The 341,553-nt window shown below is 71.7% G+C and carries 314 protein-coding genes, 2 tRNA genes and 1 riboswitch; of the genes, 183 read left to right on the forward strand and 133 right to left on the reverse strand.

The genetic code is table 11. The features are described from left to right. Positions 1-110, reverse strand: a 110-nt coding sequence (locus ACZ4E1_RS22875; protein WP_324787317.1) for a biotin carboxylase N-terminal domain-containing protein, incomplete at its 3' end; no start/stop codon positions are given. A 369-nt stretch (positions 111-479) separates the two neighbouring features. Between ACZ4E1_RS22875 and ACZ4E1_RS22880 the strand changes: the two genes are divergently transcribed. Continuing rightward, positions 480-935, forward strand: a complete 456-nt coding sequence (locus tag ACZ4E1_RS22880; RefSeq protein ID WP_467542509.1) for a hypothetical protein — start codon at positions 480-482, stop codon at positions 933-935. Here ACZ4E1_RS22880 and ACZ4E1_RS22885 read toward each other — a convergent pair. The 4 genes from ACZ4E1_RS22885 to ACZ4E1_RS22900 all read right to left on the reverse strand — a co-directional run bounded on the left by ACZ4E1_RS22885 (position 904) and on the right by ACZ4E1_RS22900 (position 3,772). Continuing rightward, complete coding sequence (locus ACZ4E1_RS22885; RefSeq protein WP_467541972.1) at positions 904-1,518, reverse strand: nucleoside triphosphate pyrophosphatase; 615 nt, start codon at positions 1,516-1,518, stop codon at positions 904-906. The two genes, ACZ4E1_RS22880 and ACZ4E1_RS22885, sit on opposite strands and share 32 nt — an antisense overlap. Before the next feature lie 43 nt (positions 1,519-1,561). After that, on the reverse strand, positions 1,562-1,690 hold the full coding sequence (mmpB, locus tag ACZ4E1_RS22890; RefSeq protein ID WP_262928311.1) for a morphogenic membrane protein MmpB: 129 nt from the start codon (positions 1,688-1,690) through the stop codon (positions 1,562-1,564). Positions 1,691-1,962: 272 nt separating this feature from the next. Continuing rightward, a complete protein-coding gene (locus ACZ4E1_RS22895) occupies positions 1,963-2,169 on the reverse strand; it encodes an acyl-CoA carboxylase epsilon subunit (protein WP_399127733.1) in 207 nt (68 codons plus the stop codon). A gap of 28 nt (positions 2,170-2,197) precedes the next feature. After that, a complete protein-coding gene (locus ACZ4E1_RS22900; protein ID WP_467541975.1) occupies positions 2,198-3,772 on the reverse strand; it encodes an acyl-CoA carboxylase subunit beta in 1,575 nt (524 codons plus the stop codon). A 120-nt stretch (positions 3,773-3,892) separates the two neighbouring features. Here ACZ4E1_RS22900 and ACZ4E1_RS22905 point away from each other — a divergent pair, with 120 nt between their 5' ends. The 4 genes from ACZ4E1_RS22905 (at position 3,893) to ACZ4E1_RS22920 (ending at position 8,307) form a co-directional block, all read left to right on the forward strand. Then, positions 3,893-4,765, forward strand: coding sequence for a biotin--[acetyl-CoA-carboxylase] ligase (locus tag ACZ4E1_RS22905; RefSeq protein WP_467541977.1), 873 nt, complete (start codon positions 3,893-3,895; stop codon positions 4,763-4,765). A 315-nt stretch (positions 4,766-5,080) separates the two neighbouring features. Continuing rightward, on the forward strand, positions 5,081-6,202 hold the full coding sequence (locus tag ACZ4E1_RS22910; RefSeq protein WP_188337191.1) for an adenylate/guanylate cyclase domain-containing protein: 1,122 nt from the start codon (positions 5,081-5,083) through the stop codon (positions 6,200-6,202). Positions 6,203-6,242: 40 nt separating this feature from the next. Continuing rightward, the gene (locus tag ACZ4E1_RS22915; RefSeq protein ID WP_467541980.1) at positions 6,243-7,064 is read left to right on the forward strand and encodes an enoyl-CoA hydratase/isomerase family protein; all 822 of its coding nucleotides are present in this window, start codon (positions 6,243-6,245) and stop codon (positions 7,062-7,064) included. Between the two features lie 88 nt (positions 7,065-7,152). Beyond that, the gene (locus ACZ4E1_RS22920; RefSeq protein WP_467541982.1) at positions 7,153-8,307 is read left to right on the forward strand and encodes a GGDEF domain-containing protein; all 1,155 of its coding nucleotides are present in this window, start codon (positions 7,153-7,155) and stop codon (positions 8,305-8,307) included. A 15-nt stretch (positions 8,308-8,322) separates the two neighbouring features. Here ACZ4E1_RS22920 and ACZ4E1_RS22925 read toward each other — a convergent pair whose 3' ends face one another. Then, positions 8,323-8,616, reverse strand: coding sequence for a hypothetical protein (locus ACZ4E1_RS22925; RefSeq protein ID WP_467541984.1), 294 nt, complete (start codon positions 8,614-8,616; stop codon positions 8,323-8,325). Between the two features lie 109 nt (positions 8,617-8,725). Between ACZ4E1_RS22925 and ACZ4E1_RS22930 the strand changes: the two genes are divergently transcribed. The 6 genes from ACZ4E1_RS22930 (at position 8,726) to ACZ4E1_RS22955 (ending at position 16,540) form a co-directional block, all read left to right on the forward strand. Beyond that, positions 8,726-9,064, forward strand: coding sequence for a hypothetical protein (locus ACZ4E1_RS22930; protein WP_467541987.1), 339 nt, complete (start codon positions 8,726-8,728; stop codon positions 9,062-9,064). 317 nt (positions 9,065-9,381) lie between these two features. Next, positions 9,382-10,638, forward strand: coding sequence for a L,D-transpeptidase (locus tag ACZ4E1_RS22935; RefSeq protein ID WP_467541989.1), 1,257 nt, complete (start codon positions 9,382-9,384; stop codon positions 10,636-10,638). A gap of 269 nt (positions 10,639-10,907) precedes the next feature. After that, positions 10,908-12,389: an ABC transporter permease gene (locus ACZ4E1_RS22940; protein WP_467541991.1), complete on the forward strand. Its 1,482-nt coding sequence runs from the start codon at positions 10,908-10,910 to the stop codon at positions 12,387-12,389. A 59-nt stretch (positions 12,390-12,448) separates the two neighbouring features. Beyond that, positions 12,449-13,132 (forward strand): ABC transporter ATP-binding protein, encoded by a 684-nt coding sequence (locus tag ACZ4E1_RS22945; RefSeq protein ID WP_467541993.1) that lies wholly within the window; start codon positions 12,449-12,451, stop codon positions 13,130-13,132. Positions 13,133-13,313: 181 nt separating this feature from the next. After that, positions 13,314-15,419: a bifunctional polysaccharide deacetylase/glycosyltransferase family 2 protein gene (locus ACZ4E1_RS22950; protein WP_467541995.1), complete on the forward strand. Its 2,106-nt coding sequence runs from the start codon at positions 13,314-13,316 to the stop codon at positions 15,417-15,419. A gap of 5 nt (positions 15,420-15,424) precedes the next feature. Further along, a complete protein-coding gene (locus tag ACZ4E1_RS22955) occupies positions 15,425-16,540 on the forward strand; it encodes an LCP family protein (protein WP_467541997.1) in 1,116 nt (371 codons plus the stop codon). On the opposite strand, the gene ACZ4E1_RS22960 is transcribed toward ACZ4E1_RS22955, so the two are convergent. Next, positions 16,537-17,484, reverse strand: coding sequence for a helix-turn-helix domain-containing protein (locus tag ACZ4E1_RS22960; protein ID WP_467541999.1), 948 nt, complete (start codon positions 17,482-17,484; stop codon positions 16,537-16,539). The two genes, ACZ4E1_RS22955 and ACZ4E1_RS22960, sit on opposite strands and share 4 nt — an antisense overlap. A gap of 118 nt (positions 17,485-17,602) precedes the next feature. Here ACZ4E1_RS22960 and ACZ4E1_RS22965 point away from each other — a divergent pair, with 118 nt between their 5' ends. Further along, positions 17,603-18,646 (forward strand): NAD(P)-dependent alcohol dehydrogenase, encoded by a 1,044-nt coding sequence (locus tag ACZ4E1_RS22965; RefSeq protein WP_467542003.1) that lies wholly within the window; start codon positions 17,603-17,605, stop codon positions 18,644-18,646. Positions 18,647-18,759: 113 nt separating this feature from the next. Then, positions 18,760-19,107, forward strand: a complete 348-nt coding sequence (locus ACZ4E1_RS22970; protein ID WP_467542005.1) for a DUF1330 domain-containing protein — start codon at positions 18,760-18,762, stop codon at positions 19,105-19,107. A 7-nt stretch (positions 19,108-19,114) separates the two neighbouring features. Here ACZ4E1_RS22970 and ACZ4E1_RS22975 read toward each other — a convergent pair whose 3' ends face one another. The 3 genes from ACZ4E1_RS22975 to ACZ4E1_RS22985 form a co-directional block, all read right to left on the reverse strand. After that, on the reverse strand, positions 19,115-20,224 hold the full coding sequence (locus tag ACZ4E1_RS22975; protein ID WP_467542007.1) for a hypothetical protein: 1,110 nt from the start codon (positions 20,222-20,224) through the stop codon (positions 19,115-19,117). Positions 20,225-20,445: 221 nt separating this feature from the next. Next, positions 20,446-22,032 (reverse strand): M48 family metalloprotease, encoded by a 1,587-nt coding sequence (locus tag ACZ4E1_RS22980; protein WP_467542009.1) that lies wholly within the window; start codon positions 22,030-22,032, stop codon positions 20,446-20,448. Positions 22,033-22,213: 181 nt separating this feature from the next. Next, positions 22,214-23,305 carry a hypothetical protein gene (locus ACZ4E1_RS22985; RefSeq protein ID WP_467542011.1) on the reverse strand — a complete coding sequence of 364 codons (1,092 nt, stop codon included), beginning with the start codon at positions 23,303-23,305 and terminating at the stop codon, positions 22,214-22,216. 333 nt (positions 23,306-23,638) lie between these two features. On the opposite strand from ACZ4E1_RS22985, the gene ACZ4E1_RS22990 reads away from it, so the two are divergent. Next, complete coding sequence (locus ACZ4E1_RS22990; protein ID WP_467542013.1) at positions 23,639-24,808, forward strand: cystathionine gamma-synthase; 1,170 nt, start codon at positions 23,639-23,641, stop codon at positions 24,806-24,808. 2 nt (positions 24,809-24,810) lie between these two features. Here the strand turns inward: ACZ4E1_RS22990 and ACZ4E1_RS22995 are convergent, their stop codons facing one another. The 3 genes from ACZ4E1_RS22995 to ACZ4E1_RS23005 all read right to left on the reverse strand — a co-directional run bounded on the left by ACZ4E1_RS22995 (position 24,811) and on the right by ACZ4E1_RS23005 (position 26,134). Next, entirely contained in the window at positions 24,811-25,065 is a 255-nt protein-coding gene (locus ACZ4E1_RS22995; protein ID WP_467542015.1) for a hypothetical protein, read from the reverse strand. Beyond that, positions 25,062-25,544, reverse strand: a complete 483-nt coding sequence (locus ACZ4E1_RS23000; RefSeq protein ID WP_467542017.1) for a sigma factor-like helix-turn-helix DNA-binding protein — start codon at positions 25,542-25,544, stop codon at positions 25,062-25,064. Before ACZ4E1_RS23000 ends, ACZ4E1_RS22995 begins: the two co-directional genes overlap by 4 nt. Before the next feature lie 101 nt (positions 25,545-25,645). Beyond that, on the reverse strand, positions 25,646-26,134 hold the full coding sequence (locus ACZ4E1_RS23005; RefSeq protein ID WP_467542511.1) for a MarR family winged helix-turn-helix transcriptional regulator: 489 nt from the start codon (positions 26,132-26,134) through the stop codon (positions 25,646-25,648). 175 nt (positions 26,135-26,309) lie between these two features. On the opposite strand from ACZ4E1_RS23005, the gene ilvA reads away from it, so the two are divergent. The 3 genes from ilvA to ACZ4E1_RS23020 all read left to right on the forward strand — a co-directional run bounded on the left by ilvA (position 26,310) and on the right by ACZ4E1_RS23020 (position 29,541). Continuing rightward, positions 26,310-27,551: a threonine ammonia-lyase gene (ilvA, locus tag ACZ4E1_RS23010; protein WP_467542020.1), complete on the forward strand. Its 1,242-nt coding sequence runs from the start codon at positions 26,310-26,312 to the stop codon at positions 27,549-27,551. 158 nt (positions 27,552-27,709) lie between these two features. Further along, positions 27,710-28,681, forward strand: a complete 972-nt coding sequence (locus ACZ4E1_RS23015; RefSeq protein ID WP_467542023.1) for an ATP-binding cassette domain-containing protein — start codon at positions 27,710-27,712, stop codon at positions 28,679-28,681. Further along, the gene (locus tag ACZ4E1_RS23020; protein WP_467542025.1) at positions 28,678-29,541 is read left to right on the forward strand and encodes an ABC transporter permease; all 864 of its coding nucleotides are present in this window, start codon (positions 28,678-28,680) and stop codon (positions 29,539-29,541) included. The genes ACZ4E1_RS23015 and ACZ4E1_RS23020 overlap by 4 nt, the downstream gene beginning before the upstream one ends. Before the next feature lie 82 nt (positions 29,542-29,623). On the opposite strand, the gene greA is transcribed toward ACZ4E1_RS23020, so the two are convergent. Beyond that, positions 29,624-30,121, reverse strand: a complete 498-nt coding sequence (gene greA / locus ACZ4E1_RS23025; RefSeq protein WP_467542027.1) for a transcription elongation factor GreA — start codon at positions 30,119-30,121, stop codon at positions 29,624-29,626. Between the two features lie 194 nt (positions 30,122-30,315). Then, positions 30,316-30,717: a DUF4307 domain-containing protein gene (locus ACZ4E1_RS23030; protein WP_467542029.1), complete on the reverse strand. Its 402-nt coding sequence runs from the start codon at positions 30,715-30,717 to the stop codon at positions 30,316-30,318. A 130-nt stretch (positions 30,718-30,847) separates the two neighbouring features. Between ACZ4E1_RS23030 and mca the strand changes: the two genes are divergently transcribed. Both mca and ACZ4E1_RS23040 read left to right on the forward strand, forming a co-directional pair. After that, positions 30,848-31,729, forward strand: a complete 882-nt coding sequence (gene mca, locus ACZ4E1_RS23035) for a mycothiol conjugate amidase Mca (protein ID WP_467542031.1) — start codon at positions 30,848-30,850, stop codon at positions 31,727-31,729. Then, positions 31,722-31,970, forward strand: a complete 249-nt coding sequence (locus ACZ4E1_RS23040; RefSeq protein ID WP_467542033.1) for a hypothetical protein — start codon at positions 31,722-31,724, stop codon at positions 31,968-31,970. Before mca ends, ACZ4E1_RS23040 begins: the two co-directional genes overlap by 8 nt. A gap of 112 nt (positions 31,971-32,082) precedes the next feature. Here the strand turns inward: ACZ4E1_RS23040 and ACZ4E1_RS23045 are convergent, their stop codons facing one another. Both ACZ4E1_RS23045 and ACZ4E1_RS23050 read right to left on the reverse strand, forming a co-directional pair. Then, positions 32,083-32,850 carry an MHYT domain-containing protein gene (locus tag ACZ4E1_RS23045; protein WP_467542035.1) on the reverse strand — a complete coding sequence of 256 codons (768 nt, stop codon included), beginning with the start codon at positions 32,848-32,850 and terminating at the stop codon, positions 32,083-32,085. 161 nt (positions 32,851-33,011) lie between these two features. Then, complete coding sequence (locus ACZ4E1_RS23050) at positions 33,012-36,215, reverse strand: tetratricopeptide repeat protein (protein ID WP_467542039.1); 3,204 nt, start codon at positions 36,213-36,215, stop codon at positions 33,012-33,014. 128 nt (positions 36,216-36,343) lie between these two features. Here ACZ4E1_RS23050 and ACZ4E1_RS23055 point away from each other — a divergent pair, with 128 nt between their 5' ends. Then, positions 36,344-36,775 (forward strand): MmcQ/YjbR family DNA-binding protein, encoded by a 432-nt coding sequence (locus tag ACZ4E1_RS23055; RefSeq protein ID WP_467542041.1) that lies wholly within the window; start codon positions 36,344-36,346, stop codon positions 36,773-36,775. A gap of 28 nt (positions 36,776-36,803) precedes the next feature. On the opposite strand, the gene ACZ4E1_RS23060 is transcribed toward ACZ4E1_RS23055, so the two are convergent. Next, the gene (locus ACZ4E1_RS23060; protein WP_467542043.1) at positions 36,804-37,412 is read right to left on the reverse strand and encodes an antibiotic biosynthesis monooxygenase; all 609 of its coding nucleotides are present in this window, start codon (positions 37,410-37,412) and stop codon (positions 36,804-36,806) included. Positions 37,413-37,513: 101 nt separating this feature from the next. Between ACZ4E1_RS23060 and ACZ4E1_RS23065 the strand changes: the two genes are divergently transcribed. The 5 genes from ACZ4E1_RS23065 to ACZ4E1_RS23085 all read left to right on the forward strand — a co-directional run bounded on the left by ACZ4E1_RS23065 (position 37,514) and on the right by ACZ4E1_RS23085 (position 46,254). Next, positions 37,514-39,544 (forward strand): thioredoxin domain-containing protein, encoded by a 2,031-nt coding sequence (locus ACZ4E1_RS23065; RefSeq protein WP_467542045.1) that lies wholly within the window; start codon positions 37,514-37,516, stop codon positions 39,542-39,544. A 146-nt stretch (positions 39,545-39,690) separates the two neighbouring features. Then, positions 39,691-40,977 (forward strand): glycosyltransferase, encoded by a 1,287-nt coding sequence (locus ACZ4E1_RS23070; protein ID WP_467542047.1) that lies wholly within the window; start codon positions 39,691-39,693, stop codon positions 40,975-40,977. Further along, positions 40,974-42,593, forward strand: coding sequence for an ArnT family glycosyltransferase (locus tag ACZ4E1_RS23075; RefSeq protein WP_467542049.1), 1,620 nt, complete (start codon positions 40,974-40,976; stop codon positions 42,591-42,593). The genes ACZ4E1_RS23070 and ACZ4E1_RS23075 overlap by 4 nt, the downstream gene beginning before the upstream one ends. Continuing rightward, positions 42,590-43,807: a glycosyltransferase gene (locus ACZ4E1_RS23080; RefSeq protein ID WP_467542051.1), complete on the forward strand. Its 1,218-nt coding sequence runs from the start codon at positions 42,590-42,592 to the stop codon at positions 43,805-43,807. The genes ACZ4E1_RS23075 and ACZ4E1_RS23080 overlap by 4 nt, the downstream gene beginning before the upstream one ends. Before the next feature lie 101 nt (positions 43,808-43,908). After that, the gene (locus tag ACZ4E1_RS23085) at positions 43,909-46,254 is read left to right on the forward strand and encodes a galactose oxidase-like domain-containing protein (RefSeq protein WP_467542513.1); all 2,346 of its coding nucleotides are present in this window, start codon (positions 43,909-43,911) and stop codon (positions 46,252-46,254) included. A 200-nt stretch (positions 46,255-46,454) separates the two neighbouring features. Here ACZ4E1_RS23085 and ACZ4E1_RS23090 read toward each other — a convergent pair whose 3' ends face one another. From ACZ4E1_RS23090 to trhA, 3 genes are all read right to left on the reverse strand, one after another. Beyond that, positions 46,455-47,063 (reverse strand): TetR/AcrR family transcriptional regulator, encoded by a 609-nt coding sequence (locus ACZ4E1_RS23090; RefSeq protein ID WP_467542053.1) that lies wholly within the window; start codon positions 47,061-47,063, stop codon positions 46,455-46,457. Positions 47,064-47,068: 5 nt separating this feature from the next. Beyond that, the gene (locus ACZ4E1_RS23095) at positions 47,069-48,625 is read right to left on the reverse strand and encodes a DHA2 family efflux MFS transporter permease subunit (protein ID WP_467542055.1); all 1,557 of its coding nucleotides are present in this window, start codon (positions 48,623-48,625) and stop codon (positions 47,069-47,071) included. A 124-nt stretch (positions 48,626-48,749) separates the two neighbouring features. Further along, on the reverse strand, positions 48,750-49,433 hold the full coding sequence (trhA, locus tag ACZ4E1_RS23100; RefSeq protein WP_467542057.1) for a PAQR family membrane homeostasis protein TrhA: 684 nt from the start codon (positions 49,431-49,433) through the stop codon (positions 48,750-48,752). A gap of 326 nt (positions 49,434-49,759) precedes the next feature. Here trhA and ACZ4E1_RS23105 point away from each other — a divergent pair, with 326 nt between their 5' ends. Beyond that, complete coding sequence (locus ACZ4E1_RS23105) at positions 49,760-51,592, forward strand: phosphoenolpyruvate carboxykinase (GTP) (RefSeq protein ID WP_467542059.1); 1,833 nt, start codon at positions 49,760-49,762, stop codon at positions 51,590-51,592. A 208-nt stretch (positions 51,593-51,800) separates the two neighbouring features. Next, positions 51,801-53,525 carry a lactonase family protein gene (locus ACZ4E1_RS23110; protein WP_467542061.1) on the forward strand — a complete coding sequence of 575 codons (1,725 nt, stop codon included), beginning with the start codon at positions 51,801-51,803 and terminating at the stop codon, positions 53,523-53,525. 79 nt (positions 53,526-53,604) lie between these two features. Here ACZ4E1_RS23110 and ACZ4E1_RS23115 read toward each other — a convergent pair whose 3' ends face one another. Together ACZ4E1_RS23115 and ACZ4E1_RS23120 are read right to left on the reverse strand one after the other, a co-directional pair. Then, positions 53,605-54,018, reverse strand: a complete 414-nt coding sequence (locus tag ACZ4E1_RS23115) for an SCO4983 family protein (protein ID WP_467542063.1) — start codon at positions 54,016-54,018, stop codon at positions 53,605-53,607. A gap of 111 nt (positions 54,019-54,129) precedes the next feature. Beyond that, the gene (locus tag ACZ4E1_RS23120; protein ID WP_467542065.1) at positions 54,130-55,338 is read right to left on the reverse strand and encodes a pyridoxal phosphate-dependent aminotransferase; all 1,209 of its coding nucleotides are present in this window, start codon (positions 55,336-55,338) and stop codon (positions 54,130-54,132) included. A gap of 253 nt (positions 55,339-55,591) precedes the next feature. Here ACZ4E1_RS23120 and ACZ4E1_RS23125 point away from each other — a divergent pair, with 253 nt between their 5' ends. The 4 genes from ACZ4E1_RS23125 to ACZ4E1_RS23140 all read left to right on the forward strand — a co-directional run bounded on the left by ACZ4E1_RS23125 (position 55,592) and on the right by ACZ4E1_RS23140 (position 62,159). Beyond that, positions 55,592-56,221 (forward strand): alpha-ketoglutarate-dependent dioxygenase AlkB, encoded by a 630-nt coding sequence (locus ACZ4E1_RS23125; protein WP_467542067.1) that lies wholly within the window; start codon positions 55,592-55,594, stop codon positions 56,219-56,221. A gap of 97 nt (positions 56,222-56,318) precedes the next feature. Further along, on the forward strand, positions 56,319-56,954 hold the full coding sequence (locus ACZ4E1_RS23130) for a hypothetical protein (RefSeq protein ID WP_467542069.1): 636 nt from the start codon (positions 56,319-56,321) through the stop codon (positions 56,952-56,954). A gap of 230 nt (positions 56,955-57,184) precedes the next feature. Next, positions 57,185-59,386 carry a bifunctional polysaccharide deacetylase/glycosyltransferase family 2 protein gene (locus ACZ4E1_RS23135; RefSeq protein WP_467542071.1) on the forward strand — a complete coding sequence of 734 codons (2,202 nt, stop codon included), beginning with the start codon at positions 57,185-57,187 and terminating at the stop codon, positions 59,384-59,386. A 118-nt stretch (positions 59,387-59,504) separates the two neighbouring features. Beyond that, on the forward strand, positions 59,505-62,159 hold the full coding sequence (locus ACZ4E1_RS23140; RefSeq protein WP_467542073.1) for a WD40/YVTN/BNR-like repeat-containing protein: 2,655 nt from the start codon (positions 59,505-59,507) through the stop codon (positions 62,157-62,159). Positions 62,160-62,173: 14 nt separating this feature from the next. Here the strand turns inward: ACZ4E1_RS23140 and ACZ4E1_RS23145 are convergent, their stop codons facing one another. Then, entirely contained in the window at positions 62,174-63,778 is a 1,605-nt protein-coding gene (locus tag ACZ4E1_RS23145) for an N-acyl-D-amino-acid deacylase family protein (RefSeq protein ID WP_467542075.1), read from the reverse strand. 256 nt (positions 63,779-64,034) lie between these two features. Then, positions 64,035-65,333 (reverse strand): amino acid deaminase, encoded by a 1,299-nt coding sequence (locus ACZ4E1_RS23150; RefSeq protein WP_467542077.1) that lies wholly within the window; start codon positions 65,331-65,333, stop codon positions 64,035-64,037. Positions 65,334-65,499: 166 nt separating this feature from the next. Between ACZ4E1_RS23150 and ACZ4E1_RS23155 the strand changes: the two genes are divergently transcribed. The 4 genes from ACZ4E1_RS23155 (at position 65,500) to ACZ4E1_RS23170 (ending at position 69,375) form a co-directional block, all read left to right on the forward strand. Continuing rightward, positions 65,500-66,573 carry a sugar kinase gene (locus ACZ4E1_RS23155; RefSeq protein ID WP_467542079.1) on the forward strand — a complete coding sequence of 358 codons (1,074 nt, stop codon included), beginning with the start codon at positions 65,500-65,502 and terminating at the stop codon, positions 66,571-66,573. Then, complete coding sequence (locus ACZ4E1_RS23160) at positions 66,570-67,337, forward strand: IclR family transcriptional regulator (protein WP_467542081.1); 768 nt, start codon at positions 66,570-66,572, stop codon at positions 67,335-67,337. Before ACZ4E1_RS23155 ends, ACZ4E1_RS23160 begins: the two co-directional genes overlap by 4 nt. Then, entirely contained in the window at positions 67,334-67,744 is a 411-nt protein-coding gene (locus ACZ4E1_RS23165; protein WP_188337147.1) for a RidA family protein, read from the forward strand. The genes ACZ4E1_RS23160 and ACZ4E1_RS23165 overlap by 4 nt, the downstream gene beginning before the upstream one ends. Before the next feature lie 146 nt (positions 67,745-67,890). After that, entirely contained in the window at positions 67,891-69,375 is a 1,485-nt protein-coding gene (locus ACZ4E1_RS23170) for a GntP family permease (RefSeq protein WP_467542083.1), read from the forward strand. 18 nt (positions 69,376-69,393) lie between these two features. On the opposite strand, the gene ACZ4E1_RS23175 is transcribed toward ACZ4E1_RS23170, so the two are convergent. From ACZ4E1_RS23175 to ACZ4E1_RS23185, 3 genes are read right to left on the reverse strand one after another with little or no spacing between them, the layout of a single operon-like run. Then, positions 69,394-69,762 carry a hypothetical protein gene (locus ACZ4E1_RS23175; RefSeq protein ID WP_467542085.1) on the reverse strand — a complete coding sequence of 123 codons (369 nt, stop codon included), beginning with the start codon at positions 69,760-69,762 and terminating at the stop codon, positions 69,394-69,396. Beyond that, complete coding sequence (locus ACZ4E1_RS23180) at positions 69,762-71,024, reverse strand: amidase domain-containing protein (RefSeq protein ID WP_467542087.1); 1,263 nt, start codon at positions 71,022-71,024, stop codon at positions 69,762-69,764. The genes ACZ4E1_RS23175 and ACZ4E1_RS23180 overlap by 1 nt, the downstream gene beginning before the upstream one ends. Position 71,025: 1 nt before the next feature. After that, complete coding sequence (locus ACZ4E1_RS23185) at positions 71,026-71,481, reverse strand: hypothetical protein (RefSeq protein WP_467542089.1); 456 nt, start codon at positions 71,479-71,481, stop codon at positions 71,026-71,028. 127 nt (positions 71,482-71,608) lie between these two features. Between ACZ4E1_RS23185 and ACZ4E1_RS23190 the strand changes: the two genes are divergently transcribed. Next, positions 71,609-72,193: a hypothetical protein gene (locus ACZ4E1_RS23190; protein ID WP_467542091.1), complete on the forward strand. Its 585-nt coding sequence runs from the start codon at positions 71,609-71,611 to the stop codon at positions 72,191-72,193. 85 nt (positions 72,194-72,278) lie between these two features. Then, positions 72,279-73,625 carry an Nramp family divalent metal transporter gene (locus tag ACZ4E1_RS23195; RefSeq protein ID WP_467542093.1) on the forward strand — a complete coding sequence of 449 codons (1,347 nt, stop codon included), beginning with the start codon at positions 72,279-72,281 and terminating at the stop codon, positions 73,623-73,625. 9 nt (positions 73,626-73,634) lie between these two features. Here ACZ4E1_RS23195 and ACZ4E1_RS23200 read toward each other — a convergent pair whose 3' ends face one another. Further along, positions 73,635-74,174 (reverse strand): hypothetical protein, encoded by a 540-nt coding sequence (locus tag ACZ4E1_RS23200; RefSeq protein ID WP_467542095.1) that lies wholly within the window; start codon positions 74,172-74,174, stop codon positions 73,635-73,637. A 150-nt stretch (positions 74,175-74,324) separates the two neighbouring features. On the opposite strand from ACZ4E1_RS23200, the gene ACZ4E1_RS23205 reads away from it, so the two are divergent. Further along, positions 74,325-74,855, forward strand: a complete 531-nt coding sequence (locus ACZ4E1_RS23205; RefSeq protein ID WP_467542097.1) for a PadR family transcriptional regulator — start codon at positions 74,325-74,327, stop codon at positions 74,853-74,855. Here ACZ4E1_RS23205 and ACZ4E1_RS23210 read toward each other — a convergent pair. After that, entirely contained in the window at positions 74,852-75,949 is a 1,098-nt protein-coding gene (locus tag ACZ4E1_RS23210) for a DUF1266 domain-containing protein (RefSeq protein WP_467542099.1), read from the reverse strand. The two genes, ACZ4E1_RS23205 and ACZ4E1_RS23210, sit on opposite strands and share 4 nt — an antisense overlap. Before the next feature lie 221 nt (positions 75,950-76,170). Beyond that, complete coding sequence (locus ACZ4E1_RS23215) at positions 76,171-77,220, reverse strand: chitinase (RefSeq protein WP_467542101.1); 1,050 nt, start codon at positions 77,218-77,220, stop codon at positions 76,171-76,173. Between the two features lie 310 nt (positions 77,221-77,530). Between ACZ4E1_RS23215 and ACZ4E1_RS23220 the strand changes: the two genes are divergently transcribed. From ACZ4E1_RS23220 to ACZ4E1_RS23270, 11 genes are all read left to right on the forward strand, one after another. Continuing rightward, positions 77,531-78,475 carry a hypothetical protein gene (locus ACZ4E1_RS23220; RefSeq protein ID WP_467542103.1) on the forward strand — a complete coding sequence of 315 codons (945 nt, stop codon included), beginning with the start codon at positions 77,531-77,533 and terminating at the stop codon, positions 78,473-78,475. 70 nt (positions 78,476-78,545) lie between these two features. Further along, the gene (gene cpaB / locus ACZ4E1_RS23225; protein WP_467542105.1) at positions 78,546-79,274 is read left to right on the forward strand and encodes a Flp pilus assembly protein CpaB; all 729 of its coding nucleotides are present in this window, start codon (positions 78,546-78,548) and stop codon (positions 79,272-79,274) included. A gap of 697 nt (positions 79,275-79,971) precedes the next feature. Continuing rightward, positions 79,972-81,567, forward strand: a complete 1,596-nt coding sequence (locus ACZ4E1_RS23230; protein WP_467542107.1) for an AAA family ATPase — start codon at positions 79,972-79,974, stop codon at positions 81,565-81,567. 143 nt (positions 81,568-81,710) lie between these two features. Continuing rightward, the gene (locus tag ACZ4E1_RS23235) at positions 81,711-82,049 is read left to right on the forward strand and encodes a TadE/TadG family type IV pilus assembly protein (RefSeq protein ID WP_467542109.1); all 339 of its coding nucleotides are present in this window, start codon (positions 81,711-81,713) and stop codon (positions 82,047-82,049) included. Next, positions 82,046-83,431 (forward strand): CpaF family protein, encoded by a 1,386-nt coding sequence (locus tag ACZ4E1_RS23240; protein WP_467542112.1) that lies wholly within the window; start codon positions 82,046-82,048, stop codon positions 83,429-83,431. Before ACZ4E1_RS23235 ends, ACZ4E1_RS23240 begins: the two co-directional genes overlap by 4 nt. 37 nt (positions 83,432-83,468) lie before the next feature. Then, positions 83,469-84,419, forward strand: coding sequence for a type II secretion system F family protein (locus ACZ4E1_RS23245; protein WP_467542114.1), 951 nt, complete (start codon positions 83,469-83,471; stop codon positions 84,417-84,419). A gap of 25 nt (positions 84,420-84,444) precedes the next feature. Beyond that, the gene (locus tag ACZ4E1_RS23250; protein ID WP_467542515.1) at positions 84,445-85,332 is read left to right on the forward strand and encodes a DUF5936 domain-containing protein; all 888 of its coding nucleotides are present in this window, start codon (positions 84,445-84,447) and stop codon (positions 85,330-85,332) included. A gap of 148 nt (positions 85,333-85,480) precedes the next feature. Continuing rightward, the gene (locus tag ACZ4E1_RS23255; protein WP_467542116.1) at positions 85,481-85,699 is read left to right on the forward strand and encodes a hypothetical protein; all 219 of its coding nucleotides are present in this window, start codon (positions 85,481-85,483) and stop codon (positions 85,697-85,699) included. Between the two features lie 47 nt (positions 85,700-85,746). Beyond that, positions 85,747-86,301, forward strand: a complete 555-nt coding sequence (locus ACZ4E1_RS23260; protein ID WP_467542517.1) for a pilus assembly protein TadG-related protein — start codon at positions 85,747-85,749, stop codon at positions 86,299-86,301. Positions 86,302-86,336: 35 nt separating this feature from the next. Next, the gene (locus tag ACZ4E1_RS23265) at positions 86,337-86,936 is read left to right on the forward strand and encodes a hypothetical protein (protein WP_467542118.1); all 600 of its coding nucleotides are present in this window, start codon (positions 86,337-86,339) and stop codon (positions 86,934-86,936) included. Next, the gene (locus tag ACZ4E1_RS23270) at positions 86,936-87,592 is read left to right on the forward strand and encodes an OmpA family protein (protein WP_467542119.1); all 657 of its coding nucleotides are present in this window, start codon (positions 86,936-86,938) and stop codon (positions 87,590-87,592) included. The genes ACZ4E1_RS23265 and ACZ4E1_RS23270 overlap by 1 nt, the downstream gene beginning before the upstream one ends. Before the next feature lie 19 nt (positions 87,593-87,611). On the opposite strand, the gene ACZ4E1_RS23275 is transcribed toward ACZ4E1_RS23270, so the two are convergent. Continuing rightward, a complete protein-coding gene (locus tag ACZ4E1_RS23275; protein ID WP_467542121.1) occupies positions 87,612-88,124 on the reverse strand; it encodes a CGNR zinc finger domain-containing protein in 513 nt (170 codons plus the stop codon). A 120-nt stretch (positions 88,125-88,244) separates the two neighbouring features. Here ACZ4E1_RS23275 and ACZ4E1_RS23280 point away from each other — a divergent pair, with 120 nt between their 5' ends. Next, positions 88,245-89,108, forward strand: coding sequence for an alpha/beta fold hydrolase (locus ACZ4E1_RS23280; RefSeq protein WP_467542123.1), 864 nt, complete (start codon positions 88,245-88,247; stop codon positions 89,106-89,108). A gap of 262 nt (positions 89,109-89,370) precedes the next feature. Beyond that, a complete protein-coding gene (locus ACZ4E1_RS23285; protein WP_467542519.1) occupies positions 89,371-90,345 on the forward strand; it encodes a GNAT family N-acetyltransferase in 975 nt (324 codons plus the stop codon). Here the strand turns inward: ACZ4E1_RS23285 and ACZ4E1_RS23290 are convergent. Further along, positions 90,328-90,618 (reverse strand): GntR family transcriptional regulator, encoded by a 291-nt coding sequence (locus tag ACZ4E1_RS23290; RefSeq protein ID WP_467542125.1) that lies wholly within the window; start codon positions 90,616-90,618, stop codon positions 90,328-90,330. The two genes, ACZ4E1_RS23285 and ACZ4E1_RS23290, sit on opposite strands and share 18 nt — an antisense overlap. A 157-nt stretch (positions 90,619-90,775) precedes the next feature. On the opposite strand from ACZ4E1_RS23290, the gene ACZ4E1_RS23295 reads away from it, so the two are divergent. Both ACZ4E1_RS23295 and ACZ4E1_RS23300 read left to right on the forward strand, forming a co-directional pair. After that, positions 90,776-91,063: a hypothetical protein gene (locus ACZ4E1_RS23295; RefSeq protein ID WP_467542127.1), complete on the forward strand. Its 288-nt coding sequence runs from the start codon at positions 90,776-90,778 to the stop codon at positions 91,061-91,063. Then, the gene (locus ACZ4E1_RS23300) at positions 91,060-91,254 is read left to right on the forward strand and encodes a hypothetical protein (RefSeq protein ID WP_467542129.1); all 195 of its coding nucleotides are present in this window, start codon (positions 91,060-91,062) and stop codon (positions 91,252-91,254) included. Before ACZ4E1_RS23295 ends, ACZ4E1_RS23300 begins: the two co-directional genes overlap by 4 nt. Here the strand turns inward: ACZ4E1_RS23300 and thrS are convergent. Continuing rightward, positions 91,246-92,466 (reverse strand): threonine--tRNA ligase, encoded by a 1,221-nt coding sequence (gene thrS / locus ACZ4E1_RS23305; protein WP_467542131.1) that lies wholly within the window; start codon positions 92,464-92,466, stop codon positions 91,246-91,248. The genes ACZ4E1_RS23300 and thrS overlap by 9 nt on opposite strands. Before the next feature lie 234 nt (positions 92,467-92,700). After that, complete coding sequence (locus ACZ4E1_RS23310) at positions 92,701-94,371, reverse strand: serine/threonine-protein kinase (protein WP_467542132.1); 1,671 nt, start codon at positions 94,369-94,371, stop codon at positions 92,701-92,703. A 259-nt stretch (positions 94,372-94,630) separates the two neighbouring features. Here ACZ4E1_RS23310 and ACZ4E1_RS23315 point away from each other — a divergent pair, with 259 nt between their 5' ends. From ACZ4E1_RS23315 to ACZ4E1_RS23330, 4 genes are read left to right on the forward strand one after another with little or no spacing between them, the layout of a single operon-like run. Then, the gene (locus ACZ4E1_RS23315; protein WP_467542134.1) at positions 94,631-95,110 is read left to right on the forward strand and encodes a WXG100 family type VII secretion target; all 480 of its coding nucleotides are present in this window, start codon (positions 94,631-94,633) and stop codon (positions 95,108-95,110) included. A 20-nt stretch (positions 95,111-95,130) separates the two neighbouring features. Further along, entirely contained in the window at positions 95,131-96,738 is a 1,608-nt protein-coding gene (locus tag ACZ4E1_RS23320) for a peptidoglycan-binding protein (protein ID WP_467542136.1), read from the forward strand. 14 nt (positions 96,739-96,752) lie between these two features. Continuing rightward, the gene (locus tag ACZ4E1_RS23325) at positions 96,753-97,196 is read left to right on the forward strand and encodes a protease inhibitor I42 family protein (RefSeq protein WP_467542138.1); all 444 of its coding nucleotides are present in this window, start codon (positions 96,753-96,755) and stop codon (positions 97,194-97,196) included. Between the two features lie 23 nt (positions 97,197-97,219). Continuing rightward, positions 97,220-97,624, forward strand: coding sequence for a hypothetical protein (locus tag ACZ4E1_RS23330; protein ID WP_467542140.1), 405 nt, complete (start codon positions 97,220-97,222; stop codon positions 97,622-97,624). Positions 97,625-97,796: 172 nt separating this feature from the next. Here ACZ4E1_RS23330 and ACZ4E1_RS23335 read toward each other — a convergent pair whose 3' ends face one another. Together ACZ4E1_RS23335 and mgrA are read right to left on the reverse strand one after the other, a co-directional pair. Then, positions 97,797-99,095, reverse strand: a complete 1,299-nt coding sequence (locus ACZ4E1_RS23335; RefSeq protein ID WP_467542142.1) for a cytochrome P450 — start codon at positions 99,093-99,095, stop codon at positions 97,797-97,799. An 894-nt stretch (positions 99,096-99,989) separates the two neighbouring features. Continuing rightward, entirely contained in the window at positions 99,990-101,027 is a 1,038-nt protein-coding gene (mgrA, locus tag ACZ4E1_RS23340; RefSeq protein WP_467542144.1) for an L-glyceraldehyde 3-phosphate reductase, read from the reverse strand. A 148-nt stretch (positions 101,028-101,175) separates the two neighbouring features. On the opposite strand from mgrA, the gene ACZ4E1_RS23345 reads away from it, so the two are divergent. The 4 genes from ACZ4E1_RS23345 to ACZ4E1_RS23360 all read left to right on the forward strand — a co-directional run bounded on the left by ACZ4E1_RS23345 (position 101,176) and on the right by ACZ4E1_RS23360 (position 106,237). Further along, positions 101,176-101,949 (forward strand): isoprenyl transferase, encoded by a 774-nt coding sequence (locus tag ACZ4E1_RS23345; RefSeq protein ID WP_467542145.1) that lies wholly within the window; start codon positions 101,176-101,178, stop codon positions 101,947-101,949. Between the two features lie 367 nt (positions 101,950-102,316). Continuing rightward, positions 102,317-103,642 (forward strand): PhoH family protein, encoded by a 1,326-nt coding sequence (locus ACZ4E1_RS23350; protein ID WP_467542147.1) that lies wholly within the window; start codon positions 102,317-102,319, stop codon positions 103,640-103,642. Positions 103,643-104,032: 390 nt separating this feature from the next. Continuing rightward, on the forward strand, positions 104,033-104,770 hold the full coding sequence (locus tag ACZ4E1_RS23355; RefSeq protein WP_467542149.1) for an aggregation-promoting factor C-terminal-like domain-containing protein: 738 nt from the start codon (positions 104,033-104,035) through the stop codon (positions 104,768-104,770). Positions 104,771-104,875: 105 nt separating this feature from the next. After that, complete coding sequence (locus tag ACZ4E1_RS23360; protein WP_467542151.1) at positions 104,876-106,237, forward strand: AI-2E family transporter; 1,362 nt, start codon at positions 104,876-104,878, stop codon at positions 106,235-106,237. A gap of 134 nt (positions 106,238-106,371) precedes the next feature. Here ACZ4E1_RS23360 and ACZ4E1_RS23365 read toward each other — a convergent pair whose 3' ends face one another. Together ACZ4E1_RS23365 and ACZ4E1_RS23370 are read right to left on the reverse strand one after the other, a co-directional pair. Next, the gene (locus ACZ4E1_RS23365) at positions 106,372-106,902 is read right to left on the reverse strand and encodes an alkyl hydroperoxide reductase (protein ID WP_467542153.1); all 531 of its coding nucleotides are present in this window, start codon (positions 106,900-106,902) and stop codon (positions 106,372-106,374) included. Positions 106,903-106,917: 15 nt separating this feature from the next. Further along, entirely contained in the window at positions 106,918-107,472 is a 555-nt protein-coding gene (locus tag ACZ4E1_RS23370) for a peroxiredoxin (RefSeq protein WP_467542155.1), read from the reverse strand. Between the two features lie 132 nt (positions 107,473-107,604). Here ACZ4E1_RS23370 and ACZ4E1_RS23375 point away from each other — a divergent pair, with 132 nt between their 5' ends. Beyond that, positions 107,605-108,558 carry a LysR substrate-binding domain-containing protein gene (locus ACZ4E1_RS23375; protein WP_467542157.1) on the forward strand — a complete coding sequence of 318 codons (954 nt, stop codon included), beginning with the start codon at positions 107,605-107,607 and terminating at the stop codon, positions 108,556-108,558. A gap of 215 nt (positions 108,559-108,773) precedes the next feature. Here ACZ4E1_RS23375 and ACZ4E1_RS23380 read toward each other — a convergent pair whose 3' ends face one another. The 5 genes from ACZ4E1_RS23380 to ACZ4E1_RS23400 all read right to left on the reverse strand — a co-directional run bounded on the left by ACZ4E1_RS23380 (position 108,774) and on the right by ACZ4E1_RS23400 (position 113,770). Next, positions 108,774-111,170, reverse strand: coding sequence for an FtsX-like permease family protein (locus tag ACZ4E1_RS23380; RefSeq protein ID WP_467542159.1), 2,397 nt, complete (start codon positions 111,168-111,170; stop codon positions 108,774-108,776). After that, on the reverse strand, positions 111,167-111,853 hold the full coding sequence (locus ACZ4E1_RS23385) for an ABC transporter ATP-binding protein (RefSeq protein ID WP_467542161.1): 687 nt from the start codon (positions 111,851-111,853) through the stop codon (positions 111,167-111,169). The genes ACZ4E1_RS23380 and ACZ4E1_RS23385 overlap by 4 nt, the downstream gene beginning before the upstream one ends. Further along, positions 111,850-112,377 carry a PadR family transcriptional regulator gene (locus tag ACZ4E1_RS23390; RefSeq protein WP_399127832.1) on the reverse strand — a complete coding sequence of 176 codons (528 nt, stop codon included), beginning with the start codon at positions 112,375-112,377 and terminating at the stop codon, positions 111,850-111,852. The genes ACZ4E1_RS23385 and ACZ4E1_RS23390 overlap by 4 nt, the downstream gene beginning before the upstream one ends. A gap of 206 nt (positions 112,378-112,583) precedes the next feature. Next, positions 112,584-112,832 carry a type II toxin-antitoxin system antitoxin gene (locus tag ACZ4E1_RS23395; protein ID WP_467542162.1) on the reverse strand — a complete coding sequence of 83 codons (249 nt, stop codon included), beginning with the start codon at positions 112,830-112,832 and terminating at the stop codon, positions 112,584-112,586. Further along, the gene (locus ACZ4E1_RS23400) at positions 112,829-113,770 is read right to left on the reverse strand and encodes an SPFH domain-containing protein (RefSeq protein WP_467542163.1); all 942 of its coding nucleotides are present in this window, start codon (positions 113,768-113,770) and stop codon (positions 112,829-112,831) included. The genes ACZ4E1_RS23395 and ACZ4E1_RS23400 overlap by 4 nt, the downstream gene beginning before the upstream one ends. Before the next feature lie 256 nt (positions 113,771-114,026). Between ACZ4E1_RS23400 and ACZ4E1_RS23405 the strand changes: the two genes are divergently transcribed. After that, positions 114,027-116,315 carry a transglycosylase domain-containing protein gene (locus ACZ4E1_RS23405; protein ID WP_467542521.1) on the forward strand — a complete coding sequence of 763 codons (2,289 nt, stop codon included), beginning with the start codon at positions 114,027-114,029 and terminating at the stop codon, positions 116,313-116,315. A gap of 64 nt (positions 116,316-116,379) precedes the next feature. On the opposite strand, the gene ACZ4E1_RS23410 is transcribed toward ACZ4E1_RS23405, so the two are convergent. Both ACZ4E1_RS23410 and ACZ4E1_RS23415 read right to left on the reverse strand, forming a co-directional pair. Next, positions 116,380-117,669 (reverse strand): amidohydrolase, encoded by a 1,290-nt coding sequence (locus ACZ4E1_RS23410; protein ID WP_467542164.1) that lies wholly within the window; start codon positions 117,667-117,669, stop codon positions 116,380-116,382. After that, complete coding sequence (locus ACZ4E1_RS23415) at positions 117,666-118,973, reverse strand: MFS transporter (protein WP_467542165.1); 1,308 nt, start codon at positions 118,971-118,973, stop codon at positions 117,666-117,668. The genes ACZ4E1_RS23410 and ACZ4E1_RS23415 overlap by 4 nt, the downstream gene beginning before the upstream one ends. A 90-nt stretch (positions 118,974-119,063) precedes the next feature. On the opposite strand from ACZ4E1_RS23415, the gene ACZ4E1_RS23420 reads away from it, so the two are divergent. Next, positions 119,064-120,137 carry an Lrp/AsnC family transcriptional regulator gene (locus tag ACZ4E1_RS23420; protein WP_467542166.1) on the forward strand — a complete coding sequence of 358 codons (1,074 nt, stop codon included), beginning with the start codon at positions 119,064-119,066 and terminating at the stop codon, positions 120,135-120,137. Between the two features lie 230 nt (positions 120,138-120,367). On the opposite strand, the gene ACZ4E1_RS23425 is transcribed toward ACZ4E1_RS23420, so the two are convergent. The 4 genes from ACZ4E1_RS23425 to ACZ4E1_RS23440 all read right to left on the reverse strand — a co-directional run bounded on the left by ACZ4E1_RS23425 (position 120,368) and on the right by ACZ4E1_RS23440 (position 125,483). Further along, entirely contained in the window at positions 120,368-122,431 is a 2,064-nt protein-coding gene (locus ACZ4E1_RS23425; RefSeq protein ID WP_467542167.1) for an ATP-binding SpoIIE family protein phosphatase, read from the reverse strand. Positions 122,432-122,468: 37 nt separating this feature from the next. Continuing rightward, complete coding sequence (locus ACZ4E1_RS23430; RefSeq protein ID WP_467542169.1) at positions 122,469-123,191, reverse strand: class I SAM-dependent DNA methyltransferase; 723 nt, start codon at positions 123,189-123,191, stop codon at positions 122,469-122,471. Positions 123,192-123,317: 126 nt separating this feature from the next. Continuing rightward, a complete protein-coding gene (gene fomD / locus ACZ4E1_RS23435) occupies positions 123,318-123,989 on the reverse strand; it encodes a cytidylyl-2-hydroxypropylphosphonate hydrolase (RefSeq protein WP_467542171.1) in 672 nt (223 codons plus the stop codon). Positions 123,990-124,085: 96 nt separating this feature from the next. Next, on the reverse strand, positions 124,086-125,483 hold the full coding sequence (locus ACZ4E1_RS23440) for a class II fumarate hydratase (protein ID WP_467542173.1): 1,398 nt from the start codon (positions 125,481-125,483) through the stop codon (positions 124,086-124,088). 138 nt (positions 125,484-125,621) lie between these two features. Between ACZ4E1_RS23440 and ACZ4E1_RS23445 the strand changes: the two genes are divergently transcribed. Further along, complete coding sequence (locus ACZ4E1_RS23445) at positions 125,622-127,148, forward strand: ricin-type beta-trefoil lectin domain protein (RefSeq protein ID WP_467542174.1); 1,527 nt, start codon at positions 125,622-125,624, stop codon at positions 127,146-127,148. 84 nt (positions 127,149-127,232) lie between these two features. Here the strand turns inward: ACZ4E1_RS23445 and ACZ4E1_RS23450 are convergent, their stop codons facing one another. Then, complete coding sequence (locus tag ACZ4E1_RS23450; RefSeq protein WP_467542176.1) at positions 127,233-128,900, reverse strand: fumarate hydratase; 1,668 nt, start codon at positions 128,898-128,900, stop codon at positions 127,233-127,235. A 166-nt stretch (positions 128,901-129,066) separates the two neighbouring features. On the opposite strand from ACZ4E1_RS23450, the gene ACZ4E1_RS23455 reads away from it, so the two are divergent. Further along, positions 129,067-129,762 carry a DUF1707 SHOCT-like domain-containing protein gene (locus tag ACZ4E1_RS23455; protein WP_467542178.1) on the forward strand — a complete coding sequence of 232 codons (696 nt, stop codon included), beginning with the start codon at positions 129,067-129,069 and terminating at the stop codon, positions 129,760-129,762. Positions 129,763-129,946: 184 nt separating this feature from the next. Continuing rightward, positions 129,947-130,315: a WhiB family transcriptional regulator gene (locus ACZ4E1_RS23460; protein ID WP_467542180.1), complete on the forward strand. Its 369-nt coding sequence runs from the start codon at positions 129,947-129,949 to the stop codon at positions 130,313-130,315. 119 nt (positions 130,316-130,434) lie between these two features. Here ACZ4E1_RS23460 and glpX read toward each other — a convergent pair whose 3' ends face one another. Beyond that, positions 130,435-131,469: a class II fructose-bisphosphatase gene (glpX, locus tag ACZ4E1_RS23465; RefSeq protein ID WP_467542181.1), complete on the reverse strand. Its 1,035-nt coding sequence runs from the start codon at positions 131,467-131,469 to the stop codon at positions 130,435-130,437. Between the two features lie 214 nt (positions 131,470-131,683). Between glpX and ACZ4E1_RS23470 the strand changes: the two genes are divergently transcribed. Further along, positions 131,684-132,220 (forward strand): DUF4245 domain-containing protein, encoded by a 537-nt coding sequence (locus ACZ4E1_RS23470; protein WP_467542183.1) that lies wholly within the window; start codon positions 131,684-131,686, stop codon positions 132,218-132,220. A 111-nt stretch (positions 132,221-132,331) separates the two neighbouring features. Here ACZ4E1_RS23470 and ACZ4E1_RS23475 read toward each other — a convergent pair whose 3' ends face one another. The 4 genes from ACZ4E1_RS23475 to ACZ4E1_RS23490 all read right to left on the reverse strand — a co-directional run bounded on the left by ACZ4E1_RS23475 (position 132,332) and on the right by ACZ4E1_RS23490 (position 136,536). Continuing rightward, on the reverse strand, positions 132,332-132,922 hold the full coding sequence (locus tag ACZ4E1_RS23475; RefSeq protein WP_467542186.1) for a malonic semialdehyde reductase: 591 nt from the start codon (positions 132,920-132,922) through the stop codon (positions 132,332-132,334). Between the two features lie 150 nt (positions 132,923-133,072). Further along, positions 133,073-133,315, reverse strand: a complete 243-nt coding sequence (locus tag ACZ4E1_RS23480; protein WP_467542188.1) for an exodeoxyribonuclease VII small subunit — start codon at positions 133,313-133,315, stop codon at positions 133,073-133,075. 14 nt (positions 133,316-133,329) lie between these two features. Further along, positions 133,330-134,589 (reverse strand): exodeoxyribonuclease VII large subunit, encoded by a 1,260-nt coding sequence (gene xseA, locus ACZ4E1_RS23485; protein ID WP_467542191.1) that lies wholly within the window; start codon positions 134,587-134,589, stop codon positions 133,330-133,332. A gap of 558 nt (positions 134,590-135,147) precedes the next feature. Next, on the reverse strand, positions 135,148-136,536 hold the full coding sequence (locus ACZ4E1_RS23490; protein ID WP_467542193.1) for an APC family permease: 1,389 nt from the start codon (positions 136,534-136,536) through the stop codon (positions 135,148-135,150). A gap of 126 nt (positions 136,537-136,662) precedes the next feature. Between ACZ4E1_RS23490 and ACZ4E1_RS23495 the strand changes: the two genes are divergently transcribed. After that, positions 136,663-137,661 carry a 4-hydroxy-3-methylbut-2-enyl diphosphate reductase gene (locus tag ACZ4E1_RS23495; RefSeq protein ID WP_467542195.1) on the forward strand — a complete coding sequence of 333 codons (999 nt, stop codon included), beginning with the start codon at positions 136,663-136,665 and terminating at the stop codon, positions 137,659-137,661. A gap of 38 nt (positions 137,662-137,699) precedes the next feature. Further along, on the forward strand, positions 137,700-138,446 hold the full coding sequence (ppgK, locus tag ACZ4E1_RS23500; RefSeq protein WP_467542523.1) for a polyphosphate--glucose phosphotransferase: 747 nt from the start codon (positions 137,700-137,702) through the stop codon (positions 138,444-138,446). Between the two features lie 12 nt (positions 138,447-138,458). On the opposite strand, the gene ACZ4E1_RS23505 is transcribed toward ppgK, so the two are convergent. After that, positions 138,459-139,127, reverse strand: a complete 669-nt coding sequence (locus ACZ4E1_RS23505; RefSeq protein WP_467542197.1) for a DUF6542 domain-containing protein — start codon at positions 139,125-139,127, stop codon at positions 138,459-138,461. Positions 139,128-139,313: 186 nt separating this feature from the next. Here ACZ4E1_RS23505 and ychF point away from each other — a divergent pair, with 186 nt between their 5' ends. Then, the gene (gene ychF / locus ACZ4E1_RS23510; RefSeq protein ID WP_467542199.1) at positions 139,314-140,402 is read left to right on the forward strand and encodes a redox-regulated ATPase YchF; all 1,089 of its coding nucleotides are present in this window, start codon (positions 139,314-139,316) and stop codon (positions 140,400-140,402) included. Between the two features lie 23 nt (positions 140,403-140,425). Here the strand turns inward: ychF and ACZ4E1_RS23515 are convergent, their stop codons facing one another. From ACZ4E1_RS23515 to ACZ4E1_RS23535, 5 genes are all read right to left on the reverse strand, one after another. After that, positions 140,426-141,259 carry an NAD(P)-binding domain-containing protein gene (locus tag ACZ4E1_RS23515; protein WP_467542201.1) on the reverse strand — a complete coding sequence of 278 codons (834 nt, stop codon included), beginning with the start codon at positions 141,257-141,259 and terminating at the stop codon, positions 140,426-140,428. After that, on the reverse strand, positions 141,256-141,918 hold the full coding sequence (locus ACZ4E1_RS23520; RefSeq protein ID WP_467542203.1) for a DUF6000 family protein: 663 nt from the start codon (positions 141,916-141,918) through the stop codon (positions 141,256-141,258). Before ACZ4E1_RS23520 ends, ACZ4E1_RS23515 begins: the two co-directional genes overlap by 4 nt. Positions 141,919-142,011: 93 nt before the next feature. Then, positions 142,012-143,274 carry an MFS transporter gene (locus tag ACZ4E1_RS23525; RefSeq protein ID WP_467542205.1) on the reverse strand — a complete coding sequence of 421 codons (1,263 nt, stop codon included), beginning with the start codon at positions 143,272-143,274 and terminating at the stop codon, positions 142,012-142,014. A 79-nt stretch (positions 143,275-143,353) separates the two neighbouring features. After that, entirely contained in the window at positions 143,354-144,043 is a 690-nt protein-coding gene (locus ACZ4E1_RS23530; protein ID WP_467542207.1) for an alpha/beta hydrolase, read from the reverse strand. Positions 144,044-144,131: 88 nt separating this feature from the next. Beyond that, on the reverse strand, positions 144,132-144,875 hold the full coding sequence (locus ACZ4E1_RS23535) for an IclR family transcriptional regulator (protein WP_467542209.1): 744 nt from the start codon (positions 144,873-144,875) through the stop codon (positions 144,132-144,134). A gap of 172 nt (positions 144,876-145,047) precedes the next feature. Between ACZ4E1_RS23535 and pcaH the strand changes: the two genes are divergently transcribed. From pcaH to ACZ4E1_RS23580, 9 genes are read left to right on the forward strand one after another with little or no spacing between them, the layout of a single operon-like run. Then, positions 145,048-145,824: a protocatechuate 3,4-dioxygenase subunit beta gene (gene pcaH / locus ACZ4E1_RS23540; protein ID WP_467542211.1), complete on the forward strand. Its 777-nt coding sequence runs from the start codon at positions 145,048-145,050 to the stop codon at positions 145,822-145,824. After that, complete coding sequence (gene pcaG / locus ACZ4E1_RS23545; RefSeq protein WP_467542525.1) at positions 145,817-146,365, forward strand: protocatechuate 3,4-dioxygenase subunit alpha; 549 nt, start codon at positions 145,817-145,819, stop codon at positions 146,363-146,365. The genes pcaH and pcaG overlap by 8 nt, the downstream gene beginning before the upstream one ends. Continuing rightward, the gene (locus ACZ4E1_RS23550; protein WP_467542214.1) at positions 146,362-147,570 is read left to right on the forward strand and encodes a lyase family protein; all 1,209 of its coding nucleotides are present in this window, start codon (positions 146,362-146,364) and stop codon (positions 147,568-147,570) included. The genes pcaG and ACZ4E1_RS23550 overlap by 4 nt, the downstream gene beginning before the upstream one ends. Beyond that, on the forward strand, positions 147,563-148,315 hold the full coding sequence (locus tag ACZ4E1_RS23555; protein WP_467542216.1) for an alpha/beta fold hydrolase: 753 nt from the start codon (positions 147,563-147,565) through the stop codon (positions 148,313-148,315). The genes ACZ4E1_RS23550 and ACZ4E1_RS23555 overlap by 8 nt, the downstream gene beginning before the upstream one ends. Next, the gene (gene pcaC / locus ACZ4E1_RS23560) at positions 148,312-148,695 is read left to right on the forward strand and encodes a 4-carboxymuconolactone decarboxylase (RefSeq protein WP_467542218.1); all 384 of its coding nucleotides are present in this window, start codon (positions 148,312-148,314) and stop codon (positions 148,693-148,695) included. Before ACZ4E1_RS23555 ends, pcaC begins: the two co-directional genes overlap by 4 nt. After that, entirely contained in the window at positions 148,695-149,894 is a 1,200-nt protein-coding gene (locus ACZ4E1_RS23565; RefSeq protein WP_467542220.1) for a 4-hydroxybenzoate 3-monooxygenase, read from the forward strand. Before pcaC ends, ACZ4E1_RS23565 begins: the two co-directional genes overlap by 1 nt. Then, entirely contained in the window at positions 149,891-151,078 is a 1,188-nt protein-coding gene (locus ACZ4E1_RS23570; protein ID WP_467542222.1) for a thiolase family protein, read from the forward strand. The genes ACZ4E1_RS23565 and ACZ4E1_RS23570 overlap by 4 nt, the downstream gene beginning before the upstream one ends. Further along, entirely contained in the window at positions 151,075-151,770 is a 696-nt protein-coding gene (locus tag ACZ4E1_RS23575; RefSeq protein WP_467542224.1) for a 3-oxoacid CoA-transferase subunit A, read from the forward strand. Before ACZ4E1_RS23570 ends, ACZ4E1_RS23575 begins: the two co-directional genes overlap by 4 nt. Beyond that, entirely contained in the window at positions 151,767-152,447 is a 681-nt protein-coding gene (locus ACZ4E1_RS23580; protein WP_467542226.1) for a 3-oxoacid CoA-transferase subunit B, read from the forward strand. The genes ACZ4E1_RS23575 and ACZ4E1_RS23580 overlap by 4 nt, the downstream gene beginning before the upstream one ends. 10 nt (positions 152,448-152,457) lie before the next feature. On the opposite strand, the gene ACZ4E1_RS23585 is transcribed toward ACZ4E1_RS23580, so the two are convergent. Both ACZ4E1_RS23585 and ACZ4E1_RS23590 read right to left on the reverse strand, forming a co-directional pair. After that, positions 152,458-153,153: an LmeA family phospholipid-binding protein gene (locus ACZ4E1_RS23585; protein WP_467542228.1), complete on the reverse strand. Its 696-nt coding sequence runs from the start codon at positions 153,151-153,153 to the stop codon at positions 152,458-152,460. A gap of 77 nt (positions 153,154-153,230) precedes the next feature. Continuing rightward, complete coding sequence (locus ACZ4E1_RS23590; protein WP_467542230.1) at positions 153,231-153,791, reverse strand: DinB family protein; 561 nt, start codon at positions 153,789-153,791, stop codon at positions 153,231-153,233. Positions 153,792-153,913: 122 nt separating this feature from the next. On the opposite strand from ACZ4E1_RS23590, the gene ACZ4E1_RS23595 reads away from it, so the two are divergent. Continuing rightward, complete coding sequence (locus ACZ4E1_RS23595) at positions 153,914-154,174, forward strand: hypothetical protein (protein ID WP_467542232.1); 261 nt, start codon at positions 153,914-153,916, stop codon at positions 154,172-154,174. Positions 154,175-154,400: 226 nt separating this feature from the next. Here ACZ4E1_RS23595 and ACZ4E1_RS23600 read toward each other — a convergent pair whose 3' ends face one another. After that, complete coding sequence (locus tag ACZ4E1_RS23600) at positions 154,401-155,510, reverse strand: threonine synthase (RefSeq protein WP_467542234.1); 1,110 nt, start codon at positions 155,508-155,510, stop codon at positions 154,401-154,403. A 229-nt stretch (positions 155,511-155,739) separates the two neighbouring features. Here ACZ4E1_RS23600 and ACZ4E1_RS23605 point away from each other — a divergent pair, with 229 nt between their 5' ends. The 6 genes from ACZ4E1_RS23605 to ACZ4E1_RS23630 all read left to right on the forward strand — a co-directional run bounded on the left by ACZ4E1_RS23605 (position 155,740) and on the right by ACZ4E1_RS23630 (position 162,824). After that, positions 155,740-156,492, forward strand: coding sequence for a GntR family transcriptional regulator (locus ACZ4E1_RS23605; protein ID WP_467542236.1), 753 nt, complete (start codon positions 155,740-155,742; stop codon positions 156,490-156,492). Positions 156,493-156,688: 196 nt separating this feature from the next. Further along, entirely contained in the window at positions 156,689-158,398 is a 1,710-nt protein-coding gene (locus ACZ4E1_RS23610; protein ID WP_467542238.1) for a purine-cytosine permease family protein, read from the forward strand. A 253-nt stretch (positions 158,399-158,651) separates the two neighbouring features. Next, positions 158,652-158,852 carry an SPOR domain-containing protein gene (locus ACZ4E1_RS23615; RefSeq protein WP_467542240.1) on the forward strand — a complete coding sequence of 67 codons (201 nt, stop codon included), beginning with the start codon at positions 158,652-158,654 and terminating at the stop codon, positions 158,850-158,852. A gap of 30 nt (positions 158,853-158,882) precedes the next feature. Next, positions 158,883-159,332, forward strand: a complete 450-nt coding sequence (locus ACZ4E1_RS23620; protein WP_467542242.1) for a (deoxy)nucleoside triphosphate pyrophosphohydrolase — start codon at positions 158,883-158,885, stop codon at positions 159,330-159,332. A 117-nt stretch (positions 159,333-159,449) separates the two neighbouring features. Next, positions 159,450-159,905, forward strand: coding sequence for an ATP-binding protein (locus ACZ4E1_RS23625; RefSeq protein WP_467542244.1), 456 nt, complete (start codon positions 159,450-159,452; stop codon positions 159,903-159,905). 228 nt (positions 159,906-160,133) lie between these two features. Continuing rightward, positions 160,134-162,824 carry a SpoIIE family protein phosphatase gene (locus ACZ4E1_RS23630; protein ID WP_467542246.1) on the forward strand — a complete coding sequence of 897 codons (2,691 nt, stop codon included), beginning with the start codon at positions 160,134-160,136 and terminating at the stop codon, positions 162,822-162,824. A gap of 25 nt (positions 162,825-162,849) precedes the next feature. On the opposite strand, the gene ACZ4E1_RS23635 is transcribed toward ACZ4E1_RS23630, so the two are convergent. Continuing rightward, positions 162,850-163,560, reverse strand: coding sequence for a PspA/IM30 family protein (locus tag ACZ4E1_RS23635; RefSeq protein ID WP_467542248.1), 711 nt, complete (start codon positions 163,558-163,560; stop codon positions 162,850-162,852). 61 nt (positions 163,561-163,621) lie between these two features. Further along, complete coding sequence (locus tag ACZ4E1_RS23640; RefSeq protein WP_467542250.1) at positions 163,622-165,685, reverse strand: TPM domain-containing protein; 2,064 nt, start codon at positions 165,683-165,685, stop codon at positions 163,622-163,624. A 120-nt stretch (positions 165,686-165,805) separates the two neighbouring features. Here ACZ4E1_RS23640 and argG point away from each other — a divergent pair, with 120 nt between their 5' ends. Then, a complete protein-coding gene (argG, locus tag ACZ4E1_RS23645) occupies positions 165,806-167,251 on the forward strand; it encodes an argininosuccinate synthase (RefSeq protein ID WP_467542252.1) in 1,446 nt (481 codons plus the stop codon). Between the two features lie 58 nt (positions 167,252-167,309). Here the strand turns inward: argG and ACZ4E1_RS23650 are convergent, their stop codons facing one another. From ACZ4E1_RS23650 to ACZ4E1_RS23670, 5 genes are read right to left on the reverse strand one after another with little or no spacing between them, the layout of a single operon-like run. After that, positions 167,310-167,999 carry a phosphotransferase gene (locus ACZ4E1_RS23650; protein ID WP_467542254.1) on the reverse strand — a complete coding sequence of 230 codons (690 nt, stop codon included), beginning with the start codon at positions 167,997-167,999 and terminating at the stop codon, positions 167,310-167,312. A 37-nt stretch (positions 168,000-168,036) separates the two neighbouring features. Next, positions 168,037-168,813, reverse strand: a complete 777-nt coding sequence (locus ACZ4E1_RS23655; RefSeq protein ID WP_467542256.1) for a succinate dehydrogenase/fumarate reductase iron-sulfur subunit — start codon at positions 168,811-168,813, stop codon at positions 168,037-168,039. Then, complete coding sequence (locus ACZ4E1_RS23660; protein ID WP_467542258.1) at positions 168,810-170,729, reverse strand: fumarate reductase/succinate dehydrogenase flavoprotein subunit; 1,920 nt, start codon at positions 170,727-170,729, stop codon at positions 168,810-168,812. The genes ACZ4E1_RS23655 and ACZ4E1_RS23660 overlap by 4 nt, the downstream gene beginning before the upstream one ends. A 17-nt stretch (positions 170,730-170,746) precedes the next feature. After that, entirely contained in the window at positions 170,747-171,559 is an 813-nt protein-coding gene (locus ACZ4E1_RS23665; protein ID WP_467542260.1) for a hypothetical protein, read from the reverse strand. Positions 171,560-171,584: 25 nt separating this feature from the next. Then, positions 171,585-171,878 carry a hypothetical protein gene (locus ACZ4E1_RS23670; protein WP_467542262.1) on the reverse strand — a complete coding sequence of 98 codons (294 nt, stop codon included), beginning with the start codon at positions 171,876-171,878 and terminating at the stop codon, positions 171,585-171,587. Between the two features lie 440 nt (positions 171,879-172,318). Between ACZ4E1_RS23670 and ACZ4E1_RS23675 the strand changes: the two genes are divergently transcribed. From ACZ4E1_RS23675 to ACZ4E1_RS23735, 13 genes are all read left to right on the forward strand, one after another. After that, entirely contained in the window at positions 172,319-174,685 is a 2,367-nt protein-coding gene (locus tag ACZ4E1_RS23675; RefSeq protein WP_467542264.1) for an ABC transporter family substrate-binding protein, read from the forward strand. A gap of 266 nt (positions 174,686-174,951) precedes the next feature. Then, positions 174,952-176,859: a translational GTPase TypA gene (gene typA, locus ACZ4E1_RS23680; RefSeq protein WP_467542266.1), complete on the forward strand. Its 1,908-nt coding sequence runs from the start codon at positions 174,952-174,954 to the stop codon at positions 176,857-176,859. Between the two features lie 590 nt (positions 176,860-177,449). Next, positions 177,450-179,075 carry a peptide ABC transporter substrate-binding protein gene (locus tag ACZ4E1_RS23685; protein ID WP_467542268.1) on the forward strand — a complete coding sequence of 542 codons (1,626 nt, stop codon included), beginning with the start codon at positions 177,450-177,452 and terminating at the stop codon, positions 179,073-179,075. A gap of 176 nt (positions 179,076-179,251) precedes the next feature. Next, positions 179,252-180,184 (forward strand): ABC transporter permease, encoded by a 933-nt coding sequence (locus tag ACZ4E1_RS23690; RefSeq protein ID WP_399127909.1) that lies wholly within the window; start codon positions 179,252-179,254, stop codon positions 180,182-180,184. Next, complete coding sequence (locus tag ACZ4E1_RS23695) at positions 180,177-181,127, forward strand: ABC transporter permease (RefSeq protein ID WP_467542270.1); 951 nt, start codon at positions 180,177-180,179, stop codon at positions 181,125-181,127. Before ACZ4E1_RS23690 ends, ACZ4E1_RS23695 begins: the two co-directional genes overlap by 8 nt. 11 nt (positions 181,128-181,138) lie before the next feature. Beyond that, a complete protein-coding gene (locus ACZ4E1_RS23700; protein ID WP_467542272.1) occupies positions 181,139-182,191 on the forward strand; it encodes an ABC transporter ATP-binding protein in 1,053 nt (350 codons plus the stop codon). Then, a complete protein-coding gene (locus ACZ4E1_RS23705; RefSeq protein WP_467542274.1) occupies positions 182,184-183,341 on the forward strand; it encodes an ABC transporter ATP-binding protein in 1,158 nt (385 codons plus the stop codon). Before ACZ4E1_RS23700 ends, ACZ4E1_RS23705 begins: the two co-directional genes overlap by 8 nt. Before the next feature lie 804 nt (positions 183,342-184,145). Next, positions 184,146-184,649, forward strand: coding sequence for a GNAT family N-acetyltransferase (locus ACZ4E1_RS23710; protein WP_467542276.1), 504 nt, complete (start codon positions 184,146-184,148; stop codon positions 184,647-184,649). Positions 184,650-184,780: 131 nt separating this feature from the next. Next, positions 184,781-186,421: a peptide ABC transporter substrate-binding protein gene (locus tag ACZ4E1_RS23715; RefSeq protein ID WP_467542278.1), complete on the forward strand. Its 1,641-nt coding sequence runs from the start codon at positions 184,781-184,783 to the stop codon at positions 186,419-186,421. An 81-nt stretch (positions 186,422-186,502) separates the two neighbouring features. Beyond that, positions 186,503-187,426, forward strand: coding sequence for an ABC transporter permease (locus tag ACZ4E1_RS23720; protein WP_467542280.1), 924 nt, complete (start codon positions 186,503-186,505; stop codon positions 187,424-187,426). Continuing rightward, positions 187,419-188,435 (forward strand): ABC transporter permease, encoded by a 1,017-nt coding sequence (locus ACZ4E1_RS23725; RefSeq protein ID WP_467542282.1) that lies wholly within the window; start codon positions 187,419-187,421, stop codon positions 188,433-188,435. Before ACZ4E1_RS23720 ends, ACZ4E1_RS23725 begins: the two co-directional genes overlap by 8 nt. A gap of 5 nt (positions 188,436-188,440) precedes the next feature. Next, on the forward strand, positions 188,441-189,424 hold the full coding sequence (locus ACZ4E1_RS23730; RefSeq protein WP_467542284.1) for an ABC transporter ATP-binding protein: 984 nt from the start codon (positions 188,441-188,443) through the stop codon (positions 189,422-189,424). Further along, a complete protein-coding gene (locus ACZ4E1_RS23735; protein ID WP_467542286.1) occupies positions 189,411-190,451 on the forward strand; it encodes an ABC transporter ATP-binding protein in 1,041 nt (346 codons plus the stop codon). The genes ACZ4E1_RS23730 and ACZ4E1_RS23735 overlap by 14 nt, the downstream gene beginning before the upstream one ends. A gap of 282 nt (positions 190,452-190,733) precedes the next feature. Here ACZ4E1_RS23735 and ACZ4E1_RS23740 read toward each other — a convergent pair whose 3' ends face one another. Continuing rightward, on the reverse strand, positions 190,734-192,881 hold the full coding sequence (locus ACZ4E1_RS23740) for a S9 family peptidase (RefSeq protein ID WP_467542288.1): 2,148 nt from the start codon (positions 192,879-192,881) through the stop codon (positions 190,734-190,736). Between the two features lie 250 nt (positions 192,882-193,131). Here ACZ4E1_RS23740 and ACZ4E1_RS23745 point away from each other — a divergent pair, with 250 nt between their 5' ends. From ACZ4E1_RS23745 to ACZ4E1_RS23780, 8 genes are all read left to right on the forward strand, one after another. Continuing rightward, positions 193,132-193,326, forward strand: coding sequence for a hypothetical protein (locus ACZ4E1_RS23745; RefSeq protein ID WP_467542290.1), 195 nt, complete (start codon positions 193,132-193,134; stop codon positions 193,324-193,326). A gap of 24 nt (positions 193,327-193,350) precedes the next feature. Next, a complete protein-coding gene (gene mshB, locus ACZ4E1_RS23750) occupies positions 193,351-194,241 on the forward strand; it encodes an N-acetyl-1-D-myo-inositol-2-amino-2-deoxy-alpha-D-glucopyranoside deacetylase (protein ID WP_467542292.1) in 891 nt (296 codons plus the stop codon). A gap of 35 nt (positions 194,242-194,276) precedes the next feature. Continuing rightward, the gene (locus ACZ4E1_RS23755) at positions 194,277-194,666 is read left to right on the forward strand and encodes a DUF6113 family protein (RefSeq protein WP_467542527.1); all 390 of its coding nucleotides are present in this window, start codon (positions 194,277-194,279) and stop codon (positions 194,664-194,666) included. Positions 194,667-194,809: 143 nt separating this feature from the next. Further along, positions 194,810-196,783: a hypothetical protein gene (locus ACZ4E1_RS23760; RefSeq protein WP_467542294.1), complete on the forward strand. Its 1,974-nt coding sequence runs from the start codon at positions 194,810-194,812 to the stop codon at positions 196,781-196,783. A gap of 95 nt (positions 196,784-196,878) precedes the next feature. Continuing rightward, positions 196,879-197,784 carry an ABC transporter ATP-binding protein gene (locus ACZ4E1_RS23765; RefSeq protein ID WP_467542296.1) on the forward strand — a complete coding sequence of 302 codons (906 nt, stop codon included), beginning with the start codon at positions 196,879-196,881 and terminating at the stop codon, positions 197,782-197,784. Then, positions 197,781-198,524: an ABC transporter permease gene (locus ACZ4E1_RS23770; RefSeq protein WP_467542298.1), complete on the forward strand. Its 744-nt coding sequence runs from the start codon at positions 197,781-197,783 to the stop codon at positions 198,522-198,524. The genes ACZ4E1_RS23765 and ACZ4E1_RS23770 overlap by 4 nt, the downstream gene beginning before the upstream one ends. Before the next feature lie 5 nt (positions 198,525-198,529). Then, positions 198,530-199,690, forward strand: coding sequence for a sensor histidine kinase (locus ACZ4E1_RS23775; RefSeq protein ID WP_467542529.1), 1,161 nt, complete (start codon positions 198,530-198,532; stop codon positions 199,688-199,690). Next, positions 199,687-200,313 (forward strand): response regulator, encoded by a 627-nt coding sequence (locus ACZ4E1_RS23780; protein ID WP_467542299.1) that lies wholly within the window; start codon positions 199,687-199,689, stop codon positions 200,311-200,313. The genes ACZ4E1_RS23775 and ACZ4E1_RS23780 overlap by 4 nt, the downstream gene beginning before the upstream one ends. A 7-nt stretch (positions 200,314-200,320) precedes the next feature. Here ACZ4E1_RS23780 and ACZ4E1_RS23785 read toward each other — a convergent pair whose 3' ends face one another. The 3 genes from ACZ4E1_RS23785 to ACZ4E1_RS23795 all read right to left on the reverse strand — a co-directional run bounded on the left by ACZ4E1_RS23785 (position 200,321) and on the right by ACZ4E1_RS23795 (position 202,517). After that, positions 200,321-200,518, reverse strand: a complete 198-nt coding sequence (locus tag ACZ4E1_RS23785) for a hypothetical protein (RefSeq protein ID WP_467542301.1) — start codon at positions 200,516-200,518, stop codon at positions 200,321-200,323. Positions 200,519-200,682: 164 nt separating this feature from the next. Continuing rightward, entirely contained in the window at positions 200,683-201,504 is an 822-nt protein-coding gene (locus ACZ4E1_RS23790) for a transglutaminase family protein (RefSeq protein WP_467542303.1), read from the reverse strand. Next, a complete protein-coding gene (locus ACZ4E1_RS23795; RefSeq protein ID WP_467542305.1) occupies positions 201,501-202,517 on the reverse strand; it encodes a GNAT family N-acetyltransferase in 1,017 nt (338 codons plus the stop codon). Before ACZ4E1_RS23795 ends, ACZ4E1_RS23790 begins: the two co-directional genes overlap by 4 nt. A 140-nt stretch (positions 202,518-202,657) precedes the next feature. Between ACZ4E1_RS23795 and fdxA the strand changes: the two genes are divergently transcribed. Beyond that, on the forward strand, positions 202,658-202,978 hold the full coding sequence (gene fdxA, locus ACZ4E1_RS23800; protein ID WP_161301852.1) for a ferredoxin: 321 nt from the start codon (positions 202,658-202,660) through the stop codon (positions 202,976-202,978). A gap of 131 nt (positions 202,979-203,109) precedes the next feature. Beyond that, positions 203,110-204,204, forward strand: coding sequence for a bifunctional succinyldiaminopimelate transaminase/glutamate-prephenate aminotransferase (locus ACZ4E1_RS23805; RefSeq protein WP_467542307.1), 1,095 nt, complete (start codon positions 203,110-203,112; stop codon positions 204,202-204,204). Positions 204,205-204,313: 109 nt separating this feature from the next. Here the strand turns inward: ACZ4E1_RS23805 and ACZ4E1_RS23810 are convergent, their stop codons facing one another. Beyond that, a complete protein-coding gene (locus ACZ4E1_RS23810; protein ID WP_467542309.1) occupies positions 204,314-204,757 on the reverse strand; it encodes an ATP-binding protein in 444 nt (147 codons plus the stop codon). Between the two features lie 364 nt (positions 204,758-205,121). Then, positions 205,122-206,063 carry a VldE C-terminal domain-containing protein gene (locus ACZ4E1_RS23815; RefSeq protein ID WP_467542311.1) on the reverse strand — a complete coding sequence of 314 codons (942 nt, stop codon included), beginning with the start codon at positions 206,061-206,063 and terminating at the stop codon, positions 205,122-205,124. An 85-nt stretch (positions 206,064-206,148) separates the two neighbouring features. Here ACZ4E1_RS23815 and dapE point away from each other — a divergent pair, with 85 nt between their 5' ends. Beyond that, positions 206,149-207,231 (forward strand): succinyl-diaminopimelate desuccinylase, encoded by a 1,083-nt coding sequence (dapE, locus tag ACZ4E1_RS23820; RefSeq protein WP_188337028.1) that lies wholly within the window; start codon positions 206,149-206,151, stop codon positions 207,229-207,231. Between the two features lie 103 nt (positions 207,232-207,334). Then, positions 207,335-208,084, forward strand: a complete 750-nt coding sequence (locus tag ACZ4E1_RS23825; RefSeq protein ID WP_188337027.1) for an LOG family protein — start codon at positions 207,335-207,337, stop codon at positions 208,082-208,084. A gap of 17 nt (positions 208,085-208,101) precedes the next feature. On the opposite strand, the gene folP is transcribed toward ACZ4E1_RS23825, so the two are convergent. Continuing rightward, positions 208,102-208,962: a dihydropteroate synthase gene (gene folP / locus ACZ4E1_RS23830; RefSeq protein WP_467542313.1), complete on the reverse strand. Its 861-nt coding sequence runs from the start codon at positions 208,960-208,962 to the stop codon at positions 208,102-208,104. 146 nt (positions 208,963-209,108) lie between these two features. On the opposite strand from folP, the gene ACZ4E1_RS23835 reads away from it, so the two are divergent. Next, positions 209,109-209,501, forward strand: a complete 393-nt coding sequence (locus tag ACZ4E1_RS23835; protein WP_467542315.1) for a DivIVA domain-containing protein — start codon at positions 209,109-209,111, stop codon at positions 209,499-209,501. Further along, positions 209,498-210,100: a DNA-3-methyladenine glycosylase I gene (locus ACZ4E1_RS23840; RefSeq protein WP_467542317.1), complete on the forward strand. Its 603-nt coding sequence runs from the start codon at positions 209,498-209,500 to the stop codon at positions 210,098-210,100. Before ACZ4E1_RS23835 ends, ACZ4E1_RS23840 begins: the two co-directional genes overlap by 4 nt. 7 nt (positions 210,101-210,107) lie before the next feature. Here the strand turns inward: ACZ4E1_RS23840 and chcB are convergent, their stop codons facing one another. Then, positions 210,108-210,911, reverse strand: coding sequence for a 2-cyclohexenylcarbonyl CoA isomerase (gene chcB, locus ACZ4E1_RS23845; RefSeq protein WP_467542319.1), 804 nt, complete (start codon positions 210,909-210,911; stop codon positions 210,108-210,110). A gap of 327 nt (positions 210,912-211,238) precedes the next feature. Between chcB and ACZ4E1_RS23850 the strand changes: the two genes are divergently transcribed. Next, entirely contained in the window at positions 211,239-211,406 is a 168-nt protein-coding gene (locus ACZ4E1_RS23850) for a DUF3117 domain-containing protein (RefSeq protein ID WP_003966491.1), read from the forward strand. Between the two features lie 472 nt (positions 211,407-211,878). Here ACZ4E1_RS23850 and ACZ4E1_RS23855 read toward each other — a convergent pair whose 3' ends face one another. Beyond that, positions 211,879-212,577 carry an O-methyltransferase gene (locus tag ACZ4E1_RS23855; RefSeq protein WP_467542531.1) on the reverse strand — a complete coding sequence of 233 codons (699 nt, stop codon included), beginning with the start codon at positions 212,575-212,577 and terminating at the stop codon, positions 211,879-211,881. Positions 212,578-212,733: 156 nt separating this feature from the next. On the opposite strand from ACZ4E1_RS23855, the gene sigE reads away from it, so the two are divergent. From sigE to ACZ4E1_RS23880, 5 genes are all read left to right on the forward strand, one after another. Beyond that, positions 212,734-213,510, forward strand: coding sequence for an RNA polymerase sigma factor SigE (gene sigE, locus ACZ4E1_RS23860; RefSeq protein ID WP_399127938.1), 777 nt, complete (start codon positions 212,734-212,736; stop codon positions 213,508-213,510). Further along, on the forward strand, positions 213,507-214,511 hold the full coding sequence (locus ACZ4E1_RS23865; protein ID WP_467542321.1) for an anti-sigma factor family protein: 1,005 nt from the start codon (positions 213,507-213,509) through the stop codon (positions 214,509-214,511). The genes sigE and ACZ4E1_RS23865 overlap by 4 nt, the downstream gene beginning before the upstream one ends. Positions 214,512-214,603: 92 nt before the next feature. Then, on the forward strand, positions 214,604-216,721 hold the full coding sequence (locus ACZ4E1_RS23870; protein ID WP_467542323.1) for a S1C family serine protease: 2,118 nt from the start codon (positions 214,604-214,606) through the stop codon (positions 216,719-216,721). Positions 216,722-216,886: 165 nt separating this feature from the next. Continuing rightward, the gene (locus ACZ4E1_RS23875; RefSeq protein ID WP_467542325.1) at positions 216,887-217,354 is read left to right on the forward strand and encodes a sec-independent translocase; all 468 of its coding nucleotides are present in this window, start codon (positions 216,887-216,889) and stop codon (positions 217,352-217,354) included. A gap of 128 nt (positions 217,355-217,482) precedes the next feature. Next, the gene (locus ACZ4E1_RS23880) at positions 217,483-218,139 is read left to right on the forward strand and encodes a hypothetical protein (RefSeq protein ID WP_467542327.1); all 657 of its coding nucleotides are present in this window, start codon (positions 217,483-217,485) and stop codon (positions 218,137-218,139) included. A gap of 48 nt (positions 218,140-218,187) precedes the next feature. Here the strand turns inward: ACZ4E1_RS23880 and ACZ4E1_RS23885 are convergent, their stop codons facing one another. The 3 genes from ACZ4E1_RS23885 to ACZ4E1_RS23895 are packed head-to-tail and all read right to left on the reverse strand — an operon-like array spanning position 218,188 to position 221,205. Further along, a complete protein-coding gene (locus tag ACZ4E1_RS23885) occupies positions 218,188-219,321 on the reverse strand; it encodes an Mrp/NBP35 family ATP-binding protein (protein ID WP_467542329.1) in 1,134 nt (377 codons plus the stop codon). 44 nt (positions 219,322-219,365) lie between these two features. Further along, a complete protein-coding gene (locus tag ACZ4E1_RS23890; protein ID WP_467542331.1) occupies positions 219,366-219,938 on the reverse strand; it encodes a DUF1003 domain-containing protein in 573 nt (190 codons plus the stop codon). Continuing rightward, positions 219,919-221,205, reverse strand: coding sequence for a magnesium transporter MgtE N-terminal domain-containing protein (locus ACZ4E1_RS23895; protein WP_467542333.1), 1,287 nt, complete (start codon positions 221,203-221,205; stop codon positions 219,919-219,921). Before ACZ4E1_RS23895 ends, ACZ4E1_RS23890 begins: the two co-directional genes overlap by 20 nt. 195 nt (positions 221,206-221,400) lie before the next feature. On the opposite strand from ACZ4E1_RS23895, the gene ACZ4E1_RS23900 reads away from it, so the two are divergent. Beyond that, positions 221,401-222,162, forward strand: coding sequence for a hypothetical protein (locus tag ACZ4E1_RS23900; RefSeq protein ID WP_467542335.1), 762 nt, complete (start codon positions 221,401-221,403; stop codon positions 222,160-222,162). Between the two features lie 12 nt (positions 222,163-222,174). Here the strand turns inward: ACZ4E1_RS23900 and ACZ4E1_RS23905 are convergent, their stop codons facing one another. Continuing rightward, positions 222,175-222,690 (reverse strand): hypothetical protein, encoded by a 516-nt coding sequence (locus tag ACZ4E1_RS23905; protein WP_467542337.1) that lies wholly within the window; start codon positions 222,688-222,690, stop codon positions 222,175-222,177. Between the two features lie 14 nt (positions 222,691-222,704). After that, positions 222,705-223,835 (reverse strand): magnesium and cobalt transport protein CorA, encoded by a 1,131-nt coding sequence (locus ACZ4E1_RS23910; RefSeq protein WP_467542339.1) that lies wholly within the window; start codon positions 223,833-223,835, stop codon positions 222,705-222,707. A gap of 489 nt (positions 223,836-224,324) precedes the next feature. On the opposite strand from ACZ4E1_RS23910, the gene ACZ4E1_RS23915 reads away from it, so the two are divergent. Then, positions 224,325-224,909: a suppressor of fused domain protein gene (locus tag ACZ4E1_RS23915; RefSeq protein WP_467542341.1), complete on the forward strand. Its 585-nt coding sequence runs from the start codon at positions 224,325-224,327 to the stop codon at positions 224,907-224,909. A 33-nt stretch (positions 224,910-224,942) separates the two neighbouring features. Here the strand turns inward: ACZ4E1_RS23915 and ACZ4E1_RS23920 are convergent, their stop codons facing one another. After that, positions 224,943-226,193: an MFS transporter gene (locus ACZ4E1_RS23920; protein ID WP_467542343.1), complete on the reverse strand. Its 1,251-nt coding sequence runs from the start codon at positions 226,191-226,193 to the stop codon at positions 224,943-224,945. A 172-nt stretch (positions 226,194-226,365) separates the two neighbouring features. Between ACZ4E1_RS23920 and ACZ4E1_RS23925 the strand changes: the two genes are divergently transcribed. From ACZ4E1_RS23925 to ACZ4E1_RS23935, 3 genes are all read left to right on the forward strand, one after another. Continuing rightward, positions 226,366-227,004, forward strand: a complete 639-nt coding sequence (locus tag ACZ4E1_RS23925; protein WP_467542345.1) for a DUF6758 family protein — start codon at positions 226,366-226,368, stop codon at positions 227,002-227,004. Between the two features lie 144 nt (positions 227,005-227,148). Beyond that, the gene (locus ACZ4E1_RS23930; RefSeq protein ID WP_467542347.1) at positions 227,149-228,012 is read left to right on the forward strand and encodes a PHP domain-containing protein; all 864 of its coding nucleotides are present in this window, start codon (positions 227,149-227,151) and stop codon (positions 228,010-228,012) included. A 117-nt stretch (positions 228,013-228,129) separates the two neighbouring features. Continuing rightward, positions 228,130-228,735, forward strand: a complete 606-nt coding sequence (locus ACZ4E1_RS23935; protein WP_467542349.1) for a MarC family protein — start codon at positions 228,130-228,132, stop codon at positions 228,733-228,735. A gap of 87 nt (positions 228,736-228,822) precedes the next feature. Here ACZ4E1_RS23935 and ACZ4E1_RS23940 read toward each other — a convergent pair whose 3' ends face one another. From ACZ4E1_RS23940 to ACZ4E1_RS23950, 3 genes are all read right to left on the reverse strand, one after another. Next, the gene (locus tag ACZ4E1_RS23940; protein WP_467542351.1) at positions 228,823-228,975 is read right to left on the reverse strand and encodes a hypothetical protein; all 153 of its coding nucleotides are present in this window, start codon (positions 228,973-228,975) and stop codon (positions 228,823-228,825) included. A gap of 235 nt (positions 228,976-229,210) precedes the next feature. Next, positions 229,211-230,074, reverse strand: coding sequence for an alpha/beta fold hydrolase (locus ACZ4E1_RS23945; protein WP_467542353.1), 864 nt, complete (start codon positions 230,072-230,074; stop codon positions 229,211-229,213). Between the two features lie 120 nt (positions 230,075-230,194). Next, positions 230,195-232,774: a DEAD/DEAH box helicase gene (locus tag ACZ4E1_RS23950; RefSeq protein ID WP_467542355.1), complete on the reverse strand. Its 2,580-nt coding sequence runs from the start codon at positions 232,772-232,774 to the stop codon at positions 230,195-230,197. Positions 232,775-233,014: 240 nt separating this feature from the next. Between ACZ4E1_RS23950 and ACZ4E1_RS23955 the strand changes: the two genes are divergently transcribed. Then, the gene (locus ACZ4E1_RS23955) at positions 233,015-233,761 is read left to right on the forward strand and encodes a ferritin-like fold-containing protein (protein WP_467542357.1); all 747 of its coding nucleotides are present in this window, start codon (positions 233,015-233,017) and stop codon (positions 233,759-233,761) included. Positions 233,762-233,821: 60 nt separating this feature from the next. Here the strand turns inward: ACZ4E1_RS23955 and ACZ4E1_RS23960 are convergent, their stop codons facing one another. From ACZ4E1_RS23960 to ACZ4E1_RS23975, 4 genes are all read right to left on the reverse strand, one after another. Further along, positions 233,822-234,097, reverse strand: coding sequence for a hypothetical protein (locus ACZ4E1_RS23960; protein ID WP_467542359.1), 276 nt, complete (start codon positions 234,095-234,097; stop codon positions 233,822-233,824). A gap of 227 nt (positions 234,098-234,324) precedes the next feature. Continuing rightward, entirely contained in the window at positions 234,325-234,552 is a 228-nt protein-coding gene (locus tag ACZ4E1_RS23965) for a DUF3107 domain-containing protein (protein ID WP_188337001.1), read from the reverse strand. A gap of 188 nt (positions 234,553-234,740) precedes the next feature. Continuing rightward, positions 234,741-235,382, reverse strand: a complete 642-nt coding sequence (locus ACZ4E1_RS23970; protein ID WP_467542361.1) for a TetR/AcrR family transcriptional regulator — start codon at positions 235,380-235,382, stop codon at positions 234,741-234,743. Between the two features lie 282 nt (positions 235,383-235,664). Then, a complete protein-coding gene (locus ACZ4E1_RS23975; RefSeq protein ID WP_399127963.1) occupies positions 235,665-235,886 on the reverse strand; it encodes a hypothetical protein in 222 nt (73 codons plus the stop codon). 136 nt (positions 235,887-236,022) lie between these two features. Between ACZ4E1_RS23975 and ACZ4E1_RS23980 the strand changes: the two genes are divergently transcribed. From ACZ4E1_RS23980 to moeZ, 7 genes are all read left to right on the forward strand, one after another. Further along, complete coding sequence (locus ACZ4E1_RS23980) at positions 236,023-237,102, forward strand: alpha/beta fold hydrolase (protein ID WP_467542363.1); 1,080 nt, start codon at positions 236,023-236,025, stop codon at positions 237,100-237,102. Between the two features lie 392 nt (positions 237,103-237,494). Further along, entirely contained in the window at positions 237,495-238,619 is a 1,125-nt protein-coding gene (locus tag ACZ4E1_RS23985; RefSeq protein WP_467542365.1) for a DUF3152 domain-containing protein, read from the forward strand. A 200-nt stretch (positions 238,620-238,819) separates the two neighbouring features. Further along, positions 238,820-240,964, forward strand: a complete 2,145-nt coding sequence (locus tag ACZ4E1_RS23990; protein ID WP_467542533.1) for a DUF3492 domain-containing protein — start codon at positions 238,820-238,822, stop codon at positions 240,962-240,964. A 434-nt stretch (positions 240,965-241,398) separates the two neighbouring features. After that, a complete protein-coding gene (locus tag ACZ4E1_RS23995; RefSeq protein ID WP_467542367.1) occupies positions 241,399-242,997 on the forward strand; it encodes a hypothetical protein in 1,599 nt (532 codons plus the stop codon). 277 nt (positions 242,998-243,274) lie between these two features. After that, positions 243,275-244,243, forward strand: a complete 969-nt coding sequence (locus tag ACZ4E1_RS24000; RefSeq protein ID WP_467542369.1) for an NAD-dependent epimerase/dehydratase family protein — start codon at positions 243,275-243,277, stop codon at positions 244,241-244,243. Further along, the gene (locus ACZ4E1_RS24005; protein ID WP_467542371.1) at positions 244,231-244,980 is read left to right on the forward strand and encodes a spherulation-specific family 4 protein; all 750 of its coding nucleotides are present in this window, start codon (positions 244,231-244,233) and stop codon (positions 244,978-244,980) included. The genes ACZ4E1_RS24000 and ACZ4E1_RS24005 overlap by 13 nt, the downstream gene beginning before the upstream one ends. Before the next feature lie 63 nt (positions 244,981-245,043). Further along, a complete protein-coding gene (gene moeZ / locus ACZ4E1_RS24010; protein WP_188336994.1) occupies positions 245,044-246,222 on the forward strand; it encodes an adenylyltransferase/sulfurtransferase MoeZ in 1,179 nt (392 codons plus the stop codon). Between the two features lie 285 nt (positions 246,223-246,507). Here the strand turns inward: moeZ and ACZ4E1_RS24015 are convergent, their stop codons facing one another. Further along, entirely contained in the window at positions 246,508-248,055 is a 1,548-nt protein-coding gene (locus tag ACZ4E1_RS24015) for an alpha/beta hydrolase (RefSeq protein WP_467542373.1), read from the reverse strand. An 84-nt stretch (positions 248,056-248,139) separates the two neighbouring features. Continuing rightward, on the reverse strand, positions 248,140-250,857 hold the full coding sequence (locus ACZ4E1_RS24020; RefSeq protein ID WP_467542375.1) for a lysylphosphatidylglycerol synthase transmembrane domain-containing protein: 2,718 nt from the start codon (positions 250,855-250,857) through the stop codon (positions 248,140-248,142). A 200-nt stretch (positions 250,858-251,057) separates the two neighbouring features. On the opposite strand from ACZ4E1_RS24020, the gene ACZ4E1_RS24025 reads away from it, so the two are divergent. The 5 genes from ACZ4E1_RS24025 (at position 251,058) to nudC (ending at position 261,216) form a co-directional block, all read left to right on the forward strand. After that, positions 251,058-251,423 carry an MGMT family protein gene (locus ACZ4E1_RS24025; protein WP_467542377.1) on the forward strand — a complete coding sequence of 122 codons (366 nt, stop codon included), beginning with the start codon at positions 251,058-251,060 and terminating at the stop codon, positions 251,421-251,423. 335 nt (positions 251,424-251,758) lie between these two features. Further along, positions 251,759-255,139 (forward strand): ATP-dependent helicase, encoded by a 3,381-nt coding sequence (locus ACZ4E1_RS24030; RefSeq protein ID WP_467542379.1) that lies wholly within the window; start codon positions 251,759-251,761, stop codon positions 255,137-255,139. A gap of 63 nt (positions 255,140-255,202) precedes the next feature. Beyond that, positions 255,203-258,736, forward strand: coding sequence for an ATP-dependent DNA helicase (locus tag ACZ4E1_RS24035; protein WP_467542381.1), 3,534 nt, complete (start codon positions 255,203-255,205; stop codon positions 258,734-258,736). 10 nt (positions 258,737-258,746) lie between these two features. Next, entirely contained in the window at positions 258,747-260,159 is a 1,413-nt protein-coding gene (locus tag ACZ4E1_RS24040) for a dipeptidase (protein ID WP_467542383.1), read from the forward strand. Between the two features lie 97 nt (positions 260,160-260,256). Continuing rightward, positions 260,257-261,216: an NAD(+) diphosphatase gene (nudC, locus tag ACZ4E1_RS24045; RefSeq protein WP_467542385.1), complete on the forward strand. Its 960-nt coding sequence runs from the start codon at positions 260,257-260,259 to the stop codon at positions 261,214-261,216. Positions 261,217-261,273: 57 nt separating this feature from the next. Here nudC and ACZ4E1_RS24050 read toward each other — a convergent pair whose 3' ends face one another. Next, the gene (locus tag ACZ4E1_RS24050; RefSeq protein WP_467542387.1) at positions 261,274-261,519 is read right to left on the reverse strand and encodes a mycoredoxin; all 246 of its coding nucleotides are present in this window, start codon (positions 261,517-261,519) and stop codon (positions 261,274-261,276) included. A 174-nt stretch (positions 261,520-261,693) separates the two neighbouring features. Here ACZ4E1_RS24050 and ACZ4E1_RS24055 point away from each other — a divergent pair, with 174 nt between their 5' ends. The 5 genes from ACZ4E1_RS24055 (at position 261,694) to ACZ4E1_RS24075 (ending at position 265,657) form a co-directional block, all read left to right on the forward strand. Next, positions 261,694-263,916, forward strand: a complete 2,223-nt coding sequence (locus tag ACZ4E1_RS24055) for an ATP-dependent DNA helicase UvrD2 (protein WP_467542389.1) — start codon at positions 261,694-261,696, stop codon at positions 263,914-263,916. Positions 263,917-264,079: 163 nt separating this feature from the next. Continuing rightward, the gene (locus ACZ4E1_RS24060) at positions 264,080-264,403 is read left to right on the forward strand and encodes a hypothetical protein (protein ID WP_467542391.1); all 324 of its coding nucleotides are present in this window, start codon (positions 264,080-264,082) and stop codon (positions 264,401-264,403) included. 187 nt (positions 264,404-264,590) lie between these two features. After that, the gene (locus tag ACZ4E1_RS24065) at positions 264,591-264,959 is read left to right on the forward strand and encodes a WhiB family transcriptional regulator (RefSeq protein WP_188336983.1); all 369 of its coding nucleotides are present in this window, start codon (positions 264,591-264,593) and stop codon (positions 264,957-264,959) included. Next, positions 264,956-265,279: a hypothetical protein gene (locus tag ACZ4E1_RS24070; protein ID WP_467542393.1), complete on the forward strand. Its 324-nt coding sequence runs from the start codon at positions 264,956-264,958 to the stop codon at positions 265,277-265,279. The genes ACZ4E1_RS24065 and ACZ4E1_RS24070 overlap by 4 nt, the downstream gene beginning before the upstream one ends. A 174-nt stretch (positions 265,280-265,453) precedes the next feature. Continuing rightward, positions 265,454-265,657 (forward strand): hypothetical protein, encoded by a 204-nt coding sequence (locus ACZ4E1_RS24075; RefSeq protein ID WP_467542395.1) that lies wholly within the window; start codon positions 265,454-265,456, stop codon positions 265,655-265,657. 34 nt (positions 265,658-265,691) lie between these two features. Here the strand turns inward: ACZ4E1_RS24075 and ACZ4E1_RS24080 are convergent, their stop codons facing one another. Further along, positions 265,692-267,077 (reverse strand): ABC1 kinase family protein, encoded by a 1,386-nt coding sequence (locus ACZ4E1_RS24080; protein ID WP_467542397.1) that lies wholly within the window; start codon positions 267,075-267,077, stop codon positions 265,692-265,694. Between the two features lie 67 nt (positions 267,078-267,144). Further along, the gene (locus ACZ4E1_RS24085) at positions 267,145-268,308 is read right to left on the reverse strand and encodes a ThiF family adenylyltransferase (RefSeq protein ID WP_467542398.1); all 1,164 of its coding nucleotides are present in this window, start codon (positions 268,306-268,308) and stop codon (positions 267,145-267,147) included. A gap of 248 nt (positions 268,309-268,556) precedes the next feature. On the opposite strand from ACZ4E1_RS24085, the gene ACZ4E1_RS24090 reads away from it, so the two are divergent. The 4 genes from ACZ4E1_RS24090 (at position 268,557) to ACZ4E1_RS24105 (ending at position 272,435) form a co-directional block, all read left to right on the forward strand. After that, positions 268,557-269,153 (forward strand): M48 metallopeptidase family protein, encoded by a 597-nt coding sequence (locus tag ACZ4E1_RS24090; RefSeq protein ID WP_467542400.1) that lies wholly within the window; start codon positions 268,557-268,559, stop codon positions 269,151-269,153. Positions 269,154-269,267: 114 nt separating this feature from the next. Beyond that, entirely contained in the window at positions 269,268-270,971 is a 1,704-nt protein-coding gene (locus ACZ4E1_RS24095) for a TerD family protein (protein WP_467542402.1), read from the forward strand. 11 nt (positions 270,972-270,982) lie between these two features. Then, the gene (locus tag ACZ4E1_RS24100; protein WP_188336977.1) at positions 270,983-271,663 is read left to right on the forward strand and encodes an AIM24 family protein; all 681 of its coding nucleotides are present in this window, start codon (positions 270,983-270,985) and stop codon (positions 271,661-271,663) included. Between the two features lie 16 nt (positions 271,664-271,679). Beyond that, a complete protein-coding gene (locus ACZ4E1_RS24105) occupies positions 271,680-272,435 on the forward strand; it encodes an AIM24 family protein (RefSeq protein WP_467542404.1) in 756 nt (251 codons plus the stop codon). Positions 272,436-272,506: 71 nt separating this feature from the next. Here ACZ4E1_RS24105 and ACZ4E1_RS24110 read toward each other — a convergent pair whose 3' ends face one another. Further along, positions 272,507-273,031, reverse strand: a complete 525-nt coding sequence (locus ACZ4E1_RS24110; RefSeq protein ID WP_467542406.1) for an NUDIX hydrolase — start codon at positions 273,029-273,031, stop codon at positions 272,507-272,509. After that, positions 273,028-274,482, reverse strand: coding sequence for a zinc-dependent metalloprotease (locus tag ACZ4E1_RS24115; protein ID WP_467542408.1), 1,455 nt, complete (start codon positions 274,480-274,482; stop codon positions 273,028-273,030). The genes ACZ4E1_RS24110 and ACZ4E1_RS24115 overlap by 4 nt, the downstream gene beginning before the upstream one ends. Positions 274,483-274,674: 192 nt before the next feature. Between ACZ4E1_RS24115 and ACZ4E1_RS24120 the strand changes: the two genes are divergently transcribed. From ACZ4E1_RS24120 to ACZ4E1_RS24135, 4 genes are all read left to right on the forward strand, one after another. Further along, the gene (locus ACZ4E1_RS24120) at positions 274,675-275,787 is read left to right on the forward strand and encodes an SDR family oxidoreductase (protein ID WP_467542410.1); all 1,113 of its coding nucleotides are present in this window, start codon (positions 274,675-274,677) and stop codon (positions 275,785-275,787) included. A 167-nt stretch (positions 275,788-275,954) separates the two neighbouring features. After that, entirely contained in the window at positions 275,955-276,419 is a 465-nt protein-coding gene (locus ACZ4E1_RS24125; protein WP_467542412.1) for a molybdenum cofactor biosynthesis protein MoaE, read from the forward strand. Between the two features lie 103 nt (positions 276,420-276,522). Next, entirely contained in the window at positions 276,523-276,693 is a 171-nt protein-coding gene (locus ACZ4E1_RS24130; RefSeq protein ID WP_188336971.1) for a hypothetical protein, read from the forward strand. 90 nt (positions 276,694-276,783) lie between these two features. Further along, on the forward strand, positions 276,784-277,869 hold the full coding sequence (locus ACZ4E1_RS24135) for a YlbL family protein (protein WP_467542413.1): 1,086 nt from the start codon (positions 276,784-276,786) through the stop codon (positions 277,867-277,869). An 88-nt stretch (positions 277,870-277,957) separates the two neighbouring features. On the opposite strand, the gene ACZ4E1_RS24140 is transcribed toward ACZ4E1_RS24135, so the two are convergent. After that, positions 277,958-278,500 carry a PPA1309 family protein gene (locus ACZ4E1_RS24140; RefSeq protein ID WP_467542415.1) on the reverse strand — a complete coding sequence of 181 codons (543 nt, stop codon included), beginning with the start codon at positions 278,498-278,500 and terminating at the stop codon, positions 277,958-277,960. 136 nt (positions 278,501-278,636) lie between these two features. Here ACZ4E1_RS24140 and ACZ4E1_RS24145 point away from each other — a divergent pair, with 136 nt between their 5' ends. The 4 genes from ACZ4E1_RS24145 (at position 278,637) to ACZ4E1_RS24160 (ending at position 283,865) form a co-directional block, all read left to right on the forward strand. Continuing rightward, positions 278,637-281,531, forward strand: coding sequence for a UPF0182 family membrane protein (locus ACZ4E1_RS24145; RefSeq protein ID WP_467542535.1), 2,895 nt, complete (start codon positions 278,637-278,639; stop codon positions 281,529-281,531). A gap of 43 nt (positions 281,532-281,574) precedes the next feature. Then, positions 281,575-281,648 (forward strand) — tRNA-Met (locus ACZ4E1_RS24150). A 228-nt stretch (positions 281,649-281,876) separates the two neighbouring features. Next, complete coding sequence (locus tag ACZ4E1_RS24155) at positions 281,877-283,691, forward strand: tetratricopeptide repeat protein (RefSeq protein ID WP_467542417.1); 1,815 nt, start codon at positions 281,877-281,879, stop codon at positions 283,689-283,691. A 100-nt stretch (positions 283,692-283,791) separates the two neighbouring features. Next, a tRNA-Met gene (locus tag ACZ4E1_RS24160) sits at positions 283,792-283,865 on the forward strand. Between the two features lie 59 nt (positions 283,866-283,924). Here the strand turns inward: ACZ4E1_RS24160 and ACZ4E1_RS24165 are convergent. From ACZ4E1_RS24165 to ACZ4E1_RS24180, 4 genes are all read right to left on the reverse strand, one after another. Beyond that, positions 283,925-285,061 (reverse strand): ABC transporter substrate-binding protein, encoded by a 1,137-nt coding sequence (locus ACZ4E1_RS24165; protein ID WP_467542419.1) that lies wholly within the window; start codon positions 285,059-285,061, stop codon positions 283,925-283,927. A 79-nt stretch (positions 285,062-285,140) separates the two neighbouring features. Continuing rightward, on the reverse strand, positions 285,141-286,010 hold the full coding sequence (locus tag ACZ4E1_RS24170; RefSeq protein WP_467542421.1) for an ABC transporter permease: 870 nt from the start codon (positions 286,008-286,010) through the stop codon (positions 285,141-285,143). Continuing rightward, complete coding sequence (locus ACZ4E1_RS24175; RefSeq protein ID WP_467542423.1) at positions 286,007-286,777, reverse strand: ABC transporter ATP-binding protein; 771 nt, start codon at positions 286,775-286,777, stop codon at positions 286,007-286,009. Before ACZ4E1_RS24175 ends, ACZ4E1_RS24170 begins: the two co-directional genes overlap by 4 nt. Before the next feature lie 401 nt (positions 286,778-287,178). Further along, positions 287,179-287,595: a Fur family transcriptional regulator gene (locus ACZ4E1_RS24180; RefSeq protein ID WP_188336964.1), complete on the reverse strand. Its 417-nt coding sequence runs from the start codon at positions 287,593-287,595 to the stop codon at positions 287,179-287,181. A 136-nt stretch (positions 287,596-287,731) separates the two neighbouring features. Between ACZ4E1_RS24180 and katG the strand changes: the two genes are divergently transcribed. After that, positions 287,732-289,945 (forward strand): catalase/peroxidase HPI, encoded by a 2,214-nt coding sequence (gene katG, locus ACZ4E1_RS24185; protein WP_467542426.1) that lies wholly within the window; start codon positions 287,732-287,734, stop codon positions 289,943-289,945. Positions 289,946-290,151: 206 nt separating this feature from the next. On the opposite strand, the gene ACZ4E1_RS24190 is transcribed toward katG, so the two are convergent. Next, a complete protein-coding gene (locus tag ACZ4E1_RS24190; RefSeq protein ID WP_467542428.1) occupies positions 290,152-290,550 on the reverse strand; it encodes a CBS domain-containing protein in 399 nt (132 codons plus the stop codon). Positions 290,551-290,737: 187 nt separating this feature from the next. Then, positions 290,738-291,529 carry a histidinol-phosphatase gene (hisN, locus tag ACZ4E1_RS24195; RefSeq protein WP_467542430.1) on the reverse strand — a complete coding sequence of 264 codons (792 nt, stop codon included), beginning with the start codon at positions 291,527-291,529 and terminating at the stop codon, positions 290,738-290,740. 173 nt (positions 291,530-291,702) lie between these two features. On the opposite strand from hisN, the gene ACZ4E1_RS24200 reads away from it, so the two are divergent. Beyond that, positions 291,703-292,251, forward strand: a complete 549-nt coding sequence (locus ACZ4E1_RS24200) for a TetR/AcrR family transcriptional regulator (protein WP_467542432.1) — start codon at positions 291,703-291,705, stop codon at positions 292,249-292,251. Between the two features lie 18 nt (positions 292,252-292,269). Here the strand turns inward: ACZ4E1_RS24200 and ACZ4E1_RS24205 are convergent, their stop codons facing one another. From ACZ4E1_RS24205 to ACZ4E1_RS24220, 4 genes are all read right to left on the reverse strand, one after another. Beyond that, positions 292,270-292,593, reverse strand: a complete 324-nt coding sequence (locus ACZ4E1_RS24205; protein ID WP_188336959.1) for a DMT family transporter — start codon at positions 292,591-292,593, stop codon at positions 292,270-292,272. Between the two features lie 100 nt (positions 292,594-292,693). Continuing rightward, positions 292,694-293,704 carry a ribosome small subunit-dependent GTPase A gene (gene rsgA / locus ACZ4E1_RS24210; RefSeq protein WP_467542434.1) on the reverse strand — a complete coding sequence of 337 codons (1,011 nt, stop codon included), beginning with the start codon at positions 293,702-293,704 and terminating at the stop codon, positions 292,694-292,696. A gap of 11 nt (positions 293,705-293,715) precedes the next feature. Beyond that, positions 293,716-295,047, reverse strand: a complete 1,332-nt coding sequence (aroA, locus tag ACZ4E1_RS24215) for a 3-phosphoshikimate 1-carboxyvinyltransferase (protein ID WP_467542436.1) — start codon at positions 295,045-295,047, stop codon at positions 293,716-293,718. A gap of 36 nt (positions 295,048-295,083) precedes the next feature. Next, positions 295,084-295,785 (reverse strand): M50 family metallopeptidase, encoded by a 702-nt coding sequence (locus tag ACZ4E1_RS24220; RefSeq protein WP_467542438.1) that lies wholly within the window; start codon positions 295,783-295,785, stop codon positions 295,084-295,086. Positions 295,786-295,834: 49 nt separating this feature from the next. Here ACZ4E1_RS24220 and ACZ4E1_RS24225 point away from each other — a divergent pair, with 49 nt between their 5' ends. The 10 genes from ACZ4E1_RS24225 to ACZ4E1_RS24270 all read left to right on the forward strand — a co-directional run bounded on the left by ACZ4E1_RS24225 (position 295,835) and on the right by ACZ4E1_RS24270 (position 306,266). Further along, a complete protein-coding gene (locus ACZ4E1_RS24225) occupies positions 295,835-296,650 on the forward strand; it encodes an SOS response-associated peptidase (protein WP_467542440.1) in 816 nt (271 codons plus the stop codon). A 232-nt stretch (positions 296,651-296,882) separates the two neighbouring features. Continuing rightward, on the forward strand, positions 296,883-297,518 hold the full coding sequence (locus tag ACZ4E1_RS24230; protein WP_467542442.1) for an alpha/beta hydrolase family protein: 636 nt from the start codon (positions 296,883-296,885) through the stop codon (positions 297,516-297,518). A gap of 242 nt (positions 297,519-297,760) precedes the next feature. Next, on the forward strand, positions 297,761-298,432 hold the full coding sequence (gene sigR, locus ACZ4E1_RS24235; RefSeq protein ID WP_188336953.1) for an RNA polymerase sigma factor SigR: 672 nt from the start codon (positions 297,761-297,763) through the stop codon (positions 298,430-298,432). Continuing rightward, positions 298,429-298,725, forward strand: coding sequence for a mycothiol system anti-sigma-R factor (gene rsrA / locus ACZ4E1_RS24240; RefSeq protein WP_188336952.1), 297 nt, complete (start codon positions 298,429-298,431; stop codon positions 298,723-298,725). Before sigR ends, rsrA begins: the two co-directional genes overlap by 4 nt. Positions 298,726-298,918: 193 nt before the next feature. Next, the gene (locus tag ACZ4E1_RS24245) at positions 298,919-300,250 is read left to right on the forward strand and encodes an HD-GYP domain-containing protein (protein WP_467542445.1); all 1,332 of its coding nucleotides are present in this window, start codon (positions 298,919-298,921) and stop codon (positions 300,248-300,250) included. Beyond that, entirely contained in the window at positions 300,247-301,533 is a 1,287-nt protein-coding gene (locus ACZ4E1_RS24250; protein ID WP_467542447.1) for an HD-GYP domain-containing protein, read from the forward strand. Before ACZ4E1_RS24245 ends, ACZ4E1_RS24250 begins: the two co-directional genes overlap by 4 nt. Positions 301,534-301,641: 108 nt before the next feature. Next, a complete protein-coding gene (locus ACZ4E1_RS24255) occupies positions 301,642-302,622 on the forward strand; it encodes a tetratricopeptide repeat protein (protein ID WP_467542449.1) in 981 nt (326 codons plus the stop codon). A gap of 227 nt (positions 302,623-302,849) precedes the next feature. Next, positions 302,850-303,500, forward strand: a complete 651-nt coding sequence (def, locus tag ACZ4E1_RS24260; protein WP_467542451.1) for a peptide deformylase — start codon at positions 302,850-302,852, stop codon at positions 303,498-303,500. A 313-nt stretch (positions 303,501-303,813) separates the two neighbouring features. Next, positions 303,814-304,887 (forward strand): terpene synthase family protein, encoded by a 1,074-nt coding sequence (locus tag ACZ4E1_RS24265; RefSeq protein WP_467542453.1) that lies wholly within the window; start codon positions 303,814-303,816, stop codon positions 304,885-304,887. Beyond that, entirely contained in the window at positions 304,884-306,266 is a 1,383-nt protein-coding gene (locus ACZ4E1_RS24270) for a bifunctional albaflavenone monooxygenase/terpene synthase (protein WP_467542455.1), read from the forward strand. Before ACZ4E1_RS24265 ends, ACZ4E1_RS24270 begins: the two co-directional genes overlap by 4 nt. A gap of 21 nt (positions 306,267-306,287) precedes the next feature. Here ACZ4E1_RS24270 and ACZ4E1_RS24275 read toward each other — a convergent pair whose 3' ends face one another. Beyond that, entirely contained in the window at positions 306,288-307,250 is a 963-nt protein-coding gene (locus ACZ4E1_RS24275; protein WP_467542457.1) for a helix-turn-helix domain-containing protein, read from the reverse strand. A gap of 94 nt (positions 307,251-307,344) precedes the next feature. Between ACZ4E1_RS24275 and ACZ4E1_RS24280 the strand changes: the two genes are divergently transcribed. Next, on the forward strand, positions 307,345-307,512 hold the full coding sequence (locus ACZ4E1_RS24280; protein ID WP_467542459.1) for a hypothetical protein: 168 nt from the start codon (positions 307,345-307,347) through the stop codon (positions 307,510-307,512). 33 nt (positions 307,513-307,545) lie between these two features. On the opposite strand, the gene ACZ4E1_RS24285 is transcribed toward ACZ4E1_RS24280, so the two are convergent. The 6 genes from ACZ4E1_RS24285 to ACZ4E1_RS24310 all read right to left on the reverse strand — a co-directional run bounded on the left by ACZ4E1_RS24285 (position 307,546) and on the right by ACZ4E1_RS24310 (position 315,199). Then, positions 307,546-308,565 carry a ribonucleotide-diphosphate reductase subunit beta gene (locus tag ACZ4E1_RS24285; RefSeq protein ID WP_467542461.1) on the reverse strand — a complete coding sequence of 340 codons (1,020 nt, stop codon included), beginning with the start codon at positions 308,563-308,565 and terminating at the stop codon, positions 307,546-307,548. Further along, positions 308,565-310,925: a ribonucleoside-diphosphate reductase subunit alpha gene (locus ACZ4E1_RS24290; RefSeq protein ID WP_467542463.1), complete on the reverse strand. Its 2,361-nt coding sequence runs from the start codon at positions 310,923-310,925 to the stop codon at positions 308,565-308,567. The genes ACZ4E1_RS24285 and ACZ4E1_RS24290 overlap by 1 nt, the downstream gene beginning before the upstream one ends. 126 nt (positions 310,926-311,051) lie before the next feature. After that, a riboswitch (cobalamin riboswitch) is annotated at positions 311,052-311,184 on the reverse strand. 48 nt (positions 311,185-311,232) lie between these two features. After that, a complete protein-coding gene (locus ACZ4E1_RS24295; protein ID WP_467542465.1) occupies positions 311,233-312,213 on the reverse strand; it encodes a nucleoside hydrolase in 981 nt (326 codons plus the stop codon). A gap of 114 nt (positions 312,214-312,327) precedes the next feature. Continuing rightward, a complete protein-coding gene (gene mctP / locus ACZ4E1_RS24300; RefSeq protein ID WP_467542467.1) occupies positions 312,328-313,956 on the reverse strand; it encodes a monocarboxylate uptake permease MctP in 1,629 nt (542 codons plus the stop codon). Next, positions 313,953-314,249 (reverse strand): DUF3311 domain-containing protein, encoded by a 297-nt coding sequence (locus tag ACZ4E1_RS24305; protein WP_467542469.1) that lies wholly within the window; start codon positions 314,247-314,249, stop codon positions 313,953-313,955. Before ACZ4E1_RS24305 ends, mctP begins: the two co-directional genes overlap by 4 nt. A 185-nt stretch (positions 314,250-314,434) precedes the next feature. After that, entirely contained in the window at positions 314,435-315,199 is a 765-nt protein-coding gene (locus ACZ4E1_RS24310) for a GntR family transcriptional regulator (protein ID WP_188336939.1), read from the reverse strand. A 393-nt stretch (positions 315,200-315,592) separates the two neighbouring features. Here ACZ4E1_RS24310 and ACZ4E1_RS24315 point away from each other — a divergent pair, with 393 nt between their 5' ends. From ACZ4E1_RS24315 to ACZ4E1_RS24330, 4 genes are all read left to right on the forward strand, one after another. Next, positions 315,593-316,897: a sugar ABC transporter substrate-binding protein gene (locus tag ACZ4E1_RS24315; protein ID WP_467542471.1), complete on the forward strand. Its 1,305-nt coding sequence runs from the start codon at positions 315,593-315,595 to the stop codon at positions 316,895-316,897. A 216-nt stretch (positions 316,898-317,113) separates the two neighbouring features. Next, complete coding sequence (locus ACZ4E1_RS24320) at positions 317,114-317,992, forward strand: carbohydrate ABC transporter permease (RefSeq protein ID WP_467542537.1); 879 nt, start codon at positions 317,114-317,116, stop codon at positions 317,990-317,992. Beyond that, positions 317,989-318,855 carry a carbohydrate ABC transporter permease gene (locus tag ACZ4E1_RS24325; protein ID WP_467542473.1) on the forward strand — a complete coding sequence of 289 codons (867 nt, stop codon included), beginning with the start codon at positions 317,989-317,991 and terminating at the stop codon, positions 318,853-318,855. Before ACZ4E1_RS24320 ends, ACZ4E1_RS24325 begins: the two co-directional genes overlap by 4 nt. Before the next feature lie 9 nt (positions 318,856-318,864). Next, positions 318,865-320,355, forward strand: a complete 1,491-nt coding sequence (locus ACZ4E1_RS24330; protein WP_467542475.1) for a glycoside hydrolase family 3 protein — start codon at positions 318,865-318,867, stop codon at positions 320,353-320,355. A gap of 381 nt (positions 320,356-320,736) precedes the next feature. Here ACZ4E1_RS24330 and nagB read toward each other — a convergent pair whose 3' ends face one another. Next, positions 320,737-321,522 (reverse strand): glucosamine-6-phosphate deaminase, encoded by a 786-nt coding sequence (nagB, locus tag ACZ4E1_RS24335; protein WP_188336934.1) that lies wholly within the window; start codon positions 321,520-321,522, stop codon positions 320,737-320,739. A gap of 713 nt (positions 321,523-322,235) precedes the next feature. Between nagB and ACZ4E1_RS24340 the strand changes: the two genes are divergently transcribed. Continuing rightward, the gene (locus ACZ4E1_RS24340) at positions 322,236-323,702 is read left to right on the forward strand and encodes a histidine kinase N-terminal domain-containing protein (RefSeq protein ID WP_467542539.1); all 1,467 of its coding nucleotides are present in this window, start codon (positions 322,236-322,238) and stop codon (positions 323,700-323,702) included. Positions 323,703-323,909: 207 nt separating this feature from the next. On the opposite strand, the gene ACZ4E1_RS24345 is transcribed toward ACZ4E1_RS24340, so the two are convergent. Both ACZ4E1_RS24345 and ACZ4E1_RS24350 read right to left on the reverse strand, forming a co-directional pair. Continuing rightward, on the reverse strand, positions 323,910-324,167 hold the full coding sequence (locus ACZ4E1_RS24345; RefSeq protein WP_016639615.1) for a WhiB family transcriptional regulator: 258 nt from the start codon (positions 324,165-324,167) through the stop codon (positions 323,910-323,912). Between the two features lie 319 nt (positions 324,168-324,486). After that, positions 324,487-325,455 (reverse strand): diacylglycerol/lipid kinase family protein, encoded by a 969-nt coding sequence (locus ACZ4E1_RS24350; RefSeq protein ID WP_399128029.1) that lies wholly within the window; start codon positions 325,453-325,455, stop codon positions 324,487-324,489. Between the two features lie 127 nt (positions 325,456-325,582). On the opposite strand from ACZ4E1_RS24350, the gene ACZ4E1_RS24355 reads away from it, so the two are divergent. Further along, positions 325,583-326,035 carry a hypothetical protein gene (locus ACZ4E1_RS24355; RefSeq protein WP_467542477.1) on the forward strand — a complete coding sequence of 151 codons (453 nt, stop codon included), beginning with the start codon at positions 325,583-325,585 and terminating at the stop codon, positions 326,033-326,035. A gap of 33 nt (positions 326,036-326,068) precedes the next feature. Here the strand turns inward: ACZ4E1_RS24355 and ACZ4E1_RS24360 are convergent, their stop codons facing one another. The 3 genes from ACZ4E1_RS24360 to ACZ4E1_RS24370 form a co-directional block, all read right to left on the reverse strand. Beyond that, entirely contained in the window at positions 326,069-327,091 is a 1,023-nt protein-coding gene (locus ACZ4E1_RS24360; RefSeq protein WP_467542479.1) for an RNA polymerase sigma factor SigF, read from the reverse strand. Beyond that, positions 327,091-327,504, reverse strand: a complete 414-nt coding sequence (locus ACZ4E1_RS24365) for an anti-sigma regulatory factor (RefSeq protein WP_399128032.1) — start codon at positions 327,502-327,504, stop codon at positions 327,091-327,093. Before ACZ4E1_RS24365 ends, ACZ4E1_RS24360 begins: the two co-directional genes overlap by 1 nt. 265 nt (positions 327,505-327,769) lie before the next feature. After that, entirely contained in the window at positions 327,770-328,030 is a 261-nt protein-coding gene (locus tag ACZ4E1_RS24370; protein WP_467542481.1) for a UBP-type zinc finger domain-containing protein, read from the reverse strand. Between the two features lie 51 nt (positions 328,031-328,081). Here ACZ4E1_RS24370 and ACZ4E1_RS24375 point away from each other — a divergent pair, with 51 nt between their 5' ends. Further along, positions 328,082-329,680, forward strand: a complete 1,599-nt coding sequence (locus ACZ4E1_RS24375; protein WP_467542483.1) for a Na+/H+ antiporter — start codon at positions 328,082-328,084, stop codon at positions 329,678-329,680. Between the two features lie 14 nt (positions 329,681-329,694). Here the strand turns inward: ACZ4E1_RS24375 and ACZ4E1_RS24380 are convergent, their stop codons facing one another. From ACZ4E1_RS24380 to ACZ4E1_RS24390, 3 genes are all read right to left on the reverse strand, one after another. Next, entirely contained in the window at positions 329,695-330,624 is a 930-nt protein-coding gene (locus ACZ4E1_RS24380; RefSeq protein ID WP_467542541.1) for a 1-aminocyclopropane-1-carboxylate deaminase/D-cysteine desulfhydrase, read from the reverse strand. A gap of 105 nt (positions 330,625-330,729) precedes the next feature. Then, positions 330,730-331,320, reverse strand: coding sequence for an N-acetylmuramoyl-L-alanine amidase (locus tag ACZ4E1_RS24385; RefSeq protein WP_467542485.1), 591 nt, complete (start codon positions 331,318-331,320; stop codon positions 330,730-330,732). Positions 331,321-331,510: 190 nt separating this feature from the next. After that, positions 331,511-331,744 (reverse strand): hypothetical protein, encoded by a 234-nt coding sequence (locus tag ACZ4E1_RS24390; RefSeq protein WP_467542487.1) that lies wholly within the window; start codon positions 331,742-331,744, stop codon positions 331,511-331,513. Positions 331,745-331,990: 246 nt separating this feature from the next. Here ACZ4E1_RS24390 and ACZ4E1_RS24395 point away from each other — a divergent pair, with 246 nt between their 5' ends. The 3 genes from ACZ4E1_RS24395 (at position 331,991) to ACZ4E1_RS24405 (ending at position 335,257) form a co-directional block, all read left to right on the forward strand. Continuing rightward, positions 331,991-333,397: a family 2B encapsulin nanocompartment shell protein gene (locus tag ACZ4E1_RS24395; RefSeq protein ID WP_467542489.1), complete on the forward strand. Its 1,407-nt coding sequence runs from the start codon at positions 331,991-331,993 to the stop codon at positions 333,395-333,397. A 40-nt stretch (positions 333,398-333,437) separates the two neighbouring features. Next, positions 333,438-334,496, forward strand: a complete 1,059-nt coding sequence (locus tag ACZ4E1_RS24400) for a family 2 encapsulin nanocompartment cargo protein polyprenyl transferase (RefSeq protein WP_467542491.1) — start codon at positions 333,438-333,440, stop codon at positions 334,494-334,496. Between the two features lie 158 nt (positions 334,497-334,654). Then, a complete protein-coding gene (locus ACZ4E1_RS24405; protein ID WP_467542493.1) occupies positions 334,655-335,257 on the forward strand; it encodes a GNAT family N-acetyltransferase in 603 nt (200 codons plus the stop codon). 36 nt (positions 335,258-335,293) lie between these two features. On the opposite strand, the gene ACZ4E1_RS24410 is transcribed toward ACZ4E1_RS24405, so the two are convergent. Next, positions 335,294-335,884, reverse strand: coding sequence for a TetR/AcrR family transcriptional regulator (locus ACZ4E1_RS24410; RefSeq protein WP_467542495.1), 591 nt, complete (start codon positions 335,882-335,884; stop codon positions 335,294-335,296). A 177-nt stretch (positions 335,885-336,061) separates the two neighbouring features. Between ACZ4E1_RS24410 and ACZ4E1_RS24415 the strand changes: the two genes are divergently transcribed. After that, positions 336,062-336,649: a dihydrofolate reductase family protein gene (locus tag ACZ4E1_RS24415; RefSeq protein ID WP_467542497.1), complete on the forward strand. Its 588-nt coding sequence runs from the start codon at positions 336,062-336,064 to the stop codon at positions 336,647-336,649. 17 nt (positions 336,650-336,666) lie between these two features. Beyond that, the gene (locus tag ACZ4E1_RS24420) at positions 336,667-336,990 is read left to right on the forward strand and encodes a DUF952 domain-containing protein (protein WP_467542499.1); all 324 of its coding nucleotides are present in this window, start codon (positions 336,667-336,669) and stop codon (positions 336,988-336,990) included. Position 336,991: 1 nt separating this feature from the next. On the opposite strand, the gene ACZ4E1_RS24425 is transcribed toward ACZ4E1_RS24420, so the two are convergent. The 3 genes from ACZ4E1_RS24425 to sodN form a co-directional block, all read right to left on the reverse strand. Continuing rightward, positions 336,992-337,942, reverse strand: a complete 951-nt coding sequence (locus tag ACZ4E1_RS24425) for a GNAT family N-acetyltransferase (protein WP_467542501.1) — start codon at positions 337,940-337,942, stop codon at positions 336,992-336,994. Positions 337,943-337,974: 32 nt separating this feature from the next. Continuing rightward, complete coding sequence (locus ACZ4E1_RS24430) at positions 337,975-338,808, reverse strand: ATP-grasp domain-containing protein (protein ID WP_467542503.1); 834 nt, start codon at positions 338,806-338,808, stop codon at positions 337,975-337,977. A 234-nt stretch (positions 338,809-339,042) separates the two neighbouring features. Beyond that, positions 339,043-339,438, reverse strand: coding sequence for a superoxide dismutase, Ni (sodN, locus tag ACZ4E1_RS24435; RefSeq protein ID WP_161304267.1), 396 nt, complete (start codon positions 339,436-339,438; stop codon positions 339,043-339,045). 162 nt (positions 339,439-339,600) lie between these two features. Between sodN and sodX the strand changes: the two genes are divergently transcribed. Continuing rightward, the gene (gene sodX / locus ACZ4E1_RS24440) at positions 339,601-340,044 is read left to right on the forward strand and encodes a nickel-type superoxide dismutase maturation protease (protein WP_467542505.1); all 444 of its coding nucleotides are present in this window, start codon (positions 339,601-339,603) and stop codon (positions 340,042-340,044) included. On the opposite strand, the gene ACZ4E1_RS24445 is transcribed toward sodX, so the two are convergent. Continuing rightward, entirely contained in the window at positions 339,948-340,577 is a 630-nt protein-coding gene (locus ACZ4E1_RS24445; RefSeq protein ID WP_188336916.1) for a CGNR zinc finger domain-containing protein, read from the reverse strand. The two genes, sodX and ACZ4E1_RS24445, sit on opposite strands and share 97 nt — an antisense overlap. Positions 340,578-340,673: 96 nt before the next feature. On the opposite strand from ACZ4E1_RS24445, the gene ACZ4E1_RS24450 reads away from it, so the two are divergent. Continuing rightward, complete coding sequence (locus tag ACZ4E1_RS24450; RefSeq protein ID WP_467542507.1) at positions 340,674-341,450, forward strand: class I SAM-dependent methyltransferase; 777 nt, start codon at positions 340,674-340,676, stop codon at positions 341,448-341,450. The last annotated feature ends 103 nt before the right edge of the window (positions 341,451-341,553 follow it).

A 341,553-nucleotide genomic window follows, 5' to 3' on the forward strand; every position in this document is an offset into this window, starting at 1 on the left:
TCCCGATCCGGATCGGCGTAGACGGCAACGCTCGCGATCCCGGCATCCCGGCACGCCCGGGCAACGCGGACAGCGATTTCGCCACGGTTGGCGATGAGCACCTTGCGCACGATGGCTCCCTCCTTGAAACAAGCCGAGTTTAGGGACTGCCGACACGGCACTTCGACCCGTCCCCAATGGTGACCTTGCCCACACGGAGCGTTACTCGAGGCGTGCCCGGTCCCCGAAATCCCTTGTCGTGCCTGGGTGTGCGGGATCCCTGGGGACAAGCCTAGCCCTGGCGTGTGGTCAAGGTCTCTGTGAGACGGCTCCCCGGCCCGTCAGCTTTCTTTGTGGAGTCCCTACGAATGGCCCAACGATTCTTTGCCTCGGGCAGAACCCTTGTCCCGAGGTTTACCCGTTAGTAGCGTTCGCGAGGCAGGGAAACTACTCGGGGTAACAGTCGGCGGAAGTGGGTGGGACCGGTGGCGCGCAGGCCGGTGGCGTGGGTGGCCTCGATCGTTCTGATCGCGGAGGCACTCGGGATCGTTTTCCTGAACTGGTTCCTGGGCCTGGTGGTCGATCGGCAGGACATGTCGCTCGCGGGGCTCGACCCGCGCGCCATGTCGATCGGCGCGTGGGTCGCGGGCGGTCTGTTCGGCTTCTACCTGGTGCTGTGCGCGCTCGTCCTCGTACGGGCCGCAGTCCGTGACCGGGCGCCGGGCGGCTTCGGGCGGATCCTGCTGATCAGCGCGGCCGTGGTGCACGGGCTGCTCGGCGCGTTCTCGATCGGCCTGGTGGGCTGGCTCGCCTTCGTCTTCATGATGGTCGTGCTCGCCCTGATCGTGCTGACCCTGGTCGCGTACGACCGTCACGAGAACGGCGTCGAGAACGGCGCGGCGGACGGCCCCGCCGCCCCTCCGGCTAGTTCGTCCCCGGAGCCCACAACTCCGTGATGCCGACGCCCAGTCGGGCGAGCAACCGGCGCAGCAGCGGCAGCGAGAGCCCGATGACGTTGCCGTGGTCGCCGTCGATGCCGTCGATGAACGGCGCCGAGAACCCGTCCAGGGTGAAGGCGCCCGCCACGTGCAGCGGCTCGCCCGTGGCCACGTAGGCGGCGATCTCCGCGTCGCTCGGCTCGCCGAAGCGCACCACCGTGGACGCGGTGCCGGAGGCGTAGCGGCCGGAGACCGTGTCGTACACGCAGTGGCCCGTCTGGAGGGTGCCGGCGCGGCCGCGCATCGACTTCCAGCGGGCCGTGGCCTCCTCGGCGTCCGCGGGCTTGCCGAGCGCCTCGCCGTCCAGGTCGAGCACCGAGTCGCAGCCGATCACGACGGCGCCGTGCGCCTCGGGCTTCGCGGCGACCACGGAGGCCTTGGCCTCGGCGAGGGCGAGGGCCAGTTCGGCCGGGGTCGGTGCGGTCACGGCGTCCTCGTCGACCCCGCTGACGATCACCTCGGGCGCGAAGCCGGATTGACGCAGCAGGCCCAGACGGGCGGGGGACTGTGAGGCCAGGATGAGGCGGCGCTGAGCGGTCATGCCGGTCAGGTTAGTGCCGTACGCCGCCGGTCCGCGCCCGCGCTCACAGCAGGCCGAGCACGACCATCGCCACGACCATGGCAAGCGCGAGCACGAGGCCCGCACGGCGCAGCATCTCCTGCGTCTCGCGCAGCTCCTCGGTGGGTTCGTCCTCGGGGTCTGACCACAGCACGCAACCGATACTGCTGGCCGCGATCGCGGGGCGCCTGAGTACGCGTACTCAGCCGCCCCCGTACGGAATGACTAATTCCCCCGCGGCCCGGGCGCCCTAGGGCGTGTGTCGAAAGTCCCGCCTGCCCCGCGGTGTCCGGCACGCACGCTCGCGGCGTTGCCGAAACGTCCACATAGCTCCGCTATGAGGACGCTCCGGCGCCTTGCGATCGCACGCACCGGACACCGCGGGGCCCGCCCTTCGGGCGGACGACGGGACTTTCGACACACGCCCTAGCCGGGCCAGTACGTGCGCGACCAGCTCGTCGCGCCCGGGGCCGGGAGGCGGCGCCGGGCGATCCGCCCCGGGTGCGCCCAGGCATCCGGCTCCACCGCGGCGGCCGGGGCGTCCGAGACCGCGGCGGCGCGGGCGCGGACGACGGCGAGGGCGGCGGCGAGTTCTTCGGGGGTCGGGTTGCCCCGGACGACCTTGATCACCATGCTGCGGCTCCTGAGGGTGAGGCGGGCTTTAGAGGGGGATGTTGCCGTGCTTCTTCGGGGGCAGGGACTCCCGCTTGGTCCGCAGCTGCCGCAGCCCCTTCACCACATGCGCCCGCGTGTCCGACGGCATGATCACCGCATCCACGTAACCCCGCTCGGCGGCCGTGTACGGGTTCAGCAGCGTGTCCTCGTACTCCGCCATCAACTGCGCCCGCGTCGCCTCCACATCATCGGCTGCCGCGAGCGTCTTGCGGTGCAGGATGTTCACCGCGCCCTGCGCACCCATCACCGCGATCTGCGCCGTCGGCCACGCCAGATTCAGATCCGCACCCAGATGCTTGGACCCCATCACGTCGTACGCGCCACCGAACGCCTTCCGCGTGATCACCGTGATCAGCGGCACCGTCGCCTCCGCGTACGCGTAGATCAGCTTCGCGCCCCGCCGGATGATCCCCGTGTGCTCCTGCTCCACCCCCGGCAAGAACCCCGGAACGTCCACGAAGGTGAGGACGGGAACGTTGAACGCGTCACACGTCCGCACGAACCGCGCCGCCTTCTCCGAGGCGTCGATGTCCAGACAGCCCGCGAACTGCATCGGCTGGTTCGCCACGATCCCCACCGGACGCCCCTCCACCCTGCCGAACCCGGTCAGGATGTTCGGCGCGAACAACGCCTGCGTCTCGAAGAACTCCGCGTCGTCCACCACATGCTCGATCACCGTGTGCATGTCGTACGGCTGATTCGCACTGTCCGGAATCAGCACATCCAGCTCACGGTCCTCCTCCGACACCTGAAGGTCGGCCTCCTCGGGGAACGCCGGCGGCTCACTCAGATTGTTCGACGGCAGGTACGAGAGGAGCGACTTCACGTACTCGATCGCGTCCTTCTCGTCGCCCGCCATGTGATGCGCGACCCCGGAACGGCTGTTGTGCGCCCGCGCACCACCCAGCTCCTCGAACCCGACGTCCTCACCCGTCACCGTCTTGATGACATCCGGACCCGTGATGAACATGTGCGACGTCTGATCCACCATCACCGTGAAGTCCGTGATGGCCGGGGAGTACACGGCGCCGCCCGCGCACGGGCCCACCACCAGGCTGATCTGCGGGATGACCCCGGAGGCGTGGGTGTTGCGGCGGAAGATCTCCCCGTACATCCCCAGCGCCATCACGCCCTCCTGGATGCGGGCGCCACCCGAGTCGTTGATCCCCACGACCGGGCAGCCCGTCTTCAGCGCGAAGTCCATCACCTTCATGATCTTCTGCCCGAACACCTCACCCAGCGCGCCGCCGAACACCGTGAAGTCCTGCGAGAACACCGCCACCGGCCGGCCGTCCACCGTCCCGTAACCGGTCACCACACCATCGCCGTACGGCTTGTTCGCCTCCAGACCGAAATCCGTCGAACGGTGCCGCGCGAACTCGTCCAGCTCCACGAACGAGTCCTCGTCCAACAGCAACGCGATCCGCTCACGCGCCGTCAGCTTCCCCTTCGCGTGCTGCTTCTCCACCGCACGCGCCGAACCCGCATGCGTCGCCTCGTCGATCCGCCGCCGCAGATCATCGAGCTTCCCGGCGGTCGTGTGGATGTCGATCTCGTTCATCGGGGCGCGGCTCCCTGCCTGGTTCGACGCTGCTCAAGGGGGACGGGGCTACTGACTCGTAGAGTAGTGGCGCGCCTACGGTTCGGCAGTGCGTCGTATGCCACACCTAGGCTGGGTTGCATGACGCCGCGAGATCGTTCAGACGTGCCCGCCAGCCCCTGGTCCGACCTGGACCGGCCGCCCCTCTCCGAGAGCGGGCTGCGCCGCTCGCTGCTCCGGCGGGACGGCCTCTGGTCGTCCCTCGACGTCGTGGCGAGCACCGGGTCCACCAACACCGATCTGGTGGCGCGCGCGGTCGCCGGGAGCGCGCAGGAAGGCGCCGTGCTCGTCGCCGAGGAGCAGAGCGCGGGGCGCGGGCGGCTCGACCGGCGCTGGTCGGCGCCGCCGCGCTCGGGACTCTTCTTCTCCGTCCTCGTCAACCCCGCCGAGCACGAGGTGCCGGTGGCGCGCTGGGGCTGGCTGCCGCTGCTCACCGGGGTCGCGGTCGCCACGGCGCTGTCCTCGGCGGCCGGGGTCGACACGGCCCTGAAGTGGCCCAACGACGTGCTCGTCACCGTCGACGGCGAGGAGCGCAAGACGGGCGGGATCCTGGCGGAGGCCTCCGGCGAGGGCGGGATCGTCATCGGGGTGGGGCTCAACGTGTCGCTCCGCGCGGAGGAGCTGCCCGTGCCGCAGGCGGGGTCGCTGGCGCTGGCCGGGGCGCGGGTGGTGGACCGGGAGCCGTTGCTGCGGGCCGTGCTCAGGTCGTTCGAGCGGTGGTACGTGGAGTGGTGCGCGGCGCAGGGGGATCCGGTGCTGTCGCGGTTGCAGGAGACGTACGCGGCGGGGTGCTCGACCGTGGGGCGGCGGGTGCGGGCCGTTCTTCCGGGGGAGCGGGAGTTGGTGGGCGAGGCGGTGGCCGTGGACGGGGACGGGCGCTTGGTGGTCCGGGGTGAGGATGGTGAGCGACACCCTGTCGGCGCCGGGGACATCGTGCACCTGCGCCCGGCTTAGGCCTCGCGCCGTAACTTCGGCGGTTCGTCGCCGGGTGCGGCCCGGTGGGGGCTGGTCGCGCAGTTCCCCGCGCCCCTGAAGGCGAGCGGCTTCGCCGCTCAGCCTTCATCGGGGAAATGCGACGCGAAGCGTCTGCATTTCAGGGGCGCGGGGAACTGCGCGACCAGCCACGACGAACCCGCACTCGCCCGACCAGAGCAAGAGGCACCCCCATAGGCGGGACCCGCACCGAGCGGAGTGACGTGGGGCACAAGGGCTGCCGTATCGTTGAGGCCGGTCGATACCTGACCGCGGCAGATCGGAAGGGCAGCAGGCGTGACCGTCGACGACTCGGGCTCCGGCACGGGCACCCCACCCGACCCCGAGAAGCCGGAAGGGGACGAGAAGGACACCGCGGATCCCCTCGCGCTGCGCCTCGAAGGACTGATCCTCGGTGCCGAGCGCCGCTACACCCCGTTCCAGGCGGCCCGCAGCGCCGGCGTCTCCATGGAGCTCGCGTCGAGGTTCTGGCGGGCCATGGGCTTCGCCGACATCGGGCAGGCCAAGGCGCTGACCGAGGCGGACGTCCTGGCCCTGCGCCGGCTCGCCGGTCTCGTCGAGGCGGGGCTGCTCAGCGAGGCGATGGCCGTGCAGGTGGCGCGGTCCACCGGGCAGACGACGGCGCGGCTCGCCGAGTGGCAGATCGACTCGTTCCTGGAGGGGCTCACCGAGCCGCCGGAGCCGGGGATGACCCGCACCGAGGTCACGTATCCGCTGATAGAGCTACTGCTGCCCGAGCTGGAGGAGTTCCTCGTCTACGTGTGGCGGCGGCAGCTCGCCGCGGCCACCGGGCGCGTCGTGCAGGCCGCCGACGACGAGGAGATGGTGGACCGGCGGCTCGCCGTCTGCTTCGCCGACCTCGTCGGGTTCACCCGGCTCACCCGGCGCATGGAGGAGGAGGAGCTCGGCGAGCTCGTCGAGGCCTTCGAGACCACGGCCGCGGACCTGGTCGCCGCGAACGGCGGACGGCTCATCAAGACGCTCGGCGACGAGGTCCTGTACGCGGCCGACGACGCGGGCACGGCGGCGGAGATCGCGCTGCGGCTCATCGAGACGATGAGCAACGACGAGACGATGCCGGAGCTGCGCGTCGGCATGGCCTTCGGGACCGTGACCACGCGCATGGGCGACGTCTTCGGCACGACCGTGAACCTGGCGAGCCGGCTCACGTCGATAGCGCCGAAGGACGCCGTTCTCGTGGACGGGGCGTTCGCCGAGGAGCTGATCCGGGCCGGGGACACGCCGAGCTCGGAGGCGGAGGCCGCCGCGCAGGCGCAGAAGGCCGAGGAGACGGGCGAGGCGCCGCCCTCGTACCGCTTCGCGCTGCAGCCCATGTGGCAGCGCCCGGTCCGCGGGCTCGGAGTCGTGGAGCCCTGGACGCTGACCCGGCGCACCTGACATCTTGACGGTTAACTGACGTTAACTCGAAGGGTGAGCCATGGGTGCGGAGCAGCGGTTCGGGGAGTTCGTGGTCGTGCGGCGCCACGGCGAGGAGGGCGCCGTGCCCGCCGGGGCCGTCGCCGAGCTCGTGCTCGACCGGCCCAAGGCGATGAACGCGGTCTCCACCGAGATGGCCCGCTCGATCGGTGCCGCGTGCGACGCGCTCGCGGCCGACCGGGACGTGCGGGTGGTCGTGGTGACGTCCAGTCACGAGCGGGCCTTCTGCGTCGGCGCGGACCTCAAGGAGCGCAACTCCTTCACGGACCTGGACCTGGTGCGGCAGCGGCCGGTGGCCCGCGCCGCGTACACGGGCGTGCTCGAACTGCCGATGCCGACGATCGCGGCCGTGCACGGCTTCGCGCTCGGTGGCGGCTTCGAGCTGGCGCTGTCCTGCGATCTGATCGTGGCCGACGCGACCGCCGTCGTCGGGCTTCCCGAGGTGTCGGTCGGCGTGATCCCCGGCGGGGGCGGCACGCAGCTGCTGCCGCGCCGCATCGGGGCCCCGCGCGCCGCCGAGCTCATCTTCTCGGCGCGCCGCGTCGAGGCGGCCGAGGCGGGCGAGCTGGGGCTCGTGGACCAGGTCGTGGCGGCGGGTCAGGACCGTACGGAGGCGCTGGCGCTGGCCATCGCGATCGCCGCGAACTCGCCGGTCGGGCTGCGCGCCGCGAAGAAGGCGCTGCGCCTCGGCCATGGCCTGGACCTGCGGGCCGGACTGGAGGTCGAGGACGCGGCCTGGCGCTCGGTGGCCTTCTCCGGCGACCGCGCGGAGGGCGTCGCGGCCTTCAACGAGAAGCGGCGCCCGCAGTGGCCGGGCGAGTGAGCCGCCCCGAGCCCCGGCGAGGACCAAGATCACCGAGTCGGACGCGCTGAATTCACCGAAATGCCGGAAACGTTCCTAGCCTGGTGGGATGGGAGAGGACGACCGGCTGCGCGCCGTGGTGACGCTTGCGCAGGGCATGGCCGCCGCACAGGCACCGCGGGATTCCTGGCGGGCCGCGGCGCTCGGTGCCTGCCGTGCGCTGACCGGCAGTTTCGCCGCGCTCTCGGTGTGGGAGCGCGGGCACGGCCGGCTCCGGGTGCTCGTCAACGTCGGGGACCTCGCGCCCGACGAGGAGGAGTTCCCCGAGCGGGAGACCTATCCGGTGCACCAGTTCCCGGAGATCACCGAGTTCCTGCACGAGCGGTGGGCCGGGGGCGGCGGGGCGAACGCCTGGGTGGAGACGGCCGCCGGGCCCGTCGAGCGCGGCGGCTACTGCCATCAGCGGGTGGCCGCGCTGCGCCGCCGCGGGCGCGGCTGCTGCGTCGTCGCGCCGATCGTGCTGCACGGGCGCGCCTGGGGCGAGCTGTACGTGGCGCGCCCGCAGGGGGTGCCCGTGTTCGGCCGGGACGACGCCGAGTTCGCGACCGTGCTCGCCGCCGTCGTCGCGGCGGGCATCGCGCAGACCGAACGCCTGGAGGAGGCGCGGCGCCTCGCGTTCACCGACGCGCTGACGGGCCTCGCCAACCGGCGGGCCGTCGACATCCGTCTCGACGAGGCCGTCGAACGGCACTGCGCGGACGGGGCGGTCGTCAGTCTCGTCGTGTGCGACCTGAACGGGCTCAAGCGGGTCAACGACACCCTCGGGCACGCCGTCGGCGACCGGCTCCTCGAACGCTTCGGCTCCGTCCTGTCGTTGTGCGGCGCGATGCTGCCGGGGACGCTCGCGGCACGGCTCGGCGGCGACGAGTTCTGCCTGCTCGCGGTGGGGCCCGCCGCGGACGAGGTGGTGCGGGTCGGTGGCGAGGTCTGCGCCCGCGCCGCCGAACTCGACCTCGGCGACGGGGTGGCCTGCGGGATCGCCTCGACCGGTGACCCGATCGGCGAGGTCTCCAGCGCGCGCCGGCTGTTCCGGCTGGCGGACGCCGCCCAGTACCGGGCGAAGGCGCTGCGCTCGGCGATGCCGGTCGTCGCCGGGCGGGACGGCGGCCTGGACGACCCGGTGGTCCGGCTGGCGGACGCGCCGCCGCCGGTCGCGGGCGAGGGGGAGCGGCGCCGGATCAGGGGCCTGGAGCCCGAGCCGTAGCGGCAGTTGGCCCGGTCAGTAGGCCTCGGTCGCGCGCTGCCTGCGCACCGAGTACGTCACGAAGCCGACGCCCAGGCCCAGGCAGACGGCGCCGCCCAGGACGTACGGGGTGGTGTCGATGGTGCCGGTGTCGGCGAGCCGCAGTTCGCGGTCGGTGCGCGCGTCGGTCACCGCGGAGGCGGTGCGCGCGTCGGTGTGGACGGTCTCGGACTCCCCGGGGGTCGCCGTGGCATTGGGGACGAACCACAGGGCTCCGAGGAGGGTCCCTGCGGCTGTGGCGGTGAGCAGTGATCGGCGTGCGGCGGACACGGAAGCGATCCCCCTTGTGGCGCTGGCGAATTGGCCGTGTCCGCCGATGTTAGTGAAAGGTGCGGGTCACAGGAAAGTCACGGGTGGCGTGGGCCGTACGCTCCGGGTCATGAACACTGATGAGACGTCACGTTTTGTTCGCCTGAAGGTGGAATTGGTCCTGGAGATCGGTGACGCGGAGGCCCTCACCGGCGCCGCGTTGCAGCGGATCTCCGACGACGAGGCGATGCCGCCGGAGGAGCGCTCGCACGCCGAGAGCGCGGTCCAGGAGGACGAGGCGGAGGCCATCGCGTACCTCGTCGACCCCTTCGACCTGGTCGGGGAGGTGCCCGGCACGGAGCTCGTCCAGGCCTCCTGGTCGAGCGAGCAGGTGGACTACGACCCCGATTCGCCGGATTGGGACCTGGACGAGGATGATGAGGGGCAGGACGACACGGATCACGTGTAGCGGCCCCCGGACCGACAGCCCCGGGCGGTGAACCGCTGCCCGGGGCCGCGTCGTCCCGTAGGGGAGAATCGCGCGAGTGGGGGCGCGGGGCACGGGGGTTCAGCGGGGGTGTCGTCACCGTCGGTGCGCTGCCGGTCACGTCTTTGCAGACGTGTCCTCGCCCACATCCGAGCGTTTTCGGGAACGGGACGAACCGGTCACCGCGTTGTGTACGGGTATGGGGAACACCTGTGTTCTCCGTGACCGCACTCGGGACGGCTGACACTGGCCGGGACGTCGGGAAGTCGGGTAATTCGGCGACTATGGAGAAGCGTGTGATGACGGACGGTAAGCGGCGCAAGGGTCTGATGGCCGCGTCCGCTGTGCTCGGCGGCGTGCTGGTGCTCTCCGCGTGCAGCGGGAGCGATGCCGATTCGGGCGGCTCGGCGAGCGGCACGAAGGAATCGCAGGCCGCGCAGGCCGACGAGGCGGCGGCGAAGAAGACGTCCCAGGCCGAGATCAAGATCGCGCCCAAGGACGGCTCCGACAACGCGAGCATCAACAACGCCGCGAAGGTCACCGTGAGCAAGGGCACGCTCACCGACGTCACCATGACGACCGCCGACGGCACCGCGGTCGCCGGTCAGATATCGGCCGACAAGAAGAGCTGGAAGCCCACCAACCAGCTCGAGCGGTCGACCACGTACAAGATCGCCGCCGAGGCCAAGGACTCGGGCAACCGGGTCGCGCACGAGAACGCGTCGTTCACGACCGTCTCCCCGGCCAACAGCTTCATCGGCAACTTCACGCCGGAGGACGGTTCGACCGTCGGTGTCGGCATGCCGGTCTCGATCAACTTCGACAAGGCGATCACGAACAAGGCCGATGTGCAGTCCCACATCACGGTCTCCTCCAGCAGCGGCCAGGAGGTCGTCGGCCACTGGTTCAACGGCAACCGCCTGGACTTCCGCCCCGAGGACTACTGGAAGGGCGGCTCCACCGTCACCCTGAAGCTGGACCTCGACGGCGTCGAGGGCGCGGACGGCGTGACCGGTGTGCAGCAGAAGACCGTCACCTTCAAGGTCGGGCGCAACCAGGTCTCCACGGTCGACGCCAAGACCAAGCAGATGACCGTCACCCGTGACGGCAAGGTCGTCAAGACCATCCCGATCTCCGCCGGTTCGCCCGAGAACAAGACGTACGAGGGCCAGATGGTGATCTCCGAGAAGTTCAAGGAGACCCGGATGAACGGCGCGACGGTCGGCTTCACGGACGACGACGGCAAGGGCGAGTACGACATCAAGGACGTGCCGCACGCCATGCGTCTGTCGAACTCCGGCACCTTCATCCACGGCAACTACTGGGGCGCGAAGTCCATCTTCGGCTCGGTGAACACCAGCCACGGCTGCGTCGGTCTCGCCGACGCCAAGGGCGCGGGCGACTCCAGCACCCCCGGCGCCTGGTTCTACGACAACTCGATGGTCGGCGACGTCGTCATCGTGAAGAACACCGGCGACAAGACCGTCCAGCCGGACAACGGCCTGAACGGCTGGAACCTGAGCTGGGCCGAGTGGAAGGCCGGCTCCGCCGCCTGATCCCGCTCCCTCCCCGCACCACCGCAGAGCCCCGGTACGCACCGCGTACCGGGGCTCTGTGCGTACCGGGGCTCTGCGCCGGCCGGGGATCGCGGGTGCGGGGGATCGGGGGATCGGGGGGTGAGGCCGGAAACCTGTGCGTAAGCCCTGAATCAGTGCTCTCATGCCGCTCTCATGGCGGCCTCAGCCCACGCTTACGGGCCGTCCTTAGCGTTTCGCCGTTCCTGTCCGCGCCCCCGTCCCGTGGGCCGTCATCCGGCGAGGCTTCGATGTTCTTCACGTATCTCCGGCGCGAGCTGCGCCGCCGCAGAAAGGCGGCCCTCGTCGTCGCCTCCGGGCTGGCGCTGGGCATCGCGCTCGTCATCGTCGTCAACTCCGTGTCCTCGGGCATGAACCGGGCCCAGGGCAAGGTCCTCCAGTCCCTGTACGGGCTCGGCACCGACATGACCGTCACCAAGGCCGCCGCCGCGCCCTCCGACGGAGGCAGCGCCCGACCGCGCTTCCGCTTCGACGCCAAGGGCGAGGACGGCGAGGACGGCGGGGACGGCACGGACGGCGAGCGGCAGAGCAGCGACCGCGTCATGGTGCAGGGCTTCCAGACGCTCGCCGCGTCGACCGTCGCGAAGGTCGCCGGGCAGTCGGGCGTCGCCGACGCCGTGGGCGGGCTCAGTCTCCAAGTGATGAAGGTGGACGGGCAGTTCACGCGCGGGCAGTTCCAGCAGGGCGAGAGCGGCGGCGGGCCCGCCGGGAAGGGCGGCGGGCAGCCGCAGGGCCGTGTGGAGGGCGGCGGCGCCGACTTCTCCGTCAACGCGTACTCCGTGTACGGAACTGACGTCACGAAGGGCGAGCTCGGCCCGCTGACCTCCTCGAAGATCACCAAGGGGCGGACCTTCGCCTCCTCCGAGACGAACGCGAAGGTCGTCGTCGCCGACGCCTCCTACGCCAAGCAGAAGAAGCTCGCCCCGGCCGACACCGTCACCGTCAAGGGCGTGAAGTACAAGGTCATCGGCATCGCGACCCCGGACAGCGGGGACGCCGCCGCCGACCTGTACCTGCCGCTGAAGCAGGCGCAGACGCTCGCCGGAGCGAAGAACAAGGTCACGACGGTCTACGTCCGGGCCACCGACTCCCAGCGGATCGACGCCGTGAAGGCGGCCGTGCGCAAGAACGTGCCGGGCACGACCGTGACGACCTCCGCCGACCTCGCCTCCACCGTCTCCGGCTCCCTGTCCACGGCCTCGGACCTCGCCTCGAACGTCGGCCGCTGGCTGTCGATCGCCGTGCTCGTCGCCGCGTTCCTCGTCGCCGGTCTGCTCACCTCCTCGGCCGTGTCCCGGCGCGTGAGCGAGTTCGGCACGCTCAAGGCGCTCGGCTGGAAGTCCGGCCGGGTCACCCGCCAGGTCGTCGGCGAGGCCGTCGTCAACGGGCTCATCGGCGGCGCCCTCGGCATCGCGGTCGGGCTCGCCGGCGCCTACGCCGTCACCGCGATCAGCCCCACGCTCACGGCCGAACTCGGGGCGGGCGGCGGCGGGTCCACGGGCGGTCCGGGCGGCTTCGGCGCGGGCGGCGGCATGATGCGCGCGCCCGGCGCCGGCCGGAGCCTCGACATCGCGCTCAGCGCCCCCGTCTCCGCGACCACGATCGCCCTCGCGGTCGGCCTCGCCGTCGCGGGCGGTCTCGTCGCCGGAGCGTTCGGCGGCTGGCGGGCCTCGCGACTGCGCCCCGCGGACGCGCTGCGCCGCGTCGGGTGAGTACCGCCCCCTCCTTCTCCGCAGTCCCCAACCCTCGTACGTATCACGGGAGTTCCCGCATGTATCAGCTCAGAGGCGTCACCAAGCAGTACCGGCGCGGCAAGGACACCGTGGAGGCGCTGGCCGGCGTCGACCTGACCATCGGCGACGGCGACCGGCTCGTCATCCAGGGCCCCACCGGCGGCGGCAAGTCGACCCTGCTCCAGATGCTCGGCGGCCTCGACCGGCCCACCGCGGGCAGCGTCGAACTCGACGGCACCGACCTGGCGAAGCTGCCCGAGGCCCGGCTCACCCGGGTCCGCGCCGAGTCCATCGGCTTCGTCTTCCAGTCCTTCAACCTCATCCCGACGCTCACCGCGCAGGAGAACGTCGAGACGGCCCTCGTCCCGCTCGGCCTGCGGGCCGCCGACCGCCGCGAACGCGCCGCCGAGGCCCTGCGCTCGGTGGGCCTCGGCGAACGCCTCGGCCACCTGCCGTCCGAACTGTCCGGCGGCCAACAGCAGCGCGTCGCCATCGCCCGCGCCCTCGTGAAGAACCCCAAGGTCCTCCTCGCCGACGAGCCGACCGGCAACCTCGACGAGTCCATGCGCGACGAGATCATGGACGTGCTGGAGGAGCGCTGGAAGGAGCACGGGCTCACGTTCGTCATGGTCACCCACGACACGACCCTCGCGAAGAAGGCCCCACGCCTGGCGACGATCCGCAAGGGACGGATCACGGTCACCGAGAACGCGACTCCGTAAAAGGTTGTACGCGGAGCAGCGAGTGTGCCGTTTGTCACGCATCACATCGGTCCCGGATTTTTCCCCAATGCCCCAATTAAGAGATGGCCACATCAATACACTCGCCTCCCATGTGTGACTGGAACATGGAGAACGGGTGGCGAACCCGGCCATCGGACGGCAACCTCGACGCCCTCGCCTGATGGCGGCACGGCACAAGCAGGCGAGGGACCCGAGGGCGCACTGGCTGCTCATCGGCCTCACCCTCCCGATCCTGTTCGGCGCCCTGCTCTTCCAGGGCTGGACGCAGAACGAGGTCGACGGCGCCGCGGCCAAGGAACCCTGCACCGCGCCCGTGCCCCGGGCCGCCGCCGACGCGGGCCCCGTCCTGAGCGTCGACGGCGACCGGGTGCGCTCCGCCTCGATGCCGCCGGGCACCGTCGCCCTCACCTACGACGGCGGCCCCGACCCGACCTGGACGCCGCGCCTGCTCGACCTGCTCCGGCGCCACCACGCGCACGCCACGTTCTTCCTCGACGGCGCCAAGGCCGCGCAGTACCCCGCGCTGGTCCGGCGGATCCGCGCCGAGGGCCACGAGATCGGCTCCCACACCTACACCGGCGCCGACCTCGGCACCGCCTCTGCCGCCCGCACCGCCCTCGAACTCCGGCTCACCCAGGGCGCGTTCGCGGGCGCCGACGGATTCCGCAGCACCCTGCTGCGGATGCCGCTGACCACCACCGTCGCCACCCTGTGCGGCGGCGAATGGCCCGCCGCGCGCGCCGCGTCCGCCGACGGCTACCTCCTGGTCGCCGCCGACAAGCCCGGGCGCAAGCCCGCCGACGGCCTGGTCCGGCAGTTCAGCCAGACCTCCCTCGCCCACCGCGAGACCGAGCGGCTCCTCGCCGACCCGCACGCGCGCCGCTTCACCACCGTCACCGAAGGTGTCGACACCACGGCGCCCGCGACGGAACCGGTCGGCGCACCCGAACGCTGGCTCGGCACGGCCCTGATCCACTTCCAGTCGCTCGGCCGAAGCTTCGTCTCCGCGCTCACCTGGGTCCTCACCGCCGCCGCGGCCCTCGGCGTGCTGCGCCTCCTCGTCCTCGTGCTGTTCGCCCGTGCGCACGTGCGCCGCCTGGAGCGGTACCGGCCCGGGGCGCCCTGGCTGCGCGAGATCCGCGACCCGGTCACCGTGATCGTGCCCGCGTACAACGAGGAGGCGGGCATCGCCGCCACCCTCCGCTCGCTGCTCGCCTCCACCCATCAGCGGCTGCAGATCGTCGTCGTCGACGACGGGTCCGGCGACCGCACCGTGGAGATCGCGCAGGGCTACGCCCGCCGCGATCCCCGCGTCCAGGTGGTGTGCCAGCCGAACGCGGGCAAGGCCGCCGCCCTCAACCACGGGCTCACGTACGCCCGTTGCCCCTACGTCGTCATGGTCGACGCCGACACCGTCTTCGAGCCGGACGCGATCCAGCGCCTCGTGCAGCCGCTCGCCCACCCGGCGGTCGGCGCGGTCAGCGGCAACACCAAGGTCGGCAACCGCAAGCGTCTGCTGGGCCGCTGGCAGCACCTGGAGTACGTCTTCGGGTTCAACCTGGACCGCCGGATGTTCGAGGTCCTGGAGTGCATGACGACGGTCCCCGGCGCGATCGGCGCCTTCCGCCTCGACGCGCTCATGGGCGTCGGCGGCCTCAGCGAGGACACCCTCGCCGAGGACACCGACCTCACGATGGCGCTGTGGCGGGCGGGCTGGCGCGTCGTCTACGAGGAGACGGCCGTCGCCTGGACCGAGGTCCCCACCTCCCTGCGGCAGTTGTGGCGTCAGCGCTACCGCTGGTGCTACGGCACCCTCCAGGCGATGTGGAAGCACCGCCGGGCCGTGATCGAGGTCGGACCCGCGGGCCGCTTCGGCCGCCGCGGCCTGTCGTACCTGCTGCTCTTCCAGGTCCTCCTTCCGCTGCTCGCCCCGGTCATCGACGTCTTCATGCTCTACAGCGCGCTGTTCACCGGCACCCCGGTGACGTCCGTGGCGGCCTGGCTCGGCTTCCTCGGCCTCCAGACGGCGGTCGCCGCGTACGCCCTCAAGCTCGACGGCGAGCGCCGGCGCACCCTGTGGGCGCTGCCCTTCCAGCTGTTCGTCTACCGGCAGTTGATGTACCTCGTGGTCATCCAGTCGGTGGTCGCGTTCGTGGGCGGCAGCCGGCTCAAGTGGCAGCGCATGCACCGTTCCGGAACGGCCGCCGCGGCGGCCCAGCATCTCGGCAGGACGGCGGACGAGCCGCGCCTGCCGGCCGCGAGGTGACATCCGTGCATCCCGTTACCGTGCACTCCACGGGCCTGGCCCCGGCTCCGTCGCCGCCTCCGCCCGCCGCCCCCACGCCACCGCGCGGCAGCCGGCGGCGCAGCGAACGCACCCCCAAGCCCCGCCGCTCCCGCGCCCGCCGCGTCCTGCGCGCCCTCAGCCTCGTCGTCCTGCTCGCCGTGCTGGGCGGCGCGGGCACGTACGTCTGGGCGGGCTCCCGGCTCGCCGGCGACGTCGACCTGGCCGCGCTGCCCGACCGCCCCGCCCCCGGCAAGGGCACCAACTACCTGATCGTGGGCTCCGACAGCCGCGAGGGCCTCAGCGCACAGCAGGCCAGGAAGCTGCACACGGGCTCCTCGGCCGGTGCGGAGGGCCGCCGCACCGACTCGATGATGGTGCTGCACACCGGCGCCCACGGCACCAGCCTGACGAGCCTGCCCCGCGACTCCTGGGTGACGATCCCCGCGTACGTGGACCCGGCGACCGGCGTCCATCACAAGCCGGAGAAGAACAAGCTCAACGCGGCGTTCTCGCTCGGCGGGCCCGAACTGCTGGTCCGCACGGTCGAGTCGAACACCGGCCTGCGCATCGGCCACTACACGGAGATCGGCTTCGCCGGGTTCGTGGGCATCGTCGACGCGGTCGGCGGCGTCCGGATGTGCGTGGACCGGCACATCGTCGACGACAAGTCCGGGCTCGACCTGCCCCAGGGCTGCCACACCCTGGACGGCCGCGAAGCCCTCGGCTTCGTCCGCCAGCGGCACCAGGAGAAGGCGGGCGACCTCGGCCGCTCCCGCAACCAGCAGAAGTTCCTGTCGGCCCTCGCGGAGAAGGCCGCCTCCCGCGACGTCCTCCTCGACCCGTCCGCGCTGTTCGGCACGGCGGGCGCGGGCCTGGACACCCTGATCGTCGACAAGTCCACCGGCATCCCCCAGCTGACCAGGCTCTTCGAAGCCCTGCGCAAGGTCTCGTCGGGCAACGGCACCCAGCTGGGCGTGCCCGTCGCCACGATAGGCATCCCCACGTCCAAGGGCAGCGCCGTCCTCTGGGACCAGCAGAAGTCCGCCCGCCTCTTCGCGGAACTCCGCGCGGACCGGCCGGTGACCGTGGGCGGCCGCTAGGCCCGGCGGGTCTCCGGGGACGGGGACGCGGGGTCCGTGCCCCAGCTGGTCAGGAGGCGGAGGGCCTCCGCCGACGGGGAGCCCGGTTCGGCGTAGTAGACCGAGAGGAACTGACCCTCGTCGTCGGGGAGGTGCAGGGTCTCGTAGGAGAGGGACAGGTCGCCGACCAAGGGGTGGTGCATGCGCTTCACGCCGTGGCCCTTCTCCTTCACGTCGTGCGTCGCCCACAGGCGGCGGAACTCCTCGCTCTTGACGGAGAGTTCACCGACCAGCGCCGACAGCTCCGGGTCGTCCGGGTGGCGGCCCGCGTACAGGCGCAGATAGCTGACCATGTCGGAGGCCTTGGACTCCCAGTCCACGAACAGCTCGCGGTAGTCGGGCGCGAGGAAGGTGAGCCGCGCCCAGTTCCGCTCCGCCGGAGGCAGCGCGCCCCAGTCGCCGAACAGGGCCGCCGCCGTCCGGTTCCAGGCGAGGATCTCCGAGCGGGCGCCGCCGACGTACGCGGGCACGCCCTCCATCGCGTCCAGCATGTGCCGCAGCGCCGGACGGATCTGCTGCCGCCGGGGCGGCCGGTACCGGCGGCGCTGCTGCTTCGCCTGCGCCAGGTCCATCAGGTGCGCGTGCTCCGCGTCCGACAGGCGCAGGGCGCGCGCGATCGCGTCGAGCACCTCCGCCGACACGTTCCGCCCGTTGCCCTGCTCCAGGCGCGTGTAGTACGCCACCGAGACCCCGGCCAGCTGCGCCAGCTCCTCGCGGCGCAGCCCCGGCACCCGGCGGTGCCGCCCGTGCGAGGCGAGCCCCACGTCCTCGGGCTGCAGCCGGGCCCGCCGGCTGCGCAGGAACTCGCTCAGCTCGGCCCTGCGGTCCAGACCGTCGGGGCGGGCTCCGGGCTCGGCTCCGGGCTCGGGCGTGGGCTCGTGGGCGGGCCCGGGGGTGTCGTCCATATCGTCCAGTATTCCCGGTCCTACGACCACGAGCCTGTCCCCGCCAGTAGTAGGACCACTGGACGTACGCAAAGCGGTGACCTGGGCGAATGTCCCGCGAACCGGCACGCTGGACACCATGACCACGACTGTTGCCGCATACGCGGCGCCCAGCGCCAAGGCTCCCCTGGAGCGCACCACCATCGAGCGGCGCGCGGTCGGCGAGTTCGACGTCCTGATCGACATCAAGTTCGCCGGCATCTGCCACTCCGACATCCACCAGGCCCGCGAGGGCTGGGGCGAGGCCATCTTCCCGATGGTGCCCGGACACGAGATCGCCGGTGTCGTCGAGCAGGTCGGGCCCGGCGTCACGAAGTTCAAGGTCGGTGACCGGGTCGGCGTCGGCTGCATGGTCGACTCCTGCCGCGAGTGCGAGAACTGCCTGGCCGGGCAGGAGCAGCACTGCGTGCGCGGGAACGTCGGCACGTACAACGCCATCGGCAAGGACGGCGAGCCCACCTACGGCGGCTACTCCCAGAAGGTCGTCGTCGACCAGGCCTTCACCGTCAAGATCCCCGACGGGCTCTCCCTCGACGTGGCCGCGCCGCTGCTCTGCGCCGGCATCACCACGTACGCCCCGCTCAAGCGCTGGGGCGCCGCCCCCGGCAAGAAGGTCGCCGTGATCGGCCTCGGCGGCCTCGGCCACATGGCCGTCAAGATCGCCCACGCGCTCGGCGCGGAGGTCACCGTCCTGTCGCAGTCGCTGCGCAAGAAGGACGACGGGCTGAAGCTCGGCGCCGACCACTACTACGCCACGAGCGACGCGCAGACCTTCAAGGACCTCGCCGGCACCTTCGACGTCATCCTCTCCACGGTCTCCGCCCCGCTGGACTTCGGCGCGTACCTGAGCCTGCTGCGCACGGGCGGCGCACTGGTGAACGTCGGCGCCCCCGAGGAGCCGATCGCGCTCAACCTCTTCTCCCTCATCGGCGGCGACAAGATCCTCGCCGGTTCGATGATCGGCGGCATCGCCGAGACCCAGGAGATGCTCGACTTCTGCGCCGAGCACGGCCTGGGCGCCGAGATCGAGCTCATCGAGGCGAGCCAGGTCAACGAGGCGTACGAGCGGGTCCTGAACTCGGACGTGCGCTACCGCTTCGTGATCGACACGGCGACCATCTGACCCCGTCGCCGGCTGTACGACCTCTGAGGTAATCGACGCCCTCCCCGGGCCCCGGCAGGATCGTTCCCGTACCCACCGAGACACGATCCGCCGGACCCGAGGAGGGCTCACCCATGACCGCCTACGCCATCGCCGTACTGCGCCCCGCGCCTCCCGTGCACCCCGAGGTCCTGGAGTACATCGAGCGCGTCCAGTCCACCTTCGAGCCCTACGGCGGCCGGTTCCTCTCGCACGGCAGGACCGGGCACTGGAAGGAGGGGGAGCGGCTCGGGGACGTCGTCATCGTCGAGTTCCCGGACCTGGAGCACGTCCACGCCTGGTACGCGTCCCCCGCCTACCAGGAGATCCTCCCGCTGCGCACCGCCCACATCCCCGGCGAGCTCGTCATCATCGAGGGCGTCCCCACCGACTACGACGCGGTGCGCACCGCGGGGGCGATGCGGGCGGCGGCTGCCGCGTGAGTGCGGCTCAGCCGCGGGCGGCGCGCCGCACCTGGGCCGCGCAGTAGTCGCGGACCTTCACGTACTCGCCGGCCGGGTCCGTGGAGTACGACCACGGGGGCATGCCCGCGTAGCCGTCGGCGGCCCGGAACTGCTCCAGCGCCTCCGCGTACCGGTTCTGCCAGTACAGGAAGCTGCCGACGAGGTGCCGGACCGGCGGGATGCGGCGGTCGTGCGGGTCCGCCGCGTGGGCGGCAGCGATGTCGGCGAGCGCGGCGTCGGTCGCCGCGACGATCTCGGGGCGGCTGTAGTACGTCCCCGGAGCGAGGTCCCGGTGCGCGATCTCGTACTCGAAGTACGCGTCCAGCACGACCGCCGTCAGCAGCTGCCCGGGCGCGCCCTTGGCCGCCGCGGCCCGGCCGAACTCCTCGGCGAGCTCGTGCGAGCCCTGCCACTTGGCGCACCAGTACTGAAGCGCCGCGCGGTGCGCCGCGAGGTGGTGCGGGTCCCGCTTCTCGACCTCGGCCCACAGCGCCGCGAACCGCTCGTTCGAGTAGCCCAGGCCCATCGCCAGCGGCAGTTCCGCGAGGTACGGGCACGGGTCGTCGCCCGCCTCCGCCTGCGCGGCGGCGAACGCGTCCCGGGCCTGGCCGAGCACCCGGTGGAAGCCGTCGAACTGCTCCCGCGTCGTGTTCCGGGCCATGCCGCTGCCGCGGATCTCCCAGGCCAGATAGACCAGCGACCGCGCGTGCACGAGCGCCGCGTCGGCGTCACCCGGGCGGGCCGTCCGCCACGCCAGCAGCCACCCGTCGTCCTTCACCGCCTCGTCGGCCAGCAGCGAGGACCGCCGGTCCCGCTCCTGCCAGTCGCGTCCCGCGGCGGCGAGGAATCGGGCGCCCTCCTCCCAACTCCCGTCCTTGATCGCCGCCTTGACGGCCTCGGCGGTCGGGTCCGGGGCCATGGCCGACTCGGCGTCGATCTCCGTGACCGGGACCAGGCCCAGGGCGGTGGCCGCGGCCGCGATCTCGGCGCCGGGGATGCGGCCGACGCCGCGGTCGTGGTTGCGCTGGATCGTGATCCAGCGGATGACGAAGACGACGGCGCCTATGGCACCGACGATCAGAAAGAGACGATCCACGTTCCAGGGCTTTCTCGAGATGGGGGGTGGGGTGGTGCGCTTTGTTCGTCGGGCGCGGGTCCGGTGGCTCCGTCTCGCGCAGTTCCCCGCGCCCCTGGAGATGCGCACTTCGTGCGCGATCTCCATCGGGGCGGTGCCCCATCGGGGAAATGCGACGCGAAGCGTCTGCATTTCAGGGGCGCGGGGAACTGCGCGACCAGCCCCCACCGGGCCCGCACCCGCTACACGGTCGCCGTCGCGGCCAAGAGGTCCCGTACACCCGACGTGTTCGGGACATCCGCCACTGCCGCCTCCAGCGCGGGCTGCAGCCGAGCCCCCTGCCCCTCCGGAAGGTGAAGCGTCGCCGGGCCCGTCCAGGACAGTTCGAACCGGGCCGCGCCGGAGGCGATCAGCTCGGTGACCAGGAGGTCGCGGAGCATCGCGTGCAGGCGGGGGCGGGCGAACTCGCGGGCCGCGCGCCCCGTCGCCGACGCCGCCTCCTGCGACTTGGGCAGGAGCTCCGCGAGCTGCCACAGCGCACCCGCCTCGATCGCCGCGAGCACCGATTCCAGGGAGCCGTCACCGCCGGTCGCCTCGCGCACGGCCTGCCGCAGCGGCTCCGCCGAGGCGCTGGTGTACGTCGTCATCGACGCGTGCACGAGCTGCGGCCAGTCCGCCGCCCGGCGCAGACCGAGCGCCCGCGGGGTCAGCGACGCCTGCTCCAGCGCGGCGAACGCGGCCATCGGGTCGGCCAGCAGGCCCAGCGCCGGACCCGCCGTGTGCGCGCGGCGCCCGTCGTCGGGCAGGGCCTCGATCCGGGCCACGCGGTCCGCGATCGGCGGGTGCGTGTCGTACGGGGACGGCTCCTCGTCCGGCAACGCGCGGCGCAGCTCGTCGAGTTCGGGGGAGCGGGCGTCGAGCAGCCGGCTCAGGCCGCCGTAGACCTCGCCGTGCGGCGGCAGCAGCCCCGCCTCCGCGCCGAGCGTCGCGTAGGAGTTCATGTAGAAGCCGAACGCCGAGTCCAGGACCGGGATCTCGCGCAGCGCCGACGCCGTCGCGTCCCGGCCCGCGATCCGGGCGGCGGCCAGGTCGGCGGCGTACTCCTGGCGCCGCATCGTCCCGCGCATCACCCGCACGTAGAACTGCCCGTACCAGATGAAGGGCCGCGCGGCGAGACGGAAGGTGATGCCCGCCGAACCGGCGCTGACCTCCCGGGCCTTCTTGCCCTTCGCGACCCGCTTCGCCTCCTTGGCCTCGGCCTTCTCGCGTTCACCGGCCTGCTTGGCGGCGGAGCGCTCCAGGAGCGTGCCGACGGTCCGGGAGATCTGCTCGAAGCCGCGCCGGCTGATGGCGCCGAGCCGGGTGTCGGAGTGGGAGTAGTGGCCGAACTCGTGGGCCAGCACGCCGATGAGCTGGGCCTCGTCGAGGCCGGTGAGCAGTGGGGCGCCGATCAGCAGGACGCGCCGGCCCGGGAACAGCCCGAGCAGCCGGGACTCCTCGTACACCGCCGCGTTCACGTGCGGCACGAGGTAGATCTCGCCGGGGGCGCGGGTACCGGTCTGCTCCGCGAGCCGGCGCACCGTAGCCCACAGGCGCGGTTCCTGGTGCTCGTCGACGCGCAGTCCGTCGGCGGGCGGTTCGAAGCGCGGGCTACGCACCGCGAACATGCCCTGCACGATCGGGATCGCCACGATCACGCTCACCACGACGATCTTCAGCGCGGCGCCGCCGTGGCCGCCGCCGATGATCCACCAGTCGAGGGCGCCGAGCGCGCCGAGCAGCACGATGCCGACGAGATAGAAGCCGAGCAGCAGGACAAGGGCGCGCACGGCACGCAGAGTTGAGCCCATCGGGCGGTTCCCCCCACGGGAAGACGAGAAAACACCAGGTGGGACTGGTGATGCGGATGGTGCGTGTGTGGGGGGAACGGGAGTATGACACAGCCCGCGGCACCCTGATCAACAGGATTGCGTCGCGGGCTGGATGAAAGGGATGAACAGTCGGTGCCGGTCAGTGCGGGAGCGTCGCCGGGCTGCCGCCGTTCGCCTCGTAACCGGCCACGGCCAGCGCCCGGTACACCGCGTACGAGGCCGCCGGATCGGGCTCCGTCGTCCACGGGATCGCGCCCACGTGCCCGTCGACCCGCAGCAGTTGCTCCATCGCCTCGCCCCAGTGCTCCATGCGGACCAGGAAGAACACCAGCAGATGCCGTACGTGCGCGAGCATCGGGTCGTCCGCGCGGGCCTGCGAGACCGCGAACATGGCGCCGTGCAGCGCCTTCGTCACGACCTCGCTCTCGTAGAAGTTCCGCACCATCGTGATCTCGGGCAGGTGCTCGTACAGCGCGAACAGCGGCAGCGCCGCGAGCAGCGAACCGCGCGGGGCCCGGGCCGCGGCGGCCTCCGCGAACGCGAACGCCTCCTCGCGCGAGCCGTGCCACTTCTCCGTCCAGTACCGCAGCCCCGCCAGGTGCGCGCCCATGTGACCTGGCGCCGTGTCCAGGATCTTCAGCCACAGCTGCTCGAACTCCTGCTGGGAGTAGCCGAGGCCGCGGGCCACCGCGAGATGCGTGATGTGCGGGACCGGGTCGCCCGGGGCGAGGAGCGCGGCCTGCTCGCACGCGGCCCGCGCCTCCTCCAGCACGATCCGCTGCTCGTCCGGGGTGCCGCCGCCGCGCCACGCCTGCTGCACCAGGAACTCCGCGAACACCTGCGCGCCGCCCGCGTCCTTCGGCTGCTGCGCCCGCCACGCCTGCAGCCAGCCCGCGCCGAGCCGCGGCGTCCGCTGCGCCTCCAGCGCCGCCGCGCCCGCGATCGCCTGCACCCGCTCCCAGCGGGTCTCGGTCTCCTTGCCCGTACCGGCGAGGAGCTGCGCGGCCGCGGTGAAGTCCTGGTTGCGCTGGACGACGCTCATCACGTCGAGCAGGTCCTGGTCGGGCCCCGGCAGCCGTACGTCCAGCTCTTCCTGGCGCACGAAGCCGTAGTCCGCCGGATCGGCGGCGTCCGGCGACCCCGGCGACACCAGCCGGACCCCGCCCCGCCGCCGCAGCATCACGACCCAGGCGATCATCAGCACGGCCATGAGCACCCAGAGAATTCCCATACCTACAAGCTAACCCGCCCCCGACTCCTCCTTGACGACCGGAGCGTCAGCGCCCCGAGGGGCGGGCGCGATCACGTCCGACTCCGGCGCGGTCGTGCCCCGTAAGGGGCGCGGGGAACTGCGCGATCAGCCACGACGGCGCGGCACTCGACGATGTTGTTCGACCCCTACGGCGGCGCCGTCACAGCGGAAGCCGACGACGGACAGGCAGCCCACAGCGGGCGCCGGACCGGCGCGATCGGCCCCCCACCGGAGGGCCCCGGTGACGAACCGGCGGCGTACAACGGCGGGAAGACCGCCACGCACCGCGCGGAGCGCCTACGCTCGGGCCTCATGAGCGATACGCACAACCACAGCGGCGCCCCGCGCGGATTCGAGACCACCGCCATCCACGCCGGCAACACGGCAGACCCCGTCACCGGCGCCGTCGTCCCCCCGATCTACCAGGTCTCCACGTACAAGCAGGACGGCGTCGGCGGTCTGCGCGGCGGCTACGAGTACAGCCGCAGCGCCAACCCGACCCGGACCGCCCTGGAGGAGAACCTCGCCGCCATCGAGGGAGGCCGCCGCGGCCTCGCCTTCGCGTCGGGGCTCGCCGCCGAGGACTGCCTCCTGCGCACCCTGCTCAGCCCCGGCGACCACGTCGTCATCCCGAACGACGCGTACGGCGGCACGTTCCGCCTGTTCGACAAGGTCGTCTCGCGCTGGGGCGTGGAGTGGTCCGTCGCGGACACCGGCGACGTGGACGCCGTCCGCGCCGCGATCACCCCGAAGACCAAGGCCGTCTGGGTCGAGACCCCCTCGAACCCGCTGCTCGGCATCACCGACATCGCCGCAGTCGCCCAGGTGGCCCACGCGGCGGGCGCCAAGCTCGTCGTCGACAACACCTTCGCGAGCCCCTACCTCCAGCAGCCGCTCGCGTTCGGCGCGGACGTCGTCGTGCACTCCCTGACCAAGTACATGGGCGGCCACTCGGACGTGGTCGGCGGCGCCCTGGTCGTGGCCGACAGCGCGCTGGGCGACGAGCTCGCCTACCACCAGAACGCGATGGGCGCCGTCGCCGGCCCCTTCGACTCCTGGCTGGTGCTGCGCGGCATCAAGACGCTGCCCGTGCGCATGGACCGCCACAGCGAGAACGCGACCCGCGTCGCCGACATGCTCTCCCGCCACGCGCGCGTGACGCAGGTCCTCTACCCGGGCCTGCCCGAGCACCCGGGCCACGAGATCGCCGCGAAGCAGATGAAGGCGTTCGGCGGCATGATCTCGTTCCGCGTCGAGGGCGGCGAGCAGGCGGCCGTCGAGGTCTGCAACCGGGCGAAGCTGTTCACGCTCGGCGAGTCCCTGGGCGGCGTCGAGTCCCTGATCGAGCACCCGGGCCGCATGACCCACGCCTCGACCGCGGGCTCGGCCCTGGAGGTCCCCGCCGACCTGGTCCGCCTCTCGGTGGGCATCGAGTCGGCCGACGACCTCCTCGCCGACCTCCAGCAGGCCCTGGAGAAGTAGCCCTACAGCCCCGTCAGCGGTGGAGTCGTCTCGGACGGCGGCTCCACCCACGGGTGCGCGGACAGGGCCCAGACGACGAACGCGACGGCCGCGGCGAGCAGCAGGCACCACAGCAGCCGCCGCACCACCGTCCGCCGGCGCAGCATCCGTCCGCCCCGCCGCATCGCGTCCGCGCACAGCTCGGCGGGCACGGCGGACGGCTGCGCCGCGTCGAGCACGGCGCGCACGGAGTCCTCCTTGCGCTGCAGCCGGTTCATGCCGAGGCCGTCCCTCCCAGTGAAGGGGCCGGCGCGGCCCCGCGCGGCGGATGCAGCACGAGCGTCATCGCCCGCGCGTGCAGGGACCGTACGCGCTCCGCGGGCAGCCCGAGCAGGGCCGCCACCTGCTCCTCGCCGACGCCTTCGCACAGCCGCAGGACCAGCACGAGACGCTCCTGCGGGGGTACGTGGGCCAGGGCGCCGCCGTGCCCGCGGTGCTGGTGCCACGCGCCGTGCGCGAACCGGACGGCCAGCTCCTTGCGGGCGCAGTCGTAGGGATCCTCGCCGCGCAGCCGGTCCCAGGAGGCGTACGTGCGGGCGAGCGCGGCCGTGAGCAGCTTCAGCGCCCGGGGATGGTCGTCCGGGGGCTCCGCGGTCAGCAGCGTCGCGGCATGCAGCAGCCGCCCGGCCGCGCCCGCGACGAACGACTCGAACTCACGGGCCCGGCGAGCGTTCCTGAACGCCTGCCGATCGCGCACGCTTCATCTGATTCCGACCGCGACCCCTCGGTCAAGAGGCAGGAGCCCCGGTTTCCGTCCGGATCTCCCCAGAACCGGCTCAGGACCGGTTCAGAACCGGCTCAGGAGGAGGCGCCGGGCGCCGGCTGACCCGTCTGGCGGGCGGACAGCGCCGAGTTGAAGCGCGTCAGCAGCGCGCAGAACTGCTCGCGCTCCACCGGCTCCCAGTCCTCGGTCAGCTCGGCCATCAACGCACGCCGCGAGGTGCGTACTTCGTCGAGGCGGGACAGGCCGCGCGGCGACAGCTGCAGCACGACGGCCCGGCCGTCCTCGGGGTGCGAGGTCCGCTTGACCAGGCCCGTGTCGACCAGCGGGGCCACCTGGCGGGTCACTGTCGAGGAGTCGATCCCCATGCTTGCGGCGAGCGCCTTGACGCCCATCGGGCCTTCCTTGTCGAGCCGGTTCAGGAGCAGGTACGCGGCGCGGTCCATCGAGTTGCGCACCTGCCCGACCCCGCCCAGCCGGGTCTGTTCGGCGCGACGGGCGAAGACCGCCACCTCGTGCTGCAGGGTTTCGAGGAGGCCGGAATCGCCGGCGGTCGACATGTCCATCGTTTCTTGTGGTGTGGGCATGGCCGGAGGCTCACTTCATGCGTGGGTGGGGGATTGCACAGGATTGGGGCACAGAGTACGCGGCGAAAGCGCATGCCGTACCAGCCGTGTTCAATCCGGTATCGCGGTGTGAACACGACGGGTCGCGCCCGCCGTGAGCTGCGAGACTTCAGTCATGAGCTACAGCACGTCTCACTCCTTGCCCCGCCGTCTTCCCGCGGTCACGCTCGACGACGTGCGCGGCGCCCAGAAGATGCTGGGCGGGGTGGCTCGGGTGACGTCCATGGCGCACAGCCATCATCTCTCGCAGCTGGCCGGCACGCCGGTCCACCTGAAGTGCGAGAACCTCCAGCGGACCGGCTCCTTCAAGCTGCGCGGCGCCTACGTGCGCATCGCCGGACTGCTGCCCGAGGAGCGCGCGGCCGGGGTCGTGGCCGCCAGCGCGGGCAACCACGCGCAGGGCGTCGCCCTGGCCTCCGCGCTCCTCGGCGTGCGCTCCACGGTGTTCATGCCGGTCGGCGCGCCCCTGCCGAAGGTCGCGGCCACCCGCGACTACGGCGCCGAGGTGAGGCTGCACGGTCATGTCGTCGACGAGACGCTGGCCGCCGCGCAGGAGTACGCCGAACGCACCGGCGCCGTGTTCATCCACCCCTTCGACCACCCGGACATCGTCGCGGGCCAGGGCACGCTCGGCCTGGAGATCCTCGAACAGTGCCCCGAGGTGCGCACGATCCTCGTCGGGGTCGGCGGCGGCGGGCTCCTCGCGGGCATCGCCGTCGCGGTCAAGGCGCTGCGCCCCGACGTGAAGGTCATCGGCGTGCAGGCGGCGGGCGCTGCCGCGTACCCGCCCTCGCTGGAGGCCGGACGCCCCGTCTCCGTGCCGCACCCCGCCACGATGGCCGACGGCATCAAGGTGGGCCGCCCCGGCGACGTCCCGTTCCGCCTCGTCGCGGACCTGGCCGACGACGTCCGCACGGTGTCCGAGGACGCCCTGTCCAGCGCGCTGCTGCTGTGCCTGGAGCGGGCCAAGCTCGTCGTCGAACCGGCGGGCGCGAGCCCCGTCGCGGCCCTCCTGAGCGACCCGCGCGGTTTCGAGGGCCCGGTCGTGGCGCTCCTGTCGGGCGGCAATGTGGACCCGCTGCTGATGCAGCGCGTCCTCACCCACGGCATGGCCGCCGCGGGCCGCTACCTGTCGCTGCGGCTGCGGCTCGACGACCGTCCCGGCGCGCTCGCCTCGATCCTCGGCGTGCTGTCCGTCGTCGACGCGAACGTGCTCGACGTGAGCCATGTCCGCACCGACTCGCGCCTCGGGCTGACCGAGGTCGAGGTCGAGCTGCACCTGGAGACGAAGGGCCCGGCGCACTGCGTGGAGGTCGCGACGGCGCTGCGCGAGGCGGGTTACACGGTCATCGACTGACGGGGTTGTGGAAAACCCGTGGCGACACGCGATACATCGCGATAGCGTGTGAGGTGCCTCACGGGTACGCCGGGCGACGCCGCCCGGGCGAACCTAGACTTTTCCACCGGCACCCACCGGCACTCACCAGCTGGTCACTCACGCGTTGGGGGAACCACATGCCAGGCGCCATCCACGCCGAAGGTCTGGTGAAGACCTTCGGCGACGTCAGAGCCCTGGACGGGGTCGATCTGGACGTTCCAGAAGGCACCGTCCTGGGCCTGCTCGGGCCGAACGGGGCGGGGAAGACCACCGCCGTGCGCTGCCTCACCACCCTGCTCACCCCCGACAGCGGCCGCATGGTCGTCGCCGGGATCGACGTGCTCAAGCATCCGAACGAGGTGCGGCGCTCGATCGGCCTGTCCGGCCAGTTCGCCGCCGTCGACGAGTACCTGACCGGCCGGGAGAACCTCCAGATGGTCGGCCAGCTCTACCAGATGAAGGCCAAGGAGGCGAAGGCCCGCGCGAGCGAGCTCCTGGAGCGCTTCCATCTCGCGGACGCGGCCGACCGCCCCTCCAAGACCTACTCCGGCGGCATGCGCCGCCGCCTCGACCTCGCGGCAGCCCTCGTCGTGTCGCCGCCCGTGATGTTCATGGACGAGCCGACGACGGGCCTGGACCCGCGCAACAGGCAGCAGTTGTGGGAGGTCATCCAGGAGCTGGTCGCGGGCGGCACGACCCTGCTGCTCACCACCCAGTACCTGGAGGAGGCCGACCACCTCGCGCACGACATCTGCGTCGTCGACCACGGCAAGGTCATCGCGCGCGGCACCGCCGACCAGCTCAAGGCGCAGACCGGCGGCGAGCGCGTCGAGGTCGTCGTCCACGAGGAGGAGCACCTCGACGACGCCCGCGCGGTCCTCGCCGCGTACGGCAAGGGCGAGACCACTGTCGAGCGGCACACCCGCAAGCTGACGGTGCCCGTCACCGGCGGCGCGAAGCTGCTCGCCGAGGTGATCCGCGACCTGGACGCGCGGGGCATCGAGATCGACGACATCGGGCTGCGCCGCCCGACCCTCGACGACGTCTTCATCTCCCTCACCGGCCACCTGGCCGAGCAGGCGGGAGAGGACGAGGAGGCCGCGTCATGACCGCCGTCAGCCAGACCGCCCCCACGCCCCCGGCGCCCCGCGCCGCTCCCGGAGTCGGCCAGGCCGTCCGCGACTCCCTGGTCGTCGCGAAGCGGAACCTGATCCGGATGACCCGGATCCCCGAGATGGTCCTCTTCGGGGTCATCCAGCCGGTGATGTTCGTCGTGCTGTTCACGTACGTCTTCGGCGGCTCGATGAAGATCGGCGACACCACCGACCCCACGGTGTACAAGAACTTCCTGATGGCCGGCATCTTCGCGCAGACCGTCACCTTCGCCACGGCCGGCTCCAGCGCCGGTATCGCGGACGACATGCAGAAGGGCCTGATCGACCGGTTCCGCTCGCTGCCCATGGCGCGCGGCGCCGTCCTCACCGGCCGCACCGTCGCCGACCTGGCGCAGACGGCGATCACCCTGCTGATCCTGGCCGCCGTCGCGCTGCTCGTGGGCTGGCGTCCCGGGTCGGCCGAGCCGACCAACTTCGGCAAGATCCTGGCCGGCTTCGGCCTGCTGCTCCTGCTCGGCTACGCGTTCACGTGGATCGGCGCGCTGATCGGCCTGTCCGTGCGCACCCCGGAGGCGGCGACCTCGGGCGGCATCATCTGGCTGTTCCCGGTGACGTTTCTGTCGAACGCGTTCGTGGACTCCAGCCAGATGACGCCCTGGCTGCGGCACATCGCGGACTGGAACCCGTTCAGCGCCACCGTGCAGGCCTGCCGGCAGCTCTTCGGCGACCCGGGCCTGTCGCAGTCGCCCGCGTGGCCGATGCAGCACCCGATCTGGGCCTCGCTGATCTATTCGGTGCTGATCCTGCTGGTCTTCCGCACCCTCGCGGTGCGCAAGTACCGCCGCTCCGCCTGACCTGACGTGACCCGGTACGACACGCGAGCGGGCCCCGAGCCGTCCTGGCTCGGGGCCCGCTCGCAGGGCGTCGTGAAAGGCGTCAGCCCACGTAGGGCTCGGCCTTGAGGATCTTCACCGAGGCCATCTTGCCGTTCGGCAGCTCGTACTCGGCGTCGTCGCCGACCTTCTTGCCGTTCACACCCGTGCCGAGCGGGGACTGCGGCGAGTACGTCTCGATGTCCGCGCTCGCGTACTCGCGCGAGGCGAGCAGGAACGTGACGGTGTCGTCCTCGTCGCCGTCGAAGGCGATGGTGACGACCATGCCGGGCTCGACCACGCCGTCGTCGGCCGGCGCCTCGCCGACCTTGGCCTTCTCGAGAAGCTGGGTCAGCTGGCGGATGCGGAGCTCCTGCTTGCCCTGCTCCTCCTTGGCCGCGTGGTACCCGCCGTTCTCGCGCAGGTCGCCCTCCTCACGCGCTGCCGCGATCTTCGCGGTGACTTCCTCGCGCGCGGGACCAGACAGGTACGCCAGCTCTTCCTTGAGCTTGGAGTACGCCTCCTGCGTGAGCCAGGTGACGTCTTCGCTGGTCTGGGTCACAGGGTGCTCCTCGTAGGTACTGGGAATACAAAGCATCGCCCTACCTGAAGGATGTTCCCTCCCAGGTGGGCGAAACCACGAGCCTAACAATTCAACGGTGAAAGGGGGAGGACATAAGCCACCAGAATTCTGTCGACGCAGGTCAGGCGTCGACAGGAGGGTGACAGGGGAGTGACAGGAGGGCGAGGCGCGCGTCAGTCCGCGTGACAGCCGACGAGTTCCGCGGTCGAACCGCGGCCCGAGGTGCGCAGGGTGACGACCTGGTCGATGCGGTCCTTCGGCTGGCTGAAGCGGAAGTCCGCGCGGCCGACCTCGGCGCCGTCGGCGCTCTGCGAGCGGACGGTGCAGTAACCGCTCGCGTCGGAGTCCTTACGGATCTCCAGGTGGACCTCGACCGAGGACGGGTGGGTCTTGAAGGCGATGATCTCGCCGCTGAACTTGTTGCCCACCACGTAGTACCAGCCGAACCAGATCATCAGGGCGGCGAACAGGGTGCCGGTGATGATCGCGGCGATCTTCAGCTTCCGGTCCGCGCGGGCGTCGGCGGCGCGCGACGAGCCGTACCGCCCCTCCGGCAGCTGCTGCACGGCGCTCATCGGCCAGATCCTCTCGCGTGGCCCGTCACGATCGCGGGCGCCGGAATTTTCCGCCCCCCGGTTCGGTCACTATAGAAGCCGCACATTGCGCCGGACGACACCGGGCGCCCTATCTCACGAGGATCTTGTCTTGACTGAGCAGCTGCGACTGATGGCCGTACACGCCCATCCCGACGACGAGTCGTCCAAGGGCGCGGCCACTATGGCCAAGTACGTGTCCGAGGGGGTGGACGTGCTCGTGGTGACCTGCACGGGCGGAGAGCGCGGCTCCATCCTCAACCCCAAGCTCCAGGGCGACACGTACATCGAGGAGCACATCCACGAGGTGCGCAAGAAGGAGATGGACGAGGCCCGGGAGATCCTCGGCGTCCAGCAGGAGTGGCTCGGCTTCGTCGACTCGGGCCTGCCCGAGGGCGACCCGCTGCCGCCGCTGCCCGAGGGCTGCTTCGCCCTGGAGGACGTCGACAAGGCGGCCGGTGAGCTGGTCCGGCAGATCCGCTCGTTCCGTCCCCAGGTCATCACGACGTACGACGAGAACGGCGGGTACCCGCACCCCGACCACATCATGACCCACAAGATCACGATGGTGGCCTTCGAGGGCGCGGCCGACCCCGAGAAGTTCCCCGAGTCCGAGTACGGGCCGGTGTGGCAGGCGATGAAGCTCTACTACAACCAGGGCTTCAACCGGCCGCGCACCGAGGCGCTGCACCACGCGCTCCTGGACCGCGGTCTGGAGTCGCCGTACGCGGACTGGCTGAAGCGGTGGGACGAGTTCGAGCGGGTCGAGCGCACGCTGACCACGCACGTTCCGTGCGCCGACTTCTTCGAGATCCGGGACAAGGCGCTGATCGCGCACGCCACGCAGATCGATCCGGACGGCGGCTGGTTCCGGGTGCCGATGGAGATCCAGAAGGCCGTGTGGCCGACGGAGGAGTACGAGCTGGCGAAGTCGCTCGTGCCGACCTCCCTCCCCGAGGACGACCTCTTCGCGGGCATCCGCCACAATGCCTGATGTGAACGCGAATCTGGCAATGACCCATCTCGTCCCCCTTGCCGCCAAGGAGGTCGACGAGAACAAGGTGACTCCGGGTGTTCTCGGCTTCATCGTCTTCGCGGTGATGGCGCTGGCCGTGTGGGGCCTGATGAAGTCGATGAACCGGCACATGGGGAAGGTCTCCTTCAAGGAGAAGGGTTCCCCCTCCGAGGACGAGGCCGCCTCTGCGGCGGGCGGCACCGTGACTGACCGGGGCTGACGCCCACTCGTCTGCCGTGTGAGTTTCGTCGGCGGCTCGCCCGCCGTCGTGGCTGGTCGCGCAGTTCCCCGCGCCCCTGAAGCGCACTTCGTGCGCCCAGGGGCTGCCGGCGCTAAGCCCTGCGGGGTTCTGCGTGCCAGTCGTCGTCTTCGCCCAGGATCAGGCTGGGGTCGAGCATGACGACCACTGCGGACAGGACCAGGAAGATGAACGGGCCGGCGATCATGGGCAGCAGGAACGAGCTGTTCGCGTGGCCCGCCGCGTGGGTGGCCCCGTCGTGGAGCTGGACGCTGACGGCTGCCATGCCGGTGTAGTGCATGCCCGAGATGGCGAGGCCCATGACGAGGCTGGCGCCGAGCGAGGGCAGGAAGCCGCGGATGCTGACCGCGGCCCACAGGGCGGCGGTCGCCGCGACGACCGCGATCACGACGGAGAGCGACACGAGCGTCGTGTCGTACTGGATCTCGCCGTCCATGCGCATGGCGGCCATGCCCAGGTAGTGCATCATCGCGACGCCGAGCCCGGTCAGGATGCCGGCCGTGGCCAGCGGGACGGCGGCGGTGCCGCGGTGGCCGACGATGAAGACGCCGATGCCGACCACGGCGATCGAGACGCCGAGGCTGAGCAGGGTCAGCGGCACGTCGTAGGTGATGGCGGTCTCCTCGACCTGGAAGCCGACCATCGCGATGAAGTGCATCGTCCAGATGCCGACGCCGAGGCAGGCCGAGCCGAGCGCCAGCCAGCCCGTGCGGCGGCCCTCGCGCTGCACGACGGTCCGGGCCACGCAGCGCAGTCCGAGCGCCGAGCCCAGACACGCCATCAGGTAGGCCGCCACGGGTGTCATCAGCCCGTAGCTGAAGCCGTCGACTGTGCCCTGCATGTACTTTTCACTCTCCGGTGCTGTGGGGGTGGACCCAGTCGGGTTACTGCTGGGTACGGAGAGAAAGTAAGGGCGGTGTGAAGGTGCCGCGTGCAGGTTACCGAGCGTAACCTGCACATCGTTGTGCAACCGTGAGGAGCTGGCGGCCCGTCAGCCCGGCGTCAGTCCGTCACCCCCATCACGTCCCGCGCGTGCCGGTTCGGGACCATGCCGAGCCGCCAGGCCTGCCAGCCCGCGTCCAGGTCCACGCCGCGCTCCAGCAGCAGCCCGTACGCCGTCACGTAGTCGTCGAGCTTGCCGTCGCGGGTCGGGGCCGGGGTGCGGGCCAGCGTCGCCAGTTCCTCCTGGGCGACGGCCGTGCCGACCTCCGAGCCGCCGGGGGAGGCGTACGGCAGCAGCGTGCAGCGCAGGAACGCCGCCCACTCCTCGCCCCGCCGGTCCCCGTACGAGGCGAACAGGCCCTGCGCCTCCTCGCACAGGTCGAGCGCCTGCTGGAGCCGCGTGTTGCCCGCGTCGACCACCGCCAGCTCCAGGCACGTCCACGCCTCGCCGTGCGCGACGCCGATCCGCTGGAAGTCGGCGCGGGCGTCGACGAGGAGCTGACGGGCGAAGCCGGAGTTGCGCAGGGAACCGGTCTGCGCGGCCCGCTGGTCGCGGGTGACGCGCGCCGAATGGTGCCGGGCGCAGGCGAGCCCGTACACGTCCCGCATCCGCGAGAACATCGTGCGGGAGCGCTCCAGCTCGCGCACCGCCTGATCGAGATCGCCGGTCTCCTCCAGGGCCTGGCCCAGGTAGTAGTACGTCCAGGCCTCACCGCGCGCGTCCTCGTTGTCGCGGTGCCGGGACGCGGCCTGGCGCAGCCCGTCGACCGCCGCCGACGCGTCTCCCTCGACCAGCCGGGTGCGGGCCAGCTGGGTCAGCGCCCAGGCCTCGCCGCGCGCGTCCCGGGTGCGGCCGTACAGGTCGAGGGCGGTGCGCAGCTGCTCCTCGGCGCGCTCCACGTCGCCCATGCGCAGGCACAGCTGGCCGAGCTGGAAGTGCGCCCAGGCCTCGCCGTGCAGCGACTCGTTCTCCCGGTGCAGGGCGAGCGCGTCGGTGAGCAGCTCCAGGGACTCACGGACGTGGGCGCGGTCCCGCTCGACCGCCGCGAGCGCGTGCAGGGTCCAGCCCCGGTCGCCCTTCGTCTCCGGGGTGGTCTGGAGGTCGAGCGCCTCGCGCAGTTTCGCGCTCGCCTCCGTGAGCTGGCCCTGGTGGTGCAGCGTGATGCCGAGCGAGCACAGCGCGCGGGCCTCGCCCGCTCGGTGGTGCGCCTCCCGGTACAGGTCGACCACCGACGACAGCGTCGTACGGGCCTTGTCGAGCTCGCCGAGCTGGCGGGCCGCGATGCCGGTGCGCCACTGCACCGAGCGCACCAGGAGCCCCTGGTCGATGGCCTGGGTCAGCTCGCTGATCTCGCCGAGGCGGTAGAGGTCGCCGCGCAGCAGGCAGTAGTCGCACAGGGCGCCGAGCAGGCCGAGCACCGCGTCCTGGTTGACGCCCTCCGCGTGCCGCAGGGCCGCCGTGATGAAGCTCGACTCGTCGTCCAGCCAGCGCAGCGCCGCGTCCAGCGACGTGAAGCCGTGCGGGCCCATCTGTCCGGCCCGCGTCGACATGTTGCCGTCGACCAGGCGGATCACCGAGTCGGCGAGGTCGGCGTAGTTCTGGATCAGGCGCTCCTGCGCGGCCGTGCGCTCGGCGGGCTCCTCCTCGTCGGCGAGCCGGGCCTGCGCGAAGCCGCGCACCAGGTCGTGCAGCCGGTAGCGGCTGCCGCGCACACGGTCGATCAGGCCCGCGCGGGACAGTGCCGTCAGATGCTTGGTCGCCTCCTTGGTGTCCGTGGCGAGCAGCGCCGCCGCGGCGGCCGCGCCGAGCGAGGCCCGGCCGGCGAGCGCGAGGCGCCGCAGCAGCCGGCGGGCCTGCTCGGACTGGTCGGTGTAGCGCAGCCACAGCACCCGCTCCACCGGCTCCACCGGCCCGTACGCGCCGAGGTCGGCGGCGAGCTGACGCGGGGTGCGCGGCCCGATCGCGGACCCGGCGATCCGCAGGGCGAGCGGCAGCCCGCCGCACAACTCCCGTACGGCGTCGGATGCTTCGGCGTCGTAGGGCCCTTCCGGGTCCTCGGCGGCCTCGCGCAGCAGCTCCTCGGCGCCCGCCGCGTCGAGGGCCTCCACGGGCAGCTGGTGCACCCACGCCGGGGTGTCCTCGCCGAGGTCGAGCGGCTTGCGGGAGGTGACGACGACGAGGCTGTCGGAGCGCTCGGGGATCAGCGTGCGCACCTGCGCCGCGTCCGCCGCGTCGTCCAGGACGATCGTGACGGGCAGCCCGGTCAGATACTGGTGATACAGCTCGCTCAGCCGCTTGACCTGCTGGTCCTGCGAGGACCGCTCCCGGAACAGGAGCTGTTCGCGGGGTGCCCCGAGCCGGTTGAGCAGATGCATCAGGGCGTCCCGCGTCGACAGCGGCGCCGCGTCCGAGCGGTCCCCGCGCAGGTCCACCACGCACGCCCCGCGGAACTGGTCGCGCAGCTCGTGCGCCGCCCGCACCGCGAGCGTCGTGCGCCCCGAACCGGGCGCCCCGTGCAGCACCACCACCGTCGGCCGGGTCTGCGTACTGGCCCGCGCCGCGTGCACCCACTGGGTGATCCTCGACAGGGCGGCCCGGCGTCCCGCGAACGGGCCGTCCGGTTCGGGGAGTTGACCGAACGACTGCTCCAGGACGGTCCGCCGCCGCGCCGCCGCGCTCTTGTCGGTCCCGCGCAGTTGCGGCACGGCCGTCTTCTTCTTGCTCGTCCCCGCGCCGGTGCTCGCCGCGAGCACCCGCTGCTGGTCCAGGAACGGCCGGATGCCCCGCACCTCCAGCGCGGTCAGCCACTGGAGCCGCAGCTGCTCCGGGCCGCCCGGCTGGCTCGCCGCGCCCGCGCTGCGGCTCGCCGCCGGCAGATGCGCGGCCGTCACCTTGGCGACCGTGGCGGCCGCGCCCAGGACGGCGACGGCGGCGCCCGCGCCCACCGCGACCCCTGTCCCGGCGCCGAGCGCCAGGTCGGCCACGCACGCGGTGACGGCCCCGACTCCCGCCACCATCAAGGGAGTCGACCCGCCCTCCTTGGCGAACCGCTCCCCGAACGTCATGCGTCCGGCCGACGCCGCGTCGAGCGCCCCCGTGTAGGCGGCGTACTCCTCGGCGGCGGTCTGTCCCATCGCGTCCAGCGCACCGCGCGCCCGCGCGAGCAGCACCTTCCCGTCGACCCGGCCGCCGGAGCGCCTGACCTCCTCCTCGACGGCCCGGGCCAACAGCCGCTCGGCCTCCGCCCGATGGCTGTCTCGCATACTCGGTCCCCCTCCGATCGACATCCCGTCAGTTCACGGACAAGTGTGCTGCGTACGGGGTGAAGGCGCGAGGGTCCCGCGATCGTGCAATGAGGCGGCCCGGGCGGGGCGGGTGTCATCATCCAGCCATGCCCCACCCCGTCATGTTCGACGAAGACGACCCGTATCTGGTGCGCCTGCGCCGGGTGGCCCTGGCCTTCCCGGACGCCGAGGAGCAGATCGCGCACGGCCGCCCCGGCTTCCGGGCCGGCAAGTACTTCGCCTGGTACGGCGGTTCGACGAAGGGGACCGCCGACACCCGCGTCCGCTACGACCAGGCCCTTCTGGTCCTGCCGGACGAGAGCGACCGGGCGGCCCTCGCCGAGGACGCGCGCTGCTTCGTGCCCGCCTATCTCGCCCCGTACGGCTGGATCGGCCTCGACCTCGCCGCGGGCGGTGCCACCGCCCCGGACGACGTCGACTGGCAGGAGGTGGCCGAACTGCTCGACGCGTCCTACCGGCAGGTCGCGGGCGCCCGCCGGGTCGCGGCCCTGGACGCGCGGGGCGGCCCGGCGGCGTGAGATCCGCGAAAGACGCGGCGGGGGGTGCTCAGTCGAGCCGTTCGAGAAGCACCGCCTCGAACTCCTCGAGCGCGATGACGTTCATCGGCACCTCCGAGGTCGCCTTCGCCCGGCTGCTCGCCTGGGCGCCGCGGGAGGCGGCCAGCGCCTCGCGGTCGCGCCAGATCGTGCCGACCGAGCCGAAGCCCGTGGCGCGGTCGGCGAGCAGCGCCGCGCCCGCGAAGCCCGGGGTCTCCTCGAACCGGGGCAGCGCGGTGGAGCGGAACAGCCCGGCCAGATCGTCGAGCGCGCCCGGCGGTATCTGGAAGCGCGCGAGGCGGAACCCCGCACCTGCCGCGGCCTGCGGCCTGCGCGTGTAGTCCAGCGCCTCGAACGTCATCACGGACATCGACGACGCGAAGGGCGAGAGCAGCTCCGCCCGGCGCTGCTTGAGCTGGTCGTCGCTGCCGTGGGCGTGCTCGGCGGAGTCCCACCAGCTCCCCATGACGATCTTGCCGACCTCGCGGTCGGCGAAGAGCCCGTACCCCCGGTACCCCGGCTGCTCGGACAGCAGCTTCACGGCCTCCGTCCGGAGGCCGTCCAGGGCTTCGTCGATCTTGCCCGGATCGCCTGTCACATAAGTCGTGCGCACATGCATGACCGGCCCCCATTCCTCTCTGTGTACCTGCTTACGACACTCCTCCGATGCCGAGGACGTCGCAAGCGGGCACGGCAGGAGCGGGCTGCGATACTGCGGGCATGGTGAATCGCCTGGCCGCATCCCAGTCGCCCTATCTGCTCCAGCACGCCGACAACCCGGTCGACTGGTGGCCGTGGTCCCCGGAGGCCTTCGAGGAAGCCCGGCGCAGAAACGTCCCCGTCCTGCTGAGCGTCGGCTACAGCTCCTGCCACTGGTGCCACGTCATGGCGCACGAGTCCTTCGAGGACGAGGCGACCGCCGCCGCCATGAACGAGCACTTCGTGAACATCAAGGTCGACCGCGAGGAGCGACCCGACGTCGACGCCGTGTACATGGAGGCCGTGCAGGCGGCCACCGGGCAGGGCGGCTGGCCGATGACCGTGTTCCTCACCCCGGACGCCGAGCCGTTCTACTTCGGCACCTACTTCCCGCCCGAGCCCCGCCATGGCATGCCCTCGTTCGCGCAGGTCATCGGTGGGGTGCGGGACGCGTGGACCGGGCGCCGGGACGAGGTCGCCGAGGTCGCCGGGAAGATCACCGCCGATCTGGCGCGGCGTGAACTCCCGTACGGGGACACCCGGGTGCCCGGCGAGGAGGAGCTCGCGGCGGCGCTGCTCGGACTGACCCGGGAGTACGACGCGACGTACGGCGGGTTCGGCGGGGCGCCCAAGTTCCCGCCGTCCATGGTCATCGAGTTCCTGCTGCGCCACCACGCGCGCACCGGCGCCGAGGGCGCCCTCCAGATGGCCGTCGACACGTGCGAGCGGATGGCCCGCGGCGGCATCTACGACCAGCTCGGCGGCGGCTTCGCGCGCTACTCCGTGGACCGCGAGTTCACCGTGCCGCACTTCGAGAAGATGCTGTACGACAACGCGCTGCTGTGCCGCTCCTACGCGCACCTGTGGCGGACCACCGGCAGCGAGCTCGCCAAGCGGGTCGCGCTGGAGACCGCCGACTTCATGGTGCGCGAACTGCGCACGAACGAGGGCGGGTTCGCCTCCGCGCTGGACGCCGACAGCGAGGACCCGGCGACCGGCAAGTCCGTCGAGGGCGCCTACTACGTGTGGACGCCCGCCCAGCTGACCGAGGTGCTCGGCGCCGATGACGCCGCCGTCGCCGCCCAGCACTTCGGGGTCACCGAGGCGGGCACCTTCGAGGAGGGCGCCTCCGTGCTGCGGCTCCCGCAGACGGAGGGCGTCGCGGACGCCGCGCAGGTCGAGCGGATCCGTGAGCGGCTGCTCGCCGCCCGCGCCGAGCGGCCCGCGCCCGGCCGGGACGACAAGGTGGTCGCCGCCTGGAACGGTCTGGCGATCGCCGCGCTCGCCGAGACCGGCGCCTACTTCGGCCGCCAGGACCTCGTCGACGCCGCCGTCTGCGCCGGTGACCTGCTCGTGCGCCTGCACATGGACCCGGCCGCCCGCCTCACCCGCACCAGCAAGGACGGCCGCGCGGGGGACAACGCCGGTGTCCTGGAGGACTACGCGGACGTCGCCGAGGGCTTCCTCGCGCTGGCGTCGGTGACCGGCGAGGGCGTCTGGCTGGAATTCGCCGGGTTCCTGCTCGACCACGTCCTCGACCGGTTCGTGGACCCGGAGAGCGGTGCCCTGTACGACACGGCAGCCGACGCCGAGCAGCTGATCCGCCGGCCACAGGACCCGACCGACAACGCGACCCCGTCCGGCTGGACCGCCGCCGCCGGGGCCCTCCTCTCGTACGCCGCGCAGACCGGCTCCGAGCCGCACCGCGCCGCCGCCGAACGGGCGCTGGGGGTCGTGAAGGCGCTCGGCCCGCGCGCGCCGAGGTTCATCGGGAACGGCCTCGCGGTCGCCGAGGCGCTGCTCGACGGGCCGCGCGAGATCGCCGTCGTCGGGGAGGTCGGCGGCCGGATGCACCACGCCGCGCTCACCGCGACCGCGCCCGGCGCCGTGGTCGCCGCCGGACCCGAGGGCGGCACCGAACTCCCGCTGCTCGCGGACCGGCCGAAGGTGGACGGGCGGGAGACCGTCTACGTGTGCCACCACTTCGTCTGCGACGCGCCCGTGACCGACGTCGGCGGACTGAACCGCATCTTGGGCGAAACGCAGGGTTAACGCGGCTTAGCACGGTATTTATCCGAACAGGTTCCCCTCCTTCACAGGTTCCCCATATCCTCGGCCCATCGGTGGGGTGAGTGTGGCTGAATGTCGCACTTAGGGGGATCTGGGGGGATCTTTTGCTTGCAACCGATGTCGTCGGCATGTCCGATGCCGGCGCGATACTCAGTGCTGCGCTCGTCGCGGCCATATCACTGGCCCTCTTCTGGATGGCCGCGTTCACGCTGTGGTGGCAGATGCACGCCTGGCGCACGCCGGAGGTGCTCGCCTCCACGCGGTTCGCGGCTCCCGGAGATCACGGGGCTCTGTCCTTCTCGCTGCTCCTGCCCGCCCGGCACGAGCAGGCCGTGCTCGATCACACCGTCCAGCGGCTCCTCGAGTCCGGCCACCGCGACTTCGAGATCATCGTCATCGTCGGGCACGACGACCCGGAGACCGCCCAGGTCGCGGAGCGGGCCGCCGCCCGCGACCCGCGCGTCCGTGTCGTCGTCGACACCCACGCCAGGAAGAACAAGCCGAAGGCGCTCAACACGGCGCTCCCGTACTGCCGGGGCGACGTCGTCGGGGTCTTCGACGCCGAGGACCAGGTCCACCACGACCTCCTCGCCCACGTCGACCACGCCTTCCGCGACACCGGCGCCGACGTCGTGCAGGGCGGCGTCCAGCTGATCAACTTCCACTCCAGCTGGTACAGCCTGCGCAACTGCCTGGAGTACTTCTTCTGGTTCCGCTCCCGGCTGCACCTCCACGCCCAGAAGGGCTTCATCCCGCTCGGCGGCAACACCGTCTTCGTCCGCACCGACGTGCTGCGCGAGGCCGGCGGCTGGGACCCGGACTGCCTCGCCGAGGACTGCGACCTCGGCGTACGCCTGTCCAGCACCGGCAAGAAGGTCGTCGTCGCCTACGACTCCGACATGGTCACCCGCGAGGAGACCCCGGGCACCCTGCTGTCCCTGCTCAAGCAGCGCACCCGCTGGAACCAGGGATTCCTCCAGGTCTACCGGAAGAAGGACTGGAAGCAACTGCCCACGCTCCGGCAGCGGATGCTCGCCCGGTACACCCTCATGACCCCGTTCATGCAGGCGTTCACCGGCCTGATCATCCCGCTCAACGCCGCGGTCGCCCTGCTCATGGACGTCCCCGTCGGCATCGCCTTCATCACCTTCCTGCCCGCCGTCACCGCGTTCGTGACCTTCGTCTTCGAGGTCGTCGGCCTGCACGACTTCGGCAAGCAGTACGGGATGCGCGTCCGGTTCGTCCACTACCTCAAGCTCATCGCCGGCGGGCCCTTCTACCAGCTGCTCCTCGCCGGCGCCGCGATCCGTGCCGTCTGGCGCGAGCAGCGCGGCCGCAGCGACTGGGAGCTGACCAGTCACGTAGGAGCCCATCTGCCCGCCGAGCGTGCCGCCCGAGAGGACGTACCCGCGTGACCGCCACCCTTCCCGCGGCCGGCAGCGCCACGCCGGTCGCGCAGCCCACCCGTGTCCCCGCCCGTCTGCGCACCCCGGTCCGCGCCGTCCGTTTCCGCAGCTCACCGGCCGACCTCGCGCTGTGCGGAGTGCTCCTCGCCGCGATCGTCCTCGTCCAGGGCTGGAACATCGCGGGCTACCCCAACTTCAGCGACGACGAGGGCACCTACCTTGCCCAGGCCTGGGCCGTGCAGCAGGGCGACGGCCTCGCCCACTACACGTACTGGTACGACCACCCGCCGCTCGGCTGGCTCCAGCTCGCCGCCGTCAGCTGGATCCCCGCGCTCGCCGACCCGTCCGCCATGACCGTCGGCACCATGCGCCTCGCCATGCTCGGCGTCAGCGCGGTCAGCGCCGTCCTCGTCTACGTCCTCGCCCGGCGGCTGCGGCTGCCCATGTGGGCGGCCGGGCTCGGCATGGCCCTGTTCGGACTCTCCCCGCTGGCCGTCGTGCTCCAGCGCGAGATCTTCCTCGACAACATCGCCGTGATGTGGATGCTCCTCGCGTTCTGCCTCGCCGCGTCCCCGAGCCGGCACCTGTGGCACCACTTCGCCGCCGGGCTCGCCGCCGCGACGGGCGTCCTGTCCAAGGAGACGATGCTCGTCCTGCTGCCCGCGCTGCTCGTCACCATGTGGCGCCACGGCCATCCGGCCACCCGCAAGTTCGCCCTGACCGGCGCCATCACGGCCTGCGCGCTCGTCGGCCTCTCCTATCCGCTGTTCGCCCTCCTCAAAGGCGAGCTGTTCCCCGGCGGCGGGCACGTCTCGCTGTGGGACGGCATCAGCTACCAGCTCAGCCGCCCCGGCTCCGGATTCCTCCTCGACCAGGGCTCCGGCTCGTACGGCGTCCTGCACTCCTGGCTCTACTACGACCGGGTGCTGCCCATCGGCGGGCTCGCCGCCGCCCTGTTCCTGCTCGTCACCCTGCGCTGGTCGGTCACCGCCCGCGCCCTCGCCGGACCCGCCCTCGCCGTCGCCGTCCTCGCCCTCGTCGCGATGCGCCCGACCGGCTACCTGCCCGCCATGTACATCGTGCAGGCGCTGCCGTTCCTCGCCCTGGTCCTCGCCGGGGCCGCCGCCGGAGTCGTCCACGCCCTCGTGCACCGGGGCCGGGCACCGCGCGGACTGCGCCTCACCGCCGTCGCCCTGCTCGCCGCCTGCGCGGCCGGCCTCGTCGTGCCCCGCTGGTACGACGGCGACCGCACCGCCATGACCGTCGACGCGAACGCCCCGTACCGGGGCGCCGCCGCCTGGATGGCGAGCGAGGTCCGCGACCCGGCCTCCACCCGCGTCCTCGTCGACGACGCGCTCTGGCTCGACCTCGTCCACGCCGGCTACGAACCCGGCCTCGGCGCCATCTGGTTCTACAAGGCCGACCTCGACCCGGCCGTCACCCGGACCATGCCGGACGGCTGGCGCGACCTCGACTACGTGGTCGCCTCGCCCACCGTGCGCCGCGACGCCGCCGACCTGCCGAACGTACGGGACGCGCTGCGCCACTCCACGCCCGTCGCCACCTTCGGCGAGGGCCCGGACCGCATCGAGATCCGCCGCGTCCAGGAAGGCGGCAGCCGATGACCGTGCACCCCGAGACCGAGCTCGACGGCGCCGAGGTGCCCGAGCCGGGCGCCGTCACCATCGTCGTCCCCACCTTCAACGAACAGGACAACATCGCCGAACTCCTGCACCGCATCACCGAGTCGGTCCCGCACCGGCTGCCCTGCGAGGTCCTCTTCGTCGACGACTCCACCGACGAGACGCCCCGCGTCATCCGCGAGATCGCCCAGGACTGCCCCTTCCCGGTGACCCTCCTGCACCGCGACGAACCCACGGGCGGGCTCGGCGGCGCTGTCGTCGCCGGGATCCGCGCCGCGGCCTCCGACTGGGTCGTCGTCATGGACGGCGACCTCCAGCACCCGCCGTCCCTCGTACCGGAGTTGGTGGCGACCGGCGAGCAGGAGGGCGCCCAGCTCGTCGTCGCCAGCCGCTACCTGCCCGGCGGCAGCCGCGCCGGACTGTCCGGCGGCCACCGCGTCGCCGTGTCCCGCGCCTCCACCTGGCTCGCCAAGGGACTCTTCCCGCGCGCCCTGCGCGGCATCAGCGACCCGATGAGCGGCTTCTTCGCGATCCGCCGCGCCGCCGTGCACCCCGATGCCCTCAAGCCGCTCGGGTACAAGATCCTCCTCGAACTCGCTGTCCGCACCGGCCGGTTGAGCGTCGCCGAGGTGCCGTTCGTCTTCCAGGAACGGCACGCGGGCGAGTCCAAGTCCACGATCCGCGAGGGCCTGCGCTACCTGCGGCACCTCGTCGAACTGCGCACCGCCGCCCCGCTCGCCCGCCTGCTCGTCTTCGGCCTGATCGGCCTGACCGGCTTCGTGCCCAACCTGCTCGCCCTGTCCGCCCTCACCCACGCGGGCCTGCACTACCTGCCGGCCGAGATCCTCGCCAACCAGGCGGGCGTCGCCTGGAACTTCCTGCTCATCGAGGGTCTCCTCTTCCGCGCTCGGCGCGGCCACCGCCACTGGGCCGACCGCACCGCCCGCTTCGCCCTGCTCGCCAACGCGGACCTGGTGCTGCGCATCCCGCTCATCGCCCTGTTCGTACGGCAGTTGGGTCTCGCCGTGCTGCCCGCCACGGCGCTCGCGCTCGTCACCACGTTCGTCCTGCGCTTCGCCGGCACCGAGGCGCTCGTCTACGCGAAGAAGACCAGGAAGCCCGGGACACCGCAGGTGTCCGGCCCACCGGAGATCGCCGAGCCGACCGCCGAGACCGCGACAGGAGCCGCCGCGTGAGCCGCACGACAGGAACGACACGGACATCGGGCAGGAGACGGCCGGGGCCCACCCGGAGAACGGCCCTCGCGGGGGTGACCGCGCTCGCGGCCTCCCTCCTGATGGCCGTGCCGCAGCCCGCCTCCGCCGCCAACCTCGTCAAGAACCCCGGCTTCGAGACCGCCGGGACCGGCGACATGCCGGCCTGCTGGGAGAAGTCCGGCTGGGGCGACAACGACTACACGTTCACCACCACCACCGCCGACGCCCGCACCGGCACCAAGGCGATGAAGGTCGAGCTGACCCGCCGCGTCGACGGCGACCGCAAGGCGCTCATCACCGAGTCCGCCGACTGCGCGCCGCCCGTCACCGTCGGCAAGCAGTACGACCTCGGCCTCTGGTACAAGACGACGACACCGGACGCCTCGCTCACGCTGTTCCGCCACGACACGACCGCCGGCTGGCAGTACTGGACCGACCTCAAGACCCTGGACCTGAACGCCGGTTGGGCCCAGGCGGCGGTCCGCACGCCCGAGGTGCCGCCCGGCACCGACCGCATCAGCTGGGGCGTCTCCGTCTACGGCACCGGCTCGGCGACCACCGACGACTACACGATGGAACAGGTCGCGGACCCGGTCCCGGACCCCGAGTGCACCGGCACGCGGCAGGAGTGCGCGGACGGCCGCTGGGACGTCCTGCCCACCCAGAACCCGGTCCGCTCCATGCACTCCGTCGTCCTCAAGAACGGCAAGATCCTGCTGATCGCGGGCTCCGGCAACAGCGAGGAGATGTTCGCGGCCGGCACCTTCACCTCGGCGGTGTACGACCCGCAGAAGGGCACGTACAAGACGATCCCGACGCCGAAGGACATGTTCTGCGCGGGCCACGTGCAGCTCGCCGACGGCCGGGTCCTCGTGATGAGCGGCAACAAGGCGTACCCGGCCAAGGACGGCTCGCACGGCTACGAGGGCTTCAAGGACTCGTACCTCTTCGACCCGGCCACCGAGGCGTACACCAGGACGAACGACATGAACGACGGCCACTGGTACCCGTCCGCGACCGTCATGGGCAACGGCGACGTGATGTCCTTCGGCGGCCTGCGCGAGGACTCCACCGGGTCGGTCACCGCCGAGCGCTTCGACGCCGCGAAGGGGGAGTGGCTGCCGCTGTCGCAGGTCCACCAGACCTGGTCGTACTGGGGCCTGTACCCGTCGATGATCCTCATGCAGGACGGCCGCCTCTTCTACTCCGGCAGCCACGTCTTCGGCAACGGCACGCCCGGCACCGGCGCCTCGGTCTACGACTACGACAAGAACACCGTCACCGACGTCCCCGGCCTCCAGAACAAGGACCAGCGCGACCAGTCGGCCAGCGTGCTGCTGCCTCCGGCCCAGGACCAGAAGGTCATCACGATGGGTGGCGGCAACATCGACTCCAACCCGGACGCGGGCCGCCTCGTCGACGTCATCGACCTGAAGCAGCCGAACCCGGCGTACGTGGCCGGGCCCCAACTCCCGCAGGGCACCGTCGACCTGGGCAACGGACCGCAGCCCGAGACCGGCGCCCAGGGCAAGATGTACGTCTCCGCGGTGCTGCTGCCCGACGGCAAGGTCCTGGAGACGGGCGGCGCCCTGCACAACCGCGCCAACCCGGTCCACGAGTCCTCGATCTTCGACCCGGGGACCACCACCTTCGACCCGGTCGCGCCGGACCCCGAGGCCCGCGGCTACCACTCCTCCGCGTTCCTGCTCCCCGACGGCCGCGTCATGACCACCGGCGACAACCCGGGCAACGGCTCCTGGAACCACAACGTGTCGATCTACACGCCGCCCTATCTCCTCAAGGGCGCCCGGCCGAAGATCACCTCGGTCATCGACAAGGAGTGGAAGTACGGGGACACGCAGCGGATCACGGTCGACCGGCCGATCGCCAAGGCCGAGCTGATCCGCCCGGCGGCGGTCACGCACTCCTCCGACCCCAATCAGCGGTACGTGGATCTGCCGCTGTCGGTGGACGGGGCGAACGTCGACCTGAACGTCACGTCGAACCCGAACCTGGCGCCGCCCGGCTGGTACATGCTCTTCGCGGTGGACGCGAACGGGGTGCCGTCCGTCGCCGAGTGGGTCCATCTGACCGGGGCCGCGGTCTCGGGTGCCGGGGAGGTCTCGGCGCACGTCCACTCGTTCGCGGACGGGCTCGCCGCCGAGCCCGAGGGGAAGCGGGCGGCACGCAAGTCGGCGCCGGTCAGCCCGTTCGTCGCCGGGTGCGACCGGCACTACGGCTCGGCGAACGTGTGTGTTCCTACGGCGTTCCCGCCGCAGGTGAAGCCGTCCACGCGGGCGCGCTGCGCTTGGCTTGACCGGCAACGGTTCGGGCGCCTTGTGGTCAACGGGGTCGATGATCCTCTGCGGCTGGACCGGAATGGCGACGGGGTTGCGTGCGGGCCCCGGGACTCATCTGCCCGATAGCGGTCTCGTCGCCGGGTGCGGCCCGGTGGCTCCGTCTCGCGCAGTTCCCCGCGCCCCTGGAAGGCAGCGGCTTCGCCGCGCCTTCCCCCGACAAAGGCGCCCCGCGCCTTGATCGGGGAAATGCGACCCGAAGGGTCTGCATTTCAGGGGCGCGGGGAACTGCGCGAGAAGCCCCACCGGCCCGCACCCGGCGAACAACCTCAAAGGCCCCGCTGCACCGTGTCCAGCGCCCTCAGCACAACCTCCCGCAACTCGACGGAGTCGGGTCGTTCGGCCCAGTACATCGTGGCCTCCATCAGGGCTCCGACGACCGCCATCGCGTACACCCGGACTTCGAGATCCCCCGGATCCCGACCCGTCCGCTCCGCGAGAACCCGGCACACGATCTGCCCGGTCACCGACATGGACTCCATCATCCGCGACCGGACCGCCGGCACCTCGACCTGCAACCGCATCCGCAGCCGCGAGGTCTCCGGGTCCTCGCTCTGCTGGGCGAGCTCCAGGCTGTGGTCGATCACGTGCCGCAGGGAGTCGACGATCGACTCGTCGGCGGGCCGCGCCCGCAGCTCCCGCTCCAGGATCGGATCGAACTCGTCGGTGAGGACGATGTCTTCCTTGGTCGGGAAGTAGCGGAACACCGTGGAGGGGGAGACCTCCGCCGCCTCGGCGATCTGCTCGACGGTCGTCGCGTCGTAGCCCTGCTCCCGGATCAGGCGGTACGTCGCCTCGCGGATCGCCGTGCGGGTCTTGATCTTCTTGCGCTCCCGGAGCCCGATGCGCGGCTCCGAGGTCTGTGCTGAGGCGGCCATGACCCTCATTCTCGGGCATCGGCGCCGAGCGGGGCCACCTGCTTGCCGGGCCCGCCGGGCGCCGGGTGGCCGGGCAGGAGGACCGCCGCGAGCAGGGCCGCGGCCAGCGCCGTGATGCCGATGACGACGAGCGCCAGGTCCATGCCGTGCAGATACGCGGCGTCGGCGGACGCGGCGAGCGCCCGGTCGCCGAGCCGCCCCGCGACGACGTGCGCGCCGATCACCGAGTCCCCGGCCGCGTCCGCCGCCGCGCCGCGCAGCCCGCCCGTGTCCAGGTGCGCGGAGTACGCCCCGGCGACCAGCGCCCCGAGCAGCGCGACGCCGAGGGCGCTGCCGGTCTGCCGGACCGTGCTGAGCAGGCCGGAGCCGCGGCCCGCCTGGTCCTTGGGCAGGGTGGTGAGGGCCCCGCCCATCGCGGGGATCATGGCGAACGCGAAGCCGACGCCGGCGATGCTCAGCCACAACGCCGTGAACCCGTACCCGGAGTCGACGGTCGTCCGCGCCCCGAGGAACCCGGCGAACGCGAGCACGATCAGCGCCACGCAGATCACGGACCGCGCGCCGAACCGGTCGACGAGGGGCTGGGCGAGCCGGGCCGCGAGCAGCATCCCGCCCATCATCGGGACGATCCGCACCCCGGTGCCGAGCGCGTCCGTGCCGAGCACGGCCTGGAGGTACTGCGGCAGCACGAACATCAGGCCGGACATGACGAACATGCCGAGCGTGGCGATCAGCGTGTTGGTCAGGAAGCCCCGGTCGCCGAGCAGGGACAGGTCGAGCATGGGGCGCGGGCTGCGCCGCTCCCGTCGCACGAGCGCGGTGAGCAGGACGGCGGCCACCGCGAAGGAGCCGAGGACGGTGCCGCTGCTCCAGCCCCGGCCGGGGCCCTCGATGATCGCGTAGACGAGGGCGCCGAGGCCGACCGCGGTGAGGGCCGTGGAGAGGACGTCCACGCGGGGCGCGGCCGGGTCGCGGGTCTCCGGCAGCAGGAACAGGCAGGCGATGATGCCGATCGCGACCATCGGCACGTTGATCACGAAGACCGCGCCCCACCAGTAGTGGTCCAGGAGCCAGCCGCCGACGATCGGGCCGAGCGGCAGGCCGAGCGCGGACGCCGCGGAGATCATGCCGATGGCCTTGGTCTGCTCGGAGCGCGGGAACAGGCCGGGCAGGACGGAGAGGGCGAGCGGCATCACGAGGGCCGCGCCGACGCCCATGAGCGCGCGGGCCGCGATCACCCACGTCACCTCGGAGGAGAGCGCGCCGACGACGGACGCGGCGAGGAAGACGCCGAGCCCGCCGATGAGCATCCGGCGCCGCCCGAACCGGTCGCCGAGCAGTCCCGCCGGGAGCATCAGCGCGGCGAACACCACGATGTAGGCGTCCGCCATCCACTGCTGCTCGCCCGTGTCGGCGCCCAGCTGTGCGGCGATGCTCGGCAGCGCCACGTTGAGGATCGTCATGTCGAAGCCGAGCACGAGCATGCTCGCGACCAGGGCCCCGAGGGCCCACCAGCGCCGGGGATCCGGGCGCGCCTCCACCTGCTCAGTGACAGTAGCCATGAAATGAGAGTAGCTCTCACTTGGGAGTGCCTGTCAATAAAGTGCCTGTCAATAAAACCCCGCGCCGGGGCACGCAAAAGGGCCGCGGCGAGTGCCGCGGCCCCGGGGGAGAAGCTCGTACGGGTCAGGCGTGCTGGTACGCCACCAGCGAGATCCCGACGTAGTGCACGACGAACGCCGCCAGTGTCAGCGAGTGGAAGACCTCGTGGAAGCCGAACCAGCGCGGCGACGGGTTCGGCCGCTTGATGCCGTAGATGACCCCGCCCGCGCTGTAGAGCAGCCCGCCGACGATCACCAGGACGAGCACCGCGACGCCGCCCTCCCGCATGAAGTCGGGGAGGAAGAAGACCGCGGCCCAGCCCATCGCGATGTAACAGGGCGTGTAGAGCCAGCGCGGGGCGCCGACCCAGAAGACGCGGAAGACGATGCCGGCCGCCGCCGCGGCCCAGATGCCCCACAGCAGCCACTGCCCCTTCGCCTCGGGCAGCAGGAGCATCGTCAGCGGGGTGTAGGTGCCCGCGATGATCAGGAAGATGTTCGCGTGGTCGAGGCGGCGGAGCAGGCCGCCGGCCTTCGGCCCCCAGTTCCCCCGGTGGTACAGGGCGCTGACCCCGAAGAGCAGACAGGCCGTGAGGACGTAGATCCCACAGGCGATGCGACCGCGCGTGGAGTCCGCGAGCGCGGTCAGGACGATGCCGGCGATCAGGACCGCGGGGAACATGCCCGCGTGCAGCCAGCCGCGCATCATCGGCTTCAGCAACGAAGGCTCTGCTGCGGGGATTTCACTGTGCTCTGCGGCGGCGCTCATGGCGGGCATCGTACCTACGGGACCGTAGGCGCCGGATATGGAGCCCGCCCCCTTCTTCGCCCTGGGGCAGGCCCCACCCCTCACCCGTGCGGCCGTGAGCGCAGGCGGACGGCAATCAGAAGGTGAAATCTGCGTATCGAGTGGGAATCCTCACGTCGCTCAGGTGTGAGGCCCCCTGGACATATGGGCGAAACGGTCGGATGATCAAATGAGTGCCGTCGGCACCGGATGAGCGCCCACTGAGGTCCAGTGGAACGGGAGGCGCAGCGTCCGGGTCGCAGCCCCCACGGGGCATCAACCTCCATACCCCTCTTTTAGGAGCGATCGTGGCGCGCGACATCGCGGCTCCCAACTCCCCGGACACCCTCCCGACCACCCACCAGGGCCTGATCTCGTGGGTCAACGAGATCGCCGAGCTCACGCAGCCGGACCGCGTGGTCTGGTGCGACGGCTCGGAGGCCGAGTACGAGCGGCTGGCCGAGGAGCTGGTCGCCAAGGGGACGTTCAAGAAGCTCGACCCGATCAAGCGCCCCAACTCCTACTACGCGGCCTCCGACCCGTCCGACGTCGCCCGCGTCGAGGACCGCACCTTCATCTGCTCCGAGAAGGAGGAGGACGCCGGCCCGACGAACCACTGGAAGGCCCCCGCCGAGATGCGGGAGATCTTCGCCGGTGAGAAGGGTGTCTTCCGCGGCTCGATGAAGGGCCGGACGATGTACGTCGTCCCGTTCTGCATGGGCCCGCTCGGCTCGCCGCTGTCCGCGATCGGCGTCGAGATCACCGACTCGGCGTACGTCGCCGTCTCCATGCGCACCATGACCCGCATGGGACAGCCGGTCCTGGAGGAGCTCGGCGAGGACGGCTTCTTCGTCAAGGCCGTCCACACGCTGGGCGCCCCGCTGGCCGAGGGCGAGCAGGACGTCCCGTGGCCCTGCAACTCCACCAAGTACATCTCGCACTTCCCCGAGGACCGCGAGATCTGGTCCTACGGCTCCGGCTACGGCGGCAACGCCCTGCTGGGCAAGAAGTGCTACGCGCTGCGCATCGCCTCCGTCATGGCACGTGACGAGGGCTGGCTCGCCGAGCACATGCTGATCCTCAAGCTGACGCCGCCGCAGGGCGAGTCGAAGTACGTCGCCGCGGCCTTCCCGTCCGCGTGCGGCAAGACGAACCTCGCGATGCTGGAGCCCACGATCTCCGGCTGGACCGTCGAGACGATCGGTGACGACATCGCCTGGATGCGCTTCGGCGAGGACGGCCGCCTCTACGCGATCAACCCCGAGGCCGGCTTCTTCGGCGTCGCGCCCGGCACCGGCGAGCACACCAACGCCAACGCGATGAAGACGATGTGGGGCAACTCCGTCTTCACGAACGTCGCCCTGACCGACGACGGCGACGTGTGGTGGGAGGGCATGACCGAGGAGGCGCCCGCGCACCTCACGGACTGGAAGGGCAACGACTGGACGCCCGCGTCCGAGACCCCGGCCGCGCACCCCAACGCCCGCTTCACCGTCCCGGCCGGCCAGTGCCCGATCATCGCGCCGGAGTGGGAGGACCCGAAGGGTGTGCCGATCTCGGCGATCCTCTTCGGTGGCCGCCGCGCCTCCGCCGTGCCGCTGGTCACCGAGTCCTTCGACTGGAACCACGGCGTCTTCCTGGGCGCCAACGTGGCCTCCGAGAAGACCGCCGCCGCCGAGGGCAAGGTCGGCGAGCTGCGCCGCGACCCGTTCGCGATGCTGCCGTTCTGCGGCTACAACATGGGCGACTACATGGCCCACTGGGTGAAGGTCGGCGCCGACAAGGACGCCGCCAAGCTCCCGAAGATCTACTACGTCAACTGGTTCCGCAAGGACGCGAACGGGCGCTTCGTGTGGCCCGGGTTCGGTGAGAACTCCCGCGTCCTGAAGTGGATCGTCAACCGCCTCGACGGCCGGGCGGAAGGTGTCGAGACCCCGATCGGCATCCTCCCGACCAAGGAGTCCCTGGACACGGAAGGCCTCGAACTGGCCGACTCCGACCTGGACTTCCTGCTCTCCGTCGACAAGGAGGTCTGGCGCGAGGAGGCCGCTCTGGTACCCGAGCACCTCAACACCTTCGGCGATCACACGCCCAAGGAGCTGTGGGACGAGTACCGCAACCTGGTGCAGCGCCTCGGCTAGCCGGACCTGAACGAGCCCCCCGTACAACGGCGTACGGGGGGCTCGTTCGCATGTGTGCCGCTGTGCCGCTGTGCCGCTGTGCCGCTGTGCCGGTCCGTCGGTGGGCCGTGATCAACTCGCCCCTTCACATGTCCCTCACATGCTTCAATGTCCCCACACAGTCGCCCATCGGGGAGATGGGCGCCAACTCAGCCTGTGGGGGGCACAGTTGAGCAAGGTTCAGCACCTCAGACGTACCGCCGCGCTGCTCGTGGCCGGCGTGCTCGGTGCGACGGGACTCGTCGGCGCCACGGCGTCGCAGGCCGTCGCCGCGACGCCCGCCGACACCGCCGTGAAGCTGCCGGTCACCAACTTCTCGGCGCTGGCGGTCGACTCCGCCCACCAGCGGGTCTACGTCACGGAGGGCACCGCGTCGAACCCGACGCCCCCGGCCGTGCACGTCTACGACTTCGACGGCCGGAAGATCACCTCGATCAGCACGCCCGCCGTTGCCTCCGGCCTCGACGTCAGCGCCGACGGCACCACCCTGTACGTGGCGCAGCCCAGCGGCATCCTGGCCTTCGACGCCGAGACCCTGGAGCAGCGGAGCCTGACGACCGCGAGCTACGACACCTGCGGGCGGTCGCTGGCCGTCGCGGGCGGCCGGGTCTGGCACACGACCGCGTACTCGTTCGGCTACTGCGACACCCAGTACGCGACCCTGGGCCGGCTGAGCGATCCGGCGCAGAACACCGGCTGGGGCGACTACGGCCGCATCCAGCTCTTCGGCGGCGGCCCGGCCGCCCCGGACCGCTTCTACGCGGCGCAGCCGGCCAACTCCAGCGCGCCGAACCCGTTCATCACCGCGTTCGCCGCCGACAACGACGACCCGGTGCGCGGCCCCGAGCGCCGCTTCGCGGGGGAGGACGGCAAGGGCGCGCTCGACTTCAAGGACCTGGCGCCCAGCGCCGACGGCAAGAAGCTCGCCGTCGCCGACGCCGCGTCCGGCACCCGCCTGCTGAACGCGGACGACTTCAGCGACGCGGCCGCGCAGTACCAGCCGCTGCCCGACGGCGCGAAGGCCTCCGCGGTCGCCTTCAGCGGCGACGGCAAGTACGTGGCCCGGGGCGCCGCCGCCTACGGCTCCACGCCCGACCTGCTGATCCAGCCGGCGAACCCGGCGGACACGACGGCGCCGCTGGAGTTCGCCTTCGAGGGCAGCCTCGACGGCAGTGAGATCGTCCCGCGCGGCCTGGAGTTCTCCGCGGACGGCTCCCGGCTGTTCGCCGTGACCTCCTACGGCAACCAGTTCTGGCTGCACGTCATCACGCCGCCGGCTGCCCAGTACGACGCCCGCTTCAGCGGCGATCTGACGCAGTCGCCGAGCAGCGCGGTGGTGGGGGAGCCGGTGGCGCTGCGCGGCCGCCTCGAGTTCGACGGGTCCGCGCCCGCGGATCCCGCGAAGGTGACGGCCGTGCGCGAGGACGCGGACGGGAAGACGGAGCTGACCCCGGTGAAGTTCGCCGCGGACGGCACGTTCACCGTCTTCGACGTGCCCGACAAGGTCGGCGAGGCGACGTACCGGGTGTCCTACCTGGGCGATCTCACGCACCGGCCCGCGACGGACGTCGTGAAGACGGTGCAGGTGGGCAAGGCGCCGACGATGCTCACGCTCGACGCGCCGAGCGAGGCGACGACGAGCGGCGGTGTGGTGATCCCGGGCACCCTGACGGCCACGGGTCCCGCGCTGCCCGCCGACCTCACGCTCACCGTGCGCCGCACGGACCGGCTGGGCACGACCGAGCTGGCCCCGGTGACGGTCGGCGCCGACGGTACGTTCACCCTCCGTGACACCCCGCGGACCATCAAGTCGGCGACGTACACGCTGACCTGGGCCGGTGACGCCTACCACCGGGACGCGACGGCGTCGGCGACGGTGCTCGTGCGCCGCTGACCCGGAGGCGTAGACGGAGACGTAGGGCCGGGGGCATCGACGATCCGGCCCTACGCCACGCCCTAGGGCGTGTGTCGCCCTAGGCGGCGACGGGCTCCACGGCGTCCGCGTGGAACTCCATCCGGCGGGCCGCGAGGATCGCCGCCGCCGTGTCCGCGCGGGACGCGGCGACGACCAGGGCGCGGCCCGCGAGGGCGTGGGCGCGCTGGTGCAGGGCGATCAGATGGGGCGCGTGCAGGGCGTCGGCCACCGTCGAGCGGACCGGGGCGTGACCGCCGCGCAGGCGCGCGACCTGGGCGGCGAGCTCCTCTGCGGCCGAGTCGAGCTCCGGCGTCCCGGCGACCGCGCGCAGCTCGTCGGTCACGGCGAGGAGGGCCGCGAGATGCCCCGCGAGCTGGATGTCCAGCTCCTCCTCGCGAGAACGGTGCGGGAAGTCGCCGCCGGGGGCGGCCACCGGAGTGTGGACCGACTTGGTGCGGATCGGCTCGTACATCGGAGGCCTCCAGACAGGAGCGGGCGCGGATTGGCCTCCATCGTACCTTGGACTTCGTCTAAATTAGAACCTGTCCAAAAACGAGTCGCGTCCGGAGCGGCGTCCGCCGGGCTACTGGCTGTAGCCGTCCAGGAAGTTCCCGATCCGGGTCACGGCCTCGGTCAGCTGCCGGGTGTCGGGCAGCGTGACGACGCGGAAGTGGTCGGGCTCCGGCCAGTTGAAGCCCGTGCCCTGGACGACCATGATCTTCTCGGCGCGCAGCAGGTCGAGCACCATCTGCCGGTCGTCCTTGACCTTGAAGACCTTGGGGTCGAGGCGCGGGAACAGGTAGAGCGCCCCCTTCGGCTTCACGCACGTCACGCCCGGGATCTGCGTCAGCAGCCCGTGCGCCACGTCCCGCTGCTCCTTCAGCCGGCCGCCCGGCAGTACCAGGTCGTCGATCGTCTGCCGCCCGGTGAGCGCGGCGACGACACCGTGCTGGCCCGGCATGTTCGCGCACAGGCGCATGTTGGCCAGGATCGTGAGGCCCTCGATGTACGACTGGGCGTGCGCGCGCGGACCCGAGATCGCCATCCAGCCCACCCGGTAGCCGGCCACCCGGTACGCCTTCGACATGCCGTTGAAGGTGAGGGTCAGCAGGTCCGGGGCGATCGCGGAGGTCGGGGTGTGCGTGGCGCCGTCGTAGAGGATCTTGTCGTAGATCTCGTCGGAGCAGACCAGCAGGTTGTGGCGGCGGGCGATGTCGGTGAGGCCGCGCAGCATCTCGTCGCTGTAGACGGCGCCGGTCGGGTTGTTCGGGTTGATGATGACGATCGCCTTGGTGCGGTCGGTGACCTTCCGCTCCACGTCGGCGAGATCGGGCATCCAGTCGGACTGCTCGTCGCAGCGGTAGTGCACGGCGGTGCCGCCGGACAGCGAGACGGCGGCCGTCCACAGCGGGTAGTCCGGCGCGGGGACCAGCACCTCGTCGCCGTCGTCCAGCAGGCCCTGCATGGCCATCACGATCAGCTCGGAGACGCCGTTGCCGATGTAGACGTGCTCGACGTCGGTCTCCACGCCGAGGGTCTGGTAGTGCATCATCACCGCGCGGCGGGCGGCGAGCAGGCCCTTGGCGTCGCCGTAGCCGTGCGCGTCGCCGACGTTGCGGAGGATGTCCTCGAGGATCTCGGGCGGGCAGTCGAAGCCGAACGCGGCCGGGTTGCCGGTGTTCAGCTTGAGGATGCGGTGCCCTGCCGCCTCCAGCCGCATCGCTTCCTCGAGAACCGGGCCCCGGATCTCGTAGCAGACGTTGGCGAGCTTGGTCGACTGGATGAGCTGCATGGACAGACTGTACGGCGGCCGCTCGCGCGGGCGCGCTCACTCCGCCGCCGCCCGGAGGACCCCGAGGCGGCCCGGTTTCGGATGTCATGGCACGCAGTGCCGGATGCCTGAGGAATGCCGGGTGCGGGTGGGGGTGCGGCTTGGATGCGTGGGCCCCCCGGGCCGGGTGAGATCGGCCACTCGCGAGGACGCGCGTTCTGGCCTCCTGTGCGCGTTCGAGCACATGTTCGAAGAAGGGCGTTACCCTGGAGCCATGCTCCAGGGATCCCTCTTCGACCAGGCCGACCGGATCGAGGAGACCGCGCTCGGCGGCCTCGACGGACTGCGCCGCACCGAGCTCGGGGCCGGCGCCTGGATCGACGTGCTGCCCGGCTGGCTGCACGGCGCCGACGCCCTGTTCGAACTCCTCGCCGCGCAGGTCCCGTGGCGGGCCGAGCGCCGCCAGATGTACGAGCGGGTCGTCGACGTACCCCGGCTCCTCACGTTCTACGGGGCGGGCGAGGAGCTGCCGCACCCCGTGCTCGACCGGGCCCGCGAGGCCCTGTCCGCCCACTACGCGCGCGAACTGGGCGAGCCGTTCACCACGGCCGGCCTCTGCTACTACCGCGACGGGCGGGACAGCGTCGCCTGGCACGGCGACCGGATCGGCCGCGGCGCCCGCGAGAACACGATGGTGGCGATCCTCTCCGTCGGCGCGCCCCGTGACCTGGTGCTGCGACCCGTGGGCGGCGGCGGACCGGCCGTGCGCCGGGCCCTCGGGCACGGCGACCTCATCGTCATGGGCGGCTCCTGCCAGCGCACCTGGGAACACGCGATCCCCAAGTCGACCCGGGCGGCCGGGCCCAGGATCAGCGTCCAGTTCCGGCCACACGGAGTGCGCTGACCTCGGCGTTCCGCGTGCTTGGCGGGGAAGATCCGGGTCTGCGTCGATATCGCCGACGACTGTTCCGGGCCACCGGAACCCCTTAAAATCCGCGCTCATGTCCTGGCAGCACCCCCAAGAAGACGCCGAACCGCACCTGTCCGGTGTCGTCTACGACCCACAGCAGGCGGCGGGCGCCTACGACGGTTACGCCGACCCGGCCACCGTCCACGGCTGGCGTGAATCGGCCACCGTCGCCCCGGCCGCCCTCCACGACGCGACGGAGCCGCTCCCGGCGGTGCCCGACGACGGCGCCGTGTTCGTCGACACCTCCGGGCGCCGCGGGCGCCTGATGCGGCGCGGCGGGATCGCGCTCGGCGCTCTCTGCGTCGTGTTCCTCGGCCTCGTCGTCTTCGGCCTCTTCGGGTCGAGCCCGTCGAGCGGCCCGCTGTCCTGGACCGACGGCGACGACGACGGCGGCAAGCAGCGCGCCGAGCACTCGGCCCCCGCCACCCCGGGCCCCGCCACGAGCGAGGCCCCGGCCGGCACCGGAGCCACCGAGTCCCCGAGCGCCACCCCGTCCGGCGACCCGGACGACACGCCCAAGAAGAAGGAGGCGAGCCCGGCCGCCTCCACGTCCGGCGCCCCCGCCGACACCCCCACCACCACGTCCCCACCCACGACCGAACCGGCCCGCGGCAACTCCACCAACAACCCCGGCCGCGGCAACGGCTCCACCAAGGGCCCGAAGTGACCCGACCCACGGAGCCCGCCGCGGAGCCGACGTGACCCGGACCACGGTGCCCGCCGCGGGGCCGACGTGATCCGAAGACCCTTCCGCACACCCGACAAGAACGGCGCGAGCCCGACCAGCTGCGCGTCCTGCCGTACGGGCGAGGCGCACCCCACCACGCCCGCTCGGGGGAACCCCACCGACACCCCCGGGCGAGGCAACCGCTCGCCGGGGCCCAGCAAGGGACCGAAGTGACCCGGAGATCCCCCCGCGACACCCGCACCACCGCCCGCCGCAGCACGGCACCCCCTACGAGCGCCCGCCGCAGCACGGCACCCCGTACGAGCGCTCGCCGCACCCCGCCCCCGCCCGTACGCCCCCGTACCCGCCACGCCCTGCGGCGGGATCCGCGTGCGCACTGGCTTCTGCTGCTGCTCGGGCTCGCCGTCGCCACGACGGCGCTGACCTTCAGCGGATACGGGCGGCACGAGATCGCCGCGACCTCCGGGCCGGCCGGCGACTGCGCGCCCGCGCCCCGCGCCCTGCGCGCGCAGGGGCCCGTCCTCAGCCAGGACCCCGGCACCGGCGATCCGCGCAGCGCCCGGATGCCCGCCAGAGCCGTGGCGCTCACCTACGACGGCGGCCCCGACCCGGCCTGGACCCCGGCCCTGCTCGACGTGCTGGCCCGCCACCACGCCCGCGCCACCTTCTTCCTCACCGGCACCGAGGCCGCCGCCCACCCCGACCTCGTGCGCCGGATCCGCGACGCGGGCCACGAGATCGGCACCCACACCTACAGCGACGTCAACCTCGCCGAGGTCTCCGCCGTCCGCGCCCGCCTCGAACTCTCCCTCGGCCAGAACACCCTGGCCGGCTCGGCCGGAGTCGGCACCCGCCTCCTGCGCCTGCCGCACACCGCCACCACGGCGTCCCTGTGCGCGGACCAGGCCGCCGCCGCCCGCCGCGCGATGGCCGACGGCTACGTCGTGGTCGCCGCCGACGCCCCGGCCCGTTCCCCGCGCCTGGGCGCCGTCCGCCAGTTCACCGGCTCCGCGCAGGCCGTGCGCGACACCGAGCGGATGTTCGCCGCCCCGCTCGGCGGCGTCCGCTTCACCACCGTCGGCGACGGCCTCGGCCTCGACGGCGTCACCCACTCCGTCTCCGTCACCGAACAGGTCCGCGGCACCGCCCTGGTCTGGGCCCAGACCGCGTCCCGCCTCTTCGTCGACGCCATGGTCTGGCTGATGGTCGCCGCCGGCGTCATCACCGTGGCCCGGCTCGTGCTGCTGTTCACCGTCGCCCGCGTCCACGTGCGCCGCGTCCGCGCCCGGCGCCGCCGAGGCCGCCGCCCGCCCCGCCTGACCGAACCCGTGTCCGTGATCGTGCCCGCGTACAACGAGGAGGCCGGCATCGAGGCGACGATCCGCTCGCTGCTCGCCTCCACCCACTCCTACGTCCAGGTCATCGTCGTCGACGACGGTTCCAGCGACCGTACGTACGAGATCGCCGAGTGGATGCGCGCCCAGGACGCGCGTGTGATGGTCGTGCGGCAGGAGAACGCGGGCAAGGCCGCCGCCCTCAACACGGGCCTGTCCTGGGCCCAGTTCGACCTCGTCGTGATGATCGACGGCGACACCGTCTTCGAGCCCGACGCCATCGGGAACCTCATCCAGCCGTTCACCGACCCGCGCGTCGGCGCCGTCAGCGGCAACACCAAGGTCGGCAACCGCCAGGGCGTCCTGGGCCGCTGGCAGCACCTCGAGTACGTCATCGGGTTCAACCTCGACCGCCGCATGTTCGACGTGCTGGAGTGCATGCCGACCGTGCCGGGCGCCATCGGCGCGTTCCGCCGCACCGCCCTCGACGGCGTCGGCGGGGTCAGCGAGGACACCCTCGCCGAGGACACCGACCTCACCATGGCCCTGTGCCGGGCCGGCTGGCGCGTCGTCTACGAGGAGACGGCCATCGCCTGGACCGAGGTCCCGGCGAGCGTCCGCCAGCTGTGGAAGCAGCGCTACCGCTGGTGCTACGGCACCCTGCAGGCCATGTGGAAGCACCGCCGCGCCCTCGTCGAGCGCGGCCAGGCCGGCAAGTTCGGCCGCCGCGGACTGAGCTACCTGCTGCTCTTCCAGACGCTGCTGCCGCTGTTCGCCCCGCTCGTCGACGTGTTCGCCGTGTACGGGCTGCTGTTCCAGGGCACCGGCCAGGCGGCCCTGGTCTGGCTGGCGTTCACCGCCGTCCAGGTCGTCAGCGCGCTGTACGCGCTGCGCCTCGACAAGGAGCGCTTCGAGCCGGTGTGGACGCTGCCGCTCCAGATCATCGTCTACCGGCAGTTGATGTACCTGGTCGTCGTCCAGTCCGTGGTCACGGCCCTGCTCGGCAACCGGCTGCGCTGGCAGCGCATGCAGCGCACCGGCACCTTCAGCAAAGGCCTTGCAAACGAGGGCAGTTGAAGATGTAAAGCAGTGATGCGCAGGCGGAGCGCGGGAGTACGGTTCCCGCGCTCGGCCCGGAGATCAAGCGCGCCCGTTGGGGCGGGCGCCGCTCCGGGCCGCGGAACCGGAGGCACACATGCGCCTGCAGTCCGCGAGATCCGGCATATCCGGCAGACGGCGAGCGACCCGAACGGTCCTCGCCGTCTGCGCCGCCGGACTCCTCGTCGCCGGGACGGGACCCGTCACCGGCGCCTACGCGGAGGAAGACGACGCGGGACACGGCCGCCACGAGGTGGCCGGCGACGAGTCCCACGAACTGATGGAGTCGCTCGACTCGTTCAACGACCCGCGGCTCTCTCCGAGCGGCCAGGTGGCCCCCGGGGCGTACGCCGCCGCCTGGTCGCACATCAAGAACATGCCGGTGCAGTCGTCGAGCTGGAGCGAGGTCACCACCTCCCCGTACCACGCCGACGCCCTGCACTACCGCGACCGCTCCGCCTCCAACTCCGGCGGCGGCGCCGGGCATTCGGCGGGCCGGATCGCGGCCATGGCCACCGACCCGACACACACCGGCGTGGTCTACGCGGGCGCGGCGGGCGGCGGCGTCTTCCGCTCCAGCGACAACGGAGCCACCTGGACCCCGATCGCCGACAAGCTGCCCGCCCTGTCGGTGGGCGCGCTCGCCACCGCCCCCGACGGCTCGCTGTGGCTGGCGACCGGCGAGGCGAACACCGCGTCGGACAACTACCTCGGCAGCGGCGTCTACCGCCTCGCGAACCCGGCGACCGGCACCTTCTCCGAGGCGGACAAGGTCGGCGGCACCGAACTCGACAGCGCCTCGGTCCACACCCTCGCCTTCGACCAGGCCGCCGGCTATGTCTTCGCCGCGTCCTCGCACGGTGTCTACCGGCGCGCGCTCGCCGCCGGGCAGTCCGCCGCGTGGTCGAAGGTGCTCGCTCCGTGCGCCGGCGTCGGCGTCACCGGCGTCACCTGCGGCACGACCCCCGAGTTCGCGGACATCGCCGACGACATCGCGGTCCGCCCCGGCAGCGACGGCAAGAAACTCGTCGCCAACGTCGCCTGGCGCGGCGGAGCCGGATACAACGGCTTCTACTACTCCGACGACGCGGGCACGACCTGGAAGCGCGCCAACCCGACCGGCGCCATCAACCCCGCCGAGATCGGCAACGCCTCCTTCGCGTACGCCGCCGACGGCTCGAAGCTCTACGTCTCGATGGAGTCCCCCAAGCTCCTCAACAAGGCGTCGGGCGCCGGGGTCTACTCGGTCCTCGCGGGCGTGTACGCGAGCGAGAGCGGCGACGCGTCCGGCCCGTACAAGCAGATCGCGACCGCCGCCCAGCTCTCCGCGTCGGGCTCCGCGATGAAGGTCAACGAGATCGGCACCGGCTACCAGCCGGGTTCCCAGGCCTGGTACGACCAGATCGTGGCCGTCGACCCCGCCGACCCGAACCACGTCTACCTCGGCCTCGAGGAGATGTTCGAGTCCCGGGACGGCGGCGCGAACTGGAAGGCGATCGGCCGGTACTGGGACTTCGGCATGCCCTGCTTCAGTTACGACGAGGCCGCCGACACCTGCGACGGCGACGTCATGCACTCCGACCAGCACGCCCTCGCCTTCTCCCAGTGGAAGGGGCAGGCCCCGCAGCTCTTCGTCGGCAACGACGGCGGCGCGTACGCCCGGCCCACCGCCCAGAAGACGTCCGGCTGGCGCAACCTCAACGAGTCCGGGACCCTGCGCAACCTCCAGTACTACTCGGTGGGCGCGGGCAAGATGACCGACGGCAGCGGTGAAGCCGTCTGGGGCGGCCTCCAGGACAACGGCGTCTCGCTCCTCGCGCCCAAGGGCTCCACGTACCAGGGGCAGGCGCTCAACCCCGACGGGCAGATGGTCTCCCCGTTCGGCGGCGACGGCGGCGACCAGCTCGTCAACCCGGCCAACGGCTGCGAGACGGTCGGCGAGTACACCAACCTCGCCCTCCAGATCACCCGCAACTGCGGCTACACCGCGAGCGACGACGGCGCGGAGGACGTGATCACGGACATCGCGCCCGACGACCCGAACGCCCGCTTCATCGCCCCGTTCAGCGCCGACGACAAGGACGCCGGGTACTGGGTGGCAGGCGGCCAGTACATCTGGGGGAACACGGAGACGTGGGCCACGGACGACGGCGACGCGTGGACGAAGCTGTACGACACCGGCGCCGGGCACTCCACCACGGCGGTGGCGAGCGCCAACCGTGTGGTGTGGGGCGCCTGGTGCGGCTCCTGCAACCCGGGCGCGTCCTTCGGGCGCGGCATCGTCACCAACTACGGCGGCACCTGGCACCAGGTGACGCTCCCCGCCGACTTCCCCAACCGCTACATCGCCGACGTCACCATCGACCCGTCCGACGCCACGGGCGGCACGGTGTACGCGGTCGTCAACGGCTTCTCGCGGCACTGGAACGAGGGCCCCGGCGCCGGATACGGCCATGTGTGGCGCACCACCGACGGCGGAAAGACGTGGACGGACGTGAGCGGTGCCGCCTCGGCCGCCGACTCCTTCCCCGACGCCCCCGCCAACTCCCTGTACGTGGCGGCGGACGGCACTCGTGTCGTCGCCACCGACCTCGGCGTCTTCGCCGGCGCCGCCGGGGCCGACGGCCACTGGAAGCGCCTCGGCACGAACCTGCCGACCGCTCCGGCCGTGTACCTGTCGCCGAGCCCCGACGGGAAGAGCCTGTACGTGGCCACGCACGGGCGCGGCATCTGGAAGACGGCGATGCCGTGACCGCCCCGCGGTGACTACCCCTTGACGGTCCGCCGCACCGACCTCCCCGCGAGGACATCGGTGCGGCGGCCGTCCTCGATGACGAACCGTCCGTCGATCAGCACGTGCGGGATACCCACCGGCAGGGTGCGCGGCGCCTCGAACGTCGAGCCCGCCGCCACCGTGTCCGGGTCGAAGAGCACCAGGTCGGCGCGGTAGCCCTCGCGGACCAGACCGCGGTCCGGCAGCCTGAGCCGGGCCGCGGGCCGCGAGGTCAGGTGCGCGACCGTCTCCTCCAGGGACAGCACGCCGAGGTCGCGGGCGTAGTGGCCGAGGTAGTGCGGGAACGTGCCGTACGCGCGCGGGTGCGGCTTGACGCCCTGGAGGATGCCGTCGCTGCCTCCCGTGTGCACGGGGTGCTGCATGATCGCCCGCACGTTGTCCTCGTGGCCGACGTGCTGGAGGATCGTCGAGCCCAGGTTGTCGGCGAGCAGCAGGCGGCGGGCGGTGACCCAGGGGCTCTCGCCGTGCCCGGCGGCAGCCTCCGCGACCGTCTTGCCGACGTATCCGGCGAGCCCCGGGTCGGAGACGCCGGAGATCTCGATCGTGTCCCACTCCATCGGCACGCCGTGACAGCCGTCGGAGCCGATGACCTCGACGTGGTGCCGGATCTTCTCGGCGGTCGCGTCGTCCCGCAGCCGGGCCAGGGTGGCCTCGGGGCCGCCCTCGTTCGCCCAGCTCGGCAGCATCGCGACGAGCGTCGTGGCGCCCGGCGTGTACGGGTAGGTGTCGAGGCTGATGTCGGCGCCGGCCGCGATGGCGCCGTCGAGCAGCTCCAGCAGGTCGGTGCCCTTGCCCTTGTTCACGCCGAAGTTCATCGTGGCGTGCGCCAGGTGCAGGGAGCAGTCCGCGGTGCGGGCCAGCTCGACCATCTCGCGGTACGCGTCCAGGGCGCCGGCGCCGTAGCTGCGGTGGTGCGGGCAGTAGTAGCCGTCGTACCGGGCCACGACCCGGCACAGCTCGGTCAGCTCGGCGTCCTTCGCGTACATGCCCGGGGTGTAGGTCAGCCCCGAGGACATGCCGACCGCGCCCTGCTCCATGCCCTCGGCGACGAGGCGGCGCATGTGGTCCAGCTCGGCGTCCGTGGCGTCCCGGTCGTCCCAGCCGACGGCGTACATCCGCACCGTGCCCTGGGGGATCAGATAGGCGGCGTTCACGGCGATGCCGCGGTCGAGGCGGTCCAGGTACTCGCCGACGGTGCGCCAGTCGAAGTCGATGTCGGACCCGTCCCCGTTCCAGCCGGCGATCACCTGGCGGACCTGGCCCAGGGTGCGGTCGTCGACGGGCGCGTAGGACAGGCCGTCCTGGCCGAGGACCTCCAGGGTGACGCCCTGGGCGGCCTTCGCGCTGTGGTCCGGGTCGCGGATCAGGGCGAGGTCGCTGTGCGCGTGCATGTCGATGAAGCCGGGGGACAGGGCGAGTCCGTCCGCGTCCAGGGTTCTCCGCGCGGAGGGGCGCGGGCCCTTGCCCTCCGGGTGGATGCGGGTGATGTGGCCGTCGGTGATGGCCACGTCGGCGCGGTAACTGGCGTCACCGGTGCCGTCGATGACGCGCACGTCCTTGATGACCAGGTCCGTCATTCCTGGCTGCCTCTCCTTGGGGGGTGGTCTTTCGGGTGCGGCTCCGGTGGGGGCTGGTCGCGCAGTTCCCCGCGCCCCTGAAATGCAGACCCTTCGGGTCGCATTTCCCCGATCAAGGCGCCGGGCGCCTTTCATCTGGGGAAGGCGCGGCGAAGCCGCAGCCTTCCAGGGGCGCGGGGAACTGCGCGATCAGCCCCCACCGGCCGGTGGTCGACATCGGACCGGTGGGCCTACGGCGCGTGGTCGCGCACCGGGCTCAGAAGAACGTGCGGACGTAGTCCACGACCGTGCCGTCCGCCTCCACGACAGGGATGAGCTGCCACTTGTCGAAGGAGGTGCAGGGGTGCGACAGACCCATGCCGATCCAGTCACCCACCTCCACCCCGGCGGAGCCCTCCGTACGGACCCACCCGTGCTGGTCGGACAGCCCCGTCACCGAGACCCCGTCCGCATCCCGCACGGCCCCCGTACGCCCGTCCCGCACGACCTGCGCCTCGGGCAGATCGAGGTCGTACGCCGCGTCCCGCTTGCCCGCGTTGGTGAACGCCTGCTCCGGCGTCGGCCGCGACACGACCTGCGCCCACAGCCGGAACGCCGGTTCGAGCGCGCCCTCCTCGGCGACCCGGTTGAACGGCGTCAGCCGCCGGTAGTGCCCGTCGTCGTGCGACACGTACGCCCCGGAACGGAGCAGCTTCAGTACGGGCGCGCTCAGCTCGGGGATCTCGGCGAAGACGTCCGCCACGGCGTCGAACCAGGCGGAGCCGCCCGCGCTGATCACGATCTCGTCGAGCCCGGCGAAGCGCCCCGCCTTGTCGAAGTCGGCGGCGAGCGCGACGAGCCGCCGCAGCCACGCGTGCACCCGCTCCGGGGTCGCCTGCGGCACCTCGCCCTCGTACCCGGCGACACCGACCAGCCGCAGCGAGGGCGCCGCCGCCACCGCGTCCGCGACCTCGGCGCACTCGGCCTCGGTGCGGATGCCGGTCCGGGCGCCCTCGCCCGCGCCGAGCTCCACGACCACGTCCACCGGCCGGGAGGCCCCGGCGGCGGTCAGGGCGGCCTGCATCAGTTCGACGCCGCGCACGGAGTCCACGTAGCAGATGAAGCGGAAGTCGGGGTCGCGGTCCAGCTCGGCGGAGATCCAGCGCAGCGCCGTCGCGTCGACGACCTCGTTCGCCAGGAACACCCGCTCGGTGCCGAACTTCCGTGCCACGCGCACCTGGTGGGGCACGGCGAGCGTGATGCCCCAGGCGCCGCGGTCGACCTGCTGCTGGAACAGCTGCGGGGCCATCGACGTCTTGCCGTGCGGCGCGAACGCGAGCCCGTGCCGCTCCGTGTACGTCTCCATGAGCGCGAGGTTGTGCTCCAGGCGCTCCGCCGACAGGGCGAGGACCGGCGTGGTGAAGCCGTCGGTGAACAGGTTGAGCCGGCGCTCGGCGAGCTCCGCGACCGTCAGGCCCTCGGCCGCCGGCGGCATGCCCTTGAACCGGAAGTCCACTCGCTCGTGCGCGAGCTCCTCCAGCGCGGTGACGGCGTCGACGGCTTTGTCGGCGGTCATGGAGCCTCCTCAGGCTTGCCCGTTGCATCATGTGCAACGGTCATTGCGTATGTCGCTTACTGCTGTCTAACATCCGAGCCAACGCCGGGTCAACGGAGCCGTTGACCCCCGGACGCGACCCAGCCGCGACCGTAGCCGCGACCCAGCCGCGAGGAGACCCCGCACCGTGACCGCCACCGGATCCGCACCCGCCGCACAGGCCTCCCCGGCTGCCCGGGAGGCCGTGGAGGTCGTCGCGCTCGGCGAGTCCATGGTCACGTTCCGGCCCTCCGTCCCGGGGCGGCTCGCCGACGTTCCCTCGTTCGACCGCGGTATCGGCGGAGCCGAGTCCAACGTCGTGTGCGGACTCGCCGCCGCCGGACACTCCACCCGCTGGGTCAGCCGCGTCGGCGCCGACGGCTTCGGCGACCACCTCGTCGAGGCGATCGCCGCCTACGGGGTCGACACCGGCGCCGTGCGCCGCGACCCCGCCCGCCCCACCGGCATCTACTTCCGCACCGCGGGCGACCGGGCCGGCGACGACCACGAGGTCGCCTACTACCGGGCCGGATCCGCCGCCTCCGCGATGTCCGCCACGAACACGGACCTGGACGCCCTGCGCTCCGGCCGGATCCTGCACCTGTCCGGCATCACCGCGGCCCTCTCCGACGGCTGCCTCGGCCTGCTCCGCACCGCCATGGGCACGGACGGCGGCCCGCTCGTCTCCTTCGACGTCAACCACCGCCCCGGCCTGTGGTCCGAGCCCGCCGACGCCCGCGTCCTGCTCGACCTCGCCCGCCGCGCCGACCTCGTCTTCGTCGGCGAGGACGAGGCCGAGGACGCCTTCGGGATCACCGGCGGCCCCGACGCGATCCGCGCCGCGCTGCCCGAGCCGAAGATCCTCGTCGTCAAGCGGGGCGCCGACGGAGCCGTCGCCTACGAAGGCACCACCCGCGTCGAGGAACCCGCCCCGCGCGTCGACGTCGTCGCCGCCGTCGGCGCGGGCGACGCCTTCGCCGCCGGATTCCTCTCCGCGACCCTGCGCGGGCTGCCCCTCGCCGACCGGCTGCGCCACGGCCACCTCTGGGCCGCCGCCGTCCTCACCGTCGCGGGCGACCTCACCGCGCCCCCGACCCGCGACCACGCCGAGCGGCTGACCGGCCTGGAGCGCCCCGCGTGGGAGAAACTGCACCTCGGCCCCGGGTGGACCGGCACGGACTCCGCCGACGAGAGGCCCGCCGAGGAGGAACGCACGCCATGAGCCAGACCGTCGACCGCGCGCTCAGCATCCTGCCGCTGCTCGCCGAGGGACCCGCCGACCTGGGCCAGGTCGCCGACCGCCTCGGCGTCCACAAGTCCACCGCCCTGCGGCTGCTGCGCACCCTGCACGAGCACGGCCTCGTGCACCGCCAGTCCGACCAGCGCTACCGCCTGGGCGCCCGCCTCTTCGCCCTCGCCCAGGAGGCCGTCGAGAACCTGGACGTGCGCGAGATCGCCCACCCCCACCTCGTCGCCCTCAACGAGAAGTGCGGCCACACGATCCACCTCGCCGTCTACGAGGAGAACGAGGTCCTCTACATCGACAAGGTGGAGAGCCGCTACCCGGTGCGCATGTACTCGCGCATCGGCAAGCCCGTCGCGATAACGGTCGCGGCCGTCGCCAAGCTGCTCCTCGCCGACCTGTCCGAGCCCGAGCGCCGCGCCATCGCGGAGCGGCTCGACTACCCCCACTACACGGCCCGTTCCACCCCGAACGCGTCCGCCTTCCTCCAGGAGCTGGACACGGTGCGGGAACAGGGCTGGGCCACCGACCTCGGTGGCCACGAGGAATCCATCAACTGCGTCGGCGCGCCCATCCGGGGCGCCGACGGCAAGGTCGTCGCCGCGATGTCGGTCTCCGCGCCGAACGTCGTCGTCACCGCCGAGGAACTCCTCACCCTGCTGCCGCTGGTGCGCCGCACGGCGGAAGCCATCAGCCGGGACTACTCCGGCAACACCCCCTCGAAGGAAGCCAGTTCATCATGAGCGAGAAGACCGCCCTCACCCCCGCCACGCACACCACGCCGCCCGCGAAGTTCTCGCACGGCGTGAAGAAGGGCAACATCCTCCAGGTCGCCGGCCAGGTCGGCTTCCTGCCCGCCGTCGAGGGCCAGGCCCCCACCCCGGCCGGCCCGACCCTGCGCGAGCAGACCCTCCAGACCTTCGCCAACGTCAAGGCGATCCTCGAAGAGGGCGGCGCCACCTGGGACGACGTCATGATGATGCGCGTCTACCTCACCGACGTCGACCACTTCGCGGAGATGAACGCGATCTACAACGCGTACTTCGAGGAGCAGGGCCTCAAGGAGGCCCCCGCCGCCCGCACGACCGTCTACGTCGGTCTGCCCAAGGGCCTGCTCATCGAGATCGACGCCCTCGCCGTCCTGAGCTGACCCGCCCGGACCCGAGGCTCCACCCCCCACGGGAACCCGCAGTTCCCCGAGTTCACCCCGTCACGGTGCGGCGCGTCACCCCCCCGGCGCCGCACCACGACAGTCCCCCTTCCTGCTGAAAGCTTCATGCTCTTACGAGGTCCCACATGTCCCCGTTGTCCCCCCTCGCGGCCCCCGCCCCGGTCGCGCCCCCGCCCCACACCGGCGGGATCCTGCCCTTCATCCACGGCACCGCCGGCCTCCTGACGATCGCCGTCCTCGGCATCGTGCTGCTGCTCTTCCTGATCATCAAGGTGCGGCTGCAGCCCTTCGTGGCCCTCCTCGCGGTGTCCATAGCCGTCGGCCTCGGCGCCGGCCTCTCCGTCACCGAACTCTTCGGCACCGTCCAGCGCTCCGACGCCGTCTCCACCATCGAGACCGGCATGGGCGGCACCCTCGGACACGTCGCCATCATCATCGGCCTGGGCACCATGCTCGGCGCCGTCCTCGAAGTCTCCGGCGGCGCGGAAGTCCTCGCCTCCCGCCTGCTGAACCTCTTCGGCGAGAAGCGCGCCCCGCTCGCGATGGGCCTCACCGGCCTCATCTTCGGCATCCCCGTCTTCTTCGACGTCGGCATCTTCGTCCTCGCGCCGATCGTCTACGCGGCGGCCAAGCGCGGCGGCAAGTCGATCGTCCTGTACTGCATGCCGCTGCTCGCGGGTCTGTCCATGACCCACGCCTTCCTGCCCCCGCACCCCGGCCCCGTCGCCGCCGCGGGCCTGCTCAAGGTCGACCTCGGCTGGGTCATCCTCATGGGCATCGTGTGCGGTATCCCCGCCGTGCTCGCCGCCTGGGGCTGGGCCGCCTGGATCGGCAAGAGGATCTTCGTGCCCGTCCCGCACGACATGGTCGAGGCCGCCGAGGAGGCCAAGGCCGCCCTCGTCGCCGAGCAGCGCAAGGCCGGCGTCGAGCCCCACGAGAAGCCCGTCCCGCTCGGCATCGTCTTCGCGATCATCGGCACCCCGCTGGTGCTGATCCTGCTCGCCACGTTCTCCTCGATCGCCTTCGACCCCTCCACGGGCCGCTCGGTCATCGAGTTCTTCGGCCACCCCTTCGTGGCGCTGACGATCGCCCTGCTGCTCGCGTACTACCTGCTCGGCATCCGCCGCGGCTGGTCCCGCAAGTCCCTGGAGCAGGTCTCGACCGCCTCCCTGAAGCCGGTCGGCAACATCCTGCTCGTGGTCGGCGCCGGCGGCGTCTTCGGCGCGGTCCTCAAGGCGAGCGGCATCGCCCAGGCCCTCTCCGACACGTTCAACGACGTCGGCCTGCCGATCATCGTCCTGGCCTACCTGATCTCGCTCGTCCTGCGCGTCGCCCAGGGCTCGGCCACGGTCGCGATCGTCACGACGGCGGGCATCGTCGCCCCGCTGCTCAGCGAGGGGAACTACTCGCAGGCCTTCGTCGCCCTCGTCATCATGGCGATCTCGGCGGGCTCCATCTTCGCCTCGCACGTCAACGACGGCGGGTTCTGGATGGTCTCCAAGTACTTCGGGATCTCGGAGCGCGACACCCTGCGCACCTGGACCGTCCTGGAGTCGGTCCTGTCGGTGGCCGGTTTCGCGGTCGCCGCCGTGATCAGCCTGTTCGTGTAGAGCCGGCTCGGGGACGGCTCAGAGAAGGGCCAGCCCCGAGCAGCCCGTGCCGCCGGCCGGGTCGGGCGCGTACACCCAGTACAGCGCGAAGACCTGGACGGCGAGCAGCAGCACCGCCAGGCACACCACCGCCGCCCGCGCGCCGCCGAAGCGTGCGGTGCGGCGGACGGTGAGCAGCAGCGCCGCGACGCTGCACACGGGCCCCGCCCACGCGGTCACGTACATCCGCGTCGAGGGGCCCAGGTACACGCAGTCCTGGAACGTGTCCCCGTCGAAGGACAGGTGCGCGCCGAGCAGCACGGCCGACAGCGCGGTCAGGACCACGGCGGCCGTGAGGAGGCCGTCGCGGCGGGTCGGGGCGGCGGTGGGCTGGTTCATGGTGGTCATCAGTACCAGTCGGGGTTGGGGCGGACAATGCGGATGTTCTGCTGACCCTCGTGCTTCTCGGTGGCCTCGATCCGGCCTTCGAGGCTCACGTTCTGGTACGAGTCGCTGTGCTGGGTGTACTTGATCTCGCCGTCCGGCATCACGGCGGTGACGATCGCCGCGTGGTGCGTGTTGCCCTGCTCGATCGAGTCGTTGGGGCCCTGCTGCTCGTAGTAGATGATGTCGCCCGGCTTCACGTCGGCGGGCGCGATCTCCTCGCCGCCGTGCCGGAGCATGAAGTTCTGGTTGTTCTCGGCGGCGGTCCAGTTGTCCGAGTAGGCCAGTTTCTTGTCGACCCAGTCCCAGCCGCTCGGATTGCCGACCATCCAGCTGTCGTCGTCGGTGGTGCCGCCCCAGAACGACTCCTTCTGGTGCATGCCCGAGGCGAGCAGCGCGTTGGAGACGAAGTTGGTGCAGTTGTTGCCGAAGTCGGTCGGGTCGTCCTGGTCCCAGTGGTCGAGCGCGTACTGCACGAGCTTGACCCGGTCGTACTTGCCGTTGCCGCGCAGTTCCGTCTGGACGTCAGGCGGGATGCCGTCGAGGTTCGCGATGAGCGTCGGCTCGGCGAGCATCATGTCCTTCTGCTGCTTCGGCGTGAGGCCGTCCCACCACTGACGCACCGTCGTCGGGTCCTCGCCCACCGGGACGTCCGCGGCCATCATCTGCATCTGGACGTGCGAGGCGTGCGTCTGGAGCTCGTTGAGCGCCTTGCTCGGATCGGTGAGCGTCGTCTGCGCGCCGAGCTTGGCGAACTCGGTGGCCGCCAGCTTGTCGGCGGTCGTCACCTGCTCCACCGCCTGGTCGATGAGGTCCTTCACCTGCTGCCGGTAGGGGCCCATCTCCTCGGCCTCCGTCCGGTTGTGCACCGGCGGCCCGGTGATCGTCCCGTCGGCGCCGATCGTCAGGCCGTAGCTGTCGGCGAGCCGCACCGCCTCGCGCATCGTGCTGTGCGCGGTCTCGATCGCGGTGGTCACGCCGTCGGCGACCATGTTGACGGCGAGCAGGATGTCGTACGCGACCTCGAACTGGTCGGCCAGCGAGGCGAATTTGCCCGCGGCGGCCTTGCCGACCTCGTCGGTCCAGTTCTCGGCGAGCGGCTTGACCCCGTAGTCGCGCAGGTCCTTGGCCGCCTGGAGGGCGTACTTGGCCAGCGAGTGGAACTCGTCGGAGGCCGTCTTCCACTTCTCCGGGTGGGCGCTGTTGATGCCCTCGTAGGTGACCACGTCACGCCTTCCCGAGGTCGCGGACGGCGGCGTTCAGCCGGCGCTCCGCCTCGGCGTCCGCGCCGTCGAACCCGTTCGCCGAGTCTCTCAACTTGGCGCTCAGGTCGCCGAGTTGCTTGGCGAGGGACACCATGTGCTCCTCCCAGTTGAGGGCGCACACCTTGAGCTGTACGGAGCTCGTCCAGCCGTTGAACATGTGGTACGTGTACACGTCGTCGCTGCCGTCGAGGGAGTGGTCCAGGCGCGTCATGGCGTTCCGGGACAGCGTCTCGGTGTCGTTCGCGGCGCCGTGCACGCCCTTGGTCCTGATGTCGATGTCCGGCCGGCCGCCGCCGCCCCCGTCGGGCGCCAGCTGGTTGAGCCGCATCTGCGTCGGCGCTGCGGCGGGCCCGGCCTCGCCGTTGCGGTGCCGCTCGGCCGCCGCGGCCTTGAGCTCTTCCCACTCGTCCCATGCCATGCGCGTTCGACCCCCGTCTCGCACTGCCCGAGTCGCCGAAGGTAACAGAGCACGGTAATGCGCACGTCAAATAACGAGGTGGGCCCGGAGGGAGCGCCGCACAGCCTCGTCCGCCATACTTCGGCCCGTGGAGCAGCGTATGGAGAGCCAGAAGGTCACGCCCGTCACCGGTGCCGGTTTCGACCCGGCGTACGTCCCCGGCCTGACGTCTCCCGTCCCGGAGACGGCAGTCGAGGACGCGGTCACGGGATCCGACGAGCCGTCGGAGGAGGTGACGCAGGACGCGGTGCCCGAGGACTCGGCGCCCGAGGCGAAGGCCGAGGCCGAGTCGGACGCGGAGCCGGAGGCCGACGCCGAGCCGGAATCGGCATCGGCATCGGAGACCGAGCCCGAGGAGACTGAGCAGCCCGAGAAGCCGGAGGCCGCGGTGGCCGACGGTGACGGTCCGGTGCTGGAGGCGAAGGACCGCCGCGGCTCGATCACCGTCGACGCGACCGGCGTCCGCTTCACGCTCGACGACCAGGAGGCGGACTTCACCTGGGACGAGATCAGCGCGGTCGAGGTCGGCACGGCCCGCAAGCGTCTGCTCGTGACGGTCCACACGCCCAACAGCCGCTGGTACCCGAACGATGTCGAGGCCCCCGACAAGGCCCGCCTCCAGGAGTGGACCGAGACCCTCGACAAGGCGCTGGACGCGTACTTCGAGGACTGAGCCCGGGACCACCGACCCACCACGTTCGGGCCGATTCCTGCCCAACCCCTTGTCCGCCACGGATCTTTACGCACCCTTGGTGTTCATGGCGGACACCACGGGAACACCAGGAACTCCAGGACCCCCAGGAATCGACTCCACGGCCCACGACCCCGTCGGGCCCCGCAAGTCCAGTTGGCGCCACATCGGCCCCGGCATCGTCGTCGCCGCGACCGGCGTCGGGGCGGGCGACCTCGTCGCGACCCTGATCGCCGGCAGCAACTTCGGCTACACCCTGCTGTGGGCGGCGGTCGTCGGCTGTCTCGTCAAGATCAGCCTCGCGGAGGCGTGCGGCCGCTGGCATCTGGCCACCGGCCGCACCCTGTTCGACGGCTGGGCGAGCCTCGGCCGCTGGACCACGTGGTTCTTCGCGGTCTACGTGATCGTGTGGGGCTTCGTCTACGGCGCCGCCGCGATGTCGTCCAGCGCGCTGCCGCTCCAGGCGCTGTTCCCCGACGTGTTCCCGGCCGACTGGTCGATCAAGCCGTGGGCGATCCTGTGCGGCCTCATCGGTCTGGCCTTCGTCTGGTTCAACAAGTACGCGGTGTTCGAGAAGGTCATGACCGTCCTGGTCGGCGTCATGTTCGTGGTGACGGTGTACCTGGCGATCCGGGTCACCCCGAACCTGGCCGACGCCTTCGCGGGCCTGCTCCCCGTCGTCCCCGACGAGAAGGACTCGATCCTCAACACGCTCGGTCTGATCGGCGGCGTCGGCGGCACCATCACCCTGGCCGCGTACGGGTACTGGGTCAACGCGAAGGGCTGGTCGGACACGAGCTGGATGAAGGTCATGCGGCTCGACAACCGCGTCGCCTACCTCACCACCGGCATCTTCGTCGTGGCGATGCTCTTCGTCGGCGCCGAGCTGCTGCACTCCTCGAACATCGCGATCTCGTCGGGCGACAAGGGCCTCGTCGACCTGTCGAAGATCCTGGAGGCGCGGTACGGCACGGCGACCGCCAAGCTCTTCCTGGTCGGCTTCTTCGCCACGTCCTTCACCTCGCTCATCGGCGTCTGGCACGGCGTGAGCCTGATGTTCGCCGACTTCGCCGAGCGGTACCGCCGTGCGCGGACCCGGGGCGTCGAAGTCCCGCGCGGCGACCGGGAGAAGGGCTGGCCCTTCCGCGCCTACCTGCTCTGGCTGACCTTCCCCCCGATCGTCCTGCTCTTCCAGGGCCAGCCCTTCCGCCTGGTCATCCTCTACGGGGTCCTGGGCGCCGCCTTCATGCCGTTCCTGGCGCTGACCCTGATCTGGCTGCTCAACTCCTCGCGCACGCCCTCGGACTGGCGCAACGGCAAGCTGAGCAACGGCATGCTGGCGGTCGCGGGCCTGCTCTTCGTGGTCCTGTGCGTGCAGCAGATCTGGGACCAGCCCTGGTCGGACTTCTTCTGACCGCTCGTACTAACCGTTCCGGGCCATGGCGCGGGCCCGGGCGATGTCCGGATAGCGCACCGTGAACAGGATCGGCAGGGCCACGCACAGCACGGTCAGCACCGTGCGCCCCACGCTGTCGTGCGGCTGGGCGTGCCGCAGCCAGGCCGTGCCGATCCCGCTCACCGTGAAGGAGGCGGCCCACACGGCGCTGATCACGACGTTGACCTTGTGGAACACGGGATTGCCCCACAGCTCACGCGGCACCTGGGTCCGGGCGATGCCGAGCGTGAACGGCCGCCCCACCCCGAGCGACCCCCAGGCGACGAGCGCGAACCAGAGAGACGACCCGGCCGACGCGTAGTGCTCGATGAGACCGGAGTCCGGGGCGGCGAACGCGGCGACGGCGCACCCGGCGAAGTACACGGCGGCGCTGACCTCGATCACGAGCGCGTCCCACCCTCGCCCGGCCCGCCGCTGCGCCCCCGCGAGCCCCACGGCGAGCGCGAGCCCGACGAGCAGCGCCCACCGGACGTCGATGGTGCCGATCAGCAGACTGACGGTGATCAAAGGCAGAAAGCTACGCAGATAGGCCACAGGTTCCCCCGAACAAGAAGCGCGAACAAGAGACGCTCACGACATTCCATAACTGACATGTCAAAGTTAGAACCTCCACTCTCGACATGTCAACACTGGAATATCAAAGCTATGCTGCCTGGCATGAGCCTTCGACACGCACTCCTCGGCCTGCTCACGGACGGCCCGGCGAGCGGCTACGACCTGCTCGGCACGTTCCGCACGAGCCTCGAGAACGTCTGGCCGGCCACCCAGAGCCAGATCTACACGGACCTCACCAAGCTCGACGCGGCCGGCCTGATCCGGGTCGCCGAGGAGGGCCCGCGGGGCCGGAAGACCTACGAGATCACCGACGAGGGCCGCGCCGAACTGCGCCACTGGCTCCTGGAGACGGCCCCCGAGGGCTACCGCCGCAACGACATCCTGCTCCGCGTCTTCCTCCTCGGCGCGGTCGAACCGGAGGAGGCCCGCGGCTTCCTCCGCACCCGCGCCACCTCCGCCACCGCCCGCCTGACCGCCCTCCAGGCCTTCGACGACTCGATGGACTGGGGCGACGACCCCCTGTCGCTCTACGGCCGCCTGACCCTGGAGTGGGGCAAGCGGTTCATGGCGATGCAGGTGGAGTGGGCGCGGTGGGCGGAGAAGGAGATCGCGGCGCTGGAGTCGTCGTCCTAGGTGAACGGGATGTTCAGCCAGGGACTGCCGGGGTCCTCCGTGAGGATCTTGTGGGCCGTGACCATGTTCCCGTACCAGTCGCCGAACTCCTCGTCGTCGAAGTGCAGGGCCCGGCCCAGGATGTAGCCCGCCGAGAAGTCCTGCCAGGAACTGTGCGAGAGCCGGGCCGCGTGGCTCGTTCTCAGGACGGCCGCTTCCGCCTCCTGGAGAGTGCCGAAGCGGGCGCCGAGGCCCCAGCGGGCCATCTTCGAGGCGCGGCCCAGGTCCCAGGCGTCGACGGAGGTGACGTGACGGCCCTCGGCGAGTACACCGTCGGCGCGCATCCGGGCCTCGTACCGGGTGATGCGGCCGATGAGGCGCTGGACGCCTTCGACGCGGGCGGCGGTCTCGGCCTCCGGGCGGGGCTCGGTGCGGGTCACGCCGTTCTCGTCGAGGGTGGTGTGTCCGGCGGCGTTGTGCCGCATCACGGTCTCCGCGGCCTGCCGCCAGTACGCCGGGTCGACGTGCCCGCCGAAGTCGCGGGCGATCGTGCGGCGCAGGCCCAGGGCGAAGTCCCACACCGGGCTGTGCGACTCGGCGGAGATCAGGCCTTCCAGGGTCGAGAGCCACTTCTCCCGTGTGGTCATGCCCCACCATTCGCGCAGCCGCCTGCGCTCACGGACGTAGCCCGTGCCGTGCCAGGCCATCGCGTTCCACAGCGAGCCGTTGGCCACGCACAGGAGCGCCCCGCAGGCCAGCCCGTGGGCGACGTCGCCGTGCAGAGGGCCGCCGACGCGGAGTGTGTTCAGGCGCATGCGGGTCTCCTCGTCGCCGGCGGCCAGGGCGGCCCGGCCCCAGTCCGTGGTGTGCGGCGGGCCGACGGGCAGTGAGACCTCGCAGGGCGAGCCGGCGTTGACGGTGAGCAGGGGCGGATCGGAGGGCTCCCACACGTGGGCGATCCAGTGCAGCGTCTTGCGGGCGAACACCAGGTGCTGGTCGGGCACCGGCAGCATCCCCGCGGTGAAGACCTCCCAGCGGCGGTTGGGGGCGTGCGGGCCGTGGAAGAGCGGGGCGATCGCGCCCGGGCGGGCGTCGTGGGCGGCCCGGTCGATCACGAAGTACAGCGGCGTCCGCGCCAGCGTCTCGTAGTACGCGGCCCAGTCGCCCCGCGCCTTCGCCTCGTACAGCGCCTGCTCCGTGGAGGTGGGCGCGGTCCAGGGCGGCGGCGTTGCGAAAGCTGCGGGGGCGGGCCGAAGGTCATGCCCGACACATTAAGGAAGCGGTGCCTGGGCCGCGCCGCCGGGGGAGCGGCGGCGCGGCCCGGTTCCGGGGGGGGTCAGAGGGTGTGGACGTGTGGGGCGACCGTCGAGGACCAAGCGTTGCCGGACGCCGCGTCCCAGTTCGTGGACCAGGTCATCGCGCCCCGCAGGCCCGGGTAGGTCCGCGGCGGCTTGAAGGAGCCGCAGTTCGTCGCCTTGGTCAGGCAGTCGAGGGCGTCGTTGACCACGCCGGGGGATACGTAGCCGCCGCCCGCCGCGTTCACGGACGCCGGGACGCCGATGCCGACCTGCGACGGGTCGAGGCCGCCCTCCAGCTGGACGCAGGCGAGCGCGGTGAGGAAGTCGACCGTGCCCTGGCTGTAGACCTTGCCGTCGCAGCCCAGCATCGAACCGCTGTTGTAGTACTGCATGTTGACGACCGTGAGGATGTCCTTCACGGCCAGGGCCGTCTTGAAGTACTCCCCGGACGGGGACTGCATGTCGATGGTCTGGGGGGCCATCGTGAGGACGAAGCCGGAACCGGCGTCCGCGGCGATCGTCTTCAGGGCCTGCGCCATGTACGTGGAGTTCAGCCCGTTCTCGAGGTCGATGTCGACGCCGTCGAAGCCGTACTCGGTCATGAGGGACGTGACGGACCGTGCGAAGTTCGCCGCGGAGGCCGCGTCGTCGACGGCCACCGTGCCGTTCTGGCCGCCGATGGAGATGACGACCGACGTGCCCGCCGCCTGCTTCGCCTTGATGTCGGCCTTGAAGGCGTCCTCCGTGTACCCGCCGAGGCCGGCCGAGTCGAGGGTGAAGTCGACCGCGCCCGGTGTGGCTCCGGCGTCGGCGAAGGCCACGGCGACGATGTCGTACGCGTCCGGCACGTCGGCCAGGGTCTGCACCGTCGCCCCGTTGTCGAAGTTCTGCCAGTAGCCGGTGACGGCGTGCGCGGGGACCGCGGTGGCCGACGCGTCGGCGGGCGTGGCCTCGGCGGACGTGGTGACGAGCCCGGTGGCCGTCAGGGCGACCGCCGCGAGCACGCCGGTGAGCAGGCCTGTTCGGGACCTTTTCCGCCGCCGGTGAGCGGGCGCCTGAGGCGCTCCTTTTCGATCGGTACGGGTCATTTTCTGCCTCCGTGTGGGGGGATTGCTTCCCGGGCCCCGAGGGGCTCGCGGCGTGGAGCGCGAGCGAAGTGGGGCTGGAGCGCGGGGAGTTGAGGAGGTGGAGCGTGCGGCTGCCGCGGGTCCAAAATGGTCCAGACCAATAAGGATGTCAAGAGTCCGAACGGCGCTTCCTCGCCAACCCGGGCCGATCACTGTGTGAACAGTGCGAATAGGGGTGTTGGTGGACGCCCGCGTGGATATGGTGCTCGGACAAGCACACCGCAGCGCACCGCGGTGTCCGGAGGAGGCCAGGACGACCGGGGGGATTCGCGTGCCGACCGCCATAGCCGTCACCGATCCCGACCTCGTGCTCGGCTCGCCCGACCGGCACACCCCGACCGCCGCCGTGCTGCCCGTGGGCGCCGCCCGGGACGCGTATCCGCTCGACCGCGCGATCGGCGACGTACACGCCCTGATCGAGGCGCACGGCTATGTGATCGTGCTCTGTCCGGAATCCGCCCCGGACGCGGTCCTCCACCGACTGCATTCGATCCGCTCCGTGCTGGAGACCGACCGGATGGCGATTCTGCGGCCCGAACTGCCCCCGCTCGGCCTCGCCGTCCTCGCCCTCCAACTGCGGCAGCTCTCCATCTGCGACTTCAGCCCCGGCGTCCTCGCCTCCGCCGGACGGCTCCTCGCGCACTACGTCCACGCGGGCGCCGTCGTCGGATCCGTCGCCAAGCTGGACCGCGTCCCCGTCTCGCTGCGCGCCCACACCAAGTCCTGGTCCCCGAGCGCCCAGTTCGCCGTCGTCGCCTCGCCGCAGCCGCAGGTGCTGCGCGTCACCGGCCCCGACACCGTCCCGACCGGCCCCTCCTTCGGTACGCGGCTCTACTACGCGGCCGGGGCGCAGCCCGCCGACTGGGTCACCGGCACGCTCGCCGCCGCGTGGCGCGTCCAGAGCGCGATCGAGACGCGGCTGCCCGCCGAGTCACCGCGCTGGTGGGCCACCGGGAAGCCCGGCAGCCCCGGCAAGATGGTCGAGTTCGCCGCCGCGATCCCCGACATCTCCGTGCTCTACCAGCTCGTCTCGTCCGTGAAGCGCGAGGACTGCCGCTGGTGCGGGCTCGAACTCATCGGGGACCGCTGCGGGTTCTGCGCCGCACGCCTGGCTGCCGACGCGCCGCCCGAACCGTACGGCGGGGCCGGGCGGCCCGTGCTCGCGCCGGCCGGTGCCGGTGCGGGGCGGGCGGCGCTCCCTCGCGCCGGGCATTGACCCGCGCCCCGCATCCCGTCCGATTCCGTCCGTCCCCCTTCAACTCGACTTCGACGAGGTTGTCCGGTCCATGAATTCACGTCAGCGTCGCGGCGTCATCCTCCTGGTCGTCTCGGCCCTGTGCGCCCTCGGCGCGTTCGCCGGGGTCCTCGCGGTGATCCGTGACGTGAACTCCAAGGTGGGGCCGGAGAAGACGGCGTACCGGCTCAAGGCGGACGTGGCGCCGTACAAGGAGCTCACCGCCGACCAGTTCGAGAAGATCGAGATGCCGAAGCGGTGGCTGTCCGGCACGGCCGTCACCGACCTGCGCACGATCCGCGGCAAGATCGCCGTCACGCAGCTCAAGAAGGGATCCCTGCTGCAGAGCGACATGGTCGTCGACCGGCCCGAACTCAAGCCGGGGCAGCAGGAGATCGCCATCATGATCGACGCGGAGACCGGCGTCGCGGGGAAGATCGACCCCGGGTCGAAGGTCAACATCTACGCCACCTTCAAGGCCGAGAACGACAAGCAGAAGGACCAGTCGAAGGTCATCGTCGAGAACGCGGAGGTTCTCGACGTGGGCAAGCTGACGCCCATCGATCAGCAGGGGGCGGGGGCCTCCGGCGGGGACCGGAGTTCTGTGCGGCGGCAGGGGGAGGCCGTGCCGATCACCTTTGCGCTGGGGGCGGCGGATGCGCAGCGGGTCGCCTACGCGGAGTCTTTTGCGACCCACGTCCGGCTCGCCCGGGTCGCGCCCGGCGGGGACGGTGCCATCGCGCCCGGGGACCGGTCCTACACGCTCGACGAGGACAAGTGATGGCGCGGGGTGTTGTGATGCGGGGTTCGGCGTCGCGCCGTAGCGGGACCCTCGTACGTCGCCGGGTGCGCGTCTCGTCGTGGCTGGTCGCGCAGTTCCCCGCGCCCCTGGAGGCGCACTCCGTGCGCCGCCGGGGCCGTTGGTCGCGTCCCGCGACGGAGTCGCTGATCGGGCACAGCCCCGCGGCCCTTGGGGGGCGCCTTCGTGCAGCCCTGATCCCACCCACCCGCCCCCTCCGGGGGCGTTCGGCCCGGCGCCTGGCCTCTGTCGGCACCGCTGCCCCGGGTAGGTGTTCCGGTCGACCCCGCCTTGGGCAGTCTGCAGCCTGGGGCGGCACGGGTGGGCAAGGCGGCACCCAGGTGCCGGGTGCGCGATTCATCGGGGCTCGGCTCAAGCGCCGCCGCCGTAGGGGTCCAGCGCCATCGCCGAGTGCCGCGCCGTCGTGGCTGGTCGCGCAGTTCCCCGCGCCCCTGAAGGCGCACTCCGTGCGCCCCCAGGGCCGCTGGTCGCGCCCCGCGAGGGATTCGCTGAGGGGACACAGCTCCGCGCCCCTGAAGGCGCACCCCGCGACGGAGTCGCTGATTGGACACAGCCCCGCGACGGAGTCGCTGATCGGATACAGCCCCGCGACGGAGTTGCCGGCCGGGGCGTACAGCCTCGTGTCCCTCGTGGGGCGCGTTGACGAAGGGGGGCGGGGATGAGTGCTACCCGGATTCTTGTTGCCGTGGGGGAGCCGGAGGCGGGGCGCGCGCTCATCACGCTGCTCTCCCAGCTGCCCGACACCGAGCCCGCCCCACCCGTCCCCGATTCCACCGCCCTGCTGGACACCCTGGCCCGCCTGGCCGCCGAGTCGATCGACGAACTGCCCGAGGTCGTCCTCGTACACGAACGGGTCGGCCCCGTCCCCGCCCTGGACCTGATCCGCGACCTCGTCCTGCGCTTCCCCGCGGTCGGCGTCGTCCTGGTCACCGCCGACACCAGCCCCGCCCTGCTGACCGCCGCGATGGACAGCGGAGCGCGCGGCATCGTCGCGTTCCCGCTCGGCTACGACGCCCTCGCCGAGCGCGTCCAGGCCGCCGCCTCCTGGTCCTCCGGCATGCGCCGCCACCTCGCCGGAGGCGCCGGCACCGGTCACGAACTGCTGCCCGCCACCGGCGCCGGCCGCGTCGTCACCGTCACCGGCGCGAAGGGCGGCGTCGGCACCAGCCTCGTCGCCGTCCAACTGGCCCTGGCCGCCCGCGCCTCCGGCCGCAGCGTCGCGCTGCTCGACCTCGACCTCCAGTCCGGCGACATCGCCTCGTACCTGGACGTCCAGTTCCGCCGCTCCGTCGCCGACCTCGCCGCGATCCACGACATCACCCCGCGCGTCCTCGCCGACGCCGTCTTCACCCACGAGACCGGCATCGACCTCCTCCTCGCCCCCGCCGAAGGCGAACGCGGCGAGGAGGTCACCGACCGCGTGGCCCGCCAGGTCGTCCACGCCCTGCGCGCCCGCTACGAGGTCGTGGTCGTCGACTGCGGCACCCAGCTCGGCGCCGCGAACGCCGCCGCGATCGAACTCGCCGACCAGGCCGCCCTCCTGGTCACCCCGGACGTCGTCGCGGTCCGCGCGGCCAAGCGCATGGTCCGCCTCTGGGACCGCCTCCAGATCCGCAAGGCCGAGGAGACGGTCACCGTCGTCAACCGCGACGCCCGCGCCGCCGAGATCCAGGCGACCCTCGTCGAGCGCGTCACCGGCACCCGCACCGCCCGCACCACGATCCCCGCCGCCTACAAGGAACTCCAGGCCGCCGTCGACGCCGGCCGGATGCAGGACCTCGACAACCGTTCCACGGTCAAGCAGGCCATCTGGACCCTGGCCGCCGAGCTCGACCTGGTCGCGACCCAGGCCCCCGAGCCCGGCCGCCGTGGCCGCCGCCGCGCCGACAAGGGCGCCGTCACCCTCGAGTTCGCGGCGATGTTCCCGCTGGTCCTCGTCGTGATGGGCCTGCTCTGGCAGTGCGTCCTGTACGGCTACACGTACTCCCTCGCCGGAAACGCCGCCGACGAGGCCGCCCGAGCCGCCACCGCGGCGTACGCCACCGCCGGTGACGGCCAGGGCGCCTGCGCCGCAGCGGGCCGCGAGAACCTCCCCTCGGCCTGGAACGGAGCCGAGATCGCCTGCGCCGACGACGGCACCGTCGTCCACGCCACGGTCCGGGTCGACGTCCCCCTCTTCTTCCCCGGCATCAACCCCGGCTGGTCGGTAACGGGCGAGGCAGGCGCCGCGACAGAGAAAGCCCCGGACCAGTGAAGTCGGCGCGTCCCTGGGGCGCACGAAGTGCGCCTTCAGGGGCGCGGGGAACTGCGCGACCAGCCACGACGAACCGTGAGTCGCGCTCCGGACAAGTCAGCCCCACGGCGAACAGGCGCCCCCAAGGCGACCGAGGCGTCTCCATGTTGGAGTTCGCCGGCTTCCTCCCCTTCCTCCTGATCATCGGCATGGCCGCAATCCAACTCGGCCTAGTGGGCTACGGCGCCAACCAAGCCGGCTCCGCAGCCCGCGCAGCCGCCCGCGCCGAATCCCTGGAACCCGGCACCGGCCAGACCGCCGCGACAGCCAGCACCAGCACCTGGCTGCACCCCCGCGCCGCCGTCGCCCCCGGAGACACCGTCCAGGCCACCGTCACCGTCCACGTCCCCGCGGTCATCCCCCTCTTCGACGGCTGGGACCTGCACCGCACCGCGACCATGCCCAACGACCGGACCGACCGGACCGACAGGAGCGAACCATGAGCCTGCGTTCCCGCGTGGCGGCGACCCAGCCCCAGGGCACCGCCCCCGGCACGGACCCGTCCCGCGACGACAGCCTGGTCGCCGTCTACCGCGCCAAGCTCCTCGAAGAGATCGACCTCGCCGAGATGTCGTCCCTCCAGGCCGCGGACCGCCGCGTCCGCCTGGAGCGCGTCCTCGGCCACATCATCAGCCGCGAGGGCCCCGTCCTCAGCTCCACGGAGCGCACGCAGCTGATCCGACGCGTGGTCGACGAGGCCCTCGGCCTGGGCATCCTCGAACCTCTCCTCGCGGACGCCTCCGTCACCGAGATCATGGTCAACGGCCCCGACGCGATCTTCGTGGAGCGCGCCGGCCGCGTCGAACAGCTCCCGCTGCGCTTCGCCTCCGCCGAGCAGCTCATGCAGACCATCGAGCGCATCGTGTCGACCGTGAACCGCCGCGTCGACGAGTCGAACCCGATGGTCGACGCCCGCCTCCCCACCGGCGAACGCGTCAACGTGATCATCCCGCCGCTCGCCCTGACCGGCGCCACCCTCACGATCCGCCGCTTCCCGCGCGCGTACAGCCTCACCGAACTCATCGAACTGGGCTCCCTCGACGAGCACATGCTGATGCTGCTCGCGGCCTGCGTCCGCGCCCGCTTCAACATCATCGTCAGCGGCGGCACCGGCTCCGGAAAGACGACGCTCCTCAACGCCCTCTCCGCGCTGATCCCGCCCCACGAGCGCATCATCACCATCGAGGACTCCGCCGAACTCCAGCTTCAGCAGGACCACGTGATCCGCCTGGAGTCGAGGCCCCCGAACGTGGAGGGCAAGGGCCAGGTCACCATCCGCGACCTCGTCCGCAACAGCCTGCGCATGCGCCCCGACCGCATCATCGTCGGCGAGGTCCGCGGCGGCGAGACGCTCGACATGCTCCAGGCGATGTCCACCGGCCACGACGGCTCCCTCGCCACCGTCCACGCCAACACCGCCGAGGACGCCCTCACCCGCCTCCAGACCCTCGGCTCGATGTCCGAGGTCGACGTCCCCTTCGAGGCCCTGCGCGACCAGATCAACTCGGCCGTCGACGTCATCGTCCAGCTGACCCGGCACGCCGACGGTTCCCGCCGCATCACCGAGATCGCCCTGCTCGTCTCGCACGGCCGCGAACAGTTCACGATCAACACGGTCACCCGCTTCGCCGCCCAGCCCTTCCTCCCCACCGGCCTGGCGTCCGACGCCACCGGGCAGGACAGGCGCGTCCACGGCTACTACGAGCATCTGCCGCTGCCGCGCCGGGTCGCCGACCGCCTGTACGTGGCGGGGGAGTCCGTCCCGCCCGGCTTCGGGGTCGTCGAGGTCGCCGATGTACGCAACACCAGGGAGGCCACCGGATGACCGGCCGGCACACCGTTCCCGGAAGGGGAGTCGCCCCGTGACGAACGCCGCCCTCATCGCCCTCGGCGCGACCGTCCTCGCCTGCGTGGTCGCCGTCGCGGGCGCCCACGTCTACGCCTCCGGACGCGCCCAGCGCCGCGCCCTGGAGGACCGCCTCGACACCTACGCGTCCGGCGCCCCCTCCCTCCCCTCCGGCGCCCGCACCCGCCGCTTCACCGGGATCGACCGCCGGCTGCGCCGCACCCGCCTCGGCCGCGCCGTCCACCTGCGCCTGTCCACGACGGGCCTCGACCTGACCCCGGGCGAGTTCCTCGTCTACGTCACCGCGGTCGTCGCCGCCCTGTGGATCCTCGCGGCGACCACCCTCGCCCCGTTCTTCGGCCCGATCGCCGGAGCGGTCGCGATCTGGGCGGCGGTCATCTTCCTCAACTGGCAGCGCCAGAAGCGCATCGAGGCGTTCATCAACCAGCTCCCCGACGTCGCCCGCCTCCTCGCCAACGCCACCGCCGCCGGACTCGCCCTGCGTACGGCTCTCGCGATGGCCGCCGAGGAGCTCGAAGCCCCGGCCGGTGAGGAACTCTCCCGCGTGTCCGACCAGTTGGCGCTCGGCCGCTCCGTCGAGGACACCCTCGACGAACTCGCCGCCCGCCTCCCCTCCCGCGAGCTGATCGTCCTCGTCACCACGCTCGTCCTGTCCAACAAGGCGGGCGGCTCCGTCGTCTCCTCGCTCCGCAACCTCACGCAGACCCTGGAGGACCGCAAGGAGACCCGGCGCGAGATCCGCACGATGCTCTCCGAGGTCAACGCCACCGCGTTCACGGTCCCGCTCCTCGGACTCGGCTCCCTCCTCCTCATCAACTCCTCGAACGAGGGCGCCCTCGCCCGGGTGACCGGCTCCGGAATCGGCCAGACCCTGATCCTGCTCTCCCTCGGCCTCTACGCCGTCGGCTTCTTCGTCATCCGCCGCCTCGGAAAGATCGAGGTCTGACGTGCCCGCGCTGTCCTCCCCCCTCATGGGCCTGCTGATCGCCCTCGTCGCGGGCCTCGCCGTGCTCGGCATCCTCACCGGCATCCGCATGTACCGGGCCGAGGCCAAGGTCCCCAGCGACCTCGCCCTCGCCCTCGAAGTCGGCGCCACCCGCGTCTCGGTGGCCGGCTCCGCCGTCGACCGGCTCGGCATGCGCTTCGCTCCGCTCGTCCTGCGCCTGATGGGCCCGCGCCGCGTCGACGCGAAGCGCCGCCGCATCGACATGGCCGGCAACCCAGGCGGCCTCACCATCGACCGCTACGCCGCCCGCCGCGCCGTCTACGGCGCCTTCGGCGTCCTGATGGCCCTGGTCTTCCTCAAGAACGGCAACCTGCTCCTCGCCCTCCTCACCCTCGCCTTCGGCGCGCTCGCCGCCGACGCCCTGATCTGGCAGGCGACCCGGGAACGCAAGGAAGTCATCGACCGCACCCTCCCCGACTTCCTCGACGTCCTCGCCGTCGTCGTCTCGGCGGGTCTCGGTTTCCGCCAGGCCCTGGACCGCGTCGCCGAGAAGTACGAGGGCCCCTGGGCCGACGAACTCCGCATCACGCTCCGCCAGATGGACATGGGCGTCCCGCGCCGCCAGGCCTTCGACGAGCTGCGCCGCCGCAACTCCTCCGAGCAGGTAGCCCAGTTCGTCTCCGCGCTCCAGCAGGGCGAGGAACTGGGATCCCCGATCGCCGACACCCTCATCCAACTCGCCACGGACATGCGCCGCACCGACGCCCAGAACTCCCGGCGCCGCGCCGCGAAGACGATCCCGAAGGCCACGATGGTCACCCTCGTCTTCATGCTCCCCGCGACGATGATCCTGATCGCGACGGGCATGTTCCTCGGCTCGGGCTCCAGCTTCGGCTCGATCCTCGGGCGCTGATCACCGATGACACCCAGGGCAACGGGACGACAACTTCCGGCCAAGGCCTGCCCTGTAATTGCCGAAACCGTGTGCACACGGTCGCCTTTCACGTACGTTGCGTGTGTTGTTCTGGATGCCGGGGAGTACGGCGCGGAAGGGGGATCCCGTGATCAAGGACCGAGTGCTCGGGGCGTGGGTGACGTGGACGAACTCTTTGGGGGAGCGGGTCCGGGGAGCACGGAAGGATTCCGGCGCCGGGTTCGTGGAGTACGCGGGCCTGATGATTCTGATCGCCGGGATCTTCGTCGCTATCGACAGTCTCGGACTGGACGGCCTGATCTCCGGCGCCGTGCTCGACGCCATCAGCAATGTGATCGGCGGCTGACGCAGCGCGGGCTGCACGGTGATCGGGGTTCGACTCTCCCGCTCTACATCTGGCTCACAGCGATCCTGATGTTCGTGGCGCTGGCGTTCTTCGCGTTCGCGCAGGCGGCTTCGGCGCGCAACGGCGCCCAGTCCGCGGCGGACGCCGCCGCGTTGGCGGCGGCCCAGTCGGCGCGGGACGAGCTGATGGACGGGCTGGGAGAAGCGGTCGGCGAGGACGACTGGCTGGACTGGCTGACCGGACGGGGCTTCAACGGTGACGGGGCCGGTGCGGCAGCCAGTGCCCTGGCGGCGCAGAACGACGCGACCCTCTCGGCGGGCCCCGACGAGACTGAGGTCAACGGATTTCCGGGGTACAGCGTCGAGGTGCGGACCAACTACGCGGTGGGCGACACGATCATCCCCGGCACGGAATCGCAGCATGCCACGGCGCATGCCACCGCCGTGATCGAACCACGTTGCACGATTCCGGCCGATGCCGATGCCGACAAGCCGGTCAAACTCGATTGTGACGGGCTCAAGTTGGAGATCGACCCCGAGGACTTCGACCCCCTGGACCTGCCGGACGCGTCCGACCTGTTCTCCGTACACCTGGCCGACTGACGAAGCGCACGACGAGAAAGAGGGAAGCCCCAGCCATGAAATTTCGGCGTACGACGACGGCCCGTCGGTCCCTGACCCTGGCGGCGATCACCACGGGGCTGGTTCTCACGGTCGCCGGCTGCGGGGGCGACGACGGCGACCAGGCGAAGGACTCGAAGCAGCCGACGACCGCCTCATCCGCCGGGAAGAACGGCGGGGGCGAGTCCTCGACCCCGTCCGCCGCTCCGACCGACCAGACCCTCGCTGAGGTGAAGGGCGAGGGAGGCATCACTCTCACCGTCACCTCGGCGGCCCGTGACGGGGGTGGCTTCGTCACCGTCCAGGGCACCGTGGCCAACGGGACCGGCAAGGCCTGGGTGCCGGTCAACTGGCGGGGCGAGGAACGGGAACTGATGGGGAACGGCGGCTCGATCGCGGGCGCCAGCCTCGTCGACCAGGCGGGCAAGAAGAAGTACCTCGTCCTCCGGGACACCGAGGGGCGCTGCCTGTGCACGCGCTTCACCGGCGGCGTGCGCAACGGCGAGACAGCCGACTGGTACGCCCAATTCCCCGCACCCCCCGAGGGCACGAACTCGGTCACCTTCCAGGTCGGCGCCATGCCCCCCGCCTCGATCGAGATCAGCGAGGGCGAATGATGAGCCCGAGCCGGATCGGACCGCGCCGCCGCCTCGCCGCCGCAGCCGCGCTGACCGCAGCCACCGCCCTCCTGGCCACCGGCACAAGCACCGGCACGGCCTACGCCGACGACGAGCCCGGCGGCGCCTCCGCCCCGCCAGGCAGTACGAGCACGAGCCCACCCCCGCAGGTGGACGCCAACAGCCCCGGCCTGAAGCTGGCGGACGGTGCCACGCTCGCCCCCGCCAAGGTGCTGGACATCAAGTCCGTCGTGGAGGACCTGTCCGGCGACGAGCGACGGACGGACACGAACGAAGACGTGACGTTCGCGCTCCAGGCGGAGGTCCTTTTCCCGAAGGACAGCGCGAAGCTGAACCCGCACGCGAAGTCCCGTATCCAGGCGATCGCGGACGAGATCAACACCCAGAAGGCGAACACCGTCAGAGTGTTCGGCTTCACGGACAACCTGGGCTCGTACGCCCACGGCCTGAAGCTCTCCAAGCAGCGCGCGGAGGCGGTCCACGACGCGCTCCAGACGGCGCTCGGCGCGAACGGCGGCGAGCTCACGTTCCAGGTCCGCGGCTACAGCGAGGACTACCCGATCGCGGACAACGGCACGGAAGAGGGCCGCAAGAAGAACCGCCGCGTGGAGGTGTCGTTCCCGAAGAGCGAGTGATCCGCGCCCAGGGCGCGACTCATTCCCCGACGCGGTGCCGTGCCTGGTACCGCGTCGTCTTCGCGCGGTTCCCGCACCCTTCCATGGAGCACCAGCGCCGCCGCCCGTTCTTGCTGACGTCGTGGAACCAGAGCACGCAGACCTCGTTGGCGCACTTGCGGACGCGCTCGGGGCGTTCGCCGAGCAGCCGGACGTAGTCCGCCGCCGCGCGCCAGGCCGGCTCCCACGCGGGGGAGTCCAGGACGAGCCGTTCGGCGGGCCGGCCGTCCTCGTCCAGGAGGGGCCGCCGCGCCCCGTGCCGGAGGACATCGTTCAGCGGGCCGGAGTCCCCGGCGAGGGCAGCCCGCAGGGCCGTGCGGGCCAGCAGCAACGGCTCCAGAGCCTGCGAGGTGCGCGGCGTCAGCCCGTGTTCGGCGAGCCAGCCGTCCAGAGCGCCCGGTTCCTCGAAGAGGTCGAAGGGCTGCCCCTGGTCGACCCATGCGGTGTTGACCAGGTCCAATGCCAGCGGTTCACCCGTGAGCGGTCTCTGCATGACCCCATCCTAACCGCGCTCAACCGTTAAAAGCCCGTTGACCGGTTGGCGGAGTGCGGGCTACTGTCGGCCTGCCGCGGTTCAACCGGCAAAACCAATTTAGATGGTTGGAGTCTGATCATGGAGATCCGCAACCGCACCGCCCGCATCGACGGCCTCGACGTCTTCTACCGGGAGGCCGGCGACCCCGCCGCCCCCACCCTGGTGCTCCTGCACGGCTTCCCGACCTCCTCCGTCGGCTACCGGCCGCTCATGGCCGAGCTGGCCGACGAGTTCCACCTGATCGCCCCCGACTACCCGGGATTCGGCCTGAGTTCGGCCCCCGACCCCGCGTCCTGGCCGTACACCTTCGACCACCTCACCGACACCGTCGACACCCTCCTCGACCAGCTCGGCGTCCAGCGCTACGCCCTCTACGTCCACGACTACGGCGCTCCCGTCGGCTTCCGCCTCGCCCTGCGCCACCCCGAGCGCGTCACCGGCTTCGTCACCCAGAACGGCAACGCGTACGAGGACGGCTTCACCCCGTTCTGGAAGGACATCCGCGCCTACTGGGCCGAGCCCGCGAGCGCCGACCGCCGCGACGCGCTGCGCGCCCTGCTCACCCGGGACGCCACCCACTGGCAGTACACCCACGGCGTCCCCGACCCCACGCTCGTCGACCCGGCCCTCGAAGTGCACGACCAGGCCCTCCTCGACCGCCCCGGCAACCAGGAGATCCAGCTCGACCTGTTCCTCGACTACGGCACCAACCCGGGCCAGTACCCGCAGTGGCAGGAGTACCTGCGCGTGCACCAGCCGCCGCTGCTCGCCGCGTGGGGCCGGGGCGACGAGATCTTCGGCCCGGACGGCGCCCGCGCCTTCACCCGCGACCTGAAGAACGCCCGCGTCCACCTCCTCGACGCCGGCCACTTCCCGCTCACCACCCGCCTGAAGCAGAGCGCGGGCCTCATCCGCGACTTCCTGCGCGGCCTGTCCGACTGAGACGCCGAACTGATACGCCGAACCGAACCACCGCCCCCGGAAAAGGGGTTGTGGCCGGGCCGCGTCGTCACGTAGAAAGATCGACGACGCGGCCCGCACGGCCGAACACGAAGCACGAGGAGGGATAAGCGATGGACGTCTCGACCCGCACGATCATTGCGCTCACGTCCTTCCGGGGCGCCGCCCAGCACGTCTGAGTCAGACGGCACACCAGCTGGAACCCCGGTACGGACAGGCGCCTTTCACGGAGTGTGCCTTGACCCTGTTCCAGCACGACCCTGCTCTGACCCTGCGCCCGATCACCGGCGCCGACGAGCTCGACCTCTTCACCCGCTTCCCCTACGTCATCAACCACGAGCTGGCCGACGACCTCGCCGAGGGCCGCCGCCGGCCCGAGTGGATGTGGGTCGCCCTGCGCGGTGACCGCCTCCTGGCCCGCCTCGCCTGGTGGAGCCGCCCCGACGGCGACGCCCCGCAGCTGCTCGACATCCTCGACCTCGACGACAGCCTCCCCGAGGCCGAACGGCTCGACATCGGCGAACGCCTCCTGCGCACCGCCACCGCCGCGACGCTCACCCCGGCCACCACGCACCCCGAGTACGGCCGCTTCATCCCGCCGGACTGGCGCGAGGACCCGGCCGCCCGACAGGCCGTCGAGGACCGCATGACGGTCGCCGAACGCACGGGAGCCCAGCTCTTCGTCGAACGGCTCCGCCTCGAATGGAAGCCGGGTACGGAGATCGCCCCGCCCGGCGACCGCCTCACGTTCCGCCCGCTCAAGAACCCCGACGACCCCGCCGAACTCATCGACCTGATGACCGCCGTCCTCGACGGCACCCTCGACGCGCACGGCCGCGACGACCTCACCCGGATGTCCCCGCGCGAGGCGGCCACCGCGCACTACGAGGAGGAGTTCGCCCACTACTCCAGTCCCCGCGACTGGTGGCGGATCGCCGAACTCCCGGACGGCGAACCCGTCGGCTTCGTCATCCCCGCCCACAACGGCTACAACGCCACGATCGCCTACATCGCCGTCCTGCCCGCCCATCGCGGCCGGGGCTACATCGACGAGCTGCTCGCCGAGGGCACGCGGGTGCTCGCCGAGCAGGACGTCCCGCGCATCCGCGCCGCGACCGATCTCGGCAACGTGCCGATGGCCGCCGCGTTCCGTCGCGCCGGGTACGTCAATTTCGAGCGGGCGATCAATATGACCTGGGCTTCAGCTGTCCTGAGCTGAGTCTTCGTCGGTCTCGGGGTACGCGATGTAGGTGCCCTTGCCCGGGAGGGTGACGACGAGGCCGCGCTCGCGGAGTTCTTTGGTGGCCCGCCGGATAGTCAGGTGGGCCACCCCGTACTCCGCGGCCAGGTCTCGCTCGCCGGGGAGCCGCGCGCCGGGCCTCAGTGTTCCGTCGGCGATCTGACCGGCGATGTAGTCGGCCAGTTGCATGTAGACGTAGGCGATCTTGGTCGGGTCGATCGGCGGGCGGTTACGTCCAGACTCTTCTGCCATTCGAACACCGTACGACTACGGTGACCTGCGATTATCGCCAGGTCGCCCATATGCGCTATACAGGGCTCTTCTTTGGTCTACGGTGGAACACGAGAGACCCCGGCGACGGCGGCAACCGTCCCGGGGCATGGCCAACGCCCACCCAAGGAGCGTCAGCGTGTTCGACCTTACCCTCAGGGCCCTCGCCTGGGTCCTCCGTATCTGCCTGCCCGCGCCCGCCGGACGGCACCGCGCAACCACCACCGTCACCGCCCCGCCGACACCGCCGCCCCCGTACCGCCACACCGAACGGCTCGACGGCGCCGCGCACCCGCTGGTCCGCCCGTACGTCCTGACGCCCACCGAGCGCCGCCGTCAACGAGAACGGCGGCGCGCGCTGTATCTGGCCACGATCGGGATCGACGTGGGCCCGCGCCTGGAGCTGATCCACGGGGGCACCCGATGAGCGAGCCCCGCCGCCCGGTACGGATGTGCGCCCGCTGCGAGCAGCTCACGTCCGAACCCGTACTGGTCCACGAGGTGTTCGCGCCGACGGGACCCGGATTCAACGTGTACGCGTGCCCGGACTGCGCGCGGCACTACCCGCCCCTGATCGACCCCCTGGAACTGCTGCCGCCCGCGCCGAAGTCAGGCTGAGGGCCAGAGGTCGGTGCTGTGGCCGGCGACGAGGGAGCCGACGCGGTCGAGGGCCTCGGCGGCGGGCAGCGGATCGAGCCGCCGCCCGTCGCGCAGCCGCAGCGCGACCTGCCCGGCATCGGCCTCCTTCGCGCCGACCACCGCCTGGTACGGGACGAGCCGGGCGGTGCGGATCCGGGCACCGAGGCTCCCGAGCTCGGGCCCGGCGACCTCCACCCGGAGCCCGCGCTCGGCCCGGCACCGTTCCGCGAACGCCTCCGCGTAGGCGAACTCGCCCTCGGAGACGGGCAGAACGATGATCTGGCTCGGCGCCATCCATGCCGGGAACGCGCCCCCGTGCACATCCACCAGATGCGCGACCGCGCGCTCCACGCTGCCGATGATGCTGCGGTGAACCATGACGGGCCGGTGCCGGGCGCCGTCCGGTCCCACGTAGCGCAGGTCGAACTGCTCGGGCTGGTGGAAGTCGACCTGCACGGTGGACAGGGTCGACTCCCGCCCCGCCCGGTCCTCGACCTGCACGTCGATCTTCGGCCCGTAGAACGCGGCCTCGCCCTCCGCGGCCTCGTACGCCACCCCCGACCGCTCCAGCACGCTCTTCAGCAACGCGGTGGCCCGCTCCCACTTCTCGGGAGCGGCCACGTACTTGCCCCCGGGGCCCGGAAGCGACAGCCGATACCGCACCGCGCTGATCCCGAGCGCGGCGTACGCCTCCCTGATCATCTCCAGCGCGCCCCGGGCCTCGTCCTCCACCTGCTCCAGGGTGCAGAAGATGTGCGCGTCGTTGAGATGAATGGCCCGCACCCGGTTCAGCCCGCCCAGCACGCCGGACAGCTCGGCCCGGTACATGGCGCCCAACTCGGCCATGCGCAACGGCAGTTCCCGATAGCTGTGCGCCCGGCTCCGGTACATCACCGCGTGATGCGGACACAGGCTCGGCCGCATCACGAACTCCTCCCCGCCCACCTCCATGGGCGGAAACATGTCCTCGCTGTAGTGGTCCCAGTGCCCCGAGATCTCGTACAACTCCCGCTTGCCGAGCACCGGCGAGTACACGTGCCGGTACCCCGCACGCCGCTCGGCCTCCCGCACGTACTCCTCCAGCGCGTGCCGCACGACGGCCCCGTCCGGCAGCCAGTACGGCAGCCCGGCCCCGATCAACGGATCGGTCCCGAACAACCCCAGCTCACGCCCGCTCTTCCGCTGCTCCACGACGTTCCCCTCACTTCACTCAGTTGAGGAACGAGCACCCGGCGCGCCGACGATCGGACAACGAAAAGAGCCCGGGCACTCGCCCCGGGCTCAGACCGACGATCACACACGAGTCAGCACACCGGGACACTCACCGGCGTCGTCGTCAAGACGTACTCGCTGCGCTGACTCATGGCGCGACCGTAACAGCGCCCACATTTCGTCCGCACGTCCTTTTCTGCCTTCTGCGGCCCCTCACGCCTTCTTCCGCCAGACCGTCAGGTCCGCCGTCACGAACGCGATGTCCGGCATCGCCGTCGACTTCACCTGCAACACCAGCACCCCGACATCCCCCGAGCGATGCTTCACGCAGATCTCCGTGCCGTTCGCCGCAGCCGCCAGCGAGAGGACACGGGTCTTGCTGCGCGCCAGCAAGAGGTTGCACATGTCCCGCGTCGCCCCGCCCGGCTTGGCGAAAACCTGGACGAACACGCTGGTGTCGCTCTTCAGCTCGCAGCTCACATGGTCGACGCAGCTGAACCGGATGTCGCCCTTCGCCGTCCGCAGCTGCGCCGGCTCCTCGTGGATGTTCACGGAGTTCTTCGCGTCCAGCCACACCTGGGGGTACGCCTCCCCCTGGGCGAACGACGTACGCGGCGCCTCGTCGTTCGTCAGCGGCGAGCCGGTCCGGTCGGGCGAAGCGGAGGTCGAGGTCGACGGCGTGGGGGAGGGGGACCTCGGCGCCGACGCGGTCGGACTCGTGCCCTTGCCCGTGCCCGTGCCCGTACCGTCCCGCGCCCCGTCGTCCCGCGTCCCGTCCATCACCTGCCACGCCAGCACCGACAGCACCAGCACCGCGGACGTCACCAGCGCCGACACGACGAGCCTCGTACGCCGCTTCGGTTCCTCCCGCACCGGCAGGGTCGCCGGATACGGCACCAGCGGCGCGGGCGCCGTCAGCGGCCACGTCTGCGCCGGATCCGCCGCACCCGGCACCGGAACCGGGACCGGCACCGGCGCCGGTCCCGGCACGCTCGGCTCGGGCCCCGTGACCTCCGCCCACGCCACCGGCTCCGGCTCCGCCCCCAGTCGCTCCCGGCACCACGCCACGACCTCCGCCAGATCCGCCCGCTCCGCCGGATCCGCCGCCAGGCACCGCGCCAGGATCGGCCGCACCTCCTCCGGCAACCGCTCCAGATCAGGAGCCTCGTGCACGATCCGGTACAGCACGCTCGCCGCCGGCCCGCTCCCGTACAAGGGCTCACCCAGCGCCGCGAACGCCACCGTCTGCCCCAGCGAGAACACGTCCGTCGCCGCCGTCACCCCGTCCGACCCGGCCGCCTGCTCCGGCGCCATGTACTGCGGCGTCCCGATCGCGGCCCCCGTCACCGTGTACGAGGTCAGATCGGCGGCCAGCGAGATGCCGAAGTCGATGACCCGGGGGCCGTCGGAGGCGAGCAGCACGTTCGACGGCTTCAGGTCCCGGTGCACGATCCCCGCCGCGTGCACCGCCTGCAACGCCTCCGCGACCCCCGCCATCAGCCACAGCACCGCCGGTACCGGGAGCGGTCCGCGCCGGGCCACCGCCTCCGCGAGCGAGGGGCCGGGGACGTACAGCGTGGCCAGCCACGGCGGCGTACCGTCCGCGTCACCGTCGATCAGCTCGGCCGTGTACGCCCCGCGCACCCGCCGCGCCGCCTCCATCTCCCGCCCGAACCGCCGCCGGAAGTCCGGCTCGTCCGCCAGCTCCGGCCGCACCACCTTCACGGCGACCGGACGGCCGCCCCGCGTGTGCGACAGATAGACCCGGCCCATGCCACCGGCCCCGAGCCGCGCCACCAGCCGGTACCCGCCCACCACCTGCGGATCGTCCGCCTGCAACGGGCCGAACACCGTTCTCGTGTTGTCTCGCGCCCCGAGCCCCATGAACCGCCGCCCCCTGAAGTTCCGCTGCCTGTTCCGCGTGATCCCCGCCCCCGGGGAACCGGCCGGTGGCCGGTTCGCGTCCAGCAGCCTATGCCGGGGCGTGCGCGGGCGTACCGGCGGTGTGGACGGGTCGTGACGGAGCTGTGTGCGCTTGCGGTACCGGGATTGCCCTCTGTGCCGCTTTGTGGAGATCATGATCATTCCATCTGCCGCGCCAGGCGGACGCGTTGACGGGCACAGGCGAATACGGGGGAACACCATGGCCGCCTCGGGCGACGGCTACCAGGTCCGGCATGCCGGGATGACGAGCCAGGCGAAGGAGCTCGACCACGCGGGCGACGACGCCGGAACGATCCGGCAGCTCCTCGCCGGAACCCCCTGCTACAGCCAGGACGCGCTGGGCGGCGACGACATGGGCCCCGCCTTCAGCGCCTACTCCAGCGCCTGGACGGCCGAGTCGCAGACCATCGAGGACGCCCTCCACGAACTCGCCGACAAGGTCCGCGGAGCCAAGGGCGCCTACGGCGGCTCCGACGGCCTCGTCCGCACCCGGGCCCAGAAGGTCCAGGTCGGCACCAACCCCACCGCGGGCGGCCCGCCCATCGGCACGAACCCCACCCCCGGCGCCCCGCCCATCGGCACCAACCCGGTCCACGGCACCAACCCCGTACGGGACACGGCCCCCGTCACCACCGGCCCCGCCTACGCCGAGCGGCCCTCGGCCCTCACCGACTACTGACAGGGCAGAGTGCCTCGACCGTGACCACCGAATCCACCACCGCCCGCCGTGACCGCCTCGACGGCCTGCGCGAGCGCATCGCCTCCGCCGACAGCAAGAACGACCTCATCGACGCCATCGACGACGCGCTCGGCGTCGCCGCGCCCCAGGGCGACCCGGCCCTCATCGAATCCCTCGGCAAGCGCTACAAGGGCCAGGCCGACGACGCCATGAAGGTCCACGACCGCGCCGACACCGTCAGCCGCAAGGGCCTGCCCGACGTGTGGGTCGGCGACACCAGCGTCCTCGCACAGGACGCCGTCGACGCCACCGCCCGCGCCGCCGACCAGATGGCCGAGGCCCTGCGCGGCGGCGGCAACGCCCTCATCCTCTTCTCCGACCTCCTGGAGACGGCGCAGACCAAGGACAGCGGAGGCCGCACGAAGCTGCGCAACGCCCGCGCCCAACTCGGCGACAAGGACGGCTTCTTCGACGACTGGCACGAGGACGACGGCGAGGAAGCCACTCGCAAGGCGGCCCGTACCCTCGCCGGGCACGGCATCGACGACGTGGCCGGCGCCGCCTCCGACGCCGACGACGCGGCCCGCCGCTGCGCCCGCGACCTCAACAAGTACGCCTCCGAGGCCCGCGCCGGGAAAATGGGCACCGACGAACTGTCCGCCGTCGACCGCATCGCCCTCGCCGACACCTCCAACATCGGCGGCGACCCCGAGCTCAACGAGATCCTCACCGCGAACGACCTCGAACGCTCCGGCCGCGCCATGGAGAACCTCTCACCCGCCGACCGCGCCCGCATGGAACGCCTCCTCGCCGACGCGGGCACCCCGCAGGAAAAGGCGTACCTGATGAAGGCACTCGCCTCCGGCTACTCGGTCGACGAGGTCGAGGAGTTCGGCGGCAAGATCCACAACAAGGATCCGTACTGGCTTGAGGACCACCTCTCCCCGGTGACCACCGAGGCCGACAGCCTGAACAACGAGGGCAAGAACGACAACGGATCCAACAAGAACACGGACGACCAGAAGTTCGGCGACAAGCTCTGGGACCAGGACGGCTCCACCTGCGTGCCCTCGTCGACCGTCACCGCGCGCGCCATGGTCGACCCGGTCTACGCCCTGGAACTGACCGGCGGCCCGGATGGGCAGGACGACAGCGACGAGCACTTCCGCGAGCGCCTCACCGACGAGCAGATGCGACTCCACGAAGAGGGCGACGGCGCCAACGAAGGCTGGTGGTGGGACCGTCAGCCCGCCGGCATGGACTCCGACGGCCAGGTCGAGATCTCCAACAAGGAGCTGAGCCCGCACACCGGCGACGCCTACGAGTCCCACGACATGGACAGCGAGAACGACCGCCGCGACGTCCTGCCGGACATCGAGCGGTCCGTAGCCGAGGGCAAGCCCGTCCCGATCAACATCGAGGGCGAGGACAACGGCGAGTGGGTGGGACACGGCGTGATGATCGTCGGCCAGGAGGGTGACATGCTCCAGGTCTACAACCCCTGGGGCACGACGACCTGGGTCAGCGAGGACGACTTCGTCAAGGGTGACTTCAGCGGAGCCACCGACGACCGCTTCGGTAAAGACAACAACGGCGACGTGAACCGCGTCTACATCGACCAGGACTGATTGTGCGTACATCAATGACCGCCCGTCGGCTGGCCCTGGCGGCCGTCCTCCCCCTCGTCCTCGCCGGATGCGGGAGCAGTGAGTTCGGTACCGACGAGCGGGCCGTCACGGTCGACCAGGGGGACGAGTTCAGCCTGGAGGTGCCGGCGCGGCCGGCGCTGGGCGAGCACTGGTACCTCGCCGAGCCGCGGCCCGACGCCGGCGTCCTCGACTACCGGGGGACCCGCGAGGACATCGAAGGCAGCGACAAGGACGTCGTCGGCGGCGGTGACGGCACCGCGTACTTCGACTTCACCGCGGTCAAGGCCGGGCGCACGACCGTGAAGCTGCTCCACTGCCCGATGGCCCGGTGCAGCAGCGCTGCCCAGGCCGCGGCGTCGGCCGAGCCGGTCCCCACCGCCACCGGCAGCCCCGCCGACGAGCCCGCCTACTACCTGTACGAGATCACCGTCCGCTGAGCGCGCGAACCGAGGTCCACCCCATGTCATCCACGCCCACGCCCCCGTCCCGCACCGACGACCAGCTGCTCGCCGAGACGGATGTCGTCGCGCTGCTGCGCTACGGGCTCACCCGGCAGGAGTTCCGTACCGCGCTGTTCGGGGACGGGGCGATCGCCGCCGCCGTCACCCTCGACCGGCTCGGGGTGCTGCCCCGGTCCGTCGCCTACGTAGGCAAGATCGTGCGGGCGGGCGGAATCCGGTACGCGGCGGAGCTGGCCGAACCGCTTCCGTCGCCGGAGGCGTCCGCGCTGCTGCGGGCGTGGCTGGAGGAGGCGGCTCAGGTCGCCGGGGACGCGCCGGACGCCGAGAAGGCGGCGGACCGCTGGCTGCACGCCGTCGCCGAACTCATCGGCATGCGCCGCTCGGCTCGCTCAGCCGACGCCTAGGGCGTGTGTCGAAAGTCCCGTCGTTCGCCCGAAGGGCGGGCCCCGCGGTGTCCGGTGCGTGCGATCGCAAGGCGCCGGAGCGTCCTCATAGCGGAGCTATTAGGTCGTTTCGGCAACGCCGCGAGCGTGCGTGCCGGGCGCCGCGGGGCAGGCGGGACTTTCGACACACGCCCTAGAGCTTCACCGGGAGCGTGTCGACGCCGTAGACGATCGACAGCTTGCGGAACTCCAGCTCCGAGGACGGCACCGCGAGGCGCAACTCCGGGAAGCGGCGCACCAGTTGGGGGAACGCGGCCCGCAGCTCCATCTTGCCGAGCTCCGCGCCGATGCAGCGGTGGATGCCGTAGCCGAACGCCAGGTGCGAGGCGGCCGGAGGGCGCGCGGGGAGGAAGGCGTCCATGTCCTCGCCCAGGCGCGGGTCCCGGTCGGCCGCGCTGAGCGACACGATGACGATGTCGCCCGCCGAGATCCCGACCCCGCCGATCTCCGTGTCCGCGCGGGCGAAGCGCGGGAACGCCGTCTGCACGACCGTCAGATGACGCAGCAGCTCGTCCACGAACGGCGCCGCGACCGTCGCCGGATCCTCGGCCTCCCGGATCGCCTCGAAGTGCGTCCGGTCCTCCATCATGATCAGCGTGCCGAGCGCGAGCATGCTCGCCGTCGTCTCCAGGCCGCCCGTCAGGACACCGTCCGCGAGGCCCGTCAGCTCCTCGTCCGTGATGTTGTCGCCGTGCTCGCGCACCAGCATGCCGAGCAGACCCTCGCCCGGGTTGCGGCGCTGCTCCGCGACGACACCGCGCAGATAGTCGAGCGACGCCGACACCGCGCCGAAGGACGCCCCGGCGCCGCCCAGCACGTCGAAGCGCGCCACCGAGAACTGCTGGAACGCGTCCCGCTCCTCGTAGGGCACCCCGAGCAGTTCACAGATGACGAGCGCCGGGACCGGCATCGCGAAATGCTCGACGAGATCCGCCGTCCCGTCCGGCGACTCCGCGACGGCCTTCTCCAACTGCGCGAGCTGGTCCTCCACGATCGCGTGGATGCGCGGGGTCAGCCGCGACAGCCGGCGCATCGTGAACTCGGGGGTCAGCAGGCGGCGCAGCCGCGTGTGGTCCGGCGGGTCGCAGAACCCGAGCCCGCCCGGATTCTGATCGGCCCCGGCACCGCCCACGCCCACCAGATGCCGGAAGTCGTTGCTGAACGCCTTGGCGTCGCCGAGGACTTCCTTCGCCTCGTCGTAGCCGGAGACGAGCCACACCGTCATGCCGGGGATGGGCAGCTTGCTGACGGGCTCACGGTCGCGCAGCGCGCCGATCTCGGGGACCGGGTCGACGCCGTCGCGGCGCAGCGGCAGCAGAGCGCCTTCGGGCAGCTTCGACAGAATGGAGAGGTCGAGACTGCCCCCCTTCTTCCGGAGCCGGGTGAAGTAGAGGCGGGTCAGCCAGCTGGCTATCGCGGAACGTACGGACATGTGCTCGCATTTCTGCGGTGGTCGCATCGCTGCGCCGGGGACGGACAGAACGAACGGGCGGGCAAATCGGTTGTTTCGAGCGGAACGCCGCCGCGCTGACGGCATGTTCACAGCGGCGGGGGTCCGCCAAGGGTACGTGCGTTCCCCCCTCCCCACGGAAGAGGGGCCATCCCCCTGAAACCTGCGGGGGACACCCCCACCCCGCCGATTTCGACGCGCTCGTCGCCGAGGCGGTTGCAGCGTCACCGGAGGGCGCCGTAGCTCCGCCGGCCTCGTCGCCGAGTGCCTCCCGGTGGGGGTTGGTCGCGCAGTTCCCCGCGCCCCTGAGGTGCGCACTGCGTGCGCCACCTCACAGGGTGTGGAGGCGCGGCGAAGCCGCAGCCTTCAGGGGCGCGGGGAACTGCGCGGCCCGCCCCCACCGGCCCGCAGCCCGCGACGAGACGGGACGACTCCGGGCCGGATCGGGCCGGACCGGGCCGCGCCGCGCGGAGGGCGGAGCAAGCGATTCCGCATCGTTATCTTTTTTGCTCGACCCTCACGTAAACCTCACGTAAGTTCAGACCAACGGCAATTCGCGTGAGCAAAGCTGCGCGGCGGTACCGCGCGGTGGAGGGGGCTGCGCGGTGCCGCGTGCCACGTCAACCGCGTGACGGACACGGGAGAGGGACGCCCGGCGACACGCGAAGCGCCCGGCGCGAGCGCTCCCGGAAAGCCGGTGAGCCCGCCGGGGAGCGGCCGAAAAGGGCCCGCCGGCCGTCGCCGAGCGACTCCGGAGAGTAGTGATGGCGCGCCGATGCACGCAGCATCACTTACGAAGGGTTATGGTGGAAACCCCCCCTCGGGCCGGTCCGTCTCCCCCCCACGGACCGGCCCGTTTTTCTTTCCCGGCTCAGTTCAGCTCCGCCCGGCCCAGATGTTCGTGCCCGGCGTCGACACGGCGAACGAGTCGATCTCCGTGAGCTCCTCCGCCGTCAGCCTCGGACCCGCGAGCGCCGCCACGTTCTCCTCCAGCTGACCCACGCTCGACGCACCGATCAGCGCCGACGTCATCCGCTCGTCCCGCAGCACCCAGGTCAGCGCCAGCTGGGCCAGCGACTGACCGCGCCGCTGTGCGATGTCGTTCAGCCCGTTCAGCCGGCGCACCACCTCGTCGCTCAGCAGGTTCGGGTCGAGCGACTTGCCCTGCGTCGCGCGCGAGCCCTCCGGGATGCCCTTCAGGTACTTGCCCGTCAGCAGGCCCTGCGCCAGCGGCACGAAGGAGATGCAGCCCATGCCGGCCGCCTCCAGCGTGTCGAGCAGCCCGTCGTCCTCGGTCCAGCGGTTGATCATCGAGTAGGACGGCTGGTGGATGAGCGCCGGGACGCCCATCTCCCGCAGCAGCCGCGCCGCCTCGGCCGTCTGCTCGCTGTTGTAGGAGGAGACACCGACGTACAGCGCCTTGCCCTGCTGCACCGCCGATGCGAGCGCTCCCATCGTCTCCTCGAGCGGCGTGTTCGGGTCGGGCCGGTGCGAGTAGAAGATGTCGACGTAGTCGAGGCCCATCCGCTTCAGCGACGCGTCGAGCGACGACATCAGGTACTTGCGGCTGCCCCACTCCCCGTACGGGCCGGGGTGCATCAGATAGCCCGCCTTGGTCGAGACGACCAGCTCGTCCCGGTACGGGGTGAAGTCCTGCGCGAAGATCTTGCCGAAGTTCAACTCCGCGGAGCCGGGCGGCGGTCCGTAGTTGTTCGCCAGGTCGAAGTGCGTCACGCCCAGGTCGAAGGCCCGGCGCAGGATCGCGCGCTGGGAGTCCAGCGTGCGGTCGTCACCGAAGTTGTGCCACAGGCCGAGCGAGATCGCGGGCAGCTTCAGGCCGCTGCGGCCCGTGCGCCGGTACTCCATCGCGTCGTAACGGTCCGACGCGGCGACATAAGGAGAGGTGTCGTTCATGGAGACGAAACTACGTCAGTCCCCTGTCCCGCACCCGTCTCCCACCGCCCCGCACGGCCCCCGCGCACCCCGTCACGGAGCCCCGTTCGCACAGGGGTAGGCTTTCGCCCTCGGGGACTGCCGTCTGCACGGAGGGGCGAAAAAGACCGTGAACCTGCGCGACAGGCTGCGCGGCCTGCTGGTAAGGCTGTACGCGCGCCGGGTGGAAGGCCACCTGGACCACGACCAGGTGCCCAAGCACATCGGGGTCATCATGGATGGCAACCGGCGCTGGGCGAAGGCGGCCGGATCCACCCCCGCCCAGGGCCACCAGGCGGGCGCCGCCAAGATCGAGGAGTTCCTCGGCTGGTGCACCGAGACGGACGTCGAGGTCGTCACCCTGTGGCTGCTGTCGACGGACAACTTCGACCGGCCCCCGGAGGAACTGGTCCCGCTGCTCGGCATCATCGAGGAGACGGTCCGCTCCCTCGCCGCCGACGGCCGCTGGCGCGTCCACCACGTGGGCGCCACCGACCTGCTGCCCGACGGCCTGCGGAGCGTGCTGAAGGAGGCCGACGCGGCCACCGCGCACGTCGACGGCATAGTGGTGAACGTGGCGATCGGCTACGGCGGCCGCCAGGAGATCGCCGACGCCGTCCGCTCGATGCTGCACGAGGCCGCCGAGCAGAAGCAGACCCTCGAAGAGGTCGCCGAGTCCGTCGACATCGACTCCATCGGCCGGCACCTCTACACCAGCGCCCAGCCCGACCCGGACCTCGTCATCCGCACCAGCGGCGAGCAGCGCCTGTCCGGCTTCATGCTCTGGCAGACCGCCCACTCCGAGTACTACTTCTGCGACGTCTTCTGGCCCGCCTTCCGCAAGGTCGACTTCCTGCGCGCCATGCGTGACTACGCGGCCCGCCACCGCCGCTTCGGCGGCTAGGCAAGCGGCTGGTCCGGCGACCGGAGAGCCTCCCGGGGTCCCGCCCGCCACCAGGACATAAAGCGTCATCAGGAGTTAACGAACGCGCCGCCATGCCTCGTTGCATGGCGGCGCTCTTTCGCGGGAATAAGCCCTCCAGGTCGGTGTCCGCGCCAAGGACACCGCATCTCAGCGGGCGGCACGGGGCTGCCCGCCCGGGAGGCCCTTTGCACCAGGACGACCGCACGCAGAAGCGTACGGAAGACGACTTGGAGGGCCGGTCTCGGCCCGCGCAGCGCGGCCGACGACCGGTGGTCTTCTCCCACCCTCCCGGCCCGACAACTCCTCCGTCGCTCGCCCGACCTCATTCCGAGGGGGTACGTCCTTCGTGGTGACCAGCAACAAGCGCCTCCGCAAGCCCGACCGGCGCACTTATGTTCTCGACACCAGCGTCCTGCTGGCCGATCCGAACGCCATGACCCGCTTCGACGAGCACGAAGTCGTGCTGCCGGTCGTCGTGGTCACGGAACTGGAGGCCAAGCGGCAGCATCCGGAACTCGGCTACTTCGCCCGGCAGGCCCTGCGCCTGCTCGACGACTACCGGATCCGGCACGGACGTCTGGATGCTCCGATCCCCACGGGCGAACTGGGCGGAACGCTCCGCGTCGAGCTCAACCACTCCGACCCGGGAATCCTCCCGTCCGGCTACCGCCTGGGCGACAACGATTCCCGGATCCTCGCGGTCGCCCGCAATCTGCAGGCCGAGGGGTACGACGTCACGGTCGTGTCGAAGGATCTGCCGCTGCGGATCAAGGCGTCCTCGGTCGGACTCCTCGCCGAGGAGTACCGGGCCGAGCTCGCCATCACGGACTCCGGCTGGACCGGAATGTCCGAACTGACGCTCCCCGCCGAACAGGTGGACCTGCTCTTCGAGGAGGACAGCCTCTACGTCCCCGAGGCGGCCGGGATGCCCGTCCACACGGGCCTGACGATCCACTCCGAGCGCGGCAAGGCCCTCGGCCGGGTCACGCCGGAGGGCAACGTCCGGCTCGTGCGCGGCGACCGGGAGGCCTTCGGCCTCAAGGGCCGCAGCGCCGAACAGCGGATCGCGCTCGATCTGCTGCTCGACCCGGACGTCGGCATCGTCTCGATGGGCGGCCGGGCCGGCACCGGCAAGTCCGCGCTCGCGCTGTGCGCGGGCCTGGAGGCGGTCCTGGAGCGCCGCCAGCACAAGAAGGTGATGGTCTTCCGGCCGCTGTACGCGGTCGGCGGGCAGGAGCTCGGCTATCTGCCGGGCTCCGAGGCCGAGAAGATGGGTCCGTGGGCGCAGGCCGTCTTCGACACCCTCTCGGCCGTCACCTCCCGGGAGGTCATCGAGGAGGTCACGTCGCGCGGGATGCTGGAGGTCCTGCCGCTCACCCACATCCGGGGCCGCTCGCTGCACGACGCGTTCGTGATCGTGGACGAGGCCCAATCGCTGGAACGGAACGTCCTGTTGACCGTTCTGTCCCGTATCGGAGCGAATTCCCGTGTCGTCCTGACTCATGACGTCGCCCAGCGCGACAACCTGAGGGTGGGCCGGTACGACGGAGTCGTCGCCGTCGTCGAGAAGCTGAAGGGTCATCCGCTGTTCGCGCACGTCACGCTGACGCGCTCGGAGCGGTCGCAGATCGCGGCCCTGGTGACCGAAATGCTGGAAGACGGTCAGATCTAGCCCGTTTGGGGGTACTTGGCGCCGCCCGGCAAAGCCACAGAGCTTAGCCGGGCGGCGTCTTGGCGTGTGCTCGTTTCCGCAAAACCCGTGGGACAAACGAGGTGTGACGTTTCCCACGCAGCACAGAATTGCTTCACGGCATCGCCATACGGCAGAGTCACGGTCCTGTCAGGCCCCGCATACGACACTTCTGTACCCCCAGCGGTACGGCACCACCGCAGCACCAGCTGCACCTTGAACTCCATAACGAATGTCGTATGCCGCCCGAGCACCACGCGGCGCCTCCCTCTCGGGAGTTGCCCACCGGGCCCGTGCCTCCCGTGACCCGTCAGTTGGGAGGCCAGTGCCAGGGGCACGATTGCGTCCGCGAGGGTCACACCACAGCGGGCGATGCTGGAAGGAAACCGTGTGAGCCGGATTTCGGTCCGGGGATTCGCAGTGGCCTCGGCCACCGCGGTCACCACTGTCGGCGCAGTCGTGGGTGTTGCCTCGGGCAGCACCGGCCAGCCCTCGAACGAGGCAGAGGCCGCCCCCACGGCGAGCGACGCGACCCTCCTCGCGGACGTCCCTGTCGGTCAGCAGGCGCAGGTGCAGACCTCGTCGCTGCAGCAGCAGGCGCAGACCCAGGCCATCGCGGCCGACACCGCTGCCCAGAAGACCGCGGAGGAGTCGGCCCGTAAGAAGGCCGCCGAGGACGCGATCGCCAAGCAGCAGGACGCACAGGCCGCGAAGGAAAAGGCCGAGAAGGAGGCGAAGGAGCGCGAGGAGGCCAAGAAGCAGGCCGCCAGCCGTTCCGCGACCCGCGACGCCTCGACCTTCGCGCCGCAGTCCTCGTACTCCGTGTCGCAGATCCAGTCGATGGCCCGCTCCATGGTGCCGTCCGGTCAGTTCCAGTGCTTCAGCAACATCGTGGACCACGAGTCCAGCTGGAACTACAAGGCGGTCAACGCCTCCTCCGGCGCCTACGGCCTCTTCCAGGCGCTGCCCGCGGGCAAGTACGCCTCGGCCGGCGCCGACTGGCAGACCAACCCCGCCACCCAGATCAAGTGGGGCCTCAACTACATGAACAGCCGCTACGGCAGTCCGTGTGAGGCCTGGTCCTTCTGGCAGGCGAACAACTGGTACTGAGCCGTACCCCGCTCAACCTCCCGAAGCCCCTCACCGTCATACGGTGAGGGGCTTCGGCCATGTACGGTCTGAGCGGCGATGAGGCACGGGGGAAAAGGACGGATCATGTCGCGAGTGCCAGGCTGGCTCGGCAGAGTAGGCGCCGGCATCAGCAGGATGGGCGAGCGCCTCGACGAGCGCCGCGCGGAGGCCGAACGGGAGGACGAGTCCGAACTCCCGGGCCCCGCACGGCCCGAGCCCGCCGCCGGGCCCGACCCGGGGGCGGGAGCGGAGCCGGCGCCGGCCGGGGCGCCGCGCAAGGAACACGTGCCCGCCCCGCCCGACTACGCCCCGGCCGTCGCCGCCCGGCCCGAGCCGGTCGCCGCCGTCCCGTGGGGCCTGCGGGTCGCCGCCGAGGCCGGCTGGCGGCTCCTTGTGCTCGCCGGCGCCCTCTGGGTCCTCATCAAGGTCATCAGCTCGGTGCAGCTGGTGGTCTTCGCGTTCATCGCGGCGCTGCTCATCACCGCGCTGCTCCAGCCCACCGTGGCCCGGCTGCGTCGGCACGGCGTCCCGCGCGGACTCGCCACCGCCCTGACCGCGATCCTCGGCTTCGTGATCATGGGCCTCGTCGGCTGGTTCGTGGTCTGGCAGGTCCAGGAGAACATCGACGCGCTCTCCGACCAGGTCCAGGACGGCATCGACGAGCTGCGCAAGTGGCTGCTCAACAGCCCGTTCCACGTCACCGAGGACCAGATCAACGACATCGCCAAGTCGCTGCGCGACGCGATCGGGGCGAACACGGACGAGATCACGTCCGCGGGCCTCGAAGGCGTCACCGTCATCGTCGAGGCGATGACCGGCATCCTCCTGACGATGTTCTCGACGCTCTTCCTGCTCTACGACGGCCGGCGCATCTGGGACTGGACGCTCAAGCTCGTCCCCGCGCAGGCCCGTCCGGGCATCGCGGGCGCGGGGCCGCGGGCCTGGCGCACCCTCACCGCGTACGTGCGCGGCACGGTCATAGTCGCCCTGATCGACGCCATCTTCATCGGCCTCGGCATCTTCTTCCTCGACGTCCCGATGGCGGTGCCGCTCGCCGTCTTCATCTTCCTGTTCGCGTTCATCCCGCTCGTCGGCGCGGTCGTGTCCGGGGCGCTCGCGGTGGTCGTCGCGCTCGTCACCCAGGGCGTGTTCACGGCGGTGATGACCCTGGCGGTCGTCCTCGCGGTGCAGCAGATCGAGGGCCACATCCTGCAGCCCTTCATCCTCGGCCGCGCGGTACGCGTCCATCCCCTGGCCGTCGTCCTGGCGGTGGCCGCGGGCGGGATGGTCTCCGGGATCGGCGGCGCGGTGGTGGCGGTGCCTCTGGTCGCGGTGACCAACACGGTGGTGGTCTACCTACGGGCGTGGTCGCGCGGCGAGGCGCTCCGGCAGACGCCGGAGCCGCGGGGGGCGACGGCAGTCGACGCGAGCCCCTCCGGGGACTGAACGGGAATCGTTGCCGGCTGCCGCGCCGTCGTGGCTGGTCGCGCCCCGCGGCGGAGCCGCTAGCAGACACAGCCCCGCGCCCCTAAAGAAGCTGCCCCCGCCGCTTGCGCGGCGGGGGCAGCTTCTTTAGGGCTTTACGCCAGGACTTCTTCCGCGTCCAGGGTGACCGCTACCGCCTGGATGACCGAGGCGATCTTGAAGGACTCCAGGATGACGTCGCGCTCGACGCCGGCCTTGCGGAGCACCTGCTCGTGCGAGTCGAGGCACATCCCGCAGCCGTTGATCGCCGAGACGGCGAACGACCACAGCTCGAAGTCGATCTTGTCGACGCCGGGGTTGCCGATGACGTTCATCCGCAGACCCGCGCGCATCGTCCCGTACTCGTCGTCCGAGAGCAGGTGACGCGTGCGGTAGAAGACGTTGTTCATCGACATGATGGCGGCGGCCGACTTCGCGGCCTTGAACGCCTCCGGCGACAGGTTCGCCTCGGCCTCGGGCGCCAGCTCGCGCAGCACGCGCGGCGAGCGGGAGGCGATGGCGGTCGCGAGGACCGTGCCCCACAGCTGCTGGGCCGGCAGGTCCGAGTTGCCGATGACCGAGCCCAGGTTGAGCTTCAGGTCCTTGGCGTAGTCCGGTATGGCGGACTTCAGTTCGTCGAGTGCCATGTCAGAAGACTCCGCTCACTCGCCCGAGAGCAGCGCGACCGGGTCGAGGGTCTCGTCGCCCTTGCTCCAGTTGCACGGGCACAGCTCGTCGGTCTGCAGGGCGTCGAGGACCCGCAGGACCTCCTTGGGGTTACGGCCCACGGAACCGGCGGTCACCATCGTGAACTGGATCTCGTTGTTCTGGTCGACGATGAAGACGGCGCGCTGCGCGAAGCCGTCCTCGCCCTCGATGCCGAGGTCACGCATGAGCTCGTGCTTCGAGTCGGCCAGCATCGGGAAGGGCAGGTCCGTCAGGTCCGGGTGGTCCTTGCGCCAGGCGTGGTGCACGAACTCGGAGTCGCCGGAGAAGCCGAGGATCTGGGCGTCACGGTCGGCGAACTCCTCGTTCAGCTTGCCGAACGCGGCGATCTCGGTCGGGCACACGAAGGTGAAGTCCTTGGGCCACGCGAAGACGATCTTCCACTTGCCCTCGTAGGTCTTGTGGTCGATCTGCGCGAACTCCTTGCCCTTCTCCAGCGAGACGCAGGCAGTGAGGTCGAAGGTAGGGAACTTGTCACCGACAGTGAGCACGTGCTCTCCTTGCAGCGAGAAAGGCCCCTTTTGAGGGCCTTTCCATGGGTTGGACTGCTCATGATCGTGGCACACCGTGCATTGATTACGGAAATAGCTAGACTCGGTCGTGTTGATCGGAGGTGGCTATCAGTGGCCGTATCGAGCGGAAGGCCGGGCCTGAAGCGCCGGCAGCCCAGCCTGGCGCAGCTGCGGGCGTTCGCCGCGGTCGCGGAGCATCTGCACTTCAGGGACGCGGCGGCAGCGATCGGGATGAGCCAGCCCGCGCTGTCCGGAGCGGTGTCCGCGCTGGAGGAGACGCTCGGGGTGACCCTTGTCGAGCGTACGACGCGCAAAGTGCTGCTCTCGCCGGCCGGGGAGCGCATCGCCGTGCGGGCGCGGGCCGTGCTCGACGAGGTCGGGGCGCTCGTCGAGGAGGCGGAGGCCGTACGGGCACCGTTCACCGGGGCGCTGCGGCTCGGGGTCATCCCCACGATCGCGCCCTATCTGCTGCCCACCCTGCTGCGGCTCGTGCACGACCGGTACCCGGACCTCGACCTCCAGGTCCACGAGGAGCAGACCTCCTCGCTGCTGGAGGGCGTCACCGCCGGGCGCCTCGACCTGCTGCTGCTCGCCGTGCCGCTCGGGGTGCCGGGCATCGCCGAAATCCCCTTGTTCGACGAGGACTTCGTGCTGGTCACCCCGCTGGACCACTGGCTCGGCGGCCGTGAGGGCATCCCGCGCGACGCCCTGCGCGAGCTGAATCTGCTGCTCCTGGACGAGGGGCACTGCCTGCGGGACCAGGCGCTGGACATCTGCCGGGAGGCGGGGCGGGACGACGTGCCGGTGACCACGACCGCGGCGGGACTCTCGACACTCGTGCAACTGGTCGCCGGCGGACTCGGGGTGACCCTGCTTCCCCGGACCGCCGTGTCGGTCGAGACCAGCCGCAGTGCGCAACTCCTCACCGGATACTTCGCCGAGCCCGCGCCTTCCCGGCGGGTGGCGTTCGCGATGCGTGCGGGGGCGGCTCGTGGTGCCGAGTACGAGGAACTCGGCGCCGCGCTTCGGGGGGCGTTGACCGGGTTGCCGGTGCGGGTGCTCTAGCGCCGGGTGCGCGAATCGTGGGCCTCGGCTCATACAGCGTCGCCGCCGTGGGGGGCCGGGGGTCGCCGCCGGGTGCCGCGTCGTCGTGGCTGGTCGCGCCCCGCGACGGAGTCGCTGATCCGGTACAGCCCCGCGCCCCTGAGATGCGCACTTCGTGCGCCATCCCAGGGGCGCGCCCCGGCAGAGCGGCACCGCGGGCATCCGCCCCCGGAGGGCTATTCCGTGCGGAGGCCCTCGGGGCGCATCAGGCGGTAGAGCGGGGGGAGGGAGAGGAGGGTGACGGCCAGGATGGCTGCCGCGCCCACGCCCACCAGGGGGAGGAAGAGGAACCAGTCCGTCACCGGCTTGCCCGCCATGCGGAGGGTGAGCCAACCGAGTGCCAGACCGCCCGACACCGCGAGCCCCATTCCGAGCACCACCGGGATCGCCGTCTGCCACAACACCGACCACGCCAGCGTCGACCGCCGCGTCCCGTACGCGACGAGCACCGACAACAGCCGCCTGCGCTCCCGCAGTTGCTCGATCTGCGTGATCAGCATGGACGCCGCGATGAGCGAGATCGTGATCGCCGCCGCGGTGAACAGGCCCCGCAGAATGCTCTCGTACGTCTTGTCCCGCTCGGTCGACCGCACGGTCCACACCCGCATGCTCGGGTCCACCTGGAACGCCACGTTGCGCACGTGCTCGACGGCGTCCGGCACCGACTCGTCGACCTCGATCTGGGCCGACGTCACCCCCTGGCTCAGCGCGCTCGTGTCGAACGCGGCGGGGGTGGCGTAGATGCCGGTGAAGCGGCCACCGAAGGCGGAGCGGCGCGACGGGACGGTGCGGGTGTCCTTCGGGAGCGTCCAGCGCACCGCACGCTCGGGCGACTCCCCGTCACCCACCTCGCCGGTGATGAGCCGCGCGCCGGGCCGGGCGATGTCCCGCAGGTCCCGTTCCGTGGGCGCGTCGCCCGAGCCGACCACCCGGAACACGTCCCCGTCCCGGCACGAGGTCACCTTCGCCTGCTCGCGCAGCGCGGAGCAGGGGCCGACGGAGAGCGAGACCGACGGGCTGTACCCGTGCTCGTCCGGCTTCGGGTGCTCCGGGCCGGCCCAGGTGTCGACGGTGGCGACGACCTTCCGTACGCCCTCGTTCCGGCGGAACTCGTCCACCATCCGCTGACCCAGGTCCCTGTCCGGGAAGCCGGACTGGGCGAGCATCTGGGCCCCCCGCGGCTGCTTTCCGGTGGACTTCGTGAAGTCGTCGCTGACCCCCACGACGAACATCTGCAGAGCGATGCCGCCCGCCACCGCGATGGTGATCCCCGCGACCGCCCGGCTCGCGGCCGTGCTGGACAACTGGAGCCTGCGCGTGGCCAGTTGCCACGGCACCGGGCCGCCCCGCAGCCGCCCCACGACCGCTTCGACCAGCCACGGCAGCAGCAGGACCAGCCCCAGCAGGACCAGCACGATGCCCGCCGACACCCGGACCACCCCGAAGGTGTCCGAGCCGCCGACCGCGTTCGACGTCAGGAGCAGCGCCGCGCCGGCCACCGGGATCGGCAGCCGCCACCACAGACGGCGCGGCCGGGTACGGCGGTTGCGGAACACGCCCAGCGGCTCGATCGCCACCGAACGCAGCGCGAACACCGTCACCGCGATCGACGCCAGCGGCACGGCCGCCACGATCAGCACCCCGAGCGCCGGCACCGGCGACAGGTCCGAGGGGAACGCGGACAGCCGCCACACCTCGACATGAGCGAGCAACTGCCGCGCCGCCAGGAAGAACCCGGCACCGAACACCACCCCGAGCAGCGCCCCGAACAGCGCCTCGCCCGCCGCCATCCGCCGCGTCATCCGCACGTCCGCGCCGACCAGACGCAGCGCGGCGAGCCGCCGGTCGCGCCGCTCGCCGCCGAAGCGCACGGCCGTCGCGATGAAGATGGCCACCGGCACGAGCAGCACCACGCAGGCCAGCACCACCATCAGGACCAGGACCGGGTCCATGGGCGGCGTCGGGTACACATGGCCCCAGAAGTCCACGCGCCGCGCCTCCCGCTCGGTCGTGAGCTGGTCGGAGCCGATGTAGACGTACAGGTCGAAGGGGTCGCTCAGGCCCGCCGGGGCGATCGTGCCGACGTCGCGGTATGCGTAACGCTCCTTGAGGAGCTTGCCGTCGGGGGAGTCGAGGACCTCGCGCAGGGCGGGGGAGACCAGCATCTCGCCGGGCCCCGGCAGCTTTTCGACGCCGGGCGGCAGCGCCGGGTGCGCGCCGTCGGGGCGGACCAGATAGCCGCCGACCGTCTCGCCGCGCCAGTCGGAGGACGCGTCGCTCAGCAGCAGCGAGCGGTCCGAACGGTCGGGCTGCCCGCCGGTGTCCATGCCGAACTGCCGGGCGGCGCCCCGGTCGTCGCGCGCCTGAAGGAGCGTCGGCACGGACGCCGCGCCCAGCAGCACGGCCACGCCGAACCCCACGCCGATCGCGGTCAGCAGCGTACGAATCCAGCCCTCGCGGCCACCGGCCACCGCGCACCGCACGCCGATGCCGAGGTCCCGCAGCCGACCGCCGAGCCCCTGCCGCACGGGCGCGGGGGAGGGCGCCGCCGGACGGTCGTCGAGCAGCGTCATCGGACGAACTCCATGTCCCGGGACTTCCCGTCGCGCACCACGACCTCGCGGTCGGAGTAGGCGGCGACCCGGGCCTCGTGCGTGACCAGGACGACCGCGGCGTTCGTGCTCCGGGCGGCCTCCGTGAGCAGCTCCATGACCCGCTCACCGTTCAGGGAGTCCAGGGCGCCGGTCGGCTCGTCGGCGAACAGCACGCGCGGGTTCGTCACCAGCGAGCGGGCCACGGCCACGCGCTGGCCCTGGCCGCCGGAGATCTCCCCGGGCCGCTTGCCGGCCAGGTCGTCGACCTCCAGCCGCTCCAGCCAGCCGGCGGCCGTCCGCTCGGCCTCCTTGCGCCGCACACCGTTGAGCCGCAGCGGCAGCGCCACGTTCTCGGCGCAGGTCAGCTCGGGCACCAGCTGGCCGAACTGGAAGACGAAGCCGAACTCGCCGCGGCGCAGCGCGCTGCGCTCCGCGTCCGACATGTCGGTCAGGTCGCGGCCGCCGTACGTGATGCTGCCGGAGTCCGGCGTCACGATCCCGGCGAGACAGTGCAGCAGCGTCGACTTGCCCGAACCGGACGGGCCCATCACGGCGACGATCTCGCCGGGATGCACGGAGAAGGAGGCGCCGTCGAGCGCGGGCGTCGGGCCGTACGCCTTGTGCAGGTCGACGGCGGTCAGCAGGGAACCGGAGGGGGTCATGAGGGGCGCACCTCCGCGGCGAGGCGGTCGAGACGCGCGGCGGTCAGTTCCAGCCAGCGCAGGTCGGCTTCCAGGTGGAACAGGGCGTGGTCGCAGATCAGCTGGTCGGCGAGGTCGCCCTTGCGCTTGCGGTCGGTGAGGATGCGCATGAGACGCAGGTGCTCGGCGCGCTGCGAGTCGAGGAGCTCGGCCGCGTCGCGGTCGGTGAGCAGCGCGAGGACGACCTTCGTGTACAGGGTCGACTGGAGGTACGGCTCCGGCTTCTCCGGGGTCGCCAGCCACTGCTGGACGTCCGTGATGCCGGCGTCGGTGATCGCGTACCGCTTGCGCTCGGGGCCGCCGCCCGCCTCGATCCCGTCCACCTCGACGAGCCCGTTCTTCAGGAGACGGGACATCGTCGAGTAGACCTGACCGTAGTGCAGGGGCTTGTCGTGCCCGAAGGTCTCGTCGAACGTGCGCTTGAGGTCGTAACCGTGGCGGGGCCCTGATTCGAGCAGCCCGAGAAGGGTGTGGCCGATGGACATGCCCGGGACTCTACACTCCGTGTATACCCGGTGTGTATAGGGGGCCGAAAGTCGTCTGCGGCTCCGGTGGGGGCTGGTCGCGCAGTTCCCCGCGCCCCTGAGATGCGCACTTCGTGCGCCATCTCAGGGGCGTCGGCCCATCGGGGAAATGCGGCGCGAAGCGCCATGCATTTCAGGGGCGCGGGGAACTGCGCGACCAGCCCCCACTACCCGTCGGCCGCCGAACCCTCCGAACCGTCCGAGCTCTTGGGCGGACGCCCCCGCCGAGCGATGGGCGCCGCCCCACCGGGCAACCGCCCCGCCTCGGCGAGCGCCCGCCGCAGCAAGAACTCGATCTGCGCGTTCGCGGAGCGCAACTCGTCCCCGGCCCACCGCGCCAGCGCCTCGTACACGACGGGATCGAGCCGCAGCAGCACCTGTTTCCGCGCCGGAGGCGGAGGCGGAGGAGGGGTCACTGGTAGAGCGTCCCCGTGTTCAGGACCGGCTGCGCCGCACGGTCACCACACAGCACGACCAGCAGGTTGCTCACCATCGCCGCCTTCCGCTCCTCGTCCAGTGTCACGAAATCCTGCTCCGCGATCCGCGCCAGCGCCGCCTCGACCATCCCGACGGCCCCGTCGACGATCTGCCGCCGCGCCGCGACGACCGCCCCCGCCTGCTGCCGCTGCAGCATCGCCGAGGCGATCTCCGGAGCGTAGGCGAGATGCGTGAACCGGGACTCGATGATCTGGACACCGGCCGCCTCCACGCGCGCGTGCAGCTCGACGGCCAGCTTCTCGGTGATCTCCTCCGCGTTCCCGCGCAGCGACAGGCCGCCCTCGTCATGGGCGTCGTACGGGTACTCGATGGCGATGTGCCGGACGGCCGCCTCGGTCTGCGTCGAGACGAACTCCAGGAAGTCGTCCACCTCGAACGTGGCCTGCGCGGTGTCCTCGACCCGCCACACGACGACCGCGGCGAGCTCGATCGGGTTGCCGTACGCGTCGTTGACCTTGAGGACCGCCGTCTCGTGGTTGCGGACCCGGGTCGAGATCTTGGTGCGCGAGGTCAGCGGGTTCACCCAGCGCAGCCCGTCGGTGCGGATCGTGCCCCGGTAGCGGCCGAAGAGCTGGACGACGCGGGCCTCGCCCGGCGCCACCATGTTCAGCCCGCACATCGCGAAGAAGGAGCCGACGCCGAGCACGACACCGAGCACGATGAGCAGCGCCTTGACGCCGTCCGAGTCCAGCGTCGTCGCCGTCACGATCAGCACCACGCCCGCCGCGAGCCCGACCAGGCCGAGCAGCAGCGCGAGCCCGCCCCCGATGCTGTGCGCCGTGACCTCCCGCACGCGCGCCTTCGGCATGGCCGGCACGTCCGGCGTGACGTCCGGTGTGGTGTCCGTCTCTGACATGTCTGTCCCCGTTCCCCTGAGCTGCCGGTTCGCCCCCGGTCCGGGGTGAACGCTGTCTAGCATAGTGATATCACTTTTTGGCGTGCGGCAACCATCCGGCCGTCTGGATCGTCGGTTCCCATGGGGTAGGTGCTGATTGTCACGTCCGGAAATGACCGGAAAGGCACAGTTTTGCCTTAAGTGGCGGTGTTAGCTTCATGAGCTGATTCCGAACGAATCAGGAATGTTGGCGGACGAGAAGCGGAGCGACGAGGTCATGGGCCGAGCGGATGCGAGGAATGCGGGCCGGCGTGCGGCGCGGCCCTCGGGCATACGCCGCTTCTTCACCTGGAAGAAGCTGCTGGGGGCCTTCTTCGGGTTCGTGCTCCTGTGCATGGGCGCCTTCGTGGTGCTCTACATGGTGATCGACATACCCGAGGGCAACCCGGAAGCCGACCTGCAGAGCAACGTCTACAAGTACAGCGACGGCTCGACCATGGCCCGCGTGGGCGAGGTCAACCGCGAGATCGTGAAGCTGTCCGAGGTCCCCAAGGGCGTCCAGCACACCTTCGTGGCCGCCGAGAACAAGACGTTCTACAAGGACCAGGGCGTCGACCTGAAGGGCACCGCCCGCGGCGTCCTCAACACGGTCACGGGCAAGGGCAAGCAGGGTGGTTCGACGATCACCCAGCAGTACGTGAAGAACTACTACCTGACCCAGGACCAGACCGTCTCGCGCAAGCTGAAGGAACTGGTCATCTCGCTGAAGGTGGACCGCAAGAAGTCCAAGGACGACATCCTCGCGGGCTACATCAACACCAGCTTCTACGGCCGCGGCGCCTGGGGCATCCAGACCGCCGCCCAGGCCTACTACGGCGTCGACGCCTCCGACCTCAAGGTCGAGCAGGGCGCCTACCTCGCCGCGCTCCTCCAGGCGCCGAACCAGTACGACTGGGCGATCGCCTCCGACACCGGCAAGAAGCTCGTCAAGCAGCGCTGGAACTACGTCCTCGACAACATGGTCGACATGCACTGGCTCAGCGCGAGCGAGCGCGCCGGCATGACCTTCCCGACGCCGAAGGACCCCAAGCCGGCCGCCGGCCTCCAGGGCCAGGAGGGCTACCTCTACCAGGCCGCCAAGGCCGAGGCCATGAAGGAACTGAACCTCACCGAGGACCAGTTCGACGCCCACGGCTACACGATCACGCTCAACATCGACCGCAAGAAGCAGAAGCAGCTGGAGAAGGCGGTCAAGCAGCAGCTGACCGACCAGCTCGACCCCAAGCGCCGCAAGACCGACGCGAACGTGCAGGCGGGCGCCGTCTCCGTCGACCCGAAGACCGGCAAGGTCGTCGCCATGTACGGCGGCGAGGGCATCGACAAGCACTGGCGCAACAACGCCACCCGCACCGACTACCAGCCCGCCTCGACCTTCAAGCCGCTCATCCTCGCCGCCGCGCTGGAGAACAACGCGAAGACGCAGGACGGCCAGTCGATCCGGGCCAACACGGTCTACGACGGCACCAGCAAGCGCCCTGTCGTCGAGGGCGGCAGCGAGGTGGGCTTCGCCCCGCCGAACGAGGACGACGTCGACTACGACGACGTCACCGTCCAGACCGCGATGAACAAGTCCATCAACTCCGTCTTCGCGCAGATGGGCGCCGACGTCGGCATGGACCAGGTCATGGAGACCGCCAAGAAGCTCGGCATGGACGAGGCCGACCTCAAGCCGTACTACGCCCAGACCCTCGGCACCATGGGCGCCAGCCCCCTGGAGATGGCCGGCGTCTACGCGACCCTCGACAACCACGGCAAGCTGGTCACCCCGCAGCTCGTGAAGTCGGTGTCCCTGGCGGGCCAGAAGCTCGACCTGCCGGAGCAGTCCGGCGAGCAGGTCATCAGCCGGGCCGCCGCCGACTCCGTCACCTCGGTGCTCACCGGCGTGGTCGACGACGGTACGGCCCGCGGCTCGGTCCGTGACAACCCGGGCCGCGCGGGCCAGCAGGTCGCCGGCAAGACCGGTACGTCCGACTGCAACCGCTCGGCCTGGTTCACCGGCTACACCCCGGACCTCGTCACCTCCGTCGGCATGTTCGGCGAGGCGGCCAAGGCCGGCACCACCCAGTGCGGCAACGACAAGCCGGTGAAGGTCAGCCAGTACGCCCAGGTCTCGCTGTCCGGCGCGGCCGGCGGCGGCCGGGTCAACGGTGGCAGCTTCCCGGCCCGCATCTGGGCCCAGTACACCTTCAACACCACGAACTCCGGCGAGCGCTTCGACCTGGACACCGACATGGGCGCGGGCGTCGAGCCCACCACCCAGGCCCCGGTCACCCCGAGCGACGAGCCGACGGCACCCGAGTCGCCGAGCGACGAGCCGACCACGGAGCCGCCGACCAGCCCGTCGACCCCGACGGACGAGCCGACGACCGAGCCGCCGACGGACGATCCGACGTCGACGATCGAGCCGCCGACCGACACGGGCACCCCGACCATCGGCATCCCGGAGGACCCGGGCGGCGACGGCGGAGACACGGGCGGCTGGAACGGCACCAAGCCGAAGAACTGACACCGGCCACACACGAGGGCGCCCGGAACCACACGGTTCCGGGCGCCCTCGGTTCAGGTGCGGCTCACCGGGCCCCGCCCAGCCACGCCCCCGCCGCCCCGAGCAGCGACCGCACCCCCAGCTCGATCGTCGGCTCCGGCAGCGGGGCGTAGAGCGGCGAGTGGTTCACCGGGATCTCCGCGGGCAGCCCACGCGTCGCCACCGCCTCGAAGTCGACCCCGGCGAACGCCTCCAAGGCCGCCCCGCCGAAGTGCCAGAACACCGACGGCACCCCGAGCGCGTCCCCGAACAGGCCGAAGTCCTCACTGCCGTTGAGCGGATGCGGCAGCGTGACGACCGCCTGCTCGCCGAGCGTCCCGCGCAGCGCCCCGACCGTCACCTCGGTCGCCGCCGCCGAGTTCACCGTGACCGGGAACGTGCCGAGCGAGGTGATCTCCGGCTCCTTCGGCGCCCCTGACGCCTCCGCCTCCGCCTTGACGATCCGGCGGACCGCCGCGAGCACCCGCTCCCGCACCGACTCGTCCACCGACCGGATGTTCAGCTTCAGCTCGGCCTCGTCCGGAATGATGTTCTCCTTCGTGCCGGCGTGCAGCGCGCCCACCGTCACGACCGCCGCCTGCGAGGCACCCACCTCGCGCGACACCACCGTCTGCAACCGCAGCACCAGTGCCGCCGCCATCACCACCGGGTCCACCGTCGACTCCGGCGTCGACCCGTGCCCGCCCCGCCCGAACAGCCGCACCCGGAAACTGTCCGACGCCGCCATCACCGGACCCGGCCGCGTCACCGCGATCCCCGTCGGGAACGGGCCCACGTGCTGACCCAGACACACGTCCGGCCGCGGGAAACGTTCCGCGAAACCGTCCGCGAGCATGTCCCGCGCCCCCTCGCCCGTCTCCTCCGCCGGCTGGAACACCGCGACGACCGTGCCGCTCCAGGCGCCTCGGTGCGCGACGAGCTGCGCCGCCGCCCCCAGCAGACACGTCACGTGCATGTCGTGGCCGCACGCGTGCATCACCGGCACGTCGTTCCCGTCCCGGTCCGTTGCCCGCGCCACCGACGCGTACGGCAGCCCCGTCGCCTCCAGGACCGGCAGCCCGTCCATGTCCGCGCGCAGCAGCACGACGGGCCCGTCCCCGTTGCGGAGCACCCCGACGACACCGGTGCCGCCGACGCCCTCGGTCACCTCCCAGCCGCCCTGCGCCCGCAGCCGCGCCGCGACGATCCCCGCGGTCCGCGTCTCCTGCAACGACAGCTCGGGATGGGCGTGCAAGTCCTCGTAGAGCGCGCGCAGTTCGGGAAGATGCGCGTCGAGGCCGCCGGTGAAAGGCGCGGAGTTGTTCTCGGTGGTCATGCCTGCTCGCTTTCTGCTTCTACGGGGACACGGTCGCTGGTGGAAGAAGGCTCGGGCAGCCGCAGCGCCCGGCGGAAGGAGAGGGAGTCCTGCGGGGTGAACACGGACAGCACCGCCGCGAGGACGGCGCCGAGCACGAGGAAGCCGAACGCGGCGGTGAACCCGGCGGCGTCCGCGAGCAGCCCCATTGCGGTCGGCGCGACGACCCCGCCGAGTTGCCCGCCGAACGTGATCAGCCCGGCCGCCGCCCCGGTCAGCGCCGGCGGCAGACTGCGCAGCGGCACCGCGAAGACCGGCATGTACGAGAGGGACGCGGCGCCGATCGCCACGGTCATCCACGCCACGAACGCGGCCGTGCCCGAGGCCGTCGCCATCAGGAGCAGCGCGATCGAGGAGACGGCCATCGCGGGCACCACGACCTTGCGCTGATGCCCCTGGAACCGGTCCGCGAGCCGCCCGCCGACGATCACGGCGACGGTCGCCACGCCCGCCGGCACCACGGCCAGCGCCCCGGCGGAGGTCAGCGCGAGCCCGCGCTCCTCGCTCAGATACGACGGCACCCACGTGTTCAGGCCCCACACGATGATGTCGTACCCGAAGAACATCCCGGCGAAGGCCCACATCGTGCCGGAGCGCACGATCGTACGAGTGCCACCCGCCGGGGCCGCCGACGAGGCGCCCGCGTTCTGCGGCTCCGGCAGCCACAGCCGCACCGCCGCGTACACGAACACGCCGACGGCGGCGACGCTGAAGAACGCCGAACGCCAGCCGAAGTGGGCGATCAGCGGCGCCGCGACCAGCGGGGCGACCACGGCGGCCACCGCGTTCGACGACTGCACCAGACCGTTGGCGCTCATCCGCTGGCCCGGCGTCGTGCGCTCGCTGACCGCCTTCATCGAGGCGCCGGGGAAGATCCCCTCGGCCACCCCGAACAGGAACCGCACCACCAGCAGGATCGCGAACGAGCCCGCCAGGCCGGTCAGCGCCGTGAACACGGACCAGATCAGCAGCGCCCAGCACGTGACCCGCTTCGCGCCGAACCGGTCGGCCAGCATCCCGCCCGGGATCTGGCACAGCGCGTACGCCACGAAGAAGACGGAGACGGCCACGCCCTGCTGGGTGCGGCTCAGGTCGAACTCGTCGCCGATCGAGGGCAGCGCCAGATTGATGACGAGCCGGTCGACGTAGTCGATCAGCCAGGCGCTGAACAGCAGGGCGACGGTGATCTTCGCGCCTCGGTCGAGGCGCTCCTTGCCGGGGACGTTGCCGGGGGTGTTTCCGGGGTCGTGCGACGGTGGGGCCACAGGCACTCCTTCTAGAGTGGGCGTGCTGGTGTGGGGGAGCGGCTCGGAAGTGGGGACAGAATCCGGCCGCCGCGCGAGAGGGGCCCGTAAATGCAGGAAACCGGCAGCCTGCCGCACGCCTCGCAGGAATCCGCCGCCACCGGGGCCGTCGGTGGGGCCGCCTTCGAGGAGGCCGACCTCGCCCTGATCGACGCCCTCCAGACCGACCCCCGCGCCCCCTGGTCCCGCGTCGGCCCCGCCGTGGGCGTCGACGCCACCACCGCCGCCCGCCGCTGGGCCCGCCTCGAACGCGAGGGCCTCGCCTGGGTCACCGCCTACGCCGGACCGGCCACCACCACCGTCGCCTACGTCGAGGTCACCTGCCGCCCCCGCCGCGTCGAGGAGCTCGCGGCCCGGCTCGTCGCCCTGCCCTGGGTGTTCAGCGCCGAACTCGTCGTCGGCGACTACGACCTGTTCCTGTCCATCGCCGCCCCCGACCTGCCCGCGCTCGGCCGCCGCGTCACCGAGGACATCGGCCGGCTGCCCGGCGTGCGCGGCACCCGGACCCGGCTGAGCATGCGGCTCTACCAGGAGGGCAGCAACTGGAAGGTCCGCGCCCTGGAACCGGCGGGCCGCGCCCGGCTCACCGCGCAGGGCACCGCCGGTGCGGTGACCGGCTCCACGACGCCCTGCGCGTTCCTGCCCCGCGACGACGTCGACCTGAAACTCCTGCTCGCCCTCGGCGCGAACGGGCGCGCGGGCTACGCCGAACTCGCCGAGCGGGTCGGAATCAGCGAGTCCACGGTGCGGCGGCGGCTCGCCCGTGAGCTGCGGGACCGCGAGATCCTGTTGCGCTGCGATCTGGCCCAGCAGCTCGCCGGGTGGCCCGCGCTCGCCACGTACCGGGCCCGGGTACCGCACGGGGAGCTGGACGCGACCGGGGCCGCGCTCGCCCGGCTCCCCCAGATGCGGCTGTGCACGTCCGTCACCGGGTCCTGCAACCTGCTCTTCTCCGTCTGGCTACGGGACCTCGACGGTATGGCGGCCCTGGAGTCCCTGCTCGACGACCGCTTTCCGCGTCTGCGCATCGAGGACCGCACGGTGACGCTCCGCACGGCCAAGCGCATGGGCCGCCTCCTGGACGACCATGGGCGGGCCCGGGGCTATGTCCCGGTGGGCCTGTGACCGTCGCCGGGTGCGGCCCGGTGGGGGCTGGTCGCGCCCCGCGGCGGAGCCGCAAATCGACACAGCCCCGCGCCCCTGAAATGCGGACCCTTCGGGTCGCATTTCCCCGATCAAGGTGCGGGGTGCCTTTCATCTGGGGAAGGCGCGGCGAAGCCGCATGCCTTCCAGGGGCGCGGGGAACTGCGCGACCAGCCCCCACCGGACCCGCACCTGGCGACCCCGCGACGAAGCTACGGCGCTGAACCCGCCGCCCCCGGCAAGGAGAGCTCGAACCACACCACCTTGCCCGTAGACAACCGCGTCGCCCCCCACCGCCGCGCCAGCCGATTGACGAGATACAGACCCCGCCCACCCTCATCCGTGGCCCGAGCCTGCCGCAGCCGCGGCAACTGCGGCACGTCATCGCCCACCTCGCACCGCAGCACATCCGTCCGCAGCAACCGCAGCGTCACCGGCCGCGAGGCGTACCGCACCGCGTTCGTCACGACCTCGCTCACCAACAGCTCGACGGAGTCGGTGAGTTCCTCCAGGCCCCAGCGGGCCAGCGCCGAGCGCGCGAGCCGCCGCGCCCGCGACGGCGCCGCGTCCTCCGGCTCCAGGAACCAGTACGCGACATCGCTGGGCGCGATCCCGTCGAACCGCGCCGCGAGCAGCGCGATGTCGTCGTCCCGGTCGCCCGGGCCGAGCATGTCGAGGACCTCGTCGCACAGCGCTTCCAGCGGCGGTGGATGGTCCGGCCCCGTCAACTGGGCAGTAGCGGCGAGCCGTTCACGCAGCTGCTCTATTCCCGTCCAGACGTCCCGCAGTCGCGACTCGACCAGCCCGTCCGTGTACAGGAGCAGCGTCGCCCCGGCCGGCGCGTCCAGCTCGACGGCCTCGAAGTCGACCCCGCCGACCCCGATGGGCGCGCCGGGCGGTACCCGCAGCACCTCGGCCCGTCCGCCCAGGTGCAGCAGCACCGGCGGGGGATGGCCCGCGTTGGCGATCGTGATGCGGTGCGAGACGGGGTCGTAGACCGCGTACATGCACGTCGCCATGCGGTCCGTGCCGAGCCGCTGCGCCTGCTCGTCGAGGTGGTGGAGCACCTCCTGCGGCGGCAGGTCGAGACCGGCGAGGGTCTGCGCCGTCGTCCGCAGCTGGCCCATGATCGCCGCCGAGGTCATGGAGTGGCCCATGACGTCGCCGACCACGAGCGCGACCCGGCTTCCGGGCAGCGGGATCGCGTCGTACCAGTCGCCGCCGACCCGCGCCGTCTCCGCCGCCGGCAGATACCGCGAGGCCAGCCGTACGCCCGTGGGCCGCGGCAGGGTCTCGGGCAGCATCGTGCGCTGCAGCTCGTCCGCGATGTACGCCTCGCGCCCGTACAGGACCGCCTTGTCGATGCCGAGCGCGCTGTGCGTGGCCAGCTGTCCCGCGACGAGGAGATCGTCCGCGTCGAACGGGATCCGGTCCGGTCGGCGCAGGAACACGGCGGCACCGATGACCCGGCGCCGCCCCCGCAGCGGTGCCAGGATCGCCCGCCGGCCGGTCGGCAACGACCGGCACTCACCGAGCAGTTCGGGCAGCGCGGCGATCGCCGCCGGGGAGTCCGCGAACACCGGACGCACCCCGCGCAGCACCTCCGCGAGCGCGCCGCCGGTGCGGACCTCGCACAACTCGGCGCTGCCCGCCGCCAGTTCCGGCTGCGGCAGCGAGGCCGGCAGGGTACCGCTCCCACTGTCCGAGTCCGTGTCGGTGTCGTCCGCGTCCGGGATCCGGTCGGTGCGACGCAGGCGCAGCACCATCGGGCCCGTGGGCCGCTCGTCGCCGACCGGCAGCGGCTCGCGCAGGTACACGAGGATCGCGTCGGAGAACGTCGGCACGGTCGCCCGGCACAGCCCCATCACGATCTCGTCGAGGTCGATGCCGCGGGCGATCCGCCGGGTCGCGGCGCCCACGAACCGCAGCCGGTCCCCGTCCCGGCGCATCGCCACCGGCTGACCCGACGGACGCGGCTGCCCGGAACGGCGCTCGCCGCCCTCCGGCGGCCCGCCCGGACGCACCGGCTCCGGTGAGGGCGTACGGGGCTGCGAGTGCTCGGCGTCCGCGGCGGCGGAGGAAGAGGCCGCGGAGGAGGCGGTCGCCGCGGACGGCGCGGCGGCCCGGCGCGGCTGCTCGGGTAAACCGCCCGGGGCCGCGGACGCCTGCGGGGCATGCGGGGCATGCCGCAGCGCCCCGCGGGGGTCGGCGGGCCGTGCCGCCTGGCCGCGGGGGCCGTCGTGCGAGCCTGGGTAAGAGGCTGAGTGCTCCGTCACGCGTGTCGAATCCGTCCGTCCGGGGCTGCGCGCCGTGCTACTGGCCGGTGCGCCGGCAGTCGATGAACAGCTGGTGCTCGGGTGGGGCGTCGGTGCTGGCGGGAGCGTACGCGTACGTCTCCTCGCCGGTGATCTCGAAGCCCGCGTCGCGCACGGTACGGTGCAGCTCCTCCCGCAGGTACCCGGATACCCGGATGGTGGAACCCAGGAACGGGATCTCCGTGTCGTCCAGGTCCGCCTCGACCATGGACAGCGCGAGCCGCCCCTCGGGCCGCAGCAGCGAGCGCAGCAGCCGCAGGGCGCCCGGGATCTCCGCGCGCGGCAGCATCAGCAGGGTGAAGAAACACGTGACCGCGTCGAACTGCCCGAGCCCGTCGGGTCCTTCGGCGGCCAGCGTCGTCAGATCGGCCTGCCGAAACTCGGCCTCCGGCACGTGCTTGCGGGCCAGGTCCAGCATGCCCGCGGACAGGTCGACGCCGACCACCGTGTGCCCCGCGTCCACCAGTTGGCGGGCGGTGGGCACCCCGGTGCCGCAGCCCACGTCGAGCACCCGGGCCCCGGGCGGGAGGGCGGCCAGGAGCCGCTCCACCGACGCCAGTTGGCCGTCCTTGTGCGGGAACGCCTCGTCGTAGCGCGCCCCGATCGCGTCGAAGGCCGCGGCCTGGCCCGACCGGTCGGTCGCGCCGCCCGCCGCGTACCCCTCGTACGCCCCACTGTTCTGACTCACGGTCCCGCCGCCCCTCGATGACCTCGTCGACATCGTGTCAGACCTGCCGCACACGCGAAGAGTTGCGGCCGGTGCTGCTTCCTCCGCCACTTCCCGTGCTGCGCCGCGCTGTTGCGGAGGACGATCCTACGTTTACTGCCTGGGGGCGCATCAAGGGTCTCATGAGGACACGTGCGCGGGCGTACGGTCCCAGTCGCCCGGCAGGGCCGGAACCGGCCATGCGGGATCGGGCCGCCAGTCCGGCCAGCCGTCCGGGAACGGATGCCCCCACGCCTCGATCACCCGGACCGCGCGGCGCCCCGCCTCCCGTACGGAGGCGGCCTGCTCGGCGTTCATCAGCCCGACCTCGCGGGCCTGCGCGAACTCGTCCTCGTCGTGCCAGCGCCAGCTGCGGTCCGGGTACACCGACAGGTCCAGGTAGTGGTCCTCGGAGTCGACCCCGCCCGACCAGCGCGTACGGGGCTGCTCCAGGTTCACGTACCAGTTGCGGAAGGACCAGCCGCGCTCCCAGAACAGCCACACCGACCAGGGCTCGCCGGGCCGGGCCAGCTTGAGCACGCCCGTGCCCAGCCAGCGGTCGCGCAGCAGGGTGCGCGGCTTCGTGTAGCGGGTGGCCAGCGGCTCGCGGTGCAGCGGGGTGCCGTCGGCGAGTACGGGCTTGACGCACTCGGTGCCGGGCGCCAGCCACACCGCCAGCAGATCGGCCGAATCCTCGACGACCGTGACCGGACGGCAGATGTGGAAGCCGTCGCCCCCGTTGGCGCGATAGCGCCACAGAACCTGCTCACCGGGCGCCCAGCGCCCCTCGCCCGTCCGGTCGTTGTCGTTCATGGCCAGATGTTAGGGGCTCAGGCCATTACGCGCTGCGGTACGCGTCACGATCGAGTCACCGCGTCACCACCGTGAGGGACGCGGCCGGGCGCCCGGTCAGGGGCGGGTCATGCGCAGGACGTCGAGGGCCTCGTCGAGCTGCTCGACCGTCAGGTCGCCCCGCTCCACGTAGCCGCCCTCCAGCACCACCTCGCGGATCGTCTTCCGTTCGGCGAGGGACTTCTTGGCGACCTTGGCGGCCTCCTCGTAGCCGATGTACTTGTTCAGCGGCGTGACCACGGAGGGGGAGGACTCGGCGTACTCGCGGGCCCGTTCGCGGTCGGCGGTGATGCCGTCGATCGTGCGGTCGGCGAGCAGCCGGGACACGTTCGCGAGGAGCCGGATCGACTCCAGGACGTTCTTGGCGATGACCGGCAGCATCACGTTCAGCTCGAAGTTGCCGGCGGCGCCGGCCGTGGCGACCGTCGCGTCGTTGCCGATCACCTGCGCGGCGACCATCAGGGTCGCCTCGGGAATGACCGGATTCACCTTCCCCGGCATGATCGAGGAGCCCGGCTGGAGGTCGGGGAGCTGGATCTCGGCCAGGCCCGTGCGCGGACCGGACGCGGCCCAGCGCAGATCGTTGGAGATCTTCGTGAGGCCGATCGCGATGGTGCGCAGCTGCCCGCTGGTCTCGACGATGCCGTCGCGCGCGCCCTGCGCCTCGAAGTGGTCGCGGGCCTCGGTGAGGGGGAGCCCGGTGGTGCGGGCGACCTCGGCGATGACGGCGGCGGAGAACCCGGGCGGCGTGTTGATCCCGGTGCCCACGGCGGTGCCGCCCAGCGGGAGTTCGGCCAGGCGGGGGAGCGAGGCGCGCAGCCGCTCGACGCCGAAGCGGATCTGCGCCGCGTAGCCGCCGAACTCCTGGCCGAGGGTCACCGGCGTGGCGTCCATCAGATGGGTGCGGCCCGCCTTGACGACGTCGGCGAACTCGGCCGCCTTGCGCTCCAGGGCCGCGGAGAGGTGGTGGAGCGCCGGGATCAGGTCCCGGGTCACGGCGGCCGTCGCCGCGATGTGGATCGAGGAGGGGAACACGTCGTTCGACGACTGCGAGGCGTTGACGTGGTCGTTGGGGTGCACCTCGCGGCCCAGGCGCTCGGTGGCGAGGGTGGCCAGGACCTCGTTCGTGTTCATGTTGGAGGAGGTGCCCGAGCCCGTCTGGAAGACGTCGACGGGGAACTGGTCGTCCCAGCGGCCCTCGGCGACCTCGGCGGCGGCGTCCACGATGGCGCCGGCCACGTCCTTGTCGAGCACCCCGAGCTCCGCGTTGACCTTCGCCGCGGCGGCCTTGATCCGGGCGAGCGCCTCGATGTGGGCGCGCTCCAGGCGCTGCCCCGAGACGGGGAAGTTCTCCACCGCGCGCTGGGTCTGGGCCCGCCACTTGGCGTCGGCCGGCACCCGCACCTCGCCCATGGAGTCGTGCTCGATCCGGTACCCGCTGTCGTCGTTCGTCATCGCCACAAAACCTCCGAAACACCGGCGAAACCTGCCGTGCGACTCTCTAAAAGTTGAGCAGTTGTCTTGTTCTGGCTATTCCCATGGCGCCTACCCACCAGTAAATACCTCGGGTAACACCGAAGCCGGGGAGGCGTCATGCAACGCATCAGACCCAGAATCCGCTGTACGGCCGCCGCTGTCGCGGTGGCGGCGGCCGTGCTCGGGCTCGCGGCCCCCACCGCGGGCGCGGCACCGGACGCGACCGCCACAGCCACCGCGAGCACACCACTCCCGCCCGAACTCGAGCAGGTCCGCGCCGCCGAGGCCACCAAGCTCTACGGGGACCCGGCCGAACGGCCGCTCGCCGACCGCAAGACCTCGCTCGTCTCGCTCGGCGACAGCGAGATCTCCGGCGAGGGCATCGGCACCTACGAATCGCCCACCAACGGCCCCGACAACTGGTGCCACCGTTCGGCGGACTCCGCCATCCACAAGACCACCATCCCCGCCGACGTGACCTACAACGTCTCGTGCTCCGGCGCCTACTCCGGCAACATCAGGATCGGCGGCACCAAGCAGTACGCCGACGAGCTCGTCCAGAGCGACAACCTCGCCATCAAGGCCCGCAACACCAAGGTCAAGATGGTGCTGCTCGTCGCGGGCGCCAACGACGACCTCCAGTTCGGCCCCGTCATGACCGACTGCGTCGAGCGCTACCTGCTGTCCCAGGGGCCCTGCGAGTCCAAGTACGCGAGCGGCTGGCAGGCCCGCGTCGACGGCCTCGTGCCCAAGATCGAGCAGACCGTGCGCGACCTGCGCACCACGATGCAGGGCGCGGGCTACGCCGACAGCGACTACAAGCTCGTCGTCATGGGCTACCCGAGCCCGATCGGCCCCGACTTCTACGACAACCCCAGCTTCCCCGGCAAGCTCGCCTGCGGCGGCCTCGGCTACGACTCCGACACCAAGTGGGGCCGCAACGTCGCCGTCCCCGCCTTCGAGCGCGGCATGCGGAAGATCGCCCAGGACACCGGCGCCACCTACCTCGACAACTCGCGGCTCTTCCAGGGCCACGAGGTCTGCATGGAGGACACCTGGGCCCGCGGCGCGTTCATCGACCTCTCCAAGCCCGGCACCCCGGACGAGAACTCGCTGCGCCAGTCCTTCCACCCCAACGCCCGCGGCCACCTGGCCTTCGCCTCCTGCCTCACCCAGCTCTACAACTCCGGGCTGAAGGAGGCCAGTTGCGCGGACGTCAACTCCACCGGCAAGCCGACCCTGTTCCCGCTCGCCTGGGACGACGTCTACAAGCCGCTCAAGAACGGCGCCACCGGCAACTGCCTGGACGTCGACAGCTCCGTCAGCTCCAACGGCACCCGCGTCCTCGGCTGGGACTGCGCGGGCACCCGTAACCAGACCTGGTGGTACGACTCGGCCCGCCAGACCGTCATCACCGGCCTCACCCAGGACCGCTGCCTGGACACCGGCGACGACACCTACTCGGCCGGCGCCGGAATGATCATCTGGAACTGCCACGGCGGCCAGCACCAGAAGTTCGTGCGCAACGGCGACACCCTGCGGCCCGCCGCGGCCACCGGGATGTGCCTGACCCAGTCGGCCGCCAAGTCGCAGATCCGCCTGCAGAAGTGCGACGGCTCGGCGAGCCAGAAGTTCACCGCCTGACCCCACCCCCCACCGCACAGGCGGACGGCCCCGCTCACCGAGAGGTGACCGGGGCCGTCCGTGTCGTGCGCCTGCGCGCGGGGCCTACAGGCCGGGGCCGCGCACCGGGATGTGCGTGAACGTCGGCTCCGGCGCCGGGTCCTTGAAGAAGTCGTTGCCCTTGTCGTCCACGACGATGAACGCCGGGAAGTCCTCGACCTCGATCTTCCAGACGGCCTCCATGCCGTCCTCCTCGTTGTCCAGGACCTCGATCTTCTTGATGCAGTCCTGGGCGAGACGGGCGGCCGGGCCGCCGATGGAGCCGAGGTAGAAGCCGCCGTGCGTGCCGCACGCGTCCGTGACCTGCTGCGAGCGGTTGCCCTTGGCGAGCATCACCATCGAGCCGCCCGCCGCCTGGAACTGCTCCACGTAGGAGTCCATGCGGCCGGCCGTCGTCGGACCGAAGGAACCGGACGCGTAGCCCTCGGGGGTCTTCGCCGGGCCCGCGTAGTAGACCGGGTGGTCCTTCAGGTACTGCGGCATGTCCTCGCCGGCGTCGAGCCGCGCCTTGATCCGCGCGTGCGCGATGTCGCGGGCCACGACCAGCGAACCGCTCAGCGACAGGCGGGTCTTGACCGGGTACTTGGTCAGCTCGGCGCGGATCGCGTCCATCGGCTGGTTCAGGTCGATCTTCACCACGTCGGAGGACTCGTCGAGGTGCTCGTCGGTGGTCTCGGGCAGGAAGCGCGCCGGGTCCGTCTCCAGCTGCTCCAGGAAGACGCCCTCGGCGGTGATCTTCGCGACGGCCTGGCGGTCCGCCGAGCAGGACACGGCGATCGCGACCGGGCAGGACGCGCCGTGCCGCGGCAGGCGCACCACGCGCACGTCGTGGCAGAAGTACTTGCCGCCGAACTGCGCGCCGATGCCGACCTTCTGCGTGAGCTCGAAGACCTTCTCCTCCAGCTCCTTGTCCCGGAAGCCGTGGCCCAGCGCCGAGCCCTCGGCCGGGATCTCGTCCAGGTAGTGCGCCGAGGCGTACTTCGCGGTCTTCAGGGCGTACTCGGCGGACGTGCCGCCCACCACGATCGCCAGGTGGTACGGCGGGCACGCGGCCGTACCGAGCGAACGGATCTTCTCCTCCAGGAACTTCATCATGGAGGACTCGTTCAGGACGGCCTTCGTCTCCTGGTACAGGAACGACTTGTTGGCCGAGCCGCCGCCCTTCGCCATGAAGAGGAACTTGTAGGCGCCGCCGTCGGTCGCGTACAGCTCGATCTGCGCGGGCAGGTTGGAGCCGGTGTTCTTCTCCTCCCACATGGTGAGCGGAGCCATCTGCGAGTACCGCAGGTTCAGGTTCTGGTAGGCGTCGTAGATGCCCTGGGAGAGGGCCTTCTCGTCCTCGCCCTCGGTCAGCACGTTCTGGCCGCGCTTGCCCATGACGATCGCCGTACCGGTGTCCTGGCACATCGGGAGCACACCGGCCGCCGCGATGTTCGCGTTCTTCAGCAGGTCGAGCGCCACGAACTTGTCGTTGCCCGACGCCTCCGGGTCGTCCACGATCCGGCGCAGCTGCGCCAGGTGGGCCGGGCGCAGGTAGTGCTGGATGTCGTGGATCGCCTCGGTGGCGAGCTTGCGCAGCGCCTCGGGCTCGACCTTCAGGAACGTACGGCCGTCCGGCCCCTCTGCGGTGGAGACACCCTCCGCGGTGACCAGGCGGTACGGGGTGGTGTCCTCGCCCTGGGGGAGCAGATCGGTGTACGCGAACTCAGGCATCTCGCCCATTCCTCACTTGACAGACAGCAGCTGGCATCCGTTGGCAGCGCCAACCAGCGTAGAACCTGACAGCGCGGGCGAGTCTGTGAGGTAGGGCTCAGTCGCCCGCGCGTACGTGTGCGCGTACGTCTAGTCGCGATCTATCGCGTCTGTGTACGCTGCTGTCGTGGACCTTCACAAGCGCCCCCAGCCGAGCGCCCCCGCGGCGGACCCCGCCGAGCTGCGCGCCTCCGACGCCGACCGGGACCGGATCGCGGACATCCTGCGCGAGGCGCTCGCCGAGGGCCGGCTCGACGCCGACGAGCACGCCGAGCGGATCGACGGGGTCTACCAGGCGAAGACCGTCGGCGACCTGGAGCCGCTCGTACGCGACCTGCCCGGCGCCCACGCGGCCCGCCCCGACGCTGCCCGCCCGGCGCCCGGCACGCTGCCGCCCGGCGTCGCCCCGGCCGTCCCGAGCGACAACCTGGTGGCGGTCTTCAGCGCGGCCGGCCGCAAGGGCCGCTGGCGCGTGGGGCAGCGCACGCACGCGTACGCGGTGTTCGGGAACATCGAGATCGACCTCAGCGAGGCGATCTTCGAGCACCGGCAGATCTACATCAAGGCGGTCTCCGTGTTCGGCAACGTGGAGATCCGCGTCCCCGAGAACGTGACCCTCCACGGCAGCGGCGGCGGCGTCCTCGGCAACTTCGAGGTGGACACGCTGGACGCGACGGACCCCGACGCGCCCGTCGTGCACGTCGACGGCGTCGCCGTCCTCGGCAACATCGAGGCGAAGCCCAAGCGCGGCAAGATCATCAAGGATCTGCACAAGTACGTCGGCCGCAGCGTCGCCAAGCAGCTGCGCAAGCACCTCGACTGACTCAGCGGCTACGGGCTACAGGGGGGTGACGGGGGCGACGGCCCTAACTCCCGTACGCGCGCGGGAACTTCCGCGCGGCGGAACTCGATGCAACTCAGTGCATAGGCGCCGACACAGCGGGTAGAGCTTGCTGCATCGTCTCCCGCTCGCGCAAGCCGTCGTAAGCCGTCGTCAGGAGTAGACCGTGCTGCATCCGCCGCGCCAGTCCCTGCAGGTAGCCGCCGTTCCGCGCCAGCGGGTGCCAGTCAGGGACCGGGACCAGGACGAGCCCTGGCACACGGAGGCCGTGTGCCGGCGCGACGAGGCGGGCCTGTTCTTCGCACCCTCCAAGGAGCCCACCGCGGCCCGCCTGTCCCGCGAGGACGCCGCCAAGCGGGTCTGCGCCCGCTGCCCCGTGATGGTCGAGTGCCGCGAGCACGCCCTGCTCCAGCCGGAGCCGTACGGGGTGTGGGGCGGCCTCACCGCGGCGGAGCGCCGGGTCGTGCTCGCCCGGCGCAGGCGCCGCGAGGTCGAGCTGAAGAACGCGGGGCGGACTGTCGCGGCCGCCGGCTAGCGCGGCCGGACCCTCGTACCCGCACACGCACAGACGCCGGAGGGCGCCCCGTACAGCACGGGGCGCCCTCCGGCGTCGGTCAGTCTGTCCGTCTGCCTGCTGTCGGCTGCTGGGCGCGGTTACTTGGCGCGGTCGAAGTCGATCGCGCTGTACGCGCGCAGCTTGCGCAGCCGGTGCGTGGAGTCGATCTGGCGGATCGTGCCCGACTTCGAACGCATCACGAGCGAGGAGGTCGTGGCCGTCTCCGAGCCGTAGCGCACGCCGCGCAGCAGCTCGCCGTCGGTGATGCCGGTCGCGACGAAGAACACGTTCTCGCCCGAGACCAGGTCGTTCGTCGACAGGACGCGGTCCAGGTCGTGCCCGGCGTCCAGCGCCTTCTGCCGCTCCGCGTCGTCCTTGGGCCACAGCTTGCCCTGGATGACACCGCCCAGGCACTTGATCGCGCACGCCGAGATGATGCCCTCGGGGGTGCCGCCGACGCCGAGCAGCATGTCGACACCGGTGTCCTCGCGCACGGCGAGGATCGAGCCGGCGACGTCGCCGTCCGAGATCAGCTTGATGCGGGCGCCGGTCTCCCGGATCTCCTTGATGATGCCCTCGTGGCGCGGCCGGTCGAGGATGACGACCGTGACGTCCTCGGGGGCCTTGTTCTTCGCCTTGGCGACCCGGCGGATGTTCACCGACGCCGGGGCGTTGATGTCCACGTAGTCGGCGGCCTCGGGGCCGGTCACCAGCTTGTCCATGTAGAACACGGCCGACGGGTCGAACATGGTGCCGCGGTCGGCGGCGGCCAGCACGGCGATCGCGTTCGGCATGCCCTTCGCGCACAGCGTCGTGCCGTCGATCGGGTCCACGGCGATGTCGCACTCGGCGCCGGTGCCGTCGCCGACCCGCTCGCCGTTGAACAGCATCGGGGCCTCGTCCTTCTCGCCCTCACCGATGACGACGACGCCGTTCATCGACACGGTCGAGACGAGGGTCCGCATGGCGCGCACGGCCGCGCCGTCCGCCCCGTTCTTGTCACCACGGCCCACCCACCGGCCGGCGGCCATGGCCGCGGCCTCGGTGACCCGGACGAGCTCCAGGGCGAGGTTGCGGTCGGGGGCCTCGGAGGGGACCTCGAGTTCGGACGGAAGCTGGTGATGCTCGGTCATCGAGACGCACCTTTCTGTTCCGGCGTTTTTGGCGTTCACCGGGATACGACGACGGCCGGATGAGGGTTGATGGCCCCGACTCTATCGCCAGTCCGACAATCTGAGCAGACCGCCCCACGGATGAGCGGATCCGTTCATGTCAGAATGCGCCGTTCCGCACCCCCTGCCGGACCTCCTGACAGAGATCGTTCGGCGACCTGCGACGATGGGGCACGTGGCAGGAAGAAATGGCAAGAAGACGGTCGGCAGCCTGGTCCTCTCGCTCGGCGTCTGCGTCGTCGCGGCCGGCACCGCCTATGTGTTCATCCCGCACGACGACTCCAAGGAGCCGCCGGTCAAGCGCGTGGACTACCAGGTGGAGCTGCTGACGGCACGCCGTGCGGCCTCGTACCCGGTCGCCGCGCCCACCGGCCTCACCAAGGAGTGGAAGGCCACCTCGGTGCGCTACGACGGCGCGGCCAACGAGGCCTGGCATCTCGGCTTCCTCGACCCGAAGGGCCAGTACGTGGCCGTCGAGCAGTCGACCGACAAGCCGTCCCGGTTCATCGACGACGCCAGCCAGGGCGCCGAGGAGACCTCGCGCACCCAGCGGATCGGCGACGAGACCTGGCAGCGCTACAAGGGCGCGAAGTACGACGCCCTCGTCCTGAAGGGCAAGGGATCGACCACGGTCGTCACCGGCACCGCCGGCTTCGGTCAGCTGACGAAGATGGCCGAATCGCTGGAGCTGAAGCAGGACAAGAGCGCCTGACGCTCTGCCGCTTCTCCGCGGCTTCTCTGCTGCGCGTACGCGCGAAGGCGCCCCCGGAGTGATCCGGGGGCGCCTTCGTCGTTGCTGCCGGCGTTCAGCCGTGGGTCAGGCTCAGACCGTGGTGACGACCTGGTCGAACTCGAGACGCGGGGAGCGCGGGAACCAGGCGTCCTCGCCCGGCTTGCCGATGTTGACGACCATCAGCGGGGTGTGGTCGTCGTCCAGGAACTCCTTCTGGACGCCGGCGAAGTCCAGGCCGGTCATCGGGCCCGCGGCCAGGCCGGCGGCGCGCACGCCGATGATGAAGTACGCGGCCTGCAGCGCGGCGTTCAGCGTGGCGGAACCCTCGCGGACCGGGCGCTCCGAGAAGAAGGCGTCCTTGGCGGCGGGGAAGTGCGGGAAGAGCTGCGGCAGCTCCTCGTGGAACTCGTTGTCCGCGGAGAGGATCGCGACCAGCGGGGCGGCGGCGGTCTTCGGCTGGTTGCCCTCGGCCATGTGCTGCACCAGGCGCTCGCGGGCCTCGGGGGAGCGGACCAGCGTGACGCGCAGCGGCGACTGGTTGAACGCGGTCGGGCCGTACTTGACGAGGTCGTAGATCGCCTGGACCTGCTCGTCGGTCACCGGCTCGTCGGTGAACGTGTTCGCGGTGCGGGCCTCGCGGAAGAGGAGGTCCTGGGCGGCGGCGTCAAGAACGAGAGACATGATCAACCTTCTGGTGCGACGAGGGTGGTTGTGGTGATCCGCTTCCGGATCACCCGCTGCACACCACAGTACGACCATGAGGTTCAACTTTCAACAAAACTGGGTGTGGCGCTGTTCACACCCCTGCGCCGCAGGTCACAGCCGTTGCGGTCACTCCTCCGGCTGGTCCGAGACCTCCTCGGCCGCCTCCTCCTCGGCGAGCGCCGCGTCGAGCCGGGCCCGCGCCCCGTCCAGCCACCGCCGGCACACCTTCGCCAGCTCCTCGCCCCGCTCCCACAGCGCGAGCGACTCCTCCAGGGACGTGCCGCCGGCCTCCAGGCGCCGTACGACCTCGATCAGTTCGTCCCGCGCCTGCTCGTAGCCGAGCGCCTCGTCGGCCGCCTTCGTCGTCATGCTGATGTCCGTCCTCACGCTTCGTTCTCGATGGGGTCGTCGTCGTGCCCGGGGCCCGGTCCCGTGTGCTCGGTGACGCGTACGGTGAACTCGCCCTCGGCCACCCGGGCCCGCAGCTCGGCGCCGGGCGCCGCCTCCGCCGGGGCCCGCACCACGTGCCCGTCCGGCCGCTGCAGCACCGCGTACCCGCGCTTCAGCGTCGCCGCGGGGGAGAGCGCGACCACGCGCGCGTGCGTGTGCGTCAGCTCGGACTCCGCCCGGTCGAGCAGATGGCCGAGCGTACGGCGGGCCCGCTGGGTCAGCGCCGCGACCTGCTCCTCCCGCTCGTCGACCATCCGGTGCGGATCCTCTATCGAAGGCCGGGCCAGCGCGGCGGCGAGCCCCCGCTCCTCCCGGTCCAGATACGCCTCCACGCTGCGCCGCGCCCGGTCCCGCAGCCAGCGCACCCGCTCGTACTCCTCGCCCACGTCCGGCACGACCTTCTTCGCCGCGTCCGTCGGCGTCGACGCGCGCAGGTCCGCGACGAGGTCCAGCAGCGGGCTGTCCGGCTCGTGGCCGATCGCCGACACCACCGGCGTACGGCAGTCCGCCACCGCCCGCACCAGCTGCTCGTCCGAGAACGGCAGCAGATCCTCCACGCTGCCGCCGCCGCGCGCCACGACGATCACGTCCACGGCGTCCATGGCGTCCAGCTCCTTGACCGCCTGCACGACCTGCGGCACCGCGTGCACGCCCTGCACCGGCACGTTGCGCACCTCGAAGCGGACGGCGGGCCAGCGGTGCCGCGCGTTCTCCAGCACGTCGCGCTCCGCCGCCGAGGCGCGGCCGCACACCAGGCCGATCAGCTGCGGCAGGAACGGCAGCGGCCTCTTGCGGTCCGCCGCGAACAGGCCCTCCGCGGCCAGCGACTTCTTCAGCTGCTCCAGACGGGCCAGGAGCTCGCCCACGCCGACCGGGCGGATCTCCGCCGCGCGCAGCGACAGCTGACCGCGCGGCGCGTACCACTCCGGCTTCGCGTGCAGGACGACCCGCGAGCCCTCCCGGACCACGTCCGCGACGGCGTCGAACACCTGGCGGTAGCAGGTCACGGACACGGAGATGTCGTGCGACGGGTCGCGCAGCGTCAGGAACACGACGCCGGCGCCGGGTCTGCGGGACAACTGGGTGATCTGGCCCTCCACCCAGATCGCGCCGAGCCGGTCGATCCACCCGCCGATGAGCCGGGAGACCTGGCCCACGGGGAGCGGGGCGTCGGGGGACGTGTGGGCAGCCATGCGCCGAGCGTAATCGCCTCCGCTGACAACGGGGGCACGCGCGGGCCCCGGCCCACTCATCGCCGTAGCTCCGCCGGTCTCGTCGCCGAGTGCGGCCCGGCGGGGGCTGGTCGCGCAGTTCCCCGCGCCCCTGAAGCGTGCGCTGCGCGCAGCTTCCCCACCTGTGGGGCACCGCGGCGATCGACCAAATCAAGCCCCTCCGGCGATTGAGGAGCGGGGGCTGGGGCGGAGCCCCGGGGGGTGCGCATGGGTTCGGGCCCGCTTCGGCGCCGTAGCTCCGCCGGTCTCGTCGCCGAGTGCTGCCCGGCGGGGGCTGGTCGCGCAGTTCCCCGCGCCCCTGAAGGCATGCGCTGCGCGCAGCCTTCCCGGCGCCCGCCTCGGCGGCGGTCGTGGCTTCTCGCGCCCGCGCGGCGGAGCCGCAGATCGGTACAGCCCCGCGCCCCTGAAGCGTGCGCTGCGCGCAGCTTCGCAAATCAAGCCCCTCCGGCGATTGAGGAGCGGGGGCTGGGGCGGAGCCCCGGGGGGTGGGTTGGGTGCCGGGGCGCAGTGGGGGCGGCCTCAGTTTTGGTCCGGTTCCATGATGCCGCGGCGGGACTGGACGCCGAGTACGACAAGGCCCACCGCCAACCAGATCGCTCCGACCACCTGCGCCGTGCCGGACGCCTCCACGATGACCGCCACCGTGATCGCCGCCCCGATCGCCGGGATCAGCAGATGCCGCCACCAGCTGACCCCGTCCCCCCGGTGCCGTACGACGAAGTAGCCCACCACGCTCGCGTGCAGCAGCGTGAAAGCGGTCAGGGCGCCGATGTCGACCACCGAGACCAAGTGGTCGAGGCCGTCGTCGCGCCGGGCCGCCCACCCCGCCGCCGCCAGCGTGATCACCGCCGCCACCAGGATCGCGAACCGCGGCACCCCCGACTCCGTCCGGGAGAGGAACCGCGGTAGCCGCCGGTCCCGCGCCATCGCGAACAACAGCCGCCCCGCCGCCGCCTGCCCCGCCAGCGCCGCGAACGCCGCCCCGATCGCCTTGCTCACCGCCACCAGATCGTGCAGCCAGCCCCCCACCGACGCGTCGACCGCGTCGTAGAACGCCGACCCCTGCTTCGCCGGCTCCGCCGCGAGCTGCGACGACGTCGTGGGTTCGAGCAGCGCCACCAGGTACGTCTGCGCCACGAACAGCACACCCGTGAACGCCAGACAGAACAGCACCGCCCGCGCCACCTTCGCCGAGCCCCCGGTCACCTCCTCCGCGAACGTCGCGATCGCGTCGAAGCCCAGATAGGACAGGACCGCCACCGACACCGCCCCGATCACCGCCGACAGCGCGAACGCCCCCTGCGACCCGTCACCCGTCAGCGGCGACAGCCAGTCCCGTTGCGTCCCGTCCCGCGCGAGCACCACGATCGCCGACACCATGAACACCAGCAGCACCACGATCTCCATGGCGAGCACCAGGAACCCGACCCGCGCCGCCGCCCGCACCCCCCACAGATTCAGCAGCGTCGTGATCACCACCGCGAGCGCCGTCCACACCCACCGCGACACCGACGGCACCAGCGCGTTCATCGCGATCCCCGAGAACAGGTACGCCACCGCCGGGATCAGCACGTAGTCGAGCATCGCCATCCACCCCGCGACGAACCCGGGCCCCCGCCCGAGCCCCACGCGCGCGTAGGCGAACACCGAGCCCGCCTGCGGCACCACCCGCACCATCTGCGCGTAACTGAACGCCGTGAACGCCATCGCGACCGTCGCCACCACGTACACCAGCGCCACCGCGCCGTGCGACTTCGCGTCCAGGGTGCCGAAGACGCCGACCGGCGCCATCGGGGCGATGAACAGCAGCCCGTACACGACGAGATCCCGGAAGCCGAGATCGCGGCGCAGCCTGCCGTCCGGTACGTCGGGGGCCTCGGGGACGCCGGGCCCTGCTGATGCGGACATCGTGCCTCCGTGGATCGAACGCCGACGAAACCGGGATGAAGCGCGCCGAACGCGCATCACGCCGACACCAGTCTTCCCCAGACGGGCGATCTCTGGCCTGCTGGGCTCGGCCTTACGATGGGGGACATGACTGCTACGACTGGCCCCCGCCGCGTCCTGCTCGCCGCCCCCCGGGGCTACTGCGCCGGTGTGGACCGTGCCGTGATCGCCGTCGAGAAGGCCCTGGAGCAGTACGGGGCCCCGATCTACGTCCGCCACGAGATCGTGCACAACAAGTACGTGGTGCAGACGCTGGAGCGGAAGGGCGCCATCTTCGTCGAGCAGACGGACGAGGTCCCCGAGGGCGCCATCGTCATGTTCTCCGCGCACGGCGTCGCCCCGACCGTCCACGAAGAGGCCGCCCGCGGCAAGCTCGTCACCATCGACGCGACCTGCCCGCTCGTCACCAAGGTCCACAAGGAAGCGATCCGCTACGCCGACGAGGACTTCGACATCCTCCTCATCGGCCACGAGGGTCACGAGGAGGTCATCGGCACCTCGGGCGAGGCCCCTGACCACATCACCCTCGTGGACGGCCCCGCCGACGTCGAGAAGGTCGAGGTCCGCGACCCGAACAAGGTCGTCTGGCTCTCCCAGACCACGCTCTCCGTCGACGAGACGATGGAGACCGTCGACGCCCTGAAGACCAAGTTCCCCGGCCTCGTCTCGCCCCCGAGCGACGACATCTGCTACGCCACGCAGAACCGCCAGCTCGCCGTGAAGCAGATGGGCGCGGACTCCGAGCTGGTCATCGTCGTCGGCTCGCGCAACTCCTCGAACTCGGTGCGGCTCGTCGAGGTCGCCAAGCTGGCCGGCGCGCAGGAGGCGTACCTGGTCGACTTCGCGAGCGAGATCGACGAGGCCTGGCTGGAGGGCGTCACCACGGTCGGCGTCACCTCCGGCGCCTCCGTGCCCGACGTGCTCGTCGAAGAGGTCCTGGAGTGGCTCTCCCAGCGCGGCTACGCGGACGTGGAGATCGTCAAGGCGGCCGAGGAGTCCATCACCTTCTCGCTGCCCAAGGAGCTCCGCCGCGACCTGCGCGCCGAGGCCGCCGCCCTCGTCGAAGGCGCCTCCGCCGAGAAGTGACCTCGCGCGACGCGTCGTAGCGTGGTCCCATGCATCCCATGCAGATCTTCGGCGTGGACATCGGCGGATCGGGCATCAAGGGCGCACCGGTCGACCTGGAGCAGGGCGAACTCGCGACGGAACGGTTCAAGGTGCTGACCCCGCACCCGGCCACGCCCGACGGCGTGGCCGACGGGGTCCGGCAGGTCGTCGAGCACTTCGACGGCCCCTGCGACCGGGTCGGCATCACCTTCCCCGGCGTCGTCACCGGCGGCGCCACCGTCCGTACGGCGGCCAACGTCGACAAGAGCTGGATCGACGTCGACGCCCGCGCCCTGCTCAGCGACAAGCTCGGCGGCCTCCCCGTCACGATCCTGAACGACGCGGACGCGGCGGGCGTCGCCGAGATGCAGTTCGGCGCGGGCCGTGGCCGCAAGGGCACCGTCCTGCTGCTCACCTTCGGCACCGGCATCGGCAGCGCCCTGTTCGTCGACGGCGTCCTCGTCCCGAACACCGAGCTCGGCCACCTGGAGCTGAACGGCCACGACGCCGAGAAGCACGCCTCCACCAAGGCCAAGGAGGATCACGACCTGAGCTGGGAGCACTGGGCCAGGCGCGTCCAGAAGTACCTGGCGCACGTCGAGATGCTGTTCTCGCCCGAGCTGTTCATCATCGGCGGCGGCGTCAGCCGCAAGGCCCACAAGTTCCTGCCGCTGATCGAGGGCATCAAGGCCGAGATCGTCCCGGCGGAGCTGCAGAACAACGCGGGGATCGTGGGCGCGGCCATGACCGCGTCCCGGGCCTGAGACCGGCCGGGCTCAGGCGGTGCGGCGCCGGGGCTTGGGCGCCTGCGCCTGCCCCGGCTGGGAGGGGCGCCGCCCGGCGGCGGCCGCCCGGCGCTGCGCCTCCCGGTGTGCGTTCAGCCGCGCCCGGCGCACCAGCACGACGACCCCGGCGACGAGCGTGCCCGCGTAGAGCCATCCGGCGTTCAGCGCGAGCGTCGTCACGACGCCCATCACCTGCGCCCCGAACCCGTGCCCGCCCTGCGCGATCGGCACGACCCCGACGGCGAACGCGATCGGCGCGGCGATGGGCCCCGCCACCAGGTCCGCCTTCCGGACCCAGCCCGCGGTCAGCCCGCTGACCAGCAGGAACGTCACGCCATACAACGCCTTCGAGCTGCCGAACAGCAGCGAGTCCAGGAGCCCGAGCGCCAGCATCGAGCCCACACAGAACAGACCGCTGCCCAGGCCGGTGAGCCGAGGGTTCGGGAACCGGCGCAGGGCCAGGAGCACCGGCGGCACCGGCCTGGTGCGGCCCGCCCCCGCCCGGTAGACGGTGGCCGACTCCGGAGCGGGACCGGCCGGATCGGCCGGCCGGCCGGGACCGGCGGGCCGCGCGCCACCGCGTCCGGCCCGCGCCTGCGGCGGCAGCGGGGTCGTCCGGCGGGGCCGGGATTGCGGGGTACGCGTCCTGGGTTGCTCCACAGGCCCAACATAGGTCGGCTTATGTGCGGAATACGCCATAGGACACGCGCTTTGGCCGACCTTGACCGTCAGTGGTCGCCTGTTCGACGCATCACCGGGCGGTGCGCCGCCAGGCCGTAGACTGGTGGATCGCCCAGCCAAAACATCCAAGGCCATCAGCGCCCACCACGTACGGGAAGTCGCAACGTGTCGCTCACGATCGGAATCGTCGGTCTGCCGAATGTCGGCAAGTCGACCCTGTTCAACGCCCTGACCAAGAACGACGTGCTCGCGGCCAACTACCCGTTCGCCACGATCGAGCCGAACGTCGGCGTGGTCGGCGTCCCGGACGTCCGCCTGACCCAGCTGGCGGAGATCTTCGGCTCCCAGAAGATCCTCCCGGCCACGGTCGACTTCGTCGACATCGCCGGCATCGTGCGCGGCGCCTCCGAGGGTGAGGGCCTGGGCAACAAGTTCCTGGCGAACATCCGCGAGTCGGACGCCATCTGCCAGGTCATCCGCGCCTTCAAGGACGAGAACGTCGTGCACGTCGACGGCAAGGTCTCGCCCAAGGACGACATCGAGACGATCAACACGGAGCTGATCCTCGCGGACCTCCAGACGATCGAGAAGGTCCTTCCGCGCCTCCAGAAGGAGTCGCGCATCAAGAAGGACGTCGTCCCGAAGGTCGCGGCCGTCGAGGCGGCCAAGGAGATCCTGGAGAAGGGCGACACCCTCTTCTCCGCCGGCATCGTCCAGGGCTCGGGCAAGGAGGAGCTCCTGCACGACCTCCACCTCCTCACCACCAAGCCCTTCCTCTACGTCTTCAACGTCGACGAGGACGAGCTGACCGACGACGCCTTCAAGGACGAGCAGCGCGCGCTGGTCGCCCCGGCCGAGGCGATCTTCCTGAACGCCAAGCTGGAGCAGGACCTCGCCGAGCTCGACGAGGAGGACGCCATGGAGCTCCTCCAGTCCGTAGGCGCCGAGGAGCCCGGCCTCGCCACCCTCGCCCGCGTCGGCTTCGACACCCTCGGCCTCCAGACCTACCTGACGGCCGGCCCCAAGGAATCCCGCGCCTGGACCATCAAGAAGGGCGCCACGGCCCCCGAGGCGGCCGGCGTCATCCACACGGACTTCCAGAAGGGCTTCATCAAGGCCGAGGTCATCTCCTTCGCCGACCTGGTCGAGACCGGCTCGGTCGCCGAGGCCCGCGCGGCCGGCAAGGCCCGCATGGAGGGCAAGGAGTATGTGATGCAGGACGGCGACGTGGTGGAGTTCCGCTTCAACGTCTGATCAGCGGTCGTCACCGTACGCACTCACACCGGGCCCGGCTCCTCTTCGGAGCCGGGTCCGGTGCGTTCCGGGGGCGCGGCGGGGGCCTGGCGCAGGTCCGCGAGGAGGCCGTCCAGTGCGCCGGTCAGGGCGGTGGTGTTCTCCCGGTCGAACCACGTGGTGCGGATGCGTTCGTTGTTGCCCTTCGGGGTCTCGTGGTCGGCGGCGAGGTCCCGCAGGGAACGGGTCTCGTCGCCCAGGGTGCGGCCCACGTTCCGGAAGAGGCCCCGGACGTAGCGCTCCGCGTCGTCGGCGGGGATGCCGTGTCCGGTGGCCCAGGAGGCGATCGCCGTGAGGTACGCGTAGTGGGCGGTCAGCGTCCCGGTCAGCGCGGAGAAGACGTCGAAGGCCGCCTCGTCCGCGACCGGCAGCGCGCCGCCGAGCTGCTCGAAGAGGGCGTCGACGGCCGGGTGCGCGGGGTACGTCACGGTGACGGCGCGCCGTTCCCGTACGGCCGGCAGCGGGATGGCGCGCACCAGCGGGGCGTCGGTGGCGAGCAGGGCGCGCAGCTCGTCGTTCGGGACCCCGGCCATCACGTTGACGACCACCTTCGTGGCGTCCACCCGCAGGCCCGCCAGCGCCTCGTGCCGGTCCTGGCGGCGTACGGCGATCATCACCGACTCGGCGCTGTCCACGACCTGTTGGTTGTCGGCGCAGACGTGGACGTCCTCGTACCGGTCGGCGAGCGCGGCGGCGGTGCGGGCGCCCCGCGGTGAGAGGAACACCGCCGGCGCCGGTCCGCCCCCGCCGCACAGCCCCTCCACGAGGGCCCGGCCGATCTCGCCCACGCCGATGATCCCGATGCGTCGAGCCGTCACAGTGGTGGTCTCCCTGTCGTCTCAGGTGTCTTCGTCCGGCCGTCGTAGAACGCGCACCGCAGGCCCATGAGGCGCCCCTGTTCCTCCGGGGTGTACGCGGGATGGTCGCGCAGGTGTGCCAGGGCGTCGACCCACTGTTTCCAGAGGCCGCCGTCCGGCTTCGTGAAGCGGGTGGCGTGGTGCGTGCCGAGGAGGGTGTCGAGGTGGACCAGGGCGCCGAGGGCCGCCGGCTGGTCGTAGCGGAGGTCGGTGCGGGGGAGGTAGCGGTCCAGGTACGCGGTGAGGATCTCGGCGTCGGCGGCCGTGCCGAAGCGGGCCAGGGCGAAGCAGTAGGCGCTGCCGGAGAAGCAGAAGTCGCTGGCCAGGAGGAGCTCGCCGAGCTGCTCGCGGAACGATGTCCGGCGGCCGACCCCGATCAGGCAGGCCGCCGTGACCCGTGAGCGCCACTCGAATCCGAGCAGTGCCGCCAGCTCGGCGTCGGTCACCGCGGCGGCGTCCTCGGCCATCCGCCGCGCGAACACCTCGGCGTGCGACCACTCGGGCCACAGGATCCGCCCGCTCCTCAGATCGAAGTACCTGGCCCGCCCCGTGTCTTTCGGCGTCACGTAGCGCTCGATGACATGGCCGAAGCCGATCTCGCGAGGGTGCTGAGCCGGCATGGGGCACCTCTCCGGATGCGGGGGCAGGGGCGGGGGCGGCGGACCCGCGCATTCTCGCCGAACCGCCGCCCCCGGTGCCAGGTATTTCGTGGGCTACGCCTCAGGCGCCGGCTCCGGCTTCGACGGGACCGTCAGGAGGGCCAGGAGGGCTATGACCGCCGCGGCGGCGAAGGCGTAGAAGCCCCAGGGGTAGGCGATGCCCGCGGTGAGGAGGGCGCCGCCGAGGAACGGGCCCGCGATCGCGCCGAAGCGGCCCACTCCGGCGGACATGCCGAGGGCCGTGCCGCGGATGCGGGCCGGGTAGAGCTGGCTCACGAACGCGTAGACCAGGACCTGCGCGCTGAACACGAAGACTCCGGCGGCCAGGACCGCGCCGTAGACCAGCACGGTGTTCTCCATCCGGATGGAGAGGAGCGCCAGCATCAGCGCGGCGACGCCGAACCACGCCAGGACGGTCGGCTTCGTGCCCCGGGCGTCCGAGATCCGGCCGGCGAGCACGAGGCCGATCACCGCGCCCACGTTCAGGGTGAGGAGCAGGCCGAGTCCGGCGTCGAGGGAGTAGCCGGCCGCGCCCATGATGGTCGGCAGCCACGTGTTCAGGCCGTAGACGAGGAGCAGGCCGCAGAACGAGGCCGCCCACAGGCCCAGGCTGACCCACAGCAGGCGGCCCCGGACGACCTCGGAGGGGCGGACCCGCTCCGCCGCGACGGTTTCCGTGTACGTCCGCGACTCCGGCAGCTTCGCCCACATCACCGGCACCGTCAGCAGCCCGGCGATGCCGCCGATCACGAACATCGAACGCCAGCCCAGATGCGGTATCAGATAGAGAGCCAGCAGCGCGGTGAGCACGGCGCCCGCGTGATAGCCCGTCATCATCCGCGTCATCGCGGTGCCCGAGCGGCCCGCGGGGGCGTGCTCGCTCATGAAGGCAAGGGCCGTCGGCAGACAGGCGCCCAGGCCGAGGCCCGCGAGGAAGCGCAGGGCGATGAAGAGCGTCGAGTTCGGCGCGGCGGCCATCGCCAGGGTCAGTACGGAGAACAGGGCGATGCTGCCGACCAGCGTCGTACGGCGGCCGAAGCGGTCGGCCAGCGGGCCTACGGCCACGGCGCCGATGCCGACCCCGACCAGGCCGATCGTGGCGGCCGAGGTCGCCGACGCCTCGGTGAACCCGAGCGCGTGGGTGCGGACCAGGGTCGGGATGACCGCGCCGAGCACGACGAGGTCGTAGCCCTCCAGGGCGACGGCCAGCCAGCAGAGCAGGACCGGCCAGAGGCTTCGGGCGTCGGCCGTGGGGACGGTTGACGATGAGGACCGCGATGGGGATGACGAGGATGACGAGGTCACGGGAGCGGGCACAGGGGTCTCCAGCAGTTGAGCGGACTGTGGGACTGGGGAGGGGAGGGGAGAGGCGGTGGGTGTGAGGGGGCGTCAGGTGTCAGGCGGCTGCGGTGAGTTCCGTGAGGTGATCGGCCAGCCGCGCGGGATCCGCGAGGAACGGGGAGTGGCCCGTCGGCATGCGCAGGACCGTCGACGCGGACGCCGACATCGCCTCCTGCGCGAAGGGCGGGATGGCGGCGTCCCGTTCGCACAGGACGTACCCGCTGGGGATCGTGGTCCAGCCCGCCCCCGTCAGCGGCTGCTCGAAGGAGTCCAGGGACTGGAGGCCCAGGTGGGCCGTCGTGTCCGACGTGACGTCGGCCGGGCAGTCCTCGAAGAAGACGGCGACCGGGTCCTTCACGTCGACGGTGCGGGTCTCGTGGTCGATCACCCACCACGGGGGCGGGGTGCCGCCGACGGCCTGGAGCACGGACACGCCCTCGGGGAGCATGAACGCGGCCACGTAGATCAGCCGGTCCACGTTCTCCAGCCGCGCGGACGCCTCCGTGATCACCATCCCGCCGTACGAGTGGCCGACCAGCGTGACCGGGCCGTCGATCGCGCCGACCGCCTCCCGGACCACCGCCGCGTCCGCGCGCAGGTCGCCGAGAGCCTGGCCGGGGGCGCCGCTGCTGGGGAGGTCGACCGTGTGGACGGTGAAGCCCCGCTCGGTGAGGTGGGGGATGAGCAGGTCCCAGTCCCGGGCGCCGTGCCAGGCGCCGTGGACCAGCATCAGGTGTCGAGTCATGGACCGATTTAAGGCCTGCGTGTGCTGTGACCGGCACCACAGCTTCCGTCCAGCGGAAGGCCGCGCCGACTTTCTTCCGAGGGGCTGATCAGAGGCGCCGGCCGATCGACTGCGCGGCGACCCGCAGCGCCCCGTACAGCCGCTGCTCGCTCCCCTTGAGCGAGGCCACCACCACCCCGAGCGCCGCGACCACCTCCTCGTCGCGCCGGATCGGCACCGCGAGGGAGCAGGCCCCGAGGCTCATCTCCTCGTTCGTGACGGCGTAGCCCCGGTCGAGGACCTGGCGCAGCTGACGGCGCAGCACCCCCGGCTGGACGATCGTGTGGCGGGTGATCGGGGCGAGTCGGCTCAGCACCGTGTTCTGGACCTCGGCCGGCGCGTACGCGAGGAGGACCTTGCCCACCCCCGTGGCGTACAGCGGCAGATGGGAGCCGACCTTGCTCACGACCGGCACCGACCGGTTCCCGCGCAGCCGGTCGAGGTAGACCACGTCCGTGCCCTCGCGGACCGCCAGATGCACCGTCGCCAGGGTCGCCCCGTACAGGTCGTGCAGAAACGGCTCGGCGACCTGGCGCAGCCCCGTCTCCGCCGACGAGAGATGGCCGATGTCCCACATGCGGCGGCCGATGACGTACTCGCCGGAGGACCGTCGCTCCAGCGCGCCCCACTGGACGAGCTCGGCCACCAGACGGTGCGTCGTGGCCAGCGGCAGGTCCGCGCGGGCCGCGAGGTCGCTGAGCGACAGCGACCGGTGCTTCTCGTCGAAAGCGCCCAGGATCGACAGCGCGCGGCCCGTCACGCTGGCGCCCGGCTGCCGGCTGTTCCCTGCCATGCCTCGACCTGCCTCGTCGTGTCCTGCCCCGACGTGCCTTGCCCCGTCGTGCCCTGCCCGTCCCGCCTCGGCCCGTACCGCCTCGGCCCGTCCTGCCTCTCATCATCCATCGTTTTCACTCAGTGAAAAGGCATCGTCGCGGCCGCACCGCCCCGTGCCTAGCGTGAGCGGTGTGACGACGACCACCAGCACCGCAGCTCCCGAGCCGGTTCCGCAGGAGCGGATCACGGCGGAGATCGCCGCGTCCCACGCCGCGACCGCCCCCGGATCCGCGCAGCCGCGGCTCGACTTCGCGCCGTACCGCAGCTCGCTGCTCCGCCATCCCACCAAGGACCCGCGCCACGTCGACCCCGAGGGCATCGAGCTCGTGGCCCCGGTCTTCGGGCACTCCGACGTCAACGCCGTCGAGGCCGACCTCACCATCCAGCACGGCGGCGAACCGATCGGCGAACGCATGCTGCTCACCGGCCGGGTCCTCGACGGCGACGGCCGCCCCGTGCGCCGCCAGCTCGTCGAGATCTGGCAGGCCAACGCCGCCGGGCGCTACATCCACAAGGCCGACCAGCACCCCGCGCCGATCGACCCGAACTTCACCGGCGTCGGCCGCTGCCTCACCGACGACGACGGGAACTACCGCTTCACCACGATCAAGCCGGGCCCGTACCCGTGGCGCAACCACCACAACGCGTGGCGCCCGGCCCACATCCACTTCTCGCTGTTCGGCACGGAGTTCACCCAGCGGCTCGTCACCCAGATGTACTTCCCGGGCGACCCGCTGTTCGCGCTCGACCCGATCTACCAGTCGGTCACCGACCCGGCCGCGCGCGAGCGGATGGTCGCCGCGTACGACCACGACCTGACCACCCACGAGTGGGCCACCGGTTACCGCTGGGACATCGTGCTGACCGGCACCCACGCGACCCTCCTGGAGCGTGACGACCATGAGTGAGGCCCTCGCTCCCACCCCCGGCCAGACCGTCGGACCCTTCTTCCACTACGCCCTCCCGTACGAGGGGGGCAGCGCCCTCGTCCCGCCGGGCTCGGCCGGGGCGATCCGGCTGCACGGCACCGTGTACGACGGCGACGGCACCCCCGTCCCCGACGCGCTGATCGAGATCCGGCAGGCCGACGCCCAGGGCCGCACGCCCCGCGCCGAAGGCTCGCTGCACCGCGACGGCCGCTTCACCGGCTGGGGCCGCGCGGCCACCGACCCCGGCGGCCGGTACGCGTTCACCACCGTCGAACCCGCGAGGACCGGCGGCGGCGCCGTCTTCTTCGCCGTCACCGTCTTCGCGCGCGGCCTCCTCGACCGGCTCTTCACCCGCGCCTACCTGCCCGGCGAGAGCGACGCGTTCCTCGCGGGCCTTCCCGAGGCCGACCGGTCCACCCTCCAGGCCGTACGCGACGAGGACGGCCACCTCCGCTTCGACATCCACCTGCAGGGCGCCCGCGAGACCGTCTTCCTGCACTACCCGCGGCACGCGGCATGAGCGCCCTGCTCCGCCCCGGAGCGCACCGCGCGGCCGGGGTCGCCGACGACCCGGCCGTGGTCGCCGCGCTGCTGCGCGTCGAGGCGGCCTGGGCCCGGGCGCTCGTCGCCGCCGGGACCGCCACGGACGCCGAGGCGGCGCGGGTCGCGCAGGCCGCGGCCGGCCTCGCCCCCGACCTCACCGCCCTGGCCGCCGACGCCGAGGCGGCCGGCAACCCCGTCGTCCCCCTCGTCCAGCAGCTCCGCGCCGCCGCCGGCGACGCCGCGGGCGCCGTCCACCGCGGCCTCACCAGCCAGGACGTCCTCGACACCGCGCTGATGCTGCTGGCCCGCGACGCGGTCGCCCGGCTCCGCGCCGACCTCGTCGCCACCGGCGACCGGCTCGCCGCCCTCGCCCGCACGCACCGCGACGACGTCGCCGTCGCCCGGACCCTCACCCAGTGGGCGGTCCCGACCACCTTCGGACTGCGCGCCGCCCAATGGCTCGCCGGGGTCGCCGACGCGCTCACCCGCCTCGACGCGCTCCGGTTCCCCGTCCAGTACGGCGGCGCCGCGGGCACCCGCGCGCTGCTCACCCACCTCGCCGGCCCGGGAGCCGCCGCCGCTCCCGCCGCGTTCGCCGAGGCGCTCGGCCTCGCCCCCGCCGGCCTGCCGTGGCACACCCGGCGCACCCCGGTCACCGCGATCGGCGACGCGCTGACCACCGTCACCGACGCGCTCGGGGTGCTCGCCGCCGACGTCCTGCTGCTCGGGCGGCCCGAGACCGCCGAGGTCCGCGAGACGGGCGCCCCCGGACGCGGCGGCTCCTCGACGATGCCGCACAAGCAGAACCCGGTCCTCTCCGTGCTCGTCCACGCCGCCGCCCAGCAGGCCCCCGGCCTCGCCGCCCAGCTCCACCGGTCCGCCGTGGGCGCGGTCGACGAACGCCCCGACGGTGCCTGGCACGCCGAGTGGCCGGCCTTCGCCCGGCTCCTCGAACTGGCCGTCACCGCGGGCGGACAGGCCGCCGAACTCGTCACCGGCCTGCGCGTCGACACCGAAGCCATGGCCCGCCGCGCCGACCACGCCGCAACGGACCTGCTCGCCGAACGCGGCGGTTCCCGCGAGTCGGACGGCCCCGCCGCGCCCGACGTGCGCGGCTACCTCGGAGAGGCCGGGGCCCTCGTGGACGGTGCCGTCGCGGCCTGGGAGGCGCAGCGTGACTGACCCGACCCTTGTCCTCACCCAGCTCGCCGGCGACGAGAACGCCGCGCACCTGCTGGTCGTCGGGCCCTCGCTCGGCACCGGCGTCGCGGGCCTGTGGGCCGACTGCGCCGCGCTCCTGCCCCCCACCTGGCAGGTCGTCGGCTGGGATCTTCCCGGCCACGGCGCGAGCCCGGCCGCCACCCACGCCTTCACCGTCGACGACCTCGCCGCCGCCGTCCGCACCCGGTCCGTCGAGCTCGCCGCCGGACGCCGCGCCGCCTACGCCGGAGTCTCCCTCGGCGGCGCCGTCGGCTTCACCCTCGCCCTCGACCCCGGCCCCTTCGACGCGATCGTCACCCTCGCCTCCGCGCCGAAGATCGGTACGCCCGAGGGCTGGCGGGAGCGCGCCGCGTACGTCCGCCGGGCCGGCACCGCCGCCATGGTCGAGGGCTCGGCCACCCGCTGGTTCGCCCCCGGGTTCTTCGCCCGCGACCCCGTCACCGGGAGCAGACTGCTCCTCGCGCTCCAGCACGTCGACGACGCGTCGTACGCCCTCGCCTGCGAGGCCCTCGCCGGCTACGACGTCCGCGAGCGGCTCAGCTCCGCGAAGGTGCCGCCCCTCGTGGCCGGCGGAGCCCACGACACCGTCGTCACCCCGGACCAGGTCGACGTCGTGCTCGACGGCGTCGCGCACCTGCCGCCCGCCGAGGACCCGGCCGCCACGGCCCGCCTCCTCATGACCCACCTCACCGGGGAGCAGCGATGAACAACCCGTACGACGACGGCATGCGGGTTCGCCGCGAGGTCCTCGGCGATCCGCACGTCGACCGCGCCGAAGCCGCGAAAACCCCCTTCACCCAGCCCTTCCAGGAGCTGATCACCCGCTACGCGTGGGGCAGCGTCTGGGCGCGGCCCGGCCTGGACCGCAAGGCCCGCTCGGTCGCCGTGCTCACCGCGATGCTCGCCCTCGGCCACTGGGGCGAGTTCGCCATGCACGTCCGCGCCGCGCGCACCAACGGCCTGACCGACGACGAGATCGCCGAAGTGATCCTCCAGTCGGCGATCTACTGCGGCGTCCCCGCCGCCAACCACGGCTTCGCCGTCGCCCAGCAGGTCCTCGACGACCTCGATCAGCAGGAGCAGTGATGAACCGCAGCACCACCGAGGTCGCCATCGTCGGCGCCGGACCCGCCGGGCTGATGCTCGCGCACCTGCTCCAGCGCGCCGGCATCGACTCCGTCGCGATCGACATCCGCAGCCGCCGCGAGATCGAGGAGACCCACCGCGCGGGCATCCTGGAACAGGACAGCGTCCGGATGCTCGTCGACACGGGCGTGAGCGACCGCGTCCTGCGCGAGGGCTCCCGGCACGCCGGCATCGACCTCGCCTTCGGCGGCGGCGGTCACCGCGTCGACTTCGAGGCGCTGACCGGCGCCACCGTCCAGCTCTACCCCCAGACCGACGTCTTCATCGACCTCGCCGACGCCCGCGAACGCGACGGCGGCGACGTCCGGTTCGGCGTCAGCGACGTCAGCGTCGACGACATCACCGGCGACCGCCCGCTCATGCGGTTCACCGACGCCGACGGCGCCCGGCACGAGATCTCCGCGCGGATCCTCGTCGGCTCCGACGGCTCGCGCAGCATCTGCCGCCACGCCTTCCCGGAGGACCGGCGCCGCCAGTACTTCCGCGAGTACCCCTTCGCCTGGTTCGGCATCCTCTGCGAGGCCCCGCCCTCCAGCGAGGAACTCATCTACAACCACTCGGAACGCGGCTTCGCCCTCATCAGCCAGCGCACCGAGACGCTCCAGCGGATGTACTTCCAGTGCGACCCGGCCGAGAACGTCGACGACTGGTCCGAGGACCGGATCTGGGCGGAGCTCCAGCAGCGCGTCGGAGCCAACGGCTACACCCTCAAGGAAGGGCCGATCACCTCCAAGGTCGTCCTGCCCTTCCGCAGCTTCGTCCAGGAACCCCTGCGCCACGGCAACCTCGTCCTCGCCGGCGACGCCGCCCACACCGTCCCGCCCACCGGCGCCAAGGGCCTCAACCTCGCCCTCGCCGACGTCCGCGTCCTCGCCGAACAGCTGGAGCGGCACCTGCGCCACGGCGCCGAGGACGCCCTCGACCAGTACGCCGAGCGCGCCCTCCACCGCGTCTGGAAGGCCCAGCACTTCTCGTACTGGATGACCACCATGCTCCACCGGCTGCCCGACGCCAGTGACTTCGACATCCGCCGCCAGGTCGGCGAACTCTCCTGCGTCACCGGCTCCGACGCGGGCTCCACCTACCTCGCCGAGTGCTACACCGGCTGGCCCACCCGAGAACGGGACAACAACCGATGAGTTCCTACGTCTACGCGGCCGTCCGCACTCCCTTCGGACGCTTCAACGGCGGCCTCGCCGGCGTCCGGCCCGACGACCTCGGCGCCGCCGCGATCTCCGCCCTCCTCGCCCGCACCCCCGGCCTCGACCCCGCCGCCCTCGGCGACATCGTCTGGGGCAACGCCAACGGCGCCGGCGAGGACAACCGCAACGTCGGACGCATGGCCGCCCTCCTCGCGGGCCTCCCCGTCGGCGTCCCCGCGACCACCGTCAACCGGCTCTGCGGCTCCAGCCTCGACGCCGTCATGGCCGGCTCCCGCACCATCGAGACCGGCGACGCCGACCTCGTCCTCACCGGCGGCGTCGAGTCCATGACCCGCGCCCCCTGGGTCCTGCCCAAGCCCGACCGCGCCTTCCCCGCCGGCGACACCGCCGCTGTGTCCACCACCCTCGGCTGGCGCCTGGTCAACCCGAAGATGCCGAAGGAATGGACCGTCAGCCTCGGCGAGGCCAACGAACAGCTCCAGGAACGCTTCGGCATCTACCGCGCCCGCCAGGACGCGTTCGCCGCCCGGTCGCACCAACTGGCCCACCAGGCCTGGGAGGACGGGTTCTACGACGACCTCGTCGCCCCCGTCGACGGCACCGACCTCACCCGCGACGAGGGCATCCGCCCCGGCAGCACCCCCGACAAGCTCGCCGGCCTGCGCCCCGTCTTCCGCGACGACGGCACCATCACCGCCGGCAACGCCTCCCCGCTCAGCGACGGCGCCTCCGCCGTCCTGCTCGGCTCCGAGGCCGCCGCCGACACCCTTGGCGCCGCCCCGCTCGCCCGCATCGCCGGCCGCGCCGCCCACGCCCTCGAACCGCAGTCCTTCGGCTTCGCACCCGTAGCCGCGGCCGAGGCAGCGCTCGCCCGCGCCGGTATCGGCTGGTCCGACGTCGGCGCCGTCGAACTCAACGAGGCCTTCGCCGTCCAGTCGCTGGCCTGCGTCGACGCCTGGAAGATCGACCCCGAGATCGTCAACCGGCGCGGCGGCGCCATCGCCCTCGGGCACCCGCTCGGCGCCTCCGGCGGTCGCCTCGTCGGCACCCTCGCCGCCGTCCTGCGCGAGTCCGGCGAACGCTGGGGCGTCGCCGCCATCTGCATCGGCGTGGGCCAGGCCCTCGCCGTCGTCCTGGAGAACCCGGAGGCCGCACGATGAGCCGCACGCAGCTGCTCGACACGACCGACGCGGCCGTCGCCGGAATCGAGGACGGATCCACGGTCCTCGTCGGCGGATTCGGCCTCGCCGGCATGCCGTTCGCCCTCATCGACGCCCTCATCCGGCAGGGCGCCCGCGACCTCACCGTCGTCGCCAACAACGCCGGCAACGGTGACGTCGGCCTCGCCGCCCTCCTCAAGGCCGGCCGCGTCCGCAAGGTCGTCTGCTCCTTCCCGCGCCAGGTCGACTCGTACGTCTTCGACGAGCTCTACCTCTCCGGCCGGCTCGAACTCGAAGTCGTCCCGCAGGGCAACCTCGCCGAGCGCATGCGCGCGGCCGGAGCCGGCATCGGCGCCTTCTACTGTCCGACCGCCGTCGGCACGCCGCTCGCCGAGGGCCGCGAGTCCCGCACCATCGACGGGCGCGAGTACCTCCTCGAGTACCCGATCAAGGGCGACTACGCGCTCATCGCCGCCCACCGCTCCGACCGGCTCGGCAACCTCGTCTACAGCAAGACGGCGCGCAACTTCGGGCCGGTCATGGCCACCGCGGCCACCACCACGATCGTCCAGGTCGACGAGGTCGTCGACACCGGCGTCCTCGACCCCGAGGCCGTCGTCACGCCCTCCATCTACGTCGACCGGGTCGTCCAGGTCGAAGCGCAGCGCCACACCGTCCAGGGGGCACGATGACCCGCACGATGACCACCGAACACACCGACCGCGGCCCGCTGTCCATGACCGAACTCGCCGCCGTCATCGGCCGCGACATCCCCGAGGGCGCGTTCGTCAACCTCGGCATCGGACAGCCCACGAAGATCGGCGACCATCTGCCGCCCGAGCGCGGTGTCGTCCTGCACACCGAGAACGGCATGCTCGGCATGGGCCCCGCCGCCCGCGGCGACGACGTCGACCCCGACCTCACCAACGCGGGCAAGGTGCCGGTCACCGCCCTGCCCGGCGCCTCCTACTTCCACCACGCCGACTCCTTCGCCATGATGCGCGGCGGTCACCTCGACGTCTGCGTCCTCGGCGCCTACCAGGTCGCCGTCAACGGCGACCTGGCCAACTGGCACACCGGGAAACCCGGAGCGATCCCCGCCGTCGGCGGCGCCATGGACCTCGCCATCGGCGCCAAGCAGGTCTTCGTGATGATGGCCCTCTTCGGCAAGGACGGCACCCCGAAACTCGTCCCCGACTGCACCTACCCGCTCACCGGCGTCCGCTGCGTCGACCGCGTCTACACCGACCACGGCGTCTTCGAAGTGGGGCGCCCCGACGGGGGCGTCGTCGTCCGCGAGACCTGGGGAGCGGGGGTCGGCGAACTGAGTGAGCGGCTCGGATTTCCCCTGGTGAGCGCGAGCGGCTGACCCTGGTGCCTCAGCCGCTCACCGGGATGTCGGTGCCGCCCACGGTGAGCTGGAGGCCGCCCGGGAGCGGCGTCGCGTCCCGCAGCGAGACGCCGCCCGGGAGACGGGTGATCGACTGCTGGAAGTCGGTCACCGAGCGGATCTGGTCCTCCGAGACGCCCTCCGCCTTCGGAAGGTTCTCGGCGCGGACGCGGATCGTCGTGCCCGTGACCTCCACCCGGCTCAGCACCGCGTAGGTCTGGCCGTCCTTGGTGACCTCCACCTTCATCCGGCCCTCGCCGCCGTCCGACAGGCGCGTGACCCGGGCGCCCGATCCCGGGTCCGACGCCGCCGCCTTCAGCAGCTGGTCGTACGGGATCAGCGCGGTGCCCGTCGCGGTACGGGCCTTCGCCGCCGAGAAGCCGTTCGTGAACTCCACGTCCTGCAGCTGGAGTTCGAGGTCGTCCAGGCGAGCCGTGCTGCCGCCGGGCACCGTCGCCTCGTAGGAGTCGATCGACGCGTCGATCTCGTCGAGGCCGCCCGAGGCGATCTGGGTGAGGAAGGGGAACCCCTTGATGGACACGTCCGGCGAGGCGGACAGGCCGATCGACGCGGCCAGCTTGTCCGCGGCCTTGCCCTCGAGGACGTGGACGGCGAGCCGGTCGGCTCCCACCCCCACGGCCGCGAGGACGACGGCCGCGATCACGAGTCTTCGCAGTGTGCGCATCCGGACACCTCAGCAAGGCCTAGACCAGACGGCCGTGACGGGGGTCACAGTTCCTGCAACGTCTTGGTCACGGTTCCCTACTGGCCGACGCGGCCGTCGACGCACTCCCGCAGCAGATCCGCGTGGCCGCAGTGCCGCGCGTACTCCTCGATCCGGTGCACCATCAACTCCCTTACGGACGTGGAGTCCTTGCCCAGGCGTGTGGCCAGATCCGGGTGCCTGGCCAGCTCCGCGTCCATGGTCGCTTGTTCCCGCTCCAGGTCGGCGTACGCCGCTTCCACCACTGTTTGCTCCGCTACCGCGCCCTCGAAGTCCCCGTCGTTCTCGCCGTACAGGCTTGGCTGTCGATCGCCGTCCGTGATCCAGTTCTGCCAGTCCCGCTCGCACTCCGCCAGGTGACGCAACAGGCCCAGCAGCGACATCGTCGACGGCGGCACGGAGCGGCGCGCCAGCTGCTCCGGGGTCAGGCCCTCGCACTTCATCTTGAGAGTCAGCCGATAGTTGGTCAGGAAGTCGTCCAGCGTCGCCCGTTCGCCGTCGGGTGAAGGGCCCTCGCTGTTGCGCGGGTCGTCGTCGGGGTCTGCCCACATGTCGGGGTAGACGGTGGCCTGGGTCCATCGTTCGGATGTCTCGGTCATCCGCTCATCGTCGCCCGCTGGGTGCGGTGCGAGCGACTGGTTTGCGGCCGAACGTCCTGCGTACGGAGGTAGGTTGATCGGTATGTGCCCGCTCGTCCGGGCGGGGGAACGGGGGGACGTTCGTGATCGAGAGCATGGAAGTGGCGCTCTTCCTCGTGGTCGCCGGGGCCGTGGTCGCCTCTGCCGAGCGCTCCACCAGGAAGCGGCAGACGGTGTTCCGGCAGACCTACGGCACCTACGAGGGGTTCCGGCGCGCGGTCGACGAGGGGCGGGTCCGTACCGTGCGGCGCGAGCGTGGGGACGTCGCCGCGATCAAGGCCGTGCGGGACGGGCATCCGAGCGTGTCGCTGAGGCTGGCCAAGCGGTACGTGCAGGAGCTCTGACCGGGGGCGCCTGAAGGGAGGGTGGCCGGCTGGGTGCTTTTGGCGGCTTTCCGATCGTCCCTACAGGTGTCGGGGCGGGTTCGGGACCGCACGGGGCATGTCCGTGCTCGCCATCTCGGAGGCGCCGCCGGCCTTCACGGTGCGGGGAAGCCTGCGCTCGGTGCTGCGCGCGGACATGCCCCGTGCGGTCCCTGCCGTCTCGTACGTGTCTGCGGACCGGAGGGGCCTATGTCGTTGCCAGGCCCGTCTTCAAGCCGGCGCCGCACAGGGGGACCACCGCGGTGCGGTTCTCCAGGGGGATCGTCTCGCGGGCGGCGGCCCAGCAGGCCACGCCGGTGGACTCCACGTAGAGGCCCTGGGAGGCCAGGTCCAGCTGGGCGTGGCGGATCTGGTCCTCGGTGACGGTGTGGAAGGCGCCGCCCGACTCCCGTACGGCCCGGAGGATCTGGCGGGCCCGGGGCGGGTTCGGGATGGCGATGCCCTCGGCGAAGGTCGGGGCCTGCGGGGGGACGGAGAGGAGGTCGTCGGCGCCGGCCCGCCAGGCGTCGGCGAGCGGGGAGACCGCCGCGGCCTGTACGGCGTGCAGGGCCGGGCGGCGGTCGATCAGGCCCGCGCTGTGCAGTTCCTGGACGGCGAGCGCGGCGCCCAGGAGCAGGGTTCCGTTGCCGACCGGGACGACGAGCACGTCGGGCAGGCGACCGCCGAGGTCCTCCCAGAGCTCGTGGACGTACGTCTTCGTGCCGTGCAGGAAGTACGGGTTGTAGACGTGGCTGGCGTAGAAGATGCCGGGTTCGTCCGCGGCCTCGCGTGCGGCCCGGGCCGTCGCCTCCCGGTCTCCGGGGACGATCTCGAGGCGGGCCCCGTGGGCGCCGATCTGCTCCAGCTTTTTCGGTGACGTGGCCTCGGGGACGTAGACGGTGCAGGGCAGTCGGGCGCGGGCGCAGTAGGCGGCGACGGCGGTGCCCGCGTTGCCGCTGCTGTCGGCGATCACCCGCTCGGGGCGCAGGCGGGCGGCGAGGGCGGCGAGCATGACGGCGCCGCGGTCCTTGAACGACAGCGTCGGCATCAGGAAGTCCAGCTTGGCCGAGACCGAGTCCGAGAGCGGGACGACCGGAGTGCGGCCCTCGCCGAGCGTGCAGTCCGGAGTCGGGAGGGGCAGGCACTCGGCGTAGCGCCACAGGGAATTCGGGCGTCCGGCGAGGGACTTGAGGGACGCCGGAGTGGGGGCGTGGTCGAGATCCAGCGGGCCTCGGCACACGGGACAGCACCAGTCGAGCGAGGCGGCGGGCACCCGGGTCCCGTCGGCGGAGCAGTAGCGGTCAGGCAGCGCGGTCATGGGGAGAGATTAGGCGGCCTTTGCGCGGTGCCTGGAGCCCGCACGCGTATGCGACTCGGGATTCGATGTGTGAAACATGCACTACCTGGAGAAAGTCGCTGCGTGAAGGGTTGAGCACCCCCAAGTCATCACTTCGAGTGATTCTTTGGCCTTTGCTTGCACGGCTCAACCCACGGTTGCGAGGCTGTCGCTGTCTGTCAATCAGATTGGGATCCGAGGGGGAAAACCAGTGACATTCGGTGAGCAGCCGGCCTACCTGCGCGTCGCGGGTGATCTCCGCAAGAAGATCGTCAATGGCTCGCTGCCGCCGCACACCCGGCTCCCGTCGCAGGCCAAGATCCGCGAGGAGTACGGGGTCTCGGACACGGTCGCGCTGGAGGCGCGGAAGGTCCTGATGGCGGAGGGTCTCGTCGAGGGCCGCTCGGGCTCGGGCACCTACGTGCGCGAGCGCCCGGTGCCGCGCAGTGTGGCCCGCTCCGCCTACCGCTCCGGGAGTGGCTCCACTCCGTTCCGGCAGGAGCAGGCGGAGCCGTCCGCGCGCGGCACCTGGGAGTCCCGCAGCGAGCAGGCCGACGCCGACGCCGCGATCGCGGAGCGCCTGGGGCTGCGGCCCGGGGACCGCGTGATGCGTACCAATTACGTGTACCGGGACGCGGGCGAGGCGATGATGCTGTCCACGTCGTGGGAGCCGCTCACCGTCACGGGCCGCACCCCGGTGATGCTCCCCGAGGAGGGCCCGCTCGGCGGCTGCGGCGTCGTGGACCGGATGGCGGCGATCGACGTGATCGTGGACAACGTGACGGAGGAAGTCGCCGCCCGCCCCGGCCTGGCCGAGGAGTTGAGCGCCCTCGGCGGAGTGCCGGGCCACGTCGTGCTGGTCATCAGCCGGACGTTCTACGCGTCGGGCAGACCCGTGGAGACGGCGGATGTCGTGGTCCCGGCGGACCGCTACCGGGTCGCGTACCACCTGCCCGTGAAATAGCGGGCCCGGGCGAGGGGTGCCCGATAGCCGGACGTCCCGCTCCGCCGCGTGTGACGGGGAGTTAACCCGGCCGGGCCTCCCGTAACCGCCCGGCAATCCCGCACGGCGCAGAGCTGTCACGCGCGGCTCCTACCTTCCGTCTGCGTACCGGTCCCGCCGGTATACCGCCGACTGACGGACGAACGGGAAGCCGCCGATGACCGAGACCGCTCTGCCCACCGCAGGCCCGGAGACGCCCGGGCAGCCCAGCGACCGCACCCCGAAACGGAGCTACGCACGGCTGGCCGCCGACGAGTCCCGCGAGGACTTCTCGCTGCGCTACGCCCCGCACGCGTATCGCCGCTGGTCACCGACGATGGTCGCCTCGACCGCGCTGGGCGGCATCGCCTACCTCGCGGACTTCGCGATCGGCGCGTCGATCGTGTTCACCTACGGGTTCACCAGCGGCCTGGCCTCGATCCTGTGCGCCGCGACGATCATCTTCCTGACGGGTATACCGATCGCCCGGGCCTGTGCGAAGTACGGCCTGGACATGGACCTGATCACGCGGGGCGCCGGCTTCGGGTACTTCGGGTCGACGCTGACCTCGCTGATCTACGCCTCGTTCACGTTCATCTTCTTCGCGCTCGAAGGCTCGATCATGGCGCAGGCCATGCACGAGGTGACCGGACTGCCATTGCCCGTGGGGTACTTGCTCACGACGCTGATCGTGATCCCGATCGTGTTCCGGGGGATGGGCGCGCTGGCGAAGGTACAGGCGTGGACCCAGCCGGTGTGGCTGATCGGGCTGGTGCTGCCGTTCGTGGTGCTGGCCTTTGAGTCGCCGGGTTCGTTCTCGGCGTTCACGCACTTCGGCGGGACCGAGGGCGCCGGCAGCGGCTTCGACTGGCTGGGCTTCGGGCTCGGGACCGGGGTCGCGCTGTCGCTGATCGCGCAGATCGGGGAGCAGGCGGACTATCTGCGCTTCATGCCGGCGAAGACCGAGGCCAACAGGAAGCGATGGAATCTGGCCGTTCTCGCCGCGGGCCCGGGCTGGGTCGTGATCGGCGCGGCGAAGCAGCTCGGCGGCGCACTGCTCGCGTTCGTGGCGCTGGAGGCCGTGGGCAGGACCCACGCGCTCGAACCGATCGCGCCGCAGGTGGAGGCGTTGCGGCCGTGGCTGGGCTCGGTGGCGCTGCCGGTCGCGGCCCTGTTCGTCGTCGTGTCGCAGATCAAGATCAACGTGACGAACGCGTACAGCGGCTCGCTGTCGTGGTCGAACTTCTTCTCCCGGGTGACGCACCGGCACCCCGGCCGGGTCTGGTACATCTTCCTGAACCTCGCCATCGCGCTGACGCTGATGGAGATGAACATGTTCGCGGCGCTGAACAAGCTGCTGGGGTTCTACTCGAACGTGGGCATCGCGTGGATCGCCGCGGTCGCGGCGGACCTCGTCGTCAACAAGCGCGTGGGCTGGAGCCCGAAGTACATCGAGTTCAAGCGGGCCTACCTGTACGCGGTGAACCCGGCCGGGTTCGGCTCGATGGTGATCGCGTCGACGGTGTCGATCCTGGCGTTCTTCGGGCTGTTCGGGGAGTACCCGCAGGCCTTCTCCACGTTCATCGCGGCAGGCCTCGCACTGGTGCTGTGCCCGCTGATCGCCTGGGCCACGAAGGGCCGCTACTACCTGGCGCGGCCGAACCCGGTGAACGGCCCGGACGCGGTGGTCGAGGACGTGACGGCCACGCACGTGTGCGGGGTGTGCGAGACGGCGTACGAGCTGCCGGACATCGCGGACTGCCCGGTGCAGGCCGGTCCGATCTGCTCGCTGTGCTGCTCCCTGGACACCACGTGCGGGGACGTGTGCACGAAGGCGCCGACCGGGGAGCCGGTGCTGCTGCCGGTGCCGACGGTGCGCGCGGGCTGAGCGGGACGGCCGGCGCGCAGCGGGCCGGGCGGGAGGCAGGGGGCGCGTTCAGACGAACGCGCCCCCTGCCGTTGTGCCGTGTCTTGGCCGGTCGGGGGCTTGTCGCGTATCTCTTTGTGCCATTCCGTATCCGCTCCGTAAAGGTCAGGCGTACGCTCGGGCATATGCGGAATGCGGTTTCCTCGGGATGCTCATCGGGATGCTTAGGGGGCGGGGCGCGATGCGAGCCGGAGTCGGAGAGCGGAGGGGCGCGATGAGTGACGGCACGACCACGCTGCCGTGGCAGGTCATCCGCCAGGACGACAACGGCAACCGCTACCGCGTCGGCCGGTACGCGACCAGGGCGGAAGCCGAGAGCATCGCCGACAGCCTCGACGAGCGCGGGCACAAGCAGCTGTACTGGGTGGAGCTCCTGGGGCAGAGCGGCACGGGGCAGAGCGGCACGGTGAACTGACGGGTCCGCGGCGCCCGTAGGCTCCTTCCCATGACGGACAATCCCGTGGTGGTGGTCGCCGCCGCCCTGTACGACTCTGCGGGCCGGCTGCTCGCCGCGCGACGGAGTGCGCCCCCCGAGCTGGCCGGCCGCTGGGAGCTTCCCGGGGGCAAGGTGGAGCCGGGTGAGCCCCCGGAGCACGCACTCGTGCGTGAGCTGCGCGAAGAGCTCGGGGTGGCGGCGGAGCCGGTCGCGCGGGTGCCGGGGGAGTGGCCCCTGAAGCCGGGGTACGTCCTGCGGGTGTGGCGTACGCGGCTGCTGTCCGGCGAGCCGGAGCCGCTGGAGGACCACGACGCCCTGCGCTGGCTCGGGCCGGACGAGGTGTGGTCGGTGGACTGGCTGGACCAGGACGTGCCCGCCGTGGCGGCGGCCCTGAAGGAAGCCCTGGTGGAGGCCCCCGGACCGGGGGAGCCCGGGACGGACGCGGTGCGCGACCGGTGACGGCGCGATAGCATCCGGCACAGTTCGGGTATATCCGTGTTGTCTGGGTTATCCGGAGTTCGCCGGGGTTACTCGGAGTTCTTCGGTGTTCTCAGGATTTCTTCGGATTGTCTGGGTATGCCCGCTGTCGGGCGGGATTCGTCGCGGGGCAGGGAAGTGGTCTGCGTGCTCCACACCGAAGGCGACCGTGCCGAGTGGGCTTTCCCCGCCGATCCGTCGGCCGTGCGCAAGGCCCGCTGGGCGGTCCGCACCCAGCTCGCGGACTGGGGCCTCGACGACCTGGAGGACGTCACGGCGCTGCTGGTCAGCGAGCTGGTCACCAACTCCCTGCGGTACGCCTCCGGCCCCATCGGGGTCAGCCTGATCCGCCCCGCCGGCGACGGCGAGACCCTGCTGGTGGAGATCTCCGATCCGCTGCCCGACCCGCCCCGCGCCCGCACCGCCGCCCCCGACGACGAGGGCGGTCGCGGCCTGCAGCTGGTGGCCGGGGTGGCCCGGCGCTGGGGCACCAAGCCCGGCGGCACCGAGGACGCGGGAAAGACGGTCTGGTTCGAACTGACTCTCCCGGGTTGAGCCGCTCCTGATCGGTCAGGAGAGGGATGCGGGCGGCCGGTGCGTGGCATCGTGTGTGGGCGCACCCGGACCCTGGGTACGGAAAGAGTCGGTCCCGACGGGCCAAAAAGCGTCGGGAGCATGGTGTGATCGTGAACACCGTGTTGCGCGGCTCCGTAGTGCTGGATACTGCGGGCAGCTGCCCCGGTGACCGATGCCGGACGCGGTGAGCTGGAGGGGACGGTTCGCGTGAGCGAGATACCAGCGAAGGCCGGGGCGTCCGAGGGTTCCTCGGGCGCGGCCTCGGCGCGGCATGCCGGATCGGCCCCGCGCGGCGGCAGCCGGCCGGAGCCCGGCGGCGCCGGGCAGCCCGCGCAGACCGATGTCTGGCAGTCGAACCCGCCCGGATCGATCTACGACTACATCAAGGTCGCCTCCTTCTCCATCGGGCCCGACGGACTGATCGACCAGTGGAGCCGGCGCGCCGCGCAGATCCTGGGCGTCGCCACCGAGGACGCCGTCGGCAAGGACCCCATCGAGGCGTTCGTCCCCGCCGACCTGCGCGAGCGCGGCCACCGCAAGATGGCCGAGATCCTCGACGGCCGGGAGTGGACCGGCGTCGTCCCCTTCCGCGCGCCGGGCGGCGACGCGGACGAGAGCGCGGCCGACGCCGAGGCCCGTACCGGGCTCGCCGAGGTCTACGTCATGCCGACCCTCACCGAGTCCGGCGAGCGGGCCGCGGTCTGCATCGTCGTGGACGTACGGACCCTGCGGCGCATCGAGACCGACCTCGCCGCCTCGCAGGCCATATTCGGCCAATCCCCCTTCGGCTTCCTGCTGTTCGGCACCGACCTCAAGGTCCAGCGGGCCAACCGCACGTTCACTGCGGTCTTCGGCGGTCACGTCGACGACCACCGCGGGCGCACCGTCCACGACTACCTGCCCCGGCACGAGGCGGAGCGGGTGCAGGGCGCGCTGCGCCGGGTCCTGGAGAGCGGCGAGGCCGTCACCGACATGCAGCTCGTGGGGACCGCGCCGGACTCCGTCGAGCGCCGCCACTGGTCGGTCAACCTCTACCGCGTGCACAGCGGTTCCGGCCGGCCCATCGGGATCGCCGGGCTCGTCACCGACGTCACGCGCCGGCACGCCGCCGCCCGCGAGGCCGCCCACGCCCGCCGCAATCTGGCGCTCCTGAACGAGGCGGGCGCCCGCATCGGGAACTCGCTGGACCTGGAGACCACCGCCCGCGAACTGCTCGACATCGTGGTCCCCGGCTTCTGCGACCTGGCCTCCGTCGACCTCTACCAGGGCCTGCTCGCGGGCGACGAGGCGCCGCCCGGCCTCGCCGACGGGAGCGCCGAACTGCGCCGGGTCGCCGCCGCGAGCGCCGTCGCCGACATCCCGTTCCTCGACCTCGGCAGCGAGGCCCCGGTGAACGTGGGCGCGGTGCACCGCTTCGCGTTCAACTCGGCCTGCGCGGACGCCCTGCGCACCGCGCGCCCCCAGCTGCTGCCCGCCGAGCCGGGCGGCCTCGTGCGCTCCACGCTCGCGGTGCCGATGGTCGCGCACGACACCGTCGTCGGCCTCGTCCAGTTCTCCCGCACCAAGGGCAGCGAGCCCTTCGGCGAGCGGGACCGGGCGGTCGCCGTGGAGCTGGCCGCCCGCGCCGCCGTCTGTATCGACAACGCCCGCCTGTACCGCCGGGAGCACGAGCGCGCCCTGATTCTGCAGCGCTCCCTGCTGCCGCCGGACAACCCGGAGGCCTCCGGCCTGGACATCGCCTGCCGCTACCTGCCGGGCAACGCGGCGACGGAGGTCGGCGGCGACTGGTTCGACGTCATCGAACTCCCGGGCCACCGCACCGCGTTGGTCATCGGCGACGTCATGGGCCGCGGCCTGCGCGCGGCCGTCGCCATGGGTGAACTCCGCACGGCGGTCCGCACGCTGGCCCTGCTCGACCTCGAACCGGCCGAGGTGCTCAGCGCCCTGGACGAGATCGCGCGCGGCCTCGGCACCCCGGGCGGCGTCCAGCAGGCGACCAGAGCGGCCCGCAGAACCGGCGCCCCGGAGCGCGGCGACCTCTCCGAGGTGTACCTCGCCACCTGCGTCTACGCGGTCTACGACTCCGTCACTCGGCGCTGCACCTTTGCCAACGCGGGCCACCTGCCGCCGGTCCTCGTCGAGCCCGGCGAGGGCGCCCTGATGCTGGACGTGCCGCCGGGCATGCCGCTCGGGGTCGGCGGCGAACCGTTCGAGGAGGTGGAGGTCGAGCTGCCCGAGGGGGCGCTGCTCGCGCTCTACACGGACGGGCTCGTCGAGTCCCGGGACCACCCGCTGGACGAGGGCCTCTCCTCGTTCCGCGCGGCGCTCGACACACCGCCCAGGTCCGGGACCGGGGCCGCCCGCACCCACTCCGAGGAGCTGGAGGACATCTGCGACCACGTCCTCGGCAGCCTCGACACGCACCACGGCGAGGACGACATCGCGCTCCTCATGGCCCGCATCCAGGGCCTGCCCGAGGAGAACGTGGGCGACTGGACGCTGCCGCGCGAGCCGAAATCGGTGGGCCGGGCCCGCGAGTACACGCGGGAGCGGCTGACCGACTGGGGTCTCGAAGCGCTCGTCGACACGACGGAACTGCTGGTCAGCGAGCTGGTCACCAACGCACTGCGGTACGGCGAGGGCGAGATCCGGCTGCGGCTGCTGCTCGACCAGACGCTCGTGTGCGAGGTGTGGGACGCGGGCCTGGTGCAGCCGCGCCGGCGCCGCGCCCGGGACACGGACGAGGGCGGGCGCGGGCTGCAGCTCGTCGGCCTGCTGAGCGCGGCCTGGGGCTCGCGCCGCACCCCGCGCGGCAAGACCGTCTGGTTCGAACTGGCGCTGCCCGACGGCGAATCGGGGCTCGTCGACCCGACGGAGGCCCTGCTCAGCCTGTTCTGACTCTGGCTCTGGCGCGCGGGGCGCGTCAGGTGGTCTTGAGGGCGGCGAGCCGGGCCTCGATCTCGGCCGCGTCACCGAGCGCGTCGAGTTCCTCGAACTGGGCGTCGAGCGAGGACGCGGCGAGTTCCTGCTTTCCCAGGGCCCGCGCCTCCTCGCGGCGCACCTTGTCCTCGAAGCGGCTCAGCTCGCTGGTGGGGTCGAGGATGTCGATGCTCTGTGCCGCGTCCATCATCTGGTTCTGGGCCTGCGCCGTCTTGGCGCGGGCCACCAACTGGTCGCGCTTCGCCTGGAGTTCGGTCAGCTTGGTCTTCATCCGGTCCAGGCCGTCTTTCAGCTTGCCGACGACCTCGGTCTGCGTGGCGATCGACGGCTCGGCGTCCCGGGCCTCCTGCTCCGACCGCAGTTGACGGCCGAGCGCGACCTTGGCCAGGTCGTCGAAGCGGTCGGCCTCCGCCGCGCTCCCGGCGGCCCGCAGCTCGTCGGCCTTCCGGCTGGCGGCCAGTGCCTTGCCGCCCCACTCGGCCGCCGCGGCCACGTCCTCCGCGTGGTCCTGCTCCGCGAGACGCAGCTGGCCGATCGTGGTCGACACCGCGTCCTCGGCCTCGCGGATGTGGTTCGTGTAGTCGCGGATCAGCTGGTCGAGCATCTTCTGCGGGTCCTCGGCGCCGTCGAGGAGCGCGTTGATGTTGGCCTTGGCGAGCTGGGTGACGCGGCCGAGGATGGTCTGCTTGGTCATCTGGGATCCCTTGCTGCGTAGCGTCAGTGGTGGTGCGGAGCCGTAGGTCGTGGTGCGTTGGTCAGAAGCGGCCGCCGGTGCCGCGCCGGCCCCGGGTGCCGCCGCCCCCGAAACTGCCGGGCCCGCCCCCGCCGAAGCCGCCGCCGGATCCGCCTCCGCCTCCGCCGCCGCCCCGCAGCACCTGGCCGAGGATGATCCCGCCGAGCACGGCGCCGCCCATGCCGGTGCCGCCGCGCCCGCCGCCCCCGTACGGATTGCCGTACGCGCGCACGTCCCGCTCGGCGAGGGATCGGGCCTGGCGGGCCAGGGCGTCGGCCTGCTGGGCCTCGGCGAGCGCGGTGGCGGGGTCGGTGGACTCGGCGGCCCGCGCGTTCGCGAGCCGGCGCTCGGCCTCCGCGAGCCGGGTGCGGGCCTCGCTGCCGATCGCGCCGCGGTGCGTGGTGAGGAAGTCGGCGGCGGCGCCGGTGCTGCTGCGCGCGGTCAGCAGGGCCTGGCCGAGGAGGGTGCGGGCGCGTTCGGCGCCGGCCTCGCGGGCGCGGGCGGCGGCGAGCGACCGGTCGAGCGCGGAGCCGGCCTCCTCGACGCGGCGCAGGGCGCCGATCGGGTCGTGGGGCCCGGCGGCCAGTTCCTTGCGGACGCCGGCGACGACGGACTCGACGCGGGCGAGCCGTCCGCGCAGGTCGGCGGTGGGGACGCCCTGCGCGGTGCCGTCGAGGAGGCCGCGGGCGTCGGCGAGGTCGGCCTCGGCGTCGGTGAGCGCGGCGGGCAGCTTCTCGTCGGCCTCGGCGAGTTCGCGGGCGAGCCGCTCGACGGCCGTGACGAAGGTGCCGGCCTGGTCCACGGCGCCCTCGGCGGCGCGCAGATGGACGGCGCCCCTGCCGGTGTCGCCCCGGTCCACGTACTGGCGGGCCTCGCCGAGCTGGGCGGTGGCGAACACCAGCCGGTCCTTGGCCTGTTCGACATGGCCCGCGACGGGCAGCAGGGCGGAGGGCGCGTACCGGGCGCCGAGCGTGCGCAGGGTCTCCTCGGCGTCGGAGGTGCGGGCGGTCAGGTCGCGGAAGGCCCGTTCGGCGCCGGCCAGCGCCTCGGGCGCGGACTTCTCCAGAGCGCGCAGCCGGTCGAACGCCTCGGCCTCGGCGTCGAGCCGCCGGTCCGCCTCCGTGCAGCGGGCGATGATCTCGTCGAGCATCCGCCGCTTGGTGGCGTCGTCCTCGGGGAAGGCGTCGTCGAGCTGCTGGCGGAGCCTGAACGCGGCGGTGAGCTCGCGCTGCGCGGCGGCGAGCGCCTCCGCGTAGGCGGTGACGGCCTCCTCGCCGAACTGGGCGGTGGCGAAGCCGAGTTCCTCGGTGCTGGTGCGGATCGCGTCGTCCGTCTCGACGAGCAGGTGCCGGGCCTGCCGGTCGAGCTCGGGCAGCGCGGTGGTGGCGGGCTTGCCCCAGCCGCCCGCGACGGCGCCGCCGCCGGGCGTGGTGCGGGTGTTCATCCGCTTCTTGCGCCGGGTGTAGGTGTACGCGGCGAGCGCGCCCGCCGCGCCGACGGCGATGAGGGGGAGCGCGAGGTCGCCGGTGCCGGTCCCGTCCCCGCCGCCGGGGTCGGCGGCGCCCGGGGTGACGGTCGGCGTCGGCACGGGCTGTCCCGAGGCGACGGCGCCGATGCCGTTCGCCGCGCCGATCGCGGCGCCCGCCCAGTCGTTGTGGCGCAGCGCGGGTTCGACGGCGGTACGGGCGATGTCCTGGAGCTGGGTGTCGGTGAGCCGGGCGTCGCGGTCCACGGAGAAGGCGTACTGCCGGTCGTGGGTGGCGACGGCGAGGAGCACGTCGTCGAGGCCGAGGCCGTTCTTCTCGGCGGTGGCGTTCGCCCAGTCCTGTGCGGTGCGGCCGGAGAAGTCGCGCACGTAGGTGACGAAGAGCTGGATGCCGCGGCTGTCGTCGAGTGTGGTCAGCGCCTGCGCCGTGACGTCGTCGCGGTCGCCGAGGGCGTCCACCTCGTCGGTGATCTGGCCGGTGCGGGAGAGGGTGACCGGGTCGTCGGCGCGGGCCGGGGCGGCGGGCAGCAGCAGCCAGGGGAGGGCGAGGAGCGCGGCCACGGCCGTCCGCACGGCTGTGGCGGCTGGGGGCGAGGTCACCTTTCGGAGGTTATGTCCGGGTGCGGGGTGTCGCGACCGGGGAGATGCTGAGCGTCACGGGTGGAAATTGGGGGCGGGAACGGCTTTGCATGACCATGCATCGTGATGCATACTCTTCCTATGTCCAAGGTCCTCACCTCCCTCCCGGCCGGCGAGCGCGTCGGCATCGCCTTCTCGGGCGGCCTCGACACGTCGGTCGCCGTCGCGTGGATGCGCGACAAGGGCGCCATCCCGTGCACGTACACCGCCGACATCGGCCAGTACGACGAGCCCGACATCGCCTCGGTGCCCGGCCGCGCCAAGAACTACGGCGCGGAGGTCGCGCGCCTGGTCGACTGCCGGGCGGCGCTGGTCGAGGAGGGGCTCGCCGCGCTCACCTGCGGCGCGTTCCACATCCGCTCCGGCGGACGCGCGTACTTCAACACGACGCCGCTCGGCCGTGCCGTCACCGGCACGCTGCTGGTCCGCGCGATGCTGGAGGACAACGTCCAGATCTGGGGCGACGGCTCCACGTTCAAGGGCAACGACATCGAGCGGTTCTACCGCTACGGCCTGCTGGCCAACCCGAACCTGCGGATCTACAAGCCGTGGCTCGACGCCGACTTCGTGACCGAGCTCGGCGGTCGCAAGGAGATGTCCGAGTGGCTGGTCGCCCACGACCTGCCGTACCGGGACTCCACGGAGAAGGCGTACTCGACGGACGCCAACATCTGGGGCGCCACGCACGAGGCGAAGACCCTGGAGCACCTGAACACGGGCGTGGAGACGGTCGAGCCCATCATGGGCGTCCGCTTCTGGGACCCCGAGGTGGAGATCGCGACCGAGGACGTCGTGATCGGCTTCGAGCAGGGCCGTCCCGTGTCGATCAACGGCAAGGAGTTCGCCTCCGCCGTCGACCTGGTGATGGAGGCCAACGCGATCGGTGGCCGCCACGGCCTCGGCATGTCTGACCAGATCGAGAACCGGATCATCGAGGCCAAGAGCCGGGGCATCTACGAGGCCCCCGGCATGGCCCTGCTGTTCATCGCGTACGAGCGCCTGGTGAACGCGATCCACAACGAGGACACCCTCGCCCAGTACCACGCCGAGGGCCGCCGCCTCGGCCGGCTGATGTACGAGGGCCGCTGGCTGGACCCGCAGGCTCTGATGATCCGCGAGTCGCTCCAGCGCTGGGTCGGCGCCGCCGTCACCGGCGAGGTCACCCTGCGGCTGCGCCGCGGCGAGGACTACTCGATCCTCGACACGACCGGCCCCTCGTTCAGCTACCACCCGGACAAGCTCTCCATGGAGCGCACCGAGGACTCGGCGTTCGGCCCGGTCGACCGCATCGGCCAGCTCACGATGCGGAACCTGGACATCGCCGACTCCCGCGCCAAGCTGGAGCAGTACGCGGGCCTCGGCCTGCTCGGCACCGGCACCCCGGTCGCGGGCGCCGCCCAGGCCGCCGTCACGGGCCTGATCGGCACGATGCCCGAGGGCGGCGCCGAGGCCATCGCCTCCCGCGGTGAGGTCTCCGCCGAGGACGAGGTCCTGGACCGCGCCGCGATGGAGTCCGGCACGGACTGATCCGCCGCAGTACGCGCAAAAGGGGCGCCCCCAGCCGGGGGCGCCCCTTTCGTCATGCCTACGGGGTGCTGCCCGCCGCCACCTCGCGCACCAGCTCCGCCGCCGCGCCGAGCCGGGCCTTCTCCTCGCCGGTCAGCGTCGGGTTCGCCGTGCGGCGGGCGCGGGCCTCGTCCAGGGCGGGGCCCGTCGTGCCCGGCGCGGGATCGGCGAGCAGCGCGCCAAGCACCACCCGCAGAGCCGGCGCCGCGTCCGACCAGTCCGGGTGCAGGCACACCTCGGCGAGCACGATCGCCGACGTCGCCCAGTCCAGGGCCGGATCGCCCAGCTCCGTGGTGCCCCAGTCGATGACCACGGGCCCGTCGGCGGTACGGATCACGTTCTCCGGGTGCAGATCGAGATGCAGCACCCGGCCACCGGCCCGGGCGGGCACGGCATGCAGCCGGCGCAGCAGCACGGCGAGTTCGGCCCCCGCGTCGGCCGGCGCCAGCTCGCCGCGGAGCAGCAGCGCGGCCTGCGTCGGGCCGTCGAGCCGCTCCATGACCAGATCGCCGGGCCCGAGCCCCGCGTCCGCCCGGACCATCGGCGCGGGAAAGCCGTGGCCGCGTACGTAGCCCATGACCTCGGCCTCGGGCCGGGCGTCGAGACCGTCCCGGTAGCGCCGCAGCACCCAGCCGGGATCGAGCGCGTAGACATCGGCGGTCCGGCCCCGCCCCAGCAGCACCCGTTCTCGTTCGCGCTGATCTTCCAACCGTCCCCCTACGACGCGGACCCGGCGACGAGGGCCGCTACGACGAAGACCTCCGCCGGATCTTGTTGCCCAGCCAGACCACCGGATCGTACTTACGGTCCGCGGCGCGCTCCTTCAGGGGGATCAGGGCGTTGTCGGTGATCTTGATGCCCTCGGGGCAGACCTCGGTGCAGCACTTGGTGATGTTGCAGTAGCCGAGACCGTGCTCGTCCTGGGCGGTGCTCTTGCGGTCCAGGCCGCTCGCCTCGGCGGCGTCCAGCGGATGCATGTCCAGCTCGGCGACGCGCATCAGGAAGCGGGGCCCGGCGAACGCGGGCTTGTTCTCCTCGTGGTCGCGCACCACATGACAGGTGTCCTGGCACAGGAAGCACTCGATGCACTTGCGGAACTCCTGCGAGCGGTCCACGTCCTCCTGCGCCATCCGGTACTCGCCCGGCGCGAGCTCCGCGGGCGGCACGAACGCCGGGACCTGCCGCGCCTTCGTGTAGTTGAAGCCGACGTCCGTCACCAGATCCCGTACGACGGGGAAGGCGCGCAGCGGTGTGACGGTGATGGTCTCCTCGCGGGTGAAGACCGACATGCGGGTCATGCACATCAGCCGGGGCCGCCCGTTGATCTCCGCTGAGCACGAGCCGCACTTGCCGGCCTTGCAGTTCCAGCGGACCGCGAGGTCGGGGGCCTGGGTGGCCTGCAACCGGTGCACGATGTCGAGGACGACCTCGCCCTCGTGCACGTCGACCTCGAAGTCCCGCAGGTCCCCGCCGTCCTGGTCCCCGCGCCACACACGGAAGTGCGCCCGGTACGCGTCACTCACTTCAGCAGCTCCTCTTCGGCCAGGTACTTCACCAGCTCCTCCTTCTCGAAGAGGGCGAGCAGGTCGGGGCGGACGGGCGGGGTCTCCTCGCGGCCCAGCGCGATCCGGCCGGACCCCGGATCCGCCGGGTCGCGCAGCCGGCACAGCAGGTTCAGCCGCCGCCAGTCGCGGTTCATGCCGGGGTGGTCCTCGCGGGTGTGCCCGCCGCGCGACTCGGTGCGCTCCAGGGCGGCGCGGGCGATGCACTCGCTGACCAGCAGCATGTTCCGCAGGTCGAGTGCGAGGTGCCAGCCGGGGTTGAACTGCCGGTGCCCCTCGACCCCGGCCCGCCGGGCCCGCACCCGCAGCTCGCCGAGCTTGCGCAGCGCCTGCTCCATCTCGCCCTCACGGCGGATGATGCCGACGAGGTCGTTCATCGTCTGCTGGAGTTCCTGGTGCAGGGTGTACGGGTTCTCGGGGACGGCGCCGTCCTCCGCGGGCTCGGCGGAGAAGGGGCGCAGCGCCTCTGCGGCGGCGGCGTCGATCCCGGCGTCGTCCACCCGGGGCCGCTCGGCGCGGTCGAGGCCCTGGGCGTGCTCGGCGGCGTGCAGTCCGGCGCGCCGCCCGAAGACCAGCAGGTCGGACAGCGAGTTGCCGCCGAGCCGGTTGGAGCCGTGCATGCCGCCCGCGACCTCGCCCGCCGCGAAGAGGCCGGGCACGCCGCGCGCCGCCGCCGTGTCCGAGTCGACGGCGATGCCGCCCATCACGTAGTGGCAGGTCGGCCCGACCTCCATGGCCTCCGCGGTGATGTCGACGTCGGCCAGCTCCTTGAACTGGTGGTACATGGACGGCAGCCGTCGCCGGATCACCTCGGCGGGCATCCGCGTCGACACGTCGAGGAAGACGCCGCCGTGCGGGGAGCCGCGGCCCGCCTTCACCTCGGAGTTGATGGCGCGGGCCACCTCGTCGCGGGGGAGCAGTTCGGGCGGGCGCCGGTTGTGGTCGGGGTCCTCGTACCAGCGGTCGCCCTCGGCCTCCGACTGCGCGTACTTCTCCTTGAAGACGTCCGGAATGTAGTCGAACATGAACCGCTTGCCCTCGGAGTTCCGCAGCACCCCGCCGTCGCCGCGCACTGACTCGGTGACGAGGATGCCCTTGACCGACGGCGGCCAGACCATGCCCGTCGGATGGAACTGCACGAACTCCATGTTGAGCAGGGGAGCCCCGGCGAGCAGCGCCAGCGCGTGCCCGTCGCCCGTGTACTCCCACGAGTTGGACGTCACCTTGAAGGACTTGCCGATGCCGCCGGTGGCCAGGACCACGCTCGGCGCCTCGATGACGAAGAAGCGCCCCGTCTCGCGCTCGTAGCAGAAGACGCCGCAGACCCGGCCCGCGTCGTCGGTCAGGACGCGGGTGACGGTGCACTCCTGGAAGACCTTGAGCCGGGACTCGTAGTCGCCGGTCTCCTTGTGGTCCTCCTGCTGGAGCTGGACGGTCTTCTGCTGGAGCGTGCGGATCAGCTCCAGGCCCGTACGGTCACCGACGTGCGCGAGGCGCGGGTACTCGTGCCCGCCGAAGTTGCGCTGGGAGATCCGGCCGTCCTTCGTGCGGTCGAACAGCGCGCCCCACGTCTCCAGCTCCCACACCCGGTCGGGGGCCTCCTTGGCGTGCAGCTCGGCCATTCGCCACTGGTTGAGGAACTTGCCGCCGCGCATCGTGTCCCGGAAGTGGACCTGCCAGCCGTCGCCGGAGTTCACATTGCCCATGGCGGCCGCGATGCCGCCCTCCGCCATCACGGTGTGCGCCTTGCCGAACAGGGACTTGCAGATCACCGCCGTACGGGCGCCCCGCTCGCGCGCCTCGATCGCGGCCCGCAGCCCGGCGCCGCCGGCCCCGATCACGACGACGTCCCACTGTTGCCGCTCCACTACAGACATTCAGCCAGACCTCACCATCAGAAGAAGCGCGGATCGTCGAAGGCGCCGGACGCGACCAGGTACACGTAGAGGTCGGCGAGCGCGACGCTCACCAGCGACGCCCAGGCGAGCAGCATGTGACGGGCGTTCAGCTTCCCGACCCAACCCCACAGGCGGTAGCGCACCGGGTGCTTGGAGAAGTGCCGGAGCCGGCCGCCGACGATGTGCCGGCAGGAGTGGCAGGACAGGGTGTACGCCCAGATCAGCGTGATGTTCAGCAGGAACACCAGGGTGCCCAGGCCCATGTGGCCCCACGCGTAGTGCTCGTCGCGGAAGGACAGCACGGTGTCGTAGGTGAGGATGCAGGCGACGAGGACGGCCGCGTAGAAGAAGTAGCGGTGGATGTTCTGCAGGATCAGCGGGAAGCGGGTCTCGCCGCTGTACTTCTTGTGCGGCTCGGCGACCGCGCAGGCGGGCGGCGACGCCCAGAAGCCGCGGTAGTACGCCTTGCGGTAGTAGTAGCAGGTCAGCCGGAAGCCCAGCGGGAAGATCAGGATCAGCAGGGCGGGGGACAGGCCCCACCAGCCTCCGAACAGCTCCCAGTTGGGGCCGTGCCGCATCAGCGCGCAGTTCTGTGACAGGCACGGCGAGTAGAACGGCGAGACGTACGGGGCCGCGTAGTAGTCGGCGTTCGCGAAGGCCCGCCAGGTCGAGTAGACGACGAACGCGAGGAGTCCGCCCGCGGTCGCGGCGGGGGCCAGCCACCAGCGGTCCGTGCGCAGATGACGGGCGGTGATCGCGGCCCGGGTCCGGCTCCGGACGCCGGTGCCGCTGTCTGTGCCGGTGGCCAAGGAAGCCTCCGCAGGTGGGGTGGGGTCAGGGAGCGTGCCGGTCCCGTGCGCCGAGCCCTTCGTCGTCGGAGTCGGTCCACAGGGAGGTGTCGTACGGGGTGTCGGGGATCGGTACGACGTTCTTCTTGGGGGTGGGCACGGAGGCGGCGGGGGCCTGCGCCGAGGCGCGCAGGAGGGCCACGCTCTCGCGCAGGTGCTCGGTGTCGGCTCGCACCCTGCGCAGATCGGGGCCGGTCGCCTCCGGCGGGAGCTGGTTGACGGCTCGGGTCAGTTCGTCCACGCAGCGCTGAACGACCGTCAGATCGTCGGTCAGGGACATGGTGTGCCTCGCTTCCGCGGGTTGCGGCGGAGATGCGTGTGCGGGTGCGAGTGTCGCGCGTCACATTGCGCTTTGGGAAGGGGGCGGTTCGGTTTCGACGGCGTCCGCGGCCCGGTGGGGGCTGGTCGCGCAGTTCCCCGCGCCCCTGGAAGGCAGCGGCTTCGCCGCGCCATCCCCCGATGAAGGGCGCCCCGCACCTTTCATCGGGGAAATGCGCCCGAAGGGCATGCATTTCAGGGGCGCGGGGAACTGCGCGACCAGCCCCCACCGGACGGAGCGCCGAAGACCCGCCAATTGGGCCGCACGAGTGGGAAACGGGACGGGGGCCGCCGTGTCGCCGACCGGCCAAGGCCTCGCCCCGGTTCCCTGTGGTGATAGATGTGATCAGCTCCATACTCCGCCAAACGTGATCAAACCGGCCGTCCCCGGAGGTACCCGTGATGCGACCCGCCCCAAGGCGCCCAGGAGCAACCGCCCGCTCGGCGGCGTTCCTCGTGAGCGGTGCCCTCGCCGTGACCGCCCTCGCGGGGTGCGGCTCCGACGACGAGGCGAGCAAGCCCGCCGCCAGGCAGGACATCGCCCCGGCCGCCCGCGAGCAGATCAAGGACGGCGGCACCCTGCGCTGGGCGATCGACGCCCTGCCGCAGACCCTGAACACCTTCCAGGCGGACGCCGACGCGAGCACCGCCCGGCTCACCGGCGCGGTGCTGCCGTCGATGTTCCGCATCGACGCCCAGGGCCGCCCCGCCCGCGACGCCGACTACCTGGAGAAGGCGGAGGTCATCAAGACCGAGCCGAAGCAGGTCGTGCTCTACAAGCTGAACCAGCAGGCCGTCTGGAGCGACGGCCGCGAGATCGGAGCCCCCGACTTCGCCGCCCAGTGGCGCGCCCTGTCCGGCAAGGACTCCGCGTACTGGACGGCCCACAACGCCGGCTACGACCGCATCGAGAAGATCGAGCGCGGCGCGAACGACCTCGAGGTGCGGGTCACCTTCGCCAAGCCGTACGCCGACTGGCGCGCCCTGTTCTCGCCGCTGTACCCCAAGGACGTCATGGGGACGCCGGACAGCTTCAACGAGGGCGCCCGGCGCAAGCTCAAGGTGACGGCGGGCCCCTTCGCCCTCGACGAGATCGACCGCGACACCAAGCAGGTCACCCTCAAGCGCAACCCGCGCTGGTGGGGCGAGCAGCCCAAGCTCGACAAGCTGGTCCTCGCCGCGGTACCCCGCGCCGAGCGCCCCGCCGCGCTCGCCGCCGGAAAGCTCGACCTGGCCGACGTCGACCCGGGTGGCGCCGACCGCATCGCGTACGCGGCCCGCGACCAGGGCTCCTCGGGCCCGCTCGCCCACGGCCCCGGCGCCGCGCTGACCCCGGCGCAGGCGACCCGCTCCTGGGCGATCGCGCACGGCGCGGACGACGAGGAGGCGGCCGAGGAGGAGACCACGGCCCGTGCGCGGACCCGCAAGGCGGTCAAGAAGTACACGGCCGAGCAGGCGGAGCTGCACGGCTTCAAGCTCCGCAAGTCCCTGGAGCCCGCGTACACGCAGCTCGCCCTGAACGGTTCCTCGGGGCCGCTCGCCGACGAGCGGGTCCGGCGCGCCGTGGCCCGCGCCATCGACCGCAGCAAGCTGGCCGAGTCCGTCCTCAAGCCGCTCGGCCTGCCGGTCAGCACGGTCGACAACCACCTGGCCCTCGCCGGTCAGGACGCCTACGCCGACAACAGCGACGCGCTGGGCAAGCAGGACACGGCCGAGGCGCGGGCGCTGCTCGCCGAGGCGGGCTGGGTGCCCGGCGGCGCGGTCGACGAGGAGAAGAAGGACCACCCGAAGACGGCCGGCAGCCGCGCCGACGACTCCTCCAAGGACTCCAAGGACTCCGAGCACGGCAAGAAGTCGGGCAAGGAGAGCAAGGAGAGCAAAGAGTCGGAGGCCGCCGACGACGGGACGTACATCGTCGGCGAGGACGACCAGAAGTCCGGCGACGACGGGAAGCCGGGCGACACCGCGGCCTCGGCCTCGACCCCCTTGCTGGGCGCCGCCGCCGACACCTCCGTCCAGTACGCCGCCCTCCTCCACCAGGCCGACGCGGCGAAGGTGCGCGTCGCCGACCGGGAGAAGAACCAGCACTCCGACGGGCTGAAGAACGACGCCAAGCGGTACGACGCCCAGCAGGGCGGCGCCCCCGGCGCCTACGCCCCCAAGGGCACGGCCGCCCCCGCCCGCGCCGCCGCGGGCCCGCTCGCCAAGGACGGCAAGCCGCTGACCCTGCGCTTCGTGGTCCCCGCGGGCGCCGGTTCGGAGCAGCTGCGCTCGGTCGCGGACCGGATCACGCAGATGCTGGAGAAGATCGGCGTGCGGACCGACATCACGAAGGTCGCCGACGAGAGCTACTTCAAGGACCACATCGCGTCCGGCCAGTACGACCTCGCCCTGTACTCGTGGCCCGCCTCGGCCTACCCGGCCACCGACGCCCGCCCGATCTACGCCAAGCCCGTCCCGGCCGCCGACGGCTCGCTGACCGTCGAGCAGAACTACACCCGGGTCGGCACCGACCACATCGACCAGCTCTTCGACCAGGCCATCGGCGAGCTCGACCAGGGCGAGGAGCGCTCGCTGGTCAAGCAGGCGGACGCCCGGATCTGGGCCGCCGCAGGATCGATTCCGCTCTACCAGCGCCCCGAGCTGGTGGCGGCCCGCAAGGACCTGGTGAACGCCGGGGCCTTCGGCTTCCAGGAGCCGGACTACGAGAACATCGGCTACCTCAAGCCCGGCGTGAAGCGCGTCGCGCCCGCCCCCAAGGACCGCTGAACAGATTCTCAGATCAGATCCAGCTCAAGTCTCTTGCCCGCCGGACCACCCGGCGGGCAAGCTTGTTCACACCCATTGACCTGCGGATTCCCCCCACCTCGGGGCTCACCCCCACCTGCGCCCCCACCTGCGCGAAGAGCCCCGAAGAGCCTCAACCCGTCAAGCCCCGTACCATGGGGTGAGGCCGTGGCGTGTCCAGCCCGGCAGGGCGCGCGTATCACTGATGTACGCGCAGCCGTCCACTCACTCCGGGAGTACGCCGCAATATGGCCACGCGCCACGACATCCGTAACGTCGCCATCGTCGCCCACGTCGACCACGGCAAGACGACCATCGTCGACGCCATGCTGAAGCAGGCCGGCTCGTTCGCCGCGCACGCCGCAGAGTCCCTCGACGACCGCATGATGGACTCGAACGACCTGGAGCGTGAGAAGGGCATCACGATCCTCGCCAAGAACACGGCGGTGAAGTACCACCCGAAGGATGGCGGCGACGTCATCACGATCAACATCATCGACACCCCGGGCCACGCCGACTTCGGTGGCGAGGTCGAGCGCGGTCTGTCGATGGTCGACGCGGTGGTCCTGCTCGTGGACGCCTCCGAGGGTCCCCTCCCGCAGACCCGCTTCGTGCTGCGCAAGGCGCTGCAGCAGCGTCTGCCCGTCATCCTGTGCATCAACAAGACGGACCGTCCGGACTCCCGGATCGACGAGGTCGTCAACGAGACGTACGACCTCTTCCTCGACCTGGACGCCGACGAGGACCAGATCGAGTTCCCGATCGTCTACGCGTGCGGCCGTGACGGCATCGCGTCGCTGACCAAGCCGGAGAACGGCACGGTCCCGGCGGACTCCACCAACCTGGAGCCGTTCTTCTCCACGATCCTCGAGCACGTCCCGGCCCCGACGTACGAGGAGGACGCGCCGCTCCAGGCCCACGTCACCAACCTCGACGCCGACAACTTCCTCGGCCGTATCGCGCTGCTCCGCGTCGAGCAGGGCGAGCTGCGCAAGGGCCAGACGGTCGCGTGGATCAAGCGCGACGGCTCGATCTCGAACGTCCGCATCACCGAGCTGATGATGACCGAGGCGCTCACCCGCAAGCCCGCCGAGGTCGCGGGCCCCGGTGACATCTGCGCCGTCGCCGGTATCCCGGACATCATGATCGGTGAGACGCTCGCCGACCCGGAGAACCCGGTCGCGCTGCCGCTCATCACGGTGGACGAGCCGGCCATCTCCATGGTCATCGGCACCAACACCTCGCCGCTGGTCGGCCGGGGCGGCACGGGCAAGGGCGCTTCCGCCAAGTCCGCCGTCAAGGACCGCAAGGTCACCGCGCGCCAGGTCAAGGACCGCCTCGACCGCGAGCTGATCGGTAACGTGTCGCTGCGTGTCCTCGACACCGAGCGTCCCGACGCCTGGGAGGTCCAGGGCCGTGGTGAGCTCGCGCTCGCCATCCTGGTCGAGCAGATGCGCCGCGAGGGCTTCGAGCTGACGATCGGCAAGCCGCAGGTCGTCACCCGCGAGGTCGACGGCAAGACGCACGAGCCGGTCGAGCGCCTCACGGTCGACGTCCCCGAGGAGCACATGGGCGCGGTCACGCAGCTCATGGGTGTCCGCAAGGGCCGCATGGACAACATGTCGAACCACGGCTCCGGCTGGGTCCGCATGGAGTTCGTCGTTCCGTCCCGTGGCCTCATCGGCTTCCGTACCGAGTTCCTCACGAACACCCGCGGTACGGGTATCGCCCACTCCATCCACGAGGGCCACGAGCCGTGGTTCGGCACCCTGACGACCCGTAACAACGGTTCGCTCGTCGCCGACCGCGCCGGCGCCGTCACCGCGTTCGCGATGACGAACCTCCAGGAGCGCGGCGTGCTGTTCACCGACCCCGGCACCGAGGTGTACGAGGGCATGATCGTCGGCGAGAACTCGCGCGCCGACGACATGGACGTGAACATCACCAAGGAGAAGAAGCTCACCAACATGCGCTCCTCCTCCGCCGACTCCTTCGAGGCGATCGTCCCGCCGCGCAAGCTCTCCCTGGAGCAGTCCCTGGAGTTCTGCCGTGACGACGAGTGCGTCGAGGTGACCCCGGAGGCCGTCCGCATCCGCAAGGTCGTCCTGGACCAGAAGGAGCGCGGCCGCTCGGCCTCGCGCGCCAAGCACAGCTGACGCCAGGCCAGTTGACGGCTGAAGGGCCCGGCACCCCCACGGGGTGCCGGGCCCTTCGCGTGTCCGTGGCCGGCCGGGGGCGGGTTTGCCGCTCCTTGGGGTACCGGCCGGTGTACTCGGGAGTCGGGGGCCGCTACGCTGCGAGAGCGTGTCGCGCGTAGACCCCCTGGGTCCGCGGCGCGCTCGCTGCCGGGTTCCCGGCTGGAGGCGCACCTCATATCAAGGGTGAGCGCCGCGGTGCGACCGCGCAACTCGATTTCTCCCTCCTCGCGTTCGGTATCCGGACACTGCTGACCGATAGATATGTAACGCGTCCGTTTCGTGACCCTCTAGTGCGGATCGGTTTGTCCGGATTTTGGGAGAAGTACGCAACAGGTGTGATCGAACCGAGACCAAATGGGTGTTGGTGACCGACACTCCATGGCTAATAGTTGACGCCGTAGAGCTCGGGTCAATGGGTCACGCGCAGTGGGGAGCGCCGACTCACGAGCACACTGGGGCGCTCGAAGCGCCGGGGCGGCAGGGGTGCCGAACCGGGGTGGATGCGCCCTCTCTCGCAGTGAACAAGTGGACTCATGAGGAGGAACCCCATGCGTGGTGCCAAGAGCGCCAAGTGGGTGGCGGGCGCGGCGATCATCGCTCTGGCCGCGACCGCGTGCGGAGGCGGCAACAGCGACAGCGGCAAGGACGACAAGGCCGCAGTCGACCCGAACGGCACGTTCTCCGTCGAGGTGGGTGAGCCGCAGAACCCCCTGCAGCCCGCCAACACCATGGAGTCCAACGGCAGCATCGTTCTGTCCACGCTGTTCTCGCAGCTGGTGGACTACGACGCCAAGGGCAACATCACCATGGTGAACGCCCAGTCGGTCGACACCACGGACAACAAGACCTTCACGGTCAAGCTGAAGCCGGGCTGGAAGTTCCACGACAACACCCCGGTCACCGCCGACTCGTACGTCAAGGCCTGGAACTGGGCCGCCAACCCGGCGAACAAGCAGACCAACAGCTTCTGGTTCTCGGACATCAAGGGCTACGACGACGTCGCGCCGGCCAAGGGCAAGGCGAAGACCGACAAGATGTCCGGTCTGAAGGTCGTCGACGAGAACACCTTCACCATCGAGCTCTCGAAGCCGATCCCGTACTTCGTGTACAAGCTGGGCTACGAGGTCTTCTCGCCGCTGCCCGAGTCCTTCTTCAAGGACCCGACGGCCGCCGGTCAGAAGCCGGTCGGCAACGGCCCGTACAAGTTCGTCTCCTGGCAGCACAAGAAGGAGATCAAGGTCACCCGCTTCGACGGGTACCAGGGCCCCAACAAGGCGAAGAACGGTGGTGTGACGTTCAAGAACTACACCAACCTGGAAACCGCCTACGAGGACCTGAAGTCGGGCAACGTCGACGTCCTGCGTCAGCTCGCCCCGAAGGACCTGCCGGTCTACAAGCAGGACCTGGGTGACCGCGCGGTCGACCAGCCGTACTCGGCGATCCAGACCCTTGCCGTCGCGTTCTACACGAAGCAGTGGAAGGACATCGACCCCAAGGTCCTCCAGGGTCTGTCGATGGCCATCGACCGCGACACCATCACGAAGACCGTGCTCCAGGGCACGCGTGAGCCGGCCACCGGCTGGGTCGCCAAGGGCGTCCTCGGCTACCAGCCGAACGCCGCGGGCGACGTCACCAAGTACGACCCGGCCAAGGCCAAGAAGCTCATCGAAGAGGGCGGCGGCGTCCCGGGCAACAAGATCTCCATCCAGTTCAACGCGGACGGTGGTCACAAGGAGTGGGTGGACGCCGTCTGCGGCTCCATCAAGAAGGCCGTCAACGTGACCTGCGTGGGCGACTCGAAGGCCGACTTCCAGGCGGACACCAACGCGCGTGACGCCAAGGAAGTCAAGTCGATGTACCGCTCCGGCTGGGTGCTCGACTACCCCTTCAACGCCAACTTCATCCGCGACCTGTTCGGCACCAAGTCGGACGGTAACCAGGGTGGCTTCTCCAACAAGAAGGTCGACGAGATGATCGCCGACGCTGACAGCGCCAAGACGCTGGAGGAGTCGGAGAAGAAGTACCAGGACGTCGAGAAGCAGCTGGTCAACTACATGCCGACGATCCCGCTCTGGTACTACAAGGTCAACGCGGGCTACTCGGACCGGGTTTCCGGCGTCAAGTACGCGCAGGACGGCGACCCGATCCTGGACGGCGTCCAGGTCCACAAGTAGTAACCGCTGACAGCGTTCGTGACCGCTGCTCCCCGGCCGCACCCGGGGGCAGCGGTACGTGCGGGCCGAAAAACTGGCCGGGGGGCCCTTTTCACTGTATGTACCGCGCTCTTTTGTGGCGCGCGGACGTGCGTACGGCGAAAAGGGCCCCTTGCTGCGATTGACATGGAGGCATGATGGGGCGCTATGTCGCACGACGACTGCTCCAGATGATCCCGGTGTTCATCGGGACGACTCTGCTTATCTTTCTCATGGTGTACGCCCTGCCCGGCGACCCCGTCCGGGGTCTCTTCGGCGACAAGGCGAGCAGCCCGCAGATCATTGCGCAGCTGCGCCATGAGTACGGGCTCGACCAGCCCGTGCTGGTCCAGTACTGGCACTACATGCGGGACATGATCCTGCACTTCGACTTCGGCACCCAGATCGCCTCGGGGCGCCCGGTGACCGACGTCCTCGGCGACGCGTTCCCGGTGACCATCCGGCTGGCGTCCCTCGCCTTCGTGATCGAAGCGGTCCTCGGCATCCTGCTCGGCGTCATCGCCGGCATGCGCGCCGGCAAGCTCGTCGACACCGGCGTGCTGTTCCTGACGCTGCTGCTGATCTCGGTGCCCGTCTTCGTGCTCGGGTTCATCTTCAAGACGGTGTTCGCCTTCCAGCTGGGCTGGATGCAGCCGAACGTCAACAACGACCAGAACTACAGCGAGTTGCTGATGCCGGCCATCGTGCTGGCCGCGGCCTCGCTCGCGTACGTGGCCCGACTGACCCGTACGTCGGTCGCGGAGAACCTCCGCTCCGACTACATGCGCACCGCGGTGGCCAAGGGCCTGCCCAAGCAGCGCATCATCGGCGTCCACCTGCTGCGCAACTCGCTGATCCCCGTCGTCACCTTCCTCGGCACCGACCTCGGCGCCCTGATGGGCGGCGCCGTCGTGACCGAGGGTCTGTTCAACATCCACGGCGTCGGAGGCACGATCTACGAAGCCCTGTCGCGCCGGGAGGGAACCACGCTGGTCGGACTGGTGACCATCCTGGTTCTCGTCTACCTCGTCACCAGCCTGATCGTCGACCTGCTCTACGCGGTCCTGGACCCGAGGATTCGCTATGTCTGATCTGACCAAGTCCGCGGAAGCCCCCGCCGCAGCCGCCGCCGGCGGTCAACTGCCCGAGCCCACGGTCAAGGTGAAGGCCGAGAAGGCCCGCAGCCTGTGGAGCGACGCCTGGCGCGACCTCCGCTCCAACTGGATCTTCATCGTCTCGGCGCTGCTGATCCTGCTGCTCCTGGTGATCTCGGCCTTCCCCGGCCTGTTCACGGGCATCGACCCGACCAACCGCGACCTGGCCAACCACTACCTCGGCAAGCCCGAGCTGGGGAAGGTCTTCTCCGACGGCTGGCTCGGCTACGACGCGCAGGGCCAGAGCGTCTACTCGCGCATGATCCACGGCACCCGTGCCTCGGTCATGGTCGGCCTCGGCACCACCCTCGTGGTGACGATCTTCGGTGGCCTGATCGGCATGCTCGCCGGCTACTTCGGCGGCTGGCTCGACGCGATCCTGTCCCGCGTCACCGACATGTTCATGGGTATCCCGTTCCTGCTGGGCGCGATGGTCATGCTCAACGCGTTCTCCGACCGCAGCATCCCCGTCGTCATCGCCGCCCTCGCCTTCCTCGGCTGGACGCAGACGGCGCGTGTCATGCGCGGCTCGGTCATCACCGTGAAGCAGGCGGACTACGTGCAGGCGGCGCGCGCGCTCGGGGCCGGCACCAACCGCATCCTGTTCAAGCACATCATGCCGAACGCCATCGCGCCGGTGATCGTGGTCGCCACGATCTCGCTCGGTGTCTACATCGCGGCCGAGGCCACCCTGTCCTTCCTCGGACTCGGCCTCACCAGCGGTGTCTCGTGGGGTGCCGACATCTCCGCGGGCGGCAACTCGATCCGCGTGGCGCAGCACATCATCCTGTTCCCGTCGATCATGCTCAGCATCGCCGTCCTGTCGTTCATCATGCTCGGCGAAGCGGTGCGCAACGCCCTCGACCCGAAGATGCGCTGAGGGAGGCGTACATGACCATCATCGACAACCCCGCGATGGTTCCGGCCCCGCGGTCCGACGACGACGGGCCCCTGCTCGAAGTCCGCGACCTGCACGTCGAGTTCCACACCCGCGACGGCGTCGTCCGCGCGGTGAACGGCGTCAACTACAGCGTCAGCGCCGGTGAGACCCTCGCCGTCCTCGGCGAGTCCGGCTCCGGCAAGTCCGTGACCGCCCAGGCGATCATGGGCATCCTCGACATGCCCCCCGGCAAGATCCCGCAGGGCGAGATTCTCTTCCGCGGCCAGGACATGCTGAAGATGGCGCCGGACGAGCGGCGCAAGCTGCGCGGCGCGAAGATCGCCATGATCTTCCAGGACGCGCTGTCCTCCCTCAACCCCGTGCTGACTGTGGGCTACCAGCTCGCCGAGATGTTCCGGGTGCACCAGGGCCTCAGCAAGAAGGAGGCCAAGGCGAAGGCCATCGAGCTGATGGACCGGGTGAAGATCCCGGCCGCGGCGGCCCGCGTCAACGACTACCCGCACCAGTTCTCCGGCGGTATGCGCCAGCGCATCATGATCGCGATGGCGCTCGCCCTGGAGCCCGACCTGATCATCGCCGACGAGCCGACCACGGCCCTCGACGTGACGGTCCAGGCCCAGGTCATGGACCTGCTCGCGGAGCTCCAGCGCGAGTACAACATGGGGCTCATCCTCATCACGCACGACCTGGGTGTCGTCGCGGACGTCGCCGACAAGATCGCCGTGATGTACGCGGGCCGGATCGTCGAGCAGGCGCCGGTCCACGAGATCTACAAGCGGCCCGCGCACCCGTACACGCGCGGTCTGCTGGACTCGATCCCGCGCCTGGACCAGAAGGGCCAGGAGCTCTACGCGATCCAGGGTCTGCCGCCCAACCTCCTGAAGACGCCGCCCGGTTGCGCGTTCAACCCGCGGTGCCCCAAGGCGCAGGACATCTGCCGCACCGACATCCCGGCGCTCGTCGAGGTGACGGAGCAGGACGGCGGCGCGCTGCCCGGCCGGCGCAGCGCCTGCCACTTCTGGAAGGAGACGATCCATGGCTGAGCTCAGCAAGAAGGACTCCGAGAACGCAGCCGTGGACGCCACCCCGAACGTCACGGACGTCGAGGTCGTCAAGGCGGCCGGCGAGGACGCGGCCGTCGCCGCGCTCGACAAGACGATCGAGCGCGGGGAGCCGATCCTCCAGGTCCGCAACCTGAAGAAGCACTTCCCGCTCACCCAGGGCATCCTCTTCAAGAAGCAGATCGGCGCGGTCAAGGCCGTCGACGGGATCTCCTTCGACCTGTACCAGGGCGAGACCCTGGGCATCGTCGGCGAGTCCGGCTGCGGCAAGTCGACCGTCGCCAAGCTCCTGATGAGCCTGGAGAAGGCGACCGAGGGCGAGGTCTTCTACAAGGGCCAGGACATCACCAAGCTGTCCGGCCGTGCCCTGAAGGCCGTCCGCCGCAACATCCAGATGGTGTTCCAGGACCCGTACACCTCGCTCAACCCGCGTATGACGGTGGGCGACATCATCGGGGAGACCTTCGAGATCCACCCCGAGGTGGCCCCGAAGGGCGACCGGCGCCGCAAGGTCCAGGACCTGCTCGACGTCGTCGGCCTCAACCCGGAGTACATCAACCGGTACCCGCACCAGTTCTCCGGCGGTCAGCGCCAGCGCATCGGCATCGCCCGCGGCCTCGCGCTCAACCCGGAGATCATCATCTGCGACGAGCCGGTGTCGGCCCTGGACGTGTCCGTCCAGGCGCAGGTCATCAACCTGATGGAGAAGCTGCAGGACGAGTTCAACCTCTCCTACATCTTCATCGCGCACGACCTGTCGATCGTCCGGCACATCTCGGACCGGGTCGGGGTCATGTACCTCGGCAAGATGGCCGAGATCGGCACGGACACGCAGATCTACGACCACCCGACGCACCCGTACACGCAGGCGCTGCTCTCCGCGGTGCCCGTGCCGGACCCGGAGGCCCGCGAGGGCCGCGAGCGCATCATCCTCACCGGTGACGTGCCCTCGCCGGCGAATCCGCCGTCGGGTTGCCGCTTCCGCACCCGGTGCTGGAAGGCGCAGGACAAGTGCGCCGAGGAGGTTCCGCTCCTCGCGATCCCCGAGCGCTTCAAGGGCTCGGACTCGGAGGCGGCGCACGAGTCCGCCTGCCACTTCGCCGAGGAGAAGGACGTCGTCCACGCGTCCTGACCCGCACGCCAAGCCCGCCGGCCCGCACCCCTCGGTGCGGGCCGCCGCGCGTTCTGCCCCCTGGGCGAGCGGTGCGGCGGGTCTGCACCGGACGTCTCGCCCTTGGCCGGCCGCCTTCTCCCACCCGCCCGCCCCCTCCGGGGCGTTCGGCCCGGCGCCCGGCCTCGGGCAGTGCTTCTGCCCCCTGGGCGAGCCGTGCGGCGGGTCTCCGCCGTGGGCGTCGAGCTTCGCCGCCGACTGCGGCGCCGTCGTGGCTGGCCGCGCAGTTCCCCGCGCCCCTGTCGGGGCGCACTTGCGTCCTGGCTACGCGATTCGCGCGCACGCGGCGGAGCCGCAATGCGGTACAGCTCCGCGCCTCTGACGGGGCGCCTTGCCCGCGCCCTCTGACGGGGCTGATCTGGCCGGGCTGTCTCGCCTTTGGCCGGCCGCCTGCTCCCACCCGCCCGCCCCCTCCGGGGCGTTCGCCCCGGCACCCGGCCTCGGGTAGTGCTTCTGCCCCCTGGGCGAGCTGTGCAGCGGGCCTCCGCCGCAGGCGTCGAGCTTCGCCGCCGGCTGCCGCGCCGTCGTGGCTGGTCGCGCAGTTCCCCGCGCCCCTGTCGGGGCGCACTTGCGTCCTGGCTACGCGATTCGCGCGCACGCGGCGGAGCCGCTATGAGGTACAGCCCCGCCCCCTGGCGAGGCAGCCCGTTTCCGAGTGATGTCGGAGCTTGGTCGTATCTTGGCGGTCGGGCGGGGGCGATGTTCGGTGCTCGGGGCGTCGTCGGGGTTCGGGGTAAGAGGAGAGACGTGGTTCAGGGTCAGTTCATGCGTACTGCTCGGCTCGAGCTCGTGCCGCTCGACGTGGTGCATGCCGAGGAGATGGCTCGGGTGCTCGGGGATCCGGGGCTGCACATCTTCATCGGGGGTGAGCCGTACGGGGAGGCGGAGCTCAGGGGGCGGTACGAGAGGCTCGTGGCCGGGTGCCCGGAGCCGGGTACCAGCTGGCTGAACTGGGTCGTCCGGCTCCGGGAGGAGCGCGTGCTGACCGGTACCGTCCAGGCCACCGTCGACCTCACCCGCCGTACCGCCGAGATCGCCTGGATCACCGGCACCCCCTGGCAGGGCAGGGGCATCGCGAGCGAGGCGGCGAAGGCGCTGGCCGACGCCCTGGTGGCCGGCCGGATCGCGGGCCGGGTCGACACCGTGCTGGCCCACGTCCATCCGGAGCATCACGCCTCGGCCGCGGTCGCCCGGGCGGCCGGCCTGCACCCCACCGATGTCCACGAGGACGGCGAGGTTCGCTGGATCCGCCACGCTCCGGCCGTCTGACCGGCCCTCCCGCGGCCTCCTCCGACCGCGTACACCCGTTGGCCCACCCGGCGTGCGACATGTCCGGGTTGAGTTGATATTGAGGCGTACGTGACGCGTGATCGGCAAGAGTCGGTAAGAGGAGGCACTCCATGCGTGGAGCCACGCACGCCAAATGGGCTGCAGGTGCGGTGGCCGTAGCCCTCGCGGCGACGGCCTGTGGTGGAGGCAGTGACAGTGGGGGAGGCGGCGGTGGCGGCGACGGCTCCGGCGTCGTGCGCTCCTCCTGGGGCGACCCGCAGAACCCGCTGGAGCCCGCCAACACCAACGAGGTGCAGGGCGGCAAGGTCCTCGACATGATCTTCCGCGGTCTCAAGCGGTACGACCCGAAGACCGGCGAGGCCAAGGACATGCTCGCCGAGAAGATCGACACCTCCGACTCGCAGAACTTCACCATCACCGTCAAGGACGGCTGGACGTTCTCCAACGGCGAGAAGGTCACCGCGAAGTCCTTCGTCGACGCCTGGAACTACGGCGCGAGCCTGAAGAACAACCAGAAGAACGCCTACTTCTTCGGTCAGATCGACGGCTACGACAAGGTCCACCCCGACAGCGGCAGCCAGTCGGCCCAGACCCTGTCCGGCCTCAAGGTCACCGGCGACCGCACCTTCACGGTCAAGCTGAACCAGAAGTTCTCGCTGTGGCCCGACACCCTCGGCTACGCGGCCTTCTCCCCGCTCCCCAAGGCCTTCTTCGACGACCACGAGGCCTGGGTCAAGAAGCCCGTGGGCAACGGCCCGTACACCGTGAAGTCGTACCAAAAGGGCTCCCAGATGTCCCTGCGCAAGTGGGACAAGTACCCGGGAGCCGACAAGGCGCAGAACGGCGGCGTGGACCTCAAGGTCTACACCGACAACAACACCGCCTACACGGACCTGACGGCCGGCAACCTCGACCTCGTCGACGACGTGCCCGCGTCCCAGCTCAAGAACGTGAAGGCCGACCTCGGCGACCGCTACATCAACACGCCGGCCGGCATCCTGCAGACCCTCGCCTTCCCGTTCTACGACCCCGCGTGGAACAAGGCGGACAGCGACAAGGTCCGCAAGGGCCTGTCCATGGCGATCAACCGCAAGCAGATCACCGAGACGATCTTCCAGAAGACCCGCACCCCGGCCACCGACTGGACCTCCCCGGTCCTCGGCGAGAAGGGCGGCTACAAGCCCGGCCTGTGCGGCAAGTACTGCGACTACAACCCCACCGAGGCCAAGAAGCTGGTCAAGGAGGGCGGCGGCATCCCCGGCGGCCAGGTGCAGCTCGGCTACAACGCCGACACCGGCAGCCACAAGGAGTGGGTGGACGCGGTCTGCAACTCCATCAACAACGCGCTGGACAACGACAAGGCCTGCGTCGGCAGCCCCACCGGCACCTTCGCCGACTTCCGCAACAAGATCACGCAGAAGAAGATGAAGGGGCCGTTCCGCGCCGGCTGGCAGATGGACTACCCGCTCATCCAGAACTTCCTGCAGCCGCTGTACTACACCAACGCCTCCTCCAACGACGGCCACTGGTCGAACAAGCAGTTCGACAAGCTGATCGACGAGGCGAACGCCGAGTCCGACACCACGGCGGCCATCAAGAAGTTCCAGGAGGCCGAGGGCGTCGTCCGCGACAACATGGCCGCGATCACGCTCTGGTACCAGAACGGCAGCGCCGGCTACTCGGACAAGGTCTCCAACGTCGCGCTGAACCCCTTCAGCGTCCCCGTCTACAACGAGATCAAGGTCAACTGACGCCAGGAGGGCGGCAGTCCGGACCGGTCACCGGCCGGACTGCCGCCCTCACCGCTCACGGAACCGGAACCCGGAGTCCTCATGGGACGTTATGTGATCCGGCGCCTGCTGCAGATGATCCCGGTCTTCATCGGCGCGACGCTGCTGATCTTCCTCATGGTCAACGTGATGGGCGACCCCATCGCCGGCCTCTGCGGCGACCGGGCCTGCGACCCGGCCACCAAGGCCCAGCTGGAGAAGGAGTTCGGCCTCGACCAGCCGGTGCTCCAGCAGTACCTGACGTACATGGGGAACGTGTTCACCGGCGACTTCGGCACGGCGTTCAACGGCCAGAAGGTCACCGAGCTGATGGCCAGCGCGTTCCCGGTCACCATCCGGCTGACCATCGTCGCCATCCTCTTCGAGATCATCGTCGGCATCACGCTCGGTGTGATCACCGGCCTGCGCCGCGGCCGACCCATCGACACGAGTGTGCTGCTGCTGACCCTCGTCGTGATCTCCATCCCGACGTTCGTCACCGGTCTGCTGCTGCAACTGCTCCTCGGCGTCGAATGGGGCTGGATCAGCCCGGCGGTCTCCACCGAGGCCCCGTTCAGCGAACTGATCGTGCCGGGCCTCGTGCTCGCCTCGGTCTCCCTCGCCTACGTGACCCGGCTGACCCGCACCTCGATCGCCGAGAACCGGCGCGCCGACTACGTCCGCACCGCCATCGCCAAGGGCCTGCCCCGGCGCCGCGTCATCACCCGGCACCTGCTGCGCAACTCGCTGATCCCCGTGGTCACCTTCATCGGCGCCGACATCGGCTCCCTGATGGGCGGCGCCATCGTCACCGAGCGCATCTTCAACATCCACGGCGTCGGCTTCCAGATCTACCAGGGCATCGTGCGCCAGAACACCCAGACCGTGGTCGGCTTCGTCACGATCCTCGTCCTGGTCTTCCTCCTGGTGAACCTGATCGTCGACCTCCTGTACGCCGTACTCGACCCGAGGATCCGCTATGCCTGAACCCGAAGCGCCAGAGCCTGCACCCTGGTCCGGCGGCGGGCGGGCCCCCGAGGACGGGGCCATCGCGGCCACCGGCATGGGCGGCGCCATGGACCTCGCCACGAGCGAGGGCGAGACCCTGGAGAAGGCCCGCACCGGCGGGCCCGCCGGCGGTCCTGCGGGCAAGCCCCGCAGCCTGTGGTCGGACGCCTGGCGCGACCTGCGCCGCAACCCGGTCTTCATCATCTCCGGCCTGATCATCCTGTTCCTGGTCTTCATCTCGATCTGGCCGCAGGCCATCGCGTCCGGGAACCCGCTCTCCTGCGACCTCGCCAAGGCCCAGGAGGGCTCCCAGCCGGGCCACCCCTTCGGCTTCGACGGCCAGGGCTGCGACGTCTACACCCGCACCGTGCACGGCGCCCGGAACTCGATCACCGTCGGCGTCTGCGCCACCCTCGGCGTCGCGCTCCTCGGCTCCGTCCTCGGCGGTCTCGCGGGCTTCTTCGGCGGCTTCTGGGACTCGATCCTGTCCCGGATCACCGACATCTTCTTCGCGATCCCCGTCGTCCTCGGCGGCCTCGTCCTGCTGTCCGTCGTCACCAGCAACACCGTCTGGCCCGTCGTCGGCTTCATGGTGCTGCTCGGCTGGCCGCAGATCTCCCGCATCGCCCGCGGCTCCGTCATCACCGCCAAACAGCACGACTACGTCCAGGCGGCCCGCGCGCTCGGCGCCTCCAACTCCCGGATGCTGCTGCGGCACATCGCGCCGAACGCCGTCGCGCCGGTCATCGTCGTCGCGACCATCGCGCTCGGCACGTACATCGCGCTCGAGGCGACCCTCTCGTACCTCGGTGTCGGTCTGAAGCCGCCCGCCGTCAGCTGGGGCATCGACATCTCGGCCGCCTCCGCCTACATCCGCAACGCCCCGCACATGCTGCTGTGGCCGGCCGGTGCCCTCGCCCTCACCGTGCTCGCGTTCATCATGCTCGGCGACGCGGTGCGCGACGCCCTCGACCCGAAGCTGAGGTAGCGCCCATGCCGTTGCTCGAAGTACGCGATCTGCACGTCGAGTTCCGCACCCGGGACGGCGTCGCCAAGGCCGTGAACGGCGTCAACTACACCGTCGACGAGGGCGAGACGCTGGCCGTGCTCGGCGAGTCCGGCTCCGGCAAGTCCGTCACCGCCCAGGCCGTCATGGGCATCCTCGACATGCCGCCCGGCCGGATCACCGGCGGCGAGATCCGGTTCAAGGGCCGCGACCTGCTCAAGCTCAAGGAGGAGGAACGGCGCAAGGTGCGCGGCGCCGAGATGGCGATGATCTTCCAGGACGCGCTGTCCTCCCTCAACCCCGTGCTCAGTGTGGGCGAGCAGATCGGCGAACTGTTCGTCGTCCACAAGGGCACGTCCAAGAAGGACGGCAAGGCCAAGGCAGTCGAGCTGATGGACCGGGTCCGCATCCCCGCCGCGAAGGAACGCGTCGGCCAGTACCCGCACCAGTTCTCCGGCGGCATGCGCCAGCGCATCATGATCGCGATGGCGCTCGCCCTCGAACCCGACCTGATCATCGCCGACGAGCCCACCACGGCCCTCGACGTCACCGTGCAGGCCCAGGTCATGGACCTGCTCGCCGAGCTCCAGCGCGAGCTCCACATGGGCCTCATCCTCATCACGCACGACCTGGGTGTCGTCGCCGACGTCGCGGACAAGATCGCCGTCATGTACGCGGGCCGCATCGTCGAGACGGCCCCCGTCCACGAGATCTACAAGCGGCCCGCCCACCCGTACACCAAGGGCCTGCTCGAATCGATCCCGCGCCTGGACCAGAAGGGCCAGGAGCTGTTCGCCATCAAGGGACTGCCGCCCAACCTCATGAACATCCCGCCCGGCTGCGCCTTCAACCCGCGCTGCCCGATGGCCCAGGACGTGTGCCGCACCGACGTCCCGCCGCTCTACGAGGTCGCCCCCGAGCGGCGCAGCGCCTGCCACTTCTGGAAGGAGACGCTCGATGCCTCAAGCTGAACCCCTCCTCGAAGTGCGGGGCCTGGTCAAGCACTACCCCCTCACCCAGGGCATCCTCATCAAGAAGCAGGTCGGCGCGGTCAAGGCCGTCGACGGCGTCGACTTCGAGCTGGCCCAGGGCGAGACCCTCGGCATCGTGGGCGAGTCCGGCTGCGGCAAGTCGACCGTCGCCAAGATGCTGGTCAACCTCGAACGCCCCACCGCCGGCGCCATCAAGTACAAGGGCGAGGACATCACCAAGCTGTCCGGCCGCGCCCTGAAAGCCGTCCGCCGCAACATCCAGATGGTGTTCCAGGACCCGTACACCTCGCTCAACCCGCGTATGACGGTCGGCGACATCATCGGAGAGCCCTACGAGATCCACCCCGAGGTGGCACCCAAGGGCGACCGGCGCAAGCGCGTCCAGGACCTCCTCGACGTGGTCGGCCTCAACCCGGAGTACATCAACCGGTACCCGCACCAGTTCTCCGGCGGCCAGCGCCAGCGCATCGGCATCGCCCGCGGCCTCGCCCTGCGCCCCGAGATCATCGTCGCCGACGAACCGGTCTCCGCGCTCGACGTCTCCGTCCAGGCCCAGGTCGTCAACCTCCTCGACCGCCTCCAGAGCGAGTTCGACCTCTCCTACGTCTTCATCGCGCACGACCTGTCGATCGTGCGGCACATCTCCGACCGGGTCGGCGTGATGTACCTGGGCCGCATCGTCGAGATCGGCACGGACGCCGAGATCTACGAGCATCCGACGCACCCCTACACGCAGGCGCTCCTGTCGGCCGTGCCCGTACCGGACCCGGACGCGCGCGAGCACCGCGAGCGGATCATCCTGTCCGGCGACGTCCCGTCCCCGGCGAACCCGCCCTCGGGCTGTCGCTTCCGCACCCGCTGCTGGAAGGCGCAGCAGCGTTGCGTGGACGAGGTGCCCCTCCTGGCGGTGCCGGCGGTCTTCCGTATCGGCGAGGAGGACAACCCGGCGAAGCACCCGTCGGCGTGCCACTTCGCGGAAGAGAAGCACGTGGTGCCGAGCGATTAGGGGGCGCCTTCTCGTCTGCCGGGCCCCGGATTCGTTGGCGGGTGCGGGCCGGTGGGGCTTCTCGCGCAGTTCCCCGCGCCCCTGGAGATGCGCACTTCGTGCGCGATCTCCACAGGGGCGCGTCCCATCGGGGAAATGCGCCCGAAGGGCATGCATTTCAGGGGCGCGGGGCTGTGCCCGATCAGCGACTCCGTCGCGGGGCGCGACCGGCGGGCCCCTGGGGCGCACGGAGTGTGCCTTCCAGGGGCGCGGGGAACTGCGCGACCAGCCCCCACCGGGCCGTCAGCGACCGGTCAACCCCAGGGACCTCTTCAGGAAGTCCACCTGGAGGAGCAGCAGGTTCTCGGCGACCTGCTCCTGAGGCGTCATGTGCGTGACACCGGACAGCGGCAGCACCTCGTGCGGCCGCCCGTCCGCCAACAGGGCCGAACTCAACCGCAGCGCATGCGCCACGACGACATTGTCATCGGCCAGCCCGTGCACGATGAGCATCGGCCGATGCTCCGCCGCCACCTCGGACAGCCCGTCGTCCGTCACGAGGGAACTCTTCGCGTACGCCGCCGAGTCGACGCCCGGGTCGCCCAGATACCGCTCCGTGTAGTGCGTGTCGTACAGCCGCCAGTCCGTGACCGGCGCTCCCGCGATCCCCGCGTGGAAGACGTCCGGCCGCCGCAGCACGGCGAGCGCCGACAGGTAACCCCCGTAGGACCACCCCCGCATCGCCACCTTGGACAGGTCCAGCGGAAAGCGCTCGGCCAGCGCGTGCAGCGCCGTCACCTGGTCGTCCAGGGTCACCGTGAAGTCGCCCAGGATCGACTTCTCGCGCCCGGGGGACAGCCCCGGCGTGCCCCGCCCGTCCGCGACGATCACCGCGAAGCCCTGGTCGGCGAACCACTGCGAGGTCAGGCACGGATTGTGCGCGGCCATGACCCGCTGCCCGTGCGGCCCGCCGTAGGGGTCCATGAGCACCGGGAGCGGCCCGTCGCCCTCCCGGTACGAGGTCGGCAGCAGCACCGCGCAGGGAATGCCGTCCGCCTCCGTCAGCGTCACGCGCGGGGCGAGCACCGGCCGTTCGGCGTACGAGGCGATGTCCGCGACGTGCTTGCCGTCGCGCTCCACCCGCACCCGCGCCCCGGGCTCGGAGAGCGTCGCCGAGACGAGGACGGTGACGTCGCCGCCGCGCACCGCGGAGTGCACACCGGGCTCGGTCGTCACACGCTGCACGCCCAGTTCGTTGACCCGCAGGACGTGCACCTCGCCGGTCTCCGGGGACTCCGCGTCGGCGCCCGCGGACGCCGAGACCAGCACGTCGCCGTCCCCCACGTCGAGTACGGCCCGCACGTGCAACTGGGGCCCGGTCAAAGGCCGTTCGCCCACCGCGAGGACCCGCGCACCGCCCTCGTCCGCGATCCGCACCAGCTGCCCGCTCGGCGACCAGCAGGGCACACCGGGCAGCAGCTCCAGCCACTGGTCGTCCTCGTCGGCGTGCACCATCCGCGTCGAACCGTCGACCGGGTCGACCGCCAGGTAGAGCGCGCTGCGCTGGTCGCGGGCCTGCACGAGGATCAGCGGGGCGCCGTCCGCGGACCAGTGCACCCGGGCCAGGTACGGGTACGCCTTGCGGTCCCAGACGATCTCGGTGCGGGCCCCGTCGAGGCCGTACGCGAAGAGCCGCACCTCGGCGTTGGGCGTGCCCGCCGCCGGGTACGGGGTGCGGGCCGGCTCCCGGTCCGGGTGCGCCGGGTCGGCGATCCACCAGCGCTGCACGGCGGCGTCGTCCGCGCGGGCCACGAGCAGCCGGTCCGAGTCGGGGGACCACCAGTGGCCCCGGTAGCGGGACATCTCCTCGGCGGCGATGAACTCGGCGAGCCCGTAGGTGACCGTCTCCGACTCGGGCTCGGCCAGCGCCCGGTCGCCCTCGCCGTCCGCGCCCACGACCCGCAGCGCGCCCTGCGTCACGTACGCGACGTGCAGGCCGTCGGGGGAGGGGCGCGGGTCGATGACCGGCCCGGGGACCGGGAGTTCACGGGCGGTGCCCGCCCGCAGCTCGGCGACGAACAGGCGGCCGGACAGCGCGAACGCGGCCAGTTCCACGGCGCCGTCCGTCGCGTAGCCCACGATGCCGGCGCCGCCCTCGCGGCTGCGCTCGCGCCGGGCCCGCTCCTGCGCCGAGAGCAGCTCGGAGGCACCGCCGAGCAGCGCCACCGGGTCGGCGGCCACCCGCTCCTGACCGGACGTCACGTCGAGCACCCACAGCGCGTTCGCCCGGTCCGTGCCCGAGGGGGACCGCAGGAAGGCGACGCGCTCCCCGTCCGGCGCGACCGTGAAGGCGCGCGGCGCCCCCAGGGTGAAGCGCTGGGTGCGCGCGTGCTGCCGCGGGAAGGAGTACGCCGCCTCGGCGCCGGTGTCTGTTCCGATCTCGGTGGTCATCCCCGCAGCCTAGGCTGCGGGACCCCTCGCACGCGCCCCCTGTGTCCCCGTGCGCGGCCCGAAGGGCTCCCCTGCGAGGGCGTGCGCCCCCGCGCGCTCCCCGCCGCCCCCGTGCCCCCTTCCCGCGACTCATGCGCGGCGACGCATAGTTATCATGCATACGCACTGAGTGGGCAGTCCGCTTGCACAGCTCGACCTTGTAGCCCGACCCCGTAGCCCGACGTCCGGATCACCTTGGAGGAGGACCGCTGTGGCGCTCTCGATCTCGGCCGTGGTGCTGTTCGCGATCATCGTCGTCATTCTGACCAAGAAGTCCGGCCTGAAGTGGGGGCACGCGATCGTCTGCATGCTCCTCGGCTTCTACCTGGCGAGCTCCTCCATCGCCCCGTCCATCACCCAGCTGACGACGAACGTCGCGGGGATGATCGGCGACATCAAGTTCTAGACCGGCTCGTCTTAGGGTGGGCCCATGACCGAACTGCCCGCCCGGCGTCTGCTGCTCGTGCACGCGCACCCCGACGACGAGTCGATCAACAACGGCGCCACGATGGCCAAGTACGCCGCCGAAGGCGCCCACGTCACGCTGGTGACCTGCACCCTCGGCGAAGAGGGTGAGGTCATTCCGGCCGATCTGGCACATCTCGCCCCGGACCGGGAGAATCTGCTCGGCCCGCACCGCATCGGCGAGCTGGCCGCCGCCATGAAGGAGCTCGGGGTCACCGACCACCGCTTCCTCGGCGGCCCCGGCCGCTACCGCGACTCCGGGATGATGGGCGCCGAGCAGAACGAGCGGCCTGGCTCCTTCTGGTCCGCCGACCTCGACGAGGCCGCCGCGCACCTGGTCGCCGTCGTCCGCGAGATCCGCCCGCAGGTCCTCGTCACGTACGACCCCGACGGCGGCTACGGCCACCCCGACCACATCCAGGCCCATCGCGTCGCCCAGCGGGCCGCGGACCTCGCCGCCGAGCCCGCCTTCCGGCGCGACCTCGGCGCACCGCACACGATCGAGAAGATCTACTGGAACCGGGTGCCCCGCACCGTCGTCGAGGACCGCTTCCGGCGCCTCGCCGAGACCCTGGACGCGACTCCGTTCGCCGTCGCCGCCGCCGTCTCCGACGTCCCCGGCGTCACCGACGACGAGCGGATCACCACCGAGATCGACGGCCGCCCCTACGCGGACCGCAAGGCCGCCGCGATGCGCGCCCACGCCACCCAGGTCGACGTCACGGCCGACGGCACGGTCTTCGCGCTCTCCAACGACCTGGCGCAGCCGCTGTTCGACATCGAGTACTACGAGTTGGTGCGGGGCGAGCCCGGATCGGCCCACGAGAAGGACCTGTTCGAAGGGGTACGCGCGTGAGCGGCGGCAAGACGGCGACGGACCGGCAGGTCGACCTGCCCTTCTCCTTCGGCGGGGCCTCACCGGCCCGGATCGCCACCCTGCTCCTGCTGCTGGTGCTCGGCGCACTGGCCGGCCTCGCGGGCGCCCTCGTCCAAAGCGGCTGGTTCCCGGGCGGGTTGCTGCTCGCGCTCGCCGGCGCGGCCGGCCTCTTCCGCGGCGGCGCCCACCTGCTGCGCACCCGCTCCGGCGCCCTGATCCCCGCGGTCGGCTGGCTCGTCGCGGTCGTTCTGCTCACCACGAGCCGCCCCGAGGGCGACTTCGTGTTCGGCGCCGGCATCGGCTCGTACATCTTCCTGCTCGGCGGGATGGCCGTGGCTGTGATGTGCGCCACCCTCGGCGCGGGGTGGCAACCACCCGCGTCCGACGCCCGACTTGGGAAGTGACGTACCACTTCGACGACCTCGCCGCACGGGATTCACCATCCGTCACACAGTGACTCCCGGCCGCGGCCAGTATGGTGGTGCGCGCCGCCGAGCAGCCCGCGCGAGGTCGAGACGGGCGGCGGAGCCAACCGGGAGAACCTGCCTTGAGTCGTGAAACTGACAGTTCGTCCTCCGGGCCCCAGGGGCGCGGGGCTGCCGCGTACCCGTCGGGAACGCCTCCTTACGGGACGTCCGCACGTCCCGGCGACGCCGGACCGACGCCTCCGGGCGACGAGGGCACCGACATTCCGGACGCGCCGAAGACCGAGACCACGCTGACGACCCGGATCCGGATCAACATCCCGGGCTCCCGGCCGATCCCGCCGGTCGTCATGCGCACACCGATGAGCGACGCGGACGGCAAGCCCAAGGACGGCGCGGAGCCGTCCCGGCCGGCCGCCGGGGCCCCCGCCGACGACGCGTCGCGCCCCTCGGCCCTCGCGTCCTACGCCGCCTCGACGACGGAGTCCGCGGCGCCGGCCGGTGCCCCGCAGGCGCCCGCCGAGCCCGAGGTGCCGCGCGAGGAGAAGACCAGCGACTGGTTCGCCCCGCGCAAGGCGGCACCCGCCGCCTCGGCCTCCGGCGACGGCGCCCCGGACCCCGAGCCGCAGGCACCCCGGACGCCCGAGGCGCCCCAGGGCGGCGGTTCGTCCGGCGGGTTCGACGTGACCGGCGCGATCGCCTCCGGCCCGCTCGGTGCGGCCTCCGGCCCGCGCCCGCAGTCGCCCGGCGACCGCGGCGACCTGCCGTTCTTCTCCGGCGGCCAGGACTCCGGCGCACCCGGCCGCGGTCCGGCGGGCCCGACGACGGGCCCCGTCAGCGGCGACGGCCCGATGATCACCTCCGGTGTCCCCGACCCCGCCGTCCCCGGCGCGCAGGGCGCGCCCCTGATGAGCGACGACACCGCGATCCTCACCCCGCAGAAGCCGGCCCCCGAGTCCGGCCCCTCCGCGCAGGGCGGCAACCACGTCTCCGGTGACACCCTCACCAGCGGCATCCCGCGCGTCCCCGGCGCCGGCGGCCCCGGCTCGCCGTTCGCCCCGCCCACCGGCGGCCAGGGTCCGGCCCCCGCGTCGTTCACCCCGCCGAAGCTGCCGGACCCGGTGCCGGCCCAGTCCGCCCCCGCCAAGAAGAAGGGCCGCAACAAGCTGGTCCTGATCGGCGCCGGCGTCGTCGGCCTGGCCGGTGTCGCCTACGGCGCGGGCCTGCTCATGAACCACTCCGACGTCCCCAAGGGCACCACCGTCCTCGGCGTCGACATCGGCGGCGGCACCCGTGACGAGGCCGCCGCCAAGCTGGAGACCGCCTTCGGGGCCCGCACCGACCAGGCCCTGAAGCTCGCCGTCGACGGCAAGACCGTGGAGCTGAAGCCGGACCAGGCGGGCCTCTCCCTGGACAGCGCGGCCACCGTCAGCGCCGCCGCGGGCAGCGACTACAACCCGGTCTCCGTGATCGGCTCGCTGTTCGGCAACGAGCGCGTCGTCGACCCGGTCATGCCGGTCGACAACGAGAAGCTCGCGGCCGCCCTGGAGCGCGCCGCGGGCGGCGCCGCCGCGTCCGGCGACGGCACCATCCGCTTCGAGCCCGGCAAGGCCGTCGCCGTCTACGGCAAGACGGGCAAGGGCATCGACGTCGACAAGTCGACCGCCGCCGTCAGCGAGGCCTACCGCGCCCAGGTCGAGACGGGCGCCTCGGGCCCCGTCCAGGTCCCGACGACGACCCGGCAGCCCACGGTGCCCAACGCCGAGGTCGACCGGAAGATGAAGCAGTTCGCCGAGCCCGCCATGTCGGGTCTCATCACGATCAAGGCGGGCAGCGCGTCCATCCCGTTCGGCCCCGACAAGTCGCTGCCGAAGATCCTCGGCATGAAGGCCGTCGACGGCAAGCTCGTCGAGACCTACGACCTCAAGGCGCTCAAGCAGCTGTACGGGAACACCTTCGACGGCGTCCTGATCACCCGCGGCACCGGCAAGAAGACCCCGGTCACCCCGCAGGACGTCGCCCAGGCGATGGGCCGGGCGCTGCTCGGCAAGACCCCGGCCGAGCGCGTCGTGGAGATCGACACCAACCCCACGTAGCCGGCCCCGTCACGACTCCCGCATGACATCCGTCATGCGGGAGTCGCGACGCGCGACACTGCCGGGCGCCACCGCCCGCCCGCGACGATGGCCGTATGAATGCAGCAGCGGTCACGTTCACCGGGGTCACCAAGGCCTACGGCACCGTCAAGGCGGTCGACGGCCTCAGCCTCGAACTGCACCCGGGCGAGACGGTCGCCCTCCTCGGACCCAACGGCGCCGGCAAGTCGACCACCCTCGACCTGCTGCTCGGCCTGCGCCCCGCCGACAGCGGCGACGTCCGCGTCTTCGGCACCAGCCCCCGCGAGGCCATCGTGCGCGGCCGTGTCGGCGCCATGCTGCAGAGCGGCGGCCTCATGGACGAGGTCACCGTCGCCGAACTCGTCCAGCTGGCCTGCTCCCTGCACCCGCGCCCGTACCCGGCCGGCGAGGTGCTCAGCCGCGCGGGCATCAGCCAGATCGCCGACCGCAAGGTCAACAAGCTCTCCGGCGGCCAGGAGCAGCGCGTCCGCTTCGCCCTCGCCACCGCCGGTGACAGCGACCTGATCGTCCTCGACGAGCCGACCACCGGCATGGACGTCACCGCCCGCCAGGCCTTCTGGGCCACGATGCGCGAGCAGGCCGACCGGGGCCGCACCGTCCTGTTCGCCACGCACTACCTGGAGGAGGCGGACGCGATCGCCGACCGCGTCCTCGTCCTGCACCGCGGCCGGCTCCTCGCCGACGGTACCGCCGCCGAGATCAAGGCGAAGGCGGGCGCCCGCAAGGTCTCCTTCGACCTCGACGGGGACCTCGACACGGACGTCCTGTCCGCGCTGCCGTTCCTGACCGGCATCACGTTCTCCGGACCCACCGTCCGCATCCAGACCACCGACGCCGACGCGACCGTGCACGCCCTCTACGGGCTCGGCCTCTACCCGCGCAACCTGGAGGTCGCGGGCCTCGGCCTGGAGCAGGCCTTCGTCGCCATCACCGAGGCCGAGGAGGCCAGAACCCGATGAACAGCCTGATCAAACTGGAACTCGCCCGCGCCCTGCGCAACAAGAAGTTCCTGTTCTTCTCGGTGATCTACCCGTCCGTCCTGTTCCTCGTCATCTCCGGGAGCGCGGGCGGCGCGGGCGACAAGGTGGACGGCACCGGCCTCACCGTGGCCTCGTTCATGATGGTCTCGATGGCCTCCTTCGGCGCCCTCACCGCCGTCCTCATGGGCAACAGCGAACGCATCGCCAAGGAGCGCGAGAGCGGCTGGGTGCGCCAACTGCGCCTGACCACCCTGCCGGGCCGCGGCTACGTCCTCGCCAAGACCGCGAGCGCCGCCGTCGTCTCCCTGCCGTCCATCGTGGTCGTCTTCGCCGTCGCCGCGCTCCTGAAGGACGTACGGTTCGAGGCCTGGCAGTGGCTCGCGCTCACCGGCGCGATCTGGGCCGGCAGCCTCTGCTTCGCCGCGCTCGGCGTCGCCATCGGCTACCTCGCGTCCGGCGACGCGGTCCGCCCCCTCACGATGATCGTGTACTTCGGCCTGTCCATCCTGGGCGGCCTGTGGATGCCCTCCACGACCTTCCCGCAGTGGCTGCAGGACATCGCGCGCTGGCTGCCCACGCACGCGTACGCTGCCCTCGGCCGGGCCATCGAACTGGGCGATGCCCCGCACGCGAAGGACGTCACCCTGCTCGTCGCGTACTTCCTGCTCTTCGCGGGCGGCGCCGCGTGGCTGTACCGGAAGGACACCCTGAAGGCGTGAGCGACATGGACGCGGTGAACGGGCGGCTCCCCAAGGTCGGGCAGCCGCCCGAGAACCGACGCGAGTTCTTCGTGAAGCTGCTCTGGATCGGCATGTGGCTGATCTTCATGAGCGCCCCGGTCTCCGACCTGCTCGACCACCACCACACCACCACCGGCACCGTCCTCGGCTGGACCGGCCTGATCCTGTTCACCCTCGCCTACGTGACCCTGGTCTTCCGGCACACCAACTGGCCGGTGATCGGCGCGATCGTGCCCGTCGCCCTGACCGTCCTGACGGTCGGCGCCGTGACCCTCTCCCTCACCCTGGGCGCACCCTGGCTCGTCCTGTTCGTCTACGTGGCCGTCGCCTGCGGGGCCGTCCTCCCGATCCGCGTCTCCCGCATCGCGATCCTCGTGACGACCGGACTCATGGTCGCCATCGCCGCATACCTGGACGACGGGCCCGAACTCGGCCTGGTCGTGCCCGCGCTGCTCGGCGGCTTCTCCATGACCGGCGTGCGCCAGCTCGTGCGGACCACCAGGGAGCTGCGCGAGGCCCGCGCGCGGGTCGCCCAGCTCGCCGCCAACGAGGAGCGGCTGCGGCTCGCCCGGGACCTGCACGACCTGCTCGGCCACTCCCTGTCGCTCATCACGCTCAAGAGCGAACTGGCCGGCCGCATGCTGCCCGACCACCCCGACAAGGCCGCCGACCAGGTCGCCGACATCGAGAAGGTCAGCCGGCAGGCCCTCGTCGACGTCCGCGAGGCCGTCACCGGCTACCGGCGCCGCCGGCTCGCCGCCGAACTCGCGGGCGCCCAGGCCGCGCTGACCGCCGCCGGCATCGCCGCAGAGGTCCCCGCCGCCGGCCCCGACCTCCCCGAGACCCAGGAGTCGGCGCTTGCCTGGACCCTGCGCGAGGCCGTCACCAACGTCGTACGGCACAGCGGCGCCCGGCGCTGCCTCGTCCACCTCGTCCGGCGCGAGACCCTCGCCGGGCCGGTCGTCGAACTGAGCGTCGAGGACGACGGAGCCGGACCCTCCGGCGCCCCGCCCGGCAACGGCCTCACCGGCCTCGCCGAACGCGTCGGGGCCGTCGGCGGCACCCTCGACACCGGCCCGGCGGAGGGGCGCGGCTTCCTGCTGGTGGCCCGGGTCCCCGCGGCCTCCGTAGGATCCGCCGCATGATCACGCGGAACGAGACGACGATCAGGGTGCTGCTCGCCGAGGACCAGTCGATGGTGCGCGAGGCCCTCGCGGCGCTGCTCGGCCTGGAGCCGGACATCGAGGTCGTCGTCCAGGTCGCCCGCGGCGATGAGGTCCTCGCGGCGGCCCGCGCGCACGCCGTGGACGTGGCGCTGCTCGACATCGAGATGCCCGGCTGCACCGGCATCGAGGCCGCCGCGCAACTCCACGCCGCCCTCCCGGACGTGAAGCTGGTCGTCCTGACGACCTTCGGCCGCCCCGGCTACCTGCGCAGCGCCATGGAGGCGGGCGCCGACGCGTTCCTCGTCAAGGACGCCCCCGCCGCCCAGCTCGCCGAGGCCGTCCGCACGGTCCTGCGCGGCGAACGCGTCATCGACCCGGTCCTGGCCGCGGCCGCCCTCGCCGAAGGCGCCAACCCCCTCACCGACCGCGAACGCGAGATCCTCCGCGAGGCCGCCGACGGCCGCACCAACGCGGAACTCGCCCACGCCCTGAACCTCTCCCAGGGCACGATCCGCAACTACCTCTCCACAGCCATCCAGAAGCTGGCGGTACGCAACAGGGCGGAGGCGGTAAGAGTGGCCAGGGAAAAGGGCTGGCTGTGAGCCGCGCCTAAGGGCGCCGATAGGCCTCTCGGGCCATGCCGCTGACGGGAGTCCGGGTGAACGTCACGAAGCAGGGGTGCTCAGGGTCTCCCGCCTCCATCAGCGCGAACAGGTCGACGTCGTGGCGGGCGAAGCGATGCAGGTACTGCAGGAAGAGCTCCAACTCGTCGTCGGACAGTGCTTCGTCACGCCGCTCGTCTCGCACAGCGGCAGCCTATGGCTGACAGCGGGAAATGCGCCCCGTCAGGGGCGCGGGGAACTGCGCGATCAGCCACGACGGCGCGATGGCCGGCGCTGCACCTCGGCCCCTACGGCGGTGCTGCGGCCGGAACGAGACGCGCACCCGGCGACGAGCCGCACCCCCGCAGCTCAGTTCATCATCGCTCGAGCCGCCCGCGCCTGCCCCTGCACCAGTTCCGCCGCCGCGTCGTCCACCGCTCCGAGTACCTCCGCGTACGCCTCCAGCTCGGCGGCCCCGGCGATGAACTCGCCGCGCCGCACCAGCAATTGAGCCCGCTCGTAGCGCAGCCGCGCCGGGTGCGAGGGGAGCAGGAGGGAGAGTTCGACCGCCCACAGGGACACGTCGGAGTGTTCGGGGCGCGCCGCCGCCCAGGCCCGCACGTTGTTGAGGATCCGCAGCACGATCTCCACCGGATCGGCGGGCCGCAGCATCGACCCCTCCAGCGGCGCCCCCGTCGCCCCGACGACAAGAAGCTCCGCGTCCGCCCCGCTCAGCACCCGCCCCGCCCCGAACGGATCCGCCAGCACCTGCTCCTCCGGGGCCCCGAACCCGACCACGAAGTGCCCGGGCAGCGCCACCCCGTACACCGGCGCCCCGGCCCGCCGCGCCACCTCCAGCCACACGACCGACAGCAGGATCGGCAGCCCGCGCCGCCGCCGCATCACCTCGTGCAGCAGCGAGGAGTCCAGCCGCTGGTAGTCGCCGGGCACGCCGTGGAAACCGAGCCGCGCCCCCAGCAGCTCGCCCAGCGCCAGCGCCCAGGACCGCGGCCCGCCCGGCCGGAACGGCAACTGCCCGGCCAGATCGTCCAGTTCGATCTGCACCGCGTCCATCCCGGCCTCGTCGAGCCCGGGATCCGCCTCCGCGGCGACCAGCAGGCACAGCAGCGCCAGATCGGGCCGTTCGGCCCGCGCCTCCTCGGCGAACCTGCGGCGCACCTCGCTGGTCATCGCCCGTCCGCCTCCGGCGCCCGGTAGTGGTGGTAGGCGTGGTGCGTAGCGAAGCCCAGCCCGTCGTAGAGCGCCCGCGCCCCCGCGTTCTCCGCCTCGACCTGCAACCACGCCGCCGACGCGCCCTCGTCGAGCGCCTGCCGGGCCAGCGCCGCCATCACCAGCGTCCCGAGCCCCTCCCGGCGCCGCTCCGGGGCCACCTCGACCGCCGCGAACCCGGCCCACCGCCCGTCGACCACGCACCGCCCGATCGCCGCCGGCACCCCGCCCTCGCCGGGCACCGTCGCGAACCACACGGAGGGCCCGGCGCCGAGCACCTTCAGCGCGACCTCGCTCGCGCCCTTGCGCTGGTAGCGGGCCAGCCACGCCTCGTGCGGCGCGCGGGTGAGCGTCACCCGGTCCCCGAGGCCGGCTGCGTCCACCGCGTCCCCGATCGGCGCCAGCGAGGCGATCCGCAGCTCCGCGCTGACCTCCCGCACCCAGCCCCGAGTCTCCAGCTCCGCGCAGAGCGACTCCTGCGTGCCGAGCGCCCCGGTGGCCGTCTGGGCGTAGGCGGGGAGATGGCGGGCCGCGTACCACGCCCGTACGAACGCGAGGGCCTCGTCGAGAGGGAGGCCGGGGTCGCCCAGGGGCAGCACCGAATTCGCCCTCCGCGTGAATCCCTCGGCGGCCCGCAGCTCCCAGTCGCCGAGCCGCTCGCTCTCCAGCGGCTGCCAGGCGCGCGAGGCGACCCGGGCGAGCTCCGGATACGTGGCGGCGGGGCCGCGGCGGCGGGCCGGTTCGGCGGGCACGACCTTGCCCGCGACCAGCGTCGACTCCTCGATGCGCACGCTCTCACCACCCCGTCGTGTGATGTGCAGCACACCATCGTCCCACGATGTGAGAACCCCGACGGTGTCGGTGAACTTCCGACCCGCGGGGCCGTCCTCCGTCACCCGTCGCACAGACACGCGTTTTCCCACGTCAGACGGGTTCAAGTGAACCTCGAGCCGTCCGCCCGCAGTGAATTCCACAGCTCGGTCCACCCCTCCTGTTCGGATCATGCCCAGGAACGGAGATACTAGGGGCGGGCATCGACGACGCCGCGCTCCCGCGCGCCAGGCGGCGGAGCCTGTGGAGGCCCGCCAGCGCCCTATCGAGGAGGAACGACAGCGTGACCTACGTCATCGCGCAGCCTTGTGTCGACGTCAAGGACAAGGCGTGCATCGAGGAGTGCCCGGTCGACTGCATCTACGAGGGCTCCCGGTCCTTGTACATCCACCCGGACGAATGCGTCGACTGTGGTGCCTGTGAGCCGGTCTGCCCGGTCGAGGCGATCTTCTACGAGGACGACACTCCGGAGGAGTGGAAGGACTACTACAAGGCGAACGTCGAGTTCTTCGACGAGCTCGGTTCGCCCGGTGGTGCCTCGAAGATGGGCCTGATCGAGAAGGACCACCCGTTCATCGCCGCACTGCCGCCGCAGAACGGCTGACGCCGGTCAGCGGTACGCATGCGCACGGCCCCGGTCCCGTACGGCTTCGTCAGCCGTACGGGACCGGGCTGTTTTCCGAACACAGTACTCACCGGTACTGAGTCCGTTCCGAGAGAGAAGTGAGCCGCCCGGTGTCCGCAGTCTCCGACCGCCTCCCCACGTTCCCCTGGGACAAGCTGGAGCCGTACAAGAAGACGGCCGCCGCGCACCCCGGCGGCATCGTCGACCTCTCCGTGGGCACCCCCGTGGACCCGGTGCCGGAGCTGATCCAGAAGGCGCTGGCCGGCGCCTCCGACTCGCCCGGCTACCCGACGGTGTGGGGCACGCCCGAACTGCGCGACGCGCTGGTCTCCTGGTGCGAGCGCCGCCTCGGCGCCCGCGACTTCACGCACCGCAACGTCCTGCCGGTCGTCGGCTCCAAGGAACTCGTGGCCTGGCTCCCCACCCAGCTGGGCCTCGGCCCGGGCGACAAGGTGGCCTACCCGCGCCTGGCCTACCCGACGTACGAGGTCGGCGCCCGCCTCGCCCGCGCCGACCACGTGGCGTACGACGACCCTACGGAGCTCGACCCCGAGGGCATCAAGCTCCTGTGGCTCAACTCCCCGTCGAACCCGACCGGCCGCGTCCTGTCCAAGGACGAGCTCATCCGGATCGTCGCCTGGGCCCGCGAGCACGGCATCCTCGTCTTCTCCGACGAGTGCTACATCGAGCTGGGCTGGGAGGCCGACCCCGTCTCGGTCCTGCACCCGGACGTCAACGGCGGCTCCTACGAGGGCCTGGTCACCGTCCACTCGCTGTCCAAGCGGTCCAACCTCGCGGGATACCGGGCGGCGTTCCTCGCCGGTGACGCGGCGGTCCTCGGCGAGCTCCTGGAGATCCGCAAGCACGGCGGCATGATGACCTCCGCGCCGACCCAGGCCGCCGTCGTGGCCGCCCTCGGCGACGACCAGCACGTCCGGGAGCAGCGCGCCCGCTACGCGGCCCGCCGCGAGCAGTTGCGCGCCGCCCTGGAGGCCCACGGCTTCCGCATCGAGCACAGCGAGGCCAGCCTCTACCTGTGGGCGACCCGCGGCGAGTCCTGCTGGGACACGGTCGCGCACCTCGCCGAGCTCGGCATCCTCGTCGCGCCCGGCGACTTCTACGGTCCGGCCGGCGAGCAGTTCGTGCGGGTGGCGCTGACGGCCACCGACGAGCGCGTCGCGGCGGCCGTCTCCCGACTGGCCTGACGCCGCCCGTCCCTTTCACGGGAACGCTGCGCGGGAACGGGGTGTGGGGAGCCGCCACAGGCGAACTCCCCACACCCCGTCACCGGTCTGGCCCCATGCGGGCCGGGCCTCAGCCGATCGGCAGACCGCCGGTCGGCAGCTGGCCGGTCGGCAGGCCGCCCTTGGTCACGGCGTCGGTCGGCAGACCGCCCTTGGTCGCCGAGCCGGCCGTGTCGCCGACGACGTCACCGGCGCTGCCCGCCAGGTCGCCCGCCGCCTTCTGCGCGGCCGGGGTGGCGGTCTTCGCGCTCTTGCCGACCGTCTTGCCCGCGGCGGGAACGGCCTTCTTCACGGCCTTGCCGCCGGTGCTGCCCGCGACGCCCGTGGCGTTCTGCGTGGCACCGTCCACCGTCTCACCCAGGTGCGCGCCGTCCAGCGCGGTCACGCCGCCCAGGTCGGTCGTGGCCGGGAGGGGCGCGGCGCTCGCGGCACCGGCCGCACCGACCACGGGCGCCGCTCCCGCCGCCACGAGCAGGGCGGCACGGGCGATCCGACGGGTCAGGGGGAGGGACATGATGCTCCTTCTACGGGAGAGGACTCTGGCCGTCCGGCCCGCCCTGCGGCGTGCTCGGACGCCGTGACAACCGCCCCAGGGCCCAGGAAGGTTGCGGGTCGGCGACATAAAGGGTTGGCAATGCGTCGCATTATCGGCTGGGGATGAAGTCGGGCATTAGCCGCTTGTCGTGTCCCGGCGAAAACCCTGTGCAGAACCCTTACGCCCCTTGCCCGCCCGGCCCTCCGGCGCGCACCCGCCACCCGATCGAGGAGTTTCGCCCGGCCGTTCGCCCCGAACCCTCGGCGCCCCTCCACCGGGTGAGCCTTCGCACGGCTGCCCGACGGCGATCAGGGGCGCCTCGACGGTCGGAGGAGCCCCGGCCTCACTGCCCGGTGACGATCCGGACCTCGCCCGCGCGGGACGTCGAACCGGCCGGAGCGGAGCCCTGGGCCTTCTCCTTCGCCGTCCGGCGCCACGCGCCGCCGTTGTCGCCCGCGGCCCACTCGCGGCCCGCGTAGGAGACCCGCTCGATGCGCAGGGCCGAGGAGTTGGCCACCGCCCACTGCGCCAGCTCCCAGCCGCGCTGGCGGTCGCCGCCCTCCGCCGCGTCCAGCACCGTCGCCACCGGCACCCGGACCGACCGCCGCTCGCGGTCCGCGACCGGCGCCAGGTCCTTGCCGAAGTCCCGCACCAGCGCCGCCTTCACGCGCGCGGGGTCGCCCGAGCGCACCGCCTCGGCGCCGCCCGGCCGCCCCTCACAGGTAAGCGAGGCCGCGGCCCGGCCGGTCAGCGCGGCGGCCAGGAGCGTCGCGTCCGGCTCGTGCTTGGCGTACGCCTGCGGATAGCCACTGCGCTGCACCCGCTGCGCGGCCACCGTCAGCGGCAGCCGCGAGTACCCGGGGATCTTCGCCAGATGCGTGTAGAAGCGGTCCGCCGCGTACCCCGGGTCCATGATCTGGGCGGCCGTGCCCCAGCCCTCCGAGGGCCGCTGCTGGAACAGGCCCAGGGAGTCCCGGTCCCCGTAGTCGATGTTCCGCAGCCCGGACTCCTGCAGGGCCGTCGCCAGCGCGATCGTGACAGCCCGCTCGGGCATCCCGCGCGAGGTACCGACGGCCGAGATCGTCGCCGCGTTCACCGCCTGCTCCGCCGTGAACTCGTAGCTCGCCCCGTCCCCGTTGGCCGACACCACCACGCACTTCGGCGTGGTCCGGCCACCGGTCGCGTACTGCACCGCCACATACGTCGCCACCGCGAGCAGCACGACGACGGCGGCGCCCAGCCGCAGGAGGCGGGCGCGCCGGAAGGGAACACGGGGCTCAGGCACGCGTCCAAGGTACTGGAGCCCTCCGACAGCCCCACGGGAGCCTGCCGTGGCGGGCCCCGGGAGCCTGCGAGATAGGCTCGGCGGCATGGACCGCACCGCGCTCGACCTCACCCAGGACGCCGCCCGCCTCACCGCCCAGCTGGTCGATTTCCCCTCGCCCAGCGGCAGCGAGAAAGAGCTCGCCGACGCCGTCGAGGCGGCCCTGCGCGCCCTGCCGCACCTCCAGGTCGACCGGTACGGGAACAACGTGGTGGCCCGCACGAACCTCGGCCGCGCCGAGCGCGTCATCCTCGCCGGCCACATCGACACGGTCCCGATCGCGGACAACGTGCCGTCCCGTCTCGACCCGGACGGCACCCTGTGGGGCTGCGGCACCAGCGACATGAAGTCCGGCGTCGCGGTCCAGCTGCGCATCGCGCAGACGGTCACCGAGCCCAACCGCGACCTCACGTTCGTCTTCTACGACAACGAAGAGGTGGCCGCACACCTCAACGGGCTGGGGCATGTGGCCGACGCCCACCCCGACTGGCTCGCCGGTGACTTCGCGATCCTCCTGGAGGGCACCGAGGGCCTCGTCGAGGGCGGCTGCCAGGGCACCCTGCGCGTCATCCTCAAGGTGAAGGGCGAGCGCGCCCACTCCGCGCGCGCGTGGATGGGCAAGAACGCGATCCACGCCGCCGCGCCCGTCCTGGAGAAGCTGGCCGCCTACGAGCCGCGCAAGCCGGTCGTGGACGGCCTGGAGTTCCACGAGGGCCTCAACGCGGTCCGCATCGAGGGCTACGTCGCCACCAACGTGATCCCCGACGCGTGCGCCGTCACGGTCAACTTCCGCTACGCGCCGGACCGCTCCATGGAGGAGGCCGAGCAGTTCGTCCGCGACTTCTTCGCCGACTGCCCGATCGAGGAGTTCGTCGTCGACGACCACACGGGCGGCGCCCGGCCCGGCCTCACCCACCCCGCCGCCGCCGCGTTCCTGGCCGCCGTCGGCGGTGAGCCGCGCCCCAAGTTCGGCTGGACCGACGTCTCCCGCTTCAGCGCCCTCGGCGTCCCCGCGGTCAACTACGGACCGGGCAACCCGATCTACGCCCACAAGATCGACGAGCGCGTCGACACGGCCCTCATCCTGGAGGCCGAGAAGGTGCTCGCCTCCTGGCTGACCGCTTCCTGACCGGACCTCGCCCCGATACGGCGTGGCCCCGCTCCTGTAACCCGCGTAGACCTACCCTTGCTCTACGTAAGGGCGTGTCCACCACGCAGGAAGGGAGCAGGCGATGAGCAACCCGGAGGGCAAGCGGCGTCCCAAGGAGCAGCTGACAGGGCCTGTGGTCCGCAGGCGCGACCAGGTGCAGCCGGGGACGAGCGACCAGCGTCTGCTCGACACGGAGGGCCCCTCGGGCTGGGTGCACACCGACCCCTGGCGGGTCCTGCGCATCCAGTCCGAGTTCATCGAAGGATTCGGCACCCTGGCCGAACTGCCGCCCGCGATCAGCGTCTTCGGTTCCGCGCGCACCCCCGAGGACTCGCCGGAGTACGCGTCGGGCGTGGCCATCGGCCGGGCCCTCGTCGAGGCCGGCTTCGCGGTCATCACGGGCGGCGGCCCCGGCGCCATGCAGGCGGCCAACCAGGGCGCCGTGGAGGCCAAGGGCATCTCGGTCGGCCTCGGCATCGAGCTGCCCTTCGAGCAGGGCCTCAACCAGTACGTCGATCTGGGCCTGAACTTCCGCTACTTCTTCGTCCGCAAGACGATGTTCGTGAAGTACGCGCAGGGCTTCGTGGTGCTGCCGGGCGGCCTCGGCACCCTGGACGAGCTCTTCGAGGCGCTCACCCTCGTGCAGACCACGAAGGTGACGCGCTTCCCGATCGTCCTGTTCGGCACGCAGTACTGGAGCGGCCTGGTCGACTGGCTGAAGAACACGGTGATCGCCCAGGGCAAGGCGGGCGAGGCCGACCTGCTCCTGTTCCACGTCACGGACGACGTGGAGGAGGCCATCACCCTGGTCACCAAGGAGACCGGGAAGTAGTCCGCCGCGGTCGAGGGTTACGCCAGTCCCCGGCGGGCGACCGCCGGGGGCCGGTGCCCCGCGATGGACGCCACCATGTCGAGCACCTGTCGGGTCTCCGCGACCTCGTGCACCCGGTAGACCTGCGCCCCCAGCCACGCCGACACCGCCGTGGTCGCCAGCGTGCCGATCACCCGCTCCTTGACCGGCCGGTCCAGGGTCTCGCCCACGAAGTCCTTGTTGGACAGCGAGACGAGCACCGGCCAGCCCGTCTCCACCATCTCCGGGAGCCGGCGGGTCGCCTCCAGCGAGTGCCGCGTGTTCTTCCCGAAGTCGTGCCCGGGGTCGATCAGCACCGACTCGCGCGGCACGCCCAGCGCGACGGCCCGCTCGGCGAGCCCCACCGTCACGTCCAGGATGTCCGCCATCACGTCCTCGTAACCGACCCGGTGCGGTCGCGTGCGCGGCTCCGCGCCGCCCGCGTGCGTGCACACGATCCCGACCCGGTGGCGCGCGGCGACCTCGGCCAGCTTCGGATCGACGCCGCCCCAGGCGTCGTTGAGCAGATCGGCACCGGCCTCGCACACGGCCTCGCCGACCTCTTGCCGCCAGGTGTCGACGCTGATGATCACGTCCGGGAAGCGCCGCCGCACCTCGGCCACGAAACCGACGGTCCGCCGCGCCTCCTCGTCGGCGTCGACCTCCTCGCCGGGACCCGCCTTCACCCCGCCGATGTCCACGATCTCGGCGCCGTCGGCGATCGCCTGCTCGACCCGGGCGAGCGCCGGCTCGTCGCGGAACGTGGCGCCCTGGTCGTAGAAGGAGTCGGGGGTCCGGTTCACGATCGCCATGATCACCGGCTCGTCGGCGGCGAACTCGCGCCTGCCCAGCCTGAGCATCCCTGTGACTCTCCTCTGGATCCCACTTGATCGGTCGCCTGCGACCTTAACTGTCGGTGCGGCATGGCACGATCGGACCCTGACGGTTTCGGGCCGGATCCACACCGGCCCGGCCGAGCCACCGGTCGAGCCAGGGGACCCCACGGATGCTCATGTTCTTGTTTCTGGTCGTCGCGCTGGTCGTGGTCGTCGGCGCGGTGACCCTCGCCGTCCTCGGCGGGGGCGACGGCGGCACACTGCGCGACGCGCCGTCCCAGTTCTACGCGGACCCGCTGCCGCAGGACCGCCCGGTGGCCCGCGCGGACGTCGAGGCGCTCCGCCTCCCGACGGCGGTGCGCGGCTACCGCATGGCGGAGGTCGACGACGCGCTGAACAGACTGGGCGCGGAGCTCGCCGAGCGCGACGCCCGCATCACCGAGCTGGAGTCGGCCCTCGCCGCCGCCCACACGCGGCCGGGACCGCAGGACGGGCACCCCGGGCACGGCGGGTTCGCGCCGCCCGGCGGATTCGGCACCGAGCCGGGGGAGGACCAGCGATGAGCACGCCCGTCACCGGCGCCGTCGCGGGCCCCGACGGCAAGCCGCGCTGCCCCTGGGCCGTGGCCTCCGAGGACTACATGGCGTACCACGACGAGGAGTGGGGCCGTGAGGTGCGCGGCGACGACGCGTTCTTCGAGCGGCTCACCCTGGAGGCCTTCCAGTCCGGCCTGTCCTGGATCACGATCCTGCGGCGCCGCGAGGGCTTCCGCGCCGCGTTCGCCGGCTTCAGGATCGCGGAGGTCGCCCGGTTCACGGACACCGACCGCGAGCGCCTGCTGGCCGACGCGGGCATCATCCGCAATCGCGCCAAGATCGACGCGACGCTGGCCAACGCGCGCGTGCTCGCGCAGTGGGAGGCGGGCGAGCTGGACCGCCTGATCCGGTCGCACGCCCCCGCCCGCCGCAAGGGTCCGGGACCCCGCTCCCTGAGCGAGGTCCCGGCGATCACCGACGAGTCGAAGGCCCTGGCCAAGGACCTGAAGAAGCGCGGCGTGCGCTTCGTCGGCCCCACCACGGCCTACGCGCTGATGCAGGCGTGCGGCCTGGTCGACGACCACCTCGCCGACTGCTGGGTCCGCACGAGCGCACCGCGCGCCTGAGCCCGGCTCAGCGCCCGACGTACTTCGCCTTCTCCTTGGCGACGAACGCCTGGACGCCGATGACGTGGTCCTCGGAGGCGCCGGCCCGCGCCTGGAGCTCGTCCTCCTTCTCCAGCGTCTCGTCGAGCGAGTGCCCCGCGCCGAACGCGAGGGACTCCTTCAGCGCGGCGAACGCGACCGTCGGGCCCTCGGCGAGCTTGCGGGCCACCTTCAGCGCCTGCTCGGCGAGCTCGGCGGCCGGCACGACCCGGTTCGCGATGCCCAGCTCGTACGCCTCCTGGGCCTTGAGGCTGCGCGGGAAGAGCAGCAGGTCGGCGGCGCGACCGGCGCCGATCAGCCGCGGCAGCGTCCACGAGATGCCCGAGTCGGCGGTCAGCGCGACACCGGCGAACGCCGTGGTGAACGACGCCGTGTCCGCCACGATCCGGTAGTCCGCGCACAGCGCGAACCCGAAACCGGCACCGGCCGCCACGCCGTTCACCGCCGCCACGACCGGCTTGGGCATCTGCGTCAGCGCCCGCACGATCGGGTTGTAGTGCTCGCGCACCGTGCTCATGGTGCGGCCCTCGCCGTTCTCGCGGTCCGCCGCCAGCGACGCGAGGTGCTCCTTGAGGTCCTGTCCGGTGCAGAACGCCCGGTCCCCGGACGCCGTCAGCAGCACCGCCCGCACCTGCGGGTCGGCCGCGGCCGCCTGCGCCGCGTCGCGGAGAGCGACCTTGGCCTCGGTGTTCATCGCGTTCATCGCCTCGGGGCGATTGATCGTGATCGTCGCGAGTCCGTCGCTCACCTCGTACAGCACGGTGTCCGCCATGGGACCCCTCCTCTGCGCCTATGCGATCGCTTAGTCTCCGTGCTCAGCATGACGGAGATCACGACGCTTGGAGCACCCCCGGTGTGTGACCTGCGTCAAACAAATCTGTCGCCCGGAGGCCGTGGAAGGCGCGAAGTATCGCAGCCACATCGCCGAATTGGGTGGTTTTGGTCAAGTGCGTTGCGCAAGCGATGCCGACTGATGTTGGTCATCGGGTGTCGCCATGCGGGATAATGGCCTGGAAGCAATGTGTTCGATGCCGGTGACGTGTGCCCGTTCAGAGGGCCGTCGGCTGACGATGAGCTGGTTTCAGGAAGGGGAACGAGCATGGCGGCCATGAAGCCGCGAACGGGTGACGGCCCGCTCGAGGTGACCAAGGAGGGGCGGGGCATCGTCATGCGCGTTCCGCTCGAAGGCGGCGGTCGGCTCGTGGTGGAGCTGACGCCCGACGAGGCCGACGCCCTCGGCGACGCCCTGAAGAAGGTCGTCGGCTGACGCGGAAGCGACCATACCTTTTCGACTGCCCCGGCACACACTCGGTGCCGGGGCAGTCGTGTGTCCCCCTTGCGTGGCGTGCCCGAGGCCCTGGTCAGCCCCACCGCGGGGCACGACCGGCACGCCCCTGGGGGTGCGTGAGGGGGTGCCCCTTCAGGGGCGCGGGGCTGTGCTCGATCAGCGGCTCCGCGGTGGGGCGCGACCGGCATGCCCGTGGGGGCGTGAGGGGTCACTTTCGGGGGCGTGGCGCGCTTCCTGTTCAACGGCTCGTGGTGGGGCGTGGCGCGGGGCTGTGCTCGATCAGTGGCTCCGTCGCGGGGTGCGGCCAATAGGCCCCTGGGGGCGCACGAAGTGTGCCCTTCAGGGGCGCGGGGAACTGCGCGACCAGCCACGACGCGAGCCGCACCCGCGAACCGGCAGGACCGCTACGGCGACACGGCGGAAACGAGCTCCGCCGAGCCCAACCCCCGATTCAGCGCTTGACGGCGCAGAGCAACCCGTCACCGACCGGCAGCAACGAGGACACCAGCTCCGAGGACTCCCGAACCGCGCGGAGCAACTCCCGCACTCGCACCACTTCCACCGGCTGCGGCCCCGAGTCCACGGTCCGCCCGTCCGAGAAGACCCCCTCGAAACAGACGAGCCCCCCTGGCCGCAGCAGGCGCAACGATTCAGCGAGGTACTCCAGGCTCTCCATCCGGTCCCCGTCGCAGAACACGAGGTCGTACCCGCTGTCGGCAAGCCGCGGCAGCACATCGAGCGCCCGCCCGGGGATGAACCGGGCCCGGTTGCTGGCGAAGCCGGCCGCCCGGAACGCCTGCCGGGCGAACTGCTGCTGCTCCGGTTCCGGATCCACGGTCGTGAGTACGCCGTCCGGCCGCATCCCGTGCAACAGATGGATTCCGGACACGCCCGTGCCCGTACCGATCTCGGCGACGGCCTTGGCCTCCACCGTGGCGGCGAGCATCCGCAGCGCCGCGCCCGCGCCTGGGGACACCGACCGCAGTCCCGCCTCGCGGGCGCGGTCGCGGGCCCAGCGGGTCGCGTCGTCCTCGGCGACAAAGGCGTCGGCGAACGCCCAGCTCGTCTGCCGGTTGCCGGTAATGGCCCTCTCCTGTCCCCGTGGTTGCCTGCGCGTGACTTTATCCGTTGGTGGCGGGAACTCGCAGATGGGACCGGGCGTTTGGAAGGGCAGGGGGAAAGAGTGGGGAGAAGCGGGGGACAGCACGTGGTCACAGCGACACATCCGGAGGCCGGATCGGCCCCCGCGGACCGAGTGGCAAATCTGAGTAAAAACGCTTATCCGGAGCTAACGGGCGAGGTGGCTATGGTAGGGGCTCCACTGGACACCACCAGAGCCGACAGGGGAGGTGCGGCTGCGCCTGTGGATCGGGGAGGAGTGCTTCGGCGCTTTCTCAGGTCGTCAGGTGAGCCGAAATCCGTGACCGACACCGCTGACCGAATCCGCACCGTCGACTCCGCGCAGCAGACCGCGACCTTTGCCGCTGATGCGGAATCCAAGGCGTGGACTCCGCCCACCTGGGAGGAGATCGTCAGCACGCACAGCGGCCGGGTCTACCGGCTCGCTTACCGCCTGACCGGCAATCAGCACGACGCCGAGGATCTCACTCAGGAGGTCTTCGTCCGAGTCTTCCGCTCGCTGTCGACGTACACGCCGGGCACCTTCGAGGGCTGGCTCCACCGCATCACGACGAACCTGTTCCTGGACATGGTCCGCCGCAAGCAGCGCATCCGCTTCGACTCCCTCGGGGACGACGCGGCCGAGCGCCTGCCCAGCCGCGACCCCTCGCCGCAGCAGGTCTTCAACGACGCGCACTTCGACGCCGACGTGCAGCAGGCCCTCGACACGCTCGCGCCCGAGTTCCGCGCCGCCGTCGTCCTGTGCGACATCGAGGGGCTGTCCTACGAGGAGATCGCCGCGACCCTGGGCGTGAAGCTCGGCACGGTCCGCTCCCGGATCCACCGAGGCCGCTCGCAGCTGCGCAAGGCGCTCAAGCACCGTTCGCCGGAGGCCCGCGCGGAGCGTCGTTCGCTCGCCGGCACGGGTGTCCCCGTCCTCGGTGGAGGGGGCGCGCCCGCGTGAGTGGATCACGTCTCAATCCTGCCGAGCGCCGGCAGACCGCGGCCGACGAGCATCTCGGGGACCGGCTGGCCGCCCTGGTCGACGGCGAGCTGAATCACGACGCCCGCGAGCGCGTCCTCGCGCACCTGGCCACCTGCCCGCGGTGCAAGACCGAGGCCGACGCCCAGCGCCGCCTCAAGAGCGTCTTCGCGCAGACCGCGCCGCCGCCGCCCTCCGAAAGTTTCCTCGCCCGCCTCCAGGGGTTGCCCGGGGGTGCTGACGGCGACTCCGGAAGCACCCCCTTCGGCGGCGGAGGATTCGGCTCGGGCCGACCCCTCGGCGCCGTCCGGGGATTCGGCCAGGGAGTCTTCGACGTAGACGCGGAGGCGTTCGCGTACGCCCCGTCCGGCGCGCACGCCGCCGTGTTCCCCAGCGAACAGCGCGGCTTCCGCATCCACGAGGTCGGGCGGCCCGACGCCGACCGGGCCTCGCGCGGGCGCCGGTTCGCCTTCGCCGCCGCCGGTGCGGTGTCGCTCGCCGCGCTCGCCCTCGGCGGGGTCACGGCCGGCACCCCGGCCGACACCGCGGACACCCGTGGCGGCTCCGGCAGCAATGTCACCCCGCTGCGCAGCCAGACCACGGGGGCGACTCCGGCGTCCGAGGCCCAGCGGCGGCGCTCCACGTCACCGCTGTCCTCCGGGCAGCGCGGTGGAGCACTCGCCGCACCGGTCTCGCCGATCGAAGCGGGCGCGCCGCTGCTCCCCGGCGGCGGCCACGGCAGCGCGGTGGTCCCGTACGCGGCGTCGCCGCTGCTGTCCGGCCCGACCCGTACGGCGCCTCTCATACGCCCCGCCGCACCCGTCCCCATGCTCTCCGTGGCCCTGCCCACCCACGCACCGACCCACGCACCGGCCCCCGGGCCGTCCGAGGTGGTGGAGGCGACGACGGGAACCCCGGCCGAACTGGCCGCGCTCCCCGCGTCGATGGGGCCCCGGTTGTCCCGCCCGTCCGCGACCCGCTGACAGCCCCCTGCGCCGGGGCCGCCGAACCTGGTTGAATCCACGGGAGCCCGCGGTGTGGTGCCGGGGGCCCGGTGTGGGGAGAACAGCGAGACATGGACGAGGGCAAGCCCACGAAGGCCAAGTGGTGGAGCCGCCCCCGACCGAGTACGGGGGACGCGGCGACCACGGACGACGGCGACTGGCACCTCCCGGCCCCGGCGAGCGCCTCCGGCGCCCCCGTCACGGCACCCGCCTCCGGTGAGCCCGTCGAGGAGTCACCCGAGCCCGGTACCGCCGGCCAGGGCGTACCTGCCGACGCGTGGCCCCCGCCGGTTGCCGAGGCCGCACCTACCCCGGCCGCCGCCCCGGCCGAGCCCATCGCTGGGGCACCCGACGCGGCACCCGCCTCCGGCGAGCCCGTCACGGAGTCACCCGAGCCCGGGGCCACCGATCGGGGCGTGCCGGCCGACGAGTGGCCCCCGCCGGTTGCCGAGGCCGCACCTACCCCGGCCGAGCCCGTCGCTGGGCCGCCCGCCTCCCACGTCGGCTCCGGCGAGCCCGTGGCCGAGTCGCCCGCTCCGGGCACCGTCAGCCAGGGCGCGCCCGCCGGCGAGTGGGCACCGCCCGTCGCACCCGGAGCCGCGTCCGCGGAGCCTCCCGTCGCCGAGGCTGACGCCTCCGGCGCTGAGTCCGTCCTGCCCGGTACCGGATCCGCGCCCCGCGCCGAGTCGCCGGTCCCCGCCGACGCGCCCCTCGCCGAGTCGCCCGTACCTGCCGACGCGCCCCGCCCGCTGCACGATCCGGACCCGTACAGCACGCCGCCCTACGGGGAGCCCGGGCCCTGGGCGCTCGCGCCGCCCGTGCAGCACCCGATGGCCACCCCGGCCCACGGAACCCCGAGCGACGCCGCCCACCCGCAGGCACCCCAGCCTCAGCCCCAGCCGCACCCGGCCCAGAACCAGCAGCCCCAGCCGCACCTGGCCCAGCCCCAGCAGCCCCACCCCCACCCCGCCCAGAATCAGCAGCCCCAGCCTGCCCCCGTGGTGCCCGTGCCGCCGGTGGGGCCCTGGCAGCAGCATGATCCGTGGGGTGGGCCCGCGGTGGCTGTCGCGGACGAGGAGAGGCGCCGGAAGCGGAAGGGGCGGCGCGTGCTGGTGATCGGGGCCGCGGTGATCGCGCTGGTGGCGGGCGGGATCGGCGGTGCCGTCGGCGCGTACCTGGAACGCACCGGTGGGACCGACATCGAACTGCCGCAGGCGGGCCCCGAGTCGGCGCACCGGGACCCCGGCAGCGTCGCGGGCATCGCCGCCACCGCGCTGCCCGGCGTCGTCACCATCCACACCAAGGGCGACACCGAGCAGGGCACCGGCACCGGGTTCGTCCTCGACCGGCAGGGCCACATCCTGACGAACAACCACGTGGTCCAACCTGCGGGCCCCGCCGGTGAGATATCGGTCACGTTCGCCGGAGGCGAGTCCGCCGATGCCGAGGTCGTCGGCCACGACAGCGGCTACGACCTGGCCGTCATCAGGGTGAAGGGCGTCAGCGGCCTCAAGCCCCTGCGCCTCGGCAACTCGGAGAACGTTCAGGTGGGCGACCCGGTCGTCGCCATCGGCGCCCCCTTCGACCTGGCCAACACGGTCACCTCGGGGATCATCAGCGCCAAGGAGCGCCCGATCACCGCCGGAGGCGACGGCTCCGACGTCAGCTACGTCGACGCGCTGCAGACCGACGCCCCGATAAACCCCGGCAACTCGGGCGGTCCGCTGGTCGACTCGCGGGCCCGCGTCATCGGCATCAACAGCGCCATCCGCGGCGCCGACGGCGGCTCCGAGCAGGAGGGCGCCCAGGCGGGTTCGATCGGCCTGGGCTTCGCGATCCCGATCAATCAGGCCAAGCGCGTGGCCGAGGAACTGATCAACACGGGCAAGGCCACCCATCCCGTGATCGGCGTCACCCTCGACATGGACTACGACGGCGACGGCGCCCGCGTCGGCACGAAGGGCAACGACGGCGGCCCGGCTGTCACCACGGGCGGCCCCGGCGCCAGGGCGGGCATCAAGTCGGGCGACGTGATCACCGAGGTGGACGGCACCCGCGTGCACTCCGGCGAGGAGCTGATCGTCAAGGTCCGCTCGCACCGCCCGAAGGACAAGCTGGACCTGACGGTCGAACGGGACGGGAAGCCGCGCAAGGTGACACTCGTCCTGGGCTCCGCCGACGGCGACTGACCCGCGACCGACCCGCGCTCGGGTGTTCCCGGTGATCCTGCTCGTCGCCCGGTGGCTACCGGACGGACAGGGTCGCCGGGTACCGTGGACCCGGTCCGTGCCGGACCCAGCCGAAGACCTGCTGCTGAAGACGACCGCGGGCCGAGGACACGCTAGGAGTGCAAGGTGTTCAACGACATTGGCCTACCGGAGGTCATGGCGCTGGTCGTGCTGGCCGTGCTGGTCTTCGGCCCCGACAAGCTGCCGCAGGTCATCCAGGACGTCGCGCGCACGATACGCAAGATCCGCGAGTTCTCGGACAGTGCGAAGCAGGACATCCGTGAGGAACTGGGCCCCGAGTTCAAGGACTTCGAGTTCGAGGACCTGAACCCCAAGACGTTCATCCGCAAGCAGTTGGACAGCGACGACCTGGGCCTCAAGGAGATCCGTAACGGCTTCGACCTGAAGAAGGAGATGGCCGAGGTCGGGGACTCCGTACGGACCGTGGCCGAGGTGGAGGACGGCAGCCCCGCGGGCACCGCCTCCGGCACCGCGGGCACCTCCGGCGCTCGCGTCGACATGCAGAAGCGGCCCGAGACCGAGCGCCGTCCGGGCGCCGGTGATCCGCCCCCGTTCGACTCCGACGCGACCTGAACCACCCCGCCTGCAACCGGGCCCGAGGGACCCGGTGTGGCATCCTGCCTTGTTGTTGCGCGGACCGGACGTGAGAACGCCCGTGGGGGGCGGGCCGCCGGTCCGTACGAGAACGAGGAGGCGGCCGCATGGAGACGACGAGTCGGGTGGGCGCGCAGGCGCCGGCCGGCGAGGGGACCGAGCAGGTTCCCGCGGCCCGGCGCACGGTCGACGGCTACCTTGAGGCGCCGTTCCCCTGGTACGGCCTCGACGAGGCCTTCACCGGACCGCGCTGGCTGATGCAGGTCGGCACCTCGGCGGACGGTTCCGTCGAGCACGGCTCGATCGGGCACGGTGACGAGCCGTCGGTGCGCAGTGAGGGCACGCAGGACACGGAGCGGTTCGCGGTCGTGGTGACCGTCGCCGCCAACCCCGTACGGCGCAGCCCCGACGGCACGGGCGTCCTGGACGCCACCTCGGTGTCCTCGGCGGCCTGGCTCGCCGGCGTCGGGCTGCTCTCCTACACCTGGCCCGGCCAGATGGACCACACCCTGCGCGACGACTGGCTGGACCAGCAGACCGAGACGGCCTGGGTGCTCGCCGACGATCTGGACTCCGAGGACTGGGCGACGCTCACGCTGCCCGTCGACGGGGTGCCCACGCCGTTCCACTACCGCGAGTCCGAGTTCGGCTGGGTGCTCGCCGGGTCCACACAGGCGGGCGTCCACCTCGGCGCGTACGGACGCGGCATGAGCGCGTACGGGCTGGGCTTCTCGGCGGTCAAGGACATCGCCGAGCTGGGCTGAGGCCCGTGCTCCGGCCGCACCCGTGGAGGACGCGGCCGGAGGGGGAACTCAGAACTTGTTGCGCGGGGTGATGCCCAGCGACAGGCCCGACAGGCCGCGCTGGCGGCCCCCGAGCTTGCCGGCGATGGCCCGCAGCGCGGAACCGGCCGGGGACTCCGGGTCGGACAGCACGACGGGCTTGCCCTCGTCGCCGCCCTCGCGCAGCCGCACGTCGATCGGGATGGAGCCGAGCACCGGCACGTTCGCGCCCGTCGTCCTCGTCAGGCCCTCGGCGACCAGCTGGCCGCCGCCCGTGCCGAACACGTCGACCATCTCGCCGCAGTGCGGGCAGGGCAGCCCCGACATGTTCTCGACGACACCCACGATCTTCTGGTGCGTCTGGACCGCGATGGAACCGGCCCGCTCGGCGACCTCGGCCGCCGCCTGCTGAGGCGTCGTCACCACGAGGATCTCCGCGTTCGGCACCAGCTGCGCGACCGAGATCGCGATGTCACCGGTGCCCGGCGGCAGGTCGAGGAGCAGCACGTCCAGGTCGCCCCAGAACACGTCCGCGAGGAACTGCTGGAGCGCGCGGTGCAGCATCGGGCCGCGCCACACCACCGGCGCGTTGCCCGGGGTGAACATGCCGATCGAGATGACCTTCACCCCGTTCGCCGACGGCGGCATGATCATGTTCTCGACCTGGGTGGGCTTGCCGTCGGCGCCGAGCATGCGCGGGACGGAGTGGCCGTAGATGTCCGCGTCGACGACGCCGACCTTCAGGCCGTCGGCGGCCATCGCCGCCGCCAGGTTCACGGTCACGGAGGACTTGCCGACGCCGCCCTTGCCGGAGGCGACCGCGTAGACACGGGTCAGCGAGCCGGGCTTGGCGAAGGGCACCTCGCGCTCGGCGGTGCCGCCGCGCAGCGCCGCCGCCAGCTCCTTGCGCTGCTCGTCGCTCATCACGTCGAGGGTGACGTCGACCCGGGTCACGCCGTCGACGCGGGCGACCGCGTCCCGCACGTTGTTCTCGATCGTGGAGCGCATCGGGCAGCCCGACACGGTCAGGTACACGGTGACCGCGACGACTCCGTCCGCGCCGATGTCCACCGATTTGACCATCCCCAGTTCGGTGATGGGGCGCTGGATCTCGGGGTCGTTCACTGTCGCGAGTGCCTCGCGCACCGCGTCTTCCGTAGCCATACGGTCGATAGTACGGCGCGGTAACCGGGGCACGGAAAGCCCCGTCAGCGGTCGTCTACGTCACGTCCGCGTTCGTGCTCGCCCGGGAATGCCGCGCTGTGCCGCTGCTCCTCCAGCTCCTTGAGGAGGTCCTGCAGCTCGGAGCGGATCCAGTCGCGGGTGGCGACCTCGCCCAGGCCGATCCGCAGCGAGGCCATCTCACGGCTCAGATACTCGGTGTCGGCGATCGAGCGCTCGTTCTGTTTGCGGTCCTGTTCGAGGTTGACGCGGTCGCGGTCGTCCTGCCGGTTCTGCGCGAGCAGGATCAGCGGGGCCGCGTACGAGGCCTGCAGCGACAGCATCAGCGTCAGGAAGATGAACGGGTACTGGTCGAAGCGCAGATCCCGGGGCGCCGCGATGTTCCACGCGACCCACGCGATGATCAGGACCGTCATCCAGACGATGAACCGTCCGGTGCCCAGGAAGCGGGCGATGCGCTCGGACAGCCGCCCGAAGGCCTCCGGGTCGTACTCCGGCAGCAGCTTGCGCCGGGGCGGGCGCGGCTGGTCGAGCCGGATGCGCGGGCGCCGCGTCTCCCCGGTCCGCTCGCGCTCCCGCTCACGCTCCTCCGTCGCCATGGTTCACCTCCCCCGCAAGGTGGAACTCCTGCTCACGCCAGTCGTCGGGGAGCATGTGGTCCAGTACGTCGTCCACGGTGACCGCGCCGAGCAGCGACCCGCCCTCGTCGACGACGGGCGCCGCCACCATGTCGTACGTGGCGAAGAACCCGGCGATCTCCGGCAGCTGCGCGTCCGGGGCGAGCGCCTGGAGGTCGTCGTCCAGGACCGCGCTGACCAGCGTGTACGGAGGGTCGCGCAGCAGACGCTGGAAGTGGATCGTGCCGAGGTACTTGCCGGTGGGGGTCTCGTCCGGCGGCCGGCAGACGTAGACCTGCGCGGCGAGCGCGGGGGACAGGTCCGGATTGCGGACGCGCGCGAGGGCGTCGGCGACCGTCGCGTCGGGGCGCAGCACGATCGGCTCGGTCGTCATCAGACCGCCCGCCGTCCGCTCCTCGTACGCCATCAGACGCCGCACGTCGGCCGCGTCGCTCGGCTGCATCAGGGCCAGGAGGCGCTCCTTGTCCTCCTCGGGCAGCTCGCTGAGCAGGTCCGCGGCGTCGTCCGGGTCCATCTCCTCCAGGACGTCGGCGGCGCGCTCCTCTTTGAGCTTGCCGAGGATCTCGATCTGGTCGTCCTCGGGGAGCTCTTCGAGAACGTCGGCGAGCCGCTCGTTCGTCAGCGCGGCGGCGACCTCGGCGCGGCGCTTCGCGGACAGGTGGTGCAGCACGTTCGCCAGGTCGGCCGGGCGCAGCTGCTCGAACGTGGCGAGCAGGTTCTCCGCGCCCTGCCCGTGCTCCTCCAGGGAGAAGCCGTCGACGGCGGACCAGTCGACGGTGAGCGTCTCGCCCTTGTTCCGCCGGAAGGCGCCGGCCTTGCCCTTGCGGACGAAGACCCGGTCGATCTCCCAGTCGCGGCGCGCGGGCAGCTGCTGGATGGCCACGTCCAGGACGGTGACGTCCTCGCCGGTCTCCACCAGGCGCACCACCCGGTCGAGCATCTCGCCGAGCACCAGCCGCTCGGTGGGCCGCTGCTCGAAGCGCCGCACGTTGAGCACGCCCGTCGTGATGACCTGGCCCGACTCGATGCCGGTGACCCGGGTCATGGGCAGGAAGATGCGCCGGCGCGTGGACAGTTCGACGACGAGCCCGAGCAGCCGGGGCGGCCGGCGGCTCACCCGGAGCATCGCCACGAGGTCGCGCACCCGGCCGACCTGGTCGCCGTTCGGATCGAAGACGGCGACGCCGGCCAGGTGCGAGACGAAGATGCGGGGAGCGCCTGCGGCCATGTCACCCCGCCTCCCTTTCGTTCCTGCCTGTGCGTACATACGAGCAATCTGGTGATCAGGCTAGCCCGAGCCGGTCGACGGCGCCTTTGCGCCGCCCGGGGTCAGGGCCTGGGGGAGTCCTCGCAGATGACACCGGTACGCTGCCGTCCTGCCCACCGCCGCACCCCCCTTGCCCCACGAGAGGTGGTCCCGCCCGTGACCGCACACCCCCTGGCCCGTCGCCACCGCCGCCGGCTCCTGCTGGCCGGACTGCTCACCGCGGGGCTCGTGGCCGGGCTGACCGCGTGCGGCGGCGAGGAGCAGGATCCGGACGCGGGGACCAACGGGGTCGGGAAACTCTCGGCGAAGAAGATCCAGAGCCGTACGCTCAAGGCCGCCCAGGGCGCGGACACCGTGCACGTCTCCGGCTCGGTGGTCGTCGGCGGACGGACCTACAAGCTCGACATGCGGCTCAAGGACGACGGCGGCACCGGGTCCGTGACCACGAAGGACGGCACGTTCCAGTTGCTGCGGGTGGGCGAGCACCTGTTCCTCAAGGCGAGCGCCGCCTTCTGGACCCACTCCGACGAGGGCAAGAACGCGCACGGCGGGGACACGGCGGCGGCGAAGCTCGACGGCAAGTACGTGAAGGTGCCCCCGGGCGACCCCGCGTACAAGCAGCTGAGCACCTTCACGGACAAGGAGGTGCTGCTCGACGGGCTGCTCACCCTGCACGGCACCCTCGCCAAGGGCGACCGGGGCGCCGCCGACGGGGTCCGCACCATCGAGCTGAGCGGCGACAAGGGCGCGGGCGGCACCCTCGACGTCTCCCTGGAGGGCACGGCGTACCCGCTGCGCCTGGAGCGGGCCGGCGGCGCGGGCTCGCTCAAGCTGACCGACTGGGGCAAGGGCTTCCGGCTCAGCGAGCCGGACGACGCCGACACCGTGGACTACGGCCAGGCGCTGCCGTCCTCCTGAGAGCCGCGGCGGTCAGCGCCGCTTGCGGCGGGCCAGCAGCTTCGGCAGGCCCGCCGGGGCCGGGTTCCGCGTCGTCGCCGGGGTCGGTACGGGCGGCGCGGCGAGCGAGCCGTCGCGGACCGGGACGGGCGCGCCGCCGGCCGGCTCCAGGCGCAGCACCCGGCACTCGCGGGCCCAGCGCTCGGTCATCGTCTCGGCGTCCGGCGCGTTCAGCCGCTTGCCCTTCAGCTCGCCGACGGCCGCCTCCCAGGCGTCCGTGCCCGGGGCGAGCGGGACGACCGTCGCCCGCCAGCCGACGAGCCGGCCGCCCTTGTCCTTGCTGCGGACCGTGACGACGGCCGCGGAGCCGTCGTCGAGGCCCGGCAGCGGCTGCTCGCCGGGGCCGTCGCCGACCACCAGCGCCGCGCCCTCGTGCCACACGTGCCACAGGGCACGCTCGGTCCCCGAGGCACCCCGGACCCAGATGAGCCCGGACTTCTTCGTGGCCTCCTCGACGAGGGCGGCATCGAGCAGTTCAGCAGTCGTCATGCCCAGAAGCCTAGCTACAGCCAGCCGTTGCGCTTCAAGGTGCGGTGGATGCCGAAGCACATGCCGCCGATGAGCGCGAGCACCATCGGATAGCCGAACCGCCAGTGCAGCTCCGGCATGTGGTCGAAGTTCATTCCGTAGACCCCGCACACCATCGTCGGCACGGCGATGATGGCCGCCCACGAGGTGATCTTGCGCATGTCCTCGTTCTGCGCGACGGAGGCCTGCGCGAGGTTGGCCTGGAGGATCGAGTTGAGCAGCTCGTCGAAGCCGATGACCTGTTCCTGGACGCGCTCCAGGTGGTCGGCGACGTCACGGAAGTACTTCTGGATGTCGGGGTCGATGAGCCGCATCGGCCGCTCGCTGAGCAGTGCGAGCGGGCGGCGCAGCGGTGCCACGGCCCGCTTGAACTCCAGGACCTCGCGCTTGAGCTGGTAGATGCGGCCCGCGTCGGTGCCGCGCGGCGCGCCCTTGCCGGTCTGCGAGAAGACGTCGGTCTCGACCTCGTCGATGTCGTCCTGCATCGCGTCGGCCACCGCGAGGTAGCCGTCGACGACGTGGTCGGCGATGGCGTGCAGGACGGCGCTCGGGCCCTTGGACAGCAGCTCCGGGTCGTCCTGGAGGCGGTGGCGCAGGGCGCGCAGCGAGCCCTGGCCGCCGTGCCGGACGGTGATGAAGAAGTCCCGTCCGGTGAAGCACATGACCTCGCCGGTCTCCACGATCTCGCTGGTCGCGGTGAGTTCGGCGTGCTCGACGTAGTGGATGGTCTTGAAGACGGCGAACAGGGTGTCGTCGTAGCGCTCCAGCTTGGGCCGCTGGTGGGCGTGCACGGCGTCCTCGACGGCGAGCGGGTGCAGCCCGAACTCGGCGGCGATCCCGGCGAACTCGGCCTCGGTCGGCTCGTGCAGGCCGATCCAGGCGAAGCCGCCGTCACGGCGCACCCGGCGGCGGGCCTCGCTCGGGGTGAGGCACTCGCCGGACTCGACGCGCGCGCCGTCCCGGTAGACGGCGCAGTCGACCACGGCCGTGACGGCCGACGGGTCGCGCGTCGGGTCGTACGAGGAGCGCGCCTCGTTCCCGTACGGGGCCACGCTCTTGCGCAGCGAGGGACGGACGGCGGCGCGCAGGTCGCGAATCATCGACATGGGCAGGCTCCTTCGCGAAAGGGAGCCGCTGCGGCTACGGGTGGAACCACCCGGAATGAGGACGTCCTGGCCGACGGACATGCTGCACGTCCACAAAGCGGGTAGCACCGCACCATGAGCGGGGCGGCTTCGCTTACTGACTCAGATCGGTGCGATCGGAAAGATCAGGTGGGAACGAAGCGCTCTTCCGGCGCACGCGACAGGACGCGGGGCAGCCCGGACGGCTGCGGATGCGGACTGCGAAAGGAGATGCGGGCCTAGCGGCCGGAAGAACGGGTGGTACTGCACGATCGACTTCGATCCATGACAGCCCCACCTCCTCCGGCCGGTCCCCCGTGGGGGACGGTGACGGGCCGGCGCTCCGAGCGTTCCGAGGACGCTCGGCGGGCACGCAACCGCGCACCATGCCGACCAGCGGCCAAGACTATCAGCCGACTGAAGAAGCAAGTCCCTTCTTTACCCGTTGCATGCGAGTTCTATGCTCGCGGGATGGGAGAAGTTCTTGCACTGGTGGAAGCCCGGCTGCTGACGGCCTTCGGCGAGCCCGACGCACGCGCGGCGGTCACGTTCCTCGGCACGGACCGCATCGAGGTGCTGCGGTTCTCCGACGGGGACGTGGTGCGGTACGCGACGCTCGGCATGTCCGCGTCCCCGATGTCCGATCCGACCGCGGCGCTCGCCGACCCGGTGAAGGGCCCGCGCGCCGAGCTGGTCCTCACGGTCCACGCCGGCCTCGCCGAGACCGACAAGGTGCTCCGCCCGCTGGCCGTGCTCGCCGCGTCCCCGCAGGTCGAGGGCGTCGTCGTGGCGCCGGGCGCCTCGCTGGACGTGGGTGAGCCGCTGTGGCCCGGGGCGCCCTTCACCTCCGTGCTGGTGGCGGAGCCGGGCGGTCTGGTCGAGGACCTGGACCTGGACGAGCCGATGGACCCCGTACGGTTCCTGCCGCTGCTGCCGATGACGCAGAACGAGGCGGCGTGGAAGCGGGTGCACGGGGCGGGCGCGCTCCAGGAGAAGTGGCTGAACGGCAAGACGGACCTGCGCGATCCGCTGCGCAGGTCCGTCGCCCTCGACTGATGTGAGGGAGCCTCAGTTCCCACAGTAGTTCTCTCAGTCGGCGAAGACGGAGACGCTGTCCTCGCTCGCGTGCCGGGGCTCCAGCTCCTCGGCCTCGTGGGTGAGGGAGTCGCGGCGGACCCAGACGACGAGGGCGCCGAGGACGGCCGTGACCGCGGCGACGACGAACGGGACGTGGATGTCGGTCCACTCCTCGATCTTCGGCGCGAAGTACGGGGCGGCCGCGGCGGCGAACCAGCGGACGAAGTTGTAGCCGGCGGAGGCCACCGGGCGCGGGGCGTCGGAGACGCCGAGGGCCAGCTCGGTGTAGACGGTGTTGTTCACGCCGATGAAGGCGCCGGACAGGATCGTGCAGACGACGGCCGTGGTGTGGTCGCCGTAGCCGAGGACGAGCACGTCGGCGGCGAGCAGGACGAGCGAGCCGCCGAGCACCTTGAGCGAGCCGAACCGGGCCTGCATGCGCGGCGCGACGACCACCGAGAACAGCGCGAGCAGCACACCCCAGGCGAAGAACACGGCACCCGACTTGTACGGGGTCATGTTCAGCACGAACGGGGTGAAGGCCAGCACGGTGAAGAACGTGTAGTTGTAGAAGAACGAGGACAGTGCCGCCGAGGCCAGGCCGCCGTGGCCGAGCGCCTTGATGGGGTCGAGCAGCGAGGTCTTCTGCGCGGGCCGGGGCTGTTCCTTGAGGAACGCGGTGATGCAGAGGAAGCCGACCGCCATCAGCGCGGCGGTGCCGAAGAACGGGTAGCGCCAGCTCGCGTTGCCGAGCACGGCACCCAGCAGCGGGCCGCAGGCCATGCCGAGGCCCAGGGCGGACTCGTAGAGCAGGATCGCGGCGGCGCTGCCACCGGCCGCGGCGCCGACGATGACGGCGAGCGCGGTGGAGACGAACAGGGCGTTGCCGAGGCCCCAGCCGGCCCGGAACCCGACCAGCTGGCCGACGGAGTCCGAGGTGCCGGCGAGCCCGGCGAACACCACGACCAGCGCGAGTCCGGCGAGCAGCGTCTTCTTGCCGCCTATCCGGCTGGAGACGAACCCGGTCACCAGCATCGCGATCGCGGTGATCAGGAAGTACGAGGTGAAGAGCAGGGAGACCTGGCTCGGGGTGGCGTTCAGGCCCTGCGCGATCGAGGGCAGGATCGGGTCGACGAGCCCGATGCCCATGAAGGCGACGACGGACGCGCCCGCGGTCGCCCATACGGCCTTCGGCTGACGCAGGAGGCTGGTCGCACCCGCGTCGAACGGGTCCCCTTCGGTTCCTGGCTCGCTGTGGCTCATGCCGGCCGCTCCTTAGGACGCTCTGAATCGTTGGCGTATGCACATAATAAGTTAGAGCGGCTAATTAATGCAAGATGCATCTACATCTGATGTCCTCGGCCGGGTGATCGTGACGGTCCGGACGGGTGATCGTCCTTGACGCGGCGCGGCCCGGGGAGGACCGTTGAGCCTTATGAGGGGCGAACCCAGTTGCCCGAAGTGTGGTGGCCGGGTCAGGGCTCCCGGCCTTTTTGCCGACTCCTGGCAGTGCGACGTGCACGGCGCCGTGCACCCGTTACAACCGGTCATCCCGCCCAGCGTCGAGGCGCTCGGCGTCGTCGTGAAGCGTGCCCGTGTCCCGGTGTGGATGCCGTGGCCGCTCCCGGTCGGCTGGCTCTTCACCGGTGTGGCCAACGCGGGGGACGACCGCTCCGGAGGCCGCGCCACCGCCGTCGCCTGCTCGGGTCCCGGGCCGCTCGGCGGCATGGGGGAGCTGGTGCTCGTCGCCGAGGAACTCGGCGTCGGACTCGGCGCGCGCTACGCGGGCATCGACGGCCCCGACCCCGGACCCTTCCTGGACGTCACGGGACCGCCGCAGGCCAAGGTCCTCGCGGCCGGCCGGCCCACCCCGCTGTGGCACGTCACCGGCACCCCGGACGACCGCGCCGTCTTCGCGGGCGAGGCACGCGGCCTGTGGCTGTGGGCGATCGTCTGGCCCGAGCACTCCGGCATGCTCCTGTACGACGAGCTCGTCCTCGCCGATCTGCGCGACGCCGGGCCCGAGGTCGACATGATGCCGTGCGGGGCGCTGTCGCCGCGCCTTCTGCAGTGAGCCCGGCCGCGGTGCCGGCCGGGGCGGGACGGGGGTACCGGCGGTAAGGAGTCACGGCCGGTTCGGTGGTGACAAGGGTGTCCGGAATCCCCGTTATCCTTGAGCGGTCCCGATCCCTCCGCCCGAAGCCTGGAGTCCGCAGCCGTGCGCATCGACCTGCACACCCACTCCACCGCTTCCGACGGCACGGACACCCCCGCCGAGCTGGTGCGCAACGCCGCCGCGGCGGGCCTGGACGTCGTGGCCCTCACCGATCACGACACCACGCGCGGCCACGCCGAGGCCGTCGCGGCGCTGCCCGAGGGCCTGACCCTCGTCACCGGCGCCGAGCTCTCCTGCCGCCTCGACGGCGTGAGCATGCACATGCTGGCGTACCTCTTCGACCCCGACGAGCCGGACCTGCTGCGCGAGCGCGAGCTGGTCCGCGACGACCGGGTGCCGCGCGCCCGCGGCATGGTCGCCAAGCTGAACGAGCTGGGGGTCGGCGTCACCTGGGAGCAGGTGGCCCGGATCGCGGGCGACGGCTCGGTCGGCCGCCCGCACGTCGCCACCGCGCTCGTCGAGCTCGGCGTCGTGCCCACGGTCTCCGACGCCTTCACGAAGGACTGGCTCGCCGACGGCGGCCGCGCCTACGTCGACAAGCACGAGACCGACCCCTTCGAGGCGATCCGCCTGGTCAAGGCGGCCGGCGGCGTCACCGTCTTCGCGCACCCCGCCGCCGCCGAGCGCGGCCGTACCGTGCCCGAGTCGGCCATCGCCGAGCTCGCCGCGGCGGGCCTCGACGGCATCGAGGTCGACCACATGGACCACGACGAGCCCACCCGCGTCCGGCTCCGCGGCCTCGCCGCCGAGGTCGGCCTGCTCACCACCGGCTCCTCGGACTACCACGGCAGCCGCAAGACCTGTGTGCCCGGCGAGTACACCACCGACCCCGAGGTCTACGGGGAGATCGTGCGCCGCGCCACGGGGGCCTTCCCCGTCCCGGGCGCCGGCGGACGCCGCGCCTGATCAGCGCCGCACCGGCACCGGCCCACGCCCCTTCGGCGCGCGGTCCGCGCCCGGCCGTCCCTGATCGCCCCGCACTCCCCCTCTTTCCGCTCATCTCTCGCAAGGCCTGGCCTCACCGTGTTCGACGTCGCTGTCTTCGGATCCCTTTTTCTCACGCTTTTTGTGATTATGGATCCCCCCGGAATCACCCCGATCTTCCTCGCCCTCACCGCGGGCCGCCCCGCCAAGGTCCAGAAGCGCATGGCCTTCCAGGCCGTCTGCGTCGCCTTCGGTGTCATCGCCGTCTTCGGTGTCCTGGGCCACCAGATCCTCGACTACCTGCACGTCTCCGTGCCCGCCCTGATGATCGCGGGCGGTCTCCTGCTCCTGCTCATCGCGCTCGACCTGCTGACCGGCAAGACGGACGAGCCGAAGCAGACGAAGGACGTGAACGTCGCGCTCGTCCCGCTCGGCATGCCGCTGCTCGCCGGGCCCGGAGCGATCGTCTCGGTCATCCTCGCCGTGCAGAAGGCCGACTCGGTCGCCACGCAGGTCTCCGTCTGGTCGGCGATCATCGCGATCCACGTCGTGCTGTGGCTGGTCATGCGGTACTCGCTCGTGATCATCCGTGTCATCAAGGACGGCGGCGTCGTCCTGGTGACCCGGCTCGCGGGCATGATGCTCTCCGCCATCGCCGTGCAGCAGATCATCAACGGCGTGACCCAGGTGATCCAGGGCTCCTGACCCGGTCCGCGGCCCGGCCCGGGCACACGCGAAGCCCCCGTACGCACGCTGCGTACGGGGGCTTCGAAGTGTGTGAGCCGCTCGCCGTTATGAGGCGGTGGACTCGGCCGGGCGGATGTAGAGGCGCTGCCCTGTGGCGGCGGCCTGCTGAACGATCCGATTGACGGAGGCGGCGTCCACGACGGTGGTGTCGACGGCCACGCCGTCGATGTCGTCCAGTCGCATGATCTCGAAGCGCACAGGCTTCTCCCTTCGTCTGGTGATCCTCCTGGAGGAGAACTGAGGTGGAAGGCGTGGCGACAGTGCCCCGCGTTCTATAGGGCTCAACGGGTTGCCCCGTGCAAACATTCCCTACGCTAAGGAAATTTTTCGAAGAACTAATTACTCGCGGGTAGCGGGGTCGCGCGAACACCCACAGTGACGGTACGTCAGTCGGTGCGTGGGTCGTTCGTCGCCCGGCGTGTCAGCCGGTGCGTCAGTCGGTCGGGTGTCGGTCCCAGAACGCCGCGAGGGCCGCCGCCGTCTCCAGGGGGTGATCCGTATTGGGGGAGTGGCCGGCGCCCGCGACGACCGTCCGCTCGGCCTTCAGGCGGGCCGCCATGTCGTCGAGCAGTGGCACCGGCCACGCGTCGTCCTCCTCGCCGGAGATCACGTGGACCGGCGGCGCGACCGGGGCGAGCGCCTCGACCCCGTCCGGTTCGGTGCACAACTGCCGCCCGGCCGCGAGGAGTTGGGCCGGGCTGTTGTTCATCCAGCGCCGCCGCAGATCCGCCTCGTCGCCCCGCGGCTCGACCGGGCCCTCGGCGGCTTCCAGCGCCTGGATGGCCTCCCACACCTGCCCCATGTCGTACACCGCCAGCGCGTCCCGGAGCATCGCCACCCGCCGCTGCTGGGACGCCGACACGGCTGCCGGGCCCGAGGCCATCAGGGTCAGCGACGTGAAGGGCGCCGGGTCCGCGACCACCGCCGCGCGCGCCACGAGCCCGCCGAAGGAGTGCCCGAGCAGATGGACGGGGGCCGGGCCGAGCGCAGCGGCCTGCGCGAGCACGTCCCGGACCAGCTCCGCGCGCGCGTACGGCGCCTCGTCGTCCCGGGGGCCCGCGCTCTCGTGCTGCCCGCGCCCGTCGACGGCCACCGTGCGGTACCCGGCCTCGGCCAGCGGCAGCAGCAGCGCGATGAAGTCCTCCTTGCTGCCGGTGAACCCGGGCAGCAGCAGCGCGGTGCCGCGCACCGGGCCGGACGCCGGCTCACCGGTCAGCGCGGCGAAGTCACCGCGCGCCGTGCGCAGGGCGCGGGCGCGCGTGCCGGGCGGCGGGGTGAACGTCTCGGGCCTGCTCATGCCGTGAGGTTAACGGGACGACGCGGGGGGCCGCCCCTTGGCCGCGGGGCCCGAACGCCGCAGGCCCGGACCCCGCGAGTGCGGGATCCGGGCCTGCGAACGGCTACGGCGTACGACCGATCAGGCCTCGGGGGCCTCGGCCACGGCCTTCTTGCGCGTACGACGCACCGGCTTGGCCTCGGCGGCCTCCTCCGGGGCGGCGGCCACGGCCTTCTTGCGGGGCGCGCGCTTCTTGGGCGCGGCCTCGACGGCGGCCTCCTCCGGAGCGGCGGCGACGGCCTTCTTGCGCGTCGCCCGCTTCTTCGGTGCGGCCTCGACGGCCTCCGCGGTGTCGACCGCGGCCTCCGCCTTCTTGCGCGTCGTGGTGCGCTTCTTCGGCGCGGCCTCCACGGCCTCCACCGTGTCGACCACGGCCGCGACGGCCTTCTTGCGGGGCGCGCGCTTCTTCGGCGCGGCCTCGACGGCTTCCGCGGTGTCGACGGCGGCCTCGGCGGCCTTCTTGCGCGTCGTGGTGCGCTTCTTGGGCGCGGCCTCGACGACGGCGGCCTCTTCCGGAGCGGCGGCGACGGCCTTCTTGCGCGGCGTCCGCTTCTTCGGCGCGGCCTCGACGGCCTCGACCGTGTCCACGACGGCCTGCGCTGCCTCGACGACCGGCTCGGCCTTCTTGCGCGTACGACGGGCGGGCTTGGCCTCGACGGCCTCCGCCGTGTCGACGACCGCCTCGGCGGCCTTCTTGCGCGGGGCGCGCTTCTTCGGCGCGGCCTCGACGGGAGCCGCGGCCTCGACCACGGTCTCCACCGTCTCGACGACGGCCTCGGCCTTCTTGCGCGTACGGCGACGCGACTGCGCGGGCACCTCGGCGACCGGCGCGGCCTCGGTCAGCACCGGCGCGGCGGCCTCGACCGTCTCGGCTACGGCCGCGGCGGCCGGAGCGACCGGCGCGGCACCCTGGGCCCCGCCCCGCGTACGGCGGCGACGGCGCGGGGTGCGCGGCTCGGAGGCGGCCTCCTCGACCGGGGTCACGGGAGCGGCAGCGGCGGCGGCACCCGCGGCGAGCGGCTCGCCGGCACGCGTACGGCGCCGGCGGCGCGGCGTACGGGCCGGGCGCTCCTCGCGACGCTCCTCGCGGTTGTCACGGTCACGGTCGCGGTTGTCGCGGTCCGGGCGGCCGCCACGGCCACCGCGGTCCCCCCGGCCACCACGACCGGAGTCGGCGCCGCGGCCACGGGTCTCGCCCAGGTCCTCGATCTCCTCCGCGTCCAGACCGGCACGCGTGCGCTCCGAGCGCGGCAGGACACCCTTGGTGCCCGCCGGGATGCTCAGCTCCTCGTAGAGGTGCGGCGAGGACGAGTACGTCTCGACCGGGTCGTTGAAGTCCAGCTCGAGCGCCTTGTTGATGAGCTGCCAGCGCGGGATGTCGTCCCAGTCGACCAGCGTCACCGCGGTGCCCTTCGCCCCCGCGCGGCCGGTGCGGCCCACGCGGTGGAGGAACGTCTTCTCGTCCTCCGGCGACTGGTAGTTGATGACGTGCGTGACGCCCTCGACGTCGATGCCGCGCGCGGCGACGTCGGTGCACACGAGCACGTCGACCTTGCCGTTGCGGAACGCGCGCAGCGCCTGCTCGCGCGCGCCCTGGCCGAGGTCGCCGTGGACCGCGCCGGACGCGAAGCCGCGCTGCTTGAGCTGGTCGGCGATGTCGGCGGCCGTGCGCTTGGTGCGGCAGAAGATCATCGCGAGCCCGCGGCCGTCGGCCTGCAGGATGCGCGCGACCATCTCGGGCTTGTCCATGTTGTGCGCGCGGTACACGTGCTGCGCGATGTTGCGCACGGTCGCGCCCTCGTCGTCCGGCGACGTGGCGCGGATGTGCGTGGGCTGCGACATGTAGCGGCGGGCGAGGCCGATGACGGCGCCCGGCATGGTCGCCGAGAACAGCATCGTCTGGCGCTTCGCCGGAAGCATGTTGATGATCTTCTCGACGTCGGGCAGGAAGCCCAGGTCGAGCATCTCGTCGGCCTCGTCGAGGACGAGCGCCTTCACGTGCGAGAGGTCCAGCTTCTTCTGGCCGGCCAGGTCCAGGAGACGGCCCGGGGTGCCGACGATCACGTCGACGCCCTTCTTGAGGGCCTCGACCTGGGGCTCGTAGGCACGACCGCCATATATGGCGAGGACGCGCACATTGCGCACCTTGCCGGCGGTCAGCAGGTCGTTGGTCACCTGGGTGCACAGCTCGCGCGTCGGGACGACGACGAGGGCCTGCGGGGCGTCGGTCAGCTGCTCGGGCCTGGCCCGGCCGGCCTCGACGTCCGCGGGGACGGTGACGCGCTCCAGGAGGGGGAGGCCGAAACCGAGGGTCTTGCCCGTGCCGGTCTTGGCCTGGCCGATGACGTCCGTGCCGGAGAGGGCGACGGGGAGGGTCATCTCCTGGATGGGGAAGGGGGTGATGATGCCGACGGCCTCAAGGGCCTCCGCGGTCTCGGGAAGAATGCCGAGCTGACGGAATGTCGAAGTCTGCGTAGTCAGGGTGTTGCCTCTTCTGTGAGGTGCGGACCGAGGCGAACGCGGGGGTCGTGACCGTGCCAGTGCCGTGCCTTTGGTACGCCGGTCCGCTTCCGCTGCTGCGGAGGAACCGGATGGCGCGGGACCACTGCCGACGCTCGAGCGCTCGTGCCGCTGAGGGCCCCTCCTCGATCCGTACGTCATGTGACGCAGACCCGGAGGGCTGTCGGGTCGGAGCCGATCGGGCCACCGACCGGGCATCCTCATTCATGAGGCCCGTCGGAGATACGTGCAGGCACCATGACACAGGCTTGCACTCGGCGGGCTCTTTACCACCATACCCCGGAAACGCGCATGTGCGATGGCCGATTTGGTCACGTAGTCGTCGTCACACTCCATGACCAGGGACTTACCGGACCCCGCGAGCGGGCTATTGTGCGCTGCATGGAGACGTCTGACAACGCCACGCCGTCCACCGAAGCGACCCCCGCGCCGACCGGAATCGCGGCCCAGGACTGGACCACCGCCTCCGCGGACCCGAACTACCGTGCCGCGGTCGTCGACCTGCTGGGCGCGCTCGCGTACGGCGAGCTCGCGGCGTTCGAGCGGCTCGCCGAGGACGCGAAGCTGGCGCCGACCCTCGCCGACAAGGCGGAGCTGGCGAAGATGGCGTCCGCCGAGTTCCACCACTTCGAGCAGCTGCGCGACCGGCTCTCCGCGATCGGCGCCGAGCCGACCGAGGCCATGGACCCCTTCGTCGCCGCGCTCGACGGCTTCCACCGGCAGACCGCGCCGTCGGACTGGCTGGAGGGCCTGGTCAAGGCCTACGTGGGCGACTCGATCGCCTCGGACTTCTACCGCGAGGTCGCGGCCCGGCTCGACTCCGACACCCGCTCCCTCGTGCTGGCCGTGCTCGACGACACGGGGCACGCCTCGTTCGCCGTGGAGAAGGTGCGGGCGGCCATCGAGGCCGACCCGCGCGTGGGCGGGCGCCTCGCGCTGTGGGCGCGGCGGCTGATGGGCGAGGCCCTGTCGCAGTCGCAGCGGGTCGTCGCGGACCGCGACGCGCTCTCCACGATGCTGGTCGGGGGCGTGGCCGACGGCTTCGACCTGGCCGAGGTCGGCAAGATGTTCTCCCGGATCACCGAGGCGCACACCAAGCGGATGGCCGCGCTGGGCCTCGCCGCCTGACGCCCTTCCCGGTTCTCGTTTCCCGCTTCTCGTTCTCGCTTCTCGCGGCGGGCCCGGGCGCTACTGGGCGTTCGGGCTCAGCCGCCGGGCTCCGCCCCGGGTGGGGCGCAGCAGCAGCGACAACAGCGCCACCGCCAGCACGAGGGCGCCCCCGAGCGTGGCGAGCGCGTGGCCCGGGCCGAGCGCGCTGTGCGTCACGAACGCCCCGAACAGCGCACCGGCGACGCCCGTGGGCAGCACCAGACGCGGAGCCGGCAGCCGGTGCGGGAGCCGGCGTGCGGCGGCGAGGGCGAGCGCCAGGCCGAGCAGTGCGGAGCCGAGAGCCTCGAGCAGCATGATGGTGGGTCCCTCCCGCGCGGCCGGCCGGTGCGAATCGGTCCTAGCGGGTCTACCCCTGGGCCCCGGAACGCAACCCTCCCCCTGTGGCTGTCCTGTGTGCGCGCCCTGGCCCTGCTCCGGACGCGACCGGCGCCGGGCCACCGGGGGACGCGTGCGCGAAAGGGCCCGGTGACGGCGAGCGTCACCGGGCCCTTCCCCGGAAATCCGTATCTGCTGCGAAGCCGCTACAGCGGGCCGAAGCCCACCTTGCGCACCGCCGGCTCGCCGATCTCGACGTAGGCCAGACGCTCGGCGGGGACGAGGACCTTACGGCCCTTGTCGTCCGTCAGAGAGAGCAGCTGCGACTTGCCGGACAGTGCCTCGGACACGGCGCCCTCGACCTCCTCGGCGGACTGATCGCTCTCCAGAACGATCTCGCGGGGCGTGTGCAGCACGCCGATCTTGACCTCCACGGCCTTGTCCCTCCGACGATCCGTGATGTGCGCGGACGACCGCGCCGTACCCAGCAAAGATTAGCCCGGTGAGGCGAGGCTCCCGGTGCCCTTGCCACACGCCAAGAGCGAACAGCGGGGCGGGAACAAAACGACGCGGCGCCCCATTACAGGGGCGCCCGGCGCCGTCGATGCCCTCGGTCGAGGGCTCAGGGCTGCTCGATGCCGTGCAGCGGGAAGCCGGCGATGCCGCGCCACGCCAGGGACGTGAGCAGCTCGACCGCCTTGTCGCGCGGCACCGGGCTCGCGCTGGACAGCCAGTAGCGCGCCACCACCTGGGAGACGCCGCCGAGGCCGGTGGCGAGCAGCATCGATTCGTCCTTGGACAGGCCCGTGTCCTCGGCGATCACGTCGGAGATCGCCTCGGCGCACTGCATGCTGACGCGGTCGACGCGCTCGCGCACCGCCGGCTCGTTCGTCAGGTCCGACTCGAAGACGAGCCGGAACGCGCCGCCCTCGTCCTCCACGTACGCGAAGTAGGCGTCCATCGTCGCCGCGACGCGCTGCTTGTTGTCCGTCGTCGAGGCCAGCGCGGTGCGCACCGACTGCAGCAGCGACTCGCAGTGCTGGTCGAGGAGCGCCAGATAGAGGTCGAGCTTGCCGGGGAAGTGCTGGTAGAGCACCGGCTTGCTGACTCCGGCACGCTCCGCGATGTCGTCCATCGCGGCCGCGTGGTAGCCCTGTGCGACGAATACTTCCTGGGCCGCGCCCAAGAGCTGATTGCGTCGGGCACGGCGCGGCAGGCGGGTGCCTTTCGGGCGCGCCGCCTCCGTCTGCTCGGTGGCTGTCACGCCGCCTCCCAAAATCGTCCGTTGCGGTGTGCGCCGCGTCGTCATCGTACTTTTGGGTAACTGCGATGTGCGCGGTGCAGGCGCAGAATTTCACGGACCGGACGGCAGTGAAAGCGGCGCGTAGCGGTCTTGTCACGGGAAAGCGGTATATACCGTCGCCCGACATGTGGCCGCCCGCTTGTACGCATCCGGCTGCCGACGTCGCTGTGTGGGGTTTCGTGCTGGTTGCGGACATGCCGGATCACCGGCCGTCCGTTCGCCTGACGGTCGTGCGGGGCGGGGTCAGCGGTAGTCGTCCTCGTCGAGCGCCACCACGCGGGCCTGCTCGGCGCGGTCCGCCTCGTTCGCGGTGTCGGGGTCGGCGTCGCCGGCCGGCGGATCGTCCCGGTCGGGAGCGAGATCCGCGTGCTGCTCGGCCGCGTCGGCCTCGGGGGCCTCCACGTCGATCTCCGTGGTGTCGCCGCGCTCCGTGAAGGTCTCGGGATCGCTGGGGTCGACCGTCATGAATGGCTCCCTTCCTCACTGTTCCACGTGGGCGGGTGCCCTGAATCGAGCGTAGGAGACAGAGGAACGGCGCGCTATGTGGGCTGTGACGGCGAACACACGAACCAGTGCGTGATCGTCTCGTAACATATCCCGCATGTCTTCGACCGAGTCGCCGCGCGTGCCGTCCGCCGTGGACACGGTGTCCGTTCCGGGAGGCGTCCGGGTCGCGGACGGCGAGCGGATGGGCTCGGTGGGGCTGCCCGGGCTGACGCTCGCGGTCCGCTCGCGCCCCGCCACGCGGGAGGGACTGCCGCCCGCCCTCTATGTACACGGCCTCGGCGGCTCCTCGCAGAACTGGTCGGCGCTGATGCCGCTGCTCGCCGACGTGGTGGACGGCGAGGCCGTCGACCTCCCCGGCTTCGGCGACTCCCCGCCGCCGGACGACGGCGACTACTCGGTCACCGGACACGCCCGGGCCGTCATCCGCTATCTCGACGCACAGGGCCGCGGTCCCGTCCATCTCTTCGGGAACTCGCTGGGCGGCGCCGTCGCCACGCGCGTGGCGGCCGTCCGGCCCGACCTCGTGCGCACACTGACGCTCGTGTCGCCCGCGCTGCCCGAGATCCGCGTCCAGCGCACCGCCGTGCCGACCGGCCTGCTCGCCGTGCCCGGCGTCGCCTCCCTCTTCACCCGGCTGACCAGGGAATGGACGGCGGAGCAGCGGGTCCGCGGCGTGATGGCGCTCTGCTACGGAGACCCGAACCGGGTCTCGCCGGAGGGCTTCCGCGCCGCCGTCGAGGAGATGGAGCGGCGCCTCAAGCTCCCCTACTTCTGGGACGCGATGGCCCGCTCCGCGCGCGGGGTGGTGAACGCGTACACGCTCGGCGGCCAGCACGGACTGTGGCGCCAGGCCGAGCGCGTGCTCGCGCCGACCCTGCTCGTCTACGGCGGCCGGGACCTGCTGGTGTCGTACCGGATGGCGGCGCGCGCGGCCAGAACGTTCCGCGACGCGCGGTTGCTGACCCTGCCCGACGCGGGGCACGTCGCGATGATGGAGTACCCGGAGACGGTCGCCACCGCGTTCCGGGAACTCCTGTCGGACACGGAGACGTTGAACGGGGCGGCGGGTGATGTGAGAGCGTCACGTGGTGCGCCCACACAGGACGAGAAGCCGACGCGTGACCAGGCGTCGACACACGAAGCGAAAATGCACAGTACGAATCCGGGGAGCTGAGGCGGCCTGTGGGACGGCATAGCCGCCGAGGACCGGCAGAGAGCGGCGAGCGGGCCGGTAAGCCGGCCGAGCCCATGGCGCAGGCGGCGCCCCGGCCGGGCAGCGGCCGCAGACGCCGGACGGCCGCCGAGCCGCCCCAGGGGGCGTACCGGTCGCCCGGAGAGCCGTCGCAGCCCGCTCACTCTTCCCGCCCGCCGGCCTACCCGTCGACCTACCCGTCGACTTTCCAGTCGTCGCCGGGTGCCCATGGGCCGGTCCGCCCGGCCGCGCCCTACGTCCGTGGCGGCCACCCCGAGCAGCATGAGCCGGGCGGCGGTTGGGGCGGCCCGCCCGCGCCGGCCGCTCCGGCCGCGCCGACGGCCCGGGGCAGCGGCCACACCGCTGTTCCGCCCGTGGTCCCGCCCGGCGGACCGCAAGGCCCCGGCACCGGACCGCTGCCGAGCCCGCGTCAGGAGTACGTCGACGCGTTCGACGGCGTCGGCGCGACCGCCGGCCACGCCGCGTCCGCGGCCGGCCGCACGCTCCTCGGCACGCCCGGAGCGTCGGACGCGTACCGGCCCGACCCGTACGCGTCCCTTGCGCCCACCTCCGACCAGTACCCGGCCGACCCGTACGCGTCCGTCTCGGACTGGGACGCGTACCCGCCGCTCCCCTCGGACGAGTTGCCGCCGGAGCCGGCCCGGGGCCGCAGCCGCAAGGGGATGACCTTCACGGGGATCGCCGCGGCGGCGGTCACCACCGTGCTCGCCATCGTTGTCGCGGGGCAGGTCGCCGACCGGGACCGCGGCTCCGGGAGCGATGCGCGGGCCGGGTCCGCCGACGGCGCCCGCAGCCAGGGCGGTTCCGCCTCCCGCTCCGACGACCGGGCCACGCCGACCGCACCGGCCCGCGTCGCCCCCCTCACGTACGAGCAGAAGATGGCGAAGAAGTACCCGCTCGCGGCCGACCTGAAGGGCTCCGGCGCGTTCGAGTCGATCCCCGACGGTGCGGCGGCGCCCGGCAAGGGGGAGAAGTTCCGCTACCGCGTCGACGTGGAGAAGGGCCTCGGTCTCGACGCCAAGCTGTTCGCCGACGCCGTGCAGAAGACCCTGAACGACAAGCGGAGCTGGGCACACGGCGGCGAGCGCACCTTCGAGCGCGTCGGGAAGGGCGAGGAGGCGCAGTTCGTCATCACGCTCGCCAGCCCCGGGACCACCGCGGACTGGTGCGCGAAGTCGGGCCTCGACACGACGGAGGACAACGTGTCGTGCGACTCGGCCGCCACCGAGCGCGTGATGATCAACGCGTACCGCTGGGCGCAGGGAGCGAAGCCGTACGACGACGCCCTGCACGACAAGGCGATCTTCCCGTACCGCCAGATGCTCATCAATCACGAGGTCGGCCACCGGCTCGGCTTCAATCACGTGACGTGCACGCGGAACGGCGCCCTGGCCCCCGTCATGCAGCAGCAGACCAAGTTCCTGAAGGCCGACGGCATCACCTGCCGGCCCAACCCCTGGGTGTTTCCCAAGGGTTGACGCTCCGTAGCTTTCTGTAGCGCTTTGATCTCTTAGTGCGACAGAACGTCACGCGCGCGGGAAAGTTACGGCCGTTCACCCCTTTTGGTGGCGCGATGGACAACCGTCCATCGCGCCACCGGCATGTCCGCATACGTTCGTCCCGCTGCGAGCCGCCGGGTCAACGGCGGCTCACCGAGAGGGAGATCGGGGGTGTGCGCGTGCGCATCGGACTGCTGACCGAGGGTGGCTATCCGTATGTGAGCGGCGAGGCCAGACTCTGGTGCGACCGGCTTGTGCGCGGGCTCGAGCAGCACGAGTTCGACATCTACGCGCTCAGCCGCAGCCAGGCGCAGGAGGACGCGGGCTGGATCGAACTCCCCCCGCAGGTCAGCCGGGTGCGGACCGCGCCGCTGTGGACCGGTGCCGACGATGGCGCCCTCGGCCCGGCCATCGGGCGACGTGCCCGCCGCCGCTTCGCCACGCTCTACGGGGAGCTCGTGACGGCGATCGTGCGCTCCGGCGGCGCCGGTGGTTCTGTCGGCTCCAGTGGCTTTCGCGGTTCTGACGTCACCGACGAGCCTGGTGTCTCTGATGTTGAGGCGGACCGTTTCGCCTCTGCGCTCTACGGGCTCGCCGAGCTGGCCCGCGACGAGGGCGTGCTGGCTCCGGCGCTGCGCTCCGAGGCCGCCGTGCGCATCCTGGAGCGCGCCTGTCGTGCGCCCGGAGCGCAGCGCGCCGTCCGGGCCGCCCGCGTCCCCGACCTGCTCGCCTTCACCGGGCACCTGGAGCGCGCACTGCGTCCGCTCTCCCTCGACTGGTACGACGACGCCTCCGCTGCCGGTTCGGCCGGGGGCGGCGGGCTCGGTGCCGTCGACCTCTGCCACGCCACCTCGGGCGGCTCGGCCGCGCTGCCGGGACTCGTCGCCAAGCGCTTCTTCGGCGTCCCGCTGCTCGTCACCGAGTACGGGGTCCGGCTCCGGGCCCGCTACATCGCCGCCGGCGACGCCGAACTCAGCGCACCTGTACGGGCGTTGCTCGCGGCCTTCCACGGCCGCCTCGCCGTCGAGATCTACCGCGAGGCCGCGCTCATCACGCCCGGCAACACCCATGCGCGGCGCTGGCAGGAGCGCTGCGGCGCCGACCGCGCCAAGCTCCGCACCGTCCACCCCGGCATGGAGGCCTCGCGCTTCGCCGAGGTCGGTGAGCGGGAGGAGCCGGGCGAGCCCGACACGCTCGTCTGGGTCGGCCGCATCGAACCGTCCAAGGACCTCATCTCCCTTCTGCACGCCTTCGCGGAGATCCGCAAGGAGGAACCGAAGGCGCGGCTGCGGATCGTGGGTGCGATGCCGATGGGCGCGATGCCGTTCGGTGCAGGGGCCGGGGGTTCGGCCGGGGGAGTCGTGGGGGGTGTGGCCGGCGCGGGTGGTGCGGGTGGCCTGGGAGGCTTCGGTGGCTCGGGCGGTGTGAGCGGCGCAGGCGGCGGTGTGAGCGGCGTAGGCGGTGCCGGGGGTGCGGGTCGGGCCGAGGCGGGCTTCACGGGTGCGGGCGAGACGGGGGCCGAGACCTATCTCGGGCACTGCAAGGCCCTCGCCGCGCAGCTCTTCCCCGACGAGGCCGAAGGACTGCACTCCGTCGGTGAGAATCCCGTCTCCTTCGAGGAGCTCGGCAGCCCCGAGGCCCCCGACCTCGCCGACGCCTACGGCGCGGGCAGTGTCGTCGTCCTGTCCAGCGTCGTCGAGGGCTTTCCGATCAGCCTGGTCGAGGCCATGTTCTGCGGGCGGGCCACCGTGTCGACCGACGTGGGCGCCGTGGTCGAGGTCATCGGCGGCACCGGACTCGTCGTGCCGCCGCGCAACCCCCGGGCGCTCGCCGAGGCCTGCGTCGCGCTGCTGCGCGACCCCGCGCGCCGCGAACGGCTTGGCGCCGCGGCCCGAGCCCGCGCCCTGGAGCTCTTCACCGTCGAACAGAACGTCGCGGCATTTCGCGGCATTTACCTGGAGATCGTGTCGCGCTGCCCCGTCCGCCGGGAGGCCCTGGACGACTCGGGCGAGCCTCTGCCCTTCGCCCACCCGCTGGAGGCCCACGTGCCCGGCCGGTGGACGGCCCCGGCCACGGGCGCCGTCGGCGGTGCCTGGCTCGCGGGCGCGGGGCGCCCCGAAGCGACGGGCATGCCCGGCTGGGCCGAACCGGGTCCGGGCGCGGACCCCCGACTCGGGGCCGTATCCCTGGCCAAGGCCCAGGCCGAGGCGCTGGGTGTGCCCGGCTCCCACCCGGAGGGCGACGCCCTCGCCGGGGACCGCGAACGCGAGCAGTACGAACAGTTGGCCGGGGCCACCCCTGGCTGCGGGAAGGGTGAGGCATGAGCGGGCGCGAGGGCGTGGCCCCCATGGGCGGCGTCGGAACCGATGTGCCCGACGCATCCGTCGGGGCCGACGCCTGGACGCCCGACGGCGCTCTGGACGCGTCCCCCAGTGCCGGGGCGGATCGTTTGCCCAACTCGTCCGAGGCGGCCTCGCCGAGGGGTGAGGCCGTGACGGATCCGAGCCGGAGCGCTGGCGCTGCTCTTGGCGAACTGGTCGGCCCGGAGGGTGAGTTGCCGAGTGCGATCGATGCCGCAGCCGCGGGTGAGGGCGTGGGCGTCAGCGCGGGTGAAGCGACTGCCCGGGCCGAGGGCGGGGGTGAGGGCAGGAGCGGGGCTGAAGCGACTGCCCGGGCCGGGGCCGGTGCCTGGCCTGGGACGGGCGACAGCATCCGCGCGACGGTGACCGAGGCCGGGGCCGGGGCTGAGAAGGTCAGCGTGCCGAGTGACCCGGCGGCGGGCATTTCCGCGCGGTCCGCCGCGTCCGAGCGGAACCCTTCCGCGCAGGGTATCTCCGCGCAGGCCGCTCCTGAGTCCGGTGCCGCTGCGCAGGCCGCTTCCGAGTCCGGTGCCTGTGCGCAGGCCGCCTCCGAGTCCGCGGCCTCCACAGAGACCGCCTCCGAGTCCGCCGCCTCCGTGCAGGCCGTCCCCGGGTCCGGCCCCTCCGCGCAGGCCGCCTCCGAGTCCGTGGCCTCCGTGCACACCGCCCCCGAGTCCGGTGCCTGTGCGCGGGCCACCGCCGAATCCGCCGCCTCCGCAAAGACCACCTCCGAGTCCGCCGCCCCCGCGCAGGCCGCCCCCGACCCCAGCACCACCACGGTCGCAGCCCGAGTCGCGGCGGGCGGTGTCCAGGGCGTGCCCCGTGACGAGTCGCGTCGCGCCGGTGCCCTCTCGACCCGTACCGTCGAGCGGCCCGCCGAGCAGACGGGCCCCAACTCCCGTACCCCGCAGCGCCGGTCCGGAGCCGACCCCGTCAAAGTGCTGATGCACCGGCACCGCGACCTGTGCGAGCGTGCCGTCGATCCGCTGGAGATCGCCGCCGGCCTGGAAGCGCGCGGCGTCACCGACCGGACCGCTGCCCGCTACCGCCACAAGGACGTGTTCTCCCTCGCCGAGGAGATGTACGCACGCGTCCCCCGGACCGTCGACCCCGTCGAGCCGCATCCCACGGCCCCACCCGGCCGCGGCACCGGACCGCGCGGCACCTGGATCGCACTCTCCCTGCTGCCCGGTGCCGTGGGCGCGCTGACCCTGTACGCGGTGGAGAACACGGGCGGCGTGGTCCGGCCGGCGCTGGGCTGCGCCGGTGTCGTCGCCGTCGGCGCCGTGCTGCAGGCGGCACTGCGCCGTGGCCCGCTCCGCACCGGGGACGGACCGCCCGCCCCCTCGACCGGCCTGTGGGTCTGGTGGCTGCTCACCTACGCCACGCTCGGCGACGGCCTCCTCTCCGCGGCCCTCGCCGGCGGCCCCGACGAGGCCTGGGCCCCGGCGACCGCGCCCCTGCTCGCCCTCGCGGTGAGCGTCGCGCCCGGCACCTGGTGCGCCTATCTGTTCATGGCCGGTGCCCGACGGCGGCTCGCCACCAGTCGCGGACTCGCCGAATTCGCCGCGTCCGCCCGCCCGTTGCTCCTCGGCTGTGTCCTCCTGTTCGCTCTGATCCTGGCGGCACTCCTCGCCGTGGCCGGCGCCGTGCTCGACCAGGACATCGACTACGCGGGCACGACCTCCCTCGGTGTCCTGCTCCTCCTTTCCCGACTGCTCGCCGCACACGGCCGCACGCACGCCCCCGCCGTCGTGCTCGGCGCCGCCGCGGCCGTCGAGGCCCTGGCCGTCTCCGTCGTCTTCGCGGCCAGGCTGCCCGGCTGCGACTTCATCGGCATGCCCGTGGAGACGCTCGTCGACGCGGCCGGCACCGGCGTCGTGCCGGCCATCGCCTGCACCGTCGCCGCGCTCGCGCTGCTGGCCCACGCCGGCCGCACCCTGACCCACGCCTCCGCCCACGCCGGTCCCGACGCCACGGCGGGCGCGGCCCCATGACCCCGGACCGGCCCGCTGCCGAGCACGCGACCTCCTCGCATCTCCCGCTCAGCGCATGACCGGAACCTCCCTCCGCCCGCGGGGCCGACACCGCGGGCTCACTCGACGAACCACGGCAACACGTAGAAGGAGAACGCCAGATGACCACCCCTCCTCCCGGAGGCGCCGGAAACGCCGGATACTCCGGACCTCACGGTCGACGCGCACCCCACGAGCCGAGCGCCCGGCGCGCGGCGTGCGGAGCGCACGACGGAGCACGGACTCCGGGAGGCGACCGATGAGGGTTCTGCTGATCGGGGCCAACGGGTACCTGGGGCGCTTCGTCGCCGACCGTCTGCTGGCCGACCCCGCCGTGCAGCTCACCGCGCTCGGCCGCGGCGACGACGCCGACGTCCGCTTCGACCTCGCCACCGGCAGCCCCGGCGCACTCACCCGCTTCCTGGACGCCGTCCACCCGGGGGTCGTCATCAACTGCGCCGGTGCCACCCGCGGCGGCGCCCGCGAACTGACGCGGCACAACACCGTCGCCGTGGCCACCGTCTGCGAAGCCCTGCGCCGCAGCGGCTGCGGCGCCCGCCTCGTGCAGATCGGCTGCGGCGCCGAGTACGGGCCCTCGCAGCCCGGCTCGTCCACCGCCGAGGACGCGGTGCCCCGCCCCGGTGGCCCGTACGGCGTCAGCAAGCTCGCCGCGACCGAACTCGTCCTCGGCTCCGGCCTCGACGCCGTCGTCCTGCGCGTCTTCTCGCCGGCCGGCCCGGGCACCCCCGCGGGGTCCCCGCTGGGCCGGCTCGCGGAGGCGATGCGCCGCGCGATGCAGGCCGGCGACGGCGAACTGAAGCTCGGCGGCCTCGGCGCCCAGCGCGACTTCATCGACGTCCGCGACGTGGCCCGCGCCGTGCACGCCGCCTCGCTGTCCGCCGCCCAGGGCGTGATCAACATCGGCTCGGGCCGTGCCGTGCGCCTGCGGGACGCGGCCTCCGTGCTCGCCCGCGTCGCCGGTTTCGGTGGCGCGCTGCACGAGCTCGACGGCCCGCCGTCCGCGCTGCGTCCGGCCGTCGGCCACCCGCGCGGCGAGTCCGAGCACGGGATGCACAGCCCGCCCGCCGCGTACCCGTACCCCGACGGCTGCGGCAGCTGGCAGCAGGCCGACGTCCGCACCGCGCGCGACCGGCTCGGCTGGCGCCCCCGCATCAACCTCGAAGAATCCCTCGCCGACATCTGGATGGAGGCGGCATGCCGTATCTGACATCGACGGCGACCGGCCTGTCGAGCACCGATGTACGTCTCGGCTTCGGCATCCCCGGGTTCGCCCACCCGCTGGTCGCCCCCGCCGAGTGGGCCGAGCTGACCCGGCCCTCGACGCCGCTGCACTGGGTCGTTCTCAATGTGGCGCACGGTCCCGGGACCCGCCCCGACCCGCACTGCCTGGAGGCGGTGGGCCGGCTGCGGAACGCGGGCGTACGTGTTCTCGGTCACCTCGACCTGACCTACGGGGCCCGGTCCTTCGGCGAGCTGGTCTCCGACGCCCACCGCTACCTCGACTGGTACCGGGTCGACGGCTTCCATCTGGACCGCTGTCCCACGGAGCGGGCAGCACTGCCCGAGGTCCGGCGGACCGTCACGACCCTGCGCGCCCTGATCGACGACGCGTACATCGTGCTCGGCCACGGCACCCACCCCTACCCCGGCTACGCCGAGAACGCCGACCAGCTGGTCACGTTCTCCGGAGCCTGGAGCGACTACCGCTGGTCGCAGGTGGCGGAGTGGACGGCGGAGTACCCGCCAGAGCGCTTCTGCCACTTCGTGCACGGCATGCCGCGCGGCCATCTCGAGGAGGCCCTGCGCATCGCGCGCTGGCAAGGCGCGGGCACCATCTACTTCACCGACCGAACGGAACGGGGCGGCGCGAGCACGGCCTGGGAGTCGATGCCCGGGTACTGGGACGAGATTGTCTCGCGGATCGGACCGGGTGTCTCGGAATGAAGGAGGGCGTGGCAGTGTTACTGACGGAACAACCGTACGTAGATACCGACCAACGGAGTCCCCGTGTCGCTGCCACCCCTGGTCGAGCCAGCTGCTGAGCTCACCGTAGACGAGGTCCGCAGGTACTCCCGCCACCTGATCATCCCGGATGTCGGGATGGACGGGCAGAAGCGGCTCAAGAACGCCAAGGTGCTCGCCGTGGGCGCCGGCGGCCTCGGATCGCCGGCCCTGATGTACCTGGCCGCGGCCGGTGTGGGCACGCTCGGCATCGTCGAGTTCGACGAGGTCGACGAGTCGAACCTGCAGCGCCAGATCATCCACAGCCAGGCCGACATCGGCCGGTCCAAGGCGGAGTCCGCGAAGGACTCGGTCCTCGGCATCAACCCGTACGTGAACGTGGTCCTGCACGAAGAGCGGCTCGAGGCCGACAACGTGATGGACATCTTCAGCCAGTACGACCTGATCGTCGACGGCACGGACAACTTCGCGACGCGCTACCTGGTCAACGACGCGTGTGTGCTGCTCAACAAGCCCTACGTGTGGGGTTCCATCTACCGCTTCGACGGCCAGGCCTCGGTCTTCTGGTCCGAGCACGGCCCGTGCTACCGCTGCCTCTACCCGGAGCCCCCGCCGCCGGGCATGGTCCCCTCCTGCGCCGAGGGCGGCGTCCTGGGTGTGCTCTGCGCGTCCATCGGCTCCATCCAGGTCAACGAGGCCATCAAGCTCCTCGCCGGCATCGGTGAGCCGCTCGTCGGCCGCCTGATGATCTACGACGCCCTGGAGATGCAGTATCGCCAGGTCAAGGTCCGCAAGGACCCCAACTGCGCGGTCTGCGGCGAGAACCCGACCGTCACCGAGCTCATCGACTACGAGGCCTTCTGCGGCGTCGTGTCCGAGGAGGCCCAGGAGGCGGCCGCCGGCGCCACGATCACTCCCAAGCAGCTCAAGGAGTGGATCGACGACGACGAGAACATCGAGATCATCGACGTCCGCGAGCCGAACGAGTACGAGATCGTCTCGATCCCGGGCGCCAAGCTGATCCCCAAGAACGAGTTCCTCATGGGCACCGCCCTGGAGAGCCTGCCGCAGGACAAGAAGATCGTCTTGCATTGCAAGACGGGTGTCCGCAGTGCGGAAGTCCTCGCCGTGCTGAAGTCCGCGGGCTTCGCGGACGCCGTGCACGTGGGTGGCGGCGTGATCGGCTGGGTCAACCAGATCGAGCCGGAGAAGCCGATCTACTGATCGGTCCTCGGGCCGGTTCCCGGACCGGTCCATCGGCCGGTTCGCCGGTCGGGCCACTGATCGATACGGACGGGCCTCGCGCATCGAGCGCGGGGCCCGTTTCGCATGTCCTCCGTATTCGACACTCCTGTCGCCGCGCGGCCACCGCTCCGGCTGTCGTCTCTGCACGCATGTCGTCTCCCCTCGACCGCCCTGACCTGCGCCGGCCGCTCTCGATCGCGAACCGACGACGTCAGATTAGGAGTCCCCGCCGACATCCGCTCCAGCCTGTGGATAACTCCGCGATCACGAGCAGACCGTTCCCTCTTTCGGGACCGTCCCCTCGAGCAGATACCGGTTCACGGCGCCGGACACGCACTTGTTCCCGCTGTCGTACGCCCCGTGCCCCTGGCCCTTGTACGTCAGCTCGACCCCGACGCCCGAGCCCAGTGCCTGCGCCATCTTGCGGGCGCCCTCGTACGGGGTGGCCGGGTCGCCGGTGTTGCCCACGACGAGGATCGGGGCGGAGCCGGCGGCGCTCACGTCGGGGTGGTCGGCCGCTCCGGCCACCGCCCAGTCGGTGCAACCGAGCATGCCCCAGGCGAGATAGTCACCGAACAGCGGGGACGCGGCGCGGAACTCGGGCAGCTTCGCCTCGACGTCCTGCGGCGTGTATCGGGCCTTGTCGTCGGCGCAGTTGATCGCGACGTTCGCCGCCTGGATGTTGCTGTACTTCCCGTCCTCGTTGCGCCCGTTCATCGAGTCGGACAGCATCATCAGGACCTTGCCGTCACCGTCGTACGCCTGCTGCAGGCCCTCGGTGAGGTACTCCCAGAAGTCCTTCGAGTACAGGGACTGCGCGATCCCGTTCGTGGCCGCGGTCTGGGTCAGATCGCGCGGGAAGATCCCGGGGATCGGCTTCTCGTCGAGATCCCGGAGCAGTTTCGCGATCTTGTCCTTGACGTCCTGGGGCGTGTCGCCGACGGGGCAGTCCTCGACCTTGGACGTGCAGTCCTTCGCGTAGTTGTCGAGAGCGAGCTGGAAGCCCTTGGCCTGGCCGAGCGAGCCCTGCTCCGGGTCCTCGGTGGGGTCGACGACGCCGTCGAACACGGCGCGGCCCACGTGCTTGGGGAACAAGTGCGCGTAGACGCCGCCCAGTTCGGTGCCGTAGGAGATGCCGAAGTAGTGCAGTTTGTCGTCGCCCAGGACCTGGCGCATGAGGTCCATGTCGCGGGCCGCGTCGGTGGTGCGGACGTGGGGGAGGACCTTTCCGGAGTGCTTCTCGCAGTTGCCGTTGAACGCCGAGACGTTGTCGACGAGCTGGTCGCGTTCCGTCTCGTCGTCGGGCGTGGAGTCCTGCTGGAAGTATTTGTCGAGCTGCTCGGCGTCCTCGCACTCGACGCCGGCGCTGCGGCCCACCCCGCGCGGGTCGAAGCTGACGAGGTCGTAGCGGGTGCGCAGCTTCGCGTAGTCGGTGCCGAACGCCGGCAGCGTGGTGACGCCCGAGCCGCCGGGGCCGCCGAAGTTGAAGATCAGCGAGCCGATGCGCTTGTCCTCGGCGCCGCTCGCCTTGGCGCGGATCAGCGCGATGCCGATCGTGTCGCCCTTGGGGTCGTCCCAGTCGAGCGGCGCCTTCATGGTGGCGCACTGCCATTCGGTTCCGCCGGGCAGCGGGGACGGCGCCTCGCCGCCTCCCTCGGACTCCGAGGGGGCGGGGCAGTCCTTCCAGCTCAACGTCTGGGACGGGAGGTCCACGTCGTCCTTGGAGTCGCCGCTGCACGCCGCGAGCGACGTGGACAGCAGGGCGGCGGAGACGGCCAGGGCAGCGGCGCGGGGGCGGGACGGAATGGGCATGCGTCCATCCTGCGGCGCCCCGGTGCGGGGCGCTCGGGCTGCGGTCTGTGCGGGTGAGGAACCACGGCCAGGGGCCCGGTCCGCCTACAAGGCGCCCTTGCGCGAGAGGTGGTTGAAGAACAGCCAGCCGGGCAGCACGGGCAGCCACAGGGTCAGCAGCCGGTACAGGAGCACCGCGGGGGCCGCGACCTCCTTGGGCAGACCGACCGCGATCAGACCGACCGTCAGCGTCGCCTCGACGGCGCCCACACCACCCGGCGTCGGGGCGGCCGAACCGAGCGCGTTGCCCGCGAGGAACACGACCGCGACGCTGGCGAGGCTCAGACTCGTCGTCTCGTCCCCGAAGGCGCGGATCGACGCGTCGAGGCACATGACGAAGCAGGCGGTCAGCAGGAGCATGCCGCCGATGCCCGTGAGCAGCTTGCGGGGCCGCTGCAGGACGTCGAGCATGCGCGGCACCACACCGGCGAAGAGCGACCTCACGCGCGTGACGACGAACTTCCGCAGGAACGGGATCGATGTCACCACGAGGACGAGCACAGCGACCGTCAGCAGACCCGCGATGACCGTCCGGGAGGGCGACAGGGAAGGCGTCTTCTCCGTGCCGGTCAGGTAGCCGAAGGTCAGCAGCAGCATGATGTGGCTGCCCATGCCGAACAGCTGGGAGGCGCCCACACTCGCGACCGCGAGCCCGGGGCGGACGCCCGAGCGCTGCAGGAAGCGCGTGTTGAGCGCCACCCCGCCCACCGCGGCCGGGGCCACGATCTTCACGAAGGAGCCGGCCACCTGGGCGGCGACGGTCCGCATGAAGGGCACGCGCTCCGGCACGAAGCCCAGAAGGCTCATCGCGGCCGCCACGTAGCTGAGCGCGGAGAACACCACGGCGAGCCCGACCCAGCCCCACTCCGCCTCGCCCACGATCGACGCGAAGTCGATGTGGGTGAGCTGCGACAGGAGGAAGTACGCGCCGATCGCGCCGGCGATGAAACTGATCAGGGTGCGCGGCTTGATGCGCTCCAGGCGGGCCGGTTCGACGGGCGCCTGCGGCCGGATCAGCAGCACCTGGTGGCGGATCTGAGTGAGCAGATCCTCCTCGCGGGCCTCGTCGAGTGCTTCGTCGATCGCCCGCTTCTGCGCCTGCCGCTCGGCCTTCTCGTTCTTCTTCTCGTTCTTCTTCTCGGCCCGCACGGACTGCTGGGCGTCGCCGTTCTCCGCGGCGGCGGCCTGCCGCGCCTCCCTGGCGCGGTCGGCGGCCTCCAGGACGGCCTCGCGCTCGCGCTGGGCCCGTTCCCGCCCGAGGCGGCGCAGCGTCGCCCTGGTGGAGCGGGTGAGCGCGATCGGCTGCAACAGGGGCAGACAGTCCGCCACGGTGTCGGGGCCGAGGATGCCGACCGCGGACGCGACGGCCCGCTCGGCACCCACCCGCAGACCGAGCGTCGTGACCATCTGCGCGACGTCCATGCGCAGCACCAGGTCGCTCGCGGCGATCTCGCCGCCGCGCAGGTCGGTGAGGATCACCGTGCCGGAACGATCCACCAGAATCGCGTCGCCGGCGAGCCTGCGGTGCGCGATCCGCCGCGACTGCAACGCCTGCACCTGGTGCCAGGTCTCGCGCAGCAGCCCGTCCGTGATCTCCTCGTCCGGCATCGCGTCCAGGGACCGGCCGCCGATGTGCTCGTAGACGAGCATCACGGCGTCGGGGCCCAGCTCGGACGTCGCGATCAGCTTCGGGGCGTTGGCCCCGGCCGAGATCGCCGCGTAGGCGAGCAGGGCCTCCTGCTCCAGCGCCTGGCGCAGCGACTGGAGACTGCGGCGCTGGGTGATGCCGCGCAGCGTGAGCCGGCGCCACACCCGGTAGAAGAAGCCCTGCGCCTGCTGCTCCCGGTCCACCACGGTGACGTCGAGCGGCGGCCCGTCCTCCAGGGTGACGAAGTAGCGCCGACCGCGATCACCGTTCTCCGTGGCACCCTCGTGTGCCTCCTCGCGGGACGCGCTGACGGGGTGGAAGCCGACGTGCCGCAGGCCGGCCAGCAGCGTCTGCCCTGTAGGGCGCACATTGGGGGAGCCGACCGCGTACAGCGTTCCGTAGGCGACGGTCCAGCCGATGAGGATCGTGAGGATGATCGAGAACGGCGTCGTGTAGCCGGTGACGAGCATCGCGAACGCGTCGAGCAGCAGCACCACCCACAGGACGACGCGCCATCTTGGTCGCCGGGACATGCCGACGGCCGTCATATAGGCGATGACGGGCGCCAGATAGCCGTGCACCGGATCGGTGAGCGCGTGGATGTCGCCCGGCGACACCTTGGTGAGCGCGTCCTGGATGGACGCGGGCGCCGCCTTCGCGACCCACAGATCGGTGGCCAGCGTCACGCCGTGGGCGAGCACGGCCGCCAGCACACCGTCCGCGATGCGCAGCCCGTCGCGCTTGATGAGCCGCTCGATCGCGAACGCGACCGGGACGAGCAGGATCGCGATGCTCGACGCGAGCCCCGCGAACTTGGTCAGCAGGTCGGGGGCCTGCCCCGTGCCCTTGTTGATGTCCTGGGCGAAGCCCGTCGTCGTGGCGTGGGCGAACGCCGCGATGCCGAGCAGGACGACGATCGCGAGCAGCCCCACCAGGAGCCGCATGAGGTCCGAGGGGCGGTGCACGCGCGCGGGAAGCAGCGGTTCGTCGCCGTCCACCTGATCGGGCCCGGGATCGTGGAGCGGCTCTTCGTGCTTGTCGTCCGCGGCCTGCTCGGCCGGGTCCTCAGGGCGCGCCGGTGTCACAGAGGAGCCCTCCGCCTTCTCGGGGTGCACGCTCTGCTCCGTCGTCTCTTCTTGATCTCGTATCACCAGTCACCGCCCGCACGATGGTGGCATGCCCCGTCGTCGTAGGGGGGTATCAGGGTGCTTTCGCCGCGTACGGAGTCGCGGGCAAGCGCCTTCTCGTACGACTCTCCAGGGAGGCTTTCGTACGTCTCTCCATGATGTCGGTGCCGTGCGGCAGGATGGGCCGGATGAGCGAGGAGAGCGATGCGGCAGGTGACCTCCCCGAGTACGCCGAGCGCGTCCTCGAGGTCGCCGAGCTGATCCCGCCCGGGCGGGTCATGACGTACGGGGACGTCGCGGAATGGCTGGAGGAGGGCGGACCGCGCCAGGTGGGGCGCGTCATGTCCCTCTACGGGAGCGCCGTGCCCTGGTGGCGCGTCGTGCGCTCCGACGGGCACCTGCTCCCGGGCCACGAGCTGCGCGCGCTGGACCACTACCGGGACGAGGGCACGCCGCTGCGCGAGGCCTCCAGAGCGGCCGAAGGGCACCTGCCGCGCCTCGACATGAAGCGCGCGCGCTGGGACGGCGAGACGCGTTCGGAAGCTCACAGGTGACAGCTTCGGCCCACCCGCGCGCGGGCGAGTCGCCAGTGGCCCGTACGAGGGAAAAGGGGCGATCGGGGCACTTCGTCGGGCCGGCGTCCGTTCGTGAGACGCGACACATGGCGGGTGCCTCCGGTCGTGAGAGGCGGCACGGGTTCGTCCGTGAGACGCGGCACACCTGCTCCGGAAACGACGCGGGAGGCGCTCCGGAAGTCCGGCTTCCGCCACACTCGACGGCGTAGCGTCGACGGCACCGTCGATCTCGGCCACCTCCTTCACCCCCCGGCCGCCGCCCTGCGCGGACGGCCCCTCGACCACCGGCACACCCACCAGGACCAGCGATCCACGTGAGCTCCTCCTCGTCCCCCCGGCACCTGTCGCACCACCAGATTCGACAGGGGATGCCCGGCGCGTACCGGCTGGTGCGCACGCCGCGGGCCCCGGTGGACCCCCCTCGTCTGGACGCACACCAGCGCGCGGTGGTTGACCACGCCCACGGCCCCCTTCTCGTCCTCGCCGGGCCGGGCACGGGCAAGACGACGACCCTCGTGGAGGCCGTCTCCGCCCGCATCGAGCAGGGCACCGCACCGGGCCGCGTCCTGGTGCTCACGTTCAGCCGCAAGGCCGCCGTCGAGCTGCGCGACCGGATGGCGCTGCGCATCGGCGCCGCCCGCGCACCGCAGGCGACGACGTTCCACTCGTTCTGTTACGCGCTGATCCGCGCCCATCAGGACACGAACCTCTTCGCCGAGCCGCTGCGCCTCCTGTCGGGTCCCGAACAGGACGTCACCGTACGAGAGCTCCTCGCGGGCCAGATCGACCTGGAACGGGCCGGGCTCGCTCATGTGCGCTGGCCCGACGAACTGCGCGCCTGCCTCACCACGCGCGGGTTCGCCGACGAGGTGCGCGCGGTCCTGGCCCGCAGCCGGGAACTCGGGCTCGGGCCGGCCGCCCTGGACGCGTTCGCGCACCGCATCGGCCGCCCGGACTGGCGCGCCGCCGCCACCTTCCTCGCCGAGTACCTGGACGTCCTCGACATGCAGGGCGTGCTCGACTACGCCGAACTCGTCCACCGCGCGGTGCTCCTCGCCCGCCGCCAGGACGTCGGCGCGCAACTGGCCGCCCAGTACGACGCCGTGTTCGTCGACGAGTACCAGGACACCGACCCCGCCCAGGTGCGGCTGCTGCACGCGCTCGCGGGGCAGGGACGCACCCTGGTCGCGTTCGGCGACCCGGACCAGTCGATCTACGCGTTCCGCGGCGCCGACGTGAACGGCATCCTGGACTTCCCGCACGACTTCCCCCGCGCCGACGGCACGCCCGCGCGCGTGGAGGTGCTCACCACGTCACGGCGCTCGGGCGCACGCCTCCTGGAGGCGACCCGACGCCTCACCCAGAGGATGCCGCTGACCCGGCTGCCCGCCGACAAGGTCCGCGCCCACCGGGAACTGACGCCGGTCCGCGGCGGCGGCACGACCGAGGTCTACACGTACCCGACCTCCGGCACCGAGCTCGACAACATCGCCGACATCCTGCGCCGCGCACACCTGGAGGACGGCGTCGCCTGGAGCGACATGGCCGTCCTGGTGCGCGCGGGTGCCCGCAACATCCCGGCGATCCGGCGCGCCCTGACGGCCGCCGGCGTCCCGCTCGACATCGACGGCGACGACCTGCCGCTGCGCCACGAACCGGCCGTCATGCCCCTTCTGACGGCGCTCAAGGCGGTCGCACAGGGGCCGGCGGACGAGGACACGGACAGCGGCCCCGCGGAGGATGCCGGCGCGGACAGTGAGCCGGCGGAGGGTGCCGGCGCGGACAACGGGCCGGCGGAGGGCGCCGGGAAGGAGCCCCCGCCCTGGCTGGACACCGAGACCGCGCTGACGCTGCTGGCCTCCCCGCTGGCCGGCATGGACGCCGCCGACCTGCGCCGCCTGGGCCGCGCCCTGCGCGAGGACGAGCGCTCCGCGGGCAACGCCGTGCCGCCGCCCTCCGACGAGCTGCTCGCCCGCGCGCTCGCCGAGCCCGAGCGGCTCGCCCTGCACGACCCGGCCTACGCACGCGGAGCGCAGCGCCTCGGTGAGCTCCTCGCGCGCGCCCGCGTCGGGCTCGCCGCCGGCGGCACCGCCGAAGAGGCCCTCTGGGAACTGTGGAACGGCACGCCCTGGCCGCAGCGACTCGAACGGGCCGCCCGGCGCGGCGGCGCGGCGGGCCGCAACGCGGACCGGGACCTCGACGCCGTGTGCGCCCTGTTCGCCGTCGCCTCCCGCGCGGAGGAGCGCACCGGAGGCCGCGGCGCCCGCAACTTCCTGGAGGAGATCGAGGCCCAGGACATCGCCGCCGACACCCTCGCGGGCCGCGCCGTCCGCCCCGAAGCCGTGCGCCTGATGACGGCGCACCGCTCCAAGGGCCTCGAATGGCGCCTCGTCGTCGTGGCCGGCGTCCAGGAAGGGCTCTGGCCCGACCTGCGCCGCCGCGGCTCCCTCCTGGAGGCCGACCGCATCGGACGCGACGGGCTCGCCGAACCGCTCACCCCCGGCGCCCTCCTCGCCGAGGAGCGACGCCTCTTCTACGTGGCCGCCACGCGCGCGAAGGAGCGCCTCGTCGTCACCGCGGTGAAGGCCCCCGCGGACGACGGCGACCAGCCCTCCCGGTTCCTGGCCGAGCTGGGCGTGGAGCCCAAGGACGTCACGGGCCGCCCGCGCCGCCCGCTGTCCGTCGTCGCCCTCGTCGCCGAGCTGCGCGCCACGACCGTCGACCCACGCGTGTCCGACAGACTGCGCGAGGCAGCCGCCCGCCGGCTCGCCCGCCTCGCCGCCCTCAGCGACGACGACGGCCGCCCCCTCGTGCCGTCCGCCCACCCGTACCGCTGGTGGGGCCTGTACGAGCCGACCGAGAGCAAGGTCCCGCTGCGCGATCGCGACAAGCCCGTCGTGCTCTCCGGGAGCGCCCTCGACCAGCTCGCCAACACGTGCTCCCTGCAATGGTTCCTGGGCCGCGAGGTCAAGGCCGACGCCCCCGCCACGGCCGCCCAGGGCTTCGGCAACGTCGTGCACGTCCTGGCCGACGAGGTCGCCTCCGGGCGCACCCCGGCCGATCTCGACGTCCTCATGGAGCGCCTCGACTCCGTCTGGGACGCCCTCGCGTTCGACGCGCCCTGGAAGTCGGAGCAGGAGAAGCAGAACGCGCGCGTGGCGCTCGAGCGCTTCCTCCAGTGGCATGTCACCGACCGCGGCGGCCGCACCCCGGTCGCCAGCGAGCACGACTTCGACGTGACGCTCGAAGCGGGCTCCTACGAAGTGCGCATCCGCGGCTCCATGGACCGCGTGGAGGAGGACGCCGACGGGCGCGCCTACGTGGTCGACTTCAAGACGGGGAAGGCGGCGCCCAGTGCAGCCGAGGTCGCCCGCCACCCCCAGCTCGCCGTGTACCAGCTGGCCGTCCGTGAGGGTGCCGTCGACGAGGCCTTCGACGGGGCGCGCCCTCAGCCGGGCGGGGCCGAGCTGGTGCAGCTGCGCCAGGGCGCGGCGAAGAAGGACGGCGGCGAGACGCGCCCCAAGGTGCAGGCGCAGGAGCCGATGGAGGGGGAGTGGGTCGGCGACCTCCTCGCCACCGCCGCCGGCAAGGTCCTCGACGAGCGCTTCGCCCCCACCACCGGGCAGCACTGCACGCACTGCTCGTTCCGCGCCTCGTGCAGCGCGCGCCCCGAGGGCCGCCACGTCGTCGAGTGACGTGCGCCTCGGCCCCGCCCCGACGGCCCGGCGCTGTCAGTGGGGCCCGTTAGCCTCGATGAGGTGACCACACGCCTCACCGATCCCGAGCAGCTCAAGGAGCTGCTCGGCATCCCTTTCACCCCGGAGCAGACGGCCTGCATCACGGCGCCGCCCGCCCCGCAGGTGATCGTTGCCGGAGCCGGCTCCGGCAAGACGACGGTGATGGCCGCGCGCGTGGTCTGGCTGGTCGGCACCGGGCAGGTCGCCCCCGAGCAGGTCCTCGGCCTCACGTTCACGAACAAGGCGGCGGGCGAGCTCGCCGAGCGCGTCCGCAAGGCACTGATCAAGGCGGGGGTCACCGACCCGGACGTCATCGACCCGGACAACCCTCCGGGCGAGCCCGTGATCTCCACGTACCACGCGTTCGCCGGCCGCCTCCTGACCGACCACGGCCTGCGCATCGGCCTGGAGCCGACGACGCGGCTGCTCGCCGACGCCACCCGCTTCCAGCTCGCCGCGCGCGTGCTGCGCGAGGCGCCCGGCCCGTACCCCGCCCTCACCCGCTCCTTCGCCGACCTCGTCAGCGACCTCCTCGCCCTGGACGGAGAGCTGGCCGAGCACCTCGTCACGCCCGAGCGGCTGCGCGCCCACGACCGGGAACTCCTGCGCGCCCTGGAAGACGTCAAGCTCAGCAACGGGGACCTGCGCAAGGTCCCCGAGGCAGCCGCCGCCCGCCTGGAGCTGGCCGAGCTCGTCGGCCACTACAGGGCGGCCAAGCGCGCCCGTGACGTCCTCGACTTCGGCGACCAGATCGCCCTGTCCGCGACCCTGGCCGGCACCCGCCCCGAGGTCGGCGAGATCCTCCGCGACGAGTTCCGCGTCGTGCTCCTGGACGAGTACCAGGACACCTCGGTCGCCCAGCGGCTGCTGCTCGCCGGACTCTTCGGCGGCGGCACCGGACACGCCGTCACCGCCGTCGGCGACCCCTGCCAGGCCATCTACGGCTGGCGCGGCGCCTCCGTCGCCAACCTCGACGACTTCCCGCAGCACTTCGCGTACGCCGACGGCAGCCCCGCCACCCGCTTCGCCCTGAGCGAGAACCGCCGCAGCGGTGGCCGCCTCCTCGACCTGGCGAACGGGCTGGCCGAGCCGCTGCGCGCCATGCACGCGGGCGTGGAGGCCCTCCGCCCGGCACCCGACGCCGAGGGCGCGGGCGCCGTGCGCTGCGCCCTGCTGCGCACGCACCAGGAGGAGATCGACTGGGTCGCCGACTCCGTCGACCGGCTCGTGCGCGCCGACAAGGAGCCGGGCGACATCGCCGTCCTGTGCCGCACCGCGTCCGACTTCGCCGAGATCCAGGGGGCGCTCGTCGCCCGCGACATCCCCGTCGAGGTCGTCGGCCTCTCCGGCCTCCTGCACCTTCCCGAGATCGCCGACCTCGTCGCCGTCTGCGAGGTCCTCCAGGACCCGGGGGCGAACGCGTCGCTGGTCCGCCTGCTGACCGGCCCCCGCTGGCGGATCGGCCCCCGCGACCTGGCCCTCCTGGGACGCAGGGCCCGCCTCCTGGTCTCGCACACGCGGGCAGGCGCCGAGGACGACCCGGACCGTCGCCTCGCCGAGGCCGTCGAGGGGGTCGACCCCTCCGAGGTGATATCGCTGGCGGACGCGCTCGACACGTTCCTGGAGACCTCCGCGGAGGCCGACGGGGACGACGACGGGCTGCCGTTCTCCGCCGACGCGCGCGTGCGCTTCGCCCGCCTCGCCGTCGAACTGCGCGACCTGCGCCGCTCGCTGTCCGACCCGCTCATGGACGTCCTGCACCGCGTCCTGGCGGTCACCGGCCTGGAAGTCGAACTCTCCGCGTCCCCGCACGCCCTGGCGGCCCGCCGCCGCGAGACGCTGTCGAACTTCCTGGACGTCGCCGCCTCCTTCGCCGCCGACGACGGCTCCGCGACCCTGCTCGCCTTCCTCGGCTTCCTGCGCACCGCGGCCCAGTACGAGAGGGGCCTCGACAACGCGCTGCCGGGCGGGGAGAACACGGTGAAGGTCCTCACCGCCCACAAGTCGAAGGGCCTCGAATGGGACGTGGTCGTCGTCCCCGGGCTCGTCAACGGCACCTTCCCCAGCGGCCAGGGCCGCGAGAAGTGGACGGCCCAGGGCCGCGTCCTGCCGCACGCGCTGCGCGGCGACGCCGCCACGCTGCCCGACATCGAGTCGTGGGACGCCAAGGGCATGAAGGCTTTCCACGCCGACATGAAGGACCACCAGCACACCGAGGAACTGCGCCTCGGGTACGTCACCTTCACCCGGCCCCGCTCGCTGCTGCTGGGCTCCGGACACTGGTGGGGCCCCTCCCAGAAGCGCAAGCGCGGCCCCTCCGACTTCCTCCACGCCCTGTACGACCACTGCGCCGCCGGGTACGGCGAGATCGAGGCCTGGGCGGACGAGCCGGCCGACGACGAGGAGAACCCGGCCCTCCAGGAGGCGGCGAGCGAGCACGCCTGGCCGCTCCCGCTGGACGACGCGTCCCTCGCCCGCCGCAGGGCCGCGGCCGACACGGTCCTCGCCCACCTGGACCGCGCCACGGCCTCTCAGGGTGCGCACTCCGCCACCGAGGAGGAGCCGCCCTTCGAGGATCCCGACTGGCCGCCGCCGCCCGCCGACGACGAACTCGACGCCGTCCCGCCGCCCTACGAGGACGAGGCGTTCCCGGCCGACGACGCCGACCACGCCGAGGACGCGGTCGACTGGGACAGCCTCACCGCCGAACGCCCCGCACTCCCGCACCCCACGCCCCACCCGGAGCCGGCCCCACACCCGCGCGTGCCCGCCCGGCACGCCCCCGTGGTGCCCCACCCCGCCGCCGCTCCGGAGCCCGAGCTCACCCCGGAGGAGGCCCGCACGATCGCCTCCTGGGACCGCGACCTCGACGCCCTCACCGGCGAGCTGCTGCGCGCCCGGGCCGGCGTGCGCGAGGTGCCCGTGCCGCACTCCCTCACCGCGTCCCAGCTGATGCGCATGGCGGCCGACCCGGACGCCTTCGCCCAGGAGCTGGCCCGCCCGATGCCGCACCCGCCCCAGCCGGCCGCGCGCCGGGGCACCCGCTTCCACGCCTGGATCGAATCGCGCTTCGAAGCGCTGCGGCTGCCCATGCTCGACCCGGACGAGCTGCCCGGCAGCGACGCCGAGATCGCCGACGAGCGCGACCTGGAGACGCTCAAGGACGCCTTCGAGCGCACCCCGTACGCACACCGCACGCCCTACCGGGTCGAGCTGCCCTTCCAGCTGGCCGTCGCGGGCCGCGTCGTCCGGGGCCGCATCGACGCCGTCTACAAGACGGGCGAAGGCGAGACGGCCACGTACGAGATCGTCGACTGGAAGACCGGCCACCGGCAGAACGGGGATCCGCTGCAACTCGCCGTCTACCGGCTCGCCTGGGCCGAGCACCAGGGCGTGCCCCTGGAGGCGGTCGACGCCGCCTTCCTGTACGTGCGCAGCGGAGAGACCGTACGGCCGCGCCGGCTGCCCGGTCGGGCCGAGCTGGAGCGGCTGCTCACCCAGGAGCCGCACGCCGTCGAGGAGCCGCCTGACGAGCGCACTCTGGTGGGGGATTAGGCTCGTGGCCATGAGCAAGCCCGTTGACAGCGCCGTCAGCACCGTCCGTGCGTACATCGAGGACCACCGCGAGGCTTTCCTCGACGACCTCGCCGCCTGGCTGCGGATCCCGTCCGTGTCCGCCCAGCCCGACCACGCGCCGGACGTCCGGCGCAGCGCCGACTGGCTCGCCGGGCAGCTCGCGCGGACAGGCTTCCCGACCACCGAGGTCTGGGAGACGGCCGGTGCCCCGGCTGTCTTCGCCGAGTGGCCCTCGGGCGACCCGCAGGCCCCCACGATCCTCGTCTACGGCCACCACGACGTGCAGCCCGCCGCCCGCGAGGACGGCTGGGACACCGAGCCCTTCGAGCCGGTCGTCGTCGGCAACAGGCTCCACGCGCGCGGAGCGGCCGACGACAAGGGGCAGGTGTTCTTTCACACACTGGGCCTGCGCGCCCACCTCCACGCCACCGGCCGCACGGCCCCCGCGGTCAACCTGAAGCTGCTCATCGAGGGCGAGGAGGAGTCGGGCTCCCCGAACTTCCGCGCGCTCGTCGAGGCACAGCGCGAGCGCCTGGCCGCCGACGCCGTGATCGTCTCCGACACCGGCATGTGGTCCGAGGACACCCCGACGGTGTGCACCGGCATGCGCGGCCTCGCCGACTGCGAGATCGAGCTGTACGGACCCGACCAGGACATCCACTCCGGCTCCTTCGGCGGCGCCGTGCCGAACCCGGCGGCGGTCGCCGCCCGCCTCGTCGCGGCTCTGCACGACGAGCACGCGCGTGTGACGGTCCCCGGTTTCTACGACGGGATCGTCGAGCTCACCGACCGCGAGCGGGAGCTCTTCGCCGAGCTGCCCTTCGACGAGGAGCGGTGGCTGCGCACGGCCAAGTCCCGCGCCACGCACGGTGAGGCCGGACACACCACCCTGGAGCGCATCTGGGCCCGCCCGACCGCGGAGGTCAACGGGATCGGAGGCGGCTACCAGGGCCCCGGCGGCAAGACGATCGTGCCGTCCTCGGCCATGCTGAAGCTCTCGTTCCGGCTGGTCGCCGGGCAGGACCCGGACCTGGTGGAGAAGGCCGTCGCCGCCTGGGTCGCCGAGCAGGTGCCCGCCGGGATCCGCCACGAGATCACCTTCGGCGCGGCCACCCGGCCGTGCCTCACCCCGCTCGACCACCCGGCCCTCCAGTCCGTCGTCCGGGCCATGGGCCAGGCCTTCGAGCAGAAGATCCGCTTCACGCGCGAGGGCGGTTCGGGACCCGCCGCCGACCTGCAGGACGTTCTCGACGCCCCGGTGCTCTTCCTCGGCATCTCCGTCCCCTCCGACGGCTGGCACGCGCCCAACGAGAAGGTCGAACTCGACCTCCTGATGAAGGGCGTCGAAACAACCGCCTACCTGTGGGGCGATCTCGCGGAGAACTGGGCAGACGCATCCTGAACCGCATCCCGAACGAGACACCCCGCGCCCGCCCCGCCGTACGTCCTGCCGAACCGCCCGCGTACCACCCATTCCACCGGGGGAGTTGGAAGCACCCGTGACCACCTGGACCGACCGCACCGCCGATCTCGCCGCAGGCCGGCCGCTCTCGCTCGCCGCGCCGAGCGGCATCGACCGCGCGGCGCACCACCGCCTCGACGAGGCCTGGCTCGCCGCTGCGTGGAGCCACCCCAGCACCCGGGTCTTCGTGGTCTCCGGCGGCCAGGCGCTCATCGACGAGACACCGGACGGCGCGACCGAACTGGTCATGACGCCGTCCTTCGAAGCCCCCCTCACCGAGGCCCACCGCTACTTCCTGGGCACCGACGAGGACGGCGTGAGCTACTTCGCGCTGCAGAAGGACACCCTTCCGGGCCGCATGGACCAGTCCGCGCGCCCGGCCGGACTGCGCGAGGCGGGCATGCTCCTCTCGCCCCGGGACGCCGGCCTCATGGTGCACGCCGTCGCCCTGGAGAACTGGCAGCGACTGCACCGCTTCTGCTCCCGCTGCGGCGAACGCACCGTCATCGCCGCCGCGGGCCACATCCGCCGCTGCCCGGCCTGCGGGGCCGAGCACTACCCGCGCACCGACCCGGCCGTGATCATGGCCGTCACGGACGAGCAGGACCGCGTGCTGCTCGGCCGCCAGGTGCACTGGCCCGAGGGCCGCTTCTCGACGCTCGCGGGCTTCGTCGAGCCCGGCGAGTCCATCGAGCAGGCGGTGCGCCGCGAGGTCTTCGAGGAGGCCGGCGTCCTCGTCGGCGAGGTCGAGTACGTCGCCAGCCAGCCCTGGCCGTTCCCGTCCAGCCTGATGCTCGGCTTCATGGCGCACGCCACGTCGACGGAGATCGACGTGGACGGTGACGAGATCCACGAGGCGCGCTGGTTCTCCCGCGAAGACCTGCGGGCCGCGTTCGAGTCCGGGGAGGTCATGCCCCCCTACGGAATCTCGATCGCGGCCCGCCTCATCGAGCTCTGGTACGGCAAGCCCCTGCCGAAGCCCAGCGACGCACTCTGAGTGATCCGAGTCTCAGGCGTGATCCGCGCCTGGGACTCGGTGTCGGACGCCTCGGTCTCAGGCGCCGACCTTCTGCTTGACCTGCGCCAGCGACGGATTGGTCAGCGTCGAACCGTCGGCGAAGAGAACGGTGGGCACCGTCTGGTTCCCACCGTTCGCCTTCTCGACGAAGGCCGCGGACTCCGGGTCCTGCTCGATGTTGATCTCGGTGTACCCGATGCCCTCGCGCTCCAGCTGCTTCTTCAGTCGCTGGCAGTAGCCGCACCAGGTGGTGCTGTACATCGTCACAGTGCCCGGCTGCATGTGTCCTGTGCTCCTTCGTGGCGGGGAGTGCGTGTTCGCTATCGGTCGAACGTACGCGAGGCGCCGACCATTCCCGTCCACCGGTAGCACGCCCCGGCGCATTAGTACGACAAGCGATGCCGGCCTGTGGACAACGCGACGCACCCGCCCCCGCCGACCTGGCAGCATGGCGGGGTGACAGCAGCAACGCACTCCACCCTGTTCCCACAGGTCCCGGAATCGGCCGACGCGGTGCTCGAGGGCCTCGACCCCGAGCAGCGCGCCGTGGCGACCGCCCTGCACGGTCCGGTGTGCGTGCTCGCGGGCGCCGGCACGGGCAAGACGCGCGCGATCACCCATCGCATCGCGTACGGCGTCCGCGCCGGGATCCTCCAGCCCAACACGGTGCTCGCCGTCACGTTCACCAACCGCGCCGCGGGCGAGATGCGCGGCCGGCTCCGCCAGCTCGGCGCCGGGGGAGTGCAGGCCCGCACCTTCCACTCCGCCGCGCTGCGCCAGCTCCAGTTCTTCTGGCCCAAGGCCGTCGGCGGAGATCTGCCCCGCATCGTCGACCGCAAGATCCAGCTCGTCGCGGACGCCGCCACGGCCGGCCGGATCCGCCTGGACCGCGGCGAGCTGCGCGACGTCGCCGCGGAGATCGAGTGGGCCAAGGTCACCCAGACCGTCCCCGGGGACTACGCGGCGGCGGCGCACAAGGCGGGCCGCGAGAGCCCCCGACACCCGGCCGAGATCGCCCAGATCTACGGCGACTACGAAACCCTGAAGCGGGACCGCGCCGTCATCGACTTCGAGGACGTCCTGCTGCTCACCGTCGGCATCCTCCAGGACCGCCACGACATCGCCGACCAGGTCCGCGCCCAGTACCAGCACTTCGTCGTCGACGAGTACCAGGACGTCAGCCCCCTCCAGCAGCGCCTGCTCGACCTGTGGCTCGGCGACCGGGACAACGTGTGCGTGGTCGGCGACGCCAGCCAGACGATCTACTCCTTCACCGGCGCCACCCCCGACCACCTGCTCAACTTCCGCACCCGCCACCCCGGCGCCACCGTCGTCAAGCTGGTGCGCGACTACCGCTCCTCGCCCCAGGTCGTCCACCTGGCCAACGGCGTCCTGGAGCGGGCGTCCGGCCGCGCCGCCGAGCACCGCCTCCAGCTGATCTCGCAGCGCGACGCCGGGCCCGAGCCGGTCTACACCGAATACGTCGACGAGCCCACCGAGGCCGAGGGCGCGGCCCACCGCATCCGCGAGCTCATCGCCTCCGGCGTCTCCGCCGGCGAGATCGCGATCCTGTTCCGGACCAACGGCCAGTCCGAGATCTACGAGCAGGCCCTCGCCGACGCCGGTGTGCCCTACCAGCTGCGCGGCGCCGAGCGGTTCTTCGAGCGCGCCGAGGTGCGCAAGGCGGGCCACGCCCTGCGCGCGGCAGCCCGCTTCGGGGGGAACGACTCGGGGCTCGACGCGGCCGTCGACCTGCCCTCCCAGGTCAGAGCCGTCCTGTCCGGCGAGGGCTGGACCAGCGAGCCGCCCGCCGGCTCCGGGGCCGTCCGCGACCGCTGGGAGTCCCTCGCCGCCCTCGCGCGCCTCGCCGAGGACTTCGCGCAGGCCCACGACGGAGCCGGCCTCGCCGACTTCGTCGCCGAGCTCGACGAGCGGGCGAGCGCGCAGCACGCCCCCACCGTGGAAGGCGTCACCCTGGCCTCGCTGCACGCGGCGAAGGGCCTCGAATGGGACGCCGTGTTCCTGGTCGGCGTCGCCGAGGGCATGATGCCGATCACCTACGCCAAGACCGACGAACAGATCGAGGAGGAGCGGCGCCTGCTCTACGTCGGCGTCACGCGGGCCCGCCACCACCTGAGCCTGTCGTGGGCCCTCTCCCGCTCTCCCGGCGGCCGGCCCACCCGCAGGGCCAGCCGCTTCCTCGACGGCCTGCGTCCCGGATCCAGCGGCTCCGGGCGCCGCGGCGCGGGCGGCGGCCCGGGAGGCGTAGAGCTCGGGACGAGAAGGCGGACGGGCGCCCTCGAGCCACTCGCCGGAGCCCGTCGCAGAGCCGACCGGAAGGTGGCCCGCTGCCGGATGTGCGGCCGCACCCTGGACGCGGCCGAGATGAAACTGATGCGCTGCGAGGACTGCCCGTCGGACATGGACGAGGGGCTCCACGACCGGCTCGTGCAGTGGCGGGCCCGCACCGCGGAGGGCCTCGGACAGCCCGCGTTCTGCGTCTTCACCGACAAGACCCTGATCGCGATCGCCGAGGCCGCGCCCGAGGACGAGGGCGAGCTGGCCCGGATCCCCGGGGTCGGACGGCGGAAGTTCCGGTCCTACGGATCCGACGTCCTCGCCATCTGCGCAGGTCGGATGGTGGAGGACGAGCTTGGAGGAGTCGACGAGGACGACTGATTCAAACTCGTCGAAAAAATAGTTTGCGCATGCCCCAGCAATCCCCATAGGTTCTAAAGCACGAAAGCAGCGGCCTTCTCGAAGGCCCTGGTTCCGTGCTGTACTTGAAAGCCGTCGGACCGGTTCGCACCGGTCCCCGAGACGCCGAGAGGAGGCGATTCCAGTGATCAGCATCACCAGCAGCTCCATCAGCACCGTCAAAATGACCGATCGCTCGGTCGTCGCTTCCTGCCTGCTCGGCTTCTCGAACCTGGGCACCGGTCTGTCTGGCGTCAGCGCCATGCGTCCGGAGTCCGGCCTGTCTCTCGCGGGTCTTCCCATTCGCGAGGGCAATGAGCGACCGACCAAGGCACCGGAAGCGGTAGCGACGGCACAGGCTCAGGCCTATGCCTTTGCGGCGGCCGGTGCCGGATTCCGGAAGCAGACGACGCACCACCACACGATGTGGGCCTTCCGTGGGCTCGAACCCTGGAGTGATCCAGTCTGATCGTCGATCAGACCGGCGCCTTCAGGGCCGCGGAACCCCATCCGGGATCCGCGGCCCTTCTGTTTTCCCGGAAGTTCCAGAGACCTTCCGGGGACCCAGCACGAAGGGGCCTCGGGACAAGAAAAGAACCCGGTACCACCGCCACCCGGCCCACCGGCCGGAACGACCAGACGAGGAAACAAACACCGTGCAACTCGAAGCGCACGCCCCGTCCGTACCGCCTTCAGACACTCTTTCCCCGCCCGGCCTCACGGAGGACCTCACCTTGAACCCCCTCACCGCGCTCACCGCGCTCGACGACGCCATCGAGAACCTCGGCGTACCCGTCCCCTGCCGTGCCTACGACCCGGAGGTCTTCTTCGCCGAGTCGCCGGCGGACGTCGAGTACGCCAAGTCGCTCTGCCGCACCTGCCCGCTGGTCGAGGCCTGCCTCGCCGGCGCCAAGGAGCGTCGTGAGCCGTGGGGCGTCTGGGGTGGCGAGCTGTTCGTCCAGGGTGTCGTCGTGGCCCGCAAGCGGCCGCGTGGACGTCCGCGCAAGAACCCGGTCGCGGCATGAACACCCGAGGAACGATCGACCGCCCCCTGACGCACGACCCCAAGAAGCAGGCCCCGATGAAGCCGTCCACGAGCGAGCCCGCCGGCTCCGCGATCCCAGACTTCACCACGCCCGGTGCGACCGACTCGCGCCAGAACAGGACCCGACAGATGCAACTCATCCCAGAAGCCATGGCACGTGCGCATATGCACGAGCGCCTGAGCGAGGCGGAGGCGGAGCGCCAGGCCATGCGCCTGGTGATCGCCCGCCGCATGCAGCGGCGCGCCGAGCGCGCGTCGCGGCGTGCCCGCCGCGCGCTGGCGATGGCCGTCATGCAGTGACGACCGCCGTCAGACGGTGACCGCGACGGCTGCGCAGTGACAGCCCACGTGGCACCACCGACCAGACGACAGCCGCCGCAGTGAGCGGCTGTACCCGCGGGGCCGGTCCGACAGGACCGGCCCCGCGGTGCGTGGTGCGCACCGATCATCAGCCTGCGGAGTTATCGTCGCCGGGTGACGTCTCTTCCCGGCGGGGACTCCACGCAACGACCCGAGGAGCGCACCGTGGTGTGCGCCCGATGCGGCACTACGGCGCAGGAGATGCCGCTGACCTGGACCAGTTCCGTCGAGGGCGGAGTGCGGCGGACGTACTGCGACACCTGCTCCCGCGAGAACATCCGGGCCATCGAAGGGCGCCTCGACTCCGAGTGGTGGTGACGAGGGCCCGACGACGGCGCAGACCTGTAGCGGCTCAGGCCTCCGCGGCCGGCTCCGGATCCACCAGGTCGTCGGCCTCGAACCCGTCCTCGTCCTCGAACTCCAGGAACCCCGGGACCCACGCCTCCAGCTCGTCCCGCAGCCGCACCGTGGCCCCGAGCTGACACAGAACCCCGATCGTGCTGAGCGTCACCCGGTGTATCAGCAGGTAGGAGGGCGGAAGGTTGAGCTGCTTGCCGAGCTGATGCGCGGGGGAGCGGATGTCGGCGATCCGTGCCGCCTGGTTCCGCATCCAGGTGCGGGTGAAGGTGAACGCGTCGACCCGGGCCGGCTCGATGATCGGCACCAGGTAGTCCAGGACGGCGTCCGGCTCCAGCTCGATCGAGTCTTTGACGAAGCCCTCCTCGCGGAGCATCTCGTAGACCCCGACCGCGTCCCCGGACAGCGTCATCCGCAGCGAGTGCCCGATCGGCTCGGGCAGGCCGCCCGGCAGCCGGTCCACCGTGCCGAAGTCCAGGACACCCAGCCGCCAGCCCTGCTCCTCGTCGGGCAGCAGCCGGAAGTTCCCCGGGTGCGGATCCGCGTGCAGCAGTCCCGTACGGGCCGGGCCGGAGAAGAGGAAACGGGCCAGCAACTGACCCGCGCGGTCCCGCTGTTCCTGATCCCCGTCGCTGATCACGTCCGCGAGCGGGACCCCGTCGATCCACTCCGTCACCAGGACCTGCTCGCTCTGGTGCACCACGTGCGGGACGACGACGTCGGGGTCGCCGTCGAACTCCTCGGCGTGCGCCTGCTGGGCCTGCGCCTCCAGCCCGTAGTCCAGCTCCTCCGACACTCGGTCCCGCAGCTCCGCGATCAGCGGTTTGATGTCCATCCCGGGGATGAGCGGACCCAACAGCCGTGCGAAACGGCCCAGTTGATTGAGGTCCGACAGCAGTGCCTCGCCGGCGCCCGGGTACTGCACCTTCACCGCGACCGCCCGGCCGTCGTGCCAGACAGCGCGATGCACCTGCCCTATCGACGCGGCGGCCGACGGCTTGTCCTCGAACTCCTGGAACAGCTCACGCCATTGCTCGCCGAGCCGCTCCTCAAGCACCTTGTGCACCGTGCGCGTCGGCATCGGGGGCGCCGCTTCCTGGAGCTTCGTCAGGGCCGCCCGATAGGGGCCCGCGACCTCCTCGGGCAGTGCAGACTCGAAGACGGACAGGGCCTGTCCGAACTTCATCGCCCCGCCCTTCAGCTCGCCCAGCACCTTGAACAGCTGGTCCGCCGTGCGCTGCTGGAGCTCTCGGCCCACGATCTCGGCGGACCTGCCGCCGATCCGCTTGCCGATGCCCCAGGTCGCACGCCCCGCGATGCCGATCGGCAGCGCGGCCAGCTTGGCGGTCCGGGTCACCGCCTTCCGGGGAAGATCAGACATACACCCCTCCAAGTGCCGGACAGCCGTGCCGCGCATGCCCAGGCGTCGTAGCGCCGTCAGCCGATGCTTACCCCGCCATTGTGTCCTGCGTCCCTCCGTCGGCCGAGACCTCCTGCCCGTTACGTCTCTCACCCGCTCCGCACGGGCACTCCGGATGCGGCCACACCGGCCGTGCGTGCCAGTCGAGCCCCGGAGCGGACGCCTCCCAGCGGGCCCCGGTGCTCGACGGCAACTCCCCGTCGAGGAACGCCAGTCCGTGCGCGGCAGCCAGACCCGCGACCGCCGTGGCCAGCCCCACGTCACACGCCTGCACCTGACGGGAGGCCCGCCCCGAACGCCACTGGACGAGCAGCCGGGGCCACGTCGGATCGCGGTCCGTGCGATCCAGCAGCAGACAGTGCGCGCAGCCCGTCCCGCCCGGCAGCACCAACGGCCCCACCGTCCCCGTGGCCTCGGACACGCCCGCGTACAGGTGCGGAATTCCGGCCGCGACCAGATCCTCGACCGAGGCCGGGTCGGGGGAGTGCACGGCCAGGCCGTCCCGCGGCGCGACGATCACCAGCGACAGGGGCGGCCCGCCCGGATCCGGGTCGGCCGGCCGGGGAGACGTCCTGCGCCGGTCGGGGCGCGACGGCCGGTCCGGCGCCATCGCGCGGGCCGTGCGGCGCGCGGCCACGTCGCGGCGCTCGCCCACCGCCTCGACCGGCTGGCCGCCGGGCGCCACGTCCCAGGGCTCGACGCAGCCGCCGTCCCGCACGTCGACCTGGCCGACCCCGGCGGCGGCCAGCACCGACGCCACCACGGCACCGACCCGGCCCGCCCCTCTGACCTGCACCCGCTGGGACCGCCGGGCGGCCAGGCGCCGCACGCCCTCGGCGGGGTCGGAGGTCGTCACCGTCAGTGCCGCGTGATCGGGGCGGAGCCGGTCCATGACGCGGGTCTGCCTGCGCAGGGCGTCGGCGGGCGGGCCGCCGCCCGTCGCGTCGTCCAGCAGACCGGCCTCGGACAGCCGCTCCAGGATCGCGTCCACATGTCCGTCGGGCAGGTCCATCCGGCGGGCCTCCTCGCGCAGCAGCGGGATGCCCCGGGTCCCGTCGAGCAGCGACAGGAAACTCCCCGTGGCCGTGTCGACGGGGCCCAGCACCACGGCGTGCGCCGGCGTCATGCCGAACTGCACCGTGTTGAGGTCGCGCCAGCCGCGCCGCAGCGCCGGTTTCAGAATCGGATGCATCCCTGTGTCCCCCCGTGTGCCGTTCACATCGAAAACGCTCGTGTCGCATGGAAATCGCACGTGACGTGCCGTTCACGGCGATCGACCGCCAGCTTGCCCGTCCGCTCGCCGGCGTGCTTCGCGTTGTCCACAGGCACGGGGTGATAGTCGTACTAATCGAGCGGGGACCGGGCGGAGTGGGCTCCGGAAGCACACCGAACGGGTCCGGAGGCGGGACTTCCACCCTTCACAGCGGGTAACGTCGGGGCGTGCCCGCCGACCCCTCGCACCGAGCCATGAAGACGCAGCGCAGCACGACCGGACCGCCGTCGGGCGGCCACGTGGCGAGCGCGGTCGAGGTCCGCAGAAGCTCCCGGCGCCGCCGCACCGTGTCCGCGTACCGCGAGGGCGACCGCACGGTGGTGCTCATCCCGGCCCGGATGTCCGAGGCCGAGGAGAAGCGCTGGGTCGGTCTGATGCTCGACAAGCTCGCCGCCCAGGAGAGCAAGCGCGTCCTCGGCGACGCCGAGCTGTCCGCGCGCGCCGAGCACCTCTCCACGCAGTACCTCGACGGCCGGGCCCGCCCCCGGTCCGTGCGCTGGGTCACGAACCAGAACACCCGCTGGGGCTCCTGCACCCCGGCCGAGGGCAGCATCCGCCTCTCGCACCGCCTTCAGGGCATGCCCGAGTACGTCGTCGACTACGTGCTCCTCCACGAGCTGGCGCACCTGCTCGTCCCCGGGCACGGGCCGCGTTTCTGGAGCCTCCTGGAGGCCTACCCGCGCACGGAGCGGGCGCGCGGCTACCTCGAAGGAGTGGTGGCGGCGGACCGGCTGCCGCAGCTGCCCGGCGCCCGCGAGGAGTGACCCCGTTTCGGGGACGGTTCTGTACCAGGGCTGTACCGACCTCATCCGCTGTCGGTGTTTGCAGTTAGCCTGGCGCGACGCAATCACCATCGGGATGGGGGACGGTCGTTACGCATGGCCAGGGAATTCCAACGCGGCCACAAGGCCAAGATCAGTGACCTCACCGCGGGCACGGACCTGTACGTCGGCGTGCAGATCACCGGCCCCGGACTGAGCTTCGACATCAGCTGCTTCGGCCTCGACGCCGAGGAGCGACTCTCCGACGACCGGTACTTCGTCTTCTTCAACCAGCCGAAGACGCCCGAGGAATCCGTCCAGCTGCTGGGCGCGCAGGCGGGTGACACGGAGTCTTTCCGCGTCACACTTGAAAAGATCCCCGCGCACATCCAGAAGCTGTCGTTCACCGCCACCATCGACGGCGGCGGCCAGATGTCGCAGGTCGCCCCCGGGTACCTCCGCATCGTCGCCGGCGGCGAAGAGGTCGCGCGGTACGCCTTCCACGGTGGCGAGTTCTCGACCGAGCGCGCCGTCATGCTCGGCGACTTCTACCTCAAGGACGTGTGGCGCTTCGCCGCCGTCGGCCAGGGCTTCGACGGGGGCCTCGACGCACTCCTGAAGAACTTCGGCGGCGAGGTCGCCGAGGAGGAGCCCGCGGCTGCGGCGCCGCAGCCGGCCGCGAACCCCGGTTTCGCGCCGCCCGCCCAGGCCGCCGCGCCGCCCGCCTTCGGAGCCCCGGCGGCCCCGGCGCCCGCGCCCGCGCAGGCTCCCGCGCCCGCCGCTCCGGCTCCGGCGCCGGTCCCCGCGCAGGACTTCGCTCCGCCCGCTCCGGCCCCGGCGACCCCGCCCGTGCACGCGGCGCCGACCATCGTCGCGCCGCTGGGCGCCCCGCCCGGCCAGGCTCCGACGCAGCCTCCGGGTTACGGCCAGCCGCCGCACGCCCCGACGCCGCCGCCCGGTTACGGCCAGCAGCCGCAGGCGCCGACCCCGCCGCCGGGGTACGGCCAGCAGCCGCAGGCGCCGACCCCTCCGCCCGGCTACGGCCAGCAGCCCCACACGCCGTCCGCCCCGCCCGGATACGGTCAGCCGCCCGCCGCGCCCTCCCCGTACGGCGCGCCCCAGGGCGCCCCGCAGGGCATTCCGCCGCAGGCCGCCGCGCCCGGTGTGGCCGCCGCGCTGGAGAAGTACCGCGAGGCCCCCACGGGGCAGCGCTGGACGCCGCAGAACAAGAAGCTGATCCGCGTCGACCTCGGCGCCGCAGGCGGCCAGCCCGTGCTCGCCCGCCAGGGCAGCATGGTGCTCTACCAGGGCAAGGTCGAGTTCAGCTACAAGGGCGCCGGATTCGCCGGACGCATCGTGGGCAACGCCACCGGCCAGGAGATGCAGCTCATGCGCTGCAGCGGTCGCGGCCAGGTCTTCCTCGCGGAAGCGGCCTCCCATGTGCACCCGATCGAGCTCCAGGGCGACGCGATCTGCGTCTCCGCGGAGAACGTGCTGGCCTTCGACGAGGGCCTCCAGTACGAGGTGCGCCGCATCGAGGGACACGGCATCCCCGGTGGCGCCCTGTTCGTCATGCAGTTCCAGGGCACCGGCACCGTCGTCGTCAAGACGCACGGCACGCCCGTTGTGCTGCCCGTGACGCCGACGACCTTCGCCGACTGCAACGCGGTCGTGGCCTGGTCGGCCGCCGCCCAGGCGATCGTCTCCAGCCAGGTCAGGATGCGGCGCAACGCCTACCCGGGCCACAGCGGGGAGAGCGTGAACCTGCAGTTCCGGGGAGCCCCCGGCAACTTCATCGTCGTCCAGCCGTACGAGGTCTGAGGGAGTCCGTCATGAACCAGCCACTCGCGGGCTTCGCCCCGACCCCCGTAGCCGCCCGCATGGAGAACCACGGCACCCACATGCTGAAGGTCGCCATGCAGACCGGCAACGACCTCTTCGCGCGCGTGGGCTCGATGGTCGCCTACGAAGGGTTCGTCCAGTACGAGCCCAACCCGCCCGCCGTCCGCCAGGTCGCCCGTGAATGGATGACCGGCGAGGGTGCGCCGCTCATGAAGTGCCACGGAGACGGCCTGCTCTACCTGGCCGACTACGGCGCGGACGTCGTCGTCATCAACCTCGGCGGCGAGTCGATCTCCGTCAACGGCACCAACCTGCTCGCCTTCGACGCCCACCTCCAGTGGGGCGTCGAGCGGGTGAAGGGCCTCGCCAAGTTCGCCGGCCAGGGCCTGTGGAACATCAAGATCAGTGGGCAGGGCTTCGTCGCCCTGACCTCGCGCGGCACCCCCATCGTGGTCGACTGCGGCCGCGGCGAGGACGAGACGTATGTGGACCCGGACGCGCTCATCGCCTGGTCGCCCAACCTGAAGGTGAAGGGCAAGCGCAGCTTCAAGGCCGGCTCCCTCATCGGGCGCGGCAGCGGCGAGGCCTACCAGATGGGCTTCTCCGGCGAGGGCATCGTCGTCGTACAGCCCAGCGAGGACAGCACCGACCGCCTCCGAGTCCGGGGCTGAGGGGGAACAGGACACCATGCAGAGTCCGCTTTTCGCGTACAACGAGCAGCAGAGCCAGGAGCGCTACACGGTGCAGAACCCGCAGATGCTGCGGGTCACCCTGGAGGGCCACGACGACATCCTCGCCCGTAAGGGCGCGATGGTCGCCTATCAGGGGCTCATGGAGTTCGACGGCGAGATCCAGACGTCCGGACAGCGCCGGGCCCGCGCCCGGACGGGCGAGGGCCTCGACCTCATGCGCTGCCACGGGCAGGGCACCGTCTACCTCGCGAACCTCGCGCAGTACATCCACATCGTGGACGTGGAGCAGGACGGTCTGACCGTCGACAGCAGCTACGTGCTGGCCATGGACTCCTCGCTGCACCACGAGGTCATCGCGGTGGACAGCCAGTTCGGCATCTCCGGCTCGGGCAAGTACCAGCTCAACATCACCGGGCGCGGCAAGGTCGCCCTGATGACGTCCGGGCAGCCGCTGATGCTCCAGGTCACGCCGGACCGGTACGTCAACGCCGACGCGGACGCCATCGTCGCGTGGTCGAACGGGCTGCGCGTCCAGATGCAGGCCCAGACGCACTCCTCGGGCGTGTGGCGCCGTCGCGGCAACACGGGCGAGGGCTGGGAGCTCAGCTTCATGGGCACCGGCTACGCGCTGGTCCAGCCCAGTGAGCTGCTGCCGCCGCAGAACGCGGTCGTCGGCCAGGGCATCGCCGCGCAGTACGGCATGGGCCAGCAGGGCGCCCGCGGCCAGAACCAGGGCAACGTCTGGAGCTGACGCGCCTCCTGTAGTGATGTGTAAGGGGCCCCCGCCACGGCGGGGGCCCCTTACACATGTCCGTCAGCAGCTCAGAGCCGCGCCCGCGTCGCCTCCACCAGGCGCACCACCGACGTGTCGGCCACGCCGGCCACCTCGTCGTACGGGAACCAGCGCAGGTCCAGCGACTCGTCGCTGATGGCCTCCGTGGCGTCCGCGGGGGCGAGCGCCGCGTACTGGACGTCCAGGTGCTGGGTGCACGGGCCCGGGATCGGATGCCGGTCGAGTCGGACCGGGCCGCCGGGCAGCAGCGTCAGGCCCGGGATGCCGGACTCCTCGGTCGCCTCGCGCAGCGCGGCCGCCTCCAGCGTCGCGTCGCCGGGCTCGCAGTGGCCGCCCATCTGGAGCCACATCTGCAACTTCTTGTGGAGCGTGAGCAGCACCCGGCCGCGCGTGGGGTCGATCACCAGGGCGCTGGCCGTCAGGTGCCCCGCCGTGCACGGCTTCCACATCCCCGCGTCACCGTGCTCGGCGAGATGCTCCAGGTAGGCCGCGCGCAGCTCCGGCTGGTCCTCGTAGCGCTTCAGGACGAGGACCGCGTCGTCGTACAGGCTCACTTGTCGCTGTCGCCCTCACCCTGATGGTCCTGCTGGTCGTCCTGCTGATCGTCCTTCGACAGGTTCGGCTTCTCGCCGGAGCCGGACGCCGCGTCGCCGAGCATCTTGTCCAGCTCGGAGAAGTCCAGCTGCTCGTGGTGCACGAAGCCGTCCGGGTCGTCCAGGTCGGACGCCGTCGGCAGCATGTCCGGGTGCGCCCACAGGCCGTCACGGCCGTCGACCCCGCGCGCGTCGGTGAGCGAGGCCCACAGGCGCGAGGCGTCCCGCAGACGGCGCGGGCGCAGCTCCAGACCGATCAGCGTCGCGAACGTCTGCTCGGCGGGGCCGCCGGTGGCACGGCGGCGGCGCAGCGTCTCGCGCAGCGCGTCGGCGGACGCCAGGCGGGGCTTCGCGGCGGCGTGGACCACCGCGTCGACCCAACCCTCGACGAGGGCCAGAGCCGTCTCCAGACGGGCGAGGGCCGCCTTCTGCTGCGGCGTGTCCTCCGGCTGGAACATGCCCTGCTGAAGCGCTTCCTGGATCTGCTCCGGGTTCTGCGGATCGAACTGGCCGACCACGTCCTCCAGCTTCGTGGTGTCGACCTTGATGCCGCGCGCGTAGCCGTCCACCGCGCCGAACAGGTGCGAGCGCAGCCACGGCACGTGCGCGAAGAGCCGCTGGTGGGCGGCCTCGCGCAGCGCCAGGTAGAGGCGCACCTCCTCCATGGGGACGCTCAGGTCCTTGCCGAAGGACTCGATGTTCAGCGGGAGCAGCGCGGCCTTGCCCGCCGGGATCAGCGGCAGACCGATGTCCGTGGACCCGACGACCTCGCCCGCGAGCGTGCCCAGGGCCTGGCCGATCTGGGAACCGAACATGGCGCCGCCCATGGAGCGCATCATGCCGATGAGCGGGCCGGCCATGGCCTGCATCTCCTCGGGCAGCACGTCGCCCATGGCCATGCCGACACGCTCGGCGACCGGGTCGACGAGCTCCTTCCACACCGGGAGGGTCGCCTCGACCCACTCGGCGCGGCTCCAGGCCACGGCCGAGCCGGCGCCCGAGGGCAGCGACGTCGCGTCGTCGAGCCACAGGTCGGCCAGGCGCACGGCCTCCTCGACCGCGGTGCGCTCGGCCGGGCCCACGCTCGCGTCCTTCACACCGTCCTGCGTGCCCTGCGAGACGGTCTGGCGGGCGATGTCCTTGGCCATGTCCCAGTTCACCGGCCCGCCCTCGTAGGAGAGCATCTGGCCGAGCTGCTGGAAGGCCGCCCCCAGGTCGTTCGGATTCATCGAGCCGAACATCGCGGCGAACGGGTTGTCCCCGCCCGCGCCGCCAGGCCCGCCCGGGAACCCGAATCCGAAGGGGTTGGCCGGTCCCTGACCGCCGCCGCCCTGCTGGTCCTTCTTCTTGCCCTCGTCGCCGTCTTCCGGCTCCTCCGGCGGAAGGCCGAAACCGAATGGGGTGTCACTCACGGGATTCCTCGGCTGGTAAGGCCGCCGGTTTCTTCGCCCGGCGGCGACTGCCCGACTACACACCCAGCGTAGACACCATGGCGGGATCGGGCCTCAGTGCTTCGCCGGCTCATGGCCTGCGGCAGGATGGATGCCTCCTGGTACGTACGCGTCATACACGAACGTACTGAAGACAACCGCTGGAGACGCCCGGTGAGTTCCCCAGATCCGCAGGTTCGCGCAGCGCGAAACCCCTCAACCAGTCCGGCCGCGCGCGGCCCCGTCGTCGCGGTCACCGGTGCCGCGTCCGGCGTCGGCGCCCTGCTCACGGAGCGGCTCGCCGCGTCGGACGAGATCAAGCAGGTGCTCGCCATCGACGAGCGGCGCGGCGAGTGCACCGCCGCGACCTGGCACATCCTGGACGTCCGCGACCCGGCCATCGCCGAGAAGCTGCGCGGCGCCGACGTCGTCGTCCACCTGGCGCTCGACCTCGACCTGGAGTCCGACCCCGCGGCCCGTACGGCCTACAACGTGCGCGGCACCCAGACGGTCCTGACCGCGGCCGCCGCCGCCGGCGTCCACCGCGTCGTCCTGTGCACGTCCGCCATGGTCTACGGGGCGCTGGAGGACAACGAACTGCCGCTGTCCGAGGACGCCGAGCTGCGTGCCACGGCCGAGGCCACGGGCGTCGGCGACCTCCTGGAGATCGAGCGGCTCGCCAAGCGCGCCCCGCGCGCGCACCCCGGCCTCAACGTCACCGTGGTGCGTCCCGCGGTGCTCGTCGGCGGCATGGACACGGCCCTCACCCGCTACTTCGAGTCGCCGCGGCTCCTCGTGGTGGCGGGCTCCCGCCCCGCGTGGCAGTTCTGCCACGTGGAGGACCTCTGCGGCGCCCTGGAGTACGCGGTCCTGGAGAAGGTCGAGGGGGAGCTCACGGTCGGCTGCGAGGGCTGGCTCGAGCAGGAGGAGGTCGAGGAGCTCAGCGGCATCCGGCGCATGGAGCTGCCCTCGGCGGTGGCGCTCGGCGCGGCGGCCAGGCTGCACCGGATCGGCCTGACGCCCTCGCCCGCAGGGGACCTCGCCTACACGATGTACCCCTGGGTCGTGAGCGGCAGCAGGCTGCACGACGCCGGATGGCGGCCCGGATGGACCAATGAGGAGGTCCTCGCGGAGCTCCTGGAGGAGGTCGCCGGACGGCACACCGTGGCGGGCCGGCGGCTCGGCCGCAAGGACGCGACGGCGGCGGGCGCGGCCGGCGCGACGGTGGCGCTGCTGGGCGCGGCGGCGGCCGTGCGACGGGTCCGCAAGGCGCGGCGCCGCATCTGAGGAGGGCGCGGCCGGCGGGGACGCCCGTCCCGTGGACCTGTCCCTGCGGAAACGCTCCTGCCGACCGCGGGACGGCTCCTCCTGTAGAAGCCTCCAAGCCGCCCCGCGCGCGTGCCGGGCGATAGCGCTATTCACCGTTGTCGCCGGTGTGCGGCACGATGGGAGGCATGGCACCCACGACGCACGACCACCCTGGTGAGCAGGCGGCCCACGACCCCATCAAGCTGCTCGCCGTCCGCGAGACCCCGCTCTCCGTCGACGAGGTCTTCCGGGCCGTCGGCGACGACGCGGCGGGCGGCACCACGCTCTTCGTGGGCACCGTGCGCAACCACGACGGCGGCGCGGACGTGGACAAGCTCGGCTACTCCTGTCACCCGACCGCCGAGGCCGAGATGCGGCGCATCGCGGACAAGGTCGTCGCCGAGTACCCCGTACGGGCGCTCGCGGCCGTGCACCGCGTCGGCGACCTGAGCGTCGGAGACATCGCCGTCGTCGTCGCCGTGTCCTGCCCGCACCGCGGCGAGGCCTTCGAGGCGTGCCGCAAGCTGATCGACGACCTCAAGCACGAGGTGCCGATCTGGAAGCACCAGACCTTCTCGGACGGCACGGAAGAGTGGGTGGGAGCCTGCTGAGGTTCCGGTTGCGTAACCGCACCCCTGAGGCGAGCGTTGACAGTGCGGATGGTTAATCTGCTGATCAGTCAGTTGCGGACGCTCATGGGGTCGGGAGGTCGGCATGGCGGCACTCATGTGGCTGCTCATTCCGGTTGTCGCTGCGGTCGGCGCCGGGTTGTGGGGCTCGTGGGCCGGTCGCAACCGCAAGAAGGCGGGCGACGTGAGCGAGATCGGCGGCTACACACGCTTCCGAGAGGCGATGGACCGGTCGCACTCGCACTCCGGCACTTGACGCCGTCGCACTCCGGCACGTGATCCGGCCGGGCCCCGTACGGCCCGGCCCCACGGGTGCGGCGCCGGACCCGTCCCGTACTGTCGTTCCATGCCACGCCGCACCGCGACGATGCTCGCCTCGACCCTGATGCTGATCGCGCTGCTCTGCGCAGGGGTGCTCATCAAAGTTCCCTACGCGGAGATGTCCCCGGGCCCGACGGTGAACACCCTCGCGGACCACGACGGCGAACCCGTGATCCAGATCTCCGGGCACAAGACGTACGAGACGTCCGGGCACCTGAACATGACGACGGTCCGCGTCACCAGCGCCGACTACAACATGAACCTGGTGTCGGCGGTCTACGGATGGGTCGCCCACGACAGCATCGTGGTGCCGCACGACACGCTCTACCCGGACGGCCAGACCGAGGAGCAGTCCTCGCAGGAGAACGCCGAGGAGTTCAGCCAGTCCCAGGAGAGCGCCAAGGTCGCCGCCCTGGACGAGCTGCACATCCCGGTGAAGTCCTGGGTGATCGTCTCCACCGTCGTCAAGGACAGCCCCTCCGAGGGCCGGCTGCACGCCGGTGACGTCATCAAGGCCGTCGACGGCACCAAGGTCACCCAGCCCTCCGACGTGGCCAAGCTCGTCACCCGGCACAAGCCGGGCGAGGACGTCGACTTCACGATCGTGCCCGTCAAGGAGGCCGCCGCCGCCGAGAAGGAGGGCAAGGTGGCGACCCGTACGGAGCACGTGAAGATCAAGACGGACAAGGCCGACGACGGCCGCGCGATCGTCGGCATCCAGGCCGGGACCGACCACACCTTCCCGTTCCAGATCGACATCAAGCTCGCCGACGTCGGCGGGCCCAGCGCCGGCCTCATGTTCGCCCTCGGCATCGTCGACAAGCTCACGCCCTCGGACCTCACCGGCGGCAAGTTCGTCGCCGGCACGGGAACGATCGACGACGCCGGCAAGGTCGGCCCGATCGGCGGCATCCAGATGAAGACCGTCGGCGCGCGCGCGAAGGGCGCCGAGTACTTCCTGACGCCGAAGGACAACTGCGCGGCGGCGGCCAAGGAGACCCCGGACGGGCTCACACTCGTCAAGGTGGACACCATCGACGACGCGATGGCCGCCCTCAAGGACATCCGCAGCGGCAAGACCTCCGACCTGCCGACCTGCACCGCCAAGTAGAGGCGCGGGAACGAACGAGAAGGGGCGCGCCGGGATCTCCCGGTGCGCCCCTTCTCCGTCGGCCGTAGGCGTGAAGTGAGGAACCGACTCAGTCGGCGAAGGTCGCCGACAGGGCCTCGGCGAGGCCGGGGACCAGCTTGGAGCCCGTGAGGACCTCCGTGGAGGAGTCCTTCTCGCGCAGCCGCAGCGCCGACTCGCGCGTGCCGTCGCGCAGCACCGCGACCGTCATCCGGACCTCCTGGCGGTCCGGGTGCTCGGCGACCCACTTGGCGAGCTTCTTGTCGCTCAGGCCCTCCGGGACGGACGCCTCGGCGGACGGCGGGAGCATCAGCCGCTCGACGGTCAGGGCGCAGCCGACGACGGCGTCGGGCCACGCGATGGTGCCGAGGAACTCGTCCAGCGGCTTGGCGGCAGGAACCTCGTCCTGCTCGATCGGGGTGAGGCCGGGGGCCTCCTGCTCGCCCTCGAGGCCGAGCTGGGCGGCGAGAGCGGGTTCCTGGGCGCGCAGCGCGGCCGTGTCGACAAGGGCGAAGAGGCGAGCGGGCTGGTCCCAGCCGAGGCCGGAGGCGTACTCGTCGATCTCGAGTACGGCCCGGGTGAGGGGGCTCGCTGCCATGGGAGTGTTGGACATGGTCACAATCCTGCCTCGTTCGCCCCCCGAACCGGGAACTGAGTAAAGCGTGAGTAAGTTGCATAGGTGATGGGTCCGCGATCTCGGGGGCCTGACCGATCGACTGAACTTCGAGGTGCAGACCTTGGCTTTCCAGATGCCGGACCGCGGCGGGGGCCCGACGGGGCCGCGGATCAGAGTGGGCCGACCCTCCCGGCGCGCCCGGACGCTGCTGTTGACGCTGGGCGTCCTGGCCGTGCTCGGCATGGCCTTCGTCATGTTCGCCGGGTTCTGGACGGACTGGCTCTGGTACCGGTCGGTCAGGTACTCGTCCGTCTTCACGACGACTCTGTGGACGAAGATCGGGCTCTTCTTCGTCTTCGGCCTCCTCATGGCCGTCGCCGTGGGGGTGAACGTGTGGCTGGCGCACCGGCTGCGCCCGCCGCTGAGCGCCATGTCCATGGAGCAGCAGAGCCTGGACCGCTACCGGATGGGCATCGCGCCCTTCAAGAAGTGGCTCCTCATCGGCATCACGGCCCTGGTGGGCCTGATCGCGGGTGCCTCGGCCGCGAGCCAGTGGCGCACGTGGCTGATGTACGTGAACGGCGTGCCGTTCCACCAGAAGGACCCGCAGTTCCACATGGACGTGGCCTTCTACGCGTTCGACCTGCCCTGGTACCGGTTCCTGCTCGGCTTCGGGTTCGCCGCCACGGTCCTCGGCCTGGTCGCCGCCGCGCTGACGCACTACCTGTACGGCGGGCTGCGCATCACCAGCCCGGGCGCGCGGGCCACCGCCGCCGCGACCGGCCATCTGTCCGTCCTGCTGGGCGTGTTCGTCGCCCTGAAGGCCGTCGCGTACTGGCTCGACCGGTACGGGCTCGCCGTGAAGTCGAGCGACTTCAAGGCGACGGACAACTGGACGGGCCTGCGCTACGTGGACGCGAACGCGTACCTGCCGGCCAAGACGATCCTGTTCTGCATCGCCGTCATCTGCGCGATCCTGTTCTTCGCCACCCTGTGGCGGCGCACCTGGCAGCTGCCCGTCATCGGCTTCGGCCTGATGGTCCTCTCGGCGATCCTGATCGGCGGCCTGTACCCGGCCATCGTCCAGAAGTTCCAGGTCCAGCCGAACGAGCAGGCCAAGGAAGCGCCGTACATCCAGAAGAACATCGACGCGACCCGCAAGGCCTACGAGATCGACGACACGCCGATCGAGGACTACAGCGGCAAGGGTTCGTCGGACACCAAGAAGCAGCGCACGGACGCCGATACGGCGGCCAGCTACCGGCTCAACGACCCGAACGTGGTCTCGCCGACCTTCCAGCAGCTCGAGCAGCAGCGGAAGTACTACCAGTTCCCGACCACTTTGGACGTGGACCGGTACGACGGCCAGGACACGGTGGTGGGCCTGCGTGAGCTGAACCTGGGCAAGCTCGACAAGCGCAACTGGATCAACGACCACTTCGTCTACACGCACGGCTACGGCGCCGTGACGGCGAAGGGCACGTCGACGTCCCAGGGTGCCCCCCAGTTCACGGAGTCCGGACTGCCGACCGACGGCAACCTCGGCTCGTACGACCAGCGCGTCTACTACGGCGAGAAGACGACGCAGTACTCGATCGTCGGCGGGCCGCAGAAGGAGCTGGACTACGAGCAGGAGGACGGCACCCAGCAGACCACCAGCTACAAGGAGAAGAGCGGGGTCAACCTCGACAACCCGGTCAACCGGGCGGCGTACGCGGTGGCCTTCAGCGAGCCGCAGATCCTCTACTCGGGGGCCATCGGCAAGGGCTCGCGGATTCTCTACAACCGCACCCCGAAGGAGCGCGTCGAGGCCGTCGCGCCCTGGCTGACCATCGACGGCGACCCGTACCCGACGGTCGTCGGCGGGAAGATCAAGTGGGTCGTCGACGCCTACACGACGTCGAACGGGTACCCGTACGCGTCGCGCACGACGCTGGGCGACAGCACCGCCGACTCGCTCAACGAGGGCGACAGCCAGCGCGCCGTGGTGGCCCAGCAGAACCAGGTCAACTACATCCGGAACTCGGTGAAGGCGACCGTCGACGCCAACACGGGCGAGGTCAAGCTCTACACGTGGGACTCCGCCGACCCGGTCCTGAAGACCTGGAAGAAGGCGTTCCCCGGCACCGTGGAGCCGAAGAGCGCCATCCCGGCGGACCTGATGGAGCACCTGCGCTACCCGCAGGACATGTTCAAGGTCCAGCGCGAGCTGCTCAGCCTGTACCACGTCACCAAGCCGACCCAGTTCTACAACGCGTCGGACGCCTGGCAGGTCCCCAACGACCCGACCAAGCGGGACAACAGCGCGGTGCCGCCGTACTACCTGTCCATGAAGCTGCCCGGTCAGGACGCCCAGCAGTTCTCGCTGACGACGACGTTCACCCCGAGCGGCCGGCCCAACCTGCGGGCGTTCATGGCGGTCGACGCCGACGCCACCAGCAAGGACTACGGCACCATCAGGCTCCTCAGAGTCACCGAGGAGAGCGCCCAGGGCCCCGAGCAGGTGCAGAACAAGCTCAACTCCTGGGACCCGGTGGCGAACTGGGTGCGTGACATGAAGGGCGCCGACTCGACGGTCCTCTACGGCAATCTGCTGACCGTGCCTCTGGGCAAGGGCTTCCTCTACGTGGAGCCGATGTACGCCCAGGGCCGCAGCTCCGAGTACCCGCTGATGCGTAAGGTCGCGGTCTCCTACGGGGACCGCAGAGGCTTCGCCGACTCCCTGTCGGAGGCGCTGAACCAGGCCTTCGACGTGGACGGCTCGACGCCCGCGGAGCCGGAGAAGCCCGGTGGGGACAAGACGAACCCGCCGGAGAACTCGACGGTCAAGGAAGCCCTCGCGGACGCCGAGAAGGCCTTCGAGGACGGCCAGAAGGCCATGAAGGAAGGCGACTGGTCCGCCTACGGCGAGGCGCAGGACAAGCTGCAGGACGCCCTGCAGCGTGCCGAGAAGGCCCAGGACGCGGCCGACAAGGCGGCCGGCACCGAGAAGGGCGGCGGCAAGAACGCCGACAAGACCACCGGCTGACCGAGGGCCCTCCCGCGCCGTGCTAGGGTTGTGAACACAACGGCGCGGGGTGGAGCAGCTCGGTAGCTCGCTGGGCTCATAACCCAGAGGTCGCAGGTTCAAATCCTGTCCCCGCTACTGATGATCGAAGGCTCGGAAGCATCAGCTTCCGGGCCTTCGGTGCGTCATGACCCAGGACGTCAAGAGCCGCTGGCATGTGCGAAGACTGTGCGAAGGCTGCGTCGCCCGGGGCCAGTTGGCAAAACTGTGTTTCACTTATCTCTCTGTGGGCATGTCGACAAAACGCTGAAGTGACCTCACGGGCTGCGGTATTCCAGGTGTACCCAGGTTGCAGGTGGTGCGACGATGGACGTTATGGGGGACAAGGCAACTCTGTTGGAGACAGGGCGGTTTGTGCAGCCTTCCGGTCCCGAGGACATGGGGGAGCCGGCTGAGGCCGCAGAAGAAGCACGCCGACGGCTGGCCGCGGAGGCCGGCGACGTCGAGGCGATGAGCGTCCTCGGCGCGATGCTGCTGCGCCGCGGAGACCTCGACGGAGCGGAGCCCCTGCTGCGCGCCGCCACCGGCGAGGGCGACCGGGCCGCCGCCAACAACCTGGGCGTCCTGCTCCACCAGCGGGGCTACGCGGAGGAGGCCGCCGGCTGGTGGCGCATCGCCGCCGTCGCCGGATCCGCCCCGGCCGCCCACGCGCTCGGCCGCCACCACCGCGAGCGCGGCGACGAGCCCGCCGCCGAGTACTGGCTGCGCCAGTCCGCCGAACAGGGCCACACCCTGGGCGCGTACGCCCTCGCCGACCTCCTGGAGCACCGCACCGACGTCGGCGCCGAGCGCTGGATGCGGGTCGCCGCCGAGCGCGGGCACCGCGAGGCCGCCTACCGGCTCGCGCGCGCCCTCGACCGCAAGGGCGCCGCGGGCGTCCTTGCGGCCGAGGAGGAGCGCACGCCCGCGGCCGAGGCCGAGCAGTGGTACCGCCAGGCCGCCGCGCGCGGACACCGCAGGGCCGCCCTGCACCTCGGCTCCATCCTGGAGAAGCGCGGCGACCTCAAGGAGGCCGGCCGCTGGTACCTGACGTCCGCGAAGGACGGCGAGCCGCGCGCCGCGTGCGCCCTCGCCTTCCTGCTGCGCGACGCGGGCGACGAGGAGAGCGCTGCCGTGTGGTGGCTGCGCGCCGCCCAGGACGGCGACGGGAACGCGGCGAACGCCCTGGGCGCCCTGCACGCCCAGCGCGGCGAGACACAGACCGCCGAGCGCTGGTACCGCGCCGCCATGGACGCGGGCGACAACAACGGCGCGTACAACCTGGGGCTGCTGTGCGCCGAGCAGAAGCGCACGCAGCAGGCCGAGAGCTGGTACCGCCGCGCCGCCTACGCGGGCCACCGCGAGGCGGCCAACGCGCTGGCGGTGCTGCTCCTCCAGCACGGCGACGCGACCGGCGCCGAGCCCTGGTTCTCCAAGGCCGCCGAGTCCGGAAGCGTCGACGCGGCCTTCAACCTCGGCATCCTCTACGCGGGTCGCACCGGCGAGGAGGCCGAGGCCAAGGCGCTGGACTGGTACGAGCGGGCCGCCGCCGGCGGGCACACCGAGGCCGCGCTGCAGGCCGGCATCGCCCGGCTGCGTGACGGCGACGAGCAGGGTGCCGAGCGGCATCTGCGGTGCGCGGCCGGCGGCGGCAGCCCGGAGGCGGCGTACCGGCTCGCCTCGCTGCTCGACGTGCGGCGCCCGCCGGAGACCCGGCACGAGCTGGGCGAGCCCGTGATCCAGCGCAGCGAGTGCGAGGAGTGGTACGAGCGGGCCGCCGAGCACGGGCACCGGCGCGCCCAGGTGCGGGTCGGCATGCTCGCCGCCGCGCGCGGGGACGTCGTGGAGGCGGCGCGCTGGTACCGCGAGGCCGCCGAGGCGGGGTCCCGCAACGGCGCCTTCAACCTGGGCCTGCTGCTCGCGCGCGAGGGCAGCGAGCCGGAGGCCGCCCTGTGGTGGCGCCGCGCCGCGGACGCCGGGCACGGCCGGGCCGCGCTCCGGCTCGCCCTGCTGCGCACCCGCCGCGGCGACCTCGTCGAGGGCCAGAAGTGGGCCTCGCGGGCCGTGGAGCTCGGCCCGGCGGAGGTCGCCGAGCGGGCCGCGCGACTGCGCGACGCGCTGCGCCAGGAGCTCTCCGCGTAGACGCCGCAAGGCCTGCGCGGGGGTCACGCAGAGGCTGTGCGGGGGCTGCTGAAAGGAATTTGCGCTGGTCGGGGGCATCCCGTAAGGTTGGGTTCACCGACGCGGGGTGGAGCAGCTCGGTAGCTCGCTGGGCTCATAACCCAGAGGTCGCAGGTTCAAATCCTGTCCCCGCTACTGAAAGTCCGAGGCCCGGAGCCATTGAGCTCCGGGCCTCGGCGCATGTACGGGGCCGGTCAGGACCTGTGCCCCACGGCCTCCTCGTAGAGCTTGCGGTCCACCGTCCGCGACTCGGGCAGTGGATCGCCCTCGGAGACGCCCGCCGCCTTGTACGCGGCCTGCAGCCGGTCGGTCGAGCCGGACCTGATCTCCCAGTCCATGCGCAGCGACGGGGTCGACTCCAGGACGCCCTTGTCGATCTTGAGCAGGTCCGCGAGCTCCTTCACGAACGCGGGGTCCTTCTTGTAGTCGCCCGGGAAGTACGTGCTGACCGTGCGGATGTACGCGCGCAGCAGGGCGACGCCCGCGTCGGGGTCGTCCTTGAGGAGCTTCGGACCGTAGAGGAGGCCGCCCAGCGGCTCACCCTGCGGCTGGCCGCCGAGGAAGGCGAAGCGCTGGTCGCCGTCGATCTTGCGCCACACCGGGTCGAGCAGCCAGGCCGAGTCGACGCCGCCGTTCTGCAGCGCGGTCAGCACGTCCGCCGAGCCGAGCTGCTGGAACTGGATCTTGTCGAGGCCGCCGCCGTGCTTCTTCAGGGCCGTGTTCATCGGGTACGAGATGACGGAGCCCTTGCCGATCATCGTGCCGAGCTTGCGGCCGGCCATGGTGACGTGGTCCGCGCTCTCGCCCTTCTTGAGGCGCACCCACAGGCCGCTCTTGGAGGCGGGGTCGGGGGAGAAGTTCCCGGCGACCCACTTGATGTCGAAGCCGCCCAGGATGCCGTTCATGACCGCGGCCTCGGGGGCCGCCCACTGGGCGTCGATGTCGCCCTTGGCGAGCAGGGGCAGCGCGTCGGGCGTGGGCAGCACCTTCAAGGTGACGTCCAGGCCCTCCTTCTCGAACTCGCCCTTCTTGACGGCCATTTCGAGCGGGGCCACGTACTCGGCGGCCAGGGTGCCCGTCGCGATGGTCAGCTTGCGGGTCTTGGCGAGCTTGACCGGGGCGGGGGAGCCGGGGGAGCAGCGGGCCGGTTTCCGGTCCGGTGCGCGGTCGGCGGGGTCGGTCCAGCCGGCCTTGCCGCAGCCCGCGACCGCCTTGATGGTGCGGGGTTTCGCTGCCGCGTCGGACGCGGTGTCGTTCTTGGCGCAGGCCGCCGTGCCGGCCAGCAGGGCGCCGGTGAGCAGCAGGGGCAGTGCGAGGGAGCGCGTGCGCAAGGGGAGCCTCCGTACAGCGTCATACGTAACACGTAACCGGGAAGGGACTCAGGGGGCGGACGGCGTCACGACTTCGGCGTCACGACTGGCCGCGGCCTCGGTCGCGCGGGGCCCACGGGGTGAGCAGGCGGCCGGCGAGACGGACCAGTTCGGAGAAGACGACGCCGAGCACGGCCACGCAGACGATGCCGACGAACATGACGTCGTTCTGGAAGAGGGCGCGCGCGTCGAAGATGAGATGACCGAGACCGTTCGTCGCCGCGATCTGCTCCGAGGCGACGATGACGAGGACCGCGACGCCCGCCGCGATCCGCGCGCCCACCAGGACGGCGGGCAGCGAGGCGGGCAGCAGGACGTGGCGGAACATCTGCCAGGAGGACGCGCCGAAGACCTGGCCCGCGTCCCGGTGTCCGGCGGGGACGGCGACGACCGCCGCCATCGTCGAGATCCAGACGAAGAAGAACACCGTCGCCGCGACGAGCGCGACCTGCGGGCCCTCGCCCAGCCCGAACATGTTCAGGAAGACCGGCAGCAGGGCCAGCTTGGGCACCACGTACAGGGCGTCGAGGAGAGGTTCGAGCGCGGCCCTGACCAGGGCGACCGAACCCATGAGGAGGCCGAGGAGATAGCCGGAGACCGTGCCGATCACATAGCCCGCGAGGACGCGCTTCAGGGTGGCCCACACGTCGGGCCACAGCTCGCCCTGCGCGGCCCGGTCCCAGCCGTCGGCCAGGATCGTGGACGGGGCCGGGTACACGCGGGCGTCGATCCACTCCTGCGTCGCCGCGAGCTGCCAGAGCAGGACCAGGGCGAGCGGTACCGCCACGGCGAGGGAGAGCTCCAGGGCGCGGCGGCGGCGACGGGTGCGGGCCGGGTGGAGTTCGCGGGGGCCCGGGGCGCGGACCAGGAGGCCGGCGGTGTCGTCCTTCTCGGGGACGGTCGTCGTCATGCGGGCACCGCCGAGGTGTGCTGCTCCTGGGACACCTCGCCGCGCAGCAGGTCCCAGAGCTCGCCCTTCAGGGCGGTGAACTCCGGGGCGCTGCGGATGTCGCCGGTGCGCGGGCGGGCGAACGGCGGGCGGCGCTCGGCGATCACCCGGCCCGGCCGCGCCGACATCACCAGGACGCGGTCGCCGAGCACGATCGCCTCCTCCAGGCTGTGCGTGATGAACAGCGTGGTGGTGCGGGTGGACTGGGTGAGGGCGAGCAGCTCGTCCTGGAGGATCGTGCGCAGCTGGGCGTCCAGCGCGGCGAACGGCTCGTCCATGAGCAGGATCTCCGGCTCCACGGCCAGGGCGCGGGCGATCGCGACGCGCTGGCGCATGCCGCCGGACAGCGCGGAGGGATAGGCGTCGGCGAAGTCGGCGAGGCCCATGCGGGTGAGCCAGTCGCGGGCCCGGGTGTTCGCCTCGCGGCGCGGGACCTTCTGGATGTCCAGGCCGAAGCGGACGTTGGCCAGAACGGTCTTCCAGTCGTAGATGCCGTAGTCCTGGAAGATCATCGCGGCTGGGCGGGGGCTGGAGGTGCTGATCTCCAGGGTGCCGGTGGAGGGGCGGGTCAGGCCGGCGGCTATCCGGAGCAGGGTGGACTTGCCGCAGCCTGACGGGCCTACGACGCAGACGAACTCTCCGGGGGTCAGTTGGAGGTCCACGGGGCCCAGGGCTCGGGTCTCGCCGAAGGTGCGGGTCAGTTCTCGGGCGCGGAGTTTGTGTTGCACGGGGCCCTCCGGGGGTGCGGCTGGATTGTGGTGGGCGCCCGCGAGAATATGACGGGGTGTCAGATTATGGAAGGGGGTGCGTGTGTGGGGGTGTGGGGTGGTCGCGCCGTTGGGGGATCGGTTTGATTCCGGGTGCCGCGCCGTCGTGGCTGGTCGCGCAGTTCCCCGCGCCCCTGAAGGCGCACTTCGTGCGCCCCTCAGGGGGGCCGGTGGCCGCGCCCCGCGGCGGAGCCGCTGATCGGGTACAGCCCCGCGCCCGTGAAGGGCGCACTTCGTGCGCCCCCAGGGGGACGGTGGTCGCGCTCCGCGGTGGAGTCGCTGGTCGGTGGGGCCTCGTGGCCCTCGCGGAGGGCGTCAAAAAAGGCCCGCACCTGTTGGTGCGGGCCCTTTCTGGTGGAGTGTTACGCCGTTGCGCAGGACGGGCACAGGCCTCGGTAGGTGACCTCTACGTCCGAGATCGTGAAGCCGAAGCGCTCCGAGTCGGGGAGGTCGGTCAGGGGGTTCCCGCTGGGGTGGACGTCGCGGATCTGGCCGCACTGGGCGCAGACCAGGTGCTGATGGGGGCGGTGCGCGTTCGGGTCGTAGCGCTTCGCGCGCTTGTCCGTGGCGACCTCGATGACCTCGCCGAGCGAAACCATCTCGCCCAGGGTGTTATAGACCGTGGCACGCGAGATCTCGGGCAGCTTGGCGACGGCGCGCGAGTGCACCTCGTCGGCCGTCAGATGCACGTGATCCCCGTCGAGGACCTCGGCCACGACGCGCCGCTGCGCGGTCATCCGCCAGCCGCGTCCGCGCAGTCGTTCCAACAGGTCACTCATGTAGACCAGCCTAACAGTCGGGGGACCAGGTCCCGAACGGGCGTAACCTTGGAGTATTGCTTGACTTAGACATTGTCCATTGTAGGATCAACCTCGGCTCAGGCCAAGCGACAGGACAACTCCGGAAGGGCCCGCAATGTCCGAGAACCATGAAGCGATCGTGACCGACCCGAAGACTGAGGGCACGGGTGGTTGCCCCGTTGCGCACGGGCGAGCGGCCCACCCGACCCAGGGCGGCGGAAACCGCCAGTGGTGGCCGGAGCGGCTCAATCTGAAGATCCTCGCCAAGAACCCCGCGGTGGCGAACCCGCTGGGTGAGGACTTCGACTACGCAGAGGCGTTCAAGGCCCTGGACCTCCCGGCCGTCAAGCGGGACATCGCCGAGGTGCTCACCACCTCCCAGGACTGGTGGCCGGCCGACTTCGGCAACTACGGCCCGCTGATGATCCGTATGGCCTGGCACAGCGCCGGCACGTACCGCATCAGCGACGGCCGCGGTGGCGCCGGTGCCGGTCAGCAGCGCTTCGCGCCGCTGAACAGCTGGCCGGACAACGCGTCCCTGGACAAGGCCCGCCGTCTGCTGTGGCCGGTCAAGAAGAAGTACGGCAAGGCCATCTCGTGGGCCGACCTCATGATCCTCACGGGCAACGTGGCGCTGGAGACGATGGGCTTCAAGACCTTCGGCTTCGCCGGCGGCCGTGTGGACGAGTGGGAGCCGGACGAGGACGTCTACTGGGGCCCCGAGACCGAGTGGCTCGGCGACGAGCGCTACACGGGCGACCGTGAGCTGGAGAACCCGCTCGCCGCGGTCCAGATGGGTCTCATCTACGTGAACCCCGAGGGGCCGAACGGGAACCCGGACCCGATCGCCGCCGCCCGCGACATCCGCGAGACGTTCCGCCGCATGGCGATGAACGACGAGGAGACCGTCGCCCTGATCGCCGGTGGTCACACCTTCGGCAAGACCCACGGCGCCGGCCCGGCCGACGCGGTGGCCGCCGACCCCGAGGCCGCCCCCATGGAGCAGCTGGGCCTCGGCTGGAAGAGCAGCTACGGCACCGGTGTCGGCAAGGACGCGATCACGTCCGGCCTGGAGGTCACCTGGACCACCACCCCGACCCAGTGGAGCAACGGGTTCTTCAAGAACCTCTTCGAGTACGAGTACGAGCTCACCCAGAGCCCGGCCGGCGCCAACCAGTGGGTGGCCAAGGACGCCGAGGCGACCGTCCCGGACGCCTTCGACCCGTCGAAGAAGCACCTCCCGACGATGCTCACCACGGACCTCTCGCTGCGCTTCGACCCGATCTACGGGCCGATCTCGCGCCGCTTCTACGAGAACCCGGAGCAGTTCGCGGACGCCTTCGCCCGCGCCTGGTACAAGCTGACGCACCGTGACATGGGTCCGGTCGTCCGCTACCTGGGCCCGGAGGTTCCCTCCGAGGTGCTGCTGTGGCAGGACCCGCTGCCGGCGCGCGAGGGCGAGCTGCTCGGCGCCGCCGAGATCGCCGCGCTCAAGGAGGAGGTGCTCGGCTCCGGTCTCTCGGTCGCGCAGCTGGTCTCCACCGCCTGGGCCTCGGCGTCCTCCTTCCGCGGCAGCGACAAGCGCGGCGGTGCCAACGGCGCCCGCATCCGCCTGGAGCCGCAGCGCAACTGGGAGGTCAACAACCCGAACGAGCTGTCCCAGGTCCTCAGCAAGCTCGAGGGCATCCAGCAGGCGTTCAACGCCAAGGGCGGCAAGCAGGTCTCCCTGGCCGACCTGATCGTGCTCGCGGGCACCGCGGCCGTCGAGAAGGCGGCCAAGGACGGCGGCGTCGAGGTCGAGGCCGGTTTCACGCCGGGCCGTGTCGACGCGACGCAGGAGCAGACGGACGTGGAGTCCTTCTCCGCGCTCGAGCCCACCGCCGACGGCTTCCGCAACTACGTGGGCAAGGGCAACCGCCTGCCCGCCGAGTTCCTGCTGCTCGACAAGGCGAACCTGCTCACCCTGAGCGCTCCCGAGCTGACCGTCCTCGTCGGCGGCCTGCGCGTCCTGGGGGCCAACCACGGGCAGTCGAAGCACGGCGTCTTCACGGAGCGCCCGGGCACGCTGACGAACGACTTCTTCGTCAACCTGCTCGACCTCGACACCCAGTGGAAGTCCACGTCCGAGGCGCAGGACGAGTTCGAGGGCCGCGACGCCTCCGGTGCGGTCAAGTGGACCGGCACCCGCGCCGACCTGGTCTTCGGTTCCAACTCGGAGCTGCGCGCCGTCGCCGAGGTCTACGCGAGCGACGACGCCAAGGAGAAGTTCGTGAAGGACTTCGTGGCGGCCTGGACCAAGGTCATGGACCTGGACCGGTTCGAGGTCTGATCGCCGCCTCCGCGCCGCCCCCGCGGGGGTGAACGCTTCGGCAGGCGCCCGGTGAAGGCCGTGGTCATGGCCCTTCGCGGCTGAACCCCCGGGCGCCCGCCGAGAGACGGGAGGGCCGGTTCCCCACGGGGAGCCGGCCCTCTTTGTCGTGCCGTCGTGCCGTCGTGCCGTCGTGCCGCCGTGCCGCTGGGCAGGGGCCCTTTGGGTCAGACGGGGTCGTGGGCCAGGCGCCGGGCCGGGGCCCAGCAGCGGATGATGTCGCGGACGGACACGATGCCGACCGGCTCCCGTCCGTCGAGCACGATCAGATGCCGGAATCCGCCGTGTGCCATCGCCTCGGCGGCCTCCTCCAGGGTCCACGCCGGAGTGGCGAAGACGACGTCGGTGGTGGTGTGGGTGCCCGCGGTCTCGTGGTCGGGATTCTGGTCGAGGCCGAGGGAGTTGAGGACGTCGCGCTCGGTGAGGATGCCGATGCCGCAGCCGTCGGGATCGAGGACCACGGCGGCGCCGACGCGGCGCGCGGACATCAGCCGGGCCGCCTGGCGCAGGGTGTGGGTGGGGCCGATGGTGAGGACCATCGTGCTCATGGCGTCACGGACGAGCATGAAGAGAGCCGCCTTCCTGTGTGAGCCACCTGTGGCACCGCCCCCGCGCCGCCGACCGGGGTCCGGGGCGGCCACGAGAAGCGATTCACAAGTTCACAAGTGGGGGAACTCTCAATGTGGCAGGTAAAGGGGGAGTCAACAAGGGGGCGCGGGAAGCGACTTCGGGCGCGCGGGGAGCGGGACCGGCTCAGCGCAGGTAGCTGAGCATCTCGTCGTGGAGCAGTCCGTTCGACGCCGCCGCGTTGCCGCTGTGCGGGCCCGGACGGCCGTCGAGGCCGGTGAACGAGCCGCCCGCCTCGGTCACGATGATCGCGTTCGCCGCCATGTCCCACAGCGAGAGCTCCGGCTCCGCGCACAGGTCCACCGAGCCCTCGGCGACCATCATGTACGGCCAGAAGTCGCCGTAGCCGCGCGTGCGCCACACCGTGCGGGTCAGGTCCAGGAAGCCGTTGAGCCGGCCCTGCTCCTCCCAGCCCGACAGCGAGGAGTACGCGAACGAGGCGTCGGCCATGCGGCCCACCTTCGACACGTGCAGCCGGGACGCCGAGGTCAGACTGCGGCCCGTGTATGCGCCCGCGCCCTTCGCCGCCCACCAGCGGCGGCCGAGCGCGGGAGCCGACACGACACCGACGACCGGCTGGTAGCCGCCCTCGCCGGCCTCCATCAGGGAGATCAGCGTCGCCCACACCGGGACGCCGCGCACGTAGTTCTTGGTGCCGTCGATCGGGTCGATCACCCAGCGCCGCGGACCCGTGCCCTCGATGCCGTACTCCTCGCCGAGGACCGCGTCGCGCGGCCTGGCCCGCTGGAGATTGCCGCGGATCAGCTCCTCGGCGGCCTTGTCGGCCTCGCTCACCGGCGTCATGTCCGGCTTGGTCTCCACCTTCAGGTCGAGAGCCTTGAACCGGTCCATCGTCGCGGCGTCGGCGACGTCGGCGAGGACGTGGGCGAGACGCAGATCATCGAGGTAGTCGGGCATGAGTGCACAGTATCGATCGTGGTGCACCCCCGGCCACAGCGCCCGGTCCGCACGTGCGCTCGCCCCCTGCCCGTACCTGACATATGGGGACGCAACCCCTTGACAGGGCGGACAAGCCCGTCAACTCTGGCGAAACGAACCGTACGGACCCGGCGGCCCCGGGGAGGCGAACGATGCCCACAGCCCGGGAATCACTGTTGGACGCGGCCTGCGCGGCGCTCGGGCGGCGGCCCTGGTCGGCGATACGGATGGTGGACGTCGCGGCCGCCGCCTCGGTGTCGCGCCAGACCCTCTACAACGAGTTCGGCGGCAAGGACGGCCTGGCCCGCGCCCTGGTGCGGCGCGAGACCGACCTGTACCTCGCCGGCGCCGACCGGGCGCTGCGCGAGGGCGGCTTCGAGGCGCTCGCCGCATGGACCTCCGAGGCGGCCCGGCGCAGTCCCCTGACGCGGGCCGTGCTCACCGGCTGCTGGAGCGAGCGGCTGCCCGCGGTCGACCTCGCCGCCGCACCGCACCTCTCCGGGGTCCCCGCGCAGCGCCGCGCCGACGGCCCGCTGCCGGGCCCCGCCGATCTCGTCGCCGCCGTACGGGATCGGGCCGCGACCGTGCTCGGCAGACCCGCCGGTGAGTGCGAGCTCGCCGTGCGGGTCGCGCTGTCGTGGGTGGTGGCACCGGCGGGCGAGGGGGACCTGGCCCGCCTGCTGCGCTTCCGAGTGGCCTGAAGCTCCCCGGGACGGGGATCAGTGCGCCGAGCCCGAGAGCTGGAGGCCGATGACCCCCGCGATGACGAGGCTGATGGACACGATCTTGAGCGTGGAGACGACGTCGCCGAGGAAGACCATCCCGTAGATCGCCGTGCCCGCCGCGCCGATGCCCGTCCAGACGGCGTACGCGGGCCCCACGTCGAGCTTCTTCAGGGAGAGCGTCAGCAGACCGAAGCTGCCCAGCGCGAACGAGGCGAACGCGACCGTCGGCCACAGCCGTGTGAAGCCGTGCGAGAGCTTGAGGCACACGGCGAAACCGGTCTCCAGGATCCCCGCCACGATGACCAGCAGCCACGCCATGTGAGTCTTCCTCCCGTGTCCCGCTGATCCGGTACGGCGACCGATCCCGTACGGGGATTATGCCTTTACCGGTCGGGTCGGGCGGCAAACAACGGCGAGGTCAGTCGCCCTCGCGGCGCTCGCGCGTCGCGAGCAGCCGGCGCAGCGAGTACAGCCGCGCGGGATCGGCGTGCCCCGCCTCCACCCACGCGTCGAGCGCGCAGTCCGGCTCGTCGTGGCTGCACGCGCGCGGGCAGTTCTCCGTGCCGGGCTCCAGATCCGGGAACGCGTGGATGACGCGCGAGGGGTCCACATGGTGCAGACCGAACGACCGCACGCCCGGAGTGTCGACCACCCAGCCCGCGTCGCCCGACAGCGGCAGCGCGAGCGCCGAGGTCGTGGTGTGCCGGCCGCGGCCCGTGACCGCGTTGACATGACCCGTCGTACGCCGCCGGTCGTCCGGCACCAGCGCGTTGACCAGCGTCGTCTTGCCCACGCCGGAGTGCCCGACGAACGCCGTCACCTTCCCGTCGAGCTGCTCGCGCACCCGCTCCACGGCGGTCCCGTCCTCCAGCTCGGCGCGGCTCGTCACCACGTACGGGATGTCCAGGTCCCCGTACAGGTCGAGCATCTTGTCCGGCGGGGCCAGGTCGGACTTGGTCAGGACGAGCAGCGGCGTCAGGCCGCCGTCGTACGCCGCCACGAGGCAGCGGTCGATCATGCGCGGGCGCGGCTCGGGGTCGGCGAGCGCGGTGACGATGGCGAGCTGGTCCGCGTTGGCCACGACGACGCGCTCGTACGGGTCGTCGTCGTCCGCGGTGCGGCGCAGCACCGAACTGCGCTTCTCGATGCGCACGATGCGCGCGAGCGTGTCCTTCTTGCCGGACAGATCGCCGACGACCGAGACCCGGTCCCCGACGACCGCGGCCTTGCGGCCCAGCTCACGGGCCTTCATCGCGGTCACGGGGATGTCGTCGATGAGGACGGTGAGCCGCCCCCGGTCCACGGTGAGGACCATGCCCTCGGCCGCGTCCTCGTGCTTGGGCCGGATGTTCGTCCGCGGCCGGTTCCCCTTGCGGTTGGGGCGCTGGCGGATGTCGTCCTCGTCGGTGTGCTTGCCGTAGCGGCGCATCGCGGTGTTCCCTACGCCCCGAGGCCGTCCGACCCGAGCATGGCGGTCCACATGTCGGGGAAGTCGGGCAGCGTCTTCGCGGTCGTCGCCACGTTCTCGATCTGCACCCCTTCCACGGCCAGGCCGATGATCGCGCCCGCCGTCGCCATGCGGTGGTCGTCGTACGTGTGGAAGATGCCGCCGTGCAGCCGGCGCGGGCGGATGTGCAGGCCGTCGGCGGTCTCGGTGACGTCACCGCCCAGCTCGTTGATCTCCTTGGTGAGCGCGGCCAGGCGGTCCGTCTCGTGCAGGCGCAGGTGGGCGACGCCGCGCAGCGTGGACGGGCCGTCGGCCAGCGCGGCGACCGCCGCGATGCCCGGGGTCAGCTCGCCGACCTCGCCCAGGTCCACGTCGATGCCGTGGATCGTGCCCGAGCCGGTGAACTCCAGACCCCGCGCGGTCAGTTCGCAGGACCCGCCCATCTGCGTGAAGATGTCGCGCAGCGCGTCGCCGGGCTGCGTGGTGTGCGCGGGCCAGTCGGGGATCGTGACCTTGCCGCCGGTGATCAGGGCCGCCGCCAGGAACGGCTGCGCGTTCGACAGGTCCGGCTCGATCGTGATGTCCCGGCCGAGCAGCGCGCCCGGCGTGACCCGCCACACGTTCGCCTCGCCGCCCGACTCCGGGGTGTCGACCTGGGCGCCGACCGCGCGCAGCATGTCCACCGTCATCCGGATGTGCGGCATCGACGGCAGCGTCGAACCGGTGTGCCGGACCTCCACGCCCTGGTTGAAGCGCGGGGCCGACAGCAGCAGCGCGGAGACGAACTGGGAGGACGACGACGCGTCGATCTCGACCGTGCCGCCGTCGAGGGCCCCGCCGCCCTGCACGGTGAGCGGCAGCGCCCCGCGCCCCTCGTCCTCGATCCGGGCGCCGAGCGCGCGCAGCGCGTCGATCACACCGTGCAGCGGACGCTCGTACGAACGCGGGTCGCCGTCGAAGCGGATCGGCCCGTCGGCGAGCGTGGCGACCGGGGGCAGGAAGCGCATGACCGTGCCCGCGTTGCCCACGTCGACCGTGGCCGGGCCGTGGAGGCGCCCGGGGATGACCCGCCAGGCCTCACCGGAACCGTCCGGGCCGACGCCCTCCTCGATGCCGACGCCCATGGCGCGCAGGGCGCCCGCCATCAGCACGGTGTCGCGCGAGCGCAGCGGGCGGCGCAGCCAGCCCGGCTCGGCGGCGAGCGCGGCCAGCACCAGCGCGCGGTTGGTGACGGATTTGGACCCCGGCACCTGGACCGTCGCGTCGACGGCTCCGCTCGCGAGAGGGGCGGGCCACAGGGCGGTGTGCGCGGGGTTCGACGTCATGCCTTTACTTTAGTGGGCCCGCGCGGACCCACCTGTTCACAGGCCGAGCAGCCAGCGACCGCCGCCGAGCAGCGAGCACAGCGACACCGCGTGGAAGAAGAAGAACCACATCGCCGCCGGTACGTGCGTGAGCCGTGAGAGCTGGTCCGCGTCCGAGTCCCCGGCCCCGCCGCGGCGCCGCTTGGACTGCAGCTCGAACGCCGGGCGCACCCCGCCGAGCAGCAGGAACCACACCACCACGTACGCGAACGCCGCCTGCACCTGCGGGCCCGTCAGCCAGGACACCAGCAGGAACGTGCCGCCGGTGACCACGACCGTGAGCACCCCGTACGCGTTCCTGATCATCACCAGCATCACGATCAGCAGGGCCGTCGCCAGCCAGAGCAGCAGGGTGATGTGCCCCTCGCCGAGCAGCGCGGCGCCGCCGAGGCCGAGCAGCGGCGGGGCCGTGTAGCCCGCGGCCGCCGTCAGGACCATGCCGATGCCGGTCGGCTTGCCCCGGCTGACCGTGAGGCCGCTGGTGTCCGAGTGCAGCCGGATGCCGTCGAGGCGGCGGCCCATGAGAAGCGCGACCAGGCCGTGGCCGCCCTCGTGGGCGATCGTGATCGCGTTGCGGGACAGGCGCCACACGGTGTGCGGGACGATCGCGGCGAGGGCGAGGACGCCGGCGGCGATCACCACCCACTCCTGCGGGTCGGACTGGGTCCCGGCGATCCGGTCCCAGAGGCTGGCGTCCATGTTCGGTGGGGCTCCCGTTCGTCTGCGGCGTTCTGGCACTGTGGCACGTATGTGCGGACGGTATGCATCCAGTCGTGGGCCCGAGGATCTCGCAGAAGTCTTTGAGATCGAGCGCTGGGAGCCGGAGGAGGCTCTCGAACCCGACTACAACGTGGCCCCCACCAAGGAGGTCTACGTGGTGCTCGACCGTCCCCTCAAAGACGCCGCGGACCGCCGGCCGGTTCGCCAGCTGCGCAAGCTGAAGTGGGGGCTCGTGCCGTCCTGGGCCAAGACGCCCGAGGGCGCGGCCCGCATGATCAACGCCCGCGCGGAGACGCTCCACGAGAAGCCGTCCTTCAAGCAGGCCTTCGCCGCGCGGCGCTGCATCGTGCCCGCCGACGGCTATTACGAGTGGGTGACCGGGGCCGCCGAGCGCGACCTGGAGGTCGAGGGCAGGAAGAAGCGGGCGCGCAAGCAGCCGTACTTCGTGACGCCGGCCGACGGGTCGGTCTTCGCCATGGCCGGGCTGTACGAGTTCTGGCGGGACCGGACGCTGCCGGACGCGCATCCGGCGGCCTGGTGGGTGACGTGCTCGGTGATCACCACCGAGGCGGAGGTCGCTCCGCTCGGGGTCGCGCCGGAGGAGGGGCCGCGCTCGCTCGCCGAGATCCATCCCCGGATGCCGTTGATGCTGACGCCTGACCGGTGGGACGCGTGGCTGGATCCCGCGCGGGCCGATCCGGGGGAGTTGCAGGGGCTGTTGGCGCCGCCGCCGGAGGGGTTGATGCGGGCCTATCCGGTCGCGACGGCCGTCAGCAACGTCCGCAACAACGGGCCCGAGCTCCTGAAGGAGCTGGACGGGCCGGAGGTCGGCACGCTGTTCTGAGGCGGGGGCGCGCCTTCTCGTCTGCCGGGGGCGCTTGTTCGGCGGGTGCGGGCCGGTGGGGGCTGGTCGCGCAGTTCCCCGCGCCCCTGAAATGCAGACCCTTCGGGTCGCATTTCCCCGATGAAGGCTGAACGGCGAAGCCGTTCGCCTTCAGGGGCGCGGGGAACTGCGCGACCAGCCCCCACCGGGGCGGCAGACGAACGGGGCATCCGGTGCAGGGCACGATGACCAGGTGACCCGTACTGAGATCGTGCACACCGACACCGGCGACGCCCGCATCACCTGGCACCCCGCGCGGGACGCGCGGCGGATCCTCGCCGTCAGTCACGGCGCCGGCGGCGGGATCGAGGCGAGGGACCTTCAGGCCCTGGCCCAGACCCTGCCGACCCACGGCGTGACCGTCGCCCTCGTGGAGCAGCCGTGGCGCGTCGCCGGCAAGAAGCTGGCCCCCGCGCCGAAGACCCTGGACACGGGCTGGCGCGGCCTGTGGCCCGCACTGGAGAAGCCCGGCCTCCCGGTGATCGCCGGAGGCAGAAGCGCCGGCGCCCGCGTGGCCTGCCGCACGGCGAAGGAGCTGGGCGCCGCCGCCGTCCTCGCGCTGAGCTTCCCGCTGCACCCGCCGGGCAAGCCGGAGAAGTCCCGCGCCGACGAACTGCTCGGCGCCGGCGTCCCCACCCTCGTCGTCCAGGGCGGCAACGACCCCTTCGGCAAGCCCGCCGAGTTCCCGGAGCCGGACGCGTTCGAGCTCGTCGAAGTGCCGTACGGCGACCACGGGTTCGCCGTGGCGAAGCGCGCCCCCACGAGCCAGGAGGAGGCGCTGGAGACGATCACCGGGGCCGTCGTCACGTGGACTCGGTCACTCCGCTAGCGCACGGGAATGTTGCGGCCGGGACCGCTGTTGTGCGGAACATCGGTGAACAGTTCGTACGAGAGGAAGTCCGCCGCATGGGTTCGACCATCTGCCCGAGCCGCAGCACCACTCCTGACCTGGAGTGGACCGTCCTGCACGCGGCCCGGACCGTGCCTATTCGGGCGGCGGGCGGACCGGATCGTCGTCTATCCTCCGATTCGAGTGGGACCACTCCCGGTCTCGCGACGTCGTCGGAGGAGGTGGGTCCGGTCGCAGGGACCGACGCAGGGACCGAAAACGGCCAGGCGGAGCAGCCCGGGCCCGCGGAGACCGCTGCCGAGCGCAGCGCGCGCTTCGAGCGGGACGCGCTGGAATTCCTCGACCAGATGTACTCCGCTGCGCTGCGCATGACGCGCAACCCCGCAGACGCGGAGGACCTGGTCCAGGAGACGTACGCGAAGGCGTATGCGTCGTTCCACCAGTTCCGCGAGGGCACGAACCTCAAGGCGTGGCTGTACCGGATCCTCACGAACACCTTCATCAACTCGTACCGGAAGAAGCAGCGCGAGCCCCAGCGCAGCGCCGCCGAGGAGATCGAGGACTGGCAGCTGGCCCGGGCCGAGTCGCACATGTCGACCGGTCTGCGCTCCGCCGAGTCGCAGGCGCTCGACCACCTGCCCGACTCGGACGTGAAGCAGGCGCTCCAGGCGATCCCCGAGGAATTCCGCATCGCCGTGTATCTCGCGGACGTAGAGGGCTTTGCGTACAAGGAGATCGCGGACATCATGGGGACACCCATCGGGACGGTGATGTCCCGGCTCCACCGGGGCCGTCGCCAGCTGCGCGGCATGCTCGAGGACTACGCCCGTGACCGCGGGCTCGTCCCGGCCGGCGCCGGAGAGTCGAACGAAGTGAAAGGTTCGGGCTCATGAGCTGCGGAGAGCCGCACGAGACGGACTGCAGTGAAGTTCTCGATCATCTCTACGAGTACCTCGACCATGAGATGCCGGATCCGGACTGCACCAAGTTCGAGGTGCACTTCGAGGAGTGCTCCCCGTGTCTGGAGAAGTACGGCCTGGAGCAGGCCGTGAAGAAGCTGGTGAAGCGGTGCTGCGGGCACGACGACGTGCCGAGCGACCTGCGGGCCAAGGTCATGGGCCGGATCGAACTGATCCGCTCCGGTGACGCCACCCCGGAGGACGGCTTCGGGAACTCGCTGGCCTGACCCCGCTCACGCGCGGGAAGTGCCGTGCCGCGCGCGGGAGTTGAGCTCCCGCGTCAGCTTGGCACGTCATCCGATTCACCCGATCGTGCTAATCCGGGGCCGTGTGCCCCGGTATTCCCCCCGATGCCGCCCCGGTGGAGCGGCGAGCGTCCTATTCTCCGTGAACTGAACGCCACGGGGAGGGAGTTGGGGCATGCGGTCGGTTCCGCCGGTGGCCTGCGCCTATGTGCTTCTCGCCGTGGGGGCGGGCCTCTTCTGTGCCGCCCCGGCGCTCTCCCCGCACACCCCCTGGCCCTCCGCCGTCCTGCTCGCCGCCGTCTACGCGGGCTGTGAGCACGCGGGGCGGCTGCGGATCGTCGGGCGTCGGGCTCCCCAGGACATGGGCACGTTCTTCCCCGCCCTGCTTGCAGGAGCGTTTCTGCTGCCTCCGGCCGCCGCCGCGCTCGTCGCCGTGCCCGGCGCCCTGCTCGGCCGGGTGGAGCAGCGGCCCCGAGCGCTGCGCCGGACCTGGCGCGCCGTCCGGCTCGCCCTCGCCGTCTGGGCCGCCGCACAGGCCTTCGCGCTGCTCGACGGCGCCGCCGCGATCTCCGCGCCCCGCTTCCCGTACGCGCTCGTGCCCTGCGGCGCGGGCGCGCTCGTCTTCTGTGCCGCGCTCACCCTCCTCGACGGCGGCATCCGCGCCACCGCCGAGCGAGTCCCGCTGCGCTCCGCCTGGCGCGGCCTGTTCGGGCGCACCCTCGCCCCCGTCGTCGTGCACGGCCTCGCCGGGATGATGATGGCCGTCCTGTGGGCCGGCGCCTACGGGCCTTTCGCCTCGCTGCTCGTCCTGCTGCCGATGTACATCTCCTGCTGGGTCTTCGCCCAGTACCAGCGCGAGCGCGCCGCCCACCAGGCGACCATCAGGGCGCTCGTCCAGGCCGTCGACATCAAGGACGGCTACACGCGCGGGCACAGCGAGCGCGTCGGGCAGGCCTCGATGATGATCGCCCGCGAGCTCGGCATGGCCGAGGAGCGCGTCGAGGTGCTGCGCTTCGCCGGGATCCTGCACGACGTGGGCAAACTCGGCGTCCCGACCCGGCTGCTGCGCAAGGACGGCCCGCTCACCCCCGAGGAACGCAAGGTCATCGAACTGCACCCCGAGTACGGGCACGAGATGGTGCGCGGCATCGGCTTCCTCGGCGAGGCCCGGGCCGCGATCCTGCACCACCACGAGCGGCTCGACGGCAGCGGCTACCCGTACGGGCTCGCGGGCGCGCAGATCCCGGAGTTCGCCCGCGTCGTCGCGGTCGCCGACGCCTTCGACGCCATGACCTCCACCCGTACGTACTCCCGGGCGCGGCCCGTCGACGTCGCGCTCGCGGAGCTGGACCGCTGCGCCGGATCGCAGTTCGACCCCGTGATGGTCGGCGCGCTCACGCGCGTGCTCGGCCGCGAGGGCTGGCACCCCGTCGTCACCGCCGACGAGACCGCCGTGCCCGCCCCGCGCGGCACGGACCTCCCCGTGCCGGGGGCGGCCTCCCGGTGAGCGACCGCGCGCCGCTCGGACCGGCACCGCGCGCGCCCGGACGGCGCACCCCGCTCGTCCTCGGCGTGCACGCCGTCGCCCTGGGCCTCGCCGGTCTCGCCCTGGTCCGGAGCGCCTGGCACGGCCTGGAGGACCGCGGCATCGCCCTCGCCTTCGGGCTCCTCGTCGCGGTCGGCGAGCTCGCCCGCCGGGGCCGCGGCGACGACCGCGAGCCGGCGCCGCTCGGCACGGCCGGCGCCCTCGCCTACGCGCTGCTCGGCGAGGTCGCCGGGGAGCCGACCCGGCACGGGGTCCTCCAGGTCGTCGCCGTCACCCTCGCCGGCTGCCTCGTCGGCTGCGTCCCGCACATCGCGCGCGGCAACGGACCCACCCCGGACCACATGGCCCGCCGCGTCCTGACCGTCGCCTTCGCCGCCGTCTGCTTCCAGCCGCTCTACAACCAGGGCCGGCTGGCCGAGTGGGTGGGCAACGGGCCCGGATACGCCCTGGTGGTCGCCGGGCTCCTCGCGCTCACCGTGCTGTGCGACGCCGTGCTCGCCGCCGTCCTCGCGCGGGCCCGCACCGGATGGCCGTTCGGGCCGCTGCTCCGTGACGAACTGCGGGCCGTGCCGGGCATCGGCTCGGCCGTCTGCGCGACCGGCGCGGTCACCGCGCTCGCCGTCGCCGTGGCCGGCCTGTGGGCGCTGCCCGTGATCAGCCTGCCGCTGCTCCTGACCCAGCTGGCCTTCCGCCGCTACGCCGCGGTCCGGGCCACGTACCGGCAGACCATCGCCTCGCTGGCCCGCGCCACCGAGATCGCCGGGTACACCCCGCACGGGCACGCGCTGCGGGTCGCCGCGCTGAGCCGGGCCGTGGGGCGCGACCTCGGCCTGTCCGAGCCCGAACTGACCGTCCTGGAGTACGCCGCCCTCATGCACGACATCGGCCAGCTCTCCCTGCTCGACCCCGTCGCGGACGGGGCCACCGCCGCGCTCCCCGCCGACCGGCAGCGCAGCATCGCCCTGCTCGGCGGGGCCGTCGTCCGGCAGACCGGGGTGGACGCCCGGGTCGCCGTGGTGGTCGAGCGGCAGGCGGACCCGTACCGTGAGCAGCCGGTCGCCGCGCGGATCGTGCGGGCGGCGAACGCGTACGACGAGATGGCCAGGGAAGAGGGTCCCCAGGGGCCGCTGAAGGCCCTGGAGCGGCTTCGTCTCGGCACCGGCCGCGATTATCAGTCGGACGTCGTGGAAGCCCTGGCCAGAGTGGTTTCGCGGCCCGGGCCGCTCCTGGGTTCGGCCGGGTGACCCATGGGTAATGAGCGGGCGTCCGACCGTACGTGGTTGGATGCGAATGAGCCCGAAGAACAGGGTGTGTCCGGGGGCACAGGCCTCGAGAGTCTGCAGGCGGGAATCGTGAGGATCTTCGGCAAGGGACGGCACCGGCCATCGGCCTCGTGGCGACAGGCCACGGACCGCGCGTTCACGCTGATCGGCGACGGCCGGTACGAGGACGCGGGGGCGCTGCTCACCCGTGCCGCCGACCTGGAGCCGTGGCTCTCGGAGTCCTGGTTCAATCTGGCGCTGCTGCACAAGTTCCGGCACGACTGGGAGCAGGCGCGCAGCGCGGGTCTGCGGGCGGTCGCGCTGCTGGAACGGGAGACGGGCGCGCCGGACTGGTGGAACGTGGGCATCGCCGCCACCGCACTGCAGGACTGGCCGCTGGCGCGGCGGGCCTGGCAGGCGTACGGGCTGAAGGTGCCGGGCGGGGTGGCCGCGGTCGGTGAGCCGGCGGGCATGGACCTCGGCAGCGCGGCCGTGCGGCTCTCACCGGAGGGGGAGGCCGAGGTCGTGTGGGGGCGCAGGCTCGACCCCGCGCGCATCGAGGTGCTGTCCATTCCGCTGCCGTCCTCGGGGCGGCGCTGGGGCGAGGTCGTGCTGCACGACGGGGTCCCGCACGGGGAGCGGACCACGGCCACGGGGCACTCGTATCCCGTGTTCGACGAGATCGAGCTCTGGGCGCCGTCGCCGGTGCCGACGTGGGTCGTGCTGCTTGAGGCGGCGACCGAGGCGGACCGGGACGCGCTGGAGCGGCTCGCGGCGGACGCCGGGTTCGCGGCGGAGGACTGGTCCTCGTCGGTACGGCTGCTGTGCCGGACGTGCTCCGAGTCGCGGATGCCCTCGGACGAGGGGGACGGGACGCATCTCGATCCGCACGATCACAGTGAGCCGGGGCATCCCGGGCCGCTGGGGCATCGGACGGACGGGCAGTTGTGGGTGCCGGAGCGGGAGTGTGGTGTGGCTGCGCCGGCTTCTCTGGTGCGGGGGCTGCTGGACGGTTGGGTCGCGGACAGTCCCGACTCCCGTGACTGGCGGGATCTCGAAGAGGTCTGCTAGCGGTTTGCGGGGGTCCGGTGCGGAAGCGCGCCGCGGGGCTTGGTCGTCGTCGCCGGGTGCGGCTTTCGTCGTGGTTGCTCGCGCAGTTCCCCGCGCCCCTGAAGGGGCACACTGCGTGCGCCCCCCAGGGGGCGGACTTCGTGTGTGGCAGGGGCCCGCGCCGGCAGGTGCTGGCCCGTACCCTGTAGGGGCACTGTTCATGTAGCTCAGGAAGGCTCACGTCCGTCATGGCGCAGCAGGAGACCGAGAAGCAGCACGCCGGCGTGCTCCCCGTGGACGACGAGGGCTTCGTCATCGACACCGAGGACTGTGAGGCGCGGGAGGCGGCGTACCGCGAGCGGGGCACGTCGCGGCCCATCACCGTGGTCGGGAACCCGGTGCTGCACAAGGAGTGCAAGGACGTCACCGAGTTCGGCCCCGAGCTGGAGCAGCTGGTCGACGACATGTTCGCCAGCCAGCGGACCGCCGAGGGCGTCGGCCTCGCCGCCAACCAGATCGGCGTCGACCTGAAGGTCTTCGTGTACGACTGCCCCGACGACGACGGCGTCCGCCACACGGGCGTCGTGTGCAACCCGGTCCTCCAGGAGCTCCCCGCCGACCGCCGCCGCCTCGACGACTCGAACGAGGGCTGCCTGTCCGTGCCGACCGCCTACGCGGAGCTCGCCCGCCCCGACTACGCGGTGGTCACCGGCCGCGACGAGAAGGGCAACGCGATCACCGTGCGCGGCACCGGCTACTTCGCCCGCTGCCTCCAGCACGAGACGGACCACCTGTACGGCTACCTGTACATCGACCGCCTGTCGAAGCGCGAGCGCAAGAACGCCCTGAAGCAGATGGAGGAGGGCACCCCGCGCTACGAGGTCGTCCCCAACAACTAGATCCAACTCCTGGTCCCGACGGGCCGGTTGAGCTTCGAGCGGCGCCTGGTACGGATGAATTCCGGCCGGGCGCCGCTCTGTTGTGCCCGCGAACCGGTCGCGTACGGCTGTGTGTGCGAACAGGACCGGCCGTTCATGCCACAGATTCAGTCATGTAAGGGGACGATTCCGGCGGCGGGGGGTAGTGAGGGGAGCAAATCCGTTCCCAGAACGGTCAGTTGTAGTGCTGAATAGAAAGCGCGGGGATACGCAACGGCGCGCGCCCGGCACTGCTGGGGGCGTACGCCAACAGGCGGCAGAGAGGGGTTTGTTCGTGGCTGCTTATCCGGAGACCGTGGTCCCACCGGCGCTGGCACTGCCGGCGATCGAGGATGCGTTTCCTCGCAACCTGCACCCGTATTGGCCCAAGCTTCAGGAGAAGACCCGCTCCTGGCTGCTGGAAAAACGTCTGATGCCCGCCGACAAGGTGGAGAAATATGCCGATGGCCTGTGCTACACGGACCTGATGGCGGGCTACTACATCGGGGCCCCCGATGACGTGCTGTCGGCGATCTGCGACTACAGCGCGTGGTTCTTCGTCTGGGACGACCGGCACGACCGTGACGTGATCCACGGGAGGACGGCGAGCTGGCGGCGGCTCGCCGTCCAGCTGCACGCGGCCACCGAGGCCCCGCAGCTCCACCTGGACCACAAGGACCCGCTGGTCGCGGGGTTCGCGGAGAGCGTGAACCGGCTCTACGGCTCCCTGGGCCGGAGCTGGAACGCCCGCTTCGCCCGCCACTTCCACGTGGTGATCGACGCGTACGACCAGGAGTTCCACAACCGGATGACCGGCACGGTGCCCACCGTGGACGAGTACATCGCCCTGCGCAGGAACACGTTCGCGCACTGGATCTGGCTCGACCTCCTGGAGCCCTCGGCGCAGTACGAACTGCCCGCGTGGGTCAGGAAGAACGAAGCGTTTACGCGTGCGGCACTTGCCTGCCAGGATTTCGCCGCGTGGTACAACGACCTCTGCTCACTTCCCAAGGAGCTCGCGGGAGAAGAGCTTCACAACCTCGGGATAAGTCTCATCAAACATCAGGGACTTTCCCTTCAGGAAGCCGTCGTGGAAGTCCGCCGAAGGGTGCAGGGAACCATCGACGATTTCCTTGAGGCGGAAAAAGAAGTCGAACAGATGGCGGCGTCCACGGAACAGGTGGGACAGCACGGAAAGGAACTCGCGGACGCCATAAGGGCGTGCGTGGGGAACATGCGGAACTGGTTCAGTTCCGTGTACTGGTTCCATCACGAATCAGGGCGTTATGCGGTGGACAGCTGGGACGACCGGTCCACCCCGCCCTACATAAGCGACGAACAGCCCGATCAGGTGGGTGAATGCGCATGACCGTCGATTCGACCCTGCGGGACCGGACGGCCGGCGAGGCCGAGTCCGGCGTCCCGCCGTTCGCGCCCGGCGCCGTCCCGGTGCTCGGCCACGCCGGGAGCCTGCTGCGCGACCCGCTCGGCTTCCTCACCGGGCTGCGCGACGGGGGCGACGTGGTGCGGCTGCGGCTCGGCCCGCGCACGGCCTACGCGGTGTGCGATCCGGAGCTCGTGGCCACGCTCCTCAAGAGCCCCGACTTCGCGGTCGGCGGCCCCCTGTGGGACACCATGGGCGTCCTCCTCGGCAAGGGCGTGGCGACCAGCAACGGGGCGCTGCACCGGCGTCAGCGGCGGGCCATCCAGCCCGCGTTCCGGATGGACAAGATCCACGAGTACGCCGCCGTCATGGAGGACGAGGCGCGCCGCATGGCGGACCGCTGGAGCGACGGGCAGACCGTCGACATCGCCGCCGAGGTCTTCCGCACGGCGACCCGGATCGTGGCGCGTTCGGTGCTCCAGGTGGACTCCATCGACGAGCGCGCCGACCGGCTCTCCACGGCGCTGCACACCGTCTTCGAGGGCCTGTACCGGCGGATGATCCTCTCCTTCGGCCCGCTGTACCGGCTGCCGCTTCCGGCCAATCGCCGATTCGAGAACGCGTTGGCCGATCTGCATCGCATGGTCGACGAGATCATCGCCGAGCGCAGGGCCGAGGCGGCTTCGGGCGGCAATCCCGATGACCTCCTCGCGGCATTGCTCGACGACCGCGATGAAAATGGTGAAGCCGTCAACGAACAGGAGGTGCACGACCAGGTCGTGTCTCTCGTCGTGGCCGGTGCCGAGAATGTGGCGAAGACCCTGACATGGGTCTTCCAGCTCCTCGCCGAACACCCCGAGCACGAAAACCGGCTGAGCCAGGAAGTTGAATCCGTGACGGGCGGGGATCGCCCGGTCGCTTTCGGTGATCTGGGAGAACTCGCATATATGCGGAATCTCATCACCGAGTCGATGCGGATACGCCCGGCGGTCTGGATTCTGACACGGCTCGCCTCCGTCGACACGACACTCGGCGGGTATCGCATTCCGGCCGGTACGGACATCCTCTACAGCCCGCTCGCCATGCAGCGCGATCCGCGCGCGTTCCGGGACGCCCTGGCCTTCGACCCGGACCGGTGGCTGCCCGAGCGGGCCGCCGACGTCACGCCCGCCGCCCACGCCCCGTTCAGCGTCGGCAACCGCAAGTGCCCCGGGGACCACTTCAGCATGGCCGAACTGTCGCTGATTCTCGGCACGGTGGTGCAGAAGTGGCGCCTGGCGGCGACCGAGGGGACGGACAGCACGGCCCGCATCGGGATCACGCTGCAGCCGAAGGGCGCCCTGCTGGAGGTGCGGGCCAGGTGACCCGTCCGGGGCGGGCGCGGCTCAGGCCGCCGCCCGCACCCGGAACGTCCGCCGGAAGGCGTTCGGTGTCGTGCCGAGCGCCTTCATGAACTGGTGGCGCATCGCGGCCGCGTTGCCGAACCCGGCGCGCGCCGCGATGGCGTCCACCGTCTCGTCCGTCCGCTCCAGGAGCTCCTGGGCGAGCAGCACCCGCTGGCGCAGCAGCCACCGGTACGGCGTCGTGCCGGTCTCCTGCTGGAAACGCCGCGCGAAGGTCCGCGGCGACATGAGGGCCCGTGCCGCCAGCTCCTCCACGGTCACCGGCCGGTCCAGGTTCCGCTCCATCCACGCGAGCACCTCGCCGACCGTGTCGCAGCGCGTCGCCGGCAGGGGCCGCTCCACGTACTGGGCCTGCCCGCCGTCGCGGTGCGGCGGCACGACCATGCGGCGGGCGATCGCGTTGGCCACCTCGGTGCCGTGCTCGCTGCGCACGAGGTGCAGGCAGGCGTCGATCCCGGCCGCCGTCCCCGCCGAGGTCACGACCGGCCCCTCGTCCACGTACAGCACGTCCGGGTCGACGCGGGTGCGCGGGAAGCGGGCGGCGAGCTCGCGCGCGTACCGCCAGTGCACCGCGCAGCGGCGCCCGTCGAGCAGCCCCGCCTCGCCGAGCACGAACACGCCCGCGCACAGGCTCAGGACGCGGGCGCCCCGGTCGACCGCGCGGCGCAGCGCGTCGAGCAGCTCCGGCGGATAGGCCTCGTAGCGCCGCCCGGCCGAGGGGATGGCGACGAGGTCCGCCTCCTCCAGCCGGTCCAGTCCGTACGGCGTGGAGACGGTCATGCCGGGTACGTGCGTGCCGAGCGCCGGGCCCTCAGCGGAGACCACCGCGAAGTCGTACACCGGCAGTCCCGCCTCGCTGCGGTCGAGGCCGAACACCTCGCACACGACGCCGAGTTCGAAGGGGTGCACACCGTCGAGGAGTACTGCCGCCACGTTTTTCAGCATGCGGTCCAGTGTGCCTCAGGCGTGGCAGGAATTCGAGGTTCTATGACAGTCCTGCCACTGCTGCGAGGGCCTGACGGGCGGGAGAGTGGAGGACATGAACGCAGCGATGAACTACCTCACCGTCCTCGTCGTCTTCCTCCTCCTCGCCGCCCCCTCCCTCTACGGGATGGCCCACGACCGCAGGATCGACCGGCAGCTGCGCCGGGCCCGGCAGGACGCCGAAAGCGCGTCCCACCAGGCCCGGTTCACCACGGTCGCCTGACCAGGAAGAGGGCACTCGGCCCTCCGAGGTTGCCTAGAAGTCCTCGTCGAAGCCGACCGAGCCCTCCACCGCCACCTGGTAGGCCGAGGGCCGGCGCTCGAAGAAGTTCGTCAGCTCCTGGACGCCCTGGAGCTCCATGAAGGAGAACGGGTTCTCCGAGCCGTACACGGGCGCGAAGCCGAGCCGCTGCAGACGCTGGTCGGCGACGCACTCCAGGTACTGCCGCATCGAGTCCGTGTTCATGCCGGGCAGGCCGTCCCCGCACAGGTCACGGGCGAACTGCAGCTCCGCGTCGACCGCCTCGCGCAGCATGTCGGTCACCTGGACCCGCAGCTCGTCGTCGAACAGGTCCGGCTCCTCCTTGCGGACCGTGTCGACCACGTCGAACGCGAAGGACATGTGCATCGTCTCGTCGCGGAACACCCAGTTGGTGCCCGTCGCGAGCCCGTGCAGCAGGCCCCGCGAGCGGAACCAGTACACGTAGGCGAAGGCCCCGTAGAAGAAGAGCCCCTCGATGCAGGCCGCGAAGCAGATCAGGTTCAGCAGGAAGCGGCGGCGGTCGGCCTTCGTCTCCAGACGGTCGATCTTCTCGACCGAGTCCATCCACTTGAAGCAGAACTCGGCCTTCTCGCGGATCGACGGGATCTCCTCGACCGCGTCGAACGCGGCCGCGCGGTCGTCCGGGTCGGGCAGGTACGTGTCCAGGAGCGTCAGATAGAACTGGACGTGCACGGCCTCCTCGAACAGCTGGCGCGACAGGTACAGGCGCGCCTCGGGGGAGTTGATGTGCTTGTACAGGGTGAGCACGAGGTTGTTCGAGACGATCGAGTCGCCCGTCGCGAAGAACGCGACAAGACGGCCGATCATGTGCTGCTCGCCCGGCGACAGCTTCGCGAGGTCGGCGACGTCCGAGTGGAGGTCGACCTCCTCGACCGTCCACGTGTTCTTGATGGCGTCCCGGTAGCGCTCGTAGAAGTCCGGGTAGCGCATGGGACGCAGGGTCAGCTCGAAGCCCGGGTCCAGCAGGTTCTTCTCGGTGGCAGGGGTGGTCATTACTGGCAGGCCTCGCAGGACTCGGGGTTTTCCAGGGAGCAGGCGACGGCGTCCGGGTCGGCCACCTGGACGGGGACGGTGGAGCGGGCCGCCGCGCGGGCGATGCGCGTCGCGGGGCGCGAGCGCAGGTAGTACGTCGTCTTCAGGCCCGACTTCCAGGCGTACGCGTACATCGAGGAGAGCTTGCCGATGGTCGGCGTCTCCATGAACAGGTTCAGCGACTGGGCCTGGTCCAGGTACGGGGTGCGGGCCGCCGCCATGTCGATCAGGCCGCGCTGCGGGATCTCCCACGCCGTGCGGTACAGCGCGCGCACGTCCGCGGGCACCCAGGTCAGGTCCTGCACCGAGCCGTTGGACTCGCGCAGCGCCTCACGGGTCTGCGCGTCCCACACGCCGAGCTTCTTCAGCTCCTCCACCAGGTACGAGTTGACCTGGAGGAACTCGCCGGAGAGCGTCTCGCGCTTGAACAGGTTCGAGACCTGCGGCTCGATGCACTCGTAGACACCGGCGATCGAGGCGATCGTCGCGGTCGGGGCGATCGCGAGCAGCAGCGAGTTGCGCATGCCGACCGCGGCGATGCGCTCGCGCAGCGCCGCCCAGCGCTCCGGCCAGACCGGCTCGACGCCGTAGTGGTCCGGGTGCAGGACACCGCGCGCGGTGCGGGTCTTCTCCCAGGCCGGCAGCGGCCCGTGGCGCTCGGCGAGGTCCGCCGAGGCCTCGTACGCGGCGAGCATGATCCGCTCGGCGATCCGGGTGGAGAGGGCGCGCGCCTCCTCCGAGTCGAAGGGCAGCCGCAGCTTGAAGAACACGTCCTGCAGGCCCATCGCGCCCAGACCCACCGGACGCCACTTCGCGTTGGAGCGGCCCGCCTGCTCGGTCGGGTAGAAGTTGATGTCGACGACCCGGTCCAGGAACGTGACGGCCGTGCGGACGGACGCGTCCAGGCGCTCCCAGTCGATGTCCCCGGCGGCCGTGTCCACGAACGCGCCGAGGTTGACCGAGCCCAGGTTGCACACGGCCGTCTCGCCGTCGTCCGTGACCTCGATGATCTCGGTGCACAGGTTCGAGGAGTGGACCGTGTTCCCGGGCTCCGCCGTCTGGTTGGCGGTGCGGTTCGCGGCGTCCTTGAAGGTCAGCCAGCCGTTGCCGGTCTGCGCGAGGGTGCGCATCATGCGGCCGTACAGATCCCGCGCGGGGATCGTCTTCTGCGCCTTACCCGCGGCCTCGGCCGCGCGGTACGCGGCGTCGAACTCCTCGCCCCACAGGTCGACCAGCTCGGGCACGTCGGCGGGAGAGAACAGCGACCACGGCCGGTCCTCGTTCACCCGGCGCATGAACTCGTCCGGGATCCAGTGCGCGAGGTTGAGGTTGTGCGTGCGGCGCGCGTCCTCACCCGTGTTGTCGCGCAGCTCCAGGAACTCCTCGATGTCGGAGTGCCACGTCTCCAGGTACACGGCGGCGGCGCCCTTGCGGCGCCCGCCCTGGTTCACGGCGGCGACCGACGCGTCGAGCGTCTTCAGGAACGGCACGATGCCGTTGGAGTGCCCGTTGGTGCCCCGGATCAGCGAACCGCGGCTGCGGACACGGGAGTACGACAGGCCGATGCCGCCGGCGTGCTTCGAGAGGCGGGCCACCTGGTGGTAGCGGTCGTAGATCGAGTCCAGCTCGTCCAGCGGGGAGTCGAGCAGGTAGCAGCTCGACATCTGCGGGTGCCGGGTGCCGGAGTTGAACAGCGTGGGGGAGGAGGGCAGGTAGTCGAGCCGGCTCATCAGGCCGTACAGCGCGGCGACCTCGTCCAGGGCGCGCACCGTCTCGTCCTCGGCCAGGCCGCAGGCCACGCGCAGCAGGAAGTGCTGCGGCGTCTCGACGACCTTGCGGGTGATCGGGTGGCGCAGCAGGTAGCGGCTGAAGAGCGTGCGCAGGCCGAAGTAGCCGAAGCGGTCGTCGGCGGCCGGGTCGATCAGCGCGTCGAGCGCGGCGGCGTGCACGCGCACGAACTCGGCGGTGCGGTCCGCGATCAGGCCCTCCCGGTGCCCGACCTCGATCGAGCCGGTGAACGAGGTGACGCCCTGCGAGGCGGCCTCGGCCGCGACGGTGAGGGTGAGCAGGCGCGCCGCGAGCCGCGAGTAGGCCGGGTCCTCGGAGATCAGTCCGGCCGCCGCCTCGGTGGCGAGCTCGCGCAGCTCCGCCTCGTCGGCCCGGGCGGACCGGCCGCGCAGCGCCGCGGCGGCGACCCGGCCCGGGTCGGCGTCGGTCAGGTCGGCGGTCAGCTCGGTCAGCGTGCGCAGCAGCGCGGTGCCGGGGGCATCGGCTTCGGCACGGACCGGGGCTGAGGCGGGATCGGCGGGCGCGATCGTCACTGGGGGGCTCTCCCTCGCTCGGCTCGGGGCCCGCGGGGAGGAGGAGTGGCCCGGACGCGCACAGGGGGCGCCCGCGTCACCGGCCCGTTCCGCGAGGCCCTGACGTCTTCGACACCCGGGCCGGACGGCTCGGGTGCACCGTCGGCAGGTCTTCGGACTCACGTGAGGGGCCTTTTGCGGCCTTACGTTCACCGTTGCGGGACAGTTCCGGACTTGCACCGGATTCCCCTGCGACGACAGCGAGAGCGAGCATACATGTTGTGCCCGGGCTTCCGCTCCGGGCCCACATGTTGTGTCGCGGTGAGGGTCAGGCCACCCCGGGCCGCTTCAGGAGCGTCGTCACGAAGTCGGCCGTGAAGTCGCGCGGGCCGGTGCCGAGGGCGACCCGGCCGCGGTGCGCGGTGCGGGCGGCGACGAGCGGGGACTCGGCGTAGTAGGCGCGCGGGTAGTCGCTGTCGTAGGGGATGAACACGGTCTTGCCGCGGGTGAGTTCGCTCGCGCACTCCACGACGACGGTGCCGTCGGCGGCGGTGACGAACGACTCGTCGGCGCAGACCCCGACGGCGAGCGGGTCGTGCAGCGGGCTGCCCGCGGCCTCCGTGTACGCGTCCAGGTAGTAGCGCATCAGGCGGGCGGTGAGTGCCATGCCCTCGCCCGCGTCCTCCAGGACGGCCAGGTGGTCCTTGGTGAAGCGCCAGCCGTGCGTCGCGTCGAGCCCGACCATCGTGTACCGGATGCCCGAGGACACCACGAGGTCCACGGCGTCCGGGTCCGCCCAGGCGTTGAACTCGGCGACCGGCGTGATGTTCCCGGGCACCTCCGCGGCCCCGCCCATGAAGACGAGGTGCTTCACGCGCCGCGCGAAGTCCGGGTCCTCGGTGATCGCGAGGGCCACGTTGGTCAGCGGGCCCGTCGCGCACACGGTCAGCTCGCCCTCGTACCGGCGCGAGAGGCGGAGCATGGCCTGCGCCGAGGACTCGGTCTGCTCGGGCACGCTCGCGTCGGGCAGCCGCTCGGCGCCGAGGCCCTCCGCGCCGTGGAACTCGCCGGCCGCGGAGTACGGCAGCCGGGTCAGCGGGCGCCCCGCGCCCCGGTGCACGGGCACGTCGCCGTCGATGCCGAAGGCGCGGGCCAGGGCGCGGCCGTTGCGGAAGGTCTGGGAGGCGGGCACGTTGCCGCCGACGGTCGTGTAGGCCTTGAGGTCCCACAGGCCGGTGCCGAGCAGGTACTGGAGCGCGACGGCGTCGTCGATGCCGGGGTCGCTGTCGAGGACGATGGGTGCGGTCAAGGGTTCCTCCAGGGCGGGTGGTGCCGATCGACGGGTGGTGCCGACCGTCGGCCACCGTAACGGGACGAGCCCCTCCGGAGTCGGAGGGGCTCGTCCTTCGAGAAAGGTGCGCGGCTAGTGTCCGGCGCCGGTCCCGACGGCCGGGAGCTCGACCTGCACGCCCTTGTCACCGGCGTCGGCCGTGTAGTCCGACGGGGACGTCTCGTCGATGCCGTCCGGGGCCTTGAGCGCCTTCAGGACGAAGGTGAGGACCACGGTGACGACGACGTTCAGGACGAACGCGGTGAGGCCGATGTAGCCGATCTCGCCGATGCCCGGGATCTCCTTGGCGGAGCCGCCGAAGTGCTTCTGCGTCGGCGAGGCCACCCCGTACGCGGCGACCGTGCCGTAGACCATGCCGACGGCCCAGCCGGCGAGCAGCGCCCAGCGGTGGAACCAGCGGGTGAACAGACCGCCGACCAGGGCCGGGAAGGTCTGCAGGATCCAGATGCCGCCGAGCAGCTGGAAGTTGATGGCGACGGTCTTGTCCATGGTGAGGACGAAGGCGAGCGCGCCGACCTTCACCAGCAGGGACACCAGCTTGGAGACCTTGGTCTCCTGGGCGGGCGTGGCGTCCGGCTTGATGAAGTCCTTGTAGATGTTGCGGGTGAAGAGGTTGGCCGCGGCGATGGACATGATCGCGGCGGGGACGAGCGCGCCGATGCCGATGGCCGCGAACGCGACGCCCGTGAACCAGTCCGGGAACATGTCCTCGAACAGCTGCGGGATCGCCAACTGGCCGTTCTGGACCGTGACTCCGGCCGCGATCGCCATGAAGCCGAGCAGCGCGAGCAGACCCAGCATGAGCGAGTACAGCGGCAGGATCGTGGTGTTGCGCCGGATGACCTCGCGGCTCTTCGACGACAGGGTCGCCGTGATCGAGTGCGGGTACATGAACAGCGCGAGCGCCGAGCCGAGCGCGAGGGTCGCGTACGTCCAGGTGCCCTGCGAGCCGGGTGCGAGGGCCCCGACGGGCTTCTCGGTCGCGGGGTTGATCTTCGCGAACTTCTCGCCGGCCGCGGCGAAGATGTCGTCGAAGCCGCCGAGCTTGATCGGGATGTAGATGATCGCGACGGCGATGACGATGTAGATCAGCGTGTCCTTGACGAACGCGATGAGCGCCGGGGCCCGCAGACCCGAGGAGTACGTGTACGCGGCGAGGACCGCGAACGCGATCAGCAGCGGCAGGTCCTTGACGAACCAGTTGGTGCCCTCGTCGCCGCCGACGCCCATGACGTCCAGGACGGCCTGGATGCCCACGAGTTGGAGCGCGATGTACGGCATCGTGGCGAGGATGCCGGTGATCGCGACGGCCAGGGACAGGCCCTTGGAGCCGAAGCGTCCGCGCACGAAGTCCGAGGTGGTCACGTAGCCGTGCTTGTGCGAGACCGACCACAGGCGCGGCAGGAACGTGAAGATCAGCGGGTACACGAGGATCGTGTAGGGCACCGCGAAGAAGCCGGAGGCGCCGGCCGCGTAGATGGCCGCCGGGACGGCGACGAAGGTGTACGCGGTGTAGAGGTCGCCGCCGAGCAGGAACCAGGTGATCCAGGTGCCGAACGAGCGGCCGCCCAGGCCCCATTCGTCGAGGGACGCCTCGTTCTCGGCGCGCCGCCAGCGGGCGGCGAGGAAGCCCATGACCGTGACGGCCACGAAGAACAGGATGAAGACGGTGAGTGCGACACCGTTCACGCCGTCGTTCACGCGCCGGCCCCTTCCTGGGAGGCCGCAGCGGCCTGCTTACGGGACGCCTGGTCGTGCTTCCACAGCTTGTACGCGATCATCGTGAGCGCCGTCGAGATCAGCACCCAGAGCATCTGGTACCAGTAGAAGAACGGGATGCCGATGAACGCGGGGTCCACCTTGGCGTAGGAGCTGACCCAGAGCATCGCCACGAACGGGGCGATGAGACACAAGGCCACCACGACACGGAGCGGGGTCACCGTCCGCGTGTCTGCTTGCCGCGCTGGTCGCGCGGCTTCCGGCGCATTGGACATAGAGCGGTTCCGTCCCCTCGCTGGCCCTATTTATCTCGGCTTAACGTCCGGGAAATCTAAGCGAGAGTCTCGCCTCATGGAACCCTTGTCCGGATAACGGACGCACCGATGCCGTACTGATATCAACTACCCGGCACCGGTGGGCCATATGTGAGAAATGCGGAGGTGGGTGGCGTGCGCCGGACTCAGTCCATGGGGCGCTTGAGGCGCGCCACGAACTTGTACCGGTCGCCCCGGTAGACCGAGCGCACCCACTCCACGGGCTTGCCCGAACCGTCGATCGAGTGCCGGGAGAGCATCAGCATCGGCAGGCCCACGTCGGTGCCGAGCAGTCCGGCCTCGCGGGGTGTGGCCAGCGAGGTCTCGATGGTCTCCTCGGCCTCGGCGAGCCGGACGTCGTAGACCTCGGCGAGCGCGGTGTAGAGCGAGGTGTACTTCACGAGGCTGCGGCGCAGCGCGGGGAAGCGCTTCGCGGACAGGTGCGTGGTCTCGATGGCCATCGGCTCGCCGCTGGCCAGGCGCAGCCGCTCGATGCGCAGGACGCGCCCGCCGGCGGAGATGTCGAGCAGCCCGGCGAGGGTGTCGTCGGCCGTCACGTACCCGATGTCGAGCAGCTGCGAGGTGGGCTCCAGGCCCTGGGCGCGCATGTCCTCGGTGTAGGAGGTGAGTTGGAGTGCCTGCGACACCTTGGGCTTGGCGACGAAGGTGCCCTTGCCCTGGATGCGCTCCAGACGGCCCTCGACGACCAGCTCCTGAAGGGCCTGGCGGACCGTGGTGCGGGAGGTGTCGAACTCGGCGGCGAGGGTGCGCTCCGGGGGGACGGGGGTGCCGGGCGGCAGGGTCTCCGTCATGTCGAGGAGGTGCTTCTTCAGGCGGTAGTACTTGGGCACACGTGCGGTACGGACAGGCGCCCCGCCCTCGTTCTCCGCACTGCTGACGTCGGTGCTCATGCTCCGCCTTCCCGGCTCCGGTGCCGATGCGACCGATGCGTCCGCCGGTCACGGCTCACATCGTGGCACGGCTCGCCCCGGGGTACTCCCGCACGCTCCGTGATCCCTTCTTATATCGTCCGGCGCCCCTCTGGTCTAGTCCACCCCGCCGGATGGGCGAACGGGGTCAACGGCCGTGCTCCGAGGGGTGGGTGTCGTTCCGGTAACGGACCCACAGTCCCTTCACAACCACCCTTGACAGCCCCATTGGTCTGGTCCAAGCTCCCCGTACTGGTCTACACCATTAGTGGCCAGGTCCCAGTCCCATCAGCCGTATCCGCGTACGTGCTTCGCGTACACGCCGTATGTCATCGCTGTGGGTGGGGGGTTGCAGGCATCCCTGAGGAGGGTGACATGAAGCGCAAGCTCATCGCGGCGGTCGGCGTCGCGGCCATGATGACCGGGGTCGCGGCCTGTGGGGGCGACGGTGGCGACAACGCCGGCAAGGACCCGAAGGACCGCACCGGCTCGGTGACCGTCTGGCTGATGGTGGACGCGCAGAGCACCTGGCCCGAGCTGGTCAAGGACGTCAACGCCCAGTTCAAGAAGAAGTACCCGAAGGTCAAGGTCGACATCGCCTACCAGCAGTGGGCGGACAAGGCCAAGAAGCTCGACACCGCCCTGGGCGGCGACAAGTTCCCCGACGTCGTCGAGCTCGGCAACACCGAGACCATGCAGTACATCCTCAACGGGGCGCTCGCCGAGATCGACCCGAAGAAGTACGACAACAGCGACAGCTGGATCAAGGGCCTCACCGACACCTGCACCTTCGAGGGCAAGCAGTACTGCGTGCCCTACTACGCCGGTGCGCGCGTCGCGATCTACAACAAGGACATGCTGAAGGCGGCCACCGGCTCCGACACGCTGCCCACCGACGAGACCGCGTTCCTCAAGGCGATGGACCAGGAGACGGCGAAGCAGGGGAAGAAGGACAAGCGCTTCTCCTCCCTCTACCTGCCGGGCCGCTACTGGTACGCCGCCATGTCCTACGTCGCCGCGTACGGCGGCCAGATCGCCCAGTACGACGAGGGCTCGAAGAAGTGGAAGGCCAGCCTCTCCGACCCGAAGGCGCAGGAGGGCATCCAGCACTTCATCGACCTCGTCAAGAAGTACAACAAGGGCGACATCACCAAGGACGAGCAGGACCACGCCAATGTGATGGCCAACGAGAAGGCCGGCGTCCTGTACGGCAACGGCTGGGAGGCCGGCTCCGTCATCGACGGCAAGGCCAACGGCAACCCGAAGCTGAGGGACAAGATCGCCACCGCCGCCATGCCCGGCCCGAACGGCAAGACCCTGCCGTCCTTCATCGGCGGCTCCGACCTCGCGGTGACGCAGAAGTCGAAGAACGCGGACCTCGCCGAGGACTGGATCTCCATGTTCACGAGCGAGAAGTCCGAGGAGGTCCTCGCTTCCAAGAACATCCTCCCGAACAACACCAAGCAGCTCCAGCCGCTGAAGGACAAGCCGGAGACGGCCCCCGTCGCCAACGCGGTCGAGAGCGCCTGGTTCACGCCGATCGCCCCGGGCTGGACCGCGATCGAGAAGGAGGAGGTCCTGAAGAACATGCTGCTCGACATCCTCAAGGGCAAGTCCGTGGCCGACGCGACCAAGGCCGCCGACGCCAAGATCGACGAGCTGATCAACAAGGAGTCCTGAGCCCTCGGGCTCCGGATGAAGGGCGGGGCCGGTTCACACGATCCGGCCCCGCCCCTCGTCTCCCTTTCGCCGAGCACGAGAAAGGTCAGCCACGTGACTGCCGCCGACACCAAGGCCGCCGGGCCGCCGCTCAGCGCAGCGGACACCCCGGAAGGGGGGACGGCCCACCCGAGCCGCCCCGCCGGCACCGGCCGCCCGAAGCGGAAGAAGGGGGCGCTGCTCCCTTACCTCCTGATCCTGCCGGCGATCGTCGCGCTGGCCGCCGTCTACGCGTACCCCCTGGTCAAGACCGTGATCATGTCCTTCCAGGACATGGGACGGCGCGAGCTGTGGACGGGCGAGAGCCCGCCGTGGGTCGGCTTCGACCAGTTCACCAACATCCTGGGCGACGCCGAGTTCTGGCACGTCACCCTGCGCACCGTCGTCTTCATGGCGGTCTGTGTCGTCGCCACCATGGCGATCGGCCTGCTGATCTCGCTCCTGATGATGCGGCTGTCCACCTGGGTGCGACTCACCCTCACCACGGCCCTCATCGCCGCCTGGTCGATGCCGCTGCTGGTCGCCTCGTCGATCTTCCGCTGGCTCGCCGACTCCGACTACGGCCTGGTCAACACGGTCATCGCCAAGTTCGCCGGCGACGACTGGCTCGGCCACAACTGGTTCCTCGACCCGCTCCAGGGCTTCACCGTGATCGCCGCGCTCGTCGTCTGGGGCGCGATCCCGTTCGTCGTGATCACCCTCTACGCGGCCCTCACCCAGGTCCCCGGCGAACTGGAGGAGGCCGCCCAGCTCGACGGCGCCAGTGCCTTCGGCGTCTTCCGCTTCGTCACCTGGCCGGTCATCAAGCCCGTCTTCATCATGGTGACCACGCTCTCCGTGATCTGGGACTTCAACGTCTTCGGCCAGATCTGGCTGCTGCGCGGCAACAAGCCCGAACCGGACTACGAGACCCTCGGCCTCTACTCCTTCTCCAAGGCGTTCACCTCGACGTCCTTCAGCCAGGGCACCGCCATCGCCCTGGTCACCGTACTGATGCTGTCCGGCGTGGCCGTGTACTACCTGCGCCAGCTCATGAAGACAGGAGAGGTCGAATGAGCGCCTCCACGCCGACCCACCCGCAGGGCCTGCGGCCCGACCGCAAGAAGACGAAGCTCGGCTACAACGTCCTCGGCCTCGTCATCGCCGTCGTCATGGCCTTCCCCGTCTACTGGCTGATCATCTCGGCGCTGCGCCCCAACCACGAGATCCGCTCCTACGACCAGACGCTGTGGCCCTCGTCGATCACCTTCGACAACTTCGCGCGCGCCGTGAAGCAGCCCAACTTCGTCACCGCGATCCAGTCCAGCCTCATCATCTCGATCACCGCCGTCGTCGGCGGCATGATCATCGCGACCCTCGCGGCACTCGCCGTCGGCCGCTTCCGCTTCACCGGCCGGCGCGCCCTGCTGATGGTCCTCATCCTGGTCCAGATGCTGCCGCCGACCGCGATGCTCATCCCGATCTACGCCCAGCTCAACGCGATGGGCGGCCTCAACGAGTACTGGGGCGTCATCGTCGTCTACCTCGTCTCCACGCTGCCCTTCGCCACGGTCATGATCCGCGGCTTCGTGGTCAACATCCCCGTGGAACTGGAGGAGTCGGCGATGGTCGACGGCTGTACGCGCATGGGCGCGTTCCGCCGCATCATCTTCCCGCTGCTCGCCCCCGGCCTCGCCGCCTCGTCGATCTTCGCGCTCGTCAACGCCTGGAACGAGTACCTGTTCGCGTACATCCTGATGAACGACGACTCGAAGTACACCCTGAACGTCTGGCTCATGACGTTCACGACGGAACGGGGCACCGACTACGGCGCCCTGATGGCCGCGTCCACGATGATCGCCCTGCCGGTGGTGGTCTTCTTCATGTTCATCCAGAAGAAGATGGCCACAGGTCTCACCTCCGGCGCCGTGAAGGGATAACGCACCCCGATGACATACCGGTCGACACTCGCCCACGGAACCGACACGCTCACGCGGGACGCGCTGACGGTCCTGCAGCCCGGATTCACCGGCACCACCGCCCCCGACTGGCTGCTGCGGCGCCTCGGCGAAGGCCTCGCCTCCGTCGGCCTGTTCGGCCGCAACATCGCCACGCCCGCCCAGCTCGCCGCCCTCACCGCGCAGCTGCGGGCCGAGCGCGAGGACGTCCTGGTCGCCATCGACGAGGAGGGCGGCGACGTCACCCGCCTCGAAGTCCGTACGGGCTCCTCGTTCCCCGGCAACCACGCGCTCGGCGCCGTCGACGACGCCGGACTGACCCGCGCGGTCGCGCACGAACTCGGCCGCCGCCTCGCCGCCTGCGGCGTCAACCTCAACTGGGCGCCCTCCGCCGACGTCAACGCCAACCCCGACAACCCCGTCATCGGCGTCCGCTCCTTCGGCTCCGACACGGACCTCGTGTCCCGCCACACCGCCGCCTACGTCGAGGGACTCCAGGCCGCCGGGGTCGCCGCCTGCACCAAGCACTTCCCCGGGCACGGCGACACGGGCGTCGACTCCCACCACGACCTGCCCCGCATCGACGTCGGCCTCGACGTCCTGCACGCCCGCGACCTCGCCCCGTTCCGCGCGGCGATCGCGGCCGGCAGCCGCGCCGTGATGAGCGCCCACATCCTGGTCCCGGCCCTCGACCCGGACCGCCCGGCGACCCTCTCGCGCCGCATCCTCACGGGCCTGCTCCGCGAGGAGCTCGGCTACGACGGGCTCATCGTCACCGACGGCATGGAGATGCAGGCCATCTCCGCGACCTACGGCATCGAGCGCGGCAGCGTCCTCGCGATCGCCGCCGGCGCCGACGCCATCTGCGTGGGCGGCGGCCTCGCCGACGACGACACCGTGCTGCGGCTGCGCGACGCCCTGGTCGCCGCCGTGCGCTCGGGCGACCTCTCCGAGGAACGGCTCGCGGACGCGGCCGCCCGCGTACGGTCCCTCGCCGGCTGGACCCGGGACCGGGCCGGCGCCGCGCAGGGCCCGGCGGACACCGAGGTCGGCCTGACCGCCGCGCGCCGGGCGCTCACCGTGACCCGCGCCGCCGACGCCGCGCCGGTGTCGGGACCCGTACATGTGGCGGCCTTCACCCCGGTCGCCAACATCGCGGTCGGCGACGAGACCCCCTGGGGCGTCGCCGCCGAACTGGAGCGGCTCCTGCCCGGCACCACGACCGGGTCCTACACGGGCCCGGACGCGGGGGAGAAGGCCCTCGCCGCCGCGGGGGACCGGCGCCTCGTCGCCGTCGTCCGCGACGAGCACCGGCACGCCTGGATGTCGGCGGCCCTGGACACCCTCCTGTCCGCCCGCCCCGACACCCTGGTCGTCGAGATGGGCATCCCCCAGGCCCCGCCCCGGGGCGCCCTCCACATCGCCACGCACGGAGCGGCCCGCGTCTGCGGCCTCGCCGCGGCGGAGGTGATCGTCCGGTAACGCGGCGTCGATCGCGTCCTGGGTACGCGTCCGGTCGACCCCGCCTTGGGCAGAACCCCGGCCTCGGGATGCGCTCAGGGCGCCCTGGCCTCGGGCCTGCGCCCAAGCTCCGGGTACGTACCCGGTCGGGTCGACCTAGCCTTGGGCAGTCTGCCGCCTGGGGCGGCACGGGTGGGCAAGGCGGCACCCAGGTGCCGGGTGCGCGATTCATCGGGCCTTGGTTACAGCGCCGCCGCCGTAGGGGTCGCCGATCGTCGCCGGGTGCGCCACCGTCGTGGCTGGTCGCGCAGTTCCCCGCGCCCCTTACGGGGCGCAGCACAGATGCCGGTCACCCCCACTTCGGGGTGACCGGCATCGGCGTACGAGAAAGCGCTCGGGGCTCTACAGCCCCTGCCACTCCGGCTTGTTGGCGAAGGTGTGGCGGAAGTACTGGGTCAGCTTCAGCTTGGACGCGGCGCCCTCGTCGACGACCACCGTCGCGTGCGGATGCAGCTGGAGCGCGGAGGCCGGCACGACCGACGCCACGGGCCCCTCCACGGTCGCGGCGACCGCGTCGGCCTTGCCCTCACCCGTGGCGAGCAGCACCAGGTGCCGCGCCTCCAGGATCGTCCCGATCCCCTGGGTGATGACGTGCCGCGGCACCTGGCTCAGGTCCCCGTCGAAGAACCGGGCGTTGTCCGCGATGGTCTGCTCGGTGAGCGTCTTGATCCGGGTCCGCGACGCGATCGAGGAACACGGCTCGTTGAACCCGATGTGCCCGTCCGTACCGATCCCGAGCAGCTGCAGGTCGACCCCGCCGGCCTCGGACAGCGCCCGGTCGTACGCCTCGCACGCGGCCTGCACGTCCTCCGCGCTGCCGTCCGGCCCCATGAACGCGTCCGCGTCGAGCCCGAGCGGCTCCACGACCTCGCGCAGCACCGTCGCCCGGTACGACTCGGGGTGCCCGGTGGGCAGGCCGACGTACTCGTCGAGCTGGGCGATCCGCGCCCGCGAGGCGTCCACCTCACCGGCCCGCACCTTGGCCGTCAGGGCCTGGTAGATGGGCAGCGGGGTCGAGCCGGTGGCCACGCCGAGCAGGGCGTCGGGCTTGCGCCGCAGCAGCTGGGCCATCGCCTCGGCGATCAGCTCGCCGCCTGCCTTGGCGTCCGGAACGATCACAACTTCCACGCTGGGCCTGCCGTTCTGGTCAGAGGGGAACTAGTGGTATAGACCAATCTAGCAGAGCGGGGCCCCGCCGGACAGGCGTTCGGCGCGGATGTCCGGCCCCTTCGTCCACCTGCTCCGACCATGCTCCGCGCTGCGCGTGACGTCGGCATGTCGAGCGTCCGGCACCCCCGCGCACCCGCTCCGCGATGACGGCATGGCTACGAATTGAACTCACGGCTCCCGGTAACCGTGGGAAAGGGCGTACGTTGGACCAGGCGTACTTTTGAGTAACCCTGGAGTGCGCCCCCGGGGGAGGGGGCGTGACGGGGCGCCGCGAACAAACCCCCGCCGACGCATGGACACGACCAAATGGTCTAGTCCACAATGCGAAGTGCGAAGAACAAGCAGTGCGAACGAGCACTGCGAAGAACAAGTCCAGAGACTTCCGCCCTCCCCGCACAGGAGGACGGACAGAGGAACCGCCGCTCTCTGCCCTGACTGCGACGGATCCTCGATCGGCACCCGGGACCGCACACCCGGAAGCCGGTGCACCTGAAGGGCTGCGGTGCCAGGGAACGGGTTGAGGGTCCCGCCCCCCGGCGCCGCGGCCCGTCGGTGTTTCCAGGGCCTACGGGGCCGCTGGAGACCGTGGGGCTCCCCGGCCCCCTTTTCCGGCCCGGCCGACCGATTCGGGACCCCGCTCACCGCCGGGTACGCTCGGCCTCGTGCCCTCCATGAACGATCTCGTCCGCCAGCACACCGCCCTCGGCGACTCCGACCTCGAGTGGCTGCACCTGCTGGTCTCGGAGTGGCAGCTGCTCTCCGACCTCTCCTTCGCCGACCTGGTCCTGTGGGTCCCCACTCGTGACGGCACCCGGTACGTCTCCGTCGCGCAGATGCGGCCCAACACGGGCCCGACCTCCTACCAGGACGACATGGTCGGCCACCTCGTGCCGCGAGGCCGCCGCCCCATGCTGGACGCCGCCCTGGACGAGGGCCGCATCGTCCGCGAGGGCGACCCCGAGTGGCGCGAGGAGGTCCCGGTCCGGGTCGAGTCCATCCCCGTACGCCGTGAGGGCCGCGTCCTTGGCGTCATCGCGCGGAACACGAACCTGCTCACCGTCCGCACTCCCTCGCGGCTCGAACTGACCTACCTCCAGTCGGCCTCCGACCTGGCGCAGATGATCGCCGCGGGCTCCTTCCCGTTCCCCGGCCAGCAGGTCGACATGGACGCCTCCCCGCGCGTGGGCGACGGCCTGATCCGGCTCGACGCCGACGGGGTCGTCCAGTACGCCTCGCCGAACGCGCTGTCCGCGTACCACCGCCTCGGCTTCCAGGCCGACCTGGTCGGCCACCACCTCGGCTCCACCACCGCCGAACTGGCCCCGTCCCGCGGCCCGGTGGACGAGGCCCTCGCCAAGGTCGCCAGCGGCTGGGCGCCCCGCGAGTTCGAGATCGAGGGCGAGGAGGGCTCGATCCAGCTCCGCGCCATCCCGCTCAAGCCCAAGGGCACCCGGATCGGCTCGCTCGTCCTGCTGCGCGACGTGACGGAACTGCGCCGCCGCGAGCGGGAGTTGATCACCAAGGACGCCACCATCCGGGAGATCCACCACCGGGTGAAGAACAACCTGCAGACCGTCGCCGCGCTGCTGCGCCTCCAGGCCCGGCGCATCGGCGACGACCGGGGCCGCGAGGCCCTGGAGGAGGCGGTCCGCCGGGTCGGCTCCATCGCGATCGTCCACGAGACGCTGTCCCAGAACCTGGACGAGCGCGTGGAGTTCGACGAGATCGCCGACCGGGTCCTCGCGATGGTGGCGGAGATCTCCCCGGGCCAGGTGACCGGCCGGCGCACCGGCCGCTTCGGCATCCTGGACGCCGAGGTGGCGACCCCGCTCTCGATGGTCCTGACCGAGGTCCTGCAGAACGCGCTGGAGCACGGCTACCGGCAGGGCGACACCGGCACGGTCGAGGTCGGAGCCGTCCGCGGCGGCACCACCAAGGAAGCCCGGCTGCTGATCACCGTGCAGGACGACGGCGTCGGACTGCCCGAGGGCTTCGACCCGAAGAAGGCCGGCAACCTGGGACTCCAGATCGTGCGCACCCTGGTCGAGGGCGAGCTCGGCGGCACCTTCGACATGGTCCCCGCACCCGAGCGCGGCACCCGGGTCGTCCTCGACATCCCGGTGAACTCCAGCAAGTAGGACCCCACGCGCAGGACGTGACGCTGCGCACACAGCAGTGAGCCCCGGACCGTCGGAACGGTCCGGGGCTCACTGCTCGCGTTGCTCGGGTCATGTCCCGGGCTGAGCCTGGGGGAGCATCGGGGGTACTGCGCGCTGCGGCTCGGGGGCGGGAGATGCGTACGCGATGTACGCGCCGCCGGGCTCAGGCTCGAACGGGGTGGGGAATCAGGCGGAGGCCTGACGGGCCCGGTTGCGGGCGGCGCGGCGCTTCATCGCGCGGCGCTCGTCCTCGCTGAGGCCACCCCAGACGCCGGAGTCCTGGCCGGACTCGAGCGCCCACTGCAGGCACTGCTCCATGACGGGGCAGCGGCGGCAGACGGCCTTGGCTTCCTCGATCTGCAGCAGCGCAGGACCGGTGTTGCCGATGGGGAAGAAGAGCTCGGGGTCTTCTTCGCGGCAAACGGCGTTGTGACGCCAGTCCATGGCTGCTACCTCTCCTTGGTATTACGTGCAAGTTGCTTGTGAATGTGAACGCTTTCACGAATCCCTCAACAAGTGAAGGGACGAACGTCACATGTGCGACGGCTGTCCGTTGCTTGGAGGAGGGGATTCGGGCTCTCTGTGGGGCCGATGTTGCGGGCCGTCCCGAGCGCCATGTAGAGATTCGCAAACCTCGGCGGCGGATACAACCCCTTCAGGAAAGTTTTTTTTGATTCCTCGGTGTCGCCTCGGTCACAGCCGTACTTCCATGGGGTGGAGCCCAGCCCAAACGTTCGAGATAAAGGACCAAGGGCCCTTCCACTCACACAATCACACGCAGTGCACGGCGAACGCCTGTGAACGTCACGCTCGTGCGCAGCCCCAGGTGGTCGCCGTCCATCTGGAGGGGCAGGGGCACCTTCGAATGCAAGGTGAAGTCGGTGAGGTCGTGGAGCGTGACCGCGTTCTTGCCGCGGGGTCCCCGCTCGGGCGTCGAGGCGAGCAGCTGGCCGCCGTAGCGGGCCACCGCCGGGGTCGACAGTTTCTTGAGTCCGAGCACGTCAAGGCCGGTGTCGAACGACGCCTGGGGCGTCGGATACAGCGGCCGGTTGCCCAGGAACGACCACGGTGAGGTGTTGCTCACTATGGAGACCACGAGATCCGTGACCGGGTCCTCGCCCGGGCGTTCGAGCGTGATCGTGCCGTGCCGGCGGTCCGGCTCCCCGAGGAACTGGCGCACCACCTGTCGCACATACAGGGCGTGCGTCGAACGCTTGCCCCGCTCCCGCTGCTGCTCGACCCGGCCGACCACACCCGCGTCGAAGCCGAGCCCCGCGCTGAAGGTGAACCAGCGGGACGGCACCGCCTCGTCCTCCGTGCCGGGAGTGCCGGCGGCGAGCCCCAGACCCACCGTCCGCTGCCGGCCCTCGCGCAGGGCGTCCAGGAGCTGGCCCGTGGCCTCCACCGGATCGTTCTGCAGGCCCAGGGCGCGGGCGAAGACGTTCGTGGAGCCGCCGGGGACGACCGCGAGACCGGGCAGCCGGTCCAGATCGGGGCCCGCGTGCAGCAGCCCGTTCACGACCTCGTTGACCGTGCCGTCGCCGCCGAGGGCGACGACCAGCTCGATGTCCTTGCTCTCCGCGGCCTGCCGTCCGAGGTCCCGGGCGTGCCCGCGGTACTCGGTCGTCACCGCCTCCAGCTTCATCTCGCTGGCGAGCGCATGGATGAGGACATCGCGCGTGCGCGCACTGGTGGTGGTTGCCGCCGGATTGACCACGAGGAGTGCACGCATGCAAGGCAGGGTACCTAGCGACCTCGACCGGGCCCAGACCGAGGTAGGAGTCGGGTAAGAGCGCGGGCCCCGGCGGGCGCGGGGGACGGCCTCGGGAACGCGGGCGCGCGGGGGCTACTCTGCAAAGGTGACCTCAGAGCAGAACCCCGCCCCCGAGACGACCGCGCCGGCCGAGCCCCGCCCCGGCCGGCTGACCGCCGCCGCGGCCCTGGCCGGACTCGAAGGCGCCGCACTCGTCGTGGGCGGCGCCTACATGCTGGTCGCCGCGCTCACCGGACACCCCGACAACCGCCAGCAGGCGGTCACCGGCGGCGTCACCCTGATCGTGCTCGCGCTGCTGCCGCTGCTCGCCGCGCGCGGCCTGCTCGCGCTGAAGAGCTGGAGCCGCGGGCCCGCGATCATCACGCAGATCATGGCGCTGCCCGTCGCCTACACGCTGGGCCAGAGCGGCGGCGTCGCCCTGCCCCTCGGCATCGCGCTCGGGGCCGTGGCGCTCACGGCCCTCGTGATGCTCGTCAACCCGGCGACCACCGTCGCGCTCGGCATCCGCATGCCGGGCAGCGCGAAGGGCCCGGAGTAGACCCCGAGCCCTTCACCCACGTACGCCGGTCCCCTACTCCTCCACGAGGAGCTTCTCCCGGAGCTGGGCCAGGGTGCGGGCCAGCAGGCGGGAGACGTGCATCTGGGAGATGCCGACCTCCTGGGCGATCTGCGACTGCGTCATGTTCCCGAAGAAGCGCAGGAGCAGGATGCGCTTCTCGCGCGGAGGCAGGTCCTCCAGGAGCGGCTTGAGGGACTCGCGGTACTCGACCCCCTCCAGGGCCTCGTCCTCGGCGCCCAGGGTGTCCGCGACGGCCGGTGACTCGTCGTCCGTGTCGGGGACGTCCAGGGACAGCGTGGAGTACGCGTTGGCCGACTCCAGGCCCTCCAGGACCTCCTCCTCCGAGATCCCCAGCTTCTCGGCGAGCTCGTGGACCGTGGGGGAGCGGCCGTGCAGCTGGGACAGCTCGGCCGTCGCCGTGGTCAGCGCGAGCCGCAGCTCCTGGAGACGGCGCGGGACGCGCACCGCCCAGCCCTTGTCGCGGAAGTGCCGCTTGATCTCGCCGACCACCGTCGGGGTCGCGTAGGTGGAGAACTCCACCCCGCGCTCCGGGTCGAAGCGGTCGACCGACTTGATCAGACCGATCGTCGCGACCTGCGTCAGGTCGTCCAGCGGCTCGCCGCGGTTGCGGAAGCGGCGCGCCAGGTGCTCGACGAGCGGCAGGTGCATGCGCACGAGCCGGTTGCGCAGATCCGCGTACTCGGGGCTGCCGTCCTTCAGGGCGCGCAGCTCGAGGAACAACGCCTTGGCGTTGCTGCGGTCCCGGGGATCGCGCGTGCCCTGCTGCTCACCCTGTCGCTGTTGGTCGCTCATCCATCCCGCCCGTCGCGCGTCCGATCCACCGGGGCCCCCAAGAGTCTCGGCCCCGGAGGACGGCGCCGCCTGCTGTGCCCCGTCGGCCGCCGGGTCCTCCGGGTGCGGCCGGGCCTGCTGCTCAGGGATGCCGGTGGCCAGCCGCCGGATCCCGCCCGTGCCGTCGGCCGGGAGATCTCGTGTGCCGCTCTTGTCGTCCCGCACCGGACCACCCCCGTCCATCACGCCGGGCCGGGGCCCGCGCCGCGCTTCTTGTAGAGGCTGATCGAGACCGTCCGGTCCTCGGCGACCGAGGACTCGACCTGGCCGGCCAGGGCGGAGAGGACCGTCCAGGCGAAGGTGTCGCGCTCCGGGGCCCGGCCGTCCGTGGTCGGGGCGGACACGGTCACCTCCAGGGAGTCGTCCACGAGGCGGAACACGCAGCTGAGCACCGAGCCCGCGACAGCCTGCTGGAGCAGGATCGCGCAGGCCTCGTCGACCGCGATGCGGAGGTCCTCGATCTCGTCGAGGGTGAAGTCCAAACGCGCTGCCAGACCGGCCGTGGCCGTCCGCAGCACCGACAGGTAGGCACCCGCAGCCGGCAGCCGGACTTCCACGAAGTCCTGATTCCCGGGCTCGCCTGCGATCTGGGACACCCTCACCTCCAAGGTGGTACAAGCACTTTCGGGCTCCGGAGGACGATCCCCCCGGGTGATGCGCCACGTATATCTGCGGTGACGCTACCGCGCGCCCGACTCTCCTGTCCCGGGGACCCCCGGCCCGCTGCTGTCACTCATAGTAAGCCTACGGGTACGGACAGTGGCTAGAGGTGGGGCGGGCTCAATTGGAAAGAGCGGGCGCCGCATTGACGTACCCAGGCGCCGACCCCTCGAACCGCCCGGCGGGCGCGGATCCTGGGGATCACACGAGAATCGAGTCGACGAAGCACCAACGCCAGTCCTCACCAGGCTCGAAGGTGCGCATGATCGGGTGCCCGGTGTCCTTGTAGTGCTCCGTCGCGTGCCGGAACGGCGAGGAGTCGCAGCAGCCGACGTGACCGCAGACCAGGCACAGGCGCAGTTGCACAGGGTGACTGCCCAGGGCCAGGCACTCCAGACAGGTCTCGCTCAGGGGCGCCGGTTCCGGCTGCGGCAGCGCGTCGACGTGCGGGCACTCGTACATGATGGCCAGGTTACGACGGGCACGGCACGCAGGCCGGGCGGAAGGCAGGTCATGGACGTATTGCCACTGGTGGGGCTGGTCGCGGCGAGTGCCGCGGTGGCCGGGGTGGCGCGCAGGACACCGGTGCCGGCGCCGCTCCTGCTCGTCGCGGTGGGGCTCGTCGCCTCGTACGTCCCGGGCGTTCCCGAATACGTGCTCGACCCGCACGTCGTGCTGCCGCTGATCCTGCCGCCCCTGCTGCACACCGCGGCCCTGGAGAGCTCCTATCTGGACCTGAGGGCCAACATCCGGCCCGTGGCGCTCCTGTCGGTGGGCTACGTCCTGTTCGCCACCGTCGCGGTCGGCTGGCTCGCGTACCAGCTGATCCCCGACCTGCCGCTGACCGCCGCGCTCGTCCTGGGCGCCGTGATCGCCCCGCCGGACGCCGTCGCCGCCACCGCCATCGCCCGGCGCGTGGGACTGCCCTCGCGGATCACCACCATCCTCCAGGGCGAGTCCCTGGTGAACGACGCGACCGCGATCACCGCCTACAAGGTGGCGCTCGCCGCGGCCGTCGGCGAGGGCGCGAGCTGGGCGGGCGGCATCCGGGAGTTCCTCGTGGCGGCCGTCGGCGGCGTCGGCATCGGCCTTCTCCTGATGGTGCCGCTGCACTGGCTGCGCACCCACCTGAAGGAGGCGCTCCTCCAGAACACGCTGTCCCTGCTGATCCCGTTCGTCGCCTACGCCGTCGCCGAACAGTTCGGCGCCTCCGGGGTGCTCGCCGTCGTCACCGTGGGCCTCTACCTGGGACACCGCTCCTACCAGGTGGACTTCGAGACGCGTCTCCAGGAGGCGGCGGTCTGGAAGGTGGTCGCCTTCATCCTGGAGTCCGCGGTCTTCGCCCTGATCGGGCTCCAGTTGCGCGTCGTCCTGAAGGGGCTCGGCGAGTACAGCGTCGGGCAGGCCGTCTGGTACGCGTTCGGCGTGTTCCTCTTCGTGGTGGTGATCCGCTTCGTGTGGTCCTATCCGGCCACCTACCTGCCGTGGTGCTTCTCGTCGCGCATCAGGGAGCGGGAGAGCGACACCGACTGGAGACGCCCGCTCATCGTCAGCTGGGCGGGCATGCGCGGCGTCGTGTCGCTGGCCATCGCGTTCTCGATCCCGCTCGTCACGGACGACGGCGAGCCGTTCCCCGCGCGGAACCTGGTGCTCTTCCTGACCTTCACGACCGTCATCGGCACGCTCGTCGTGCAGGGGCTCACGCTGCCGCCGCTGATCAAGCTCCTCAAGCTGCCGGGCCGGGACGTGCGGGCCGAGACGCTCGCCGAGGCGCAGGCGCAGAACGCGGCGTCCACGGCGGCCGAGGAGCGCGTGGACGAGCTCATGGAGGACCAGCGCAACTGCCTGCCCCAGCCCCTCCAGGACCGCCTCCGGACCGTCCTGGAGCGCCGCCGCAACGCGGTGTGGGAGCGACTGGGCCAGACCAACCCGGTGACCGGGGAGTCCGCCGACGACACCTACCGGCGGCTCGCCCGCGAGGCGATCCAGGCCGAGCGCGAGGTGTTCGTGAAGATGCGCGACGAGCGCCGCATCGACGACGAGATGCTGCGCATCCTGCTGCGCCGCCTGGACCTGGAGGAGGCGGCGGCCTACCGCGAGGTCGACGACTGAGACGACTGAGACGACTAAGTCGGCTGGGGTGGGTGGGTCGGCTGAGCGGGCTCCGGTGTGTCGGGCGCCCCGGTGATCACCGCCGCCACGGTCGTCCCCGGCGCGAACGCGCCCTCCTCCGTCAGCACCGTGAGGGCGTGCAGCATTTTGGCGACATAGAGCCGCTCGACAGGCAGCCCGTGGCGCTGCTCGAACTCCTCGGCGAAGGCGTCGAGTCCGGCGGGCACACGCGCGTACCCGCCCCCGTGGAACCGGTCCGTCACCTCCCACGCCCCGCGCCGCCCGCCGAACGCGGCCGTCTGCAGCGCCTCGACCTCACCGCTCAGGAACCCGCCCTTGAGCACGGCCACCCCGAGCGCCCGCTGCCCCTCGTCGAGCCCCGCCGCGAGGCCGGCGAGCGTCCCCCCGGTCCCGCAGGCGACGGCCACGACATCGGCCCGCCCGCGCAGCTCGCGCCCGAGCTCCACGCAGCCCCGCACCGCGAGCGCGTTGCTCCCGCCCTCCGGCACCACATAGGCACCCGTGGCCCCCGCGTCGTCGAGCACCCGGGCCAGCACCTCGGGCTCCCGCTTCGATCGATACGTAGATCTGTCGACGAAGAACAGGCGCATCCCGTCCGCCGCGCACCGCCGCAGCGACCGGTTCAACGGCTGCTCCGCGAGCTCGTCGCCCCGGACGACACCGATCGTGGGCACGCCCAGGAGGCGGCCCGCGGCGGCCGTGGCCCGCAGATGGTTCGAGTACGCGCCCCCGAAGGTCACGATCGCGCGCCCGCGCGCCTGAGCCAGGTTCGGCGCGAGCTTGCGCCACTTGTTGCCGACGAGGTCCGGGTGGATCAGGTCGTCCCGCTTCAGGAGCAGGCGTACGCCGCGGCGCGCGAACCGCTCGTCGTCGACCTCGGTGAGGGGCGAGGGCAGCCGGGGCGGCTGGCCGGCGCCGGTCAGGGTGCTGGTCGGGGGCGGCGTCGGCGCGGGGCCGGCTGGGTTCGGGCGGGGCACCCGGCCATTGTCGGACACAGGTCCGGGCGCCCGCCGCCGCGGCCCGCGCCGCTACTTGAGCCGGTCCCGGATCCGCCCGCGCATCGCCGCCATGGTGAAGCCCTTCGGGTCGACCTTGCCCGGCTGCCACTCCAGGTGGCCGATGACGGACCGCTCCGTCCAGCCGTGGTGGCGGCAGATCGCGGCCGCCGCCTTCTCGATCGCCTCCAGCTGCGCCGCCGGCCACGGGTCGTCCCCGTCGCCGAGGTTCTCGCACTCGAAGCCGTAGAAGTGCCGGTTCCCGTCCGTGTTCGCCTCGTTGTCGTGCGGGAGGGCCTTCTCCGCGATCACCGCGCGCAGCACGTCGTCGTCGCCGAGGCCCGCGTGGTTCGCCCGCCCGTAGCCGACCAGATGGACCCGGCCGTCCTTGGTGATGACGCCGTGGCACAGCGGGCCCGGCAGATCCGGATGACCGTCCCGGCACAGCTCGACCGTGCGGGCGCTGCCCGAGGTGACGGTGTGATGGATCATCACCCCGTGCACCGGGCCCCAGGCGCCCTTGTGGTTGCGGTTGTGATGGCGCCAGTCGCCGACCTCGACCACCGTCAGGCCCTCGTGCTCGAGAGCGGCGAGAAAACTGCTCGCGGACATGGGTGGGGCCATGGCCGCCTCCTTCGCGGGCGCGACGACCGCCGGGTGCGGAACGCCTCGTACCGCTGCTTGTACCGGAACGGCCCGGCGCGGACTACTCGTTCGCATTCCGTGCGATTCCCGTGCGATGCGATCCGGACAGCCCGGGGCGGCCCCGCACGCTCCCTGCGGTCGGGGCCGGCCGCGACGGGCCCGCGGGCGGTCAGCTCCGCAGGAAGCCGTCCCCGTGCTCGGCGATGTGCGACTCCAGGGCCTGGAGCGCCTGCTGCGTCGCGTCCGGGCTGCCGCTGCCCCGGCGCTCCGCGTAGTACGCCGCGCCCAGGCGCTTGAGCAGATCGGAGCCGGCCCGCTGCGCCTGCACCTCGTCCAGCTTCTGCTTGCCCTGCGTCAGCCCGCGCTGCGCCTGCTCCTTGGCCCGGTCCAGAAAGCCCGCCATCGTGGTCACCTTTTCTGTCGTCCGCTGCCGGCGTCTGCCGTGTCTCTCGTCCCCTTCAACGTGCGCCGGGATCTTGGAGTTCCTAAAACCGGCGATGCGGGACGGACCGGATGGAGCGGAGGAGGAACGCGCGGCCACTGCCCCGCATCCGCGGGATGCATTCCCGCTCATTTGTGTAATGGCGCGGGCACACAGCGTGCTGGAAGGGTGGCGCTCGCAGGTCAGCTCATGATCGGGAGGGCATTCATGTCGGTAGGCGAAGAGGTCCGCACGGAGCAGCCGGGGGAGCAGAAGAGCCTCGGCACATCCGCCGCGCGGAATCTGGCCACCACCACCAAGTCCGCGCCGCAGATGCAGGAGATCAGCTCCCGCTGGCTGCTGCGGACGCTGCCGTGGGTCGACATCCAGGGCGGCACGTACCGGGTGAACCGGCGGCTGAGCTACACGGTCGGCGACGGGCGGATCACCTTCGTGAAGACGGGGGACCGGGTCCGGGTCATCCCCGCCGAGCTGGGGGAGCTGCCCGCGCTGCGCGGCTTCGAGGACCCGGACGTGCTGGACGAGCTGGCACAGCGCTGCACACAGCGGGAGTACGAGGCCGGCCAGGTCATCGCCTCGTTCGGCAGTCAGACCGACGAGGTCTTCCTCCTCGCGCACGGCCGCGTCGAGAAGATCGGCACCGGCCCGTACGGGGACGACGCCGTCCTCGGAGTCCTCGCCGACGGCGCCTACTTCGGCGACCAGGCCCTGCTCCACGCGGAGGGCATCTGGGAGTACACGGCCCGCGCCGCGACCGCGTGCACCGTGCTCAAACTGCCCCGCCGCGACCTGGAGCAGATCGCGGAGCGCTCCGACGCGCTGCGCGTCCACCTCGAGCGGCTGCGCGCGATCCCGGAGCAGCGGGCGAACCGGTACGGCGAGAAGGAGATCGACCTCTCTGCGGGACACGTCGGCGAGGCCGTGCTGCCCGGCACGTTCGTCGACTACGAGGCGTCGCCCCGCGAGTACGAGCTGAGCGTCGCCCAGACCGTGCTGCGCATCCACTCGCGCGTGGCCGACCTCTACAACCAGCCGATGAACCAGACGGAGCATCAGCTCCGGCTCACCGTCGAGGCGCTGAAGGAGCGCCAGGAGCACGAGCTCATCAACAACCGGGAGTTCGGCCTGCTCCACAACTGCGAGTACGACCAGCGGCTGCAGCCGCACGACGGCGCGCCGAGCCCCGACGACATGGACGAGCTGCTGAGCCGGCGCCGCGGCTCCAAGCTGTTCCTCGCGCACCCCAAGGCGATCGCCGCGTTCGGCCGCGAGCTCAACAAGCGGGGCCTGGTCCCCGAGAGCATCGACGTGGCGGGCAACCGCATCCCGACCTGGCGCGGCGTCCCGATCTATCCGTGCAACAAGATCCCGGTGACCGAGGCCCGCACCACGTCCATCATCTGCATGCGTACCGGCGAGGACGACCAGGGTGTCATCGGCCTGCGCCAGTCCGGCATCCCGGACGAGATCGAGCCGAGCCTGTCCGTCCGCTTCATGGGCATCAGCGAGCAGGCGATCATCTCCTACCTCGTCACCACGTACTACTCGGCGGCGGTCCTGGTGCCCGACGCGCTCGGCGTGCTGGAGAACGTCGAGGTCGGGAGGTGGCGTTGACCCGGCGCGAGCACCCCGGCGCCGAGCGGGTGGTGAGACCGTGACGCAGACGACGGAGCCGCCCGTGGCCGCAGAGTCCGCCGAGCCGACGGCCCTGGCGCAGGCCAGGGCGAGCGTCGATCCCGAGCTGCGCAGAGCCGTCGATGCGCTGCCCGGATCCATGCGCAGGGTCGCCCGCCACCACTTCGGCTGGGAGCACGCCGACGGCACGCCCGCGGCGGGGAACGCGGGCAAGGCCGTCAGGCCCGCCCTCGTCCTCGCCGCCGCGCGGGCCCTCGGCGGGGTGCCCGAGCAGGCCGTACGGGCGGCGGCCGCGGTGGAGCTGACCCACAACTTCACGCTGCTGCACGACGACGTGATCGACCGGGACGCCACGCGCCGGCACCGGCCCACCGCGTGGACCGTCTTCGGGGACGCCGACGCGATCCTCACCGGAGACGCCCTCCAGGCCCAGGCGCAGCTCCTGCTCGCCGAGGACCCCCACCCGGCGGCCCCGGCCGCGGTCGCCCGGCTCGCGGCCTGTGTCGTCGAGCTGTGCGCCGGCCAGGTCGCCGACGTCGCCCTGGAGGGGCGCGACCCCAGGGAGGTGACGCTGCCGGAGACCCTGGCGATGGCCGAGGCCAAGACCGGGGCGCTGCTCGGCTGCGCCTGCGCCCTCGGCGGGCTCTACGCGGGGGCGGACGCGGCGCAGGTCGCGGCGCTCGACGCGTTCGGCAGAGCCGCGGGGCTGGCCTTCCAGCTGATCGACGACGTCATCGGGATCTGGGGCGACCCGGCCCGCACCGGCAAGCCCGCCGGGGCCGATCTCGCCGTCCGCAAGAAGTCGCTGCCGGTCGTCGCGGCCCTCGCCTCCGGCGGACCCGCGGCGGACGAGCTGGCCGCGCTGTACGGGCCACCGGGCCCGGGGAAGGAGGGCCCCGCCGAACTGGAGGCGATCGCGCTGGCCGTCGAGCGGGCCGGTGGCCGGGACTGGGCGCAGGCCCAGGCGGCCGACCAGATGGCCCGCGCCGTCGACGAACTGGCGCGCGCGGTACCGGTGCCGCAGTCCGCGGACGGGCTGCTCTCGCTCGCCGAGTTCGTGACGCGCCGGGGGCACTGACCCCGCCGCCGGAGCGGCCGAGCCGTCGCGGGCCCCGCATTCCACCGCGATCCGGGCGGGGGAGCGGGGCCCGTGCGCCGCCCGGCCGGTGATCGCCTAGGCTGCCAACGCCCGCGCACGGACAGCGGGTTGGGGCGAGCCACAGGGGGCGGACGGGCGTGGGTGTGCGGATTCGGCGGGCTCAGGAGAGCGACCGGGACCTCGTGGTCGGGCTGCTGGACGCGGCGTTCATGGACGATCCCGTCAGCGGCTGGGTCCTCCCCGGCGAGGAGTACCGGCGGGCCCGGCACGCGCGCCTGATGGGCGTGTTCACCGACGTGACGTACGACGAGGGGTACATCGACCTGGCCGAGGACGGTTCGGCGGTGGCCCTGTGGGTCGACATGCCGGCCGAGCCGCACCCGGGCGAGGGCGGCGAGGACGAGGCCGTCCAGGTGCGTCTGGCCGTCGACCCGGACAACGAGCGGGTGGAGCAGATCGCTCGCTGGACCTCCGAGATCCACCCCGTGGGCCGCGCGCACGCCTACCTGTGGATGATCGGCGTCGCCCCCGACCGGCAGGGCGAGGGCCTCGGCACCGCCCTGATCGCGCCGGTCCTGGAGCGCTGCGACCGCGAGGGGCTGCCCGCCTATCTGGAGGCGAGCAACCTGCGCAGCCGCGCCCTGTACGAGCGGCTCGGCTTCGTCTTCACGGGCACCGCGCTCGACCTCCCCGGCGGCCCGTCGCTGTGGCCCATGTGGCGGGAACCGCAGCGGCCCTGACGCTCCGGCGGGGCCTCACGCCTCCGGAGCGCCCCGTCACGCCTCCGGAACGATCCGCTCCACCAGCCGCTCGACGACCCCCTCGGGCACGCTCACGCCCGGGATCGCGCCCTCCAGCATGCCCGGCATCGTCAGCGTCTCCAGGATGAGCCCGAGCGTGCCCAGGTAGAGCAGCGTGACCTCCTCGGCTCCGCCGGGCAGCCCGGACGCGAGGTGGAACGCGACGCCCTCGTCTAGGTCGCCGCGGAGCGACTTCATCAGCGAGGCGCGCAGTTCGGGCCGGCGGCCCGCCTCCAGACGCATCTCCATCAGGGCCAGGAACCCGGTGCGGTCACGCTGCGCGCGGCCCAGCAGGTCGTGCATGAAGGCGGTGACCAGGGCGCGGTCCCGGGGCCGGGTGAGCAGCTCCTCGACGACCGCCGGGTCCGGCGCGAGCCGCCGGTGCAGCCAGACGTCGATCTGGCCCAGCAGGTCGTCACGGTGGGCGAAGTAGTTCGACGACGTGCCGGTGGGCACGCCCGCCGCAGCGTCCACCGCCCGGAAGGTCAGCCCGCGCGCGCCCTCGGCGGCGAGCACCTCGACCGCCGCGTCCACGAGGGCGGCCCTGCGCTCCGGATTCCTCACCATGTCCGCACCCAACTCCTTCTGTCCGCCGCGGGCTTGCCGCAAAGGTCGCTGTAAAGGGCTGCCGTAAAAGGGCTGCCGTAAAGGGCTTGCGCAACCACTACAAGTGAAGCACTCTAAGTGTAGTGGTTCGCCGCACGGCAACCACACCACCTGTGTCGTCCACGAAAAGAGACCAGCTTGCGCAAGCTCACCTACTTCGTCGCCGTGTCCGTAGACGGCTTCATCGGCGACGAGTCCGGGAACGGCGACGTGTTCACGACGTACCTGGACGAGGAGTTCATGACCTTCCTCGCCGCCGACTACCCGGAGACCCTGCCGACCCACGTCCGGGCGGCGATGGGCCTCGACGGCGCCCCGAACCGGACGTTCGACACCGTCCTCCAGGGCCGCCGCAGCTACCAGGTCGGCCTCGACGCCGGCATCACCAGCCCCTACGGGCACCTGCGCGAACTCGTCGCCACGCGCAGCCTGGAGAAGTCCCCCGATCCGAACGTCGAGCTGATCCGCGACGACGTCGTCGGCCGCGTCCGCGCGCTCAAGGCGGAGGAGGGCGGCCTCGGCATCTACCTGTGCGGCGGCGCACAGCTGGCCGGACTGCTCGCCGACGAGATCGACGAGCTGATCATCAAGACGTACCCGGTCGTCTTCGGCGGCGGCATGCCGATGTTCGCCGGCCGTTCCTCCGCGATCGACGCGTTCGCCCTGGAGGAGAACCGCACGTTCGGGAACGGCGCGATCGTCCGCCGGTACGCCAGGAAGGCGTAGCGCTCTAGGTTGTACGTATGACTGAGCTGCTGCACCTCACCGAGCGCGCCCTGTGGGAGCAGGCCCGCGCCACCGGCACCTACACCGGATCGACCAAAGGCAAGTCCCTCCAGGACGTCGGTTTCATCCACTGCTCGTACGCGCCTCAACTCCGCGGTGTCGCCGAGGCGCTGTACGGCACGGATCCCGAACCCGGCAGGCTGGTCGTCCTGGTCGTGGACCGCGACCGGCTCGACGTGCCGGTGCGCGACGAGGAGGGTGTGCCGGGCGGCGAGCTGTTCCCGCACATCTACGGGCCGCTCCCGGTGGCCGCCGTCACCGAGGTCCGCGACTGGCCCTGAGTCAGCGGCCGGCGGGCTTGAGCAGCGGCGCGTCCACCGTGAACTTCCGGAAGCCGACGCCGTAATAGAGCTTGCGCGCCGCCGGGTGACCGGGTGCGCCCAGGCAGGCGACCGTCATGTGCCGGGCGCCCGCCGCCCGCGCCCGGTGCATCCCGTGCAGCAGCAGCGCCCGGCCGAGGCCGCGCCGCCGGTGGCCCTTGTGCGTGCCGACCGGCTCGAACTCGGCCGTCGCGTTGACCTCGTCGAGCCACATGATCGCCGAGGCGGCCATGGTGCCGTCCGGCGCCTCGACGAGCACATGCAGATCGCCGCGGTACGGCGCGGTCCGGCGCACGTTCTCGTAGGCCTCGACGTCGTACGCGCGCGGCCCCCACGCGTCCAGGTGCGCCCGGACGACGGCCCGCGGCCCGGCCTCGTCGGCGGTGCGGAAGCGGAAACCGGCGGGCAGTACGGGCTGTTCGAGATCGTCGAGGTCCCGCTGGTTGAGCTGGGTCCAGGAGCCCCGGTCGCCGAGCGCCTCCGGGTCCGTGCCGTAGCCGTGCGCCGCCCAGCGCTCCAGCGCGAACGCGTCGGTGGTCGGCACCACCGTGCGCTCCAGACCTGCCGCCACGGTGTCGAACCAGTCGATCACCTCGTCCACCAGGGAGCTGTGCCCGGGATCGACCTGATAGGTGAGATAAGCGCCCGTCACCTCGGTGGCCGAGCCGTCGCTGAGCACCACCCGGCGCGGCAGCGCGGCCCAGCCCCACGCGACCAGTTCGCCCGCGCCGTCGCGCCAGAGCCTGCGCCGCCAGGCGTCGCCCGCGCGCGCGTGGCCCCGCCCCCAGTTCCACGCCATCTCCCCGTACGCCGCGTCACTGTTCACCAGATCGGGACGGATCGCGGTCACCCGCTGGGCCATGCCCTGCATGAGCCGTACGTCCTCGGCGGTCAGCAGCTCGGAGTCAGCCATGGAACGACCCTGACAGAGCGGGGCACCCCGGTCTAACGACTTTCCGTGAGCGCGGCGCGCACCGACTCCGTCATCGCGGCGACGAACGCGTCCCGCGTCCCCTCGTCCACCAGGTCGAGGGAGAGATACGGATTGAGGTCCTCCAGCTCGACGAGCAGCAGGTCCCCCTCCGGCGTACGACAGGCGTCGACCCGCTGGATCCCGTGCCGGATCGTGTTCCACTCGACGAAGCGGCGGGCGAACTCCCGGTCCGCGTCCGTCGGTTCGTAGGGGCGCAGCTCCCAGCGCCGCTCCGGGGCCGGCGCGTACAGGGCGTACTGCATCGCGTCGTCCACGAAGTAGAAGGACACCTCGTACCGGAACCGGATCCGCGGCTGGACCAGCAGGCCGTCCTCGTAGGGGAGTCCGGGCAGTTCGCCCGGGCCGACGAAGCGCAGGCCTATGGAGTCGGCGCCCAGCTTCGGCTTCGCCACGTACTCCTCGGCGGCCGGCAGCCGGTGCAGGTCGGCGGCGCGGTCGACGGTCGGGATCACGGGGAACCCGGCGTCGGTGAGATCCAGCAGGTACTGCTTGCCGGCCATGTCGCCGCGGCCGTCCAGCGGGCTGTAGACCGTCGTGCCGCGCTCGACGGCCCGCGCGCGGAAGGCCTCGTAGGCCTCCGGATAGCCGATGACCGGGCCGCTGTTGCGCACGACGACCCCGTCGAAGTCGTCCATCAGCGCGGCGGCGTCCCGCGGGTGACACAGCGCGAGATCGAACGCGGAGCGCAGCCGCGAGGTCAGGAAGATGTCCTCGTCGCAGTAGCGGCGGCCACGGGCCTCGTAGGCGAGATCGGTGACGTAGAGGACACGGGGGCGGCGGGCCATGGGCGGGGCTCCTGGGGCGATCGGGACAGCGGGGGACACCTGTAGGGCGCGGCGCCCCTCAGTGTCCCGTACGCCCCGACGGGCCGCGCAGCCCGGTGGAACGGGCCGCTACGGCCCTTCGACCGGGGCCGGGTACGCCGAAGGGGCCCGGCGGGGTGACGCCGGGCCCCTTCGAGACGTTCGTCGGCCCTGCGAGGGTGCACCGCTCGAGGGTCGTGAACCAGCAGGCCGGGATCAGGCCTTCTTGGTCTCCCAGAAGATCTTGTCGATCTGGGCGATGTAGTCGAGCGCCTTCTGGCCCGTCGCCGGGTCCGACGAGGCCTTCGCGGCCGAGAGGGCCTTGAGGGTGTCGTTGACCAGCTGGTGCAGCTCCGGGTACTTCTCGAAGTGCGGGGGCTTGAAGTAGTCGCTCCACAGCACCGACACGTGGTGCTTGGCGAGCTCGGCGCGCTGCTCCTTGATGACGATGGCGCGCGTCTGGAACGCCGCGTCGTCGTTGGCGGCCATCTTGTCCTGGACGGCCTTGACCGACTCCGCCTCGATGCGGGCCTGGGCCGGGTCGTACACGCCGCAGGGCAGGTCGCAGTGGGCGCTGGCCTTCACCTTGGGGGCGAACAGGCGGGAAAGCATGGGGCAGGTCCTTCCTCGTGATCGTCTTCTCAGGTGGGACATTACTCCGTGCGGGACGGGTTTTCTCGAGTGCCCCCGGGGGCTTAGGCCAAAAGTCCGGGGCCAGACTTGGACTGATGGAGGATGGGACGGGAGCACGGCGGGAACCGGGGAGGTTGTCTGATGCCCGAGGCGATCGAGGAAGTGCGCGAGGCGAAGGTGCCGTTTCAGATCATTGAGGTCGAGGGTCCGTCGATGGTGCCGACCCTGTACCCCGGCGACTGGATGCTGGTGCACCACGGCACCCGGGTGCGGCCCGGGGACGTCGTGGTCCTGCGGCACCCGTTCCAGCAGGACCTGCTGGTCGTCAAGCGGATCGCCGAACGCCGCGACGGCGGCTGGTGGGTGCTCGGGGACAACCCGGGCGCCGGCGGCGACAGCACCGTCTACGGGGTCGTCCCCGACGAGCTGGTGCTCGCCCGGGTGCGTGGCCGGCTGCGCCGCCGCAAGCCGTGGGAGCAGGGGGAGGGTCAGCGCTCGGTGACGGCGGTGCTGTCCTGGGTGTTCTCCGCGGTCCGTCCCGTGCGCTGCGACCGGTCGGCCTCCAGGCGCTTGCGGGCCCGGTAGGCGGCCACGTTGGCCCGGGTCGCGCAGCGGTCCGAGCAGTAGCGGCGCGAGCGGTTCGTGGACGTGTCCAGGTACGCGTTGCGGCAGGGCGCCGCCTCGCACAGGCCGAGCCGGTCCACGCCGTACTCCGTCAGATGGAAGGCGAGGCCCATCGCGGCGATCGCCGCGTAGCCCGCCGTCGCGTTCGACGGGTGGTCCGCGAGGTGCATGTGCCACAGCGGGCGCCCGTCGTCGTCCCGGTGGTCGTGCCCGGAGATCTGCGGGCTCACCGGGAACTCCAGGAGCAGGGAGTTCAGCAGGTCCACGGCGAGCGTCTCGTCGCCGCCGTCCGCCGCCTCGAACACCGCGCGCAGCCGGGCCCGCACCCCGCGGAAGCGGGTCAGATCGGACTCGGTGGCGCGGCGGGCCGCCGACTGGTTGGCACCGAACAGGGCGCGCACCGCGTCGACCGAGGTCAGCTCGTCCTTGCCGCGGCCCGGCTCCTCGCTGTTCACGAGACGCACCGCGTAGTCCGAGTAATAGGCCAGTTCCACTTGTAGTCCTTACCGGGGCCGTCTATCGTCGGGGCGAGCGAGGGTAATGCTCGCTCCAGGTTTCAGGGTATTACGCGCTCGTCCGGGAGGGCTTCCATGACCGACGTGACCGAGACCGCCGCCGAGGGGACGACCGACTGGCGTGCCTGGCAGGACAGCTGGGACCGGCAGCAGGAGTGGTACATGCCGGACCGCGAGGAGCGGTTCCGGGTGATGCTCGACATGGTCGAGGCCTTCGCGGGACCCGCGCCGCGCGTCCTCGACCTCGCCTGCGGCACCGGCAGCATCACCGACCGCCTGCTGAAGCGGTTCCCGGACGCGACCAGCGTCGGGGTCGACCTCGACCCGGCGCTCCTCGCCATCGCCCGCGGGACCTTCGAGGGGGACGAGCGGGTCTCCTTCGTCACCGCGGACCTCAAGGACCCGCACTGGACCGAGGCACTGCCGCACCCGACGTACGACGCCGTACTGACCGCCACCGCCCTGCACTGGCTGCACTCCGAGCCTCTCGCCGCCCTGTATGGCCAACTCGCCCCGCTCGTCCGGGAGGGCGGGGTGTTCATGAACGCGGACCACATGATCGACGAGACGACGCCCCGGATCAACGCCGCGGAGCGGGCGCTGCGGCACGCGGGGATGGACCGGGCGCGGGCCGAGGGCGCGGTCGACTGGGCCGAATGGTGGGCGCTGGCCGCGGCCGATCCCGTTCTGGCGGGACCCACGGCCCGCCGCTTCGAGATCTACGGGGAGCACGCGGACGGGGACATGCCGTCGGTGGCCTGGCATGCGGGGGCGCTGCGCTCGGCTGGGTTCGGTGAGGCGCGGGCGGTTTGGCGGTCGCCGTCGGATGCGATGGTTCTGGCGGTGCGCTGAGCCTTTCGGGTGCGGGTCCGGTGGGGGCTGGTCGCGCAGTTCCCCGCGCCCCTGGAAGGCATGCGGCTTCGCCGCGCCTTCCCCAGATGAAAGGCACCCCGCA

Source organism: Streptomyces sp. NPDC025806, assembly GCF_055558275.1.

What these genes read in the sequence shown, in the direction of transcription:
- ACZ4E1_RS23090 (WP_467542053.1), bottom strand. Translation starts at nt 47,063, where the DNA reads ATGGCCGCCTCAGCACAGACCTCGGAGCCGCGCATCGGGCTCCGGGAG.
- ACZ4E1_RS23480 (WP_467542188.1), bottom strand. Translation starts at nt 133,315, where the DNA reads ATGACGACGAAGGCGGCCGACGAGGCGCTCGGCTACGAGCAGGCGCGG.
- ACZ4E1_RS23330 (WP_467542140.1), top strand. Translation starts at nt 97,220, where the DNA reads ATGTCATCCACGCCCACGCCCCCGTCCCGCACCGACGACCAGCTGCTC.
- ACZ4E1_RS23160 (WP_467542081.1), top strand. Translation starts at nt 66,570, where the DNA reads ATGAGCCAGACCGTCGACCGCGCGCTCAGCATCCTGCCGCTGCTCGCC.
- ACZ4E1_RS23230 (WP_467542107.1), top strand. Translation starts at nt 79,972, where the DNA reads ATGAGTGCTACCCGGATTCTTGTTGCCGTGGGGGAGCCGGAGGCGGGG.
- ACZ4E1_RS23780 (WP_467542299.1), top strand. Translation starts at nt 199,687, where the DNA reads ATGATCACGCGGAACGAGACGACGATCAGGGTGCTGCTCGCCGAGGAC.
- hisN (WP_467542430.1), bottom strand. Translation starts at nt 291,529, where the DNA reads ATGCCCGACTACCTCGATGATCTGCGTCTCGCCCACGTCCTCGCCGAC.
- rsrA (WP_188336952.1), top strand. Translation starts at nt 298,429, where the DNA reads ATGAGCTGCGGAGAGCCGCACGAGACGGACTGCAGTGAAGTTCTCGAT.
- ACZ4E1_RS23175 (WP_467542085.1), bottom strand. Translation starts at nt 69,762, where the DNA reads ATGACCACCATGAACCAGCCCACCGCCGCCCCGACCCGCCGCGACGGC.
- ACZ4E1_RS22915 (WP_467541980.1), top strand. Translation starts at nt 6,243, where the DNA reads ATGGGTGCGGAGCAGCGGTTCGGGGAGTTCGTGGTCGTGCGGCGCCAC.
- glpX (WP_467542181.1), bottom strand. Translation starts at nt 131,469, where the DNA reads ATGACCGAGCATCACCAGCTTCCGTCCGAACTCGAGGTCCCCTCCGAG.
- ACZ4E1_RS23810 (WP_467542309.1), bottom strand. Translation starts at nt 204,757, where the DNA reads ATGTCCCTCCCCCTGACCCGTCGGATCGCCCGTGCCGCCCTGCTCGTG.
- ACZ4E1_RS23685 (WP_467542268.1), top strand. Translation starts at nt 177,450, where the DNA reads ATGCGTGGTGCCAAGAGCGCCAAGTGGGTGGCGGGCGCGGCGATCATC.
- sigE (WP_399127938.1), top strand. Translation starts at nt 212,734, where the DNA reads ATGGTAGGGGCTCCACTGGACACCACCAGAGCCGACAGGGGAGGTGCG.
- sodN (WP_161304267.1), bottom strand. Translation starts at nt 339,438, where the DNA reads ATGCTTTCCCGCCTGTTCGCCCCCAAGGTGAAGGCCAGCGCCCACTGC.
- ACZ4E1_RS24340 (WP_467542539.1), top strand. Translation starts at nt 322,236, where the DNA reads ATGAACGATCTCGTCCGCCAGCACACCGCCCTCGGCGACTCCGACCTC.
- sodX (WP_467542505.1), top strand. Translation starts at nt 339,601, where the DNA reads ATGCCCGAGGCGATCGAGGAAGTGCGCGAGGCGAAGGTGCCGTTTCAG.
- ACZ4E1_RS23790 (WP_467542303.1), bottom strand. Translation starts at nt 201,504, where the DNA reads ATGACCAGCGAGGTGCGCCGCAGGTTCGCCGAGGAGGCGCGGGCCGAA.
- ACZ4E1_RS23165 (WP_188337147.1), top strand. Translation starts at nt 67,334, where the DNA reads ATGAGCGAGAAGACCGCCCTCACCCCCGCCACGCACACCACGCCGCCC.
- ACZ4E1_RS24015 (WP_467542373.1), bottom strand. Translation starts at nt 248,055, where the DNA reads ATGCCCATTCCGTCCCGCCCCCGCGCCGCTGCCCTGGCCGTCTCCGCC.
- ACZ4E1_RS23625 (WP_467542244.1), top strand. Translation starts at nt 159,450, where the DNA reads ATGCCCGCTGTCGGGCGGGATTCGTCGCGGGGCAGGGAAGTGGTCTGC.
- ACZ4E1_RS23870 (WP_467542323.1), top strand. Translation starts at nt 214,604, where the DNA reads ATGGACGAGGGCAAGCCCACGAAGGCCAAGTGGTGGAGCCGCCCCCGA.
- ACZ4E1_RS23240 (WP_467542112.1), top strand. Translation starts at nt 82,046, where the DNA reads ATGAGCCTGCGTTCCCGCGTGGCGGCGACCCAGCCCCAGGGCACCGCC.
- ACZ4E1_RS23335 (WP_467542142.1), bottom strand. Translation starts at nt 99,095, where the DNA reads ATGTCCGTACGTTCCGCGATAGCCAGCTGGCTGACCCGCCTCTACTTC.
- ACZ4E1_RS24345 (WP_016639615.1), bottom strand. Translation starts at nt 324,167, where the DNA reads ATGGACTGGCGTCACAACGCCGTTTGCCGCGAAGAAGACCCCGAGCTC.
- ACZ4E1_RS23195 (WP_467542093.1), top strand. Translation starts at nt 72,279, where the DNA reads ATGGCGGACACCACGGGAACACCAGGAACTCCAGGACCCCCAGGAATC.
- ACZ4E1_RS23015 (WP_467542023.1), top strand. Translation starts at nt 27,710, where the DNA reads ATGCCAGGCGCCATCCACGCCGAAGGTCTGGTGAAGACCTTCGGCGAC.
- ACZ4E1_RS23670 (WP_467542262.1), bottom strand. Translation starts at nt 171,878, where the DNA reads ATGTCCCTGACCGACGATCTGACGGTCGTTCAGCGCTGCGTGGACGAA.
- ACZ4E1_RS23740 (WP_467542288.1), bottom strand. Translation starts at nt 192,881, where the DNA reads ATGACCACCGAGATCGGAACAGACACCGGCGCCGAGGCGGCGTACTCC.
- ACZ4E1_RS23550 (WP_467542214.1), top strand. Translation starts at nt 146,362, where the DNA reads ATGAGCGCCCTGCTCCGCCCCGGAGCGCACCGCGCGGCCGGGGTCGCC.
- ACZ4E1_RS23390 (WP_399127832.1), bottom strand. Translation starts at nt 112,377, where the DNA reads ATGTCCATCGGCCACACCCTTCTCGGGCTGCTCGAATCAGGGCCCCGC.
- ACZ4E1_RS24085 (WP_467542398.1), bottom strand. Translation starts at nt 268,308, where the DNA reads ATGCATCCGATTCTGAAACCGGCGCTGCGGCGCGGCTGGCGCGACCTC.
- ACZ4E1_RS23850 (WP_003966491.1), top strand. Translation starts at nt 211,239, where the DNA reads ATGGCGGCCATGAAGCCGCGAACGGGTGACGGCCCGCTCGAGGTGACC.
- ACZ4E1_RS23270 (WP_467542119.1), top strand. Translation starts at nt 86,936, where the DNA reads ATGAGCCCGAGCCGGATCGGACCGCGCCGCCGCCTCGCCGCCGCAGCC.
- ACZ4E1_RS23950 (WP_467542355.1), bottom strand. Translation starts at nt 232,774, where the DNA reads ATGACGTACGGATCGAGGAGGGGCCCTCAGCGGCACGAGCGCTCGAGC.
- ACZ4E1_RS23380 (WP_467542159.1), bottom strand. Translation starts at nt 111,170, where the DNA reads ATGACGCTGCTCGACGACCGTCCGGCGGCGCCCTCCCCCGCGCCCGTG.
- ACZ4E1_RS24105 (WP_467542404.1), top strand. Translation starts at nt 271,680, where the DNA reads ATGCAGAGTCCGCTTTTCGCGTACAACGAGCAGCAGAGCCAGGAGCGC.
- ACZ4E1_RS23385 (WP_467542161.1), bottom strand. Translation starts at nt 111,853, where the DNA reads ATGACCCCCTCCGGTTCCCTGCTGACCGCCGTCGACCTGCACAAGGCG.
- ACZ4E1_RS23060 (WP_467542043.1), bottom strand. Translation starts at nt 37,412, where the DNA reads ATGCATGTGCGCACGACTTATGTGACAGGCGATCCGGGCAAGATCGAC.
- ACZ4E1_RS23580 (WP_467542226.1), top strand. Translation starts at nt 151,767, where the DNA reads ATGACCCGCACGATGACCACCGAACACACCGACCGCGGCCCGCTGTCC.
- ACZ4E1_RS23030 (WP_467542029.1), bottom strand. Translation starts at nt 30,717, where the DNA reads ATGAGCGCCGTGCAGCAGCTGCCGGAGGGGCGGTACGGCTCGTCGCGC.
- ACZ4E1_RS23235 (WP_467542109.1), top strand. Translation starts at nt 81,711, where the DNA reads ATGTTGGAGTTCGCCGGCTTCCTCCCCTTCCTCCTGATCATCGGCATG.
- ACZ4E1_RS24280 (WP_467542459.1), top strand. Translation starts at nt 307,345, where the DNA reads ATGAACGCAGCGATGAACTACCTCACCGTCCTCGTCGTCTTCCTCCTC.
- ACZ4E1_RS22960 (WP_467541999.1), bottom strand. Translation starts at nt 17,484, where the DNA reads ATGGACGACACCCCCGGGCCCGCCCACGAGCCCACGCCCGAGCCCGGA.
- ACZ4E1_RS24145 (WP_467542535.1), top strand. Translation starts at nt 278,637, where the DNA reads ATGCCGGACCGCGGCGGGGGCCCGACGGGGCCGCGGATCAGAGTGGGC.
- ACZ4E1_RS23185 (WP_467542089.1), bottom strand. Translation starts at nt 71,481, where the DNA reads ATGGCATGGGACGAGTGGGAAGAGCTCAAGGCCGCGGCGGCCGAGCGG.
- ACZ4E1_RS23365 (WP_467542153.1), bottom strand. Translation starts at nt 106,902, where the DNA reads ATGGCACTCGACGAACTGAAGTCCGCCATACCGGACTACGCCAAGGAC.
- ACZ4E1_RS23635 (WP_467542248.1), bottom strand. Translation starts at nt 163,560, where the DNA reads ATGACCAAGCAGACCATCCTCGGCCGCGTCACCCAGCTCGCCAAGGCC.
- ACZ4E1_RS23765 (WP_467542296.1), top strand. Translation starts at nt 196,879, where the DNA reads ATGAATGCAGCAGCGGTCACGTTCACCGGGGTCACCAAGGCCTACGGC.
- ACZ4E1_RS23565 (WP_467542220.1), top strand. Translation starts at nt 148,695, where the DNA reads ATGAACCGCAGCACCACCGAGGTCGCCATCGTCGGCGCCGGACCCGCC.
- ilvA (WP_467542020.1), top strand. Translation starts at nt 26,310, where the DNA reads ATGAGCTACAGCACGTCTCACTCCTTGCCCCGCCGTCTTCCCGCGGTC.
- typA (WP_467542266.1), top strand. Translation starts at nt 174,952, where the DNA reads ATGGCCACGCGCCACGACATCCGTAACGTCGCCATCGTCGCCCACGTC.
- aroA (WP_467542436.1), bottom strand. Translation starts at nt 295,047, where the DNA reads ATGACGTCGAACCCCGCGCACACCGCCCTGTGGCCCGCCCCTCTCGCG.
- ACZ4E1_RS24410 (WP_467542495.1), bottom strand. Translation starts at nt 335,884, where the DNA reads ATGGTGAGGAATCCGGAGCGCAGGGCCGCCCTCGTGGACGCGGCGGTC.
- ACZ4E1_RS22895 (WP_399127733.1), bottom strand. Translation starts at nt 2,169, where the DNA reads ATGGTGATCAAGGTCGTCCGGGGCAACCCGACCCCCGAAGAACTCGCC.
- ACZ4E1_RS23840 (WP_467542317.1), top strand. Translation starts at nt 209,498, where the DNA reads ATGAGCACGCCCGTCACCGGCGCCGTCGCGGGCCCCGACGGCAAGCCG.
- ACZ4E1_RS23145 (WP_467542075.1), bottom strand. Translation starts at nt 63,778, where the DNA reads ATGACGGACCTGGTCATCAAGGACGTGCGCGTCATCGACGGCACCGGT.
- ACZ4E1_RS24310 (WP_188336939.1), bottom strand. Translation starts at nt 315,199, where the DNA reads ATGAGCACCGACGTCAGCAGTGCGGAGAACGAGGGCGGGGCGCCTGTC.
- ACZ4E1_RS23170 (WP_467542083.1), top strand. Translation starts at nt 67,891, where the DNA reads ATGTCCCCGTTGTCCCCCCTCGCGGCCCCCGCCCCGGTCGCGCCCCCG.
- ACZ4E1_RS24025 (WP_467542377.1), top strand. Translation starts at nt 251,058, where the DNA reads ATGAGCGAGGAGAGCGATGCGGCAGGTGACCTCCCCGAGTACGCCGAG.
- ACZ4E1_RS24100 (WP_188336977.1), top strand. Translation starts at nt 270,983, where the DNA reads ATGAACCAGCCACTCGCGGGCTTCGCCCCGACCCCCGTAGCCGCCCGC.
- ACZ4E1_RS23275 (WP_467542121.1), bottom strand. Translation starts at nt 88,124, where the DNA reads ATGCAGAGACCGCTCACGGGTGAACCGCTGGCATTGGACCTGGTCAAC.
- cpaB (WP_467542105.1), top strand. Translation starts at nt 78,546, where the DNA reads ATGAATTCACGTCAGCGTCGCGGCGTCATCCTCCTGGTCGTCTCGGCC.
- ACZ4E1_RS23400 (WP_467542163.1), bottom strand. Translation starts at nt 113,770, where the DNA reads ATGTCAGAGACGGACACCACACCGGACGTCACGCCGGACGTGCCGGCC.
- ACZ4E1_RS23405 (WP_467542521.1), top strand. Translation starts at nt 114,027, where the DNA reads ATGGGCCGAGCGGATGCGAGGAATGCGGGCCGGCGTGCGGCGCGGCCC.
- ACZ4E1_RS24360 (WP_467542479.1), bottom strand. Translation starts at nt 327,091, where the DNA reads ATGGACGGGGGTGGTCCGGTGCGGGACGACAAGAGCGGCACACGAGAT.
- ACZ4E1_RS22935 (WP_467541989.1), top strand. Translation starts at nt 9,382, where the DNA reads ATGACGGACGGTAAGCGGCGCAAGGGTCTGATGGCCGCGTCCGCTGTG.
- ACZ4E1_RS23355 (WP_467542149.1), top strand. Translation starts at nt 104,033, where the DNA reads ATGCTGGAAGGAAACCGTGTGAGCCGGATTTCGGTCCGGGGATTCGCA.
- ACZ4E1_RS24005 (WP_467542371.1), top strand. Translation starts at nt 244,231, where the DNA reads ATGCCGTATCTGACATCGACGGCGACCGGCCTGTCGAGCACCGATGTA.
- ACZ4E1_RS24040 (WP_467542383.1), top strand. Translation starts at nt 258,747, where the DNA reads ATGAGCAAGCCCGTTGACAGCGCCGTCAGCACCGTCCGTGCGTACATC.
- folP (WP_467542313.1), bottom strand. Translation starts at nt 208,962, where the DNA reads ATGCTCAGGCTGGGCAGGCGCGAGTTCGCCGCCGACGAGCCGGTGATC.
- ACZ4E1_RS24450 (WP_467542507.1), top strand. Translation starts at nt 340,674, where the DNA reads ATGACCGACGTGACCGAGACCGCCGCCGAGGGGACGACCGACTGGCGT.
- trhA (WP_467542057.1), bottom strand. Translation starts at nt 49,433, where the DNA reads ATGAGCGCCGCCGCAGAGCACAGTGAAATCCCCGCAGCAGAGCCTTCG.
- ACZ4E1_RS23410 (WP_467542164.1), bottom strand. Translation starts at nt 117,669, where the DNA reads ATGACCACCGAGAACAACTCCGCGCCTTTCACCGGCGGCCTCGACGCG.
- ACZ4E1_RS23300 (WP_467542129.1), top strand. Translation starts at nt 91,060, where the DNA reads ATGAGCGAGCCCCGCCGCCCGGTACGGATGTGCGCCCGCTGCGAGCAG.
- ACZ4E1_RS24385 (WP_467542485.1), bottom strand. Translation starts at nt 331,320, where the DNA reads ATGGCCCCACCCATGTCCGCGAGCAGTTTTCTCGCCGCTCTCGAGCAC.
- rsgA (WP_467542434.1), bottom strand. Translation starts at nt 293,704, where the DNA reads ATGCGCCGCTACGGCAAGCACACCGACGAGGACGACATCCGCCAGCGC.
- ACZ4E1_RS24095 (WP_467542402.1), top strand. Translation starts at nt 269,268, where the DNA reads ATGGCCAGGGAATTCCAACGCGGCCACAAGGCCAAGATCAGTGACCTC.
- ACZ4E1_RS22950 (WP_467541995.1), top strand. Translation starts at nt 13,314, where the DNA reads ATGGCGGCACGGCACAAGCAGGCGAGGGACCCGAGGGCGCACTGGCTG.
- ACZ4E1_RS23960 (WP_467542359.1), bottom strand. Translation starts at nt 234,097, where the DNA reads ATGCTGCTCGAGGCTCTCGGCTCCGCACTGCTCGGCCTGGCGCTCGCC.
- ACZ4E1_RS24245 (WP_467542445.1), top strand. Translation starts at nt 298,919, where the DNA reads ATGCGGTCGGTTCCGCCGGTGGCCTGCGCCTATGTGCTTCTCGCCGTG.
- ACZ4E1_RS23955 (WP_467542357.1), top strand. Translation starts at nt 233,015, where the DNA reads ATGGAGACGTCTGACAACGCCACGCCGTCCACCGAAGCGACCCCCGCG.
- ACZ4E1_RS24330 (WP_467542475.1), top strand. Translation starts at nt 318,865, where the DNA reads ATGACATACCGGTCGACACTCGCCCACGGAACCGACACGCTCACGCGG.
- ACZ4E1_RS23280 (WP_467542123.1), top strand. Translation starts at nt 88,245, where the DNA reads ATGGAGATCCGCAACCGCACCGCCCGCATCGACGGCCTCGACGTCTTC.
- ACZ4E1_RS24130 (WP_188336971.1), top strand. Translation starts at nt 276,523, where the DNA reads ATGGCGGCACTCATGTGGCTGCTCATTCCGGTTGTCGCTGCGGTCGGC.
- ACZ4E1_RS23975 (WP_399127963.1), bottom strand. Translation starts at nt 235,886, where the DNA reads ATGACGGTCGACCCCAGCGATCCCGAGACCTTCACGGAGCGCGGCGAC.
- ACZ4E1_RS24425 (WP_467542501.1), bottom strand. Translation starts at nt 337,942, where the DNA reads ATGGCTGACTCCGAGCTGCTGACCGCCGAGGACGTACGGCTCATGCAG.
- ACZ4E1_RS24225 (WP_467542440.1), top strand. Translation starts at nt 295,835, where the DNA reads ATGTGCGGACGGTATGCATCCAGTCGTGGGCCCGAGGATCTCGCAGAA.
- ACZ4E1_RS23610 (WP_467542238.1), top strand. Translation starts at nt 156,689, where the DNA reads ATGACCGAGACCGCTCTGCCCACCGCAGGCCCGGAGACGCCCGGGCAG.
- ACZ4E1_RS23055 (WP_467542041.1), top strand. Translation starts at nt 36,344, where the DNA reads ATGCCCCACCCCGTCATGTTCGACGAAGACGACCCGTATCTGGTGCGC.
- ACZ4E1_RS23695 (WP_467542270.1), top strand. Translation starts at nt 180,177, where the DNA reads ATGTCTGATCTGACCAAGTCCGCGGAAGCCCCCGCCGCAGCCGCCGCC.
- xseA (WP_467542191.1), bottom strand. Translation starts at nt 134,589, where the DNA reads ATGGCTGCCCACACGTCCCCCGACGCCCCGCTCCCCGTGGGCCAGGTC.
- ACZ4E1_RS22965 (WP_467542003.1), top strand. Translation starts at nt 17,603, where the DNA reads ATGACCACGACTGTTGCCGCATACGCGGCGCCCAGCGCCAAGGCTCCC.
- ACZ4E1_RS22885 (WP_467541972.1), bottom strand. Translation starts at nt 1,518, where the DNA reads ATGACCGCTCAGCGCCGCCTCATCCTGGCCTCACAGTCCCCCGCCCGT.
- ACZ4E1_RS23920 (WP_467542343.1), bottom strand. Translation starts at nt 226,193, where the DNA reads ATGAGCCACAGCGAGCCAGGAACCGAAGGGGACCCGTTCGACGCGGGT.
- ACZ4E1_RS24205 (WP_188336959.1), bottom strand. Translation starts at nt 292,593, where the DNA reads ATGGCGTGGCTGCTGGTCATCGTGGCGGGGATCCTGGAGACCGGTTTC.
- ACZ4E1_RS24370 (WP_467542481.1), bottom strand. Translation starts at nt 328,030, where the DNA reads ATGTACGAGTGCCCGCACGTCGACGCGCTGCCGCAGCCGGAACCGGCG.
- ACZ4E1_RS23130 (WP_467542069.1), top strand. Translation starts at nt 56,319, where the DNA reads ATGTCCTGGCAGCACCCCCAAGAAGACGCCGAACCGCACCTGTCCGGT.
- mgrA (WP_467542144.1), bottom strand. Translation starts at nt 101,027, where the DNA reads ATGAACGACACCTCTCCTTATGTCGCCGCGTCGGACCGTTACGACGCG.
- ACZ4E1_RS24080 (WP_467542397.1), bottom strand. Translation starts at nt 267,077, where the DNA reads ATGTCTGATCTTCCCCGGAAGGCGGTGACCCGGACCGCCAAGCTGGCC.
- pcaC (WP_467542218.1), top strand. Translation starts at nt 148,312, where the DNA reads ATGAACAACCCGTACGACGACGGCATGCGGGTTCGCCGCGAGGTCCTC.
- ACZ4E1_RS24220 (WP_467542438.1), bottom strand. Translation starts at nt 295,785, where the DNA reads ATGGACGCCAGCCTCTGGGACCGGATCGCCGGGACCCAGTCCGACCCG.
- chcB (WP_467542319.1), bottom strand. Translation starts at nt 210,911, where the DNA reads ATGGCGGACACCGTGCTGTACGAGGTGAGCGACGGACTCGCGACGATC.
- ACZ4E1_RS23660 (WP_467542258.1), bottom strand. Translation starts at nt 170,729, where the DNA reads ATGTCTGTAGTGGAGCGGCAACAGTGGGACGTCGTCGTGATCGGGGCC.
- def (WP_467542451.1), top strand. Translation starts at nt 302,850, where the DNA reads ATGGCGCAGCAGGAGACCGAGAAGCAGCACGCCGGCGTGCTCCCCGTG.
- ACZ4E1_RS23590 (WP_467542230.1), bottom strand. Translation starts at nt 153,791, where the DNA reads ATGACCGAGACATCCGAACGATGGACCCAGGCCACCGTCTACCCCGAC.
- ACZ4E1_RS23360 (WP_467542151.1), top strand. Translation starts at nt 104,876, where the DNA reads ATGTCGCGAGTGCCAGGCTGGCTCGGCAGAGTAGGCGCCGGCATCAGC.
- ACZ4E1_RS22905 (WP_467541977.1), top strand. Translation starts at nt 3,893, where the DNA reads ATGACGCCGCGAGATCGTTCAGACGTGCCCGCCAGCCCCTGGTCCGAC.
- ACZ4E1_RS23490 (WP_467542193.1), bottom strand. Translation starts at nt 136,536, where the DNA reads ATGTCCGCATCAGCAGGGCCCGGCGTCCCCGAGGCCCCCGACGTACCG.
- ACZ4E1_RS24325 (WP_467542473.1), top strand. Translation starts at nt 317,989, where the DNA reads ATGAGCGCCTCCACGCCGACCCACCCGCAGGGCCTGCGGCCCGACCGC.
- ACZ4E1_RS23910 (WP_467542339.1), bottom strand. Translation starts at nt 223,835, where the DNA reads ATGTCGATGATTCGCGACCTGCGCGCCGCCGTCCGTCCCTCGCTGCGC.
- ACZ4E1_RS24140 (WP_467542415.1), bottom strand. Translation starts at nt 278,500, where the DNA reads ATGTCCAACACTCCCATGGCAGCGAGCCCCCTCACCCGGGCCGTACTC.
- ACZ4E1_RS23045 (WP_467542035.1), bottom strand. Translation starts at nt 32,850, where the DNA reads ATGCAGGGCACAGTCGACGGCTTCAGCTACGGGCTGATGACACCCGTG.
- ACZ4E1_RS23945 (WP_467542353.1), bottom strand. Translation starts at nt 230,074, where the DNA reads ATGAGCAGGCCCGAGACGTTCACCCCGCCGCCCGGCACGCGCGCCCGC.
- ACZ4E1_RS22990 (WP_467542013.1), top strand. Translation starts at nt 23,639, where the DNA reads ATGAGCGATACGCACAACCACAGCGGCGCCCCGCGCGGATTCGAGACC.
- ACZ4E1_RS23535 (WP_467542209.1), bottom strand. Translation starts at nt 144,875, where the DNA reads ATGGCAGGGAACAGCCGGCAGCCGGGCGCCAGCGTGACGGGCCGCGCG.
- ACZ4E1_RS23720 (WP_467542280.1), top strand. Translation starts at nt 186,503, where the DNA reads ATGGGACGTTATGTGATCCGGCGCCTGCTGCAGATGATCCCGGTCTTC.
- ACZ4E1_RS23575 (WP_467542224.1), top strand. Translation starts at nt 151,075, where the DNA reads ATGAGCCGCACGCAGCTGCTCGACACGACCGACGCGGCCGTCGCCGGA.
- ACZ4E1_RS23705 (WP_467542274.1), top strand. Translation starts at nt 182,184, where the DNA reads ATGGCTGAGCTCAGCAAGAAGGACTCCGAGAACGCAGCCGTGGACGCC.
- ACZ4E1_RS23140 (WP_467542073.1), top strand. Translation starts at nt 59,505, where the DNA reads ATGCGCCTGCAGTCCGCGAGATCCGGCATATCCGGCAGACGGCGAGCG.
- ACZ4E1_RS23085 (WP_467542513.1), top strand. Translation starts at nt 43,909, where the DNA reads ATGGCCGTGCCGCAGCCCGCCTCCGCCGCCAACCTCGTCAAGAACCCC.
- ACZ4E1_RS22920 (WP_467541982.1), top strand. Translation starts at nt 7,153, where the DNA reads ATGGGAGAGGACGACCGGCTGCGCGCCGTGGTGACGCTTGCGCAGGGC.
- ACZ4E1_RS22945 (WP_467541993.1), top strand. Translation starts at nt 12,449, where the DNA reads ATGTATCAGCTCAGAGGCGTCACCAAGCAGTACCGGCGCGGCAAGGAC.
- ACZ4E1_RS24070 (WP_467542393.1), top strand. Translation starts at nt 264,956, where the DNA reads ATGAACACCCGAGGAACGATCGACCGCCCCCTGACGCACGACCCCAAG.
- ACZ4E1_RS23430 (WP_467542169.1), bottom strand. Translation starts at nt 123,191, where the DNA reads ATGTCGACGAGGTCATCGAGGGGCGGCGGGACCGTGAGTCAGAACAGT.
- ACZ4E1_RS22900 (WP_467541975.1), bottom strand. Translation starts at nt 3,772, where the DNA reads ATGAACGAGATCGACATCCACACGACCGCCGGGAAGCTCGATGATCTG.
- ACZ4E1_RS23675 (WP_467542264.1), top strand. Translation starts at nt 172,319, where the DNA reads ATGCGACCCGCCCCAAGGCGCCCAGGAGCAACCGCCCGCTCGGCGGCG.
- ACZ4E1_RS24390 (WP_467542487.1), bottom strand. Translation starts at nt 331,744, where the DNA reads ATGGCGGGCTTTCTGGACCGGGCCAAGGAGCAGGCGCAGCGCGGGCTG.
- ACZ4E1_RS24170 (WP_467542421.1), bottom strand. Translation starts at nt 286,010, where the DNA reads ATGACGACGACCGTCCCCGAGAAGGACGACACCGCCGGCCTCCTGGTC.
- ACZ4E1_RS23835 (WP_467542315.1), top strand. Translation starts at nt 209,109, where the DNA reads ATGCTCATGTTCTTGTTTCTGGTCGTCGCGCTGGTCGTGGTCGTCGGC.
- ACZ4E1_RS23020 (WP_467542025.1), top strand. Translation starts at nt 28,678, where the DNA reads ATGACCGCCGTCAGCCAGACCGCCCCCACGCCCCCGGCGCCCCGCGCC.
- ACZ4E1_RS23445 (WP_467542174.1), top strand. Translation starts at nt 125,622, where the DNA reads ATGCAACGCATCAGACCCAGAATCCGCTGTACGGCCGCCGCTGTCGCG.
- ACZ4E1_RS23770 (WP_467542298.1), top strand. Translation starts at nt 197,781, where the DNA reads ATGAACAGCCTGATCAAACTGGAACTCGCCCGCGCCCTGCGCAACAAG.
- ACZ4E1_RS23570 (WP_467542222.1), top strand. Translation starts at nt 149,891, where the DNA reads ATGAGTTCCTACGTCTACGCGGCCGTCCGCACTCCCTTCGGACGCTTC.
- ACZ4E1_RS23825 (WP_188337027.1), top strand. Translation starts at nt 207,335, where the DNA reads ATGAGCAACCCGGAGGGCAAGCGGCGTCCCAAGGAGCAGCTGACAGGG.
- ACZ4E1_RS23050 (WP_467542039.1), bottom strand. Translation starts at nt 36,215, where the DNA reads ATGCGAGACAGCCATCGGGCGGAGGCCGAGCGGCTGTTGGCCCGGGCC.
- ACZ4E1_RS23290 (WP_467542125.1), bottom strand. Translation starts at nt 90,618, where the DNA reads ATGGCAGAAGAGTCTGGACGTAACCGCCCGCCGATCGACCCGACCAAG.
- ACZ4E1_RS23205 (WP_467542097.1), top strand. Translation starts at nt 74,325, where the DNA reads ATGAGCCTTCGACACGCACTCCTCGGCCTGCTCACGGACGGCCCGGCG.
- ACZ4E1_RS23325 (WP_467542138.1), top strand. Translation starts at nt 96,753, where the DNA reads ATGACCGCCCGTCGGCTGGCCCTGGCGGCCGTCCTCCCCCTCGTCCTC.
- ACZ4E1_RS23310 (WP_467542132.1), bottom strand. Translation starts at nt 94,371, where the DNA reads ATGGGGCTCGGGGCGCGAGACAACACGAGAACGGTGTTCGGCCCGTTG.
- ACZ4E1_RS24155 (WP_467542417.1), top strand. Translation starts at nt 281,877, where the DNA reads ATGGACGTTATGGGGGACAAGGCAACTCTGTTGGAGACAGGGCGGTTT.
- ACZ4E1_RS23120 (WP_467542065.1), bottom strand. Translation starts at nt 55,338, where the DNA reads ATGCAGCTCATCCAGTCGACCAAGCTCGCCAACGTCTGCTACGAGATC.
- ACZ4E1_RS23620 (WP_467542242.1), top strand. Translation starts at nt 158,883, where the DNA reads ATGACGGACAATCCCGTGGTGGTGGTCGCCGCCGCCCTGTACGACTCT.
- ACZ4E1_RS23250 (WP_467542515.1), top strand. Translation starts at nt 84,445, where the DNA reads ATGGGCCTGCTGATCGCCCTCGTCGCGGGCCTCGCCGTGCTCGGCATC.
- ACZ4E1_RS24350 (WP_399128029.1), bottom strand. Translation starts at nt 325,455, where the DNA reads ATGCGTGCACTCCTCGTGGTCAATCCGGCGGCAACCACCACCAGTGCG.
- ppgK (WP_467542523.1), top strand. Translation starts at nt 137,700, where the DNA reads ATGCAGATCTTCGGCGTGGACATCGGCGGATCGGGCATCAAGGGCGCA.
- ACZ4E1_RS23450 (WP_467542176.1), bottom strand. Translation starts at nt 128,900, where the DNA reads ATGCCTGAGTTCGCGTACACCGATCTGCTCCCCCAGGGCGAGGACACC.
- mshB (WP_467542292.1), top strand. Translation starts at nt 193,351, where the DNA reads ATGACCGAACTGCCCGCCCGGCGTCTGCTGCTCGTGCACGCGCACCCC.
- ACZ4E1_RS23265 (WP_467542118.1), top strand. Translation starts at nt 86,337, where the DNA reads ATGAAATTTCGGCGTACGACGACGGCCCGTCGGTCCCTGACCCTGGCG.
- ACZ4E1_RS23440 (WP_467542173.1), bottom strand. Translation starts at nt 125,483, where the DNA reads ATGACGAACGACGACAGCGGGTACCGGATCGAGCACGACTCCATGGGC.
- ACZ4E1_RS24125 (WP_467542412.1), top strand. Translation starts at nt 275,955, where the DNA reads ATGGCACCCACGACGCACGACCACCCTGGTGAGCAGGCGGCCCACGAC.
- ACZ4E1_RS22940 (WP_467541991.1), top strand. Translation starts at nt 10,908, where the DNA reads ATGTTCTTCACGTATCTCCGGCGCGAGCTGCGCCGCCGCAGAAAGGCG.
- ACZ4E1_RS23615 (WP_467542240.1), top strand. Translation starts at nt 158,652, where the DNA reads ATGAGTGACGGCACGACCACGCTGCCGTGGCAGGTCATCCGCCAGGAC.
- fomD (WP_467542171.1), bottom strand. Translation starts at nt 123,989, where the DNA reads ATGAACGACAACGACCGGACGGGCGAGGGGCGCTGGGCGCCCGGTGAG.
- ACZ4E1_RS23115 (WP_467542063.1), bottom strand. Translation starts at nt 54,018, where the DNA reads ATGTACGAGCCGATCCGCACCAAGTCGGTCCACACTCCGGTGGCCGCC.
- ACZ4E1_RS24285 (WP_467542461.1), bottom strand. Translation starts at nt 308,565, where the DNA reads ATGACCACCCCTGCCACCGAGAAGAACCTGCTGGACCCGGGCTTCGAG.
- ACZ4E1_RS23730 (WP_467542284.1), top strand. Translation starts at nt 188,441, where the DNA reads ATGCCGTTGCTCGAAGTACGCGATCTGCACGTCGAGTTCCGCACCCGG.
- ACZ4E1_RS24275 (WP_467542457.1), bottom strand. Translation starts at nt 307,250, where the DNA reads ATGCTGAAAAACGTGGCGGCAGTACTCCTCGACGGTGTGCACCCCTTC.
- ACZ4E1_RS24420 (WP_467542499.1), top strand. Translation starts at nt 336,667, where the DNA reads ATGACTGAGCTGCTGCACCTCACCGAGCGCGCCCTGTGGGAGCAGGCC.
- ACZ4E1_RS24375 (WP_467542483.1), top strand. Translation starts at nt 328,082, where the DNA reads ATGGACGTATTGCCACTGGTGGGGCTGGTCGCGGCGAGTGCCGCGGTG.
- katG (WP_467542426.1), top strand. Translation starts at nt 287,732, where the DNA reads ATGTCCGAGAACCATGAAGCGATCGTGACCGACCCGAAGACTGAGGGC.
- ACZ4E1_RS24135 (WP_467542413.1), top strand. Translation starts at nt 276,784, where the DNA reads ATGCCACGCCGCACCGCGACGATGCTCGCCTCGACCCTGATGCTGATC.
- ACZ4E1_RS23890 (WP_467542331.1), bottom strand. Translation starts at nt 219,938, where the DNA reads ATGGCGACGGAGGAGCGTGAGCGGGAGCGCGAGCGGACCGGGGAGACG.
- ACZ4E1_RS23735 (WP_467542286.1), top strand. Translation starts at nt 189,411, where the DNA reads ATGCCTCAAGCTGAACCCCTCCTCGAAGTGCGGGGCCTGGTCAAGCAC.
- ACZ4E1_RS23530 (WP_467542207.1), bottom strand. Translation starts at nt 144,043, where the DNA reads ATGACTCGACACCTGATGCTGGTCCACGGCGCCTGGCACGGCGCCCGG.
- ACZ4E1_RS23065 (WP_467542045.1), top strand. Translation starts at nt 37,514, where the DNA reads ATGGTGAATCGCCTGGCCGCATCCCAGTCGCCCTATCTGCTCCAGCAC.
- ACZ4E1_RS24270 (WP_467542455.1), top strand. Translation starts at nt 304,884, where the DNA reads ATGACCGTCGATTCGACCCTGCGGGACCGGACGGCCGGCGAGGCCGAG.
- ACZ4E1_RS23600 (WP_467542234.1), bottom strand. Translation starts at nt 155,510, where the DNA reads ATGACCGCGCTGCCTGACCGCTACTGCTCCGCCGACGGGACCCGGGTG.
- ACZ4E1_RS23520 (WP_467542203.1), bottom strand. Translation starts at nt 141,918, where the DNA reads ATGCCGGCTCAGCACCCTCGCGAGATCGGCTTCGGCCATGTCATCGAG.
- ACZ4E1_RS24315 (WP_467542471.1), top strand. Translation starts at nt 315,593, where the DNA reads ATGAAGCGCAAGCTCATCGCGGCGGTCGGCGTCGCGGCCATGATGACC.
- ACZ4E1_RS23880 (WP_467542327.1), top strand. Translation starts at nt 217,483, where the DNA reads ATGGAGACGACGAGTCGGGTGGGCGCGCAGGCGCCGGCCGGCGAGGGG.
- ACZ4E1_RS24200 (WP_467542432.1), top strand. Translation starts at nt 291,703, where the DNA reads ATGCCCACAGCCCGGGAATCACTGTTGGACGCGGCCTGCGCGGCGCTC.
- ACZ4E1_RS23925 (WP_467542345.1), top strand. Translation starts at nt 226,366, where the DNA reads ATGAGGGGCGAACCCAGTTGCCCGAAGTGTGGTGGCCGGGTCAGGGCT.
- ACZ4E1_RS22985 (WP_467542011.1), bottom strand. Translation starts at nt 23,305, where the DNA reads ATGGGAATTCTCTGGGTGCTCATGGCCGTGCTGATGATCGCCTGGGTC.
- ACZ4E1_RS23885 (WP_467542329.1), bottom strand. Translation starts at nt 219,321, where the DNA reads ATGGCTACGGAAGACGCGGTGCGCGAGGCACTCGCGACAGTGAACGAC.
- ACZ4E1_RS24395 (WP_467542489.1), top strand. Translation starts at nt 331,991, where the DNA reads ATGTCGGTAGGCGAAGAGGTCCGCACGGAGCAGCCGGGGGAGCAGAAG.
- ACZ4E1_RS24000 (WP_467542369.1), top strand. Translation starts at nt 243,275, where the DNA reads ATGAGGGTTCTGCTGATCGGGGCCAACGGGTACCTGGGGCGCTTCGTC.
- ACZ4E1_RS23420 (WP_467542166.1), top strand. Translation starts at nt 119,064, where the DNA reads ATGCAGGAAACCGGCAGCCTGCCGCACGCCTCGCAGGAATCCGCCGCC.
- ACZ4E1_RS24430 (WP_467542503.1), bottom strand. Translation starts at nt 338,808, where the DNA reads ATGGCCCGCCGCCCCCGTGTCCTCTACGTCACCGATCTCGCCTACGAG.
- ACZ4E1_RS23895 (WP_467542333.1), bottom strand. Translation starts at nt 221,205, where the DNA reads ATGGCCGCAGGCGCTCCCCGCATCTTCGTCTCGCACCTGGCCGGCGTC.
- argG (WP_467542252.1), top strand. Translation starts at nt 165,806, where the DNA reads ATGTCCAAGGTCCTCACCTCCCTCCCGGCCGGCGAGCGCGTCGGCATC.
- ACZ4E1_RS24050 (WP_467542387.1), bottom strand. Translation starts at nt 261,519, where the DNA reads ATGCAGCCGGGCACTGTGACGATGTACAGCACCACCTGGTGCGGCTAC.
- dapE (WP_188337028.1), top strand. Translation starts at nt 206,149, where the DNA reads ATGGACCGCACCGCGCTCGACCTCACCCAGGACGCCGCCCGCCTCACC.
- ACZ4E1_RS23715 (WP_467542278.1), top strand. Translation starts at nt 184,781, where the DNA reads ATGCGTGGAGCCACGCACGCCAAATGGGCTGCAGGTGCGGTGGCCGTA.
- ACZ4E1_RS23005 (WP_467542511.1), bottom strand. Translation starts at nt 26,134, where the DNA reads ATGGACATGTCGACCGCCGGCGATTCCGGCCTCCTCGAAACCCTGCAG.
- ACZ4E1_RS23095 (WP_467542055.1), bottom strand. Translation starts at nt 48,625, where the DNA reads ATGGCTACTGTCACTGAGCAGGTGGAGGCGCGCCCGGATCCCCGGCGC.
- ACZ4E1_RS23215 (WP_467542101.1), bottom strand. Translation starts at nt 77,220, where the DNA reads ATGACCCGTACCGATCGAAAAGGAGCGCCTCAGGCGCCCGCTCACCGG.
- ACZ4E1_RS23980 (WP_467542363.1), top strand. Translation starts at nt 236,023, where the DNA reads ATGTCTTCGACCGAGTCGCCGCGCGTGCCGTCCGCCGTGGACACGGTG.
- ACZ4E1_RS23080 (WP_467542051.1), top strand. Translation starts at nt 42,590, where the DNA reads ATGACCGTGCACCCCGAGACCGAGCTCGACGGCGCCGAGGTGCCCGAG.
- ACZ4E1_RS23725 (WP_467542282.1), top strand. Translation starts at nt 187,419, where the DNA reads ATGCCTGAACCCGAAGCGCCAGAGCCTGCACCCTGGTCCGGCGGCGGG.
- ACZ4E1_RS23700 (WP_467542272.1), top strand. Translation starts at nt 181,139, where the DNA reads ATGACCATCATCGACAACCCCGCGATGGTTCCGGCCCCGCGGTCCGAC.
- ACZ4E1_RS23475 (WP_467542186.1), bottom strand. Translation starts at nt 132,922, where the DNA reads ATGTCTCTCGTTCTTGACGCCGCCGCCCAGGACCTCCTCTTCCGCGAG.
- ACZ4E1_RS23150 (WP_467542077.1), bottom strand. Translation starts at nt 65,333, where the DNA reads ATGACCGCCGACAAAGCCGTCGACGCCGTCACCGCGCTGGAGGAGCTC.
- ACZ4E1_RS24305 (WP_467542469.1), bottom strand. Translation starts at nt 314,249, where the DNA reads ATGTCCAATGCGCCGGAAGCCGCGCGACCAGCGCGGCAAGCAGACACG.
- ACZ4E1_RS23125 (WP_467542067.1), top strand. Translation starts at nt 55,592, where the DNA reads ATGCTCCAGGGATCCCTCTTCGACCAGGCCGACCGGATCGAGGAGACC.
- ACZ4E1_RS24190 (WP_467542428.1), bottom strand. Translation starts at nt 290,550, where the DNA reads ATGCTCGTCCGTGACGCCATGAGCACGATGGTCCTCACCATCGGCCCC.
- pcaG (WP_467542525.1), top strand. Translation starts at nt 145,817, where the DNA reads ATGAGTGAGGCCCTCGCTCCCACCCCCGGCCAGACCGTCGGACCCTTC.
- ACZ4E1_RS23315 (WP_467542134.1), top strand. Translation starts at nt 94,631, where the DNA reads ATGGCCGCCTCGGGCGACGGCTACCAGGTCCGGCATGCCGGGATGACG.
- ACZ4E1_RS23710 (WP_467542276.1), top strand. Translation starts at nt 184,146, where the DNA reads ATGCGTACTGCTCGGCTCGAGCTCGTGCCGCTCGACGTGGTGCATGCC.
- ACZ4E1_RS23070 (WP_467542047.1), top strand. Translation starts at nt 39,691, where the DNA reads ATGTCCGATGCCGGCGCGATACTCAGTGCTGCGCTCGTCGCGGCCATA.
- ACZ4E1_RS23905 (WP_467542337.1), bottom strand. Translation starts at nt 222,690, where the DNA reads ATGACGACTGCTGAACTGCTCGATGCCGCCCTCGTCGAGGAGGCCACG.
- ACZ4E1_RS23690 (WP_399127909.1), top strand. Translation starts at nt 179,252, where the DNA reads ATGGGGCGCTATGTCGCACGACGACTGCTCCAGATGATCCCGGTGTTC.
- ACZ4E1_RS22970 (WP_467542005.1), top strand. Translation starts at nt 18,760, where the DNA reads ATGACCGCCTACGCCATCGCCGTACTGCGCCCCGCGCCTCCCGTGCAC.
- ACZ4E1_RS23040 (WP_467542033.1), top strand. Translation starts at nt 31,722, where the DNA reads ATGCCTGATGTGAACGCGAATCTGGCAATGACCCATCTCGTCCCCCTT.
- ACZ4E1_RS23915 (WP_467542341.1), top strand. Translation starts at nt 224,325, where the DNA reads ATGGGAGAAGTTCTTGCACTGGTGGAAGCCCGGCTGCTGACGGCCTTC.
- ACZ4E1_RS23585 (WP_467542228.1), bottom strand. Translation starts at nt 153,153, where the DNA reads ATGCGCACACTGCGAAGACTCGTGATCGCGGCCGTCGTCCTCGCGGCC.
- ACZ4E1_RS22995 (WP_467542015.1), bottom strand. Translation starts at nt 25,065, where the DNA reads ATGAACCGGCTGCAGCGCAAGGAGGACTCCGTGCGCGCCGTGCTCGAC.
- ACZ4E1_RS22930 (WP_467541987.1), top strand. Translation starts at nt 8,726, where the DNA reads ATGAACACTGATGAGACGTCACGTTTTGTTCGCCTGAAGGTGGAATTG.
- ACZ4E1_RS23775 (WP_467542529.1), top strand. Translation starts at nt 198,530, where the DNA reads ATGGACGCGGTGAACGGGCGGCTCCCCAAGGTCGGGCAGCCGCCCGAG.
- ACZ4E1_RS24180 (WP_188336964.1), bottom strand. Translation starts at nt 287,595, where the DNA reads ATGAGTGACCTGTTGGAACGACTGCGCGGACGCGGCTGGCGGATGACC.
- ACZ4E1_RS23495 (WP_467542195.1), top strand. Translation starts at nt 136,663, where the DNA reads ATGACTGCTACGACTGGCCCCCGCCGCGTCCTGCTCGCCGCCCCCCGG.